We start from the raw sequence: 327,962 nt of genomic DNA on the forward strand, positions 1-327,962 counted from the left end.
GCCCGGTTACATTCCGAACCCGGAAGCTAAGCCTTACAGCGCCGATGGTACTGCAGGGGGGACCCTGTGGGAGAGTAGGACGCCGCCGAACAATCTTTGGAAGGACCCCTGGTCACCAGCGTTCAGCTGGGACCAGGGGTCCTTTTTGTTTTTGCACTGCGCGCTGGGCACCCGGCTGCGCGAGAATGACTTGCGGTACCGAAGACAGGAGTCACCATGTCCACCAACTCTCCCGACGACCGACCGGAGCGCGACCAGCGGCGACGGGAAGGGGACCGGAGCGACCGCGGCGGTCAGCGCGGAGACCGTGGCGGAGACCGAGGCGGCTTCCGTCGCAACGACCGTGGTGACCGGCCCTCTTTCCGTCGCGATGATCGCGGCGATCGCGGGGACCGCGGTGGTTTCCGTCGCGACGACAACCGCGGTGGGGACAACCGTGGTGGTGGCTACGGCCGGCGCGACGACCGTGACCGTGACCGTGGCCCGCGCCGTGACGACCGCGACCGGGGCGGTTTCCGTCGTGACGACCGTGGCGACCGGCCCTCCTTCCGGCGTGACGACAACCGCCGTGACGACAGCCGGAGCGGCGACAACCGTGGTGGGGACAACCGCGGTGGTGGCTACGGCCGGCGCGACGACCGCGGTGGCTTCCAGCGGCGCGACGACCGCGGGCCGCGGGGCGGATTCCGCCGGGACGACAGGCGGGACGACCGCCGGGACGACCGTCGGGACGACAGGCGTGATGAGCGCCGGGACGACCGGCGCGACGGCGACCGTGGTGGGTTCCCCCGTCGGGACGACCGCGGCGAGCGCCGTGACACCCGTGACCGTGGCTACCGTGGTGACGACCGGGACCGTGGGTTCCGTGGCGGCGACGACCGTGACCGTGACCGTGGGTTCCGAGGTGACGACCGGGATCGCGGCTTCCGGCGGGATGACCGTGGTGGTTTCCGGGGCCGTGACGACCGCGGGGACCGCGGCGGTTTCCGTCGCGACCGTGATGACGCCGGTCGTGGTGGGCGTCCCGGATTCCGGCGTGAGGACGGTCCGCGCGGCGACCGCGGTGAGTTCCGGCGCGACGACCGGCGCGATGACCGCCGTGACGACCGGCGGGACGACCGGCGGGACGGTGACCGCGGTGGATTCCGCGGTGGGCGTGACGACCGAGGCGGGCGCGGGCCGCGGCGCGACGACCGCGGGGGCCGTCCCGGTGGCTTCCGGGGCGGACGGGACGACCGGCGGGGCGGCGGCGGTGGCGGCCGATTCCGTGACGAGCGCGAGCGGGACCGGGAGCCGATCAAGCGGCTGCCGATCCCCGAGGACGTCACGGGCGACGAGATCGACAAGGACGTACGGCAGGAACTGCAGAGTCTGCCGAAGACGCTCGCGGAAGACGTCGCCAGGAACCTGGTGATGGTCGCGCGGCTCCTCGACGAGGACCCCGAGGGCGCCTACGCCTACTCCCGGATCGCGCTGCGGCTGGCCTCGCGGGTCGCCGCCGTGCGGGAGGCCGCCGGGTTCGCCGCGTACGCCAACCAGAAGTACGGCGAGGCGCTGGCCGAGTTCCGGGCCGCCAAGCGGATGACCGGGAACATCGACCTCTGGCCGGTCATGGCCGACTGCGAGCGTGGGCTCGGGCGGCCGGAGAAGGCGCTGGACATGGCCGGTGCGCCCGAGGTGCACAAGCTGGACAAGGCCGGGCAGGTCGAGATGCGGCTCGTCGCGGCCGGCGCCCGGCGGGACATGGGGCAGCTGGACGCCGCCATCGTGACGCTGCAGAGCCCTGAGCTCGCCGCCGGCAGCGTGCAGCCGTGGACCGCGCGTCTGCGCTACGCGTACGCCGACGCCCTGCTCGCCGCCGGCCGCGAGGACGAGGCGCGAGAGTGGTTCGCGAAGGCCGTCGAGGCCGACCGGGACGGCAGCACGGACGCCTCGGACCGGCTCGCCGAGCTGGACGGCGTGGAGTTCCTGGACGTCCTCTCCGACGACGCGGATGACGACGCGGACGACGACGAGAGCACCGATGAGGTGCCGGGCGGCAGCGCGGACGGCGATGCCGCGGCCGAGGAGCCGGAGCAGAAGGACTGACGTCCGACGCGAGCGAGGAAGGGGGCGGGTCCCGGTCGGGAGCCGCCCCCTTTCGCGTGCCGCGGGAAGGTGTCAGAGGTCCAGGGCCCTGAGGACCAGCCCAGTCGCCGGTTTCGGGCCGAACGACGTCGACTTGCGCGGCATGGTGACGCCCTGCCGGGCCAGGTCGCGGACGACCTCCTCGCGGACGGGGTGCATCAGGACGGCCGTACCGCCGTCGCGCTCCGCCTTCGCGACCGTGGCCGCCGTGTCGTGGATGTAGGCGATGCGGTCCGGGGAGTCCTCGGGGATCCGCCACACGTGCTCCAGGAGCGTGGCGTGCAGCACCGTCGCGTCCAGGGTCCGCCAGGCCGCGGGCCGGTCGGCGGGGATCGTGCGGGACAGCAGCTCCGGGTCGGGGCGGTCCACGAGGTGGAAGGAACCGTCGCCGGCGAGGAGGAAGGCGTTGCCGGCGCAGGCCGCGTCCGCCAGTGCCTCGAGGGCCTCGGGCAGCGGCACGTCCAGGCGGCGCACGCGGAAGCGGCCGTCCAGGGCGGTGAGGGCCTGCGCGACCGGCAGGCCGTGCAGGAGGCGGTGGATGGCGCGCACCCGCAGGGGGTAGCGGGCCGTGTCGACCAGGAGGACCAGGCCGTGGTCCCACGGGCTGGGGGACGGGTGTTCCGTGCGCAGGCGGCGGTAGGTCGCCCAGCGGTGATGGCCGTCGGCGATGAGGGCCTGGTGGCGGGCCAGGTCGCGCCGGACGATGGTGAGTTCGGCCGGGTCGGTGAGGGCCCACAGGCGGTGGCTGAAGCCGTCCTCCGTGGTGGTGGCGAGGAGGGGCGGCCGGTCGGCGGTGCGCTCGATCAGGTCCGCCGTGGTGGCCGAGGTGTCGTCACCGCGGTACGTCAGCAGCAGCGGTTCGAGGTTCGCCGACGTGGCCCGCATCAGCGCCGCGCGGTCGGCGACGACATGCGGCATGACGTCCTCGTGCGGCAGCACCACCTGCTCGGCCGGGTCCGACACCCGCAGGGCGCCGATGACGCCGCGCTGCAGCATGCCGTGGCCGTCGCGCTGCTCGTAGACGTAGAGGCAGGGCTCCGGGTCGGTGGTCAGGACGCCTTCGGCGAGCCAGCGGCGCAGGGTCTGCGCCGCCTGTTCGTTGCGGGCGCCGGGTGTGGCGGCCTGCGGAAGGATCAGGCGGACGATGTTGTGCGGGTCGGAGGACTCGAGGTGGTGCAGGCCGTCGGGGCGCACCACGACGTCGTACGGCGGAGATGTGACGGCGGCAAGGCTGCCGACCCGGTCGGGGTCGTAACGAAGGCCTCGGAACGGAGTGAGTTCCAGGCCCCGGTGCGCCGTTGCCTCCGAGTGACCTGCTGTGTTCATCCCGGCATCGTACGGGTGTCGGTGGCATGGGGGATGATCGGGGGAAAGCCGTCGAACCGAGGAGCGATGCGGGATGAGCCGGAGCGTCAGGACGAGGCCCGAGGGCTGTGGGCAGGCCCTGAGCGAGGCGTACGACACGGCGCTGCTCGATCTGGACGGGGTGGTGTACGCGGGCGGCAGTGCCATCGCGCACGCGGTCGAGTCGCTCGCGGCGGCCCGGGAGGGCGGGATGCGCCTGGCGTACGTGACCAACAACGCGCTGCGGACGCCGGACACGGTGGCCGGGCATCTGACGGAGCTGGGGATACCGACGGGCGCCGAGGACGTCATCACCTCCGCCCAGGCGGTCGCGCGGCTCATCAGTGAGCAGGTGCCGCGGGGTGCGCGGGTGCTGGTGATCGGCGGCGAGGGGCTGCGGGTGGCGCTGCGGGAGCGGGGGCTGGAGCCCGTCGAGTCGGCGGACGACGACCCGGTGGCGGTCGTGCAGGGGTACGGCGGGCCCGACCTGCCGTGGGGCCGGTTCGCCGAGGCCTCCTACGCGGTGGCCCGGGGCGTGCCGTGGTTCGCGTCCAACACGGATCTGACGATCCCGAGCGGGCGGGGCATCGCGCCGGGCAACGGAGCCGCGGTGGAGGTCGTGCGGATCGCCACGGGTGCCGAGCCGCAGGTCGCGGGCAAGCCGCTGCCGCCGATGCACCGGGAGACGATCCTGCGGACGGGCGCGCGGCGGCCCCTGGTCGTCGGGGACCGGCTGGACACGGACATCGAGGGCGCGTTCAACGGGGAGGTCGACTCGCTGCTGGTGCTCACCGGCGTGACCGACGCGGTCCAGCTGCTGGCCGCGCCGCCGCAGCACCGGCCGACGTACGTGGACGCCGACCTGCGCGGGATGCTCGGCGGGCAGCCGGAGGTGACCGGGACCGACGGGGGCGGGTTCCGGTGCGGTGGCTGGACGGCCACGGCCGGCGCGGAGCGGCTGGAGCTCGACGGTGAGGGGGAGGCGCTGGACGGGCTGCGGGCGTTGTGCGCCGCCGCGTGGTCGGCCGCCGGTGACGGGGCGTGTGCCCTGGACGGCGGGAAGGCGCTGGCGCGGCTGGGGTTGTGACGGCCGGTTGGGCAGGGTCCGGTGTGGGCACACTGCGGGCGGGTGTGCGAAGGGGCGGCCGCTCCCGGATCGTGATCGCGTATCGTGATCGATTGCGAGGGTAGGCTAACCTAACTGCGTGTTGGTCGAGAGTCCCCCCGAACAGCGCGCGGAGACAGCCCCCGCGCCCCCGACCCGACGTGCGGCGCGTGCCTTCGGGCTGCTGCTGTCCGTCGCGATCCTGGTGCTCGTCGCGCTGGCGAGCATCGCGATCGGAGCGAAAGAGCTGTCCCTGGGGCAGGTGTGGCACGGCTTGTTCGAGGACTCGGGGACCTACGGCGACGTGGTCGTCGCCGAGCGCCTGTCGCGGACCGTGCTCGGGCTGCTGGCCGGCGCCGCCCTGGGGCTCGCCGGCGCGGTGCTGCAGGCCCTCACGCGCAATCCGCTGGCCGATCCCGGTCTCCTCGGCATCAACGCGGGCGCGTCCGCCGCGGTCGTCACGGCCATCACGTTCCTGGGCGTCACCTCGCTCAGCGGCTATGTGTGGTTCGCGTTCTGCGGCGCGGCCGCGGTCGGGGCGCTGGTGTGGTTCCTCGGCGGTAGCCGGGGCGCGACACCGGTGCGGCTGGCCCTCGCCGGCACGGCGATCAGCGCCGCGCTCTTCGGCTACCTCCAGGCCGTGATGATCATGGACGACGCGGCGCTCGGCAAGATGCGCTTCTGGACGCTCGGTTCGCTGTCCGCGGCGACCGACTCGACCATCGAGCAGGTTCTGCCGTTCCTGCTCACCGGCACGGTCCTCGCGCTGGCCCTGGCCCGGCCGCTCAACGCCATGGCCATGGGCGACGACACCGCCAAGGCGCTCGGCGCCAACCTGAACCGGACGCGGGCGCTGTCGATGCTGGCCGCGACCGTGCTGTGCGGGGCGGCGACCGCCGCGTGCGGGCCGATCGTGTTCGTCGGGCTGATGGTGCCGCACGTGGTGCGTTCCTTCACCGGGCCGGACCTGCGCTGGATCCTGCCGTACGCGGCGATCCTCTCGCCGGTGCTGCTGCTGGGGGCCGACGTCATCGGCCGGATCGTGGCCCGGCCCGCGGAACTGCAGGTGGGCATCGTCACCGCGATCCTCGGCGGGCCGGTGTTCATCTTTCTCGTACGACGGCGGAGGACGGCGCAGCTGTGAGGACCATCAACCGGGTCGTGAAGACGACCAGCCGGGTCGTGCGGACCCCGGGCGGGCTCTCCGTACGCCTGGACGTGCGGGCGTTCACCGTAGTGCTCCTGCTGCTGATCACGGCCCTCGCGGCGAGCGTGGTGCTCATCGGCACCGGCGACTTCCCGATCCCGGCCGCCGACGTGCTGCGCACGCTGGTCGGCGAGGGCAACGCGGGCCAGGAGTTCATCGTCAACGAACTGCGCCTGCCGCGCGTCCTGGTGGGGCTGCTGGTCGGCGCCTCGCTGGGGCTGGGCGGCGCGCTGTTCCAGTCCATCTCCCGCAACCCGCTGGGCAGTCCGGACGTGCTCGGCCTCGGCCAGGGCGCGACGGCCGGCGCGCTCACGGTCATCGTGCTGTTCTCCGGCAGCGCCAACCAGGTCGCGCTCGGCGCGCTCGCGGGCGGCCTGCTGACCGGCTTCGCGATCTACGTGCTGGCCTGGAAGCGGGGCGTGCACGGCTACCGCCTGGTGTTGGTCGGCATCGGCGTCTCGGCGATCGTCACCGCGGTCAACGGCTATCTGCTCACCAAGTCGGACATCGTGGACGCGGCCCGCGCGGTGGTGTGGATGACCGGCTCCCTCGACGGCCGTGACTGGGCGCAGGTGTGGCCGCTGCTCGCCCTGTGCGCGGTGCTCGTGCCGCTCGTGCTGGTCAACGGCCGGGGGCTGCGGATGATGGAGATGGGCGACGACGTGGCGTACGCACTCGGGGTGCGGGTGGAGCGCGTCCGGCTGCTGCTGATGGTCGCGGCGGTGCTGCTCACCGCGTCCGCGACCGCCGCGGCCGGTCCCGTCAGCTTCGTCGCGCTGACCGCGCCGCAGCTGGCCCGGCGGCTGACCCGTTCACCCGGCCCGAACCTGCCGGCCTCGCTGTGCATGGGCGCCGCCCTGCTGGTCGTCGCCGACTGGGCCTCGCAGCGGGCGTTCGGCGCCGAGCAGCTGCCCGTGGGCGTCGTCACCGGCGTGCTCGGCGGTGTCTACCTGCTGTGGCTGCTGGTCACCGAACGCAAGGCGGGCCGGATATGAGCACCGGCACCCCAGCGGGCACGAGCGCCCGGAGCAGCAACAACAGCAGCGGGCTGAACAACCGAAGGAGCACCGTGAACCGTCTGTCCGCCGAGAACGTCACCCTCGCCTACGACCAGCGGGTCATCGCCGAGCAGTTGTCGGTGGAGATACCCGACCACTCCTTCACCGTGATCGTCGGGCCCAACGCCTGCGGCAAGTCGACGCTGCTGCGGGCGCTGTCGCGGATGCTCAAGCCGAGCGAGGGCCGGGTGCTGCTCGACGGGCAGGTCATCCAGTCGCTGCCCGCGAAGAAGGTGGCGCGCACGCTCGGCCTGCTGCCCCAGTCGTCCATCGCGCCCGACGGCATCACCGTCGCCGACCTGGTCGGCCGCGGCCGCTACCCGCACCAGGGAATCCTGCGCCAGTGGTCCACCGAGGACGAGCGGGTCGTGCAGGAGTCCATGCGGCAGACCGGAGTCGCCGAACTGGCCGACCGCTACGTCGACGAACTCTCCGGCGGCCAGCGGCAGCGCGTGTGGATCGCCATGGCCCTGGCCCAGCAGACGCCGCTGCTGCTGCTCGACGAGCCGACGACGTACCTGGACATCCAGCACCAGATCGACGTGCTGGACCTGTGCGCGCAGCTGCACGAGGAGCAGGGGCGCACGCTGGTGGCCGTGCTGCACGACCTGAACCACGCCGCCCGCTACGCCACGCACCTCATCGCCCTGCGCCAGGGTACGGTCATCGCCGAGGGCGCGCCGAACGACATCGTCACGGCCGAGCTGGTCGAGGAGGTCTTCGGGCTGCGCTGCCAGGTCATCGACGACCCGGAGACGGGCACGCCGCTGGTCGTGCCGGCCGCGCGCAAGGCCCGCGTGCGGAACACGGACGGGACGCACGCCGCGGTGGGGACCGGACCGGAGAAGGTCGCCGCTACAGAAGCTTCCTGAGGCGCAGCAGGTCCCGCAGACCGGCGTGCAGCTTCACCCGGCCCGAGCCCCAGGCCGTGGCGAAGTGCAGCTCGCCGTCGACCAGGGCCACCAGGTCGTCGCCGGTCATGGCCAGTCTGATCTCGGCCTTGTCCGGCGGCGGTCCGGGCACCGTGTCGCGCACCTCGATCCGGCCGCCCCGCATCCGGCCCACGAAGGTGACGTCGAGGTCGGTGATGTGGCAGCTCACCGAGCGGTCCAGGGCCGCGGCCTCGCGGACGTCCCCGTCGGCGCGCTGCATGCTGTCCGAGAGCTTGTCGAGTGCGCTGCGGCACTCCTCGATCGTGGCCATCGCGATCGACGGTACCGCAGCGGTTCGCGGTAGCGTCGGGGCATGGACCACGCAGTTCCCCCCGCGGACCTCCCGGAGCGCCTCCCGGCGGACTTTTCGGAGAGCCTTCCGGAGGACATCCCGGCGGATCTCCCGGCGGATCCCCCGCAGGAGACGCGGCAGGCGGAGCCCGAGCACGACCCCGCCGCCCCGGCTCCCCTGAACGTCCCCCGCACGCCCACCGGCGACGCCGGCGTGGACGCGGCCCTGGCCCGGCTCGGCGACGCCGACCACCTCGCCACGGACGGCCACATCGAGGTGTACGAGGATGTACACCGGGGGCTGCGCGACGCGCTCACCGCGCTCGACGTACGCCCGGGACCTCCGGCGCCCCCCTCGCCCCCGTCGCCGCCTGGACCTAGGAGCTGAACCGAACGTGGCAGGAGTCGCACGCCGCCGTCTGGACGCGGAGCTGGTCCGCCGTAAGCTCGCACGTTCGCGTGAGCACGCCGGCCAGCTGATCGCCGCCGGGCGGGTCTCCGTCGGCAAGACCGTCGCGACGAAACCGGCCACGCAGGTGGAGACCGCCGCCGCCATCGTCGTCGCGGCCGACGAGAATGACCCGGACTACGTCTCCCGGGGCGGCCACAAGCTCGCCGGCGCGCTGGAGGTCTTCGTGCCGCAGGGCCTCGCGGTCCGGGGGCGCAGGGCGCTCGACGCCGGCGCCTCGACCGGTGGGTTCACGGACGTCCTGCTGCGGGCGGGCGCCGCGCACGTCGTCGCCGTGGACGTCGGTTACGGACAACTCGCGTGGTCCCTGCGGAACGATGAACGCGTCACCGTCAAGGACCGTACGAACGTACGCGAGTTGACGCTTGAAGCGATCGATGGGAAGCCTGTGGATCTTGTCGTGGGGGATCTGTCCTTCATTCCGCTCGGACTGGTCCTGCCCGCCCTGGTGCGGTGCGTGACGCCGGACGCCGACCTGGTGATGATGGTCAAGCCGCAGTTCGAGGTGGGCAAGGAGCGGCTGGGCAGCGGGGGAGTGGTCCGCAGCCCCGAGCTGCGGGCGGAGGCGGTGCGGGGCGTGGCCGAGAAGGCGTGGGGACTGGGGCTCGGGGCGAAGGGTGTGACCGCCAGTCCGCTGCCCGGGCCGTCGGGGAATGTCGAATACTTCTTGTGGCTGCGGGCCGGGGCACCGGAACTGGACCCGGCCGACGTCGACCGAGCAGTGGCGGAGGGGCCGCGTTGACCGAGAACCGAGCTCGTACTGTTTTCCTGCTCGCCCACACGGGCCGGCCTGCGGCCGTGCGCAGTGCCGAGCTCGTCGTGAAGGGGCTGCTGCGCTCCGGCCTGGGCGTGCGGGTCCTGGAGGACGAGGCCCGCGACCTGCCGCTGCCGGACGAGGTGGTGCTGGTCAAGGAGGCGACCCCGCAGTGCCTCGACGGGTGCGAGCTGCTCATCGTGCTGGGCGGCGACGGCACGCTGCTGCGCGGCGCCGAGTTCGCACGGGCGTCCGGGGTGCCGATGCTCGGCGTCAACCTCGGGCGGGTCGGGTTCCTCGCCGAGGCCGAGCGCGACGACCTCGACAAGGTCGTCGACCGGGTGGTGACCAAGGCGTACGAGGTCGAGGAGCGGATGACCGTCGACGTCGTGGTGCACCAGAACGGCGACATCGTGCACACGGACTGGGCGCTGAACGAGGCGGCCGTGCAGAAGGTGTCCGCCGAGCGGATGCTGGAGGTCGTGCTGGAGATCGACGGGCGGCCGGTCACCGGGTTCGGCTGTGACGGGATCGTGTGCGCCACGCCCACCGGATCGACCGCGTATGCCTTCTCGGCGGGCGGACCGGTGGTGTGGCCGGAGGTCGAGGCGCTGCTGATGGTGCCGATCTCCGCGCACGCGCTGTTCGCCAAGCCGCTGGTGACCTCACCGGATTCCGTGCTGGCGGTGGAGGTGCTGCCGCACATCCCGCCGGGCGTGCTGTGGTGCGACGGGCGGCGGACGGTGGAGCTGCCCGCCGGGGCGCGCGTGGAGGTGCGCAGGGGGGCCGTGCCGGTCCGGCTGGCCCGGCTGCATCACGCGTCCTTCACGGACCGGCTGGTGGCGAAGTTCGCGCTGCCCGTGTCCGGCTGGCGGGGGGCTCCTCACTAACGGGTGACAAGGCCGGGCCGGTCGCAATCCGCGGCCCGGACCTCGTAAGGTCGTGTCCGTGTTGGAGGAGATGCGGATACGGTCGCTCGGTGTGATCGACGACGCTGTCGTCGAGCTGTCGCCGGGGTTCACCGCGGTCACCGGTGAGACGGGTGCGGGCAAGACCATGGTGGTCACCAGCCTGGGGTTGCTCCTGGGCGGGCGGGCCGACCCGGCGCTCGTGCGGATCGGGGCCGGCAAGGCGGTCGTCGAGGGGCGGATCACCGTGCCCGAGAACGCCGCCGTCGCCGTACGCGCGGAGGAGGCCGGGGCCGAGCTCGACGACGGTGCCCTGCTCATCAGCCGTACCGTTTCGGCCGAGGGCCGCTCGCGGGCGCACCTGGGCGGACGCAGCGTGCCCGTGGGCGTGCTCGCGGAGCTCGCCGACGAGCTGGTGGCCGTGCACGGGCAGACCGACCAGCAAGGACTGCTCAAGCTGTCCCGGCAGCGGCAGGCGCTCGACCGGTACGCCGGCGACGCCGTCGCCGTGCCACTGGCCAAGTACGGCGAGGCGTACAAGCGGCTGCGGGCCGTGTCGGCCGAGCTCGACGAGATCACCACGCGCGCGCGGGAACGGGCCCAGGAGGCCGACCTGCTGCGCTACGGGCTCGACGAGATCGCCGCCGTCGAGCCCCGGGCCGGTGAGGACGCGGAGCTGGCGGAGGAGGCCGAGCGGCTGGGGCACGCCGAGGCGCTGGCATCGGCCGCCGCGGCCGCTCACGCGGCGCTCGCGGGCAATCCGGAGGACCCCGAGGGCGTCGACGCCGGGACGCTCGTCGCCGGCGCCCAGCGGGCCCTGGACGCCGTGCGGGCGCACGATCCGGCGCTGGCCGCGCTCGCCGACCGCATCGGGGAGATCGGGATCCTGCTGCGTGACGCGGCCGGGGACCTCGCGGGGTACGCCGACGACCTGGACGCCGATCCGCTGCGGCTGGCGGCCGTCGAGGAGCGGCGGGCCGCGCTCACCGGCCTGACCCGCAAGTACGGCGAGGACATCGACGCCGTGCTGGCCTGGGCCGAGCGCAGCGCCACCCGGCTGACCGAACTCGACGGCGACGACGAGCGGATCGGGGAGCTGACCGCCGAGCGGGACGCCCTGCGGGCCGAACTGGGCGGACTCGCCCAGGCGTTGACGGACGCGCGCACGGAGGCGGCCGAGCGGTTCGCCGCCGCCGTGACCGCCGAGCTGGCCTCTCTCGCCATGCCGCACGCGCGCGTGTCCTTCGACATCCGGCAGACCGAGGACCCCGAGGGCGTCGAGGTCGGCGGGCGGCCCGTGGCCTACGGGCCCGCCGGTGCCGACGAGGTGGAGCTGCTGCTGGCCCCGCACCCGGGCGCGCCGCCCCGGCCGATCGCCAAGGGCGCCTCCGGCGGTGAGCTGTCCCGCGTGATGCTCGCCGTCGAGGTGGTGTTCGCGGGGACGGATCCGGTGCCGACGTACCTCTTCGACGAGGTCGACGCGGGCGTCGGTGGCAAGGCGGCGGTCGAGATCGGCCGGCGGCTCGCCCGGCTGGCGAAGACCGCGCAGGTCGTGGTCGTGACGCACCTGCCGCAGGTGGCCGCCTTCGCCGACCGGCAGTTGCTGGTCGAGAAGACGAACGACGGGTCCGTGACCCGCTCCGGCGTGAAGGTGCTGGAGGGGGAGGAGCGGGTCCGCGAGCTGTCCCGCATGCTCGCCGGCCAGGAGGACTCGGAGACGGCCCGGGCGCACGCGGAGGAGTTGCTGGCGACGGCGCGGGCGGATCTGTAGCCGGGCCGGAGAAGGACGGGCCGGGGCCGGGCGCTCCGGGGCGGGGCGCTCCGGGGCGGGCGGGTCACTCAACTTCACTCGTGTGGGTGACCCGGCCCGGCGCATTTCCCCGCTGCCGCGCCCCGCGGTCGCGCCGCCGGGCTTCCGGCGTTCCCGGAACCCCCGTATGTCCTGGCATCCTTGGCGGAGTACGCGTGGGAAACCGCGTCGTGACCGCCCGACCGAACCAGGAGCCCGGCCACGTGACCCCCGTGAGCAGCCACTCACCGCCTGGCCAGTCGCCGCTGCGCACCGTGCAGGTGCTGGGCGGGGGCAACGCCGCCAGCAGTGCGCATGTGCGCTCGCTGGCCGCGGGGCTCGTCGCGCGGGGCGTGAAAGTCACGGTGTGCGCCCCCTTCGAGGCGGATCGCGCCTACGGCTTCACCGGGGTCGGAGCCGACCACGTGCACGTGCCGCGCAGCAGCGACCCCGTGTCGGTCGCGGCCCTGCGGGCGGCCTGCGCGGACGCCGACCTGGTGCACGCCCACGGGCTGCACGCCTCGTTCCGTACCGTGCTCGCGCTCAGCGGACGGCGCGTGCGGACCCCGCTGGTCGTGACGTGGCACGACCGGGCACACGCCGAGGGGGCGCGTGCCCATCTGCTGCGCGTCCTGGAGCGGCGGGTGGTCAAGGGGGCCACGGTGGTGCTGGGCACGACCTCGGCGCTCGTGGACCGGGCCCGGCTGACGGGCGCCCGGGACGCGCGGCTCGCCGCCGTGGCGCTGCCCGGACCCCGCAGGCCCGTGGAGCCCGACGACCCGGACCGGCGGCGGCCCAAGCTGCGGGCCGAACTCGGCGCCATCGGACGGCCGTTGCTCATGGCCGTCGGCTCCCTGGAGCGGCACCGCGGCTACGACGTGCTGCTGGACGCCGCGCGCGTGTGGCGCCGCCTGGACCCCGTTCCGCTGGTGGTGATCGCCGGGGAGGGGCCGCTGCGCCGCGAACTGCAGGAGCGGATCGAGAGCGAAGGGCTGCCGGTCCGGCTCATCGGCCGCCGCGACGACATCGGCGACCTGCTCGCGGCCGCCGACCTGGCCCTGCTGCCGAGCCGCTGGGAAGCGCGCTCGGTGCTCGCCCAGGAGGCCCTCCACGCGCGCGTGCCGCTCGTCGCGACCGACGTCGGCGGCATCCCCGAACTCGTCGGCGACGCGGCCGAACTGGTCCCCTCCGGAGACGCCCGGGCCCTCGCGGAGTCCGTGGTACGGCTGCTCGGCGATCCCGAGCGCATGGCCCTGCTGCGGGACAAGGGCGCCCGGCAGGCGGCGACCTGGCCCACCGAGGACGAGACCGTCGCCCAAGTGCTCAGTGTTTACGACGAGTTGACCCGGCCGCTGCCGCTCGCCTAGCGGGCGCCGGCAGGCCGGCGCCCCTCGCCCGGTGGGATTTCCGCCCCGTCCTACAGGGCCTGCGGCACGTGCCGGCGGGCGCGCAGGGCCAGGCTCAGCGCCAGCACCGTCTGCGGGTCGTCCAGGTCCGAGCCCAGCAACTCCCCGATCCGCGCCAGCCGGTTGTACAGGGTCTGCCGGTTGAGGTGCAGCTCCCGGGCCGTCTCCGCCTTGCGCCCCGCGTGGGCGAGATAGCTCGTCAGGGTGGGCAGCAGCGGCGGCCGGGAGCGGCGGTCGTGCTCCAGGAGCGGTCCGAGGGCCCGGTCGACGAAGGCCGCCAGGTCCGGGTCGTCGCGCAGCCGCCACAGCAGCAGGTCGATGTCCAGGCGGCGGGCGTCGAACCAGGGCCGGTCCGGCAGCCCCTGGGCCGCCGTGGCCGTCTCGGCCGCGTGCCTCAGGCCCGACGCCGCCGCCGGCCAGCCGCCGGCCACCCCGACCACCACCACGGGCGGCTGCCCGCCCGGCCGTAGCATCCCGGCCCGGCCCACCCCGGCCCGCAGCGCCGCCGCCACCCGGTCCGCGACCGTCGCCCGCTCCGGCTCCGCGCGCAGCCCGAGCAGCACCAGCACCCGCCCCTCCACCGGCCGCACCCCGAGCAGCATCGGCAGGCCCACCGCCGCCAGTTCCTCCGAGACCGCCCGGGCCAGCACCGCCCAGCCGCCCCCGGGGGACAGGGCGTCGCCGAGCCGCATGACGACCGGCAGCAGCGGCCCCTCGCCCGGCCGGAAGCCCAGCACACGGGCCTGCGCCGGGGCGTCCTCGGCGCTGACCCGGCCCTCGGCGAGGTCCGTGAGGAAGTCGCCGCGCCCGCGGGCCGCCAGCTCCTCCTCCTGCCGCGCCTGCATCAGCACCACGGCCAGGATGCCCGCGGCCCGCTCGGCCGCCATCCGGTGCACCGGGGCCAGGGGCGTGCGCACGGGCAGCAGCACCAGCCGCGCCCGGACGCCCCCGCTGCCGGGGCCGCCGCCCGGCACGTCCACGAACAGCGAGCCCGCGAGCGGCGGTTCGTCCTTGTGCTGGCCGCGCAGCCCCTCCCACACCTGGAGCGGGTCCGCGCCCTCGGGACCGGCCCCGGCGGCGTACAGCAACTGCCCCTCCGCCGTCTCCAGGAAGACCGGGTTGGCGGCGAAGTCGGCCAGGATGCCGAGCACCTGGTGCACCCCGCCGCCGCTCAGCACCGCCCGCGTGCAGCGCCGGTGCACCTCCTCGGCCCGTTGGAGCAGTGCGTAGTGACCGTTGACGATCTCGGTGTGGATCTCCTCCGTCACGGTGACGAACGGCACCTCGCGGTGCAGCTGCACCAGCGGCAGCCCGGCCGAGCGCGCGGTGTCGACCAAAGCCGCGGGCAGCCGGGTGAAACGCGGGCCGAGCTCCACCACCAGGGCCGCGATGCCGCGCTCGGCCAGGGTGCGCACGAACGCCCGCTGTTCGGCCGGGCGGGTGCCGAGCCCGTAGCCCGTGGTCAGCAGCAGTTCGCCGCCCTTGAGCAGGGAGGCGATGTGCGGAACCTCGCCCGCGTGCACCCAGCGCACGGTCCGCCCGAGCCGGTCGGCGCCCGCCAGCACCTCGGGCAGCCCGCCGCGCAGCCCCGGCAGTTCCAGCGCCCGCCGCACGGTGATCCCGGCGCCCTGGGTGTCACAGCCGCTGTCCGTCCCGCTCTCCATGGGCCGGACGCTACCCGGGCGGATGCTCCCCGGACATCTCGGGACGGACACCGGGACGGTCACACCCCGCCCGGTGCCGAGCGGATCCCTCCCGGATTACGGCCGGGCCGACCGGGTACGGGCGCCGTCATGGACATGAGCGTGGTCGCGGTGGGGCGGGAGGACGACAGCCCGGTCGAGGAGCCGTTGCGGGTCGCGGTCCTCGCCGACCGGCTCGGGTACCGGGAGGTGTGGGCGGGCGAGGGGCCGACCTGGGACTCGTTCGTCCTGGCGACGGCGATCGGCGCGGCCACCGAGCGGATCGCGCTGACCGCCGGGCCGGTGCCGGTGAACGTGCGCGATCCGCTGACCGTCGTCCGGGGCGCCGCCTCGACCGCGGCCGTCACCGGCCGTCCCGTCGGCGTGGCCCTCGGCACCTCCAGCAAGCGGGTCGTCGAGGGCGTGCACGGCCGCCCGCGGACCCGGCCCGCCACGACCCTGGAGGAGTCGGCCGCGGCCGTACGGGCGCTGATGGACAGCGTGCCGGGCGAGCCGGTCGTGCCCGGCAGCGGCTTCCCGCGCAGGCTGCCGCCGCCCGGGGGGATGCTCACCGTCGCGGCGTTCGGCGAGCGCGCGGTCGCCACGGCGGTCGGGCACGCCGACCGGATGCTCCTCGACCTGGTCTCGCCCGGGCAGGTGCGCATGCTGCGGGCGCGCATGCTGGCGGCCGCCGGGAAGGCCGGGCGCACCCCGCCGCGGCTGGCCGCCTGGCTGCCCGCCGCCGTCGACCCGGAGCCGGAGGCGCTCACGCAGATCCTGCGCAGCGTCGCCGGCTACCTGCCCGTGCCGGGCTACAGCGACATGTTCGTCGACGCCGGGTTCGCCGAGGTCGTCGAGCTGGCCGTCAAGGGAGCCGACCGGGACACCCTGCTGGGGGCCCTGCCGCCCGAGGCCGCCGGAACGGTCGCCCTGGTGGGCGACGCCGCCACCGTCCGCGCCCGCGTCGACGCCTACGCCGAGGCCGGCCTCGACGAGATCGCCCTGGTCCCGGCCACGGCGGGCGACCCGGCCGGGAAGCGCACGCTCACGGCCCTCAAGCCGGAGTGACGCTCCCCAAGGCTCCGTTCAGCCGCCGTACGCGCCCGAAGCCGTCAGCCGCAGCGCCGTGTCGATGAGCGGCACGTGGCTGAAGGCCTGCGGGAAGTTGCCCACCTGGCGCTGCAGGCGCGGGTCCCACTCCTCGGCCAGCAGACCGAGGTCGTTGCGCAGGGACAGTAGCTTCTCGAACAGCTTGCGGGCCTCGTCCACGCGGCCGATCATCGCCAGGTCGTCGGCCATCCAGAACGAGCAGGCGAGGAACGCTCCCTCGTCGCCGGGCAGGCCGTCCACGCCCTCGTCGCCGCCCGAGGTCGGGTAGCGCAGGATGAAGCCGTCCGGCGTGGACAGCTCCCGCTGGATCGCCTCGATCGTGCCGATGACGCGCTTGTCGTCCGGCGGCAGGAAGCCCATCTGCGGGATCAGCAGCAGGGAGGCGTCCAGCTCCTTGGAGCCGTAGGACTGCGTGAAGGTGTTGCGCTCCTTGTCGTAGCCGCGCTCGCACACGTCCCGGTGGATGTCGTCGCGCAGTTCCTTCCAGCGCTCCAGCGGACCGTCGGCGTCGCCGGACTCGATCAGCTTGATCGTGCGGTCGACGGCGACCCAGGCCATCACCTTGGAGTGCACGAAGTGGCGGCGCGGGCCGCGCACCTCCCAGATGCCCTCGTCCGGCTCCTGCCAGTGGTCCTCCAGGTAGCGGATCAGCTTCAGCTGGAGCAGCGAGGCGTAGTCGTTGCGCGCGAGACCGGTCATGTGGGCCAGGTGCAGGGCCTCGGTGACCTCGCCGTACACGTCCAGCTGGAGCTGGTGCGCGGCGCCGTTGCCGACCCGGACCGGGGCGGAGTTCTCGTAGCCCGGCAGCCAGTCCAGCTCCGCCTCGCCGAGCTCGCGCTCACCGGCGATGCCGTACATGATCTGCAGGTTCTCCGGGTCGCCGGCGACCGCGCGCAGCAGCCACTCGCGCCAGGCGCGGGCCTCCTCGCGGTAGCCGGTGCGCAGCAGCGAGGACAGGGTGATGGCCGCGTCGCGCAGCCAGGTGTAGCGGTAGTCCCAGTTGCGCACGCCGCCGATGTCCTCCGGCAGGGAGGTGGTCGGCGCGGCGACGATGCCGCCGGTCGGGGCGTACGTCAGGGCCTTCAGGGTGATCAGCGAGCGCACCACGGCCTCGCGGTAGGGGCCGTGGTACGTACAGTGGTCGACCCACTCGCGCCAGAAGTCCTCCGTCGCCACCAGCGACTGCTCCGGCTCGGGCAGGGGCGGCGGCTGCTTGTGCGAGGGCTCCCAGGAGATCGTGAACGCGATCCGCTCGCCCGGCGCGACCGTGAAGTCCGAGTAGGTCGTCAGCGACTTGCCGTACGTCTCGACGGATGTGTCGAACCACACGGAGTCGGGGCCCGCGACGGCCACCGTGCGCCCCTCGTGCTTGTGCACCCACGGCACCACCCGCCCGTAGGAGAACCGCATCCTCAGCGCCGAGCGCATCGGCACCCGGCCGGAGACGCCCTCGACGATCCGGATGAGCTGCGGGGCGCCGTCACGCGGCGGCATGAAGTCCGTCACCCGGACCGTGCCCCGCTGGGTGTCCCACTCGGACTCCAGGATCAGCGAGTCGCCGCGGTAGCTGCGCCGGGCCGCGGTGGGCGGCTCCTGGTCGGAGGCGTGGGCGGGGCCGAGCCGCCAGAAGCCGTGCTCCTCGGTGCCCAGCAGGCCGGCGAAGATGGCGTGCGAGTCGAAGCGGGGCAGGCACAGCCAGTCGACTGTCCCGTCCCGGCAGACCAGGGCAGCGGTCTGCATGTCTCCGATGAGTGCGTAGTCTTCGATGCGCCCGGCCACGTGCAACTCCAGTCGAACGGCCACGTCACCCCGCAAGGGGGCTGTCGCTAGTGCGGTCAAGGGGGGTTTTCGGCAAGTCTTGCAATGCGTCGTTGAGCGATGAAGCAAAACAGGTCACTCAGCCGTGACGCAAAGCGCCAATTGTTGCTCAACGAACTGACGAGCTCACGTTGTTCCGGTGCTTACGGGCGGGGGGTGGTGCCGTTGGGCCGGACGGGCTCGGCAGCGAGTGTCCGAGCAGGATACGACGCACGCGGAAGATCCGTGTGCCGGTCCGGGCAAGCCGAGTACGCCGAACGAGTGAGCAGCGGGTGAGGGGCCGACGGGGATGACCGCCCCGTGTCGGAATGTGTGCGGAGCGTGGCCGGAAGCCATCACCTCGCGGCGCTGATACGCTGGTAGCCCGTGGACCGGTGGGCGTCTGACCCCCGAACCGCACCTCCAGATCGCGACCACGGGAGCCCCCTCTTGGCCATGCCCAATTCCACGACGACCAAGCACATCTTCGTCACCGGGGGTGTCGCCTCCTCGCTCGGCAAGGGCCTCACGGCCTCCAGCCTCGGCATGCTGCTCAAGGCCCGGGGCCTGCGCGTCGTGATGCAGAAGCTCGACCCGTACCTCAACGTCGACCCCGGCACGATGAACCCCTTCCAGCACGGTGAGGTGTTCGTCACCAACGACGGCGCCGAGACCGACCTGGACATCGGCCACTACGAGCGCTTCCTCGACCGCGACCTGGACGGCTCGGCCAACGTCACCACCGGCCAGGTGTACTCCACCGTGATCGCCAAGGAGCGGCGCGGCGAGTACCTGGGCGACACCGTGCAGGTCATCCCGCACATCACCAACGAGATCAAGCACCGCATCCGCCGCATGGCGACGGACGAGGTCGACGTCGTGATCACCGAGGTCGGCGGCACGGTCGGCGACATCGAGTCGCTGCCGTTCCTGGAGACCGTCCGCCAGGTCCGGCACGAGGTCGGCCGGGACAACGTCTTCGTCGTGCACATCTCGCTCCTGCCGTACATCGGCCCCTCGGGTGAGCTGAAGACGAAGCCCACCCAGCACTCGGTCGCGGCCCTGCGCAACATCGGCATCCAGCCGGACGCGATCGTGCTGCGCTGCGACCGCGAGGTGCCCACCGCGATCAAGCGGAAGATCTCGCTGATGTGCGACGTCGACGAGGCCGCCGTCGTCGCCTGCCCCGACGCCCGCTCGATCTACGACATCCCCAAGACCGTGCACGGCGAGGGCCTGGACGCCTACGTCGTCCGCAAGCTGGACCTGCCGTTCCGCGACGTGGACTGGACGACCTGGGACGACCTGCTCGACCGCGTCCACAACCCCGACCACGAGATCACCCTCGCCCTGGTCGGCAAGTACATCGACCTGCCCGACGCCTACCTGTCGGTGACCGAGGCGCTGCGCGCCGGCGGCTTCGCCAACCGGGCCCGCGTGAAGATCAAGTGGGTCACCTCGGACGACTGCAAGACCCCGGCCGGTGCCGCGGCGCAGCTCGGCGACGTCGACGGCATCTGCATCCCCGGCGGCTTCGGCGAGCGCGGGGTGAACGGCAAGGTCGGCGCCATCCGCTACGCCCGCGAGAACAAGGTGCCGCTGCTCGGCCTCTGCCTGGGCCTGCAGTGCATCGTGATCGAGGCCGCGCGCAACCTGGCCGACATCTCCGACGCCAACTCCACCGAGTTCGACCCGGCCACCGGGCACCCGGTCATCTCCACCATGGCCGAGCAGATGGACATCGTCGCCGGTGAGGGCGACATGGGCGGCACCATGCGGCTCGGCATGTACCCGGCCAAGCTGGCCGAGGGCTCGATCGTGCGCGAGGTGTACGACGGCAAGGAGTACGTCGAGGAGCGGCACCGTCACCGTTACGAGGTGAACAACGCCTACCGCGCGGAGCTGGAGAAGAGGGCGGGCATCCTGTTCTCCGGAACCTCGCCGGACGGCAAGCTCGTCGAGTACGTCGAGTACCCGCGCGACGTCCACCCCTACCTGGTCGCCACGCAGGCGCACCCGGAGCTGCGCTCGCGCCCGACGCGCCCGCACCCGCTGTTCGCCGGGCTCGTCAAGGCCGCGGTCGAGCGGAAGACTGCGAAGTAACACACCAGTTGTACGGTGGCCGGGGTGCATCCCTTCAAAGGGTGTGCACCCCGGTTCCGTTTCGGCAGGTCGTGCAGGGCACGTGGAAGGACAGGCATGACGATCAAGGACATCCCGGAGGAGTGGGAGATCCGGGCGACGGACACGCCCTTCGTGGGCAACAAGACCTCCGTCCGGACCGACGACGTGGTCATGCCCGACGGCACCGTGGTGGGCCGCGACTACCAGGTCCACCCCGGCTCCGTCGCCGTCCTCGCCCTCGACGAGGCCGACCGCGTCCTGGTCCTGCGCCAGTACCGTCACCCCGTGCGCCACAAGCTGTGGGAGATCCCGGCCGGGCTGCTCGACGTCCCCGGCGAGAACCCGCTGCACGCGGCGCAGCGCGAGCTGTACGAGGAGGCGCACGTCAAGGCCGAGGACTGGCGGGTGCTGACCGACGTCTACACCACGCCCGGCGGTTGCGACGAGGCCGTGCGGATCTTCCTCGCGCGTGATCTGTCCGAGGCCGAGGGCGAGCGCTTCGCGGTCGCGGAGGAAGAGGCCGACATGGAGCTCGACCGGGTACCGGTCGAGGAGCTGGTCCGGGGCGTGCTGGGCGGCGATCTCCACAACAACTGCCTCGTGGTGGGCGTGCTGTCGCTGGTCGCCGCGCGGGCCGGGGACGGGCTGGACGCGCTGCGTCCGGCGCAGGCGCCGTGGCCTGCGCGTCCGTTCGAGGCGTAGCCGCTCCGCGGGGGAGAGGGTGCCGCGGTGGTCGGGTGGTGCGGCGCCTTCGTGGCCGGTCGCGCCGTTCCCCGCGCCCCTTCGGGGGCGCCACCGCGAAGCCCCGGTCCTACGATCTGCTGATCCGATCGGGGGATGTGCCCGCCCTGCTCCTCCGGGGACGTCGCAGAGCGTGAACTAGGCTCTGAGCACGCCCGCACCGGAGTCCCGGCGGGCTCGCAGGTGCGGTGGACGGGAGTGTGGCCCGTGACGGATCAGGTCGTGGAGACAGGCGACGTGCGGCCGGCCGGGCGCGCTGCCGGGGAGCACGGGTTCCTGGGCCGCACACGGGAGTTGAAGGAGCTGCGCGCCGACATCGAGCGCGCCGGACTGGACACCCTCGCGGGCCGCAAGGCCCCTCGCGCACGCGTGCTGCTCATCGCGGGCCGCCCCGGCTCGGGCCGCACCGCACTCGCCGAGGAACTCGTCCGGCAGGTCGCGGGCCGCTACCCGGACGGGGTGCTGCGCGCCCGCCTCACCGACCCCGACGGCACCCGCGTCCCGGTCGAGCGCACCGCCCGCGACCTCCTCGCCGCCCTGGACGAACAGGCCCCGGCCGGCGCCTGCGAGGACGACCTCACCGACGCCCTGCGCACCGCTCTGGCCGACCGCCGCTTCCTGCTCCTGCTGGACGACGCCGCCGACGCCGAGCAGGTCGACGCCCTGCTGCCCGACACACCGGAGTGCCTGGTCGTCGCCGTCTCCCAGGGCCCGCTCACCGGCATCTCGGACGTCCGCCCGTGCACCCTGGGCGGCCTGGACGCCAAGTCCGGGGTGGAACTGCTGGCCCGGCACACCGGCTCGGTGCGCATCACCGTCGACCCCCGGGCGGCCGAGGGTCTCGCCGAGGAGTGCCAGGGGCAGCCCGCCGCGCTGGTGCTCGCCGGCGGCTGGCTGGCGGCCCGGCCCAAGGCGGCCGTCTCCGACCTGGCCAAACAGCTGCGCGCCGAGGAGCCCGAGGGGACCGCCCTGAGCCGGGTCTTCCGGCTCACCTACGCCGCCCTGCCCGCGGCCACCGCCCGGATGCTGCGCCTGCTCGCCCTCGCCCCGGCCGGCCTGGTCGACCCGCAGGTCGCCTCCGCGCTCGCCGGCTGCTCGGTGGGCACCGCCCGCACCACCCTCGACGACCTCGTCGCCCTCGGCTTCCTGCACGCGGTGGACTCCCCGCTGCCGCAGTACGAGGTGCCGGGCTGCCTGTTCGGCCAGCTCCGCGTGCTGGCCCGGCACCACGAACGCCCGGCCGAGCTCCAGCTGGCCCGCGCCCGCATGCTGGAGCGGACCGTGCGGCTGCTCCAGGCCTGCCGCGCGATCACCGAGACCGACAGTGTCCAGGCGCGCCAGAAGCTCCTCGACATGCCCCGGGCCCTGCGCTTCGCCACCCCGCGGGCGGCCGCCGAGTGGCTGCGCGTGACCCGGCCCGCGCTGCTCGCCGCGGCCCGGCTCGCGGTCGCCGACGGTGAGCTGGACACCCTGGCGAGGCGGCTGATGTCCCAGCTGGTCAAGGCCATGGTGGCCCATGTCGGAACCAGGGCGGCCGCCCCCGACCTGTACGTCGTCCACAGCCTGGTCCTCGACATCGCCGAGCGCCGGGACCTGCCCCGGGAGAAGGCCGCCGCCCTGCTGAACCTCGGTGACCTGGACGCCCGCACCGGCCGCACCGCCGACGCCCTGGCGCGCTACCGGGCCGCCCTGGACGCCGGACGCGAGGTGAACGACACCTACGCGACCGGCCGCGCGATGGAATCCGTAGGGGGCGCACACCTGGAGCTCGGCGACTTCGACCGGGCCGCCGACTGGTTCGGCCGGGCCCTGACCGAGCGGCTCGCCCGGGGCGAGCGCGCCGACGCCGCCCGGCTGTACGGGCGCATCGCCGCCGCCCACACCTTCGCGGGCCGCTACGGAGAGGCCCTGCGCAACTGGCGTTCGGCGATCGCGGGCCACCGCAAGAACGGCGACGTGGCCGCCCAGGCGCGGGCGTTGAGCGAGCTGGCCCGGGTCCAGGAGTACGCGGGCCGGCCCGAGGAGTCGCTGCGCACCTGCCGGGAGGCCGTCGAGTGGGCCAGGCGCGCGGAGGACACCCGGTTGCAGGCCGCGCTGCACCTGCGGGTCGCCGACACCCTCGAACATCTGGGTGATCCCGCCTCCGCCGGGCTGCATCGGGGGGCCGCCGAGCGGATCCTCGGGGACGCAAACCTTCAAACCGAACCCGACGCCTGCGAAATCCGTACCGCATCCGCTGAAGATTGATGCAATGGAAGGCTAGACAGCGGGAACACCTTCATTAGACTGGCTCTGCCGCACGTTCTCCTGCGGTCTCTCCCGGTGTGCCCGTGCGTGCCCGGGTATGTCTAAGAAATACCCCCATACCCTCTGAGCCAAGGACCGTGATCGACGTGAAGGTCGGCATCCCCCGCGAGGTCAAGAACAACGAGTTCCGGGTGGCCATCACCCCCGCCGGTGTGCACGAGCTGGTGCGCCACGGCCACCAGGTCGTCATCGAGCGCGGCGCCGGCGTCGGCTCCTCGATCACGGACGAGGAGTACGTGACCGCCGGCGCGCGGATCCTGGACACCGCCGACGAGGTCTGGGCCACCGCCGACCTGCTGCTGAAGGTCAAGGAGCCCATCGCCGAGGAGTACCACCGCCTCCGCAAGGACCAGACGCTCTTCACCTACCTGCACCTGGCCGCGTCCAAGGAGTGCACGGACGCCCTGCTGGAGTCCGGCACCACCGCCATCGCCTACGAGACGGTCGAGCTGCCCAGCCGCGCGCTGCCGCTGCTCGCCCCGATGTCCGAGGTCGCGGGCCGGCTGGCCCCGCAGGTCGGCGCCTACCACCTGATGCGCGCCAACGGCGGCCGCGGTGTGCTGCCCGGCGGTGTCCCGGGTGTGCTGGCCGGCCGGGCCGTCGTGATCGGCGGTGGCGTCTCCGGCTGGAACGCCGCCCAGATCGCCATCGGCATGGGCTTCCACGTGACCCTGCTCGACAAGGACATCAACAAGCTCCGCGAGGCCGACAAGATCTTCGGCACGAAGATCCAGACCGTCGTCTCCAACGCCTTCGAGCTGGAGAAGGCCTGCCTGGAGGCCGACCTCGTGATCGGCGCGGTGCTGATCCCCGGCGCCAAGGCCCCGAAGCTGGTCACCAACGAGCTCGTCTCGCGGATGAAGCCCGGAAGTGTCCTTGTCGACATCGCGATCGACCAGGGCGGCTGCTTCGAGGACTCCCGCCCGACCACCCACGCCGAGCCGACCTTCCAGGTCCACGAGTCGGTCTTCTACTGCGTCGCCAACATGCCCGGCGCGGTGCCCAACACCTCCACCTACGCGCTGACCAACGCCACGCTGCCGTACATCGTGGAACTGGCCAACCACGGCTGGGTGGACGCGCTGCGCCGTGACCCGGCGCTGGCCAAGGGCCTCAACACCCATGACGGCAAGGTCGTTTACCGCGAGGTGGCGGAGGCGCACGGCGTAGAGCACGTGGAGCTCTCCTCGCTGCTCGGCTGAGCCCCCGACCCGCACGCGACGGCCGGTAAGTCGGCTAAGTCACCTGACGGCAAAGGCGACACGTCAACATGCGTCGTCAACGCTGCGCACCCGGCCGGACCTTGCCCGACAAGGTCCGGCCGGATGTGTGTATGGTCACTTCGCGATTCTCGGGCAACTCGCCTCGAACGTAACCCTTCAACCGATTCGCACACCGGTGAAACCTGCCGTGCGACGGCCGTACGCCCTTGACAGCGGGATGTTTCATTGCCGACACATCGGGCCGGGTCCGGCGGATTGTGTTGCTGCGGACGCCCGACACGCCATAGAGTCGCCAACCGTCGGCATGGTGCCACGCTGACCTGTCTAGAAGTTTCCTGGTCACCAAGGAGGTAAGACGACTTGTGAATGAGTCGACATTTACTCCCGGGGGTGGTCAACCAGGAATGCCTGCACGGGACCAGGGGCCCGCGGGGTTCGCGGCTGTCGGCTCCGTCGCCGTGCGCACCTTCGCAGCCCACCAGAGTCAGCAGGCGACTCACACAGCACACCAGAAGATGGATGGCCATCACGTGAACGCCATGGCCGGCGACGGAAGTGGCGCGCCCCACAACCACTTCGCCGACTACGACGAACTGCCCGAGGGGCACTTCTACGACCCCGACGCGGAGTACGAGCCCGATCCCGAGTACGCGGCGACGCTCGCACCCGACGCGGCCAGACAGCGCCGGGAGCGCATCGGCCCGACCGGACGCCCGCTGCCGTACTTCCCGATCCCGGGCCCGCTCACCGACCACGGACCCGCGAAGATCATCGCGATGTGCAACCAGAAGGGCGGCGTCGGCAAGACCACGTCGACCATCAATCTGGGTGCCGCGCTCGCGGAGTACGGACGCCGTGTCCTGCTCGTGGACTTCGACCCGCAGGGCGCGCTGTCGGTCGGACTCGGCGTCAATCCGATGGAGCTCGACCTCACCGTCTACAACCTGCTCATGGAGCGGGGGATGGCGGCCGACGAGGTGCTGCTGAAGACGGCGGTCCCCAACATGGACCTGCTGCCCAGCAACATCGACCTGTCGGCGGCCGAGGTCCAGCTCGTCTCCGAGGTCGCCCGCGAGTCGACCCTGCAGCGCGCCCTGAAGCCGCTGCTGGACGACTACGACTTCATCGTCATCGACTGCCAGCCCTCGCTCGGCCTGCTCACGGTCAACGCCCTGACGGCCGCGCACAAGGTGATCGTGCCGCTGGAGTGCGAGTTCTTCGCGCTGCGCGGCGTGGCCCTGCTGACGGAGACGATCGAGAAGGTTCAGGAGCGGCTCAACCCCGACCTGGAGCTCGACGGGATCCTCGCCACGATGTACGACTCGCGCACCGTGCACAGCCGTGAGGTGCTCGCACGGGTCGTCGAGGCGTTCGACGACCACGTCTACCACACGGTCATCGGGCGCACGGTCCGCTTCCCGGAGACCACGGTCGCCGGTGAGCCGATCACCACGTACGCCTCCAACTCCGTCGGTGCCGCCGCCTACCGCCAGCTCGCCAGGGAGGTGCTCGCCCGGTGTCACGCCGAGTGAGTCTGCCGGGGGCCGACGAACTCTTCCGTACGACAGGGGGAATGGGGCTGCAGTCGTCCACGCCCAGGCGCAACGCCAACGGCGACGCCCGGGTGCCCGCTCCGGCGGGCGAGGGCGACGCGGCGGCAGCGGCGGCGGAGGACGCGCCGCAGTCGGTGCCCGCGCAGGGCGGGGACGGCGAGGGCGCCGAGCATGTCGCGGCGGACGCGGATCCGGCCGAGGCCGGGGAGTCCCGCAGCCGCTCCGGCTCCGGCCGCCGGCCGGCGGCGCAGGAAGGTTCTGCCGCCGGTGCCGCAGCGGCCCCGCGCAAGCGGGGTCGGGCCGCGGCGCGCCGTCCCAGTGGCCGTGAGCGGCACGACGAGAAGATCACGGTGTACGTGTCGGCCGAGGAGCTCATGGACCTGGAGCACGCGCGTCTCGTGCTCCGCGGTGAGCACGGCCTGGCCGTCGACCGCGGGCGCATCGTCCGCGAGGCGGTCGCCGTGGTCCTCGCCGACCTGGAGACCCGCGGGGACGCCAGCATCCTCGTACGCCGACTGCGCGGGCGGTAGCGGTAGCCTGCGGGGGCCATGACCTCGAACGCCTCCCCACCACCCCCCGGCGGCCCGGCCGGCCGCCGGCGTGCGCTGGGGAGGGGGCCGGGGGCTCCGCAGCCCGCGCCGCCGGCTGCCGCCGAGGCGCCCGCCGGGCAGGTGCCTGCCGAGCGGGTGCCTGCCGAGCAGGTGGCGGCGGAGCAGGTGGCGGCGGAGCCCGGGCCCGGATCTCCGGCCGCCGCGCCGGCGGATCCGGCCGGGCGTGCGGACGAGGGCCGGAGGGAGCCCGCCCCGGAGCCGGAGGCCGATGGCAGGGGGCCCGTCCCGGAGCCCGGGGCGGTCGTTGCCGTGTCGGCGTCCGCCGCGGCCGGTACGGGCAGTCCCGGGGCGCCGGTCCCGCAGGCACGGACCGGTCCGGGGAGCGCCGCCCAGGCCGACGGGGCGGACGGTGGCGACGACGGCGTCTTCAAGGTCAGGCTCGCCAACTTCGAAGGGCCCTTCGACCTGCTGCTGCAGCTCATCTCGCGGCACAAGCTGGACGTCACCGAGGTCGCGCTGTCGAAGGTGACCGACGAGTTCATGGCGTACATCCGGGCCCTCGGGCCGGACTGGGACCTGGACGAGACGACCGAGTTCCTGGTCGTCGCGGCCACGCTGCTCGACCTGAAGGCGGCCCGGCTGCTGCCCGCCGCGGAGGTGGAGGACGAGGCCGACCTCGCGCTGCTTGAGGCCCGGGACCTGCTCTTCGCGCGGCTGCTGCAGTACCGCGCCTACAAGCAGGTCGCCGACATCTTCAGCGGGCGCCTGGACGACGAGGCCCGCCGCTACCCCCGCACCGTCGGGCTGGAGCCGCACCACGCCGAGCTGCTGCCCGAGGTCGTCATCAGCATCGGGGCGGAAGGATTCGCCAGGCTCGCCGTGAAGGCGATGCAGCCCAGGCCCAAGCCGCAGGTGTACGTCGACCACATCCACGCCCCGCTGGTCAGCGTGCAGGAGCAGGCGGGGATCGTGGTGGCCCGGCTGCGGGAACTCGGCGAGGCCGACTTCCGGACGCTCGTGGCCGACACCGACGACACCCTGACCGTCGTCGCCCGGTTCCTCGCCCTGCTGGAGCTGTACCGCGAGAAGGCCGTGGCGCTGGAGCAGGAGGCCGCGCTCGGGGACCTGCTCGTGCGGTGGACCGGCGGGGACGGCGACGCGACACCGACCGTCACCGACGAGTTCGACCGGCCGCCCGAGCCGCCGAAGGAGGAGAAGAACGCGTGAGCCGACCAGCCACCGAGACCCCCGCCGGGCTGCGCGACGTCGCCGGCCTCGACCTCAAGCCCGCCCTGGAGGCCGTCCTCATGGTCGTGGACGAACCCGCGACCGAGGAGCACCTCGCGAAGATCCTCGAGCGGCCGAAGCGGCAGATCGCCGACGCGCTGCGGGAGCTCGCCGACGAGTACACCGTGCAGGGCCGCGGCTTCGAGCTGCGGTTCGTCGCGGGCGGCTGGCGGTTCTACACCCGGGCCGCCTACGCGCCCGCCGTCGAGCGCTTCGTACTGGACGGCCAGCAGGCCCGCCTCACCCAGGCCGCGCTGGAGACCCTGGCCGTCGTCGCCTACCGCCAGCCGGTCAGCCGCAGCCGCGTCTCGGCCGTGCGCGGAGTGAACTGCGACGGCGTCATGCGCACCCTCCTGCAGCGCGGCCTGATAGAGGAGGCGGGCACGGAACCCGAAACAGGTGCGATCCTGTACAGGACGACGAACTACTTCCTGGAGCGGATGGGCCTGCGCGGTCTGGACGAGCTCCCGGAGCTCGCGCCCTTCCTCCCGGAGGCGGAGGCGATCGAGGCCGAGACCCAGGAGGGCGTACCGTCGTTCGACCCGGACGCGCCCGACGACGACGCGCCGGGCCGCCCGGTGAGCCCGGGGACCGACGACGAAGACGACCAGACGGAACTTTGATGCGAAGCAGCAGCGGCAGGAACAGCAGCGGAAACAACGGCGGGAGCCGTGGTGGCAACAGCGGCGGCCGCGGCGGGAGTGGTGGTGGTCGCGGCAACTTCCGCGGCGCCGGCAACAACCGCGACGACAAGCAGGGCAGCGGCCGTCCGAAGAAGCCGCGCCCGGAGGAGCGGCGCTACGACGTCGGCCCCGGCGCGACCAAGGACGGCCCCAAGGCCGGGCGCGGAGGGGCCGCCCGGGGCGGTGCCAAGGGCGGGCCCAGGCAGCCCCAGCGGCCGGGCCGCACGGCTCCGGCGCGCCCCCGTGAGTACGAGGCGCAGATCGAGGAGCGCAACCGCGACCGGTACGCCGGGAAGAAGGAGGTCAAGCTCCCCAAGACCTTCCCCGGCGCCGAGCAGGAGGGCGAGCGGCTGCAGAAGGTCCTCGCCCGCGCGGGCTTCGGCTCCCGGCGTGCCTGCGAGGAGCTGATCGACCAGGCCAGGGTCGAGGTCAACGGCGAGATCGTCCTGGAGCAGGGCAAGCGGGTCGACCCCGAGAAGGACGAGATCAAGGTCGACGGCCTGACCGTCGCCACCCAGCGGTACCAGTTCTTCTCGCTGAACAAGCCCGCCGGTGTCGTCTCCACGATGGAGGACCCGGAGGGCCGGCAGTGCCTCGGGGACTACGTCACCAACCGTGAGACCCGCCTCTTCCACGTCGGCCGGCTCGACACCGAGACCGAGGGCGTGATCCTGCTCACCAACCACGGCGAGCTGGCGCACCGGCTGACCCACCCGAAGTACGGCGTGAAGAAGACCTACCTCGCGCACATCGTCGGCCCGATCCCGCGCGACCTGGGCAAGAAGCTCAAGGACGGCATCCAGCTGGAGGACGGCTACGCCCGCGCCGACCACTTCCGGGTCGTCGAGCAGACCGGCAAGAACTACCTGGTCGAGGTCACCCTCCACGAGGGCCGCAAGCACATCGTGCGCCGCATGCTGGCCGAGGCCGGCTTCCCGGTCGACAAGCTGGTGCGGGTCGCCTTCGGCCCGATCACGCTGGGCGACCAGAAGTCGGGCTGGCTGCGGCGGCTGTCCAACACGGAGGTCGGGATGCTGATGCAGGAGGTCGACCTCTAGGCCTTGTGGCCACCGGCACCCCCTTTTATAGTCGTGCTGACTATTAAAGGGGGTGTTCGTCATGGACGGCTACGACAAGTACGCCCACGAACCGTTCGCCGTCACCGTCGACCTCGCCGTGTTCACCCTCCGGGACGGCGCCCTGCACGTGCTGCTCGTCGAGCGGGGGCAGGAGCCGTACGCCGGGCGCAGGGCCCTGCCCGGCGGGTTCGTGCAGCCCGACGAGTCCGCGGAGACGGCCGCCCGGCGCGAACTGGCCGAGGAGACGGGCCTGTCGGACGTCTCCGGGCTGCATCTTGAGCAGCTGCGGACCTACAGCGAGCCCGGCCGCGACCCCCGGATGCGGGTCGTGTCGGTCGCCTACGCCGCACTGCTGCCCGACGCGCCCGAGGCGCACGGCGGCAGCGACGCGGCACGGGCCGACTGGGTGCCGTACGGCACGGCGGGGCCGCTCGCCTTCGACCACGACCGCATCCTGGCCGACGCCCACGAGCGCGTCGGCGCCAAGCTGGAGTACACCTGCCTCGCCACCGCCTTCTGCCCGCCCGAGTTCACCCTCGGCGAGCTCCAGCAGGTCTACGAGGCCGTGTGGGGCACCCCGCTCGACCGGCCCAACTTCCGGCGCAAGGTCCTCGCCACCCCCGGGTTCGTCGAACCCGTGCCCGGCGCCGCGCGGCTGACCGGCGGCCGGGGCAAGCCCGCCGCGCTGTACCGCGCCGGGACCGCCACCGCCCTCCATCCGCCGCTGCTGAGACCGACCCCGGAAGGACGCCCCGCATGACCACCCTCGTCCACAAGCAGGCCGCCACCGGAGCGCTCACGGGCCTCGCCCTGGGAGACGCGCTGGGCTATCCGACCGAGTTCGACGACGTGCCGACGATCCTCGCCGAGCACGGCCCGTGGCGCGCGCTGCCCCTGCCCGAGCGCGCCCGCGTCTCGGACGACACGCAGATGACCCTGGCGCTGGGGCACGCGGTGCGCACGGCCATGGACCGGGGGCTGCTGACGCCGACCCGGCTGGCCTCCACCCTGCGCGAGGAGTTCGTCGACTGGTACCAGTCGCCGCAGAACAACCGGGCCCCCGGCCGCACCTGCATGAAGGCCTGCTCGCTGCTGAAGGACCCCTCCCGCCCCTGGCAGGACGCCAGCCAGGTCCACTCCAAGGGCTGCGGCGCCAACATGCGCGTGGCGCCCCTGGGCCTGGTCCCCGGGCTGAGCGACGAGCAGCGCGCGGGAGCCGCCCAGTTGCAGGCCGCGCTCACCCACGGGCACCCCACCGCCCTGGCCGCCTCCGACCTCACCGCGCACGCCGTGCGCCTGCTCGCACAGGGCGCCGAGCCGACCGGGCTGGTCGGGCTGCTGCGGTCGTACGCCCTGGAGAACCGCGCTCGCTACCACGAGCGCTGGCTCGGCGACCTCTGGCGGCGGGCCGGGGATCCGGGCCCCGAGCAGTACATCGCGCGCGGCTGGGACGAGTGCCTGGCGATCCTGGGCCGGCTGCACGACGCCGTACGGACCGTGTCGCCGGAGACCGACCCGTGCCTGGCCACCGGAGAGGGCTGGATCGCCGAGGAGGCGCTGGCGACGGGGCTGCTGTGCTTCCTGCTCTTCGTCGACGAGCCGGTCACGGCCCTGCGCCGGGCCGCCTGCACCGCCGGCGACTCCGACTCCATCGCCTGCCTCACCGGCGCCTTCGCCGGCGCGTACCGGGGCGCCGGCGCCTGGCCGGACGCCTGGGCCGACCGTGTCGAGTACCGCACGGACCTGCTGACCCTCGGGGCGCTCTGGGACGCCTGAGGTGTCAAACCAGGCGGATGGTGCCACCCTCCACGGTGATCTGTTCGGCCGGCAGGGGGCGCGTCGCCGGGCCCGCGGCCACTGATCCGTCCGCGATGCGGAACTTGCTGCCGTGGCACGGGCAGTCGACCGTGCCGTCGGAGACCGATCCCAGCAAGCACCGCTGGTGCGTGCAGATCGCCGAGAACGCCTTGAACTGCCCCTGCTCCGGCTGGGTCACCACGACCTTCTGGTCCTTGAAGATCTTGCCGCCGCCGACCGGGATCTCGCCCGTGGCGGCCAGCTCCCGGTCCTGGCCGGTGGGGGAGTCCGCCGCGGTGGAGCCGTCGTCGTCGCCCCCGCCGCAGGCCGCGACGAGTGCCGCCGCGCCCGTCGCGCCCGTGGCGAGGAGGACCGTGCGGCGCGTCGTCTCGTGGGTCATGTCGTCACTCCGGGGGTGAGGGGGAGGAAAGGGACTTCCCGTTCTGTCGGGTCAGAAAATACCCAAGTCCCGGCGATCCCGGCGTCTCACCGGGCGGGCGCCGCGCACCCGGTCCGCGAGGGCTGACTAGGCTGGACGGAGCTAGAGCGACACGCACGTCAGCAAGGAGCATCGCCGTGGCGGTACGAGCGGTCCGGGGCGCCGTCCAACTGGAACGGGACGAGGCCGGGCACATGGACGAGCAGGTCGGAGCCCTGCTCTCGGCCATCCTGGAGCGCAACGGCCTCGTCGCCGACGACCTCATCAGCATCTGGTTCACGGCCACGCCCGACCTGCACAGCGACTTCCCGGCGGCCGCGGCGCGGAAGCTCGGCATCGTCGACGTGCCCCTGATCTGCGCCCAGGAACTCGACGTCGCGGGCGCCATGCCGCGTGTCGTCCGCGTGCTCGCGCACATCGAGTCCGACCGGCCGCGCGCCGGGATCGCCCACGTCTACCTCGGCGCCGCGGCCGCCCTGCGCAAGGACATCGCCCAGTGAGAACCGCACTCGTCATCGGCACCGGCCTCATCGGCACGTCCGCCGCCCTCGCCCTGTCCCAGCGGGGCGTCACCGTCCACCTCGCCGACCCCGACCCGGAGCAGGCCCGTACGGCGGCCGCGCTCGGCGCCGGGACGGACGAGGCGCCCGACGGGCCCGTCGACCTGGCGATCGTCGCCGCCCCGCCCGCGTACGTCGCCGAGGTCCTCGCCGACGCCATGGGCCGCGGCGCGGCGCGCGGCTACCTCGACGTGGCCAGCGTCAAGGGCGGGCCGCGGCGCGAGCTGGAGGCGCGCGGCCTCGACCTCACGGCGTACATCGGCACGCACCCGATGTCGGGCCGGGAGAAGTCCGGGCCGCTCGCCGCGACCGGGGACCTCTTCGAGGGCCGCCCCTGGGTGCTCACCCCGACCCGGGACACCGACACCGAGGTGCTGAACCTCGCCCTGGAACTGGTGTCGCACTGCCGTGCCGTGCCGGTGGTGATGGACGCCGACGCCCACGACCGGGCCGTCGCCCTCGTCTCCCACATGCCCCACCTGGTCTCCAGCCTGGTCGCCGCGCGGCTGGAGCACGCCGAGGAGGCCGCCGTGCGGCTGTGCGGCCAGGGCATCCGGGACGTGACGAGGATCGCCGCCTCCGACCCCCGGATGTGGATCGACATCCTCTCCGCCAACCCCGGGCCGGTCGCCGACCTGCTCGGGGACGTCGCCGCGGACCTGGAGGAGACCGTGCGGGCGCTGCGGGCGCTTCAGTCGTCCGACGAGGACAAGCGGCGCGAGGGGGCCGGCGGGATCGAGGACGTGCTGCGGCGCGGCAACGCCGGGCAGATCCGGGTCCCCGGCAAGCACGGGTCCGCGCCGCGGGTCTACGAGGTCGTGGCCGTGCTCATCGACGACCAGCCGGGTCAGCTGGCCCGGATCTTCGCGGACGCGGGCATGGCCGGGGTCAACATCGAGGACGTGCGGATCGAGCACGCCACCGGACAGCAGGCCGGGCTCGTGCAGCTCATGGTGGAGCCGAAGGCCGCGCCGGTGCTGTCCGCCGCGCTGCGGGAGCGGGGCTGGGCGATCCGGCAGTAGCCCGTGCCGGTGCGTCCGGCCCGGGCGCCGCCGTCACCGACGCGCGGCCGGACGAGTGACCCGCACCCAGTAACCTTGTGCGGGGCAGTCGCGCCCTCACCCCGCCAGCCCGGTTCAGGAAGGTCCCCACAGTGGAAAGCGCCACGCCAGTGATTGTCGCCATCGACGGCCCCGCCGGCACCGGCAAGTCGAGCACGTCGAAGGCCGTGGCGGCCCAGCTCGGGCTGAGCTACCTGGACACCGGCGCCCAGTACCGGGCGATCACCTGGTGGATGGTGAACAACGGCATCGACATCGACGACCCGTCCGCGATCGCGGCGGCCGCGGGCAAGCCCGAGATCGTCTCCGGCACCGACCCGGAGGCGCCGACGATCACCGTCGACGGCGTCGACGTGGCCGGCCCGATCCGCACCCAGGAGGTCTCCTCCAAGGTCAGCGCGGTCAGCGCGGTGCCCGAGGTGCGGGCCCGGATCACCGAGCTGCAGCGTTCCATCGCGGCCTCCGCCGAGCAGGGCATCGTCGTCGAGGGCCGTGACATCGGCACGACCGTGCTGCCGGACGCCGACCTGAAGATCTTCCTCACCGCCTCCGCCGAGGCCCGCGCCGCCCGCCGCAGCGGCGAGCTGGAGGGCGCCGACGTGCAGTCCACGCGCGAGGCCCTGATCAAGCGGGACGCCGCCGACTCCAGCCGCAAGACCTCCCCGCTCGCCAAGGCGGACGACGCCGTCGAGGTGGACACCACCGAGCTCACGCTGGCCCAGGTCATCGAGTGCGTCGTCACCCTCGTCGAGGAGAAGCGGGCCGGGAAGTGACCGAGCTGCCTTCGGCGCGGGGCGCCGAGGTCGGGCGGCGCATCGGCGTCGGCCTGATGTACGGGCTGTGGAAGCCGCGCGTGCTCGGCGCCTGGAAGGTGCCCGCGAGCGGCCCGGTGATCCTCGCCGTCAACCACTCCCACAACATCGACGGCCCGATGGTCATGGGCGTGGCGCCCCGGCCGACGCACTTCCTGATCAAGAAGGAGGCGTTCGTCGGCCCGCTCGACCCCTTCCTGACCGGCATCGGCCAGCTGAAGGTGGACCGCGACACCACCGACCGCACGGCGATCACCCGCGCCCTCGGCGTCCTGGACGCCGGCGGCGTGCTCGGCATCTTCCCGGAGGGCACCCGCGGCGAGGGCGACTTCGCCTCGCTGCGCGCCGGGCTCGCGTACTTCGCGGTGCGCAGCGGCGCCCCGATCGTGCCGGTCGCCGTGCTGGGAAGTTCCGAGCGGCCCGGACGGTTGATAAAGGCGCTGCCCCCGCTGCGCTCGCGCGTGGACGTCGTCTTCGGCGAGCCCTTCGCAGCCGGCGACGGCAGCGGCCGCCGCACGCGCAAGGCACTCGACGAGGCGACCGGCCGCATACAGAAGCAGCTGGCCGCCCACCTGGAAAACGCCAGGCGCCTCACCAGGCGCTAGGCGACACTGAGTAGTGGATCAGCCCGCACCACAGCGGGCACTCCACCGACCACCACGATGAACGACGAGGTACGGACTTCATGAACGACCACATCCAGCCCGAGGGCGCGCACGAGCACGACCACGGGGCGCTCGGCGACGCCGAGTACGCGGAGTTCATGGAGCTCGCCGCGGAGGAGGGCTTCGACCTCGAGGACGTCGAGGGCGCGATCGAGGCGGCGGGCCACGGCCCGCTGCCCGTGCTCGCCGTCGTCGGCCGCCCCAATGTCGGCAAGTCGACCCTCGTGAACCGCATCATCGGGCGCCGCGAGGCCGTCGTCGAGGACAAGCCCGGCGTCACCCGCGACCGCGTCACCTACGAGGCCGAGTGGGCCGGACGCCGCTTCAAGGTCGTCGACACCGGCGGCTGGGAGCAGGACGTCCTCGGCATCGACGCCTCCGTGGCCGCCCAGGCCGAGTACGCGATCGAGGCCGCCGACGCCGTCGTGTTCGTCGTGGACGCCAAGGTCGGCGCCACCGACACCGACGAGGCCGTCGTACGGCTGCTGCGCAAGGCCGGCAAGCCGGTGGTGCTGTGCGCCAACAAGGTGGACGGCCCGAGCGGCGAGGCCGACGCGGCCTACCTGTGGTCGCTGGGCCTGGGGGAGCCCTACCCGGTCTCCGCGCTGCACGGCCGCGGCACGGGCGACATGCTCGACCAGGTCCTGGAGGTGCTGCCCGAGGCGCCCCGTGAGACGTTCGGCGGGGGCGGCATCGGCGGCCCGCGCCGCATCGCCCTGATCGGCCGCCCCAACGTCGGCAAGTCCTCCCTGCTGAACAAGGTGGCGGGCGAGGAGCGCGTCGTCGTCAACGAGCTGGCGGGCACCACTCGTGACCCGGTCGACGAGCTCATCGAACTCGGCGGTGTCACCTGGAAGTTCGTCGACACGGCGGGTATCCGCAAGCGGGTGCACCTGCAGCAGGGCGCCGACTACTACGCCTCGCTGCGCACCGCCGCCGCCGTGGAGAAGGCCGAGGTCGCGGTCATCCTGATCGACGCCTCCGAGTCCATCTCGGTGCAGGACCAGCGCATCGTCACGATGGCCGTCGAGGCGGGCCGCGCGGTCGTCCTGGCGTTCAACAAGTGGGACACCCTCGACGAGGAGCGCCGCTACTACCTGGAGCGGGAGATCGAGACGGAGCTCGGCCAGGTCGCCTGGGCGCCGCGCGTGAACGTCTCGGCCCGCACCGGGCGGCACATGGAGAAGCTGGTCCCGGCGATCGAGACGGCCCTGGCCGGCTGGGAGACCCGCGTGCCGACGGGCCGGCTGAACGCCTTCCTCGGCGAGCTGGTCGCCGCCCATCCGCACCCGGTCCGGGGCGGCAAGCAGCCGCGCATCCTGTTCGGCACGCAGGCGGGCACCAAGCCGCCGCGGTTCGTGCTGTTCGCCTCCGGCTTCATCGAGGCGGGCTACCGGCGCTTCATCGAGCGCCGCCTGCGTGAGGAGTTCGGCTTCGAGGGGACGCCGATCCACATCTCGGTGCGGGTGCGGGAGAAGCGCGGCAAGAAGAAGTAGCACGACACAGCGGTGAGGGGCGGCCCCGTCGGGGCCGCCCCTCACCGCTGTCCGGTGCTCGCTCAGACGCCTCTGCGCCGGCCCGGCGGCAGCGCGGCCGGCACGTGGTGCATCTGCGTGCCGTGCGAGCCGATGGTTCCCACGCGCTGCCACTGGGGCTGCTGACCCGCGGCGTGCCGGGCGCTCTGCGCGCCCGCGCTGTAGGCACTGTAGGAGCTGCCGTGGCCATGGCTGTACGAGCCCGTACTGTGCGGAATGTTCCCGAAGGCGGTGAAGCCCAGCTTCTCCTCGCCGCTGCGGTCGCCGGGCAGCGCGCGGAAGGACTTGACGTACTCGGCGTAGAGCGCGTCGTAGATCGGCGTGGCCGATGGGCCGCCCTGGGAGTCCTGAGCCGACCGCGCTGAGGGGATCGACGAGAAGGACTGGCGGCGGGGAACCTCGTATGCGTGCACGTATGTCCAAACGACCTCGCGGGTCAAGGGATGCGGCCCCGGTTACGGCTTTCGCGCGGACACGGGCCGCGCGGGTGACGCCCGGATCAGGTGCCGGCCAGCGGCAGGGCCGCGGCCACCAGCTTGCCGTTCGCCGCCGCCTTGTCCAGGGCGTCCCGCAGCAGGTCCTCGCGCGGCTGGCGGCCGATCGAGCCGACGGGCGCGGCGAACATCAGCACCCGCTGGTGCTTGTTGGCCGCCGCGCGCCAGCTCTCGGTGACCTGCAGCGGCTGGTGCGCCTGCCACCAGGCCACCGGCTGGCCGCCGTTGCCGCCCGGCTGGAGCACCGCGTGCAGCCGGCCCACCGCGAGCAGCACGGACCAGCCGTGCAGCACCGGAGGCACGGCGGACAGCTCGGTCAGCGGCATGAAGCCCTGCTCGATGAGCAGCGGCAGGAAGTCGTCGCCGGTGCCGGTCGTGCCGGGCCGGGCGATGGGCGCGGTCGGCTCCACCACCAGGGCCGGGTGCAACTCGCCGCCGATCAGCACGAGTCCGCTGGTCACGCCGAGCACCGCCTGCTCGGGCACCATCTTGTCGGGCTCCAGGTCGACCGTGTCGCCGGTGATGGACTTCACGGCGCCCTGCAACTGCTCCTCCGTGACCTGGACGACCTGTGAGGGCAGGCAGCCGGCGTGGGCGAAGGCGAGGACGGCGGTCTCGTCCCCGATGAACAGGACGGTGCTGGTGCGCTCCTGTTCGGAGTCGCCCGGAGTGCGGCAGGACGTGCAGTCGTAACTGCCCGGGGCGGTCTCTCCGGCGAGCAGGCGGTCGGCTTCTTCGTCGCCGATCTCGGCGCGTACCTCGTCGCTGACGTCGAGCATGCGCGGCACGGGTGGCTCCCTCGGGGATGCGGTGCGTGGCGAGGCCGGGTGGCTCCCGGCCCGTGGTCCGGGTCGGCCCCGGCTCATGAAGATGACAACGGGCGATCTGTGGCGGGAGTCACGCCCCGGAGCGAACGGAATCGAACCAACCGCCGCGCAGGGTCACCGCACGCGCGGAATCGCGCACTCAACGTCAACTGGGTTGTCTGCAGGGGGCGTTGAAGTGGTGAAGTGGGTCACAGATCATCGCGTCACTGGGTCGACAAATCCGGAAATCCGCGAATGAAGTGGGTGTCCGGAAATGGCCGTTACCCGAGGTATCGGTGAACTGGCCTGCCACGACGGGCGACCGGTTGATGCCGGACCGCCGGCGTCCTTACATTCCTCGGCCGTGTGCATCGAGCACCGCTCGGGTACGTCCGCCGGCCGCACGGGTCCCTCGGGAACCGCGCACAGCGCCACCACCGGCGGGCGGGGCGAGCGCCACCCCGCACCCCATGGTGCCGGACGGTGGCGTGCCGCCTCGGGGGACCCCGAGTGCGTCGAGAGGGAATCGCATGTCCGAATGTGCCCATAGCGCTCGCGGCAACGGCCGGAAGAACCAGGTGCGTACGACGGCGGTCCTCGCCGGGGCGGCACTCCTCGCGCCCCTCGGGCTGCTGGCCGCGACCGGGAACGCCACGGCGGCCGACAGCGGGGTGTGGGACCGCATCGCCCAGTGCGAGAGCGGCGGCAACTGGCACATCAACACCGGCAACGGCTACTACGGCGGACTCCAGTTCGCCCCCTCCACCTGGCGCGCCTACGGCGGCACGGCCTACGCGCCCACCGCCGACCGCGCCAGCAGGTCACAGCAGATCGCCGTCGCGACCCGGGTCCAGCAGGCCCAGGGATGGGGCGCCTGGCCCGTCTGCTCGGCGCGAGCGGGGGCGAGCGGCAGCGCACCCGCCGCCGGCCCGGTGAACACCCGGTCCGCACCGGAGAAGCGCGCGAAGGCGCCGGCGCGGACCGCGGCCCAGCCGGAGCGCGGCGCCGGCCACGGCGGCCACACCGTCCGCCCGGGCGACACGCTGAGCTCCGTGGCCGCCCGGCACGGCACCACCTGGCAGCGCCTCTACGCCGCCAACAGGGCCGTCATCGGCGGCGATCCCGACATGATCGTGCCCGGCCTGCGTCTCGAGTTCTGAGCCGCTGCTCCCCCTCGCCGGGACACGGGCCCCGTCCGGCCGTCCGGCCGGACGGGGCCGCGGCCTGCCGGGTCAGCGCGTGAGCTCGCCCGCCTCCCCGGCGAACACGACCGCGCCGCGGCGCAGTTCGTAGACGAGCGCGACCCGGCCGCCCCGCGCGGTCCGCTCCCGCAGAGCGGGCGGCAGCCGCTGCTCGGCGACCACCACACACGCCTCCAGCGCGGTCAGCAACTCGTACGTGCGCGCCGCCACCGCGGGCGACATGCCCTGGGCGGGCTCGTCGACCAGCACCACGCGCGCGCGTGCCAGCAGGGCCCGGGACAGGGCGAGCATGCGCTGCTCGCCGCCGGACAGGGTGCCGGCCCGCCGCTCCAGCAGGGGGCGCAGCTGGGGATAGGCGTCGAGAGCAGTGCCGTGGTCGGGGGCGGCCAGGTCGAGGTTCTCGCGGACGGTGAGCGAGCCGAACACCGCCTGCCGCTCGGGGACCAGGCACATCCCGCGCCGGGCCCGCTCGAACGCCGGCATCCGTGTCACGTCGGTGCCGTCCCACACCACCGCGCCGTCCGCCAGGGGCACCGTCCCGGCCAGGGCACGCAGCGCGGTCGTCCGGCCGGAGCCGTTGCGGCCCAGCAGCACGGTCAGACCCGGGCCCGGGGCGGCGAGGGTGACCCCGTGCAGGGCCTCCAGGGGGCCGTAGCGCACGCGCGCCTGGCGCAGGGAGACGGTGGTCACCGGCCGGCCCCCGTCCCCAGGGCGTCCAGCACGCGCCCGGGCGGGCCCGAGGCGACGATCCGGCCCGCGGTCATCACATGGACGACATCGGCGAGATCCGCGACCAGGTCCAGGTCGTGCTCGACGACGAGCAGGGCCGTCCCGTCGGCGGCCAGGGCCCTCAGCACCCGGGTCAGGGCGTTCACCTCGGCGGTGTCCAGGCCCGCGGCCGGCTCGTCGAGCAGCAGCACGCGGGGGCCGCCCGCGAGGACCCGGGCGAGTTCGACGCGGCGCAGCGTCCCGGTGGGCAGCCCGGCGGCGGGCCGTGCCCGCACCGGCCCGTCCAGCCCGAGCAGCCTCAGGGTCCGTTCCACGGCGCCCGGATCGGCCACCCGGCCCTGCTCGGCGCCGACCCGGACGTTCTCGGCCACCGTCAGCGTGGGGAAGACGGCCAGCTGCTGGAACGTCCGTGCGACACCGAGCCGGGTGCGGGCGTGGGCCGGAAGTGCGGTGATGTCCCGCCCTCCCAGGGCCACCGCCCCGCGCGTGGGGCGCAGGGTCCCGGCCAGGCAGTGGAACAGGGTGCTCTTCCCGGCTCCGTTGGGACCGACGACCGCGGTGACCCGCCCGGGGAAGAGGTCCAGATCGACTCCGTCGAGGGCGGTGAAGCCGCCGTAGCGCGCGTGCAGCCGGCGGGCGGTGAGCAGGGGGGAGGCGGGGAGGGGCGGCCGGGCGGTGCGCACGGGCGAGGGCGGGGACGGGGCCTCGGGGGGCCCGGGCGGTGTCCCGGCCGTCCCGGCGTGCCCCGGGTCCCGCGCCGCACGCGACACTCCTGTCGCTCCGGAGGGCAGCGGGGTTCCGCGGGGCCGCACCGGTTCCGCGGAACCCCGCTGGAGCCGCTCGCGCGCCCCGGCCCCGACCGGCGTCAGCACCGGGGCACGCCGCAGGCGCAGGCGCTGCGCAGCCGTGCGCAGCGCCTCGTCCGGGCCCCCGGGGAAGCGGCCCACGAGGATGGCCAGGACACCGATCAGGGCCGCCGCGACCCCACCGCGGGCGCCCGCGTCCAGGCCGACCAGCAGAGCCGCGCCGGCGAGCGCGCCCAGGGTGCTGTCGGCGCCCAGCACCACCACCGCCGCGAACCACAGCAGACCCCGCACCGGGTCGTACGCCGCCGCGTCGAAGGCCCGCAGGCCCATGCCGAGCATGCCGCCGCCCAGCGCGGCGAGCGCGGCGCCCGCCACGAAGGCCAGCAGTTTCAGGGACGGCACCCGCACGCCCGCCGCCTGCGCTCCCGCCTCGTGGTCCCGCACGGCAGCCAGCGCCCGGCCCGTCCGCCCCCGGCGCAGCCCGTGCGCCGCCAGCAGCGCGACCGCCAGCAGGAGCAGTTCCAGGACGTAGTAGGCCCGGTCCCCCTCGAAACCCGCCGGGCGGCCCAGCGTCAGGCCCGACGTGGCGTACGGCTGGGCGAAGACGAAGCGGCTCACCCCCACGCCGACGGCGAAGGTCGCCAGTGCCAGCGCCAGGCCCCGGCGGCCGATCGCCGGCCAGCCGGTGAGCAGGCCCAGCGGCGCCACCAGGACGACCGCCACCGCGAGGGCCGCCAGCTCCGGCAGGCGCGGCAGCCCGGGGAAGCGGCCGGCCGCCAGCAGGGCGGTGAACAGCGCGCCCAGACCCGCGTACGCCGCCTGCCCCAGGGAGATCTGGCCGCCGCGCCCGGTCACCACCACCAGGGACAGCAGGATCACGGCCAGCGCCGGCACCTGCACCGAGGTGTGCAGGTCGCGGCCGGCCAGACCCAGCGGCAGCAGGAACAGCACGCCCGCGACGATCCACGCGCCGGGCGGCGCCGGTACCCGCGCGCCCGCCGGGCGCGGCAGCGCGTCCCTGGCCCCGACGCCGGGCAGCACCAGCGCCGCGACCAGCAGCGCGACGACGAACAGGTTGGTGCCGGCCGCCTGGAGCAGCGGCCCGGCCCAGCCCGGCGGGTGCAGGCGCGTCAGCTGGCTCTGCGCCACCCCGATGCCCAGCGCCGCGACCACCGCCACCGGCAGGCTCCGCATCCGCGCGGCCACCGCCACCGCCACGACCTCCGTCACGAGCAGCGGCAGCCCGTACGGATCGAGCCGCACGTACGGGGCGAGCAGCACACCGGTCAGACCGGCCGTGAAGGAGCCGAACGCCCAGCCCGCCGCCGCGACCCGGTCCGCGTCGATGCCGCCCAGCGCGGCGAGCCGCCGGTCGTCGACCACCGCCCGCAGCTCCCGCCCGAACCGCGTCCGGCGCACCACCACGGCGACCCCGGCGGCGAGCACCAGCACCACCGTCAGCTGCCCCCACGGCTCGTCCGGTACCAGCTCCGGCGCGTCGTCCCTGGCGCCCTGCCCCCACAGCAGCGCCGCCCCGCCCACCAGCAGCACGAACACCCCGAGGGACGCCACCAGCGTCCGCGCCGGGTCCGAGCCCAGGACCGACAGGGGCCGGAAGACGAACCGTTCCAGCACCACTCCCAGCCCCGGCGCCAGCACCAGCAGGGTCACCGCGGCCCCGAGCCACAGCGGCCAGCCCCACTCGACCACGCACTGGCGCAGCGCGTACGCGCACACCATCGCGATGGCGCCGTGCGCGAGGTTGAGCACCCCGGTCGCCCGGTACGTCACGATCAGGCCGATCCCGGTGAGCGCCGCCGCGCTGCCGACCGAGAGGCCGGCCAGGGTCAGGTCGTACGTCAGCGAGGACATCAGTCGGTTTCTTCGGCCGGATCGCAGATCGGGCAGGGGCTCAGCTCACCGCTCGCGAGCAGCTCGGAGTCCACCGGCACCGCCTCGGCCTTCCCCGCGACCAGCGGGCAGTCCGCCCGGTGCCACAGCGTGCCGCCCGGCACCATCAGCAGCTCACCGCTGACCGCGAGCGGCCCGGACACCGGCCGTCCGCTCCCGGCCCCCTCGGGTTCCTCGCCGGGCCCGGCCGCCACCAGCAGGCCGTACAGCTCCTCCACGCGCGCGGCGGCGATCGTGCTCCGGCCGTGGGCCAGCAGCACCGCCCCGGCCACGATCAGCGCGGCGCCGGGCACCGTGCAGGAGGCCAGGTAGGGCAGCTGCCGTTCGGCGTGGCGCTCGCCGGAGATCCCGTACCAGCCGACCACGCACAGCACCGCGCCGGCGGCCAGCGCGGCCCAGCCGGCCCACAGGACGGGGTGCACGGTGCGCAGTCGGCTCGTCCGCATCACTCGGATCACTGGCTCCCACACGTCGGTGACGGCTGTGCGCGTGTCTGGCTGCCTGGTCAAGTACGCCGATCGCTTGCACTATGCCCTGTGGAAGCCGACCCTGAAAGCACCGGGCGCACATGGCCCGGACCGACACCCGGTGGTGAGCCAGATGGTTCTCGGCAGCGACCTCGAGCGGGGGAACGCGACGGGGGGTCCGCGCACGGCGGGACGGGGCACGGCGGTCGCTGCCGCCCTGGTCCTGGCGCTCGTCCCGGCCCTGGCGGCCTGCAGCGACGACGACGGCGGAGGCAGCGGGTCCACGCCCCCCACACCCACGGCGGAGCGGACCACCAGCGCCCCGGCCACCGCGCCGGCCGACCGGGCCGCGGCGGAAGCGGAGATCAAGCAGAACTGGCAGACGTTCTTCGACCCGAAGACCTCGACGGAGGACAAGCAGGCCGTCCTGGAGAACGGCGACCGGATGGGTCCGGTGCTGCGGGCCTTCAGCGGCGACGAGCGCGGCGGGCAGGTCCAGGCGCGGGTCACCAAGGTCGAGTTCACCTCGGCGACCGAGGCGACCGTGACGTACACGCTCACCCTGAAGGGCGCCACCGCCCTGCCGGACGCCTCCGGCACGGCCGTCGAGCAGCAGGGCACCTGGAAGGTGTCCGTCAAGACCCTGTGCTCGCTGGTCCAGATGAGCGGCAATGGGTCGCCCGTCCCGGGCTGCTGAGGCGATCGTCGCCGTACTGCTCCTCGCGCTGAGCGCGGCCTGCGGCAGCCGCCTCCCGGAGAGCGACTTCACGCGCGGCGCCCGCACGCCCGCGCCGGCCCGCGAGGCCGCGCCGCTGAAGGTCGGCATCGTCACCAGCGCCACCAGCCCGGTCGGCGGCAGCGCCTTCACCGGCCCGCGCGACGGGGCCAGGGCCTACTTCGACCGGCTCAACGCGCGCGGCGGCATCGACGGGCGCCGGGTCGAGGTGCGCCTGTGCGACGACGGCGGCAGCGGCGTCGGCAACCTCGAGTGCGTCGACAAGCTCGTCGAGCAGGAGAAGGTCGTCGCGCTGGTCGCCACCACCGCCCTCGACTACGCGGGCGCCTCCCGTGTCTCCCGCGCGCGGGTGCCCGACATCGGCGGCCAGCCCATCGGCGCCGCCTACGACACCTACCCCCATCTCTACGGCATCTACGGCAGCCTCGCGCCCCGCGACGGCACCCCGGGCTGGGGCGGCGAGCTGTACGGCGGCACCGAGGTCTACCGCTACTTCCAGCGCGAGCACGGCGCCCGCACCGCCGCCGTCGTCTCCTACAACCAGTCCGCCTCCGCCGCCTACGCCCGGCTCGTCGAGCGGGGCCTGCGCGCCGAGGGCTACCGGGTCGTCACCGAGCAGGTCGACTTCGCCCTGCCCAACTTCCGCGCCGTCGCGGCCGATCTGAAGGAACAGGGCGCCGACCTGGTGTTCGACGCCCTCGACGGACACGGCAACGCCCGCTTGTGCCGGGCCATGGACGAGGTCGGCGCCCACGTCACCGCCAAGGTGACCAACGTGCAGAACTGGACGTCCACCGTCCCCGACGCCTACGAGGACGCCCCGCGCTGCCGCAACGCCCTCTGGGCGACCGGCGCCAGCCGCAACTTCGAGGACACCGGCCACCCGGCCGTACGGGAGTTCCGCGAGGCGACGAAGGACCTGAAGACGCACTCGCAGTGGCAGCTGGAGGGGTGGGCGGCCGCGCGCTGGTTCACCGACGCCGCGCGGTCCTGCGCGCGGACGGGCATCACGCGCGCGTGCCTCGACGCCTGGATGGACCACAGCCGGGGCTACACCGCCGGCGGGCTGCTGCTCCCCGTCGGCTTCGCCCGGCTGCCCGACCCGCCGCGAACCAGGGACACCTGCCTGTCGGTGGCCCGCTGGCGCGACGGGCGGGGCTGGGTGAGCCAGGGCGACATGAACCGCACCTGCTTCACCGTCCCCCAACTGGCCTACTCGCCTTGAGGACAGTGACTGTCCGCAAGGGCTGGCAGACTCGGCCCCATGTTGGAGACCTCGGCACGCCTGCTGCGTCTGCTGTCCCTGCTCCAGGCCCACCGCGAGTGGTCCGGTGCCGACCTGGCCGGCCGGCTCGGCGTCAGCGCCCGCACCCTGCGCCGGGACGTCGACCGGCTGCGCGAGCTCGGCTACCCGGTCAACGCCAGCCCCGGCACCGGCGGCGGCTACCAGCTCGGCGCCGGCGCCCAGCTGCCGCCGCTGCTCCTCGACGACGACGAGGCCGTCGCCGTGGCGGTCGGGCTGCGCACCGCCGCCGGACAGGGCATCGAGGGCATCGGCGAGACCTCGGTACGGGCCCTGGCCAAACTGGAGCAGGTGCTGCCCGACCGGCTGCGCCGCCGCGTGGGCGCCCTCAACGCCGTCACCGTGCCCATGCTCCGCAGCTCGCTGCCCTCCTCCGTCGACCCGGCCGTGCTGACCGAACTCGCCCACCTGTGCCGGGACGCCGAACGGCTCCGCTTCGCCTACCGGGGCCACGACGGCACCGAGTCGCGCCGCAGCGTCGAACCGCACCGGCTGGTGTGCACCGAGCGCCGCTGGTACCTGGTCGCCTGGGACCTGGACCGGGAGGACTGGCGCACCTTCCGCGTCGACCGCATCACCCCCAAGCCCCCGCACGGCCCGCGCTTCGTCCCGCGCGACCCGCCCGCCGAGGACCTGGCCGCCTACGTCTCCCAGGGCGTCTCCACGCGGGTGTACGCCACCCACGCCGTCGTCCGGGTGCTGGCACCCCTGGAGGAGGCCGCCGCGCACATCTCGCCCTCCGCCGGAGTGCTGGAGGCCGAGGGCCCGGACACCTGCCTGCTGCGCTGCGGGGCCGGCAGCCTCGACGTGATGGTCATCCACGTCGTCATGCTGGGCTTCGAGTTCGAGGTGGTGGAGCCGGCCGAGCTGGTCGACGCGGTCAGGAGGACTCGTGACCGGCTTGATGGCGCTCTGGCTCGGGCTGCGCAGTCACCGCCGCGTACTGCGGATGGTGCAGGTCGAAGGCCGGCGACTCCGAGCGGATCCGGGGCAGCGTCGTGAAGTTGTGCCGCGGCGGCGGGCAGGAGGTCGCCCACTCCAGGGAGCGGCCGAAGCCCCAGGGGTCGTCGACCTCGACCCGCTCGCCGTACCTGGCCGTCTTCCAGACGTTGTAGAGGAACGGCAGAGTCGACGCGCCGAGCAGGAACGCGCCGATCGTCGACACCGTGTTGAGCGCTGTGAAGCCGTCCGCCGCGAGGTAGTCGGCGTACCGGCGGGGCATGCCCTCGGCGCCCAGCCAGTGCTGCACCAGGAACGTGGTGTGGAAGCCGGTGAACAGCGTCCAGAAGTGGATCTTGCCGAGCCGCTCGTCGAGCAGCTTCCCGGTGAACTTGGGCCACCAGAAGTAGAACCCCGCGAAGATCGCGAAGACGACCGTGCCGAAGACCACGTAGTGGAAGTGCGCGACCACGAAGTACGTGTCCGTCACGTGGAAGTCCAGCGGCGGCGACGCCAGGATCACCCCGGTCAGCCCGCCGAACAGGAACGTCACCAGGAAGCCCGTCGCCCACAGCATCGGCGTCTCGAACGACAGCGAGCCCTTCAGCATGGTGCCGGTCCAGTTGAAGATCTTCACGCCCGTCGGCACCGCGATGAGGAAGCTCATGAAGGAGAAGAACGGCAGCAGCACCGCGCCGGTCGCGAACATGTGGTGCGCCCACACGATCATCGACAGGCCGGTGATCGCCATGGTCGCCCCGACCAGCGTCAGATAGCCGAACAGCGGCTTGCGGCTGAAGACCGGGATGATCTCCGTGATGATGCCGAAGAACGGCAGCGCGATGATGTACACCTCGGGATGGCCGAAGAACCAGAACAGGTGCTGCCACAGGATCGCCCCGCCGTTGGCCGCGTCGAAGACCTGCGAGCCGAACCGCCGGTCCGCCTCCAGCACCAGCAGCGCCGCCGCCAGCACCGGGAACGCCATCAGGATCAGGATCGACGTGAAGAGCGTGTTCCAGGTGAAGATCGGCATCCGGAACATCGTCATGCCCGGGGCGCGCATCCCGATGATCGTGGTGATGAAGTTGACCGCGCCGAGGATCGTGCCGAAGCCCGACAGCGCCAGCCCCATGATCCACAGGTCGGCCCCGATGCCCGGTGTGCGCTCCGCGCTGTTGAGCGGGGCGTAGGCGGTCCAGCCGAAGTCCGCCGGCCCCGAGGGCACCAGCAGGGAGCCGAGCACGATCAGCCCGCCGAACAGGAACAGCCAGTACGAGAACATGTTCAGCCGCGGGAAGGCGACGTCGGGCGCGCCGATCTGCAACGGCATCAGCTCGTTCGCGAACCCCGCGAAGGTCGGGGTGGCGAACAGCAGCAGCATGATCGTGCCGTGCATGGTGAACAGCTGGTTGAACTGCTGGTTGTCGATGACCTGAAGCCCCGGGCGGGCCAGTTCGGCTCGCATCAGCAGCGCCATCACACCGGCGACCAGGAAGAACCCGAACGCCGTGATCAGGTAGAGGTGGCCGATCTTCTTGTGGTCGGTGGTCGTGAGCCAGTCGACCACCACCCGGCCGTGCCGCGTCCGCTGCTCGGGCGGCACCGTCGCCTGTACGGTCTGTGTCCCCATCGCTCGCTCGCCCCTTCGCTCCTCGCGTGCCGGGCCCGCCACAGCCCGCGCCTCACCTACCCGCGAGCCCTGCCATGATGCTCGCGCCCACGCCTGCCCCGACAGGGGGCGTACCGGTCTCTGCCGGGCCGGAGCGAGGCAATTCCCGTACGGCGGCGGCCGTGCCGGACCGGTCCTGCGGGGTAATGCGAGCAGGCAACGGGATCCCCTTCTTCCGGCCCTTTGCACCGGGCCTTTCCATCAGCTCACCGCACGCGCGGTAATTACGGCGGAATGCCTGCGGAAGGCCCAACGAACCGCTCGTCCGTGTGATCCGCGGCCTACGAAACGCCTGTCGTGATCTTGTGACAGAAGCGTGACCGGGCGCGGACAGTGACCACCGGTGCGGGCCCGGCCTTCCGCGCCCGGCGGGCAGGACATAGCGTGGCGGCATGGCACCGACACCTTCCGCGGAACCCGACGACACCCCGGACGCCTACGTCGGCCTGGACGCCGACCGGGCCGAACGCCTCGCGCGCGAGCGCGGCTGGCCCACGGTGCGGTCCCTGCCGCCGGGGGCGATCATCACCATGGAGTACCGGACGGGCAGGCTGAACTTCGAGGTCAAGGGCGGCCGGGTCGCCCGGGCCTGGAAGGGCTGAGACCGGCGAAGGCCCCGGTTCACGCGGAACCGGGGCCTTCGCGCTGTCTGCCGGGGCGTGTGCCGCGCTCAGCCGCCCGTCAGGGGGCGGGCCGAGGAGGCGGAGCCGCGCGGATGCCGCTCCGGGTGGGGCGGCCGGCGGCTGCCGGCCGGGGTCGTGGGCGTGCGCTCCGAGCGGGCCGTGTGCGGGCCCGGCGCCAGATAGACCGGGGCCCGGGAGGAGCGGGCGGGTACGTCGTCCAGGTCGACGGGCAGCGGCGTGACCACCACGGGCGGCGCGCTGACCGGGGCGGTCGCGGTCCGGCCGCGGCGGTCCCGCAGGCGGTCGCGCAGATCGAGGATCCTGGCCTCGGAACGGGCGATCAGCGGCTCGAACCAGGGCAGCGCCAGCAGGATCAGCAGGCCCGCCGCCCACCCGAGGAGCACATCGCTCAGCCAGTGCGTACCGAGGTAGACGGTGGCCATGCCGACCCCGAGGGACGTCACGGCGGAGACGGCCGACAGCCAGCGGCGCGCTCGCGGGGTGGAGGCCATGTAGGCCAGGATTCCCCAGGTCACCACGGCGTTGGCGGTGTGACCGCTCGGAAATATATCGCCGCCGCGCCACATCTCGTTGGAGCCGATCACGGTCGCGTAGTGCGGGCCGAGGCGGCCCATGCCGTACTTCGCGGCCCCGACCGTGACGTTCAGCAGCAGCAGGGAGACGCCGAGCGCGAGCAGCGGGCGAAGGGTGTGCTGCCGCCAGGAGCGCCAGCCGAGCCAGGCCGCGACCATCACGGCGGTCGGGCCGCGCTGGCCGAGCACCACGTAGTAGTCGACGAACCAGTGGATCTCCGACCACTGCTGGTACGGCCGGAAGAACATCACCTGCCAGTCGAGCCGCACCAGCCAGGACGTGATCACCACGGCCCACACGATGGCGCCGTAGAAGGCGAGCGTCGCCGCGAGGAGCACCACGCGGTGTCTGCTCATCTTCGGCACATCGATGTGGGCCGGTCGTTCCGGCTCACGGTCCAGCCGGGCGAACACCCGGTCCAGACGGGTGAGCTTCGGTTCGGTACGCACCCAATCGACGTTACAGCGAGTGAGCTCGGATCCCTGTCGAATCAACGGCTTTGTGATGACGATGTGATGTGGGATTCCTCTCAGGAGGAGGTTTATTTCCAGCGAATCTGCAATCGGCGTGCCGCCGTGACCTTCAATTCCTTTGATCATTCCGGGTCGGGTTTTATTGCGCTTTTGAATTCGTTCACCGGGGGATGGGGCGGAATTCTCCGGGCGCTCACAGCGGGTCAGGGCGGACCGGAGCCGTTCAGCCAGAACGCCCCGTAGACCGAGGAGACGGCGGCGAGGGCCCCCAGGATCCACGCTGACCTGCGCGTACGCTGCCGCGCCAGGGCCAGGGCGAGGGGCAGCAGCAGCGGGAACGCGGGCATCAGCAGGCGCGGTTTCGAGCCGAAGTAACTCGACGCGCACAGGGCGAGCGCGGTGACGGCGCCCGAGTAGACCAGCAGCGGAAGCGGCTGGCGCCGGCGAAGGCCGGCCAGGTACAGCCAGACGACTGACGCGACCCCGAGGATCAGCCCCGCGCCCGCCACGGCCGAGGGGAACGACGTGAACTTCCCGGCCACGAACCGGGCGAAGGCGTAACCGCCGTCGAAGCCGTTGCGCCATCCCGCCTGCACGTCGAGATAGCCGAGCGGGCCCCCACCGGTGCGGTGGCCGACCCACAGCACGTAACCGGCCGTGCCGAGGGGAGCGAGGAGCATGCCGAGGATCCGGCGTACCGGGGAGGGCGTGCGCCGCTCCCCGAGGGAGGCGGCCGCACGCCGCTCCCCGAGGAAGGAGGCGATCGCCGCCGCCCAGACCGCCGCGACCACCGCCAGTCCCACCGGCCGGGTCAGCCCCGCCAGGAGGGCCAGCACACCCGCCGTCACCCAGCGCCCGGTCAGCACCGCGTACAGCGACCACGCGGCGAGCGCGGTGAACAGCGACTCGCTGTACGCCATCGACTGCACGATCCCGACCGGCAGCGCGGCCCACAGCAGTACCGCGCACACTCCCGCCCGGCGGCCGTGCACCCGGTCCGCCACGGCGAAGATCCCCCAGGCCGCGGCGAGCGAGGCCAGCGCGCCGACGACGAAACCCCCGTCCGCGTACGACAGCGGCGACACGGCCGCCACCAGCCGCTCCAGCCAGGGCAGCAGCGGGAAGAACGCCAGGTTCGAGTGGACGTCCCCGTTCGCCAGACGCACCTCGTAGCCGTAGCCCAGCTCGGCGACCCGGACGTACCAGAGCGCGTCCCAGCGGGCCGTCAGCAGGGTGTATCCGCTCTTGTCCCGCGCGGCGCTCCACACGAACAGGACCAGCAGCCCCAGGGCGCGGACGGCCGCGTATCCGAGGAGCGCCGGTGCCGCCCGGCGCAGCGCCCCGGCGCGGGACGGAGCCGCACGCGTCTGGAGATCGGTCACGGGCCCGATTATCGACGGGAGCGGGAACCGGCCGGCCGGCCGGGGCGTGCCCGGCGGAAGAAGGCAGTGGCGTACGCCACATCGTTCCGCCGGATGTGTGAGAGGTCCGCCACTAGGCACCGGCCCGGACTCGCGTACTCTGACGTGTCACTCGCTTTTCGTCAGCGCGGGCCGGAGACCACCGCTCCTCTCCGGCCGAGTCACGGGGGCGTCCCCCACCCCGTGAGCCCGCCGATCGCGAGGAACATCTTGGAGGTACGTACATGTCCGGGACGACCACGGCCGCCGCTTCGCTGCGCCGTCGGGCGGCCGGGGCCGGTGCCAACCGCTGGGTGGTCCTGGTCGTCCTCTGCGTCAGCCTGCTGCTGGTCGCCGTCGACGCCACCGTGCTGCACGTGGCGGTCCCCGCCGTCACCGAGGACCTCAGGCCCGGCGGGATAGAGCTGCTCTGGATCGTCGACGTCTACCCCCTCGTCTGCGCCTCGCTGCTGATCCTGTTCGGCACGCTGGGCGACCGCGTCGGCCGCAGACGCATCCTGCTCCTCGGGTACGCCCTGTTCGGCGTCGCCTCCGGCCTCGCGGCCCTGGCCGACACCGCCCAGGTGCTGATCGTGGCGCGGGCGCTGCTCGGCGTGGGCGGCGCGATGATCATGCCCGCGACGCTGTCGATCCTCCGGCAGGTCTTCCCCGACCGGCGGGAGCGGGCGCTCGCCATCGGCGTCTGGAGCGCCGTGGCCGCGGTCGGCGCGGCGATCGGACCGCTGCTCGGCGGCTTCCTGCTGGAGCACTTCTGGTGGGGTTCGGTCTTCCTCGTCAACATCCCGTTGATGCTGGTCAGTCTCCCGGTGGGGCGTCTGCTGCTGCCCGAGTCGAAGGGGGAGCGCGACGGGCCCTGGGACGTGGTCGGCGCGCTGATGGCGGCGGCCGGGCTGTTCGGCGTGGTCCTGGGCGTCAAGCGGCTCGGCGGCGGGGAGCCGGCCGGGAGCCCGCTCACCGTGCTGCCGCTGCTCGTGGGCGCGGCGCTGCTGGCCGCCTTCGTGCGGCGGCAGCGGCGGCGGACCCATCCGCTGGTCGACCTCAGGATGTTCGCGCGGCCGGCCTTCAGTACGTCCGTCGGCTGCATCGTGCTGGCGATGCTCGCGCTGGTGGGGCTGGAGCTGATCGCGGCGCAGTACCTGCAGCTGGTGCTCGGGCTGTCGCCGCTGGAGACGGGGCTGCGGCTGCTGCCGCTGACGTTCGCGGCGATGGCGGCCGGGCTGGCCGGGGCGCGGATGCTGCGGCGGTTCGGGCCGCGGCGCATGGTGTGCGCCGGGTTCTGCCTGACGGCGTTCGCGGTGGTGCTGCTCACGGCGCTGGGGCGGACGGACGACTGCGCCCTGATGCTGAGCGGCTTCGTGCTGCTCGGGTTCGGTCTTGAGACGACGCTGTTCGGGGCGTACGAGTCGATGCTGAGCGAGGCGCCGCCGGAGCAGGCCGGCGGGGCGGCGGCGATCGGGGAGACGTCGTACCAGCTGGGCGCGGGGATCGGGATCGCCCTGCTGGGCACGGTGATGAACGCGGCGTACGCGCCGGGGCTGTCGGACGTGCCGGGCGTGCCGGAGCCGGCGTCCGCGGCGGCGGGGCATTCGCTGGGGGAGGCGTACGAGGTCGCCGCGCAGCTGGGCGGGGCGGCCGGGCCGGCCCTGCGGCATGCCGCGCGGGACGCGTTCGTGCACGGGCTGCACGTCACGCTGCTGGTGAGCGCCGGGTTGCTGCTGCTCGGGGCGGCGATGGCGCTGCGGTTGCCGCGGGTCATGCAGTGCGAGGCGGGACCGGTGGAGGTGCCCGCGCCGAGGGAGCCGGCGGAGTCGCGCGTCTCGGTGTGAGGGCCTTCGCCCACCCACGCGCCGCCCGTGACTGTCAGCCGAGTCGCTGAGGTCGCCCGTGGGGGTCGCTCGTCGTCGGCGGCTTGCGGTCCCGGCCTTCGCCCACCGCGCGCCGTCCGTGGCTGTCGCCCGTGGGGCCCGGCGTCGTCGGCTGGTGGGTACGGGTGGTGCGACGGCGGGCCGAGGCCGTAGCGTCATGGCTAGCAGTGCTAGTTAAAGAGTCTCGGAGGGATGTCGATCATGTCCGGTTCGTCCAAGCTGCCTCCCTTCGATCCCGCCGATCCCCTCGGTCTTGACGACCTGCTGGAGCCCGAGGACCTCGGGATCAGGGACACCGTGCGGTCATGGGCCGCGGACCGGGTGCTGCCCCACGTCGCCGAGTGGTACGAGACGGGTGAGCTGCCGGGGATCCGGGAGCTGGCGAGGGAGCTCGGCGGCATCGGCGCCCTCGGCATGTCCCTGGAGGGCTACGGCTGCGCCGGCGCGAGCGCCGTGCAGTACGGCCTGGCCTGCCTGGAGCTGGAGGCCGCCGACTCCGGCATCCGCTCCCTGGTCTCCGTGCAGGGCTCCCTCGCCATGTACGCCATCCACCGCTTCGGCAGCGAGGAGCAGAAGCGGCACTGGCTGCCCCGGATGGCCGCCGGCGAGGTCATCGGCTGCTTCGGGCTCACCGAACCCGACCACGGCTCCGACCCCGCCTCCCTGCGCACGTACGCCAAGCGCGACGGCTCGGACTGGATCCTCAACGGCCGCAAGATGTGGATCACCAACGGGTCGGTGGCCGGCGTCGCCGTCGTGTGGGCGCAGACCGAGGACGGGATCCGCGGCTTCGCCGTCCCCACCGACAGCCGCGGCTTCTCGGCGCCGGAGATCAAGCACAAGTGGTCCCTGCGCGCCTCCGTCACCAGCGAGCTGGTCATGGACGACGTGCGGCTGCCCGCCGACGCCGTCCTGCCGGACGTCACCGGCCTGCGCGGGCCGCTCAGCTGTCTCTCCCACGCCCGGTACGGGATCGTCTGGGGCGCCATGGGCGCGGCCCGCAGCTGTTTCGAGGCCGCGGTCGACTACGCGAAGTCGCGGGAGCAGTTCGGCCGGCCCATCGGGGGCTTCCAGCTCACCCAGGCCAAACTCGCCGACATGGCGGTGGAACTGCACAAGGGGATTCTGCTCGCCCACCATCTGGGGCGGCGCATGGACGCCGGCCGCCTGCGTCCCGAGCAGGTCAGCTTCGGCAAGCTCAACAACGTGCGGGAGGCGATCGAGATCTGCCGCACGGCCCGCACGATCCTCGGGGCCAACGGAATCTCCCTGGAATACCCCGTCATGCGGCACGCCACGAACCTGGAGTCGGTGCTCACCTACGAGGGCACCGTCGAGATGCACCAGCTCGTGCTGGGCAAGGCGCTCACCGGACTCGACGCCTTCCGGTAGACCCGGTCCGGTACACCCTGCGCGGGGGCAGGGCCGGTGAGCGGCCCTGCCCTAGCTCTGGTTGAAAAAGCCGTCCGCGCGGTGCGCGGCCGGGTCGCCGTTCACGATCTCGGTGTGGGCGGGGGTCAGCAGGAACACGCGGGTCGACACTCTCTCGATCGAACCGCGCAGGCCGAAGATGAGCCCGGCCGCGAAGTCGACCACGCGCTTGGCGTCGGCGGCCTCCATGGCCGTGAGGTTCATGATGACGGGCACGCCCTCGCGGAACAGCTCGCCGATCGCCCGGGCGTCCCGGAAGCTGTCCGGGGTCACCGTGCCGATGCGGCGGCCCTTCTCCTCGGCGACGTCCGAGGCGACCTTGACCCGCGGATCGGTGACCCAGGCCTCCCCGGTCTCGGGCCCGTCGGAGTAGTCGTCGTCGTAGTAACGCTCGTCTTCGTTGTCGTCGACGAGGCCAAGCCAGGCACTTGCCTTGCGTACCGATCCCATGGACGCCTCCTCTCACAGCGGTCTTTCTGCTTTCCGCATCCCTATGGTCGTCCATGATGCGGATGGCGCGCCAAGTGGATAGACGCCGCGCGGGGGGTTTGTGACGGTACTGGTGCACAGCGAATCCGTCGAGAGTCCGTATGTCCCAAGGGCCGTTTCCCAAACGGCTGCTGACTGTGAGTGAAATATGATTCTTCTCGGCGTACGGGTGACGGCCGGGGCGTACGGGTGAATGCGAGGCCCGATACGATGCCGCAGCTCAGCGTCGCAACGAAGCTCGGGGGAGCGCCGTGTTCGGAATCGTCAGGCCCTGCAGACACCGTCTCGGGGAGAACCTCACCAGTCAGTGGATGGCGCATTTGTGCGGACTGTGCCTCGCACTGCGCGGAGATCACGGACAGTTCGCGCGCATCGTGACGAACTATGACGGGCTCCTCATTTCGGTTTTGACGGAGGCTCAGACCGCGCTGCCCGGAGCCGCGCGGCGCACGGCCGGGCCGTGCCCGTTGCGCGGTATGCGCACCGCCTCCGTGGCACACGGCGAGGGCGCGCGGCTCGCCGCGGCCGTGTCGCTCGTGCTGGCCTCCGCCAAGGTGCGCGACCACGTCGTCGACGGCGACGGGCTGCTGGCCCGGGCGCCGGTCGCGCGCGCCGCGCGCCGGGTCGCCGCGGGCTGGGACCGGGCCGGGGCCCGCACCGGCTCCGCCGTCGGGTTCGACACCACCGTCCTGGTCGACGCCGTGGACCGGCAGGGCGGCATCGAGGCCCTGGCCGGGCCCGGGACGTCGCTGCTGACGGTCACCGAGCCGACCGAGACCGCGACCGCCGCCGCCTTCGCGCACACGGCCGTCCTCGCCGGCCGGCCGCACAACGCCGGGCCGCTCGCCGAGGCCGGGCGGCTCTTCGGGCGCCTGGCGCATCTCCTGGACGCCGTGGAGGACCTGCACGCCGACGCCGCGTCAGGCGCCTGGAACCCGATCGCCGCGACGGGTACGCCCCTGAGGGAGGTCAGGCGGCTCGCCGAGGACGCGGTCCAGGGGGTGCGGCTCGCGCTGCGCGACGCCGAGTTCGCCGACGCCAGGCTCGTGCATCTGCTGCTCGTGCACGAACTGCGGCGCTCGGTGGACCGGGCGTTCGGCACGGTGCCGGTGTGCGCCGCGCACCAGGGCGGCGGACCGTACGGACAGCAGCCGCCGCAGGGGCCCCACGGGCAGCAGGGCCCGTACGGACAGCAGGGCCCGTACGGCTCCCCGCAGCATCCGCATGCGGGCGGCGGTGGGAACCCGTACGCCGGTGGGGGAGGGGCCTACGGCGGCGGCTTCGGCGGTGGGGGCTTCGGCGGGGGCGGGTTCGGCGAGGGCGCGCCGGTGCCCCGGCCGCCGCGGCGCGGGTTCTGGGCCGGCTGCGGGATGTTCTGGCTGCTGTGCTGCACCTGCAAGCTGTGCTGCGCCAAGGAGTACGAGGGGCCCTGGTCCCGCAAGAAGCGCGAGGGCTGCTGCCGGGACTGCGACGGATGCGACTGCTGCTGCCCCTGCGACGGCTGCTGACCCCGTCCCGTATGGCAGGGTCGCCCGTATGACGACGGACGCATCCGAGGACTGGCGGCGGTGGCACGAGCGGCGCGTGGCGACGGTGTCGGCGCCCTACGGGCCGCTCGCCCTCGTCGGCACGCACTGGATTCCCGACTATCCGGACGGTCGACTTCCGGACATCCCGGGGCTCTGGCGGGCCGACACGGACGGGGTCGTGCTGGTCGCCGCCGAAACGGACGCCCTCACGGTGGACGGACAGCCGTTCACCGGCGAGACGCGGCTCGCGGCCGACCCCGGACCGGCCGAACGCGCGCGCGTGGCGTACGGCGAGCGGCGACTGGTTGTGCTGGTGCGCGAGGGGGCGTGGGGCGTACGGGACTACGACCCGCAGTCCTCCGCGCGCCGGGCCTTCCGCGGCCTGCGCGTCACGCCCTACGACCCGCGCTGGGCGGTGCCGGGGCGCTTCACGCCCTACGGCGCGGGCAGCCGTACCGTTCGGGTGCCGAACGCCGACGGGCGGGAGCGGGGGCTCGGACTCGGCGGGGAGCTGTCCTTCGCCCTGGACGGCCGGGAGCTGAGCCTTCAGGTGACGGTCCAGCAGGACGGTTCGCTGTGGGCCGTGTTCGCCGACGCCACCAGCGGGAACGGCAGTTACCGCTTCCGGTTCCTCAGGCCCGGCGCACCCGATGCCGAGGGGCGCACGACGGTCGACTTCAACCGGGCGCTGCTGCCGCCGTGCGCCTTCGCCGACCACTTCGTCTGTCCCTTCCCGCCGCCGGGGAACACCCTGGATGTCGCAATTGCCGCGGGGGAGCGCACCCCCTTGCGTGACGGGTGTGCCGGGAGGGGCTGGACACAAAGATCGTTCAAAGGTTGACGGCCGAAAGGCACCCTTGCGCCGACCGGCCGTTCGGCCGAATACTCCCCCTCAGCGCTTGTCAGGGACACGGTGTGTTCGGAATCCGGACAGCCGTCCCGGACTGCGCCTCACGGGCCCACAACCCCACGAGGGCCCCCGACTTCCTTTGTGGAGGAACGAAAAGTGAGGATCAAGCGCACCACCCCTCGTAGCGGCATCTCGAGACGGACCCGGCTGATCGCCGTTTCCACCGGCCTCGTCGCCGCTGCCGCGATCGCGATCCCCAGCGCGAACGCGTCCGACACCCCCAGCACCTTCAGTGCCGCCGAGCTCAAGAGCGCCAGCGGCTCCATACTGAAGGCCGACATCCCGGGCACAGCCTGGGCCGTCGACAGCAAGACCAACCGCGTGCTCGTCACGGTCGACAGCACGGTCAGCCAGGCGGAGATCGCGAAGATCAAGCAGCAGGCCGGCGCCAACGCCGACGCGCTGACGATCAAGCGCACGCCGGGCAAGTTCAACAAGCTCATCCAGGGCGGCGACGCCATCTACGCGAGCAGCTGGCGCTGCTCCCTCGGCTTCAACGTCCAGAACAGCAGCGGTCAGCAGTTCTTCCTGACCGCCGGCCACTGCACGGACGGCGCGGGTACCTGGTACTCCAACTCCGGCCGCACCACGGTCATCGGCTCGACGACCGGCTCCAGCTTCCCGGGCAACGACTACGGCATCGTCCGCTACAGCGGCTCCGTCAGCCGGCCCGGCACCGCCAACGGCGTGGACATCACGCGCGCGGCCACGCCGGCTGTGGGCACCACCGTCATCCGCGACGGCTCCACGACCGGTACGCACAGCGGCCGGGTCACCGCCCTGAACGCCACCGTCAACTACGGCGGCGGCGACGTCGTCTCCGGCCTGATCCAGACCACGGTCTGCGCCGAGCCCGGCGACTCCGGCGGCCCGCTCTACGGCAGCAACGGCACCGCGTACGGTCTGACCTCCGGCGGCAGCGGCAACTGCTCCTCCGGCGGCACGACGTTCTTCCAGCCGGTCACCGAGGCCCTGAGCGCCTACGGCGTCAGCGTCTACTAGGCCGGTTCGGCTCGCAGTTCGCAGCATCCTGGACCCCCGCGCGCTTCGGCGTGCGGGGGTCTTTTCCGTGCTGCGGCAGGGACGAAAACCAGCCATGTGTAGACGGCACAGAGTACGCACATGTTACTCACGCGTAATGTTTGCAGTGGGAACGGGGGTTGATTGGGTCCGATTTGACCATGGACGGTCAAAGTAAGGGGGCGTGCGAAGCGCTGTCTACGCGCGTCTCGAAGTCACCCTTGTGTGCTCCCCGTTGGCCTCGGAATAGTGGGCGCTCGTCAACGAAGCCTTCCGGTCCGGCGAGGTCCCCACAACCTCCTCGGGCCGACCCCCCACAGGAGGACAGAAGTTGAAGCACCGACGCATACCCAGGCGGCGTGCAGCCGTGGCCGGTGCGGGCATCGCCGCGCTCGTCGCCGCGGGAGTGACGTTCCAGACCGCGAACGCCAGTGAGACCCCTGAGGCGTCCGCACCCCGCACCCTGTCCGTCGCAGCGGCCGGAAAGCTCGCCTCGACCCTGGCGAAGGACCTGGGTGCCGACTCGGCCGGAACGTACTACGACACCGAGAGCCGGACGCTCGTGGTGAACGTGCTCGACGAGGCCGCCGCGCGGGCCGTCGAGCAGGCCGGCGCCGAGGCGAGAGTCGTGGCGAACTCCCTCGCCGAGCTCAAGAGCGCCCGCAGCACACTGCGGCAGGACGCGACGATCCCCGGCACCTCCTGGGTGACCGACCCGACGACCAACAAGGTCGTCGTGACCGCCGACCGCACGGTCTCCGAGGCCGAGTGGGCGACGCTGACGAAGGTCGTCGACGGGCTCGGGGCGAAGGCCGAACTGAAGCGGACGCGGGGGGAGTACAAGCCCTTCATCGCCGGAGGCGACGCGATCACCGGGGGCAGCGGTCGCTGCTCGCTGGGCTTCAACGTGGTCAAGGGCGGCGAGCCGTTCTTCCTGACCGCCGGGCACTGCACCGAGGGCATCTCCACCTGGTCCGACGCCGGCGGCAAGGAGATCGGGACCAACGCGGACTCCAGCTTCCCGGGGAACGACTACGGGCTGGTCAAGTACACCGCGGACGTGGCGCACCCGAGCGAGGTGAACCTCTACGACGGGTCCACCCAGAAGATCTCCGGTGCCGCGGAGGCGACCGTCGGCATGCAGGTCACGCGGAGCGGGTCGACCACGCAGGTGCACGACGGAAAGGTCACGGGGCTGGACGCCACCGTGAACTACGGCAACGGCGACATCGTGAACGGGCTGATCCAGACCGACGTGTGCGCGGAGCCGGGGGACAGCGGCGGGTCGCTGTTCTCGGGCGACAAGGCGATCGGGCTCACGTCCGGTGGCAGTGGTGACTGCACCGCGGGCGGGGAGACGTTCTTCCAGCCGGTGACCGAGGCGCTGTCCGCCACGGGTACGCAGATCGGCTGATCTCTCGGCTGAGCCCCGCCCCCTGTCTCATGGGGGGCGGGGCTTTCGTGCGTGCGGGCGGGCCGGTCCGCGTCATGTCCTGCGGCGCGTCGCCGCCGCCATCGTGACGGCCGTGCCGATCGCCGCCCAGGCCACCAGGACCAGGAGGGGGCCGGTCATCGCGTTGCTGTCGAAGTAGGCGATCGAGCGGGCCGACCAGGTGCCGGCGCCCGGGGGCAGGGCCGGGCCGATCGCCTGCCAGAACGGGGGGAGGAGGGGCGGGGGCAGGGCGCCGCCCGCGCTCGGGTTGCCGAGGACCACCACCAGCAGGATGACCAGGCCGATGCCGATCGTGCCGAAGAGGCCCTGCAGGGCCAGGGTGGCCGCGCCCACGGCGAAGATGATCAGGGTGCCGAGGCCCCAGAGGGCGGCCGTTCCGCCGGGGAGGGCGTCGAGGGCCGGGCCGGCGATGAGGGCTCCGCCGAGGCCGCCGGCGATCGCGATCAGGGCCGTCGCTCCCAGGCGGACGGCGGCGCGGGCGGGGTTGGAGGGTTTGGCGCCGGCGCTGACGGCGAGGGCCGCCGCGCCCAGGTAGCCGCCCACGCACCAGCCGATCACCAGGTAGAAGGACGACAGGCCGTTGGGGTCGTGGGGCGCGGACGGGACCACGTCGACCGTGCGGAGGGTGCGCCGCTCGGACTTCTCCAGGTCCGTGACGAGGGCCGTCAGCGTGGTGGACAGGACCCGGCCGCCGCCGGAGGCGACCAGGAGCGTGTCGGTGGTGCCGGACGGGTCGACGATCAGCGCGGCGTCGATGTCGCGGTCGCGGATCTGCTGCCGGGCTGCCGCCTCGTCCGGCAGGGTGCGGGGGTCCAGGGGAGAGCCGGGGAGCCGCTCCAGGCGGGTCGTCGTCTGCTGCGCCGCGGCCTGCGGGGCCACCACGCCGAGCGGCACGTCCCTGGGTTTCGGGTCGTGCAGCGCCCCCACGTAGGAGGCGATGAACAGCAGCTGGAGCGCGACCACACCGAGGATCAGCAGGGTGGCCCGGGGGGTGACGGCGTCGGTCACCTCGGTACGGAACGAGCGGTGCGGCATGCCTCCACGGTCCGGTGCCGCCGGGTGTTTCCGCAGGTGGGGCGGGGCCGAACGGATGTCGCACATACATTCGAGGATGGGGGTATGGTGGGGGTGAGGCAGTAGGGAACAGATGTTCGAGAGCGAGTTGCTCACGAGTGCGGGAGGTGCGTGTGCCGGGGTTCACGCATCTGCACACCGTCTCCGGATTCTCGTTGCGCCATGGCGCCTCGCACCCGGAGCGGCTGGCCGAACGTGCCTCCGAGCGGGGCATGGAGGCCCTGGCCCTCACCGACCGCGACACGGTCGCCGGTGCGGTCCGGTTCGCCAAGGCCTGCGCCGGGCACGGGGTCCGTCCGCTGTTCGGGGCGGACCTGGCGGTCGGCCCCGGGGCCGGGGCCGGACAGCAGGAACGCCGCCGGACGCCGGTGCGCGGAGGTGCCTTCGTCGACGAGTCGGCCCCCCGCGCGGTCTTCCTCGCCAGGGACGGCGCCCGGGGATGGGCGGCGCTGTGCCGGCTCGTCTCGGCGGCGCACGAGGGGGAGGGGGCGACGCCCCTGCTGCCCTGGGAGCGCAACCGTGCCGAAGGGCTGACCGTGCTGCTCGGGCCCGACTCCGACGTCGGGCGCGCCCTGGCCGCGGGACGTCCCGACCGGGCGGCCCGGCTGCTGGCGCCCTGGCGGGAGGCCTACGGCGACGACCTGCGGCTGGAGGCCGTCTGGCACGGCCGGAAAGGGACGGGGCCCGGATCGCTGCGGCTGGCCGCCCGCACCGTCGGCTTCGCCGCCGAGCAGGGCGTCCGGCCGGTGCTCACCAACGCCGTACGGTACGCCGACCCCGGGATGGGGCCGGTCGCCGACGTCCTGGACGCCGCACGGCGCCTGGTACCCATCGACCCCACCAAGGAACTGGACTCCGGTGATGCCTGGCTCAAGGGCCCGGAGGCCATGGCGGACGCGGCCGAGCGGATCGTGGAGGCCGCCGGGTTCCGGCGGGAGCTCGCGCACCGGCTGCTGGAGCAGACCGCGGCCACCGCCGCCGCGTGCCGGGTCGACCCCGAGGACGATCTCGGGATCGGCACCGTCCGCTTCCCCGAGCCGCACCTGGTCGGCGCCGGGCGCCGCACCGCCCAGCGGGCCCTGGCCTCACGGGCGGCGGCGGGCATGGTGCTGCGCGGGTACGACCGGCGGCGGGAGTACTGGGAGCGGATGCACCACGAGCTGGACATCATCGCCCACCACGGCTTCGCCTCCTACTTCCTCACCGTCGCCCAGGTGGTCGACGACGTCCGGGACATGGGCATCCGGGTGGCCGCCCGGGGGTCCGGGGCCGGATCGCTCGTCAATCACCTGCTCGGCATCGCGCACGCCGACCCGATCGAGCACCGGCTGCTGATGGAGCGGTTCCTGTCCAAGGAGCGGGTCGTGCTGCCCGACATCGACATCGACGTGGAGTCCGCGCGGCGGCTGGAGGTCTACCGCAAGATCATCGGCCGGTTCGGCGCCGAGCGGGTCGCGACGGTCGCGATGCCGGAGACGTACCGCGTACGGCACGCGATCCGGGACGTGGGGGCCGCCCTGTCCATGGACCCGGCCGAGATCGACCGGGTCGCCAAGTCCTTTCCGCACATCCGGGCGCGGGACGCCCGGGCCGCGCTGGAGGAGCTGCCCGAGCTGCGCGCGCTGGCGGGGGAGAAGAAGAAGTACGGCAGGCTCTGGGAGCTGGTCGAGGCGCTGGACGCCCTGCCGCGCGGGGTCGCCATGCACCCGTGCGGGGTGCTGCTGTCCGACGCCTCCCTGCTCGCGCGCACGCCGGTCATGCCGACCAGCGGCGAGGGCTTCCCGATGTCGCAGTTCGACAAGGACGACGTGGAGGACCTCGGGCTGCTGAAGCTGGACGTGCTGGGCGTGCGGATGCAGTCGGCCATGGCGCACGCGGTGGGGGAAGTGGAGCGGGCCACGGGGGAGCGGGTCGACCTGGACGCCCTGCCCGCCGGGGACGAGGAGACCTACCGGCTGATCCGGTCCACCGAGACGCTCGGCTGCTTCCAGATCGAGTCGCCCGGGCAGCGGGACCTGGTCGGGCGGCTGCAGCCGGACACCTTCCACGACCTGGTCGTCGACATCTCGCTGTTCCGGCCCGGACCGGTCGCCGCCGACATGGTGCGGCCGTTCATCGAGGCCCGGCACGGGCGGGCGCCCATCCGGTATCCGCACCCGGATCTGGAAGGGCCGCTGAAGGAGACGTACGGGGTCGTCGTCTTCCACGAGCAGATCATCGACATCGTCGACATCATGACCGGCTGCGGGCGCGGCGAGGCCGACCGGGTGCGGCGCGGGCTGTCCGACGCCGAGTCGCAGGGGCGGATCAAGGTGTGGTTCGCCCAGCACGCGGCGGCGAACGGCTACGACGCGGAAACGATTCAGCGGACCTGGGAGATCGTCGAGGCCTTCGGCAGCTACGGCTTCTGCAAGGCGCACGCGGTCGCCTTCGCCGTACCGACGTACCAGTCGGCGTGGCTGAAGGCGCATCACCCGGCCGCCTTCTACGCGGGCCTGCTCACGCACGACCCCGGGATGTACCCGAAGCGGCTGCTGCTGGCGGACGCGCGGCGGCGCGGGGTGCCCGTGCTGCCGCTGGACGTGAACAAGTCGGGCGTCGCACACCGTATCGAACTGGTGTCCGGTAAGTGGGGGCTGCGGCTGGCGCTCTCCGACGTGCACGGCATCAGCGAGGCCGAGGCGGCGCGGATCGCCGAAGGACAGCCGTACGCCTCGCTGGTCGACTTCTGGGAGCGGGGCCGGCCCAGCCGCCCGCTGGCCCAGCGGCTCGCGCAGGTGGGCGCGCTGGACGCGTTCGGCGCCAACCGCCGGGACCTGCAACTGCACCTGACCGAGCTGCACCGGGGCGCGCGGGGCGGGGGCGGCGGCCAGTTGCCGCTGGCCGGTGGGCGGAAGACGGCCCCGGCCGGGCTGCCCGACCTCACCTCCGCGGAGCGGCTCAGCGCCGAGCTGGGCGTGCTGTCCATGGACGCCTCGCGCCATCTGATGGACGACCACCGGCAGTTCCTCGACGAGCTGGGCGTGGTGTCGGCGCGCCGGCTGCGCGAGGTCCGGAACGGGGAGACGGTGCTGGTCGCGGGCGCCAAGGCGGCCACCCAGACGCCGCCGATCCGGTCCGGCAGGCGGGTCATCTTCTCCACCCTGGACGACGGCACGGGCCTGGTCGACCTGGCCTTCTTCGACGACTCCCACGACGCCTGCGCCCACACCGTCTTCCACTCCTGGCTGCTGCTGGTGCGCGGAGTGGTGCAGCGGCGCGGCCCGCGCAGCTTCAGCGTGGTCGGCTCCGCCGTCTGGAACCTCGCCGACCTGCTCGACGTGCGCCGGGAGGAAGGTCTTGAGGGGGTCGCGGCCCGGCTGGCCGGGACCGGGGATCCCGGCGGCGCCGGAGAGCCCGGGGACGACGGCGAGGGGGCCGCGCGCCGGCGGCTCGCCGGGTCGGAGGGCGCGCCCGCGCCGGCGGGCTCCGCGGCCGTGGACGCGATGGAGCGGCGGAAGATCCGCATGGCCACGGGGTACGAGATGCACCCCTGGGCCGATCTGCGCCCCGCGGGTGAAGGACCCGCGGTGGGAAGGAAGTTGTGGCACCAGAGTCCGGGGAGTGCGGGATGACCATCCTCTGCGTACGTTTCCAGCTGCCTCCGACGAGCGAGGCCGGCCTGCCCGAGCTGCTCGGGATGCTGGAGGAGTTCACCCCCGTCGTCCAGGCCCTGCCACCGGACGGGGCACTGGCCGACCTGCGGGGCGCCGAGCGGTACTTCGGGCGGGACGCCGTCGGACTGGCCTCCGTGATCCGGGTGCGCGCGCTCGCCCTGTACGGCGTGGACTGCGTGACCGGCGCGGGGCCCGGGCCGATGCTGGCCCGGGTGGCGCTGCGCTACGCCGTGCCCGGGATGACGTGCGCGGTGCCCGGGGAGCCGGACGCCATCGCGGAGTTCCTCGCGGACAAGCCCGTCGCCGCGCTGCCCGGTGTGGGCGCCGCGACCGCCCGCACCCTGGCCGAGTACGGCCTGGACACCCTCGGCCTGGTCGCCGCCGCTCCGCTGTCCACGCTCCAGCGGCTGATCGGCGCGAAGGCGGGCCGCGAGCTGCGCGAGAAGGCGAGCGGCGTCGACCGCGGCCGGGTCGTGCCGAACGCCGTCTCCCGGTCCCTGGCCGCCGAACGCCCCTTCGGGCGCGACGAACTGGACCCGGACCGGCACCGCCGGGCACTGCTGTCGGCCGCCGAGGAGATCGGCGCCCGGCTGCGCGCCCTGGAGAAGGTCTGCCGCACGCTCACCCTGACCGTGCGCTACGCCGACCGCAGCGCCACCACCCGCAGCCGCACCCTGACCGAACCGACCGCGCACTCCCCGGCCCTGACCAGGACCGCGTACGGCCTGTACGAGGCGCTCGGGCTGCAGCGGGCCCGGGTCCGGGCGATCGCCCTGCGCGCCGAAGGGCTCGACCCCGCCGAACAGGCCGCCCACCAGCTGACCTTCGACCCCGTGGACGAGAAGGTCCGCCGCATCGAGGAGGTCGCGGACCGCGCGCGGGCGAAGTTCGGGCCGCGGGCGGTGATGCCCGGGGGGTTGGGGGGCCTGGCGGCCTAGATCCTTCCAGTTGAGGGGCCGGCCGGGCATCGCTGCGCGCCAGGTGGGCCCGTGCGGCCCACCTGGTGAAGGCGGGGCGTGCGGCGCCGGCTGCCACCGCGAGTTTTTACTGACGCGTAACTTCCCAGTTCGGCTACTCGCCCGTAACTTGACGAGTGAACAGCATCCCGTGATCCGGATCACAGGGCATCGTGCCGTCGCACCTCCCTTGAGCCGCAAGGAGATCACCCGATGCTGCCCTGGAAACGCATGCTCAGACCCCTGGCCGCGCTGCTGCTGACCGCCGCGGCCGTCACCGGCCCCGCCGCCACCGCCCAGGCCTCCGCCGCTTCGAGCTCCGGCTGGAACGACTACTCCTGCAAGCCCTCCGCCGCCCACCCCCGCCCCGTCGTCCTGGTCCACGGCACTCTCGGCAACTCCGTCGACAACTGGCTGGGGCTCGCGCCCTACCTGACGGTCCGCGGCTACTGCGTCTTCTCCCTCGACTACGGCCAGCTGGAAGGCGTCCCCTTCTTCCACGGCCTCGGGCCCGTCGAGAAGTCGGCCGCGCAGCTGAGGGACTTCGTCGACCGGGTGCTCGCCGCGACCGGCGCCGCCGAGACCGACCTCGTCGGGCACTCGCAGGGCGGCATGATGCCCCGCTGGTACCTGCGGTTCCTCGGCGGAGCCGCCAAGGTGAACGCCCTCGTCGGCATCGCGCCGAGCAACCACGGCACCGACCTCAACGGCTTCACCCACCTGCTGCCCCACTTCCCGGGCGCCGCCGATCTGCTCTCGGAGAACACGCCCGCCCTCGCCGACCAGGTCGCCGGCTCCGGCTTCCTCACGAAGCTCAACGCCGGTGGCGACACCGTCCCCGGGGTGCGCTACACCGTCATCGCCACCAAGTACGACGAGGTCGTCACGCCGTGGCGCAGCCAGTACCTGAGCGGGCCCGGCGTGCGCAACGTCCTGCTGCAGGACCTGTGCCCCGTGGACCTGTCCGAGCACGTGGCCGTCGGGCTGTTCGACCGGATCGTCTTCCACGAGGTGGCCAACGCCCTCGACCCGGGCCGCGCCACACCCACCACCTGTGCTTCGGCGTTCAGCTGACACGTGTCAGGGAAACGTTTCGGGGCCTGCCCGGCCTGAGCCGCCGGACAGGCCCCGAGTCCCGGGGTCAGCGGCCGTGCCGCCCGCCGCTCACCGTCCGGCGCCGGGCCGACAGGAACAGGGCCGACGCACCCAGCGCGAGCGCTGCCGCGCCGCCGATCGCGACGTACGGGGTGCTGCCGTCACCGCCGGTCTCGGCGAGGTTCGCGGTGGCACCGGCGGCCTTCGGCCGGTTGGGCGCGGCGGCGGCCGCCTCCGGCTCGTCGGAGGTGGCGTCCTCCGGGGCCGCGGCGGGCTCCGCCGAGGTGCTGGGGTCGTCGTCGCCGTGCCCGCCGTGCTCGATCGTCGACTTGTCGTTGCCCTGCTCGATCTGCTCCTCGGTGGGAGCGGAGGCGGACGGGGCGGGCGCGGCACCGCCGCCGGACGGCGCCTCCTCGCCCGCCGGCTCCGCGCCCCCGGCCGCGGCACCGCCGCCGAAGCTCACGTCCGAGCAGGAGTAGAACGCCTCCGGGCTGTCCGAGCGCTGCCAGACCGCGTACAGCACGTGCTTGCCGGACCGCTCGGGCAAGCTGCCGGAGAAGGTGTAGAAGCCGCCCGCCGCCGCCGGGTCGGTGGACGTCGCCACCGGGTTCTGCAGGTCGAGGTCGCCCCAGGCGAGCGGCTCGGCCGGGTCGTAGCCGGGCTTGGTGATGTAGACCTTGAACGTGCCCTTGTGAGGGGCCGTCACGCGGTATTTGAAGGTGAGCCCGCCGCTCTTCACCGCGGTCGCCGGCCAGTCGGCGCGGGCCAGGTCGAGCCCCTTGAACTGCTCGTTGCCCGCGCTGCACAGCTTGCCGTCCGGTATGAGCTGCTGGTGCCGCCCTGCCGCGTCGCCGATGCGGATGCCGTTCCAGTCGTAGAGGGCCTGCGTGCCGCCCGCCGCGACCGCCGCCTTGCAGGCGGCCGACTTCGGGCTCTCGGGCCCCTCGGCGTAGCACTGCGAGACCCGGCTGACCGGGTCGCCCATCGAACCGTGCGCGGCCGCCGGGGCGGCGGTCAGCGCGGTGAGGGCGAGCGGGAGGGCGCCGAGGGTGGCGACGCTGGCTGCCGTACGGCGTGCGGGCATGCGGGGACTCCTCGAAACGGTGCGTGGATCAGGGCCGGGCCCGAACGGGCCGAATCCCGTGGGGTGATCCGAAGCTAACCCCCGAGGAGCGGGAAATCGCCTGCTGAGGACGGGGGGAGGAGATCCTTATGGTCGCGTTAAGGGAGTGCTCAGACTGGCATCAGGTAGGCGCCGTCACGGCAGGGCGGACGACGGCACCGACGGGTCAGCCCTCCGGCCACCATGTGCGCGCGATGTCCTTGCGGACCTCCGGGCGCCCGGCGGGGCGCTCGTCGGCCTCCTCGCGGATCCGGCGGACGTCCGTCTTCTTCAGGGGCTTCTGCACGGTCACACGGCGCATGGCTGCCTCCTTCAGGGTCTACCGGGTTCCGCGTTCTCACGGAGGTAGACCTTTCGGGGGACAGTTCCTCATCGCTCCTGGTCTGTCTGTGGCCGCAGTCACGAATCGGGTGTCAGTGGCGGGTGTCACTCTTGGGCCCATGACCCACGACAGTGACGGCATGACCTCGGCGAACGACGGCGGCGCCGTGGACTGGGACGCGCAGGCCGCCGTCTTCGACGAGCAGCCGGACCACGGGCTGCGCGACCCCGCCGTGCGCCGCGCCTGGGCGCACCGGCTGCGCGCCTGGCTGCCCCGGCGCGCGGGGGACGTCCTCGACCTCGGCTGCGGCACCGGCAGCCTGTCACTTCTCGCCGCCGAGCAGGGACACCGCGTGACGGGCGTGGACCTCTCCCCGGCGATGGTGCGCCTCGCCCGCCAGAAGCCGGCCGGCCGTGACGCCGTGTTCCTCGTCGGTGACGCCGCGGCACCGCCGATCGGGGAGCGGCGCTTCGACGCCGTGCTGGTCCGGCACGTCCTGTGGACCCTGCCCGATCCGGCCCGCGTTCTGCGGCACTGGTGCGGACTGCTGCGGCCGGGCGGACGGCTCGTGCTGGTCGAGGGCGTGTGGGGGAGCGTCACGCCGGTGGGCATACCGGCGGAGCGGCTCACCGCCCTCCTCGCCCCGGTCGCCGGGCGGGTGCGCGTCGAGCGGCTGTCGGACGACGCGTCCCTGTGGGGCGGGGAGGTGACGGACGAACGGTACGCGCTGGTCGTGCCGGTGCCGTGAGGGACGGTCGTGCGGCGCTCTTGGCGCGGGTACCGCCAGTGACCGACGCGGGGCGCTCGTGGCGACGGTGCCGTGAGGGACCGACGCCAGACGCTCGTCGCGCGGGTGCGGTGCGCCGCGGTCAGGCCAGCAGCGCCGTGAAGTCGCCGCCGCGGGCCAGGGACTCCAGCTCGTCGAGCGCCGCCAGCGCGGCCCGGGCCGCCTCGGGGTCCGTCCCGGCGAGACCGCTCGCCGCGAACTCGTCCTCGTCCAGACGCCGTACGTCCGTGCCGTCGGCCGAGCGCCACAGGTCCAGGTCCAGGTCCTCCACCACCAGTTCGGCGCCGGACCGGACGGCCGGGCGGGTGACGTCGCAGTACCAGCCCTTCAGCGTGCCCGCGGCGGAGCGGACCTCCTTGACCGCGTACCAGCGGTCGCGCCAGTAGTGCTCGGTGAAGACGTCCCCGGGCTCGAAGCGGACGAAGCCGAAGTCGCGCACGCCCGCACCCGCCCACGGGGCACGGACGGCGACCCGGGTGCCGTCGTCCGCCAGGAGCTCGGCGGCGTAACGGATCTTGGTGCGGCCCGCCTTGACGAGCACGACGTCCAGCCGCTGGGGGCGGTCAGCCGAGTGCGCGGACATACCGCACCTCCGTCGCGGCGACCTCGTAGCCGAACCACTTGTTGATGGCGATCATCGGTTCGTTGCCCGTGTCGTTGCCGGTGAACGCCTCCGTGCAGCCCGCGGCGAGGGCCCGGTGCAGGGAGTCGTTCTTGGCGAGCTTCGCCAGGCCCCGGCCGCGGAAGTCCCGGGCGGTGCCGGTCATGGCGGTCCCGTAGCGGGTGCCGTCCGTGTGGGCCACGCTGAAGGCGGCCGGCCTGCCGTCGACGACGGCGACCGTGGTCAGGTCGCGGTTCAGCAGCGGGTGCCGCCAGTTCTCGTCAAGCCACGCCTCGTAGTCGGTGAACTCGGCGTCGATGTCGCCCGGTTCGTCCGCCACCACCTCCGCGTCCAGGGCGAACAGCGGGCGCGGGTCGTCCGCGAAGTCGGCGGCGGTGCGCAGCTCCACGCCGGCCGGCGGGTCCTGGCGGGGCGGCAGGGTGCCGGACGTCAGGTCGAGGCGGAGGAAGAAGGCGGACCGGCTGGCCCGGAAGCCGTGCCGCTCGGCGAAGGCGCGGTTGCCCGGCTCGTCCAGCACCCAGGCGAACAGCTTCGTGACGCCCAGCGCGGTGAGACGCTCCTCGGCGGTGCGCAGCAGGAGCGAACCGGCACCGCGGTGCCTGCGGTCGGGGCGCACGTAGATGTTGGCGGAACCCTGGCCGGGCTCCGGGCTCTCGTGGGCGACACTGACCTGTGCCGTGCCGATGATCTCCCCGTCCTCCTCGGCGACGAGCTGGGTGAAGTGGGCGTCCGGGTGGGCGTGGGTCAGGGTGTGCACCACGGACTCGGGCGTGGAGAGCAGGTAGGGCAGGGCGAGGCGGCGGGTGGCGGAGAAGCCCTCGGCGTCGGCTCGGACGTCGGGTCGCAGGTCGCGCACGATCACGGTCATGGAGGCGCACGGTACGCCGGGGCGTGCCCCGGGTGCCTCTCATTTTCCGTCCCGTGCGGGACAATCGGCCCTGTGACCTTGAAGATCGACATCGACGACAGCGCCCCGCCGTACGAGCAGGTGCGGGCGCGGATCTCCGAGCAGGCGCGGTCGGGCGAACTGCCGGTGGGCTACCGGCTGCCGACCGTGCGCGGGCTGGCCGAGTCGCTGGGCCTCGCGGCGAACACGGTCGCGAAGGCGTACCGCGCGCTGGAGGCGGACGGGGTGATCGAGACGCGGGGCCGCAACGGCACGTTCGTGGCCGCCGCCGGCGCGGCGGCCGAGCGGGAGCTGGCGGCGGCCGCCCAGGCGTACGCCGAGCGGGCCCGGCGCCTGGGGCAGGGAGAGGACGCGGCACTGGCCGCGGTGCGCGACGCCCTCCGGGCGGCCCACGGCCGATGAGGGCGACACCGCCGGGCGTGCCCCTCAGACGCGAACCAGGTGCTGTGGCGTCCGGGTGATGTCCAGGCCCGCCGACCTGCCCGCCCGCGCGAACGCCATCGCGTCCGCCACGGCCGCGCCGCCCGGGTCGTTGTTGAAGTACGCGTAGACGTCCTCGCCGCCCGGCCAGGTCGTGGCGACGCGGTCGAGCCAGGTGGCCAGGGAGCGGCGGCCGTAGCGGGGTCACGGCCGGGCGCGGCCCTGGTGGAAGCGGACGTACCCCCAGTCGGCCGTGCGCCACAGCGGCGTCGCGGGCCGGGCCAGGACGTCGGCCCAGCACAGGGCGGCGCCCCGGGCCTCCAGAACCGCGCGGACCTCCGGCGTCCACCAGGAGTCGTGGCGCGGCTCGACCGCGACCCGGGCCGAGGCCGGGAAGCAGGCCAGACAGGCGTCGAGCAGGCCCGGGTCGGCGCGCAGGTTGGGCGGAAGCTGCAGCAGGACCGGGCCGAGGCGGTCACCGAGGCCCGCGGCGTGGGTCATCAGCCGGTGCACCGGCTCCTCGGGTTCCTTGAGCCGCTTGATGTGGGTCAGATAGCGGCTCGCCTTGACCGCCACGACGAAGTCCGGCGGCACCCGGTTCCGCCAGTCCTCGAAGGTCTCCCGGGACGGCAGCCGGTAGAAGGCGTTGTTGATCTCGACGGTGGCGAAGTGCCCCGCGTACTCCTCCAGCCAGAGCCGTACCGGCAGCCCGGACGGGTACAGGACGTCCCGCCAGTCCTTGTACTGCCACCCGGACGTGCCGACGAACAGGGTCATGGATCCATCAAAACACCGGCGGGCGGCGACCTCCTACAGATACAGGCCCGCGTCGGCGTCCCCGCGCGGCTCGGGCAGGGACGTCGGGGACGTGCCCCGGCGCAGCGCGTACAGCTCCGCCAGGGTGGCGCCCTCGCGGCCGACGCCGTCCTCGCGGCCCAGCCAGTTCACCGCCTCCGCACGGGTCAGCGGGCCCACCTCGATCCGGGCGAGGCAGCGGCCGGGGCGGACGACCGCCGGGTGCAGGCGCTCCAGGTCCTCGTTGGTGGTGACGCCGACCAGGACGTTGCGTCCCTGGCCGAGCAGACCGTCGGTCAGGTTCAGCAGCCGCGACAGGGCCTGGCCCGCCGTGTGCTTGGCCTCGCCGCGGATCAGCTCGTCGCAGTCCTCCAGGAGCAGCAGCCGCCAGCGGCCCTTGCCGGTCGCGTCCTCCTCGCCGATGGCGATGTCCATGAGATAGCCGACGTCGGAGAAGAGCCGCTCGGGGTCGAGGACGCAGTCGACCTGGCACCAGTCGCGCCAGGACCGGGCGAGCGTGCGCAGCGCCGACGTCTTGCCCGTCCCCGGCGGGCCGTGCAGCAGGAGCAGCCGGCCGGCGATGTCCTCGGGGGTCGTCTTCATCAGCCGGTCCATGGCGTCGGCCACGGGCGCGGTGTAGTTGGGCCGGATCTCCTCCCAGGTGCCCGCCGCGATCTGGCGGGTCGTGCGGTGCGGGCCCCGCCGCGGCGAGACGTACCAGAAGCCCATCGTGACGTTCTCCGGCTGCGGTTCGGGCTCGTCCGCCGCGCCGTCCGTGGCCTGGTCGAGGATCGTGCGGGCCAGCTCCGCGCTGGTCGCGGTCACCGTGACGTCGGCGCCGCGGTTCCAGCGGGAGACCAGCAGCGTCCAGCCGTCGCCCTCCGCGAGCGTGGCGCTGCGGTCGTCGTCCCGGGCGACGCGCAGCACCCGGGCGCCGGACGGCATCAGGGCCGCCCCGGAGCGGACGCGGTCGATGTTCGCCGCGTGGGAGTACGGCTGCTCGCCCGTCGCGAAGCGGCCGAGGAACAGCGCGTCGACGACGTCGGACGGGGAGTCGGAGTCGTCGACGTTGAGCCGGATCGGCAGCGCTTCGTGCGGGTTGTCAGGCATGCGGACATGATCCGGCACGGGCGCGCCGCGTGCACCCCGTTTCCGGGTGCACGCGGCATGTCGCCCGGGTCCGGGTCAGCCGCCGGGGCGGACGAGGAGCCGGCGCGCTCGCCGGGTCCTGCGGACCACCGCGTACCCCTGGGTCAGGACCCGGTCCCGGGCGAACGTCCGGGCGATCGCGCGCCCCTCGACGATCCGCTCGAACTCCTCGACGCCCGTGCTCCGGCGCACGGTCACCCGCCGCAGGGCGTACGGCCCCTGCGCCCGGCGCGCCAGGGCGTTGCCGACGGCCAGGGCCTGGGCGTAGCCCGTCTCGCGCACCGCCTGCCGGACCCGGCGGCTGGAGTAGCCGTACGGGTAGGCGAACGAGGCCGGCACGGTGCCCAGCTGGTCCGAGACGATCTCCTTGCAGTGGATCAGCTCGAACCGCAGGGTGGCGTCGGAGACCTGGTCGAGCTGCGGGTGGCTGTGGCTGTGCCCGCCGATCTCCACGCCCGCCGCGGCGAGTTCGCGTACCTGGTCCCAGTCGAGCATGGTGTCCAGGCCGCCACCGGTGTCGTACGGGCCCCTGAGCCAGCCGGTCGAGACGAACAGGGTGGCCGGGAAGCCGTGCTCGGCCAGGGCGGGCAGGGCGTGCCGGTGCACGCCCTCGTAGCCGTCGTCGAAGGTGATGAGGACCGGCCGGCCGGGCAGCGGGCGCCCGGAGCGCCAGCGGGCCGCGAGGTCGGCCGTGGTGAGCGGGGTCAGTCCCCGGTCCGCCAGCACCGCCATCTGCTCGGCGAAGGCCTGCGGGGTCACGGACAGGGCGCGGGTCGTCTCGTTCGGTTCGGTGGCGACCGCGTGGTACATCAGGATCGGTACACGGGTGTCGTCACTCACGGGCCGTCACCTCCACCCGGGGCACCTGGAAGGTGGTGCCGCCGCGGCGGGCCCGGACGCTGCCGACGACGTACCCGCCCGCCGCCGTGAGCACCCCGGCCACGATCGCGCCCGCCCGTCCCGCGCCTCCGGGCCGGGCCAGCAGGGCGTCCCGCAGCCCCCGGGCCACCCCGGCCGGCAGTACGCGGGTGGCGTACCGGCGTTCGGACTCCAGGCCCTTGTCCGCGCCGACGCTGCGGGCCACCAGGGCCTTGGACAGGCCCTCGGCGTAGGCGCGCGTGCGGAAGTAGCGGAAGTGCTCGCGGACCTCGGGCACCCGGTGGTGGATCACCGCGCGATCGTCGATCAGCAGCACCGCGTCGGGCCGGGCGCGGCTGAGGCGGATGCACAGTTCCGTCTCCTCGCAGCCCAGTGGGCGCTTGTCGCCGTCCCTGCCGATGCCGGTGGCGAAGCCCCCTGCCGCGTCGAAGGCGCTGCGCCGGAACGAGGCGTTGCCGCCCAGCACGTTGCGCACCCGGACCCGGCCGCGCGGCAGGCCCCGGTAGGTGCAGCCGACCACCCAGTCGAACTCCTCGGGGAACCAGTCGGGGCGCCGCCCCGACGCCCACACCGGCACCGTGCGCCCGCCGACCGCCAGCACCCGCGGGTCCTCGTACGCCTCGGCGAAGTGCCGCAGCCAGTCCCGCTCGGCCACGGCGTCGTCGTCGAGGAACGCCACGACCTCGCCGCGCGCGGCGGCGATGCCGGTGTTGCGGCCGGCGGACAGGCCGCGGGGGCCCGCGTTGGCGAGCACCCGCACCTCGCCGGCTTCCTTGTACTCCCTGCCGAGCCGGTCCAGCAGGGCCTGGTTGTGGTCGACGACCAGCAGTGTCTCCAGGGCCGGGCGGGACTGCGCCCGCACCGAGGAGACCGCCGCGAGGATGTCCTCCCAGCGGTCCTCGGTGTAGGCACAGATCACGACGGAGACGCCGGGACCGCTCAACGCGCCTCTCCCCGGACGGCGTCGAGCATCGCAGAGCGGTCCGAACGGCGGCGCAGCGCCCGGCGGTTGGAGCGCTCGTGCAGGATCACCCGCAGCACCCGCAGCCCGTCGCGCACGGCCCGCAGGTTGCTGGTGCCGTGGATGCGCAGGTACTCGTGGCTCGGGATCTCCTGCACCTTCAGCCCGGCCTTGACCACCCGGATGTTCATCAGGGTCTCGACCTCGAAGCCGGTGCAGTCCAGGTCGATCTTGTCGAGGCAGTGCCGCCAGAAGGCGTTGTAGCCGTAGCACAGGTCGGTGTAGCGGGCGCCGAACTTGCGGTTGACCACCGTGCACAACGCCCAGTTGCCGAGCTTGCGGATGAAGGTCATGTCGTCGGTGCCACCGCCGTTGGCGAAGCGGGAGCCCTTGGCGAAGTCGGCGCCCGAGACCAGGGCGGAGACGTAGGAGAGGATCTCGCCGCCGTCGGCCGAGCCGTCGGCGTCGACCATCACGATGATGTCGCCGGTGCAGGCCTGGAACCCGGTGATCAGGGCGTCGCCCTTGCCCTTGCCGCGCTGCTCGACCACCTTGACCTCGGGCCACAGCTCGCGGGCGACCTGGACGGTGCCGTCGGTGGAGTTGCCGTCGACCAGGACCACCTCATGGATCCAGTCGGGCAGGGTCTTGAAGACGTACGGAAGGTTCTCCGCCTCGTTCATGGCCGGGATGACCACGCTCACCGGCGGGGCGATCGCCAGGTGCGAGGAGACGGGCCGGTACTTGGCTGCGGTCGGCGGATGCTCGTCCGTCACGGCCGGCTGCAGAACTGAGCTCATGAGTCTGGTCCCTCTCGTCCGGTGGACCGCCCCCCCAGGGCAGTCCGGATCCAGTCCGGTTCGAAAGGGGGGTTCTCACCCGGGGCATGCCGAGATGGAACTTCGGCACGCGGGTGAGCTGGCAAAGCTGGCCGGCCCGGAAAACGGCAGCCGACCGCGCGGCACGGCCCGGAGACCGTTGCGGTCACCGAGCACGGCACCCCCCTACCGCGCCCCGCGCCGGTACGTCGCGGTCCTTGAGCCCTCCCCTGGAGCCGCGTACTGACGGACCGATGCGGGTGAGATGTATGACGGTATTGACGATTGAACCCGTATGGCAAGACCTGGAACGGCCTCTCACGTTTTTGTTGGTTTGGTCGTTGTGGGAGGCGCTTTGTGGGACGCAAAGTGAAAGGTTCCCGTCACATAAACGGCCGTTCCCCGACAGGCGTGTCATGCCTGCCGGGGAACGGTCGCTCAGACGTTCGTGTTTACGGGACGAGCTGCAGCAGCCGGTTCGGCGAGCCCGAACCCGCGCTCGTGACCTTGCCGGTGACGGCGCCGCTCACCAGGGCCGAGGCGACCTGGGCCGGGGTCGAGGAGGTGTGGCCGGCCAGGTAGACCGCCGCCGCGCCCGCGACGTGCGGGGTCGCCATCGAGGTGCCGGAGATGGTGTTGGTGGCGGTGTCGCTGGTGTGCCAGCCGGCCGTGATGGACGAGCCGGGGGCGAAGATGTCCAGGGCCGAGCCGTAGTTGGAGTAGCTCGCCTTGGCGTCGGTGCTGGTGGTGGCGCCCACCGTGATCGCCTCGGCGACGCGGGCCGGGGAGGACGAGGAGGCGGTGGTGCTGCTGTTGCCCGCGGCGACGGCGTAGGTGACGCCGCTGGCTATGGAGTTGCGGACGGCCGTGTCGAGGCTGGTGGAGGCGCCGCCGCCGAGCGACATGTTGGCGACCGAGGGGCCGGAGTGGTTGCGCGTCACCCAGTCGATGCCCGCGATCACGCCGGCCGTGGTGCCGGAGCCGCTGTTGTTCAGCACGCGCACGCCCACGATCTTCGCCTTCTTGGCGACGCCGTAGGTCGAGCCCGCGATCGTGGTGGCCACATGGGTGCCGTGGCCGTTGCCGTCGGAGGCGTTGGTGTCGCCGTCGACGGCGTCGTAGCCGTGCGCCGCACGGCCGCTGATCTGCTGGTGGGTGATGCGCACACCGGTGTCGATCACATAGACCGTCACACCGCTGCCCGCGCTGTCCGGGTAGGTGTAGGTGCCGGAGAGCGGGAGCGAGGGCTGGTCGATGCGGTCCAGGCCCCAAGGGGCGTTGGTCTGCGTGGCGGCGAGCGAGACACGCTGGTTCTGCTCGACGGAGGCCACCGCCGGGTCGGCGGCCAGCCGCCGTGCCTCGGCGGCGGAGAGTTCGGCGGAGTAGCCGTTCAGCGCCGCGCCGAACGTCTTCTCGACCGAGCCGCCGTACTTCTTGACAAGGCCCTTGGCCGCGGAAGAGGACGCCTTCAGCCCCGCGCTCTTCTTGAGCGTGACGATGTAGCTGTCCTTGATCGCTGCCGGGGAGTCCGCGGCGAGCACCCGGCCCTCGGCCGGGGCGGCCTGGGCGGGGACGGCGGTGAGTGCGCCGACGAGGGCGGCGGCCGCCGACAGGGTGATCGCGGCGGATCCGAGTCTCTTGCTACGCAGTTGTGCCATTACGAGGGAGTCCTCCTCTAGGCGGCGCGCGCCTGGGTGGGGCGCGCGTCGTGTGGGGGAGTGCGCGTGCTCGCGCACACGGCCGGGGAGCGTCGCGTTCCGCTCCCTGCCGGAGTAAAGCGTCGACCATCTACCGGGGTAGAACAAGGGAGTTGAACAGCCATCAACAAATCTGACATGAACACGCAACACGAGTGGCCGGATACGTGGTCACAGGCGTGGTGAACACGCCATGTGTCGTGAAAAGGGCCGAAACCCTTGGCATGGACACTTCCTGTCAACACGCGTAGCTGCTACCACGGTTGTGGCAGAGATCCTGCTAAAGGGAGGTTCCATGAGACGTTCCCGATTTGTCGTCCTCGTGAGCTCGCTCCTCCTCGCCGCCGGCACCGCCCTCACCGGCGCGGCCGCGGCGCAGGCGTCCTCACAAGCCGCAACTGGCGGATACGTGGCCCTCGGTGACTCGTATTCGTCCGGCGTCGGAGCCGGCAGCTACATCAGCTCCAGCGGCGACTGCAAGCGCAGCACGAAGGCCTTCCCCTACCTCTGGGCCGCCGCCAACTCACCCTCGACCTTCGATTTCACGGCCTGTTCCGGCGCCCGAACGGGTGATGTTCTGTCCGGGCAGCTCGGCCCCCTCACCACCGCCACCGCCCTCGTCTCCGTCAGCGTCGGCGGCAACGACGCCGGGTTCGCCGACGTCATGACGACCTGTGTGACCCAGTCCGACAGTGCCTGCATCTCCCGCATCAACACCGCCCGCGCCTACGTCGACTCCACGCTGCCCGACAAGCTCGACAGCGTGTACTCGGCGATCCGCTCCAAGGCGCCCTCCGCCAAGGTCGTCGTCCTCGGCTACCCCCGCTTCTACCGGCTCGGCACCACCTGCCTCGGTCTGTCCGAGGCCAAGCGCAAGGCCATCAACGACGCCTCCGACCACCTGAACACCGCCATCGGCCAGCGCGCCGCGCAGCACGGCTTCGCCTTCGGTGACGTCCGCTCCACCTTCACCGGCCACGAGATCTGCTCCGGCGACTCCTGGCTGCACAGCGTCAACTGGCTGAACATCGGCGAGTCCTACCACCCGAAGGCCCCCGGCCAGTCGGGCGGCTATCTGCCCGTGCTCAACGCCAACGACTGACCGCTCAACCGGACCCGGACCCGCCGTCCGGGTCCCCTCCCGTGCCGGAGGGAGAGGGGGAGGCCCCGCCCGTCGGGGTCTCCGTCTCACACGTGATCGAGAACGGCACCGACTCGGACGTCGCCCGCACCGGCTCCTGCACCTCCACGCCGATCTCGTTCTCGACGGTGCCGGACTCCGCGCGCGTCGTGACCGTCACGCTGTCCTGCTTGGTCCGGCCGCCGCCCGCCGGGAACGACAGGGTGTGCCAGCCGCCGTCCAGCACCGAGCCGTCCCCGGTGACCCAGCGGTAGCGCACCTCGGCCGGCAGCCGCCCCACCGTGAGCGTCGCCGTGAACCTCGGCGCCCGCTCGTCCGGCGGCGGGCACGACCCGGTGTAGTCCGTGCGCGAGCCCTCCACGGCGACCCGCACCGACTGCGGCGGCGGACTGCTCCGCTCGCTCTCGCTCTCGCTCGGCGTCGGGGACGGACTGGACTTCCCGCTCCCCGTGTTCCGCGGCGGGTCCTTCGTCTCGGCGGGCGTACTCGCCCCCGCGCCCCGGTCGCCGCCCCCGTTCCCGTCCCTGTCGTTCAGCAGCGCGTACGTCAGCCCGCCCACCGCGAGCGCCAGCGCGATGACGCCCGCGACCAGCACCCGGCCGGCCCGCCGGTCGCGGTCCCGGGGGCCGTCCGGCGCCGTCGCGCCCGCGCCCGACGGCGCCGGCTGTCCCGGGAAGGGCATCGGCGGCGCCGGCGACGTCCGCGACGAGTCCGGGCGCGCCGCCACCGTCGGCGGAAACGGGACCGCCCGCACGGTGTCCGCACGGGGCGAGCCGCCCGCGCCGACCACCCGCAGCTCCCGCTCCGCCCGCTCGGCCGGCAGCCGCTGCTCGGGATCCTTGCGCAACAGCCCCTCGATCACCGGGGCGAGCGGCCCGGCCCGGTACGGCGGCGGCAGCTCCTCGTCGACGATCGCGCGCAGCGTGCTCAGCGGGGTGTCGTGACGGAAGGGCGAGTGACCCTCGACCGCCGCGTACAGCAGCACACCGAGCGACCACAGGTCCGACTCCGGGCCGGGCGTGCGCCCGAGCGCGCGCTCCGGAGCGAGGAACTCGGGGGAGCCGATCACCTCCCCGGTCATGGTCAGCGCCGAACTGCCCTCCACCATCGCGATGCCGAAGTCGGTGAGCACGATCCTGCCGTCGTTGGCGATCAGCACGTTGGCCGGCTTCACGTCCCGGTGCAGCACCCCGGCCTCGTGCGCGGCCCGCAGAGCGGCCAGCACCTCGGCGCCGACGTGCGCGGCCCGCTGCGGCGACAGGGGGCCCTCGGCGTCCAGCACCTCGGCCAGGGACAGGCCCCGGACCAGCTCCATGACGACCCAGGGCCGGCCCTCGTCCGTCGCCACGTCGTACACGGTGACCACGTTCCGGTTGGTGATCCGGGCCGCCGCCCACGCCTCACGCTCCAGCCGGGCGTACATCCGCTGGACGTCGTCGCCCCCGAGCCCGGCCGGGGCGCGCACCTCCTTGACGGCCACCTCGCGGTGCAGCAGCTCGTCGCGGGCGCGCCAGACCGTGCCCATGCCGCCCTCGCCGAGCGGTGCCAGGAGCCGGTAGCGGCCCGCGATCACCCGCTCATGGCCCGGTTCTTCGGACACGGCGCCCCCATTCGCAGCCGGGCGGAATCTCTCTGAGTTCTGTCTTCCCCGTGACGTCGGATTTCCTCACGAACGTAACTCAGCCCAGTGCGGATGCCGCCCCCTTGAACACGAGTCCGGCCCCGAGCACGACGACGGCGAAGGCCGATCCGAGGGGGGCGGTCCGGCGCACCAGGGCCGCCGCCGGGCCCGCCGTCCAGCGGGGGCGCCGGTCCAGCAGCCGGGTCATGCCGCTGCCCGCCTTGACGACGGCGTACCCGGCGGCGGTGAGGGTCAGGGCAAGGCCCACGCCGTAGGCCACGACGAGCAGCAGGCCGAACCAGGCCTGCCCGAGCGCCGCGGCGCCGACCAGCACCACCACGGCCGAGGGACTGGGCACGAGGCCGCCAGCGAAGCCCATGAGGATCGTGCCGCGCAGGGTCGGGGCCACGGGGTGACTGTGCGTGGACCCACCATGGGTGTGCTCGACCGCGTGGGGATGGGGGTGGGGGTGGGGGTGGTCGTGAGGGTGTTTGTGGGGGTGGTCGTGGCCATGGCTGTGGTCCGGGTGGTGGTCGTGCGAGTGAGGGTGATCCTCGTGGTCGTGGTCGTGGTCGTGGCCGGGGGTGTGGGGATGGGCGTGCGCGCGGCTGCGCAGGGCTCGGCGGACCAGGCTCGCGCCCGCCAGCGTGACCAGGACGCCGCTGGCGACACCGAGCCAGGCGATCACCGAGGGCGCCGCCGCCGAGCCGGCCGTGACCAGCAGGCCCAGGGCGACCACGCCGAGCGTGTGGGTGACCGTCACCGAGGCGGCCATCGGCAGCACGTCCTTCATGCGCGCCCGGCCGCCCCGGGCCGCCGCCGTCGCGGCCATGATGGTCTTTCCGTGTCCCGGTGCCAGCGCGTGCATCGCGCCGAGGACCACGGCGATGCCGAGGGCCAGGGCGGCGAAGCCCGCGGTGAGGTCGTGCCGGGCGACCAGCTCGTCCAGGGCGCGGGTCCAGCGGTCGGCGCCGCGCGGCAGCACCGAGGCGGCGGGGGCGTCCGGCTCCTCGTCCGCCAGGGCCGGGCCACCCGGGCGGATCCGCAGCGCGGCGGAGGCCGTGTCGGCCGGGGAGGACAGCAACTCCTCGGGGTATCGCGTCAGTTCGTCCGAGACCGACGTCTCCGGTACGTCCGAAGCGATGAGCGTCATACGGTCGCCGCGGGCCGTGATCTCCCGCCAGCCCGGCCCGGACGAGGCACCCGCGCCGCGGAAGCGGAGCGACACGGACTCCCGGTCCGCGGGCAGGGGAGCGGTCAGCTCGCACTCCACCCGGAGCGTGTCGAGCCCCGCCTGCCCGGGCCGCACGCGCGCGTGGCCGCGCCCGGCCGTCAGGGCGACCGGGCGGCCGTCGACGGTCACGCGGCTGTCCCCGGCGGCGCCGGCGCACCGCTCCCGGGCCCACCGTGCCAGGCCGAGGCGGTCGATCTCGGGCTTCGCCTGCGTCGCCGGGATCTCCGCCAGGTCCTCGACGTGCCGGACCCGGAGTTCGCCGGGCGTGGCGACCAGGCCGTCGTAGCGGTTGACGGTGAAGTTGCCCAGCGGGTGGGCGCTCGCCGTGGCGGCGGGCAGCAGGGTGAGCGCGGCGGCGGCCGTGAGGACGGCGGCGCCGGACGCGAACAGCCGGCGCACGATCACCGGGTCCCCTCCAGGTCGTCGAGTGCGGCACGGGCCTCGCGCGCGCCGAGGGGCGAGAAGCCGGGGTTCAGATCGAGCGCGGCCGTCAGATGCTCGCGGGCCGCGCGCTCGTTCCCGGTGGCGCGCTCGATGATCCCGCGGTGGTGGAGGAAGGCCGCGTTGCGGTAGCCGGTGGCGGTGGCCCGGCGGGCGTACGGCAGCGCCTCCTCGTCCCGGCCGTTGACGTGCAGGGCCCAGGCCAGGGCGTCGGCGGTGTGCACGCTGCGGCGGCGGTCCCACTCGGCGCGGGCGGCGCGCAGGGCCGCCTCGCGGTCACCGTGGTCGGCGGCGGCCAGGGCCGTGTCGAGGTCCGCGTTGACGCCGCCCGCCCGGGCCAGGGACGTCCAGGCGTCGACCAGGGCGTACTGGTCGCGGGCCCTGGCCCGGTCGCCGTCACCGCCGCGTGCCTCGTACAGCTCGCCGAGCGCGACGAGTGGGCCGGGCAGCGGAGAGCGCGCGACGACCTGCTCCAGGCCCCGCACGGCGGCTGCCCGGTCGCCCCGCGCCGCCTGGGCGCGTGCGCGGCCCTCCAGCGCGGGGAGGTAGGCGTCGTCGGCGGCGAGGGCGCGGGCGTAGTGGCCGAGGGCCGCCTCGTAGTCGCCCTGGTTCCACTCCAGCTGGCCGAGCGCGGTGGCCACGTACGCGACGTCGGCGGGGCTGCTCGCGGCGTCCAGGGCGCGCCGCAGCACGTCACGGGCCGTGCGGACGTCGCCGCGCAGCTCGTGCACGTACGCGTACCGCGTGAAGACCGGCACGCCGGGGCGCCGGTCGTCGGCGGTCCGGGCCGCCCCGGCGGCGTCGTCGTACCGGCCGAGTTCGACGAGCGCGTCGACACGGGTGCACAGGGCGCGTTCGTTGTAGGGGTTCTGCTCCAGTGCCCGGTCGGCGTCGGCCAGCGCACCGGGGAAGTCGTGCCGGGCGGCGGCGAGGGCGGCCCGCCCGGCGAGGGCCTGGTCGTTGCCCGGGCGGAGGGACAGGGAGCGCCGGAGGGCGCGTTCGGCCTGCGGGTAGCGCGAGGGGTCGCCCTTGAGGCGCGCCTGCTCCACGTAGGCGACCCCGAGCGTGGCCCAGCTGCCGAAGTCCCTCGGCTGGGCCCGGAGATGCCGTTGCAAGGACGTGACGGCCGAGTCGAGTTCGCCCCGGGCGAGGTCACCGGGCGACAGGGCCCCGGCGGCGGACACGGCGGCGACCCGCGGACCCTGTTCTCCCGCACCTCCGAAGGCCACGGCCCCACCGGTCAGCGCGACGGCCAGCAGCGCGGCGCAACCGGCCAGGTGAGCGGCCCGCCGGCGCCGCCCACGATCGGCGGCCCGCCGCAGCACGGCCACGCGCCGGTCGTCGTCCGCGCCGGCGTCCCGCCCGGCCCCGGCCCTCCCCGCGTCCGGGCCCCTGCCCTCGCCCGCCCCTGTGCCCGTCTCCGTGTCCGTGTCCGTCCCCGTGTCCGTCCCCGTGTCCGTCTTTGTCTCCGCCGTCGTGTCCCAGGCCGTCTCCGCCGCCGTGTCCGAGGTCGCCCCCGTGACCGTCTTCGTCTCCGCCGCCGTTTCCGCCGCCGTGTCCGAGGCCGTGTCCGAGCCCGTGTCCGGCGTCGCCCCCGCGGCCGGTGTCCCCTCGGTCGCGCCGTCCGACCGTGCCGCGGGCCGGGACGGCGGCTCGGAGCCCGGTCCGCCGGTCCCGGCTTCGGGAGCCGGCGACGGCGGCCGGCCGTCGCGCCTGCCCGGTGTGCTGTCGGTCGTACGCGGAGGCATGAACTCTCCTCGGTCGGATGTGCGGGAGGGGTGGCGCGGCCCGTGCCGTGGGGGCGTGGGGGACGGGCCGCGCCGGTCAGGAGGGGAACCGGTGACGTCAGTACGCCCGGTTCCGCATACGGCGCCACCACATCAGGGCCGCGCCGACCAGGACGATGCCGCCCGCGCCGGCGCCGGCGGACGCGGCGATCAGGCGTGTGTCGTCCGCGCCCTGCGCACCGGCCGGCTGGAGCGCGTCACCCAGCTGGCTGCGCACGTCGTTGCCGCCGTCCACGCCCTTGGCGAGCGGACCGCGCGAACCCTCGGTCGGCAGCGCGACATAGGGGAAGGACTTCTCGAACTCCTTGTCGTTCTTGTCGACCGCGTCCCCCAGGTCGTTCTTCGCGCCCAGCAGCTCGCCCTCGACCACCTGGAGCGAGGCGTCGATCACGTCGTCGGTGAGGCGGCGGCCGTTCGGGAAGCCCGCGGTGTCCCCGTCCAGCACCCCCAGCCGCTTGGGCTTCGCGGCCGGCTTGATGGAGGTGTTGAGCCGCAGCTGCTCCGAGGGCGTCACGTGCGGCGGCTGGTTGAGGTCCTTGACGCCCTTGAGGAAGACGTCGACCAGGTCGTTGCGCGGCTCGTCCGGGGCCGGGATCTTGTAGATCGCCTCGATGAGCTTCGGCAGCTCCGGGTTGGTGACGTTCTTCAGGAACTGGGCGTCGTCCCGGGGCGCGGACGCGTTGAACTTGTCCTTGTCCTTGAGCGGGTTGACGACCTCGTTGACCAGCGGGTTGCCCAGGCGCGAGACCTGCGAGAAGTAGCCCCGCGCGTTCTTGCGCTGGGTCGTGGACCAGATGCCGACCACCGGCTGGTCGTGCGACGAGGTGAGGAAGCTGTTGGGCACCTGCAGGGCTATGGAGTTGACGTTGTAGCCCTTGAGCGTGTCGTTGCCGACCTCGGAGAGGTTCCCGCCGTACAGCAGGTCGAAGACGCGCAGGTCCAGGAAGAACGGGTCATCGGCCTGCCCCGCGAACGTCTGGGCACCGCCGGCCAGCTTGTGCACCGCCTGCTTGCGCAGGGCGGCGTAGTCCGGCATCGACGCCTTGCCGACGTTCGACGGAGCCACCGGCACGTCGTCGGCGACCTTCGTCTTCGACACCGCCTTCAGGTGCCGCAGCTTGATCAGTTCGAGGTCGTACGTCTGCGTGATGTTGAGGTCGGGGTCGTCGAGGCTCTCGACCGGGCCGGTGTTGTAGAGGAACGTCTTGTCGTTCTTCGTGTGCGTGGTGAACGTGTACCGGAAGAGCAGGTCTTCCTGCGCGTCCCCGTCGCTGTCGATGCGCAGGTCGTACTGCGCGTCCTCGGCGAAGGTGAAGAAGTTGGGCCCGCCGGCCGGTTCCTCGAAGGGGATCCAGTTGGCGATGATGGTCGTCGTGTCCGGCTTGTCCGGGCTGACGAACGCGTACACGTCCGTGTTGTCGTACTGCGGGGTCCCCGAGATCAGCGGGGCCTCCCGGTGACTGGAGGCGGAGGCCGCCTCAGGTTCCAGCGCGGTCACACCGGCGGCCGCGAGCCCGCCGGCGGCCAGCGCACCACAGATCGCGGTCGCGATGCTCCTGCGTCCCGCACCGGTCCTGGAGATAGGTGTCATGCCGTCCGTCCTCCGTGCCAACTTGCCTGACACACACCCTTCGGAGCGCCCGGCGAAGCGGATTGGTCGAATCTCAAACGTTCTTACGGCGCGTCTGAAAAGTTGTTTCATCGCCGGCGACCCGCGTTTTCGGCGCGCTGATCCGTAACCCCGTCCGGAGGTGTGTGCGTTGCGAGTGCCTCGTGTGAGGGGACAGGCCCGGTGCGGCCTCGGAGAGGGGGACCGAGTGGAGGCGGACGAACTGCTGCTGCTCGTGGCGAGCGGGGACCAGAAGGCGTTCGAGGATCTGTACGGACTGGTGTCCGGCCCGGTGTTCGGGCTCGTACGGCGTGTGGTGCGCGACCCCGCCCAGTCGGAGGAGGTGGCTCAGGAAGTGCTGCTCGAACTGTGGCGGTCCGCAGCGAAGTTCGACCCGGGGCGCGGCAGCGCCATGTCCTGGGTCCTCACCCTCGCCCACCGCCGGGCCGTCGACCGGGTGCGCAGCGCCCGCGCGGCCGGGGAACGCGAACAGCGCGAGGCACTGCGCTCCGGCCAGCCGGCCTTCGACCACGTCACCGAGGAGGTCGAAGCGGGCCTGGAACGCGAGTGGGTGCGCCGCTGCCTGGACCGGCTCACGGTCCTGCAGCGCCAGTCCGTCACCCTCGCCTACTACGAGGGCTACACCTACCGCGAGGTGGCCGAGCAGCTCTCGCTGCCGCTCGGCACGGTCAAGACGCGGATGCGCGACGGGCTGACCCGGATGCGCGAGTGCCTGGGAGGCGTGGCATGAGCCTGTTCCGCCGCGAGGACCCGCACTCGCTCGCCGCGCCCTACGCGCTGGACGCCCTGGACCCCGCGGAGCGCGTCCGCTTCGAGAAGCACCTGAGGGACTGCGACCGCTGCGCGGCCGAGGTGCGCGCCCTGTCCGAGGACGCCGTCCGGCTCGCCTGGTCCACGGCCGCCCCGGCCCCGGCCGCGCTGCGCGACCGGGTGATGGCCGCCGTCCGCACGACACCGCAGGATCCCGCCCCGCGGGAAGCGGCGCACGAGACGGCACGCGCGCGTGCGCCGCAGCTGCCGCCGCACGTGTGGGGTGCCCAGCCACCGCCCCGGCAGCGGGCGCGGCGCCGCCTCCCGCTGTTCGTGCCGTTCGCCACGGCCACCGCCGCCGCGGCCCTGGTCGTCGCGTCGCTGTTCGCCGTGCAGGCGAACCGCACCCAGGACGAACTGGCCGCCGAGCGCGACCGGTCACGTGAGATCGCCCACGTTCTGGCCGCTCCGGACGCTCGTGCGAGCAGTGGACGGGACGGCCGGGGCCGCACGATCGGAGTGATCGCTTCCGCCACGGAGCGGAGCGCGGTGGTCACCCTCGGCGGATACGGCGCCCCGCCTGGCGGCCGCGTGCACCAGTTGTGGCTCATGCGCCCGGGCGCACCACCGCGCTCCCTGGGCCTCTTCGAGGGCGACACGCCGCTGGTCGCGACCGGTCTGGGCACCTCCGCGACCTCACTGGCCGTAACCGTCGAACCGGCCGGGGGATCGCCGCAGCCCACGTCGCAGCCGATCGTCCAACTCGGCCTGAAATCTGTTGGATTCGGAGAGTGATCGGAGATACATCGTCAACCCCCTTATGGGGAAGGTGAATCCTGTGACCGCGATACACGTGTGCCTGGACGGGGCGATAGGGTTAACCTGCCCGGGCCGGGTGGACTCGTACGGGTGGGGAGTGACATGGAACAGATAACAGTGCGCAGCAGGGCCAGGGTCCCTGCGATCACCTGCGGGAGCAGCGCGACCAGTTCGCGCCTCGACCGCCACCTCGCGGTGCTGGGCGGTCCCGCCGTCCCGCAGCGGGAGACGCTCGAGGCGACCTCGCTGATGCGTGAACTGACCGCGCGTCAGCCGCACGACCGCAGTGGCAGGGGCGCGCGCGTGCGTCGCGTCTCGCTGTTCGCGCCGCTGCGCCGGCTGCGCCGTTCCCTCTTCGGCAGCAGGTAGGGTCCCGCGCTCGGGCGGTCGCACCGCCCCCGGCGCACGCTGCGCACTCGTCGTCCGTCATCCCCGCGGCACGCAGCGACGCCAGGTGTGTTCCCGAGCGCGGTACGCCTCCGTCGGTGTCCCGACCCACCCGGCAGTGACGGGGGCTCCGCGCGGCCCCGGTGCCCGAGCGGCCCGCTCACCGCTCCCCGTGCGCGTACCGGCGCACGGCCGGCGGCACGAACACCCCGAGCAGTACGGCACACCACAGCAGTGACCCCGCGACGGGGTGGGCCACCGGCCAGGCCGCCCCGTCGGGCACCGGAGCGTTGCCGAAGAGGTCCCGCAGGGCCGTCGCCACCGCGCTGATCGGATTCCACTCGGCGACCGTCCGCAGCCCGCCCGGCAGTCCGCTCGCCGGGATGTACGCACTCGACAGCAGCGGCAGCAGGAACGTCGCCCCGCCGAGCTGACCGGCCGCCTCCTCGTTCCGGGTGAGCAGGCCGAGGTAGATCCCGGCCCACGTGCACGCGAACCGGAACAGCAGCAACAGCCCCAGCGCCCCGGCCGCGCGCAGCGGCCCGCCCTCGACGCGCCAGCCCACCGCCAGCCCCACCAGCAGGAACGGCACCGTGCCGACGGCCGTCACCAGCACGTCGGCGAGGGCCTGCCCCAGCGGTACGGCGGCCCGGCTCATCGGCAGCGTGCGCAAGCGGTTCGCCACCCCCCGGTGCGTGTCCTGCGCCGCCTGGAACATGCCGGTCATGACCCCGCCCGAGGCGGTCGCCACCAGCAGGCCCGGCACCAGGAACGACCGGTAGGCCTCACCCGGCATCGCCAGCGCGCTGCCGAAGACGTAGCCGAAGAACAGCAGCATGCTGACCGGCATCGTCTGGGTGAGGATCAGCAGGCCCGGGTTGTTGCGCATCCGCAGCAGCTGGCGGCCCAGCATCGCGGTCCCGTCGTACGCCAGTGCGCTCACGCCGCACGCTCCTTCACGCTCTCGGTGGTCGTTGGCGCGGTCCCGGTTCCGGTCGTCCCGGTGAGGCGCAGGAACACGTCGTCCAGCGTCGGGGGCCGCAGGCTCACGTCGAGCAGCGGCACGCCCGCCGCGTCCAGGGCACGCACCAGCCGTGGCACCGTGAGCGTCGGGTCCCCGCTGGCCACGCCCACGGCGTTGCGCTCGCGGTCGAACGACGGCTGCGCGCCCGTCAGCCGGTCGAGCACGCCCGCGGCGTCGGCGAGCACGTCCGCGTCCGCCACGACGACTTCGGCGTGCGATCCGACGAGCGCCTTCAGCTGTGCCGGGGACCCGGTGTGCGCGACCCGGCCGCGGTCCACCAGGGCGATGTCGTCTGCGAGCCGGTCGGCCTCCTCCAGGTACTGCGTGGTGAGCAGCACGGTGGTGCCCTCGTCGGCCAGGCCGCGCACCACGTTCCAGACGGCCGTGCGGCTGGCGGGGTCGAGACCGGTCGTCGGCTCGTCCAAAAACAGCACGTCGGGGCGGCGCACCACGCTCGCGGCGAGGTCCAGGCGGCGGCGCATCCCGCCCGAGTAGGTGGCGGCGGGCCGGTCGGCGGCCTCCGTGAGGCCGAAGCGGTCGAGGAGCTCGGCGGCCCGCCCGGCCGGACCGCGCACCCGGTGCAGGCGGCCGAACAGCCAGAGGTTCTGGCGCCCGGTGAGGTCCCCGTCGATCGAGGTCTCCTGACCGGTGACGCCGATCCGGCGGCGGACGGCGGCGGCCTTCCGGACGAGGTCGTGCCCCGCCACCCGGGCGGAGCCGGCGTCCGGCCGCAGCAGCGTGGTCAGCAGCCGTACGGCCGTGGTCTTGCCTGCCCCGTTCGGCCCGAGGACCCCGCACACCGTCCCCTCGGCCACCGCCAGGTCCAGCCCGCGCAGGGCGTGAACCTCCCCGAACCGCTTTTCCAGACCCTCACTAAGTACAGCGTACGTAGAAGTCATGGCGCGACCATAGCGCACTACGTACGGTGTACGTAACTAGGATGGTGGCCGAGGTGATGACCGATGGCGGGCCGAGCGGCCGTACCCGAAGTGATCTGGGCGCGCCCCGAGCGCACCGGCCGTGGACCGAAGCCGGCGTTCACCCGCGCCGACATCGCGGCGGCGGCGGTGCGGATCGCGGACGAGCGGGGACTGGACGCGGTGTCGATGCGGCACATCGCCGCGGAGCTGGGCTGCGGCACGATGTCGCTGTACAACCACGTCCCCCGCAAGGAGGACCTGTACGAGCTGATGATCGACGCGGTCGGGGCCGAGCACGAGCTCTTCGAGCCCACGGGCGACTGGCGCGCCGACATGCTCCGCAACGCGGCGGAGACCCGGGCCATCATGCGCCGCCACACCTGGCTGCCGCGGCTGATGGCCGGCGTGCTCGGCTTCAGCCCCAACACCCTGCGCTACCTCGAACACTGCCTGGCCTGTCTCGAACCGCTCGACGTCCCGGCCGGCACGAAGACCGAGCTGATCGCGCTGCTCAACGGCGTCGTCACGACGTACACGGCGAACGACATCGCGACGGTCGAGCGCACCCGCTCCGTGCCGTGGTCCGTGGAGGAGGAGAACGCCGTCCGCATGGCCTACCTGGGCAGCCAGGTGGCCACCGGCGCCTACCCGCGGCTGGCGGCCGCCTTCGCCGAGCAGAGCGGGCCGGTCGACCTGGAGGCCGTCTTCCGGCGGGCCCTGGAGCGCGTCCTGGACGCCTTCGACCCCGAGGCGCGCCCCACCGCGCACCGATGAGATCTCGCCATGGCCATGGAACTGCCGTGGGGCGCGGCCGGGCTAGAGCAGTGCGAGCTGCCCCTCGGGGCCTTCCTCCGGGCCGTCCAGGACCGAGGCGGGGCGGCGGGCCGTCGGCGGCACGGGGAACACGCCCGCCGCGCGCAGCTCCGCCGCCGTGATCGGGTCGGGGAGCGAGGGCTCCTCCAGCGGGCGCAGCTCGGCCAGCAGGGCCAGGACCGTGATCAGCTCCAGGAGTTCCGACGTCCAGGCCTGCGGCCAGGTCGCGGGGCGGATCGCGGCCAGCGTGCCCGGCTCGGCGACGGCGACGCGGGCCGCGAACCACTGCTCCAGCACGCGCACCCCGCCCACCTCGAAGTCCCACGCCTCCGGCGGCACCGGCGCGATACGACCCTCGTCCAGCAGCAGGGCCTCCTCGTCCCGGTCGTAGCGCACCTCCACGGGCCGGGACGGCAGCGGAGCGCGGACGTAGGGGCGGCGGCCGCCGGGCAGCCTCGGGCGTTCCCCGTCCCGGCGCATCAGCCACAGCAGCCGGTGGCCGTGCTCCAGGCCCCGCTCCCACGCGTCGCCGTCCCCGGTGAGCGGGACGGTGAGGTCGGGGCGGGCCGTCGCCGCGATCCAGGCCAGCACGTCCAGCGGTGCCGGGACGCCGCCCAGACGGCTGCCGAGGTGCTCCAGGAGGCCCGGGGCCAGGTTCGGCTCCAGGCCACCGGGGCGCCGGTAGAGAGGGCGGACGCGGCCGGGGCGCAGCAGCGGGAGCAGCGAGGTGGCCAGCAGTGCCTCGGGCGCTTCCACCAGGAAGACCTGCCGCTCGTCCGCCACCCGCCACAGCTCCGGGCGGGCCGCGTCGATCAGCCGCTGGTCGGGGATGAGCCACTGCTCGTCGAAGGGCGCGTACAGCACCCGCACCGGTTCCGGGCACGGGCCCGAGGCCCGGAGCAGCTTCTCCGTGCCGCTGTCCGCCCGGCCGGGCAGCTGGCCGACCGCGGTGTGCAGCGTGCGCGAGCGGCTCGGCTCGAACAGCGCCGCGCGGTCGGGGCCCTCGGCCTTCACCAGGGTGTCCCAGCGGGCCCTCAGGGACGCCGCGTCGGGCCCCGCCGGCCAGCCCCGGCCGAGCCGCGGCGGTGCGACGGACCACGGCATGAGGTCCGCCAGCGGCGGAGCGTCGTCGTGCGTCACGCCCCGCATCGTACGACGTGTCCCGCACGCGCCAGGGGCGCGGGCAACGGCCGGACGGGCCCCCGCGGGCCGGCGGCCCTCACGTGGCGTCCAGGGTCACCGTGAAGGAGAAGCGGTCACCTCGGTAGTGGATGACGGCCACGTCCAGGGGACGTCCCGCGGCGTCGTAGGTGACACCCGTGTAGTGCAGGATCGGGCTCAGCAACGGCACTTGGAGCAGCCGGGCCGTCTCCGGATCGGCCAGCCGCGCCTCCACGGTGTCCGTGATGCGGCTGATGTCCATCCCCACCACGTCCCGCAGCACCTTCGTCATGGGCCAGCGCACCAGATCGTCCAGGTCGATCCGCGCGGCCAGTTCGGGACGCACGTAGTTGCGGGCGTGGTTGGTCGGCTCACCGGTCTTCTCGTCGCTGCGCAGCCGGTGGTACGTGGCGACCTCCGCCACCTCCGGGAAGAACTCGGCGAGTTCACCCGGTACGGGAGCGGTGCCGTGGTCCAGCAGCCGGGTCGTCATGCCGGACTGCTGGGCCACGATCGCGTCCACCGAGCCGAGCAGCCGCACCGGCGCACCCCGGCGTGCGTCCGGCTCGATGAACGTGCCCCGCCGCCGGTGACGCGAGATCAGCCCCTCGTCTTCCAGCTCCTTCAGCGCCTGCCGCATGGTCAGCACGCTCACCCCGTAGTGCCCGGCCAGCTGCTCCTCGGTGGGCAGCCGCAGCGGGTCCTGGGGCGAGCGGCCGAGGATCGAGGCGCGCAGCGACTGCGACACCTGGTACCAGAGCGGCAGCTTGCGGTTCAGGACGATCGAGTCCGGGGCGAAGGAGGTCACGGGCCATCCGTACCGGTAGGAAATGATCAGTGCAAGGGGGTGAAGTGCCGCTCCAGGCCCTGCCAGACGTCGTCGTAGCGCTGCTGCAGGTGCTCCGCGCGGGCCGCGTGCGGGGTGAGCGACACCGGCCAGCGGGTCTCGAACATGAAGGCCAGGCCGTCGTCGATCTTGTGCGGCTTCAGCTCGGCGGCGCTCGCCCGGTCGAAGGTCTCCCGGTCCGGCCCGTGCGCCGACATCATGTTGTGCAACGAGCCGCCGCCCGGCACGAAGCCCTCGGCCTTGGCGTCGTAGGCGCCCTCGATCAGGCCCATGTACTCGCTCATCACGTTCCGGTGGAAGTACGGCGGCCGGAAGGTGTCCTCGCCCACCAGCCAGCGCGGCGCGAACACCACGAAGTCGACGCCGGCCAGGCCCGGGGTGTCCGAGGGGGAGGTCAGCACCGTGAAGATCGACGGGTCCGGGTGGTCGTAGGTGATGGTGCCCAGCACATTGAACCGGCGCAGGTCATAGGCGTACGGCACATGGTTGCCGTGCCAGGCGACGACGTCGAGCGGGGAGTGGTCGTAGGTGGCGGCCCACAGGTTGCCGCAGAACTTGTTCACCACCTCGACCGGGCCCTCGACGTCCTCGTACGCGGCGACCGGGGCCCGGAAGTCCCGCGGGTTGGCGAGGCCGTTGGCGCCGATCGGGCCCAGGTCGGGCAGGCGGAAGGGAGCGCCGTAGTTCTCGCACACATAGCCGCGGGCGAAATCGTCGAGCAGCTCCACACGGAAGCGGACACCACGGGGGATCAGCGCCACATGTCCTGGCTCCACATGGAGGAGACCGAACTCCGTGCGCAGCAGCAGCCCGCCGCGCTCCGGGACGATGAGCAGCTCGCCGTCGGCGTCGCTGAACACGCGCTCCATGGAGGCGTTGGCGGCGTAGAGGTGGATGGCGAGGCCCGTGCGCTGGGTGGCGTCGCCGTTGCCGCCCAGGGTCCACAGCCCGGCCAGGAAGTCGGTCTCCGGCGCGGGGTCGGGCAGGGGGTTCCAGCGCAGGCGGTTGGGGTCGGGCACCGTCTGGGTGAAGGGGGCGGTGCGGAGTGTGCCGTTGTGGGTCCGGGTGAACGCCGGGTGCGCCGCGGAGGGGCGGATCCGGTACAGCCACGACCGGCGGTTGTGGGCCCGCGGCTCGGTGAACGCCGTGCCGCTGAACTGTTCCGCGTAGAGCCCGAGCGGGGCCCTCTGGGGCGAGTTGCGCCCCTCGGGCAGTGCGCCCGGGACGGCCTCGGAGCTGTGCTCGTTGCCGAAGCCGGAGAGATAGGCCAGCCCTTCGGCGGTCTTCCGCGCGTCCGCGCTCATGTTCGCTGCTCCCTTGCCGAGCCGATTCCTATGGATCACCGTAGGATTGCGTTTTCCCCGGCGCAAGAGGGACGCGCCCCTCCTCTCGGCGGATGACCCGAACCCGACTTCAGGACGATCCGCCGGGCCGGACGTGTGTTCTAGGCTCCCGGGCATGTCGTGGACACGCGGATCTTTCGCCGTGCTCGCGGTCTGTGTCCTCTTGTCGGCCGGATCCGCGGGCTGCGGCGCCAGTGGCGCACCGGAGGACGGGGCGTCGGCCTCGCCGGCCGGCCGTCTCCTGGAGGACCGGGACAAGGAGGGCCGGCCCTACCGCGAGGTGGAGCGGGACCACGCCCCCGACGTCGGCATCGAGGTGCAGCCCGACGCGGGCGGCGGCTGGGACGTGCGCCTGACCGTGCGGAACTTCCGCTTCTCACCGGCCGGCGCGCCGGCGCGCCCGGTGGCCGGGCGCGGACTCGCGCACCTCTACGTCGACGGCCGCCTCGTCGCCCGGCTGCGCACCCCCGAGTACCGGCTGCCGGCCCGTCTCGTCCCGCGCGGCACCCACCAGGTCACGGCCCGCCTCTACGCCGACGACGGCACGGTGTGGGCGGTGGACGGCGACCCGGTGGAGAGCACGGCCGACGTCACGGCTTCCCGGTCCGGCGCCGGCCCGGCACCGGACCGCACCGACCGGCGGTGGACGCGCCCGCGGGCAGTGGACGTCCGGCAGGAGCCGCACGCTCGGGCAGGGGACCTCGAGGTGCGCTTCCCGGGGTCGGACAGCGGGGAGGGGGCGCGCTTCCCGGGGTCGGATGTACGGATGCGGGTGCGCTGCTCGGTGGCGGATGTCCGGGAAGGGGTGCGGTTCCCGGGGGCCGACACCCGGGAGGGGATGTGCCTCTCGGTGGTGGATGCGCGGGAGGGGATGGGCTTCCCGCTGATGGACGCCTGGGCGTGGGTCCGCCTTCCGGCGGCTGACCTCCGGACGTCGGTGCGCTTCCCGGCGGCTGACGCCCGGACGTCCGTGCGCTTCCCGGCCTCGAACGCCCGGGAGCCGGTGCCCGCCCCGGTGGCGCGGGTCCCGGACGGGGTGCGCGGCCGGGCGGCCGGTGTGCGGCAGGAGATGCGAGTCCGTGACGGGGACGCCCGGCGGCCGTCCCGGGGGCGCGCTTCACCGGATCGTGCCCGAGGGGCATCATGAAACCCGTGCCCCACGCGACATCGCTCCGTCGTGCGCCCGTGCAGCGGCGCAGTGCCGAACGCCTGACCAGGATCCTCGACGCCTGCGCGGACCTTCTCGACGAGGTCGGCTACGACGCCCTGAGCACCCGCGCGGTCGCGCAGCGGGCCGGCGTCCCCATCGGCTCCGTCTACCGTTTCTTCGGCAACAAACGGCAGATGGCCGACGCGCTGGCCCAGCGCAACCTGGAACGGTTCTCCGCCCGCGTCACCGAACGCCTGCGCACGGCCGGTGACGGCGGCTGGCGCGAGGCCATGGACGCCGTGCTCGACGAGTACCTGCAGATGAAGCGCACCGCGCCCGGCTTCTCCCTCGTCGACTTCGGCAACCAGATCCCCGTCGGCGCCCGCCACACCGAACCGAACCACCGCGTCGCCGACCGCCTCACCGAACTGCTCTCCGGTCATCTCGGCCGCGCACCGGACGAGGACCTGCGCCGCGTGTTCCTGATCGCCGTGGAGACCGCGGACACCCTCGTCCACCTGGCGTTCCGGGTCGCGCCCGAGGGGGATCCGAAGATCATCGCCGAGGCCCGGGAGCTGCTGCGCTCCTATCTGGCCCGGACGCTGGACTGACAGCCGGGAGCCATGACTGCGGATTCCGCGCCCGGCACCGCGGATTCGGCCCCCACAGGGGCTCCCCTCCATGCATACCGGTCGGTATGCTCGGCCGCGTCAGCGCGTCACCGCAGTCGCCGCCCCAGGAGGACCCGTGTCCCGCACCGCCCTGCGCATCTGCCCCCTGTGCGAGGCCACCTGCGGCCTGACCCTCACCATCGAGGGCACACGCGTCACCCACGCCCGGGGTGACCGCGACGACGTCTTCAGCAAGGGGTTCATCTGCCCCAAGGGTGCCTCCTTCGGCGCCGTCGACTCCGACCCGGACCGGCTGCGCACCCCGCTCGTACGCCGGGACGGCGAGCTGCGCGAGGCCACCTGGGAGGAGGCCTTCGACGCGGTCGCCGCCGGCATCCGGCCGGTCGTCGAGCGGCACGGCCCGCACGCGGTCGGTGTCGTCCTCGGCAACCCCAACGTGCACACCATGGCCGGCGGCCTCTACCCGCCGCTCCTGCTCGCCGGGCTCGGCACCCGCAGCGTCTTCACCGCCTCCACCGTCGACCAGATGCCCAAGCACGTCTCCAGCGGCCTGCTCTACGGCGACGCCAACGCCATCCCCGTGCCCGACCTGGACCGCACCGACCACCTGCTCCTCATCGGCGCCAACCCGCTGGAGTCCAACGGCAGCCTGTGCACCGCCCCCGACTTCCCCGGCAAGCTCAAGGCGCTCAAGGCCCGGGGCGGCACGCTCGTCGTGATCGACCCGCGGCGCACCCGCACCGCCAAGCTCGCCGACCGGCACATCGCGGTCCGGCCCGGCACCGACGCGCTGCTGCTCGCGGCGATGGCCCGGGTGCTCTTCGACGAAGGCCTCGTCGACCCCACCCCGCACGTCGAGGGCGTCGAGGAACTGTCCGAAGCCCTGTCGGACTTCACCCCCGAGGCCGTCGCCGGGGCCTGTGACGTCGACGCGGCGCTCATCCGCACCCTCGCCCGCGATCTGGCCGCGGCCCCGACCGCCGCCGTCTACGGCCGGATCGGCAGCTGCACCGTGCCGCACGGCACCCTCGCCAGCTGGCTCGTCGACGTACTGAACATCCTCACCGGCAACCTCGACCGCCCCGGCGGCGCGCTCTTCCCGCAGGCCGCCACCGACCGGACCCCGCGCCCCGCCGGACCCGGCCGCGGCTTCGCCCTCGGGCGCTGGCACTCCCGGGTGAGCCGGCACCCCGAGGCCAAGGGCGAACTGCCCCTGTCGGCCCTCGCGGAGGAGATCGACACGGCCACCGAGGAGGGCGAGCCGGTACGCGCGCTGATCGCCGTTGCCGCCAACCCGGTGCTGTCCGCCCCGGACGGCGACCGGCTCGACAAGGCGCTCGCCTCGCTCGACTTCATGGTCAGCGTCGACCCGTACCTGAACGAGACGTCGCGCCACGCCGACGTGATCCTGCCCCCGCCCCCGCCCGCCCAGAGCCCGCACCACGACTTCGCCTTCAACACCCTCGCCGTGCGCAACCAGGTCCGCTACACCCGCCCCGCCGTCCCGCTGGAGCCGGGCCGCATGGCCGAGACGGAGATCCTGGCCCGGCTGATCCTCGCCGTGACGGGCATGCACGGGGCCGACCCGGGAGCCGTCGACGACATGGTCATCGGCCAGACCCTCGGCAAGGCGGTCACCGAACCCCACTCGCCCGTGCACGGCCGCGACCCCCGCGAGCTGGCCGCCCAGCTCACCGGCGACAGCGGACCCGAACGACGCCTGGACATGATGCTGCGCCTCGGCCCCTACGGCGACGGCTTCGGCGCGACGCCGGACGGGCTGACCCTGGAGAAGCTCCTCGCGCACCCGCACGGCATCGACCTGGGCCCGCTGCGGCCCCGTCTGCCGCAGCCGCTGAAGACCAGGACCGGCCGCGTGGAGCTGCTGCCCGGGCCGATCGCCGCCGACCTGCCCCGGCTGCGCGCGGCCCTGGACGAACGCCCCGAGGGACTCGTCCTGGTGGGCCGCCGGCACCTGCGCTCGAACAACAGCTGGATGCACAACGTGCCCGCCCTCACCGGCGGTTCGAACCGCTGCACCCTGCACATCCACCCCGAGGACGCCGAGCGCCTCGGCGTGGCGGACGGGGCGCCGGTGCGGGTGAGGGGCGCCGGGGGAGAGGTCACGGCGCCCGCGGAGGTCACGGACGCCGTCCGGCGGGGCGTGGTGAGCCTGCCCCACGGCTGGGGCCACGACCGCCCCGGAACCCGCCTCAGCCATGCTTCGGCCGACCCCGGCGTCAACGTCAACCAGCTCCTCGACGGCCGGCTGCTCGACCCGCTGTCCGGCAACGCGGTCCTCAACGGCGTGCCCGTCGACGTCGCCCCCGCGACGGCCCCCGGAGACCCCGCGATGACCGAAAAGCTCACCGCCCTGACCTGAGCAAAGCTGTGACCAGCAGTTTTGCGCTTATTGCTCGCACGTCAACGTCTTGTTAACGCTGCTTGACGGGACCTAACGTCTCGGACACCGCCGGCCCTGGTGGGATGTTCAAGGGCGAACGTTAGGTATCCACTCATGCTGACCATCCTCGGCTTCGCCATGATCGCGACCTTCCTGGTCCTGATCATGATGAAGAAGATGTCGCCGATCGCGGCGCTCGTGCTGATCCCCGCGCTGTTCTGCGTGTTCGTCGGCAAGGGCGCCCACCTCGGCGACTACGTCATCGACGGCGTGACCAGCCTCGCCCCCACCGCGGCGATGCTGATGTTCGCGATCGTCTACTTCGGCGTGATGATCGACGTCGGTCTCTTCGACCCGATCGTGCGCGGCATCCTCAAGTTCTGCAAAGCCGACCCGATGCGGATCGTCGTCGGCACCGCCGTGCTCGCCGCGATCGTGTCGCTGGACGGCGACGGCTCCACCACCTTCATGATCACCGTCTCGGCGATGTACCCGCTGTACAAGCGCCTGAAGATGAGCCTGGTCGTGATGACCGGTGTCGCCGCCATGGCCAACGGCGTGATGAACACCCTTCCCTGGGGCGGTCCGACCGCCCGCGCCGCGACCGCGCTCAAGCTCGACGCCAGCGACATCTTCGTCCCGATGATCCCGGCGCTCCTGGTCGGTCTGCTCTTCGTCTTCGTCCTCTCCTACGTCCTCGGCGTGCGCGAGCGCCGGCGGCTGGGCGTGCTGACGCTGGACGAGGTGCTGGAGGAGGAGCAGCAGACCGAGACGGTCCTCGTCGGCGCGGGCGGCTCCGGCGACGGCAAGGTCTCCATGCGCAAGGGCGGCACGGGTGCCACGGCCGCCACCGGTGTCACGGGCGGTGCGGGCTCCGGCACCGACGCCACCGACGGCGACGCCGACGGGGCCGACGACGGCCTCCAGGGCCTCGACCCGAACCGGCCCACCCTGCGTCCCAAGCTCTACTGGTTCAACGCGCTGCTCACGGTCTCCCTGCTCACCGCCATGATCATGGAGTGGCTGCCGATCCCGGTGCTGTTCCTGCTCGGCGCCGCGCTCGCCCTCTCCGTCAACTTCCCGCACATCCCCGACCAGAAGGCCCGCATCGCCGCCCACGCCGACAACGTCCTGAACGTCTCCGGCATGGTCTTCGCCGCCGCCGTCTTCACCGGCGTCCTCCAGGGCACCGGCATGGTCGACCACATGGCCAAGTGGATGGTGGACGTCATCCCCGGCAGCATGGGCCCGCACATGGCCCTCGTCACCGGCATCCTCAGCCTGCCGCTGACGTACTTCATGTCCAACGACGGCTTCTACTTCGGTGTCCTGCCCGTCCTCGCCGAGGCCGGCGCCGCGCACGGCGTCTCCCCGCTGGAGATGGCCCGCGCCTCCCTGGTCGGCCAGCCGCTGCACATGTCCAGCCCGCTCGTCCCGGCCGTCTACGTCCTGGTCGGCATGGCCAAGGTCGAGTTCGGCGACCACACCAGGTTCGTCGTCAAGTGGGCCGCGCTCACCTGCCTGGTCATCCTCGCGGCGGGCATGCTCTTCGGCATCATCTGACGGTTCGTACGACTCCCCCCATGGAGGACATCGTGAGGCCCGGTGGGAACCGCGGCTGGCTGCTCCGCCTCGTCATCGCCTTCAGCTTCACGCAGGGGGCGGTGTCGATGGCCCGGCCCGCCGTCTCCTACCGGGCCCTCTCGCTGGGCGCGGACGAGCGGGCGGTCGGCGTCATCGCCGGCGTGTACGCGCTGCTGCCCCTGTTCGCCGCCGTCCCCCTGGGCCGCCGCACCGACCACGGCCGCTGCGCGCCCCTGCTGCCCTTCGGGGTGGTCCTGATCGCCGGCGGCTGCGCCCTCAGCGGCGCGGCCGGCTCCCTGTGGACGATGGCGCTGTGGAGCGGGGTGATGGGCCTCGGCCACCTCTGCTTCGTCATCGGCTCGCAGTCCCTCGTCGCCCGCCAGTCCGCGCCGCACGAGCAGGACCGCAACTTCGGCCACTTCACCATCGGCGCGGCCCTCGGCCAGCTCATCGGGCCCATCGCCGCCGGCGCGCTGATCGGCGGCGCGGACATGGCCGGCACCAGCGCGCTGGCCCTGGTCGCGGCGGGCGCGACGGCGGCGGTCTCGTTCACCTCGCTCTGGCGCATCGAGCACCGCAGTACGGCGTCCGCCTCCGCCGGGGACAAGGGCGGCCGCGTCCCCGTGCGGGGCATCCTGCGCACCCGGGGCGTGCCCGCCGGCATCTTCATCAGCCTCGCCGTGCTGTCCGCGACCGACATCCTCACCGCCTACCTGCCGGTGGTCGGCGAGCACCGGGGCATCGCGCCGTCGGTCATCGGCCTGCTGCTCAGCCTGCGCGCTGCGGCGACCATCGCCTGCCGGCTGGTCCTGACGCCCCTGCTGCGGCTGCTCGGCCGGACCGCGCTGCTCACCGTGACCTGCCTGCTGGCGGCCCTGCTCTGCGCGGGCATCGCCCTGCCGGTGCCGGTGTGGGCGCTCGGTGTGCTGCTGGTGCTGCTCGGCTTCTGCCTGGGGGTGGGGCAGCCGCTGTCCATGACGACGGTCGTCCGGGCCGCGCCGGAGGAGGCGCGCTCGACGGCCCTCGCGCTGCGCCTGACCGGCAACCGGCTCGGCCAGGTCGCCGCGCCCGCCTCGGCCGGTCTGATCGCCGGGGTGGCGGGGGTGGCGGCGCCGTTCGTGATGCTGGGAGTGCTGCTGCTGGTGTCCGCCGGGGTGGCGCTGCGGTCCCGGGGCAGCGGGCCGCCCGAGCCGGCCCGTGAGGTGACCGGGCCGGGCCGGCGGCGGGTGTCGCTGCGCCGTAAGAGCGATATCTGAGGCGTCGTCGGGCGGTGCTGCGCCCCTTCGGGGGCGAGGTGACACAGAGTCAGGTGACGAGGAGTTTGTATGAAAATCGTCTGACTTGGAGGCATCTGCATGCCCGTCGTACCCCTCGCGCGCCGTGCCGGCACCCGCACCGCCGTCCTCGCCGCCCTCACCCTCGCCGGGACCACCCTGAGCGGTGTGTCCGCCGTCGCCGCTCCCGTCCCGGGGGACAACGGAGACGTCAAGATCCACGCCACCACGACCCGGGCCGACGACCAGCGCAACGACCCGAAGGTCTGCGACTTCTACCTCGCGGCGTTCGACTTCGACCCGGGGGAGAAGGTCAACTGGACCATCCAGACGCAGCCCGAGGTCCCCGGAGGGGCCACCCGCACCGGGACGTTCAAGGCCGACGCGCAGGGCGCCGGCCGCACCAAGGCCGTGGACCTGCCCAACGGGCAGTACAAGCTCACCTGGCTGACCGACCAGGCCCACGGCGCGGGCAAGTTCAAGGTGTTCAAGGTCGACTGCCCGACCTCCAAGCCGACGACGCCGGTCGGCGGCCCGCCGGCGGGCGGTGGCGGCATCGCCCGCGGCGAGGCGTTCACCCCGGTCGCGGGAGCCGCCGCCGTCGGCCTCGCGGCCGTCGCGGGCACGGTCTGGTTCCGGCTCCGCCGCCGCCCCGATGGCGCCGCGTAGGACGCGTTCCGCGGATCGCCCCGCCCGGACAGGGCGGGGCGGGGGCGGGGCGGGTACGGAAGCCGTCCGGGCCGTGTCCGGCAAGGAGCGGCCGGGTCGGCCCGGCGCGGCCCCCGACCCGGCCCCGCCCGGGCGGCGGTACGGCCGGACCGATGACGGCACGGCGCCCGAGGGCCCGCGCGGGGCAGCGCAGGGCGCCGGGCCGAGGGAGCCGCGCCGGGCGGGTCGAGGAGCCGGTGCCGAGGGGCCGGGCCGGGGAGGTCGCGGAGCTGCGGCCGGGGACTGGCCCGCGGCACGTCGTGCGGGCGCTGACGACGTTCTCCGGCGGACAGGTCGTGGCGGTGGGCTCGGCGATGTCCGGCGGGCAGGTCGCGGAGTTGGCGTCGAGGGGTCGCGCGGGGCAGGTCGCGGAGTTGGAGTCGAGGGGTCGCGCCGGGTGGGTCGCGGAGTCGGAGTCGAGGAGTCGCGCCGGGTGGGTCGCGGAGGTCGGGTCGAGGAGCCGCGCCGGGGCGGGACGCGTGCCGTATCCGGGGAGCGGCCCGAGGCGGAGTCAGAGCGTCCCGGCGCCCCGATGGCCCGGCGTGCGGCCCGGCCCGGGACGGCCGCCGGCCCGACGGCTCGGCGTGGTGCGGGCCCGGGGGACGTGCGCGCCCCGGGTATCGGGCGCCGTGCCGGCTCCCAGGGGTTCACGGACTCCGCGATGCGGCGCGGGCCGCGGTCCGGTGCTGTCGGCGGCTCGCCTGCCCTGCCCGACGCTGATGCATGGTCCGTCGGCACCTATGGCACCTATGACGCCTATGGCACCTATGGCACCTATGACGCCTATGGCACCTATGAGGCCCATGGCGCCCATGGCGCCCATGGCGCCAGGCGGAGGCCCGGTCACCGGGCCGGGCCGGTGGTGCCGGCGGGCGGTGAGCCCGTCCTGTGGGCCCGGGGCGGCGGTTCGGGCGGGTCGCGCGGCGGCGGGCCCGGCGGTGGCCGGTCCGGCGGCGACGACGCGTGGCCTCCGCGTGCGCGCGGGCCTCGGCGCCGGAGCCGGGCCTACCGGCTGACGCGGACGGTCGTGCTGGCGGTCTCCCTGGTGGTGGGGTGCCTCTGCTGGGACCGGGGCGAAGCGCCCAGCGACACCGTCACGGCCCTTCCGCACGGGTCGGCCGGCGCCGCCGCGGCGGCCTTGCCGAGCGGTACGGACGCCGGGCCCGGGAAGGGTGCCGGTTCCGGAACCGGCACCGGGACGGGCCCTGCTCCCGGCACCGGGACGGGTACGGCTCGCGGGACCGGAACGGGCACAGCCCCTGGCGCCGTCCCCGGCACAGGCGCCGTCCCCGGCACAGGCGCCGTCCCCGGCACAGGCGCCGTCCCCGGCGCAGGCGCCGTCCCCGGTACAGGCACAGGCGCCGGCACCGGCACCGTGACCGGTACCCGCACCAGCACCGGCCCTCGTACCGGCGCCCAGCCCGGTGCCCCCGCACGCCCCGCGCCGCGTGCCCCCCGCGCCGCCACCCCCGCCGCACCGGGCGCCCCCGCCCGCACCCACCCCGCGCCCGCGCGAAAGCCGGGCCCTCACACACCCCCGCCCGGAAAACCGGCCCCCGGCAAGGCGGGCCGGGCAGGCAAAGCCGGGGAGGCCGGACAGGCCGCCGCGGCCCGCAAGGCCACACCCGCCGCCCCGGGCCCCCGCCCACCCGGCGCGGCCCGACGGCCCGGCGCCGCACCCGGTACCGGCGGGCACGCGCTACGCCCCCGGAGCCCCCGGCCCGTCCCGCCCGCGGTGAAGCCTCCGGCGAGACCCGCCGCCAAGCCGCCCCCCAGGCGCCATCCCGCCCGCGGCGGCCTGCGCCCCCTGCCTCCCTCCCGCGCCACCCGCCTGCTCATCCCGTATCTGCGCCTCGACGCCCCGGTCATGCAACTGGGCCTCGACCGCGAGCACCGCCTCACGGCGCCCCCGGAGGACGATCCGAAGCTGGTCGGCTGGTACGAGCAGGGCGCCTCGCCGGGGGAGCAGGGCACCGCCGTGGCCGTCGGGCACCTGGACACCGACCGCGGTCCCGCCGTCTTCGCGGGGCTGACCGAGCTGAAACGCGGCCGGATCGTCAAGGCCCGCCGCGCCGACGGGCGGATCGCGGTCTACACCGTCTACCGCGTCAAGTCGTACGAGAAGTCGGATTTCCCGAGCCAGGAGGTCTACGGCGCCCGGGGCCGCCCCGAGCTGCGCCTGATCACCTGCGGCGGCACGTACGACCGCCGCAAGGGCTACTCGGGGAACGTGGTCGTCTTCGCCCGCCTCACCGGCATCCGCTGACGTCCGGGGGCGCCGACCCGGGCCGAACCAGGGATTCCGCCTTCTCGCCAGTCGGAACGCGGCCGCCGATCCCGTACCGAGTCTTCCCCCGGCCGGGCACATTCCGTTAACTTCCGTGACCCACAGCCCCGTACGACCCGTACGGGGCTTCCGACCGCGGAGCACCAGCGCCCTGAAGACCCCTCGGGGGCACCTCATGACACGCGCCATCTCCCTGCACGACGTGAGCAAGGCCTACACGCGAGGCGTCCGCGTGGTGGACCGGCTGTCGCTGGACATCGCGCCCGGCGAGTTCCTCGTCCTCCTCGGCCCGTCCGGCTGCGGCAAGTCGACCGTGCTCAGGATGATCGCCGGACTGGAGGAGATCGACGAGGGCGAGCTGCTGCTCGACGGCGAGTACGCCAACGAGCTGTCGCCGTCCGGCCGGGACATGGCGATGGTCTTCCAGAACTTCGCGCTGTACCCGAACATGACGAGCCGCAACAACATCGGCTTCCCGCTGCGCATCGAGTCCCCGGGCACGGACCCCTCCCCGCGCGTGGACGCCACCGCCCGCATGCTGGGCATCGAGGACCTCCTGGACCGCCTGCCCGGCCAGCTCTCCGGCGGCGAACGCCAGCGGGTCGCCATGGGTCGGGCCATCGCCCGCCACCCCTCCGCCTTCCTCATGGACGAGCCGCTGTCCAACCTGGACGCCAAGCTCCGCACCCATCTGCGCGCCGAGATCTCCCAGTTGACCAAGGAGCTGGGGGTCACCACGATCTACGTCACCCACGACCAGGCCGAGGCCATGTCGCTCGGCGACCGGGTCGCGGTGCTGCGCGGCGGCGTGCTCCAGCAGGTCGACAGCCCACGGGCCGTCTACGCGCTGCCCAGCAACGTCTTCGTCGCCGCCTTCATCGGCACCCCGCGCATCAACCTGCTGCGCGGTCTGGTCCGTGCCCCGCTCGACGGGGCGATGACCATCAGCCTGGGCAAGCAGTTCCTGCGCCTGCCCGAGCCGCTCTCCCTGGACCACCAGCTGCTGCGGGTCCAGCAGGGCCGCGAGGTCATCGTGGGCCTGCGGTCGGAGGCCGTGCGGATCGCCAAGCACAGCTCGGCCCGGCCGGGCGAGGTGCCGCTCACCGGTCTGGTGGAGCACGTGGAGTTCCAGGGGCACGAGATCCTCGTCCACTTCAACACCGGCTCCAGCCCCGCCGTCGTCCCCGAGCTGGAGGCCCCGCGCCCGCGTCCCGGCCGTCCCGCCCGGCGCCGCCGCCGCGAGGGCTCGGTCCTCACCCGTCTGCGGGAGCGGACCGGAGCGGGCCGGGCCGGGCCCGTGGTGGCCCTGGAGCATCCCGGGGACGCCGAGCCCCGTCCCGTACCCCCCGAACCCCGGCTGCCCGGCGACCTCATCGTCCGCACCACCCCGGACCTGGCCCTGCGCCACGGCATGCAGGTGCCGCTCCTGGTCGACCTCGCCCACCTGTTCGTCTTCGACCAGCACGGGGACCGCATCTGCCCGAGCCCGGCGCACCTGCCCGACCTGGAGGAGTGACCTGCCCGACTTGGAGGAGTGACCTGACCGACGCGCGGGAGTGTCCCCGCCCGGCGGGGAGGGGTGAGCGGCGCGGAGTGAGCAGCCGCACACCCGGCCGGGGCCCCGGCCGTGCTGTGATGACCCGGGACCGGGCGAGCCCCGGACCCCCGGGACGTCTGGCGCCGGAAAACTATCGCCGCTAGTTTATGTGCCGGACGACGACGCCCCCGCCCCGGAGGAAGCGCGATGAAGGCATTCGACGGCATGTACATCCAGGGCGCCTGGCGCCCCGCCGCCGGCCAGGACGTGATCGAGGTCGTGAACCCGGTCGACGAGCAGGTCATCGGCACGGTCCCGGCCGGAACCGCCGAGGACGTCGACGCCGCCGTACGGGCCGCCCGGGACGCCCTGCCAGGCTGGGCCGCGACCCCGCCCGCCGAGCGCGCGGCGCGGCTGTCGGCCCTGCGGGACCTGCTCGCGGCGCGGGCCGACGAGATCGCCGGGACGGTGACGGCCGAACTCGGCTCGCCCCTGAAGTTCTCGCAGGCGGTCCACGCGGCCGTGCCGATCGCGGTCGCGGGCTCCTACGCCGAGCTGGCGGCGACGTACGCCTTCGAGGAGAAGGTCGGCAACTCGGTCGTGCACCACGAGCCGATCGGCGTCGTGGCCGCGATCACCCCCTGGAACTACCCGCTGCACCAGATCGTCGCCAAGGTCGCCCCGGCCCTCGCGGCGGGCTGCACGGTCGTGGTGAAGCCCGCCGAGGACACCCCGCTGGTGGCCCGGCTGTTCGCCGACGCGGTGCACGAGGCAGGGGTTCCGGCGGGCGTCTTCAACCTGGTGACGGGCCTCGGCCCGGTCGCCGGGCAGGCCCTCGCCGAGCACCCCGGTGTCGACCTGGTCTCCTTCACCGGCTCCACCGCCGTCGGCCGCCGGATCGCCGCGATCGCCGCCGGGCAGGTCAAGAAGGTCGCCCTCGAACTCGGCGGCAAGTCCGCCAACGTGATCCTGCCGAGCGCCGACCTGGCCAAGGCGGTCAACGTCGGCGTCGCCAACGTCATGTCCAACTCCGGGCAGACGTGCAGCGCCTGGACCCGGATGCTCGTCCACCGCGACCGGTACGAGGAGGCGGTCGAGCTCGCGGCGGCCGCCGCCGCCAAGTACGGCGAGCGCATCGGCCCGGTCGTCAACGCCGGGCAGCGGGACCGGGTGCGCGGCTACATCGAGAAGGGTGTCGCCGAGGGCGCCCGCCTGGTCGCAGGCGGTCCCGAGGCGCCGCGCGAGACGGGCTACTTCGTCAGCCCGACCGTCTTCGCCGACGTCACCGAAAACATGACCATCGCGCAGGAGGAGATCTTCGGCCCGGTCCTGTCGATCCTCCGCTACGAGGACGAGGAGGACGCCCTGCGGATCGCCAACGGCACGGTCTACGGCCTGGCCGGTGCCGTCTGGGCCGGGGACGAGGCCGAGGCCGTGGCGTTCGCGCGCCGGATGGAGACCGGCCAGGTCGACATCAACGGCGGCCGCTTCAACCCCCTCGCCCCCTTCGGCGGCTACAAGCAGTCCGGCGTGGGCCGCGAACTCGGCGTCCACGGCTTGGCCGAGTACCTCCAGACCAAGTCCCTCCAGTTCTAGTCAGGGGAGTCCCTTCCGTCATGGCTGTCCGCGCCGCCGTCCTGCCCGCCGTCGGCTCCCCGCTGGAGATCACCGGCATCGAGCTGCCCGATCCCGGACCCGGCCAGGTCCACGTCCGGCTCGCCGCCGCCGGGGTCTGCCACTCCGACCTGTCCCTGTCCAACGGCACCATGCGCCTGCCCGTCCCGGCCGTCCTCGGCCACGAGGGCGCCGGCACGGTCGTCGCCGTCGGCGAGGACGTCACCCACGTCGCGCCAGGCGACGGGGTCGTCCTCAACTGGGCCCCCTCCTGCGGTGTCTGCCACCCCTGTTCGCTCGGCGAGGTGTGGCTGTGCGCCGACGCCCTGAGCGGCGCCGCCGCCGTCCACGCCCGCACCACCGAGGGCACCGACCTCCACCCGGGCCTGAACGTCGCCGCGTTCGCCGAGGAGACGGTCGTCCCCGCCTCCTGTGTGCTGCCCGCCCCGGACGGTGTTCCGCTCACCGACGCGGCCCTGCTGGGCTGCGCCGTCCTCACCGGCTACGGCGCCGTCCACCACTCGGCCCGCGTCCGGCGGGGCGAGACGGTGGCCGTCTTCGGCGTCGGGGGAGTGGGCCTCGCCGCGATCCAGGCCGCCCGGATCACCGGCGCCTCGAAGATCGTCGCGGTGGACGTCTCGCCGGCGAAGGAGGAGCTGGCCCGCACGGCCGGGGCCACCGACTACCTCGTGGCCTCCGACACCACCGCCCGCGAGATCCGCGGCCTCACCGGCAAGCAGGGCGTCGACGTGGCCGTCGAGTGCGCCGGACGCGCCGTCACCATCCGCACGGCCTGGGACTCCACCCGGCGCGGCGGCCGCACCACCGTCGTCGGCATCGGCGGCAAGGACCAGCAGGTCACCTTCAACGCCCTGGAGATCTTCCACTGGGGCCGCACCCTGACGGGCTGCGTGTACGGCAACTCCGACCCGGCCCGCGACCTCCCGGTCCTGGCCGAGCACGTCCGGGCGGGCCGCCTCGACCTGAGCGCCCTGGTCACCGAGCGCATCTCGCTCGACGGCATCCCCGCGGCCTTCGAGAACATGCTGGCGGGCAAGGGCGGCCGCGCCCTGGTCGTCTTCTAACCCGTCCCCTCACGCGCCCCGGCCTCCCCGCGAGGCCGGGGCCTTCGCCGTGCCCGCGGCCCACTGAGTGCCACGCACCGGCAGAAAGTCCTGGTGCACGACCCGTTGACGTCCATACCGTCCGGTCAGTACGTTCCCCGGAACCCGAGCCACCCCCCGTTCCGTCCCCGCACCCCCGGAGCGCGCACCGCATGGACACGGCACCTTCCGCTCAGCCCGCCCCCACCCCGCCCGCCGCCGGCAACCGCCGCCGGGTCGCCACCGCCGCCGCCCTCGCCTCGGCCGTCGAGTGGTACGACTACTTCGTCTTCGGCATCGCCGCCGCACTCGTCCTGGGCGACCTGTACTTCCCCGCGGGCAGCCCCACCGCGGGCGTCCTCGCCTCGTTCGCCACCTTCGCCGTCGGCTTCCTCGCCCGCCCCCTCGGCGGCATCGTCGCCGGGCACCTCGGCGACCGGCGCGGCCGCAAGCCGATGCTGGTCCTCGCCCTCACGCTGATGGGCGTGGCCACCACCGGGATCGGCCTGCTGCCCACCTACGAGACCATCGGCGTCGCCGCCCCCATCCTGCTCGTACTGCTCCGTGTCGCCCAGGGCGTCGCCGTCGGCGCCCAGTGGGGCGGCGCGATGCTCCTGGCCACCGAGTACGCCCCGGAGGGCAAGCGCGGCGTCTACGGCAGCGTCGTCCAGCTCGGCGTCCCCATCGGCGTGGTCACCGCCAACACCGTCTTCCTGCTGGCCGGCGCCCTCACCACCGACTCGGCGTTCACCTCCTGGGGCTGGCGGGTGCCGTTCCTGGTCGGCCTGCTGGTGCTCGGCCTCGCCTGGTACATCCACACCCGCGTCGAGGAGACCCCGGCGTTCCGTGAGGCCGAGCGGGCGCTCGCGGAGAAGGAGAAGTCCGAGCAGGGCTCCCCGCTGCGCACCATCCTGCGCGACCACCTCGGCACGGTGCTCCTGGCCGGTGGTTCCTTCGCCGTGAACACCGCGACCTTCTACATCCTCATCACGGGCGTCCTCGACTACACCACCCGCGAACTGGACATGGAGAAGGGCCCGGTCCTGCTGATCTCGCTCTGCGTCAGCCTGACCCAGCTCGTGCTGATCCCGGCCGCCGCCGCGCTCTCCGACCGGGTCGGCCGCATCCGGATCTACGCGCTCGGCGCGGCCGGCATCGCCCTGTGGGCCGTACCGCTCTTCCTGCTCATCGACACCGGTTCGCTGCTGTGGCTCGCGGTCGGCACGTTCGTCGCCAGCTGCTTCCTGAGCATCATGTACGGGCCCCAGGCGGCGCTGTTCGCCGAGCTGTTCACGCCCGAGATGCGCTACACGGGCGCCTCCCTCGGCTACCAGATCGCGGCCGTCGCGGGCGGCGGGCTCGCCCCCTTCGTGATGGTGCTGCTGCTGGAGGCGACCGGTACCTCGATGGCCGTCTCCGGCTACATCATCGGGCTGTCGGTGATCGCCCTGGTCTCGATCAAGGTCCTCGCGAGCCGGGCCCGCGCGGCGGAGCCGGAGGCCGTGGCCGAGGCCCGCGCGGAGGCGGAGTCAGCGAGCTGAGCCGGGCGCCTGCTCGGGCCGCTGTTCCGGAACCGCTCCCGGAACAGCGTCCCGGGCCGCCGCCCGCGAGCGCGACCGGGACACCGCCACGCCCGCCAGGCACAGCGCCCCGCCGGCCAGCGTGAGCAGCCCCGGCACCTCGCCGAGGAACAGCCAGGACATCAGGACGACCAGCGCGGGCGCCGCGTACGTCGTCGCGCCCATCCGGCTCGCGGTCGTCCGGGACAGCGCGTAGGCCCACGTGGTGAAGGCGAGGGCGGTCGGGAAGACGCCCAGGTAGACCATGTTGAGCGTGGCGGAGGCCGGTGCCCGTGCGGCCTCCTGGACCAGCTGCCCCGCGAACGGCAGGCACATCACGGCGCCGACCAGGCAGCCGAACGTCGTCACCTGCAGCGGACTCGCCGAGCCCAGCGCCGGCTTCTGCGCCACGACGCCCCCGGCGTACGCGACCGCCGCCAGCAGGCACAGCATCACCCCGAGCACCGAGGAACCGCCCTCGCCGGACATCGACAGGCCCACGGTCACCGCACCGGCGAACGACACCGCCATCCCGGCCAGCAGCCGCGGCGGCATCGGGTCGCCGAGCAGCCGGGAGCCGAGCAGCGCGATCAGGATCGGCCCGGTGTTCACCACCAGGGCGGCCGTGCCCGCGTCCACCTGCTGCTCGCCCCAGTTCAGGGCGACCATGTAGAAGCCGAACCACAGCACGCCCGAGATCGCGATCCCGCGCCAGGCCGGGCGCGGCGGCCACGTCTCCCGCCGCACCAGGCAGATCGCCCCCAGCGTCAGCGCCCCCGCGAGCAGCCGCCCGAGCGCCAGCGCGCCCGGCGAGTAGGCATCGCCCGCGCTGCGGATCGACACGAAGGCGGATGCCCACAGCACGACGGTGACCGCGGCCGCGGCGGCGGCCAGCATGTCGGCGCGACGGGGAGACGCGGTGGGTGGGGTGCTCATCATGCTCCTGAGGCTAGGGGGGAGGCGGGGCGGGAGGCTCGCGGATTCCGGACGGGGCACCGGCGGCCGGCGCAGGGCGGCGCACCGGAGGATCGGTGCGACGGGCACCGGTGGGTCAGCGCAGCGCGGCGGCCTCGATGCCCAGCAGGCCGGACAGGGCCCGTTCACCGGCCGCCGTCACCTTCACCGCCCGGCCGGAGCCGATGCGCACGCACCACCCCGCCTCCAGCGCGTGCCGGCACAGGGCCGCGCCCGCGACGCCCGCGAGATGCGGCCGGCGTTCGGTCCAGTCGAGACAGGCCCGGGCCAGCGGCCGCCGCCCCCGCCGGCCGAGGCCGATCCCGGCCGTCCCGAACCAGGACACCCCGGCGTCGGTGAGCGCGAACCCGGTCTCCCGCACGAGCAGCCCGCGGGCGGTCAACGCGTCGGTGACGACGATGCCGAGCCGCCCCGCGAGATGGTCGTAGCAGGTGCGGCCCCGGGCCATCGCCGCACCGGCGGTCGACTCCCGCAGGTTCCGCGGCCGTGCGGCCCGGTCCGGCGCGACCTGGGCGGCAAGGTCCTCGACCAGCTGCGCGACCCGCGTGCCGGCCAGCCGGACGTACCGGTGCCGGCCCTGCCGCTCCTCGGCGAGCAGTCCGCCCGCCACGAGCCGGCTCAGGTGCTCGCTCAGCGTGGACGGGGCGACACCGGCGTGCCGCGCCAGCTCGCCCGCCGTCCAGGCCCGCCCGTCGAGCAGCGCGAGCAGGCACGTGGCCCGCGTCTCGTCGGCGAGCAGCGCGGTGAGCCGGGCCAGCCCGGCGGCCCGCGGATCCCTCGTCGTCATGTCCCCAGCATGGGACACGGACGCTTCGGCCGTCGCCGAAGTGTCTGCCCGGGCGGCGGCCTCACGGGGTCCGCCGCACCTGCTCATACTGCCGCGCCAGCCCGTCCAGCAGGGCCGTCAGACCGGTCTCGAACGCCCGCTCGTCGATCTTCTCCTGCTGCTCGGCGAGGAGGTGGGCCTGTTGCAGGTGCGGGTAGTCGGCCGGGTCGTAGGCGCTCGCGTCGTCCACGAAGCCCCCGGCGAACGAGCCCAGCGCGGAGCCCATCACGAAGTAGCGCATCAGCGCGCCGATGGACGTGGCCTGCGCCGGGGGCCAGCCCGCCTCCACCATGGCGCCGTACACGGCGTCCGCGAGGCGCAGTCCCGCCGGGCGCCTGCCGGGACCGCGGGCCAGCACCGGGACGATGTTCGGGTGGTCGCGCAGGGCGGCCCGGTAGGAGACGGCCCAGTCGTGCAGCGCGGTCCGCCAGTCCCGGCCGTCCCCGAACATCGACAGGTCCACCTGGCCGCTCACCGAGTCGGCGACCGCCTCCAGGATCTCGTCCTTGGTGCGGAAGTGGTTGTAGAGCGAGGGGCCGCTGACCCCCAGTTCGGCGGCGAGCCGGCGGGTGGAGACGGCCGCGAGGCCCTCCGCGTCCACGAGCGCGCGGGCCGCCTCGACGATCCGGTCGGTGCTGAGCAAGGGCTTGCGCGGTCGGGCCATGGCGCACATAGTAGGGCTGCCGAAAGAAACTAGCAGTGCTAATTTAAAGGTCCGGCCTTCAAGGGGTGGCGTGTGGTGAACCTGGAGCTCAGCGAGGAGCAGACCGCCGTGCGGCAGCTCGCCCGGGACTTCGTGGCGCGTGAGATCGCCCCGCACGCTGTCGCGTGGGACCGCGCCGAGGAGGTCGACCGGTCGATCGTGAAGAAGCTCGGCGAGGTCGGCTTCCTGGGGCTGACCATCGACGAGGAGTACGGCGGCTCCGGCGGCGACCACCTCGCGTACTGCCTGGTCACCGAGGAACTCGGCCGGGGTGACTCCTCCGTGCGCGGCATCGTCTCCGTCTCGCTGGGCCTGGTCGCCAAGACGATCGCCGCCTGGGGCAGCGAGGAGCAGAAGCGGCGGTGGCTGCCGGGGCTGACCTCCGGCGCGTCGGTGGGCTGCTTCGGCCTGACCGAGCCGGGCACGGGCTCCGACGCGGGCAACCTCGTCACGCGGGCGGTGCGGGACGGCGACGAGTACGTCATCGACGGCACCAAGATGTTCATCACCAACGGCACCTGGGCCGACGTCGTCCTGCTCTTCGCCCGCTCCACGGACGCCCCCGGGCACAAGGGCGTCTCCGCCTTCCTCGTCCCGGCCGACACACCCGGCCTGACCCGCCGCACCGTCCACGGCAAGCTCGGGCTGCGCGGCCAGGCGACCGCCGAACTCGTCCTGGAGGGCGTGCGCGTGCCGGCCTCCGCACTGCTCGGACCGGAGGGCAAGGGCTTCTCGATCGCCATGTCGGCCCTGGCCAAGGGGCGGATGTCGGTGGCCGCGGGCTGTGTCGGCATAGCCCAGGCCGCCCTGGACGCGGCGGTGCGCTACGCGGGGGAGCGCGAGCAGTTCGGCAAGACCATCGCCCGCCACCAGCTGGTGCAGGAGCTGATCAGCGACATCGCCGTGGACGTCGACGCCGCGCGGCTGCTGACCTGGCGGGTCGCCGACCTGATCGACCGGGGGCGGCCGTTCGCCGTCGAGTCCTCCAAGGCCAAGCTGTTCGCCTCGGAGGCGGCCGTCCGCGCCGCCAACAACGCGCTCCAGGTCTTCGGCGGCTACGGCTACATCGACGAGTACCCGGCGGGCAAGCTGCTGCGGGACGCCCGGGTGATGACCCTCTACGAGGGCACGAGCCAGATCCAGAAGCTGGTGATCGGCCGGGCACTGACGGGCGTCTCGGCGTTCTGAGTAGCCGCCTGAGTACGTCGACGGATGCCGGGCGGGCCTTGCCGGGCCGAAGCTGTCGCCCATGAGTGACACACCGGGCAAGCAGCAGAACACGGCCGCCTTCTACGGCCAGGCCGTCGCCTCCTTCGCCGTCGCCATGGCGGCCACCGCGATCGGCATCTACCAGCTGAGCGCCGACGCCTGGGTGCGGGGCTTCCTCGCCATCGCCGTCCTGTACCTCGTCACCTCCTCCTTCACCCTCGCCAAGGTGATCCGGGACCGCCAGGAGGCAACCGCCCCGGCCTCCCCGTACACCCCCTTCGAGAAGCCCTGAGGAGCACCGCGCGGCGGCTGCGCTAAGCGCTCGCTCACCTTCGGCGGTATGGTGGTGCCCCTGTCAGTGGAGAGGGGCGAGTGATGAGTACGGCGGAGGAGACGGCCGGCGGCGAGGCGCAGGCGTGGGGCGAGGTCACGCCCGACGCGGCGCGGCGGTTGCTGATCGCCGCGGTGGAGGCCTTCGCCGAGCGCGGCTACCACGCCACGACGACCCGTGACATCGCGGGCCGGGCCGGGATGAGCCCGGCGGCGCTCTACATCCACTACAAGACCAAGGAGGAGCTGCTCCACCGCATCAGCAGGATCGGGCACGAGAAGGCCCTGGAGATCCTGCGGACGGCGTCCCGCCGCGAGGGCAGCCCCACCGAGCGGCTCGCCGACGCGGTCAGCTCCTTCGTGCGCTGGCACGCCGGCGGGCGGACCACCGCGCGGGTGGTGCAGTACGAACTCGACTCGCTCGGGCCCGACGCCCGCGCCGAGATCCTCGCGCTGCGGCGCCAGGTCGACGCGGAGGTGCGCGGGATCATCGAGGAGGGCGCGCGCTCGGGCGAGTTCGACGTCATCGACGTGCACGGGACCACGCTGGCGGTGCTGTCGCTGTGCATCGACGTCGCACGGTGGTTCAGCCTGGACGGTCCGCGGACGCCGGAGGAGGTCGGCGCGCTCTACGCCGACCTGGTGCTGCGGATGGTGGGTGCGGCGGGTGCCGGGGCCGCGTCGTCCGCGTCCGCCGCGCCGGCGGAGCCTCAGACGTAGTAGCGCGAGACGGACTCGGCGACGCACACGGGCTTGTCGCCGCCGTCGCGTTCCACGGTGAAGGCGATCGTCACCTGGACGCCGCCCGGGACCTCGTCGACGCCGGTGATCGTCGCGGTGGCGCGCAGGCGGGAGCCGACGGGCACGGGGGCGGGGAAACGGACCTTGTTGGTGCCGTAGTTGACGCCCATCTTCACACCCTCGACGGAGATCAGCTGAGGGCCGAAGAGGGGGAGCAGCGACAGGGTCAGATAGCCGTGCGCGATGGTCGTGCCGAAGGGGCCGGCGGCGGCCTTCTCCGGGTCGACGTGGATCCACTGGTGGTCACCGGTGGCCTCCGCGAAGAGGTCGATCCGCTTCTGGTCGATGTCGAGCCAGTCGGTGTACCCCAGCTGTTCGCCGACCGCCGACTTCAGGTCGTCGACGGACGTGAAGATCCTCGGCTGTGCCATGTCTTCCGAACCTCTCGTGCGGGGAGCTTCTTCTCTAAGCGACTGCTTAGCATGGTCGCCCGTGGAGGCTGTGTCAACGGACTGGGTAGGGTTCGAGGGGTGCCTCAGATTCCAGAGAAGATCCACGAGCTCACGGTCGGGCAGCTGTCGGCGCGCAGCGGGGCGGCGGTGTCCGCTCTGCACTTCTACGAGTCCAAGGGGCTGATCAGCAGCCGGCGGACGGCGGGCAATCAGCGTCGGTACTCGCGTGACACGCTGCGGCGGGTCGCCTTCATCAGGGCCGCGCAGCGGGTCGGGATCCCGCTGGCGACGATCCGCGAGGCGCTGGCGGAGTTGCCGGAGGAGCGGACGCCGACCCGGGAGGACTGGGCGCGGCTGTCCGAGGCCTGGCGCTCGGAGCTGGACGAACGCATCCATCAGCTGAACCGCCTCCGGGACCACCTCACCGACTGCATCGGCTGCGGCTGCCTGTCCCTCGACACGTGCGTCCTGTCCAACCCGGGCGACGTCTTCGGTGAACGCCGGGCGGGGTCGCGGCTGATGGTGGAGCGCAACGGTGGCGGGGGTGCGCGGGGCGCCTAGGCGGCGGGGGTGGGGCGGGGCCGCGCCGGGGATGTCCGTCCTCGGAACGGCGCGATGGGGTCGCGTGCCGACTGACTGTCCGCCGACGCGCCGACCGCTGCGGGCGTACACCCCCCGGCACGGCCCCTCGCGCCGTCCGGCGGGTGGCGGCGCGTCCCCGCTTACGCCCCGGGCGCGCAGGCCGCGCCCCGTTCCGCCGGGTCGCGCAACGTCCCGGCCCCGGCAGCGACGCCGCGCCCTGTCAACGGCCGTACTCCACCAACCCCGCCGCCACCAACTCCGCGTTGGACCGCGCCGGCCGGCCGTCCGGCAGGACCAGGACGTCCTCCAGCCCCACCCGCGTCGCCAGCCCCAGCTCACCCGCCAGACGCAGCACCGGCCAGGCGCCCCCGTCCTCCCCGTGCAGCAGCACGGGCCGGCCGTGCGCGGAACCCAGTCCGGACAGCAACTCCCGGGCGGACACCACCGCCGTCGAAGGGTCCGTGTCCGTCACCTCGGCGAGAACCCGCAGCACCTTCGGCCCGAGCGGTGAGGACGCGAACCGCCGTGCCCCGTCCGTGCCGGACCAGATGCCCGCCTCCACACCGACACCGAGGCCGAGCAGCGCGGCGGCGATCTCCTCCGCCCCGGGCTCGTGCCAGTTGACCGAGGCGTGGTCGGGCAGGACCGTCCAGCCACGTATGCGGTCGAGCCGTGCCGCGGGGTCCGGTTCGGCCCACGCCCCGGTGGTCACGCCCACCGGCACCGGCACGCGCGAGCGGATCGCCGTCAGCGTCTCCGCCAGTACCCGCGGCGAGAGCGTGTCCCGCCCGCACGGCGTCTTAGGATGGACGTGGACGTCCGTGGCCCCGGCCGCGAAGGCGGCCGCGGCGGAGGCGGCCATCGCCTCCGGCGTCAGCGGCACCGCCGTACCGTCAGCGGCCGTCCGCTGCCCGTTCAGACACACCTGCACCATGGGGACGATGGTGCCAGCTCCCACCGACAGTGGGGGTGCGGCATCCCCGGCGCACCCCCCGCGCACCCGCGTCCGTCAAGCCGGCACGTCCGTCAAGCCGACACCAGCAGCCTCGCCCGCCTGGCGTCCGCCAGGGCTTCGGGCGTGAGCACGGGACGCGGCACCAGGATCCCGCAGTCCGCGCAGACCGGACCCGCCGAGGGCTCGTGATCCAGGTCGTACCTCCAGGCGAGTCGATCCCCGTCGCAGACGGGGCAGTTCGACCCCGGCTCGCGCTCCAGGGCGGCGATCAGCCGGCGCAGCACCACGGCCAGCGGTTCACGGGGATGGACCGCCGGATCGTCGCACCACGCCACGCCGAAACCGCCCCAGGTCAGCCGGTGCCAGTCGTCCACACTCCCGGGCCTGCGCAGCCCGTCGTGCTTCTCCTTCCTGCGGCGCTCGGCGAACTCGACCTCGTAGGCGAGCCAGACCGCCCGCGCCTCCTCCAGTTCGTCCAGTGCGGCCACGAGCCGCGCCGGATCGGGGGAGCGGTCCTCGGGACCGAACCCGGCCCTCGAGCACAGATGGTCCCAGGTCGCCCTGTGTCCGTAAGGAGCGAACCTCTCAAGGCACTTGCGCAGCGAATACCGCCGCAAGGCCAGATCGCACCGCGGATCGCGGACCTGTCTCGCCAGACTCCGGAAACCGGCCATCGTCCTGCACCTCCGTCACACCTGCACCTGTACATCCGGTCACTTCGGCGTCGTCGTAAGGACGTCGCCGAATAGACGTATCGACAAGCGAATCGGCTCCATCCGATTTCAAATGGCCTCCATAAGCCGTCCGACGGGGACCGCCTGTCGACTGCCGTGATCCCTGTGCCTGTTGTGCTGTCTTCCGAAAGTGACGCTTGTTCACCTTCAACGGCGGGGATACCGGCGGTAACATCCCGCCCACCCCACGTCGGGAGGAGTCCCCATGGCACGGCGTCACCCACGCACCGTCCTCGACAGACTGAGAACTCCCCGCGGAATCCCCGGGTTCCTGAAGACCGCATCCGTATGCGCCCTGATCGCCGGCCTTTTGTCGCCCCTGGCCCCGGCGGCGGCCGCCGGGACGGCGAAAGCGCAGGCCACGGCGGCCGCGAACGACCACTGCGGGAAACAGTGTTCGGACATCCTCCCGCCCGGCCAGAACGGCAACGCCACGCTCGCCCAGATCCTCCTCAACCAGGCCTTCGGCACCCAGCCCGAACACGCCGAGGACCAGCTCAAGCCCTACAACGACCTCGCCAAGGGCTACCCCGGCCTCACCAACGAGAAGATCAACACCTTCTTCCACGACGCCTCCTTCGGGGTCCCGGCGGACCAGGTCGCCTCCACGGTCAAGCCCGCGGGGCGCGGTGACGTGACGATCGTCCGGGACAAAAAGACCGGTGTGCCGCACATCACCGGCACCACCCGGTACGGCACGGAGTTCGGCGCCGGCTGGGCGGCGGCCCAGGACCGGCTGTGGCTGATGGACGTCTTCCGGCACGTCGGGCGGGGACAGCTGACCTCCTTCGCCGGCGGCGCGCCCTCCAACCAGGGGCTGGAGCAGCAGTTCTGGCGGCACGCCCCCTACACCGAGGCCGATCTGCAGGCGCAGATCGACAACGCCGTGGCCACGAACGGCGAACGCGGCCGGCAGGCCCTCGCCGACGCCAGGGCCTACCTCGACGGCATCAACGCCTACATCGACGCCTCCGACAGCGGCCGCTACTTCCCCGGTGAATACGTGCTCACCGGCCACAAGGACTCAATCACCAACGCCGGGAAGATAGAGCACTTCAGGATCACCGACCTGGTGGCGCTCGCCTCGGTCATCGGTGCCCTGTTCGGCTCCGGCGGGGGCGGCGAGGTCGACAACGCCATCTCCCTCCTGGCCGCCCAGGAGAGGTACGGCGTGGCCGAGGGCACCCGGGTGTGGGAGTCCTTCCGCATGCGCGACGACCCGGAGGCCGTCCTGACCCAGCGGACGGGCAGCTTCCCCTACGCCACCAGGCCGGAATCCCCGCAGGGCACGGCGCTGCCCGACGCCGGTTCGGTGCGCGCGGAGCCGCTGGTGTACGACCGCACCGGCAGCGCCGCGACGCCCGCCGCCACCGGCGCGTCCGGCGCGGCGGCCAAGACGGCCCTGTCGTCCGCGAAGCGCGGCATGTCCAACGCCCTCGTCGTCAGCGGCAGGCACACCGCCGGCGGCCACCCCGTGGCCGTGTTCGGCCCCCAGACCGGCTACTTCGCACCGCAGTTGCTGCTGCTCCAGGAGATCCAGGGCCCGGGCATCAGTGCCCGCGGCGCCTCCTTCGCCGGCCTGAGCTTCTACGTCGAACTCGGCCGCGGCCAGGACTACGCGTGGAGCGCCACCACCTCGGGCCAGGACATCATCGACACCTACGCCGTCGAACTGTGCCAGGACGACCACCACTACCTCCACCGCGGCACCTGCACGCCGATGGAGAAGGTCGAGCAGAAGAACGCCTGGAAGCCCACGGTCGCGGACGGCACCGCGGCCGGCTCGTACACGATGCGCGTGTGGCGCACGAAGTACGGGCCGGTGGAGTACCGCGCCACGGTCGGCGGCAAGAAGGTCGCCTACACGACCCTGCGCTCGTCCTTCCTGCACGAGGCCGACTCCATCATCGGCTTCCAGATGCTGAACGACCCCGGATACGTGAAGGGCCCGGAGGACTTCCAGAAGGCGGTGCAGCACATCAACTACACCTTCAACTGGTTCTACGCCGACTCCGAGCACACCGCGTACTACAACAGCGGCGACAACCCGGTCCGCGCGGCCGGGGTCGACGCCGAGTTCCCGGTATGGGCCCGGCCCGCGTACGAGTGGCGCGGCTGGGACCCGGCGACCAACACCGCCGACTACACCCCGCCCTCCGCGCACCCCCACTCCGTCGACCAGGACTACTACGTCTCCTGGAACAACAAGCAGGCCCGGGAGTACACGACCGCCCCCTGGGGCAACGGCGCCGTCCACCGCGGCAACCTCCTGGAGGACCGGGTGAGGAAACTGGTCCAGCAGGGCGGGGTCACCCGGGCCTCACTGGTGAAGGCGATGGCGGACGCCGGGCTCGCCGACCTGCGGGCGGAGGACGTCCTGCCCAGGCTGCTGAAGGTCGTCACCGGTGCGCCGGTCACCGACCCCGCCGCCGCGGCCGCCGTGAGCAGGCTCCAGGCCTGGCTCACCGCCGGGGGCAAGCGCACCGAGACCGCCGCCGGCTCCGGGAAGTACGCCGACGCCGACGCGATCCGCATCCTGGACGCCTGGTGGCCGCTGCTGGTGAAGGCCGCATTCGAACCGGGCCTCGGCAGCGAGCTGTACCGGGCCATGACCGCCAACCTGCCCGTCGACGAGTCCCCGTCGGCCGCGCACGGCCCGACCGGCTCGCACGCCGGGAGCTCCTTCCAGTACGGCTGGTGGAGCTACGTCGACAAGGACCTGCGGGCCGTCCTCGGCGAACCGGTGAAGGGGCCGCTGGCGCGCGCCTACTGCGGCGACGGCAGTCTCGGCGCCTGCCGTGACGCCCTCCTCGCCACCTTGAAGGAGGCCGCGGGCAAGACCATGGCGCAGGTCTACCCCGGCGACGACGTGTGCGCGGCGGGCGACCAGTGGTGCGCCGACTCGATCAACCACCGCACGCTGGGCGGCATCAAGCACGGCCCGATCAGCTGGCAGAACCGGCCGACCTACCAGCAGGTCGTGGAGTTCACCTCGCACCGTTAGGCACCCGGGGCGACGCACGCTCCGGCGGCGGGTCCTCGGACGCGACCCGCCGCCGGAACCGGGCCGGAGGCAGGGGCCGGTGCGCCGGCTCAGCGGTAGAGGAGGTACTTCCTGCGGATCCCTCGGAACGCCGCGAGTTCCTCCTGCCAGCCGGCCACCACCTCGTCGGTGTCCGCGCCCGCGTCGATCATCGTGCGCACGCGCGCGCTGCCGGTGAGTTTGTCGATCCAGTGGTCCGGGCGCCAGGCGAAGCCGCTCCAGACCCGCCGGGCGGTTACCAGCAGCCCGATCCCCGTGCGCACGGGGTCGAAGGCGGCCCGGTCGTGCACATGGAGCTGCACCCCGCCGACGGTCTTCCCCTGGAACTTCGAGAAGGTGGGCGCGAAGTAGGTCTCCCTGAACCGGACCCCGGGCAGGGCGAGTTCGTTCGCCGCGGCCGCCCAGCGCCGGTCGATACCCTCCGCGCCGAGCAGTTCGAACGGCCGCGTGGTGCCGCGCCCCTCCGACAGGTTGGTGCCCTCGAACAGACACGTCCCGGCGTACACCAGGGCCGTCTCCGGGGTCGGCATGTTCGGGCTCGGCGGCACCCAGGGCAGCCCGGAGGCGTCGTAGAACTCCGAGCGCCTCCAGCCCGACATGGTCACGGTCTCCAGCGGCACCGGCTCGCTCAGGAACTCCCCGTTGAACAGCAGCGCCAGCTCCGCGACGGTCATGCCGTGCGCCTGGGAGATCGGCTGCCGTCCGACGAACGTCGCGAACTCCCGGTGCAGCACGGGCCCGAGGGCCGCCCGGCCGGTCACCGGGTTGGGCCGGTCCAGGACCACGAACCGCTTGCCCGCGAGCCGCGCCGCCTCCATGCAGTCGTAGAGGGTCCAGATGTACGTGTAGAAGCGGGCGCCGACGTCCTGGATGTCGAAGACGACCGTGTCGACGCCGGAGGCGGTGAAGATGTCCGCGAGCGGGCGGCCGCTCTTGAGGTAGGTGTCGTACACGGGCAGACCGGTGGCCGGGTCGTCGTGGCGGCCCTCGGAGCCGCCGGCCTGCGCGGTGCCGCGGAAACCGTGCTCGGGGCCGAAGACGGCGGTGAGGCCGACGCGGTCGTCCGCGTGCATGACGTCCACGACGTGGCGGACGTCGCGGGTGATGCCGGTGGGGTTGGTGACGATGCCGACCTTCCGGCCCTCCAGCAGGGCGTACCCGTCACGGGCGAGCCGTTCGAAGCCGGTGCGGAGCCGGTGGCGGGGCGGGGCCGCGGCGGCGGCGGTGGGCGCTGCCGAGGCGGCGGCCGTGGCGGCTGCCGTGAGGACGGCTCGTCTGGAAGGGCGCATGAAGGGGCCTCCGTGATCCGTTTGATGCCGGTTCGTCGTGGCTGGTCGCGCAGTTCCTCGCGCCCCTAGGGTGCTGCTCCAGCCCCTTCCTTCAAACATACCGACCGGTTAGTCTGGGGCTGTTGCTGAGCCGCGTCTTGAGGAGACCGATGGTGGGAGCCTTTCAGGGGTCGGGCGTCGTTGTCACGGGGGCCGGGGGCGGGATCGGAGCCGCGCTCGCCCGGCGGTTCGCCGCCGAAGGGGCCCGGGTCGTCGTCAACGACCTGGACGCGGAGCGCGCCAAGCGCGTCGCGGAGGAGATCGGCGGGATCGCCGTCGCCGGCGACGCCTCGGGGATCGTCGCCGACGCCCGGGACGCACTGGACGGGACCGTCGACGTCTACTGCGCCAACGCCGGAGTCGCCTTCGGCGGCGGAAGCGCGGACGGGCCGCTGGACGAGACGGCCTGGGCCGCCTCCTGGGACGTGAACGTCATGGCGCACGTCCGGGCCGCCCACGCCCTGCTGCCCGGCTGGCTGGAGCGCGGCAGCGGGCGGTTCGTCTCCACCGTGTCCGCCGCCGGACTGCTCACCATGATCGGGGCGGCCCCCTACGCCGTCACCAAGCACGGCGCGCTGGCCTTCGCCGAGTGGCTGTCGCTGACCTACCGGCACCAGGGTGTGAAGGTGCACGCGATCTGCCCGCAGGGTGTGCGCACCGACATGCTGGCCGCGACCGGCAGCGCGGGCGACCTGGTGCTCCAGCCGACCGCGATCGAGCCGGAGGATGTCGCGGACGCCCTGTTCGAGGGCATCGAGGAGGACCGCTTCCTGATCCTGCCGCACCCCGAGGTCGCCGGGTACTACCAGGCCCGGGCCGGCGCTCCCGACCGGTGGCTGTCCGGCATGAACCGCATCCAGCAGCAGTGGGAGGCCGCCCGGTGACCGGTTCCCGCTACGCCGCCAAGCCCTGGCTCGCCCTGCTGACGGACGCCCAGAAGGCCCCGGTCGACCCCGACCGCTCCCTGGTGCACGCCCTGCGCCGGGCGGCGGCCGAGACGCCGGACGGCGACTTCCTCGCCTACTTCGACGGCCGGCTCACCTACCGCGAGGCCGACGAGCTCAGTGACTCCGTCGCCGGGCACCTGGCCGCCCGCGGTCTGGAGCGCGGCGACCGGGTCGCGGTGCTGCTGCAGAACTCCCCGCACTTCGTGCTCGCCGTGCTCGGTGCCTGGAAGGCGGGCGCGGTCGTCGTGCCCGTCAACCCGATGTACAAGTCGGGCGAGGTGGCGCACGTCCTGCGCGACGGCGAGGTCGCCGCGCTGATCTGCTCGGACCGGGCCTGGGAGTCGTATCTGCGCGAGACGGCGGCCGGCTCGCCGGTGCGGATCGTGCTCACCGGCTGCGAGCTGGACTTCCAGACCCGGGGCGACACGCGCGTGCTGACCTTCGAGCGACTGCCGCAGGCGCCCGACGCGGACGACCTGGTGGCCGTGGCGCGAGCCGGGCACCGGGCGCCCGAGGGCCGGGACCCAGAACCGGACGGCATCGCGCTGATCAGCTACACCTCGGGCACCAGCGGCACGCCCAAGGGCGCCACCAACACGCACGGCAACATCATGTACAACGCCGAGCGGCAGCGGACCGGCCTCGGCCTGCCCGAGCGGCCCGTGTACTTCGCGCTGGCGCCGCTGTTCCACATCACCGGCATGGTCTGCCAGTTCGGCGCCTGCCTGAACAGCGGGGGCACGCTCGTGCTGGCCTACCGCTTCGAGGCCGGTGTGGTGCTCGACGCCCTCGCCGAGCACCGGCCGCACTACACCGTCGGCCCGTCCACGGCCTTCATGGCCCTGGCCGCGCACCCCGGCGTCACCCGGGACCACTTCTCCTCCTTCCGGGTGATCTCCTCCGGCGGTGCCCCGCTGCCCCCGGCGCTGGTGGAGAAGTTCCGGGCGGGCTTCGGCCCGTACATCCGCAACGGCTACGGACTGACCGAGTGCACGGCGCCCTGCGCCTCCGTGCCGCCCGGTCTTGAGGCACCGGTCGACCCGGTCTCCGGGACGCTCGCGGTGGGCCTGCCCGGCCCGGACACGGTCGTCCGGATCGTCGACGAGACCGGTGGCGAGGTGCCCTTCGGCGAGCAGGGCGAGATCGTCGTGAGCGGCCCCCAGGTCGTACCCGGCTACTGGCGCCGCCCCGACGCCACCGCCGAGACCTTCCCCGGTGCCGAGCTGCGCACCGGCGACATCGGCTTCATGGACGAGCAGGGCTGGCTGTACGTCGTCGACCGCAAGAAGGACATGATCAACGCGTCCGGCTTCAAGGTGTGGCCGCGCGAGGTCGAGGACGTCCTCTACACGCACCCGGCGGTGCGCGAAGCCGCCGTGGTGGGCGTGCCCGACGGGTACCGCGGGGAGACCGTCAAGGCGTACATCAGCCTCCGCCCGGGCGCCGAGGCGGACCCGGATGCGCTCGCCGCCCACTGCAAGGAGAGACTGGCCGCCTACAAGTACCCGCGCCAGGTGGAGATCCTGCCGGACTTGCCGAAGACGGCCAGTGGGAAGATCCTCCGTCGGGAACTCCGTTCCCGGACGCACGACAACTGACAGCAGTACGGAAAGGCAGGTGGCGGCAGTGCCCAGGACCACGGACCCGGACGGCACTCCCGTCCCTCAGCGGCTCCTGGCCGCCGCCACCCGGCTCTTCGCCGAGCAGGGCTACGACCGCACCTCGGTGCAGGAGATCGTCGAGGCGGCCGGTGTCACCAAAGGGGCGCTGTACCACTACTTCGGCTCCAAGGACGACCTGCTGCACGAGGTGTACGCGCGCGTGCTGCGCATCCAGCAGGAGCGTCTCGACGCGGTGGCGGGCGCGGACGAGCCGGTCGAGAAGCGGCTGCGGGCCGCGGCGGCGGACGTCGTGGTGACCACGATCGACAACCTCGACGACGCGTCGATCTTCTGGCGGTCGATGCACCATCTGAGCCCGGAGAAGAACAAGCAGGTGCGGGCGGAGCGGCGGCGCTACCACGAGCGCTTCCGCGCGCTGATCGAGGAGGGCCAGGAGGCGGGCGTCTTCTCCCGGGCGACCCCGGCGGACCTGGTCGTGGACTACCACTTCGGGTCGGTCCACCACCTGTCGACGTGGTACCGCCCGGACGGGCCGCTCGGCCCCCAGGAGGTCGCCGACCACCTGGCCGACCTGCTGCTGCGCGCCCTGCGCCCGTAAGGCGCCGGCCGGGGTTCAGGGGCCCGCCCCCGAACCCCGGCAGCCTCACAGGTACCGCTTCAGCTCCCGCCGGGCCAGCGACCGCTGGTGCACCTCGTCAGGACCGTCCGCGATCATCAGCGTCCGCGCCCCGGCGTACAGCTCCGCCAGCGGGAAGTCCTGGCTCACGCCACCCGCCCCGTGCAGCTGGATCGCCCGGTCGAGGATGTCCACCACCGCGCGCGGCGTCGCGATCTTGATGGCCTGGATCTCGGTGTGCGCCCCGCGGTTGCCCACCGTGTCCATCAGCCAGGCCGTCTTCAGCACCAGCAGCCGCAGCTGCTCCACCGTCACGCGCGCGTCGGCGATCCAGTTGTGCACCACACCCTGCTGGGCCAGCGCCTTGCCGAAGGCGTTCCGGGACACCGCCCGCCGGCACATCAGCTCGATCGCCCGTTCCGCCATGCCGATCAGCCGCATGCAGTGGTGGATGCGGCCGGGCCCGAGTCGCGCCTGGGCGATGGCGAAGCCGCCGCCCTCCTCACCGATCAGGTTCGACACCGGCACGCGCGCGTGGTCGAAGATCACCTCGGCGTGCCCGCCGTGGTAGTGGTCCTCGTACCCGAACACCTGCATCGCGCGCGTGATCGTGACGCCCGGGGTGTCGCGCGGCACCAGCACCATGGACTGCTGGCGCCGGATGTCCTCCCCGTCCGGGTCGGTCTTGCCCATCACGATGAAGATCTTGCAGTCGGGGTGCATGGCCCCGGAGATGTACCACTTGCGGCCGGTGATGACGTACTCGTCGCCGTCCCGCTCGATGTGGGTCGTGATGTTCGTGGCGTCGGAGGAGGCCACGTCCGGCTCGGTCATCGCGAACGCCGAGCGGATCTCACCGGCCAGCAGCGGCTCCAGCCACTGCTTGCGCTGCTGCTCGTCACCGAACTGGGTGAGCACCTCCATGTTGCCGGTGTCGGGTGCCGCGCAGTTCGTCACCGTCGGCGCCAGCTGCGGCGAGCGGCCCATGATCTCGGCCAGCGGCGCGTACTGCAGGTTGGTCAGCCCGGCACCGTACTCGGAGTCCGGCAGGAACAGGTTCCACAGTCCCTGCCTGCGGGCCTCGGCCTTCAGCTCCTCCACCACGGGCACGGTCTCCCACGGGGAGGCGAGCCGCTCGCGCTGCTCGTGCGCGACGGCCTCGGCCGGGAAGACGTGCTCGTCCATGAAGGCGAGGAGCTTGGCGCGCAGCTCTTCGGTGCGCGCGTCGAAAGCGAAGTCCATGTGGATCAGCCCTCCTGGAGGCCTTCGTTGAGCGTGGTCAGTCCGTGCCGGACGAAGACGGGCACGAGGTCGCCGATGCGGTCGAAGCCGCGCCCGACCGTCTGGCCGAGCGTGTAGCGGTAGTGGATGCCCTCCAGGATCACGGCGAGCTTGAACCAGGCGAACGCCGTGTACCAGGACACCGCGGAGACGTCGCGCCCCGAGCGCGCGGCGTACCGCTCGATCAGTTCGGACGGCGCCGGGTGGCCGGGCGCCTCGGCGGTGGTGGAGACGGGCGACCCCGGCATGGCGAGCGGCATGCTGTACATCACCAGCAGACCGAGGTCGGTGAGCGGATCGCCCAGCGTCGACATCTCCCAGTCGAGGATGGCCCGGATCGAGTCGTCCTCGCCGATCAGCACGTTGTCGAGCCGGTAGTCGCCGTGCACCACGGCCGGGGCGGGGGAGTCGGGCAGCTCGCGCCCGAGCGCGGCGTGCAGCTCGTCGATGCCCTCCAGGTCGCGGTTGCGGGAGGCGTCGAGCTGCTTGCCCCAGCGCCGCAGCTGCCGGTCGAGGAAGCCCTCGGGCCGCCCGAAGTCCGCGAGACCCACCTCGCCCGGGTCGACCGCGTGCAGCTCCACCAGCGTGTCGACCAGGTTCAGCACCGCGCCCCTGGTCCGCTCCGCACCGAGCGGCAGCAGCTGGTCGGCGGTGCGGTAGGGCGTGCCCTCGACGAACTCCATGACGTAGAACGGCGCGCCGAGCACCTCCTCGTCCTCGCACAGCAGCACCGGACGCGGCACCGGCACGGCGGTCGGGTGCAGCGCGCTGATCACCCGGTGCTCGCGCCTCATGTCGTGCGCGGTGGCCAGGACGTGGCCGAGCGGCGGCCGCCGCACGACCCAGCGCTCGGTACCGTCGGAGACCGCGTAGGTGAGGTTCGACCGTCCGCCCTCGATCAGCCGGCCGGACAGCGGGCCGTTGACCAGTCCGGGCCGCTCCCGGTCGAGCAGGCCGCGCAGCCGGTCGAGATCCAGTCCGGGCGGGTGGTCGGGGCTCATGCGTGGCTCCTACGGGCAGGTGAACAGTTCCCGACTCATGATGCCGACCGGTCGGTATGTCGTCCAGAGCGGGGCCGAAACGTGATCGGAGCCACGATAGGCCGCCGCCCCCGGCCCGCGGCACCCGCAGGCCGGTTCGTTCAGGTCATCCGGCTTGCGCGCCCTCCGCCGAGCCGTGAGGGTCGGATCCATGAAGGCGATCAGCTACTCACGGTACGGCGGACCCGAGGTGCTGGCGTTCGGGGAGGTGCGCGACCCCGTGGTCGGGCCGGACGCGGTGCTGGTGAAGGTGCGGGCGGCGGCCGTGAACCCCGTCGACTGGAAGGCCCGCGAGGGCCATCTGGCCGGCATCCTCGCCCCCGTCTTCCCCGTGGTGCCCGGCTGGGACGTCTCCGGTGTGGTCGTCCGGCCCGGGGTGGCCGTCTCGGAGTTCGACGTCGGGGACGAGGTCATCGGCTACGTCCGGGAGGACTTCCTCTCCCGCGGCACTTTCGCCGAGTACGTGGCCGCGCCGCTGCGCACCCTCGCCCGCAAGCCGCGCAACCTCACCTGGGAGGAGGCTGCGGGCCTGCCCCTGGTCGGGCTCACCGCCTACCAGGTGCTGCGCAAGGTGCTCGAGGTGAAGCGGGGCGAGACCGTCCTGGTGCACGCCGCGGCCGGCGGCGTCGGCTCGGTCGCCGTGCAGCTCGGCACCCACCTCGGGGCGCGGGTGATCGGGACGGCGAGCGAGCCGAACCACGACTTCGTGCGGAGCCTGGGCGGGGAGCCGGTGACGTACGGCGAGGGCCTGGGGGAGCGGGTGCGGGGGCTGGCGCCCGAGGGCGTGGACGCGGTCTTCGACACGGTCGGCGGCGACGCGCTGAAGGTCTCCGCGAACCTGCTGGCCCCGGAGGGCCGGCTGGTGTCCATCGCCGACAACGAGGTGGTGACCTACGGCGGCCGCTACTACTTCGTCCGCCCGGACGCCGAGGACCTGCGTCATCTGTCCGAACTGGCGGAGCAGGGCGTGGTGGGCGTGCACGTCGACGAGACCTTCCCGCTGGAGCGGGCGGCGGACGCGCACCGGCTGAACCAGGAGGGCCGCACCCGCGGCAAGATCGTCGTCACGGTGGACTGGGACAGCGAGGGCGAGTGAGGAGCGCGGTGCCCTGGATGTGTGGCCCTGGATGTGTGGCCCTAGAGGACGAGGGCCGCACCGCACGCCGCCATCGCCACCGTGCACAGCACCGCCGCCGCGGCGTGCCGTGGCGCGAACGCCACGGGGCCCGGCGTCGCCGCGAGCACGCGGATCCGGCGGTGGGCGATGACGAGCACCCCGAGCCAGAGCGCACAGCACAGCGCGCACGCCACGATCCCGGCCGCCGACGCCCCGCCGTGCAGCGTGGTCTTCACGGCGAGCACGGCGACGACCGTGCCGGACAGCGTCGTACGCCGCCACGCGAGCCGGGTCCGTTCCGGCTGCAGCCCGGGGTCGCGGTCCGGAACCCGCCGGAGATCCGGGGCGCTCACCCCTCCCACCCCACGAGCACGACGAGGACCATGGCGACGGCCACCACCGCCACGACGAGGCTCAGCAGCGCGGGGAACCGTGACACCGGCAGGTCCTCGCCCCGGCGCATGGCCCGTTCGCAGCGCACCCAGTGGTTGACCGCGCGCAGCGAGCACAGCACGCCCGCGGCGAGCAGGGCGAGCGCCAGCCCGACCCGCCAGCCCCAGCGCAGGTCCGGCAGGAACTGATCGACGGCGAAGCCGCCGCCGATGAGCGCGAGCGCGGTGCGCAGCCAGGCGAGGAAGGTGCGTTCGTTCGCCAGCGAGAACCGGTAGTCGGGCGTCTCGCCGTCCCGCCGTACCTCGGCGGGTGCGAACCACAACCGGACGTTCCGTACGAACTCGATCACGTGCGCGACCCTACCCGGGGCGGGCTCGCCCGCCGTGTCAGCCCGTCGCCCGGAACGCCCGGAGCCGTTCGTACGCCGCGAGCCCGTCCGGCACCCACTCCCAGTCGGCCAGGCGCCGCTCCACCTCGTCCTCCGGCAGGAAGTCGTGCCAGGCGACCTCCTCGGCCTGCGGCCGTACGGGCAGCTCGCAGCGCACCTCGTACACCGCCGACCACCAGCTGCGCCCGGCGCCGTCGTCGTAGAGGAACTTGAAGAGGAACCGCGGGTCCGGCAGGCCGGTGACGCCGAGCTCCTCCTCCGCCTCCCGCAGGGCGGCCGTGTCGTAGGACTCGCCCGCGCCGACGACCCCGCCGACGAACATGTCGTGGAGGGAGGGGAAGACCAGCTTGGTCGGGGTCCGCCGGTGCACGAAGATCCGGCCCCCGGCGTCCCGGGCCAGGACGAACACGCAGCGGTGGCGCAGGCCCCGGGCGTAGGCCTCGCCGCGGGGGGACCGCCCGACGACCCGGTCGTGCTCGTCGACGATGTCGAGGATCTCGTCAGCAGCGCTCATGCCCTCATCCAAGCAGGGGCGGCCGGGGGAGCAGGGGCCGGGCGGGGAGCCGGGCCCGTCAGGGCGAGGCCGGGCTCACGGCGGGCGCGGCGACCGGTGCGGGCCGCGCGGCCGGCCCCGTCGGCATCGCCGGATGCAGCCCCAGCAGCACGATGCCCGCGACGACGGCCGCGAGGCCACCGGCCTCCCAGGTCAGCGCCACCGCGTCGGTGCGCAGCCGGTCGCCCAGGAAGCCGACGCCGCAGATGATCCCGGCCAGCGGCTGGGCCGCGGTCAGGGCGGGCAGCGACTTGCGCAGGGACGCCGTCTCGAAGGCGCTCTGCACGAGAACCAGCCCGGTGACGCCGAGCGCGAGCACCGCGTAGGGCTGCCAGCCGGTCAGCAGTCCGGCCAGGCCGTCCTCGGCGGCCTTCTGCCCGCTCACCCGGGTCAGCGCGTCCTGCACCCCGTACAGCAGCCCGGCGGCGAGCGCCAGCAGCACCGGACCGGAGCCCAGCCGCGAGCGCCGCCCGCGTGCCGTGAGGAGCAGAGCGAGCCCGATCATGCCGCCGATGATGAGCCACTGCCGCAGGGGATCGGCCGTCGCGGTGCCGCCCTCGGGCCGGCCCGCCACGACGAACGCCGTCACGCCGCCCGCGAGCAGCAGCAGGCCCGCCCAGCCCTGGCGGCCCAGCGGCCGGCCGCACTGCTTGCGGGAGAGCGCGAGCGCGAAGAGCAGGTTCGTGGCCAGCAGCGGCTCCACCAGCGACAGCTCGCCCTGCCCGAGCGCGGCGGCGCCCAGTGCCATGCCGGCCACCATCAGCGCGATGCCGCCGAGCCAGCGGGGCACCCTGGCCAGGTCGAGCAGCAGGCGGAAGGAGAGGAAGTCGCTCAGCGGGGCCCGCTGGGCCGCGTTCTGCTGCAGGACGAAGCCGAAGCCGAGACAGCAGGCGGCGCCGAGGGCGAGGGCCAGGACAAGAACCGACACGCGGTGTACCTCGATCGTCAGGTCGGGTCACGATGGCGTAGGGGCCGACTGTACCGGCCGGCTCCGCCCGGCTCGCCCGTACGTCCTGCCATCGTGGGGGCCGCCGCCCGCCCACGCCATGACGTACGTCACAACGGGCGAAACGGATAATTCGGCAGCTGATCGCCCTGCCACCAGGGGTCTCATGGGTCACAAAGCCCGCACGGGCAACGGCAGTTGACGCGTGTAACGCGGCGGCGGCCCTTGACGCCAACCGTTGGTGCGGGGTTGGCTGTGTGTGATCAGTTCATGGCGGTGCGCACACCCCGCGCACCGGCGACCACCGTGAGCCGAAACACAAGAAGAGCGCGTGAGGAAGTCCCGCGGTGTCCCCACCCCCGCCTCCCCTCGGCCGTGGCCGCAGACGTGCGGCACAGGCCTTCGACGAGGCCCTCGACGACGCCGACCTCGTGACCGCGCGCACGTCCCTGGCCCAGGGCCGCTGGCAGAACGCCCGTTCCCTGCTGGTCCGCACCGGCGACGACTGGGACCGCCGCGGCCACCGCGTCACGGTCCTGGCCCGCGAGTCCTCGACGGCCGCCTGGGCCCGCGAGTGGCTGCTCGCCGAACCCGAGTCCGCCGACGCCTCGGTCCTGCTCGCCGTGGCCCAGGTCCGGCGTGCCCTGGACGGCAAGGGCAAACCGGCCCCGGCCCGCGAGGCCTGCCGGGAGGCGGCCGGCCGTGACCCCGCCGACCCCACCCCCTGGCTCGGGCTGCTCATGCTGGAGTGCGCGGTCGGGACCGACCAGGACGTCGTGCGGACGTTCGAGCAGGTCCGCGCCCGGTACGCCGACCACCACCACGCCCACCACCTGATGGTCGCCCGCCTCGCCGGACGCCGCACGGACGTCGGCCCCGACCCCCTGCACGAGGTCTACGACTTCGCCAACTGGGCCGCCGAACAGGCACCCGCCGACTCCCCGCTCGCGATCCTGCCGGTCATCGCCCACGCCGAGCGCTACCGCGCGCTGGCCGCCGCCGGGTACGGGTCCGCCGACCCGGCCGCCTCCGGCCACTGGACGGGCCGCCGCGCCCGGCAGGTGATGAAAGCGGCCTTCGACTGGTGGCTGGAGTGGGAGCTGGAGGGTCACCCGCGGCGGCTGATCGACCTGAACTTCCTCGCCCACGCCAAGTTCTGCGAAGGGCGGGGCGCCGAGGCCGCCGCCCTGTTCCACCGGATCGGCCGCCACGCCACCCCGGCGCCCTGGTCGTACCCGGACCGCGACCCGCACACCGCCTTCGCCGCCGCCCGCGCCGGCGCGCTCGGCACGGTCTGACCCCCCTATCCCACAAGTGAGGACGCCCTCCCGATGACCACGGACAGCACGAGAGCGAACCCGTCCGCCCCCGGCGGCATCAGTACCTTCAAAGGGCAGGAGCGTGCCCTGCGCGCCGGCCGGCTCGGCACCGGGGGCCTGCTGCTTTCCGTGCTCGCCGCGACCGCCCCCCTCATGGTCGTCGCGGGTGTCATGCCCACCACATTCGCGGTGATGGGCATCGTCGGCCAGCCGCTGCTCTTCGTGGTCCTGGGCGTCGTCCTGGTCCTGTTCAGCCTCGGCTACGCCGAGATGAGCCGGCACGTCCACAACGCGGGCGCCTTCTACGCCTACATCTCCCGCGGCCTCGGCGGCACCGCCGGAGCGGGCGCCGCCCTGGTCGCCCTCGTCGCCTACAACGCGCTCCAGATCGGCATCTACGGCATCCTCGGCTTCGAGGTCTCCGGGCTGTTCGCCACCTACGCCGAGATCGAGGTCGCGTGGTGGATACCGGCCCTGGTGGCCGCGCTCGCCGTCGGGCTGCTGGGCTGGCTGAAGATCGACGTCAACGCGCGCGTCCTCGGCGTCCTGCTGGTCATCGAGGTGCTCCTCGTGGTGATCTTCGACATCGCGGCCCTCACCGACCCCGGCACGGAGGGCCTGTCGCTGCACGCCTTCAACCCCGACACCCTCACCGGCGCGGGCGTCGGCACCGCGCTGTGCTTCTGCATCGCCGCCTTCCTCGGCTTCGAACAGGCCCCGGTCTACGCCGAGGAGACCAGCCGCCCGCACGTCCTGGTGCCGCGCGTGATGTTCCTCGCCGTCGCCGGGGTCGCCGTCTTCTTCGCGCTGAGCAGTTGGGCCCTCACCGTCGCCACCGGCCCCGCCGCGATCGTCGGCACGGCACAGAAGCAGAGCGCCGGGATGCTGTTCTTCCTCACCGAGTCCCGCCTCGGCGGCACCTTCACGGACGTCCTGCACGTCCTGTTCGTCACCGGCATGTTCGCCGCCCTGCTCAGCTTCCACAACGTCGTCGCCCGGTACGCCTTCGCCATGGGCCGCGAGGGCCTGCTGCCCGCCGCGTTCGGCCGCACCAGCGGCACCAGCGGCGCCCCGGGCACCGGTTCGCTGCTGCAGACCGTGGTGGCCGTGGTGGTCGTGACCGGCTTCGCGATCGCCGACGACAAGCCGGTGGGCGATCCGACCGCGCCCGTCCTGCACCTGTTCACCTGGCTCGGCAACGTCGGCGCCCTCGGCGTGATCGTCCTGATGGCGGCGGCCTCCCTGTCGGTCGTCGTCTTCTTCGTCCGCCGCGGCGCCGCGGGCGCCCAGGCCTGGCGGCTGGTCACCTCCGCGCTGGCCGGAATCGCCCTGCTCGTCATCGCCGGCTACACCGTCAAGGACTTCGACGTCCTGGTCGGCGCCGGACCCGGCTCGTCGCTCAGCTGGGTCCTGCCCGGCATCATCGGCCTGGCCCTCGCCGCCGGCCTGGTCCTCGGTCTCGTGCTGCGCGCCCGCGCCCCCGAGAAGCACGCCCGCATCGGACTCGGCAACGAGGCGTTCCAGCTGGACAAGGCGGCGGACGGGGCGTCGCCGTCCTGATCCGCCGCCGCGAGAAGTGACGGAACTCTGACGAGCACCCGCGACCCCTGTCCCGAACAGGCCGCGGGTGCTCGAATGAGGACGTGAACCAGGACGTACATCAGGGCGCGGGCGAGGACCGTCCCGAGGAGCGGGGCACCCCGGTCGGCCGCCGCGTCTTCCTCGGCACCCTCGCCCTGGGCGCCCTCGGCGTGGTCGCCGCGCCCCCGCTGCAACGCGGTCTGGAGGGCTTCCTCGGCAGCGCCGCCGGCAAGGACCCCACCGGCCTGACCGGCCTCCTCCCGAACGGCGGCGGCTTCCGCTACTACTCGGTCGCCTCGTCGGTCCCGCGCAGGAACGCCGGCACCTACCGCCTCAGGGTCGACGGCCTGGTCGACCACCCGGCCACCTACACCCTGGCCGACCTCAGGACCCTCCCGCAGACCCGCATGGTCCGCGACGTCCAGTGCGTCACCGGCTGGCGCGTCCCGGACACCCCCTTCGAGGGGGTACGCCTGTCCCGCCTCCTGGACGCGGCCGGCGTCCGCCCCACGGCCAGGGCCGTCCGCTTCACCTGCTTCGACGGCACGTACTTCGAGAGCCTCACCCTCGCCCAGGCCCGCCGCGACGACGTCCTGGTCGCCCTCCGCATGCGGGACGAGGACCTCGGCCACTCCCACGGCGGCCCGGTCCGCCTCTACGTGGCGCCCATGTACTTCTACAAGTCCGCCAAGTGGCTTTCCGGCATCACCGTCACCGACGAGGTCAGGCCCGGCTACTGGGAGGAGCGCGGCTACGACGTGGACGCCTGGGTGGGCCGTTCGAACGGACGCGACGATGAGCCCACGAGCTGACGCGCCCCCGGCAGCGGCCGAGCTGCGCCGCTTCACCCCGGCACAGCGCTGGGTCCACCGCGCCACGGCCGCCCTGACGGGCGTCTGCGTGGTGACCGCGGCCTTCCTCTACGTCCCGCAGCTCGCCGAACTCGCCGGCCGCCGCGCCCTCGTCGTCACCCTGCACGTCTGGTCCGGACTCGCCCTGCCCGTCCCTGCGCTGACGGGCCTGGCCTCCCGGGCCTTCCGCGCCGACCTGGGCCGCCTCAACCGCTTCGGCCCGCACGACCGCGCCTGGCTGCGCGCCGCCCTGCACCGGGACAAGCGCCACGCGTCCCGTCCGGCGGGCAAGTTCAACGCCGGCCAGAAGATCTACGCGGCCTGGATCGCCGGCGCCGGCCTCGTCATGCTCGGCACCGGCCTGATGATGTGGCTCACCCACCTCACGCCCTTGTTCTGGCGCACCAGCGCGACCTTCGTCCACGACTGGCTGGCCCTGACCGTCGGCATCGTCCTGGCCGGTCACATCGGTATGGCGCTGGCGGACCCGGAGGCCCGAAGGGGCATGCGCACCGGCAGCGTGAGCAGGGAGTGGACGGACCGGGAGCACCCCTTGTGGCGCGAGTGATCCGTCGCCTCCGGGGCGCCCCGTCGCCGCCGCCCTCCTAGATGACGAGGGACAACAGCAGGACCAGACCGCCGGCGACCACCGAGATGATCGTCTCCATGACGGACCAGGTCTTGATGTTCTGGCCGACGCTCAGCCCGAAGTACTCCTTCACCATCCAGAAGCCGGCGTCGTTGACGTGGCTGAAGAACAGCGAGCCGGCGCCGATGGCCAGGACGAGGAGAGCGGCGTGTGTGGTCGACATGTCGGCCGCGAGCGGGGCGACCAGACCGGCCGCCGAGACCGTGGCGACGGTCGCCGAGCCGGTCGCGAGCCGGATGACCACCGCGATCAGCCAGGCCAGCAGCAGCGCCGGGATGGCCCAGTCCTCGGAGATGTCCAGGACCATCTGCCCCACGCCCGTGTCGATGAGCGTCTGCTTGAAGCCGCCGCCCGCGCCGACGATCAGCAGGATGCCCGCGATCGGCATGAGGCTCTTCTCGACGAGCGGCGAGATCCGCTCCTTGGAGAACCCGGCGGGCCGCAGCAGCGTGAAGATGCCGACCAGCACCGAGGCGAGCAGCGCGATCATGGGGGCGCCGATGACGTCGAAGACCCGCTGCACGGTGTTCTCGGGGTCGTCCACGACGATGTCCACCAGCGCCTTGGCGAGCATGAGGATCACCGGGAGGAGCACCGTGAAGAGCGTGGCGCCGAAGCCGGGACGCTTCTCGAGGTCCTCGGAGGCGCGCTGCGGGATCATCTTCTCGGGCGCGGGGACGTCGACCCAGCGGGCCGCGTACTTCGAGAACACCGGTCCGGCGATGATCACCGTCGGGACGGCGACGAGGACGCCGAGCGCCAGCGTCACGCCGAGGTCGGCGCCGACCGCGTCGATCGCGACCAGCGGACCGGGGTGCGGCGGCACGAGGCCGTGCATCACCGACAGACCCGCGAGCGCCGGGATGCCGATGCGCATGAGCGAGTAGTTGCCGCGCTTGGCGACCATCAGCACCACCGGGATCAGCAGCACGATGCCGACCTCGAAGAACAGCGGCAGCCCGATCACGGAGGCGATGAGCACCATCGCCCAGGGCATCGAGCGACCGCCGGCCCTGGCCAAAATGGTGTCGACGATCTGGTCGGCGCCGCCGGAGTCGGCGAGCATCTTGCCGAGGATCGCGCCCAGGGCGATCAGCACGCCGACGCCGGCGACCGTGGAGCCGAGGCCGGTGCTGAAGCTGGTGAGGACCTTGTCCAGGGGCGCCCCGGCGAGCGCGCCGAGCGCCAGCGACCCGATGGTCAGCGCCAGGAAGGCGTGCAGCTTGAACTTGGTGATGAGCAGGACGATGACGGCGATGCCCGCCAGGACGGCGATGCCCAGCTGAGCGTGGCCGGCCGAGGTGATCGGCTCGGGTGCGTCCGCTGCCAGCATCTCGACGCTGAGTCTGGTCACGGGGGTGTTCCCTTGCGTTCGGGGAGTCGGGGGAGAAGGGGGGAAACCGGCGGGGGCTAGAGGATCGGCTCGGGGAGCGAGCCGATGGCGTGCACCGCCCGCTCGGTGATCTCCGCCGGGCTGCCCGCGACGTCCACGGCGACCCCCGCCTCGTCCGCCTGGAGCGGCTGGAGCGTGGCGAACTGGGAATCGAGCAGTGCCGTGGGCATGAAGTGCCCCTGCCGGTGCGACATCCGGTCTTCGATCAGCGCGCGGTCGCCCGTGAGGTGCACGAAGACCACGCCGGGCGCGGCGGACCGCAGCCGGTCGCGGTACGACCGCTTCAGCGCCGAGCAGCTGACCACCCCGCCGAGCCCGGCCCGCCCCTGGGCCCAGTCGCCGATGGCGTCCAGCCAGGGTCCGCGGTCCTCGTCGGTGAGCGGCGTACCGGCCGACATCTTGGCGATGTTGGCCGCCGGGTGGAAGTCGTCGCCCTCGGCGTAGGGAACGCCGAGCCGGGCGGCGAGCAGGGGACCGATGGTGGTCTTGCCCGTGCCCGCGACGCCCATGACCACGACGACATGGGGGGTGTTCATCGCTGCCTCACTGTCTGCTGTCCTCGTCGACACGTGATGTCGACGCAACTGAAACTCATTAGGTACGACGAATTCAAGACTTCGTGATGAATAAGTCTGACTTTTTGTCTCCGTGATCTACCCCGTACGCTGAGTGCATGACCACACCGGGCCGGGGGCTGCACGGCCGCGTACTGGACACCCTGGGCCCCGAGATCACCGCGGGTGAGTACCCGCCGGGCAGTGTCCTGCGCACGGACGAGCTCGCCCAGCGCTTCGACGTGTCACGCTCGGTGATGCGCGAAGCGGTCCGGGTCCTGGAGTCCATGCACCTCGTCGAGTCCCGCCGCCGCGTCGGCGTCACGGTCCGCCCCAGATCCGAGTGGAACGTCTACGACCCGCAGGTCATCCGCTGGCGTCTGGCCGGCGCCGACCGCCCGCAGCAGCTGCGCTCCCTCACGGTGCTGCGCTCGGCGATCGAGCCGGTCGCGGCCGGCCTCGCCGCCCGGCACGCCACCTCCGAGCAGTGCGCCGAACTCACCGAGTGCGCCCTCGGCATGGTCGCCCACTCACGCGGTCACAAGCTGGAGGGATACCTCTTCCACGACATCGCCTTCCACCGCGTCATCCTGTCGGCTTCGGGCAACGAGATGTTCGCCCGCCTCGGCGACGTCGTCGCCGAGGTCCTCACCGGCCGCACGCAGCACGACGTGATGTTCGAGGACCCGGACCCGGCCGCCGTCACCCTCCACGTCCAGGTCGCCGAGGCGGTCCGCGCGGGCGACGCGGCCCGGGCGGAGCAACTGACCCGCGAGATCACGGTCGGCGCCCTCCAGGAACTCGACATCCTGGCGCCGTGATCCTGGCGCCGCGGCGAAGGCGGCCGCCACGGACCGGACCTACGACAGGAAGTCCCCGTCGACGTACACCCACGCCCCGTCGACCCGCTCGAACCGGCTGCGCTCGTGCAGCGACCCGCCCCGGTAGGACGCACGGAACTCCACGGTCCCGGTCGAGTGGAAGGCGGACCCGTCCCGTGTGTCCAGGATCTCCAGCCCGGTCCACCGCGTCCCCGGGTCCGGCTCCAGCGTCCCGGGCCGCGTCCGCGGGTGCCAGGTCCGCAGCAGATAGACGGTGTCACCCTTGACGAAGGCGCAGTACCGCGACCGCATCAGCCGCTCGGCCGTCGGCGCTGCGGCCGCCCCGGAGTGGAAGCGCCCACAGCACGCCTCGTAGGCCTCGGGGAGCCCGCACGGGCAGGAACGCCTGGTCATGTCACCTCTCCGCCGAAACGACCGAGGGCCGCGACCTCGCGGTCACGGCCCTCAGCCTCATGTGTCCGAGGGGGGACTTGAACCCCCACGCCCGATAAAGGGCACTAGCACCTCAAGCTAGCGCGTCTGCCATTCCGCCACCCGGACAAGGTGTCTGTCGCGTGGGTTCTCCCCGCGGCGACGACGTAAACATTACCAGGCTTTCGAGGGTGACCGATCACCCCCCGTCTCCGGCCGGGACCGGCGTGAACGGCGTGTGACGGGCCGGGAGGGCTCTTGGGGAGCGGGCGGGGGAGAGGGAGGATGAAGGGGACCCACCAGCAGTGACACCGGGAGGAAGCACGTGAGCGAGACGGACACGGCCAGGAACGTCACCGGCGAGGACGAGGTCGTGGACCTCTGCCGCGAGCTGATCCAGATCGACACCAGCAACTACGGCGACCACTCGGGACCGGGCGAGCGCAAGGCGGCCGAGTACGTGGCCGAGAAGCTGGCCGAGGTCGGGCTCGAACCGCGGATCTTCGAATCCCACCCGGGCCGCGCCTCCACGGTGGCCCGTATCGAGGGCGAGGACCCCTCCCGGCCCGCGCTCCTCATCCACGGTCACACCGACGTGGTGCCGGCCAACGCCGACGACTGGACCCACCACCCCTTCTCCGGCGAGATCGCCGACGGCTGCGTCTGGGGCCGCGGGGCGGTCGACATGAAGGACATGGACGCGATGACCCTGGCGGTCGTGCGCGACCGGCTGCGCAGCGGGCGCAAGCCCCCGCGCGACATCGTCCTCGCGTTCCTCGCGGACGAGGAGGCGGGCGGCACCTACGGGGCCCGCTATCTCGTCGACCACCACCGTGACCTCTTCGACGGTGTCACCGAGGCGATCAGCGAGGTGGGCGGCTTCTCCTTCACGGTGAGCGAGGAGCGGCGGCTGTACCTGATCCAGACGGCCGAGAAGGGCATGCACTGGATGAAGCTGACCGTGGCCGGCACGGCGGGGCACGGGTCGATGATCCACCGGGACAACGCGATCACCGAGCTGTCGGAGGCCGTCGCCCGGCTGGGCCGGCACAAGTTCCCGGTGCGGGTCACCAAGACCACCCGGGCCTTCCTCGACGAACTCGGCGACGCGCTCGGCACCGAGCTCGACCCGGAGGACATGGAGTCGACCCTCGCCAGGCTCGGCGGCATCGCCAAGCTCATCGGCGCGACCCTCAGCAACACGGCCAACCCCACGCAGCTCGGGGCCGGTTACAAGGTCAACGTCATCCCCGGCGAGGCGACCGCCCACGTCGACGGCCGCTTCCTGCCCGGGTTCGAGGACGAGTTCCTCGCCGACCTCGACCGGATCCTCGGCCCGAAGGTGCGGCGCGAGGACGTCCACGCCGACAAGGCCGTCGAGACCACCTTCGACGGGGCGCTCGTGGAGGCCATGCAGTCCTCGCTGCTCGCCGAGGACCCGACCGCCAAGGCGATCCCCTACATGCTCTCCGGCGGCACGGACGCGAAGTCCTTCGACGACCTGGGCATCCGGGGCTTCGGCTTCGCGCCCCTGAAGCTGCCGCCGGAGCTGGACTTCGCCGGCATGTTCCACGGCGTGGACGAGCGGGTCCCGGTCGACGGGCTGAAGTTCGGGGTGCGGGTGCTCGACCGGTTCATCGACGCGTCCTGAAAGGCGCCTCCCGCAGGCCGGTATTCGGGCGCGCGTGCGAGATCGACTGGGAAGAGTGAATGCGACCATAAGCTCGTAGCCTCATTACTCCAGCCTCGTTACAGGTAATGCGATCGCAAGATGGGTCGCTTTGCCAACTAGGAGGAATAATGATCAAGAAGGTCGTCGCTGCTGCGGCTGCCACCGGTGGTCTGGTGCTCGCGGGTGCGGGTATGGCCGTCGCCGACTCCGGTGCCCAGGGTGCCGCGGTGCACTCCCCGGGTGTCGTGTCCGGCAATGTCATCCAGGTGCCCGTTCACGTCCCGGTGAACGTCTGCGGCAACACGGTCTCCGTGATCGGGCTGCTGAACCCCGCCTTCGGCAACACCTGCATCAACAAGTGATGCGTCCCCCTCTCTGAGGGGAGTTCGAAGCCACCGGTCCCGGAGCGCGAGCCATGCGCTCCGGGACCGAGCGCTTCTTCAGGGGAATTCGAGAAGAATTCGATAAAGGGTCGAAGGCAGGTATTCAGCAATGCGACAGGTCACCCGCAAGGGTCTGATGACCGTGGCGGCCGCGACCGGTGTGATCGCCGCCGCGGGCGGCTCCGCTCACGCTTCCTCCGGTGCGCAGGGCACCACGTCGGGCTCGCCCGGCGTGCTGTCCGGGAACACGGTGCAGGCGCCGGTGCACGCACCGGTCAACGCCTGCGGCAACACGGTCAACGTCGTCGGCGTGCTCAACCCGGCGATGGGCAACTCGTGCGCCGACCAGGGCGGTGGATCGTCGTCGGGGGGATACGGCGATCACGGTGGCCACGGCGGCTCGCACGCGGGCGGGCACGCGAGCGACTCACCCGGTGTCGGCTCCGGCAACCACGTCCAGGCGCCGGTGTACGCGCCGGTGAACGTCTGCGGCAACAGCGTCGACGTCGTCGGCGTCTTCAACCCCTCGATGGGCAACGAGTGCGCGAACCAGGGCGGTGGATCGTCGTCGGGGAGGTACGGCGATCACGGCGGCTCGCAGGCGGGCGGGCACGCCAGCGACTCGCCCGGTGTCGGCTCCGGCAACCACGTCCAGGCGCCGGTGTACGCGCCGGTGAACGTCTGCGGCAACACGGTCGACGTCGTCGGCATCGGCAACCCCAGCACGGGCAACGACTGCGCGAACGGCGGCCACCACGGCGCCCCGCCCGGCGGCGGCCACGAGACCCCGGGACAGCCGGGCGGTCCCGGCGACCCGGGCACCCCCGGACACCCCGGCAACCCGGGCGATCCTGGTCACCCCGGTAGCCCCGGCGGTCCCGGAGGTCCGGGCGCCCCCGACGGACCCGGCCACCCCGGCACCCCGGGTACGCCGCCCACCACCGGCACCGGAACGCCGGGCGGCTCCGCGCACGGCAACGAGCCGGGCGGGCAGTTCGTCACCCAGCCCCACGGCGACGCCCAGCTCGCGGACACCGGCAGCGATCTGCCGCTCGGGTTCGCCCTCCCCGCCGGTGCCGGCGCCCTGCTGGCGGGAGCGATCCTCTACCGCAAGGCACGCGCCTCGGCCTGAGACCCCCGCCGCCCGGCCCCCGCAACGGAGCGGGCCCCGCTGCCGCGGGGCCCGCTCCGTCATGTGCCTTCTCCGGGCACCGTCTCACCTCACCACGTGGCCCGCACCTGGCGGATGATCCGCCGGCGCAACCGCACCCTGCGGCTGCCGTCGCGCAGCAGGCTCAGACGGTACAACTCCCAGTGTCCGTACTCCGCATGGTCCGTCAGCAGACGTGCCGTCTCCTTGCGGGAGACCCCGCGCGGTACGTACACGTCGACAAATTCGTATTCCGGCATCGCATCTATTGTGCGGGCTGGGGCCTCGTACGGATAGCGTCTGCACTATGTCTGATGCTGCGCAGCCCACCGCTGCCGAGGTACGCGCCGCCGCCGAGGCGGTCAAGACCGCGCTCGACCGCCACCTGGCCGCGGTCGAACGCAGGTCGGGGGAGGACGACCCGGCCGTCTACGAGGCGTTCAACCAGCTGGCCGCGGCCGCAGAGGTGTACGACGAACTGCTCTACGACCGCTACGACGAGGTCACACCCTTCGAGATCCCCGGTGCGGAGGACGCGCTGCCCCCGTACACCGGCCCCGAGGAACCGAACGCGCTGAGCGTACTGATCCGCCGTGACTACGCCGTCGCCGAACCCCAGCGGCTGCTGGCGCAGGCACAGCGGATCGAGGCGGCCGACGGCGACGAGGGCTCCCCGGCGTCCGGGACCGTCCACGGTGCGCTCGGTCTGCTGTTCGGTGAGTTCGAGCCCGACGAGATCGCCTCCCGGCACAAGGAGTTCGGTCTGGAGGAGGGCGACTCCACGCTCTGGGTGACGGCGTCGGACGAGCCGGCCGAGCCGGGGGAGTGGCTGGAGGCACCGTTCGAGCAGGTCGACGCGCAGCAGGTGGTGTGCCGCTTCGACGTCAGCGCCGTCTTCGACGACGAGATCGACGTCCTCGACGACGACGAGGAGGACGAGGACCCGGAGGAGCTGGAGGACCTCGACACCGACTTGGACGAGGACGAGGACGAGGACCTGGAGCCGCTGGACGCGGACCGCCGCTGAACGCGCTCCGGTCACCCGACGGCGGTGGTCACGGGAACGGGCCCGTGACCACCGCCGTCGTTCATCCGCCGGCGACCTGTGGGGCGAGCAGTACGGGGAGCCGGGTCGTGCGGGGCTTCGCCGGAACCTCGGCCACGGCCCTGGGCAGCGCCTGCTCCACGCCGTGCACCACGGACAGATGCCGGTCGGCCCGCCCGAACGCCGTGTACACCCAGGGCCGGCTCAGCGCCTGCGCCGCGTCACCGGGCAGCACCACGACCACCGCGGGCCAGCGGCTCCCGACGGCCTGGTGCGCGGTCATCGCCCACCCGTGCCGCACGCACTGCTCGACCCGCTCCTTCGGCACGACGACCGGCTCACCCGCGCACGACAGGTGCAGTCCCCCGGCGTCCGCCTTCACCACCCGGCCCGGCACCGCCCTGCCCGGTGCGGGGGAGTGGACGATCCGGTCGCCGGGGTCGAAGCCGCCGAAGCGGCCCGGGCCCGGATTGAGCCGCTCCTTCAGGGCGGCGTTGAGGGCGCGCGTGCCGACCGCACCGCCGTGCCCCGGCGTGATCACCTGCGTCTCCTCGGCGGGTACGCCGAGGGCCCGCGGCACCGAGTCCACGACGAGCTGCACCGTGCGGTGCACGGCCTCGCCCGCGTCGCGCACCGGCACGATCACGACTTCCCTGCCGGGCGCCTCGACCTGGTTCAGCTCGCCGACGCCGATGCCGGAGACCAGCTCGCCCAGCGGTCCCGGGTCCGGCAGCCGGGAGGCGACCTGCGGGCAGATCCGCGCGGCGAGGAGGTCGGCGAACACCCGCCCCGGGCCGACGGACCACAGCACCGCCGGATCCCCGGCCAGCACCAGCCGGGCCCCGTCCGGCATCGACTCCGTCAGCAGCGCCGCCGTCTCGACGTCGAGCTGCGGCGCGTCCAGCACGACGAGCAGGTCCAGGTCCAGAGCCCCGTCGGCGTCCCGCCCGGGCCCTTCCGGACCGGCGAGGAGCCCGGGGACGGTGGCGACCGGCACGTCGTCGCTCTCCTGCCCGGCTCGGCGCAGCAGGGCGGCGAAGCGGTCGCGGCCGACCGGGCCGTGGGTGGCGGCCCAGGCGCGCAGCCCGAGGGAGCCGGCGGCGTGCAGCAGCGCCGCCGGCTCGGCCAGGGACGCCTCCCCGCCGGTGTGCAGGACCAGACCGTGACCGGCGACCGCGCGGATCAGCTCACCCGCGGACCCGGCGGCCGAGGCAGCGAGCCGCTCCCACTCCTCGGCCGGACCGTCCTGCTTGGGAGCGGAGTTGACCAGCCGGGCCAGGCCGTCGGCCAGGCTCTCCTCCGCCAGCGCGTACCGCTCGAGACCGACCAGGACCCGGACCGGACGCTCCTGGTCCTCCTCCGCGCCCTCCGGTTCCGCCGCGGGGACCGGGGCACCGGTCTCCTCCAGGGCGTCCTGGAAGACCAGCGCCTCGCCCTCCGCGATCGCGTCCTGCACGGCGCTGTCCGGCTCGGGCACGCCCCGCTGGGCCAGGGCCGCCAGGAGCGCCGGCATCTCCAGGGCGGTGTGCCCCGCGAGGGCCGCCTGCTCCAGGAGCCAGACCGTGACGGCCCGGCCGCGCCGCTCGTCGTCCGGGGCGCACTCCGCGCCCAGCAGGGCCCGCGCGAACCCGTCGGCCTGTTCGGGCCGCACGCCCGGCACCCGCAGCAGCTGCCAGGGATCGGCCCGCAGCAGTTCGTCGGCGCCCTCACCGAGCACCTCGGCCACCTGCGCGGCGAGCGTCTCCGGGGCGCCGCCCGCGCCGAGCACCCGCCGGACGCCCTGCACCGTCTCGGGCGCGGGCGCCGCCGGCATCGCGACGGCCTCGGCCGCCACCGGCTGCGGCCGCCGGGCCGGCTCCGGGGCGGAGCGGCGCGGGGCGGGCGCGGGCTCCGCGAACACCGTGGCCGCCGGCTTCTCGCCGCTCTCCACGGCCCGCACGGCCGCGAGCAGATCGGCGGCCCTGCCGCTCAGCTTGGCGCCGGCCTCGATGGGCGCCTTCTTCTCGGCCTTGCGCTGCTCGATGCGCTCCCGCTCGGCCCGCTGCGCCAGCAACTCGGCCTCGGCCTCGGAGAGCCGGGCACCCTCGCCCTGTGCCGCCGCGTCCTCCGAGGACCGGCCGGCCGAGCCGTCCGCCGTCTCCTCCGCCGCCGATTCCCCTGCGGACCGGCCGGAGGCGCTGCCCTCCGTCTCCTCCGCCGCCGAGTCCCCGGCACCCTCCGCCCGGGTGTTCCCCGCGGTGCCCGGCGTCCCCGGCTCGGCGTCCTCCGTGGTCTCGGGCTCCGTGCTCACAGCGTGCTCCAGTCGTGATCGGGATAGCGGTGCACGGGCGCCGACACATCGTCGAGCGCCCGGCAGATCTCGTCAGGAAGACTAAGGGTCTCCACTGACAACGCCGCCGTGAGCTGCTGCGCGTTGCGCGCGCCGACGATGGGGGCGGTCACCCCCGGCCGGTCGCGGATCCAGGCCAGGGCCACCTGGAGCGGTGTCACCGCGAGTCCGTCGGCCGCGGTGGCCACGGCGTCGACGATGCGGCTCGCGGTGTCGTCGAGGTAGGGCGCGACGAAGGGCGCGAGGTGGTCCGAGGCGGCGCGGGAGTCCGGCGGCGTGCTGTCGCCCCGGTACTTGCCCGTCAGCACCCCGCGCCCGAGCGGCGAGGACGGGAGCAGGCCTATGCCGAGGTCCAGCGCGGCCGGCAGCACCTCGCGTTCGACGCCGCGCTGCAGGAGCGAGTACTCCAGCTGCGTCGCCGCCAGGCGGGTCCGGGTGCCCGGGGCCGCGAGCTGCCAGGTGGCGGCCTTGGCCAGCTGCCAGCCGCAGAAGTTGGAGACGGCGGCGTAGCGGGCGCGGCCGCTGGCGACCGCGAGATCGAGGGCCTGGAGGGTCTCCTCCAAGGGCGTGTACGGGTCGTACGCGTGCACGTGCCAGACGTCGACGTGGTCGGTGCCCAGCCGGGCGAGCGAGGCGTCCAGGGCGGCGAGCAGATGACCGCGTGAGCCGTCGACCCGGCGGTCGGGGTCGGGCACGCTGCCGGCCTTGGTCGAGATGATCAGGTCCCGCCGGGGCACGAGGCCGTCCATCAGCCTGCCGAGCAGGTACTCGGCCTCTCCGTCGCCGTACACGTCCGCGGTGTCGACGAGGGTCCCGCCCGCTTCCCAGAACGTCTTCATGAGGTCCGCCGCGTCGTGCTCGTCGGTGTCCCGTCCCCAGGTCAGGGTGCCGAGCCCGATCCGTGACACACGCAGGCCGGTGCGGCCGAGATGCCTCTGCTCCATGGACGCCGAGATTACTGGCCAGAACCTGTCGTGTGGGTGGCTGTGGACGACCGATTTCCGGGGGCCGACGGTGAGTTCCCTCCGGCCGCCCACAGCCCGCCGTCCGAGGTCAGCAGCTGCCGTCCGACACCAGCAGTCCCTTGTTCGCGCCCGCCGTCCGGTTCACGACGGCCGGGACGCAGCCGGCCGGGTCGAGGCGGTGGGAGTAGGGGATGGAGACCGTGGTGTTCGAGACCGGGTCGGGACCGGCCGGATGGTTCTCACTGCCCGGCTGGGACCACGTCACGTTGTCGAAGACGTTGCCGCCGACCTGCCAGTAGCCGGCCTCGTCGGTGTAGAAGGTGCCGAGGACGTCCTTGGAGTCCTCGAAGTAGTTGTTGTCCACCCTGGCGCGGGCGCCGGCCCGGGAGTTGATGCCGGACTCGTTGAGGCGCACGTAGTGGTTGTTGTACATGTGCGCGATGCCGCCGCGCAGCAGTGGGGCGCGGGAGTCGATGTTCTCGTAGCGGTTGTGGTGGTACGTGATGAACCCGTTCGACCGGTCGCTCTCGCTGCTGCCGACCAGGCCGCCGCGGCCGGAGTTGCGCAGGACGCTGTAGGACAGCGTCACGTACTGGGTGTTGTTCTTCATGTCGAACAGGCCGTCGTAGCCCTCCGACTCGCCGCCCGACGCCTCCAGGGTGGTGTGGTCGACCCAGACGTTGCGGACGTTGCTCTCCATGCCGATGGCGTCGCCGCCGTTGGACGTGGGGGAGCCGGACTTCTTGACGTTCCGCACGGTGACGTTCTGGATGATGATGTTCTTCGATTCGCGGATGTGGATGCCCACCTGGTCGAAGACGGCACCGCTGCCGACGCCGACGATGGTCACGTTGCTGATCCTTTTGAGCTCGATCACGCCGTCGGCGGTCTCGCAGCTGCTCCCGGAGACCTTCTTCGTGCCGGCGTGGGTGATGGTCCCGGTCACCTCGATGACGAGGGGGGTGCTGCTGCTCGCGCGGCTGCACAGGGCGGCGTGGATGGCGGTGCCGGTGGTCGCCCGGACCGTCTGCCCGCCGGCGCCGCCGGTGGTCCCGCCGTTCTGGCTCGCGTAGCCGGTGGCGGGGCCCGTCGCCGCCGACGCCTGGGGCACCGAGACCAGCGTTCCGGTGGCGCCGGCCAGGGCCAGGGTGGCCAGGGCCGCGCCGAGTCGCGCTGAGGCTGCTCGCTTCATCCGTACCTCTCCGATTCTGTGTGCGGAGTGCGGGTGGGGTTAGAAAGCGCTTTCCCGAGACCGTAGGGACTTGCTGTGCACGCGTCAATGGTCGCGTACTTGATTCTTGTTCACGCATCTGAAAGATCGCGCACCGTGGCATCCGGGCCGCACCGGTGTCCCGCGCGGCGGCCCCGCGCTAAGGTCTGCGCACAAGGCACGTTACTGATCAGTAAGGGGATGCGGCATGCAGCTCGGTATCAACCTCGGCTACTGGGGTGCCGGAATGGACGCGGACAACCTGGCCGTCGCCCAGGAGGCCGACCGGCTCGGCTACGCCGTCTGCTGGGCCGCCGAGGCCTACGGCTCCGACGCGGCCACCGTACTGACCTGGGTCGCCGCCCAGACCGAGCGCATCGACGTCGGCTCCGCCATCTTCCAGATCCCGGCCCGCCAGCCCGCGATGACCGCGATGACCGCCGCGACCCTCGACTCCCTCTCCGGCGGCCGCTTCCGCCTCGGCCTCGGCGTCTCCGGCCCCCAGGTCTCCGAGGGCTGGTACGGCGTCAAGTTCGACAAGCCGCTGGCCCGCACCCGCGAGTACGTCGAGATCGTCCGCAAGGCCATGACCCGCGAGCGCCTGTCCTACGAGGGACAGCACTGGACGCTCCCGCTGCCCGGCGGCCCGGGCAAGCCCATCAAGCTGACCGTGCACCCGCAGCGCGAGCACATCCCGCTCTACATCGCCGCCATCGGCCCGAAGAACCTCGAACAGACCGGCGAGATCGCCGACGGCGCCCTGCTGATCTTCCCCTCCGCCGACCATCTGGAGGACACGGCGATCAAGCACCTGCGCGCGGGACGCGAGAAGGCCGGCAAGACCCTCGACGGCTTCGACGTCTGCCCGACGCTGCCGCTCGCCGTGGGCGACGACAAGGACGTCACCACGCTGGCCGACACCTTCCGCCCCTACACCGCGCTGTACGTCGGCGGCATGGGCAGCCGCAAGCAGAACTTCTACAACCAGCTCGCCCAGCGCATGGGGTACGAGAAGGAGGCCGCCGAGATCCAGGACAAGTACCTGTCGGGCGACAAGCAGGGCGCCGCGGCCGCCGTCCCGCACGAGCTGATCGACAAGACGACCCTGCTGGGCTCCGTGGACCGCATCGCCGAGCGGATGAAGGCCTACGCGGAGGCCGGTGTCACCACGCTCACGCTCGCCCCTGCGGGCTTCACGCTCGACGAGCGGCTCGCGTCCCTGCGGGCCGGCACCGATGCCCTGGAGCGCGCCGGCCTCGCCTGATCCTGAAGTTCCACGGCCGTGGTGGGGGCTCGGGGGTCTTCCCCGCCACGGCCGTCACGCGGAACAACGCGCCGGGCCGCCGCCGGTTACGCCCCCGGCCGTGTCGGGCATGCCCGGACGTCTGCCCGCACATCCCCCGTTCGGCGGAGATGTCCGGCACACCTGTTGCAGCGCCCCGCACCCCGCACTTGACTCGTTCCTCGCGGAGACCTGCGATTCCTGCAGCACGCGCACGCGCGCGGGAGAGGTGCCCACGATGCTTTCGGCCAAGAGCCTGTTCCAGGAGATCCTCGACAACGACGAGTCCTTCGCCCTCTTCTGTTCCATCGCCGCCAGCGGCGAGTCCCAGGGCGGCTGGGAGAACGCCCGCATCGCCGCCCTCGTCCCCGACAGCGAGCGCGAGCTGGCGCCCAAGATCTCCCGGCACGGCGCCGACGAGGACAAGCACGGCCGGATCTTCAACGCCCTGATGAAGAAGCGCGGCCTCGACCCCGTCCCGGTGCCCCCGGAGACCGACTACACGATGCTCCTGGAGAAGAACGGCATCGGCCTCGCCCACGAGCAGCTCAAGCGGGACGAGCGGCTCTCCGTCCGGGACATCGTCACCTACCTCTCCCACAGCAGGGTCACCGAGCAGCGCGCCTCCGAGCAGATGGACCTGCTGCGCAAGCACTTCGCCGGCCACCCCGACATCGGCCGCGCGGTCAAGCAGATCTCCCAGGACGAGGACAACCACCTCGCCTACTGCCACGAGGAGCTGCTGCGCTTCGCCCGGGCGGGCCACGGCCGGCTCATCCAGCGGACCCTGCGCGCGTGCGCGCACGCCGAGATCCGGATCTACCGGGACGTCAGCCTCGCCGTCATGGCGCACATGGGCCGCGTCCTCGGCTGGTCCCGGGCCAAGGCGGCCGTGCTGCGGGCGGGCATCCACGCCGTCTACGCCTACGAACGGCTCGGCGGCTGGCGCCGGATGGTGTCGCTCACCCCGCCGCAGCGCCGCAACGCCCTCGGCGGCCCGGCCTCACCGGAGCCGGAGTTCGCCTGAACCGCCCGCGGGCCCTACAGCCAGCCCCGGCGCTTGAACAGCCGGAACACCATGATCTCCAGGACGGCCATCACGGCGATCAGCGCCGGGTAGGACCAGACCCAGCGCAGTTCGGGCATGTGCTCGAAGTTCATGCCGTAGATGCCCGCGATCATCGTGGGGATCGCGGCCATGGCCGCCCACGCGGAGATCTTCCGCATGTCGTCGTTCTGCCGGACGCTCATCTGCGCCAGATGGGCCGAGAGGATGTCGGACACCAGCCGGTCCAGGTTCTCCACCGACTCGTTCACGCGCGTGAGGTGGTCGCTGACGTCCCGGAAGAACGGCCGGGCCCGGTCGTCCACGAACGGCACCGCCACGCCGTAGGGCGCCGTGCCCGCCAGCCGGCTCATCGGCAGGGACAGCGGACCGGTGGCCCGGCGGAACTCCAGCACCTGGCGCTTGAAGTCGTAGATCCGTGAGGCGGTGTTGCGCGAGCCGCCGCCGTCGGGGGAGAAGACCTCCGCCTCCAGGCCCTCCAGGTCGGCCTGGAGTTCCACCGCCACGTCCAGGTAGTGGTCGACCGCGGCGTCGGCCACCGCGTACAGCACCGCCGTGGGGCCGGTGCCCAGCAGCTCCGGCTCGTGCTCCAGCCGGTGCCGTACCGCCTTGAGCGGGGCGCCCTCGCCGTGCCGGACGGTCACCACGAATCCGTCGCCCAGGAAGATCATGATCTCCCCGGCGGAGACCTTGTCGCTCTGCGGCTCGTACACCACCGGCTTGAGGACCACGAAGAGCGAGTCGTCGTAGATCTCCAGCTTGGGCCGCTGGTGGGCCTTGAGGGCGTCCTCCACGGCCAGCGGGTGCAGGCCGAACTCCTGCGTGACGTGCTCGAACTCGCGCTCCGTCGGCTCGTGCAGCCCGATCCACACGAACCCGCCCGCCGCACGCGCCTCCCCCAGGGCGTCGGAGAAGTCCTCCGGCCCCTCCGTCCGATGTCCGTCGCGGTAGATGGCACAGTCGACGATCACGAAGCGAGTCTCCCGTCACTCGAACGACACCGCACGCGCGCGTGCGCCTACGCTGGTGCGCATGCCCACGCTGATCCTGGTCAGGCACGGACGCTCCACCGCCAACACCGAGGGACTGCTCGCCGGCTGGACGCCCGGCGTCGCCCTCGACGAGCGCGGGGCCGCGCAGGCCGCCGCGCTGCCCGGGCGGCTCGCGGAACTCCCCCTCGCCGAAGTCGTCACCAGTCCCCTCCAGCGCTGTCAGGAGACCATCCGGCCGCTGCTGCGGGCCCGGCCGGAACTCACCCCCCACACCGACGAGCGCATCGGGGAGTGCCACTACGGCGACTGGTCCGGACGCAAGCTCGCCGAGCTCAAGGACGAGCCGCTGATGGAGGTGGTGCAGGCCCACCCGTCCGCGGCGGCGTTCCCCGGCGGGGAGTCGATGCGGGCCATGCAGACGCGCGCCGCCGAGGCCGTGCGCGAATGGAACGCGCGCGTGGAGCGCGACCACGGCGCCGACGCCGTCTACCTCATGTGCTCGCACGGCGACATCATCAAGTCGCTCGTCGCGGACGCACTCGGACTTCATCTGGACCTCTTCCAGCGGATCTCCGTGGAACCCTGTTCCATCACCGCGATCCGCTACACACGACTGCGGCCGTTCCTCGTCCGCCTCGGCGACACCGGCGACTTCACCTCCCTGGTGCCGCGCGAGGAACCGCCGGGCGACGAGGCCCCCGTCGGGGGTGGTGCGGGCGCACCGTGATCGTCGGCCGCAGTAGGGTGAAGCGGTCGCAGCAGTGCCGTGCTCCCACGGTTCCCACGATTCCAATGGAGACAGGACGTGTCCCGTCAGGTGTTCCTCTACGACCATCCGGAGCGTTTCGTGGCCGGTACGGTCGGACTGCCCGGGCGCCGTTCGTTCTTCCTCCAGGCCTCCGCCGGCTCCCGGGTGACCAGCGTGGCCCTGGAGAAGACCCAGGTCGCGGCGCTCGCCGAACGCATGGACGAACTGCTCGACGAGGTCGTACGCCGTAGCGGCGGCAGCGCCTCGGTCCCCGCCGTCGCCCCCTCGGAGATCACCGACACCGCCCCGCTGGACACCCCCATCGAGGAGGAGTTCCGCGTCGGCACCATGGCGCTCGCCTGGGACGGCGACGAGCAGCTCATGATCGTCGAGGCGCAGGCGCTCGTCGAACTCGACGCCGAGTCCGAGGAGGACCTCGCCGAGGCCGAGGAGCGGCTGCTCCAGGACGAGGAGAACGGGCCCCCGATGCTGCGGGTCCGGCTCACCGGCGCGCAGGCCAGGGCCTTCGCCAAGCGCGCCCTCGACGTCGTCAACGCCGGGCGGCCGCCGTGCCCGCTGTGCAGCCTCCCGCTCGACCCGGAAGGACACGTATGTCCGCGCCAGAACGGATACCGCCGCGGAGCGTGACACCTCCCTCCGACGCCGCCGAACTGCTCGCCCGCGGCGAACTCACCGTCCGCGGTCGCATCCGTGAGGCCTCCAACGCGGCCCTGTACTGCACGGTGACCCTCGACGGCCGGGAAGCGGCCTGCGTCTACAAGCCGGTCGCCGGGGAGCGCCCCCTGTGGGACTTCCCCGACGGCACCCTCGCCCAGCGGGAGGTCGCCGCCTGGGAGGTCTCCGAGGCGACCGGCTGGGGCCTGGTGCCGCCCACCGTGCTGCGCGACGGCCCCTACGGCGAGGGCATGTGCCAGCTGTGGATCGAGGCGGCGCCCGAGGCCGAGCTGCTCGCGCTCGTCGACGGCGAGGAGCCCGAGCCGGGCTGGAAGGCGATCGGCTTCGCCGAGGTCGGCGAGGGACGCACCGCGCTGCTCGTGCACGCCGACGACGCACGGCTGCGCCGGCTCGCGGTGCTGGACGCCGTCCTGAACAACGCCGACCGCAAGGGCGGCCACCTGCTGCCCACCGGCGACGGACGCCTGTACGGCATCGACCACGGCGTCACCTTCAACGTCGAGAACAAGCTGCGCACCCTGCTGTGGGGCTGGGCGGGGGAGCCCCTCACCCAGGAGGCCGTCGACGTCCTCGAAGGGCTGCGGAAGGTCCTCGCGGAGGGCGGGGCGCTCGCCGCCCGGCTCGCGGGGCTGATCACCGCCGCGGAGCTCGACGCCACCCGCGCGCGGGTCGGCGCGCTGCTCGCCTCCGGGACCCATCCCGAGCCGAGCGGGGAATGGCCCGCGATTCCCTGGCCACCCGTGTAGCAGCACACCGGGCCGGTTCGCCGCAAGAGCGCCTTCTCGGCCGTCCGGCCCGCTCCCATTCGTATATGGAACTTCAGTCCGGTTAGGCTCAAGGCATGCATGCCTGGCCCGCTTCCGAGGTCCCCGCCCTGCCTGGTCAGGGCCGCGACCTGAGGATCCACGACACCGCGACCGGTGCTCTCGTCACCCTCGACCCCGGTCCCGTCGCCCGTATCTACGTCTGCGGCATCACCCCCTACGACGCCACGCACATGGGACACGCGGCGACCTACAACGCGTTCGACCTCGTGCAGCGCGTGTGGCTCGACACCAAGCGGCAGGTTCACTACGTCCAGAACGTCACCGACGTCGACGACCCGCTCCTGGAGCGGGCCCGGCGTGACGGCCTCGACTGGGCCGCGCTCGCCGAGCAGGAGACCGCCCTCTTCCGCGAGGACATGACGGCCCTGCGGATGCTGCCGCCGCGGCAGTACATAGGCGCCGTCGAGGCCATACCGGGAATCGTCCCGCTGGTCGAGCGCCTGCGGGACCTGGGCGCGGCCTACGAACTCGAAGGTGACGTGTACTTCTCCGTCGAGTCCGACCCGCACTTCGGCCAGGTCTCGAACCTGGACGCCGCGGCGATGCGGCTGCTGTCCGCCGAGCGCGGCGGCGATCCGGACCGGCCGGGCAAGAAGAACCCCCTCGACCCGATGCTGTGGATGGCGGCCCGCGAGGGCGAGCCCAGCTGGGACGGCGGATCGCTGGGCCGCGGACGGCCCGGCTGGCACATCGAGTGCGTGGCCATCGCCCTGGACCACCTCGGCATGGGCTTCGACATCCAGGGCGGCGGCTCCGACCTGGCCTTCCCGCACCACGAGATGGGCGCCTCGCACGCCCAGGTCCTCACCGGCGAGTTCCCCATGGCCAAGGCGTACGTGCACGCCGGCATGGTGGCCCTGAACGGCGAGAAGATGTCCAAGTCCGAGGGCAACCTGGTCTTCGTCTCCAGGCTCCGGCGCGACGGCGTCGACCCGGCCGCCATCCGGCTGGCGCTGCTCGCCCACCACTACCGCGCCGACTGGGAGTGGACCGACCAGGTCCTGACGGACGCCGTGGCGCGGCTCGGCCGCTGGCGGGCCGCCGTGTCCCGGCCCGACGGTCCCGCGGCGGAGGCGCTGGTGGACGAGATGCGCGAGGCCCTCGCGAACGACCTGGACGCCCCGGCCGCGCTCGCCGCGGTGGACCGCTGGGTCGCCCGGCAGGAGCGGGACGGCGGCACGGACAGCGGCGCTCCCGGCGTGGTCTCCCGCGCGGTCGACGCGCTGCTGGGCGTGGCGCTGTAGCCGCCCGCGTCCTCCGGCCCCGATGCGAAGGGGGCGCCTCCCGACCGGGAGGCGCCCCCTTCGCGCTGTGCTCAGTCCTCCGACGATTCCTCGTCGTCCGTGCCCGGCTTGGGCGGTTTCGGCGGGCGCGTGCGACCGCCGGGGTTGTCCCGCAGGTACGGCGTGCTGTCGCTGCCGTCCGCAGTCGCGTGCCCGCCGGCGCCGGGCGGTCCGCCGCCGTCCCGGCGGCGCAGGTAGCGCTCGAACTCGCGGGCGATCGCCTCACCCGACGCTTCCGGCAGCTCCGCGGTGTCCCGGGCCTCCTCCAGCGACTGGACGTACTCGGCGACCTCGCTGTCCTCCGCGGCCAGCTGGTCCACACCCACCTGCCAGGCGCGCGCGTCCTCGGGCAGCTCGCCCAGCGGGATGCGCACGTCGATCAGGTCCTCCAGCCGGTTCAGCAGGGCCAGCGTGGCCTTCGGGTTGGGCGGCTGCGACACGTAGTGCGGCACCGCCGCCCACAGCGACACCGCCGGCACGCCCGCGTGGGTGCACGCCTCCTGAAGGACGCCGACGATGCCCGTGGGGCCTTCGTACTTGGTCTCCTCCAGGTCCATGCGCCGGGCCAGGTCCGGGTCGGACGTCGTCCCGCTGATCGGCACCGGCCGGGTGTGCGGGGTGTCCCCCAGCAGGGCGCCCAGGACGACCACCAGCTCCACACCGAGTTCGTGCGCGAAGCCGAGCAGTTCGTTGCAGAACGAACGCCATCGCATCGACGGCTCGATCCCCCGGACCAGTACCAGGTCCCGCGGCTTCTCACCACCCACCCGGACCACCGACAACCTCGTCGTCGGCCATGTGATCTTGCGGACGCCCGCTTCCATGAAGACCGTGGGGCGGTTGACCTGGAAGTCGTAGTAGTCCTCGGCGTCCAGTGCCGCGAAGACCTCGCCCTTCCACTCCCTGTCCAGATGCGCGACCGCGGTGGAGGCGGCGTCGCCGGCATCGTTCCAGCCCTCGAACGCGGCCACCATGACCGGGTCGATCAGCTCGGGAACCCCCTCGAGCTCGATCACCCAGTGCCTCCTTCCGACGTGCCCTCGCTTGACCCCCCAACTTTACGGCGTGCCAAGGGGGCGCCCGCAGCCCCCTCGAAGGGGGAGTGCCCCATCACTGCCCCGTGATCCACGCCGGAACACACCGGATCGATCAGAGCGGTGCGACCTCCGGCGTATCAGGTCGTGACGGGGGCCCGGGAACGCGGAAGGGGCGGCTCCGTCGGCGTGGAACCGCCCCTCGCGTCCCCGGGTGCTGCCCGGTGGTGCCTACTTCTTGTCGAGCAGGTCCTGCACCTTGGCACGGACCTCGTCCGTGGCCAGGCCGCGGATGGTCAGCGTGGTCCGGCGGCGCAGCACGTCGTCCTGCGTCTCGGCCCACTCGTGGTCCCGGGCCCAGACGACCTGAGCCCAGATCTCCGGGGCGTCCGGGTGGACGCGCTCGGCGAGCTCCGGGCTCTCGTTGGCCAGCCGGGCGATGTCGAAGGCCAGCGAGCCGTAGTGCGTGGCCAGGTGCCGGGCGGTGTCCGCCGCCATGCGCGGGCCGGGCGCCGGGCGGTCGGTCAGCAGCCGGTGGGCGACCGCGCGCGGGTTGGCGATGCCGGGCAGCGGCAGCTTCTTCGGCAGCGAGCTGATCGGCTCGAAGTCGTCGCCGAGCGGGTGGCCCGGCAGCGTCTCCAGCTTCTTCATGATCGTCCGGCCGATGTGGCGGAAGGTGGTCCACTTGCCGCCCGCGACCGACAGCATGCCGCCCCGGCCCTCGGTGACGACCGTCTCGCGCTTGGCCTTGGCGGTGTCGCCGGGGCCGCCCGGCAGCACGCGCAGACCGGCGAAGGAGTACGTGATGAGGTCGCGGCTGAGCTGCTGGTCGCGGACCGAGAACGCGGCCTCGTCGAGGATCTGCGTGATGTCCTGCTCGGTGACCGCGACGTCCGCCGGGTCGCCCTCGAACACCTCGTCGGTGGTGCCGAGCAGCAGCATGTCCTCCCAGGGGAGGGCGAAGGTGATGCGGTACTTGTCGATCGGGGTGGCGAGCGCGGCCTTCCAGGGGGAGGTGCGCTTCAGGACCAGGTGCGCGCCCTTCGACAGGCGGATGGACGGCGCCGCGTTCGGGTTCTCCATCTTGCGCAGGTGGTCGACCCACGGGCCGGTCGCGTTCAGCACCAGCCGGGCGTCGACGCCGAACTCGTCGCCGGACAGGCGGTCCTTCAGCTCGGCGCCGGTGACCCGGCCCTGGGTGAAGCGCAGGCCGGTGACCTCGGCGTGGTTGAGGACGACCGCGCCCGCCTCGACGGCCGCGCGGACCGTCATCAGCGCCATGCGGGCGTCGTTCATCTGGTCGTCGCCGTAGACGGCCACGGCCTTGAGGTTCTCGGTGCGCAGCTCCGGCACGTCCTGCGCGGCCTTGGCGGGGGAGAGCAGGTGCCCGACACCGTCGCCGAAGGCGGAGAGCGCGGAGTAGGCGAAGACGCCCGCGCCGAGCTTCGCCGCGCCGTGCGGCCCGCCCTTGTACACGGGGAGGTAGAACGTGAGCGGGTTCGCCAGGTGGGGGGCCACCTGGCGGGAGACCGCACGGCGCTCGAAGTGGTTCTCCGCCACCAGCTTCACCGCGCCGGTCTGCAGGTAGCGCAGACCGCCGTGGAGCAGCTTGGAGGAGGCGGAGGACGTGGCGCCGGCGAAGTCGCCGGCGTCCACCAGAGCCACCCTGAGGCCGGACTGCGCGGCGTGCCAGGCGGTGGAGATGCCCAGGATGCCGCCGCCGATCACGAGAAGGTCGTACGACGCCTTGGCGAGCTGCTCCCTGGTCTCGGCCCGGCTCGGGTTCGAGCCGGAGGCCGGGTGCGTCCCCAGGGCAGGCACGGACTGCAGGGTGGACTTGGTGGTCATGCTGTTCTTACTCCTCGTCCTCGAGCCAGCCCATGGTCCGCTCGACGGCCTTGAGCCAGTTCTTGTACTCACGGGCGCGGGTCTCCGCGTCCATGCGGGGGGTCCACTCGGCGGCCCGGCGCCAGTTGGCGCGCAGGTCGTCGGTGCTGTTCCAGAAGCCGACGGCGAGACCGGCGGCGTAGGCGGCGCCGAGGCAGGTGGTCTCGGCGACCATCGGGCGCACCACGGGGGCGTCCACGAAGTCGGCGAGGGTCTGCATCAGCAGGTTGTTGGAGGTCATGCCGCCGTCGACCTTCAGGGCGGTCAGCTCGACGCCGGAGTCCTTCGTCATGGCGTCGGCGATCTCCCGCGTCTGCCAGGCGGTGGCCTCCAGCACGGCACGGGCGAGGTGTGCCTTGGTGACGTACCGGGTCAGGCCGGCGATCACACCGCGGGCGTCGGAGCGCCAGTAGGGGGCGAACAGGCCGGAGAAGGCCGGCACGAAGTAGGCGCCGCCGTTGTCCTCGACCGACAGGGCGAGGGTCTCGATCTCCGCGGCGGTGGAGATCAGGCCCATCTGGTCGCGCATCCACTGCACCAGCGAACCGGTGACGGCGATCGAGCCCTCCAGGGCGTAGACGGTGTCCTGGTCGCCGATCTTGTAGCCGACGGTCGTGAGCAGGCCGCTGTAGGAGTTGATGATCTTGTCGCCGGTGTTCATCACCATGAAGGTGCCGGTGCCGTAGGTCGACTTGGTCTCGCCCTCGGCGAAGCAGGTCTGGCCGAACAGGGCCGCCTGCTGGTCGCCCAGCGCGGAGGCGACCGGAATGCCGCCGAGCAGGTCGCCCAGCTTGCCGCCGGTGATCTCGCCGTAGACCTCCGCGGAGGAGCGGATCTCGGGCAGGATCTGCTTCGGGACGCCGATCGACTCGCAGATCCGGTCGTCCCACTGCATGGTGTGCAGGTTCATCAGCATGGTGCGCGAGGCGTTGGTGACGTCCGTGACGTGCTTGCCGCCGTCGACGCCACCGGTCAGGTTCCAGATGACCCAAGTGTCCATCGTGCCGAAGAGGATGTCGCCCGCTTCGGCGCGCTCCTTCAGGCCGTCGACGTTGTCGAGCAGCCAGCGGGCCTTGGGGCCGGCGAAGTAGGAGGCGAGGGGCAGGCCCGTCTCGCGGCGGAAGCGGTCCTGGCCGACGTTGCGGCCGAGCTCGCGGCAGAGGGCGTCGGTGCGGGTGTCCTGCCAGACGATGGCGTGGTGGACGGGCTCGCCGGTGTTCTTGTCCCACAGCACGGTCGTCTCGCGCTGGTTGGTGATGCCGATGGCCTTGATGTCGTCGCGGGTGATGCCGGCCTTCTCGACGGCCCCGGCGACGACCTCCTGGACGTTGGTCCAGATCTCGGTGGCGTCGTGCTCGACCCAGCCCGGCTTCGGGAAGATCTGCTCGTGCTCCTTCTGGTCGACGGAGACGATCCGGCCGTCGCGGTCGAAGACGATGCAGCGGGACGAGGTGGTGCCCTGGTCGATGGCGGCGATGAAGGGGCCGGCGGTGTGCGCGTCGGTCACTGTGTGCTCCTGGTAATTCCGGTTTTAAGGGGCTTTACGTACGGCGCTTGCTGGAAGTTTCGCGCGGACGCGACGTCGTACTCCTAGGCGAACGCGACGTTGTAGATGCCTGCCGCGATGGCGCCGCCGATCAGCGGACCCACCACGGGGACCCAGGCGTAGCCCCAGTCGGAGCCGCCCTTGTTGGGCAGCGGCAGCAGGGCGTGCACGATGCGCGGTCCGAGGTCACGGGCCGGGTTGATCGCGTACCCCGTCGGGCCGCCGAGGGAGAGGCCGATGGAGACGACCACGAGCGCGGTGATCAGGGCCCCCAGGGTGCCCAGGCCGTTGCCCGCGTCGTTCAGGCCCTGGGTGAGCACCGCCAGCACCAGCACGACCGTGCCGATGATCTCCGTGGCGACGTTCTGCCAGGCGACCCGCACCTCGGGACCGGTGGAGAAGACGCCCAGCACCGGGCCGGCGCCCTGCTCCTGGGCCTCGACGGCCTTCGCCGCGGTGTCCTGCGCACCCGGACCGCCGACGATCTCGCGGTCGGTGAGGTGGGCGTGGAACTGACCGTAGTAGGCGATCCAGACCAGGGCCGCGCCGATCATGGCGCCGAGGACCTGGCCGGCCCAGTAGACCGGGACGTTCTTCCAGTCGCCGTCCTTGATCGCGAGGGCGAGGGTGACGGCCGGGTTGAGGTGGGCGCCGGAGAGCGGCGCCGTGGTGTAGACCGCCGTGAGCACCGCGAAGCCCCACCCGAAGGTGATGGCGAGCCAGCCGGCGTTACGTGCCTTGGAAGCCTTCAGCGTGACGGCGGCGCAGACGCCGCCGCCGAGGAGGATGAGTATGGCGGTACCGATGGTCTCGCCGATGAAGATGTCGGAGCTGGACACCCGCGACTCCTTTGTCCTACGTCCAGGGAAGTTCGATACCGGCCTGGCGTTGTCACACTCTAGCGCGTATTGCCGGTAGCTGTTCGACAATGTCGACCGATGGACGGGAGTCTTGCTGCGGCGTTACGAGCACGTCAAGAGCTGTGTTGTCGAAAACACGATCGTTACTGATCGCCGTGTGTCCGCCGATCTTCGTGCAGGTGAGACGGGGCTTGCGCGGGGCATGCCGAAGGCCGGGACGCCGTGCGGCGCCCCGGTTTTCGTACAGGTGGCGTCAGAACCGTCCCGCGCCCAGGTCCCGCGAGACCGCGCGGGCGCAGTCGCGCACCGCCGCGATGAGCTCGGGGCGCAGTTCCCCGTCCCGGCACAGCCGTTCCACGGCGCCGGTGATGCCGACCGAGCCGACGGGCATCCGCCGCCGGTCGTGGATGGGCGCGGCGAGCGACGCCACGCCCTCCCAGGTCTCCTCCACGTCCGCGGCGTAGCCCCGCGCGCGCGTGAGGTCGAGGATGTGCTCGAACTCCTCCGGCTCGCACACCGTCCGGTCCGTGAACGCCTTGCGGTCGGCCTCCAGGGCCTCGCTGTGCGCCACCGGGTCGTAGGCGGACAGCACCTTGCCCAGGGCCGTGGAGTGCAGCGGCTGCATGGCCCCGATCTCCAGGACCTGCCGGCTGTCGTCGGGGCGGAAGACGTGGTGCACGATCAGCACGCCCTGCTGGTGCAGCACGCCCAGGTAGACGCTCTCGCCGCTGGAGCGGGCCAGGTCGTCGGTCCACACCAGGGCGCGCGCCCGCAGCTCGTGCACGTCCAGGTAGGTCGTGCCCAGGCGCAGCAGCTCCGCGCCCAGCTGGTAGCGCCCGGAGGCGTCGTCCTGCTCCACGAAGCCCTCCTGCTGGAGGGTGCGCAGGATGCCGTGGGCCGTGCCCTTGGCCAGGCCCAGCGACGAGGCGATGTCCGACAGGCCGAGCCGCCGCTCGCCGCCCGCCAGCAGCCGCAGCATCGCGGCCGCTCGCTCGAGCGACTGGATGTTCCGTGCCATCGCCGTACTGCCTCCGTCCCCTCGACCGCCGACAAGCGGGGGCCCACAGCCCCCGTTCGGCAATGTCGAACACTACCGGTCGTTGCCGACCTCCCGCTAATGGCAGGTCGCCATTTGTTGCGCGCCGACCCGTCCGGACCCGCCACGGTCCGCACGAATCCGGCCGGACGGTCGCCGGCCGGTGGCTCACATGGCCGAAGGCGGCGCCGCCCCCCGTCCGCCCCGTGGACGCGCTGCCCATCCAAGCCCACTCCCGGTTACGCTGGCGCCGTGCGCCCGTCCCCGGATGCCCCTCCGGACGTCCGGGAAGCCGCATAGCCGACAGCCGTCGCACCTGAGGGAGCCCTTTACATGGCCTCGTTGCCGCCGACCCCTTCCGCAGACAGCCGGACCCGCGTGTCCGCCCTCCGAGAGGCCCTGGCCAGCCGTGTGGTCGTGGCCGACGGCGCCATGGGCACCATGCTCCAGGCGCAGGACCCCACCCTGGAGGACTTCGAGAATCTCGAGGGCTGCAACGAGATTCTCAACGTGACCCGCCCGGACATCGTCCGCTCCGTGCACGACGCGTACTTCGCCGTCGGCGTCGACTGCGTCGAGACCAACACCTTCGGTGCCAACCACTCGGCCATGGCCGAGTACGACATCCCGGACCGGATCCACGAGCTGTCCGAGGCCGGCGCCCGCATCGCCCGCGAGGCGGCCGACGAGTACGCCGCCCGGGACGGGCGCACCCGCTGGGTCCTGGGCTCGATCGGCCCCGGCACCAAGCTGCCCACCCTGGGCCACATCACCTACGGCACCATCCGCGACGGTTACCAGGCCAACGCCGAGGGCCTGCTCGCCGGCGGCGCGGACGCGCTGATCGTGGAGACCACGCAGGACCTGCTGCAGACCAAGGCCTCCGTTCTGGGCGCCCGCCGGGCCATGGAGGCCACAGGCGCCGAGGTGCCCCTGCTGTGTTCGATGGCCTTCGAGACCACCGGCACCATGCTGCTCGGTTCCGAGATCGGCGCGGCCCTGACCGCGCTGGAGCCCCTCGGCATCGACATGATCGGCCTGAACTGCTCCACCGGCCCCGCCGAGATGAGCGAGCACCTGCGCTACCTCACGCGCCACTCGCGCATCCCGCTGCTGTGCATGCCCAACGCCGGCCTGCCGATCCTCACCAAGGACGGCGCGCACTTCCCGCTCGACCCCGAGGGCCTGGCCGACGCCCAGCAGACCTTCGTCCGGGACTACGGCCTGTCCCTGGTCGGCGGCTGCTGCGGCACCACCCCCGAGCACCTGCGACAGCTGGTCGAGCGGGTCCGGGACGTCACCCCGACCGAGCGCGACCCGCGGCCCGAGCCCGGCGCCGCCTCCCTCTACCAGACCGTGCCGTTCCGGCAGGACACCTCCTACCTGGCCATCGGTGAGCGCACCAACGCCAACGGCTCCAAGAAATTCCGCGAGGCCATGCTGGAGGGCCGCTGGGACGACTGCGTGGAGATGGCCCGCGAGCAGATCCGCGAGGGCGCGCACATGCTCGACCTGTGCGTGGACTACGTCGGCCGCGACGGCGTCGCCGACATGGAGGAGCTGGCCGGACGCTTCGCCACCGCCTCCACCCTGCCGATCGTGCTGGACTCCACCGAGGTCGAGGTCATCCGGGCCGGCCTGGAGAAGCTCGGCGGCCGCGCGGTGATCAACTCGGTGAACTACGAGGACGGCGACGGCCCCGAGTCCCGCTTCGCCAAGGTCACCCGGCTCGCCAAGGAGCACGGCGCGGCCCTCATCGCGCTCACCATCGACGAGGAGGGCCAGGCCCGCACCGCCGAGAAGAAGGTCGAGATCGCCGAGCGGCTCATCGACGACCTCACCGGCACCTGGGGCATCCACGAGGAGGACATCCTCGTCGACTGCCTGACCTTCACCATCTGCACCGGCCAGGAGGAGTCCCGCAAGGACGGCATCGCCACCATCGAGGGCATCCGCGAACTGAAGCGGCGCCACCCGAAGGTGCAGACCACCCTCGGCCTGTCCAACATCTCCTTCGGCCTGAACCCGGCCGCCCGCATCCTGCTGAACTCCGTCTTCCTCGACGAGTGCGTCAAGGCGGGCCTGGACTCGGCGATCGTGCACGCCTCGAAGATCCTGCCGATCGCCCGCTTCAGCGAGGAGGAGGTCCGGACGGCTCTGGACCTCATCTACGACCGCCGTGCCGAGGGCTACGACCCGCTGCAGAAGCTCATGCAGCTCTTCGAGGGCGCCACCGCCAAGTCCCTCAAGGCCGGCAAGGCCGAGGAACTGGCCGCCCTGCCGCTGGACGAACGCCTGCAGCGCCGCATCATCGACGGCGAGCGCAACGGCCTCGAAGCCGACCTCGACGAGGCCCTCCGGGAGCGGCCCGCGCTCGACATCGTCAACCAGACCCTGCTGGAGGGCATGAAGGTCGTCGGCGAGCTGTTCGGCTCCGGCCAGATGCAGCTGCCGTTCGTCCTGCAGTCCGCCGAGGTGATGAAGGCGGCCGTCGCCCACCTCGAACCGCACATGGAGAAGACCGACGAGGCCGGCAAGGGCACCATCGTGCTCGCCACCGTGCGCGGCGACGTCCACGACATCGGCAAGAACCTCGTCGACATCATCCTGACCAACAACGGCTACAACGTCGTCAACCTCGGCATCAAGCAGCCCGTCTCCGCGATCCTGGACGCGGCCGAGGAGCACAAGGCCGACGTCATCGGCATGTCCGGCCTCCTGGTCAAGTCCACCGTGATCATGAAGGAGAACCTGGAGGAGCTGAACCAGCGCGACCTGGCGGCGAAGTACCCGGTCATCCTCGGCGGCGCCGCCCTCACCCGCGCCTACGTCGAGCAGGACCTGCACGAGCTCTACGAGGGCGAGGTCCGCTACGCCCGCGACGCCTTCGAGGGCCTGCGCCTGATGGACGCCCTCATCGGCGTCAAGCGCGGGGTGCCCGGCGCGAAGCTGCCCGAGCTGAAGCAGCGCCGGGTCCGGGCCGCCGCCCCGGCCGCCGTGGAGGAGCGCCCCGAGGAGGGGCACGTCCGCTCCGACGTCGCCGTCGACAACCCCGTCCCGGAGCCGCCCTTCACCGGCACCCGGGTGATCAAGGGCATCCAGCTCAAGGAGTACGCGAGCTGGCTCGACGAGGGCGCCCTGTTCAAGGGCCAGTGGGGCCTGAAGCAGGCCCGTACCGGCGAGGGCCCGACCTACGAGGAACTCGTCGAGAGCGAGGGCCGGCCCCGGCTGCGCGGCCTGCTCGACCGGCTCCAGACGGAGAACCTGCTGGAGGCGGCCGTGGTCTACGGCTACTTCCCCTGCGTCTCCAAGGACGACGACCTGATCATCCTGGACGAGCAGGGCAACGAGCGCACCCGCTTCACCTTCCCGCGCCAGCGCCGCGGCCGGCGCCTGTGCCTGGCCGACTTCTTCCGCCCGGAGGAGTCCGGCGAGACCGATGTCGTCGGCCTCCAGGTCGTCACCGTCGGCTCGCGCATCGGCGAGGAGACCGCGCGTCTGTTCGAGGCCAACGCCTACCGGGACTACCTCGAACTGCACGGCCTGTCCGTGCAGCTGGCCGAGGCCCTCGCCGAGTACTGGCACGCCCGGGTGCGGTCCGAGCTCGGCTTCGCCGGGGAGGACCCGGACGAGATGCAGGGCATGTTCGAGCTCAAGTACCGGGGCGCCCGCTTCTCCCTCGGCTACGGCGCCTGCCCCAACCTGGAGGACCGCGCCAAGATCGCCGACCTGCTCCAGCCGGAGCGTATCGGCGTCCACCTGTCCGAGGAGTTCCAGCTGCACCCGGAGCAGTCCACGGACGCCATCGTGATCCACCACCCCGAGGCGAAGTACTTCAACGCCCGCTGACCCGGCCCGCCGGGCACGCGCCACCGCCACCCCCGGCGTACGCGCCGTGTACCCGGGGGCACAGCGGCCGAACGAGGCACTTTTGCCGGACACGACGTAGACTGGTCGGTCCACTGCAGGCCGGTTCCCTTCGTGGGAGCCGGCCTGATCGTCCCTTCAAGGAGGTAGGTGGATGACCAGTACGGTCCCCGCGCTCGGTACCCGGACGGCCGAAGGGTCGGCCCTCCAGGCCGTGCTCCTCGACATGGACGGCACCCTGGTGGACACGGAGGGCTTCTGGTGGGACGTCGAGGTCGAGGTCTTCGCCTCCCTCGGCCACCGGCTCGACGAGTCCTGGCGGCATGTCGTGGTCGGCGGCCCCATGACCCGCAGCGCGGGCTTCCTGATCGAGGCCACCGGCGCAGACATCGGCCTCGACGAGCTCACGGTCCTGCTCAACGACGGCTTCGAGGAGCGCATCGGCCGCGCCCTGCCGCTGATGCCGGGCGCCGGCCGGCTGCTGGCCGAGCTCTACGAGTACGAGATCCCGACGGCTCTCGTCTCCGCCTCCCACCGGCGCATCATCGACCGGGTGCTCGACTCGCTCGGCGCGCACCACTTCCACCTGACGGTCGCGGGCGACGAGGTGCCGCGCACCAAGCCCCACCCCGACCCGTATCTGGCGGCCGCCGCCGGACTCGGCGCCGACCCGTCCCGCTGCGCCGTCGTGGAGGACACGGCGACCGGCGTGGCCGCCGCCGAGGCCGCCGGCTGCCGGGTCGTGGCCGTCCCCTCGGTCGCCCCGATCCAGCCGGCCCACCGGCGCACGGTGGTCGGTTCGCTCGAAGAGGTCGACCTGGCATTTCTGCACGGCCTGATGACGGAAATGCGCTAGCCGTTCACCCAGCGTGCAGCCGGGTTAGGGCAGTAATTCCGCTGGTGAATTCCAGCCCTTGCGGATGACCGAATTCCCGTACCTCCGAACCTGTTCCCGTGTGTGACGTTCCCCACGCGGTGCGGGGTCGACAGTGGCTCGGACATGTGCTGCGCACCCCCTCCGGGGGGTCGTCGCCGTGCCCTTGTGTCCCGATTGGTGGAACGCTGCACCAAAGCTTCCGCTGTCGGGTTTTCGGTGTGTCCACGCCCGGTTCCGCAGCGTGATGGGTGCTCAACTCCGGTGGCTGTGAAGCTTCCTGCCGGGCCCGACTAATCTCGTCGCGAGAACATCGCCCCACCCCCGTGATCCGCTGCGCCACCCCTGCATGCCGGATACACGGAGTCGACAGCTCTGGAGAAACTCGAGCATGAACCGCAAGACTTTGGTGCTGCCGGCCGTGGCCGGCCTGCTCGCGCCGGTGCTCGTCGCCTGCGGCGGGTCCGACAGCGGCAGCGGCGACGGCGACGCGATCGTCGTCGGCACCACGGACCGGTTCACCGCCTCGAAGGACGCGCCCGCGCCCCTCGACCCGGCGTACTCCTACGACGTCGGCACCTGGAACATCCTGCGCCAGACCGTGCAGACCCTGATGATCCAGCCGCGCGGCGAGGGCGAGCCGGTCCCCGAGGCCGCCGAGCGCTGCGGCTTCACCGACACCGGCAACGAGCGCTACGCCTGCACCCTGCGCGACGGCCTGAAGTTCGCCAACGGCGACCCCGTCACCGCGGCCGATGTGAAGTACTCCATCGACCGCGCCCTCTCCCTCAAGGCCGACAGCGGCGTCTTCGCCCTGCTGTCCACCATCGACACCGTCGAGACGCAGGGCGACCGCGAGGTCATCTTCCACCTCAAGACGGCCGACGCGACCTTCCCGTACAAGCTGTCGACCCCGGTCGCCGGCATCGTCGATCCGGACGCCTACCCGAAGAACAAGCTGCGCGACGGTTTCGAGCTCGAGGGCTCGGGTCCGTACACCCTCAAGGCCGTCGTCGAGAACGACGAGATGGTCAGGGCCGAGTTCACCAAGAACCCCGAGTACAAGGGGACGCTGAAGGTGAACAACGACAAGGTCGACATGGTCTCCTTCAAGGACACCGACGCCATGGGCGAGGCGCTGGAGAAGGGTGACATCGACCTGATGACCCGCACCATGTCGCCGGACCAGATCCGCAAGCTGTCCGGCGACGCGGACACCGAGGTCGACCTCGTCGAGATGCCCGGTCTGGAGATCCGCTACCTGGGCTTCAACACCGACGCGCCGAGCGTGAAGTCCAAGGCCGTGCGCCAGGCGATGGCCCAGATCGTCAACCGCAGCGAGCTGATCTCCAAGGTGTACGGCTCCCAGGCCGAGCCGCTGTACTCGCTGGTCCCGGCCAGCGTCACGGGCCACTCCAACTCGTTCTTCAACAAGTACGGCGACCCGAGCGTCACCAAGGCGCGCTCGCTGCTCAACCAGGCGAACGTCACCACCCCGGTGAAGCTCACGCTGCACTACACGACCGACCACTACGGCCCCGCCACCAAGAAGGAGTTCGAGGTCCTGCGCGACCAGCTGAACTCCAGCGGCCTGTTCGAGGTCGGCATCAAGGGCACCCCGTGGAACACCTTCCGCCCGGCCGAGAAGAAGGGCGAGTACGACGTCTACGGCATGGGCTGGTTCCCCGACTTCCCGGACGCCGACAACTTCCTCGCGCCGTTCCTCGACAAGGACAACACCCTCGGCTCGCCCTACGCGAACAGCCGCATCCGCAACACCCTGATCCCCGAGTCCCGCCGGGAGGCGGACCGGCTGTCCGCCTCCGCCAGCCTGACGGACATTCAGGACATCGTCGCCGGTGACGTGCCCGTGCTGCCGCTGTGGCAGGGCAAGCAGTACGTCGCCGCTCGCGACGACATCACGGGCACCGCCTACGCCCTCAACTCCTCCTCGACGCTCCAGCTGTGGGAGCTCGGGCGCGGTGTGAGCGGCTGACGGACCCGACGGAACCCCGGGGCCTGTGACCGCGGCCCCCGGGGAACCGCGCCCCGGAGCCGGGGACAGGCTCCGGGCGTTCTCGAGAACCGACGACAAGGCACACACGTGAACATACGCAACCAGTGGCCGGTCCTGCCCATCGTGGCGGGGCTCGCCTCCGGACTGCTGACCGGCTGTGGCACGGAGAGCGGAGACTCCGCGGGGGACGGCTCCAACGTGGTGGTGGGGATGTCCGACGACGTCCTGGCCACCGACCCGGCCTCCGGCTACGACCCCGGATCCTGGCTGTTGTTCAACAACGTCTTCCAGTCGCTGCTCAGTTTCCCCAAGGGCGCCACGGAACCCCAGCCCGAGGCCGCCGAGAGCTGCGCCTTCACCGACCCGCAGACGACGGTGTACAAGTGCACGCTGAAGGACGGGCTGAAGTTCAGCAACGGTGACGAACTCACCTCCAAGGACGTGAAGTTCTCCTTCGACCGCATGCTGAAGATCAACGACCCCGACGGGCCCGCGATCATGTTCCCCACGCTGGACAAGGTCGAGACGCCGGACGAGAGGACGGTGGTCTTCCGGCTCAACACGGCCGACGCCACCTTCCCCAGCAAGATCGCCTCCGGCGCCGGGTCCATCGTCGACCATCGCGCGTACGACGCGGACGGGCTGCGCGAGGACGGCAAGGCCGTCGGCTCCGGCCCCTACCAGCTGGACTCGATCGACGAGAACCAGGCCGTCTTCTCCGTGAACGAGAACTACAAGGGCACCGCCAAGGTGAAGAACACCGGCGTGACGCTCCGGTTCTTCGACGGCGACCAGACCGCCCTGAAGCAGGCCATCCAGAACGAGGAGGTCGACATCGCCTACCGCGGCCTCACCGCGGGCGACGTCGCCGACATGGAGAAGGCCGACGACGGCACCGGCATCGAGGTCGTCGAGGGCAGCAGCGCCGAGGTCCAGCACCTGGTGTTCAACATGGACCACCCGGTCGCCGGAAAACTCGGCGTCCGCAAGGCCATCGCCCACCTGCTCGACCGCGAGGCCCTCATCCGGGACGTCTACCAGGGCACCGCGACGCCGCTGTACTCGATCATCCCGGCCGGTATCGCGGGCCACAACACCGCCTTCTTCGACACCTACGGCGCCCGGCCCTCCAAGGCCAAGGCGGCGGACGCGCTGCGCGAGGACGGCATCACCGGCAAGGTGAAGCTGACCCTCTGGTCGACCCCCTCCCGGTACGGCCCGGCCACCGACCAGGAGCTGACCGCCATCGCCGGCCAGCTCAACGCCAGCGGCCTGTTCGACGCCGACGTCAAGTCCGTTCCCTTCGGCCAGTACGAGAAGGACATCGCGGCCGGCAAGTACGGCGTCTACGTCAAGGGCTGGGTCCCGGACTACCCGGACGCCGACAACTTCACGGCCCCCTTCTTCGGCAAGGGCAACGTGCTGAACAACAACTACGAGAACGGCACCATCACCGGCTCGCTCATCCCGCGCACCGCCTCCCTCACCGACCGGGCGACCACGGACAAGGAGTTCGGCGAGCTGCAGGACATCGTCGCCGACGAACTGCCCGTCCTTCCGGTGTGGCAGGCCAAGCAGTACGCGGTCGTCCGCGACGGCGTCTACGGCCTGGAGTACTGCCTCGACGCGTCGACCGTGTTCCGCTTCTGGGAGCTGAGCAAGGACGCCTGACGCACGGTGTGAAGGAGGGCGCCCCCTGCTCGGCAGGGGGCGCCCTCCTTCGTGTGCGCTTGTGCGCGTGTGCCGTGGGGTCTACTGCGCTCCCGGGCGCACCAGTCCGCTCTCGTAGGCGTACACCGCCGCCTGCACGCGGTCGCGCAGGCCCAGCTTGGTGAGCACGTGGCCCACGTGCGTCTTGACGGTCGTCTCGCTGACGAACAGGTCCGCGGCGATCTCCGCGTTGGACAGCCCGCGCGCCACCAGCTTCAGCACCTCGACCTCGCGGTCGGTGAGCGTGTGCAGCGTGTCCGGCACCGGCTCGTCGCCCGACGGGAGGTGTGTGGCGTACTTGTCGAGCAGCCGGCGCGTGATGCTCGGCGCGAGCATCGCCTCGCCCGCGGCCACCACCCGGATCGCCTGCACCAGTTCGTTCGCCGGGGCGTCCTTGAGCAGGAAGCCGCTGGCTCCCGCGCGCAGGGCCTCCACCACGTACTCGTCGAGGTCGAAGGTGGTCAGCACCAGGACCTTCGCCGGGCCGTCACGTCCCGGGCCGGTGATCTGCCGGGTCGCCTCCACACCGTCCATCCGCGGCATGCGGATGTCCATCAGCACCACGTCGGGCTGCAGGGCCCGCACCTGGTCGAGCGCCTGGAGGCCGTCCCCGGCCTCGCCGACGACCGCGAGGTCCTGCTCGGCCTCCAGGATCATCCGGAAGCCCGTACGCAGCAGCGGCTGGTCGTCGACCAATAGGACGCGGATGGCCACGTGAGTCTCCTTCGGTAGTCCGGCCCCATTCTGCCCTGCGCGGGCCCGCCGGACTCAGCCGCCCTCACCGGCGGCGACCGCGTCCGCCCGCGGCACGAGCCCCGGGCCGCCGCCGTCGGCCGTCCGCAGCGGCAGCGGATAGGGCGGGGGAGTGCCGCCGAACTCCGGGCAGTGGGCCTGGTGGTCGCACCAGCCGCACAGCTTCGTGGGGCGCGGCCGCCAGTCACCGGTCTCGGTCGCCAGCCGGATCGCCTCCCACAGCGCCAGCAGCTTGCGCTCGACCCGCTCCAGGTCGGCGAGGACCGGGTCGTACGTCAGCACCTCGCCGCTGCCGAGGTAGACCAGCTGCAGCCGGCGCGGCACCACGTTCTTCAGCCGCCAGACGACCAGGGCGTAGAACTTCATCTGGAACAGGGCGCCCTCGGCGTACTCGGGGCGGGGGGCCTTGCCCGTCTTGTAGTCGACGATCCGGACCTCGCCGGTGGGAGCCACGTCGACCCGGTCGATGATGCCGCGCAGCCGCAGCCCCGAGTCCAGCTCGGTCTCGACGAACAGCTCCCGCTCGGCCGGCTCCAGCCGGCTGGGGTCCTCCAGGGTGAACCAGCGCTCGACGAGCCGCTCCGCCTCGCCCAGCCAGCGCGCCAGCCGCTCGCCCTCGGGATCGTCGGCGAACAGCTCACCGACCTCCGGCCGCGTCTCGCGCAGCCGGTCCCACTGGCCGGGGATCAGCGACTTCGCCCGCGGGGCCGTACGCTCCGCCGCCGGGGCGTCGAACAGGCGCTCCAGGACCGCGTGCACCAGAGTGCCCCGGGTGGCCGCCTCGCTGGGCTTCTCCGGGAGCCGGTCGATGACCCGGAAGCGGTAGAGCAGCGGGCACTGCATGAAGTCACTCGCCCGCGAGGGGGACAGCGAGGCGGGCGGTATGGCGGCGGGCCCCGTCACGAGGTCGCTCACGGCGGCCGTCTCCGCCGCCGCCTCCGCCACCGCCTGGACGGCCGTGTCCTCGGCCGCCGGGGCAGGCCCGCTGTCAGGCCGTACCACGCCCTCGCTGCTCGTCTCCATGCACCAGACCATACGGCCCACCACTGACAGTCATCCAAGCGCGTTCGTGGGGGAAGCCGGGAGGGGACGTCGATGTACGGGAAACACAGGGGTGCCGGGGCGGAACGCACCTCGGCGGACGCATACCATCGACTCGAGACCCTCCCGTCCGGCAGGCGCGGGAGACGCTTCGAACGAGGGGACACCGGTGGAGGAGAGCGGCGGGCGCGGGCAGCCGCGGTCCGGGAACGACGAGTCGGCCGAGCACCACGCCGGGCCCCCGGCCCGGCCCACCGGTCCGGCCTCCGCCGACGAACGCCCCACCGACGAACGCGCCACCGACGAACGCCCCACCGGGGAGCGCCGCTTGCCCTCCGGCCCCCGCACCTCCGCCCCCGCGACCGCCCCGGCCCCCGGACCGGCCGAGCCGGCGACCTCGCCGGAACCCGGCCCGGCTGCGGCGGACGCCCCGCAGGCGCCTTCGGCCCCCGGCCCGGCTGCGGCGGACGCCCCGAGGGCGGGCGCTCCGTCGCCCACCGGCGCCGCAGCCGGCGGCTCCTCGTCCGCGGCCGCGGACCGCTCACCCGCCGACGGCGTGTCCGGCGCGGAGCGCGACGGCAGCCGTGCTCCCGGCGGAAGCCGCACCTCCGACGGCGGCACGAAGCCCGACGGCGACGCCCACCCCGACCGCGCCCACGCCGGCGACCGCGGCACCGGCTCCGCGACCACCGTTCCCGAGGCCGACCCGCGCCAGGCGGATCCCGCGGCCAGCGGGCCGCAGCCGGAGCGCCGGGACGCCGCCCCCGCCACCGCACGACCCGGTCCGGATCCTCGTCACCAGGCCCCGGAGCCGACCCCGGCCAGCCACCGCCCGGAAGCCCCCGCTTCCGCCCCCGGGACCCCGGACCGCGCTCCCGAAACCCCGGCCGCGCCCCGCACCGCCCCTGCCCACGGCCCCCGCCACCTCGCACACTCCGCCGACCGCAAGGGCCCGGCCCCCCAGCGGCCGGAGCCGCGGGGCGGGCTGCTCATGGGGCGGCCCTTCGGGGTGCCCGTGTACGTCGCGCCCAGCTGGTTCCTGGTCGCCGCCCTGATCACCTGGGTGTTCGGCGGCCAGCTGGAGCGCGTGCTGCCGGACCTGGGTGCCGCCCGCTACCTGGTCTCGCTCTTCTTCGCGGTGGCCTTCTACGCCTCCGTGCTCGTGCACGAACTGGCCCACACGGTCGCCGCGCTCCGCTTCAAGCTCCCGGTCCGCCGCATCCAGCTGCAGTTCTTCGGCGGCGTCTCCGAGATCGAGAAGGAGGCCGAGACCCCCGGCCGCGAGTTCGTGCTCGCCTTCGTCGGACCGCTGCTCTCCCTCGTCCTGGCCGGCGTCTTCTACGCCGGTCTGCAGGCCGTGGAGCCCGGTACCGTCCCGGGCGTGCTGCTGGCCGGCCTGATGATCTCCAACCTGATCGTCGCCGCATTCAACCTGCTGCCCGGCCTGCCCCTCGACGGCGGCCGCATGCTCCGCGCGATCGTCTGGAAGCTCACCGGCAAGCCCATGAGCGGCACCATCGCCGCCGCGTGGGTCGGCCGGGCCCTGGCCGTCTCCGTGCTCGTCGGCCTGCCGCTGCTCACCCAGTCCGGCGCCCTCGGCTCCGACGCCGTGGACAACGTCGGCATGGACACCGTCCTGGACGCCCTGCTCGCCGCCATCCTCGCCGCGATCATCTGGACCGGCGCCGGCAACAGCCTGCGCATGGCACGGCTGCGCGAGCACCTCCCCGAGCTGCGCGCCCGCACGCTCACCCGCCGCGCGGTCCCCGTCGAGACCGACACCCCGCTCTCGGAGGCCCTGCGCCGCGCCAACGCCGCCGGGGCCCGCGCCCTGGTCGTCGTCGACGCCGACGGCCGGCCGCTCTCCCTGGTCCGCGAGGCCGCCATCGTCGGCGTACCGGAGCACCGCCGCCCCTGGGTCGCGGTCGGCGGTCTCGCCCAGGAGCTCACGGACGGCATGCGCGTCTCGGCGGAACTGGCGGGCGAGGAGCTCCTCGACGCCCTGCGCGCCACCCCCGCGACCGAGTACCTGGTGGTGGAGGAGACCGGCGAGATCTACGGCGTGCTGTCGGCGGCCGACGTGGAGCGCGCCTTCGTCAAGGCGATGGCCAGGCCCTCCTAGCGGCCGTCCGGGTGGTCGGCGGCCCTCTCCGGGGCCGGTAGGCTGGTCACATGTCCGAACCGACCGGTGCCGCCCGCAGGCGCGGGCCCTTCAAGGTCGGGGACCAGGTTCAGCTGACCGACCCCAAGGGCCGCCACTACACGTTCACGCTCGAGGCCGGGAAGAACTTCCACACCCACAAGGGTTCCTTCCCGCACGACGAACTGATCGGCGCTCCCGAGGGCAGCGTTGTCCGCACCACGGGGAACGTCGCCTACCTCGCGCTGCGCCCCCTGCTCCCCGACTACGTCCTGTCCATGCCCCGCGGGGCAGCCGTCGTGTATCCGAAGGACGCGGGGCAGATCCTCGCCTTCGCCGACATCTTCCCCGGCGCGCGCGTCGTCGAGGCCGGCGTCGGCTCGGGCTCGCTCAGCAGCTTCCTGCTGCGCGCCATCGGCGACCAGGGCATGCTGCACAGCTACGAGCGCCGCGCCGACTTCGCCGAGATCGCCCAGGCGAACGTCGAGCGCTACTTCGGCGGCCCGCACCCCGCCTGGCAGCTCACCGTCGGCGACCTCCAGGACAACCTGTCCGACACCGACGTCGACCGCGTCATCCTGGACATGCTCGCCCCCTGGGAGTGCCTGGAGGCCGTCTCCAAGGCGCTGGTCCCCGGCGGCATCCTCTGCTGCTACGTGGCGACCACCACGCAGCTCGCGCGGACCGTGGAGTCCATCCGGGAGATCGGCTGCTTCAACGAGCCGACCTCCTGGGAGACGATGATCCGCAACTGGCACATCGAGGGCCTGGCCGTCCGCCCGGACCACCGGATGATCGGCCACACCGGCTTCCTGCTCACCGCCCGCCGCCTCGCCGACGGCGTCGAGCCGCCCATGCGCCGCCGCCGCCCCGCCAAGGGCGCCTACGGCGAGGACTACGCGGGGCCCAACGCCGACGGCGGCACCGCCCGCTGAGACGGCCCGCCCGTCACGGCATCCAACGCACAGGCGCCGTGGCGCAGTTCCCGGACACCACCGGGAACTGCGCCACGGCGCTTCTCCGTTGCCGGCCGGGGTGAACCCGCGCGCGACGCCGTTGACCTGCCCCCTGGCACTCGGCCGCCGCCGACACCCGCGCCGGCAGCGGTCCGCGCGGGCACCGGCCCGCTGACACGGCGGCAGGAACCGTAACCCTTCTGACTTCCCCGGCGCGGCCGGCGCACACCCCGCCGTTCCCTCGCGGTGTGACGTGTGGCACCATCTTGGCCACCCCACCGGTACAGCCCTCAGGAGACACTCCTAGTGCAGCCTTCCGCCGTCCCGGAGCTCGCCCACACCCACACCCGCCCCATCCACTGGCTCGCCACCGCCACGGCGCTCGCCGGCGTGGTGGCCCTCTCCTCGGTCCTGCAACCCGGCGCGGCGACGGCCGCCCAGCCGGGCACCCCCGAGACCAGAACCGCTCCGGCGCCCCTGGCGGCACCCGACCCGGCCTCGGTGGAGTTCCCCCTGGAATGCGGTCCGGTCAAGGCCGTGGTGCAGAAGAAGGCGTCCGGAGACCTCGACGGCGACGGCAACCCGGAGACGGTGGCCGTGGTCCACTGCGACTCCCCGATGGGCACCCCGCCGGACGGCGTCTACGTCCTCACCCGGGGCGGCGCCGACGGCACACCGCGCGTGGTGGCCACCCTGCTCGACCCCGAGGACGGCACCACCGTCGGCGACTTCGCCGTACGCGCCGGCGCCGTGACGGCCACGCTCCTCGGCTACTCCTCCCCGGACGTGCCGCGTTGCTGCCCCGACGAGAAGAGCGACGTGAAATGGCGTTGGCAGGACGGGACGTTCGTCCGCTCCACGCCGGCCGGCGCCCGCAGCGTGTGAAGCCCGTGTGGCACCGGTGTGTGAGATATCAGACAGTAGTGACCGAACGTGCAGAACTGGTCACTGCGCGTCCGGACCGTAGACTTCGGCCCTGTCCGAAACTCGCCGTACGTGGATGCACTCGCCCGGACACTCCTTCGCCGAGTCGATCACATCCGTGAGAAGCGGCAGCGGAACGGGCGTTGTCGCGCCCTTGTCCTGGAGCAACTCGTCGTCGGCGCTCTTCACGTAGGCCAGACCGTCGATGTCCAGCTCGAACACCTCGGGCGCGTACTGGGCGCAGATGCCGTCGCCCGTACACAGGTCCTGGTCGATCCAGACCTCCAGCGCCTCGCCCTCGACCCCGGCCTCCTGCTGCACGCTCATGTCTCCTGCCGTTTCATGCGTCGAGCCGTACCGGGAATCCGGCCAGCTCTGACGGGTGTTGAACGCTTCGACCGTACCTGAGGCTGGGTTCCAATCATGTTCGCTGGGTATTCCCCTGGCGTGAGGGAGAGCGCAAGGGTGAAGATCGGACACACCCCGACCGTCTTTGTGATCTAGGGGTTTCAATCGACACCCGCCCAGGTAGGGTCTGGAAGCGTCCAGCTCCCCTTGGAGGAGGTGAGGACCGTGGCAGCCCACGACGACGACATGAACCGCGGCATCCGCCCGGGACGCGGGTCCGACGACCCGGCCGGGCAGATCGCCTACCTTGAGCAGGAGATCGCCGTCCTGCGACGCAAGCTCGCCGACTCTCCGCGACACACGAGGATTCTCGAAGAGCGGATCGTCGAGCTGCAGACCAATCTGGCCGGCGTGTCCGCGCAGAACGAGCGACTCGCGAACACGCTCCGTGAGGCACGGGACCAGATCGTCGCCCTCAAGGAGGAAGTCGACCGGCTCGCGCAGCCGCCGGCCGGCTTCGGAGTCTTCCTGACGGCGAACGAGGACGGCACCGCCGACATCTTCACCGGCGGCCGCAAGCTCAGGGTGAACGTCAGCCCCAGCGTCGAGCTCGAGGAGCTCCGGCGCGGCCAGGAAGTCATGCTCAACGAAGCGCTCAACGTGGTCGAGGCCATGGAGTTCGAGCGCGTCGGCGACATCGTCACCCTCAAGGAGATCCTCGAGGACGGCGAGCGGGCCCTGGTGCTCGGGCACACCGACGAGGAACGGGTGGTGCGGCTCGCCGAGCCGCTGCTGGACGTCACCATCCGCCCCGGCGACGCCCTGCTCCTGGAGCCCCGCTCCGGATACGTCTACGAGGTCGTCCCCAAGAGCGAGGTCGAGGAACTCGTCCTCGAAGAGGTCCCCGACATCGGCTACGAGCAGATCGGCGGTCTCGGCGGCCAGATCGAGGCCATCCGGGACGCCGTCGAGCTCCCCTATCTGTACCCGGACCTGTTCAAGGAGCACGAACTGCGGCCGCCCAAGGGTGTGCTGCTGTACGGACCCCCTGGATGCGGTAAGACCCTGATCGCCAAGGCCGTGGCCAACTCACTGGCCAAGAAGGTCGCCGAGGTGACCGGCCAGGCCGCCGGCAAGAGCTTCTTCCTCAACATCAAGGGCCCCGAGCTGCTCAACAAGTACGTCGGTGAGACGGAGCGGCAGATCCGCCTCGTCTTCCAGCGGGCCCGTGAGAAGGCCAGCGAGGGCACGCCCGTCATCGTCTTCTTCGACGAGATGGAGTCCCTCTTCCGCACCCGTGGCTCCGGTGTCAGCTCGGACGTGGAGAACACCATCGTCCCGCAGCTGCTCGCCGAGATCGACGGCGTGGAGGGCCTGCAGAACGTGGTCGTGATCGGCGCCTCCAACCGCGAGGACATGATCGACCCGGCCATCCTGCGTCCCGGCCGGCTGGACGTGAAGATCAAGATCGAGCGTCCGGACGCCGAGGCGGCCAAGGACATCTTCGGCAAGTACCTCACCGAGCGCCTCCCGCTGCACGCCGACGACCTCGGTGAGCACGGCGGCGACAAGGGTGCCACGGTCCAGAACATGATCCAGACGGCCGTCGAGCACATGTACGCCGAATCCGAGGAGAACCGCTTCCTGGAGGTCACCTACGCCAATGGTGACAAGGAAGTCCTGTACTTCAAGGACTTCAATTCCGGCGCCATGATCGAGAACATCGTGGGCCGGGCCAAGAAGATGGCGATCAAGGACTTCCTCGAGAAGAACCAGAAGGGCCTCCGCGTCTCCCACCTCCTCCAGGCCTGCGTGGACGAGTTCAAGGAGAACGAGGACCTGCCGAACACCACCAACCCCGACGACTGGGCCCGCATCTCCGGAAAGAAGGGCGAGCGGATCGTGTACATCCGTACGCTCATCACCGGAAAGCAGGGCGCGGACACCGGACGCTCCATCGACACGGTGGCGAACACCGGTCAGTACCTGTAAAAGGCAGGGCGGCTGCGGGTGCCCTCGGCGGGTACCCGCAGCCGACTGTTTTTCCGGCCACGGCTGGAGCAACGCAATGACGCAAATGATCTCCCCACCGGCGCAGAGGCGTTCTAGGCTCTTGCGTACCGCCGAGTCGCGCAGTGCGGGGACGGGCACCGCACACGCAACCGAGCGCCAGCGGTATCTGAGTGGCGCCCACGACCGAGGGTGCCGCCGGGCAAGGAGGGCCGCATGACCGTACGGCGAGTAATGGGCATCGAGACGGAGTACGGAATCTCCGTCCCCGGCCACCCCAACGCCAATGCCATGCTCACCTCGTCCCAGATCGTGAACGCCTACGCGGCGGCGATGCACCGGGCCCGCCGGGCCCGCTGGGACTTCGAGGAGGAGAACCCGCTGCGTGACGCGCGAGGCTTCGACCTCGCCCGCGAGGCCGCCGACTCCAGCCAGCTCACGGACGAGGACATCGGCCTGGCCAACGTGATCCTCACCAACGGTGCACGGCTCTACGTCGACCACGCGCACCCCGAGTACAGCGCTCCCGAGGTGACCAACCCCCGGGACGCCGTCCTCTGGGACAAGGCCGGCGAACGGATCATGGCCGAGGCCGCCGAGCGGGCCGCGCAGCTCCCCGGTGCCCAGCCGATCCACCTGTACAAGAACAACACCGACAACAAGGGCGCGTCCTACGGCACGCACGAGAACTACCTGATGAAGCGGGAGACGCCCTTCTCGGACATCGTGCGCCACCTGACACCGTTCTTCGTCTCCCGTCAGGTCTTCGCCGGAGCGGGCCGCGTCGGCATCGGCCAGGACGGCCACGAGCACGGCTTCCAGCTCAGCCAGCGGGCCGACTACTTCGAGGTCGAGGTCGGCCTGGAGACGACGCTCAAGCGCCCGATCATCAACACCCGCGACGAGCCGCACGCGGACGCCGAGAAGTACCGGCGCCTGCACGTGATCATCGGCGACGCGAACCTGTCGGAGATCTCGACGTATCTGAAGCTGGGCACGACCTCGCTGGTGCTGTCGATGATCGAGGACGGCTTCATCGCCGTCGACCTCGCCGTCGACCAGCCCGTGCGCACGCTCCACCAGGTCTCGCACGACCCGTCCCTGAAGCGCCTGGTCACCCTGCGCAGCGGCCGCACGCTCACGGCGGTCCAGCTGCAGATGGAGTACTACGAGCTGGCGCGCAAGTACGTGGAGGAGCGCTTCGGGGCCGACGCCGACGAGCAGACCAAGGACGTCCTGTCCCGCTGGGAGGACACCCTCACCCGTCTGGAGCACGATCCGATGAGCCTGGCCGGCGAGCTGGACTGGGTCGCCAAGCGGGAGCTCATGGAGGGCTACCGGCGCCGGGACAGCCTCGACTGGGACGCGGCCCGGCTCCACCTGGTCGACCTCCAGTACGCCGACGTACGGCCCGACAAGGGCCTGTACAACCGTCTGGTGGCCCGGGGGCGCATGAAGCGGCTGCTGACCGAGGAAGACGTGGAGCGGGCCCGTACGGCGCCGCCGGAGGACACCCGGGCGTACTTCCGCGGGCGCTGCCTGGAGCAGTACGCGGACGACGTCGCCGCGGCCTCCTGGGACTCGGTGATCTTCGATCTGCCGGGGCGGGACTCGCTGCAGCGTGTCCCAACCCTGGAACCGCTTCGCGGAACGCGTAATCACGTCAAGGAGCTCCTGGACCGTTGCCGCACCGCGGAAGACCTGGTCAGGGTGCTTTCAGGAGGATGAACGCGATCAGCGGGTACTCGGGTGGGGCCCGCCGGACAGGGTGGAAAATCCCTGGTCCGGGAATCATCGAGGTGGTCCCCGTACGTTGGAGCAACTGCGGGGCCATGGTCGGACCCGGCGAGTAGGGTCTGATCTTGACCGAGCAACTGTGTCGGGCGAACCGAGCGGGGTGAGGGATATGGCGACCAAGGACACCGGCGGCGGACAGCAGAAGGCCACCCGGTCCACCGAGGAGGTCGAGGAGCAGGCTGCGGAGACGCAGGCTTCCGAGGACCTCAAGGAGCGTCAGGAGAAGCTGAGCGACGACGTGGACTCGGTCCTCGACGAGATCGACGACGTCCTGGAGGAGAACGCCGAGGACTTCGTGCGGTCCTTCGTGCAAAAGGGCGGCCAGTAAGGCGCCTGTGCCTTCATTCCCCAGGTGAATGGGGTGCGCGGGTGACGGACGGGCGGAGCGCGGAGCGCTGCGCGCGGGGCAGGGCGTGACGCGCTGCTCCCGTGTGCGGCGCTCCGGGCGTCGACGGCGTCCGAAGGCCCCCGTGGATCCGCCGGCTGGGCACAGCGGGCAAGTGCGGCATCGCTCCGGCGGAGTTGGGGTCGCCGGGCATGTGGATCACCGCCGCAGGACGGGTAGGGTCCGTGGCATACCGTGCCCCCGGTCGCAACCGGACCGGGGTTGTTCCAAGGATCGGCCCGACGTCACAGGGCGGGCTGTCGCATACGTGGAAGGAATCGCGTGGAAGCCAACACTCGTAGCACCGGGCGTCTACCAGCTGCCTTCCTGACGCCAGGCTCCTCCTCCTTCATGGACTTCCTGTCCGAGCACCAGCCGGAGATGCTGCCGGGCAACCGGCAACTGCCGCCGACGCAGGGCGTGATCGAGGCGCCGCACGGCACGACGATCGTCGCCGTGACGTTCCCCGGCGGCGTCGTCCTCGCCGGTGACCGGCGGGCCACCATGGGCAACGTCATCGCGCAGCGGGACATCGAGAAGGTCTTCCCCGCCGACGAGTACTCGGCGGTGGGCATCGCCGGCACGGCGGGTCTGGCCGTGGAGATGGTGAAGCTCTTCCAGCTGGAGCTGGAGCACTTCGAGAAGGTCGAGGGCGCGCAGCTGTCCCTGGAGGGCAAGGCGAACCGGCTCTCGACGATGATCCGCTCGAACCTGGGCATGGCCATGCAGGGACTGGCCGTCGTCCCGCTGTTCGCCGGGTACGACGTGGACCGGGAGAAGGGCCGGATCTTCTCCTACGACGTCACGGGCGGTCGCTCCGAGGAGCACGGCTACGCGGCCACCGGTTCCGGCTCGATCTTCGCGCGCGGCGCGATGAAGAAGCTCTACCGGGACGATCTGAGCGAGGACGAGGCCACGACGCTCGTGGTCCAGGCGCTCTACGACGCGGCAGACGACGACTCGGCGACCGGCGGTCCCGACGTCGCCCGCCGGATCTATCCCATCGTCACCGTGATCACCGAGGACGGCTTCCGCCGGCTCTCCGAGGACGAGGCGTCGCAGATCGCGCGCTCCATCCTGGAGCGGCGGCTGGAGCAGCCGGACGGTCCGCGGGCCGCGCTGCTGTAGCGGCCGGCTGTCCTGACGAGGTGGTCCAGTGAATCGACGGAATCCTGAAGAGAGGGACGGATAACCGGTGTCGACGCCGTTCTATGTCTCACCCCAGCAGGCGATGGCCGACCGGGCGGAGTACGCCCGCAAGGGCATCGCCCGTGGCCGCAGCCTGGTCGTGCTGCAGTACGCCGACGGCATCGTGTTCGTCGGTGAGAACCCGTCCCGCGCGCTGCACAAGTTCAGCGAGATCTACGACCGGATCGGCTTCGCGGCCGCCGGCAAGTACAACGAGTACGAGAACCTGCGGATCGGCGGCGTGCGCTACGCCGACCTGCGCGGTTACACCTACGACCGGGGCGATGTGACGGCCCGGGGCCTGGCGAACGTGTACGCGCAGACGCTGGGCACGATCTTCTCCAGCGCGGCCGAGAAGCCGTACGAGGTGGAGCTGGTGGTCGCCGAGGTCGGGGAGACGCCCGACGGCGACCAGATCTACCGGCTGCCGCACGACGGGTCCATCGTCGACGAGCACGGCTCGGTCGCGGTCGGCGGCAACGCGGAGCAGATCAGCAGCTACCTGGACCAGCGCCACCGGGACGGCATGACGCTGGCGGAGGCGCTGAAGCTGGCGGTGCAGTCGCTGTCGCGCGACACCAACGGCAGCGAGCGGGAGATCCCCGCGGAGCGGCTCGAGGTGGCGGTGCTGGACCGGACGCGTCCCCAGAAGCGCAAGTTCAAGCGGATCAGCGGGCGCCAGCTGTCGCGGTTGCTGGAGGAGGCGGCCGGGGCGGGTGGTTCGGACACGGCGTCGAAGGACGCCGAGTAGTCGTACCCGGCAGTCGCGCACGGCGTCGACGCCCCGGTCACGTTGTGGCCGGGGCGCGGTCGTGTGGGGGTGCGCGTGCCTGCGCGTGGCGCCGGGTGTGGGTCGGGGCCGCGCCGGGGGGTGTCCGTCCTCGGAACGGCGCGATCGACTTGCGTGCCGACTGACTGTGCGTTGACGCGCCAACCGCTGCGGGCGGACACCCCCCGGCACGGCCCCTTCCGTGCGTCGGCGGCCGCGGGAGTGTGGGGGCTCGCCCAACGGGGCGGAGGCCGGCCTGCCTGCGCCCCGCTGGGCACCGCTATCGTGGCGGCGCCGTGGAGGCCCGTTCCACCAGCCGTACCGGGATGTCCCCGCTCTCGGGCTCATGGCCCTCCAGGACCGCCAGCAGGGCCCGCATGCCCCGTTCCCCGAACAGCTCCGCGTCCAGGCGGACCGTCGTCAGCTCCGGGTCGATCGCCGTGGCCAGGGCCAGGTCGTCCAGGCCGGTGACCGACAGGTCGTCCGGGACGCGCAGGCCGAGGCGGCGGGCGGCCTTGTAGACGCCCGCGGCCAGGAGGTCGTCGTCGCAGACCACGGCCGTGGGGCGCGGTCCGGGAGCCGACAGAGCGGCCTCCGCCGCCGGCACCGCGCCCGCGATGGAGATGGGGGAGCGGGCCGTGGAGACCGAGGTGCCTGGCACTCCGGCCAGGCGGGAGGCCAGTTCCCGGGCCCGCACCTCGAAGGTCCAGGACGGTACGTCCGCCGCCAGGTGGAGAAAGCGGCGGTGTCCCAGGGAGAGCAGGTGCTCGGCGACCTGGCGGACGCCGTCGGCGATGTCCAGGTTGACCGTCGCCGCGCCGAGGCTGCCCGCCGGGTCGCTGTCCAGCATGACCAGGGGGAGCGCCTCGCCGCGGATCGCGGTCAGGGCGTCCGCGGCCATGGAGGAGGCGAGGACGCCGTCGAGGGCCGCCTGTGCGGAGGCGAACGGGTCGCGGGCGGGGCCGATGCCCTCCGGGGAGGGGTAGAGGACCACGCCGAAGCCGTGCTCGGCGGCGACCCGGGCCGCGCCTGTATAGACGCCCGCGAAGAACTCGGTGGTGAGGGCCGGGACGACCAGCAGGACCGTGCGGGTGCGGCCCAGGCGCAGATTGCGGGCGGCCAGGTTCGGGCGGTAGCCGAGGTCCCGGGCGGCCTCGCGGACGCGTTCGGCCGTCGCCTGGGAGACCCGGCCGCGCCACTTGTCGCCGAGGACCAGGGAGACGGCCGCCTGGGAGACGCCGGCGACCTGGGCGACGTCCCGGCTCGTGGGGCGGGTGCTGCCTCGTGCCACCGTCGGGCCGCTCCTTCGTCTGGACTCGTGAACAGCGGACATGGTACGTATGGAAGCCGACGTTATACGTAAAACCTAGGGCGGGGACATGGCCACGGGATACCTGGAGATCCTTCGGGCGCGACACGCCGCCCGGCTGCTGGTCGGCACGCTGGTCGGCCGGCTGCCCAACGCCACGGCCGCCATCGCGATCGTGCTGTTCGTCCGGGCCGAGGGCGGCACGTACAGCCTGGCCGGCGCCCTGGCCGCCGTGTACGGCGTCGCCAACGCCGCCGGGCAGCCCGTGCTGGGCCGGCTCGTGGACCTGCGCGGGCAGCCGCGGGTGCAGCTGCCCGCCGCCGTGCTGTCGGCGCTGGCGATGGCCGCCTTCGCCTTCTCCGGCATCGGGTCGCTCCCGCTCGCGTATCTCGCCGTGGCGGCCGCCGGGCTCTTCACGCCACCCCTGGAGGGCGGGCTGCGGGCGCTGTGGCCGTCCGTGCTGCGCCGCGAGGACCAGGTGCACACGGCGTACGCCATGGACGCCGTCGCCCAGGAGGTGATGTTCACCGTCGGGCCGCTGCTGGTGACGCTGTGCGTGTCCCTGTGGTCGGCGCAGGCCGCCCTGCTCGTGCTGAACGTCGTGGGCGTGCTGGGAGCGCTGTCCGTCGTCGTCTCGGCGCCGTCGCGGGCCTGGCGCTCGGCGCCGCGCGAGGCCCACTGGCTCGGCGCGCTGCGCTCCGCCGGGCTGCTGGCCCTGCTCGCGGCGTTCCTGTTCATCGGGATGGCGCTGGGCTCCATCACGGTCGCCTCGGTGCCGTACGCCGACGCGCACGGCGGCGACGCGGTGTACGGCTGGATGATGGCGGCCCTGGGGTTCGGGGCGCTGGTCGGCGGTGCCGCGTACGGGGCCCGGCAGTGGGCAGGTGAGCCCGCGCGGCGACTGCAGGTGCTGGTGGCGCTTCTGGTGGTGTGTTACCTGCCGCTGACGCTGATGCCGGACACGGTGCCGATGGTGGCGCTCACCGCGCTCGCCGGGGTCTTCCTCGCACCCGCCATCGCCTGCGCGTTCGTCCTGGTCGACCGGCACGCCCCGCGCGGCACGGTCACCGAGGCGTTCTCCTGGCTGGTGACCACGTTCACCGTGGGCCACTCGGTCGGCACGGGCGTCGCCGGGCCCGTCGTCCAGGCGGGGGGAGCCCAGTGGGGCTTCGCCGTGCCGGCCGTCGCGGGGGGCGTGTCCCTGCTGGTTTTGGCCGCCACAGGACGGGTAGTCGCAGCTCCCGGCCAGGGAGCGGTCGTTGCGGCCGGTTCGGAAAATGATCCGAACCGTGCCGTCGAACCCCGTTTCAGTTCAGGGGATCGGGCGTAATGTTCCCTCATGGACCGCCGCATTTTCGGGCTGGAGAACGAGTACGGCGTCACGTGCACGTTCAGGGGACAGCGCCGCCTGTCTCCTGACGAGGTGGCGCGGTACCTCTTCCGCCGTGTCGTGTCATGGGGCCGCAGCAGCAATGTCTTTCTGCGAAACGGCGCCCGCCTCTATCTCGACGTGGGATCGCATCCGGAATACGCCACACCCGAATGTGACAACGTGATCGAACTGGTCACCCACGACAAAGCCGGCGAGCGCATTCTCGAAGGACTCCTGGTGGACGCCGAACGACGCCTGCACGAGGAGGGAATCGCGGGCGACGTCTACCTCTTCAAGAACAACACCGACTCGGCGGGCAACTCCTACGGCTGCCACGAGAACTATCTCGTGGCGCGGCACGGGGAGTTCTCGCGTCTCGCGGACATTCTGATCCCGTTCCTGGTCACACGGCAGTTGCTGTGCGGCGCCGGCAAGGTGCTGCAGACGCCGCGCGGAGCCGTGTACTGCGTCAGCCAGCGGGCCGAGCACATCTGGGAGGGCGTCTCGTCGGCGACGACGCGCTCCCGGCCCATCATCAACACCCGCGACGAGCCGCACGCGGACGCCGAGCGCTACCGGCGCCTGCACGTCATCGTGGGCGACTCGAACATGTCCGAGACCACCAACCTGCTCAAGGTGGGCGCCACCGACCTCGTGCTGCGCATGATCGAGGCCGGCACCGTGATGCGGGACCTGACCCTGGAGAACCCCATCCGGGCCATCCGCGAGGTCAGCCACGACATCACCGGCCGCCGCAAGGTCCGCCTGGCCAGCGGGCGCGAGGCCTCCGCCCTCGAGGTGCAGCGCGAGTACTACGAGAAGGCCGTGGACTTCTGCGAGCGCCGCGGCATCCGCACGGGCACGGTCGAGCGGGTCCTGGAGCTGTGGGGCCGCACGCTGGACGCGATCGAGAGCGAGGACCTCGACCGCATCGGCACCGAGATCGACTGGGTCATGAAGTACAAGCTCATCGAGCGGTACCGGGCCAAGCACAACATGACGATGTCGCATCCGCGCGTCGCGCAGATAGACCTCGCCTACCACGACATCCACCGCCGTCGTGGCCTGTACTACCTGCTCGAGAAGAAGGGGCAGGCGGCCCGCGTCTGCAACGACCTGAAGATCTTCGAGGGCAAGTCCGTCCCGCCGCAGACCACTCGGGCACGGCTGCGCGGCGACTTCATCCGGCGCGCCCAGGAGCAGCGCCGCGACTTCACGGTCGACTGGGTGCACCTGAAGCTCAACGACCAGGCACAGCGCACCGTGTTGTGCAAGGACCCGTTCCGGTCGGTGGACGACCGCGTGGAGAAGCTGATCGCCGGAATGTGAGCCGGCACACCGGCGGGGCAAACCGCCGGAACGCCACACGGGCGCCGTACGTTACCAGTGCGGCGCCCTGCTCACGCCGTAGAGTTGCGCGCACTCCATCCACGAGATCGACCGATTACGAGGCCCCCACAGTGCGCCGACGCTCACTTCTTCTCACCGTGCCCGCAGGTCTGGCCACGCTCGCCGCGTGCGGCGACGACAAGTCCGACTCGAGCAAGGCCAGCGACAGCCCGTCGCCCTCGGCGTCCGGCCCGTCCGCCGCGCCGTCGCCGAAGATCGTCGAAGGCCCGCTGCCCGCGGTCACGGCCGGTACCAAGTTCGACGAGAAGCCCACGGTCGCGAAGGGCAGCGGCGAGCCCTCGAAGGACCTCGCGGTGAAGACCCTCATCGCGGGCGGCGGCAAGACCGTCGCGGAGAACGACTTCGTCGTGGCGAACTATCTGGGCCAGATCTGGAACTCCGCCAAGGTCTTCGACAACTCCTACGACCGCAAGGCGCGCCTGGCCATCCAGCTCACCCAGGGCCAGATCATCGACGGCTGGCGGTACGCGCTGGCCGGCAAGAAGGCGGGCAGCCGCGTCGAGATGGCCGTCCCGCCCACCTGGGGCTACGGCACGCAGGGCAACGCCCAGGCGGGCATCAAGGGCACCGACACGCTGGTCTTCGTCGTCGACATCCAGGACGCGTTCAACGCCACCAGCTCCGCCAAGGGCAAGGAGGTCCCGCAGCAGAAGGCGGACCTGCCCAAGGTCGGCACCAACACCGACGGCAAGGCCCCCTCCATCGAGGTGCCCAAGACGGCCGCCCCCAAGAAGCTCGTCGCGGAGTACGTCCTGGAGGGCGACGGCGAGGTGGTCGCCGCCGAGAACAGCGTGCTGGTGCAGTACAAGGGCGTGTTGTGGGACGGCGGCAAGGAGTTCGACTCCTCCTACGCCAACAAGCAACTGGTGTCGTTCTCGCTGCAGCAGGTCGTCAAGGGCTGGGCGCAGGGCCTGACCGGCAAGAAGGTCGGCAGCCGGGTCCTCATCGTCATCCCGCCGGAGCTGGGCTACGGCGACAACCCGCCGCAGGGCAGCGGCATCAAGAAGGACTCCACGCTCGTCTTCTCGGTGGACATCCTCGCGAAGCTGTGAGGCGCGCGGGATGTAAGACTGTGCGTGTTCGCCTTTTCGCAGACAAGCAGGAGCCAAAGACGTGAGCATCGACAAGCCCGAGATCGACTTCCCGGGCGGCGAGCCCCCGGCGGACCTCGAGATCAAGGACATCTGGGAGGGCGACGGTCCGGTCGCGCAGGCCGGCCAGACCGTCACCGTGCACTACGTCGGTGTCGCCTTCAGCACGGGCGAGGAGTTCGACGCCAGCTGGAACCGCGGCACCCCGTTCCGCTTCCCGCTGGGTGGCGGCCGGGTCATCAAGGGCTGGGACCAGGGCGTGCAGGGCATGAAGGTCGGCGGCCGCCGCCAGCTGACCATCCCCGCGCACCTCGCCTACGGCAACCAGAGCCCGACCCCGGCGATCAAGCCCGGTGAGACGCTGATCTTCGTGGTCGACCTGCTCGGGGTCTGATCACGGTCCGACAGACTCGATCACCTGGGGCCCATGCCTGTCCGGCATGGGCCCTCGGCTTTTGCCGTGCCACCCTGTGGCGGTACGGTCATCGCTCGTAAGCACCATAGGGAGGCGAAGCGCGTCGATGGCCATTGCCAAGGCCGAGCGGCTGATGAACCTGGCACTGTGTCTGCTCGGGACACGGCGGCCGCTCAGCAAGCGCGAGCTGCGCGACTCCATCGAGGCCTACGTCGAGGCCTTCGGGCCGGGCAACGGCCCGGGCGGCAGCGACGACTCCTTCAACCGCATGTTCGAGCGCGACAAGGACGACCTGCGCGAACTCGGGCTGGTCATCGAGACCGTCGAGAGTCTCGACGGCGAGATCGGCTACATGGCCCGCCGCGACAGCAACCGCCTGCCGCCCATCACCCTGGACGCCGAGGAGGCCGCCGCGCTGGGCCTGGCCGCCAAGGTGTGGCAGCAGGCCCGGCTCGCCGGCGCGGCCAGCGGCGCGCTGCAGAAGCTGCGGGCGGCCGGGCTCCCGGAGGACGTCGACCCGTACGGGTCGCACGGCGCGCTGGAGCCCCGGATCCCGGTGCACGAGGCGGCGTTCGAGCCGCTGATGCTGGCCTGCCGGGACCGCCGGCCGGTGGTCTTCGACTACCGCAAGGCCACCGCGGCCCACCCCGAGCAGCGGCACGTGGAACCGTGGGCGCTGGAGTGCTGGCGTGGCCACTGGTACCTGGCGGGCTGGGACCGCGACCGGGGTGCCGAGCGGGTCTTCAGGCTGTCCCGTATCACCGGCAAGGTGCGCTCACGCGGCGGCCGCTACACCGCCGACGTGCCGGACGTCGTCACGGTCCGGGAGACCGTCGCGAGCTGGGCGGGGGAGATCGCCGACCGCTCGGCCCGGATCCGGCTGCGGTCCGGTGCGGGGTACCCCCTTCGGGCGAAGGCCACCTCCGTCCGGGAACTCGGCGACGGCTGGGACGAGTTGGAGATTCCGTACGGCCACGGTCTGGACGCCTGGCTGGTGGAGTTCGGGCCGGACGTGGTCGTCCTGGAGCCCGCCGAGCTGCGGGCCGACGTGGTGGACCGGCTGCGGGCCGTGGCCAAGGGCTGAGGGGGAGCACGACAGTGGCAGGCAAACCGGTCAGGCCCGTGAACGCCATCGACCAGACCCGGCGGATGCTCTCGCTGGTGACGTATCTCAGGGAGCGCCCCGGGGCCCGGGTCGAGGACGTCGCGCGCGCCTTCGGCATCACCGAGGACGAGCTGGTCTCCGACCTCGACGTGCTGCCCATGTGCGGCACGAGCTTCCGCGGCGGCGACCTCCTCGACATCGACACCGACGGCGAGCGCATCTGGTGGCACAACCCGGCCGCGCTCGCCGCGGAGGCCGCCGAGCCGCTCAGACTCGCCGCCGACGAGGCCACCGCGCTGCTCGTCGCCGCCCGGGCCGTGGCGACCCTGCCCGGCCTGCGCGAGAGCGACCGGCAGGCGCTGCTGCGGGCGACGGCCAAGGTGGAGACGGCGGCAGGCGAGGCGGCGGTCTCCAGCTCGCGCCTTTCGGTGACCTTCGAGTCCGAGGGCGGCGTCTTCGCGGACGTCGACCGGGCCATCGCCGAGCGCCGCCGGCTGTGGATCCGCTACTACTCGCCCGCGCGCGACGAGGTCACCGAGCGGGAGATCGACCCCATCCGGCTGGTGAGCGTCGGGCACACCTACGTCGAGGCCTGGTGCCGCCGCTCCGAGGCGCGCCGCACGTTCCGGCTGGACCGCGTCGCCGAGATCAGGATCCTCGACGAGCCGTCGGCGCCGCCCGAGATCGAGCTGCGGGACCTGTCCGAGGCGCTGGTGCAGCCCGCGGCCGAGGACCCGGAGGTCGTGATCGAGGTCGGGCCCGGCGGCCGCTGGGTGGCGGAGTACTACCCGCACGACAGTGCGGATGAGCTGGCGGACGGCGGGCTGCGTATCACTCTGCGGACGCCCGACCCGGCGTCGCTGCGCCGCCTGGCGCTGCGGCTCGGACGGGACGGCCGGATCGTCTCCCCGCCGGAACTGGCCGACAGCGCCCGGCAGGCGGCCCGCGAGGCGCTGGCGGCATACGACGGCATCGAGGCGGCCGGCGCGGCGGGCATCGCAGCGGCCGGCACGGCCACGGCGGCCGGTGCGGCGCACGTCCCGGGGACCGCCGACGGCCGCGAGCCGGCCGGGCCACCCCCGGCCCCGGCCGTTCCGGCGGCGCAGGCGGTTCCGGACGGTCCGGGCGGCGGGTGAACCGGGGCGCCCACCGCGCGGGCGGCCGGGCGACGCCGTCGCGTGCGGCCCCGGAGGCGAACGACCCCAGGAAGAGGAGCGAGGGCTGTGACCGAGTCGGCGACGTCCGGTGCGCGGGGCATGACGGTGGAGTCCGCGTTCGCCGGGATGAGAAGCGTGACCCCGGTGGTGTTCAGGGCGGGCTGCCCGGACTGCCGCGAGCGCTTCGAGCTCACCGCGAGCGCCCTGCGCCTGGCCATCGGCGCCACGAGCCGTACGACCTTCTACTCCTTCACCTGCCCGCAGTGCGGCGCGTCGGTCCGCAAGCCGGCGGGGGAGCGGATCGTGGAACTGCTCACCGGCGGCGGTGTCCGGACGCTGCGGCTGCACTCCACCGTCTAGAGGGTCGGGGCGTCCCGCCCCGCGGGACGGTCTAGGCTCGGCGTCATGTTCTGGCCGATGTTCGCGATCGCTGTGGGTTTCGTGGGTCTGACCGTGCTCGGGGTGCTCGCCGTGCGGGTGTTCGTGGAAGCAGAGCGTCTGGGCAGGCAGGTCACGGACTCGGCGCGCCGGATCAGCCGCGCCGCCGAGGACCTGGAGCGCGCCACGGAGAGCGCGGCCCGGTCCGTCGACGCCCTGTGAGGCGCCGGACGGGCGGCTGTGAGTCGCGCTTTGGGCCGGTTCGCCCTGTCACCTTGCCGGTTGGGGCAGGTACGCTGCTGGTCGCGACCGGTTAACGAGGCACTGGTCGCGGACGGGAGTACGCACAGGGGATGCAGAGGGATTGCCTCACGTTCACCCCCGGGCGTTACGATCGCTGTCGACACGATCGTTCGGACATGTGTCCGACCGGTCGGACAGCACCCCACCACAGCCGCCTCGGTGAGAAGGTAAAGACTTATGTTCGGAAGGCTCGGAGCCCCCGAGATCATTCTCATCCTCGTCGTCATCATCCTGCTGTTCGGCGCGAAGAAGCTTCCGGACATGGCTCGGTCGCTCGGCAAGTCGGCCCGCATCCTCAAGAGCGAGGCCAAGGCGATGAAGGACGAGAACAAGTCGTCCACGACCCCGGCCGGCCCGCCGAACACCGACGAGCCCGCGCAGCGCACCATCCAGGCCGCTCCCGGTGACGTGACCAGCTCGCGCCCGGTCAACGAGCCGACGGACACGACCAAGCGCTGACGCAGGGCCGGTGACCTCCGGCCCGCCGCACGAGATGGGAACGTGGGTTGCTGAAGTCTGCCCGCAAGAAGGAGAAGGACCCCGAGGGGCGGATGCCCCTCGCGGAGCACCTTCGCGAGCTCCGCAACCGGCTCGCCAAGGCGATTCTGGCGATCGTCGTCGTCACGGTCTTCGCCGCGTTCTTCTACAACGACATCATCAACTTGATCACCGAGCCGATCCTCGACTCGGTCGGCTGTGACAAGACCTTCACGGAACTGGCCAAGGCGCAGGCCGGCACGGATCCGTGCGCGCAGATCACCATCAACGGCCTGCTCACGCCCTTCACGCTGGCCCTCAAGGTGTCGCTGATGGCGGGCGTCGTGCTGGCCTCGCCGATCTGGCTCTACCAGCTGTGGGCCTTCGTCGCGCCGGGGCTGCACCGGCACGAGAAGAAGTACGCCTACGCCTTCGTCGCCACGGGCGCCCCGCTGTTCGTCATCGGCGCCTACTTCGCCTACACGGTCCTGCCCACCACCGCGAAGGTGCTGCTCGAGTTCACCCCCGTCGGCACGTCCAACCTTCTCCCGCTGGACGACCTGCTCGACCTGGTCATGCGGATGGTGCTGGTCTTCGGCCTCTCGTTCGAGCTGCCGCTGCTGCTGGTGATGCTCAATCTCACCGGAGTGATCACCGGCAAGCGCATGCTCGGCTGGTGGCGCGGCATGATCATGGGCATCACGGTCTTCGCGGCCATCGCCACCCCGAGCACGGACCCGCTGACGATGCTGGCGCTCGCGGCGCCCATCTGGATCCTGTACTTCGCGGCCGTCGCCTTCTCCCTCGTGAACGACCACCGCCGCAGCCGCCGCGAGGCCCTCGGCCCCGCCGACGACGAGGCGTCCGAGCTGGACCTCACCCCCGAGGACATCGGCGAGATCGAGCCCGTGACCACCAGCCGGGCCGCCCTGCCCGAGCAGGCGAGCGGGGACCGCGCCGAGCGGGTCAACGGTTATGACGACGTGACCTGAGGACCGCCGGACAGCTCATAGGGTCATCCCCGTGACCAGCGAGATCACCCTCTTCGTCAACCCCACCGCGGGCCGCGGCCGGGGCGCCCGAGCGGCGCAGCCGGCCGCTTCGGCGTTGCGGGCGGCCGGCTTCTCGGTGCGTACCGTCGTCGGGGAGGACGCCGACGACGCCCTCGCCCGCGCGCGAGCGGCCGTGGCCGGCGGCACCGGCGCGCTGATCGCCGTCGGCGGCGACGGCATGGCCAACCTGGCGCTGCGGGCGGTCGCGGGCACGCCCACCCCGCTCGGCCTGGTCGCCGTCGGCACCGGCAACGACTTCGCCCGTGCCCTCGGCCTGCCCGTGCGCCGGCCGGACGCGGCGGGCCGCATGATCGCCGACGCCCTCAAGTGCGGCCGGATCCGGGACGTCGACCTCGGCCGGGCGGGGGAGCGCTGGTTCGGCACCGTCCTCGCCTCCGGCTTCGACTCCCGCGTCAACGACCGCGGCAACCGCATGCCCCGGCCCGCCGGGCGCCTGAAGTACGACCTGGCGATGATCGCCGAACTGGCCGCCTTCCGGCCCCTCCCGTACCGGATCCGGCTCGACGACGGCGAGGTGCGCGAGATCGAGGCGACCCTGGTGGCCGTCGGCAACGGCTCCTCCTACGGCGGCGGCATGCGCATCTGCCCCGGCGCCGACCTGACCGACGGCCTGTTCGACATCACGGTGGTCGGGGACTGCAGCCGTACGACGCTGCTGCGGGTGTTCCCGAGGGTGTACCGCGGGACGCATGTCGAGCACCCGAAGGTGACGGTCCTGCGGGCGGCCCGGGTCGAGATCGCCGCCGAGGACGTCACCGGCTACGCCGACGGGGAGCCGCTCGGACCGCTGCCGCTGACGGCGCGCTGCGTGCGCGGGGGCGTGCGGGTCGTCGGCCCCTGAGGCCCGTCACCCCTGAGCTGCGCCGATCCCCGGTTTCGCGGTGGGCGATCCGGATAATGATCGTCCTGTTGTCAGTGCGGCCGGGTACGCTCGAAAGCACGATGACAGAGGACCTCTCACCGGCCGAGCGGTACGCGGCAGCCCGTAGGCGGGCTGCCGAGCAGGCCACCGCGCTCGCCTCCTTCCGCGAGATGTACGACTTCGGCCTCGACCCCTTCCAGATCGAGGCCTGCCAGGCGCTCGAGGCGGGGAAGGGCGTGCTGGTCGCCGCGCCCACCGGATCCGGCAAGACGATCGTCGGCGAGTTCGCCGTCCACCTCGCCCTCCAGCAGGGCAAGAAGTGCTTCTACACGACCCCCATCAAGGCGCTGTCGAACCAGAAGTACGCCGACCTGTGCCGCCGCTACGGCACGGACCGGGTGGGCCTGCTCACCGGTGACAACAGCGTCAACTCCGACGCCCCGGTGGTCGTGATGACCACCGAGGTGCTGCGGAACATGCTGTACGCCGGTTCCCAGACGCTCCTGGGCCTCGGCTACGTGGTCATGGACGAGGTGCACTACCTCTCCGACCGGTTCCGGGGCGCCGTCTGGGAGGAGGTGATCATCCACCTGCCCGAGTCCGTCACCCTGGTCTCCCTGTCGGCGACCGTGTCGAACGCCGAGGAGTTCGGCGACTGGCTCGACACGGTCCGCGGTGACACCGAGGTGATCGTCTCCGAGCACCGTCCCGTGCCGCTGTTCCAGCACGTGCTGGCCGGACGCCGGATGTACGACCTGTTCGAGGAGGGCGAGGGCCACAAGAAGGCCGTCAACCCCGACCTCACGCGCATGGCGCGCATGGAGGCGAGCCGGCCGTCCTACCAGGACCGCAGGCGCGGGCGGTCCCTGCGCGAGGCCGATCGCGAGCGCGAGCGCCGGCAGCGCTCCCGCATCTGGACACCGAGCCGGCCGGAGGTCATCGAGCGGCTCGACGCCGAAGGGCTGCTGCCCGCCATCACCTTCATCTTCAGCCGCGCCGCCTGCGAGGCCGCCGTCCAGCAGTGCCTGTTCGCGGGCCTGAGGCTCAACGACGACGACGCGCGGCAGCGGGTCCGCTCCCTGGTGGAGGAGCGCACGGCGTCCATCCCGCGCGAGGACCTGCACGTCCTGGGCTACTACGAGTGGCTGGAGGGCCTGGAGCGGGGCATCGCCGCCCACCACGCCGGCATGCTGCCGACCTTCAAGGAGGTCGTCGAGGAGCTGTTCGTGCGCGGCCTGGTCAAGGCCGTGTTCGCGACCGAGACCCTCGCCCTCGGCATCAACATGCCAGCCCGCTCGGTGGTGCTGGAGAAGCTCGTCAAGTGGAACGGCGAGCAGCACGCGGACATCACCCCGGGCGAGTTCACACAGCTGACGGGCCGGGCCGGGCGGCGCGGCATCGATGTCGAGGGCCACGCCGTGGTGCTCTGGCAGCGCGGTATGAACCCCGAGCACCTGGCCGGTCTCGCGGGCACGCGCACGTACCCGCTGCGCTCCAGTTTCAAGCCGTCGTACAACATGGCGGTCAACCTGGTCGAGCAGTTCGGCCGGCACCGCTCGCGCGAGCTGCTGGAGACGTCCTTCGCGCAGTTCCAGGCGGACAAGTCGGTCGTCGGCATCTCGCGGCAGGTGCAGCGCAACGAGGAGGGCCTGGAGGGCTACAAGGCCTCCATGACCTGTCACCTGGGCGACTTCGAGGAGTACGCGCGGCTGCGCAGGGAGCTGAAGGACCGGGAGAACGAGCTGGCCCGGCAGGGCGCGGCACAGCGGCGCGCGGAAGCCGCCGTCGCGCTGGAGAAGCTCAAGCCGGGTGACGTCATCCATGTGCCGACCGGCAAGTACGCGGGCCTGGCGCTGGTGCTGGACCCGGGTCTGCCCGCTGGCCGTTCGAACGGCCACCGCGGCTTCGACCACCACGACGGGCCGCGCCCGCTGGTGCTGACCGCCGAGCGGCAGGTGAAGCGGCTGGCGTCCATCGACTTCCCGGTCCCCGTCGAGCCGCTGGAGCGGATGCGGATCCCCAAGTCGTTCAACCCCCGTTCCCCGCAGTCCCGTCGGGACCTCGCGTCGGCGCTGCGCACCAAGGCCGGGCACATCACCGCCGACCGGCACCGCAAGCGGCGCGCAGAGGCGGCCGACGACCGCGAGATCGCCCGGCTGCGGACCGCGCTGCGCGCGCACCCGTGCCACGGGTGCAGCGACCGTGAGGACCACGCCCGCTGGGCCGAGCGGTACCACCGGCTGCTGCGGGACACCTCGCAGCTGGAGCGGCGGATCGAGGGCCGCACGAACACGATCGCCCGGACGTTCGACCGTATCGTCGCGCTGCTCACCGAGCTGGACTATCTGCGCGGCAACGAGGTCACCGAGCACGGCAAGCGGCTCGCGCGGCTCTACGGCGAGCTGGACCTGCTCGCGAGCGAGTGCCTGCGCGAGGGCGTCTGGGAAGGGCTCGGCCCGGCCGAACTGGCCGGGTGCGTCTCGGCGTTGGTGTACGAGTCGCGCGTCGCGGACGACGCGATGGCGCCGAAGCTGCCGACGGGGAAGGCCAAGGCCGCGCTGGGCGAGATGGTCCGCATCTGGGGCCGGCTGGACGCGCTGGAGGAGGAGTTCCGGATCACCCAGACGGAAGGGGTCGGGCAGCGCGAGCCCGATCTCGGCTTCGCCTGGGCCGCGTACATGTGGGCCTCCGGCAAGGGGCTGGACGAGGTGCTGCGCGAGGCGGAGATGCCGGCGGGGGACTTCGTGCGCTGGTGCAAGCAGGTCATCGACGTGCTGGGGCAGATCGCCGCGGCGGCGCCGCCGGGGTCCTCCGTGGTGAAGAACGCGCGCAAGGCCGTCGATCTGCTGCTGCGGGGAGTGGTCGCCTACTCGTCGGTGGGGTGACCGCACCCGCCTCGTACGGAAGCCCATTCACCGTCACGGTGAGTGGGCTTTCGTACGCCTGTTTGTGATTACGTTGCGCATTCGAACGGTGTCGCAGCGTGCAACCGAGTGAGCCTACTATCCCCTCACGTCCGGTTTCCGGCACTTGCTGAATATGACACGGCGATGATCCGGTCGGACTAAGCTCGCCCGCAGCGCACCGGCTTGAGGTGAATTCGTGCGCTTGTTCCCCCATGTGTGGAAAGTCCGACAGCTTCATGACATACCCCACTCCACGTTCCCCTGAACCCCAGTCGACCCCTGTCAGAAGGCCTACATGGTGAGTGTTCAATCCCCTCCTGTCCGCGGTGAACTCCCCTCCGCCCGCCTCCTGTTGCTGCCCGCCATAGCGATGGCCGCGGCGACCGGGGCCGCCGTCGCCCTGGTCTCGGCGCCGGCCCGGCTCGCCGTCGGCTCGCTGGGTGCCCTCGCCACCGTCCTGGTCATCGCCACGACGGCCGAAGCGATCCGCCGCGGCCGGATCCTGCGCAAGCAGCAGGTCGGGCACGCCCGTCACAGCGCGTATCTGGAACAGCGGATCGCGGCCCACGAGAAGGAGTTCCTGCGCTTCGCGCGGGAGATCTTCCCGACGGCCCTCAACCTGCTGCACACGGGAGAATCGCCCAGAGAGGCGATTCGCAAGATGGGCCTCGCCCACCCCGAGTACCGCGACCTGCCGGCGCCGCTGCGCGAGACACTGCTGACGGCCCTGAAGATCGTCGACCACGAGGTGGTCATGCGGGACGCCGCCGCCCGCTCCTTCGTCAGCGTCGCCCGCCGCGTGCAGGCGATCATCCACCAGCAGGCCCAGGAACTGCGGGAGATGGAGGAGGACCACGGCCGCAACCCCGAGGTCTTCGACGACCTGCTGCGCATCGACCACGGCAACGCCCTGATCGGACGCCTCGCCGACTCCGTCTCGGTCCTCGGCGGCGGCCGCCCCGGACGCCAGTGGCCCGAGCCGGTCTCCCTCTACAGCACGCTGCGCGGCGCCATGTCCCGCATCCTGGAGTACCGGCGCATCCAGCTGGCCTCCATCGCGAAGGTCAGCGTCAAGGGCATCTACGTCGAGCCGGTCATCCACGCCGCCGCCGAACTCCTCGACAACGCCACGCGCTACTCACCGCCCCAGACCAAGGTCCACGTCACCGCCACCGAGGTGCAGACCGGCGTCTGCATCGAGATCGAGGACGGCGGTGTCAACCTCAACGAGGAGGCGCGGGCCCGGATCGAGGGCATGCTGGAGGCCGCCAAGGCCGGCGTCGACCTCCAGGACATCGGTGAGCACCCGCGCCTGGGCCTGGCCGTCGTGGGCCGTCTCTGCAGCGCGTACAACATGCAGGTCTCGCTGCGCGCCTCCGCCTACGGCGGGGTCCGGGCCATCCTCATCGTGCCGAGCGAGATGATCACCCACGCGCCCGGTGTGGGCCTCGCCCACGGCATCGGCGCCACCGGCATCCCCATGACGGTCGGCATCCCCGAAGGCCCGAAGCGCACCCCGAAGAAGCGCCGCCCCACCATGCCGAAGATCCCCGCCACCGTCTCCCTGGAGGACGACGACGTCCCCGAGGTCACCGAGTGGACGGCCAACGGCCTGCCGCAGCGCCGCAGCCGGGTGAAGATGCCGCTCGCCGAACGGCTCGCCCAGCAGGCCGCCTACGAGAAGGAAGACCGCGAGGCCGAGGAACGGGGCGAGTACAACCCCTGGGCGGCGGCCAGGGAGCCCGAGATCCCGCCGCTGCGCGACATGAGCGCCCCCGACGCCCCCGGCAAGGGCCTGGAGGCCTTCTGGGAGGGGCTCAAGCAGGGCATCGAGCCCGGCACCCACCCGACCGACTTCATCCGCAACCCCACCAAGTACCTGCACCTGCTCAACGACCCGGCCCCCACCGAGGCCGATGACGAGGGGGATCTCAAGTGATCCAGCAGCGAGGCAACTTCGACTGGATGCTCAAGCAACTCGCCGACGGCGTGCCGGGCATCGAGATGATCGTGGTGCTCTCGGCCGACGGCCTGCGCATCGCCCGCTACGGCGGCGAACCCGACGCGGCCGACCGGGTGGCCGCGGCCTGCGCCGGCCTGCAGTCCCTGGCGAGCAGTGTCTGCCAGGAACTCAGCGTGGGCGACGGCGAGATGAAGCTGGTCATGATCGAGATCGACCGCGGCTACTTCTACCTGATGAACGCAGGTGCCAACGCCTTCCTCGCGGTGCTCTCCGACGTGCGGTGCGAACCCGGCCGCATGAGCGCGATGATGCGCGACCTCGTCGTCCGCATCGGCGGCCACCTGACCAGTCCGCCCCGGCGGAACGGGCAGATCGTATGACCCCTCCGCAACGCCAGAGGCGCAACCCCGCGGCCGAACCGCCCCCGCAGCCTCCCCAGGAGGGCGAGGGCAAGGTCAAGAACCCCGAGCGGATGTACGTGGTGGCCGGCCCGGACGGCGAACGGGCCGAGCTGGACCTGGTGACGTTAATCGTGGCGCGTGCCGCGGACCCGCCGCCCTCCGCCTCTCCCGAGCAGGCGGCGCTGCTCCGGCTCTGCGCCGCCCCGCTGTCCGTGGCCGAGCTGTCGGCCTACCTCCACCTGCCGTTCAGCGCGATGGGCGTGCTGCTCACCGAGATGCTGACGGCGGAACTGGTACAGGCGCGCGCCCCGATCGTCCGCAAGGCGCGTTCCGACCGTTCCCTTCTCGAAGCGGTGATGAATGGACTTCAAAGGCTCTGACACCATCCCGGGCCCCCGGGCCGAGGACCAGCTGCCCCACACGGCACAGGCCGCGGCCAAGATCGTGATCGTGGGCGGCTTCGGCGTCGGCAAGACGACCATGGTCGGCTCGGTCAGCGAGATCACACCGCTGACCACCGAGGAGACCATGACGCAGGCCGGCATCGGTGTCGACGACAACTTCGGCTCGGCGTCCAAGACGGCCACCACCGTCGCCATGGACTTCGGCCGCATCAGCATCACCGAGCAGTTGGTGCTGTACCTCTTCGGGACACCCGGGCAGCAGCGCTTCTGGTTCCTGTGGAACGGCCTGTTCGAGGGCGCGCTCGGTGCGGTGGTCCTGGTCGACACCCGCCGTCTGGAGGTCAGCTTCGACGTCATGGGGCGGCTGGAGGAGCGCGGCGTGCCCTTCGTCGTCGCCATCAACACCTTCCCCGACGCGCCCCGCTACGACATCGAGGAGCTGCGCACGGCCCTCGACCTCACCCCGGACATCCCGATCATGGAGTGCGACGCACGCCGCCGGGCCTCCAGCCGGGACGTCCTGATGACGCTCATGCGCTTCCTGCACTCGCTCGCCATGCAGGGCGCGACCACCTGACCCGATGCGCCCCTCCCACCTCCCCCAGACACCTGGAAAGCTCCGGAGCGACCACTGTGACTCCTGAATCCCACGCCCCGACCGGTACGGACGGACCCCGGCTCGAACCGCCCCCCGGCTGCCCCGCGCACGGCCTCGGGCCCGGAGGGCTGCACCGGCTGCACGAGTCGGAGGACCTGGGAGCGCTGTACGAGAAACTGCGCGAGGAGCACGGACCCGTGGCGCCCGTGCTGCTCCACGACGACGTGCCCATCTGGATCGTCCTCGGCCACACCGAGAACCTGCACATGGTGCGCTCGCCCTCGCAGTTCTGCCGCGACAGCCGCATCTGGACCCCGCTGCGGGAGGGGCTGGTCAAGCCCGACCACCCGCTGATGCCCCACATCGCCTGGCAGCCGATCGCCTCGCACGCCGAGGGCGACGAGCACAAGCGGCTGCGCGGCGCGGTCATGGGCGCCATCTCGACCATCGACTTCCGCAGCCTGCGCCGCTACATCAACCGCAGCACGCAGGCCATCGTCAACCGCTTCTGCGAACGGGGCGAGGCCGACCTGGTCAGCCAGTTCACCGAGCACCTGCCGATGGCCGTGATGTGCGAGATCCTCGGCATGCCCGACGAGTACAACGACCGGCTCGTCGAGGCCGCCCGCGACGCCCTCAAGGGCACCGAGACCGCCATCGCCAGTCATGCCTACGTCATGGAGGCGCTGAGCCGGCTCACCGCCCTGCGCCGCGCCCAGCCGGAGGAGGACCTCGCCAGTTACCTGATCACCCACCCCGCCCGGCTGACCGACGACGAGGTCAGGGAGCACCTGCGCCTGGTCCTCTTCGCCGCCTACGAGGCCACCACGAACCTGCTGTCCAACGTGCTGCTGACGGTGCTGATCGACCCGCGCTTCCGGGCGCAGCTCAACGGCGGCCAGATGACGGTGCCGGAGGCGGTGGAGCAGTCCCTGTGGAACGAGCCGCCGTTCAGCACGGTCTTCGCCTACTTCGCCAAGCAGGAGACCGAGCTCGGCGGGCAGCGCATCCGCCGGGGCGACGGACTGCTCTTCGCCCCGCTCCCGGCCAACGTGGACCCGAGGGTGCGGCCCGACCTGAAGGCCAGCATGCAGGGCAACCGGTCCCACCTGGCGTTCGGCGGCGGGCCGCACGAGTGCCCGGGCCAGGACATCGGCCGCTCCATCGCCGACGTCGGCGTCGACGCCCTGCTGCTGCGGCTGCCGGACGTCGAACTCGACTGCGACCAGGAGGACCTGCGCTGGACGTCGTCGATCGCCTCCCGGCACCTGGTGGAACTGCCCGTGCAGTTCTCGCCCAAGCCGCCGCAGGACGTGTCGGAGACACCGCACCACAAGGTGATGCCCGCCCAGCGTTCCGACTGGCAGATCAGCATCTCCCAGCCGGAGCCGCAGCCCGCCCCGGCGGCCGCGCAGCCCCAGCCGCAGCCCGAGCCGCAGCCGGAGCCGGCTTTCGCGCAGCCGCAGCCCGTCGCGGTGCCGCCGCCGCCCGCGGCGGCCGAGCCGGTGCGCCCCAGGGGTGTCTGGCAGCGCCTTCTGCTCTGGTGGCGCGGTCACTGACCGTTCGACGGGCCGCCGTACGTCCCGGCGGCCCACCGGTCGTACGACGTCCAGGCCGCGAGCACGCGGGTGCTGCGGAACCGGTGCTCCACGCCCGTGACCGGGTCGGTGAACTCCAGTGAACGGGCCAGCAGTTGCAGCGGGCGCGTGAAGTCACCGGCCGCTGCCGGTCCGGTCACCTCGGGGTAGAGCGGGTCGCCGAGGATCGGCACGCCCAGGGCGGTCATGTGGACCCGCAGCTGGTGGGTCTGCCCGGTGGCCGGGACCAGCCGGTACCGGGCCAGTGGGCGGTGCCGGGCGAATGGGCCGGTACCGTCCGCGGCGGCTTCCGCCGGGCGGTGCGCGAGGAGTTCGACGCGGCTTTCCGCGTTGGGCTCGCCCGGCACCTCCCGCGCGGTCAGCACGCCGCGCTCCTTCACGATCCGGCTGCGTACGGTGCGGGGGAGGGCGAGAGCGGGGTCGTGGGGGGCGATCGCCTCGTACTCCTTGCGGACCCGCCGGTCGCGGAACAGCGTCTGGTACGCGCCGCGTTCCCCGGGGCGCACGGTGAACAGCACGAGCCCGGCGGTGAGCCGGTCCAGCCGGTGCGCGGGGCTGAGCGTGGGGAGGCCCAGCTCCCGGCGGAGCCGGGCGAGCGCGGTCTCGGCGACGTGGCCGCCGCGCGGGGTGGTGGCGAGGAAGTGGGGCTTGTCGGCGACGACGATGTGCTGGTCCCGGTGTACGACCTCCAGCGGGAACGGTACCGGCACCTCGGCGGGCAGTTCGCGGTGGAACCACACGAACATCCCGGGCACGTAGGGGGCGTCCGCCGCGACAGGACGTCCGTCCGCCCCGACGATCAGCCCCGCGTCGAACATCTCCCGGACGACGCCGTCGCCCGCACCGGTGAGCCGCTCGACCAGATGCTCACCCACGGTCGCCCACGGTCCGGCGGCGGGCAGCCGCACCCGTACCGGGTCCACCCCGTACCGCTGCGGCAGGGGAGAGGGCGGGGCGGGGGTCTTGCGTCTCATCGCGGCCCAGCGTACGAGAGTCCGCCGTGCCGCCGGAAAACCGCGGGGGCGGTCCGCCGGTGCGGTGCGGTGCGGTGCCGGGGCGCGGGCGACTCAGGCGGCGGGGGCCTTCTCCTGCTCCGCCTCGATGCGCGCGTTCCACTCCCGCTTCGAGGCCTGCCAGCCGTCCTCGTTGTGGCCGAGTCGCCAGTAGCCGGAGATCGACAGGTCCTCGCGCGGGATGGCGCGCTCGACCCTCAGCAGACGGCGCAGCTCCTTCACGAAATGCGCCTCTCCGTGGACGAAGGCGTGCACCCGGCCCGCGGGGAACTCCAGGCCCCGTACCGTCTCCACCAGTGCCTCGCCGCGCGGACGGGGGCCGCGGTGCAGCCAGACGACCTCGACGTCGGAGTCGATCTTCTGCTCCTCCTCGGGGCCCGAGATCTCCACGAAGGCGTGCGCCTTCGCCCCGTGCGGCAGCGCCTCCAGGGCGCAGGCGATCGCGGGCAGCGCGCTCTCGTCACCGACGAGCAGATGCCAGTCGGCCTCCGGGTCGGGCGCGTAGGCCCCGCCGGGCCCCATGAACAGCACCGTCTCGCCCGGCTGGACCCGGGTGGCCCAGGGGCCGGCCAGGCCCTCGTCACCGTGGATCACGAAGTCCAGGGTCAGCTCGCGGTGCTCGGCGTCCCACTGGCGCACCGTGTACGTCCGGGTGACCGGCCACTGTTCGCGCGGCAGCTCGTCGCGGATGCGCTGCAGGTCGAAAGGTTCGGAATAGGTGACCCCGGCGGGCGGGAACAGCAGCTTCACATAGTGGTCGGTGCACGTGTCCGCCGCGAAGCCGGCGAGGCCCTCACCGCCGAGCACCACGCGCTGCATGTGCGGCGTCAGCCGCTCGGTGCGGACGACCTGAGCGGAGTGCGGCCTGCGCGGCTGGCGTCCCGGTCGCTCTGCCATGAGGACCTCCCTGTGTCACATAGTTAGGGTTACCTAAGTTAGCACCCCGCCCCTGCTTCACACCTGTCGTACACGAAAGGTCACGCCCCGAGCGTCGTCAGCAGACGCTCCAGGGACCCGCCCAGTCCCCAGCGGGCCGCCAGCGCCTCCAGCGCCGCCGGATCGCGCGGGGCCCGCGGCAGCGCCGTCGACACCTCCGGGAGCGGCACGTCGTCCGCGACCCGGACCACCTTCGGCGCGACCGCGAGGTACGGGCGTGCCTCGTCCAGCCGCCTGCGCTGCGTCGGCGTCAGCTTCGACCGCCGGTCCTCGACCGCCGCCAGGATCCCGGCCAGGTCCCCGTACTCGGCCAGGAGCTTGGCGGCCGTCTTCTCGCCGACGCCCGGCACTCCCGGCAGGCCGTCGCTGGGATCGCCGCGCAGCAGGGCCAGATCCGCGTACCCGCTCCCGTCCACCCCATACTTCGCACGCAGCACCGCCTCATCGGTGAGCTGCAGCGTGCCCACGCCCTTCAGCGGGTACAGCACGCGCACCCCGCGCGCGTCGTCCACCAGCTGGTAAAGGTCGCGGTCGCCCGTGACGATGTCGACGGGGCCCTTCGCCCGCGCCGTGAACGTGCCGATCACGTCGTCCGCCTCGTAGCCGGCGACGCCGACGCGCGCGATGCCCACCGCGTCCAGCACCGCCTCGATGACCGGCACCTGCGGCGACAGCGTGTCGGGCACCTCCTCCTCGTCCGGGCCGGTCTCGCGCTCCTCGGCGACACGGTGCGCCTTGTAGGAGGGGATCAGCTCCACCCGCCACTGCGGCCGCCAGTCGGCGTCCATGCAGGCCACCAGGGCGTCCGGCCGGTGGTCCTTGACCAGACGGTCGATGAAGTCGAGCAGCCCGCGCACGGCGTTCACCGGGGTGCCGTCCGGTGCCTTGACCGACTCGGGCACGCCGAAGTAGGCGCGGAAGTACAGGGAGGCGGTGTCGAGGAGCATCAGTCGTCCGGTCACGCCACGCATCATGCCGTACCCCACCGACAGCCGGTCGCCGCTGCGCAACGCGTTGCGTCCTGCGCGTCCCGTGTGAACCGCCCCACCTTCCCGTTTGGGCGGGGTGATCGGGGGGAGGCGCGGCTCCGGAGCGAGGCTGGTTGCGCATTTCAACTGTTTGCGTCCTGTCCTCGCTCCTGTCCTGTCGCCGAGGAAACAGAGGTGCCCGTGTCAGCGACCCTTGAGGCAGAGAGCCTGTACAAAGTGTTCGGCAGGAGACCGGACCGGGCGGTGGAGCGGCTGCGGGACGGAGCCGACCGTGAGGACCTGCGTGCCGAGGGCACGACCGCCGCCGTGATCGACGCGTCCTTCACCGTCGAGCCAGGCCAGATCTTCGTCGTCATGGGCCTGTCCGGCTCCGGCAAGTCCACCCTGCTGCGCATGCTGAACGGTCTGCTCGAACCGACCGCGGGGCAGGTGCACTTCGACGGCCAGGACCTGACCGCGCTGAGCGATCGCGAGCTGCGCGCGGTGCGCTCCACGAAGATCAGCATGGTGTTCCAGCACTTCGCGCTCTTCCCGCACCGCAGCGTCCGCGAGAACGCCGCCTACGGCCTGGAAGTGCAGGGCGTGCCCCGCGCCGAGCGCGAACGCCGCGCCGACGAGGCGCTCGCCCTGTGCGGCCTGGCCGGCTGGGAGAAGTCCTGGCCCGACGAGCTGTCCGGCGGCATGCAGCAGCGCGTCGGCCTCGCCCGGGCGCTGGCCACCGACGCCGACCTGCTGCTGATGGACGAGTCCTTCAGCGCCCTGGACCCGCTGATCCGCCGGGACATGCAGGACCAGTTGCTGGAGCTTCAGCAGAAGCTCAAGAAGACGATCGTGTTCATCACGCACGACCTGAACGAGGCCATGCGCCTGGGCGACCGCATCGCCGTCATGCGCGACGGCCGCATCGTCCAGAACGGCACCGCCCAGGACATCCTGCTGCGGCCCGCCGACGACTACGTCGCCTCCTTCACGCAGGACGTCGACCGCTCGTCCTGACCGCCGGCGAGATCATGGAGCCCTCGGTCACCGCCGGCGACCCCGGCTGCCACTGCGAGACCGCCACGCCGGACACCCCCTTCACCGAGCTGTGCGCGATCAGTGCCCGGCTCACCCACCCGGTGCCGGTCGTGGACGAGGACAACCAGCAGATCGGTGTCGTGCCCCGGCAGCGCCTCGTCGGCTTCCTCGGCGACGAGGAGGGCACCGTCCCGCGGCCCTGCGACTCCCCACGCGACAAGGGCGGAGAGAAGGTGACCGCCCGTGCCTAGGATCCCGCTCGGCACCTGGGTCAACGACGCGGTCGACTGGCTCACCACCCACATGGCGTGGCTCTTCGACTTCTGCAAGACCGTCTTCCTCGGCCTCTACGACGGCATCGACGCCGTCCTGCAGGCGCCCGAACCGCTGCTCCTCGCGGGCATCCTCGCCGTGATCGCCTTCTGGCTGCGCGGCACCCTCGCCGGTGTCCTCGCCTTCGCCGGGTTCGCGTTCATCGACTCCCTGGGACTGTGGGAGAACGCGATGACCACCCTGGCGCTCGTCCTGGTGGCGACCGTCATCGCCCTGGTCGTCGCCCTGCCCGTGGGCATCTGGGCGGCCCGCTCGGACCGCGTGAGCGGACTGGTCCGGCCCGTGCTGGACTTCATGCAGACGCTGCCCGCGATGATCTACCTCATCCCGGCGATCCTGTTCTTCGGCACCGGCGCCCCCGCGGGCATCGTCGCCACCCTGATCTTCGCGCTCGCCCCCGGCGTGCGCATGACCGAGCTGGGCATCCGGCAGGTCGACAAGGAACTGGTCGAGGCGGCCGAGGCGTTCGGCACCTCGCCCCGCGACACGCTGCTGCGCGTCCAGCTCCCGCTCGCCCTGCCCACCGTCATGGCCGGCGTCAACCAGGTCATCATGCTGGGCCTGTCCATGGCCGCGATCGCCGGCATGGTCGGCACCGGCGGCCTCGGCGGCGACGTCAACGAGGCCATCGGCCAGCTCGATGTCGGGCTGGGCTCCGAGGCCGGCGTGGCCATCGTGATCCTGGCGATCTACCTGGACCGCATGACCAGCGCGCTCGGCACCCAGGTCTCCCCGCTCGGCCGCCGGGCCGCCGCGAAGGCACGCGCCGCGCGGGGGCTGAGGATCTGGTCGTACCGGCCCCGCCCGGCCGTCGCCGTGATCGGCGTCGTCGTCCTCGCGCTCGCCGCGGGCGGCATGGGCGTCCTCGGCGGCACCGGCTCCGAGGTCGCGGCGAACGGCAAGGACGTGGGGCAGGGCAAGAAGATCAGCATCGGCTACATCCCCTGGGACGAGGGCGTCGCCTCCACGTTCCTGTGGAAGGAGGTCCTGGAGCAGCGCGGCTACGAGGTCGAGGCCAAGCAGTTCGACGCGGGCCCTCTGTACACCTCCCTCGCCCAGGGCGACGTCGACTTCCAGACCGACGCCTGGCTGCCCACGACCCACGCCCCGTACTGGAAGAAACACGGCAAGCAGCTCGACGACCTCGGCGCCTGGTACGACAGGACGTCCCTGGAGCTCTCCGTGCCCGCCTACATGAAGGGCGTCGACTCCCTGGCCGACCTCAAGGGCAAGGCATCGGAGTTCGGTGGGAAGATCACCGGCATCGAGGCCGGCGCCGGCGAGATGGCCCTGCTGAAGAGCAAGGTCCTCAAGGAGTACGGCCTCGACGAGGAGTACGAGGTCGTCGACAGCTCCACGCCCGCGATGCTGGCCGAGCTCAAGCGCGCGTACGCCCAGAAGAAGCCGATCGTGGTCACGCTCTGGTCGCCGCACTGGGCGTACAACGACTACGAGCTCAAGAAGCTGAAGGACCCGAAGGGCGCCTGGGGTGAGGGCGACGGTGTGCACACCCTGGCCCGCAAGGGCTTCGCCGGCGACGACCCGACGGTCGCCGGGTGGCTGAAGGACTTCGAGATGAGCGAGAAGGAGCTCACCAGCCTCGAAGCCGAGATCAACAAGGCGGGCAAGGGCAGGCAGCAGGACGCCGTCCGCGCCTGGCTGAAGCGGCACCCCGGCTATGCCGACAGGATGGCCCCGGTGCACGGCGGCACGCCGGCCGAGGCCGCCCAGCCGCTGGACGTGGCCTGGTTCCCCTGGGACGAGGACATCGCCGTCACCTACCTGTGGAAGAACGTCCTGGAGCGGCGCGGCTACCGGCTGAACCTGAAGCAGATGGACGTCGGCCCGGTCTACACGGGTCTGGCCTCCGGCGATCTCGACCTCAACTTCGACGCCTGGCTGCCCCACGCGCAGAAGAACTACTGGGAGAAGAACAAGGACCGGCTGAAGGACCTGGGCACCTGGTACGAACCGACCTCCCTGGAGATCGCCGTGCCGTCCTATGTGAAGGGCGTCGACTCCCTGGAGGACCTCAAGGGCAAGGCGGGCACCTTCAAGGGGAAGATCATCGGCATCGAGCCCGGCACCGGCGAGATGGACCTGCTGAAGAACAAGGTCCTGCCCGGCTACGGCCTCGACGACGAGTACGAGGTCGTCGACGGCTCCACCCCGGCCATGCTGGCCGAGCTGAAGCGCGCCTACGCGAAGAAGGAGCCGATCGCCGTCACCCTCTGGTCGCCGCACTGGGCGTACAGCGACTACGAGCTGACCAAGCTGAAGGACCCGAAGAAGGCCTTCGGCGAGGGCAACACGATCCGCACCATCTCCCACGAGGAGTTCCCCGAGCAGTATCCGCAGCTGACGAAGTGGATCAAGGGCTTCCGGATGGGCGAGGAGGAGCTCGGCAGTCTGGAGAGCGAGATCAAGGACCGCGGCCGGGGCCACGAGGAGAAGGCCGTCGCCGCGTGGCTGGAGCGGCACCCGGACATGGTGAAGCGGATGACACCGCAGTAGGGTTCCGGGGTGGGGCGCGACACGTCCGCGTCCCGCCCCGGATTCACGAACGGGATCCGGACAACCACAGAGCGCTACGCCACCCCCCGAACCCCTCCGCCACCCCGCTCCTCCCGGCGGATCGTCCCGCCCCCGGCCCCGCGGACGGCGGATCACCTGGCGTGAACCGTGAGGTCGCGCAACGCCCCGCGTGACGTCGATGTGACGGGCGCATGAAACGGTTTGCCGAACATGCGTAGGGTGCAGACAACTCAACAGACGTGGTGCGCCGGGCCGCCGGCGCGCGAGCAGCGGATCGACGGGCGAAGGAGGGAGCCGGAGCGATGGGCGACCACAAAGAGCAGCCCCTGCGGGTGGGCGCGGCCGTGCGCCGCCGGCGCCGCGCGCTGGAGCTCACCCTCGCCGTCGTGGCCGAGCGCAGCGGCCTGTCGGTCCCGTTCCTGAGCCAGATCGAGAACGACCGGGCGCGGCCCAGCACCAGTTCCCTGGAGAAGGTCGCCGACGCCCTGCGCACCACCGCCGTCGAACTCCTCGCCGCGGCGGACCCGGCGTGCAGCGTCGACGTCGTCCGCGCGGACGGCACCGAGCCGCCGGCCCACCAGCCGCGGACCCGGTCGCTGGTGCGCGGCCACCACCAGATGCACGCCTCGGAGTTCACCGGCGAGCACGACGCGGGCCGCGAACTGCAGTACCGCAACGACCAGTTGATGTACGTCGCCGACGGCGCCGTGGAGGTGGAGGCGGAAGGCCGCGCCTACCGGCTCGGCCGCGGCGACACCCTGTACCTCACCGGCGGCGTCCGGCACCGCTGGCGGGCGGCCGAATCGGACACACGCGTGATCGTCGTCGCCGTCGCGGAGCACATCGAGGCGGTCCGGGACCGGCCACGCCGGTGAGGGCGGTCTCGCTGGTCCCCTCGCTGACCGAGGCCGTGGCCCGGTCCGCGCCGGGCGTCCTGGCCGGCGCCACCGACTGGTGCACGCACCCGCCGGACCTGGACGTCGTCCGCGTCGGCGGCACCAAGAACCCGAAGACCGGCCGGATCGTCTCCCTCGCGCCCGACCTGGTGATCGCCAATGAGGAGGAGAACCGCGGGCCCGACCTGGCGGCCCTGCGCGCGGCGGGCGTGGAGGTGCTGGTGACGGAGGTCCGCAGCGTGCCGCAGGCCTTCCGGGAGCTGGACCGGGTCCTGGAGGCCTGCGGGGTGAGGACTCGCCCGCGCTGGCTGGACGAGGCGGAGCAGACCTGGTCGGCCCTGCCGCCGCCGGAGGTCCGCCGCACGGCGGTCGTGCCGGTCTGGCGCCGCCCGTGGATGGTCCTCGGCCGCGACACCTTCGCCGGCGACGTCCTTTCCCGCCTCGGCGTCGACCACGTGCACGCGGCGCACCCCGAGCGCTATCCCCGCGTCCCGCTGGAGGAGCTGCGGGCAGCGGCGCCGGATCTGGTGGTCCTGCCGGACGAGCCGTACCGCTTCACCGCCGACGACGGGCCCGACGCCTTCCCCGGCCTGCCGTGCGCACTCGTCAGCGGACGGCACCTGACGTGGTACGGACCGTCGCTCGCCGAGGCCCCGCGGGTGCTCGGCCGGGCCCTGCGAGCAGCTCGCCCCTGAGCAGCCCGCGCACGGTCCCCACGACGGCCGTGCCCCAGGCGGCGACCAGCAGGCCGTACAGCACGACCGCCGGCCCCGTGTAGGCCACGAGCCCGGTGTGTCGCCCCAGTGCCTCGGCGCCCGTGACGCAGGTGCCGACCGGGAACGTGAACGACCACCAGGTCATCGCGAACCGCATCCCCTGCCGCCGGGCACGCCACACGTGGACGCCGGCCAGGCAGAACCACAGCAGCGCGAACCCCATGACGGGCACCCCGTAGAGCACGGCGAACGCGCCGAGGCCCCGGCCGTACGGCTCGGCCACGACGCCCGGGGCGGCGTCCGCGAAGGCCCCGGCGGCGGTCGTGGACTGGCCGAGCGGGCCCAGTACCAGGAACAGCGTCGGGGCGAGGGCGAGCGGCAGCGGCCCGCCGGTGAGCAGCCGGGCGGTCACCAGCGGCAGCATCAGCAGGGTCGCGAGCAGGCTGAGGCCGAACAGCGCGAGGCAGACGAGCAGCAGCGTCCGGCGGGCCTGGCCGGCCGGCAGAAGGGGCACCAGCTGCGGCCCCACGGCGGCCGACACCATCGGCGCGACCAGCGGCAGCAGCCACACGGGCGTCGCCTGCCCGGGCTCCACCCGGTGCCGTACGGCCATCAGGCACGGCACGGCGACCGCCGCGGCCAGCCCGACGGCCGTCCCGGCGGTGAACAGCACGGCGCCGAGCGCCACCGCGGCCGGCACGCCGATCACGTCCCGGCCCACGGCGAGGGCACCGCCACCCACGGCCAGCAGGGCCATGGCCAGGCAGCCGTAGAAGGGCGCGGTCGCCGGGTCGAGGAGGTGGGCGCGGGCCTGGTCGCGGTGTCGGGCCCAGTGGACCGACCGGGCCGCCAGCAGGGACAGGAGCAGGACCAGGGAGAAGACCCAGACGCCGGCGAGCACCCCGCGCAGCCCGGGGACGTGCGGCGGGAGAGCGGCCCCCGCGGTGGTCACGGCGGCGGTGCCCATGACGGTGGCGTACCAGTTGGGCCCGAGGTGCCGGACGGACAGCGGGCAGGCGACGGGCGGGGCGGCGGTGACCATGACTCCACGGTCGGACCGGAGCGGGCGCACCACCAGGGAGTTCACCTCTATGGCGGCATAAGCTGGCTTTATGAGCAACACGGAGGAGCAGGCCGGTCCGTCGGCGGCCGGGTCCCTGGCGCACCGGGTGCCGGACCTCGGCGCCCTGGAGCTGCTGCTGGCGGTGGCGCGGGTCGGCAGCCTCGGCGGAGCGGCGCGGGAGGTCGGCATCACCCAGCCCGCGGCCAGCAGCCGCATCCGGTCCATGGAACGTCAGCTCGGCGTGGCGCTCGTCGACCGCTCGCCCCGCGGGTCCCGGCTCACGGACGCCGGTGCGCTGGTGACGGACTGGGCCCGGCGGATCGTCGAGGCGGCGGAGGCGTTCGACGCGGGCGCGCAGGCCTTGCGCGACCGCCGTGACTCACGGCTCCGGGTCGCGGCGAGCATGACGATCGCGGAGTACCTGCTGCCCGGCTGGCTGCTCGCGCTGCGGGCGCAGCGGCCCGACACGGCGGTGTCGCTGCACGCGGGCAACTCCACGGTGGTCGCCGAACGGCTGCTCTCGGACGAGGCGGACCTGGGCTTCGTGGAGGGGCTGACCGTGCCGACCGGTCTGGACTCGGTGGTCATCGCCCACGACCGGCTGATCGTGGTCACGGCGCCGGGGCACCCCTGGGGGCGGCGCGGGCGGCCGGTGGCGGCCGAGGAGCTGGCCTCGACGCCGCTGATCCTGCGGGAGAAGGGGTCAGGGACCCGTCAGGTGCTGGACGCGGCGCTGGGCGGGCTGGCCCGGCCGCTCATCGAGCTCTCCTCGACGACCGCCGTGAAGGCGGCCGCCGTCAGCGGGGCCGGACCGGCGGTGCTGAGCGAATTGGCCGTGGGGGAGGAGCTGGCGATGCGGCGGCTGGTGCGCGTGCCGGTGGACGGCGTGGCCCTGGCCCGGGACCTGCGCGCGGTGTGGCCGACGGGGCACCGCCCCACGGGACCGGCGCGTGACCTGCTGTCCCTGACGCGGGATTAGCGGCTCCTCGGCTCGGTGTACCGGGCCCGGCCCGGTACGCCGGGGTTCACCGTGCTGCCGCCGCCTCCACCAGCGCCCGCATCACCCGCACGTCGTCCCCCATCTCCGGGTGCCACTGCACTCCGAGCACCCAGCCCGGAGCGGGCAGTTCCACCGCCTCCACCGTCCCGTCGGCCGCGTACGCCGACGGGACCAGGCCCTCGCCGAGCCGGTCCACGGCCTGGTGGTGGTAGGTCGGCACCGACGTCTCCTCCGGCACGATCGCGCCGTACAGCGTGCCCGGCACCGGCTTGACGGGGTGCCCGCCGAACACGCCGACGACCTCCGCGTGCCCGTCCAGGTGCTGCACGAGCGTGCCGCCCAGCGCCACGTTCAGCAGCTGCATGCCCCGGCAGATGCCCAGCAGCGGCACGCCCGCCGCCAGGGCGGCGTCGATCAGCGCCAGCTCCCACGCGTCCCGCTCGGGCGCCGGGGGTCCCGTGCGCGGCTCGCGCTCGGCGCCGTAGCGCACCGGCTCCACATCGGGCCCGCCCGCGACGACCAGCCCGTCCAGCCGGGCCACGGCCCCGGCCGCCTGCGCCGGGTCGTCCGGCGGCAGCATCGCGGCCAGGCCGCCCGCCCGCTGCACCAGCCGCGGGTAGCCGACCGGCAGCAGTGCCGCCTCCAGCTCCCACACACCCCAGCGCGCCCCGGACTCCAGGTAGGTGCTGACCCCGATCAACGGCCTGGCCACAGCGGTTCCTCCTCCTCGACTCAGTCCCGTGCCAACTCTGCCTCGGCCGCGGCCAGTGCCGCGAACTCCTCCTCCGGCGCCTTCGCCACCAGCCGCTTGCGGCTGTACAGGCCGAAGTAGGCGACGGCCACGGCGTACACCACGAGCGCGATGAACGCGGCCGTCACGTCCACCAGGAACGTCGCCACCAGTGCCGCGCAGGCCAGCACCAGCGCGACCGAGGAGGTCAGCACCCCGCCCGGGGTGCGGTACGGCCGGGGCAGGTCCGGCTCGCGGCGGCGCAGCACGATGTGCGACAGGGACATCAGCGCGTAGGAGATGGTCGCGCCGAAGACGGCGATGTTCAGCATGCGGGCGCCGTCGCCGGACACCGCGGCCAGCAGGAAGCCGATCGTGCCGGGCACCAGCAGGCCCAGGTAGGGAGCCTTGCGGCGGCTGGTCAGGGACAGGAAGCGGGGCAGGTAGCCCGCGCGGGAGAGGGCGAACAGCTGGCGCGAGCCCGCGTAGATCAGGGAGAAGAAGGAGGCCACCAGACCCGCGAGGCCCGCGTAGTTGACGATCCGGCTCAGGGTCGTCGCCTCGCCGTCCGGCTGGAGCGCCTCGACCAGCGGGTTGCCCGCCTCCTGCACCGCGGCGGACCCGCGCGCCCCGGCCGCCGCGACGAACGTGACCACCGCGAGCACCACCAGGACGCCCATGGACCAGCGGATCGCCTTGGGCAGCGTCCGGGCCGGGTCCCGGGTCTCCTCGGCGGCCAGCGGCACGCCCTCGACACCCAGGAAGAACCACATGCCGAACGGGAAGGCCGCCCAGATGCCGAGCAGCCCGAACGGCAGCCAGGAGCTCGACCCGGCGGCCGAGGCGTCGGCCGGGATGTCGTCCAGCGCCGAGAAGGAGAAGTCCGGCAGCGCGGCCAGCGCGAACACGACCAGGGCGGCCACCGCGATGCCGGTGACGACGAAGCTGAAGCGCAGCGCCTCACCCACGCCCCACAGGTGGATGCCGAGGAAGATCGCGAAGCACACCAGGTACAGCGGCCAGCCCGACTCCAGCCCGAACAGGCCGAGCGACTCGACGTAGTCGCCGATGAAGATGACGATCGCGGCGGGGGCGAGGACGTACTCGATGAGGATCGCCGTGCCGGTCAGGAAGCCGCCCCAGGGGCCCAGGGCGCGGCGGGCGAAGCCGTAGCCGCCGCCGGCCGTCGGCAGGATCGAGGACAGCTCGGCGAGGGCGAAGACCATGCACGCGTACATGGCGCCCATGAGGACCATGGCGATGGCCAGACCGCCGAAGCCGCCCTCGGCCAGGCCGAAGTTCCAGCCCGAGTAGTCGCCGGAGACGACGTAGGCGACACCGAGACCGGTGAGCAGCACCCAGCCGGCGCTGCCGCGGCGGAGCGCTCTGCGCTCCAGGTAGTCGTCGCCCTCCGGGGCGACGGGTGGGGTGGTGGGTTCCTCGGACATGGGCAGACTCCCGACGGGGCGGCGGTCACGGGGCCGAGCGCGCTACGACTTCAATGGAATGAGGCCATACCTTTGCGGGGCCGACCGGGGGAAGGCAAGACCCGTGCGTTAATCGCCCGTAAATCCTCACCGGGCCCGGCCACCGGCCGGCTCAGCCCAGGAATCCGCGCAGCAGCGCCGCCGTGCCCCCGCAGTGCTCGCGCATGATCTCCCGCGCCTGGTCGGCGTCGCCCTCGATCACGGCCTCCACCAGCGCCGTGTGCTGCCGCTGGGAGTGCTCCAGGTTGCGCACCAGCAGCGGGATGCAGTCGAGCAGGTCGTTGACGCTCGCGCGCACCGCCGCGTACTGGGCGGTCAGCGTGGGGGAGCCGGACAGCTCGGCGAGCGTGAGGTGCAGCAGCGTGTCGCGGCGCCGGTAGTCGGTCAGCGGCGCGTCGTGCGTGCCCGCCAGCGCCGCACGCAGCCGGGCCTCCTGCTCCCCGGTCAGTCCGTGCGCCGCGCACAGCCCGGCCGCCCCGACCTCCAGCACCTCACGGAAGCGCAGCACGTCCTCTATGTCGGTCTCGGCGATCCGGCGCCGCAGCTCGTCCTCGCCGCCCGCGTCGGTGCGCGGCAGCACGAACGTGCCCCCGTAGCGCCCCCGCCGGGACTCGACCAGACCCTGGTCCTGGAGCACCTTCAGCACCTCGCGCAGCGTCACCCGGCTGATCCCGAGCCGCTCCGCCAGCTCCCGCTCGGCCGGCAGCCGCTCGCCCCCCGCCACCAAACCCAGCCGCACGACCTGGAGGATCTGCTCCAGCGCCTCCTCGAAGCCGTTGCCCGCGCGCACCGGCCGCAGCACCGGCGTCAGCCGGTCCCGCACCCCGCCGACCGCTTCCTCCGGCATGTGGCCGTACCCCCTTCCCAAGCAATGGTCTTCCGCAATACCTTATGGCTCCCGGCTCGCCGAAAGAAGCCGAAGGAGGCTCTCCCGTGGCAGACCGCACACCCCCGCTGAGCGTCGAGGAGCTGCACGCCCTCGTCGCCGGCGGTGAGATCGACACTGTCGTCCTGGCCTTCCCCGACATGCAAGGGCGGCTCCAGGGCAAGCGGTTCGCCGCACGCTTCTTCCTCGACGAAGTCCTCCACCACGGCACCGAGGGCTGCAACTACCTGCTCGCCGTCGACACCGAGATGAACACCGTCGACGGCTACGCGATGTCCTCCTGGGACCGCGGCTACGGCGACTTCGCCATGCACCCGGACCTGGCCACCCTGCGCCGGGTGCCGTGGAACGAGGGCACCGCGATGGTCCTCGCCGACCTCGCCTGGGAGGACGGCTCGCCGGTGGCCGCCGCCCCGCGCCAGATCCTGCGCCGCCAGCTGGAGCGCCTGGCCGAGCTCGGCTACACCGCCCAGGTCGGCACGGAGCTGGAGTTCATCGTCTTCAAGGACACCTACGAACAGGCCTGGGACGCGAACTACCGCGGCCTGACCCCGGCTAACCAGTACAACATCGACTACTCCGTCCTCGGCACCGGCCGCATCGAGCCCCTGCTGCGCCGCATCCGCAACGAGATGGCCGGCGCGGGGCTCACCGTCGAGTCCGCCAAGGGCGAGTGCAACCCCGGCCAGCACGAGATCGTCTTCCGCTACGACGAGGCCCTGGTCACCTGCGACCAGCACGCGGTGTACAAGACGGGCGCCAAGGAGATCGCCGCCCAGGACGGCGTGTCGATCACCTTCATGGCCAAGTACAACGAGCGCGAGGGCAACTCCTGCCACATCCACCTCTCGCTCACCGACGCCGAGGGCACCAACGCCATGGCCGGGGACGGCGACGGCGGCATGTCGGACGTCATGCGGCACTTCCTCGCCGGCCAGCTCGCCGCCCTGCGCGAGTTCTCCCTGCTCTACGCCCCCAACATCAACTCCTACAAGCGGTTCCAGCCCGGCTCCTTCGCCCCGACCGCCGTCGCCTGGGGCCGCGACAACCGCACCTGCGCACTGCGCGTGGTCGGCCACGGCCGCTCCCTGCGCTTCGAGAACCGCCTGCCCGGCGGCGACGTCAACCCCTACCTCGCCGTCGCCGGACTGATCGCGGCCGGACTGCACGGCATCGAGCAGAAGCTGGAACTGCCCGAACCCTGCGCCGGCAACGCCTACACCGCCGGCTTCGCCCACGTCCCCACCACCCTGCGCGAGGCCGCCGGGCTCTGGGAGCACAGCGCCATCGCCAAGGCCGCCTTCGGGGACGAGGTCGTCGCGCACTACCGCAACATGGCGCGCGTCGAACTGGACGCCTTCGACGCCGCGGTGACCGACTGGGAGCTGCGCCGCTCCTTCGAACGCATGTGAGGCCCGTGTTGTCTTCGGAGCACCTTCTGGACGTACTGAACCCCGCGACCGAGGAAGTCGTCGCCGTCGTCGCCGGGGCGAGCCCGGCCGACGTCGACACGGCCGTCACCTGGGCCGCCGGAGCACAGCGGACCTGGGCCGCCCTGGCCCCGGCGGACCGCGCCCGGCTGCTGCGCCGCTTCGCCGCCACCGTCGACCAGCACCTGGAGGAACTGGCCCGTCTGGAGGTCCGCGAGGCCGGCCATCTGATCGGCAACGCCCGCTGGGAGGCCGGCAACGTCCGTGACCTGCTGGACTACGCGGCCGGGGGAGTGGAACGGCTCACCGGCCGGCAGATTCCCGTGCCCGGCGGCCTGGACGTCACGATCCTCGAACCGCTCGGCGTGGTCGGCGTGATCGCCCCCTGGAACTTCCCGCTGCCCATCGCCGCCTGGGGCACCGCCCCCGCCCTCGCGGCCGGCAACGCGGTCCTGCTCAAGCCCGCCGAGACCACCCCGCTCACCGCCCTGCGCCTGGCCGAACTCGCCCTGGAGGCCGGGCTGCCCGAACACCTATTCCAGGTCCTGCCCGGACGCGGCGACATCACGGGCGACGCGCTGGTCCGGCACCCCGGCGTCGCCAAGATCGTCTTCACCGGCTCCACCCGGACCGGCACACGCGTCGCCGCGCTCGCCGCCGAGCAGGTCAAGCCCGTCACCCTCGAACTCGGCGGCAAGAGCCCCAACATCGTCTTCGCCGACGCCGACCTCACGACCGCCGTCGACCCCTTCTCCTTCCTCGACAACTCCGGCCAGGACTGCTGCGCCCGCACCCGCGTCCTCGTCCAGGAGTCCGTGTACGACGAGGTCCGCGCGCTGCTCGCCGACGCCCTGTCCGCCGTCGTGGTGGGCGACCCGGCCGACGAGAAGACCCAGATGGGCCCGCTCATCTCCCGGCAGCAGCTCGACCGCGTCCGCGGCTTCGTGCCCGACGACGCCCCGGCCCTGCGCGGCAGCGCCCCCGAGGGACCCGGCTTCTGGTTCCCGCCGACCGTCCTCACCGGGGAGCGGCCCGACTCGCCCGCCGCCCGCGAGGAGATCTTCGGCCCCGTCGCCGTGCTGCTGCCCTTCACCGACGAGGAGGACGCGATCCGCCTCGCCAACGACACCCCCTACGGCCTCTCCGGCTCCATCTGGACCCGGGACGTCGGCCGCGCCCTGCGCGTCTCCCGCGCCGTCCGCGCCGGCAACCTGTCCGTCAACTCCCACGCCAGCGTCCGCTACTGGACCCCCTTCGGCGGCTACAAGCAGTCCGGCGTCGGCCGCGAGCTCGGCCCCGACGCCCTGGCCGCCTTCACCGAGACCAAGAACGTCTTCATCAGCACGGAGGGCCCCGCACAGTGACTGCCCAGGAAAGCATCTGCCGCCGTCTGGTCGGCCGTACCGCCGTCGTCACCGGAGCCGGCAGCGGCATCGGACTCGCCGCCGCGCGCCGTCTCGCCTCCGAGGGCGCGCACGTCGTCTGCGGCGACGTCGACGAGACCCGCGGCAAGGCCGCCGCCGAGGAGACCGGCGGCACCTTCGTGAAGGTCGACGTCACCGACCCCGAGGAGGTCGAGGCCCTGTTCAGGACCGCCTACGACACCTACGGCAGCGTCGACATCGCCTTCAACAACGCCGGCATCTCCCCGCCCGACGACGACTCCATCCTGGAGACCGGCCTCGAGGCCTGGAAGCGCGTCCAGGAGGTCAACCTCACCTCCGTCTACCTGTGCTGCAAGGCCGCCATCCCCTACATGCGGCGCCAGGGCAAGGGCTCGATCATCAACACGGCCTCCTTCGTGGCCAGGATGGGCGCGGCCACCTCGCAGATCTCCTACACCGCCTCCAAGGGCGGCGTGCTCGCCATGTCCCGCGAACTGGGCGTGCAGTTCGCCCGCGAGGGCATCCGGGTCAACGCCCTGTGCCCCGGGCCGGTCAACACCCCGCTGCTGCAGGAGCTGTTCGCCAAGGACCCGGAGCGGGCCGCGCGCCGCCTGGTGCACATCCCGCTGGGCCGGTTCGCCGAGGCCGAGGAGATCGCCGCCGCCGTCGCCTTCCTCGCCAGCGACGACTCGTCCTTCGTCAACGCCACCGACTTCCTCGTCGACGGCGGCATCTCGGGGGCGTACGTCACACCGCTGTAGGTCGCGTCCGCGTGCGGCCGGCCGCGGCCTACAGTGCCGGGATGAGCATGACGCCCCCACCCGGCTGGTATCCGGACCCGCACGCACCGCACCTGCAGCGCTGGTGGGACGGCACGGCCTGGACCGAGCACCGCCGCACGCCCGAGGCCCCCACCACCCCGGTCGCCGCCGCCCCGGTGCCCACGCCCCCGGGCGGCGGCACCGGGCGGGCGAAGACCGTCGCCCTCGTCGCCGCCGGGGCGGTCCTGGTCGCGGCCATCGTCACCGGAGCGGCCGTCCTCGGCAGTGGCGACGACGGCGGGACGCGGACCAGGACGGCCCCCACGTCCCCCGCCTCCACCACGCCCGCATCGCCGGAACCGACGCCCGAGGAGTCCTCCTCCGAGCCGTCGGCCGACGATCCCTCGGTCGTCGAGGACCAGCTCAACGGCGTCACCTTCCCGCTCCTCGACGGCTGGGTCCGCCCCCGGTACGTCTCCCAGGACGACGTCGTCATGACCACGGACGGCACCTACGACTGCCCCGGCGACGGCGCCGTCTGCCGCCACGGCCTGGTCATCTCCCGCACCGTGACCGCGAACGACGAGACTTCCCCCGAGGCCCTGGCCAAGGCGGACATCTCCGACGCGGCCGAGGACGCCTTCGACCGCGACGCGATCGGCCAGAAGCCCTACGGGGGCATGGAGTCCCACCGGCTCGTGAAGCAGGGGCCGGTCGCGGTGGCGGGCCGCGCCGGGTACTTCGTGCGCTGGCGCGTGCACACCGCCAAGGGCCCGGGCGGCTACGTCCAGTCGCTCGTCTTCCCCTCCAGCGTCGGCACCGAGTCGCCGGTGCTCGTCCGGTTCGTCTTCGACGCGGGCGCGGACGGGCCCCCGCTCGCCGACATGGACCGCATCACCAAGGGCATCCGCCCCGCCGGCGACGCGGACACCGGCGGCGGCGTGGGCAGCAGCATCGGTCCGACGGACTGACGGGCCGGCTACAGGAACGTGTGCCCCTCGCCGCGGTAGGTCGGCACGGCCGCCGTCACCGCGTCGCCCTCGATCAGGTGCAGGGTGTCGAACCGCTCGCACAGCTCACCGGCCTTCGCGTGCCGGAACCACACCTTGTCGCCGATCAGCAGGTCGTCGGCGGGCGAGCCGAGCAGCGGCGTCTGCACCTCGCCGGCGCCCTCCTGCGGGTCGTAGCGCAGCCCCTCGGGCAGGTACGGAACCGGCGACCGGTCCGGCCCGGCCGCACCGGAGGCGGGGTAGCCGCCGCCGAGCACCGTCACTACCCCGACCCCCGGCCGCCGCACCACGGGCTGCGCGAACAGGGCGGCCGGCCTGCCGCGGAACGACGTGTAGTTGTCGAACAGCCGCGGCACGTACAGCCCCGACCCGGCCGCGATCTCGGTGACCGCGTCCTCGGCGGCCGTGTGCTGCACCGAGCCGGTGCCCCCGCCGTTGACGAACTCCAGCGACGGCACCACCGCCCGCACCGCCCGGACCACCTCCGCGCGCCGCTCCGCCAGTTCGCGCCTGGCGGCGGCCTGCATCAGCCGGACGGCGCGCGAGCGCAGCGGCCGCCCCGCCACGGCGTCCCCGACCCCGGCGACATGACCCTCGTACGCCATGATCCCCACGACCTCGAAGCCCGGCCGCCGGGTCACCGCGCGGGCCACCTCGGCGACCTCGGCGGGGGAGTGCAGCGGCGAGCGCCGGGCCCCGATCCGCACCCGCCCGCCCAGCAGCCTCAGGGACGTGTCCAACTCCAGGCACACGCGCACGACTTCGCGCCCGCCGCCGCGGGAGGCGTCGATCAGGTCCAGCTGGGCCACGTCGTCGACCATGACGGTCACGGCGGCGGCGAGCTTGGGATCACCGGCCAGCTCGGCGTACGCGGCGCGGTCCGCGGACGGGTAGGCGAGCAGCACGTCCTCGAACCCCGACCGGGCCAGCCACAGCGACTCGGCGAGCGTGAACGACATGATCCCCGCGAAACCGTCCCGGGCCAGGACGCGTTCCAGCAGCGCCCGGCACCGCACGGACTTGCTGGCGACCCGGATCGGCTTGCCCCCGGCGCGGCGCACCAGGTCGGCGGCGTTGGCGTCGAAGGCGTCCAGGTCCACGATCGCGAGAGGGGCGTCGAGATGGGCGGTGGCCCGGTCGTAACGGGCCCGGTCGGCGGCGCGCGCAGTCATGACCGCAGCCTGCCAGACCCGATTACCGCAGGGTAGGGGGACGTTCCGGGCAGATGCCCCGGGCTCGCGGACTGGTTCCCGTTCGCCCGGGGACAAGCCGTAGAGTGACGCGCACGTACGGCGGACGACGCCGGCCGCGCAGCCGTGCCGGGATGACGCTCCGTCCGTACGGGTATGTGTGCCCGGACGCGTCGGTGCCGGGCCTCGGGCGGAACGACACCGGCCCGCGCGCGCAGCGTGGCCCGGGCCGGGGAACGGGGGGTGCATGAGCACGGAAGCGCGACGCGCCTCCTTCCCTCCGCGCCCCGCACATCCGCCGGCCCCACCCGAGCCTCCCGCCGCCCCGTCCGCCCCGGAGGACCGTGGCTCCTTCGCCGCCGGCGACCCGGCGTCGACGCCGGAACGTGCCGCGTCCCGCTCGGGCAGCGGGCCCGCCGCCGCGGAGGGCGACGGCGTACAGGGCCCCGACGTCCCCCGCCTCCCGGACTCCGCCCCTACGGCGCCCCGGCGCGGCGAACCGGCGACACTGCCGCCGCCCCACCCCTCGTCCCGCTTCCCGGACACGCCCCCGGGAACGTCAGGCGACCGCGGTCCCGTCCCCGCGGCACCCACCCGCCCGTTCCGCCTGACCGGGCGGGGCGGTGCGCGGACCCCCGCCGCGGCGGCACCGGAGGGAGACGCCGGGACGCAGCGCACGCCCGAGGGTGGCCGTGTGCCCTCCGAGGGCGCCGGCGGGCCGCCCGGCAACTCCGGGAAGGGTGGTGCGCAGTCTTCGGCCGGTCTGCCGCAGGGGAGGCCGCGGGCGGCCGGTGAGGCCGGGTGGTCCGCCGGACCGGTGCGTGCGGCCGGCGGCGCGTCCCAGGGCTTCTCCGACGGCGGCCGTGAGGGGCGTTCCGACGGCTCCGGCCGTGCCGAGGCTGCGGCCGGCGTCTCCGCGGAGACCGCCGTCCGGCCCTTCCGCCTGTCCCCGCCGCGCCCCGCCCGGGCCCCCGGCGGCCCGTCCCCGGCCGGATCGGCGGGCGGCCGAGAGGCCCCGTCCCCGGCCGCCGGATCGGCCGCCGGTCCAGGCGCTCCGTACCCGCCCGCCGGGCCCGGGGCGACGGCGGATCGTTCCGTTCCCGCCCGCCCCGACGCCCCGCCGCGCCCGGCGCACGAGCCGCGCCGCGGGGTCGGCACGGGTGCGGCTTCCGGCGGCGGCCCCGCCGACCCCGGCAGGAGGGGCCCCACCGGCACGGACACCGGTACCGCCGCGCGTAGCGGCACCGGCACGGACACCGGAACCGCCGCGCGTAGCGGCACCGGCACACGCACCGGTATCGGCGCCACCACCGGCCGCGCGGCCCGCCTGCCCGCCCAGCCCACTCACCGGCCGGCCCCTGCCGCTCCGTCCGAGCCGTCGCGCGGTGCCGCCCGCACTCAGGGGCCTGCGCCCGCTGCTCCCTCCGAGCCGCCGACGCGCGGCGCCGTCCCCGCTCACCGGCCGGCCCCTGCCGCTCCGTCCGAGCCGTCGCGCGGTGCCGCCCGCACTCAGGGGTCCGCGCCCGCTGCTCCCTCCGAGCCGCCGACGCGCGGCGCCGTCCCCGCTCACCGGTCGGCCCCTGCCGCTCCGTCCGAGCCGCCGCGCGGTGCCGCCCCCGCTCAGCGGAGCGTGCCGTCCGTGCCCACCCACCGGCCCGCTTCCGCCGCCACGGACACCACTGCCGTCTCGCCCGACCCGGCCCTGTCCTGGAGCGCCCCCCTGAGCCCCGGCGGTGCCCCGGGTGCCACCCGACCGCTCGTGTCGTTCGGCGAGCCCGAGGGCTACGACGGTGACGCCCGGCCCCGGCCGCTCGGGCGCAGGGGCGCGTCACAGGCCGCCGCTGCCGCCGCCTGTCTCGTGCTCGGCCTGGGGCTGATCTCGGGCGCGGTCACCGGGAGCTGGCTCGTCGGCGACCCCGGTGAGGAAGGCGCACGCAGTGCCTTCAGCACCGCCGGAAGCCTCTGGCACAGCGTCCCGGTCGACCAGCTGTTCCCCCGCACCGTGCAGGGCAAGGGCGCCGGCCCCGGCGGCGCCGACCGCACCTGGACCCGGATAGCCGTCGCCCCGGACAGCGGCTGCAAGGACGCCTTCGACCCCCTGCTGCGCAAGGCCCTCGCGCCCGTCGGCTGCGGACGCCTCCTGCGCGCCACCTACACCGACGCCACCGAGAGCCACGTGACCACCGTCGGCCTGCTCTTCACCACCGCCGACGCCCCGGGCATGACCGCCCTCGCGAACCGCTTCCGCAAGGAGCGCCTGGACCGCCGCGCCGACCTGATGCCCCTGCCGTACGCCGCGAAGGACACCCCCGCCGCGGACTTCGGGGCGAAACAGCGCGCCTCCTGGACCGTCTCCGTGCTCACCGAGGCCCCGGTCGTCGTCTACGCCGTCTCCGGCTGGACCGACGGCCGTACCGTCGACGACCCCCAGCCCGCCGAGGACGCCATGGCGTCCGGCGCCACCACCGCCCCCGCCCAGGCCGGCCTCGGCCACGAGGCCCAGGGCCTCGCCGACCGCGTGGAACGCGACCTCCGCAAGAACGTCCGCTCGGCCACGGAGCGACCGTCGTGACGAACGGACCAGCCGTCGTGACAACGGAGCAGCCGTCGTGAAAGCCGTCACCTCCCGCGCGGGCGGGCTCCTGAGCCTGCTCCTCGCCGCCGGCCTCGCCCTGGTGCCCGCCACCACCGCCCACGCCGACGGCATCCGCGCCCAGCAGTGGGCCCTGGAGGCCATGCACACCGCCGAGGCCTGGCAGACCACCAAGGGCGCGGGCGTCACCGTCGCCGTCCTGGACACGGGCGTCGAGGCCGACCACCCCGACCTGGCCGGCAACGTCCTCCCCGGCAAGGACCTGGTCCGCTTCGGGGCCGAACCCGGCGACCGTGCCTGGGCCCGCCACGGCACCGCCATGGCCGGCATCATCGCCGGGCACGGCCACGGCCCGGGCAACGCCGACGGCGTCCTCGGCATCGCCCCCGAGGCGAAGATCCTCCCCGTGCGCGTGATCCTGGAGGACGGCGACCCCTCACGCGCCAAGGCCCGCAGCACCCGCGGCAACGCCCTCGCCGAGGGCATCCGCTGGGCCGCCGACCACGGCGCCGACGTCATCAACCTCTCCCTCGGCGACGACTCCGCCTCCGCCCACCCCGAACCCACCGAGGACCAGGCGATCCAGTACGCCCTGAAGAAGGGCGTGGTCGTCGTCGCCTCCGCCGGCAACGGGGGCGAGAAGGGCGACCACATCTCCTACCCGGCCGCCTACCCGGGCGTCATCGCCGCCACCGCCGTCGACCGCGCCGGGACCCGCGCCTCCTTCTCCACCCGCCGCTGGTACGCCACCGTCAGCGCCCCCGGCGTCGACGTCGTCATCGCCGACCCGGACCGCAAGTACTACGAGGGCTGGGGCACCAGCGCCGCAGCCGCCTTCGTCTCCGGAGCCGCCGCCCTGGTCAAGGCCGCCCACCCGGACCTGACCCCGGCCCAGATCAAGAAGCTCCTGGAAGACACCGCCCGCAACGGCCCCGTCGGCGGTCGCGACGACTCCCGCGGCTTCGGCTTCATCGACCCGGCCGCCGCCCTCAGGGCCGCCGCACGCCTCAAGCCCGAGGCCCTGCAGTCGGCCTCCTACGGCGAGAAGTTCTTCGGCAGCGGCCCGGCCGCCGAATCCTCCGGTGACGGCACCGCCGACTGGGCGGCCCCCCTCGCGGGCGGCGCCGGCGGCGTGCTGCTGGTCGCGGCGGTCGTCCTGTGGCGCGGGCGCCGCGCGAGCCACCAGGACTTCTGAGCCGCTGTCCGGCGTGCGCCACCCGGCCGATAGGGTCGACGACCGTGGCGAACAAGAACATCCCCGACCCCGGCTTCTCCGACGACGACGGCTCCGCCGACCCCCGGCTGAGCGCGGCCCTCGCCGCCTGGTCCGGGGACCGCACCGCCGTGGGACCGGTCCTGGAGGCGCTCAAGGGAGCCCGGCTGCTCGTCCCGGTCGTGGCCGTGCTCGGCGAGGTCGAGGAGGACGAGCGGGGACTGCGCCGCGAGAAGACCAGTGACATGGCCGTCCCGACCCTCAAGGCCGGCGGCCGCACCGCCCTGCCCGCCTTCACCTCCACGGACTCCCTCGCCCGCTGGGATCCCGAGGCGCGCCCCGTCGCCGTACCGCTGCACCAGGCCCTGCAGGCCGCCGCGCACGAGAAGGCCGACACACTCGTGCTGGACCTGGCCGGGCCCGTGCCGTTCGAGCTGACCGGCCCGGCGCTGCTCGCCCTGGCGGAAGGCCGCACCACCACCGACCCGCTCGCCGACCCGGCCGTCGTCGCGGCCGTGCGCGAGGCCGTGGCCGCCGAGCCCGCCGTGCTGCGCGCCCATCTCGGCCCGGGGCAGGCCGACGGCACCCTGGCCCTGATCCTGGACCCGGCCGCGGACCCGGCCGAGGCCGCGCGGGCCGTCGCCGAGCGCCTGGCCGCCGACACGACACTGAGGGCCCGCCTGGTGCGCGGCCTCGACCTGGCACTGCTGCCGGCCGGGGCGACGCCCCCGGGCGAGCCCCTCTTCGTGCGCTGAACGACAGGCGCTGAACGACAGGCGCCGAACGCGTGCGCCGAACGCGTGCGCCGTGCGCCGGGCGGGCCGTTAGCCGTAGACCGGGCCGGTGTACTTCTCGCCCGGGCCCTGGCCGGGCTCGTCCGGGACGAGGGAGGCCTCGCGGAACGCCAGCTGCAGCGACTTCAGACCGTCGCGCAGCGGCGCCGCGTGGAACGAGCTGATCTCGGTCGTCGACGCGTCCAGCAGACCGGCCAGCGCGTGCACCAGCTTGCGGGCCTCGTCCAGGTCCTTGTGCTTCTCGCCCTCCTCGGTCAGGCCGAGCTTCACGGCGGCCGCGCTCATCAGGTTGACGGCGACCGTCACGATCACCTCGACGGCCGGGACCTCGGCGATGTCACGGGCCATGGCGTCGAAGTCGGGGGACTCAGGAGGGGTCTCACTCATGCCCCACACGATAGGCGCAGGCCGTGCCCGCGCCGTACCAGGTCCCGACGCGCCCCGGTTAGCCCTTCCTGGCCATTGCTGGTAACCTCGTGTAACGACCGGTCGGACCCGTATGCCTCACGGCCCGCGAGCCCGACCCACAAGTGGAGGCTTTCGAACTCCCACCTGACCGCCCCCAGGGCGTCGGGTCACCGGTCAGACGGCCCCGTCCCCGTGGCGGCGATCCGTCCGAAAGCGCGCCCCGCGGCATCCCCGCGGCGGTGCTCCGGTAGTTCGAGGAGCCCCGCCTGGGAATCGTCCGGGGCATTTTTTGTGCTTCGGCGCGGTTAGGTCTGTCGAAAAGAGACGTTACGCGGCCGTCCGCCAGACCGTCGCGTGGTGCTACCGAGGAGGATCCATCAGCGCCGAGCCCCGCATCAACGACCGGATTCGCGTTCCCGAGGTGCGACTTGTCGGTCCCAGTGGCGAGCAGGTGGGCATCGTCCCCCTGGCCAAGGCACTGGAGCTTGCGCAGGAGTACGACCTGGACCTGGTCGAGGTCGCGGCGAACGCCCGTCCGCCCGTGTGCAAGCTCATGGACTACGGGAAGTTCAAGTACGAGTCGGCCATGAAGGCCCGTGAGGCGCGCAAGAACCAGGCGCACACGGTCATCAAGGAGATGAAGCTCCGGCCGAAGATCGACCCGCACGACTATGACACCAAGAAGGGTCACGTCGTTCGGTTCCTCAAGCAGGGCGACAAGGTCAAGATCACGATCATGTTCCGTGGTCGCGAGCAGTCCCGGCCCGAGCTGGGCTACCGGCTGCTGCAGCGTCTCGCGGAGGACGTGGCCGACCTCGGGTTCGTGGAGTCGAACCCGAAGCAGGACGGCCGCAACATGATCATGGTCCTCGGTCCGCACAAGAAGAAGACCGAGGCGATGGCCGAGGCTCGCCAGGCGCAGGAAGCCCGCAAGGCGGAAGCGAAGGCCAACCCCGGCAAGTCGCAGAACGCCGCGGACGCCGAGGTGCCGGCCGAGACGCCGGCCGAGGAGCCCGCCGAGGCGTGACTCCCGGGACGCCAGTCCCAGGAAGCAACCGAAACAAGACGACGCTCCACCGTGCCCGGTTTCACGACCGGGCACCGGAGCGCCACCGACGAGGAGAGAACGGCGCTATGCCGAAGAACAAGTCGCACAGCGGTGCCAGCAAGCGCTTCAAGATCACCGGCTCCGGCAAGGTGCTCCGCGAGCGCGCCGGCAAGCGCCACCTGCTCGAGCACAAGTCGTCCCGTGTGACGCGTCGCCTCACCGGCAACGCCGAGATGGCCCCGGGCGACGCCGCGAAGATCAAGAAGCTTCTCGGCAAGTGACGCCCGGCGCGTGAGCGCCGCACGTCTGGACCGGGACCCAATCGATTTCGGGCCGTGTGAAGACCCCCACGGCCCCGCTACAAGGAGTTAAGAAGTGGCACGCGTCAAGCGGGCAGTCAACGCCCACAAGAAGCGCCGGGCGATCCTCGAGCAGGCCTCCGGCTACCGCGGTCAGCGTTCGCGCCTGTACCGCAAGGCCAAGGAGCAGGTCACCCACTCGCTGGTCTACAACTACAACGACCGCAAGAAGCGCAAGGGTGACTTCCGCCAGCTGTGGATCCAGCGCATCAACGCCGCTGCCCGCGCCAACGGCATGACCTACAACCGCTTCATCCAGGGTCTGAAGGCCGCGAACATCGAGGTCGACCGCAAGATCCTGGCCGAGCTGGCCGTCAACGACGCCGGTGCGTTCGCCGCGCTCGTCGAGGTCGCCCAGAAGGCGCTGCCGAGCGACGTCAACGCCCCCAAGGCGGCCTGACGCCGGCTTCCAGCCGATGTGACTGACAGGACCCGCAGGCCGAACGGCCTGCGGGTCCTGCTGTGCAGCTACCGAGAAAGCGAACAGGATGTCCCCTGCCACCCCCGAGCTCATCTCCCCCCGCTCCTCCCGCGTCCTGGCGGCGCGACGGCTGGCCAAGCGGAACTTCCGGGGGAAGGAGCGGCTGTTCCTCGCCGAGGGGCCGCAGGCGGTGCGTGAGGCGGCCGGACACCGGGCCGGGGGCGCGGCCACGCTCGTGGAGCTGTTCACGACCCTGGAGGCGGCCGAGCGGTACGCCGACATCGTCGGAGCCGCGCGGGACGCCGGAGCGCGCGTGCACCTCGCCGCCGAGCAGGTCATCGCCGACATCTCCACCACCGTCACCCCGCAGGGACTCGTCGGGATCTGCCGGTTCCTCGACACGCCCTTCGACGAGGTGCTCGCGGCCCGCCCGCGGCTCGTCGCCCTCCTCGCCAACGTCCGCGACCCGGGCAACGCCGGCACCGTGCTGCGCTGCGCCGACGCCGCCGGCGCCGAGGCCGTCGTGCTGACCGACGCCTCCGTCGACGTGTACAACCCCAAGGCCGTCCGCGCCTCCGTCGGCTCCCTGTTCCACCTGCCCGTCGCGGTCGGCGTCCCCGTCGAGCGGGCCGTCGAGGCGCTGCGTGCCGCCGGTGTCCGCGTCCTGGCCGCCGACGGGGCCGGCGACCGCGACCTCGACGAGGAGCTCGACAAGGGCACCATGGGCGGACCCACCGCCTGGGTCTTCGGCAACGAGGCCTGGGGCCTGCCCGAGGAGACCCGGGCCCTCACCGACGCCGTCGTACGCGTCCCCATCCACGGGAAGGCCGAGAGCCTGAACCTCGCCACCGCCGCCGCCGTATGTCTCTATGCGTCGGCGCGTGCACAGCGCGCCCCCGGAGGGTGCCGCTCCGTCACCGGGAACTAGTAGGGTGACCAGCTCAGGGACCCTCCGCGGAGCCTGAGAGGTGGGGTACGGGGATGAGCGTCGGCACGAGCAGCGCACCGGGGGCCCGGGACGCCGGGAGCCCACCCGCCGCGCCCCGGCCGTCCGGTGATCTCGCCGATCTCGGCATCGACCCCGACCAGCTGCCCGACGGGCTGGTCGTCGCCGACGAGCAGGGCCGGGTCATCTGCTTCAACGCCGCCGCCGAGCGCATCACCGCCGTCCGGGCCCGGGACGCCCTCGGCCAGCGGCTGGAGAAGGCCCTGCCGTTAGAAGACCTCGAAGGCCGCCGCTGGTGGCAGCTGACCGACCCCTACGGCGGCCTCGCCATCCGGGTCGGCCAGCCCGAGCGCAACCTGTTGCTGCCCGGCGGACGCGAGGTGCTGGTCTCCGCGCGCTACGTCCGCACCCGCCCCACCGGACCCGTACGGCGCCTGATCGTGACCTTGCGCGACACCGAGGCCCGCCGCCGCACCGAGCGCAGCCACGCCGAGCTGATCGCCACCGTCGCCCACGAGCTGCGCTCCCCGCTGACCTCCGTCAAGGGCTTCACGGCCACGCTGCTGGCCAAGTGGGAACGGTTCACCGACGACCAGAAGCGGCTGATGCTGGAGACCGTCGACGCCGACGCCGACCGCGTCACCCGGCTCATCGCCGAGCTGCTCGACATCTCCCGGATCGACTCCGGCCGCCTGGAGGTGCGCCGCCAGCCCGTCGACATGGGAGCCGCCGTCGGACGGCACATCCAGGCCTACGTCGCCGCCGGGCAGCCCGCCGACCGCTTCCTGCTGCGCGTCCAGCAGCCCCTGCCCGACCTGTGGGCCGACCCGGACAAGATCGACCAGGTGCTCAGCAACCTGCTGGAAAATGCCGTGCGGCACGGCGAGGGAACTGTCACGATCGACATCACGGCCACGGCGTCCCCCCGCGAGGGCGAGGACATCGGCACGTCGGTCACGGTGAGCGACGAAGGGCCCGGCATCCCGGAGGAGTCCATGAACCGCGTCTTCACCCGCTTCTGGCGGGGCAGCAAGCGCGGCGGCACGGGCCTCGGGCTCTACATCGTCAAGGGCATCGTCGAGGCCCACGGCGGCACCATCACGGTCGGCCGCGCCCCCGGGGCCGGCGCCGAGTTCCGATTTACGTTGCCCGTGGCGGCTCCGGCGTATCTCGCCTGAGGACCACGGGCGCATTCGTCTGCCCCCACCCCGTTAGACTCGGCCATTGGCACCTTTGTGTCCCGAAAGCCGTGACGAGATGTCCACGAGTCGGTGACGGGGACCTTCAGCCAGCCAATCGGAAGCACGGGAAGAGATGTCGGCACCGAATAAGTCGTACGACCCTGTAGAGGTCGAGACGTTGAAACCGGAAGAGATCGAGCGCATGCGGGACGAGGCGCTCGCCGCCTTCGCCGCCGCGGACTCCCTCGACGCGCTCCACGAGGCCAAGGTCGCCCACACCGGCCCCGCCTCGCCGCTGGCCCTCGCCAACCGCGAGATCGGCGCCCTGCCCCCGCACGCCAAGGCCGAGGCCGGCAAGCGCGTCGGCCAGGCCCGCGGTGCCGTCAACAAGGGGCTCGCCGCGCGCCAGGCCGAGCTGGAGGCCGAGCGGGACGCACGGGTGCTGGTCGAGGAGGCGGTGGACGTCACGCTGCCCCACGACCGCGTGCGGTCCGGCGCCCGGCACCCGCTGACCACGCTGTCGGAGCGTATCGAGGACGTCTTCGTGGCCATGGGCTACGAGGTCGCCGAGGGCCCGCAGGTCGAGGCCGAGTGGTTCAACTTCGACGCGCTCAACATCGGCCCGGACCACCCGGCCCGCGGCGAGCAGGACACGTTCTTCGTCCAGAGCCCGGACGGCGATGCCGAGAGCGGCGTCGTCCTGCGCACGCACACCTCGCCCGTGCAGATCCGGTCCCTGCTCGACCGCGAACTGCCGGTCTACGTCATCTGCCCCGGCCGCGTGTACCGCTCCGACGAGCTGGACGCCACCCACACCCCGGTCTTCCACCAGGTCGAGCTGCTCGCGGTGGACGAGGGCCTGACGATGGCCGACCTGAAGGGCACGCTGGACCACATGGTCCAGTCGCTGTTCGGCGCGGACATGAAGACCCGGCTGCGGCCGAACTTCTTCCCCTTCACCGAGCCCAGCGCCGAGATGGACATGCTCTGCTACGTCTGCAAGGGCGAGTCCGTCGGCAACCCCGACCGTTCCTGCCGCACCTGCTCCTCCGAGGGCTGGATCGAGCTCGGCGGCTGCGGCATGGTCAACCCCCGCGTGCTGCGGGCCTGCGGGGTCGACCCGGAGAGGTACAGCGGATTCGCCTTCGGGTTCGGCATCGAGCGGATGCTGATGTTCCGCCACAACGTCGAGGACATGCGAGACATGGTCGAGGGTGACGTCCGGTTCACCCGGCCGTTCGGGATGGAGATCTGATGCGGGTCCCGCTTTCTTGGCTGCGGGAGTACGTCGACCTGCCGGCGACGGAGACCGGCCGGGACGTCCAGGCCAAGCTCATTTCGGCCGGTCTGGAGGTCGAGACCGTCGAGCGGCTCGGCGCCGACCTCAAGGGCCCGCTGGTCGTCGGCCAGGTGCTGACCATCGAGGAGCTGACGGAGTTCAAGAAGCCGATCCGCTTCTGCACCGTCGACGTCGGACAGGCCAACGGCACCGGTGAGCCCCAGGAGATCGTCTGCGGCGCCCGCAACTTCGCGGTCGGCGACAAGGTCGTCGTGGCCCTGCCCGGCTCCGTCCTGCCCGGTGACTTCCAGATCGCCGAGCGCAAGACCTACGGCAAGATGTCGCGCGGCATGATCTGCTCCAGCGACGAGCTGAGCATGGGCGACGACGGCACCAAGGGCATCATCGTGCTGCCGCCGGAGACCGAGGTCGGCAAGGACGCCGTCGAGCTGCTCGAGCTGGTCGACGAGGTCCTCGACATCGCCGTCACGCCCGACCGCGGCTACTGCCTGTCCATCCGCGGCGTCGCCCGCGAGACGGCCATCGCCTACGGACTGCCGCTGCGCGACCCGGCCCTGATCGACGTGCCCGGCCCGAACGCCTACGGCTACCCGGTGCGGATCTCCGACCCCACCGGCTGCGACCGCTTCACGGCCCGCACGGTCACCGGCCTGAGCGCCGAGGCCCGCTCCCCGATCTGGCTGCAGCGCCGGCTGCAGAAGGTCGGCATGCGCCCGATCTCCCTCGCCGTCGACGTCACCAACTACGTGATGATGGAGCTCGGCCAGCCGCTGCACGCCTACGACCGGAGCCTGGTCCAGGGCACCATCGGCGTGCGCCGGGCCGAGCCGGGCGAGAAGCTCACCACCCTCGACGGCGTCGAGCGCACGCTCGACGCCGAGGACCTGGTGATCACCGACGACCGCGGCCCGATCGGGCTCGCCGGTGTCATGGGCGGTGCCAACACGGAGATCGCCGACCACGACGACGTCGAGAACGCCACCTCCGACGTGGTCATCGAGGCGGCGCATTTCGACGCGGTGTCCATCGCGCGCACCGCCCGCCGGCACAAGCTGTCCTCCGAGGCGTCCCGGCGCTTCGAGCGCGGCGTCGACCCGCAGGCCGCCGCCGCTGCCGCGCAGCGCACGGTCGACCTGCTGGTGCTGCTCGCCGGCGGCACCGCCGAGGCCGGTGTCACCGAGGTCCTGGCCCCGACCGCGCCGCGCACCATCGCCATCCCGGCCGACCACCCGGACAAGGTCGCGGGCGTCGCCTACGGCCGCGAGACCGTCGTCCGGCGGCTGCAGGAGATCGGCTGCGACGTGTACGGGCAGGACGAGCTCATCGTCACCGTGCCGTCCTGGCGGCCCGACCTCACCGACCCGAACGACCTGGCCGAAGAGGTCATCCGCCTGGAGGGCTACGAGAACCTGCCCTCCACGCTGCCCAGGCCGCCGGCCGGCCTGGGCCTGACGGACCGGCAGCGGCTGCACCGCCGCGTCGGCCGCGCCCTGGCCGGTGCCGGGTACGTCGAGGCGCTGAACTACCCGTTCATCGGCGAGCAGGTCTTCGACCAGCTGGGTCTGGAGAAGGACGACCCGGCCCGCCGTGTCGTGCGGCTCAGCAACCCGCTGAGCGACGAGGAGCCCGCGCTGCGCACGACGCTGCTGCCGGGCCTGCTCGCCGCGCTGCGCCGCAACGACGGCCGGGGTTCGCACGACCTCGCGCTGTTCGAGACGGGACTGGTCTTCCTGCCGCGGGAGGAGCAGCGGGTCGCCGCCGTGCTGCCCGTCGACCGCCGCCCGACCGACGAGGAGATCGCCGAGCTGGACGCGGCGCTGCCCGAGCAGCCGCGGCACGTCGCCGTGGTGCTCGCCGGTGCGCGCGAGCAGGCCGGCTGGTGGGGCAAGGGCCGTCCGGCGGACTGGGCCGACGCAGTCGAGGCGGCGCGGTCCGTCGCCCGCGAGGCCGGCACCGAGCTGATCGTCCGCAAGGGGCAGTACGGGCCGTGGCACCCGGGCCGTTGCGCCGAACTGGCCGTCACCGTGGACGGTGCCGAGCGGGTCGTGGGGCACGCCGGTGAGCTGCACCCGCGGGTCGTGAAGGCGCTCGGCCTGCCCGCGCGCAGCTGCGCGATGGAGCTCGACCTGGACGCCGTGGAGTCGGCGGGCGACGCCACGGTGGCGGCGCCGCGGATCTCCACGTTCCCCGTCGCCACGCAGGACGTCGCCCTGGTCGTCGACGCGGTCGTTCCGGCGGCGGAGGTCGAGGAGGCCCTGCGCGACGGGGCCGGTGAACTGCTGGAGTCCATCCGGCTGTTCGACGTGTACGAGAACGCCGAGCAGCTCGGTGACGGCCGGAAGTCGCTCGCCTACGCCCTGCGGTTCCGGGCGGCCGACCGGACGCTGACCGTCGACGAGGCGTCCGCCGCCCGGGACGCGGCCGTCGCTCTCGCCGGTGAGCGGGTGGGAGCCGAGCTGCGGAGTTAGCGCCCCGTGCGGGGCGGGTCACCTCACTCTTTTGAGTGGTAAAGATGGCCGATCCCGCCTTTTCGGGCGGACTGTCCCACAGAATCGGACCGGCCTTCTCGGGCCGGTCCGATTCTGTGTGTCAGGGGCCTGATGGGGGGCCATCGGCATGATCCGCGTCAGGGGTCGGGTGCGTGGCCTCGGAGCGCCGGCGGCCTGGGGTGCGGCGGCCGTCACGTACAAGCTGGCCTGCCCGCTCGCCCAGCAGACCGACCTTCCGGCACGGCTCCTGACCAGCGCCGTGTTCTTCGCGGTCGGCACCGGGCTGATCCTCCACGCGCGGCGTTCGCTCGCGCGCGAGCTGCGGCAACTGCGCCGGGTCGCGGGCGCCGCGCAGCACGCGCTGCTGCGTCCGCCGCCGTCCCGCGTCGACGGACTGGACGTCGCGGCCGCCCAGGTGTCGGCGGAGCGCGGCGCGGCGATCGGTGGCGATCTGTACGAGGTCGTCGCCACCGAGTACGGCGTCCGCGCGGTGATGGGCGACGTCCGCGGGCACGGCATCGGCGCGCTCGGCACGGTCGCGGCCGTACTCGGCTGCTTCCGTGAGGCCGTGCACGACGAGAAGGACCTCGGCGGTGTACTGCGCCGGCTGGAGCGCGCCCTGGACCGGCATCTGCGCCACGAGCATCCGGCCGGCGACGCCGAGGAGTTCGTGACCCTGCTGCTCGTGGAGATCCGGGCCGACGGCGAGATGCTCGCCCTGAACTGCGGCCATCCCTGGCCGTACCGGCTCAGCGGCACTGAGGTGGCACAGCTCGCCGCCGGCGACCCCTGGCCGCCCCTGGGGCTGTTCCCGCTGCCGGACAGCGACCTGCCCGCCGTCGGCCTCGGGTCCCTGCGCCCCGGCGACGGCCTGTTCCTCTACACCGACGGTGCCCAGGACGCGCGGGACGGGCAGGGCCGGTTCTTTCCCCTGCCGGACGTGCTGGAACGTGCCGCACGGGACGGCCCGGCCTCCTCGCGGGAGGTGCTCACCCGGGTCACCACGGCCCTGCGGCACCACATCCGGGGCGCACCGGCCGACGACATCGCCCTGCTGGTCCTCACCAACGGCCGCAGCAAGCCGCTGAAGGGCGGGGGGAACCGCCCGGGCGGCCACAGCGCGCACGCGCCGGACGACTCACCCCTGGCTCCGCGGTGAGGGCGGCGCGGCCGGCGACGCCGTCCGCCCCGCCACGGAGTGTCGGGCAGGCGGCCGGGCGGACGGCGGAAGCGGGCCGCCGCACTGTACGAGGGGGAGCCGGCGGCCCGGCCGGCCTCTTGCGAGGCATCTCAGTCAACCGGCCGGCGACTGTGCGCGACAGCGCGCGCACAGCGCGGATTCGGGCACTCCGTTCACACCCCGTGTGAACCCGGAACCACTAACCTGTCCGCACCGAGCCACCCGGGGGGCCCACATGCAGCCCAACACTCTGCTCGATGCGATCCTGGACGAGGCGGGGATCTCGCACGCGGGGCTGGCCGCACACGTCAACCAGGCGGGACGGGCACGAGGCCTGTCCCTGCGCTACGAACACACCGCCGTCGCGCGGTGGCTGAAGGGGCAGCGCCCCCGGGGCCAGGTGCCCGACCTGATCTGCGAGGTGCTGGCCGCCCGGCTGCAGCGGCCGGTCACCCTCGACGACATCGGTCTGGGCGTGCCCGGAGAGCCGTCCGCCCCGCACACCGGCTCGCTCTCCGGGTTCGTCGAACGGGCCACCGCCCTGTGGCGCTCCGACCAGCAGCAGCGCCCGCACATCCTGGGCGCGCCCGCCCTCACCGGCACGCCCGCCGTCATGCCCGTGTGGGAGTGGGAGAACCCGCCCGAGGACGTCGACGTCTCGCGCGGCGGCAGGCACCGGGTCACGCCCGGCGACCTGGAGATGCTGCGGGCGGCCCGCACGCACTACGAGCAGATGTACCGCAAGGCCGGGGGCATCGCGACGCGCGCCCGGATCGTCGGCTTCCTCAACGCCGAGGCCGCCCCGCTGCTGCGCGGCAGCTACACCGACGAGACCGGCCGCCAACTGCACCGGGCCACCGGCGGGCTGGTCGCGGTCGCCGGCATCTGCGCCTACGACTCCGACGCGCACGGGCTCGCCCAGCGCTACTTCCACCAGGCGCTGCGCCTGGCCAAGGCCAGCGGGGACCGGGGACTCGGGGCGTACGTCATCGCCCTGCTGGTCAACCAGTCGCTGTTCATGCGGGAGTACCGGCAGGCCGTCGCCTTCGCCGAGGCCGCGTTGCGGGCCGCCGGCAAGCACATCACCCCGGCGCTCGCCTCCGACCTCTACGCGATGCAGGCCAAGGCGTACGCGCATCTCGGCGACGGCGGCAGCGCGCTGTCCTGCATCCGGCGCGCCGAGCGGGCCGCCGAGCGCATCCGGCGCGGCTACGAACCCGACGAGACCGGCTATGTCCAGCCCGGCCTGGTCAACGTACAGGTGGCGGAGGCGCTGCTGAGCCTCGGGGAGATCGCGGCGGCCGGGGAGCACGCCGCGGCGGCCGTCGACAACCCGGCGCACGACCGGGGGCGTGTGCACCGGCTCGCGATGCTCAGCACCATCGAGCTGCGGCAGGGCAACGCCGACAAGGCGGTCGCCATCGCGGTGCAGATGGCCGAGCAGGCCCGTGGCATGGAGTCCCAGCGGTTGCGGGACCGGCTGCGCGCGGTGCGCGAGCACCTGGTGCGCAGCGGATGCGCGGGCACGGCCGAGGCCGCCGAACTCATCGACGGAGCCCTGCGCGTACCGTTGTAGATCCCAGGGAGCGGCGTCCGCCTGATCCCGAGCCGCTTCCTGTGCGCCTGCTGTCACCACGTCCCTGCTGCGATATTGCCCCTTACTCGACGGAAGGTGGCAGAACCGTGCAGTGGACGAAACACAACGAACAGACTGTGTACTCAAATCGCTGGTTCAGCGTCAATCTGGCGGATGTCGAACTGCCGGACGGCCAGCACCTCGACCACTTCCTCATACGGCTGCGGCCGGTCGCCGTGGCCACGGTCGTCAACGAGGCCAACGAGGTGCTGCTGCTGTGGCGGCACCGTTTCATCACGGACAGCTGGGGCTGGGAGCTCGCGGCGGGCGTCGTCGAGGACGGCGAGGACCTCGCGGGCGCGGCCGCCAGGGAACTGGAGGAGGAGACCGGCTGGCGGCCGGGACCCCTGCGCCACCTCATGAGCGTGGAGCCGTCCAACGGGCTCACCGACGCCCGGCACCACGTGTACTGGGCGGACGAGGGCGAGTACGTCGGGCACCCCGTGGACGACTTCGAGTCGGACCGCCGGGAATGGGTGCCCCTCAAACTCGTCCCCGACCTGGTCGCCCGCGGCGAGGTCCCGGCCGCCAACATGGCGGCCGCGTTACTTCTGCTGCACCATCTCAGGCTCGGACAGGACACGTTGCCCTGACACCGCGTGGCTCACCGTCCGAACGCCTGCCAGATCGCCACGACGAGGGCACCCACGGCGGTGAGGGCGGCGACCGCGGGCAGCGGCCAGCGCGCGTGTTCCAGTGTGTGGATCCGGGTGTTGAGTTCCTCGATCTCCTTGGCGGTCTCCTCGGTGCGGTGACTGAGCAGTGCCAGGCCGCCCTCGACGCGGGCGTACGCCACATCGAGGCGGCGTCGTAACTCTGCGAGTTCTCCATGGACGACGGGATGCTCGGGATCGACGGTCACGATTCCGCTCCTTTCCGTAGTCGTGTCACATCCCTGGTATGCGCAATGGAGTCAACTCCCCTGGTGGGCGCCTGGGGAGAGTGTGCGAGGGGCATATGCGAGCCCGCCCCGCACACGGTGTGTGAATGCCGCGAGCCCGGCACCCATCCAGGTGCCGGGCCCGCTGCTTGGCCGAAATCTGACCGTCCGTAACCGGCCGCGGGGGGTACCCGGGATGTCATGACGAAGTGGCAGAAGAACGCGGCGCTCGCGCTGGCGCTCTACGCGCTGTCGGTCCTGGTGATCCGGTACTCCTCCGGCGGCACGGGATGGGGCACGGCGCTGCTGCTCGCCCTCGTGACCACGCCGCTCGCCCTGTGGATGGGCTGGCTGCGCGGCCGCCTGACCGAGCAGGCGGCGGAACGGGCACGCCGCCGCGTCCGTCCGTGGCCGGAGGAGCGGCGGCGTTGAGGCGGCGGCCGTGGCCGGGCGGTCAGCCGTAGGTGTAGAAGCCCGAACCCGTCTTGCGGCCCAGGCGGCCCGCGTCGACCATGCGCTGGAGCAGCGGGGGAGCGGCGTACAGCGGCTCCTTGTACTCCTCGTACATCGACTGCGCGACCGAGGCGACCGTGTCCAGGCCGATCAGGTCGGACAGCTTCAGCGGGCCCATCGGGTGGGCGCAGCCCATCTCCATGCCGTTGTCGATGTCCTCGCGGCTGGCGATGCCCGTCTCGAACATCCGGATCGCGGAGAGCAGGTAGGGGATCAGCAGCGCGTTGACCACGAAGCCGGAACGGTCCTGGGCACGGATCGCGTGCTTGCCGAGCAGCTTCTCGGTGAACAGCTGGGCCCGGCTGATCGTGCCCTCGGACGTGGTGAGCGCCGGGATCAGCTCGACCAGCTTCTGCACCGGGGCCGGGTTGAAGAAGTGGATGCCGATGACCTGGTCCGGCCGCGAGGTCGCCACCGCCAGCTTCACCAGCGGGATGGACGAGGTGTTGGAGGCCAGGATCGCGTCCGGCCGGGTCACGACCTGGTCCAGGACCTGGAAGATCTCGGTCTTGACCTGCTCGTTCTCGACGACCGCCTCGATGACCAGGTCGCGGTCGGCGAATTCGCCGAGGTCCGTGGTGAAGCTCAGGCGGGCCAGCGTGGCCTCGTGCTCCGCCTCGGTGATCTTGCCCCGCTCGGCGGCCTTGGCCAGGGAGCCGAACAGCCGGGTACGGCCGATCTCCAGGGCTTCGCCGGTGGTCTCGGCGACCATGACGTCCAGACCGGCCCGGGCGCACACCTCGGCGATTCCCGCGCCCATCTGACCGCAGCCCACGACTCCGACGCGTGCAATGTCTCCCGCTGGGATGTCCGTCACATCGTCCCTTTCGCTGCTGATCCACGACCGGGCAGGCCGGCCGGGTCTCGGCGCCTGCTCCGTTCGTGCACGTTACCGCCAAGTATCGATGATCGATCGCCGGGGGCGGGTCCGGGTCGGGCATGCTGGCCCGACGGAGATCCGCGACCGGGCGGATCCGCGACATTCTGGGGCATGCGCATGGGACGAGTCTCACGCAGGGCGTTCGCCGTCGCGGCGCTGTCGGCTTTCACGATGACCGCTCCCGCGTCGGCCGCGCCCGGACGCGGGGGCGGAGCGCCCGTCTCCGAGATGCGGGGGATGTGGCTGGCGACCGTGGCCAACCGGGACTGGCCGTCCAAGCCGGGCCTGAGCGCGGCACAGCAGCGCTCGGAGCTCCTCACCCATCTCGACACGGCGGTCCGCAACCGGCTCAACACCGTCATCTTCCAGGTCCGGCCCACGGCGGACGCCCTGTGGCCCTCGCCGTACGAGCCGTGGTCGCAGTACCTGACCGGCACCCAGGGCAAGGACCCCGGCTGGGACCCGCTGGGCACCGCCGTCGAGGAGGCGCACGCCCGGGGCCTGAAACTGCACGCGTGGTTCAACCCCTACCGGGTCGCCGCGCACGCCGACCCCACCCGGCTGGCCGCCTCGCACCCCGCCCGCCGCAACCCCGGCTGGGTCGTCGCGTACGGCGGGAGGCTCGTCTACAACCCGGGGCTGCCGCAGGTGAGGGCCTTCGTCGAGGACGCGATGCTGGACGCGGTGGCGCGCTACCCCGTCGACGGCGTGCACTTCGACGACTACTTCTACCCCTACCCGGTGGCGGGGGAGACCTTCGACGACGACGCGGCCTACGAGGAGCACGGCGGCGGCTTTCCGGACCGGGCGGCCTGGCGGCGGGACAACATCGACCGGCTGGTGCGCGAGACGGCGGACCGCGTGAAGGAGATCCGGCCGGGCACCCGCTTCGGCATCAGCCCCTTCGGCGTGTGGCGTAACGCCTCGACGGACCCGGCGGGCTCGGACAGCCGGGCCGGCGTGGAGACGTACGACGACCTGTACGCGGACACCCGCACGTGGGTGCGCGAGGGCTGGATCGACTACATCGTCCCGCAGCTGTACTGGAACATCGGCTTCGCCGCCGCCGACTACGCCAAGCTGCTGCCCTGGTGGGCGGAGGTCGCGCGCGGCAGCTCGACGCAGCTGTACGTGGGGGAGGCGCTGTACAAGGCGGGCGACCCGGCCCAGCCCGCCGCCTGGCAGGAGCCGGCCGAACTCTCCCGGCACCTGGCGTTCGCCAAGGAGCACGCCCAGGTGCGCGGGCACGTCTTCTTCGCCGCCAGGGACGTGGCGGCCGACCGGATCGGCGCGATGGCGAGGGTGGTCGCCGACCACTACGGGCAACCGGCGGACCCCCCGCGCTGAGTCACGGCCCGGTCGTCGTCTCCCGGTGGCGGATCTCGGTGTCGGGCCCCGGCGAGCACACGCCCTCGTGCCCGTCCTCGAACCGGACGCGGTACGGGGGGCCGCCCTCCTCGCCGAGCACCTCGACGATCTCGCCGACCTTGTCGTGCTGGCCGACCACCCTGCCGTGCTGGACAAGCTGGTCACCCACGGTTGCGCGCATCTGGGGCCTCCTCACAGGGGGGCGGAGCAGCGGTCCGTGGCCCTGAAGTCCACGGCTGCCGGGCGCGGGTGGGCGGGGGCCGTGCCGCGCCCCGCTCAGCCGCGCGCCCGTTGAGTGACGGCGATGCAGACGAGCACCGCCGCCGCCGTCAGCGGGGCGGCCACCGTCAGGCGCTCACCCAGCAGCAGCACCGACCACACCAGTGTGAGCAGGGGCTGGGCGAGCTGCAACTGGCTGGCCTTCGGGATGCCGATGGCCGCCATGCCCCGGTACCAGACGACCAGCCCGAGGAACTGCGAACCCGCCGCGACCCACAGCAGCCCCGTGACGCTGTGCGCGGTGAGCCGCCAGGGCTCCTGGGCGAGCGCCAGGGCGGCCACGGGCACGGTCAGCGGCAGGCACAGCACCAGCGCCCAGCCGATCACCTGCCAGCCCGGCATGACCCGGGCCAGCCGGCCGCCCTCGGTGTAGCCCGCCGCGCACACCAGCAGCGCCGCGAAGAGGTACAGGTCGGCCGTGCTCAGGGCGCCGCCGCTCTGCTGCACGGTGAAGGCGGCCACGGCGACCGCGCCCGCGAGGGCCGCGACCCAGAAGGTGCGCGAGGGACGGGTGCCGACGCGCAGGGCGGAGCAGAGCGCGGTGGTCAGCGGCAGCAGCCCCACCACGACGGCCGCGTGCGCGGTGGTCGAGGTCCGCAGCGCCAAGGTCGTCAGCAGCGGAAAGCCGAGGACGACACCGCCCGCGACGACCGCGAGGCCCGGCCAGTGGCGGCGGGCGGGCAGCGGTACGCGCAGGGCCAGCAGGGCACCGCCCGCGATCAGGGCGGCCAGGACACTGCGCACGGCGACGAGCGACCACGGCCCGAGCCCTTCGAGACCCCAGGCGGTGGCGGGGAAGGTGAGGGAGAAGGCGACGACGCCGAGGGCCGCCTGGAGGGTGCCGACGCCGGGCCGCTCCCGGTCCGGGGCGGCCACTGCTATCGGGGCGGAGGCGGTAGCGCTACTCTGTGCTCTCATGCAAGAGCGTAGCAGCGTGGCTGAACTGGCGGAACGGTTGAGGCAGGAACTCGACCGCTACTCGCCAGGTGGAAAGCTGCCGTCCAGCCGGGCCCTGGTCGAACGGTTCCGGGTCAGTCCGGTGACGGTGTCGCGGGCACTGGCCCAGCTCGCCGCCGAAGGACTCGTGGTGACCCGCCCCGGCGCGGGTGCCTTCCGCGCGCCCTCCGCGGCGGCACCGGCTCCCGCCGGCGACACCTCCTGGCAGGAGGTCGCGCTCAGCGCGGACGGGGCCGCCGACCTCGTACCGCGCTCGGTGGACGCCTCCGGGGTGCTGGTGTCGCTGGCCGCGCCGCCGCCCGGGGTCATCGAGTTCAACGGCGGCTATCTGCACCCCTCCCTCCAGCCCGAGCGGGCGATGGCGGCGGCCCTGTCGCGGGCCGGGCGCCGCCCGGGCGCCTGGGGACGGCCGCCCATGGAAGGGCTGCCCGAGCTGCGCGAGTGGTTCGCGCGGGCCGTCGGCGGCTCCGTCACGGCCGCCGAGGTGCTGATCACGGCCGGCGGCCAGTCCGCCCTGACCACCGCCCTGCGCGCCCTCGCCCCACCCGGCGCGCCCGTCCTGGTCGAGTCGCCGACCTACCCGGGCATGCTCGCCATCGCCCGGGCCGCCGGCCTGCGCCCGGTGCCCGTACCCGTCGACGCCGACGGGGTGAGACCGGAGCTGCTCGCCGACGCGTTCCGCGCCACCGGAGCCCCGGCCTTCGTCTGCCAGCCGCTCTTCCAGAACCCCACCGGCGCCGTGCTCGCCCCCGAGCGGCGCGCCGAGGTGCTGCGCATCGCACGGGCGGCGGGCGCGTTCGTCGTCGAGGACGACTTCGTGCGGCGGCTCGTGCACGAGGACGCCGGGCCGCTGCCGCGCCCGCTCGCCGCCGACGACCCCGACGGCGTCGTCGTCCACGTCTCCTCACTCACCAAGGCGACCTCGCCGAGCTTCCGGGTGAGCGCGCTGGCCGCCCGCGGGCCGGTGCTGGAACGGCTGCGCGCCATCCAGGTCGTCGACACCTTCTTCGTGCCGCGGCCCCTGCAGGAGGCGGCACTCGAACTCGTCGGCTCACCCGCCTGGCCACGGCATCTGCGCGCCGTCTCCGCCGAGCTGAAGGCCCGGCGGGACGCGATGACCGGTGCGCTCGGGCTGCACCTGCCCCAACTGGAGCTCGCGCACGTCCCGTCCGGTGGCTACCACCTGTGGCCGCGCCTGCCCGACGGCGCCGACGAGGCGGCCCTGACGGCGGCGGCCCTGCGGGCGGGCGTCGCCGTCACGCCCGGCCGGCCCTACTTCAGCGCCGAACCGCCCGCCGCGCACCTGCGGCTGAGCTTCGCGGCGGTCGCCGGGACCGGGGAGATCACGGAGGGGGTGCGGCGACTGCGCAGGGCGTGCGAGGAGGTGCTGCGATAACCGCTCGACCCCGGGCGAGTGATTTGCGAGCATCCCGTCATGACCGACACGCCGAGCCTGCCCGAGGGCTACGAGATCTCCACCGACCCCTCCCGCCTGGACGCCGAGCGCGTGCACCGCTGGCTGTCCACCGACGCGTACTGGGCGCTGGGCCGCCCCCGGGAGAAGCAGGACCGGGCGATCGCGGGCTCGCTCAACTTCGGTGTGTACGACACCGCCTCGGGCGAGCAGGTGGCCTACGCGCGCGTCGTCACCGACCGGGCGACCTTCGCCTGGCTGTGCGACGTCTACGTCGACCCGTCGGTGCGCGGCAAGGGCGTCGGCAGCGCGCTCGTCGCGGCCGTGCGGGAGGAGGTGCGGTCGTACGGGGTGCGGCGGGTGCTGCTCGCCACGCACGACGCGCACGGCGTCTACGCGAAGCTGGGGTTCGAGCCGCTGGCGCGGCCCGAGCACTGGATGGCGCTCCTCTTCGGTCAGTGAGGGGCGCCGCACCCACGGTAACTCCCAGGTAACACCTCTTGACCTGCGCACTTGCGGCGCCCACGATCGCCGCATGCCACTTCGGGTCACGTTCGTCGCCGCCGCGCGCAGCTCACCGACGCTCGCCGAGCGTTTCGAGGACGACCGGCCGCTGGACCAGGCCGGCTGGGGCGAGGTGGAGCGCGTCGCCCCCGGGCTGCTGCCGCTCGCGGCGGCCGAGCTGCGCTACTGCTCGCCGACCCCGCGCAGCCGGGCGACGGGGGAGGGGCTGGGCTACGCGCCACTGGTGCAACTCGCCCTGCGTGACTGTGACATGGGCCGGTGGCGCGGGCTGACCCTGGGCGAGGCGATGGCCCGGGAGCCCGAGGCCGTCGACGCCTGGCTGGCCGACCCGCGGGCCACGCCGCACGGCGGTGAGTCGCTGGTGGACTTCGTCGGCCGCGTGGGCGGCTGGCTCGACACCCGGCCCGTGGAGGACGGCTGCCGGGTGGTGGCGGTGGCCGAGCCGTCCGTGATCCGCGCGGCCCTGGTGTACGCGCTGCAGGCGCCCCCGTCGACGTACTGGAACATCGACGTCCGCCCCCTGTCGACGACCACGGTGACGGGCCGGGCGGGCCGCTGGCACCTGCGCTTCGACGGAGCGGCGGCGCAGCGCTCGGGTGCGTGACGGGCCGCCCCACCCGGGCGCGGCACGCGGCACGCGGTCAGGCCCGCACCGCCCGGCGGCCACGGGACCCGCCGGGCGGGCTCCCGTCGCGCGCGCCGTCTGCAAGGCTCAGGTCTCCCGTGCGTACTCGGTGCGCAGCACCAGGTCCTTCGCGGGGCCGCGCACGCGCCACACCGTCCGCCAGTGGTCCGCGTCGCGGACCGTGAACTCACCGCGGTAGAGGTCCGCCGCGCACGGGTGGTCGGCGACGTGCCGTCCGGACGTCAGGTCCAGGTCGTGGAAGGGCCGCCCGTCCGCGAAGCGGACGTCCGCCGTGCCGCCCGGCCCCGGCAGGAACCGCAGCGTCCGCTCGGCCGGCCGGGCCACGCCCTGCCAGACGAACGTGCCCGACTCCAGGTGCAGCAGCCCGCCGGTCTCCCGCGCGTCGAAGAGCGTGCCGCCCGTGAACTCGCCCTCGGCGCCGCTCGCGAGATCCCGCACCGACCGCGTCACGCGCCAGCGGCCCGCCAGGTACGCCAGTACGTCCGGCACTGGCCAGAACTCGCCCATCCTGCCCCGCTCTCCGTCCCGTCCGGTGCTGCGCGACCCATTGACGCGCACCTGCCCCCTCCCTATCTTGCCGTTCGAAGTGCTGACCAATGTCTGATATTTCGAACACTCCTCTACCAGAGAGCCGCGGAGTATCCATGCCACGCACCGCTCGCACGCGAGGGAGAGCCGGCCTCACCGTCACCGCCCTCCTGACGGCGGCAGCCCTCGTACCGGCCCCCGCGCACGCCGAGGACGTCACCGACTACACGATCACCGTCGATCCGTCCGCCCGGGGCGCGGAGATCGACGACACGATGTACGGCGTCTTCTTCGAGGACATCAACCGGGCCGCCGACGGCGGTCTGTACGCCGAGCTCGTGCAGAACCGTTCCTTCGAGTACTCCACCGCCGACAACGGCTCCTACGCGCCCCTGACCTCCTGGACGGCCGCCGGTACGGCCCAGGTGGTGAACGACTCCGGCCGGCTCAACGCGCGCAACCGCAACTACCTCGCCTTGGGCGCCGGTTCGTCCGTCACCAACGCCGGCTACAACACCGGCATCCGGGTCGAGCAGGGCAAGAGGTACGACTTCTCCGTGTGGGCCCGCGCCGAGACCGGCAGCACGCTCACCGTCTCGCTGAAGGACGCCGCGGGCAGTCTCGCCGCGGCCCGCCAGGTCGCCGTCGAGGGCGGCTGGGCGAAGTACAGGGCGACCTTCACCGCGACGCGCACCAGCAACCGCGGCCGTCTCGCCGTCGCCGCGACGCACGCCGCCGCGCTCGACATGGTGTCGCTGTTCCCGCGCGAGACGTACAAGAACCAGCCGAACGGCCTGCGCAAGGACCTCGCCGAGAAGATCGCCGCCCTCGAGCCCGGCTTCGTGCGCTTCCCCGGCGGCTGCCTGGTCAACACCGGCTCCATGGAGGACTACAGCGAGGCGAGCGGCTGGCAGCGCAAGCGCAGCTACCAGTGGAAGGACACCATCGGCCCCGTCGAGGAGCGCGCCACCAACGCCAACTTCTGGGGCTACAACCAGAGTTACGGCCTCGGCTACTACGAGTACTTCCGCTTCTCCGAGGACATCGGCGCCATGCCGCTGCCCGTCGTCCCGGCCCTGGTGACCGGCTGCGGCCAGAACCAGGCCATCGAGGACGACGCGCTGCTGAAGCGGCACATCCAGGACACCCTCGACCTCATCGAGTTCGCCAACGGCCCGGCGACCTCCGAGTGGGGCAGGGTGCGCGCGCGGATGGGCCACCCCGAGCCCTTCCGCCTGACCCACATCGGCGTCGGCAACGAGGAGAACCTCCCAAGGGAGTTCTTCGCCCGCTTCGAGAAGTTCCGGGCCGCCATCAAGGCGAAGTACCCGGACATCACCGTCATCTCCAACTCCGGCCCGGACGACGCCGGCACGACCTTCGACACGGCCTGGCAGCTCAACCGCGAGGGCAAGGTCGACATGGTCGACGAGCACTACTACAACAGCCCGAACTGGTTCCTGCAGAACAACGACCGCTACGACTCCTACGACCGCGAGGGCCCCAAGGTCTTCCTCGGCGAGTACGCCTCCCAGGGCAACGCCTGGAAGAACGGCCTGGCCGAGGCCGCCTTCATGACCGGCCTGGAGCGCAACGCGGACGTCGTGAAACTGGCCTCCTACGCCCCGCTGCTCGCCAACGAGGACTACGTGCAGTGGCGGCCGGACATGATCTGGTTCAACAACCGGGCCTCCTGGAACTCGGCCGACTACGAGGTCCAGAAGCTGTTCATGACCAACGTCGGCGACCGTGTGGTCCCGTCCACGGCCACGACCACGCCGGACGTCAGCGGGCCGATCACCGGCGCCGTCGGCCTGTCGACCTGGGCGACCAGCGCCGCGTACGACGACGTGAAGGTCACCTCGGCGGACGGCGCGACGCTGCTGAGCGACGACTTCTCCGAGGGTGCCGCGCGATGGAGGCACAGCGGCGCCGGCAGCTGGAGCGTCCAGGACGGGCAGTACGTCCAGACCGACACGGCCGCCGAGAACACCCTGGTCACGGCGGGCGACCCGGCCTGGAAGGACTACGACCTGCACGTGAAGGCCACCAAGAAGTCCGGCAAGGAGGGCTTCCTCGTCGCCTTCGGCGTGAAGGACACCGGCAACTACTACTGGTGGAACCTGGGCGGCTGGAACAACACCCAGTCCGCCGTCGAGCAGGCCGTCGACGGCGGCAAGAGCACCCTGCTGACCAAGGCCGGGTCGATCGAGACGGGCCGTGCCTACGACATCGACATCAAGGTGCGCGGCCGGCAGGTCACCCTGTTCCTCGACGGCCAGGAGTGGGGCAGCTTCCGGGACGACAAGCCGGCCGAGCCGTTCCGCCAGGTCGTCACCCACGACGCGAGGACCGGTGACCTGATCGTCAAGGTCGTCAACGCGCAGTCGGCCGAGGCCCGCACGGCCGTCGACCTCGGCGGTGCCAAGGTCGCCTCCACGGCCCGCGTGACCACGCTGGCCGCCGACCAGGACGCGGTGAACACCGAGACGGACACACCGGTGACCCCGGTGACGTCGACCCTCCGGGGCGTGGCCCCGAAGTTCACCTACACCTTCCCGGCGCACTCCGTGACGTTCCTGCGGATCAAGCAGAGGTAGCGCACGCTCCCCCTGGTGGGCCGCTGTCCTCGGACAGCGGCCCACACGCGCGTGACCAGGAAGAGGATTGCATAAACGTGCAGCAATACGTATAGTCATGCCCTCTGAGGAGGAGGATTCCATGGCGGTACGAGCGGCAGTGGCCGGAGCGAGTGGATACGCGGGCGGGGAACTGCTGCGTCTGCTCCTGGCGCACCCGGACGTCGAGATCGGCGCCCTCACCGGCAACTCCAACGCCGGGCAGCGGCTCGGGGCGCTCCAGCCGCACCTGCTGCCACTGGCCGGCCGCGTCTTGCAGGAGACCACCCCTGAGGTCCTCGACGGCCACGACGTCGTCTTCCTCGCGCTGCCGCACGGGCAGTCCGCCGCCGTCGCCGAACGGCTCGGGCCCGACGTGCTGGTCGTCGACATGGGCGCCGACTTCCGGCTCACCGACGCCGCCGCCTGGGAGAGGTTCTACGGCTCGCCGCACGCCGGTACCTGGCCCTACGGCCTTCCCGAACTGCCGGGTGCCCGCGCCGCGCTGGAGGGGTCCAAGCGCGTCGCGGTACCCGGCTGCTACCCGACCGCCGTCTCCCTGGCCCTCGTCCCGGCCTACGCGGCCGGCCTGGCCGAGCCCGAGGCGGTGATCGTCGCCGCGTCCGGCACCTCCGGCGCGGGCAAGGCGCCCAAGCCGCACCTGCTGGGCAGCGAGGTGATGGGCTCGATGAGCCCTTACGGCGTCGGCGGCGGGCACCGGCACACCCCCGAGATCACCCAGAACCTCAGCGCCGCCGCGGGCGGCCCGGTCTCCGTGTCCTTCACGCCGACCCTCGCGCCGATGTCCCGCGGCATCCTCGCCACGTGCAGCGCCAAGGCGACGGACGGCGTCACCGCCGAGGTGCTGCGCGCCGCCTACGAGAAGGCCTACGCGGACGAGCCCTTCGTGCACCTGCTCCCCGAGGGTCAGTGGCCCGCCACGGCGTCCGTCCACGGTTCGAACGCCGTTCAGGTGCAGGTCGCGTACGACGAGGCCGCCGGACGGATCATCGTGATCAGCGCCATCGACAACCTCACCAAGGGCACCGCGGGCGGTGCCGTCCAGAGCATGAACATCGCCCTGGGTCTCGACGAGACCACCGGACTGACGACGATCGGAGTTGCGCCGTGAGCGTGACGGCAGCGAAGGGATTCACGGCGGCGGGCATCGCCGCCGGGATCAAGGAGAACGGCAGTCCCGACCTGGCCCTCGTGGTCAACACCGGGCCCCGCCGCGCCGCCGCCGGCGTCTTCACCGCCAACCGGGTGAAGGCCGCCCCGGTCCTGTGGTCCGAGCAGGTCCTCAAGAGCGGCCAGGTCTCCGCCGTCGTCCTCAACTCCGGCGGCGCCAACGCCTGCACGGGCCCCAAGGGCTTCCAGGACACGCACGCCACCGCCGAGAAGGCCGCCGAGGTCCTCGGGCGGGGCGCCATCGAGATCGCCGTCTGCTCCACCGGCCTCATCGGCGTCCTGCTGCCCATGGACAAACTGCTCCCGGGCGTCGAGCAGGCCGCCGCCGCCCTCAGCGAGCACGGCGGGGAGAAGGCCGCCATCGCCATCAAGACCACCGACACCGTCCACAAGACGTCCGTGGTCACCAAGGACGGCTGGACGGTCGGCGGCATGGCCAAGGGCGCGGGCATGCTCGCCCCCGGCCTCGCCACCATGCTCGTCGTCCTCACCACCGACGCCGACCTCGACAGCGAGAGCCTGGACACGGCCCTGCGCGCCGCCACCAAGGTCACCTTCGACCGGGTCGACTCCGACGGCTGCATGTCCACCAACGACACCGTGCTGCTCCTGGCCTCCGGCTCCTCCGGCATCACCCCCGCGTACGAGGAGTTCGCCGAGGCCGTCCGGCAGGTCTGCGACGACCTCGGGCAGCAGCTCATCCGCGACGCCGAGGGCGCCAGCAAGGACATCAAGGTCGAGGTGGTGGGCGCCGCGACCGAGGACGACGCCGTCGAGGTGGGCCGCTCCATCGCCCGCAACAACCTCCTCAAGTGCGCCATCCACGGCGAGGACCCCAACTGGGGCCGGGTGCTGTCCGCGATCGGCACCACCCGGGCCGCCTTCGAGCCGGACCGGCTCAACGTCGCCATCAACGGCGTCTGGGTCTGCAAGAACGGCGGCGTCGGCGAGGACCGCGAGAAGGTCGACATGCGCTACCGCGAGGTGCACATCGTCGCCGACCTCGCCGCCGGGTCGCAGACGGCGACCATCTGGACCAACGACCTCACCGCCGACTACGTCCACGAGAACAGCGCGTACTCGTCATGAGCACCACGCGGAAGCACACCGCCCTGCCCAAGGCGCAGATCCTCATCGAGGCCCTGCCCTGGCTGGTCCGCCACAACGGCAGGACGGTCGTCATCAAGTTCGGCGGCAACGCCATGGTCGACGAGGACCTCAAGGCCGCCTTCGCCCAGGACGTCGTCTTCCTGCACCACGCCGGCCTCAAGCCGGTCGTCGTGCACGGCGGCGGCCCGCAGATCAGCGCCGCCCTCGACCAGCACGGCATCGTCAGCGAGTTCAAGGCGGGTCTGCGGGTGACCACCGAGGACGCCATGGACGTCGTGCGCATGGTGCTGGCCGGTCAGGTGCAGCGCGAACTGGTCGGGCTGCTCAACCGGCACGGACCGCTCGCCGTGGGCCTGACGGGCGAGGACGCGCACACCATCACCGCCACCAAGCACCGGCCCGAGATCGACGGCGAGCCGGTCGACATCGGCCGGGTCGGCGAGATCACCGCGATCGACACGGGCGTCGTCGAGGCCCTGCTCGCCGACGGCCGCATCCCGGTCGTCTCCTCGATCGCCCGCTCCCAGGACGACGGACATGTCTACAACGTCAATGCTGATACGGCGGCTGCGGCACTCGCTGCTGCACTGGGCGCCGAAACCCTCATGGTCCTCACGGACGTCGAGGGACTCTACGAGGACTGGCCGCACAGCGACGAGGTGATCAGCCGCCTCACCGCCACCGAGCTGGAGCGGCTGCTGCCGGACCTGTCCTCCGGCATGGTGCCGAAGATGGAGGGCTGCCTGCACGCCGTGCGCAACGGCGTGAACACCGCCCGCGTCATCGACGGCCGGGTCCAGCACTCGATCCTGCTGGAGATCTTCACCGACGAGGGGATCGGCACGATGGTCGTGCCCGACGAGAAGGGGGATGCCGTATGACCGCGAACGAGGACCTCACCGAGCGGTGGCAGGGCGCCCTCATGAACAACTACGGCACCCCGCTGCTGCCCCTCGTGCGCGGTGCGGGCACCGCCGTCTGGGACGCCGACGGCACGCGCTACCTCGACTTCGTCGGCGGCATCGCGACCAACGCCCTCGGCCACGCCCATCCGGCGATCGTCGAGGCCGTGACCCGGCAGATCGGCTCCCTCGGCCACATCTCCAACTTCTTCATGGCCGACCCGACGGTGACGCTCGCCGAACGGCTGCTGCGGCTCTTCGGCCGGGACGGCCGGGTCTTCTTCTGCAACTCCGGCGCCGAGGCCAACGAGGCCGCCTTCAAGATCGGCCGGCTGACCGGGCGCACCCACGTCGTGGCCACCGAGGGCGCCTTCCACGGCCGGACCATGGGTGCCCTGGCGCTCACCGGCCAGCAGGGCAAGCGCGAACCGTTCCTGCCGCTGCCCGGCGACGTCACCCACGTGCCGTTCGGCGACGCGCAGGCCCTGGCCGCCGCCGTCACCGAGGAGACCGCCCTCGTCGTCCTGGAGCCGATCCAGGGCGAGCTCGGCGTCGTCGTCCCGCCCGCCGGGTACCTCAAGGCCGCCCGGGCGATCACCGCCGCGACCGGGGCGCTCCTCGTGCTGGACGAGGTGCAGACCGGTATCGGCCGGACCGGGCACTGGTTCGAGTACCAGGCCCACGAGGGCGTCCTGCCCGACGTGGTCACCCTGGCCAAGCAGCTCGGCGGCGGGCTGCCGCTGGGGGCGACCGTCGCCTTCGGGCGGGCCGCGGAGCTGCTCCGGCCCGGCCACCACGGCACGACCTTCGGCGGCAACCCCGTCGCCTGCGCCGCCGGACTCGCCGTCCTCGACACCATCGAGAACGAGGCACTGCTGGAGAACGTCAAGCGGCAGAGCGAGAGGTTGCGGGACGGCATCGAGGGCCTCGGCCACCGGTTGATCCATTCCGTCCGGGGCGCCGGCCTCCTCCTGGGTATCGTGCTCACCGAGCCGCTCGCGCCGCAGGTGCGCCAGGCGGCTCAGGAGGCCGGTTTCCTGGTGAACGCGCCCGCCCCCGACGTCGTCCGGCTGATGCCGCCGCTGAATCTGCGCGACGACGAGGTGGACGCCTTCCTGGGGGCACTGCCCGGCATCCTGCAGGCAGTCAACGGGGACGGACGATCCGGGGAATGAGACGACGATGAGCCAGGCGCAGGACCACGAGCAGCCGGGGGCGAACGGGCCCGCCGTGCCGCAGACCCGCACCGCACGCCACCGCCGGATCGTGGACATCCTCAACCGGCAGCCGGTCCGCTCGCAGAGCCAGCTCGCGAAGCTGCTCGCCGACGACGGGCTGAGCGTCACGCAGGCGACGCTCTCCCGGGACCTGGACGAGCTGAACGCGGTGAAGATCCGCAACCCCGAGGGGGATCTGATCTACGCGGTGCCGAGCGAGGGCGGGTTCCGCACCCCGCGGGCCCCGCTGGGCGGGTCGGCCAAGGAGGAGCGGATGCGGCGGCTCTCCCAGGAGCTGCTGATCTCCGCGGAGGCCTCCGCGAACCTCGTGGTCCTGCGCACCCCTCCGGGGGCCGCGCAGTTCCTGGCCTCGGCGATCGACCAGGCCGAACTGCACGACATCCTGGGGACGATCGCCGGGGACGACACGCTGCTGCTGATCAGCAGGGAGCCGACGGGCGGTCAGGCGCTGGCCGACCATCTGCTGCGGCTGGCGCAGAACGGGCACTGAGGGCTGCCGCCGGCTGGTGTGGGGACGGTCGGCTTCCGGGTGCGGGTGCGGGTGCGGGTGCGGGTGCTGAGCGCCGTGCGGGGTGCCGGGGGTGGGCGTGTGCGGGTGGGCTGTGGCCGGTCGCGCAGTTCCCCGCGCCCCTCAGGGCGCCTCCCGGGCCGGGCTCACCCCAGCCGGGTCGCCAAGCCGTCCGTGCACCGCACCTCGTCACCCGCCGTGATCAGCAGCGCCTCCACGTCCGGCAGCGACTCCAGCCACGCCAGCCCCTGCCGCGAGCCCATCGCGAACGCCGCCGTCGCCCAGCAGTCCGTCCACGTCAGCCGGGGCCCCACCACCGTCACGGCGACCAGGTCGGTCACGGCCGAACGGCCGGTGCGCGGGTCGACGATGTGCGCGCCGCGCTCCGCAGTACCGGACGTGGCCACCGACAGCTCCCGCACCCCGGCCGCGGAGACCACCGCCGCCAGCCCGCCCGGCCGCACCGGGTCCGACACCCCCACCCGCCAGGGCCGCTGCGGCTCCGGAGCCCCCAGCAACTGCACGTCGCCGCCGCCGTTGACGCTCACCCCGCACACCCCGGGCACCTCCGCCAGCCGCCGCGCCGCCCGTTCGACCGCCCAGCCCTTGACGATGCCGGTCGGATCGAGGCGGCCCCGGTACGACGTGCTGAACCAGCCGTCGCTCACCCGCTCCGCCTCGGCGGCCAGCTCCAGTACCTCGGCGACCTCGGGATCGCACTGCCCGACGCTCACCTCACCGCGCTGCAGCCGGGAGACCTGGCTGTCCTCGCGGTAGGTGCTGAACACCTCGTCGACCCGGTGCAGCCCGGCCACGACCTCGTCCAGGGCCGCGCGCACGGCGGCCGGTTCCCCGCCGCGGACGTCGAGGGAGAAGACGGTCCCCATCGTCTCCTCCACATGACGCACCGCGGCGGGAGCCTGTGCGGAGTCGGCCACCGTGTCAGCCACCGGCCTGGTCCAGCGCCGACTGGAGGGACTTTTTGTAGCCGGTGCTGGTGTAGGTGGCGCCGGAGACGGAGTCGATCTGTGCGGTGCCGGTGGCGACGGCGGCCTGGTTGAGGCGGGGGACGGAGGCGGCGGTGATCTGGTCGCTGCGGCCGCCCTTGGGGGCCTGGACCGCCTCGGCCTTGGTGATCTTCCCGCCCGCGACGGTGATCCGGACCTGGACCGGCCCGTACTCGGTCTGGGCCACGCTCCCGGTGAGCGTCCGGGGCTGCGCCTGCTCCTGTCCGCCTCCCGAGCCGGCCGCCTGCGAGGAGCCGCCCTGCGCCGGGGCCTTGTCGAGGGCGGACTGGAGGGACTTTTTGTAGCCGGTGCTGGTGTAGGTGGCGCCGGAGACGGAGTCGATCTGTGCGGTGCCGGTGGCGACGGCGGCCTGGTTGAGGCGGGGGACGGAGGCGGCGGTGATCTGGTCGCTGCGGCCGCCCTTGGGGGCCTGGACCGCCTCGGCCTTGGTGATCTTTCCGCCCGCGACGGTGATCCGGACCTGGACGGGCCCGTACTCGGTCTGCGCGACGTCACCGGTCACCGTCCGGGCGGCGCCCGAGCCGGAGTCCGCGCCCTGCGCGGCGCCCGCCGCCGCCTTCGCCTTGTCCAGGGCGGACTGGAGGGACTTCTTGTAGCCGGCGCTGGTGTACGTCGCGCCGGACACGGCGTCGATGTCCGCGCTCTGCGCCGCGACAGCCGCCTGGTTGAGACGCGGCACGGCGTTGGCGGTGATCTGGTCGCTCTGGCCGCCCTCGGGGGTCCGGACCGCCTCGGCCTTGGTGATCCTGCCGTTGCTCATGGTCACGCGGACCTGGACCGGACCGTACTGCGTCTGCGCCGCGTCACCGGTGACCGCGCCGTTCACGCCGCCCTGCGGGGCCTGCCCGGCCGCCGCGGGCGGCACCTGCCCGCCCGCCGCCTGGGCGGCGCCCGGGTCGGAGGCCGGCTTCAGTGACAGCAGCAGCACGATCCCGGAGACGGTGGCTGCGCCGGCGAGCACGGCACGCCGGACGGGGTGAGACTTCCTCATCGTTTCCCAAACTCCTGAAGGGCCGTTGGTGTCCCGTCGCTCACATCTCGAACGACTCGTGATGGATACGGCGGGCGGGGACTCCCGCGCCGCGCAGTGCCTCGTAGACCGACTGCGCGAAACCGGGCGGCCCGCACATGAAGACGTCGTGGTCGCCGATGTCCGGGATCTTCCGCTGGAGGGACTCGGCGGAGATGTCGGGGCGTTCCCCGTCCGGGCTGTTCACCGCGTACATCAGCCGCGCGCCGCGCTCGTCGGCGATCTTGGCCAGCTCGCCCCACAGGGCCAGGTCCTGGGTGCTGTTGGCGCGGTAGAGCAGCGTGATGTCGCCGGACGCGCCGGGCAGCGTCTCGAACAGGGCCCGCATCGGGGTGATCCCGACACCGCCCGCCACCAGCAGCACCTTGCCGCGGCTGCGGCGCTGCGCGGTCATCGCGCCGTAGGGGCCCTCCGCCCACACCCGGGTGCCGGGCTCCAGGTCGCGCAGCCGCTCGGTGTGGTCGCCGATCGCCTTGACGGTGATCCGCAGCATGTCCGGGCGGGGCGCCGCCGACAGGGAGTACGGATGGGAGCTGAAGCGCATGCCCGGCGCCATGAAGCGCCAGCGGAAGAAGTGCCCGGCCTCCGCGCCCATCCGGTGCAGCCTGCGCCCGCCGATCAGCACGGACACGATGCCGGGGGTCTCCTCGATGACCGCCTCGACGCGCATGCGGTGCCGCAGGTTCAGCCGGATCGGGGTGAGGATCCGGTACCAGACGACGAGCGCGGTCACCGCTCCGTACAGCCCGTACCAGAAGGTCTTCGCGGTGGGCTCGACGGCGAACTCGTTGCCCGTGGTGATCTGGTGCCAGAACGTCAGGTACACCGCCGCGTAGGTCAGCAGGTGCACGTGGTACCAGGTGTCGTACCCGATCAGCCGGCGCACGCCGCCGATCGACAGGATGCCGATGAGGAACAGCAGACCCGTGCCGATGGCCGCCTTGCCCATGTCCGGCAGCTGGCCGACCGAGTCGACGGTCTGCTGGACGACGTCGCCGAGCCCCTTGCCGGCCTGCAGGGCATAGCCCCACATGATGAGGAAGACGTGGGCGAGGACCAGGCAGAGGGTGTAGCGGCCGGTCATGGCGTGCCAGCGCGCGACCCGGTCGGTGCCCACCCGCCGCTCCAGGGCCGGGACGCGCGCCATCTGGAGCACCACCAGTGCCATCAGGTAGCCGGCGAGCAGGCCCGTGATCCGGCCGGCCGCCACGATCTTGCTCGTGGTGTCGGCGAGGGACGGTGTGTTGTCCCACCACAGCCACAGCACCGCCGCCGCTCCCGCCCACAGGGCGATCAGCAGCGGTACGGCCGGGGAGCGGCGCGGGCGGATGCGGCGCATCGTCTGGCGGCGGGCGGCACGGCCGCCTGCGAGCGTGGTGGTCACGGTTCCTCCGTGGGGACTTGACCCTTGGCCCACAGATACGTGCCGGGACACGGGAGTGTTCAGCCGTGCACCGAGTCGTGTGCGGACCCCCGTGACCGGCGGTGACAGCCGCGCGGCCGTGGGGACGTCAGAGGCGAGTGACGGCGGTGCTCCCGCTCTCCGTTCCCACGGCGATGTGCGGCCGCCGCGCGGGGTCCGTCCAGGCCAGGATCCGCCGCATCGCGGCCCGGGAGACGGACACGCAGCCGGCCGTCGGGCCCCGGCCGTGGACGTGGAGGAAGATGCCGGCACCGCGCCCGCGCACGGGACGCGCGTAGTTGAAGCCGATGACCAGCGCGTGCGCGTACTGGGTCCGGTAGGTGATCAGGTGCTCGGACTCGGCGGCCCGGCAGTCGGCCGCGCGGGGCTCGCTCCAGCGGTTGTAGGAGCGCGAGCCGTTGTCCTGGCACCACCAGGAGTCCTGCCGCACCCGGCGGTACGGGTAGGCCGTCCCGCGCGGCGCCGCCTCGATGCCGAACGCGTACGGCAGGTCGTACAGACCGGTGGGGGTGGTGTTCGTGCCCTGCCGGCGTGCGGCGCCCTCGACGAGCCCCTTCGCACCGAAACGCGCGGGCGCGGAGCCCGCCTTCACCCACCGGCCGCCCGGGACCCGGTCCCACCAGGTGACCGTGCCCGTCGTGGAGGAGGTCCGCGGGGCCACCGCGGTGATCAGCTGGGTGCCGCCGCCGGTGTGCGCCATCCGGTCCGGCAGCGGCGGCGCGGGCGGCCCGGCGCCGAGCAGCAGGAGGCCGGAGACGGTGAGGGCGACGGCACCGGGACGCATGCCTCAGACCGTAGAGGGCGGCAGCGGCAACGGCAGCCCGGGGAGTCCGTCCAGGCTGGTGGCGATGTGCTCCTTCTTGGTGAAGTACGCGTCGAGCGAGGCGTCGTCCTCGCGGCCGAACCGCTTGCCGTGCAGGTCCCGGTCCTCCTCGTAGGCCATGAAGGGCACCGCGTACCCGCAGGTGTCGCGGACGAGTTCGGCCGTGACCACGATGATCGCGCGCAGTCCGTGCGGGGCGGGGTCGATGTCGGGGAAGCGGGTGAGCAGCTGCGCGAAACGGGGGTCGTCGCGGAAAACCGGCTCGCCCCTGCCGTGCACGCGCACGATGTTGGGCGGGCCCTGGAAGGCGCACCACATCAGGGTGATCCGGCCGTTCTCGCGCAGATGGGCGATGGTCTCGGCGTTGGAGCCCGCGAAGTCGAGGTAGGCCACGGTCTGCTCGTCGAGCACCGCGAAGGAGCCCTTGAGGCCCTTGGGGGAGAGGTTGATCGTGCCGTCGGCGGACAGGGGCGCGGTGGCGGTGAAGAAGACCGGCTGCGCTTCGATGAACGAGCGGAGCCGGCCGTCTATCCCCTCATGAGTCTTTCCCATGTCCAACGACTATGGACCCACATCATTCGCCTGTCTAAGGAATTGCGGGATCCGGTCACCTCTGCCGGATCCCGCCCTGCCCGCGGCCGCCCCGGCCGGCGCTTGCACGGGGCGGCCGCGGCGCCTGTCACCTCACTTGGTGAGGGTGCAGGCGGCCAGGGAGTCCAGACCGGCCGGCCGCTCGGCCGTGCGGCCGATGGCGGTGGCGATGCGGTTGATCGCGGCGACGCGCTTGTCCTCCAGCGGGCCGAGGATGGCGTTCTGCACGAAGTTGGGCCCGCCCTGGCCGACGGTGTCGACGAGCCGCTTGTTGGCCTCCTGGATCTGGGTGTCCAGCTGGCCCAGGTTGCGCTCGACCTCGGCCTGGGCGGAGGCCGGGACGGCGGGCAGCCGGGAGGCGACGTCCGGGCAGCTGATCGTGCCGGCGCCGCCCGCTTCGCCCGCCCCTCCCTCGTCGGCCCCCGCGCCGCCTTCCCCGGCCCCGGCACCGGCCCCGGCCCCGGCCCCGGCACCGGCCCCGGCACCGGCACCGGCCCCGGCACCGGCCCCGGCCCCGGCACCGGCCTCCGCGCCGGCTCCCGCTCCGGCCTCCGCGCCCGCCTCGCCTCCGGCGGCCTCGCCCGCTCCCGCGCCGCCGTCGGCGTTCAGCCGGCAGGCGGCGAAGGCCTCCAGGCCCTCGGGCTTCGCGGCGGCCCGCCCGATGGCGGTCTCGATGCGGTTCAGGGCCGCGACGCGCTTGTCCTCCAGCGGGCCGAGGATGGCGTTCTGCACGAAGTTGGGCCCGCCCTGGCCGACGGTGTCGACGAGCCGCTTGTTGGCCTCCTGGATCTGGGTGTTCAGCTGGGCGAGGTTGCGCTCGACCTCGGCCTGGGCGGAGGCCGGGATGTCGGGCAGCTGGGAGGTGACGTCCGGGCACGTGATCGTGCCGGGGCCCGCCAGCGTCCGGGCGTTCGTCCCGCCGTTCTCGGACGTCTCCCCGGCGAGCGCGAAGCCGGCGATCGCCGTGCCGGACAGCGCCACCGCTGCCGCGCCGCCGATGAACGCGACGCGACGCTTGTTGTACTTCGGAAGAGCCCTGGACATGGGGGTGCCTCACTAGGGGTCGGTGGGTCGTGGGTGGAAACGCGGCGCCTGCGTTCGGCGAGAGGTACGGGTAAGCGGTTTCCCGCGTTCAACGGGCGCGCCGATTCCTCCGGCGTGGCCGGAAATCGACGGCGGAAGCACCCTCGATCCGCCCCGATTGACGATTCATGCAGGAGTCTGCATAATCATGCAGGACACTGCCCGTGGCGGTGCCCATCCCACCCAGTGAGGAGCGCAGCAGGTGAGCAGCAACAGCGGTGACGTCCGGCTCTGGGGCGGCCGTTTCGCCGACGGTCCCGCCGAGGCGCTGGCGAAGCTGTCCGCGTCCGTCCACTTCGACTGGCGGCTCGCGCCGTACGACATCGCCGGTTCCCGTGCGCACGCGCGCGTGCTGCACAAGGCGGGCCTCCTCACGGAAGACGAGCTGACCCGGATGATCGCCGGCCTGGACGAGCTGGAGGCGGCCGTCGCCGACGGCTCCTTCACGGGCACGATCGCCGACGAGGACGTCCACACCGCGCTGGAGCGCGGTCTCCTGGAGCGCCTCGGCCCCGACCTCGGCGGCAAGCTCCGGGCCGGCCGCTCCCGCAACGACCAGGTCGCCACCCTGTTCCGCATGTACCTGCGCGACCACGCCCGGGTCGTCGGCGGCCTGATCGCCGAGCTCCAGGACGCGCTGATCGGCCTCGCCGAGGCCCACCCGGACGTGGCCATGCCCGGCCGCACGCACCTCCAGCACGCCCAGCCGGTCCTCTTCGCGCACCACGTCCTCGCCCATGTGCAGTCCCTGTCCCGGGACGCGGAGCGGCTGCGCCAGTGGGACGCGCGCACGGCCGTGTCGCCGTACGGCTCCGGCGCGCTGGCCGGCTCGTCCCTGGGTCTGGACCCGGAGGCGGTGGCGGCGGACCTCGGCTTCGAGCACGGCTCGGTGGGCAACTCCATCGACGGCACGGCCTCCCGTGACTTCGTCGCCGAGTTCGCCTTCATCACGGCGATGATCGGGGTCAACCTCTCCCGGATCGCCGAGGAGGTCATCCTCTGGAACACTAAGGAGTTCTCCTTCGTGACCCTGCACGACGCGTTCTCCACCGGTTCGTCGATCATGCCGCAGAAGAAGAACCCGGACATCGCGGAGCTGGCCCGGGGCAAGTCCGGCCGGCTGATCGGCAATCTGACGGGCCTGCTGGCCACGCTCAAGGCCCTCCCGCTCGCCTACAACCGCGACCTCCAGGAGGACAAGGAGCCGGTCTTCGACTCCATCGACCAGCTGGAGGTCCTGCTGCCCGCCTTCACCGGCATGATGGCCACCCTCACCGTCCACCGCGAGCGCATGGAGGAACTGGCCCCGGCCGGCTTCTCCCTCGCCACGGACATCGCCGAGTGGCTGGTCAAGCAGGGCGTCCCGTTCCGGGTGGCGCACGAGGTCGCCGGCGAGTGCGTGAAGGCCGCCGAGGCCGAGGGGAAGGAACTCGACGAGCTGACGGACGAGCAGTTCGCCAAGATCTCGTCCCATCTGACCCCCGAGGTCCGCTCGGTGCTCAACGTCCCCGGAGCCCTGGCCTCCCGCGACGGCCGGGGCGGCACGGCCCCGAGCGCGGTCGCCATCCAGCTGGCCGAGGTGAAGGCGGACGTGGCCGCCCAGCACGAGTGGGCCCTGGCGAAGAAGCGGGCCTGAGGGGCGCGCCCCCTCGGGGGCGCGGGGGACTGCGCGATCGGCCGCCCATCTCCCGCACCCGCCGGAACACCGCGACGGCCGGGCCCTGAGGCGAAGGTCGTCGCGGGTTACGTTGGGTCGGACCCGAACCGGAGCCCTGCCGGACCCGAACCGGAGCCCTGCCGGACCCGAACCGGAGCCGACCGAACGGAGCCCCCGATGCCCTTCGCCCGCCTGGCCTCAGCGACCACCCCCACCTGCCACATCGGTCTCGGCCTCGCCGCGGTCGGACGCCCCGGCTACATCAACCTCGGCCGGGACGAGGACCTCGGCGAGGACCGCAGCGTCGACGCGCTCCGCGGCCGCACCCACGAACTGCTCGACGCCGCCTACGCCCAGGGCGTCCGCTACTTCGACGCGGCCCGCTCCTACGGCCGCTCGGAGGAGTTCCTCGCCGACTGGCTGAAGAGCAGGCCCGGCCTCGACGACATCGTCGTCGGCAGCAAGTGGGGCTACACCTACACCGCCGGCTGGTCCACCGACGCCGAGACGCACGAGGTCAAGGACCACGGCCTCGCCACCTACGAACGGCAGCGCGCCGAGACCGACGCCCTGCTCGGCGACCGCCTCGACCTCTACCAGATCCACTCGGTGACCCCGGACAGCCCGGCCCTCAGCGACAAGGAACTGCACGCGAGGCTCGCCGAGGCCGCCGCCCAGGGCCTGACCGTGGGCTTCTCCACCAGCGGCCCCGCCCAGGGCGAGGCGATCCGTGCCGCCCTGGCCGTGACGGTGGACGGGGAACCCCTCTTCCGCACCGTGCAGTCCACGTACAACGTGCTGGAGACCTCCGCGGGTGCCGCCCTGGCCGAGGCGCACGACGCCGGCCTGACGGTGATCGTCAAGGAGGGCATGGCCAACGGGCGCCTCGCCGGCCCGCACGCCCCGGACGTCCTGCGGGAGATCGCCGGGCGGACCGGCCTGGGGTGCGACGCCGTCGCCCTGGCCGTCGTCCTGCGACAGCCCTGGGCCGGAGTCGTCCTCTCCGGAGCCGCCACCACCGGACAGCTCGCCTCGAACCTGCACGCCGCCGTCGTCGACCTGGACGACGAGCAACTGGACCGCCTCGCCGCGCTGGCCGAGGACCCGCACGCCTACTGGCAGCGGCGCGGACAGCTGCCCTGGCACTGATCCCTCCGCCCTTCCGATGCCGACGGTCATGAGTCACGCATGCCCGCCATGAGACATTGATGTCTCATCTGGGGTATGGTTGTCTCATGGCTGTCGATCGTGATCACGTGCTGCGCACCGCCGCGGCCCTGCTGACCCGCAAGTCCACCGCGACCATGGACGAGGTCGCCAAGGCCGCCGGGATCAGCCGGGCCACGCTGCACCGGCACTTCGCCGGGCGAGACGCCCTCGTCCGCGCGCTGGAGTCGCTGGGCATCGCCGAGTGCGAGGCCGCGCTGGACGCGGCCCGGCTCGACGAGGGCCCGGCGAGCGACGCCGTACGACGGCTGGTCGCCGCCGTGGAGCCCGTCGCCGGTCTGCTCGCGTTCCTCTACAGCGAGAACCAGCTGTTCGAGGGCGAGGAGCAGAACGCGGGCTGGGCCCTGATCGACGACCGGATCTCCGCCCTGTTCCGGCGCGGCCAGCTCGGCGGCGAGTTCCGCATCGACCTCACGCCCGCCTGGCTCACCGAGGCGCTCTACGGGCTGCTGGCCTCCGGGGCCTGGCTGGTGCAGAGCGGCAAGGGCGCCCCGAAGGACTTCCCGCACATGGTCGTCGAGCTGCTGCTCGGCGGCGCGCTCAGGAGAGAGGAATCATGACCAGCACCCTGCAGACGGCCGAGGCCTCGGAGGCGGTGAAGCGCCCGGGCCGCTGGCTCGCGCTCGGCGTCCTCGTGCTCGCCGTGCTGCTGGTGGCCGTCGACGCGACCGTCCTCGGTCTCGCGACCCCCTACATCAGCGAGGACCTGAAGCCGTCCGGCACACAGTTGCTGTGGATCGGCGACGTCTACTCGTTCGTCATCGCCGGCCTGCTCGTCTCCATGGGCAGTCTCGGCGACCGCATCGGCCGCAAGCGGATCCTGCTCGTCGGCGCCACGGCGTTCGGCGCGGTATCCGTCCTCAACGCCTACGCCACCACGCCCGAGATGATGATCGTCGCCCGGGCGCTGCTCGGCGTCGCCGGCGCGACCCTGATGCCGGCCACCCTCGCGCTGATCCGCAATCTCTTCCACGACCCGCGCGAGCGCAGTCTCGCCGTCGGCATCTGGGGCGCCACCGCCTCCGCGGGCACGGCCGTCGGGCCGATCGTCGGCGGGTTCCTGCTGGAGCACTTCTGGTGGGGCTCGGTCTTCCTGATCAACCTGCCCGTGATGGCCGTCCTGGTCGTCGTCGGCAGCAAGCTGCTGCCCGAGTCGCGCACCGCGAATCCCGGCCCCTGGGACCTGGTCAGCGTGGTCCTGTCGCTCCTCGGCATGATCGGCGTCGTCTACGCCGTCAAGGAGGCGGCGACCCACGGTTTCGCCTGGACGCCCCTGGCCGCCGGCGCGCTCGGCGTGGCGGCCCTGTACGGGTTCGTCCGCCGTCAGCTGAGGCTCCCGGCCCCGCTGCTGGACATGCGGCTGTTCCGCCACCGCGGCTTCAGCGGGGCGGTGCTCGCCGACCTGCTGACCATCCTCGGCCTGTCCGGGCTGGTGTTCTTCCTCTCGCAGTACCTGCAACTGGTGCAGGGCAGGCGGCCGTTCGAGGCGGGCCTGGCCGAACTGCCCGCCGCTGTCGGCGCCGTCGTCGCCGGTCTGGTCGCGGGGCGCGCGGCCCGCCGCTTCTCGGTGCGCGCCGTGGTCTCCGGCGGGCTCGCGGCGATAGGCCTCGCGCTGGCCGCGCTCACGGTGATCGGCCAGTCGACCGGCTACCCGCTGCTCGGGGCCGCGCTGCTGGTGGTCGGGGTCGGTGCCGGGTTCTCCTTCACCGTGACCGCCGACGTGATCCTCTCCAGCGTGCCCAAGGAACAGGCGGGCTCCGCGTCCGCCGTGTCCGAGACGGCGTACGAACTCGGCGCGGCCCTCGGCATCGCCGTGCTCGGCTCCATCGTGACCGGCGTCTACCGCGGCTTCACCGGACCGGCGGGCACACCGGCCGCGGCCCACGAGTCGCTGGGCGGCGCCGTCGAGGCGGCCTCGGGCATGCCCGCGCACAGCGCCGCCGCGATGCTGGACGCGGCCCGCACGGCCTTCGTCGACGGACTGACCCTCGCGGCGGGCACCGGCGCGGTCGTCCTGCTGGCGGCGGCGGTGGCGGCGTGGTTCCTGCTGCGGGGCCAGAAGCTGGAAGACGGCCCCGCCGACCACGCGTGACGCTCCCCTGCCCAGCCGGCGAACGCCCTTGAGGGCAGCCCCCCAGGGGCAGGGCGCGTCAACGCCCCTGAGGGCCATGCCCTCAGGGGCGCGGGGAACTGCGCGGCAAGCCCACCACGACCCGCGGCCGCCGACGCTCCACGGCCCCCCGAGCCCGGGGGCGCGCCAGGAAACCTACGCCGCTTCCTTCGCCTTGCTCGCGTACATGTCCACGTACTCCTGCCCGGACAGCCGCATGACCTCGGTCATCACCGAGTCGGTCACGGCGCGCAGCACGTACCGGTCGCGGTCCATCCCCTCGTACCGGGAGAACTCCATCGCCTCGCCGAAGCGCACGGTGACCTTGCCCGGCCGGGGCAGGCCCGCCCCGCCCGGCTGCAGCTTGTCCGTGCCGATCATCGCGAAGGGCACCACGGGCGCCCCCGTCATCAGGGTGAGGCGGGCGATCCCCGTCCGCCCCCGGTACAGCCGTCCGTCGGGCGAGCGCGTGCCCTCGGGGTAGATGCCGAAGACCCGCCCCTCCTCCAGCACCCGGCGGCCGGTCATCAGGGCGGCGACCCCGCCCCGGCCGCCGTCGCGGTCCACGGGGATCATGCCGACGCCGGTGAAGAACCAGGCCATCAGCCGGCCCTTGAGGCCCTTGCCGGTCACGTACTCGTCCTTGCCGATGAAGACGACCTGACGGTCGCAGACCAGCGGCAGGATCATCGAGTCGATGAACGTCAGGTGGTTTCCGGCCAGGATGACGGGACCGTCGCCGGGAATGTGCTCAGCGCCCTCCACCTGTGGGCGGAACATCAGGCGCATGATCGGGCCGAGCACTGCCTTGATGAGCGCGAAGCGGGACAACGGACCCTCCGGTGTCAAGGGATTCACTATGAGTCTGTGCAGGTGAGGACGATACTCGCGGGCCCCGGGATCGCGCACATCGGGCACGGCGACTTCATCGAGGTCTTACGCGCTGTTGACGCGTGTTCACCTGCGGTGGGCGGACCGCCGCCGTCCGTAACGCGAGCGACATGGTGTGACACACATCGCCCCGGGCCTGCCGGACGCGTTCCCCGAAGAGCCGCGCCGAATCGAGCGGGACCCGAAGAACCGTCAGCTCATCGGCCGCACCGGCCACTAGTGACATCCCCGGTCACCCGCGTGTTCCGCCCGCGGTCTCCCACTGGTCATGTACGCGCCCCTACGATCGGCCCGCACTGACGAGCCGACGGCAGAGAGGGCGCTCATGGGAACGCAGGAGTCGAACGAAATTACGGGCGGGACCGGACGGCGGGCCCTGCTCGGCGCGGCGGTGCTCGGCGCCGGCGGAGCGGTCCTCGGCATGGCCGGCACGGCACGCGCGGAGGGCGCCCGGCACGGCGGCGGGGGACTCGCCGGCCTGCCCAAGCCGACGATCATCGGCCACCGCGGCGCCAGCGGCTACCGCCCGGAGCACACCTTCGGCTCCTACCAGCTGGCTCTCGACATGGGCGCCGACATCGTCGAGGCGGGCGACCTGGTCCCGACGAAGGACGGCCACCTGGTCTGCCGTCACGAACCGGAGATCGGCGGCACCACCGACGTCGCCGCCCACCCCGAGTTCGCCGGCCGCAGGAAGACCAAGCTGCTCGACGGCGTCTCCACCACCGGCTGGTTCACCGAGGACTTCACGCTCGCCGAGCTGAAGACCCTGCGCGCGGTCGAGCGCATCCCGGCCAATCGCCCGCACAACACCCTCTACGACGGCCGTTGGGAGATTCCCACCTTCGAGGAGGTCCTGCGCTGGCAGGACGAGCAGACCCGCAAGCGCGGCAAGCAGGTGTGGATCTACCCCGAGCTCAAGCACCCCACCTACTTCCGCAAGCAGGGCCTGCCCCTGGAGGAGCGCGTCGCCAAGGTGCTGCGCAAGTACCGCAAGGACCGGCGCACCTCCCCGGTCATCCTCCAGTCCTTCGAGCCGACCAGCGTCGAGCGCCTGAACAAGCTCGTCGACAACCCGCTGGTCGTCCTGCTGTCGTCGGCGGGTTCGCGCCCCTGGGACTTCGTCGAGAGCGGCGACCCGCGCACGGTGGCCGACCTGGTCAAGCCGGCCGGCCTGCGGGAGATCGCCTCCTACGCGCAGGGCATCGGGCCGACCCTGGACCTGATCATCCCGCGCGACGCCCAGGGCAACCTCACCCGGCCGACCACGCTCGTCGCCGACGCCCACAAGGCCGGGCTGATCCTGCACCCGTACACCCTGCGCAACGAGAACCCCTTCCTGCCGGCGAACTTCCGCAGGGGCACGGACGCGGACGCCTACGGCGACGTCTTCGGCGCCTACCGGACGTACTTCGCGACCGGCATCGACGGCGTCTTCACGGACCACCCCGACACCGGTCTGCTGGCCCGCGAGGACTTCCGCCACGCCTGATCGTCAACACAGGAGCGAACACCCGCCGTTCGGGTGAGGTTCGGCCGCCCGGGCAACCCGTCGCCCGGGCGGCCGCGTCGCTTCGCATATGACGCACGACCTGGTCGCCGCACTGCGCCCCCTGATCACCGCCGAGGCCTCCGCCGAGGCATATGCCGCCGGAACCGAGCCCGGCGATCTGGAGCAGGCGGTCTGGCTCCGCCTGCTGGAGCGCCTGGACGCCGACGGCCCGCCGGTCGACCCCGAGGAGTGGCTGCGCCGGGCCGTCCGCTCCGAGGCGCGCCGCACCCGCCGCACGAGCCGCCTCGAACGGCCCTACGCCGGCGAACCCGTCGACCACGGCGACCGCGACCCCGAGGAACTGGCCCTCGCCGCGGCCCGCGGCCGGGCCCTGCGCGAGGCCGTGCGCCGCCTGCCGGGCCGCTGCCCCCGGCTGATGGAGGCCCTGCTCTCGCCCAAGGACCTGACATACCGGGAAATCGCAGGGGAGTTGGGTATCTCACAGGGCAGTCTTGGGCCGGAACGTTCCAGATGCCTGGGATGTCTGCGCAGATTGCTCACACCGGAGGTTGCGGCCCGCTGAGGACGGGGATAGGAGTGAGGGACCACCGGTGATCAGATGAGCGGGAGGCGTGCGCACATGGGCATGAGCGTGACCATCTCTGCGGCGACCGAGCAGGACGCGGAGCAGATCTTCAGGCTGCAGTACCTGTGCTTCCAGACGGAGGCGGCGCTGTACGGCAACTACCGCATCGACCCGCTCGTCCAAACCCTCGACTCGGTCCGTGAGGAGGTCGCCCGGGACTGCGTCTTCGTCGCCCGGCTCGGTGAGGAGGTCGTCGGGTCGGTCCGCGGCTCGGTCACCGAGGACGGCGCGGCCGCGATCGGCAAGCTGTGCGTCCACCCGCGCCTGCAGGGCCACGGCATCGGCGCCCGGCTCCTGCGCGCCGCCGAGTCGGCCCTGGCCGACCGGCACGGCGCGACCCGCTTCCGCCTGCACACCGGCCACCGCAGCGAGGGCAACCTCCGTCTCTACCGCAAGGTCGGCTACGAGACGGTGGGCACGTCCCAGGGCGCGGACGGCGTACCGATGATCGTCCTGGAGAAGCCGGCCGGCACGTACGCGGCGACGGCTTGACGCTCGCCCTCGGGGGCGCGGGGAACTGCACGAGCGACCACGACGCACCCGCAGGCGCCGGCGCCCCTCAGCCCGCGTCCTCCTGTCGCGCACGCGACCGCCGGAGCCAGTAGATCGCGGTCACCGGCAACAGCACCGGGATGAACAGGTAGCCCATCCCGAAGTCCGACCACACGGTCGCGTCCGGGAACGCCGACGGCTCGATCAGCGTCCACGTCCCCACCGTCAGCACACCCACGAGCTCGGCGGCGCAGCACGCCAGCGCCGCCCTGCGCGCCGTCTCCCCGCCGCGCACCAGCGAGTACGTGATGAACCCGTACACGACACCGGCCACGGCCGACAGGGAGTACGCGAGCGGCGCCCGGTCGAACTCGGTCGCGATCTGATACGCGGAGCGCGACACCGCGCCCACGACCATCACGCCGTACAGCCACACCAGCAGCGTGCCCGGCCCCGAGATCAGCCGCCCCCGGCCCACCTCAGCCCGCCCAGATGTCATAGAGCCGCACCTCCAGCACCGCCAGCACCACGCCACCCGCGGCGACCGTCACCGAACCCCACCGGGTCCGCTCGGCCAGCGACATGAACCCCGCCGCCGGCACACACGCGAACGCCCCCAGCAGATACACCACGAAGATCGTCGTGCCCTGCTCCGGCTTCTCGCCCCGGGCCAGCAGCACGATCCCCACCACCAGCTGGACCAGCGCCAGCAGCGTGACCACGGCCATCCCGATGAAGTGCCAGTCCTTCGTCGGCTGGTCACGGTAGGCCGCCCAGCCGCACCAGGCGGCGAGCAGCAGCGCGGCGACGCCGGTCACCAGCGTCAGGACAGTGAGCATGGAGCGACCTTATTACGGCCGAAAAGGCCCGATGCCTCCGGCCCTGGCCCGCACCGTAGGGTCGGGAGCATGACGATCCACGCGCACGCCCTGCTGTTCGACAACGACGGAACCCTGGTCTCCTCCCTCGCCTCGGTGGACCGCTGCTGGACCCGGTGGGCCGCGGAGTACGGGATCACGCCCGAGGAGTTCGCGCGCGTCGAACTGCACGGCCGGCCGGCCGCCGAGATAGCCGCCGACCTGCTGCCCGCCGGGATCGTCCCGGAGGCCGTCGCCCGCATCGAGGACCTGGAGGTCGAGGACGTCCCCAACGGCGGTGTGGAGCTGCTGCCGGGCACCCGCGCCTTCCTCGACTCCCTGCCGGCCGAGCGCTGGGCCGTCGTCACCTCCGCCACCCGGCGCCTGGCCGAGGCCCGCCTCGACGCCGTCGGCATCCTGCCCAAGACGCTCGTCGCCGCCGACGACGTCACCCGCGGCAAGCCCGACCCCGAGCCCTACCTGCTCGCCGCCCGCGCCCTCGGCGTGGACCCGGCCCGGTGCGTCGTCTTCGAGGACGCCCCCGCCGGTCTCGCGGCCGGCCGCGCCGCCGGCATGACCACCGTGGCGTTGACCACAACCCACCGGGCCCACGAACTCCACGCCGACCTGGTCGTGGAGAACCTGTCGGCCTTGTCCGCACTGGTCACCGAGCAGGGTGTGGAGATCGCCCCGCGCCGCTGACGGCCGGCCGGTCCTGTCCGCCGCTGTCCAGCATCCGGACAGCGGCGGCCGGTCAGGACCGTACGCGTGTTTTACTGACCGCATGACCACGACGAGCGACCGCATCCTGGCGACCGAGGCGACCATGACGCCCGGTGCTCGTTGTATGTGTCGAATGTGCGCCTTCTAGAGGGCCCCTGCACCACCCCTGAGCTCGCGCCCCGAAGCGAGACCGCGGCCCGTCCGCGCGCCCTGAGCGCCGCGTGACACCGAGCCGCCCGCGCACATGTTCTCCGGTTCCACGCTTCAGCGAGAACCGTGCCGCGTCCCCGAACGAACGCACCCGTGCCCGGGACCACCCACGCCCGCGCACTCGACTGTGACGGAAACCCACGTGATCACCACCACGGACCTCACCAAGGTCTACCGTGCACGCGGCCGCGAGGTCACCGCCCTGGACGGCGTCGACCTGCACGTCCGCGAAGGCGAGGTGTTCGGCGTCATCGGCCAGTCCGGCGCCGGCAAGTCCTCGCTCATCCGCTGCGTCAACCTGCTGGAACGCCCCACCTCCGGCACCGTGACCGTCGACGGGCAGGACCTCACCGCCCTGGCCGGCCGCGGCCCGCGCGCCGGAAAGGAACTGCGGCGGGCGCGCAGCCGGATCGGCATGGTCTTCCAGCACTTCAACCTGCTGTCCTCCCGGACCGTCCAGGACAACGTCGAACTGCCCCTGGAGATCCTCGGCAAGTCAGGCAAGGAGCGCTCCCGCAAGGCACTGGAGCTGCTCGACCTGGTCGGCCTCGCCGACAAGGCGGGGTCCTACCCGGCCCAGCTCTCCGGCGGCCAGAAGCAGCGCGTCGGCATCGCCCGCGCCCTGGCCGGCGACCCCAAGGTGCTGCTCTCCGACGAGGCCACCAGCGCCCTCGACCCGGAGACCACCCGGTCGATCCTGGCGCTGCTGCGCGACCTGAACCGGCAGCTCGGCCTGACCGTGCTGCTCATCACGCACGAGATGGACGTCGTGAAGTCGGTCTGCGACTCGGCCGCGCTGATGCAGCACGGCCGCATCGTCGAGTCGGGCACGGTCAGCGAACTCCTGGCAACGCCCGGCTCCGAACTGGCCGCCGCGCTGTTCCCGCTCGACGGCGAGGCCTCCGGCGCCGACCGCACCGTCGTCGACGTCACCTTCCAGGGCGAGAGCGCCACCCAGCCCGTCATCTCGCAGCTCGCGCGCACCTACAACATCGACATCTCGATCCTCGGTGCCGCCATCGACACCGTCGGCGGCCTCCAGGTCGGCCGGATGCGCATCGAACTGCCCGGCCGCTACGAGGACAACGTCGTGCCGATCGGCTTCCTGCGCGAGAAGGGCCTGCAGATCGACGTCCCGGGCCACGAGACCCCGCTGGTGAAGGAAGGTGCCAAGTGACCTGGTCCGAGATGCAGCCGCTGCTGGAACAGGCGTGTTGGGACACGCTCTACATGGTCGGCTGGTCCACCCTCATCGCCGTCGTCGGCGGACTCCCGCTCGGCATCCTGCTGGTCCTGACCGACCGCGGCGGCCTGCTGCAGAACCTCGCCGCCAACAAGGTCATCGGGCAGATCGTGAACATCGCGCGCTCCCTGCCGTTCATCATCCTGATGGTCGCGCTGATGTCCTTCACCCGCTGGATCACCGGCACGACCATCGGCCGCGAGGCCGCCATCGTGCCGCTCGCCGTCGGCGCCATCCCCTTCTTCGCCCGGCTGGTCGAGACGGCCGTGCGCGAGGTCGACCACGGGCTCGTCGAGGCCGTGCAGGCCATGGGCGGCAACACCTGGACGATCGTGCGCAAGGTCCTCGTGCCCGAGTCGCTGCCGTCGCTGATCTCCAGCACGACCACCACGGTCGTCGCCCTCATCGGCTACTCCGCCATGGCGGGCACGGTCGGTGCCGGCGGCCTCGGCGACATCGCCATCCGCTACGGCTACCAGCGCTTCGAGACCGGGCTGATGTGGATCACCGTCGCGATCCTCGCCGTGGTCATCTCCCTCATCCAGTTCGCCGGCGACTACGCGGCCCGCTCACTGCACCGCCGCGGCGCCCACTCGGGACCCGCCCCGAAACTGCGGCTGCTCAAAGCCGCCTCCTGACTCCCCGTTCACCCACGACGGGGCCGCACCGCCCGCAAGGTCATCAAGGAAAGGCACTTTTCGTGCGTAACACCGCCAAGATCACCACCGCCGTCCTCGCCGCAGGAGCCCTCACCCTCGGGCTCACCGCCTGCGGCGGCGACAGCTCCTCCTCGACCGACGGACCCCTGATCGTCGCCGCCAGCCCCGTCCCGCACGCCGAGATCCTCACCTACGTGAAGGACAACCTGGCGAAGAAGGAGGGCCTGGACCTGGAGGTCAAGGAGTTCACCGACTACGTCACGCCGAACACGGCGACCCAGGACGGCTCCGTCGGCGCCAACTACTTCCAGAACAAGCCGTACCTCGACGACTTCAACAAGAAGAACGGCACCGACATCGTGCCCGTCGTCACGGTCCACCTGGAGCCGCTCGGTCTCTACTCCCGCAAGGTGAAGGAGGCCGACGACCTGAAGAGCGGTGCGACCGTCGCCATCCCCAACGACACCGTCAACGAGGCCCGCGCCCTCAAGCTCCTCGCCGCCAACGGGCTCATCACCCTCAAGGCGGGCGTCGGCAACGAGGCGACCCCCTCGGACATCACCAAGAACCCCAAGAACCTGAAGTTCAAGGAGCTGGAGGCGGCCCAGACCCCGCGCTCCCTGGACGACGTGGACGCCGCCGTCGTGAACGGCAACTACGCCATCGAGTCCGACCTGAAGCCCGCGCAGGACGCCCTCGTCCTGGAGTCGCCGAAGAACAACCCCTACGGCAACTTCCTCGCCGTGAAGAAGGGCAACGAGGACGACCCGCGCGTGAAGAAGCTCGCCAAGCTCCTCACCTCGCCCGAGGTCAAGAAGTTCATCCAGGACAAGTACGCCGGCTCCGTGCTCGCCTCCTTCTGAGCCCGCGCCCGGCTGCCGCACGGCACGGGTCCTCCCCCGCCCGGCGGGGGAGGACCCGTGGTGCGGATCAGTGCTTTCATGCTGCATGCTGGGCAGTTCAGCAGGCCCCGAAGGTTCCCGAAGGTTACGGAGCGGCGCATGACGAGCACCTTCCCCAACGTCTCCATCAATACGGAGCGGTTGGTCCTGCGCCCCTTCGAGGAGCCGGACATCCAGGCCTTCGCCGACATGATGAACGACGAGCTCGTCACCGCCTGGACCTCCGTCCCGCACCCCTACACCGAGGCCCACGCCCGCGCCTGGATCACCGAACGGGCCCCCGCCGAACGGGCCGAGGGACGCGGCATCGTCTTCGCCGTCACCGAGTTCCTCACCCAGCGCCTGGTCGGCGTCGTCCACCTCAAGAACACCGACTGGCGCATCCGGGCCACCGAGCTCTCCTACGTCATCGCCCCCTGGGCCCGCGGCGAGGGCTACGCCTCCGAAGCCGCGCTGGTCACCGCCCGCTGGCTCTTCGACGACCAGAAGTTCGAGCGCCTCGAACTGCGCACCGCCGCCGACAACACCGCCTCCCAGCAGGTCGCCCAGAAGATCGGCTGCATCAGCGAGGGCGTGCTGCGCGGCGCCTGGATAGCGCGCACCCGCACCGACAGCGGCGAGTGGACCGAGGTGCGCACCGACCTCATCGTGTGGAGCCTGCTCCCCGAGGACCTGGAGGGCGTCGGCGACCAGCTGCCCGGCGGCTTCACGTCCTTCGGCGACTGGAACTGACCGGAATCACCCGGCGCCCGACGGCGACGACGGCACCGGCGCACCCGCCGCAACCTGCACCGGGTACCCTCACGGAGCCCGCCCGCGGGCCGCACCCCGACACGACACACGACCTGCGCGAAACCCCTGGAGACTGACGACGATGGCCGACCGGGTCACGGTGATCGGCTGGGACGGCTCGCCGCTGACCACCGCGGCACGCGCCGCCCTGGGCGCCGCGACGCTCGTGGCGGGCGCCGCCCACCACCTGGAACTTCCCGAGGTGCCCGCGGGCGCGGAGCGCGTCCGCCTCGGCAGTGTCGCCCTCGCCGCCCGCCGCATCGCCGCCCACCGCGGTACGGCCGTCGTGCTCGCCGACGGCGACCCCGGCTTCTTCGGCGTCGTACGCACCCTGCGCGCCCCCGAGTTCGGCCTGGAGGTGGAGGTCGTCCCGGCCGTCTCCTCCGTCGCCGCCGCCTTCGCCCGCGCCGGCATGCCCTGGGACGACGCACAAGTGGTCGTGGCACACCCCCGTACGCTGCGCCGCGCCGTGAACGTATGCCGCGCCCACACCAAGGTGGCCGTGCTCACCTCACCCGGCGCCGGTCCCGCCGAACTCGGCCTGCTCCTCGAAGGGGTCCACCGCTCCTTCGTCATCTGCGAGGAGCTCGGCACCGGCCACGAGCGCGTCACCGTCGTCACCTCGGACAAGGCCGCCGACCACACCTGGCGCGACCCCAACGTCGTCATCGTCCTCGGCGGTCCCACCCGGCCCGTCACGGCGGGGGACAGCGGCGGCTGGCTCGCCGGCCGCGACCCGTCGGCCGGGCCGCGCGGCTGGTCCCTGCCCGCCGAGGCGTACGGCGGCGACCTCGGCGAGGGCGAGACCCAGTTGCTGCGCGCCTCCCAACTCGCCCGCCTGGGACCCCGCGTGGGCGACCTCGTCTGGGACATCGGCTGCGGCAGCGGCGCCTTCGCCGTCGAGGCCGCGCGGGCCGGCGCCGCCGTCCTCGCCGTCGACAGCGACCGGGCCGCCTGCGCCCGCACCGACGCCACCGCCCGCCGCCTCGGCGTCCAGCTCCAGATCGTCCACGGCACCGCCCCGCACGTCCTGGAGAACCTCCCCGAGCCGGACGTCGTACGCGTCGGCGGCGGGGGAGCGGCCGTCGTCTCGGCGGTCGCCGACCGCCGCCCGCAGCGCATCGTCACGCACGCCGCCACCCGCGACGCCGCCGAACTCATCGGCCGCGACCTGACCGAACACGGCTACGCCGTCGAGTGCGCCCTGCTGCAGTCCGTCGAACTCGACACCAGGGTCTGGTCGGAGAAGGAACGGAGCGTCGCGTTCCTGCTCAGCGGGGTACTGCCGAAGCGCGGTGGCTGATCCCGCGACCGTCCCCGTGATCGGTTTGTCGTACTGCGCGCGGTAGGCTGGCCGATCGCTGCACCGCACGTGGACGTCCGGCAGTTCGTCGGTCAATGTCCGGAAAACCCGCCCGTTTTGGGGTGGGTGTGGTACGGCAGAACCGGAGGACGCGCAACGTGGCGCAGTCCACAGCGGAACCGTCACGGATCAAGCTGCCGTGAGGGTGCCACGGCCGCAACAATGCCAGTGAATGGCTTTGTCGCCTTTTCCGGGCGGGCCGCTCGTGCCGCTGGGGACGCACGCTCGTTCTTCACTGTGGGGCGGTCGGTGCGCCGTTCCGGGTGAGCTGGTCGTAGGAGCACTAACCGATGGGCGAGGGGTACGCATGACCGACACCGGCCAGGTCCCGGCCGAGGGGCTGCCGGAGAACGCAGGCATGGTGGAACAGCCGGGCGCCGCGCACGGTTCGTACACCTACCTCTCCGAGACTCCCGCCGAGGACGAAGACCTCCTGCTGCCGGGCGCCCAGGGCGCCTGGGGTCACGAGGTCGCCCCGCCGGCGCCGGAACCGGTCGTCGAGACCGTGCACGAGCCGGGCCCGCACGAGCTCTCCGGCCGCGACAGCGGCTCGGTCGACCTCGGCGGCGTCCGTCTGCCCGACCCGCCGCCGATCCCGCCCATCACGCCGCGCCGCCCGCTGCACCTCGGGCCGCCGCTGCCCGACGCCTCCGCCAGCCCGGTCCGCTCCCTCGCCGACCGCGGCCCCGCGGACGCGCCGGTGCGCCAGCCCGTGCCGTCACCGGGCCCCGAGTACCTCGACGCCCCGCGCGCCGTGGAGACGCCCTCGGCCCCGGCGGCGCCCTGGAGCGCGCAGCCCGTACCGCAGCCCCAGCCGAGCGCCGGGGCGGCGCCTGCCGAAACGGTTGTCCCGGCCCAGGAGCCCGTGGGAGCGGCCCAGGCCGTGGTGGCCCGGGTGACGGCGGAGGCCGGGCAGACGGTCCCGGCCCAGGCGACCGAGCCGACGGCGGCCGAGGCGACGGCGGCCGAGTCCACGGCCGTTGAGCCGGTGGCCGCGGAGGCGACGGCCGTTGAGCCGGTGGCCGACGAGCTGACGAGCGCGGAGCCGCCTGCCGCCGAGGCGGTTCCGGCTCAGGCCGCTTCGCCGGGTCCGGTGGTTTCCGCGCAGGTGACGGAGGTGCAGCACGCGGGGGAGGAGCACCCCGTGGCCGAGGGGCAGCCCGCGGTGGCGGCGCAGACGGCCGCGGCGGGAGCTGTGGTGGCCGGGCAAGGCGCGGAGCCCGGGTCCCCGGTCTCCGCACAGCCTGTCGATGCCGGGTCCGCGGTACCCGCGCGGCCCGCCGCCGAGGCCGAGCAGATGGTGCCCGAGCAGGTCGCGGCGGCCCCGGCTGCCGATGCCGTGGCTGTGGCGGAGCAGAGCGCTCCCGCCGTCTCCGAACCGGCTGTGACGGGTCCGGACGCGGCGGCCGTGAGTGACTCCGCCGGGTCCGCGGAGGCGGCCCCGGGCGCCGGTCCCGTCGCCGGGTCCGAGCAGAGCGCCCCCGTCGCAGTCGCTCCGGAGACCGTCCAGCCCGACGCCGCCGAGGTGGCTGCCGAGCCCGCTGCCGTGTCCGCACCGGGTGCGGAGCCCGGGAGCGTGGCCGCGGCGGGCCACGGCTCGGAAGCGGGACCGGCCGCTTCCCCCGAGGCCCCCGCCGTGGACGAGCCGACTGCGGCCACCGCGGCGGAACAGAGCGCGCCGCCCGCTGCTGCTCCGGAAGCGGGCCCGGCCCCCGAGGCCGTCCCGTTCCCGGACGCCGCCGGCGCATCCGGGCAGGGCGACGTGACCGCGTCGGACCCCATGGCCGGGGCCCCCGTCGACGGCACCCAGACCGCCGCACCCGGTGCTTCGGACGCGGTGACCCCGGAAGCCGCCGTCCAGGCACCCGGCCCGGCACACCCCGAAGGCACCGACCCCGCAGCGCAGGCACCTACGCAGGCACCGGACGCCGTCGCCCCCGTGACCGCCTCCGAGGGCGCAGCGGAGGCGGTGGAAGCCGCGGAGGCTCCTACGCCCGCCGCGGCAGAACCCGTCGCACAGGATCCCGCGGCCACCGCCGCACCGGTCGACGACTCCGCCGCCCAGCCCGCGGCGCAGCACACCGAGCCGGCCGACACCGAGGCAACAGCGCAGCCCGAGATGACAGTTCCGCACACCGTGACCCCCACGCCCGAGGCCCCTGCCGCCCCGGCCGCAACCGGCGAACCCGCCGCCCCGGACCCCGCAGAGGCCCCGCAGCCCCCCGCGGCCCAGGCTCAAGACCAGACGGCAGCCCCGGCACCGGCCCAGGCAGAGGCTCCGGCCCCCGCCCAGCCGCAAGCCCCGGCGCCCGCCCAGGCGGAGCCCTCTGCACTCGCGCAGGCGGAGCCTCTGGCCCCCGCCCCGGCGGAAGCCCCGGCCCCCGCCCCGGCGCAAGCTCCGGCCCCCGCCCCGGCGCAAGCCCCGGCACCGGCCGAAGCTGAGCTTCAGCCGGAAGCCTCCGCCCAGCCTCAGCCGGAAGACGCCCCCCGAACTCACCCGGAGGCCCCCGCCCCGGCAGACCCCCAGACGGAAGCCCCGGCATCCACCTCACCCCAGCCCTCACACCCGGCGCCCGCGGCCCAGCCCCAGTCCGCGCCGGCGCCCGCGCAGGCGCCGCAGGCCACGCCGACCCCGGAGCCGGTCCCCCCGGCCTCCGCCTCCCCCCAGGCACCGGCCGCAGGAACCCCCGAAACGCCCGGGACGCCCGCAACCCCCGGCACCCCCGCCGAGGACGTCACCGTCGTCCTGCCCGCTCCGCCCGCGGGCGAGCAGAGCGGCCGGCACGTGCAGGGCCCGCAGCAGTCCCAGCCCGGGCAGCCCGGTGCGGCGGAACCCGCCGCCCTCGTCCCCGCCCCCCGCGACGGCGACGCCGAACTCGCGCAGAACGCCGACGACCTGGACACCCGGGGCGCCGAACAGGAAGACCTGGCGGACCAGGAACGTCTCGAGCGAGAGGGCGCGCCCGCAGTGACAGAGGCACGAGAGTCCACCGGCCCCGCCGCACCCCCCTACGACCCCGCCGAGCGCGAGGCCGTCCTGAAGGTCATGCGCGAACGCCGCGACATCCGCAACGGCTTCCGCAGCGACCCCATCCCGCACGAGGTGCTGCTCCGGGTCCTGGAGGCGGCGCACCACGCGCCCTCCGTGGGCCACTCGCAGCCCTGGGACTTCGTCGTCATCCGCTCCGCCGACACGCGGCGCGCGATGCACGAACTGGCCATGCGCCAGCGCGACGCGTACGCGAAGTCCCTCCCCAAGGGCCGGGCCAAGCAGTTCAAGGAACTGAAGATCGAGGCCATCCTCGACACGCCGGTGAACATCGTCGTCACCGCCGACCCGACCCGCGGCGGCCGTCACACCCTCGGCCGCCACACCCAACCCCAGATGGCCCCGTATTCGGCCGCCCTGGCCGTGGAGAACCTCTGGCTCGCCGCCCGCGCCGAAGGACTCGGCGTCGGCTGGGTCAGCTTCTTCGACGAGCGCGAGATGGTGCGCGCGCTCGGGCTGCCCGAGCACCTCGAGGTCATCGCCTATCTGTGCGTCGGTTACGTCGACGAGTTCCCGGACGAGCCCGAGCTGCTGCAGGCGGGCTGGTCCAAGCGCCGCCCGCTGTCATGGGTCGTGCACGAGGAGACGTACGGCCGGCGCGCACTGCCCGGAGAGGAACCGCACGACCTGCTCGCCGAGACCGTCGCGCAGATCCGCCCGCTGGACGCCAAGGCGCTCGGCGAGGCGTGGGAGCGCCAGAAGCGCATGACCAAGCCGGCCGGCGCGCTGGGCATGCTGGAGATCATCTCCGCCCAGCTGTCCGGACTGTCCCGCCAGTGCCCGCCGCCCATCCCGGAGCCCGCGGCCGTCGCGATCTTCGCGGGCGACCACGGCGTCCACGCCCAAGGGGTCACGCCCTGGCCCCAGGAGGTCACGGCCCAGATGGTGGCCAACTTCCTCGGCGGCGGCGCCGTCTGCAACGCCTTCGCCACCCAGGTGGGTGCCGAGGTCTGCATCGTGGACGTGGGTGTCGCCGCCGACCTCCCGGCCACGCCGGGCCTGCTGCCCCGCAAGATCCGGGGCGGCACCTCCGACATGACGACCGGACCCGCGATGACCCGCGAGGAGGCCAAGCAGGCCGTCGAGGTGGGCATCGAGACGGCCCGCGACCTGGTCGCCGCCGGGAACAAGGCCCTGCTCACGGGCGAGATGGGCATCGGGAACACCACCGCTTCAGCGGCCCTGATCTCCGTCTTCACGGGTGCGGACCCGGCCGAGGTCACCGGCCGGGGCACGGGCATCAACGACGAGACCCTCGCCCGCAAGACCGAGGTCGTCCGCCGCGCCCTCGAACTCCACCAGCCCGACCCGGCCGACCCGATCGGCGTGCTGGCGGCGATCGGCGGCTTCGAGCACGCCGCCATCGTCGGCCTCCTCCTCGGCGGCGCTTCCCTGCGCACCCCGGTGATCCTCGACGGCGTCAGCGCCGGCGCGGCCGCCCTGGTCGCCCGCGCGATCGCCCCGGAGGTCCTGGCCGCGTGCATCGCGGGCCACCGCAGCGCGGAGCCGGGCCACGTGGCGGCCCTCAACAAGCTGGGCCTGCGTCCCCTGGTCGACCTCGACCTGCGCCTGGGCGAGGGCACGGGCGCCCTGCTGGCCCTGCCCCTGGTGCAGAGCACGGCCCGGGCCATGCACGAGGTGGCGACGTTCGACTCGGCGGGCGTCACCGAGAAGTAGGGCTCCCGGAGCCCTGTCACGTCCGTGCCCTCCCCTTCCGTACGGCGGAACGGGAGGGCACGGACCATGTCGGGCGAAGGCCGTCGTGCCCAGCCCCTGGACCACCCGGGCCGCCCTTCCGCCCGCCCATTAAAATCCGCACGTCAGGGCTACCGCACCGCCGTCAACAGGAGCCGCACCCCCATGGCCGAACACCCCGCCTACCCCGTAGGCCTCCGCCTCACCGGCCGCCGCGTGGTCGTCCTCGGCGGCGGCCAGGTCGCCCAGCGCCGCCTCCCGGCGCTCGTCGCGGCCGGCGCGGACGTCCTGCTCGTGTCCCCGCAGGCCACGCCCTCGGTGGAGGCGATGGCGGACGCCGGTGAGATCACCTGGCAGCAGCGTCCCTACCAGGAGGGCGACCTCGCGGACGCCTGGTACGCGCTGATCGCCACCAGCGACCCGGAGGCCAACGCCAGGGCCTCGGCCGAGGCGGAACGCCACCGCGTGTGGTGCGTCCGCTCCGACGACGCCGACCAGGCCACCGCCTGGACCCCGGCCACCGGCCACAGCGAGGGCGTCACGGTCGCCGTGCTCACCACCGAGGCGCGCGGCCGCGACCCGCGGCACACCGCCGCCATCCGTGACGCGGTGGTCGAGGGCCTGCGCGACGGCACACTGGTCGCCCCGCACCACCGCACCCGGGCACCCGGAGTGGCCCTGGTCGGCGGCGGCCCCGGCGACCCGGACCTGATCACCGTGCGCGGCCGCCGCCTGCTCGCCGAGGCCGACGTGGTCATCACCGACCACCTGGGCCCGCGCGACCTGCTCGCCGAACTCTCCCCGCACGTCGAGGTGATCGACGCGGCCAAGCTGCCCTACGGCAGGTTCATGGCCCAGGAGGCCATCAACGACGCCCTGATCGAGTACGCCAGGCAGGGCAAGTCCGTCGTCCGGCTGAAGGGCGGCGACCCCTTCGTCTACGGGCGCGGCATGGAGGAGGTCCAGGCGCTGGCCGAGGCGGGCATCCCGTGCACGGTCGTGCCCGGGATCTCCAGTTCCATCTCGGTCCCGGGCGCCGCCGGCATCCCGGTCACCCACCGGGGCGTCGCCCACGAGTTCACGGTCGTCAGCGGCCACATCGCCCCCGACGACGAGCGCTCCCTGGTCGACTGGCCGTCCCTGGCCAAGCTCACCGGCACGCTGGTGATCCTCATGGGCGTCGGCACGATCGGGAAGGTCGCCGAGACCCTCATCGCCCACGGCAAGTCACCCGACGCGCCCGTCGCCCTGATCCAGGAGGGCACCACGGCCGGCCAGCGCCGCGTCGACGCCACCCTGGCGACCGTCGGGGAGACCGTGCGGACCGCGGACGTGAAGCCGCCCGCCGTCATCGTCGTCGGAGAGGTCGTCAAGGTCGGCCCCGCGCCCGCCGCGCCCCCGAGTGAGTAACCCCGGGTAACACCACCCGTTCCAAGCCGTTGGCACCGCACCCAGGACAAGGCAGTATCACCCTGTGGCCGATCTCATCACCGTCGAGGATCCCGACGACCCGCGCCTGCGCGACTACACCGGCCTGACCGACGTGGAGTTGCGCCGCAAGCGCGAACCCGCCGAGGGCCTGTTCATCGCCGAGGGCGAGAAGGTCATCAGAAGGGCCAAGGAGGCGGGCTACGAGATGCGCTCCATGCTGCTCTCGGCCAAGTGGGTCGACGTCATGCGCGACGTCATCGACGAACTGCCCGCCCCCGTCTACGCCGTCAGCCCCGAGCTCGCCGAGCGGGTCACCGGCTACCACGTGCACCGCGGGGCCCTCGCCTCCATGCAGCGCAAGCCCCTGCCCACCGCCGCCGGCCTGCTGAGCACCGCCCGCCGCGTCGTCGTGATGGAGTCGGTCAACGACCACACCAACATCGGCGCGATCTTCCGCTCCGCCGCCGCCCTCGGCATGGACGCGGTCCTGCTCTCCCCGGACTGCGCCGACCCCCTCTACCGCCGCAGCGTCAAGGTCTCCATGGGCGCGGTCTTCTCCGTGCCGTACGCCCGGCTCGACACCTGGCCCAAGGGCCTGGACGCGGTCCGCGAGGCGGGGTTCACGCTCCTCGCCCTCACCCCCGACGAGAAGGCCCGCTCCCTCGACGAGGCCGCCCCGCACACCATGGACCGCGTGGCCCTCATGCTCGGCGCCGAGGGCGACGGCCTGTCCACGCAGGCCCTGGTCGCGGCCGACGAGTGGGTGCGCATCCCCATGTCCCACGGCGTGGACTCCCTCAACGTGGGCGCCGCGGCCGCCGTCGCCTTCTACGCCGTGGCCACCGGCCGCCCCCCGGCGTAGGCCCGGGACCCGTCCCATGGAACAGCGCGACGCGATCGTCGCCGTCCTCCTGCGCGGCGAGCGCCTGCTCGCGATCCGGCGCGGCCCGGGCGTCGCGCGCCCCGGCTACTGGCAGCCGCCGAGCGGCAAGGTCGAACCCGGCGAGACCCAGGAGCAGGCGGTCGTGCGGGAGGCGCGCGAGGAGGTCGGCCTCACCGTCGTGCCGGAGGCCAAGGTCTGGGAGTCGGAGACCGACGACCACCGCTTCCGCCTCCACTGGTGGACCGCCCGCGCGGACACGGGAGAGGTGGTCCCGGACCCGGACGAGGTCGCCGAAGCCCGCTGGGTCACCCCGGAGGAGTTCCTGGCCCTGGACCCGGTCTTCGAGGCCGACCGCCCGTTCTTCGAGCGGATCCTGCCGGGACGGTGACGGCCCGCGGACCCGGCACTGCGGTGCGTCCCCGCCCGGCCCGGACTCCTACGGCGCGTCCCCGCCCGGCCCGGACTCCTACGGCGCGTACCCGCCCGGCCCGGACTCCCGCTGCACGTGCTCCTGCCGTACGCCCGCCCCGTCGCCGCCGAGGCCCCGCGCCGGGCCCTGGCAGCCCTGCACCAGGGCGATGCCGACGGCCACGAGCAGCGTGACCACGACGAACACGAAGAGCCGCTGGCGCAGCAGCCGCGGATTGGCGGGCCGCAGCCCGGTCCCCGTGTTCCGGGACGTCTGGCGCCCGGTACCGCTGTGCGGGGCGGACCGGCTGCCGCTGCCCGGCCGCGTGCCGTTGCGCCCGGTGGGGGTCGGCCGCGCGCCCGAGCGCGACGGGGCGCCGCCGCGCGAGGTACCGCGCACCGGAGCACGGCCGCGCTGACCGGCGCCCGACGGCCGGTTCCCGGTGCCGGAGGGCCGGGACGCGCCCCGCGCGCCGGACCCGCCCTGGGACACCGGGCCGCCGTCCGGCGCCGCGCCGTCCCGTGCCGGGGCGGCCCCGCGGGGCGGGGGAGTGCCCCGGCCCCGCTGCCCCCCGGACGTCCCCGGGCCCGGCCGGCCCCGGGGGCGGTCCGGATAGGTGTCGGCGGGCCGCTCGGCGTCGCCGCCGCGCGGCGCGGGCGGCCGCACACCGGCGAGGTCCTGGGACTCCCGGGCCGCGATCTCCTTCAGCCGCAGGGACAGCTGGAGCGTGCTGGGCCGCTCCTCGGGGTCCTTGGCCAGGCACGCCCGGACCAGCGGCGCCAGCGCGTCGGGCACCCCGTGCAGCTGCGGCTCCTCGTGCACCACGCGGTACAGCATCACCTCGGAACTGCCGTGCCCGAAGGGGGAGTCGCCCATCGAGGCGTAGGCGAGCGTGGCGCCCAGCGAGAACACGTCCGTGGCCGGGGTGACGGCGGCCCCGCGCACCTGCTCCGGCGCGAGGAAGCCCGGCGAGCCGACGGCCGTGCCGACGTGGGTCAGCGTCGAGGCGCCGGTCGCCCAGGCGATGCCGAAGTCGATGATCCGCGGCCCCTTCGGGGACAGCAGGATGTTCGACGGCTTCAGGTCCCGGTGCACCACCCCGGCCTCGTGCACCGCGACCAGGCCCTCCGACAGGGCGGCACCGACGGCGGCGACGTCGGCCGCCCCGAGCGGCCCCTCGGCGGCGACCTTGTCGTGCAGGGAGGGGCCGGGCACGTACTGGGTGGCGAACCAGGGCCGGTCCGCGTCGAGGTCGGCGGCCACGAGCCGGGCCGTGCACCCGCCGCGGATCCGTCTGGCCGCCGAGACCTCGCGGGCGAACCGCGAGCGGAACTCCTGGTCCTCCGCGAGGTCGGGCCGGATGACCTTGAGCGCGACCCGTTGCCCCTTCTTGTCGGAGCCCAGGTAGACCACGCCCATCCCGCCCGCGCCCAGCCGTCTGTGTAGCTTGAACGAGCCGACGACGCGCGGGTCCTCGCGCCTCAGGCGCATCATCGCCATGTTCATCCCCGCTGCCCGGTCCCTGTGACGAGCCACAGCTTACGTTTCCACGGCCGCCCGCGCGCAGAGGCCGCGCCCTCTCGCAGTGATGGATTGTCAGTGGTGGGTGGGAGACTTGAAAGGTGGTCAGGGAGGGCGCGGGGAGGCGGACTTCGCGCCGCGGGTGATCCCAACCACCCGTCGCGGAAGGGGGATTGGTCCTGTGAAGGGTGATCGCGTGGAGATAGTCGTGGACGCGGGGGACACGACGCGCACCTACGAGGTGGTGGCGAGCCGGGCGGGCCGCAGGGTGGAGACGGCGGTGCGCCGGGGGGTCGTGGAAGTGAGCGAAGTCACGCGTACCGGGACAGTCGTGCGTACGGCGCGGTTCATGGCGAACCGGGTGCTGGCGCTGGTGGAGCAGCCGGTTCCGCGGGAGGAGGGTGCGGAGGAAGCGGGATGATCCGGGCGTCCCGTCGGGGAAGACCCTGAGACCGGCACCGACGTCTCCAACCAGGGGAGTACGCGGCGGGGGACGGCTCATCCTCCGGGAGGCCCGGCAATCGGTACGAAGGCATGACGCCCGCGAGGGGCCGCGCGCCTAGATTTGAGGTCAAGCGGCGGGTGCAGCACTCGTCCCCCGAGGTCAGACACCCGCCGCTGTCAACGGCACAGAGAACTCCAGGAGAGGGACCATGGCCCACACGGCATCGCGGACGCTGATCCGCGAGGAGGGACGCAAGGCGTACGCCGCCGCGTTCCGCCCCCGCCGCCAGGGCCGTCGCCACCCCGTGGTGGCGACGCTGATGGCCCTTCCCCTGGCGGTCCTGCTCCTCCTCGTCTTCGACGGGTGGGAGACAGTGGCCACACAGGCGTCGTCCGTGGGAGAGATGCTGGGGCGCTGAGCGGCGACCCCAGGCCCGGAAGAGCGGTCCGGGCGGGGACATCCACCCATACAACCCCGTGGGGACGGGGGTGCGGCGGACGGCACAAATGCCGGCGCAGCTGGGGAGCTGCGCCGGCATTGCTTTTCCCCGACGGCCCCACGGCGCCGGGCGCGAGCGGGCGCCGGCGTCCCACGTTCCCGCCGCGGTATCCGCGCACCACCACCTCGCCCCCGGTGCCGACGGCCCTCGCCCGGAACCCGCGACCGGCGCCCAGGCGTAACCTCACCCCGTGACATCCGCCCCGGACCAGCTCATACCCGCCCTCACCGCCAAGGCCCGGGCGACCGCACACGCCCGCCCGGCGCCCTGCCCCTGCGGAGCGGCCACCCTCGCGGACCGCCCGGACGCCACCGTCGTACGCCACGGCGACACCGTCGCCAAGGCCCACCCCCCGGGCACCGCCGACACGGAGCTGACCAGCCGTCTCGCCGTCGCCGCGAGTCACCCGCGCATCCTCCTGCCCCCGCTCGCCCCCGCCCCCCTCCACCTGCACGGCCGTCTGGTCACCCTCTGGCCCCACGGCGTTCCCGTCGACCCGGACGACCCGGACGCCGCTCCCTGGGAAGCCGCCGCCACCCTCCTCGCCCGCCTCCACCGCACGCCCGCGCCCGAGGGCCTCCCGCCCATGCGCGGCCCGGCCAAGGCGGCCCACGCCGTCGCCCGGCTCGGCGAGGCAGCCGCACCGCACCTCGCGGCGGCACCGCATCCCACGTCCGCCGGGCGCCCCGGAGCCGACCAGGACCCCCTCGCGGCCGTCGCCCCGGTTCTGCGCGCCTGGGACACCCTCCCCGCCTGGGCCCGGGCCGAGAGCCCGATGCCCGGCACCGCGACCCTCTGCCACGGCGACCTCCACCTCGGCCAGCTCGTCCGTCACCCCGCCCCCGACGGGGCCTGGCTGCTGATCGACGTCGACGACCTCGGCACCGGCGTACCGGCCTGGGACCTGGCCCGCCCCGCCGCCTGGTACGCGTGCGGCCTGCTTCCGCCCGAGGCCTGGACCCGGTTCCTCACCGCCTATCGCGAGGCCGGCGGCCCGGCCGTGCCCGCGGACGGCGACCCCTGGCCGGCCCTGGACGTGCCGGCCCGTGCCCTGACCGTGCAGACCGCGGCCCGGGCCGTCGCCAAGGCGGTCGCGGCCGGGAGGGCCCTGGACGAGGTGGAGCGGGCGGTCGTGGACGCCTGCGGGCGGATGACCGCCCTCCCGCCGCAGTTGGCGCAGGACCACGCGAAGTAGGGTGCAACCGACCAGAGGCGGACAGAGTCTGTCCTGGCGAGACGCGAAGCAGGACCGATCGGCGAGGAGTTGACCGACCATGCAGTGTCCGAAGTGCCATGCCCCGATGCACACGTACAACCGCAACGGTGTCCAGATCGAGCAGTGCAGCGGCTGCCGGGGGATCTTCCTCGACTACGGCGAGCTGGAGTCGCTGACCCGTCTGGAGGCCCAGTGGTCCCAGGCCGCCCCGCCGCCTCCGCCCGGCCCGCACGCCTACCCCGCCCCTCCGGCGCCCGCCTGGGGCGCCCCGCACGGCGGCCACGGTCACCACGGCCATCACGGTCACCACCGTCAGAAGAGCTTCGGGCGCATGCTGTTCTCGTCCTGACGGACCCGGGCACGACGAAGCCCCCGGCCGTGGAACGGCCGGGGGCTCCGGTGTGATGTGGACGATACTGGGATTGAACCAGTGACCTCTTCCGTGTCAGGGAAGCGCTCTCCCGCTGAGCTAATCGTCCTCGGGACCATGACCACCGCGTGCGACGGATCATGGGCACTGCGTGCGCGATACTGGGATTGAACCAGTGACCTCTTCCGTGTCAGGGAAGCGCTCTCCCGCTGAGCTAATCGCGCGGGTGGATCTTCGAGAAGATCCAGTGGACGATACTGGGATTGAACCAGTGACCTCTTCCGTGTCAGGGAAGCGCTCTCCCGCTGAGCTAATCGTCCTTGGAGGTGGAGACGGGATTTGAACCCGTGTAGACGGCTTTGCAGGCCGTTGCCTCGCCTCTCGGCCACTCCACCAGGAGCGTAGGGGGCCGGGAGCCCCCTGTTCCTTCGAGCGGACGACGAGGCTCGAACTCGCGACCTCAACCTTGGCAAGGTTGCGCTCTACCAACTGAGCTACGTCCGCCTGTCGTTTCGGTCCGCTCTCGCGGCCCGGCGACGTGTTGAACTCTAGCGGATTCCCGTGCCAGTACAAAAACGCGTTTGCGCAGCGTGCTGCGCTTGCCCTGCTCAGGGGCGTCGCGGGCGCCCCGGAAGGGACATCCCCGGTCACCCGCCGGACACCCGCCATAGACTCGGCTGCGTGCTCGACCTCCCTCCCCTCGCCCGTTTCGGCGACCGTGTCGCCACCGGGCTCCGCGACGTCACCGACGACCCCGAGGCCCTGGAATCCAGCGGCTTCTGGGCCGTCTGCGCCGACTTCGAGGGCCGTCTGACCTGCGCGCGCTTCGGCGAGGTGCGCAGGGCCGAGGTGCCCGCGCCCGTTCCGGGCGGGTGGCGCGGACCGGCGGCGGGTGACTGGACGTCCTCGCTCGACCGCGCCGCGTACACCGCCGCGGTCCGGCGGATCCGCGCGCACATCGCGGCCGGCGAGGTGTACCAGGCCAACCTGTGCCGGGTGCTGTCGGCGCCCGTCGCGCCGGGCGCCGACGTCGACGCCCTCACCGCACTGCTGGCCCGCGGCAACCCCGCCCCCTACGCGGGAACGATCCGCCTGCCCGGGCACGGGGTGGAGATCGCCACCGCGTCCCCGGAGCTGTTCCTGCGCCGCGACGGACGGGTCGTGGAGTCCGGGCCGATCAAGGGCACCGGCCGGACCGAGGCGGACCTGCTGGAGAAGGACCACGCCGAGAACGTGATGATCGTGGACCTCGTCCGCAACGACATCGGCCGGGTCTGCGCCACCGGCACGGTCACGGTGCCCGACCTGTGCGCCGTCGAGAAGCACCCCGGACTGGTCCACCTGGTGTCCACGGTCCGGGGGGAGCTGCGGGAGGGGACCGGCTGGCCCGGGCTCCTCGGCGCCGCCTTCCCGCCCGGCTCGGTCACCGGCGCGCCCAAGTCCAGCGCGCTGCGGATCATCGACGCGCTGGAGACGGCGCCCCGCGGGCCGTACTGCGGCGGGATCGGCTGGGTCGACGCCGACCGGGGCACCGGCGAGCTGGCCGTCGGCATCCGCACCTTCTGGATCGACCGGGCCGCGGGCATGCTGCGCTTCGGCACCGGCGCCGGCATCACCTGGGGCTCCGATCCGGAGGGGGAGTGGCGGGAGACCGAGCTGAAGGCCGCCCGGCTGCTCGCGATAGCGTCGGGCACGTACGAGGTGAGTGGAGAGGACCTGACGTGAAGATCTGGCTCGACGGCGGGCTGCAGGACATCGAGTCCGCCCGCGTCTCCGTCTTCGACCACGGGCTGACCGTGGGCGACGGCATCTTCGAGACGGTGAAGGCCGTCGACGGCCGGGCGTTCGCGCTCACCCGGCACCTCGACCGGCTCACCCGCTCCGCGCGTGGCCTCGGCCTGCCCGACCCGGACCACGACGAGGTACGCCGCGCCTGCGCCGCCGTCCTGGAGGCCAACCCGGTGCCGCTCGGCCGCCTCCGCATCACCTACACCGGCGGCCACGGCCCGCTGGGCTCCGACCGCGGCGACCACGGCCCCACCCTCGTCGTCGCCCTCGGCGAGACGACCCGCCGCCCCGACTCCACGGCCGTGATCACGGTCCCCTGGACGCGCAACGAACGCGGCGCCCTGACCGGCCTGAAGACCACCTCGTACGCCGAGAACGTCGTCGCCCTCGCCCGCGCCCGTGAACAGGGCGCCTCCGAGGCCCTGTTCGGCAACACGGTCGGACAGCTCTGCGAGGGCACCGGCTCGAACGTCTTCGTCGTCCTCGACGGCGAGATCCACACGCCTCCGCTCGCCTCGGGCTGTCTCGCGGGCATCACCCGCGCGCTCGCCATCGAGTGGACCGGCGCCGGGGAGACGGACCTGCCGCTGGACGTCCTGGAGCGGGCCGACGAGATCTTCCTGACGTCCACGCTGCGCGACGTGCAGGCCGTGCACCGGGTCGACGGCCGGGAACTGCCCGGCGCGCCCGGCCCGGTGACCGCCAAGGCCATGCGGATCTTCGAGGAGCGGTCCGCGGACGACCTCGACCCCTGACCGTCCGCGTTTATTGGGCTGAACACGGCCGTGGATCCGGGTAGAACACCCCTGATGACCACGACCCTGCGGCCGACCGAGCCGCTGCAGCAGAACGCCGACGGGACGCGCTCGCGCCGTTACCAGGTGTGCGTGAACGGCCGTCCGGTGGGGACGATCCACCTCGGCACCCACCCCGTGTTCGGCGAGGCGGTGGCCCGGATCATGGAGCTCCGCATCGAGGAACCGGACCGCAGGCGCGGGCGCGGCACGGTGGCCGCGCTCGCCGCCGAGGAGGTCGCGCGCGGCTGGGGATGCCGCCGGATCGAGGCCATGGTCCCCGCCGGCCCGGAGCCCGCGTTGCGGTTCGCCACGGCACTCGGCTACGTCGTGCGCAACCGCGCCATGGAGAAACAGCTCGGCGACACCCCGCCCGAGCTGCCGTCGGGCAGCCGGGCCCGGCCCATGACGGAGGCGGAGTTCGGCCCCTGGCTGGAGAAGGGCAAGGAGGACTACGCCCGCGACTGGATGGAGCGGGGGGTCCCGGAAGCCGAGGCCCGGGCCAAGTCGGAGCGTGACCACGCCACGCTGCTGCCCGAGGGCCTCGCCACCCCCGGCATGCTCATCAGCGTCGTCGAGCACCTGGGGACACCGGTGGGCACCCTGTGGCTCGCGGTGCGCGACAACGGCGCCTTCGTCTTCGACGTCGAGGCGGACGCCGCCCACCGGGGCCGGGGACACGGCCGCACCCTGATGCTGCTGGCCGAGGCCCAGACGATCGCCGAGGGCAGGCGCGCCCTCGGCCTCAACGTCTTCGCCGGCAACACCCCGGCCGAAGGGCTCTACGCGTCACTCGGCTACGAGACGAAGCAGTACGCCCTGTACAAGCCGCTGTTGTAGCCGCCCTGGGACAGGGACGGGGACGGGAGCCTGGGGAGGGCGGGTCAGTGCTCCCGCGCGGCCAGGAGCCGGTCCGCGATCTCCTCGATCCGCTCGCGCAGGCCCTCCTGGCTCTTGCCCCCGTCGAGCCGCTCACCGTCGATGACGTACGTCGGCGTGCCGGTCACCCCGATGGCCTTGCCCTCGGCCTGATCGGCGTCGACGATCAGGATGTGCCGTCCGTCGACGAGCGCGGTGTCGAACTCCTCGGCGTCCAGGCCCAGTTCCCGGGCCACCTCGACCAGGAAGGGCTCGCCCTTGCGGCCCAGTTCCTCGACACGGCCCAGCAGGGCCTCCGCGTAGGCCCAGCCCGCGCCCTGCTCCCATGCCTCCTCGGCGGCCTGGGCGGCGGCGAAGGCGTGCTTGTTCTTCTCCAGGGGGAAATGCCGCAGCCGCAGCTCGAGACGGTCGCCGTAGCGCTCGCGCAGGGCGCGCAGGTCGTCCAGCGCGGTACGGCAGTCCGGGCACTGCAGGTCGCACCAGATCTCGAGAACGGGGGCGGGGGAGGAGTCACTCATGCCCCCAGTCTTCCAGCAGCCGGGTCCACGGGCGCAGCCCGTACCGGCACCTGGGGAGGAGGAGACCCGGAGATGTCCCTGATGTCCGGCCGCACCATGGCCCGCCGGGGTGCCGCGGGTGCAGGATGGAAGGGACGAACCGCCCTGCCCGACCGCGCGCCACGCCTGGAGGACCGGATGATTGCCGAGACCGTCTGCTCCGCCGTGTCCGCGGCGGGCCTGGGCATCGCGGCCGTCACGGCCTACCGCAAGCGTTTCCTCGCGGCGGTCCGCATCGCGGCGTACTCGCTCGTGCCGGTCGCGCTGGTGCTCACGGGCATCGTCGAGTGGCTGGCCGACACGGCCTTCAGCCCGACGGCCTGGGTCGGATTTGGCCTGCTGGGCGTGGCGTGGGTGCTGTTCACGACGACGCGGATGGTGGAGCGCCGGCGCGGCGGTTCCCGCAGGGAGCGCAGGGCCGCGGCCCGCGCGGCGCGCGGCGACGCCCCCACCGCGGTGGCCCCGGCGGCCTCCGCGCCCTCCCTCGGCCAGGGCTCGCGCCCGGCGGCCCGGCCCGCGGCGTCCCGGGGCGACGACGACTTCAGCGACATCGAGGCGATCCTCAAGAAGCACGGCATCTGACGCCCGCGCCGGCCGAACCGTCACAGTGGGTCCCCGGGCGCGCGGAAGTGATCACAAGCCGCACCGGACCTCGCGGAATCGGGGCACGTCCGCACGGAACGAGGCCGCCGATCGCGCCGGGACCGGCGACTGCGCCATCATCGCCGCGAGATGCTGGACACGACGACACAGAGCGACCCCGCCCCGCCGCGGGACGAGCCCCTTCCGCCACGGGACGAACCGCGCGGTTGCCTCTTCGCCCTCTCCCAGCCACCGCTGATGATCTTCCTGGCGGTGATCGGGTGTCTGCTGCTCATGGCCTCGCTGCACGATCTGCTGCTGCTGTGAGCCGTACCCGCGGTACCCGGCGCCACCCGCCGGGACCGCGTCGGCATCGACGTCTCCCCGGTGGCCCGTGCGGTCAGCCGGCCGCCTCCTTGCGGCGGGCCCGGTACGCGGCCACGTGCAGGCGGTTCCCGCAGGTGCGGCTGTCGCAGTAGCGGCGCGAGCGATTGCGGGACAGGTCGACGAAGGCCCGGCGGCAGTCGGGCGCCTCGCAGCGCCGCAGCCGCTCCTGCTCCCCGGCCACCACGAAGAACGCCAGCGCCATCCCGCAGTCGGCGGCCAGATGGTCGGCGACGGACGCTCCCGGCGCGAAGTAGTGGACGTGCCAGTCGTAGCCGTCGTGGTCGGTGAGCCGCGGTGTGGTGCCGGCGGCGGCGACCAGCTCGTTGATCAGCGCCGCGGCGGCCCGGGCGTCGGGGGCGGCGAAGACGGACGCGAACCGGCCGCGAATCTTCCGCACCGCGGAAAGGTCGAACTCCGAGAGCACGCCGACATCGCTGATCTCGTGGCCGCGCACGAAATCCGCGAGCGCGGCCACATCCGGCAGCCCGTCGGCCGCCGTGTCGTCCTCCGGTGCGGTGTTCACCAGATCGACCACGGTGTCGAGGGCGCACCGGGTGTCATGGGTGATCAGCACATTCGCTCCCTGGCCTGAGGGTCGGGCGGGCGCCCGCCGATGGGGGCCGATGGTAACGGCTCCGCATCCGCCGGACGGCCCTCATGCCCGCACATGGCTTCGAATACAACGCCGCCGGGGCCGCCGTGGTTCCCGGCGGCCCCGGCGTGCGGGAGCGGAGCGAAGCGGACCGGCGCCGCCCCGCGTGCTGCGCGGTGCCGGCGCCGGTGATTCCCGTGTGCGGATGTCCGGGCCCGAGCCGTCTCCCCGAGTCGACGGCGCCGGGCGGCTTGGTGAGGGCCTCGGCGGCCTAGCTTTCCGCCAGGATGTGCGACAGCTCCTGATCCAGGTCGAAGTGCCGGTGTTCCGTGCCGGGCGGCACAGCGGCGTCGGTGCGCTTCAGGAAGGACTCCAGGGCCCGCGCCGGGGCCTCCAGCAGGGCCTCGCCCTCCGGTGAGCTCAGGGCGATGCACACGACGCCCTGACCGTGACTGCGCGACGGCCAGACGCGGACGTCGCCGGTGCCCGTGGGGCGGTGAAGTCCCTCGGCGAGGAGGTCGCGGGCGAACACCCACTCGACGGTTTCCTCGGCTCCGGTGTGGAAGGTGGCGTGCACGGCGTAGGGGTCGGCCGTGTCGTACCGCAGGCCTGCGGGGACAGGCAGGGAGGACTCGCTCGACACAACGAGGCGCAGGTGCAGCTCGCAGCTGACCGTGGTGTTCATAAGCGCCAGGGCCTTTCGCTCAGTGTGCGCTCGGGGATTCGCACGTCGGCGAAATCGACATGCCACCTACGGTGCCGTTGTAAACCCCTCTGAGTGTTTTGCGTGCCTTTACGTAACTCTTCCGGCCGAGAGATCGTTCGCGCCGTGCGTCCATTCCGGTGACTGGTTTCGCTCGGGTAGTGTTTGGCCGTATGAATACGGGGAGTAACGAGCCGGGCGAGGTGGCCGTGGCACCGAACGAGACGGGGACGCACGAGGCGCACGGCGAGCCGCACCGGGGGCTCGGCTCGCGGGCGCCGGAATTCATCAAGGCGCGCCGCCTGCTGCACATGAGCTGGCAGGTCGGCGTCTTCATCATCGGGCTCGCAGTCGTCGTCGCGGGCATCATCATGCTGCCCCTGCCGGGACCGGGCTGGGTCGTGATCTTCGGCGGCATGGCGATCTGGGCCACCGAGTTCGTGTGGGCGCAGCTCGTGCTCCGCTGGACCAAGCGGAAGGTCACGGAAGCGGCCCAGCGTGCCCTCGACCCCAAGGTGCGACGGCGCAACATCATCCTCACGAGCATCGGCCTGATCATCGTGGGTGTACTGATCGGTATCTACGTGTGGAAGTTCGGCATCGTCATGCCGTGGAAGATCGAGAACCAGTGAGCCGTGCCCGGGGGTGCCGGCGTCGGCCGATGGTCACAGGCACCCCCTGACATGGGGTAATGTTCTTCCTGCGTCCGGGCGATTAGCTCAGTGGGAGAGCGCTTCGTTCACACCGAAGAGGTCACTGGTTCGAACCCAGTATCGCCCACCCGGAACGGCGGCCCACCTGTGATGAAGCAGGTGGGCCGCCGTCGTTGTCGGGCGGGTGTGCGGGTGTGCGGGTGTGCGGGTGTGCGTGCGAGCCCGGGCCGGAGGGTCCGGGGGCGCCGGTCCGGGCCGGGCCGCCGGGGCTCTCGGTGCCCGCCTGTTCCGCCCGCCCCGGCGCACCTCCGTGCACCGGCCGCCGCCCTGCCGGCCGCCTCCACGGGACGCGCGATCGCCGTGCTCGCGCGCACCCGTGTGTCCGCCGGCCGCCGCACCGGCCCGCCCTCCGCGCGTCCCGCCCGTCAGGTGTGGGCCGCGCCCGTGGTGCCGTTCCGGTGTGACCGTGGAGCCGCTGCGCCTCCCGCTCCACCTCCTCGCCGGGCCTCCCGTCACCCTCCGTGTCCCGCCGCGGGTCGCCCCGTCGCGCCCCGTGTCCCCTGGGCCGTCACCTCCCGGTCGGCCGAAACCGGACTCCGCGCCGCCGCTCTCCGGTCTCGGTGCCACCGTCGTCTTTCGGTCGCCGGGCCCCGCGTCGGGTCGTCTCGCGGCGTTCTCCCCTCGGCGGGGTGCGCACCACCAGCGACGTCCCCGCGTCCCGCCCCGGCCTCCGCCACCCCGCTTCGCCCGGTGCTCCGCTCCTTCGGTGAGAAATTCTTGTCCGAATCATTGACGCACCATCGGCCCCTCCGTAACTTGTGCCAGCAAGCGCTTACTTGAAACGATTCATGCGAGCGGGGCAACGTGCGGGGAGGTCCAACCGTGGTGCACGGCAGGAATGTGGAGAGAAGGACGATTCTGAAGGCGGCCGGTGCCACGGCAGCCACCCTGGGGCTGGCCGCGACCACGGGTTGCGGAGGTGACGGAGGGGCTTCCGCGGACGGGACGGTGACGATCCGTTACGCGTGGTGGGGTGCCGAGGACCGCGCCCAGAGAATCCAGAAGACGATCGCGCTCTTCGAGAAGAAGTACCCGAAGATCAAGGTGAAAACGGACTTCCAGCCTTATCTCGACTTCTGGAAGAAGTTCAACACGCAGGCCTCCGGCGGAAATCCGCCGGACGTCTTCCAGAATGCGGTCGGCTTCCTGCGTAAATACGACGCGAAGAACGTCCTGCTCGATCTCAGTGAGCAGGTCGAGGCCGGCAACCTCCGGATGGAGGGATTCCGGGCGGGCCTGGAGAAGTTCGGCGAGATCGACGGCAAGCTCCTCGGCGTTCCGGTCGGTTCCAACTCCATGGCCCTGGTCATCGACAAGCCCGTCTACACCAAGGCCGGCGTCAAGCCCGAACAGGGCTGGACATGGGACGACTTCGAAGCGGGCATGAAGAGGATCCGCGACAGGACGGGCCGCGCCGGGGACAGCGGCATGTACGGAGTCATGTACCTCTACGACCTCTACCTGCGCCAGAACGGCAAGGCCTTCTTCACCGAGGACGGACTCGGTTTCACCGAGGCCGATCTGACGGACTGGTGGACCAAGGCCGAGAAGGGGGTCGAGGAGGGGCTCTACGCCGACCCGAAGAAGGCCGCCCAGATCAAGCCCAAGTCCGCGCTCGCCGCCGAGCTCTGCGGCAGCGAGTTCACCTGGGACAACTTCACCGTGCGCTACAGCGCCGAGGGCAAGAGCGAGTACGCCCTGGCGCCGATCCCCACCACCGACGGCAAGAAGACCGGACAGTACCTCGGCTCGCTCATGCTGAGCGCCTCCAAGCGGACCCAGCACCCCAAGGAGGTCGCCCAGTTCATCGACTTCATGGTGCACGACCCCGAGGTCGCCAAGATCATGGGCTACGACCGCGGCGTGCCCGCCACGCAGGCCCAGTTCGACGCCTACCAGCCGACCGACGAGGTCAACAAGGCGATCGCCGCCTACGAGGAGTCCCTCGTCGAGGCCGGTGTCCTGGAGCCCATCACGCCGCACCCGAACGGCGCGGACATCTGCGAGTCCGCGTTCCTGCGCATCGCCGAGGAGCTCGGTCTCGGCAAGCGGTCGGTGGCCGAGGCCGTCGAGCAGTTCTTCACCGAGTCGAAGACGGCTCTCGGCACCTGATGGGAACCACCGTGACACACGCCCCTGCGAGGGAGGACCTGCCCCAGGACTCCGAGCCGCGGCACGGTCCGGTGAAGCCCGCGCGCCCCGCCGCCCTCAAGCGGCGGCGGCGCCGGGAGAACCTGGCCGGCTATCTCTTCATGTCCCCGTGGATCGCCGGGTTCCTGCTGCTGACGGCGGGCCCGATGGTCGCCTCGCTCTACTTCGCGTTCACCGACTACAACCTGTTCGACCCGCCGCGCTGGATCGGCCTCGACAACTTCTCCGAGATGTTCGGCGACCCGCGCTGGCGCCACTCGGTACAGGTCACGCTGTGGTACGTGGCCGTCGGCACGCCGCTGAAGCTGATCGCGGCCCTCGGGGTGGCGCTGCTGCTCGCCCAGAAGCGGCGTGGGCAGGCCTTCTACCGGGCCGCGTTCTACGCGCCGTCGCTGATCGGGGCCAGCGTCTCCGTCGCGATCGTGTGGCGGGCGATCTTCTCGGACGACGCCGTCGTGGACCGGACGCAGAAGCTGTTCGGCATCGACGTCGGCGGCTGGACCGGCGACCCCGACCTGATCATCTACGCCCTGGTCGCGCTCACCGTCTGGCAGTTCGGCGCCCCCATGGTCATCTTCCTGGCCGGTCTCAAGCAGGTCCCGCGGGAGCTGTACGAGGCGGCCGAGGTGGACGGCGCCGGCACGCTGCGGCGGTTCTGGAACATCACCCTGCCGATGATCTCGCCCGTCCTGTTCTTCAACGTCCTGCTGGAGACGATCCACTCCTTCCAGATCTTCAGCTCGGCGTACATCGTCGGCGGCGGCGCCGGAGGCAGCGCCTGCGGTCCGGCCGACGGTTCGATGGTCTACACCTGCTACCTCTACGTCCAGGGCTTCGAGAACAGCCGGATGGGCCTGGCCTCCGCCATGGCCTGGCTGCTGCTGATCGCGGTGGCCCTGGTGACGGCGGTGCTGTTCTGGTCCCAGAAGCGCTGGGTGCACTACGAGGAGGGCGCCGCATGACGGCACCGGCCACCGACATCAAGCCGTCCGCCGGGGCGTTCCGCCGCAGGCTCCCCGGGTCCGTCGCCTGGCACGTCGGGTCCCTGCTGATCCTGGCGGTGATCCTCTACCCGGTGGTCTGGGTCATCGGCGCGTCGTTCAAGAAGAGCGAGGACATCGTCGGCAGCCTGGACCTCTTCCCGGGCGACCCGATCACCGCCAACTACGCGCGGCTCAGCGACGGCATAGCGGACATCCCCGTCTCCACCTTCTTCGTCAACTCGCTGCTGCTGGGCGTGGGTTCGGTGGTGGGCATCCTGGTGTCCTCCTCGCTGACCGCGTACGCCTTCGCGAAGATCAGGTTCGCCGGCCGGAACCTGCTGTTCACGCTGATGATCGGCACGCTGCTGTTGCCGTACCACGTGCTGCTGATCCCGCAGTACGTGCTGTTCCGCAACATGGAGATGATCAACACCTACACCCCGCTGCTGCTGGGCAAGTACCTGGCCACGGAGGCGTTCTTCGTCTTCCTGATGGTGCAGTTCATGCGCAACCTGCCCAGGGAACTCGACGAGGCCGCGCGGCTCGACGGCTGCGGGCACCTGCGCATCTACTGGTCGATCGTGCTGCCGCTGTGCCGTCCGGCCCTGATCACCAGCGCGATCTTCACGTTCATCAACGCCTGGAACGACTTCATGGGCCCGCTGATCTACCTGAACGAGCCCGACAAGTACACGGTCTCGCTGGGGCTCAAGATGTTCGTGGACCAGGACGCCGTGGCCAACTACGGCGGCATGATCGCCATGTCGCTGGTGGCGCTGCTGCCGGTGCTCGCCTTCTTCCTCGCCTTTCAGCGCTATCTGATCGACGGCATGGCCACGTCGGGTCTGAAGGGCTGAGGTGAACATGGCCGGGACACGCGTGAAGGCAAGCGGTGCGGCGGCCCCCGCCCGGACGGAGCCGAGGGCCTGGGCTCGGTTCGCGGTGTTCGCCGAGTGCCTGCTGACCGGCGTGTGGATCGCGGTGGCCTCGCTGGGGATCGTGACCTACCCGGCGGCCTTCGCCGCCGGGGTGCGGCACCTCAGGCGCCGCACCGCCCACGAGGGTGGTGGCCTGCGCGAGTTCGCCGCCGACTTCCGCACGGCCCTGCGCCGCGGGTGGCTCGTGGGCCTCGCCGGGTGGGCGGCGGCGGTCGCGGTGTGGGTGGACGTCCAGGCGGCCCGGGCGGGGATTCCCGGCGGGCCGGTGGTAGGGGCTCTGGGAGTCCTCGCGCTGATCGGGCTGGTCGTGGCCGGGCTGCGCGCGGCGGCGGTGTGGGAGCCGGGAGCCCGCTGGCGGACGCTGCTCGCCCACGCCGGGCGGCGGACCGTGCTGGATCCGGCCGGGTCGTTCCTGATCGTCGCCGGGCTGGCCGTGGTGCCCGTGTCCGCCTGGTTCGCCGCGCCGCTGGCGGTTCCCGTCCTCGGGGCCGTCGCGGCGGCGGCCGTCGCCGTGGAGGAGCGGTACCGGCACCGCTGACCGGCGGTTCATCCGTCCATGACCGGGCCGGCGTCCCGTTCCGGGCCGGCGTCCCGTTCCGGGCCGGCGTCCCGTTCCGGGCCGGCGTCCCGTTCCGGGCCGGCGTCCCGGGTGACGCCGCCCGCCCCCTGTCATGCCCCTGACCAATGCACGGATTCACTTCCCGCACGGACGAGGAAAGGCAGCCTTCCCCATGTCTCCCATCCCCCGCAGATCTCTTCTCAAGGCGGCCGCCGTGGCCGGAGCCGCCGCCCAGTTCAGCTGGGCGCTGGGGACGCAGGACGCCCAGGCCGCGCCCGCGGCCGCGCCCGCTGATCCCGACCCGGTGGTCCTGGACTGGCTGGAGGAGGGTGGCCTCGGCGCGGCCCCCGGTTCCACCGTCGGCGTCCCCTGGCCCAAGGGCGCGTACCGCGAGGACCAGACGTTCGCGCTCACGGACGACAGCGGCAAGGCCGTACCCGTGCAGTCGTGGCCGATCGCCTACTGGCCCGACGGCTCCCTCAAGTGGACCGCCCACGCGGTCGGTTCGGGCGACGGCAAGCTCACCTTGCGGGCCGGCACCCCCGCCGCGCCCGAGAACAAGGTCACCGTCACCCGGCGCGGCGGCACCATCGACGTCTCCACCGGCGTGATCACCGCGCGGATCGGCACGTCCGGCTCCACGCTCGTCAGGTCGGTGACCCGCGGCGGGACCGAGATCGCCCGCAACGGCCGGCTGGTGCTGATCCGCCAGCCGGAGTTCGAGGACGAGGACCAGGGCACGGTCCGCACCGAGCGCTTCGACGGCGTCCTCTCCACGGTCCGGGTCGAGCAGAACGGCCCGGTCCGGGCCGTCGTCCGCATCGACGGCAAGCACCGCAAGGGCGACCGCAGCTGGCTGCCGTTCTCCGTCCGGCTCTACTTCTACGCCGGCGCCGACTCCTTCCGCATGGTGCACACCATCACCTACGACGGCACCCAGCAGCCGGGCAAGGCCTCCGGCGACTTCGTGCGCGGCCTCGGCGTCCGCTTCACCGTGCCGATGCGGGACGAGTCCTACGACCGCCACATCCGCATCGGCGGCGACGGCACCGGCCTGCTGCGCGAGGCCGTCAAGGGCGTCACCGGACTGCGCCGCGACCCGGGCGCCGCCGTGCAGGCGGCCCAGTACGAGGGCAGGAAGCTGCCCGACCCGGCCACCTGGGACCAGCGCGTCACCACCCGCCTGCAGTACATCCCCGAGTGGGGCGACTACACCCTCTCCCAGCTCTCCGCCGACGGTTTCACCCTGCGCAAGCGCACCAGGAAGGGCTACGGCTGGATCGGCGCGGGCGGCGGCCGGCGCGCCTCCGGCTTCGGGTACGTCGGCGGGGTGAGCGGCGGACTCTCCTTCGGGCTGCGGGACTTCTGGGAGAAGTTCCCCGCCCAGCTCGACATCCGCGACGCCCACACCGACGCCGCCGAGGTCACCCTCTGGCTCTGGTCGCCCGAGGCACAGCCCATGGACATGCGCTTCTACCACGACGGCATGGGCCAGGACACCTTTCCCGAGCAGCTCGAAGGCCTCAACATCACCTACGAGGACTACGAGCCCGAGTTCGGCACGCCGTACGGCATCGCCCGCACCTCCGAGCTGCTGTTCTGGGCCAACGCCTCGACCCCGAGCGCCGAGACGCTCGCCGAGCAGGTGGAGGCCGTCCGGGTGCTGCCGCAGCTCGCCGCCCCGCCGCAGCAGCTCATCCGGGCGGGCGTCTTCGGTAAGGGCCTGTTCGCCGAACCCGACCGGTCCACCCCGGCCAAGGCGAAGATCGAGGACCACCTCGACTTCCTCTTCACCTACTACAAGGACCAGGTGGAGATGCGCCGGTGGTACGGCTTCTGGGACTACGGCGACATCATGCACACCTACGACACCGTCCGGCACCAGTGGCGCTACGACGTCGGCGGCTACGCCTGGGACAACTCGGAGCTGTCGCCCGACCTGTGGCTCTGGTACGCGTACCTCAGAAGCGGCCGCGCCGACATCTTCCGCTTCGCCGAGGCCATGACCCGGCACACCGGCGAGGTCGACGTCTACCACCTCGGCAAGTGGGCCGGCCTCGGCACCCGGCACGGCGTGCAGCACTGGGCGGACAGCGCCAAACAGCAGCGCATCGCCAACACCACCTACCGGCGCTACTACTACTTCCTCACCGCGGACGAACGCGTCGGCGACCTCATGCACGCCAACGTCGACTCCGACGAGACCTTCCTCGCCCTCGACCCGCTCCGCAAGATCCGCACCGAGCCCTACACGCCCGACCGGCACGCCCTGTCGATCGGCTTCGGCACCGACTGGTCCGGCCTGGTCTCGGCCTGGCTCACCGAGTGGGAACGCAAGGGCCCCAAGTGGGAGAAGGCCAGGGCGCGCGTGCTGTCCACCATGGAGACCATCGCCGCCCAGCCCAACGGGTTCGTACAGGGCAGCGGCCTGTACGACCTGGACACCGGCAGGTTCGCCGTCGCCGCCCAGCCCAAGGTCGAGGTCTCGCACCTGTCGGCCGTCTTCGGCCTCAACGAACTGTGCGCCGAGCTCATCGACCTCGTCGACATGCCGGAGTTCAAGGAGGCGTACCTCGACTACTGCCGCTACTTCAACGCCACCAAGGCCGAGCAGGCGGCCCGCTACGGCAGCAACTTCGGCTCCCTGATCCTCTTCCAGGGCCACTCGCGCCTCGACGCCTACGCCGCCGTCCAGAGCGGCGACGAGAAGCTCGCCCGGCGCGCCTGGGACAAGTTCTACAACTCCGACGGCTACAAGGAGTCCGCGCCCTGGAAGACCGAGAAGCTCAGCGGCCCGCTGACGCTGGTCCCGGGCAGCGAGGCGCCGTGGGTCTCCACCAACGACACCTCGCTGTACGGCCTCGCCGCGATCGAGAACCTGGCGCTGCTGGGGGACAGGATGCCGTGACGGACGGCCGGACGGGCGGTCCCTCCGTGCCGGCACGGAGGGACCGCCCGTCCTAGTCGATGATCTGGTCGAAGAACAGCACGGCGGGGGCGACCACCCCGCCTCCGACGCTCACCGCGACCGGCCACACGTGGCCGGCCAGCACCGCCAGGACGGTGGCACCGACGCCGACCAGGGCAGCCAGCAGAAAGACGATCGCGGCGCGCTGACTGAGCAGCGGCCCCTCACGGCCGGGCCCGCGACGACCGGCCTGTGCCACCTCGGCGCCCCCTACCCGACGACGGGAACGGTCTCGTGCGGCCGCCGCCGCGGCGGCACGCCGCCGGCAGCCGGGTCCGGCACGTCCCACGGGTCCTGCGCGCTGCGCAGCAGCTCGAAGCGGACGTCACCGCCGTCACCGCCCGTCCGGAACCCGTGCACGGCGGGCTCGGGCAGGCTGTTGTAGTGGAAGGGCGTCGAGAAGTAGTAGGCGCCGGTGTCCGGGACGCTCACGAGGTCGCCCGGTTCCAGCGGCGGCAGCGGGCGGTCACGCGCCAGCAGGTCCCCGGCGAAGCAGGCGGGTCCCGCGACGTCCTGGCGGACCGGCCCGCCCCGCTTGGCCCTGCCGCTCCCGTCGTGCGCCTCGATGCGCAGGGGCCAGGCGTCGGGGTTGAACACCGTCCGGGTCGCCACCTGCACACCGGCGTGGGTGACCGCGATCCGCCGGCCGCCCGTGCTCTTGGTGTACTCGACGTACGCCGCGGTGAACCCGTTCTTGGCGAGGACGGACCGCCCGAACTCCGTGACGATCCCGTACCGTCCGGAGAACAGCGCGGGAGCCTGGGCGCGCAACTGCCGGACGTAGGTGTCGAAGGTCGGCGTGGTCTCGTCGTCGGCGAAGTTGACGGGCAGTCCGCCGCCGATGTCGATGCCGACGACCTGGCGCCGCCCGAGCGAGGCGTTGACCTCCTCCGCGAACGCCACGGCCCGGGCGACGCCGCCGGCCATGAGATCGAGCGGGCAGCCCTGGGAACCGGCGTGCGTGTGCACCCAGGTGAGCCACGGGTGGTCGTGGTAGGCGCGCAGCAACCGTTGCCGGCTGCCCGGGTCCGCCAGCGGGACGCCGAACTTCGACGTCGTCGTCGCCGTGCTCATCGCGGCGATGCTTCCGCCGCCGAGCTGGGAGTTGACCCGCACCCCGATCTTCGAGGCCGGGACGCGGCCGGCCAGCGCCCGGTCGATCCTCGCCAGTTCCTGGTAGTTGTCCACGTTGACGGCCACACCCAGGTCGAGGGCGTACCGCAGTTCTGCCTCCGTCTTGGCCGGCGAGTCGAAGACGATGCGCTCCGGTGCGAAGCCGGCTGCCAGCGCTCGGGCCAACTCGCCCGCCGTGGCCACCTCGCAGCCCATCCCGAGCCTGCGCAGCTCGGCCAGCACCGGAACCAGGGAATTCGCCTTGGCGGCGAACGCGTGCAGCACCGGGGCTGACGAGGGGAAGGCGCGGTGCAAGGACGCGACGGTCGCCGCCACGCCGTCGAGGTCGACGAAGCCGGCCAGCCGGGATCGCCCGGGGTGCAGCAGTCCCTGTCGCACCGCTGCCTGGAGGATCCGTTCGCGCCGCGCGGCGGCGGGAGCCATTGCCGTCATGATGAGCCCTTCCGGTGTCGGTGCCCCGGACCGTCCCGGGGTGGAACACCAGGCTGCTGTCCGCACCGGGCGGGCGTCTTCGTCGCATCGTCAAGGGCTCAGGTCCCGCTCCTGGCCGCCCGGCCCGGCAACCACCCCTGCCGGCGGGGCAGTTGTCGGATGCGACAAACGGACGCCGCTCGCATGGTGGTCCCGGCCGAACGACGGAACCCGCGGACCGTGCGGCGGCGCCCTGGCGCAGGCCGTTCAGGGGCGTGCGCCGTCGGCGGCCTCGCCCAGGCGCAGCTGGATCTGGGCGAGCAGCCGCGCGTCGGGATCGCCCACATCAAGGCCCGAGACCTGGGCGATGCGGCGCAGCCGGTAGCGCAGACTGTTGGGATGCACGCCCAGCGTGCGCGATGCGGCCGAGACGTCACCGAAGTGGTCGAGGTAGGCGCGCAGGGTCTCCACCAGGCAACTGCCGCTGTGACCGGCGTCGAACTCCCGCAACCGGGCCACCGAGGTCCGCGGCGGCAGCGCCACCTCGCGCAGGGCGTCGACGACCTGGAGGACGCCCACCATGTCCGCGACGTCCTCGCTCCGCGCGACACCGAGCGGCCCGGCGCCCGCCGTGAGCGCCTGCAACGTCCGCTCGGCCGACCTGCGCGATTCGGCCGCCCGGGCCAGGCCGGGGACCACGTCACCGAGCGCCACCTTCACCGCCGGGCCGATCGTCGCCGACAACTGACCGGCCAGCGCGCTCCCGAGCCGCCGCAGCTGGGCGTCGGCCCGCCCCGGCTCGCGCTCCAGCCCGCTCAGCAGCACCAGGGTCCTGCCCCCGGCCGGGATCACCACGACCCGATGGCCGAGGGCCGCGCAGTGCAGGGTCAGCAGGCTGTGCAGTCCGGACGGGTCGTCGTCCGCCGGGCGGTCGGCGCCCGTTCCCAGTGCCAGGACCGCACACGGCTCACGGGGCGGCAACCCGGCCCGCTCCACGAGCACTTCGACGGAACCACGCTCCTCCAGCAGCGCCCGGGCCGCCTCCTCCACCAGGCGGCCGCCCGAGCTGTGGGTCCGGTGATGCAGCAGGTGAGCGGCCGCGGCCCGGACCGCCGCGCGCAACGTCTCCGCGGCGTTCGGCGCCAGCGGGCGGCCGCCCACCGCCGCCACCCAGAGGGAGCCGAGCACCTCGCCACCCGCCCGGACGGCGCCGACCAGACGCTCCGGATCACCGCCGTGGGCCGGCCGGTGCAGTACGTCGTCCGCACCCCACAGCGCCTGGAAGAAACCCGCCTCTTTCATGGCCGCCACCCGCCAGGGCGGCACGCGACGCCCGAGGATGGTCAGCCGGCGCATCTCGTCCACGTTCTCCTCCGTGGAGGAGAACGCCAGCACCCGCGACTCCGTGTCCTCGATCGTCACCGAGCCTCCCACCAGGGCGGCCACCGCATCGGCCAGCGAGTCCAGATCGCCCAGGCGCAGGCCCCCGGCAGCAGGCACCGGGGGAGCACCGGCCGCGGCCAGTCCCGCCCTCAGCACCCCCACCAACTGCGCCCACGAGCACCAGGCGGTACGGAAGAGGAGGGCCGTGCCGCTCTCCTGGGCCGCTGTCTGTAACGCCCGGGCGGCGAAGTCCGGCCGGCCCGGGCCGAACACCACCCCTGCCGCACCGGCCTCACCGGCCCGGCGCACCACGTCGACGGCATGGGCCGAGCGCGGGTCGACGCCGATGGCGAGCACCAACTCCCGCGCCCTGATGAGCGGTTCCAGGGCGTCGAGCACCTGCACACCGGTGACCTCCGTCCGCAGCCCCGCCGGAGCCGTGTACAACTCCACCGCTCCCGCGCCCACCACCGAGAGCAGGCGCTCCAGCGTCCCCTCGGCGCGCGTGCCCGGCTCCGGCGCCGCCTCCGCGTCCGTCATGGCGTCTCCCCCCTGGGTCGCTGCCCGACCATGCCGCCGCCCGGGGGCCGCCCGGGGACATGCATGACATCACGGTCCCCGCCCGCGGTCGAGAGGCCCCGGGCGCCCGGGGCAGCGCACGTCGCCGCGCGGGCGCCCTACCCCATCCTCCCCAGCACGTCCCGCACCCGCCGCACGTCCTGGATCCGCTGCTCGTACGTCGCCCCGAGTGCGAGCAGCAGGAGCCCGGCGAGGGCGGGAGGCGCCCAGCGGGGGAGTGCCCCGGTCACCTGCACCACGTACGGGGCGAGTTCGTGCAGCGTGACCAGGGCCAGCACCGAGCCGCCGAGCACCAGGGGTGCCTGGAGGTGGTGCCGCGCCCCCAGCAGGGTGACCAGCAGGGCCGCCGTGCCCAGCAGCAGGGGACGGGTCCAGTGCGGGTCGCCCCAGGCCGCGATCAGGCCGGGCAGCAGGATGGCGGTCAGTCCGGCGCCGTACGCCGTCCAGGACGTGGTCCGCGGGTCCCGGCGCCGGCGCAGGAAGCCCACGAGCAGGGCCGGGACGGTCACCGGGAGGGTGTACGCCTCGGGTGTGGAGACGTCCCAGGCCGCCAGCCGCACCCACGCGGCCAGTACGAACAGGGCCGTGGCCGCGTAGGCGACGGGACGACGGTCCGCCCGCAGGGCGATGCCGGCGGCGATCACCCCGCACAGGGCCAGCACCAGCGCGAGCAGCGGCGGGTCGGTCACGGCGAGGCCCACCGCGAGCAGTCCGGTCGCGAGGGCCGTGAGCTCCACCGCCACGACCGCCCGGGGCTCGGCCATCCGCGCCGCGAGCAGGGCGGCTGCCGCGGGCACGGCCAGGACCAGCAGGGCCGTGCGGGCCGGAGGCCAGTCCGCTGCGGCGCCCGCGGCCGCGGCGAGCGCGGCGGCGTACACCAGGGCGGCCGGAGCCGTGAAGACGGTGAGTCCCGTCCGCCACGAGAACGCGGCGAGCAGGGCCGTCAGCAGGGACAGCGCGATCAGCGTGGCGCCCTGGGAGGCGAGCGCGACCAGGGTGAGGTCGACGGCCGTGACCAGCGCGAGGACGAGGGCGGTGATGCGCGCCTCGGGCACCGTGGTCCGGCCCGTGTACAGGGTGGCCGCCGTCAGGACGAAGAGGACCGCCGTCCCCGCACCGTACGGAACCACGAGGATCGCCGGGAGCACCAGCGCCGTCGCCCACAGCAGACCGAGCGCGCCGAGGCGGGCGCGTGATCGCCACCGCTCCGCGCGGACCGGCAGCGCGAGCACCGCGGCGACCATCAGCAGCACCAGGGGAACGGTCCCCGCGTCCGGCGGCCAGGGCGCGTCCGCCGTGACCGCCGCGCGGGCGTCCGACGGCGCGCCGCTCCACACCCGGCCGAGCCACCCGGCCGGGCCCAGCACCACCAGGGCGAGGAGGGGAAGCGTCCACAGCAGGGCCAGCGCCTGCACGACGGCGGAGGCCCGGACGAAACCGTGCCGCACCGCCTCCGGCAGCCGCGCGGCCCGCAGCGCCGTCAGCAGGCCGATGCCGAGGACGAGATGGGCCGGGACCGCCCACTGCGACGGCACCACGGCGCGCGCCGCCCCGCCGAGCGCGGCGACGGTCAGCAGCCCCGAGGCGATCGCGAGGCCGAGGGAGTGCGCGGTTCCCGGAAGACGCCAGGCCGCGGCCAGCGCGATCCCCGCCGCGAGCAGGAGCAGCGCGCCCGCCCGGGCCGCGGCGCCCGGACCGCCGGCCGTCAGCGACAGCCAGCCGGCGACGAGCACACCGGAGCCGCCCGTGCCGTACGCGCCGGCGACCGCCGTGATCCGCACCCGGGTACCCGTCAGCCGCAGCGCGGCCACCGTGTCGAGCCCGGCCGTCACCAGCAGCGCGGCCGCGACGAGCGACGGGCCCGCGCCGGCGGCCAGTGCCCCCAGCAGCAGCGGGAACTGGGCCGCCGCCAGGGCCGCGGGCAGGGGCAGCCGCAGTGCGGCCGCGGCCGGCAGCAGACCGTACGCCGCCCAGAGGACGGCCAGGGCCGCTGTCGCGGCCGCCGCGTACCCGGTCCCGTCCGTCCCGGCGAGGGCCGCCTCGTGCAGCGCGTACGCGTCCAGGACGGTCAGGGCCAGCCCGAGCCCTGCCACGGACTCGGCCGTCGAACGCAGCCCCCGCCGCAGCAGCAGCACGGGCACCGCGAGCGCGGCCAGCGTCACCGCGCCCAGCACCAGCGCCCGCCCGGTGATGCCCATGTGGCCCCAGCTGACCAGCGTGAACACCGCGGCCGCGAGCGTGAGCAGGACACCGCCCAGCACCAGGAGCACGTTCTGCACGCTGGGCGGGGCGGTCTCCGGGCGGGGCGGTACGGCGGACGGCGTCCGCGGGTGCGCCCAGGGGCGCGACGGCTGCCCCGTCGGCTGCAGGGCCGCGACGAGCCAGGCGCGGCGGGTGAGCAACTGGGCCCGGCGGGCGTCCAGTCGCCTCAGTTCGGCGTCGAGGAGCCGCAGTTCCTCGGCCGGGGGCGGAAGGTGCGTCATGGCACGCAGTGTGGCCCGCGTCACCGCGCCGGACATGAGTGCGCATACTCAGGCGCGTACTCAGCCGGTCCCCGCCCCGAGTGGGCACACTGCGGACATGGACTGGAACCACTACCGTTTCCGCAGCCTGTGGCCCCTGCCCGTACCGCCCGACGCGGTGTACGAGGTCCTGGAGCGTCCCGAGGACTACCCGCGCTGGTGGCGCCAGGTCCGTGAGGTGACCCGGCTCGACGGCACCACCGGCGTGATCCGCATCCGCTCCGTCCTGCCCTACGACATGACCTTCACGGCGCGCGAGGTGCGGCGCGACCCCGCGGCCGGTGTGCTGGAGATCGCCGTGTCCGGGGACATCGAGGGCTGGGCGCGCTGGACGGTCACGCCGCGCGGAACGGGCAGCCTCGCGCGGTACGACCAGGTGGTGAGCGTCGGCAAGCCGCTGCTGAGGCGGTTCGCCGTACCCGGACGGCCCGTCTTCCGCGCCAACCACGCCCTGATGATGCGGTCGGGGCGGCGCGGACTGCTCCGGCACCTGCGAACGGTTTGAAGGAAGCGTGCCGGGACCTGTATTGTTCAGTGCGTTCCCGGGCGATTAGCTCAGTGGGAGAGCGCTTCGTTCACACCGAAGAGGTCACTGGTTCGAACCCAGTATCGCCCACCGGAAACAGCCGGTCCGTCGCAGACGGACCGGTTTTTTCATGCCCTCCGGGTGCCGCTCGCCGCGGTCCCGTGCCCGGCTCAGGCCGCCGCCGGCAGCTCCGGACGCAGCGGCCAGGCCGGATCGACCGCCTCGTCCACACCGCTGCGCGCGAACCACGCCTGCAGGCCCCGGGCCTGCGCCGCGTGCCACACCGCCTGCAGCGTGTGCAGCTCACCGGGCGCGAGCCGCTCCAGCCGGGACGCGAACCGGCGGCCCACCGCCCGGGTCACCTCCAGCGCCGCCACCGCGTCCGCCGCGGCGTCGTGCGCGCCCTCCAGGGCGACGCCGTAGTGCGCGCACAGGTCGGTCAGGGTGCGGCGGCCCTTGCGGTAGCGGTCCAGGTGCTTGTCCAGGACCCTCGGGTCGAGCACCAGCAGCGGCGCCGCCTCGAACCAGCGGCCGAGCGCCGAGGCGCGATGCCGGCGCAACTCCCGGTCCAGCATGGTCAGATCGAACGGCGCGTTCATCACCACGACCGGGCGGCCGACATGGGCCTGCTCGGCCAGCGCCTCCGCTATCTCGTACATCACCGGCGCCGGCCACCGGCCGTTGCGCTGCAGATGATCCTCCGTCAGCCCGTGCACCGCCGTCGCCTCGGCGGGCACCGGAACCCCCGGGTTCACCAGCCAGCGGCTGACCCGCGGCCGCATCCCCGGGGCGTCCTGGACGACGAGGGCGGCCGACACGATCCGGTCGGTCTCCACGTCCACGCCCGTCGTCTCCGTGTCGAAGGCGGCCAGCGGCCCCTCGTACCAGCACGTCGTCATACGCCCACAACCCCTCGATCACCTTCGGCAGTTGACGTCCCGTCCGCTGCCCGATCCGGTGATACCCGGGCTGTTTGCGCCGTACGCCGGAAGGAGACAACAGGAGTACGGGTCATTGCAGTTCAGCGGCCCGCAGCGGGGAATCACTTGTTCTGGAAGGCTGTTGGGCCATGGCCATAGCGCAGCCCGAACGGGGCGGGCTGCTGCCCGGGAGCACGGCACCCTCCCGGGGCTCTCTCGCCACCACCGCCTGCATGGAGACACTGCAGGTCGGCTATCTGCACGCCGTCGCGGCGGCCGCCGGCTGCTCGCTGTCGCAGCCCTTTCCCGACAACGGCATCGACTGGCACGTCAGCCACAGCGCCCCCGGGCACACGGTCGACGACGAGGTCACCATCAAGGTGCAGCTCAAGGCCACCTACCAGGTGCCGCCGCACCCGCCGGGCCGCGCCTTCTCCTTCACGCTCGACAACGACCACCTGGCCAAGCTCGCCCGCACCCCCGTGTCCGTGCACAAGATCCTGGTGGTGATGCTGGTGCCCCGGTCGCAGGACGACTGGCTGCGCGCCGGCCACGACCGGCTCGACCTGAGGCACTGCTGCTACTGGACCAACCTCGCCGGCCACCCCCTCACCGGCCGCCGCCGCACCACCGTGCGCATACCGACTTCACGCATCTTCGACGACCGGGCGCTGTGCGAGATCATGACGCGGGTCGGGACGGGAGGAAGACCGTGACGCACCGCCCGACCGAGGAACCGGCCCGGCCCGTACGCCCCCACCCCGTGGACACCGCCCGGAGCGGCGTGCCGCCCGAGCCCGGCACGGTCGACCCGGCCGTGCTCGGCGCCCTGCTGCGGCGGCACGGCTGGCAGCGCCGCGGCGGCGCCCCGGGGCGCTACGGCCGCTGGACCCCGCCCGGGCCGGGCGGCGGCACCAGTCTGCTGGTGCCCGAGAGCCGCGCCTTCCCCGACAGCGACGACCTGCTCGCCGAGGCCCTGCTCGCCCTCTCCCGCAGCGGCGCGCCCTCCGCCCGCGAGGTCCTCGTCTCCCTCGCCGTGCCCAGCGACGAGATCCGCTGGTGGCAGGACGGGCCCGCCGGACCGGCCGGGGCGGCGCCCTGGACCGCCGAGGAGCGGCTGCGCGGCGCCGCCCGCCGGATGCTGCTCGCCGCGGCCCTCGCCACCCGCGCCCGGGCCGGCTACCACGGCGCCCGCCACCGCCGCGCCGCCGCCACGGCCCTGGAGACCGTCCTCGTGGGCGCCGCCGCCGGAGGGCACCTGACCGCCTTCGTTCCCGTCACGAGCGGCCGGCCCCTCGCCGTACGCCTCCACCAGGCCCTCTTCGCCGCCCGCGAGGCCATCGACTACCAGCGCGCCACCGGCGGCATGGACGCCTTCGACGCGGCGGTCGAGGCAGGGGTGAGCCACGAGCTCACCGAGTCCCTCGTCGCCCTCGTCCGGGGCACCGAGGGCGCCCGGATCGCCGTCGCCTGGGCTCCGGCGGCCGGGGTGCCCGAGGGCTGCGCGCCCGCCGCCGAGCCGGTCGAGTTCTCCCCCGGCGACCTGCCCGCGCTGCGTGACGCCGGCGCCCGCTACCTGCGGGAGGAACCCGCCGTGGCGGTGCGGATCACCGGGGCCGTCACCCGCCTGCGCCGGTCGGGGCCGCGGGGCGAGGGCACCGTGCGGCTGCGCGTGCTGGCCGGGGCCGACGTGCCGCACGTCCGGATCACCCTGGACGAGGAGGCGTACCGGATCGCCGGGCACGCCCACCTGGTCGGGCTGCCGGTGCGGGTGCACGGACGGCTGGAGAGCCGGGGCGGATTCCGCCGCCTCACCGGCGCCCACGGCGTCGTCCCCGTGCAGGTCGACGAGGCCGAGCGGGACCGGCTGCTGAAGGAGCTCCAGGAGAACGTCGACTTCTTCGAGGAGGCCTGCGGAGGGGACTGCGGGGACTGATTTCGCCCCGGGTGGTCCCGGGTCGGTACGATCCTTACTCGTGCGTGCGCTCCGGTATGGCGCCGCAGCCCCCTTCAGTCAGGAGAGACCGGTGTCAGACGTCCGTGTGATCATCCAACGCGATTCCGAGCGGGAAGAACGCGTGGTGACGACGGGCACTACGGCCGCCGAGCTCTTCGCCGGCGAGCGCTCGGTGATCGCCGCGCGCGTGGCCGGCGAGCTCAAGGACCTGTCGTACGCGCTGTCCGACGGCGACGAGGTCGAGGGCGTCGAGATCTCCTCCGAGGACGGCCTGAACATCCTGCGCCACTCCACCGCGCACGTCATGGCGCAGGCCGTGCAGGAGCTCTTCCCCGAGGCCAAGCTCGGCATCGGCCCGCCCGTCAAGGACGGCTTCTACTACGACTTCGACGTCGAGAAGCCGTTCACGCCCGAGGATCTCAAGGCCATCGAGAAGAAGATGCAGGAGATCCAGAAGCGCGGGCAGCGCTTCTCCCGCCGCGTGGTCACCGACGACGCCGCCCGCGAGGAGCTGGCGAACGAGCCGTACAAGCTGGAGCTGATCGGCCTCAAGGGCTCCGCCTCGTCCGACGACGGCGCGGACGTCGAGGTCGGCGCCGGCGAGCTGACGATCTACGACAACCTGGACGCCAAGACCGGCGAGCTGTGCTGGAAGGACCTCTGCCGCGGTCCCCACCTGCCCACCACCCGCAACATCCCGGCGTTCAAGCTGATGCGCAACGCGGCCGCCTACTGGCGCGGCAGCGAGAAGAACCCGATGCTCCAGCGCATCTACGGCACCGCCTGGCCCACCAAGGACGAGCTGAAGGCGCACCTGGAGTTCCTCGCCGAGGCCGAGAAGCGCGACCACCGCAAGCTCGGCAGTGAGCTCGACCTGTTCTCCATCCCGGAGCAGATCGGTTCCGGCCTGGCCGTCTTCCACCCCAAGGGCGGCATCATCCGCCGGGTCATGGAGGACTACTCGCGCAAGCGGCACGAGGAGGCGGGCTACGAGTTCGTCTACACCCCGCACGCGACGAAGGGGAAGCTCTTCGAGACCTCGGGCCACCTGGACTGGTACGCCGACGGCATGTACCCGCCCATGCAGCTCGACGAGGGCGTGGACTACTACCTCAAGCCCATGAACTGCCCGATGCACAACCTGATCTTCGACGCGCGCGGGCGCTCCTACCGTGAGCTGCCGCTGCGCCTGTTCGAGTTCGGGACCGTGTACCGGTACGAGAAGTCGGGCGTCGTGCACGGCCTGACCCGGGCCCGCGGCTTCACCCAGGACGACGCGCACATCTACTGCACGCGCGAGCAGATGTCCGAGGAGCTCGACAAGCTGCTCACGTTCGTGCTGGAGCTGCTGCGCGACTACGGCCTGACCGACTTCTACCTGGAGCTGTCCACCAAGGACCCGGAGAAGTTCGTCGGCTCCGACGAGGCCTGGGAGGAGGCGACCGAGACGCTGCGCCAGGTCGCCGAGAAGCAGGGCCTGCCCCTCGTCCCGGACCCGGGCGGCGCCGCCTTCTACGGCCCGAAGATCTCCGTCCAGGCCAAGGACGCCATCGGCCGCACCTGGCAGATGTCGACCATCCAGCTCGACTTCAACCTGCCGGAGCGCTTCGACCTGGAGTACACCTCCGCCGACGGCTCCAAGCAGCGCCCGGTCATGATCCACCGCGCGCTGTTCGGCTCGATCGAGCGCTTCTTCGCGGTGCTCCTGGAGCACTACGCGGGCGCCTTCCCGGCCTGGCTGGCCCCGGTCCAGGCGCTCGGCATCCCGATCGGCGACGCGCACGTCGAGTACCTGGAGAAGTTCGCCGCCGCGGCCCGGAAGCAGGGCCTGCGCGTGGAGGTCGACTCCTCCTCCGACCGGATGCAGAAGAAGATCCGCAACGCCCAGAAGCAGAAGGTGCCCTTCATGGTCATCGCGGGCGACGAGGACATGTCGAACGGCTCGGTGTCCTTCCGCTACCGCGACGGCTCGCAGGAGAACGGCATCCCGTTCGACGAGGCCCTCGCGAAGATCCAGAAGGTCGTCGAGGAGCGCGCGCAGGTCTGACCGCACGGCGCACGGGCCCCCGGGGGCGATCCCGGGGGCCTTTGCCGTCCCCCCAGCTCGACGCCATATGCTGCACTGCATGACGAGTGAGCCGGAGCAGCAGCTGGGAGTGGGGACGCAGGACGCGTTCCAGCGTCTGTGGACGCCCCATCGGATGGCCTACATCCAGGGCGAGAACAAGCCGACCGGCCCGGGTGCCGGCGACGGCTGCCCCTTCTGCTCGATCCCGGCCAAGTCCGACGAGGACGGGCTGGTCGTCCGGCGCGGCGAGCAGGTCTACGCGGTGCTCAACCTCTACCCGTACAACGGCGGGCACCTGATGACCGTGCCCTACCGGCACGTCGCCGACTACACCGACCTCACGGCCGCGGAGACCGCCGAGCTGGGCGAACTCACCAAGCAGGCGATGACGGCCCTGCGCACCGCCTCCGGGGCGCACGGGTTCAACATCGGCATGAACCAGGGCTCCGTCGCCGGCGCGGGCATCGCGGCGCACCTGCACCAGCACATCGTGCCGCGGTGGGGCGGGGACACGAACTTCATGCCGGTGGTCGGGCACACGCGGGTGCTGCCGCAGCTGCTGGCCGACACCAGGAAGATGCTGGCGGACGCCTGGCCGAGCACCTGAGCCCGGCGGTTTCCGTCAGCCCGTCCGGCGCTTGAGGACGAGGCCGTCCGGACCGACGGGGGCCCGGGGAGAAGCCCCCGGGCCCCCGTCGGCCGATCACCTACGCGTCGTAGACGTCCGCCTTCTTCGGCGAAGCCTCCTGCACCGCCCCGCTGAGCGCCGCCGACCGCGCCCCGAACTTCTCCACGTTCACGCCGTTCTCCCGCAGCACCTTCAGCGCGGCGGCGTGCACCACCCGCAGCACCGGCGTCGCCGCACGCAGCGCGTCGTCCGCCATGAACCGGTGCCGCCACGGCTGGTCCGCCCACGCGTGCCGCAGACCGAACGGCTCCGGCAGCGTCAGGCTCCCGCCGAGCCAGTTCAGCAGCGGCGGGTACCAGGTCAGCGGGGCCCGCGCGGCCAGCCGTACGACCTCGTCGGCGTCGATCAGCGGGAGCTTGACCGTGCGGGTCTCCCAGAAGCGGAGCGCCTTCTGCACCGTCTTCTCCTTGGCCGCGGGCTTCTCGTTGAACAACGAGTTGACCGGGCCCAGGGCGTGACCGGTGACCTCGATGCGCAGGGTGTCGTGCAGCACGGTCACCGTGATCAGCATCGTGATCACCAGATGGCCGTCCCACAGCGTCCACTGCACGCCCAGGTAGTGCCGGTCGCCGCTGCCGAACTGCTGCTTGTTGCAGATCTCCTGTATGGCGTGGTTCCGGACCGTGTACGCCTCGACGTCCGTGCCGCTCGGCCGGGACACCTCCGTCGCCTTCTCGCCGATCGGCGTGACGACCCAGTGCGTGATGGTCGGCTTGGGGAAGCCGCCGGTGTTGATGGACGTGCGCTCCAGCATGCCCAGGCCGCCCTGGATCGCCACGATGACGTCCCAGCTGCGGAAGGGGTGGAAGTCCTTGCCCGGCTCGGCCGAGACCAGCTCCTCGGCCAGCTGCCAGCTGCCCCACCGGGTGCCCATGCCGAGAATGCCCTTGGGGCCGGCGTAGAAAGCCGAGTTGGAGCGCTGCTCGGCGGCCAGCCGGGCCAGCTCCTTGCGGACCTGCTCGGCCGCGTCACCCGGCGTGCCCGGCACCGCCTCGGGGATCTTGGCGCCGACGCCACCGCCGGACAGCAGGCTCGACCAGCGCTCGCGCAGGTCGCGAGCCGTGCGCTCGCAGATCTGCTTGGCCCAGAACCAGCCGACCACCGGCATCACGATCGCCAGGCGCGTGTACCACAACCAGAACCCGCTGAACGGCGTGCGGATCAGGAACAGCACCGCCAGCGCGCCCACGGCGACCAGCAGCGTCGTGGCGAGGGCGCCCGCGCGCTTGTCCTCCCGCTTGGCCATGGTGGCCCGCAGGGCGAACACCAGCAGCCACACCAGGAAGCCGGGCAGGAACAGCACCCCGCAGATCACCGTGATCGCCGAGAGCATGTTGTCGCGGTCGCGGCGGATGCGGTGGGCCGCCAGGCAGTGCTCCACGACGACCTGCGGCTCGATGCCGAAGGACTGGATGACCGGCTTGCGCCCGGCGCCCAGCATGCGGTCGATGATCGCGCGGGAGAAGGCCTCACCGAACCGCGGGCGGAACATCTTCGCCCACGGCCGCGGCGGGGTCACCTTCGACTGATGCCACTCGTTGTCGGCGTTCAGGATCTTGGTGACCTCGTCGTCCCGGTACGCCGCCGCGGCCAGCGCGTACGTCGCCGCCGTCTGGCCGCTCGCACCCGCCACGGGAACCTGCGCCCCGGGACTGAAGTCGAATCCGTCCGTCACTGCCGCCCCCATCGCTGACGCATCTGCACCTGCGGCCTTCCCGACTTCCGCGCTCCGCACACCTGTTGATCAGGTCATCAGCGTATCGGCATGCTCCCGCTGCCGTCGGCGGACGGCCCGCAAGCCGTCCGCCGACCCGGAACGGAGCCCTCAAGGGGCAGTTGGAGGCGCCGGGGCGCCAACTACGAGGCCGCGCGCGCCTCTTCGCGCACCCGCTCCGCGACCTGCTGCGGCATCGGCTCGTGCCGTGCGTAGCGGCGGCTGAAGCGGGCCGTGCCGTGCGTCATCGAGCGCAGGTCGATCGCGTACCGGCCGATCTCGATCTCGGGCACCTCCGCGCGGATCAGGGTGCGCCCGCCCGGTGTCTGCTCGGTGCCGAGCACCCGGCCGCGCCGCCCCGACAGGTCGCTCATCACGGCGCCCACGAAGTCGTCGCCGACCAGCACCGACACCTCGGCCACCGGCTCCAGCAGATGGATCCTCGCGTCCGCCGCCGCCTCCCGCAGCGCCAGCGCCCCGGCCGTCTGGAACGCGGCGTCGGAGGAGTCCACCGAGTGCGCCTTGCCGTCCAGCAGGGTCACGCGGACGTCGATCAGCGGATGCCCGGCGGCGACCCCCTTGGCGGCCTGGGCCCGTACGCCCTTCTCCACCGACGGGATGAACTGCCGGGGCACCGCGCCGCCGACGACCTTGTCCACGAACTCGATGCCGGATCCGCCCGGCAGCGGCTCCACCTCGATCTCGCAGATGGCGAACTGCCCGTGCCCGCCGGACTGCTTGACGTGCCGGCCGCGCCCGGCCGCCTTCGTCGCGAACGTCTCGCGCAGCGACACCCGGTGCGGGACGACGTCGACCTGGACGCCGTAGCGGCTGCGCAGCCGTTCCAGGGCCACGTCCGCGTGCGCCTCGCCCAGGCACCACAGGACCACCTGGTGGGTGTCCTGGTTCTGCTCGAGACGCATCGTCGGGTCCTCGGCGACCAGCCGGGCCAGGCCCTGCGACAGCTTGTCCTCGTCCGGCTTGCTGTGCGCCTGGATGGCCAGCGGCAGCAGCGGGTCGGGCATCTGCCACGGCTCCATCAGCAGCGGGTCGTCCTTGGCGGACAGGGTGTCTCCGGTCTCGGCGCGGCTCAGCTTGGCCACGCACGCCAGGTCACCGGCGATCACGTGTGACACGGGACGCTGCTGCTTGCCGAACGGCGTGGACAGGGCGCCGATGCGCTCGTCGACGTCGTGGTCCTCGTGGCCCCGGTCGGCCAGGCCGTGCCCGGAGACGTGGACCGTCTGGTCGGCGCGCAGGGTGCCCGAGAAGACGCGGATCAGCGACAGCCGGCCCACGTACGGGTCGGAGGACGTCTTGACGACCTCCGCGACCAGCGGCGCGTCCGGATCGCACGGCTTGAGCTCGCGCGGCTCGCCGTCGATCGTCGTGACCCGCACCGTCTCGTGCTCCAGCGGCGTCGGGAAGCCACCGGTGATCAGCTCCAGCAGCTCGACGGTGCCGAGGCCCTGCCGGGCGCCCTCGGCCGCGGGGGCGGCGGCCAGGACCGGGAAGAAGACCCCGCGCGCCACGGCCCGCTCCAGGTCGTCGATCAAGGTCTTCACGTCGACCGGCTCCCCGCCGAGGTAGCGGTCCATGAGGGTCTCGTCCTCGCTCTCGGAGATGATCCCCTCGATCAGCCGGCTGCGGGCCTCCTCGATCAGCGGCAACTGATCCTCGCCCGGCTCCGACTCCTTGCGCTCACCGGTCGAGTAGTCGAACAGCTTCTGCGACAGCAGCCCGATCAGCCCGGTCACGGGCGCGTGCCCGTCGGGCGCCTGCGGGCCGTGCAGCGGCAGGTAGAGCGGCAGGACCGCGTCGGGATCGTCCGCGCCGAAGGCCTCCGCGCAGATCCGGGTCATCTCCTCGAAGTCGGCGCGCGCCGCCTCCAGGTGCGTGACGACGATGGCCCGGGGCATCCCGACGGCCGCGCACTCCTCCCACACCATGCGCGTCGAGCCGTCCACGCCGTCCGAGGCCGACACGACGAAGAGGGCCGCGTCCGCCGCCCGCAGACCGGCCCTGAGCTCACCGACGAAGTCGGCGTATCCGGGGGTGTCGAGGAGGTTGACCTTGATGCCGTCCCACTCGACGGGCACCAGGGACAACTGCACCGAGCGCTGCTGCCGGTGCTCGATCTCGTCGTAGTCGGAGACGGTGCCGCCGTCCTCCACGCGGCCCGCCCGGTTCACCGCCCCCGCGGTCAGCGCGAGGGCCTCCACCAACGTGGTCTTGCCCGATCCGGAGTGGCCGACCAGCACCACATTCCGTACGGACTGGGGGTGGTCGGCCGCCTGCGCCCTGCCGGCGGCTCCGGGATGTGTCTGTGCCTTGTCGCCCATGGTCCTGCCTCCCGTGCACGGTGAGGTCACTGTGGGCGCGGACAAGCGGAGCCCGCGTGCGGTGCGGCTCCGGCGACGCCCGCGGTTCTTCGACCTTCCCACTCCCGTCACGGTGCGTCCATACGAACGACACGACCGCGCCCGCCACCGGCAGCCCGGCGGTTCAGCCGAAGGGGTCCGGGTGCCCGCCCCTCGCCCGCACGCGCGCGTGGCTACGATGGGCCAGCCGGTGGCCAGCAGGGGCCAGACGGCGACACCGACCCTCGGGAAGGCCATGCTGAACAAGTACGCGCGTGCATTCTTCACGCGTGTCCTCACACCGTTCGCCGCGTTTCTGATCCGCCGGGGCGTCAGCCCCGACACCGTCACGCTCATCGGCACCGCCGGGGTGGTCGCGGGCGCGCTGGTCTTCTACCCCATGGGCGAGTTCTTCTGGGGCACGGTCGTGATCACGCTGTTCGTGTTCTCCGACCTCGTCGACGGCAACATGGCCCGCCAGCTCGGCCGCTCCAGCCGCTGGGGCGCCTTCCTGGACTCCACGCTCGACCGGGTGGCCGACGGCGCGATCTTCGGCGGCTTCATCCTCTGGTACGCCGGCGGCGGCGACGACCTCGTGCTGTGCGCCGTGTCGATCTTCTGCCTGGCCAGCGGGCAGGTGGTGTCGTACACCAAGGCCCGCGGCGAGTCGATCGGCCTGCCGGTGGCGGTCAACGGGCTCGTGGAGCGCGCCGAGCGGCTGGTGATCTCCCTGGTCGCGGCCGGTCTGGCCGGGCTGCACGGGTTCGGTGTGCCGGGCATCCAGTACCTGCTTCCGGTCGCCCTGTGGATCGTCGCCGTGGGCAGCCTCGTCACGCTGATCCAGCGGGTCGTCACGGTCCGCAGGGAGTCGGCCGAGGCCGAGGCGGCCGCGGCCCCGCAGGACCGCACCGGCGCGCAGGACAATGAGGGTGAGCAGCAGAACGCCTCCCACGGGAGCGAGGCGGCCACGTGAGCGCACAGGACCGGCTGACGGACGCGCTGTACGGCCTCGGCTGGAGCACCGTCAGGAAGCTCCCCGAGCCGGCCGCCGTACGGCTCGGGCGCACCATCGCCGACGCCGCCTGGAAGCGGCGCGGCAAGGGCGTGCTGCGCCTGGAGAGCAACTACGCGCGCGTGGTGCCCGGCGCGAGCCCCGACCGCCTCGCGGAACTCTCCCGCGCGGGCATGCGCTCCTACCTGCGCTACTGGATGGAGTCCTTCCGCCTCCCCGCCTGGAGCAAGGAACGGATCGCGGACGGCTTCACCCCCAAGGACCTGCACCACCTCACCGAGGGCATGGACGCCGGCAAGGGCGTCGTCCTCGCCCTGCCGCACCTGGCCAACTGGGACCTCGCCGGCGCCTGGGTCACCACCCAGCTCGGCATCCCCTTCACCACGGTCGCCGAGCGCCTCAAGCCCGAGACGCTCTACGACCGGTTCGTCGCCTACCGCGAGGGCCTGGGCATGGAGGTCCTGCCGCACAGCGGCGGCAGCGCCTTCGGCACCCTGGCCCGGCGGCTGCGCGACGGCGGCCTGGTCTGCCTGGTCGCCGACCGCGACCTGTCCGCCTCCGGCGTCGAGGTGGACTTCTTCGGCGACACCGCCCGCATGCCGGCCGGACCGGCCCTGCTCGCCCAGCAGACGGGCGCCCTGCTGCTGCCCGTCACGCTCTGGTACGACGACTCGCCCGTCATGCGCGGCCGCGTCCACCCACCCGTCGAGGTGCCCGGGTCGGGCACGCGCGCCGAGAAGACCTCCGTCATGACACAGGCGCTGGCCGACGCCTTCGCCACCGGCATCGCCGAGCACCCGGAGGACTGGCACATGCTGCAGCGCCTGTGGCTCGCGGACCTCGACCCCGCGAAGGGGCGCCCGTGAGGATCGGCATCGTCTGCCCCTACTCCTGGGACGTGCCGGGCGGGGTCCAGTTCCACATCCGCGACCTCGCCGAGTACTTCCTCCGCCTCGGCCACGAGGTGTCCGTGCTGGCCCCCGCCGACGACGACACCCCGCTGCCGCCGTACGTCGTCTCGGCGGGACGCGCGGTGCCGGTGCCGTACAACGGCTCGGTGGCCCGGCTGAACTTCGGCTTCCTGAGCGCGGCCCGGGTGCGGCGCTGGCTGCACGAGGGCGCGTTCGACGTCATCCACATCCACGAGCCGACCTCGCCCTCCCTGGGCCTGCTGGCCTGCTGGGCCGCCCAGGGCCCGATCGTCGCGACCTTCCACACGTCGAACCCGCGCTCCCGCGCCATGATCGCCGCGTACTCGATCCTCCAGGCCGCCCTGGAGAAGATCAGCGCCCGCATCGCGGTGAGCGAGTACGCCCGGCGCACGCTCGTGGAGCACCTCGGCGGGGACGCGGTGGTGATCCCGAACGGCGTCGACGTCGACTTCTTCGCCCAGGCCGAGCCGAAGGCCGAGTGGCAGGGCGACACGATCGGCTTCATCGGGCGCATCGACGAGCCCCGCAAGGGCCTGCCGGTGCTCATGAAGGCCCTGCCGAAGATCCTCGCGGCCCGGCCGCAGACCCGGCTGCTGGTCGCCGGACGCGGCGACGAGAAGGAGGCCGTGGAGTCCCTGCCCGTGGAGCTGCGCCCGCGCGTCGAGTTCCTCGGCATGGTCAGCGACGAGGACAAGGCCCGCTTCCTGCGCAGCGTCGACCTGTACGTCGCGCCCAACACCGGCGGCGAGAGCTTCGGCATCATCCTGGTCGAGGCGATGTCCGCCGGCGCCCCCGTCCTCGCCTCCGACCTGGACGCCTTCGCCCAGGTCCTGGACCGGGGGGCGGCGGGCGAACTGTTCCCCAACGAGGACGCCGGCGCCCTGGCCGACACCGCCGTACGTCTCCTGGCGGACCCGGAGCGGCGCGCGGAACTGCGCGAGCGGGGCAGCGCCCACGTACGGCGCTTCGACTGGTCGACGGTCGGCGCGGACATCATGTCCGTCTACGAGACGGTGACGGCGGGCGCGGCGGCGGTGGCCGAGGACGAGCGGACGACGGGGCTGTGGGGACGGCTGGGCCTGGCACGGGACTGACCCGAGGCAGCCGGTCAGGGGCGCGGCCGGTCCGCTGAACGCCCCGGTAGCCTCTTGGCCCGTGACCGCAACCCTCATCTGGATCCTCGTCGCCCTCGTGGTGATCGGCCTGTACCTGAGCTGGACGGCCGGGCGGCTGGACCGGCTGCACGCACGCATCGACGCCGCACGCGCCGCCCTCGACGCGCAGCTGCTGCGCCGCGCCTCCGTCGCCCAGGAACTGGCCACCGCCGGGGTGCTCGACCCGGCCGCCTCGATCGTCCTCTACGAGGCCGCCCACGCGGCCCGGCAGGCCGAGGAGGAGCAGCGGGAGGTCGCCGAGAGCGAACTGAGCCAGGCGCTGCGGGCCGTATTCGGGGAACCGGCGCAGGTGGAGGCGGTACGCGGCGCGCCCGGGGGAGAGGAAGCGGCCCGGGAGCTCACCGAGGCGGTCCGCAGGGTCCCGATGGCCCGGCGCTTCCACAACGACGCCGTGCGCGCGGCCCGGGCCCTGCGCCGGCACCGCAAGGTCCGCTGGTTCCGCCTGGCCGGGCACGCGCCCTTCCCCCTGGCCTTCGAGATGGACGACGAGCCCCCGGCGGCCCTGGTGGACCGGGCCGCCTGAGGCCGGCGGGGCCCCCGTTCACCGGCCGTTCTCCGCAGGTCCTGGTCAAAAGGATCCACGGCGTTCCCATTGGCCCTTGATGTGGCCTGGTTCCCTCGCGTTTCCTCGGTGCTGCAGAAAACCCTCTTTCCCATCAGCGAGGTCACCCGTGTCCATCTCCGAAAACCAGGCTCCCGAGACCGGCACCGCCCGTGTGAAGCGCGGCATGGCCGAGCAGCTCAAGGGCGGCGTCATCATGGACGTCGTCACCCCGGAGCAGGCGAAGATCGCCGAGGACGCGGGCGCCGTCGCGGTCATGGCCCTGGAGCGGGTGCCGGCCGACATCCGCAAGGACGGCGGCGTGGCCCGCATGTCCGACCCGGACATGATCGAGGGCATCATCGAGGCCGTCTCCATCCCGGTCATGGCCAAGTCCCGCATCGGCCACTTCGTCGAGGCCCAGGTTCTCCAGTCCCTCGGTGTGGACTACATCGACGAGTCCGAGGTCCTCACCCCGGCCGACGAGGTCAACCACTCCGACAAGTGGGCCTTCACCACGCCGTTCGTCTGCGGCGCCACCAACCTGGGCGAGGCCCTGCGCCGCATCGCCGAGGGCGCCGCGATGATCCGCTCCAAGGGCGAGGCCGGCACCGGCAACGTCGTCGAGGCCGTGCGCCACCTGCGCCAGATCAAGAACGAGATCGCCCGGCTGCGCGGCTACGACAACCACGAGCTGTACGCCGCCGCCAAGGAGCTGCGCGCCCCGTACGAGCTGGTCAAGGAGGTCGCCGAACTGGGCAAGCTGCCCGTGGTCCTCTTCTCCGCCGGCGGCGTCGCCACCCCGGCCGACGCGGCCCTGATGCGCCAGCTCGGCGCCGAGGGCGTCTTCGTCGGCTCCGGCATCTTCAAGTCCGGCGACCCGGCCAAGCGTGCCGCCGCCATCGTGAAGGCCACCACCTTCTACGACGACCCGAAGATCATCGCGGACGCCTCCCGCAACCTCGGCGAGGCCATGGTCGGCATCAACTGCGACACCCTCCCCGAGGCCGAGCGCTACGCCAACCGCGGCTGGTAAGGCACCACACGGACATGACCGAAGCACCTGTCATAGGCGTCCTGGCCCTCCAGGGCGACGTACGGGAGCACCTGGTGGCCCTGGCCGCGGCCGACGCCGTGGCCAGGCCGGTGCGGCGCCCCGAGGAACTCGCCGAGGTGGACGGGCTCGTCCTCCCCGGCGGCGAGTCCACGACCATCTCCAAGCTCGCCGTGCTGTTCGGCGTGATGGAGCCGCTCCGCGCGCGCGTGCGGGACGGCATGCCCGTCTACGGCACCTGCGCCGGCATGATCATGCTCGCCGACAAGATCCTCGACCCGCGCTCCGGGCAGGAGACCGTCGGCGGCATCGACATGATCGTGCGCCGCAACGCCTTCGGCCGCCAGAACGAGTCCTTCGAGGCGGCCGTCGACGTCGCGGGCGTCGAGGGCGACCCCGTGGAGGGTGTCTTCATCCGCGCCCCCTGGGTCGAGTCCGTCGGCGCCCGGGCCGAGGTGCTCGCCGAGCACGACGGCCACATCGTCGCCGTGCGCCAGGGCAACGCGCTGGCCACGTCGTTCCACCCGGAACTGACCGGCGACCACCGGGTGCACGCCCTGTTCGTCGCCATGGTGAGGGCGAACCGGACAGCGGACTCCTTGTAGGATTCCTGCGTTCGTTGCTGAGATGGGTTACGCGAAGGAGACAGGCAGATGTCCGGCCACTCTAAATGGGCCACGACGAAGCACAAGAAGGCCGTCATCGATGCCAAGCGCGGCAAGCTCTTCGCGAAGCTGATCAAGAACATCGAGGTGGCGGCCCGGATGGGCGGCGCCGACCCCGAGGGCAACCCGACGCTCTACGACGCCATCCAGAAGGCGAAGAAGTCGTCGGTCCCCAACAAGAACATCGACTCCGCGGTCAAGCGCGGCGCGGGCCTGGAGGCCGGCGGCGCCGACTACGAGACGATCATGTACGAGGGCTACGGCCCCAACGGTGTCGCGGTGCTCATCGAGTGCCTCACCGACAACCGCAACCGCGCCGCCTCCGAGGTCCGCGTCGCCATGACCCGCAACGGCGGCTCCATGGCCGACCCCGGTTCGGTGTCGTACCTGTTCAACCGCAAGGGCGTCGTGATCGTCCCCAAGGGCGAGCTGACCGAGGACGACGTCCTCGGCGCCGTCCTGGACGCCGGTGCCGAGGAGGTCAACGACCTCGGCGAGACCTTCGAGGTCATCAGCGAGGCCACCGACCTGGTCGCGGTCCGCACCGCCCTGCAGGACGCCGGCATCGACTACGACTCCGCCGACGCCAACTTCGTCCCGACCATGCAGGTCGAGCTGGACGAGGAGGGCGCCAGGAAGATCTTCAAGCTGATCGACGCGCTGGAGGACAGCGACGACGTGCAGAACGTCTTCGCCAACTTCGACGTCAGCGACGAGGTCATGGAGAAGGTCGACGCCTGACCCGCGCACGAGAGCAACGGGCCGACGGGACACACCCCGTCGGCCCGTCGCGTTGTCGGTGGTACCCGATAGCCTGCACAAACAGGTGACCGAAAGGGAGGGCGCGTGCGCGTGCTGGGGGTGGACCCGGGACTGACCCGGTGCGGTGTGGGCGTCGTCGAGGGCGTGGCCGGACGGCCGCTCACCATGGTCGGCGTCGGCGTCGTCCGGACCCCCGCCGACGCGGAGCTGGGACACCGCCTGGTCGCCGTCGAGCAGGGCATCGAGCAGTGGCTCGACGAGCACCGGCCCGAGTGCGTCGCGGTGGAGCGCGTCTTCAGCCAGCACAACGTCCGCACGGTGATGGGCACCGCCCAGGCCAGCGCCGTCGCCATGCTCTGCGCCGCCCGCCGCGGCATCCCCGTGGCGCTGCACACGCCCAGCGAGGTCAAGGCCGCCGTCACCGGCAGCGGCCGCGCCGACAAGGCCCAGGTGGGGGCGATGGTCACCCGGCTGCTCCGGCTCGACGCCCCGCCCAAGCCCGCCGACGCGGCCGACGCCCTGGCCCTCGCCATCTGCCACATCTGGCGCGCCCCCGCCCAGAACCGGCTCCAGCAGGCCGTCGCCCTGCACACCGCCACAGCACCGACCCGAGCACCGAAAGGCCGTACGGCATGATCGCCTTCGTCAGCGGCACAGTGGCCGCACTCGCCCCGGACGCCGCGGTCGTCGAGGTCGGCGGGGTCGGCATGGCCGTCCAGTGCACGCCGAACACGCTCTCCACCCTCCGCATGGGCCAGCCGGCCAAGCTCCACACGTCCCTGGTCGTGCGCGAGGACTCCCTCACCCTGTACGGCTTCGCCGACGACGACGAGCGGCAGGTCTTCGAACTGCTCCAGACCGCGAGCGGCGTCGGCCCGCGGCTCGCCCAGGCCATGCTCGCCGTGCACACCCCCGACGCCCTGCGCCGGGCCGTCTCCACCGGCGACGAGAAAGCCCTCACCGCCGTGCCCGGCATCGGCAAGAAGGGTGCCCAGAAGCTGCTGCTGGAGCTGAAGGACCGGCTCGGCGCCCCGGCCGGCGCCCCCGGCGTCGGCGCACCGGTCAGCTCCGGCTGGCGCGACCAGCTGCACGCGGCCCTGATCGGCCTCGGATACGCCACCCGCGAGGCCGACGAGGCCGTAGCCGCCGTGGCTCCGCAGGCCGAGGCCGCCGGGGGCACGCCCCAGGTCGGCCCGCTGCTGAAGGCGGCCCTCCAGACCCTGAACCGCGCCCGCTGACCCCCACCCCGAGGCACATCACATGAACTGGGACGACACGACCGACGCCGAGGCCGCCGAGCGGCTCGTCGGTGCGTCCGCCGACCGTGAGGACCAGGCCGTCGAGGCCGCCCTGCGCCCCAAGGACCTGGGTGAGTTCATCGGACAGGAGAAGGTCCGCGAACAGCTCGACCTCGTCCTGCGCGCCGCACGCGCGCGCGGCGCCACCGCCGACCACGTGCTGCTCTCCGGCGCCCCCGGCCTCGGCAAGACCACCCTGTCGATGATCATCGCGGCCGAGATGGGCGCCCCCATCCGCATCACCTCCGGCCCCGCCATCCAGCACGCCGGCGACCTCGCCGCGATCCTCTCCTCCCTCCAGGAGGGCGAGGTCCTCTTTCTCGACGAGATCCACCGCATGTCCCGGCCCGCCGAGGAGATGCTGTACATGGCGATGGAGGACTTCCGCGTCGACGTGATCGTCGGCAAGGGCCCCGGCGCCACGGCCATCCCGCTGGAGCTGCCCCCCTTCACCCTGGTCGGCGCCACCACCCGGGCCGGCCTGCTGCCGCCCCCGCTGCGCGACCGCTTCGGCTTCACCGCCCACATGGAGTTCTACGAACCGGCCGAACTGGAGCGGGTCGTCCACCGCTCGGCGCACCTGCTGGAGGTCGAGATCGACCCGGCGGGTGCCGCCGAGATCGCCGGCCGCTCCCGCGGCACGCCCCGCATCGCCAACCGGCTGCTGCGCCGCGTCCGCGACTACGCCCAGGTCAAGGCCGACGGGCTGATCACGCGGGACATCGCGGCGGCCGCCCTCGCCGTCTACGAGGTGGACGAGCGCGGCCTCGACCGCCTGGACCGGGCCGTTCTGGAGGCCCTGCTGAAGCTGTTCGGCGGCGGCCCCGTCGGTCTGTCCACGCTGGCCGTCGCGGTGGGGGAGGAGCGTGAGACCGTGGAAGAGGTCGCCGAACCCTTCCTCGTCCGGGAGGGGCTGCTCGCCCGCACCCCGCGCGGCCGGGTCGCCACCCCCGCCGCCTGGGCGCACCTCGGTCTCGCCCCGCCCCGCTCCCAGACCGCCGGAAACGGACAACAGGACCTGTTCGGGGCGTGACGGCGCCGGCACGGCTCCGGGTCGGCGAGGTCAGTGGCCGGAGCAGGAACCCCGGTGCCATGCTGAGCGTTGTTCCCTGCGCGCGGACTCGCTTAGACTCCGCCGATGCCGCCTTTGTCGGCGGCGTACACACCCCCAACCATCTGGCCGCTCACAGCGCGGTCGTGTGAAGGAAGTACCGACCCGTGAGTCTCCTGACCCTCCTCCCGTTCATCGTGCTCATCGGGGCCATGTTCCTGATGACCCGATCGGCCAAGAAGAAGCAGCAGCAGGCCGTGGAGATGCGGAACCAAATGCAGCCCGGCAGCGGTGTCCGCACCATCGGGGGCATGTACGCCACGGTCAAGGAGGTCAACGAGGACACCGTCCTCGTCGACGCCGGTCCCGGCGTCGAGCTCCTCTTCGCCAAGAACGCCATCGGTGCCGTCCTCACCGACGACGAGTACAACCGCATCGTCCACGGCATCGAGCACGACCTGAAGTCCGACGCCGACCTCGTCCCGGACGACGCCTCCTCCCTCACCGAGACCGGCGACTCCGCCGCCGACGCCCCCGCTGACGACAAGGCCGTCGACCTCGGCAAGAAGGACACGGCCGCGGAAGCGGCCGACGAGGCCCCGGCCGGCGAGGCGAAGCCGGACGCAGAGCCGAAGAAGACCGACGGCGGCTCCGAGGCGAAGTAGTCGTGTCCCGGGGTGCGCGGGCCGTGTCCCGCGCACCCCGGGACACGCCATAACTCGCACGGAGTCCCGACACCATGTCATGGCCGCCCGTCCGCCGACCCGGAGCGAGGCGGCCCGAGAGGGAGTACGAGAAGGTGGCCACACCTAAAAAGGGCCGGAGCGCGAGCGCCCAGAGCAAGCCGGGGCGCTCGCTGGCCCTGATCCTGATCGCCATCGCGGCGCTCACCGGTGGAATGTTCGCCTCGGGGCACACGACCCCGCGTCTCGGCATCGACCTGGCCGGCGGCACGAGCATCACGCTCCGCGCGGTCCCCGAGGCAGGCAACGAGTCGGCGGTCAACAAGACCAACATGGACACGGCGGTCTCCATCATGGAGCGCCGGGTCAACGGTCTGGGCGTCTCCGAGTCCGAGGTCCAGACGCAGGGCCGGGAAAACATCATCGTCAACATTCCCAAGGGCACCAACTCGGACCAGGCCCGCAAGCAGGTCGGCACCACCGCCAAGCTCTACTTCCGCCCGGTCATCGCCACCGAGGTCTCCGGCGGCGGCGCGGCACCGTCGCCGAGCCCCACGGGCAGCGCCTCGGGCAGCCCCTCGGGCCAGCCGTCCGGCAAGGCCAGCGACAAGCCGGAGGCCACCGACAAGGGATCCGGGACTCCGTCCGCCTCCGCCACCACGCAGGGCCGTGCGCTCACGGACGCTCTCAAGGCCGACGCCACCCCGTCCGCGAGCGCCTCCGGCGAGGCCGGGGCCAGCCCCTCGCCGTCCGCGAGCGGCGGCACGGCCGACGCCGCGGCCGGCAAGCTCCAGGAGCAGTACGCCAAGCTCGACTGCACCGACGAGAAGACCCGGTCCAGCGTCGGCGACACCGCCAAGGCCTCCGACGCGACGCTGGCCTGCGGCCAGAACGCGCAAGGCCAGTGGCAGAAGTACATCCTCGGTCCCGCCGAGGTCGACGGCACGGACGTCGACAAGGCCCAGGCCGTCCTGAACACCCAGACCGGTGCGGGCTGGACGGTGACGATGGACTTCACCGACGCCGGCGCCAAGAAGTTCGCCGACATCACCGGCAAGCTGGCGCAGAACCAGTCGCCGCAGAACCAGTTCGCGATCGTCCTCGACGGTGACGTGGTCTCCGACCCGTACGTCCGGCAGGCCCTGACCGGTGGCAACGCCGAGATCTCCGGCAACTTCAACCAGCAGTCGGCCCAGGAACTGGCCAACATGCTGACCTACGGCGCCCTGCCGCTGACCTTCAAGGTCGACAGCATGCTGACCGTGACGGCGGCCCTCGGCGGTGACCAGCTGAAGGCCGGCCTCATCGCCGGCGCGATCGGCCTCGCGCTGGTCGTCATCTACCTGCTGGCCTACTACCGCGGCCTGTCCTTCATCGCGATCGTCTCGCTGCTGGTCTCGGCCGCCCTGACCTACACGATCATGTCGCTGCTCGGCCCCGGCATCGGCTTCGCGCTGAACCTGCCGGCCGTCTGCGGCGCCATCGTCGCCATCGGCATCACGGCGGACTCGTTCATCGTGTACTTCGAACGCGTCCGCGACGAGATCCGCGAGGGCCGCTCGCTGCGCCCCGCCGTCGAGCGGGCCTGGCCGCGCGCCCGGCGCACCATCCTGGTCTCCGACTTCGTGTCGTTCCTCGCCGCCGCGGTGCTCTTCATCGTCACCGTCGGCAAGGTCCAGGGCTTCGCGTTCACGCTCGGTCTGACCACCCTGCTCGACGTGGTCGTGGTCTTCCTCTTCACCAAGCCGCTGCTGACGCTGATGGCCCGCCGCCCGTTCTTCGCCAACGGCCACAAGTGGTCCGGCCTCGACCCGAAGAGCCTGGGTGCCCAGCCGCCGCTGCGCCGCACCCGCCGCCCCGCCGCCCCCGTCGACCCCAAGGAGGCCTGAGATGTCGAAACTCGGCAACCTCGGCGCCCGGCTGCACCGTGGCGAGGTCGGCTACGACTTCGTCAAGAACCGCAAGATCTGGTACGGCCTGTCCATCCTGATCACCATCACGGCCATCGTCGGCCTGGCGGTCCGCGGCCTGAACATGGGCATCGAGTTCCAGGGCGGCGCCGTCTTCAACACCCCGAAGAACACCACGGTTTCGGTCACCCAGGCCGAGGAGTACGCGGAAGAGGCCTCCGGTCACGACGCGATCGTCCAGAAGCTCGGCGACGGCAGCCTGCGCATCCAGGTCGCCGGCATCGACACCGGCGCGGCGAACGAGATCAAGCACTCGCTCGCCGAGGACCTCAAGATCGACGCGGAGCAGATCAACGCCGAGCTGGTCGGCCCCAGCTGGGGTGAGCAGATCGCCAACAAGGCCTGGCAGGGCCTGGGCATCTTCCTGGTCCTCGTCGTGATCTATCTGGCCATCGCCTTCGAGTGGCGCATGGCGGTCGCCGCGTTCGTCGCCCTGATCCACGACATCACGATCACGGTCGGCATCTACGCCCTGGTCGGCTTCGAGGTCACCCCGGGCACGGTGATCGGTCTGCTGACCATCCTCGGCTACTCGCTCTACGACACGGTCGTGGTCTTCGACAGCCTCAAGGAACAAGCGAAGGACCTCACCAAGCAGACCCGCTGGACCTACAGCGAAGTCGCCAACCGGTCGATCAACAGCACCCTGGTCCGCTCCATCAACACCACGGTGGTCGCGCTGCTGCCGGTGGCGGGCCTGCTGTTCATCGGTGGCGGCGTACTCGGCGCGGGCATGCTGAACGACATCTCGCTGTCCCTGTTCGTCGGCCTCGCCGCCGGTGCCTACTCCTCGATCTTCATCGCCACGCCGCTCGTCGCCGACCTCAAGGAGCGCGAGCCGCAGATGAAGGCCCTGAAGAAGCGCGTCCTGGCCAAGCGGGCCCAGTCCGCCGCCAAGGGCGAGACCGACGACCACGAGGACGAGTCGTACGCCGCCGAGCCCGAGGACGACGCCGCTGCCGCTGTCGTGGGCCCGCGCAACCAGCCCGCGTCCCGCACGCGCGGCCGCGGCCGCCCCTCGGGGAAGCGCCGATGACCGACATCAGGGAGCTGCTGCTCAGCCGCATCCGGGACGTGGCCGATTACCCGGAGCCGGGCGTGATGTTCAAGGACATCACCCCGCTCCTGGCGGACCCGGCGGCCTTCACGGCCCTCACCGACGCTCTCGCCGAGATCGCCGGGCGCACCGGCGCCACCAAGGTCGTCGGCCTGGAGGCCCGCGGCTTCATCCTCGGCGCCCCGGTCGCCGTCCGCGCCGGCCTCGGCTTCATCCCGGTGCGCAAGGCGGGCAAGCTCCCCGGAGCCACCCTCGCCCAGGCCTACGACCTGGAGTACGGCTCGGCGGAGATCGAGGTGCACGCCGAGGACCTCAGCGCCGACGACCGTGTCCTGGTCGTCGACGACGTCCTCGCCACCGGTGGCACCGCCGAGGCCTCGGTCCAGCTCATCCGCCGGGCCGGCGCCGAGGTGGCGGGCCTCGCGGTCCTGATGGAGCTGAGCTTCCTCCATGGCCGCGCCCGCCTGGAGCCGGCGCTGTCCGGCGCCCCGCTGGAAGCGCTGCTCACGGTCTAGAAACCCCCGCGCGGGGCGGCGTACACCGGCACGACACCGCGGAGGCGGGCCCGGAGGAATCCGGAGCCCGCCTCTCGTGTTTCCCGGGTTGACGGCCCTCACAGTGGCCTGAAGGCGATCCTGCGGCGCAGGATGGCTACCATGGGGTCTCCGGAGCCTGACCGGGGGACCCGGATCGCGCACGAGGAGCCCTCTTGCCAGACGAGGCCCAGCACCTGACCGCCGCCAAGCCCGAGTCCGCCTCGGAGGCCGCGGCCAAGCCCGCGCCGAACGCGCCCCACGCGAAGAACGACACCCGCGGGCCGGTCGAGCACGCCCAGTCGGCCCCGGTCGACAAGCCCGCCGAGCAGGCCCGCCCCAAGCCCGCCCCGCCCGTGCGGCAGGCCTCCGGTCAGCCGGCCCGCAGCGGCTCCTCCAACCGCGTCCGCGCCCGCCTGGCCCGCCTCGGCGTGCAGCGCGCGAACCCGTACAACCCGGTGCTGGAGCCACTGCTGCGCATAGTGCGCAGCAACGACCCGAAGATCGAGACGGCCACGCTCCGCCAGATCGAGCGCGCCTACCAGGTCGCCGAGCGCTGGCACCGCGGCCAGAAGCGCAAGAGCGGCGACCCGTACATCACGCACCCGCTCGCCGTCACCACCATCCTCGCCGAGCTGGGCATGGATCCGGCCACGCTGATGGCGGGCCTGCTGCACGACACGGTCGAGGACACCGAGTACGGCCTGGAGGACCTGCGCCGCGACTTCGGCGACGTCGTCACCCTGCTCGTCGACGGCGTCACCAAGCTCGACAAGGTCAAGTTCGGCGAGGCCGCGCAGGCCGAGACCGTGCGCAAGATGGTCGTCGCCATGGCCAAGGACCCCCGCGTCCTGGTCATCAAGCTCGCCGACCGCCTGCACAACATGCGCACCATGCGCTACCTCAAGCGCGAGAAGCAGGAGAAGAAGGCGCGCGAGACCCTGGAGATCTACGCGCCGCTCGCCCACCGCCTGGGCATGAACACCATCAAGTGGGAGCTGGAGGACCTCGCCTTCGCGATCCTCTACCCCAAGATGTACGACGAAATCGTCCGGCTGGTCGCCGAGCGGGCACCCAAGCGCGACGAGTACCTGGCGATCGTCACCGACGAGGTCCAGCAGGACCTGCGCGCGGCCCGCATCAAGGCGACCGTCACCGGCCGCCCCAAGCACTACTACAGCGTCTACCAGAAGATGATCGTCCGCGGCCGGGACTTCGCGGAGATCTACGACCTGGTGGGCATCCGCGTCCTCGTGGACACCGTCCGCGACTGCTACGCGGCCCTCGGCACGGTGCACGCGCGATGGAACCCGGTCCCCGGCCGGTTCAAGGACTACATCGCGATGCCCAAGTTCAACATGTACCAGTCGCTGCACACGACGGTCATCGGCCCCGGCGGCAAGCCGGTCGAGCTGCAGATCCGCACGTTCGACATGCACCGCCGCGCCGAGTACGGCATCGCCGCGCACTGGAAGTACAAGCAGGAAGCCGTCGCCGGCGCCTCCAAGGTGCGCACGGACGCCCCGAAGTCCTCCGGCAAGGACAAGGACGCCATCAACGACATGGCGTGGCTGCGGCAGCTGCTGGACTGGCAGAAGGAGACCGAGGACCCGGGGGAGTTCCTGGAGTCCCTGCGCTTCGACCTCTCCCGCAACGAGGTCTTCGTCTTCACCCCCAAGGGCGACGTCATAGCGCTCCCCGCGGGTGCCACCCCCGTCGACTTCGCCTACGCCGTGCACACCGAGGTCGGCCACCGCACCATAGGCGCCCGGGTCAACGGCCGCCTGGTCCCGCTGGAATCCACCCTCGACAACGGCGACCTGGTGGAGGTCTTCACCTCCAAGGCACCCGGCGCCGGCCCCTCCCGCGACTGGCTGGGCTTCGTCAAGTCACCGCGCGCCCGCAACAAGATCCGCGCCTGGTTCTCCAAGGAGCGCCGCGACGAGGCGATCGAGCAGGGCAAGGACGCCATCGTCCGCGCCATGCGCAAGCAGAACCTGCCGATCCAGCGCATCCTGACCGGCGACTCCCTGGTGACCCTGGCGCACGAGATGCGCTACGCCGACATCTCCGCCCTGTACGCGGCGATCGGCGAGGGCCACGTCTCCGCGCAGAACATCGTGCAGAAGCTGGTGCAGGCCCTCGGCGGCGAGGAGGCGGCCACCGAGGAGATCGACGAGTCGGTCCCGCCGGCCCGCGGCCGCAGCCGCAAGCGCCGCTCCAGCGCCGACCCGGGCGTCGTGGTCAAGGGCGTCGACGACGTGTGGGTCAAGCTGGCCCGCTGCTGCACGCCCGTGCCCGGCGACCCCATCATCGGGTTCGTCACCCGCGGCAGCGGCGTCTCGGTGCACCGCAGCGACTGTGTCAACGTGGACTCGCTGTCCCGGGAGCCCGAGCGCATCCTCGACGTCGAGTGGGCGCCCACGCAGTCCTCGGTCTTCCTGGTCGCCATCCAGGTCGAGGCCCTCGACCGCTCCCGGCTCCTGTCGGACGTCACCCGCGTGCTGTCCGACCAGCACGTCAACATCCTCTCCGCGGCCGTCCAGACCTCCCGCGACCGCGTCGCCACCTCCCGCTTCACCTTCGAGATGGGCGACCCGAAACACCTCGGCCACGTGCTGAAGGCCGTCCGGGGCGTCGAAGGCGTCTACGACGTCTACCGCGTGACGTCGGCGCGCAACAGGACGTAACGGCGCGTAGCGGACATGCGGAAGGGGGGGCCCGCACCGCGGGTACGGGGGCCCCAACGCCAGTGCCCGGGCCCCTTTTGGGGCCGGGCGGCGCCGCCCCCAAACAAACAGCCCCTAAACCCCCGGTG

Annotated in this window: 292 protein-coding genes, 8 tRNA genes, 1 rRNA gene and 4 pseudogenes; 201 read left to right on the plus strand and 104 right to left on the minus strand. The window is 72.7% G+C overall.

The window, feature by feature from the left end; genetic code table 11:
• The 3 genes from rrf to ACF07N_RS31460 form a co-directional block, all read left to right on the plus strand.
• A 5S ribosomal RNA gene (gene rrf / locus ACF07N_RS31450) occupies positions 1-91 on the plus strand; the annotation flags it as partial.
• 216 nt (positions 92-307) lie between these two features.
• Positions 308-1,414, plus strand: a complete 1,107-nt coding sequence (locus tag ACF07N_RS31455; RefSeq protein ID WP_392120126.1) for a hypothetical protein — start codon at positions 308-310, stop codon at positions 1,412-1,414.
• Positions 1,306-2,088, plus strand: coding sequence for a tetratricopeptide repeat protein (locus tag ACF07N_RS31460; protein WP_383333886.1), 783 nt, complete (start codon positions 1,306-1,308; stop codon positions 2,086-2,088). The genes ACF07N_RS31455 and ACF07N_RS31460 overlap by 109 nt, the downstream gene beginning before the upstream one ends.
• Positions 2,089-2,160: 72 nt before the next feature.
• On the opposite strand, the gene ACF07N_RS31465 is transcribed toward ACF07N_RS31460, so the two are convergent.
• A complete protein-coding gene (locus ACF07N_RS31465) occupies positions 2,161-3,453 on the minus strand; it encodes a DUF1015 family protein (protein ID WP_392119541.1) in 1,293 nt (430 codons plus the stop codon).
• 73 nt (positions 3,454-3,526) lie between these two features.
• Here ACF07N_RS31465 and ACF07N_RS31470 point away from each other — a divergent pair, with 73 nt between their 5' ends.
• The 4 genes from ACF07N_RS31470 to ACF07N_RS31485 all read left to right on the plus strand — a co-directional run bounded on the left by ACF07N_RS31470 (position 3,527) and on the right by ACF07N_RS31485 (position 7,713).
• Positions 3,527-4,558, plus strand: coding sequence for an HAD hydrolase-like protein (locus ACF07N_RS31470; RefSeq protein ID WP_392119544.1), 1,032 nt, complete (start codon positions 3,527-3,529; stop codon positions 4,556-4,558).
• A 118-nt stretch (positions 4,559-4,676) separates the two neighbouring features.
• Complete coding sequence (locus ACF07N_RS31475; protein WP_392119547.1) at positions 4,677-5,720, plus strand: FecCD family ABC transporter permease; 1,044 nt, start codon at positions 4,677-4,679, stop codon at positions 5,718-5,720.
• Positions 5,721-5,737: 17 nt separating this feature from the next.
• Positions 5,738-6,778 (plus strand): FecCD family ABC transporter permease, encoded by a 1,041-nt coding sequence (locus tag ACF07N_RS31480; RefSeq protein ID WP_383349682.1) that lies wholly within the window; start codon positions 5,738-5,740, stop codon positions 6,776-6,778.
• Positions 6,775-7,713, plus strand: coding sequence for an ABC transporter ATP-binding protein (locus ACF07N_RS31485; RefSeq protein ID WP_392119550.1), 939 nt, complete (start codon positions 6,775-6,777; stop codon positions 7,711-7,713). The genes ACF07N_RS31480 and ACF07N_RS31485 overlap by 4 nt, the downstream gene beginning before the upstream one ends.
• Here the strand turns inward: ACF07N_RS31485 and ACF07N_RS31490 are convergent.
• Positions 7,697-8,044, minus strand: coding sequence for a sterol-binding protein (locus ACF07N_RS31490; RefSeq protein ID WP_392119553.1), 348 nt, complete (start codon positions 8,042-8,044; stop codon positions 7,697-7,699). The genes ACF07N_RS31485 and ACF07N_RS31490 overlap by 17 nt on opposite strands.
• 42 nt (positions 8,045-8,086) lie before the next feature.
• On the opposite strand from ACF07N_RS31490, the gene ACF07N_RS31495 reads away from it, so the two are divergent.
• The 5 genes from ACF07N_RS31495 to ACF07N_RS31515 all read left to right on the plus strand — a co-directional run bounded on the left by ACF07N_RS31495 (position 8,087) and on the right by ACF07N_RS31515 (position 13,351).
• Complete coding sequence (locus ACF07N_RS31495; RefSeq protein WP_392119556.1) at positions 8,087-8,452, plus strand: hypothetical protein; 366 nt, start codon at positions 8,087-8,089, stop codon at positions 8,450-8,452.
• Between the two features lie 7 nt (positions 8,453-8,459).
• Positions 8,460-9,275 (plus strand): TlyA family RNA methyltransferase, encoded by an 816-nt coding sequence (locus ACF07N_RS31500; RefSeq protein WP_392119559.1) that lies wholly within the window; start codon positions 8,460-8,462, stop codon positions 9,273-9,275.
• Positions 9,272-10,177, plus strand: a complete 906-nt coding sequence (locus tag ACF07N_RS31505; RefSeq protein ID WP_094055423.1) for an NAD kinase — start codon at positions 9,272-9,274, stop codon at positions 10,175-10,177. Before ACF07N_RS31500 ends, ACF07N_RS31505 begins: the two co-directional genes overlap by 4 nt.
• 70 nt (positions 10,178-10,247) lie before the next feature.
• Positions 10,248-11,966, plus strand: coding sequence for a DNA repair protein RecN (recN, locus tag ACF07N_RS31510; RefSeq protein ID WP_383333882.1), 1,719 nt, complete (start codon positions 10,248-10,250; stop codon positions 11,964-11,966).
• 242 nt (positions 11,967-12,208) lie between these two features.
• The gene (locus ACF07N_RS31515) at positions 12,209-13,351 is read left to right on the plus strand and encodes a glycosyltransferase family 4 protein (protein WP_392120103.1); all 1,143 of its coding nucleotides are present in this window, start codon (positions 12,209-12,211) and stop codon (positions 13,349-13,351) included.
• Between the two features lie 50 nt (positions 13,352-13,401).
• On the opposite strand, the gene ACF07N_RS31520 is transcribed toward ACF07N_RS31515, so the two are convergent.
• On the minus strand, positions 13,402-15,054 hold the full coding sequence (locus tag ACF07N_RS31520) for a PucR family transcriptional regulator (protein WP_392119563.1): 1,653 nt from the start codon (positions 15,052-15,054) through the stop codon (positions 13,402-13,404).
• 129 nt (positions 15,055-15,183) lie between these two features.
• On the opposite strand from ACF07N_RS31520, the gene ACF07N_RS31525 reads away from it, so the two are divergent.
• A complete protein-coding gene (locus ACF07N_RS31525) occupies positions 15,184-16,140 on the plus strand; it encodes an LLM class F420-dependent oxidoreductase (protein ID WP_392119566.1) in 957 nt (318 codons plus the stop codon).
• A gap of 18 nt (positions 16,141-16,158) precedes the next feature.
• Here the strand turns inward: ACF07N_RS31525 and ACF07N_RS31530 are convergent, their stop codons facing one another.
• A complete protein-coding gene (locus tag ACF07N_RS31530) occupies positions 16,159-17,961 on the minus strand; it encodes a glycoside hydrolase family 15 protein (RefSeq protein WP_392120106.1) in 1,803 nt (600 codons plus the stop codon).
• Positions 17,962-18,435: 474 nt separating this feature from the next.
• Between ACF07N_RS31530 and ACF07N_RS31535 the strand changes: the two genes are divergently transcribed.
• From ACF07N_RS31535 to ACF07N_RS31585, 11 genes are all read left to right on the plus strand, one after another.
• Complete coding sequence (locus ACF07N_RS31535; protein ID WP_392119569.1) at positions 18,436-20,082, plus strand: CTP synthase; 1,647 nt, start codon at positions 18,436-18,438, stop codon at positions 20,080-20,082.
• A 96-nt stretch (positions 20,083-20,178) separates the two neighbouring features.
• Complete coding sequence (locus ACF07N_RS31540) at positions 20,179-20,805, plus strand: NUDIX hydrolase (protein WP_362278931.1); 627 nt, start codon at positions 20,179-20,181, stop codon at positions 20,803-20,805.
• Between the two features lie 246 nt (positions 20,806-21,051).
• Positions 21,052-23,091, plus strand: coding sequence for a tetratricopeptide repeat protein (locus ACF07N_RS31545; protein ID WP_392119572.1), 2,040 nt, complete (start codon positions 21,052-21,054; stop codon positions 23,089-23,091).
• Between the two features lie 137 nt (positions 23,092-23,228).
• Entirely contained in the window at positions 23,229-24,353 is a 1,125-nt protein-coding gene (gene ald / locus ACF07N_RS31550) for an alanine dehydrogenase (protein ID WP_383333847.1), read from the plus strand.
• 425 nt (positions 24,354-24,778) lie between these two features.
• Positions 24,779-25,906, plus strand: coding sequence for a ParA family protein (locus tag ACF07N_RS31555; RefSeq protein ID WP_086559363.1), 1,128 nt, complete (start codon positions 24,779-24,781; stop codon positions 25,904-25,906).
• Positions 25,891-26,457, plus strand: coding sequence for a hypothetical protein (locus ACF07N_RS31560; protein ID WP_383333845.1), 567 nt, complete (start codon positions 25,891-25,893; stop codon positions 26,455-26,457). Before ACF07N_RS31555 ends, ACF07N_RS31560 begins: the two co-directional genes overlap by 16 nt.
• An 18-nt stretch (positions 26,458-26,475) precedes the next feature.
• Positions 26,476-27,705 (plus strand): segregation and condensation protein A, encoded by a 1,230-nt coding sequence (locus tag ACF07N_RS31565; protein ID WP_392119577.1) that lies wholly within the window; start codon positions 26,476-26,478, stop codon positions 27,703-27,705.
• Positions 27,702-28,388, plus strand: a complete 687-nt coding sequence (gene scpB, locus ACF07N_RS31570) for an SMC-Scp complex subunit ScpB (protein ID WP_392119580.1) — start codon at positions 27,702-27,704, stop codon at positions 28,386-28,388. The genes ACF07N_RS31565 and scpB overlap by 4 nt, the downstream gene beginning before the upstream one ends.
• Entirely contained in the window at positions 28,388-29,506 is a 1,119-nt protein-coding gene (locus tag ACF07N_RS31575; RefSeq protein ID WP_383333839.1) for a pseudouridine synthase, read from the plus strand. The genes scpB and ACF07N_RS31575 overlap by 1 nt, the downstream gene beginning before the upstream one ends.
• 61 nt (positions 29,507-29,567) lie before the next feature.
• The gene (locus ACF07N_RS31580) at positions 29,568-30,287 is read left to right on the plus strand and encodes an NUDIX domain-containing protein (RefSeq protein ID WP_383349643.1); all 720 of its coding nucleotides are present in this window, start codon (positions 29,568-29,570) and stop codon (positions 30,285-30,287) included.
• Entirely contained in the window at positions 30,284-31,303 is a 1,020-nt protein-coding gene (locus ACF07N_RS31585; RefSeq protein WP_383333835.1) for an ADP-ribosylglycohydrolase family protein, read from the plus strand. Before ACF07N_RS31580 ends, ACF07N_RS31585 begins: the two co-directional genes overlap by 4 nt.
• Before the next feature lie 4 nt (positions 31,304-31,307).
• Here ACF07N_RS31585 and ACF07N_RS31590 read toward each other — a convergent pair whose 3' ends face one another.
• Positions 31,308-31,724 (minus strand): Rieske (2Fe-2S) protein, encoded by a 417-nt coding sequence (locus tag ACF07N_RS31590; RefSeq protein WP_383333833.1) that lies wholly within the window; start codon positions 31,722-31,724, stop codon positions 31,308-31,310.
• Between the two features lie 176 nt (positions 31,725-31,900).
• On the opposite strand from ACF07N_RS31590, the gene aroH reads away from it, so the two are divergent.
• The 5 genes from aroH (at position 31,901) to der (ending at position 36,357) form a co-directional block, all read left to right on the plus strand.
• The gene (aroH, locus tag ACF07N_RS31595; protein WP_383333831.1) at positions 31,901-32,263 is read left to right on the plus strand and encodes a chorismate mutase; all 363 of its coding nucleotides are present in this window, start codon (positions 31,901-31,903) and stop codon (positions 32,261-32,263) included.
• The gene (locus tag ACF07N_RS31600) at positions 32,260-33,345 is read left to right on the plus strand and encodes a prephenate dehydrogenase (RefSeq protein ID WP_392119586.1); all 1,086 of its coding nucleotides are present in this window, start codon (positions 32,260-32,262) and stop codon (positions 33,343-33,345) included. Before aroH ends, ACF07N_RS31600 begins: the two co-directional genes overlap by 4 nt.
• 149 nt (positions 33,346-33,494) lie before the next feature.
• Positions 33,495-34,157 (plus strand): (d)CMP kinase, encoded by a 663-nt coding sequence (gene cmk / locus ACF07N_RS31605; protein WP_383349637.1) that lies wholly within the window; start codon positions 33,495-33,497, stop codon positions 34,155-34,157.
• Positions 34,154-34,801 (plus strand): lysophospholipid acyltransferase family protein, encoded by a 648-nt coding sequence (locus tag ACF07N_RS31610; RefSeq protein WP_392119589.1) that lies wholly within the window; start codon positions 34,154-34,156, stop codon positions 34,799-34,801. Before cmk ends, ACF07N_RS31610 begins: the two co-directional genes overlap by 4 nt.
• A gap of 80 nt (positions 34,802-34,881) precedes the next feature.
• Entirely contained in the window at positions 34,882-36,357 is a 1,476-nt protein-coding gene (gene der / locus ACF07N_RS31615) for a ribosome biogenesis GTPase Der (protein ID WP_383333823.1), read from the plus strand.
• 62 nt (positions 36,358-36,419) lie between these two features.
• Here der and ACF07N_RS31620 read toward each other — a convergent pair whose 3' ends face one another.
• On the minus strand, positions 36,420-36,809 hold the full coding sequence (locus ACF07N_RS31620) for a hypothetical protein (protein WP_392119593.1): 390 nt from the start codon (positions 36,807-36,809) through the stop codon (positions 36,420-36,422).
• A gap of 86 nt (positions 36,810-36,895) precedes the next feature.
• Entirely contained in the window at positions 36,896-37,678 is a 783-nt protein-coding gene (locus ACF07N_RS31625) for a hypothetical protein (protein ID WP_392119596.1), read from the minus strand.
• 548 nt (positions 37,679-38,226) lie between these two features.
• Between ACF07N_RS31625 and ACF07N_RS31630 the strand changes: the two genes are divergently transcribed.
• Complete coding sequence (locus tag ACF07N_RS31630) at positions 38,227-38,856, plus strand: transglycosylase family protein (RefSeq protein WP_392119599.1); 630 nt, start codon at positions 38,227-38,229, stop codon at positions 38,854-38,856.
• Between the two features lie 72 nt (positions 38,857-38,928).
• On the opposite strand, the gene ACF07N_RS31635 is transcribed toward ACF07N_RS31630, so the two are convergent.
• Genes ACF07N_RS31635 through ACF07N_RS31645 form a run of 3 tightly spaced genes read right to left on the minus strand, consistent with a single transcriptional unit; the run spans position 38,929 to position 42,790 of the window.
• Complete coding sequence (locus ACF07N_RS31635; protein ID WP_392119602.1) at positions 38,929-39,588, minus strand: ATP-binding cassette domain-containing protein; 660 nt, start codon at positions 39,586-39,588, stop codon at positions 38,929-38,931.
• On the minus strand, positions 39,585-42,305 hold the full coding sequence (locus ACF07N_RS31640; RefSeq protein WP_392119605.1) for an ATP-binding cassette domain-containing protein: 2,721 nt from the start codon (positions 42,303-42,305) through the stop codon (positions 39,585-39,587). The genes ACF07N_RS31635 and ACF07N_RS31640 overlap by 4 nt, the downstream gene beginning before the upstream one ends.
• A complete protein-coding gene (locus tag ACF07N_RS31645; protein WP_392119608.1) occupies positions 42,305-42,790 on the minus strand; it encodes a hypothetical protein in 486 nt (161 codons plus the stop codon). Before ACF07N_RS31645 ends, ACF07N_RS31640 begins: the two co-directional genes overlap by 1 nt.
• A gap of 154 nt (positions 42,791-42,944) precedes the next feature.
• Between ACF07N_RS31645 and ACF07N_RS31650 the strand changes: the two genes are divergently transcribed.
• From ACF07N_RS31650 to ACF07N_RS31660, 3 genes are read left to right on the plus strand one after another with little or no spacing between them, the layout of a single operon-like run.
• Entirely contained in the window at positions 42,945-43,508 is a 564-nt protein-coding gene (locus tag ACF07N_RS31650) for a hypothetical protein (protein ID WP_392119611.1), read from the plus strand.
• Positions 43,483-44,772 (plus strand): ABC transporter substrate-binding protein, encoded by a 1,290-nt coding sequence (locus ACF07N_RS31655; RefSeq protein WP_392119613.1) that lies wholly within the window; start codon positions 43,483-43,485, stop codon positions 44,770-44,772. The genes ACF07N_RS31650 and ACF07N_RS31655 overlap by 26 nt, the downstream gene beginning before the upstream one ends.
• A gap of 39 nt (positions 44,773-44,811) precedes the next feature.
• The gene (locus ACF07N_RS31660) at positions 44,812-45,852 is read left to right on the plus strand and encodes a helix-turn-helix transcriptional regulator (protein ID WP_392119616.1); all 1,041 of its coding nucleotides are present in this window, start codon (positions 44,812-44,814) and stop codon (positions 45,850-45,852) included.
• Positions 45,853-45,895: 43 nt separating this feature from the next.
• Here the strand turns inward: ACF07N_RS31660 and ctaD are convergent.
• Positions 45,896-47,422: pseudogene (gene ctaD / locus ACF07N_RS31665) on the minus strand (cytochrome c oxidase subunit I); the annotation flags it as partial.
• A gap of 431 nt (positions 47,423-47,853) precedes the next feature.
• Here ctaD and ACF07N_RS31670 point away from each other — a divergent pair.
• Positions 47,854-48,063, plus strand: a complete 210-nt coding sequence (locus ACF07N_RS31670) for an I78 family peptidase inhibitor (RefSeq protein WP_392119618.1) — start codon at positions 47,854-47,856, stop codon at positions 48,061-48,063.
• A 68-nt stretch (positions 48,064-48,131) separates the two neighbouring features.
• Here ACF07N_RS31670 and ACF07N_RS31675 read toward each other — a convergent pair whose 3' ends face one another.
• Positions 48,132-49,127 carry a phosphatase PAP2 family protein gene (locus tag ACF07N_RS31675; protein WP_392119621.1) on the minus strand — a complete coding sequence of 332 codons (996 nt, stop codon included), beginning with the start codon at positions 49,125-49,127 and terminating at the stop codon, positions 48,132-48,134.
• A gap of 227 nt (positions 49,128-49,354) precedes the next feature.
• Entirely contained in the window at positions 49,355-50,533 is a 1,179-nt protein-coding gene (locus ACF07N_RS31680) for a mannosyltransferase family protein (protein WP_392119624.1), read from the minus strand.
• A 263-nt stretch (positions 50,534-50,796) separates the two neighbouring features.
• Here ACF07N_RS31680 and ACF07N_RS31685 point away from each other — a divergent pair, with 263 nt between their 5' ends.
• Together ACF07N_RS31685 and ACF07N_RS31690 are read left to right on the plus strand one after the other, a co-directional pair.
• Positions 50,797-52,398: an MFS transporter gene (locus ACF07N_RS31685; protein ID WP_392119627.1), complete on the plus strand. Its 1,602-nt coding sequence runs from the start codon at positions 50,797-50,799 to the stop codon at positions 52,396-52,398.
• Positions 52,399-52,638: 240 nt separating this feature from the next.
• Positions 52,639-53,829 carry an acyl-CoA dehydrogenase family protein gene (locus ACF07N_RS31690; protein WP_383581482.1) on the plus strand — a complete coding sequence of 397 codons (1,191 nt, stop codon included), beginning with the start codon at positions 52,639-52,641 and terminating at the stop codon, positions 53,827-53,829.
• A 51-nt stretch (positions 53,830-53,880) separates the two neighbouring features.
• Here the strand turns inward: ACF07N_RS31690 and ACF07N_RS31695 are convergent, their stop codons facing one another.
• Positions 53,881-54,318, minus strand: a complete 438-nt coding sequence (locus ACF07N_RS31695) for a cell division protein SepF (RefSeq protein WP_383333793.1) — start codon at positions 54,316-54,318, stop codon at positions 53,881-53,883.
• Between the two features lie 290 nt (positions 54,319-54,608).
• On the opposite strand from ACF07N_RS31695, the gene ACF07N_RS31700 reads away from it, so the two are divergent.
• From ACF07N_RS31700 to ACF07N_RS31715, 4 genes are all read left to right on the plus strand, one after another.
• Positions 54,609-55,865: a DUF5685 family protein gene (locus ACF07N_RS31700; RefSeq protein ID WP_392119632.1), complete on the plus strand. Its 1,257-nt coding sequence runs from the start codon at positions 54,609-54,611 to the stop codon at positions 55,863-55,865.
• Between the two features lie 28 nt (positions 55,866-55,893).
• On the plus strand, positions 55,894-56,727 hold the full coding sequence (locus ACF07N_RS31705; protein WP_392119635.1) for a DUF1684 domain-containing protein: 834 nt from the start codon (positions 55,894-55,896) through the stop codon (positions 56,725-56,727).
• A 165-nt stretch (positions 56,728-56,892) separates the two neighbouring features.
• Positions 56,893-57,798 (plus strand): S1 family peptidase, encoded by a 906-nt coding sequence (locus ACF07N_RS31710; protein ID WP_392119638.1) that lies wholly within the window; start codon positions 56,893-56,895, stop codon positions 57,796-57,798.
• Between the two features lie 349 nt (positions 57,799-58,147).
• Complete coding sequence (locus ACF07N_RS31715) at positions 58,148-59,230, plus strand: S1 family peptidase (RefSeq protein WP_392119641.1); 1,083 nt, start codon at positions 58,148-58,150, stop codon at positions 59,228-59,230.
• Between the two features lie 72 nt (positions 59,231-59,302).
• On the opposite strand, the gene ACF07N_RS31720 is transcribed toward ACF07N_RS31715, so the two are convergent.
• On the minus strand, positions 59,303-60,304 hold the full coding sequence (locus ACF07N_RS31720; RefSeq protein ID WP_392119644.1) for a DUF3533 domain-containing protein: 1,002 nt from the start codon (positions 60,302-60,304) through the stop codon (positions 59,303-59,305).
• 152 nt (positions 60,305-60,456) lie between these two features.
• Between ACF07N_RS31720 and ACF07N_RS31725 the strand changes: the two genes are divergently transcribed.
• The 3 genes from ACF07N_RS31725 to ACF07N_RS31735 all read left to right on the plus strand — a co-directional run bounded on the left by ACF07N_RS31725 (position 60,457) and on the right by ACF07N_RS31735 (position 66,029).
• Complete coding sequence (locus tag ACF07N_RS31725) at positions 60,457-63,957, plus strand: DNA polymerase III subunit alpha (protein ID WP_392119647.1); 3,501 nt, start codon at positions 60,457-60,459, stop codon at positions 63,955-63,957.
• The gene (locus ACF07N_RS31730; protein WP_392119650.1) at positions 63,954-64,937 is read left to right on the plus strand and encodes a hypothetical protein; all 984 of its coding nucleotides are present in this window, start codon (positions 63,954-63,956) and stop codon (positions 64,935-64,937) included. Before ACF07N_RS31725 ends, ACF07N_RS31730 begins: the two co-directional genes overlap by 4 nt.
• A 231-nt stretch (positions 64,938-65,168) precedes the next feature.
• The gene (locus ACF07N_RS31735; protein ID WP_383347044.1) at positions 65,169-66,029 is read left to right on the plus strand and encodes an esterase/lipase family protein; all 861 of its coding nucleotides are present in this window, start codon (positions 65,169-65,171) and stop codon (positions 66,027-66,029) included.
• A 67-nt stretch (positions 66,030-66,096) separates the two neighbouring features.
• On the opposite strand, the gene ACF07N_RS31740 is transcribed toward ACF07N_RS31735, so the two are convergent.
• Positions 66,097-67,134, minus strand: a complete 1,038-nt coding sequence (locus ACF07N_RS31740) for a lytic polysaccharide monooxygenase (protein ID WP_392119653.1) — start codon at positions 67,132-67,134, stop codon at positions 66,097-66,099.
• Between the two features lie 205 nt (positions 67,135-67,339).
• The gene (locus ACF07N_RS31745) at positions 67,340-67,474 is read right to left on the minus strand and encodes a hypothetical protein (RefSeq protein ID WP_383333769.1); all 135 of its coding nucleotides are present in this window, start codon (positions 67,472-67,474) and stop codon (positions 67,340-67,342) included.
• Positions 67,475-67,613: 139 nt separating this feature from the next.
• Here ACF07N_RS31745 and ACF07N_RS31750 point away from each other — a divergent pair, with 139 nt between their 5' ends.
• Positions 67,614-68,243, plus strand: a complete 630-nt coding sequence (locus ACF07N_RS31750) for a class I SAM-dependent methyltransferase (RefSeq protein ID WP_392119657.1) — start codon at positions 67,614-67,616, stop codon at positions 68,241-68,243.
• 121 nt (positions 68,244-68,364) lie between these two features.
• Here the strand turns inward: ACF07N_RS31750 and ACF07N_RS31755 are convergent, their stop codons facing one another.
• Entirely contained in the window at positions 68,365-68,865 is a 501-nt protein-coding gene (locus tag ACF07N_RS31755) for a DUF402 domain-containing protein (RefSeq protein ID WP_383333767.1), read from the minus strand.
• Positions 68,846-69,772 (minus strand): GNAT family N-acetyltransferase, encoded by a 927-nt coding sequence (locus ACF07N_RS31760; protein ID WP_392119660.1) that lies wholly within the window; start codon positions 69,770-69,772, stop codon positions 68,846-68,848. Before ACF07N_RS31760 ends, ACF07N_RS31755 begins: the two co-directional genes overlap by 20 nt.
• Before the next feature lie 72 nt (positions 69,773-69,844).
• On the opposite strand from ACF07N_RS31760, the gene ACF07N_RS31765 reads away from it, so the two are divergent.
• Positions 69,845-70,213: a GntR family transcriptional regulator gene (locus ACF07N_RS31765; protein WP_383333763.1), complete on the plus strand. Its 369-nt coding sequence runs from the start codon at positions 69,845-69,847 to the stop codon at positions 70,211-70,213.
• A 24-nt stretch (positions 70,214-70,237) separates the two neighbouring features.
• Here ACF07N_RS31765 and ACF07N_RS31770 read toward each other — a convergent pair.
• From ACF07N_RS31770 to ACF07N_RS31795, 6 genes and pseudogenes are all read right to left on the minus strand, one after another.
• Positions 70,238-71,008, minus strand: a pseudogene (locus ACF07N_RS31770) (DUF72 domain-containing protein).
• A gap of 33 nt (positions 71,009-71,041) precedes the next feature.
• Complete coding sequence (locus ACF07N_RS31775; RefSeq protein ID WP_383333759.1) at positions 71,042-72,136, minus strand: DUF5925 domain-containing protein; 1,095 nt, start codon at positions 72,134-72,136, stop codon at positions 71,042-71,044.
• 75 nt (positions 72,137-72,211) lie between these two features.
• Entirely contained in the window at positions 72,212-72,985 is a 774-nt protein-coding gene (locus tag ACF07N_RS31780) for a polysaccharide deacetylase family protein (protein ID WP_392120108.1), read from the minus strand.
• Between the two features lie 22 nt (positions 72,986-73,007).
• Positions 73,008-73,997 carry a glycosyltransferase family 2 protein gene (locus ACF07N_RS31785; RefSeq protein ID WP_383347056.1) on the minus strand — a complete coding sequence of 330 codons (990 nt, stop codon included), beginning with the start codon at positions 73,995-73,997 and terminating at the stop codon, positions 73,008-73,010.
• On the minus strand, positions 73,994-74,815 hold the full coding sequence (locus tag ACF07N_RS31790; RefSeq protein WP_392119664.1) for a glycosyltransferase family 2 protein: 822 nt from the start codon (positions 74,813-74,815) through the stop codon (positions 73,994-73,996). Before ACF07N_RS31790 ends, ACF07N_RS31785 begins: the two co-directional genes overlap by 4 nt.
• A 470-nt stretch (positions 74,816-75,285) precedes the next feature.
• Complete coding sequence (locus tag ACF07N_RS31795) at positions 75,286-76,491, minus strand: S8 family peptidase (RefSeq protein ID WP_392119667.1); 1,206 nt, start codon at positions 76,489-76,491, stop codon at positions 75,286-75,288.
• 334 nt (positions 76,492-76,825) lie between these two features.
• Here ACF07N_RS31795 and ACF07N_RS31800 point away from each other — a divergent pair, with 334 nt between their 5' ends.
• Positions 76,826-77,632, plus strand: a complete 807-nt coding sequence (locus tag ACF07N_RS31800; protein WP_392119669.1) for an SGNH/GDSL hydrolase family protein — start codon at positions 76,826-76,828, stop codon at positions 77,630-77,632.
• A gap of 4 nt (positions 77,633-77,636) precedes the next feature.
• Here ACF07N_RS31800 and ACF07N_RS31805 read toward each other — a convergent pair whose 3' ends face one another.
• The 4 genes from ACF07N_RS31805 to ACF07N_RS31820 all read right to left on the minus strand — a co-directional run bounded on the left by ACF07N_RS31805 (position 77,637) and on the right by ACF07N_RS31820 (position 84,345).
• Positions 77,637-79,271, minus strand: a complete 1,635-nt coding sequence (locus tag ACF07N_RS31805; RefSeq protein ID WP_392119672.1) for a protein kinase — start codon at positions 79,269-79,271, stop codon at positions 77,637-77,639.
• A gap of 79 nt (positions 79,272-79,350) precedes the next feature.
• Positions 79,351-80,931, minus strand: coding sequence for a nickel transporter (locus ACF07N_RS31810; protein ID WP_392119674.1), 1,581 nt, complete (start codon positions 80,929-80,931; stop codon positions 79,351-79,353).
• Complete coding sequence (locus ACF07N_RS31815) at positions 80,928-82,715, minus strand: hypothetical protein (RefSeq protein ID WP_392119676.1); 1,788 nt, start codon at positions 82,713-82,715, stop codon at positions 80,928-80,930. The genes ACF07N_RS31810 and ACF07N_RS31815 overlap by 4 nt, the downstream gene beginning before the upstream one ends.
• A 97-nt stretch (positions 82,716-82,812) precedes the next feature.
• The gene (locus ACF07N_RS31820) at positions 82,813-84,345 is read right to left on the minus strand and encodes a DUF4331 domain-containing protein (RefSeq protein WP_383333743.1); all 1,533 of its coding nucleotides are present in this window, start codon (positions 84,343-84,345) and stop codon (positions 82,813-82,815) included.
• A 226-nt stretch (positions 84,346-84,571) separates the two neighbouring features.
• Here ACF07N_RS31820 and ACF07N_RS31825 point away from each other — a divergent pair, with 226 nt between their 5' ends.
• From ACF07N_RS31825 to ACF07N_RS31835, 3 genes are all read left to right on the plus strand, one after another.
• The gene (locus ACF07N_RS31825) at positions 84,572-85,114 is read left to right on the plus strand and encodes a sigma-70 family RNA polymerase sigma factor (protein WP_383333741.1); all 543 of its coding nucleotides are present in this window, start codon (positions 84,572-84,574) and stop codon (positions 85,112-85,114) included.
• Positions 85,111-85,929, plus strand: a complete 819-nt coding sequence (locus ACF07N_RS31830; RefSeq protein ID WP_392119680.1) for an anti-sigma factor domain-containing protein — start codon at positions 85,111-85,113, stop codon at positions 85,927-85,929. The genes ACF07N_RS31825 and ACF07N_RS31830 overlap by 4 nt, the downstream gene beginning before the upstream one ends.
• Before the next feature lie 126 nt (positions 85,930-86,055).
• A complete protein-coding gene (locus ACF07N_RS31835) occupies positions 86,056-86,322 on the plus strand; it encodes a hypothetical protein (protein ID WP_392119683.1) in 267 nt (88 codons plus the stop codon).
• 178 nt (positions 86,323-86,500) lie between these two features.
• On the opposite strand, the gene ACF07N_RS31840 is transcribed toward ACF07N_RS31835, so the two are convergent.
• Positions 86,501-87,283 carry an ABC transporter permease gene (locus tag ACF07N_RS31840; protein ID WP_392119686.1) on the minus strand — a complete coding sequence of 261 codons (783 nt, stop codon included), beginning with the start codon at positions 87,281-87,283 and terminating at the stop codon, positions 86,501-86,503.
• Positions 87,280-88,263, minus strand: a complete 984-nt coding sequence (locus ACF07N_RS31845; protein WP_392119689.1) for an ATP-binding cassette domain-containing protein — start codon at positions 88,261-88,263, stop codon at positions 87,280-87,282. The genes ACF07N_RS31840 and ACF07N_RS31845 overlap by 4 nt, the downstream gene beginning before the upstream one ends.
• A 63-nt stretch (positions 88,264-88,326) precedes the next feature.
• On the opposite strand from ACF07N_RS31845, the gene ACF07N_RS31850 reads away from it, so the two are divergent.
• Positions 88,327-89,058, plus strand: coding sequence for a TetR/AcrR family transcriptional regulator (locus ACF07N_RS31850; RefSeq protein ID WP_392119692.1), 732 nt, complete (start codon positions 88,327-88,329; stop codon positions 89,056-89,058).
• A gap of 42 nt (positions 89,059-89,100) precedes the next feature.
• On the opposite strand, the gene ACF07N_RS31855 is transcribed toward ACF07N_RS31850, so the two are convergent.
• The 3 genes from ACF07N_RS31855 to hmgA all read right to left on the minus strand — a co-directional run bounded on the left by ACF07N_RS31855 (position 89,101) and on the right by hmgA (position 92,409).
• The gene (locus tag ACF07N_RS31855; RefSeq protein WP_392119695.1) at positions 89,101-90,246 is read right to left on the minus strand and encodes a type ISP restriction/modification enzyme; all 1,146 of its coding nucleotides are present in this window, start codon (positions 90,244-90,246) and stop codon (positions 89,101-89,103) included.
• A gap of 70 nt (positions 90,247-90,316) precedes the next feature.
• Positions 90,317-91,066, minus strand: coding sequence for a GntR family transcriptional regulator (locus ACF07N_RS31860; protein ID WP_383581519.1), 750 nt, complete (start codon positions 91,064-91,066; stop codon positions 90,317-90,319).
• 26 nt (positions 91,067-91,092) lie between these two features.
• The gene (gene hmgA, locus ACF07N_RS31865) at positions 91,093-92,409 is read right to left on the minus strand and encodes a homogentisate 1,2-dioxygenase (RefSeq protein ID WP_392119698.1); all 1,317 of its coding nucleotides are present in this window, start codon (positions 92,407-92,409) and stop codon (positions 91,093-91,095) included.
• 154 nt (positions 92,410-92,563) lie between these two features.
• On the opposite strand from hmgA, the gene ACF07N_RS31870 reads away from it, so the two are divergent.
• The 11 genes from ACF07N_RS31870 (at position 92,564) to ACF07N_RS31920 (ending at position 108,282) form a co-directional block, all read left to right on the plus strand.
• Complete coding sequence (locus ACF07N_RS31870; RefSeq protein WP_392119701.1) at positions 92,564-93,595, plus strand: hypothetical protein; 1,032 nt, start codon at positions 92,564-92,566, stop codon at positions 93,593-93,595.
• Positions 93,592-94,209: a TetR family transcriptional regulator gene (locus ACF07N_RS31875; protein WP_392119704.1), complete on the plus strand. Its 618-nt coding sequence runs from the start codon at positions 93,592-93,594 to the stop codon at positions 94,207-94,209. The genes ACF07N_RS31870 and ACF07N_RS31875 overlap by 4 nt, the downstream gene beginning before the upstream one ends.
• Positions 94,210-94,345: 136 nt before the next feature.
• The gene (locus tag ACF07N_RS31880; protein WP_392119707.1) at positions 94,346-96,613 is read left to right on the plus strand and encodes a molybdopterin oxidoreductase family protein; all 2,268 of its coding nucleotides are present in this window, start codon (positions 94,346-94,348) and stop codon (positions 96,611-96,613) included.
• A 135-nt stretch (positions 96,614-96,748) separates the two neighbouring features.
• Positions 96,749-98,197 carry a CitMHS family transporter gene (locus ACF07N_RS31885; RefSeq protein ID WP_383333727.1) on the plus strand — a complete coding sequence of 483 codons (1,449 nt, stop codon included), beginning with the start codon at positions 96,749-96,751 and terminating at the stop codon, positions 98,195-98,197.
• A 32-nt stretch (positions 98,198-98,229) separates the two neighbouring features.
• Positions 98,230-99,474 (plus strand): MFS transporter, encoded by a 1,245-nt coding sequence (locus ACF07N_RS31890; RefSeq protein WP_392120111.1) that lies wholly within the window; start codon positions 98,230-98,232, stop codon positions 99,472-99,474.
• 99 nt (positions 99,475-99,573) lie between these two features.
• Entirely contained in the window at positions 99,574-100,161 is a 588-nt protein-coding gene (locus tag ACF07N_RS31895) for a hypothetical protein (protein ID WP_392119710.1), read from the plus strand.
• A gap of 1,774 nt (positions 100,162-101,935) precedes the next feature.
• The gene (locus tag ACF07N_RS31900; protein WP_392119713.1) at positions 101,936-102,466 is read left to right on the plus strand and encodes a class F sortase; all 531 of its coding nucleotides are present in this window, start codon (positions 101,936-101,938) and stop codon (positions 102,464-102,466) included.
• Between the two features lie 196 nt (positions 102,467-102,662).
• Positions 102,663-104,003 carry an ABC transporter ATP-binding protein gene (locus ACF07N_RS31905; RefSeq protein WP_383333721.1) on the plus strand — a complete coding sequence of 447 codons (1,341 nt, stop codon included), beginning with the start codon at positions 102,663-102,665 and terminating at the stop codon, positions 104,001-104,003.
• A 228-nt stretch (positions 104,004-104,231) separates the two neighbouring features.
• Complete coding sequence (locus ACF07N_RS31910) at positions 104,232-105,620, plus strand: aldehyde dehydrogenase family protein (protein WP_392119716.1); 1,389 nt, start codon at positions 104,232-104,234, stop codon at positions 105,618-105,620.
• Between the two features lie 20 nt (positions 105,621-105,640).
• Positions 105,641-106,723, plus strand: a complete 1,083-nt coding sequence (locus tag ACF07N_RS31915; protein WP_392119719.1) for a Zn-dependent alcohol dehydrogenase — start codon at positions 105,641-105,643, stop codon at positions 106,721-106,723.
• Positions 106,724-106,914: 191 nt separating this feature from the next.
• Positions 106,915-108,282: an MFS transporter gene (locus tag ACF07N_RS31920; protein ID WP_392119722.1), complete on the plus strand. Its 1,368-nt coding sequence runs from the start codon at positions 106,915-106,917 to the stop codon at positions 108,280-108,282.
• Here ACF07N_RS31920 and ACF07N_RS31925 read toward each other — a convergent pair.
• The 3 genes from ACF07N_RS31925 to ACF07N_RS31935 form a co-directional block, all read right to left on the minus strand.
• Entirely contained in the window at positions 108,271-109,239 is a 969-nt protein-coding gene (locus ACF07N_RS31925; protein WP_392119725.1) for a DMT family transporter, read from the minus strand. The genes ACF07N_RS31920 and ACF07N_RS31925 overlap by 12 nt on opposite strands.
• Positions 109,240-109,351: 112 nt before the next feature.
• Entirely contained in the window at positions 109,352-110,062 is a 711-nt protein-coding gene (locus ACF07N_RS31930; RefSeq protein WP_392119728.1) for an ArsR/SmtB family transcription factor, read from the minus strand.
• 61 nt (positions 110,063-110,123) lie between these two features.
• Positions 110,124-110,765 (minus strand): TetR/AcrR family transcriptional regulator, encoded by a 642-nt coding sequence (locus ACF07N_RS31935; RefSeq protein WP_383333709.1) that lies wholly within the window; start codon positions 110,763-110,765, stop codon positions 110,124-110,126.
• Between the two features lie 75 nt (positions 110,766-110,840).
• Here ACF07N_RS31935 and ACF07N_RS31940 point away from each other — a divergent pair, with 75 nt between their 5' ends.
• From ACF07N_RS31940 to ACF07N_RS31950, 3 genes are all read left to right on the plus strand, one after another.
• Positions 110,841-111,992 (plus strand): acyl-CoA dehydrogenase family protein, encoded by a 1,152-nt coding sequence (locus ACF07N_RS31940; protein ID WP_383347371.1) that lies wholly within the window; start codon positions 110,841-110,843, stop codon positions 111,990-111,992.
• A gap of 61 nt (positions 111,993-112,053) precedes the next feature.
• The gene (locus tag ACF07N_RS31945; protein ID WP_392119731.1) at positions 112,054-112,305 is read left to right on the plus strand and encodes a YiaA/YiaB family inner membrane protein; all 252 of its coding nucleotides are present in this window, start codon (positions 112,054-112,056) and stop codon (positions 112,303-112,305) included.
• Positions 112,306-112,388: 83 nt separating this feature from the next.
• Positions 112,389-113,063, plus strand: a complete 675-nt coding sequence (locus tag ACF07N_RS31950; RefSeq protein ID WP_392119734.1) for a TetR family transcriptional regulator — start codon at positions 112,389-112,391, stop codon at positions 113,061-113,063.
• On the opposite strand, the gene ACF07N_RS31955 is transcribed toward ACF07N_RS31950, so the two are convergent.
• The gene (locus ACF07N_RS31955) at positions 113,054-113,515 is read right to left on the minus strand and encodes a MaoC family dehydratase (RefSeq protein WP_383333703.1); all 462 of its coding nucleotides are present in this window, start codon (positions 113,513-113,515) and stop codon (positions 113,054-113,056) included. The two genes, ACF07N_RS31950 and ACF07N_RS31955, sit on opposite strands and share 10 nt — an antisense overlap.
• A gap of 99 nt (positions 113,516-113,614) precedes the next feature.
• Between ACF07N_RS31955 and soxR the strand changes: the two genes are divergently transcribed.
• Positions 113,615-114,097, plus strand: a complete 483-nt coding sequence (gene soxR, locus ACF07N_RS31960) for a redox-sensitive transcriptional activator SoxR (protein WP_383333701.1) — start codon at positions 113,615-113,617, stop codon at positions 114,095-114,097.
• Positions 114,098-114,338: 241 nt separating this feature from the next.
• Here soxR and ACF07N_RS31965 read toward each other — a convergent pair whose 3' ends face one another.
• On the minus strand, positions 114,339-115,052 hold the full coding sequence (locus tag ACF07N_RS31965; protein WP_383333699.1) for a 3-keto-5-aminohexanoate cleavage protein: 714 nt from the start codon (positions 115,050-115,052) through the stop codon (positions 114,339-114,341).
• Positions 115,053-115,144: 92 nt separating this feature from the next.
• Complete coding sequence (locus ACF07N_RS31970) at positions 115,145-115,747, minus strand: hypothetical protein (RefSeq protein WP_392119738.1); 603 nt, start codon at positions 115,745-115,747, stop codon at positions 115,145-115,147.
• Between the two features lie 265 nt (positions 115,748-116,012).
• On the opposite strand from ACF07N_RS31970, the gene ACF07N_RS31975 reads away from it, so the two are divergent.
• A complete protein-coding gene (locus ACF07N_RS31975; protein ID WP_392119740.1) occupies positions 116,013-118,811 on the plus strand; it encodes a penicillin acylase family protein in 2,799 nt (932 codons plus the stop codon).
• 89 nt (positions 118,812-118,900) lie between these two features.
• Here the strand turns inward: ACF07N_RS31975 and ACF07N_RS31980 are convergent, their stop codons facing one another.
• Complete coding sequence (locus ACF07N_RS31980; protein ID WP_392119743.1) at positions 118,901-120,139, minus strand: exo-beta-N-acetylmuramidase NamZ domain-containing protein; 1,239 nt, start codon at positions 120,137-120,139, stop codon at positions 118,901-118,903.
• Between the two features lie 149 nt (positions 120,140-120,288).
• On the opposite strand from ACF07N_RS31980, the gene ACF07N_RS31985 reads away from it, so the two are divergent.
• From ACF07N_RS31985 to ACF07N_RS31995, 3 genes are read left to right on the plus strand one after another with little or no spacing between them, the layout of a single operon-like run.
• On the plus strand, positions 120,289-121,062 hold the full coding sequence (locus ACF07N_RS31985) for an SDR family oxidoreductase (RefSeq protein WP_392119746.1): 774 nt from the start codon (positions 120,289-120,291) through the stop codon (positions 121,060-121,062).
• On the plus strand, positions 121,059-122,723 hold the full coding sequence (locus ACF07N_RS31990; RefSeq protein ID WP_392119749.1) for a class I adenylate-forming enzyme family protein: 1,665 nt from the start codon (positions 121,059-121,061) through the stop codon (positions 122,721-122,723). The genes ACF07N_RS31985 and ACF07N_RS31990 overlap by 4 nt, the downstream gene beginning before the upstream one ends.
• 28 nt (positions 122,724-122,751) lie before the next feature.
• Positions 122,752-123,345 carry a TetR/AcrR family transcriptional regulator gene (locus tag ACF07N_RS31995; RefSeq protein ID WP_392119752.1) on the plus strand — a complete coding sequence of 198 codons (594 nt, stop codon included), beginning with the start codon at positions 122,752-122,754 and terminating at the stop codon, positions 123,343-123,345.
• A 45-nt stretch (positions 123,346-123,390) separates the two neighbouring features.
• On the opposite strand, the gene ACF07N_RS32000 is transcribed toward ACF07N_RS31995, so the two are convergent.
• On the minus strand, positions 123,391-124,605 hold the full coding sequence (locus ACF07N_RS32000; protein WP_392119755.1) for an acyl-CoA dehydrogenase: 1,215 nt from the start codon (positions 124,603-124,605) through the stop codon (positions 123,391-123,393).
• 5 nt (positions 124,606-124,610) lie between these two features.
• The gene (locus ACF07N_RS32005) at positions 124,611-125,645 is read right to left on the minus strand and encodes a phosphotransferase family protein (RefSeq protein WP_392119758.1); all 1,035 of its coding nucleotides are present in this window, start codon (positions 125,643-125,645) and stop codon (positions 124,611-124,613) included.
• Between the two features lie 190 nt (positions 125,646-125,835).
• On the opposite strand from ACF07N_RS32005, the gene ACF07N_RS32010 reads away from it, so the two are divergent.
• Entirely contained in the window at positions 125,836-126,780 is a 945-nt protein-coding gene (locus ACF07N_RS32010; RefSeq protein ID WP_392119760.1) for an NADP-dependent oxidoreductase, read from the plus strand.
• A 41-nt stretch (positions 126,781-126,821) separates the two neighbouring features.
• Here ACF07N_RS32010 and ACF07N_RS32015 read toward each other — a convergent pair whose 3' ends face one another.
• The 4 genes from ACF07N_RS32015 to ACF07N_RS32030 are packed head-to-tail and all read right to left on the minus strand — an operon-like array spanning position 126,822 to position 129,063.
• On the minus strand, positions 126,822-127,154 hold the full coding sequence (locus tag ACF07N_RS32015) for a DUF202 domain-containing protein (protein WP_383333679.1): 333 nt from the start codon (positions 127,152-127,154) through the stop codon (positions 126,822-126,824).
• Positions 127,151-127,543, minus strand: a complete 393-nt coding sequence (locus ACF07N_RS32020) for a YidH family protein (protein ID WP_383333677.1) — start codon at positions 127,541-127,543, stop codon at positions 127,151-127,153. Before ACF07N_RS32020 ends, ACF07N_RS32015 begins: the two co-directional genes overlap by 4 nt.
• 37 nt (positions 127,544-127,580) lie before the next feature.
• A complete protein-coding gene (locus tag ACF07N_RS32025; RefSeq protein ID WP_383333675.1) occupies positions 127,581-128,096 on the minus strand; it encodes an NUDIX hydrolase in 516 nt (171 codons plus the stop codon).
• A 58-nt stretch (positions 128,097-128,154) separates the two neighbouring features.
• Positions 128,155-129,063: a DMT family transporter gene (locus ACF07N_RS32030; RefSeq protein ID WP_392119765.1), complete on the minus strand. Its 909-nt coding sequence runs from the start codon at positions 129,061-129,063 to the stop codon at positions 128,155-128,157.
• 365 nt (positions 129,064-129,428) lie between these two features.
• Between ACF07N_RS32030 and ACF07N_RS32035 the strand changes: the two genes are divergently transcribed.
• From ACF07N_RS32035 to ACF07N_RS32050, 4 genes are all read left to right on the plus strand, one after another.
• Positions 129,429-130,379 carry a hypothetical protein gene (locus ACF07N_RS32035; RefSeq protein WP_392119768.1) on the plus strand — a complete coding sequence of 317 codons (951 nt, stop codon included), beginning with the start codon at positions 129,429-129,431 and terminating at the stop codon, positions 130,377-130,379.
• Positions 130,380-130,412: 33 nt separating this feature from the next.
• Positions 130,413-131,960: an APC family permease gene (locus ACF07N_RS32040; RefSeq protein WP_392119771.1), complete on the plus strand. Its 1,548-nt coding sequence runs from the start codon at positions 130,413-130,415 to the stop codon at positions 131,958-131,960.
• Between the two features lie 83 nt (positions 131,961-132,043).
• Entirely contained in the window at positions 132,044-132,793 is a 750-nt protein-coding gene (locus ACF07N_RS32045) for a molybdopterin-dependent oxidoreductase (RefSeq protein ID WP_392119774.1), read from the plus strand.
• Positions 132,777-133,400 (plus strand): cytochrome b/b6 domain-containing protein, encoded by a 624-nt coding sequence (locus ACF07N_RS32050; protein ID WP_392119777.1) that lies wholly within the window; start codon positions 132,777-132,779, stop codon positions 133,398-133,400. Before ACF07N_RS32045 ends, ACF07N_RS32050 begins: the two co-directional genes overlap by 17 nt.
• Positions 133,401-133,437: 37 nt before the next feature.
• Here the strand turns inward: ACF07N_RS32050 and ACF07N_RS32055 are convergent, their stop codons facing one another.
• Positions 133,438-134,835: a GntP family permease gene (locus ACF07N_RS32055; RefSeq protein WP_392119780.1), complete on the minus strand. Its 1,398-nt coding sequence runs from the start codon at positions 134,833-134,835 to the stop codon at positions 133,438-133,440.
• Positions 134,836-134,891: 56 nt separating this feature from the next.
• A complete protein-coding gene (locus ACF07N_RS32060; protein WP_383333661.1) occupies positions 134,892-135,410 on the minus strand; it encodes a gluconokinase in 519 nt (172 codons plus the stop codon).
• Between the two features lie 137 nt (positions 135,411-135,547).
• Here ACF07N_RS32060 and ACF07N_RS32065 point away from each other — a divergent pair, with 137 nt between their 5' ends.
• Positions 135,548-136,249 (plus strand): FadR/GntR family transcriptional regulator, encoded by a 702-nt coding sequence (locus ACF07N_RS32065; protein ID WP_392119785.1) that lies wholly within the window; start codon positions 135,548-135,550, stop codon positions 136,247-136,249.
• Positions 136,250-136,288: 39 nt separating this feature from the next.
• Here ACF07N_RS32065 and ACF07N_RS32070 read toward each other — a convergent pair whose 3' ends face one another.
• Entirely contained in the window at positions 136,289-136,663 is a 375-nt protein-coding gene (locus ACF07N_RS32070) for a YchJ family protein (RefSeq protein ID WP_392119788.1), read from the minus strand.
• Positions 136,664-136,725: 62 nt separating this feature from the next.
• Positions 136,726-136,810: transfer RNA gene (locus ACF07N_RS32075), tRNA-Leu, on the minus strand.
• A 196-nt stretch (positions 136,811-137,006) separates the two neighbouring features.
• Between ACF07N_RS32075 and ACF07N_RS32080 the strand changes: the two genes are divergently transcribed.
• The 3 genes from ACF07N_RS32080 (at position 137,007) to ACF07N_RS32090 (ending at position 139,868) form a co-directional block, all read left to right on the plus strand.
• Positions 137,007-138,332: a M20/M25/M40 family metallo-hydrolase gene (locus ACF07N_RS32080; protein WP_383333655.1), complete on the plus strand. Its 1,326-nt coding sequence runs from the start codon at positions 137,007-137,009 to the stop codon at positions 138,330-138,332.
• 149 nt (positions 138,333-138,481) lie between these two features.
• Positions 138,482-138,715: a chaplin ChpH gene (chpH, locus tag ACF07N_RS32085; protein ID WP_383333653.1), complete on the plus strand. Its 234-nt coding sequence runs from the start codon at positions 138,482-138,484 to the stop codon at positions 138,713-138,715.
• Between the two features lie 130 nt (positions 138,716-138,845).
• Positions 138,846-139,868 (plus strand): chaplin, encoded by a 1,023-nt coding sequence (locus ACF07N_RS32090; RefSeq protein WP_392119792.1) that lies wholly within the window; start codon positions 138,846-138,848, stop codon positions 139,866-139,868.
• Positions 139,869-139,957: 89 nt separating this feature from the next.
• Here ACF07N_RS32090 and ACF07N_RS32095 read toward each other — a convergent pair whose 3' ends face one another.
• A complete protein-coding gene (locus tag ACF07N_RS32095; protein ID WP_030244084.1) occupies positions 139,958-140,146 on the minus strand; it encodes a DUF5703 family protein in 189 nt (62 codons plus the stop codon).
• Between the two features lie 47 nt (positions 140,147-140,193).
• Here ACF07N_RS32095 and ACF07N_RS32100 point away from each other — a divergent pair, with 47 nt between their 5' ends.
• Positions 140,194-140,913, plus strand: coding sequence for a hypothetical protein (locus tag ACF07N_RS32100; RefSeq protein ID WP_392119796.1), 720 nt, complete (start codon positions 140,194-140,196; stop codon positions 140,911-140,913).
• Positions 140,914-140,974: 61 nt separating this feature from the next.
• On the opposite strand, the gene ACF07N_RS32105 is transcribed toward ACF07N_RS32100, so the two are convergent.
• The 3 genes and pseudogenes from ACF07N_RS32105 to ACF07N_RS32115 all read right to left on the minus strand — a co-directional run.
• The gene (locus tag ACF07N_RS32105; protein ID WP_392119799.1) at positions 140,975-143,221 is read right to left on the minus strand and encodes a helix-hairpin-helix domain-containing protein; all 2,247 of its coding nucleotides are present in this window, start codon (positions 143,219-143,221) and stop codon (positions 140,975-140,977) included.
• Complete coding sequence (locus ACF07N_RS32110; RefSeq protein WP_392119802.1) at positions 143,218-144,204, minus strand: aldo/keto reductase; 987 nt, start codon at positions 144,202-144,204, stop codon at positions 143,218-143,220. The genes ACF07N_RS32105 and ACF07N_RS32110 overlap by 4 nt, the downstream gene beginning before the upstream one ends.
• A gap of 112 nt (positions 144,205-144,316) precedes the next feature.
• A pseudogene (locus ACF07N_RS32115) lies at positions 144,317-145,417 on the minus strand (polysaccharide lyase family 1 protein); the annotation flags it as partial.
• Positions 145,418-145,643: 226 nt separating this feature from the next.
• Between ACF07N_RS32115 and ACF07N_RS32120 the strand changes: the two are divergent.
• Together ACF07N_RS32120 and ACF07N_RS32125 are read left to right on the plus strand one after the other, a co-directional pair.
• Positions 145,644-146,699 (plus strand): LLM class F420-dependent oxidoreductase, encoded by a 1,056-nt coding sequence (locus ACF07N_RS32120; RefSeq protein WP_392119804.1) that lies wholly within the window; start codon positions 145,644-145,646, stop codon positions 146,697-146,699.
• 256 nt (positions 146,700-146,955) lie between these two features.
• Positions 146,956-147,744: a ferritin-like domain-containing protein gene (locus ACF07N_RS32125; RefSeq protein WP_392119807.1), complete on the plus strand. Its 789-nt coding sequence runs from the start codon at positions 146,956-146,958 to the stop codon at positions 147,742-147,744.
• 14 nt (positions 147,745-147,758) lie between these two features.
• Here ACF07N_RS32125 and corA read toward each other — a convergent pair whose 3' ends face one another.
• Entirely contained in the window at positions 147,759-148,754 is a 996-nt protein-coding gene (gene corA, locus ACF07N_RS32130; protein WP_392119809.1) for a magnesium/cobalt transporter CorA, read from the minus strand.
• A gap of 61 nt (positions 148,755-148,815) precedes the next feature.
• Between corA and ACF07N_RS32135 the strand changes: the two genes are divergently transcribed.
• From ACF07N_RS32135 to mshC, 4 genes are all read left to right on the plus strand, one after another.
• On the plus strand, positions 148,816-149,502 hold the full coding sequence (locus ACF07N_RS32135) for a histidine phosphatase family protein (protein WP_383333637.1): 687 nt from the start codon (positions 148,816-148,818) through the stop codon (positions 149,500-149,502).
• Positions 149,503-149,580: 78 nt separating this feature from the next.
• Positions 149,581-150,171: a DUF3090 domain-containing protein gene (locus ACF07N_RS32140; RefSeq protein ID WP_383333635.1), complete on the plus strand. Its 591-nt coding sequence runs from the start codon at positions 149,581-149,583 to the stop codon at positions 150,169-150,171.
• Complete coding sequence (locus ACF07N_RS32145) at positions 150,135-150,965, plus strand: SCO1664 family protein (protein WP_392119813.1); 831 nt, start codon at positions 150,135-150,137, stop codon at positions 150,963-150,965. Before ACF07N_RS32140 ends, ACF07N_RS32145 begins: the two co-directional genes overlap by 37 nt.
• 95 nt (positions 150,966-151,060) lie before the next feature.
• Positions 151,061-152,290 (plus strand): cysteine--1-D-myo-inosityl 2-amino-2-deoxy-alpha-D-glucopyranoside ligase, encoded by a 1,230-nt coding sequence (gene mshC / locus ACF07N_RS32150; RefSeq protein WP_392119816.1) that lies wholly within the window; start codon positions 151,061-151,063, stop codon positions 152,288-152,290.
• 71 nt (positions 152,291-152,361) lie between these two features.
• Here the strand turns inward: mshC and ACF07N_RS32155 are convergent, their stop codons facing one another.
• From ACF07N_RS32155 to ACF07N_RS32175, 5 genes are all read right to left on the minus strand, one after another.
• Positions 152,362-153,345 (minus strand): PAC2 family protein, encoded by a 984-nt coding sequence (locus ACF07N_RS32155; RefSeq protein ID WP_383333629.1) that lies wholly within the window; start codon positions 153,343-153,345, stop codon positions 152,362-152,364.
• 249 nt (positions 153,346-153,594) lie between these two features.
• Complete coding sequence (locus ACF07N_RS32160; protein ID WP_392119820.1) at positions 153,595-155,211, minus strand: FAD-dependent oxidoreductase; 1,617 nt, start codon at positions 155,209-155,211, stop codon at positions 153,595-153,597.
• A 7-nt stretch (positions 155,212-155,218) separates the two neighbouring features.
• Positions 155,219-156,757, minus strand: coding sequence for a glycerol kinase GlpK (gene glpK / locus ACF07N_RS32165; RefSeq protein ID WP_392119823.1), 1,539 nt, complete (start codon positions 156,755-156,757; stop codon positions 155,219-155,221).
• A gap of 83 nt (positions 156,758-156,840) precedes the next feature.
• Complete coding sequence (locus ACF07N_RS32170; protein WP_311684095.1) at positions 156,841-157,635, minus strand: MIP/aquaporin family protein; 795 nt, start codon at positions 157,633-157,635, stop codon at positions 156,841-156,843.
• 274 nt (positions 157,636-157,909) lie between these two features.
• Positions 157,910-158,674 carry an IclR family transcriptional regulator gene (locus ACF07N_RS32175; protein ID WP_383333623.1) on the minus strand — a complete coding sequence of 255 codons (765 nt, stop codon included), beginning with the start codon at positions 158,672-158,674 and terminating at the stop codon, positions 157,910-157,912.
• Positions 158,675-159,025: 351 nt separating this feature from the next.
• Between ACF07N_RS32175 and metH the strand changes: the two genes are divergently transcribed.
• The 4 genes from metH to ACF07N_RS32195 all read left to right on the plus strand — a co-directional run bounded on the left by metH (position 159,026) and on the right by ACF07N_RS32195 (position 167,121).
• The gene (metH, locus tag ACF07N_RS32180; RefSeq protein WP_392119828.1) at positions 159,026-162,541 is read left to right on the plus strand and encodes a methionine synthase; all 3,516 of its coding nucleotides are present in this window, start codon (positions 159,026-159,028) and stop codon (positions 162,539-162,541) included.
• Between the two features lie 172 nt (positions 162,542-162,713).
• Positions 162,714-163,415 (plus strand): HAD family hydrolase, encoded by a 702-nt coding sequence (locus ACF07N_RS32185; protein ID WP_383347158.1) that lies wholly within the window; start codon positions 162,714-162,716, stop codon positions 163,413-163,415.
• A gap of 409 nt (positions 163,416-163,824) precedes the next feature.
• The gene (locus ACF07N_RS32190) at positions 163,825-165,429 is read left to right on the plus strand and encodes an ABC transporter substrate-binding protein (protein WP_392119832.1); all 1,605 of its coding nucleotides are present in this window, start codon (positions 163,825-163,827) and stop codon (positions 165,427-165,429) included.
• A 108-nt stretch (positions 165,430-165,537) separates the two neighbouring features.
• Positions 165,538-167,121, plus strand: coding sequence for an ABC transporter substrate-binding protein (locus ACF07N_RS32195; RefSeq protein WP_392119835.1), 1,584 nt, complete (start codon positions 165,538-165,540; stop codon positions 167,119-167,121).
• A gap of 81 nt (positions 167,122-167,202) precedes the next feature.
• Here the strand turns inward: ACF07N_RS32195 and ACF07N_RS32200 are convergent, their stop codons facing one another.
• On the minus strand, positions 167,203-167,874 hold the full coding sequence (locus tag ACF07N_RS32200; protein WP_030606450.1) for a response regulator transcription factor: 672 nt from the start codon (positions 167,872-167,874) through the stop codon (positions 167,203-167,205).
• 54 nt (positions 167,875-167,928) lie between these two features.
• Positions 167,929-168,936: a RecB family exonuclease gene (locus ACF07N_RS32205; protein WP_392119838.1), complete on the minus strand. Its 1,008-nt coding sequence runs from the start codon at positions 168,934-168,936 to the stop codon at positions 167,929-167,931.
• 187 nt (positions 168,937-169,123) lie between these two features.
• Between ACF07N_RS32205 and ACF07N_RS32210 the strand changes: the two genes are divergently transcribed.
• The 3 genes from ACF07N_RS32210 (at position 169,124) to ACF07N_RS32220 (ending at position 172,935) form a co-directional block, all read left to right on the plus strand.
• Positions 169,124-171,076 (plus strand): site-2 protease family protein, encoded by a 1,953-nt coding sequence (locus ACF07N_RS32210; protein WP_392119841.1) that lies wholly within the window; start codon positions 169,124-169,126, stop codon positions 171,074-171,076.
• Positions 171,077-171,126: 50 nt separating this feature from the next.
• Complete coding sequence (locus ACF07N_RS32215) at positions 171,127-172,029, plus strand: tRNA (adenine-N1)-methyltransferase (protein WP_031114607.1); 903 nt, start codon at positions 171,127-171,129, stop codon at positions 172,027-172,029.
• Between the two features lie 327 nt (positions 172,030-172,356).
• Complete coding sequence (locus ACF07N_RS32220) at positions 172,357-172,935, plus strand: hypothetical protein (protein WP_392119843.1); 579 nt, start codon at positions 172,357-172,359, stop codon at positions 172,933-172,935.
• Positions 172,936-172,995: 60 nt separating this feature from the next.
• Here ACF07N_RS32220 and ACF07N_RS32225 read toward each other — a convergent pair whose 3' ends face one another.
• Complete coding sequence (locus ACF07N_RS32225; protein ID WP_351365538.1) at positions 172,996-173,301, minus strand: ferredoxin; 306 nt, start codon at positions 173,299-173,301, stop codon at positions 172,996-172,998.
• Between the two features lie 246 nt (positions 173,302-173,547).
• Between ACF07N_RS32225 and arc the strand changes: the two genes are divergently transcribed.
• The 5 genes from arc to prcA all read left to right on the plus strand — a co-directional run bounded on the left by arc (position 173,548) and on the right by prcA (position 179,453).
• A complete protein-coding gene (gene arc / locus ACF07N_RS32230) occupies positions 173,548-175,314 on the plus strand; it encodes a proteasome ATPase (RefSeq protein ID WP_114251065.1) in 1,767 nt (588 codons plus the stop codon).
• 234 nt (positions 175,315-175,548) lie between these two features.
• Positions 175,549-177,060: a depupylase/deamidase Dop gene (gene dop, locus ACF07N_RS32235; protein WP_392119847.1), complete on the plus strand. Its 1,512-nt coding sequence runs from the start codon at positions 175,549-175,551 to the stop codon at positions 177,058-177,060.
• Positions 177,061-177,238: 178 nt separating this feature from the next.
• On the plus strand, positions 177,239-177,457 hold the full coding sequence (locus ACF07N_RS32240; RefSeq protein WP_019757212.1) for a ubiquitin-like protein Pup: 219 nt from the start codon (positions 177,239-177,241) through the stop codon (positions 177,455-177,457).
• A 339-nt stretch (positions 177,458-177,796) separates the two neighbouring features.
• Positions 177,797-178,642 (plus strand): proteasome subunit beta, encoded by an 846-nt coding sequence (gene prcB / locus ACF07N_RS32245; RefSeq protein WP_365090761.1) that lies wholly within the window; start codon positions 177,797-177,799, stop codon positions 178,640-178,642.
• Positions 178,643-178,709: 67 nt separating this feature from the next.
• The gene (prcA, locus tag ACF07N_RS32250; protein ID WP_392119852.1) at positions 178,710-179,453 is read left to right on the plus strand and encodes a proteasome subunit alpha; all 744 of its coding nucleotides are present in this window, start codon (positions 178,710-178,712) and stop codon (positions 179,451-179,453) included.
• Positions 179,454-179,751: 298 nt separating this feature from the next.
• Here prcA and ACF07N_RS32255 read toward each other — a convergent pair whose 3' ends face one another.
• Complete coding sequence (locus ACF07N_RS32255; RefSeq protein ID WP_392119855.1) at positions 179,752-180,762, minus strand: LacI family DNA-binding transcriptional regulator; 1,011 nt, start codon at positions 180,760-180,762, stop codon at positions 179,752-179,754.
• Positions 180,763-180,850: 88 nt separating this feature from the next.
• Between ACF07N_RS32255 and ACF07N_RS32260 the strand changes: the two genes are divergently transcribed.
• From ACF07N_RS32260 to ACF07N_RS32340, 17 genes are all read left to right on the plus strand, one after another.
• Positions 180,851-182,110: an MFS transporter gene (locus tag ACF07N_RS32260; RefSeq protein WP_392119858.1), complete on the plus strand. Its 1,260-nt coding sequence runs from the start codon at positions 180,851-180,853 to the stop codon at positions 182,108-182,110.
• A 9-nt stretch (positions 182,111-182,119) separates the two neighbouring features.
• Positions 182,120-183,481 carry a Pup--protein ligase gene (pafA, locus tag ACF07N_RS32265; protein WP_383334127.1) on the plus strand — a complete coding sequence of 454 codons (1,362 nt, stop codon included), beginning with the start codon at positions 182,120-182,122 and terminating at the stop codon, positions 183,479-183,481.
• A 131-nt stretch (positions 183,482-183,612) separates the two neighbouring features.
• Positions 183,613-184,614, plus strand: coding sequence for an FKBP-type peptidyl-prolyl cis-trans isomerase (locus ACF07N_RS32270; RefSeq protein ID WP_383347181.1), 1,002 nt, complete (start codon positions 183,613-183,615; stop codon positions 184,612-184,614).
• Between the two features lie 61 nt (positions 184,615-184,675).
• Positions 184,676-185,047, plus strand: a complete 372-nt coding sequence (locus ACF07N_RS32275; RefSeq protein ID WP_019754140.1) for an FKBP-type peptidyl-prolyl cis-trans isomerase — start codon at positions 184,676-184,678, stop codon at positions 185,045-185,047.
• Positions 185,048-185,174: 127 nt separating this feature from the next.
• Complete coding sequence (locus tag ACF07N_RS32280; protein WP_383334122.1) at positions 185,175-186,152, plus strand: helix-turn-helix transcriptional regulator; 978 nt, start codon at positions 185,175-185,177, stop codon at positions 186,150-186,152.
• A 14-nt stretch (positions 186,153-186,166) separates the two neighbouring features.
• Positions 186,167-187,309 (plus strand): helix-turn-helix transcriptional regulator, encoded by a 1,143-nt coding sequence (locus tag ACF07N_RS32285; protein ID WP_392119863.1) that lies wholly within the window; start codon positions 186,167-186,169, stop codon positions 187,307-187,309.
• Positions 187,310-187,396: 87 nt separating this feature from the next.
• Positions 187,397-187,690, plus strand: coding sequence for a hypothetical protein (locus ACF07N_RS32290; RefSeq protein ID WP_383334119.1), 294 nt, complete (start codon positions 187,397-187,399; stop codon positions 187,688-187,690).
• Positions 187,691-187,735: 45 nt separating this feature from the next.
• Positions 187,736-187,930, plus strand: a complete 195-nt coding sequence (locus ACF07N_RS32295) for a hypothetical protein (protein WP_383334117.1) — start codon at positions 187,736-187,738, stop codon at positions 187,928-187,930.
• Positions 187,931-188,188: 258 nt separating this feature from the next.
• Positions 188,189-188,470, plus strand: coding sequence for a Sec-independent protein translocase subunit TatA (gene tatA / locus ACF07N_RS32300; protein ID WP_351365575.1), 282 nt, complete (start codon positions 188,189-188,191; stop codon positions 188,468-188,470).
• 47 nt (positions 188,471-188,517) lie between these two features.
• The gene (gene tatC, locus ACF07N_RS32305) at positions 188,518-189,480 is read left to right on the plus strand and encodes a twin-arginine translocase subunit TatC (RefSeq protein WP_392119867.1); all 963 of its coding nucleotides are present in this window, start codon (positions 188,518-188,520) and stop codon (positions 189,478-189,480) included.
• Positions 189,481-189,511: 31 nt separating this feature from the next.
• Positions 189,512-190,402: a diacylglycerol kinase gene (locus tag ACF07N_RS32310; protein ID WP_392119870.1), complete on the plus strand. Its 891-nt coding sequence runs from the start codon at positions 189,512-189,514 to the stop codon at positions 190,400-190,402.
• Positions 190,403-190,458: 56 nt separating this feature from the next.
• The gene (locus ACF07N_RS32315; RefSeq protein ID WP_383334110.1) at positions 190,459-193,308 is read left to right on the plus strand and encodes a DEAD/DEAH box helicase; all 2,850 of its coding nucleotides are present in this window, start codon (positions 190,459-190,461) and stop codon (positions 193,306-193,308) included.
• Positions 193,309-193,624: 316 nt separating this feature from the next.
• A complete protein-coding gene (locus ACF07N_RS32320) occupies positions 193,625-195,268 on the plus strand; it encodes a sensor histidine kinase (RefSeq protein ID WP_392119873.1) in 1,644 nt (547 codons plus the stop codon).
• Positions 195,265-195,672 (plus strand): roadblock/LC7 domain-containing protein, encoded by a 408-nt coding sequence (locus tag ACF07N_RS32325; RefSeq protein WP_392119876.1) that lies wholly within the window; start codon positions 195,265-195,267, stop codon positions 195,670-195,672. The genes ACF07N_RS32320 and ACF07N_RS32325 overlap by 4 nt, the downstream gene beginning before the upstream one ends.
• The gene (locus ACF07N_RS32330; RefSeq protein ID WP_383334104.1) at positions 195,669-196,073 is read left to right on the plus strand and encodes a DUF742 domain-containing protein; all 405 of its coding nucleotides are present in this window, start codon (positions 195,669-195,671) and stop codon (positions 196,071-196,073) included. The genes ACF07N_RS32325 and ACF07N_RS32330 overlap by 4 nt, the downstream gene beginning before the upstream one ends.
• Entirely contained in the window at positions 196,054-196,674 is a 621-nt protein-coding gene (locus ACF07N_RS32335; protein WP_311684156.1) for an ATP/GTP-binding protein, read from the plus strand. The genes ACF07N_RS32330 and ACF07N_RS32335 overlap by 20 nt, the downstream gene beginning before the upstream one ends.
• 56 nt (positions 196,675-196,730) lie before the next feature.
• The gene (locus ACF07N_RS32340; RefSeq protein ID WP_392119880.1) at positions 196,731-198,254 is read left to right on the plus strand and encodes a cytochrome P450; all 1,524 of its coding nucleotides are present in this window, start codon (positions 196,731-196,733) and stop codon (positions 198,252-198,254) included.
• Here the strand turns inward: ACF07N_RS32340 and ACF07N_RS32345 are convergent.
• From ACF07N_RS32345 to ACF07N_RS32355, 3 genes are all read right to left on the minus strand, one after another.
• Positions 198,248-199,267: an RluA family pseudouridine synthase gene (locus ACF07N_RS32345; RefSeq protein WP_392119883.1), complete on the minus strand. Its 1,020-nt coding sequence runs from the start codon at positions 199,265-199,267 to the stop codon at positions 198,248-198,250. The genes ACF07N_RS32340 and ACF07N_RS32345 overlap by 7 nt on opposite strands.
• Before the next feature lie 93 nt (positions 199,268-199,360).
• Positions 199,361-200,203, minus strand: coding sequence for a siderophore-interacting protein (locus tag ACF07N_RS32350; RefSeq protein ID WP_392119885.1), 843 nt, complete (start codon positions 200,201-200,203; stop codon positions 199,361-199,363).
• Positions 200,204-200,283: 80 nt separating this feature from the next.
• Positions 200,284-201,213, minus strand: a complete 930-nt coding sequence (locus ACF07N_RS32355) for a 5'-3' exonuclease H3TH domain-containing protein (RefSeq protein ID WP_383334151.1) — start codon at positions 201,211-201,213, stop codon at positions 200,284-200,286.
• Positions 201,214-201,411: 198 nt separating this feature from the next.
• Between ACF07N_RS32355 and ACF07N_RS32360 the strand changes: the two are divergent.
• The 4 genes and pseudogenes from ACF07N_RS32360 to ACF07N_RS32375 all read left to right on the plus strand — a co-directional run bounded on the left by ACF07N_RS32360 (position 201,412) and on the right by ACF07N_RS32375 (position 206,707).
• Positions 201,412-202,499, plus strand: a pseudogene (locus ACF07N_RS32360) (glycine betaine/L-proline ABC transporter ATP-binding protein).
• A complete protein-coding gene (locus ACF07N_RS32365; protein ID WP_392119888.1) occupies positions 202,492-205,095 on the plus strand; it encodes an ABC transporter permease/substrate binding protein in 2,604 nt (867 codons plus the stop codon). Before ACF07N_RS32360 ends, ACF07N_RS32365 begins: the two are co-directional and overlap by 8 nt.
• Positions 205,096-205,418: 323 nt before the next feature.
• Positions 205,419-205,991: a helix-turn-helix domain-containing protein gene (locus ACF07N_RS32370; protein ID WP_392119891.1), complete on the plus strand. Its 573-nt coding sequence runs from the start codon at positions 205,419-205,421 to the stop codon at positions 205,989-205,991.
• A complete protein-coding gene (locus ACF07N_RS32375; protein ID WP_383347207.1) occupies positions 205,988-206,707 on the plus strand; it encodes a helical backbone metal receptor in 720 nt (239 codons plus the stop codon). Before ACF07N_RS32370 ends, ACF07N_RS32375 begins: the two co-directional genes overlap by 4 nt.
• Here ACF07N_RS32375 and ACF07N_RS32380 read toward each other — a convergent pair.
• A complete protein-coding gene (locus ACF07N_RS32380) occupies positions 206,619-207,770 on the minus strand; it encodes a TDT family transporter (protein ID WP_392119895.1) in 1,152 nt (383 codons plus the stop codon). The genes ACF07N_RS32375 and ACF07N_RS32380 overlap by 89 nt on opposite strands.
• 70 nt (positions 207,771-207,840) lie before the next feature.
• Here ACF07N_RS32380 and ACF07N_RS32385 point away from each other — a divergent pair, with 70 nt between their 5' ends.
• Positions 207,841-208,770: a LysR family transcriptional regulator gene (locus ACF07N_RS32385; protein WP_392119898.1), complete on the plus strand. Its 930-nt coding sequence runs from the start codon at positions 207,841-207,843 to the stop codon at positions 208,768-208,770.
• A 46-nt stretch (positions 208,771-208,816) separates the two neighbouring features.
• Here ACF07N_RS32385 and ACF07N_RS32390 read toward each other — a convergent pair whose 3' ends face one another.
• The 3 genes from ACF07N_RS32390 to ACF07N_RS32400 all read right to left on the minus strand — a co-directional run bounded on the left by ACF07N_RS32390 (position 208,817) and on the right by ACF07N_RS32400 (position 211,855).
• The gene (locus ACF07N_RS32390) at positions 208,817-209,491 is read right to left on the minus strand and encodes a gamma-glutamyl-gamma-aminobutyrate hydrolase family protein (protein ID WP_383334149.1); all 675 of its coding nucleotides are present in this window, start codon (positions 209,489-209,491) and stop codon (positions 208,817-208,819) included.
• A 32-nt stretch (positions 209,492-209,523) separates the two neighbouring features.
• Positions 209,524-210,969, minus strand: coding sequence for an ethanolamine permease (gene eat, locus ACF07N_RS32395; RefSeq protein WP_392119901.1), 1,446 nt, complete (start codon positions 210,967-210,969; stop codon positions 209,524-209,526).
• A gap of 151 nt (positions 210,970-211,120) precedes the next feature.
• Positions 211,121-211,855 carry a FadR/GntR family transcriptional regulator gene (locus tag ACF07N_RS32400; protein WP_383334080.1) on the minus strand — a complete coding sequence of 245 codons (735 nt, stop codon included), beginning with the start codon at positions 211,853-211,855 and terminating at the stop codon, positions 211,121-211,123.
• Between the two features lie 86 nt (positions 211,856-211,941).
• Between ACF07N_RS32400 and ACF07N_RS32405 the strand changes: the two genes are divergently transcribed.
• Genes ACF07N_RS32405 through ACF07N_RS32420 form a run of 4 tightly spaced genes read left to right on the plus strand, consistent with a single transcriptional unit; the run spans position 211,942 to position 216,441 of the window.
• Positions 211,942-213,306, plus strand: a complete 1,365-nt coding sequence (locus ACF07N_RS32405) for a glutamine synthetase family protein (RefSeq protein WP_392119904.1) — start codon at positions 211,942-211,944, stop codon at positions 213,304-213,306.
• 8 nt (positions 213,307-213,314) lie between these two features.
• Positions 213,315-214,688, plus strand: a complete 1,374-nt coding sequence (locus tag ACF07N_RS32410) for an aldehyde dehydrogenase family protein (protein ID WP_392120114.1) — start codon at positions 213,315-213,317, stop codon at positions 214,686-214,688.
• Positions 214,685-215,470, plus strand: a complete 786-nt coding sequence (locus ACF07N_RS32415) for a 3-oxoacyl-ACP reductase (RefSeq protein WP_383334076.1) — start codon at positions 214,685-214,687, stop codon at positions 215,468-215,470. Before ACF07N_RS32410 ends, ACF07N_RS32415 begins: the two co-directional genes overlap by 4 nt.
• A gap of 47 nt (positions 215,471-215,517) precedes the next feature.
• The gene (locus ACF07N_RS32420) at positions 215,518-216,441 is read left to right on the plus strand and encodes a DUF2510 domain-containing protein (protein WP_392120117.1); all 924 of its coding nucleotides are present in this window, start codon (positions 215,518-215,520) and stop codon (positions 216,439-216,441) included.
• A gap of 8 nt (positions 216,442-216,449) precedes the next feature.
• On the opposite strand, the gene ACF07N_RS32425 is transcribed toward ACF07N_RS32420, so the two are convergent.
• Positions 216,450-217,652 (minus strand): amino acid deaminase/aldolase, encoded by a 1,203-nt coding sequence (locus tag ACF07N_RS32425; RefSeq protein ID WP_392119907.1) that lies wholly within the window; start codon positions 217,650-217,652, stop codon positions 216,450-216,452.
• A 1,777-nt stretch (positions 217,653-219,429) separates the two neighbouring features.
• Here ACF07N_RS32425 and ACF07N_RS32430 point away from each other — a divergent pair.
• The 3 genes from ACF07N_RS32430 to ACF07N_RS32440 are packed head-to-tail and all read left to right on the plus strand — an operon-like array spanning position 219,430 to position 222,231.
• Complete coding sequence (locus tag ACF07N_RS32430) at positions 219,430-220,242, plus strand: hypothetical protein (protein WP_392120120.1); 813 nt, start codon at positions 219,430-219,432, stop codon at positions 220,240-220,242.
• A 37-nt stretch (positions 220,243-220,279) separates the two neighbouring features.
• A complete protein-coding gene (mycP, locus tag ACF07N_RS32435; RefSeq protein WP_383334072.1) occupies positions 220,280-221,458 on the plus strand; it encodes a type VII secretion-associated serine protease mycosin in 1,179 nt (392 codons plus the stop codon).
• A 44-nt stretch (positions 221,459-221,502) separates the two neighbouring features.
• Positions 221,503-222,231: an SseB family protein gene (locus ACF07N_RS32440; RefSeq protein WP_383347225.1), complete on the plus strand. Its 729-nt coding sequence runs from the start codon at positions 221,503-221,505 to the stop codon at positions 222,229-222,231.
• A 69-nt stretch (positions 222,232-222,300) separates the two neighbouring features.
• On the opposite strand, the gene ACF07N_RS32445 is transcribed toward ACF07N_RS32440, so the two are convergent.
• Positions 222,301-222,657: a DUF1844 domain-containing protein gene (locus tag ACF07N_RS32445; RefSeq protein WP_094057204.1), complete on the minus strand. Its 357-nt coding sequence runs from the start codon at positions 222,655-222,657 to the stop codon at positions 222,301-222,303.
• 397 nt (positions 222,658-223,054) lie between these two features.
• Between ACF07N_RS32445 and infC the strand changes: the two genes are divergently transcribed.
• The 10 genes from infC to ACF07N_RS32495 all read left to right on the plus strand — a co-directional run bounded on the left by infC (position 223,055) and on the right by ACF07N_RS32495 (position 233,831).
• On the plus strand, positions 223,055-223,705 hold the full coding sequence (gene infC / locus ACF07N_RS32450; RefSeq protein WP_383334141.1) for a translation initiation factor IF-3: 651 nt from the start codon (positions 223,055-223,057) through the stop codon (positions 223,703-223,705).
• A 107-nt stretch (positions 223,706-223,812) separates the two neighbouring features.
• A complete protein-coding gene (gene rpmI, locus ACF07N_RS32455; RefSeq protein WP_003977225.1) occupies positions 223,813-224,007 on the plus strand; it encodes a 50S ribosomal protein L35 in 195 nt (64 codons plus the stop codon).
• Between the two features lie 94 nt (positions 224,008-224,101).
• Positions 224,102-224,485, plus strand: coding sequence for a 50S ribosomal protein L20 (gene rplT / locus ACF07N_RS32460; protein ID WP_010045263.1), 384 nt, complete (start codon positions 224,102-224,104; stop codon positions 224,483-224,485).
• 88 nt (positions 224,486-224,573) lie between these two features.
• Positions 224,574-225,434: a TrmH family RNA methyltransferase gene (locus tag ACF07N_RS32465; protein WP_383334067.1), complete on the plus strand. Its 861-nt coding sequence runs from the start codon at positions 224,574-224,576 to the stop codon at positions 225,432-225,434.
• A gap of 53 nt (positions 225,435-225,487) precedes the next feature.
• On the plus strand, positions 225,488-226,630 hold the full coding sequence (locus ACF07N_RS32470) for an ATP-binding protein (protein WP_392119912.1): 1,143 nt from the start codon (positions 225,488-225,490) through the stop codon (positions 226,628-226,630).
• 136 nt (positions 226,631-226,766) lie between these two features.
• Positions 226,767-227,888: a phenylalanine--tRNA ligase subunit alpha gene (gene pheS, locus ACF07N_RS32475; RefSeq protein WP_392119915.1), complete on the plus strand. Its 1,122-nt coding sequence runs from the start codon at positions 226,767-226,769 to the stop codon at positions 227,886-227,888.
• Positions 227,888-230,401, plus strand: a complete 2,514-nt coding sequence (pheT, locus tag ACF07N_RS32480; protein WP_392119918.1) for a phenylalanine--tRNA ligase subunit beta — start codon at positions 227,888-227,890, stop codon at positions 230,399-230,401. The genes pheS and pheT overlap by 1 nt, the downstream gene beginning before the upstream one ends.
• Positions 230,402-230,570: 169 nt before the next feature.
• Entirely contained in the window at positions 230,571-231,581 is a 1,011-nt protein-coding gene (locus ACF07N_RS32485) for a PP2C family protein-serine/threonine phosphatase (protein ID WP_392119921.1), read from the plus strand.
• Positions 231,582-231,837: 256 nt separating this feature from the next.
• Complete coding sequence (locus ACF07N_RS32490; RefSeq protein WP_383334057.1) at positions 231,838-233,178, plus strand: transcriptional regulator; 1,341 nt, start codon at positions 231,838-231,840, stop codon at positions 233,176-233,178.
• Positions 233,179-233,285: 107 nt separating this feature from the next.
• Positions 233,286-233,831 carry an NUDIX hydrolase gene (locus tag ACF07N_RS32495; RefSeq protein WP_392119924.1) on the plus strand — a complete coding sequence of 182 codons (546 nt, stop codon included), beginning with the start codon at positions 233,286-233,288 and terminating at the stop codon, positions 233,829-233,831.
• Between the two features lie 11 nt (positions 233,832-233,842).
• Here the strand turns inward: ACF07N_RS32495 and ACF07N_RS32500 are convergent, their stop codons facing one another.
• Positions 233,843-234,100 carry a hypothetical protein gene (locus tag ACF07N_RS32500; RefSeq protein ID WP_094057196.1) on the minus strand — a complete coding sequence of 86 codons (258 nt, stop codon included), beginning with the start codon at positions 234,098-234,100 and terminating at the stop codon, positions 233,843-233,845.
• A gap of 219 nt (positions 234,101-234,319) precedes the next feature.
• On the opposite strand from ACF07N_RS32500, the gene ACF07N_RS32505 reads away from it, so the two are divergent.
• On the plus strand, positions 234,320-234,550 hold the full coding sequence (locus ACF07N_RS32505) for a hypothetical protein (protein WP_383586149.1): 231 nt from the start codon (positions 234,320-234,322) through the stop codon (positions 234,548-234,550).
• Positions 234,551-234,572: 22 nt separating this feature from the next.
• Here ACF07N_RS32505 and ACF07N_RS32510 read toward each other — a convergent pair whose 3' ends face one another.
• Entirely contained in the window at positions 234,573-235,448 is an 876-nt protein-coding gene (locus ACF07N_RS32510) for a 3-hydroxybutyryl-CoA dehydrogenase (RefSeq protein ID WP_383334050.1), read from the minus strand.
• Positions 235,449-235,622: 174 nt separating this feature from the next.
• Here ACF07N_RS32510 and ACF07N_RS32515 point away from each other — a divergent pair, with 174 nt between their 5' ends.
• Positions 235,623-236,858 carry a glycoside hydrolase family 10 protein gene (locus ACF07N_RS32515; protein ID WP_392119928.1) on the plus strand — a complete coding sequence of 412 codons (1,236 nt, stop codon included), beginning with the start codon at positions 235,623-235,625 and terminating at the stop codon, positions 236,856-236,858.
• 1 nt (position 236,859) lies between these two features.
• On the opposite strand, the gene ACF07N_RS32520 is transcribed toward ACF07N_RS32515, so the two are convergent.
• Together ACF07N_RS32520 and ACF07N_RS32525 are read right to left on the minus strand one after the other, a co-directional pair.
• Complete coding sequence (locus ACF07N_RS32520) at positions 236,860-237,060, minus strand: DUF1918 domain-containing protein (protein ID WP_383334046.1); 201 nt, start codon at positions 237,058-237,060, stop codon at positions 236,860-236,862.
• Between the two features lie 95 nt (positions 237,061-237,155).
• Positions 237,156-238,076, minus strand: coding sequence for a DMT family transporter (locus tag ACF07N_RS32525; RefSeq protein WP_392119931.1), 921 nt, complete (start codon positions 238,074-238,076; stop codon positions 237,156-237,158).
• On the opposite strand from ACF07N_RS32525, the gene ACF07N_RS32530 reads away from it, so the two are divergent.
• From ACF07N_RS32530 to ACF07N_RS32540, 3 genes are all read left to right on the plus strand, one after another.
• Complete coding sequence (locus ACF07N_RS32530) at positions 238,075-239,511, plus strand: PLP-dependent aminotransferase family protein (RefSeq protein WP_392119934.1); 1,437 nt, start codon at positions 238,075-238,077, stop codon at positions 239,509-239,511. The genes ACF07N_RS32525 and ACF07N_RS32530 overlap by 2 nt on opposite strands.
• Before the next feature lie 39 nt (positions 239,512-239,550).
• A complete protein-coding gene (locus ACF07N_RS32535; RefSeq protein WP_383334041.1) occupies positions 239,551-239,991 on the plus strand; it encodes a GNAT family N-acetyltransferase in 441 nt (146 codons plus the stop codon).
• A gap of 73 nt (positions 239,992-240,064) precedes the next feature.
• On the plus strand, positions 240,065-240,658 hold the full coding sequence (locus ACF07N_RS32540) for a histidine phosphatase family protein (protein WP_392119937.1): 594 nt from the start codon (positions 240,065-240,067) through the stop codon (positions 240,656-240,658).
• Positions 240,659-240,766: 108 nt separating this feature from the next.
• On the opposite strand, the gene ACF07N_RS32545 is transcribed toward ACF07N_RS32540, so the two are convergent.
• Positions 240,767-241,207, minus strand: coding sequence for a DUF6314 family protein (locus ACF07N_RS32545; protein WP_392119940.1), 441 nt, complete (start codon positions 241,205-241,207; stop codon positions 240,767-240,769).
• 137 nt (positions 241,208-241,344) lie between these two features.
• Between ACF07N_RS32545 and ACF07N_RS32550 the strand changes: the two genes are divergently transcribed.
• The 6 genes from ACF07N_RS32550 to ACF07N_RS32575 all read left to right on the plus strand — a co-directional run bounded on the left by ACF07N_RS32550 (position 241,345) and on the right by ACF07N_RS32575 (position 248,777).
• Positions 241,345-243,828 carry an alpha-L-arabinofuranosidase C-terminal domain-containing protein gene (locus ACF07N_RS32550; RefSeq protein ID WP_392119943.1) on the plus strand — a complete coding sequence of 828 codons (2,484 nt, stop codon included), beginning with the start codon at positions 241,345-241,347 and terminating at the stop codon, positions 243,826-243,828.
• A gap of 121 nt (positions 243,829-243,949) precedes the next feature.
• Complete coding sequence (gene argC / locus ACF07N_RS32555) at positions 243,950-244,978, plus strand: N-acetyl-gamma-glutamyl-phosphate reductase (RefSeq protein WP_392119946.1); 1,029 nt, start codon at positions 243,950-243,952, stop codon at positions 244,976-244,978.
• Positions 244,975-246,126 (plus strand): bifunctional glutamate N-acetyltransferase/amino-acid acetyltransferase ArgJ, encoded by a 1,152-nt coding sequence (argJ, locus tag ACF07N_RS32560; protein WP_392119949.1) that lies wholly within the window; start codon positions 244,975-244,977, stop codon positions 246,124-246,126. The genes argC and argJ overlap by 4 nt, the downstream gene beginning before the upstream one ends.
• Complete coding sequence (gene argB / locus ACF07N_RS32565; protein ID WP_383334030.1) at positions 246,123-247,028, plus strand: acetylglutamate kinase; 906 nt, start codon at positions 246,123-246,125, stop codon at positions 247,026-247,028. Before argJ ends, argB begins: the two co-directional genes overlap by 4 nt.
• Positions 247,025-248,224 carry an acetylornithine transaminase gene (locus tag ACF07N_RS32570; RefSeq protein WP_392119952.1) on the plus strand — a complete coding sequence of 400 codons (1,200 nt, stop codon included), beginning with the start codon at positions 247,025-247,027 and terminating at the stop codon, positions 248,222-248,224. Before argB ends, ACF07N_RS32570 begins: the two co-directional genes overlap by 4 nt.
• Positions 248,225-248,231: 7 nt before the next feature.
• Positions 248,232-248,777 carry an arginine repressor gene (locus ACF07N_RS32575; protein ID WP_383334026.1) on the plus strand — a complete coding sequence of 182 codons (546 nt, stop codon included), beginning with the start codon at positions 248,232-248,234 and terminating at the stop codon, positions 248,775-248,777.
• Between the two features lie 164 nt (positions 248,778-248,941).
• On the opposite strand, the gene ACF07N_RS32580 is transcribed toward ACF07N_RS32575, so the two are convergent.
• The 6 genes from ACF07N_RS32580 to ACF07N_RS32605 all read right to left on the minus strand — a co-directional run bounded on the left by ACF07N_RS32580 (position 248,942) and on the right by ACF07N_RS32605 (position 254,734).
• Positions 248,942-249,682, minus strand: a complete 741-nt coding sequence (locus ACF07N_RS32580; RefSeq protein WP_383334139.1) for an FAD:protein FMN transferase — start codon at positions 249,680-249,682, stop codon at positions 248,942-248,944.
• A 55-nt stretch (positions 249,683-249,737) separates the two neighbouring features.
• The gene (locus ACF07N_RS32585) at positions 249,738-250,814 is read right to left on the minus strand and encodes an FMN-binding protein (RefSeq protein WP_392119956.1); all 1,077 of its coding nucleotides are present in this window, start codon (positions 250,812-250,814) and stop codon (positions 249,738-249,740) included.
• Between the two features lie 40 nt (positions 250,815-250,854).
• Positions 250,855-252,237 (minus strand): ferric reductase-like transmembrane domain-containing protein, encoded by a 1,383-nt coding sequence (locus tag ACF07N_RS32590; protein WP_383334020.1) that lies wholly within the window; start codon positions 252,235-252,237, stop codon positions 250,855-250,857.
• A gap of 127 nt (positions 252,238-252,364) precedes the next feature.
• Positions 252,365-253,060: a L,D-transpeptidase gene (locus ACF07N_RS32595; RefSeq protein ID WP_392119960.1), complete on the minus strand. Its 696-nt coding sequence runs from the start codon at positions 253,058-253,060 to the stop codon at positions 252,365-252,367.
• Positions 253,061-253,063: 3 nt separating this feature from the next.
• Positions 253,064-253,651: a pyridoxamine 5'-phosphate oxidase family protein gene (locus ACF07N_RS32600; protein WP_392119963.1), complete on the minus strand. Its 588-nt coding sequence runs from the start codon at positions 253,649-253,651 to the stop codon at positions 253,064-253,066.
• A gap of 132 nt (positions 253,652-253,783) precedes the next feature.
• Positions 253,784-254,734, minus strand: coding sequence for a hypothetical protein (locus ACF07N_RS32605; protein WP_392119966.1), 951 nt, complete (start codon positions 254,732-254,734; stop codon positions 253,784-253,786).
• A 241-nt stretch (positions 254,735-254,975) separates the two neighbouring features.
• Here ACF07N_RS32605 and argH point away from each other — a divergent pair, with 241 nt between their 5' ends.
• The 4 genes from argH to ACF07N_RS32625 all read left to right on the plus strand — a co-directional run bounded on the left by argH (position 254,976) and on the right by ACF07N_RS32625 (position 259,749).
• Complete coding sequence (gene argH, locus ACF07N_RS32610) at positions 254,976-256,409, plus strand: argininosuccinate lyase (RefSeq protein ID WP_392119969.1); 1,434 nt, start codon at positions 254,976-254,978, stop codon at positions 256,407-256,409.
• Between the two features lie 198 nt (positions 256,410-256,607).
• Positions 256,608-257,579 carry an aldo/keto reductase gene (locus tag ACF07N_RS32615; RefSeq protein WP_392119972.1) on the plus strand — a complete coding sequence of 324 codons (972 nt, stop codon included), beginning with the start codon at positions 256,608-256,610 and terminating at the stop codon, positions 257,577-257,579.
• Between the two features lie 86 nt (positions 257,580-257,665).
• A complete protein-coding gene (locus ACF07N_RS32620) occupies positions 257,666-258,217 on the plus strand; it encodes a TetR/AcrR family transcriptional regulator (protein WP_392119974.1) in 552 nt (183 codons plus the stop codon).
• Positions 258,214-259,749: an MFS transporter gene (locus tag ACF07N_RS32625; RefSeq protein WP_392119977.1), complete on the plus strand. Its 1,536-nt coding sequence runs from the start codon at positions 258,214-258,216 to the stop codon at positions 259,747-259,749. The genes ACF07N_RS32620 and ACF07N_RS32625 overlap by 4 nt, the downstream gene beginning before the upstream one ends.
• A gap of 174 nt (positions 259,750-259,923) precedes the next feature.
• Here the strand turns inward: ACF07N_RS32625 and ACF07N_RS32630 are convergent, their stop codons facing one another.
• Positions 259,924-260,598, minus strand: a complete 675-nt coding sequence (locus ACF07N_RS32630; protein ID WP_383334137.1) for a lysophospholipid acyltransferase family protein — start codon at positions 260,596-260,598, stop codon at positions 259,924-259,926.
• A gap of 385 nt (positions 260,599-260,983) precedes the next feature.
• Here ACF07N_RS32630 and ACF07N_RS32635 point away from each other — a divergent pair, with 385 nt between their 5' ends.
• The 3 genes from ACF07N_RS32635 (at position 260,984) to ACF07N_RS32645 (ending at position 263,288) form a co-directional block, all read left to right on the plus strand.
• Positions 260,984-262,150 carry a glycerophosphodiester phosphodiesterase gene (locus tag ACF07N_RS32635; protein WP_392119980.1) on the plus strand — a complete coding sequence of 389 codons (1,167 nt, stop codon included), beginning with the start codon at positions 260,984-260,986 and terminating at the stop codon, positions 262,148-262,150.
• 88 nt (positions 262,151-262,238) lie between these two features.
• The gene (locus tag ACF07N_RS32640; protein WP_392119983.1) at positions 262,239-262,733 is read left to right on the plus strand and encodes an RNA polymerase sigma factor; all 495 of its coding nucleotides are present in this window, start codon (positions 262,239-262,241) and stop codon (positions 262,731-262,733) included.
• A gap of 57 nt (positions 262,734-262,790) precedes the next feature.
• Positions 262,791-263,288 carry a GNAT family N-acetyltransferase gene (locus ACF07N_RS32645; protein WP_383334135.1) on the plus strand — a complete coding sequence of 166 codons (498 nt, stop codon included), beginning with the start codon at positions 262,791-262,793 and terminating at the stop codon, positions 263,286-263,288.
• A 67-nt stretch (positions 263,289-263,355) separates the two neighbouring features.
• Here ACF07N_RS32645 and ACF07N_RS32650 read toward each other — a convergent pair whose 3' ends face one another.
• Together ACF07N_RS32650 and ACF07N_RS32655 are read right to left on the minus strand one after the other, a co-directional pair.
• Complete coding sequence (locus ACF07N_RS32650; protein WP_392119986.1) at positions 263,356-263,787, minus strand: hypothetical protein; 432 nt, start codon at positions 263,785-263,787, stop codon at positions 263,356-263,358.
• Positions 263,768-264,127, minus strand: a complete 360-nt coding sequence (locus ACF07N_RS32655) for a hypothetical protein (RefSeq protein ID WP_392119989.1) — start codon at positions 264,125-264,127, stop codon at positions 263,768-263,770. Before ACF07N_RS32655 ends, ACF07N_RS32650 begins: the two co-directional genes overlap by 20 nt.
• Before the next feature lie 69 nt (positions 264,128-264,196).
• On the opposite strand from ACF07N_RS32655, the gene ACF07N_RS32660 reads away from it, so the two are divergent.
• From ACF07N_RS32660 to ACF07N_RS32705, 10 genes are all read left to right on the plus strand, one after another.
• On the plus strand, positions 264,197-264,847 hold the full coding sequence (locus tag ACF07N_RS32660) for an HAD-IA family hydrolase (protein ID WP_383333996.1): 651 nt from the start codon (positions 264,197-264,199) through the stop codon (positions 264,845-264,847).
• Positions 264,848-265,220: 373 nt separating this feature from the next.
• Positions 265,221-266,255 (plus strand): methionine ABC transporter ATP-binding protein, encoded by a 1,035-nt coding sequence (locus ACF07N_RS32665; RefSeq protein ID WP_383333994.1) that lies wholly within the window; start codon positions 265,221-265,223, stop codon positions 266,253-266,255.
• Positions 266,252-266,959, plus strand: a complete 708-nt coding sequence (locus ACF07N_RS32670) for a methionine ABC transporter permease (RefSeq protein WP_383333992.1) — start codon at positions 266,252-266,254, stop codon at positions 266,957-266,959. The genes ACF07N_RS32665 and ACF07N_RS32670 overlap by 4 nt, the downstream gene beginning before the upstream one ends.
• Before the next feature lie 62 nt (positions 266,960-267,021).
• The gene (locus ACF07N_RS32675; protein ID WP_392119994.1) at positions 267,022-267,843 is read left to right on the plus strand and encodes a MetQ/NlpA family ABC transporter substrate-binding protein; all 822 of its coding nucleotides are present in this window, start codon (positions 267,022-267,024) and stop codon (positions 267,841-267,843) included.
• 138 nt (positions 267,844-267,981) lie between these two features.
• Positions 267,982-268,614, plus strand: a complete 633-nt coding sequence (locus ACF07N_RS32680; protein ID WP_392119997.1) for a GNAT family N-acetyltransferase — start codon at positions 267,982-267,984, stop codon at positions 268,612-268,614.
• Between the two features lie 142 nt (positions 268,615-268,756).
• Positions 268,757-269,977: a precorrin-6y C5,15-methyltransferase (decarboxylating) subunit CbiE gene (gene cbiE / locus ACF07N_RS32685; protein ID WP_392120000.1), complete on the plus strand. Its 1,221-nt coding sequence runs from the start codon at positions 268,757-268,759 to the stop codon at positions 269,975-269,977.
• Positions 269,978-270,344: 367 nt separating this feature from the next.
• The gene (cobT, locus tag ACF07N_RS32690) at positions 270,345-274,763 is read left to right on the plus strand and encodes a nicotinate-nucleotide--dimethylbenzimidazole phosphoribosyltransferase (protein WP_392120003.1); all 4,419 of its coding nucleotides are present in this window, start codon (positions 270,345-270,347) and stop codon (positions 274,761-274,763) included.
• Between the two features lie 183 nt (positions 274,764-274,946).
• Positions 274,947-276,191, plus strand: a complete 1,245-nt coding sequence (gene cobA / locus ACF07N_RS32695; protein ID WP_392120006.1) for a uroporphyrinogen-III C-methyltransferase — start codon at positions 274,947-274,949, stop codon at positions 276,189-276,191.
• Positions 276,192-276,255: 64 nt separating this feature from the next.
• The gene (locus ACF07N_RS32700; protein ID WP_383333980.1) at positions 276,256-277,074 is read left to right on the plus strand and encodes a TrmH family RNA methyltransferase; all 819 of its coding nucleotides are present in this window, start codon (positions 276,256-276,258) and stop codon (positions 277,072-277,074) included.
• Positions 277,075-277,090: 16 nt separating this feature from the next.
• Positions 277,091-277,483: an NUDIX domain-containing protein gene (locus ACF07N_RS32705; protein ID WP_383347292.1), complete on the plus strand. Its 393-nt coding sequence runs from the start codon at positions 277,091-277,093 to the stop codon at positions 277,481-277,483.
• Positions 277,484-277,561: 78 nt separating this feature from the next.
• Here ACF07N_RS32705 and ACF07N_RS32710 read toward each other — a convergent pair whose 3' ends face one another.
• A complete protein-coding gene (locus tag ACF07N_RS32710; RefSeq protein WP_392120011.1) occupies positions 277,562-279,010 on the minus strand; it encodes a protein kinase in 1,449 nt (482 codons plus the stop codon).
• 196 nt (positions 279,011-279,206) lie between these two features.
• On the opposite strand from ACF07N_RS32710, the gene ACF07N_RS32715 reads away from it, so the two are divergent.
• The 4 genes from ACF07N_RS32715 to ACF07N_RS32730 all read left to right on the plus strand — a co-directional run bounded on the left by ACF07N_RS32715 (position 279,207) and on the right by ACF07N_RS32730 (position 281,534).
• A complete protein-coding gene (locus ACF07N_RS32715; protein ID WP_383333974.1) occupies positions 279,207-279,446 on the plus strand; it encodes a hypothetical protein in 240 nt (79 codons plus the stop codon).
• A 232-nt stretch (positions 279,447-279,678) separates the two neighbouring features.
• A complete protein-coding gene (locus ACF07N_RS32720; RefSeq protein ID WP_383333972.1) occupies positions 279,679-279,888 on the plus strand; it encodes a hypothetical protein in 210 nt (69 codons plus the stop codon).
• Positions 279,889-280,159: 271 nt separating this feature from the next.
• On the plus strand, positions 280,160-281,164 hold the full coding sequence (locus tag ACF07N_RS32725; protein WP_392120015.1) for a phosphotransferase family protein: 1,005 nt from the start codon (positions 280,160-280,162) through the stop codon (positions 281,162-281,164).
• Between the two features lie 79 nt (positions 281,165-281,243).
• Entirely contained in the window at positions 281,244-281,534 is a 291-nt protein-coding gene (locus ACF07N_RS32730) for a zf-TFIIB domain-containing protein (RefSeq protein WP_392120018.1), read from the plus strand.
• A 58-nt stretch (positions 281,535-281,592) separates the two neighbouring features.
• Here ACF07N_RS32730 and ACF07N_RS32735 read toward each other — a convergent pair.
• The 5 genes from ACF07N_RS32735 to ACF07N_RS32755 all read right to left on the minus strand — a co-directional run bounded on the left by ACF07N_RS32735 (position 281,593) and on the right by ACF07N_RS32755 (position 282,059).
• Positions 281,593-281,664 (minus strand) — tRNA-Val (locus tag ACF07N_RS32735).
• Positions 281,665-281,707: 43 nt separating this feature from the next.
• Positions 281,708-281,779, minus strand: a tRNA-Val gene (locus tag ACF07N_RS32740).
• Positions 281,780-281,803: 24 nt separating this feature from the next.
• A tRNA-Val gene (locus ACF07N_RS32745) sits at positions 281,804-281,875 on the minus strand.
• 1 nt (position 281,876) lies between these two features.
• A tRNA-Cys gene (locus ACF07N_RS32750) sits at positions 281,877-281,950 on the minus strand.
• Positions 281,951-281,986: 36 nt separating this feature from the next.
• A tRNA-Gly gene (locus ACF07N_RS32755) sits at positions 281,987-282,059 on the minus strand.
• A gap of 177 nt (positions 282,060-282,236) precedes the next feature.
• On the opposite strand from ACF07N_RS32755, the gene ACF07N_RS32760 reads away from it, so the two are divergent.
• Genes ACF07N_RS32760 through ACF07N_RS32770 form a run of 3 tightly spaced genes read left to right on the plus strand, consistent with a single transcriptional unit; the run spans position 282,237 to position 284,977 of the window.
• Complete coding sequence (locus ACF07N_RS32760) at positions 282,237-283,280, plus strand: chorismate-binding protein (protein ID WP_392120021.1); 1,044 nt, start codon at positions 282,237-282,239, stop codon at positions 283,278-283,280.
• Positions 283,277-284,098: an aminotransferase class IV gene (locus ACF07N_RS32765; RefSeq protein ID WP_383333964.1), complete on the plus strand. Its 822-nt coding sequence runs from the start codon at positions 283,277-283,279 to the stop codon at positions 284,096-284,098. Before ACF07N_RS32760 ends, ACF07N_RS32765 begins: the two co-directional genes overlap by 4 nt.
• A gap of 54 nt (positions 284,099-284,152) precedes the next feature.
• On the plus strand, positions 284,153-284,977 hold the full coding sequence (locus ACF07N_RS32770; RefSeq protein WP_392120024.1) for a GNAT family N-acetyltransferase: 825 nt from the start codon (positions 284,153-284,155) through the stop codon (positions 284,975-284,977).
• 44 nt (positions 284,978-285,021) lie between these two features.
• On the opposite strand, the gene ACF07N_RS32775 is transcribed toward ACF07N_RS32770, so the two are convergent.
• Positions 285,022-285,534 (minus strand): DsbA family protein, encoded by a 513-nt coding sequence (locus ACF07N_RS32775; RefSeq protein WP_383333960.1) that lies wholly within the window; start codon positions 285,532-285,534, stop codon positions 285,022-285,024.
• A 177-nt stretch (positions 285,535-285,711) separates the two neighbouring features.
• On the opposite strand from ACF07N_RS32775, the gene ACF07N_RS32780 reads away from it, so the two are divergent.
• Positions 285,712-286,155: a hypothetical protein gene (locus tag ACF07N_RS32780; RefSeq protein WP_392120028.1), complete on the plus strand. Its 444-nt coding sequence runs from the start codon at positions 285,712-285,714 to the stop codon at positions 286,153-286,155.
• A gap of 150 nt (positions 286,156-286,305) precedes the next feature.
• Entirely contained in the window at positions 286,306-286,482 is a 177-nt protein-coding gene (locus ACF07N_RS32785; RefSeq protein WP_383333956.1) for a hypothetical protein, read from the plus strand.
• Positions 286,483-286,555: 73 nt separating this feature from the next.
• Here the strand turns inward: ACF07N_RS32785 and ACF07N_RS32790 are convergent, their stop codons facing one another.
• Both ACF07N_RS32790 and ACF07N_RS32795 read right to left on the minus strand, forming a co-directional pair.
• Positions 286,556-287,116: a CGNR zinc finger domain-containing protein gene (locus ACF07N_RS32790; protein ID WP_383333954.1), complete on the minus strand. Its 561-nt coding sequence runs from the start codon at positions 287,114-287,116 to the stop codon at positions 286,556-286,558.
• 289 nt (positions 287,117-287,405) lie between these two features.
• Positions 287,406-287,819, minus strand: a complete 414-nt coding sequence (locus ACF07N_RS32795; protein WP_004002642.1) for an SsgA family sporulation/cell division regulator — start codon at positions 287,817-287,819, stop codon at positions 287,406-287,408.
• Between the two features lie 191 nt (positions 287,820-288,010).
• Between ACF07N_RS32795 and ACF07N_RS32800 the strand changes: the two genes are divergently transcribed.
• The 7 genes from ACF07N_RS32800 (at position 288,011) to ACF07N_RS32830 (ending at position 296,089) form a co-directional block, all read left to right on the plus strand.
• Positions 288,011-288,469: a TIGR02611 family protein gene (locus tag ACF07N_RS32800; protein WP_392120031.1), complete on the plus strand. Its 459-nt coding sequence runs from the start codon at positions 288,011-288,013 to the stop codon at positions 288,467-288,469.
• 76 nt (positions 288,470-288,545) lie between these two features.
• A tRNA-Val gene (locus tag ACF07N_RS32805) sits at positions 288,546-288,617 on the plus strand.
• Between the two features lie 755 nt (positions 288,618-289,372).
• Positions 289,373-290,662, plus strand: a complete 1,290-nt coding sequence (locus tag ACF07N_RS32810) for an ABC transporter substrate-binding protein (RefSeq protein ID WP_392120034.1) — start codon at positions 289,373-289,375, stop codon at positions 290,660-290,662.
• Positions 290,662-291,663: a carbohydrate ABC transporter permease gene (locus tag ACF07N_RS32815; protein ID WP_383333948.1), complete on the plus strand. Its 1,002-nt coding sequence runs from the start codon at positions 290,662-290,664 to the stop codon at positions 291,661-291,663. The genes ACF07N_RS32810 and ACF07N_RS32815 overlap by 1 nt, the downstream gene beginning before the upstream one ends.
• Positions 291,660-292,541: a carbohydrate ABC transporter permease gene (locus ACF07N_RS32820; RefSeq protein ID WP_392120038.1), complete on the plus strand. Its 882-nt coding sequence runs from the start codon at positions 291,660-291,662 to the stop codon at positions 292,539-292,541. The genes ACF07N_RS32815 and ACF07N_RS32820 overlap by 4 nt, the downstream gene beginning before the upstream one ends.
• Before the next feature lie 7 nt (positions 292,542-292,548).
• Positions 292,549-293,160 carry a hypothetical protein gene (locus ACF07N_RS32825; RefSeq protein WP_392120041.1) on the plus strand — a complete coding sequence of 204 codons (612 nt, stop codon included), beginning with the start codon at positions 292,549-292,551 and terminating at the stop codon, positions 293,158-293,160.
• 193 nt (positions 293,161-293,353) lie between these two features.
• The gene (locus ACF07N_RS32830; RefSeq protein WP_392120044.1) at positions 293,354-296,089 is read left to right on the plus strand and encodes a Tat pathway signal sequence domain protein; all 2,736 of its coding nucleotides are present in this window, start codon (positions 293,354-293,356) and stop codon (positions 296,087-296,089) included.
• A 52-nt stretch (positions 296,090-296,141) separates the two neighbouring features.
• Here the strand turns inward: ACF07N_RS32830 and ACF07N_RS32835 are convergent, their stop codons facing one another.
• From ACF07N_RS32835 to ACF07N_RS32850, 4 genes are all read right to left on the minus strand, one after another.
• A complete protein-coding gene (locus tag ACF07N_RS32835) occupies positions 296,142-296,348 on the minus strand; it encodes a hypothetical protein (protein ID WP_392120047.1) in 207 nt (68 codons plus the stop codon).
• 11 nt (positions 296,349-296,359) lie between these two features.
• Entirely contained in the window at positions 296,360-297,715 is a 1,356-nt protein-coding gene (locus ACF07N_RS32840; protein ID WP_392120050.1) for a diaminopimelate decarboxylase, read from the minus strand.
• A 246-nt stretch (positions 297,716-297,961) separates the two neighbouring features.
• Entirely contained in the window at positions 297,962-299,617 is a 1,656-nt protein-coding gene (locus tag ACF07N_RS32845; RefSeq protein WP_392120053.1) for a helix-turn-helix domain-containing protein, read from the minus strand.
• Between the two features lie 137 nt (positions 299,618-299,754).
• Positions 299,755-302,175, minus strand: coding sequence for an SCO7613 C-terminal domain-containing membrane protein (locus tag ACF07N_RS32850; protein WP_392120056.1), 2,421 nt, complete (start codon positions 302,173-302,175; stop codon positions 299,755-299,757).
• A gap of 61 nt (positions 302,176-302,236) precedes the next feature.
• Here ACF07N_RS32850 and ACF07N_RS32855 point away from each other — a divergent pair, with 61 nt between their 5' ends.
• Positions 302,237-302,683 (plus strand): SRPBCC family protein, encoded by a 447-nt coding sequence (locus ACF07N_RS32855; RefSeq protein ID WP_392120058.1) that lies wholly within the window; start codon positions 302,237-302,239, stop codon positions 302,681-302,683.
• A gap of 39 nt (positions 302,684-302,722) precedes the next feature.
• A tRNA-Val gene (locus tag ACF07N_RS32860) sits at positions 302,723-302,794 on the plus strand.
• A gap of 80 nt (positions 302,795-302,874) precedes the next feature.
• Here the strand turns inward: ACF07N_RS32860 and ACF07N_RS32865 are convergent.
• Positions 302,875-303,603, minus strand: coding sequence for a 3'-5' exonuclease (locus tag ACF07N_RS32865; protein ID WP_383333930.1), 729 nt, complete (start codon positions 303,601-303,603; stop codon positions 302,875-302,877).
• 170 nt (positions 303,604-303,773) lie between these two features.
• Here ACF07N_RS32865 and ACF07N_RS32870 point away from each other — a divergent pair, with 170 nt between their 5' ends.
• The 4 genes from ACF07N_RS32870 to ACF07N_RS32885 all read left to right on the plus strand — a co-directional run bounded on the left by ACF07N_RS32870 (position 303,774) and on the right by ACF07N_RS32885 (position 308,256).
• Entirely contained in the window at positions 303,774-304,340 is a 567-nt protein-coding gene (locus tag ACF07N_RS32870; protein WP_383587640.1) for a DUF4365 domain-containing protein, read from the plus strand.
• Complete coding sequence (locus ACF07N_RS32875; protein WP_392120062.1) at positions 304,337-305,560, plus strand: hypothetical protein; 1,224 nt, start codon at positions 304,337-304,339, stop codon at positions 305,558-305,560. Before ACF07N_RS32870 ends, ACF07N_RS32875 begins: the two co-directional genes overlap by 4 nt.
• Positions 305,561-305,651: 91 nt before the next feature.
• A complete protein-coding gene (thrS, locus tag ACF07N_RS32880; protein ID WP_392120065.1) occupies positions 305,652-307,628 on the plus strand; it encodes a threonine--tRNA ligase in 1,977 nt (658 codons plus the stop codon).
• Between the two features lie 67 nt (positions 307,629-307,695).
• Entirely contained in the window at positions 307,696-308,256 is a 561-nt protein-coding gene (locus ACF07N_RS32885; protein ID WP_383333922.1) for an HIT family protein, read from the plus strand.
• Positions 308,257-308,356: 100 nt separating this feature from the next.
• Here ACF07N_RS32885 and ACF07N_RS32890 read toward each other — a convergent pair whose 3' ends face one another.
• Positions 308,357-310,024, minus strand: a complete 1,668-nt coding sequence (locus ACF07N_RS32890; protein ID WP_383333920.1) for a hypothetical protein — start codon at positions 310,022-310,024, stop codon at positions 308,357-308,359.
• A 170-nt stretch (positions 310,025-310,194) separates the two neighbouring features.
• A complete protein-coding gene (locus ACF07N_RS32895) occupies positions 310,195-312,393 on the minus strand; it encodes an elongation factor G-like protein EF-G2 (protein ID WP_392120069.1) in 2,199 nt (732 codons plus the stop codon).
• A 217-nt stretch (positions 312,394-312,610) separates the two neighbouring features.
• On the opposite strand from ACF07N_RS32895, the gene pgsA reads away from it, so the two are divergent.
• From pgsA to relA, 15 genes are all read left to right on the plus strand, one after another.
• Positions 312,611-313,384 (plus strand): phosphatidylinositol phosphate synthase, encoded by a 774-nt coding sequence (pgsA, locus tag ACF07N_RS32900; RefSeq protein WP_383334133.1) that lies wholly within the window; start codon positions 312,611-312,613, stop codon positions 313,382-313,384.
• Complete coding sequence (locus ACF07N_RS32905) at positions 313,381-314,289, plus strand: phosphatidylinositol mannoside acyltransferase (protein WP_392120072.1); 909 nt, start codon at positions 313,381-313,383, stop codon at positions 314,287-314,289. The genes pgsA and ACF07N_RS32905 overlap by 4 nt, the downstream gene beginning before the upstream one ends.
• Positions 314,286-315,449, plus strand: a complete 1,164-nt coding sequence (locus ACF07N_RS32910) for a glycosyltransferase family 4 protein (RefSeq protein ID WP_383333914.1) — start codon at positions 314,286-314,288, stop codon at positions 315,447-315,449. The genes ACF07N_RS32905 and ACF07N_RS32910 overlap by 4 nt, the downstream gene beginning before the upstream one ends.
• Before the next feature lie 61 nt (positions 315,450-315,510).
• Positions 315,511-316,053, plus strand: a complete 543-nt coding sequence (locus tag ACF07N_RS32915) for a hypothetical protein (RefSeq protein WP_383347341.1) — start codon at positions 315,511-315,513, stop codon at positions 316,051-316,053.
• A gap of 148 nt (positions 316,054-316,201) precedes the next feature.
• Entirely contained in the window at positions 316,202-317,107 is a 906-nt protein-coding gene (gene pdxS / locus ACF07N_RS32920; protein ID WP_365097096.1) for a pyridoxal 5'-phosphate synthase lyase subunit PdxS, read from the plus strand.
• A 14-nt stretch (positions 317,108-317,121) separates the two neighbouring features.
• A complete protein-coding gene (pdxT, locus tag ACF07N_RS32925) occupies positions 317,122-317,730 on the plus strand; it encodes a pyridoxal 5'-phosphate synthase glutaminase subunit PdxT (protein WP_383347343.1) in 609 nt (202 codons plus the stop codon).
• Between the two features lie 48 nt (positions 317,731-317,778).
• On the plus strand, positions 317,779-318,531 hold the full coding sequence (locus ACF07N_RS32930; RefSeq protein WP_383333907.1) for a YebC/PmpR family DNA-binding transcriptional regulator: 753 nt from the start codon (positions 317,779-317,781) through the stop codon (positions 318,529-318,531).
• A 105-nt stretch (positions 318,532-318,636) separates the two neighbouring features.
• The gene (gene ruvC / locus ACF07N_RS32935; protein WP_383333905.1) at positions 318,637-319,188 is read left to right on the plus strand and encodes a crossover junction endodeoxyribonuclease RuvC; all 552 of its coding nucleotides are present in this window, start codon (positions 318,637-318,639) and stop codon (positions 319,186-319,188) included.
• Positions 319,185-319,790: a Holliday junction branch migration protein RuvA gene (ruvA, locus tag ACF07N_RS32940; RefSeq protein WP_392120078.1), complete on the plus strand. Its 606-nt coding sequence runs from the start codon at positions 319,185-319,187 to the stop codon at positions 319,788-319,790. Before ruvC ends, ruvA begins: the two co-directional genes overlap by 4 nt.
• Before the next feature lie 22 nt (positions 319,791-319,812).
• On the plus strand, positions 319,813-320,883 hold the full coding sequence (gene ruvB / locus ACF07N_RS32945; RefSeq protein ID WP_392120081.1) for a Holliday junction branch migration DNA helicase RuvB: 1,071 nt from the start codon (positions 319,813-319,815) through the stop codon (positions 320,881-320,883).
• A 185-nt stretch (positions 320,884-321,068) separates the two neighbouring features.
• Positions 321,069-321,566 carry a preprotein translocase subunit YajC gene (yajC, locus tag ACF07N_RS32950; protein ID WP_383347349.1) on the plus strand — a complete coding sequence of 166 codons (498 nt, stop codon included), beginning with the start codon at positions 321,069-321,071 and terminating at the stop codon, positions 321,564-321,566.
• A gap of 134 nt (positions 321,567-321,700) precedes the next feature.
• Complete coding sequence (secD, locus tag ACF07N_RS32955; RefSeq protein WP_383333897.1) at positions 321,701-323,473, plus strand: protein translocase subunit SecD; 1,773 nt, start codon at positions 321,701-321,703, stop codon at positions 323,471-323,473.
• Between the two features lies 1 nt (position 323,474).
• Positions 323,475-324,590 carry a protein translocase subunit SecF gene (gene secF, locus ACF07N_RS32960; protein WP_383333895.1) on the plus strand — a complete coding sequence of 372 codons (1,116 nt, stop codon included), beginning with the start codon at positions 323,475-323,477 and terminating at the stop codon, positions 324,588-324,590.
• Positions 324,587-325,126 carry an adenine phosphoribosyltransferase gene (locus ACF07N_RS32965; protein WP_383333893.1) on the plus strand — a complete coding sequence of 180 codons (540 nt, stop codon included), beginning with the start codon at positions 324,587-324,589 and terminating at the stop codon, positions 325,124-325,126. Before secF ends, ACF07N_RS32965 begins: the two co-directional genes overlap by 4 nt.
• Before the next feature lie 194 nt (positions 325,127-325,320).
• Positions 325,321-327,834: a GTP pyrophosphokinase gene (gene relA, locus ACF07N_RS32970; RefSeq protein ID WP_383333891.1), complete on the plus strand. Its 2,514-nt coding sequence runs from the start codon at positions 325,321-325,323 to the stop codon at positions 327,832-327,834.
• The last annotated feature ends 128 nt before the right edge of the window (positions 327,835-327,962 follow it).

This window comes from Streptomyces sp. NPDC015242 (assembly GCF_043079125.1).
GTDB lineage: Bacteria > Actinomycetota > Actinomycetes > Streptomycetales > Streptomycetaceae > Streptomyces.

Excerpts from the sequence above, each read along its gene's own strand:
- ACF07N_RS32855 (WP_392120058.1), top strand. The coding sequence starts at position 302,237 with ATGGACTGGAACCACTACCGTTTCCGCAGCCTGTGGCCCCTGCCCGTA.
- hmgA (WP_392119698.1), bottom strand. The coding sequence starts at position 92,409 with ATGAGCGCGGACGCGCGGAAGACCGCCGAAGGGCTGGCCTATCTCTCC.
- argB (WP_383334030.1), top strand. The coding sequence starts at position 246,123 with ATGAGCACCACGCGGAAGCACACCGCCCTGCCCAAGGCGCAGATCCTC.
- recN (WP_383333882.1), top strand. The coding sequence starts at position 10,248 with ATGCGGATACGGTCGCTCGGTGTGATCGACGACGCTGTCGTCGAGCTG.
- ACF07N_RS32295 (WP_383334117.1), top strand. The coding sequence starts at position 187,736 with ATGTTCTGGCCGATGTTCGCGATCGCTGTGGGTTTCGTGGGTCTGACC.
- ACF07N_RS32775 (WP_383333960.1), bottom strand. The coding sequence starts at position 285,534 with ATGAGTGACTCCTCCCCCGCCCCCGTTCTCGAGATCTGGTGCGACCTG.
- ACF07N_RS31490 (WP_392119553.1), bottom strand. The coding sequence starts at position 8,044 with ATGGCCACGATCGAGGAGTGCCGCAGCGCACTCGACAAGCTCTCGGAC.
- ACF07N_RS32160 (WP_392119820.1), bottom strand. The coding sequence starts at position 155,211 with ATGACCACCAAGTCCACCCTGCAGTCCGTGCCTGCCCTGGGGACGCAC.
- ACF07N_RS32600 (WP_392119963.1), bottom strand. The coding sequence starts at position 253,651 with ATGGGAAAGACTCATGAGGGGATAGACGGCCGGCTCCGCTCGTTCATC.
- ACF07N_RS31655 (WP_392119613.1), top strand. The coding sequence starts at position 43,483 with ATGGGTCGCCCGTCCCGGGCTGCTGAGGCGATCGTCGCCGTACTGCTC.
- ACF07N_RS32885 (WP_383333922.1), top strand. The coding sequence starts at position 307,696 with ATGCTGCACTGCATGACGAGTGAGCCGGAGCAGCAGCTGGGAGTGGGG.
- ACF07N_RS32515 (WP_392119928.1), top strand. The coding sequence starts at position 235,623 with ATGCGCATGGGACGAGTCTCACGCAGGGCGTTCGCCGTCGCGGCGCTG.
- ACF07N_RS32385 (WP_392119898.1), top strand. The coding sequence starts at position 207,841 with ATGAGCAACACGGAGGAGCAGGCCGGTCCGTCGGCGGCCGGGTCCCTG.
- pgsA (WP_383334133.1), top strand. The coding sequence starts at position 312,611 with ATGGGCCAGCCGGTGGCCAGCAGGGGCCAGACGGCGACACCGACCCTC.
- ACF07N_RS32315 (WP_383334110.1), top strand. The coding sequence starts at position 190,459 with ATGATCGTCCTGTTGTCAGTGCGGCCGGGTACGCTCGAAAGCACGATG.
- ACF07N_RS31855 (WP_392119695.1), bottom strand. The coding sequence starts at position 90,246 with ATGCGGGGCGTGACGCACGACGACGCTCCGCCGCTGGCGGACCTCATG.
- ACF07N_RS32465 (WP_383334067.1), top strand. The coding sequence starts at position 224,574 with ATGTCCCCTGCCACCCCCGAGCTCATCTCCCCCCGCTCCTCCCGCGTC.
- ACF07N_RS32260 (WP_392119858.1), top strand. The coding sequence starts at position 180,851 with ATGGCCACGGGATACCTGGAGATCCTTCGGGCGCGACACGCCGCCCGG.
- ACF07N_RS32580 (WP_383334139.1), bottom strand. The coding sequence starts at position 249,682 with ATGGGGACCGTCTTCTCCCTCGACGTCCGCGGCGGGGAACCGGCCGCC.
- ACF07N_RS32225 (WP_351365538.1), bottom strand. The coding sequence starts at position 173,301 with ATGAGCGTGCAGCAGGAGGCCGGGGTCGAGGGCGAGGCGCTGGAGGTC.
- ACF07N_RS32120 (WP_392119804.1), top strand. The coding sequence starts at position 145,644 with ATGCAGCTCGGTATCAACCTCGGCTACTGGGGTGCCGGAATGGACGCG.
- ACF07N_RS32620 (WP_392119974.1), top strand. The coding sequence starts at position 257,666 with ATGGCTGTCGATCGTGATCACGTGCTGCGCACCGCCGCGGCCCTGCTG.
- ACF07N_RS32380 (WP_392119895.1), bottom strand. The coding sequence starts at position 207,770 with ATGGTCACCGCCGCCCCGCCCGTCGCCTGCCCGCTGTCCGTCCGGCAC.
- metH (WP_392119828.1), top strand. The coding sequence starts at position 159,026 with ATGGCCTCGTTGCCGCCGACCCCTTCCGCAGACAGCCGGACCCGCGTG.
- ACF07N_RS31495 (WP_392119556.1), top strand. The coding sequence starts at position 8,087 with ATGGACCACGCAGTTCCCCCCGCGGACCTCCCGGAGCGCCTCCCGGCG.
- ACF07N_RS31790 (WP_392119664.1), bottom strand. The coding sequence starts at position 74,815 with ATGAGCTCAGTTCTGCAGCCGGCCGTGACGGACGAGCATCCGCCGACC.
- ACF07N_RS31925 (WP_392119725.1), bottom strand. The coding sequence starts at position 109,239 with ATGATGAGCACCCCACCCACCGCGTCTCCCCGTCGCGCCGACATGCTG.
- ACF07N_RS31935 (WP_383333709.1), bottom strand. The coding sequence starts at position 110,765 with ATGGCCCGACCGCGCAAGCCCTTGCTCAGCACCGACCGGATCGTCGAG.
- ACF07N_RS32005 (WP_392119758.1), bottom strand. The coding sequence starts at position 125,645 with ATGAGCCCCGACCACCCGCCCGGACTGGATCTCGACCGGCTGCGCGGC.
- ACF07N_RS31735 (WP_383347044.1), top strand. The coding sequence starts at position 65,169 with ATGCTGCCCTGGAAACGCATGCTCAGACCCCTGGCCGCGCTGCTGCTG.
- ACF07N_RS31720 (WP_392119644.1), bottom strand. The coding sequence starts at position 60,304 with ATGCCGCACCGCTCGTTCCGTACCGAGGTGACCGACGCCGTCACCCCC.
- ACF07N_RS31955 (WP_383333703.1), bottom strand. The coding sequence starts at position 113,515 with ATGGCACAGCCGAGGATCTTCACGTCCGTCGACGACCTGAAGTCGGCG.
- ACF07N_RS32040 (WP_392119771.1), top strand. The coding sequence starts at position 130,413 with ATGACCACGGACAGCACGAGAGCGAACCCGTCCGCCCCCGGCGGCATC.
- ACF07N_RS31820 (WP_383333743.1), bottom strand. The coding sequence starts at position 84,345 with ATGACACCTATCTCCAGGACCGGTGCGGGACGCAGGAGCATCGCGACC.
- ACF07N_RS32205 (WP_392119838.1), bottom strand. The coding sequence starts at position 168,936 with ATGGAGACGAGCAGCGAGGGCGTGGTACGGCCTGACAGCGGGCCTGCC.
- ACF07N_RS31580 (WP_383349643.1), top strand. The coding sequence starts at position 29,568 with ATGGACGGCTACGACAAGTACGCCCACGAACCGTTCGCCGTCACCGTC.
- ACF07N_RS31690 (WP_383581482.1), top strand. The coding sequence starts at position 52,639 with ATGTCCGGTTCGTCCAAGCTGCCTCCCTTCGATCCCGCCGATCCCCTC.
- ACF07N_RS32320 (WP_392119873.1), top strand. The coding sequence starts at position 193,625 with ATGGTGAGTGTTCAATCCCCTCCTGTCCGCGGTGAACTCCCCTCCGCC.
- chpH (WP_383333653.1), top strand. The coding sequence starts at position 138,482 with ATGATCAAGAAGGTCGTCGCTGCTGCGGCTGCCACCGGTGGTCTGGTG.
- ACF07N_RS31795 (WP_392119667.1), bottom strand. The coding sequence starts at position 76,491 with ATGGCACAACTGCGTAGCAAGAGACTCGGATCCGCCGCGATCACCCTG.
- ACF07N_RS32570 (WP_392119952.1), top strand. The coding sequence starts at position 247,025 with ATGACCGCGAACGAGGACCTCACCGAGCGGTGGCAGGGCGCCCTCATG.
- ACF07N_RS32280 (WP_383334122.1), top strand. The coding sequence starts at position 185,175 with ATGGCCATTGCCAAGGCCGAGCGGCTGATGAACCTGGCACTGTGTCTG.
- ACF07N_RS32355 (WP_383334151.1), bottom strand. The coding sequence starts at position 201,213 with ATGCGTGGCGTGACCGGACGACTGATGCTCCTCGACACCGCCTCCCTG.
- ACF07N_RS31950 (WP_392119734.1), top strand. The coding sequence starts at position 112,389 with ATGAGTACGGCGGAGGAGACGGCCGGCGGCGAGGCGCAGGCGTGGGGC.
- ACF07N_RS31830 (WP_392119680.1), top strand. The coding sequence starts at position 85,111 with ATGAGCCTGTTCCGCCGCGAGGACCCGCACTCGCTCGCCGCGCCCTAC.
- cobT (WP_392120003.1), top strand. The coding sequence starts at position 270,345 with ATGACCGACACCGGCCAGGTCCCGGCCGAGGGGCTGCCGGAGAACGCA.
- ACF07N_RS32490 (WP_383334057.1), top strand. The coding sequence starts at position 231,838 with ATGCAGCCCAACACTCTGCTCGATGCGATCCTGGACGAGGCGGGGATC.
- rpmI (WP_003977225.1), top strand. The coding sequence starts at position 223,813 with ATGCCGAAGAACAAGTCGCACAGCGGTGCCAGCAAGCGCTTCAAGATC.
- ACF07N_RS32785 (WP_383333956.1), top strand. The coding sequence starts at position 286,306 with ATGCTGGACACGACGACACAGAGCGACCCCGCCCCGCCGCGGGACGAG.
- ACF07N_RS32710 (WP_392120011.1), bottom strand. The coding sequence starts at position 279,010 with ATGAACATGGCGATGATGCGCCTGAGGCGCGAGGACCCGCGCGTCGTC.
- ACF07N_RS32000 (WP_392119755.1), bottom strand. The coding sequence starts at position 124,605 with ATGGACTTCGCTTTCGACGCGCGCACCGAAGAGCTGCGCGCCAAGCTC.
- ACF07N_RS31980 (WP_392119743.1), bottom strand. The coding sequence starts at position 120,139 with ATGCGCCCTTCCAGACGAGCCGTCCTCACGGCAGCCGCCACGGCCGCC.
- ACF07N_RS32060 (WP_383333661.1), bottom strand. The coding sequence starts at position 135,410 with ATGAACACCCCCCATGTCGTCGTGGTCATGGGCGTCGCGGGCACGGGC.
- ACF07N_RS32720 (WP_383333972.1), top strand. The coding sequence starts at position 279,679 with ATGGCCCACACGGCATCGCGGACGCTGATCCGCGAGGAGGGACGCAAG.
- ACF07N_RS32445 (WP_094057204.1), bottom strand. The coding sequence starts at position 222,657 with ATGAGTGAGACCCCTCCTGAGTCCCCCGACTTCGACGCCATGGCCCGT.
- ACF07N_RS32125 (WP_392119807.1), top strand. The coding sequence starts at position 146,956 with ATGCTTTCGGCCAAGAGCCTGTTCCAGGAGATCCTCGACAACGACGAG.
- ACF07N_RS32575 (WP_383334026.1), top strand. The coding sequence starts at position 248,232 with ATGAGCCAGGCGCAGGACCACGAGCAGCCGGGGGCGAACGGGCCCGCC.
- ACF07N_RS31590 (WP_383333833.1), bottom strand. The coding sequence starts at position 31,724 with ATGACCCACGAGACGACGCGCCGCACGGTCCTCCTCGCCACGGGCGCG.
- ACF07N_RS32615 (WP_392119972.1), top strand. The coding sequence starts at position 256,608 with ATGCCCTTCGCCCGCCTGGCCTCAGCGACCACCCCCACCTGCCACATC.
- ACF07N_RS31645 (WP_392119608.1), bottom strand. The coding sequence starts at position 42,790 with ATGCGGACGAGCCGACTGCGCACCGTGCACCCCGTCCTGTGGGCCGGC.
- ACF07N_RS31975 (WP_392119740.1), top strand. The coding sequence starts at position 116,013 with ATGGCACGGCGTCACCCACGCACCGTCCTCGACAGACTGAGAACTCCC.
- ACF07N_RS31815 (WP_392119676.1), bottom strand. The coding sequence starts at position 82,715 with ATGCCTCCGCGTACGACCGACAGCACACCGGGCAGGCGCGACGGCCGG.
- ACF07N_RS31745 (WP_383333769.1), bottom strand. The coding sequence starts at position 67,474 with ATGCGCCGTGTGACCGTGCAGAAGCCCCTGAAGAAGACGGACGTCCGC.
- ACF07N_RS32095 (WP_030244084.1), bottom strand. The coding sequence starts at position 140,146 with ATGCCGGAATACGAATTTGTCGACGTGTACGTACCGCGCGGGGTCTCC.
- ACF07N_RS31780 (WP_392120108.1), bottom strand. The coding sequence starts at position 72,985 with ATGTACCACGCGGTCGCCACCGAACCGAACGAGACGACCCGCGCCCTG.
- ACF07N_RS31470 (WP_392119544.1), top strand. The coding sequence starts at position 3,527 with ATGAGCCGGAGCGTCAGGACGAGGCCCGAGGGCTGTGGGCAGGCCCTG.
- ACF07N_RS32350 (WP_392119885.1), bottom strand. The coding sequence starts at position 200,203 with ATGGCAGAGCGACCGGGACGCCAGCCGCGCAGGCCGCACTCCGCTCAG.
- pafA (WP_383334127.1), top strand. The coding sequence starts at position 182,120 with ATGGACCGCCGCATTTTCGGGCTGGAGAACGAGTACGGCGTCACGTGC.
- ACF07N_RS31985 (WP_392119746.1), top strand. The coding sequence starts at position 120,289 with ATGGTGGGAGCCTTTCAGGGGTCGGGCGTCGTTGTCACGGGGGCCGGG.
- ACF07N_RS31540 (WP_362278931.1), top strand. The coding sequence starts at position 20,179 with ATGACGATCAAGGACATCCCGGAGGAGTGGGAGATCCGGGCGACGGAC.
- eat (WP_392119901.1), bottom strand. The coding sequence starts at position 210,969 with ATGTCCGAGGAACCCACCACCCCACCCGTCGCCCCGGAGGGCGACGAC.
- ACF07N_RS32240 (WP_019757212.1), top strand. The coding sequence starts at position 177,239 with ATGGCGACCAAGGACACCGGCGGCGGACAGCAGAAGGCCACCCGGTCC.
- cobA (WP_392120006.1), top strand. The coding sequence starts at position 274,947 with ATGGCCGAACACCCCGCCTACCCCGTAGGCCTCCGCCTCACCGGCCGC.
- ACF07N_RS31895 (WP_392119710.1), top strand. The coding sequence starts at position 99,574 with ATGCCCGTCGTACCCCTCGCGCGCCGTGCCGGCACCCGCACCGCCGTC.
- ACF07N_RS31870 (WP_392119701.1), top strand. The coding sequence starts at position 92,564 with ATGTCGTGGACACGCGGATCTTTCGCCGTGCTCGCGGTCTGTGTCCTC.
- ACF07N_RS31525 (WP_392119566.1), top strand. The coding sequence starts at position 15,184 with ATGGACATGAGCGTGGTCGCGGTGGGGCGGGAGGACGACAGCCCGGTC.
- ACF07N_RS31640 (WP_392119605.1), bottom strand. The coding sequence starts at position 42,305 with ATGTCCTCGCTGACGTACGACCTGACCCTGGCCGGCCTCTCGGTCGGC.
- ACF07N_RS32550 (WP_392119943.1), top strand. The coding sequence starts at position 241,345 with ATGCCACGCACCGCTCGCACGCGAGGGAGAGCCGGCCTCACCGTCACC.
- ACF07N_RS31740 (WP_392119653.1), bottom strand. The coding sequence starts at position 67,134 with ATGCCCGCACGCCGTACGGCAGCCAGCGTCGCCACCCTCGGCGCCCTC.
- ACF07N_RS32830 (WP_392120044.1), top strand. The coding sequence starts at position 293,354 with ATGTCTCCCATCCCCCGCAGATCTCTTCTCAAGGCGGCCGCCGTGGCC.
- ACF07N_RS31520 (WP_392119563.1), bottom strand. The coding sequence starts at position 15,054 with ATGGAGAGCGGGACGGACAGCGGCTGTGACACCCAGGGCGCCGGGATC.
- ACF07N_RS32605 (WP_392119966.1), bottom strand. The coding sequence starts at position 254,734 with ATGTCCAGGGCTCTTCCGAAGTACAACAAGCGTCGCGTCGCGTTCATC.
- ACF07N_RS32530 (WP_392119934.1), top strand. The coding sequence starts at position 238,075 with ATGCAAGAGCGTAGCAGCGTGGCTGAACTGGCGGAACGGTTGAGGCAG.
- ACF07N_RS32680 (WP_392119997.1), top strand. The coding sequence starts at position 267,982 with ATGACGAGCACCTTCCCCAACGTCTCCATCAATACGGAGCGGTTGGTC.
- ACF07N_RS32895 (WP_392120069.1), bottom strand. The coding sequence starts at position 312,393 with ATGGGCGACAAGGCACAGACACATCCCGGAGCCGCCGGCAGGGCGCAG.
- ACF07N_RS32335 (WP_311684156.1), top strand. The coding sequence starts at position 196,054 with ATGGACTTCAAAGGCTCTGACACCATCCCGGGCCCCCGGGCCGAGGAC.
- ACF07N_RS32400 (WP_383334080.1), bottom strand. The coding sequence starts at position 211,855 with ATGCCGGAGGAAGCGGTCGGCGGGGTGCGGGACCGGCTGACGCCGGTG.
- ACF07N_RS32770 (WP_392120024.1), top strand. The coding sequence starts at position 284,153 with ATGACCACGACCCTGCGGCCGACCGAGCCGCTGCAGCAGAACGCCGAC.
- cbiE (WP_392120000.1), top strand. The coding sequence starts at position 268,757 with ATGGCCGACCGGGTCACGGTGATCGGCTGGGACGGCTCGCCGCTGACC.
- ACF07N_RS32185 (WP_383347158.1), top strand. The coding sequence starts at position 162,714 with ATGACCAGTACGGTCCCCGCGCTCGGTACCCGGACGGCCGAAGGGTCG.
- ACF07N_RS31730 (WP_392119650.1), top strand. The coding sequence starts at position 63,954 with ATGACCATCCTCTGCGTACGTTTCCAGCTGCCTCCGACGAGCGAGGCC.
- ACF07N_RS32520 (WP_383334046.1), bottom strand. The coding sequence starts at position 237,060 with ATGCGCGCAACCGTGGGTGACCAGCTTGTCCAGCACGGCAGGGTGGTC.
- ACF07N_RS32840 (WP_392120050.1), bottom strand. The coding sequence starts at position 297,715 with ATGACGGCAATGGCTCCCGCCGCCGCGCGGCGCGAACGGATCCTCCAG.
- ACF07N_RS32660 (WP_383333996.1), top strand. The coding sequence starts at position 264,197 with ATGACGATCCACGCGCACGCCCTGCTGTTCGACAACGACGGAACCCTG.
- ACF07N_RS32370 (WP_392119891.1), top strand. The coding sequence starts at position 205,419 with ATGGGCGACCACAAAGAGCAGCCCCTGCGGGTGGGCGCGGCCGTGCGC.
- ACF07N_RS31885 (WP_383333727.1), top strand. The coding sequence starts at position 96,749 with ATGCTGACCATCCTCGGCTTCGCCATGATCGCGACCTTCCTGGTCCTG.
- ACF07N_RS31465 (WP_392119541.1), bottom strand. The coding sequence starts at position 3,453 with ATGAACACAGCAGGTCACTCGGAGGCAACGGCGCACCGGGGCCTGGAA.
- ruvA (WP_392120078.1), top strand. The coding sequence starts at position 319,185 with ATGATCGCCTTCGTCAGCGGCACAGTGGCCGCACTCGCCCCGGACGCC.
- ACF07N_RS32345 (WP_392119883.1), bottom strand. The coding sequence starts at position 199,267 with ATGAGACGCAAGACCCCCGCCCCGCCCTCTCCCCTGCCGCAGCGGTAC.
- ACF07N_RS32825 (WP_392120041.1), top strand. The coding sequence starts at position 292,549 with ATGGCCGGGACACGCGTGAAGGCAAGCGGTGCGGCGGCCCCCGCCCGG.
- ACF07N_RS32870 (WP_383587640.1), top strand. The coding sequence starts at position 303,774 with ATGGCCATAGCGCAGCCCGAACGGGGCGGGCTGCTGCCCGGGAGCACG.
- ACF07N_RS32175 (WP_383333623.1), bottom strand. The coding sequence starts at position 158,674 with ATGGCACGGAACATCCAGTCGCTCGAGCGAGCGGCCGCGATGCTGCGG.
- ACF07N_RS31535 (WP_392119569.1), top strand. The coding sequence starts at position 18,436 with ATGCCCAATTCCACGACGACCAAGCACATCTTCGTCACCGGGGGTGTC.
- ACF07N_RS32050 (WP_392119777.1), top strand. The coding sequence starts at position 132,777 with ATGAGCCCACGAGCTGACGCGCCCCCGGCAGCGGCCGAGCTGCGCCGC.
- ACF07N_RS31915 (WP_392119719.1), top strand. The coding sequence starts at position 105,641 with ATGGCTGTCCGCGCCGCCGTCCTGCCCGCCGTCGGCTCCCCGCTGGAG.
- ACF07N_RS32650 (WP_392119986.1), bottom strand. The coding sequence starts at position 263,787 with ATGACATCTGGGCGGGCTGAGGTGGGCCGGGGGCGGCTGATCTCGGGG.
- ACF07N_RS32190 (WP_392119832.1), top strand. The coding sequence starts at position 163,825 with ATGAACCGCAAGACTTTGGTGCTGCCGGCCGTGGCCGGCCTGCTCGCG.
- ACF07N_RS31630 (WP_392119599.1), top strand. The coding sequence starts at position 38,227 with ATGTCCGAATGTGCCCATAGCGCTCGCGGCAACGGCCGGAAGAACCAG.
- ACF07N_RS32815 (WP_383333948.1), top strand. The coding sequence starts at position 290,662 with ATGGGAACCACCGTGACACACGCCCCTGCGAGGGAGGACCTGCCCCAG.
- ACF07N_RS31910 (WP_392119716.1), top strand. The coding sequence starts at position 104,232 with ATGAAGGCATTCGACGGCATGTACATCCAGGGCGCCTGGCGCCCCGCC.
- ACF07N_RS32890 (WP_383333920.1), bottom strand. The coding sequence starts at position 310,024 with ATGGGGGCGGCAGTGACGGACGGATTCGACTTCAGTCCCGGGGCGCAG.
- ACF07N_RS31650 (WP_392119611.1), top strand. The coding sequence starts at position 42,945 with ATGGTTCTCGGCAGCGACCTCGAGCGGGGGAACGCGACGGGGGGTCCG.
- ACF07N_RS32965 (WP_383333893.1), top strand. The coding sequence starts at position 324,587 with ATGACCGACATCAGGGAGCTGCTGCTCAGCCGCATCCGGGACGTGGCC.
- dop (WP_392119847.1), top strand. The coding sequence starts at position 175,549 with ATGACCGTACGGCGAGTAATGGGCATCGAGACGGAGTACGGAATCTCC.
- ACF07N_RS32850 (WP_392120056.1), bottom strand. The coding sequence starts at position 302,175 with ATGTCCGGCGCGGTGACGCGGGCCACACTGCGTGCCATGACGCACCTT.
- ACF07N_RS31905 (WP_383333721.1), top strand. The coding sequence starts at position 102,663 with ATGACACGCGCCATCTCCCTGCACGACGTGAGCAAGGCCTACACGCGA.
- ACF07N_RS32420 (WP_392120117.1), top strand. The coding sequence starts at position 215,518 with ATGACGCCCCCACCCGGCTGGTATCCGGACCCGCACGCACCGCACCTG.
- ACF07N_RS31970 (WP_392119738.1), bottom strand. The coding sequence starts at position 115,747 with ATGGCCGGTTTCCGGAGTCTGGCGAGACAGGTCCGCGATCCGCGGTGC.
- ACF07N_RS31875 (WP_392119704.1), top strand. The coding sequence starts at position 93,592 with ATGAAACCCGTGCCCCACGCGACATCGCTCCGTCGTGCGCCCGTGCAG.
- ACF07N_RS32820 (WP_392120038.1), top strand. The coding sequence starts at position 291,660 with ATGACGGCACCGGCCACCGACATCAAGCCGTCCGCCGGGGCGTTCCGC.
- ACF07N_RS31695 (WP_383333793.1), bottom strand. The coding sequence starts at position 54,318 with ATGGGATCGGTACGCAAGGCAAGTGCCTGGCTTGGCCTCGTCGACGAC.
- ACF07N_RS31670 (WP_392119618.1), top strand. The coding sequence starts at position 47,854 with ATGGCACCGACACCTTCCGCGGAACCCGACGACACCCCGGACGCCTAC.
- ACF07N_RS31930 (WP_392119728.1), bottom strand. The coding sequence starts at position 110,062 with ATGACGACGAGGGATCCGCGGGCCGCCGGGCTGGCCCGGCTCACCGCG.
- ACF07N_RS31760 (WP_392119660.1), bottom strand. The coding sequence starts at position 69,772 with ATGACCGTGATCGTGCGCGACCTGCGACCCGACGTCCGAGCCGACGCC.
- ACF07N_RS31965 (WP_383333699.1), bottom strand. The coding sequence starts at position 115,052 with ATGGTGCAGGTGTGTCTGAACGGGCAGCGGACGGCCGCTGACGGTACG.
- ACF07N_RS31755 (WP_383333767.1), bottom strand. The coding sequence starts at position 68,865 with ATGTCCGCGCACTCGGCTGACCGCCCCCAGCGGCTGGACGTCGTGCTC.
- ACF07N_RS32110 (WP_392119802.1), bottom strand. The coding sequence starts at position 144,204 with ATGGAGCAGAGGCATCTCGGCCGCACCGGCCTGCGTGTGTCACGGATC.
- pdxT (WP_383347343.1), top strand. The coding sequence starts at position 317,122 with ATGACCGAAGCACCTGTCATAGGCGTCCTGGCCCTCCAGGGCGACGTA.
- ACF07N_RS31685 (WP_392119627.1), top strand. The coding sequence starts at position 50,797 with ATGTCCGGGACGACCACGGCCGCCGCTTCGCTGCGCCGTCGGGCGGCC.
- ACF07N_RS31835 (WP_392119683.1), top strand. The coding sequence starts at position 86,056 with ATGGAACAGATAACAGTGCGCAGCAGGGCCAGGGTCCCTGCGATCACC.
- pheS (WP_392119915.1), top strand. The coding sequence starts at position 226,767 with ATGTCGGCACCGAATAAGTCGTACGACCCTGTAGAGGTCGAGACGTTG.
- ACF07N_RS31485 (WP_392119550.1), top strand. The coding sequence starts at position 6,775 with ATGAGCACCGGCACCCCAGCGGGCACGAGCGCCCGGAGCAGCAACAAC.
- ACF07N_RS32705 (WP_383347292.1), top strand. The coding sequence starts at position 277,091 with ATGGAACAGCGCGACGCGATCGTCGCCGTCCTCCTGCGCGGCGAGCGC.
- ACF07N_RS32010 (WP_392119760.1), top strand. The coding sequence starts at position 125,836 with ATGAAGGCGATCAGCTACTCACGGTACGGCGGACCCGAGGTGCTGGCG.
- ACF07N_RS32525 (WP_392119931.1), bottom strand. The coding sequence starts at position 238,076 with ATGAGAGCACAGAGTAGCGCTACCGCCTCCGCCCCGATAGCAGTGGCC.
- ACF07N_RS32795 (WP_004002642.1), bottom strand. The coding sequence starts at position 287,819 with ATGAACACCACGGTCAGCTGCGAGCTGCACCTGCGCCTCGTTGTGTCG.
- ACF07N_RS32640 (WP_392119983.1), top strand. The coding sequence starts at position 262,239 with ATGACGCACGACCTGGTCGCCGCACTGCGCCCCCTGATCACCGCCGAG.
- ACF07N_RS32780 (WP_392120028.1), top strand. The coding sequence starts at position 285,712 with ATGATTGCCGAGACCGTCTGCTCCGCCGTGTCCGCGGCGGGCCTGGGC.
- ACF07N_RS32595 (WP_392119960.1), bottom strand. The coding sequence starts at position 253,060 with ATGCGTCCCGGTGCCGTCGCCCTCACCGTCTCCGGCCTCCTGCTGCTC.
- ACF07N_RS32425 (WP_392119907.1), bottom strand. The coding sequence starts at position 217,652 with ATGACTGCGCGCGCCGCCGACCGGGCCCGTTACGACCGGGCCACCGCC.
- ACF07N_RS31555 (WP_086559363.1), top strand. The coding sequence starts at position 24,779 with ATGCCTGCACGGGACCAGGGGCCCGCGGGGTTCGCGGCTGTCGGCTCC.
- ACF07N_RS32135 (WP_383333637.1), top strand. The coding sequence starts at position 148,816 with ATGCCCACGCTGATCCTGGTCAGGCACGGACGCTCCACCGCCAACACC.
- der (WP_383333823.1), top strand. The coding sequence starts at position 34,882 with ATGAACGACCACATCCAGCCCGAGGGCGCGCACGAGCACGACCACGGG.
- ACF07N_RS32470 (WP_392119912.1), top strand. The coding sequence starts at position 225,488 with ATGAGCGTCGGCACGAGCAGCGCACCGGGGGCCCGGGACGCCGGGAGC.
- ACF07N_RS31850 (WP_392119692.1), top strand. The coding sequence starts at position 88,327 with ATGGCGGGCCGAGCGGCCGTACCCGAAGTGATCTGGGCGCGCCCCGAG.
- ACF07N_RS31945 (WP_392119731.1), top strand. The coding sequence starts at position 112,054 with ATGAGTGACACACCGGGCAAGCAGCAGAACACGGCCGCCTTCTACGGC.
- ACF07N_RS31565 (WP_392119577.1), top strand. The coding sequence starts at position 26,476 with ATGACCTCGAACGCCTCCCCACCACCCCCCGGCGGCCCGGCCGGCCGC.
- ACF07N_RS32100 (WP_392119796.1), top strand. The coding sequence starts at position 140,194 with ATGTCTGATGCTGCGCAGCCCACCGCTGCCGAGGTACGCGCCGCCGCC.
- ACF07N_RS32215 (WP_031114607.1), top strand. The coding sequence starts at position 171,127 with ATGTCCGAACCGACCGGTGCCGCCCGCAGGCGCGGGCCCTTCAAGGTC.
- ACF07N_RS32585 (WP_392119956.1), bottom strand. The coding sequence starts at position 250,814 with ATGAGGAAGTCTCACCCCGTCCGGCGTGCCGTGCTCGCCGGCGCAGCC.
- tatA (WP_351365575.1), top strand. The coding sequence starts at position 188,189 with ATGTTCGGAAGGCTCGGAGCCCCCGAGATCATTCTCATCCTCGTCGTC.
- ACF07N_RS31705 (WP_392119635.1), top strand. The coding sequence starts at position 55,894 with ATGACGACGGACGCATCCGAGGACTGGCGGCGGTGGCACGAGCGGCGC.
- ACF07N_RS32025 (WP_383333675.1), bottom strand. The coding sequence starts at position 128,096 with ATGAGCGCTGCTGACGAGATCCTCGACATCGTCGACGAGCACGACCGG.
- ACF07N_RS32070 (WP_392119788.1), bottom strand. The coding sequence starts at position 136,663 with ATGACCAGGCGTTCCTGCCCGTGCGGGCTCCCCGAGGCCTACGAGGCG.
- ACF07N_RS31750 (WP_392119657.1), top strand. The coding sequence starts at position 67,614 with ATGACCCACGACAGTGACGGCATGACCTCGGCGAACGACGGCGGCGCC.
- ACF07N_RS32065 (WP_392119785.1), top strand. The coding sequence starts at position 135,548 with ATGACCACACCGGGCCGGGGGCTGCACGGCCGCGTACTGGACACCCTG.
- ACF07N_RS31575 (WP_383333839.1), top strand. The coding sequence starts at position 28,388 with ATGCGAAGCAGCAGCGGCAGGAACAGCAGCGGAAACAACGGCGGGAGC.
- ACF07N_RS32645 (WP_383334135.1), top strand. The coding sequence starts at position 262,791 with ATGGGCATGAGCGTGACCATCTCTGCGGCGACCGAGCAGGACGCGGAG.
- ACF07N_RS32800 (WP_392120031.1), top strand. The coding sequence starts at position 288,011 with ATGAATACGGGGAGTAACGAGCCGGGCGAGGTGGCCGTGGCACCGAAC.
- ACF07N_RS32145 (WP_392119813.1), top strand. The coding sequence starts at position 150,135 with ATGTCCGCGCCAGAACGGATACCGCCGCGGAGCGTGACACCTCCCTCC.
- ACF07N_RS32090 (WP_392119792.1), top strand. The coding sequence starts at position 138,846 with ATGCGACAGGTCACCCGCAAGGGTCTGATGACCGTGGCGGCCGCGACC.
- ACF07N_RS32330 (WP_383334104.1), top strand. The coding sequence starts at position 195,669 with ATGACCCCTCCGCAACGCCAGAGGCGCAACCCCGCGGCCGAACCGCCC.
- ACF07N_RS32930 (WP_383333907.1), top strand. The coding sequence starts at position 317,779 with ATGTCCGGCCACTCTAAATGGGCCACGACGAAGCACAAGAAGGCCGTC.
- ACF07N_RS32635 (WP_392119980.1), top strand. The coding sequence starts at position 260,984 with ATGGGAACGCAGGAGTCGAACGAAATTACGGGCGGGACCGGACGGCGG.
- ACF07N_RS32625 (WP_392119977.1), top strand. The coding sequence starts at position 258,214 with ATGACCAGCACCCTGCAGACGGCCGAGGCCTCGGAGGCGGTGAAGCGC.
- ACF07N_RS31845 (WP_392119689.1), bottom strand. The coding sequence starts at position 88,263 with ATGACTTCTACGTACGCTGTACTTAGTGAGGGTCTGGAAAAGCGGTTC.
- ACF07N_RS32535 (WP_383334041.1), top strand. The coding sequence starts at position 239,551 with ATGACCGACACGCCGAGCCTGCCCGAGGGCTACGAGATCTCCACCGAC.
- ACF07N_RS32505 (WP_383586149.1), top strand. The coding sequence starts at position 234,320 with ATGACGAAGTGGCAGAAGAACGCGGCGCTCGCGCTGGCGCTCTACGCG.
- ACF07N_RS32730 (WP_392120018.1), top strand. The coding sequence starts at position 281,244 with ATGCAGTGTCCGAAGTGCCATGCCCCGATGCACACGTACAACCGCAAC.
- ACF07N_RS31920 (WP_392119722.1), top strand. The coding sequence starts at position 106,915 with ATGGACACGGCACCTTCCGCTCAGCCCGCCCCCACCCCGCCCGCCGCC.
- mshC (WP_392119816.1), top strand. The coding sequence starts at position 151,061 with ATGCATGCCTGGCCCGCTTCCGAGGTCCCCGCCCTGCCTGGTCAGGGC.
- ACF07N_RS31660 (WP_392119616.1), top strand. The coding sequence starts at position 44,812 with ATGTTGGAGACCTCGGCACGCCTGCTGCGTCTGCTGTCCCTGCTCCAG.
- ACF07N_RS31800 (WP_392119669.1), top strand. The coding sequence starts at position 76,826 with ATGAGACGTTCCCGATTTGTCGTCCTCGTGAGCTCGCTCCTCCTCGCC.
- ACF07N_RS32655 (WP_392119989.1), bottom strand. The coding sequence starts at position 264,127 with ATGCTCACTGTCCTGACGCTGGTGACCGGCGTCGCCGCGCTGCTGCTC.
- ACF07N_RS31585 (WP_383333835.1), top strand. The coding sequence starts at position 30,284 with ATGACCACCCTCGTCCACAAGCAGGCCGCCACCGGAGCGCTCACGGGC.
- ACF07N_RS32865 (WP_383333930.1), bottom strand. The coding sequence starts at position 303,603 with ATGACGACGTGCTGGTACGAGGGGCCGCTGGCCGCCTTCGACACGGAG.
- secF (WP_383333895.1), top strand. The coding sequence starts at position 323,475 with ATGTCGAAACTCGGCAACCTCGGCGCCCGGCTGCACCGTGGCGAGGTC.
- ACF07N_RS32545 (WP_392119940.1), bottom strand. The coding sequence starts at position 241,207 with ATGGGCGAGTTCTGGCCAGTGCCGGACGTACTGGCGTACCTGGCGGGC.
- ACF07N_RS32845 (WP_392120053.1), bottom strand. The coding sequence starts at position 299,617 with ATGACGGACGCGGAGGCGGCGCCGGAGCCGGGCACGCGCGCCGAGGGG.
- argC (WP_392119946.1), top strand. The coding sequence starts at position 243,950 with ATGGCGGTACGAGCGGCAGTGGCCGGAGCGAGTGGATACGCGGGCGGG.
- ACF07N_RS31775 (WP_383333759.1), bottom strand. The coding sequence starts at position 72,136 with ATGCCTGACAACCCGCACGAAGCGCTGCCGATCCGGCTCAACGTCGAC.
- pheT (WP_392119918.1), top strand. The coding sequence starts at position 227,888 with ATGCGGGTCCCGCTTTCTTGGCTGCGGGAGTACGTCGACCTGCCGGCG.
- ruvB (WP_392120081.1), top strand. The coding sequence starts at position 319,813 with ATGAACTGGGACGACACGACCGACGCCGAGGCCGCCGAGCGGCTCGTC.
- ACF07N_RS32540 (WP_392119937.1), top strand. The coding sequence starts at position 240,065 with ATGCCACTTCGGGTCACGTTCGTCGCCGCCGCGCGCAGCTCACCGACG.